Source organism: Streptomyces sp. S063 (assembly GCF_002832675.1).
GTDB classification, from domain to species: Bacteria; Actinomycetota; Actinomycetes; order Streptomycetales; family Streptomycetaceae; genus Streptomyces; species Streptomyces sindenensis.
On sequence record NZ_CP021707.1, the window covers coordinates 6,606,294 to 7,064,932 of the forward strand.

At 72.1% G+C, this 458,639-nt stretch carries 372 protein-coding genes, 3 tRNA genes, 38 pseudogenes and 1 riboswitch (2 of these 414 cut by a window edge); of the genes and pseudogenes, 235 read left to right on the plus strand and 178 right to left on the minus strand.

Annotated elements, in window-relative coordinates:
• A protein-coding gene (locus tag CCZ36_RS30035; RefSeq protein WP_128816916.1) for an electron transfer flavoprotein subunit alpha/FixB family protein crosses the window boundary here: on the minus strand, positions 1–593 show its 5' portion. Its footprint begins 370 nt before the window's first position; 593 of the gene's 963 nt are visible here — the first part of the coding sequence; its start codon is at positions 591–593; its stop codon lies off the left edge, out of view.
• Between the two features lie 66 nt (positions 594–659).
• Complete coding sequence (locus CCZ36_RS30040; protein ID WP_069737254.1) at positions 660–1,445, minus strand: electron transfer flavoprotein subunit beta/FixA family protein; 786 nt, start codon at positions 1,443–1,445, stop codon at positions 660–662.
• Between the two features lie 169 nt (positions 1,446–1,614).
• Here CCZ36_RS30040 and CCZ36_RS30045 point away from each other — a divergent pair.
• A pseudogene (locus tag CCZ36_RS30045) lies at positions 1,615–2,345 on the plus strand (TetR family transcriptional regulator).
• Positions 2,346–2,470: 125 nt separating this feature from the next.
• Positions 2,471–2,839: a Zn-ribbon domain-containing OB-fold protein gene (locus CCZ36_RS30050; RefSeq protein WP_010072666.1), complete on the plus strand. Its 369-nt coding sequence runs from the start codon at positions 2,471–2,473 to the stop codon at positions 2,837–2,839.
• Between the two features lie 25 nt (positions 2,840–2,864).
• Here the strand turns inward: CCZ36_RS30050 and CCZ36_RS30055 are convergent, their stop codons facing one another.
• Positions 2,865–3,560 carry a type 1 glutamine amidotransferase domain-containing protein gene (locus CCZ36_RS30055; RefSeq protein WP_069737282.1) on the minus strand — a complete coding sequence of 232 codons (696 nt, stop codon included), beginning with the start codon at positions 3,558–3,560 and terminating at the stop codon, positions 2,865–2,867.
• Between the two features lie 114 nt (positions 3,561–3,674).
• Here CCZ36_RS30055 and CCZ36_RS30060 point away from each other — a divergent pair, with 114 nt between their 5' ends.
• From CCZ36_RS30060 to CCZ36_RS30090, 6 genes and pseudogenes are all read left to right on the plus strand, one after another.
• Positions 3,675–4,640 carry a LysR family transcriptional regulator gene (locus CCZ36_RS30060; protein WP_206515777.1) on the plus strand — a complete coding sequence of 322 codons (966 nt, stop codon included), beginning with the start codon at positions 3,675–3,677 and terminating at the stop codon, positions 4,638–4,640.
• Between the two features lie 273 nt (positions 4,641–4,913).
• Entirely contained in the window at positions 4,914–5,759 is an 846-nt protein-coding gene (locus CCZ36_RS30070) for an inositol monophosphatase family protein (protein ID WP_069742194.1), read from the plus strand.
• Between the two features lie 131 nt (positions 5,760–5,890).
• Positions 5,891–7,308, plus strand: a pseudogene (locus CCZ36_RS30075) (phytoene desaturase family protein).
• 79 nt (positions 7,309–7,387) lie between these two features.
• Positions 7,388–7,924, plus strand: a complete 537-nt coding sequence (locus tag CCZ36_RS30080; protein WP_069737281.1) for an O-acetyl-ADP-ribose deacetylase — start codon at positions 7,388–7,390, stop codon at positions 7,922–7,924.
• A 113-nt stretch (positions 7,925–8,037) separates the two neighbouring features.
• A complete protein-coding gene (locus CCZ36_RS30085) occupies positions 8,038–9,510 on the plus strand; it encodes an AlkA N-terminal domain-containing protein (RefSeq protein ID WP_128818995.1) in 1,473 nt (490 codons plus the stop codon).
• 13 nt (positions 9,511–9,523) lie between these two features.
• On the plus strand, positions 9,524–10,042 hold the full coding sequence (locus tag CCZ36_RS30090) for a methylated-DNA--[protein]-cysteine S-methyltransferase (RefSeq protein WP_128818996.1): 519 nt from the start codon (positions 9,524–9,526) through the stop codon (positions 10,040–10,042).
• A gap of 73 nt (positions 10,043–10,115) precedes the next feature.
• Here the strand turns inward: CCZ36_RS30090 and CCZ36_RS30095 are convergent, their stop codons facing one another.
• On the minus strand, positions 10,116–10,700 hold the full coding sequence (locus CCZ36_RS30095; protein ID WP_069737246.1) for a TMEM165/GDT1 family protein: 585 nt from the start codon (positions 10,698–10,700) through the stop codon (positions 10,116–10,118).
• Positions 10,701–11,075: 375 nt separating this feature from the next.
• On the opposite strand from CCZ36_RS30095, the gene CCZ36_RS30100 reads away from it, so the two are divergent.
• Positions 11,076–11,477, plus strand: a complete 402-nt coding sequence (locus CCZ36_RS30100) for a (2Fe-2S) ferredoxin domain-containing protein (protein WP_069737245.1) — start codon at positions 11,076–11,078, stop codon at positions 11,475–11,477.
• Between the two features lie 28 nt (positions 11,478–11,505).
• On the opposite strand, the gene CCZ36_RS30105 is transcribed toward CCZ36_RS30100, so the two are convergent.
• The 9 genes from CCZ36_RS30105 to CCZ36_RS30145 form a co-directional block, all read right to left on the minus strand.
• Positions 11,506–13,407: a helix-turn-helix domain-containing protein gene (locus CCZ36_RS30105; protein WP_128818997.1), complete on the minus strand. Its 1,902-nt coding sequence runs from the start codon at positions 13,405–13,407 to the stop codon at positions 11,506–11,508.
• Between the two features lie 95 nt (positions 13,408–13,502).
• A complete protein-coding gene (locus CCZ36_RS30110) occupies positions 13,503–14,891 on the minus strand; it encodes an MFS transporter (RefSeq protein ID WP_069737243.1) in 1,389 nt (462 codons plus the stop codon).
• A gap of 160 nt (positions 14,892–15,051) precedes the next feature.
• Positions 15,052–15,861 carry an SAM-dependent methyltransferase gene (locus CCZ36_RS30115; RefSeq protein WP_069737242.1) on the minus strand — a complete coding sequence of 270 codons (810 nt, stop codon included), beginning with the start codon at positions 15,859–15,861 and terminating at the stop codon, positions 15,052–15,054.
• A gap of 112 nt (positions 15,862–15,973) precedes the next feature.
• The gene (locus CCZ36_RS30120; RefSeq protein WP_128818998.1) at positions 15,974–17,623 is read right to left on the minus strand and encodes a SpoIIE family protein phosphatase; all 1,650 of its coding nucleotides are present in this window, start codon (positions 17,621–17,623) and stop codon (positions 15,974–15,976) included.
• A 176-nt stretch (positions 17,624–17,799) separates the two neighbouring features.
• The gene (locus tag CCZ36_RS30125) at positions 17,800–18,597 is read right to left on the minus strand and encodes a 3-hydroxybutyrate dehydrogenase (RefSeq protein ID WP_069737240.1); all 798 of its coding nucleotides are present in this window, start codon (positions 18,595–18,597) and stop codon (positions 17,800–17,802) included.
• Positions 18,598–18,690: 93 nt separating this feature from the next.
• A complete protein-coding gene (locus CCZ36_RS30130; RefSeq protein ID WP_164873637.1) occupies positions 18,691–20,142 on the minus strand; it encodes a 3-hydroxybutyrate oligomer hydrolase family protein in 1,452 nt (483 codons plus the stop codon).
• A 90-nt stretch (positions 20,143–20,232) separates the two neighbouring features.
• The gene (locus CCZ36_RS30135; protein ID WP_128818999.1) at positions 20,233–21,537 is read right to left on the minus strand and encodes an extracellular catalytic domain type 1 short-chain-length polyhydroxyalkanoate depolymerase; all 1,305 of its coding nucleotides are present in this window, start codon (positions 21,535–21,537) and stop codon (positions 20,233–20,235) included.
• A gap of 239 nt (positions 21,538–21,776) precedes the next feature.
• Positions 21,777–22,433, minus strand: a complete 657-nt coding sequence (locus CCZ36_RS30140; RefSeq protein WP_128819000.1) for a 3-oxoacid CoA-transferase subunit B — start codon at positions 22,431–22,433, stop codon at positions 21,777–21,779.
• 1 nt (position 22,434) lies between these two features.
• Complete coding sequence (locus CCZ36_RS30145) at positions 22,435–23,223, minus strand: CoA transferase subunit A (RefSeq protein WP_069737237.1); 789 nt, start codon at positions 23,221–23,223, stop codon at positions 22,435–22,437.
• Between the two features lie 185 nt (positions 23,224–23,408).
• Between CCZ36_RS30145 and CCZ36_RS30150 the strand changes: the two genes are divergently transcribed.
• A complete protein-coding gene (locus tag CCZ36_RS30150) occupies positions 23,409–23,609 on the plus strand; it encodes a type II toxin-antitoxin system VapB family antitoxin (protein WP_069737236.1) in 201 nt (66 codons plus the stop codon).
• Positions 23,610–23,668: 59 nt separating this feature from the next.
• Here the strand turns inward: CCZ36_RS30150 and CCZ36_RS30155 are convergent, their stop codons facing one another.
• Both CCZ36_RS30155 and CCZ36_RS30160 read right to left on the minus strand, forming a co-directional pair.
• Positions 23,669–24,448, minus strand: a complete 780-nt coding sequence (locus CCZ36_RS30155) for a hypothetical protein (RefSeq protein ID WP_128819001.1) — start codon at positions 24,446–24,448, stop codon at positions 23,669–23,671.
• Positions 24,449–24,618: 170 nt separating this feature from the next.
• The gene (locus CCZ36_RS30160; protein ID WP_069737279.1) at positions 24,619–25,116 is read right to left on the minus strand and encodes an NUDIX domain-containing protein; all 498 of its coding nucleotides are present in this window, start codon (positions 25,114–25,116) and stop codon (positions 24,619–24,621) included.
• 139 nt (positions 25,117–25,255) lie between these two features.
• On the opposite strand from CCZ36_RS30160, the gene CCZ36_RS30165 reads away from it, so the two are divergent.
• Positions 25,256–26,374: a glycerate kinase gene (locus CCZ36_RS30165; RefSeq protein WP_069737234.1), complete on the plus strand. Its 1,119-nt coding sequence runs from the start codon at positions 25,256–25,258 to the stop codon at positions 26,372–26,374.
• Positions 26,375–26,470: 96 nt separating this feature from the next.
• Here the strand turns inward: CCZ36_RS30165 and CCZ36_RS30170 are convergent, their stop codons facing one another.
• Positions 26,471–27,223 (minus strand): PucR family transcriptional regulator, encoded by a 753-nt coding sequence (locus CCZ36_RS30170; protein ID WP_069737233.1) that lies wholly within the window; start codon positions 27,221–27,223, stop codon positions 26,471–26,473.
• A 238-nt stretch (positions 27,224–27,461) separates the two neighbouring features.
• Here CCZ36_RS30170 and CCZ36_RS30175 point away from each other — a divergent pair, with 238 nt between their 5' ends.
• The 5 genes from CCZ36_RS30175 to CCZ36_RS30195 are packed head-to-tail and all read left to right on the plus strand — an operon-like array spanning position 27,462 to position 32,421.
• Positions 27,462–28,259, plus strand: coding sequence for an ABC transporter ATP-binding protein (locus CCZ36_RS30175; protein ID WP_069737232.1), 798 nt, complete (start codon positions 27,462–27,464; stop codon positions 28,257–28,259).
• A complete protein-coding gene (locus CCZ36_RS30180; RefSeq protein ID WP_128819002.1) occupies positions 28,256–29,056 on the plus strand; it encodes an ABC transporter ATP-binding protein in 801 nt (266 codons plus the stop codon). Before CCZ36_RS30175 ends, CCZ36_RS30180 begins: the two co-directional genes overlap by 4 nt.
• The gene (locus CCZ36_RS30185; protein ID WP_069737230.1) at positions 29,053–29,943 is read left to right on the plus strand and encodes a branched-chain amino acid ABC transporter permease; all 891 of its coding nucleotides are present in this window, start codon (positions 29,053–29,055) and stop codon (positions 29,941–29,943) included. The genes CCZ36_RS30180 and CCZ36_RS30185 overlap by 4 nt, the downstream gene beginning before the upstream one ends.
• Positions 29,936–31,171 (plus strand): branched-chain amino acid ABC transporter permease, encoded by a 1,236-nt coding sequence (locus CCZ36_RS30190; RefSeq protein WP_069742207.1) that lies wholly within the window; start codon positions 29,936–29,938, stop codon positions 31,169–31,171. Before CCZ36_RS30185 ends, CCZ36_RS30190 begins: the two co-directional genes overlap by 8 nt.
• Positions 31,168–32,421 (plus strand): ABC transporter substrate-binding protein, encoded by a 1,254-nt coding sequence (locus CCZ36_RS30195; RefSeq protein WP_069737228.1) that lies wholly within the window; start codon positions 31,168–31,170, stop codon positions 32,419–32,421. The genes CCZ36_RS30190 and CCZ36_RS30195 overlap by 4 nt, the downstream gene beginning before the upstream one ends.
• Before the next feature lie 58 nt (positions 32,422–32,479).
• Here the strand turns inward: CCZ36_RS30195 and CCZ36_RS30200 are convergent, their stop codons facing one another.
• The 10 genes and pseudogenes from CCZ36_RS30200 to CCZ36_RS30245 all read right to left on the minus strand — a co-directional run bounded on the left by CCZ36_RS30200 (position 32,480) and on the right by CCZ36_RS30245 (position 44,796).
• The gene (locus tag CCZ36_RS30200) at positions 32,480–34,708 is read right to left on the minus strand and encodes a bifunctional serine/threonine-protein kinase/ABC transporter substrate-binding protein (RefSeq protein WP_128819003.1); all 2,229 of its coding nucleotides are present in this window, start codon (positions 34,706–34,708) and stop codon (positions 32,480–32,482) included.
• 55 nt (positions 34,709–34,763) lie between these two features.
• Positions 34,764–35,612: a hypothetical protein gene (locus CCZ36_RS30205; protein WP_128819004.1), complete on the minus strand. Its 849-nt coding sequence runs from the start codon at positions 35,610–35,612 to the stop codon at positions 34,764–34,766.
• 263 nt (positions 35,613–35,875) lie between these two features.
• Positions 35,876–36,703, minus strand: coding sequence for a CDP-diacylglycerol--serine O-phosphatidyltransferase (pssA, locus tag CCZ36_RS30210; RefSeq protein WP_176734582.1), 828 nt, complete (start codon positions 36,701–36,703; stop codon positions 35,876–35,878).
• A gap of 22 nt (positions 36,704–36,725) precedes the next feature.
• Positions 36,726–37,373 (minus strand): phosphatidylserine decarboxylase, encoded by a 648-nt coding sequence (locus tag CCZ36_RS30215; protein WP_010058364.1) that lies wholly within the window; start codon positions 37,371–37,373, stop codon positions 36,726–36,728.
• Between the two features lie 180 nt (positions 37,374–37,553).
• Positions 37,554–38,758: pseudogene (locus tag CCZ36_RS30220) on the minus strand (acyl-CoA dehydrogenase family protein).
• Between the two features lie 49 nt (positions 38,759–38,807).
• The gene (locus tag CCZ36_RS30225) at positions 38,808–39,311 is read right to left on the minus strand and encodes a MaoC family dehydratase (RefSeq protein WP_010072684.1); all 504 of its coding nucleotides are present in this window, start codon (positions 39,309–39,311) and stop codon (positions 38,808–38,810) included.
• 2 nt (positions 39,312–39,313) lie between these two features.
• Positions 39,314–40,288: an HpcH/HpaI aldolase/citrate lyase family protein gene (locus CCZ36_RS30230; protein ID WP_065476817.1), complete on the minus strand. Its 975-nt coding sequence runs from the start codon at positions 40,286–40,288 to the stop codon at positions 39,314–39,316.
• On the minus strand, positions 40,285–42,297 hold the full coding sequence (locus CCZ36_RS30235; RefSeq protein WP_128819005.1) for a protein meaA: 2,013 nt from the start codon (positions 42,295–42,297) through the stop codon (positions 40,285–40,287). Before CCZ36_RS30235 ends, CCZ36_RS30230 begins: the two co-directional genes overlap by 4 nt.
• A gap of 9 nt (positions 42,298–42,306) precedes the next feature.
• The gene (ccrA, locus tag CCZ36_RS30240; RefSeq protein WP_069737222.1) at positions 42,307–43,644 is read right to left on the minus strand and encodes a crotonyl-CoA carboxylase/reductase; all 1,338 of its coding nucleotides are present in this window, start codon (positions 43,642–43,644) and stop codon (positions 42,307–42,309) included.
• A 354-nt stretch (positions 43,645–43,998) separates the two neighbouring features.
• Positions 43,999–44,796, minus strand: a complete 798-nt coding sequence (locus tag CCZ36_RS30245; RefSeq protein ID WP_128819006.1) for a GNAT family N-acetyltransferase — start codon at positions 44,794–44,796, stop codon at positions 43,999–44,001.
• 153 nt (positions 44,797–44,949) lie between these two features.
• Here CCZ36_RS30245 and CCZ36_RS30250 point away from each other — a divergent pair, with 153 nt between their 5' ends.
• On the plus strand, positions 44,950–45,729 hold the full coding sequence (locus CCZ36_RS30250; protein WP_069737220.1) for a restriction endonuclease: 780 nt from the start codon (positions 44,950–44,952) through the stop codon (positions 45,727–45,729).
• On the opposite strand, the gene CCZ36_RS30255 is transcribed toward CCZ36_RS30250, so the two are convergent.
• On the minus strand, positions 45,716–46,531 hold the full coding sequence (locus tag CCZ36_RS30255; protein WP_128819007.1) for a TetR family transcriptional regulator: 816 nt from the start codon (positions 46,529–46,531) through the stop codon (positions 45,716–45,718). The genes CCZ36_RS30250 and CCZ36_RS30255 overlap by 14 nt on opposite strands.
• A 91-nt stretch (positions 46,532–46,622) precedes the next feature.
• Positions 46,623–48,404, minus strand: a complete 1,782-nt coding sequence (locus tag CCZ36_RS30260) for a 3-hydroxyacyl-CoA dehydrogenase family protein (protein WP_069737219.1) — start codon at positions 48,402–48,404, stop codon at positions 46,623–46,625.
• Between the two features lie 360 nt (positions 48,405–48,764).
• Here CCZ36_RS30260 and CCZ36_RS30265 point away from each other — a divergent pair, with 360 nt between their 5' ends.
• A complete protein-coding gene (locus CCZ36_RS30265) occupies positions 48,765–49,349 on the plus strand; it encodes an adenylosuccinate lyase (protein ID WP_069737278.1) in 585 nt (194 codons plus the stop codon).
• Between the two features lie 402 nt (positions 49,350–49,751).
• Here the strand turns inward: CCZ36_RS30265 and CCZ36_RS30275 are convergent, their stop codons facing one another.
• The gene (locus CCZ36_RS30275; RefSeq protein ID WP_128819008.1) at positions 49,752–51,338 is read right to left on the minus strand and encodes an alpha/beta hydrolase; all 1,587 of its coding nucleotides are present in this window, start codon (positions 51,336–51,338) and stop codon (positions 49,752–49,754) included.
• Between the two features lie 155 nt (positions 51,339–51,493).
• Positions 51,494–52,525 carry an Rv2578c family radical SAM protein gene (locus tag CCZ36_RS30280; protein WP_128819009.1) on the minus strand — a complete coding sequence of 344 codons (1,032 nt, stop codon included), beginning with the start codon at positions 52,523–52,525 and terminating at the stop codon, positions 51,494–51,496.
• A gap of 125 nt (positions 52,526–52,650) precedes the next feature.
• Here CCZ36_RS30280 and CCZ36_RS30285 point away from each other — a divergent pair, with 125 nt between their 5' ends.
• From CCZ36_RS30285 to CCZ36_RS30295, 3 genes are all read left to right on the plus strand, one after another.
• Complete coding sequence (locus CCZ36_RS30285) at positions 52,651–53,043, plus strand: VOC family protein (protein ID WP_069742286.1); 393 nt, start codon at positions 52,651–52,653, stop codon at positions 53,041–53,043.
• Between the two features lie 87 nt (positions 53,044–53,130).
• Positions 53,131–53,574 (plus strand): SRPBCC family protein, encoded by a 444-nt coding sequence (locus CCZ36_RS30290; protein WP_069737216.1) that lies wholly within the window; start codon positions 53,131–53,133, stop codon positions 53,572–53,574.
• Between the two features lie 218 nt (positions 53,575–53,792).
• A complete protein-coding gene (locus CCZ36_RS30295; RefSeq protein ID WP_128819010.1) occupies positions 53,793–56,261 on the plus strand; it encodes an MFS transporter in 2,469 nt (822 codons plus the stop codon).
• A 27-nt stretch (positions 56,262–56,288) separates the two neighbouring features.
• Here CCZ36_RS30295 and CCZ36_RS30300 read toward each other — a convergent pair whose 3' ends face one another.
• Positions 56,289–57,200, minus strand: coding sequence for a LysR family transcriptional regulator (locus CCZ36_RS30300; RefSeq protein ID WP_069737214.1), 912 nt, complete (start codon positions 57,198–57,200; stop codon positions 56,289–56,291).
• A 117-nt stretch (positions 57,201–57,317) separates the two neighbouring features.
• Here CCZ36_RS30300 and CCZ36_RS30305 point away from each other — a divergent pair, with 117 nt between their 5' ends.
• A complete protein-coding gene (locus tag CCZ36_RS30305; RefSeq protein ID WP_128819011.1) occupies positions 57,318–58,322 on the plus strand; it encodes an aldo/keto reductase in 1,005 nt (334 codons plus the stop codon).
• 6 nt (positions 58,323–58,328) lie between these two features.
• On the opposite strand, the pseudogene CCZ36_RS30310 reads toward CCZ36_RS30305, so the two are convergent.
• Both CCZ36_RS30310 and CCZ36_RS30315 read right to left on the minus strand, forming a co-directional pair.
• Positions 58,329–58,540 (minus strand): annotated as a pseudogene (locus tag CCZ36_RS30310) (allantoin permease); the annotation flags it as partial.
• 118 nt (positions 58,541–58,658) lie between these two features.
• The gene (locus tag CCZ36_RS30315) at positions 58,659–59,927 is read right to left on the minus strand and encodes a pyroglutamyl peptidase (protein ID WP_069737212.1); all 1,269 of its coding nucleotides are present in this window, start codon (positions 59,925–59,927) and stop codon (positions 58,659–58,661) included.
• 159 nt (positions 59,928–60,086) lie between these two features.
• Here CCZ36_RS30315 and CCZ36_RS30320 point away from each other — a divergent pair, with 159 nt between their 5' ends.
• From CCZ36_RS30320 to CCZ36_RS30345, 6 genes are all read left to right on the plus strand, one after another.
• Positions 60,087–60,920 (plus strand): M55 family metallopeptidase, encoded by an 834-nt coding sequence (locus CCZ36_RS30320; protein ID WP_069737211.1) that lies wholly within the window; start codon positions 60,087–60,089, stop codon positions 60,918–60,920.
• Positions 60,913–62,256 (plus strand): M20/M25/M40 family metallo-hydrolase, encoded by a 1,344-nt coding sequence (locus CCZ36_RS30325; protein WP_128819012.1) that lies wholly within the window; start codon positions 60,913–60,915, stop codon positions 62,254–62,256. The genes CCZ36_RS30320 and CCZ36_RS30325 overlap by 8 nt, the downstream gene beginning before the upstream one ends.
• Before the next feature lie 55 nt (positions 62,257–62,311).
• Positions 62,312–64,330, plus strand: coding sequence for a S9 family peptidase (locus tag CCZ36_RS30330; protein ID WP_128819013.1), 2,019 nt, complete (start codon positions 62,312–62,314; stop codon positions 64,328–64,330).
• A complete protein-coding gene (locus CCZ36_RS30335) occupies positions 64,327–65,289 on the plus strand; it encodes a S66 peptidase family protein (protein WP_128819014.1) in 963 nt (320 codons plus the stop codon). The genes CCZ36_RS30330 and CCZ36_RS30335 overlap by 4 nt, the downstream gene beginning before the upstream one ends.
• A 216-nt stretch (positions 65,290–65,505) precedes the next feature.
• A complete protein-coding gene (locus tag CCZ36_RS30340) occupies positions 65,506–67,263 on the plus strand; it encodes a CocE/NonD family hydrolase (RefSeq protein ID WP_069737207.1) in 1,758 nt (585 codons plus the stop codon).
• 142 nt (positions 67,264–67,405) lie between these two features.
• The gene (locus tag CCZ36_RS30345) at positions 67,406–67,645 is read left to right on the plus strand and encodes a LapA family protein (RefSeq protein WP_069737206.1); all 240 of its coding nucleotides are present in this window, start codon (positions 67,406–67,408) and stop codon (positions 67,643–67,645) included.
• A 187-nt stretch (positions 67,646–67,832) separates the two neighbouring features.
• On the opposite strand, the gene CCZ36_RS30350 is transcribed toward CCZ36_RS30345, so the two are convergent.
• From CCZ36_RS30350 to CCZ36_RS30360, 3 genes are all read right to left on the minus strand, one after another.
• The gene (locus CCZ36_RS30350) at positions 67,833–68,186 is read right to left on the minus strand and encodes a VOC family protein (RefSeq protein WP_003965046.1); all 354 of its coding nucleotides are present in this window, start codon (positions 68,184–68,186) and stop codon (positions 67,833–67,835) included.
• A 69-nt stretch (positions 68,187–68,255) separates the two neighbouring features.
• Positions 68,256–69,077 (minus strand): methyltransferase domain-containing protein, encoded by an 822-nt coding sequence (locus tag CCZ36_RS30355; RefSeq protein ID WP_128819015.1) that lies wholly within the window; start codon positions 69,075–69,077, stop codon positions 68,256–68,258.
• Between the two features lie 228 nt (positions 69,078–69,305).
• The gene (locus CCZ36_RS30360) at positions 69,306–70,820 is read right to left on the minus strand and encodes a bifunctional phosphatase PAP2/diacylglycerol kinase family protein (RefSeq protein WP_128819016.1); all 1,515 of its coding nucleotides are present in this window, start codon (positions 70,818–70,820) and stop codon (positions 69,306–69,308) included.
• Between the two features lie 290 nt (positions 70,821–71,110).
• On the opposite strand from CCZ36_RS30360, the gene CCZ36_RS30365 reads away from it, so the two are divergent.
• Complete coding sequence (locus CCZ36_RS30365) at positions 71,111–72,544, plus strand: aminotransferase class I/II-fold pyridoxal phosphate-dependent enzyme (protein WP_237302764.1); 1,434 nt, start codon at positions 71,111–71,113, stop codon at positions 72,542–72,544.
• A gap of 80 nt (positions 72,545–72,624) precedes the next feature.
• On the opposite strand, the gene CCZ36_RS30375 is transcribed toward CCZ36_RS30365, so the two are convergent.
• Positions 72,625–73,263 (minus strand): DedA family protein, encoded by a 639-nt coding sequence (locus CCZ36_RS30375; RefSeq protein WP_069742223.1) that lies wholly within the window; start codon positions 73,261–73,263, stop codon positions 72,625–72,627.
• Positions 73,260–74,042: an MBL fold metallo-hydrolase gene (locus CCZ36_RS30380; RefSeq protein ID WP_234427745.1), complete on the minus strand. Its 783-nt coding sequence runs from the start codon at positions 74,040–74,042 to the stop codon at positions 73,260–73,262. Before CCZ36_RS30380 ends, CCZ36_RS30375 begins: the two co-directional genes overlap by 4 nt.
• A gap of 253 nt (positions 74,043–74,295) precedes the next feature.
• On the opposite strand from CCZ36_RS30380, the gene CCZ36_RS30385 reads away from it, so the two are divergent.
• Positions 74,296–76,506, plus strand: a complete 2,211-nt coding sequence (locus CCZ36_RS30385; protein ID WP_069737199.1) for a phage holin family protein — start codon at positions 74,296–74,298, stop codon at positions 76,504–76,506.
• A gap of 106 nt (positions 76,507–76,612) precedes the next feature.
• Here CCZ36_RS30385 and CCZ36_RS30390 read toward each other — a convergent pair whose 3' ends face one another.
• Positions 76,613–77,665: a LacI family DNA-binding transcriptional regulator gene (locus CCZ36_RS30390; protein WP_069742225.1), complete on the minus strand. Its 1,053-nt coding sequence runs from the start codon at positions 77,663–77,665 to the stop codon at positions 76,613–76,615.
• Between the two features lie 313 nt (positions 77,666–77,978).
• On the opposite strand from CCZ36_RS30390, the pseudogene ligA reads away from it, so the two are divergent.
• From ligA to secD, 4 genes and pseudogenes are all read left to right on the plus strand, one after another.
• Positions 77,979–80,113 (plus strand): annotated as a pseudogene (gene ligA, locus CCZ36_RS30395) (NAD-dependent DNA ligase LigA).
• 581 nt (positions 80,114–80,694) lie between these two features.
• Positions 80,695–81,411 (plus strand): rod shape-determining protein, encoded by a 717-nt coding sequence (locus CCZ36_RS30400; RefSeq protein WP_128819017.1) that lies wholly within the window; start codon positions 80,695–80,697, stop codon positions 81,409–81,411.
• Between the two features lie 47 nt (positions 81,412–81,458).
• Positions 81,459–82,064 (plus strand): hypothetical protein, encoded by a 606-nt coding sequence (locus CCZ36_RS30405; RefSeq protein WP_107474799.1) that lies wholly within the window; start codon positions 81,459–81,461, stop codon positions 82,062–82,064.
• A 34-nt stretch (positions 82,065–82,098) separates the two neighbouring features.
• Positions 82,099–84,465: a protein translocase subunit SecD gene (gene secD / locus CCZ36_RS30410; protein WP_128819018.1), complete on the plus strand. Its 2,367-nt coding sequence runs from the start codon at positions 82,099–82,101 to the stop codon at positions 84,463–84,465.
• A 21-nt stretch (positions 84,466–84,486) separates the two neighbouring features.
• Here secD and CCZ36_RS30415 read toward each other — a convergent pair whose 3' ends face one another.
• Positions 84,487–85,320: a helix-turn-helix domain-containing protein gene (locus tag CCZ36_RS30415; protein ID WP_128819019.1), complete on the minus strand. Its 834-nt coding sequence runs from the start codon at positions 85,318–85,320 to the stop codon at positions 84,487–84,489.
• Positions 85,321–85,427: 107 nt separating this feature from the next.
• Between CCZ36_RS30415 and CCZ36_RS30420 the strand changes: the two genes are divergently transcribed.
• Entirely contained in the window at positions 85,428–85,733 is a 306-nt protein-coding gene (locus CCZ36_RS30420) for a 4a-hydroxytetrahydrobiopterin dehydratase (RefSeq protein WP_069737192.1), read from the plus strand.
• A gap of 41 nt (positions 85,734–85,774) precedes the next feature.
• On the opposite strand, the gene CCZ36_RS30425 is transcribed toward CCZ36_RS30420, so the two are convergent.
• Together CCZ36_RS30425 and CCZ36_RS30430 are read right to left on the minus strand one after the other, a co-directional pair.
• Positions 85,775–86,737 (minus strand): LysR family transcriptional regulator, encoded by a 963-nt coding sequence (locus CCZ36_RS30425; RefSeq protein ID WP_069737191.1) that lies wholly within the window; start codon positions 86,735–86,737, stop codon positions 85,775–85,777.
• A gap of 117 nt (positions 86,738–86,854) precedes the next feature.
• Positions 86,855–87,769: an NmrA family transcriptional regulator gene (locus CCZ36_RS30430; RefSeq protein WP_128819020.1), complete on the minus strand. Its 915-nt coding sequence runs from the start codon at positions 87,767–87,769 to the stop codon at positions 86,855–86,857.
• A gap of 90 nt (positions 87,770–87,859) precedes the next feature.
• On the opposite strand from CCZ36_RS30430, the gene CCZ36_RS30435 reads away from it, so the two are divergent.
• Positions 87,860–88,870: an AraC family transcriptional regulator gene (locus tag CCZ36_RS30435; RefSeq protein WP_069737189.1), complete on the plus strand. Its 1,011-nt coding sequence runs from the start codon at positions 87,860–87,862 to the stop codon at positions 88,868–88,870.
• Positions 88,867–89,754 (plus strand): class I SAM-dependent methyltransferase, encoded by an 888-nt coding sequence (locus tag CCZ36_RS30440; protein WP_128819021.1) that lies wholly within the window; start codon positions 88,867–88,869, stop codon positions 89,752–89,754. The genes CCZ36_RS30435 and CCZ36_RS30440 overlap by 4 nt, the downstream gene beginning before the upstream one ends.
• 18 nt (positions 89,755–89,772) lie before the next feature.
• On the opposite strand, the gene CCZ36_RS30445 is transcribed toward CCZ36_RS30440, so the two are convergent.
• From CCZ36_RS30445 to CCZ36_RS30460, 4 genes are all read right to left on the minus strand, one after another.
• Entirely contained in the window at positions 89,773–90,240 is a 468-nt protein-coding gene (locus CCZ36_RS30445) for an RICIN domain-containing protein (RefSeq protein ID WP_128819022.1), read from the minus strand.
• Positions 90,241–90,349: 109 nt separating this feature from the next.
• A complete protein-coding gene (locus CCZ36_RS30450; RefSeq protein WP_069737186.1) occupies positions 90,350–91,186 on the minus strand; it encodes an aldo/keto reductase in 837 nt (278 codons plus the stop codon).
• An 86-nt stretch (positions 91,187–91,272) separates the two neighbouring features.
• On the minus strand, positions 91,273–93,072 hold the full coding sequence (locus CCZ36_RS30455; protein WP_069737185.1) for an AMP-dependent synthetase/ligase: 1,800 nt from the start codon (positions 93,070–93,072) through the stop codon (positions 91,273–91,275).
• Between the two features lie 385 nt (positions 93,073–93,457).
• Positions 93,458–94,351 carry a LysR family transcriptional regulator gene (locus CCZ36_RS30460; protein WP_069737184.1) on the minus strand — a complete coding sequence of 298 codons (894 nt, stop codon included), beginning with the start codon at positions 94,349–94,351 and terminating at the stop codon, positions 93,458–93,460.
• Between the two features lie 121 nt (positions 94,352–94,472).
• Here CCZ36_RS30460 and CCZ36_RS30465 point away from each other — a divergent pair, with 121 nt between their 5' ends.
• On the plus strand, positions 94,473–95,531 hold the full coding sequence (locus CCZ36_RS30465; protein WP_128819023.1) for a bile acid:sodium symporter family protein: 1,059 nt from the start codon (positions 94,473–94,475) through the stop codon (positions 95,529–95,531).
• Positions 95,532–95,559: 28 nt separating this feature from the next.
• Positions 95,560–95,775 (plus strand): DNA-binding protein, encoded by a 216-nt coding sequence (locus CCZ36_RS30470; protein WP_128819024.1) that lies wholly within the window; start codon positions 95,560–95,562, stop codon positions 95,773–95,775.
• Between the two features lie 42 nt (positions 95,776–95,817).
• Here CCZ36_RS30470 and fdhD read toward each other — a convergent pair whose 3' ends face one another.
• Complete coding sequence (gene fdhD, locus CCZ36_RS30475; RefSeq protein WP_069737181.1) at positions 95,818–96,666, minus strand: formate dehydrogenase accessory sulfurtransferase FdhD; 849 nt, start codon at positions 96,664–96,666, stop codon at positions 95,818–95,820.
• A 239-nt stretch (positions 96,667–96,905) separates the two neighbouring features.
• Here fdhD and CCZ36_RS30480 point away from each other — a divergent pair, with 239 nt between their 5' ends.
• The 16 genes from CCZ36_RS30480 to CCZ36_RS30555 all read left to right on the plus strand — a co-directional run bounded on the left by CCZ36_RS30480 (position 96,906) and on the right by CCZ36_RS30555 (position 118,704).
• Positions 96,906–97,865, plus strand: coding sequence for a beta-ketoacyl-ACP synthase III (locus CCZ36_RS30480; protein WP_069737180.1), 960 nt, complete (start codon positions 96,906–96,908; stop codon positions 97,863–97,865).
• A gap of 248 nt (positions 97,866–98,113) precedes the next feature.
• Entirely contained in the window at positions 98,114–99,295 is a 1,182-nt protein-coding gene (locus tag CCZ36_RS30485) for an ROK family transcriptional regulator (RefSeq protein ID WP_069737179.1), read from the plus strand.
• Positions 99,296–99,534: 239 nt separating this feature from the next.
• Complete coding sequence (locus CCZ36_RS30490; RefSeq protein WP_206515778.1) at positions 99,535–101,058, plus strand: sugar ABC transporter ATP-binding protein; 1,524 nt, start codon at positions 99,535–99,537, stop codon at positions 101,056–101,058.
• Positions 101,055–102,107: an ABC transporter permease gene (locus CCZ36_RS30495; protein ID WP_069737177.1), complete on the plus strand. Its 1,053-nt coding sequence runs from the start codon at positions 101,055–101,057 to the stop codon at positions 102,105–102,107. The genes CCZ36_RS30490 and CCZ36_RS30495 overlap by 4 nt, the downstream gene beginning before the upstream one ends.
• 129 nt (positions 102,108–102,236) lie before the next feature.
• Positions 102,237–103,271: a substrate-binding domain-containing protein gene (locus CCZ36_RS30500; protein WP_069737176.1), complete on the plus strand. Its 1,035-nt coding sequence runs from the start codon at positions 102,237–102,239 to the stop codon at positions 103,269–103,271.
• Between the two features lie 71 nt (positions 103,272–103,342).
• Positions 103,343–104,578 carry a Gfo/Idh/MocA family protein gene (locus CCZ36_RS30505; protein WP_128819025.1) on the plus strand — a complete coding sequence of 412 codons (1,236 nt, stop codon included), beginning with the start codon at positions 103,343–103,345 and terminating at the stop codon, positions 104,576–104,578.
• Between the two features lie 13 nt (positions 104,579–104,591).
• Positions 104,592–105,596: a sugar phosphate isomerase/epimerase family protein gene (locus CCZ36_RS30510; RefSeq protein WP_069737174.1), complete on the plus strand. Its 1,005-nt coding sequence runs from the start codon at positions 104,592–104,594 to the stop codon at positions 105,594–105,596.
• A gap of 289 nt (positions 105,597–105,885) precedes the next feature.
• Entirely contained in the window at positions 105,886–109,605 is a 3,720-nt protein-coding gene (locus CCZ36_RS30515; protein WP_128819026.1) for a ThuA domain-containing protein, read from the plus strand.
• 240 nt (positions 109,606–109,845) lie between these two features.
• On the plus strand, positions 109,846–110,994 hold the full coding sequence (locus CCZ36_RS30520) for an inositol-3-phosphate synthase (protein ID WP_128819805.1): 1,149 nt from the start codon (positions 109,846–109,848) through the stop codon (positions 110,992–110,994).
• Entirely contained in the window at positions 110,991–112,505 is a 1,515-nt protein-coding gene (locus CCZ36_RS30525; protein WP_443069828.1) for an SCO3242 family prenyltransferase, read from the plus strand. Before CCZ36_RS30520 ends, CCZ36_RS30525 begins: the two co-directional genes overlap by 4 nt.
• Complete coding sequence (locus CCZ36_RS30530; protein ID WP_079149687.1) at positions 112,502–113,425, plus strand: sugar phosphate isomerase/epimerase family protein; 924 nt, start codon at positions 112,502–112,504, stop codon at positions 113,423–113,425. Before CCZ36_RS30525 ends, CCZ36_RS30530 begins: the two co-directional genes overlap by 4 nt.
• Complete coding sequence (locus CCZ36_RS30535) at positions 113,419–114,096, plus strand: EboA domain-containing protein (protein ID WP_237302766.1); 678 nt, start codon at positions 113,419–113,421, stop codon at positions 114,094–114,096. Before CCZ36_RS30530 ends, CCZ36_RS30535 begins: the two co-directional genes overlap by 7 nt.
• Positions 114,096–114,944, plus strand: a complete 849-nt coding sequence (locus CCZ36_RS30540; protein ID WP_128819027.1) for a TatD family hydrolase — start codon at positions 114,096–114,098, stop codon at positions 114,942–114,944. The genes CCZ36_RS30535 and CCZ36_RS30540 overlap by 1 nt, the downstream gene beginning before the upstream one ends.
• A gap of 7 nt (positions 114,945–114,951) precedes the next feature.
• On the plus strand, positions 114,952–116,127 hold the full coding sequence (gene eboE, locus CCZ36_RS30545) for a metabolite traffic protein EboE (protein WP_069739374.1): 1,176 nt from the start codon (positions 114,952–114,954) through the stop codon (positions 116,125–116,127).
• Positions 116,124–117,542, plus strand: a complete 1,419-nt coding sequence (locus tag CCZ36_RS30550) for a nucleotide pyrophosphatase/phosphodiesterase family protein (RefSeq protein ID WP_128819028.1) — start codon at positions 116,124–116,126, stop codon at positions 117,540–117,542. The genes eboE and CCZ36_RS30550 overlap by 4 nt, the downstream gene beginning before the upstream one ends.
• A 79-nt stretch (positions 117,543–117,621) precedes the next feature.
• Positions 117,622–118,704, plus strand: a complete 1,083-nt coding sequence (locus CCZ36_RS30555; RefSeq protein ID WP_069739376.1) for a sugar phosphate isomerase/epimerase family protein — start codon at positions 117,622–117,624, stop codon at positions 118,702–118,704.
• Between the two features lie 64 nt (positions 118,705–118,768).
• Here the strand turns inward: CCZ36_RS30555 and CCZ36_RS30560 are convergent, their stop codons facing one another.
• The gene (locus tag CCZ36_RS30560) at positions 118,769–120,073 is read right to left on the minus strand and encodes a DUF2254 domain-containing protein (protein WP_069739377.1); all 1,305 of its coding nucleotides are present in this window, start codon (positions 120,071–120,073) and stop codon (positions 118,769–118,771) included.
• Between the two features lie 163 nt (positions 120,074–120,236).
• Here CCZ36_RS30560 and CCZ36_RS30565 point away from each other — a divergent pair.
• Positions 120,237–120,321, plus strand: a tRNA-Leu gene (locus CCZ36_RS30565).
• Between the two features lie 95 nt (positions 120,322–120,416).
• Here CCZ36_RS30565 and CCZ36_RS30570 read toward each other — a convergent pair.
• Both CCZ36_RS30570 and CCZ36_RS30575 read right to left on the minus strand, forming a co-directional pair.
• A pseudogene (locus tag CCZ36_RS30570) lies at positions 120,417–122,302 on the minus strand (AMP-dependent synthetase/ligase).
• A gap of 146 nt (positions 122,303–122,448) precedes the next feature.
• A complete protein-coding gene (locus tag CCZ36_RS30575) occupies positions 122,449–123,357 on the minus strand; it encodes an NADP-dependent oxidoreductase (RefSeq protein ID WP_069739379.1) in 909 nt (302 codons plus the stop codon).
• 250 nt (positions 123,358–123,607) lie between these two features.
• On the opposite strand from CCZ36_RS30575, the gene CCZ36_RS30580 reads away from it, so the two are divergent.
• Positions 123,608–124,456, plus strand: a complete 849-nt coding sequence (locus tag CCZ36_RS30580) for a helix-turn-helix transcriptional regulator (RefSeq protein WP_128819029.1) — start codon at positions 123,608–123,610, stop codon at positions 124,454–124,456.
• 84 nt (positions 124,457–124,540) lie between these two features.
• On the opposite strand, the gene CCZ36_RS30585 is transcribed toward CCZ36_RS30580, so the two are convergent.
• Positions 124,541–124,897 (minus strand): hypothetical protein, encoded by a 357-nt coding sequence (locus CCZ36_RS30585; protein WP_079149688.1) that lies wholly within the window; start codon positions 124,895–124,897, stop codon positions 124,541–124,543.
• 151 nt (positions 124,898–125,048) lie between these two features.
• Complete coding sequence (locus CCZ36_RS30590; RefSeq protein ID WP_128819030.1) at positions 125,049–129,017, minus strand: DEAD/DEAH box helicase; 3,969 nt, start codon at positions 129,015–129,017, stop codon at positions 125,049–125,051.
• 295 nt (positions 129,018–129,312) lie between these two features.
• On the opposite strand from CCZ36_RS30590, the gene CCZ36_RS30595 reads away from it, so the two are divergent.
• Genes CCZ36_RS30595 through rbsD form a run of 5 tightly spaced genes read left to right on the plus strand, consistent with a single transcriptional unit; the run spans position 129,313 to position 135,205 of the window.
• Positions 129,313–130,329 (plus strand): LacI family DNA-binding transcriptional regulator, encoded by a 1,017-nt coding sequence (locus CCZ36_RS30595; protein WP_069739382.1) that lies wholly within the window; start codon positions 129,313–129,315, stop codon positions 130,327–130,329.
• Positions 130,326–131,894: a sugar ABC transporter ATP-binding protein gene (locus tag CCZ36_RS30600; RefSeq protein ID WP_128819031.1), complete on the plus strand. Its 1,569-nt coding sequence runs from the start codon at positions 130,326–130,328 to the stop codon at positions 131,892–131,894. Before CCZ36_RS30595 ends, CCZ36_RS30600 begins: the two co-directional genes overlap by 4 nt.
• Positions 131,884–133,839, plus strand: coding sequence for an ABC transporter permease/substrate-binding protein (locus tag CCZ36_RS30605; protein ID WP_128819032.1), 1,956 nt, complete (start codon positions 131,884–131,886; stop codon positions 133,837–133,839). Before CCZ36_RS30600 ends, CCZ36_RS30605 begins: the two co-directional genes overlap by 11 nt.
• A 56-nt stretch (positions 133,840–133,895) precedes the next feature.
• Positions 133,896–134,819: a ribokinase gene (locus CCZ36_RS30610; protein WP_069742252.1), complete on the plus strand. Its 924-nt coding sequence runs from the start codon at positions 133,896–133,898 to the stop codon at positions 134,817–134,819.
• The gene (gene rbsD / locus CCZ36_RS30615) at positions 134,816–135,205 is read left to right on the plus strand and encodes a D-ribose pyranase (RefSeq protein ID WP_069739386.1); all 390 of its coding nucleotides are present in this window, start codon (positions 134,816–134,818) and stop codon (positions 135,203–135,205) included. The genes CCZ36_RS30610 and rbsD overlap by 4 nt, the downstream gene beginning before the upstream one ends.
• 103 nt (positions 135,206–135,308) lie before the next feature.
• On the opposite strand, the gene CCZ36_RS30620 is transcribed toward rbsD, so the two are convergent.
• The 4 genes from CCZ36_RS30620 to CCZ36_RS30635 all read right to left on the minus strand — a co-directional run bounded on the left by CCZ36_RS30620 (position 135,309) and on the right by CCZ36_RS30635 (position 139,390).
• Positions 135,309–135,905 carry a hypothetical protein gene (locus CCZ36_RS30620; RefSeq protein WP_128819033.1) on the minus strand — a complete coding sequence of 199 codons (597 nt, stop codon included), beginning with the start codon at positions 135,903–135,905 and terminating at the stop codon, positions 135,309–135,311.
• Entirely contained in the window at positions 135,902–137,440 is a 1,539-nt protein-coding gene (locus CCZ36_RS30625) for a sensor histidine kinase (RefSeq protein ID WP_069739388.1), read from the minus strand. Before CCZ36_RS30625 ends, CCZ36_RS30620 begins: the two co-directional genes overlap by 4 nt.
• Positions 137,437–138,120, minus strand: a complete 684-nt coding sequence (locus tag CCZ36_RS30630) for a response regulator transcription factor (RefSeq protein ID WP_128819034.1) — start codon at positions 138,118–138,120, stop codon at positions 137,437–137,439. Before CCZ36_RS30630 ends, CCZ36_RS30625 begins: the two co-directional genes overlap by 4 nt.
• 67 nt (positions 138,121–138,187) lie before the next feature.
• Positions 138,188–139,390 carry a lipid II:glycine glycyltransferase FemX gene (locus CCZ36_RS30635; protein WP_128819035.1) on the minus strand — a complete coding sequence of 401 codons (1,203 nt, stop codon included), beginning with the start codon at positions 139,388–139,390 and terminating at the stop codon, positions 138,188–138,190.
• A gap of 241 nt (positions 139,391–139,631) precedes the next feature.
• Between CCZ36_RS30635 and CCZ36_RS30640 the strand changes: the two genes are divergently transcribed.
• The 4 genes from CCZ36_RS30640 (at position 139,632) to CCZ36_RS30655 (ending at position 145,032) form a co-directional block, all read left to right on the plus strand.
• The gene (locus tag CCZ36_RS30640; RefSeq protein ID WP_128819036.1) at positions 139,632–140,843 is read left to right on the plus strand and encodes a L,D-transpeptidase; all 1,212 of its coding nucleotides are present in this window, start codon (positions 139,632–139,634) and stop codon (positions 140,841–140,843) included.
• Positions 140,844–140,979: 136 nt separating this feature from the next.
• Entirely contained in the window at positions 140,980–142,431 is a 1,452-nt protein-coding gene (locus CCZ36_RS30645; RefSeq protein WP_128819037.1) for a hypothetical protein, read from the plus strand.
• Between the two features lie 82 nt (positions 142,432–142,513).
• Positions 142,514–143,764: an AAA family ATPase gene (locus tag CCZ36_RS30650; RefSeq protein WP_128819038.1), complete on the plus strand. Its 1,251-nt coding sequence runs from the start codon at positions 142,514–142,516 to the stop codon at positions 143,762–143,764.
• A gap of 20 nt (positions 143,765–143,784) precedes the next feature.
• Positions 143,785–145,032: a vWA domain-containing protein gene (locus CCZ36_RS30655; RefSeq protein ID WP_128819812.1), complete on the plus strand. Its 1,248-nt coding sequence runs from the start codon at positions 143,785–143,787 to the stop codon at positions 145,030–145,032.
• Between the two features lie 52 nt (positions 145,033–145,084).
• Here CCZ36_RS30655 and CCZ36_RS30660 read toward each other — a convergent pair whose 3' ends face one another.
• From CCZ36_RS30660 to CCZ36_RS30685, 6 genes are all read right to left on the minus strand, one after another.
• Positions 145,085–145,894 (minus strand): N-formylglutamate amidohydrolase, encoded by an 810-nt coding sequence (locus CCZ36_RS30660; protein ID WP_128819039.1) that lies wholly within the window; start codon positions 145,892–145,894, stop codon positions 145,085–145,087.
• A 108-nt stretch (positions 145,895–146,002) separates the two neighbouring features.
• A complete protein-coding gene (gene sph / locus CCZ36_RS30665) occupies positions 146,003–146,983 on the minus strand; it encodes a sphingomyelin phosphodiesterase (protein WP_128819040.1) in 981 nt (326 codons plus the stop codon).
• 151 nt (positions 146,984–147,134) lie between these two features.
• Positions 147,135–147,770 carry a class F sortase gene (locus CCZ36_RS30670; RefSeq protein WP_128819041.1) on the minus strand — a complete coding sequence of 212 codons (636 nt, stop codon included), beginning with the start codon at positions 147,768–147,770 and terminating at the stop codon, positions 147,135–147,137.
• 101 nt (positions 147,771–147,871) lie between these two features.
• A complete protein-coding gene (locus tag CCZ36_RS30675) occupies positions 147,872–148,306 on the minus strand; it encodes a hypothetical protein (protein WP_128819042.1) in 435 nt (144 codons plus the stop codon).
• Positions 148,307–148,410: 104 nt separating this feature from the next.
• On the minus strand, positions 148,411–150,474 hold the full coding sequence (locus CCZ36_RS30680) for a sensor histidine kinase (protein ID WP_128819043.1): 2,064 nt from the start codon (positions 150,472–150,474) through the stop codon (positions 148,411–148,413).
• Positions 150,467–151,177, minus strand: coding sequence for a response regulator transcription factor (locus CCZ36_RS30685; RefSeq protein ID WP_069740629.1), 711 nt, complete (start codon positions 151,175–151,177; stop codon positions 150,467–150,469). The genes CCZ36_RS30680 and CCZ36_RS30685 overlap by 8 nt, the downstream gene beginning before the upstream one ends.
• A gap of 439 nt (positions 151,178–151,616) precedes the next feature.
• Here CCZ36_RS30685 and CCZ36_RS30690 point away from each other — a divergent pair, with 439 nt between their 5' ends.
• The 10 genes from CCZ36_RS30690 to CCZ36_RS30735 all read left to right on the plus strand — a co-directional run bounded on the left by CCZ36_RS30690 (position 151,617) and on the right by CCZ36_RS30735 (position 165,254).
• A complete protein-coding gene (locus CCZ36_RS30690; RefSeq protein WP_069740630.1) occupies positions 151,617–151,925 on the plus strand; it encodes a hypothetical protein in 309 nt (102 codons plus the stop codon).
• 54 nt (positions 151,926–151,979) lie between these two features.
• Positions 151,980–153,722 carry a hypothetical protein gene (locus tag CCZ36_RS30695; protein WP_128819044.1) on the plus strand — a complete coding sequence of 581 codons (1,743 nt, stop codon included), beginning with the start codon at positions 151,980–151,982 and terminating at the stop codon, positions 153,720–153,722.
• Positions 153,723–153,940: 218 nt separating this feature from the next.
• On the plus strand, positions 153,941–155,242 hold the full coding sequence (locus CCZ36_RS30700; protein WP_069740632.1) for a cytochrome P450: 1,302 nt from the start codon (positions 153,941–153,943) through the stop codon (positions 155,240–155,242).
• Positions 155,239–156,492, plus strand: a complete 1,254-nt coding sequence (locus CCZ36_RS30705; protein ID WP_128819045.1) for a cytochrome P450 family protein — start codon at positions 155,239–155,241, stop codon at positions 156,490–156,492. Before CCZ36_RS30700 ends, CCZ36_RS30705 begins: the two co-directional genes overlap by 4 nt.
• Before the next feature lie 41 nt (positions 156,493–156,533).
• Positions 156,534–157,358, plus strand: a complete 825-nt coding sequence (locus CCZ36_RS30710; protein WP_069742270.1) for an ATP-grasp domain-containing protein — start codon at positions 156,534–156,536, stop codon at positions 157,356–157,358.
• Between the two features lie 531 nt (positions 157,359–157,889).
• Entirely contained in the window at positions 157,890–159,392 is a 1,503-nt protein-coding gene (locus CCZ36_RS30715) for an aldehyde dehydrogenase family protein (protein ID WP_069740364.1), read from the plus strand.
• 97 nt (positions 159,393–159,489) lie between these two features.
• A complete protein-coding gene (locus CCZ36_RS30720) occupies positions 159,490–161,103 on the plus strand; it encodes a GMC family oxidoreductase (RefSeq protein ID WP_128819046.1) in 1,614 nt (537 codons plus the stop codon).
• Entirely contained in the window at positions 161,100–162,293 is a 1,194-nt protein-coding gene (locus CCZ36_RS30725) for a quaternary amine ABC transporter ATP-binding protein (protein ID WP_128819047.1), read from the plus strand. Before CCZ36_RS30720 ends, CCZ36_RS30725 begins: the two co-directional genes overlap by 4 nt.
• On the plus strand, positions 162,293–164,278 hold the full coding sequence (locus CCZ36_RS30730; RefSeq protein WP_128819048.1) for an ABC transporter permease: 1,986 nt from the start codon (positions 162,293–162,295) through the stop codon (positions 164,276–164,278). The genes CCZ36_RS30725 and CCZ36_RS30730 overlap by 1 nt, the downstream gene beginning before the upstream one ends.
• Position 164,279: 1 nt before the next feature.
• Positions 164,280–165,254 (plus strand): ABC transporter substrate-binding protein, encoded by a 975-nt coding sequence (locus CCZ36_RS30735; RefSeq protein WP_069740360.1) that lies wholly within the window; start codon positions 164,280–164,282, stop codon positions 165,252–165,254.
• Between the two features lie 54 nt (positions 165,255–165,308).
• Here the strand turns inward: CCZ36_RS30735 and CCZ36_RS30740 are convergent, their stop codons facing one another.
• Complete coding sequence (locus CCZ36_RS30740) at positions 165,309–166,676, minus strand: cytochrome P450 (RefSeq protein ID WP_128819049.1); 1,368 nt, start codon at positions 166,674–166,676, stop codon at positions 165,309–165,311.
• A 248-nt stretch (positions 166,677–166,924) separates the two neighbouring features.
• Here CCZ36_RS30740 and CCZ36_RS30745 point away from each other — a divergent pair, with 248 nt between their 5' ends.
• Positions 166,925–167,422, plus strand: a complete 498-nt coding sequence (locus CCZ36_RS30745; protein ID WP_206515780.1) for a hypothetical protein — start codon at positions 166,925–166,927, stop codon at positions 167,420–167,422.
• A 41-nt stretch (positions 167,423–167,463) separates the two neighbouring features.
• Complete coding sequence (locus CCZ36_RS30750; protein ID WP_069740358.1) at positions 167,464–167,841, plus strand: nuclear transport factor 2 family protein; 378 nt, start codon at positions 167,464–167,466, stop codon at positions 167,839–167,841.
• A 99-nt stretch (positions 167,842–167,940) separates the two neighbouring features.
• Here CCZ36_RS30750 and CCZ36_RS36100 read toward each other — a convergent pair.
• From CCZ36_RS36100 to CCZ36_RS30765, 3 genes and pseudogenes are all read right to left on the minus strand, one after another.
• A pseudogene (locus CCZ36_RS36100) lies at positions 167,941–168,329 on the minus strand (hypothetical protein); the annotation flags it as partial.
• Positions 168,330–168,450: 121 nt separating this feature from the next.
• A pseudogene (locus CCZ36_RS30760) lies at positions 168,451–169,304 on the minus strand (hypothetical protein).
• Entirely contained in the window at positions 169,304–170,584 is a 1,281-nt protein-coding gene (locus tag CCZ36_RS30765; protein ID WP_069740355.1) for a VWA domain-containing protein, read from the minus strand. Before CCZ36_RS30765 ends, CCZ36_RS30760 begins: the two are co-directional and overlap by 1 nt.
• Before the next feature lie 214 nt (positions 170,585–170,798).
• Here CCZ36_RS30765 and CCZ36_RS30770 point away from each other — a divergent pair, with 214 nt between their 5' ends.
• Positions 170,799–171,005 carry a hypothetical protein gene (locus CCZ36_RS30770; RefSeq protein WP_128819050.1) on the plus strand — a complete coding sequence of 69 codons (207 nt, stop codon included), beginning with the start codon at positions 170,799–170,801 and terminating at the stop codon, positions 171,003–171,005.
• Between the two features lie 4 nt (positions 171,006–171,009).
• Here CCZ36_RS30770 and xylB read toward each other — a convergent pair whose 3' ends face one another.
• Positions 171,010–172,494, minus strand: a complete 1,485-nt coding sequence (gene xylB, locus CCZ36_RS30775; protein ID WP_128819051.1) for a xylulokinase — start codon at positions 172,492–172,494, stop codon at positions 171,010–171,012.
• 276 nt (positions 172,495–172,770) lie between these two features.
• On the opposite strand from xylB, the gene xylA reads away from it, so the two are divergent.
• A complete protein-coding gene (xylA, locus tag CCZ36_RS30780) occupies positions 172,771–173,937 on the plus strand; it encodes a xylose isomerase (RefSeq protein ID WP_069740352.1) in 1,167 nt (388 codons plus the stop codon).
• A 99-nt stretch (positions 173,938–174,036) separates the two neighbouring features.
• Here the strand turns inward: xylA and CCZ36_RS30785 are convergent, their stop codons facing one another.
• From CCZ36_RS30785 to CCZ36_RS30800, 4 genes are all read right to left on the minus strand, one after another.
• The gene (locus tag CCZ36_RS30785) at positions 174,037–175,284 is read right to left on the minus strand and encodes an ROK family protein (RefSeq protein ID WP_069740351.1); all 1,248 of its coding nucleotides are present in this window, start codon (positions 175,282–175,284) and stop codon (positions 174,037–174,039) included.
• Positions 175,285–175,374: 90 nt separating this feature from the next.
• Entirely contained in the window at positions 175,375–176,031 is a 657-nt protein-coding gene (locus CCZ36_RS30790) for a DUF305 domain-containing protein (RefSeq protein ID WP_069742280.1), read from the minus strand.
• A complete protein-coding gene (locus CCZ36_RS30795; RefSeq protein WP_069742281.1) occupies positions 176,028–176,678 on the minus strand; it encodes a DUF3105 domain-containing protein in 651 nt (216 codons plus the stop codon). The genes CCZ36_RS30790 and CCZ36_RS30795 overlap by 4 nt, the downstream gene beginning before the upstream one ends.
• A 130-nt stretch (positions 176,679–176,808) precedes the next feature.
• Positions 176,809–177,240, minus strand: a complete 432-nt coding sequence (locus CCZ36_RS30800) for a hypothetical protein (protein ID WP_069740348.1) — start codon at positions 177,238–177,240, stop codon at positions 176,809–176,811.
• A 135-nt stretch (positions 177,241–177,375) separates the two neighbouring features.
• Here CCZ36_RS30800 and CCZ36_RS30805 point away from each other — a divergent pair, with 135 nt between their 5' ends.
• The 8 genes from CCZ36_RS30805 to CCZ36_RS30840 all read left to right on the plus strand — a co-directional run bounded on the left by CCZ36_RS30805 (position 177,376) and on the right by CCZ36_RS30840 (position 186,222).
• The gene (locus CCZ36_RS30805; protein WP_128819052.1) at positions 177,376–179,091 is read left to right on the plus strand and encodes an FUSC family protein; all 1,716 of its coding nucleotides are present in this window, start codon (positions 177,376–177,378) and stop codon (positions 179,089–179,091) included.
• Complete coding sequence (locus tag CCZ36_RS30810) at positions 179,088–179,594, plus strand: MarR family winged helix-turn-helix transcriptional regulator (RefSeq protein ID WP_069740679.1); 507 nt, start codon at positions 179,088–179,090, stop codon at positions 179,592–179,594. The genes CCZ36_RS30805 and CCZ36_RS30810 overlap by 4 nt, the downstream gene beginning before the upstream one ends.
• A gap of 465 nt (positions 179,595–180,059) precedes the next feature.
• The gene (locus tag CCZ36_RS30815) at positions 180,060–181,688 is read left to right on the plus strand and encodes a sensor histidine kinase (RefSeq protein ID WP_128819053.1); all 1,629 of its coding nucleotides are present in this window, start codon (positions 180,060–180,062) and stop codon (positions 181,686–181,688) included.
• Complete coding sequence (locus CCZ36_RS30820) at positions 181,685–182,092, plus strand: roadblock/LC7 domain-containing protein (protein ID WP_006128841.1); 408 nt, start codon at positions 181,685–181,687, stop codon at positions 182,090–182,092. Before CCZ36_RS30815 ends, CCZ36_RS30820 begins: the two co-directional genes overlap by 4 nt.
• Positions 182,089–182,460, plus strand: coding sequence for a DUF742 domain-containing protein (locus CCZ36_RS30825; RefSeq protein WP_030711754.1), 372 nt, complete (start codon positions 182,089–182,091; stop codon positions 182,458–182,460). The genes CCZ36_RS30820 and CCZ36_RS30825 overlap by 4 nt, the downstream gene beginning before the upstream one ends.
• Complete coding sequence (locus tag CCZ36_RS30830) at positions 182,441–183,055, plus strand: GTP-binding protein (protein WP_069740681.1); 615 nt, start codon at positions 182,441–182,443, stop codon at positions 183,053–183,055. The genes CCZ36_RS30825 and CCZ36_RS30830 overlap by 20 nt, the downstream gene beginning before the upstream one ends.
• Positions 183,056–183,203: 148 nt before the next feature.
• The gene (locus CCZ36_RS30835; protein WP_128819054.1) at positions 183,204–184,760 is read left to right on the plus strand and encodes a cytochrome P450; all 1,557 of its coding nucleotides are present in this window, start codon (positions 183,204–183,206) and stop codon (positions 184,758–184,760) included.
• 115 nt (positions 184,761–184,875) lie between these two features.
• Positions 184,876–186,222 (plus strand): 6-phospho-beta-glucosidase, encoded by a 1,347-nt coding sequence (locus CCZ36_RS30840; protein WP_069738220.1) that lies wholly within the window; start codon positions 184,876–184,878, stop codon positions 186,220–186,222.
• A 143-nt stretch (positions 186,223–186,365) separates the two neighbouring features.
• On the opposite strand, the gene CCZ36_RS30845 is transcribed toward CCZ36_RS30840, so the two are convergent.
• Positions 186,366–186,803 carry a hypothetical protein gene (locus tag CCZ36_RS30845; protein ID WP_069738151.1) on the minus strand — a complete coding sequence of 146 codons (438 nt, stop codon included), beginning with the start codon at positions 186,801–186,803 and terminating at the stop codon, positions 186,366–186,368.
• Entirely contained in the window at positions 186,797–187,273 is a 477-nt protein-coding gene (locus tag CCZ36_RS30850; RefSeq protein WP_069738152.1) for an ATP-binding protein, read from the minus strand. Before CCZ36_RS30850 ends, CCZ36_RS30845 begins: the two co-directional genes overlap by 7 nt.
• Before the next feature lie 206 nt (positions 187,274–187,479).
• On the opposite strand from CCZ36_RS30850, the gene CCZ36_RS30855 reads away from it, so the two are divergent.
• The 4 genes from CCZ36_RS30855 (at position 187,480) to CCZ36_RS30870 (ending at position 189,976) form a co-directional block, all read left to right on the plus strand.
• Positions 187,480–188,340: a helix-turn-helix domain-containing protein gene (locus CCZ36_RS30855; protein ID WP_069738153.1), complete on the plus strand. Its 861-nt coding sequence runs from the start codon at positions 187,480–187,482 to the stop codon at positions 188,338–188,340.
• Positions 188,340–188,576 (plus strand): DUF397 domain-containing protein, encoded by a 237-nt coding sequence (locus CCZ36_RS30860; protein ID WP_069738154.1) that lies wholly within the window; start codon positions 188,340–188,342, stop codon positions 188,574–188,576. The genes CCZ36_RS30855 and CCZ36_RS30860 overlap by 1 nt, the downstream gene beginning before the upstream one ends.
• Positions 188,577–188,617: 41 nt before the next feature.
• Positions 188,618–189,427, plus strand: a complete 810-nt coding sequence (locus CCZ36_RS30865; RefSeq protein ID WP_069741253.1) for an SAM-dependent methyltransferase — start codon at positions 188,618–188,620, stop codon at positions 189,425–189,427.
• A 114-nt stretch (positions 189,428–189,541) separates the two neighbouring features.
• On the plus strand, positions 189,542–189,976 hold the full coding sequence (locus CCZ36_RS30870; RefSeq protein ID WP_069738156.1) for a YchJ family protein: 435 nt from the start codon (positions 189,542–189,544) through the stop codon (positions 189,974–189,976).
• A 41-nt stretch (positions 189,977–190,017) separates the two neighbouring features.
• Here CCZ36_RS30870 and CCZ36_RS30875 read toward each other — a convergent pair whose 3' ends face one another.
• The 8 genes from CCZ36_RS30875 to CCZ36_RS30905 form a co-directional block, all read right to left on the minus strand.
• Positions 190,018–192,111 (minus strand): MDR family MFS transporter, encoded by a 2,094-nt coding sequence (locus CCZ36_RS30875; RefSeq protein WP_128819055.1) that lies wholly within the window; start codon positions 192,109–192,111, stop codon positions 190,018–190,020.
• A gap of 63 nt (positions 192,112–192,174) precedes the next feature.
• On the minus strand, positions 192,175–193,029 hold the full coding sequence (locus tag CCZ36_RS30880) for a hypothetical protein (RefSeq protein ID WP_069738158.1): 855 nt from the start codon (positions 193,027–193,029) through the stop codon (positions 192,175–192,177).
• Between the two features lie 138 nt (positions 193,030–193,167).
• Positions 193,168–193,344, minus strand: a complete 177-nt coding sequence (locus CCZ36_RS34940) for a hypothetical protein (RefSeq protein ID WP_024264190.1) — start codon at positions 193,342–193,344, stop codon at positions 193,168–193,170.
• A gap of 339 nt (positions 193,345–193,683) precedes the next feature.
• On the minus strand, positions 193,684–194,220 hold the full coding sequence (locus CCZ36_RS30885) for an excalibur calcium-binding domain-containing protein (protein ID WP_176734519.1): 537 nt from the start codon (positions 194,218–194,220) through the stop codon (positions 193,684–193,686).
• Between the two features lie 221 nt (positions 194,221–194,441).
• Positions 194,442–195,656, minus strand: coding sequence for an acyl-CoA dehydrogenase family protein (locus CCZ36_RS30890; protein WP_069738159.1), 1,215 nt, complete (start codon positions 195,654–195,656; stop codon positions 194,442–194,444).
• A 4-nt stretch (positions 195,657–195,660) separates the two neighbouring features.
• Complete coding sequence (locus CCZ36_RS30895) at positions 195,661–196,134, minus strand: SCP2 sterol-binding domain-containing protein (protein WP_069738160.1); 474 nt, start codon at positions 196,132–196,134, stop codon at positions 195,661–195,663.
• A 72-nt stretch (positions 196,135–196,206) separates the two neighbouring features.
• Complete coding sequence (locus CCZ36_RS30900) at positions 196,207–196,470, minus strand: hypothetical protein (protein ID WP_069738161.1); 264 nt, start codon at positions 196,468–196,470, stop codon at positions 196,207–196,209.
• A 201-nt stretch (positions 196,471–196,671) separates the two neighbouring features.
• The gene (locus CCZ36_RS30905) at positions 196,672–197,886 is read right to left on the minus strand and encodes a helix-turn-helix domain-containing protein (RefSeq protein ID WP_069741250.1); all 1,215 of its coding nucleotides are present in this window, start codon (positions 197,884–197,886) and stop codon (positions 196,672–196,674) included.
• Between the two features lie 809 nt (positions 197,887–198,695).
• On the opposite strand from CCZ36_RS30905, the gene CCZ36_RS30910 reads away from it, so the two are divergent.
• From CCZ36_RS30910 to CCZ36_RS36110, 19 genes and pseudogenes are all read left to right on the plus strand, one after another.
• Positions 198,696–199,631: a hypothetical protein gene (locus tag CCZ36_RS30910; protein WP_069738163.1), complete on the plus strand. Its 936-nt coding sequence runs from the start codon at positions 198,696–198,698 to the stop codon at positions 199,629–199,631.
• 229 nt (positions 199,632–199,860) lie between these two features.
• The gene (locus CCZ36_RS30915) at positions 199,861–200,517 is read left to right on the plus strand and encodes a hypothetical protein (protein WP_069738164.1); all 657 of its coding nucleotides are present in this window, start codon (positions 199,861–199,863) and stop codon (positions 200,515–200,517) included.
• Positions 200,518–200,854: 337 nt separating this feature from the next.
• Positions 200,855–202,382, plus strand: a pseudogene (locus tag CCZ36_RS37055) (DUF6801 domain-containing protein).
• Between the two features lie 579 nt (positions 202,383–202,961).
• Positions 202,962–203,947 (plus strand): annotated as a pseudogene (locus CCZ36_RS30925) (ABC transporter ATP-binding protein).
• Positions 203,944–204,813: an MlaE family ABC transporter permease gene (locus tag CCZ36_RS30930; RefSeq protein ID WP_128819056.1), complete on the plus strand. Its 870-nt coding sequence runs from the start codon at positions 203,944–203,946 to the stop codon at positions 204,811–204,813. Before CCZ36_RS30925 ends, CCZ36_RS30930 begins: the two are co-directional and overlap by 4 nt.
• Positions 204,814–204,816: 3 nt before the next feature.
• Positions 204,817–205,620, plus strand: a complete 804-nt coding sequence (locus CCZ36_RS30935; RefSeq protein ID WP_032762725.1) for an MlaE family ABC transporter permease — start codon at positions 204,817–204,819, stop codon at positions 205,618–205,620.
• Positions 205,620–206,915 (plus strand): MCE family protein, encoded by a 1,296-nt coding sequence (locus CCZ36_RS30940; RefSeq protein WP_128819057.1) that lies wholly within the window; start codon positions 205,620–205,622, stop codon positions 206,913–206,915. Before CCZ36_RS30935 ends, CCZ36_RS30940 begins: the two co-directional genes overlap by 1 nt.
• A complete protein-coding gene (locus CCZ36_RS30945; RefSeq protein WP_128819058.1) occupies positions 206,912–207,943 on the plus strand; it encodes an MCE family protein in 1,032 nt (343 codons plus the stop codon). Before CCZ36_RS30940 ends, CCZ36_RS30945 begins: the two co-directional genes overlap by 4 nt.
• Positions 207,940–208,959 carry an MCE family protein gene (locus CCZ36_RS30950; protein WP_128819059.1) on the plus strand — a complete coding sequence of 340 codons (1,020 nt, stop codon included), beginning with the start codon at positions 207,940–207,942 and terminating at the stop codon, positions 208,957–208,959. Before CCZ36_RS30945 ends, CCZ36_RS30950 begins: the two co-directional genes overlap by 4 nt.
• Before the next feature lies 1 nt (position 208,960).
• Entirely contained in the window at positions 208,961–210,136 is a 1,176-nt protein-coding gene (locus tag CCZ36_RS30955) for an MCE family protein (RefSeq protein WP_128819060.1), read from the plus strand.
• Positions 210,133–211,343: pseudogene (locus CCZ36_RS30960) on the plus strand (MCE family protein). The gene CCZ36_RS30955 and the pseudogene CCZ36_RS30960 overlap by 4 nt, the downstream one beginning before the upstream one ends.
• On the plus strand, positions 211,340–212,575 hold the full coding sequence (locus tag CCZ36_RS30965; protein WP_069741241.1) for an MCE family protein: 1,236 nt from the start codon (positions 211,340–211,342) through the stop codon (positions 212,573–212,575). The pseudogene CCZ36_RS30960 and the gene CCZ36_RS30965 overlap by 4 nt, the downstream one beginning before the upstream one ends.
• On the plus strand, positions 212,572–213,093 hold the full coding sequence (locus CCZ36_RS30970; RefSeq protein ID WP_128819061.1) for a hypothetical protein: 522 nt from the start codon (positions 212,572–212,574) through the stop codon (positions 213,091–213,093). The genes CCZ36_RS30965 and CCZ36_RS30970 overlap by 4 nt, the downstream gene beginning before the upstream one ends.
• 35 nt (positions 213,094–213,128) lie before the next feature.
• Positions 213,129–213,719, plus strand: a complete 591-nt coding sequence (locus tag CCZ36_RS30975; RefSeq protein ID WP_128819062.1) for a hypothetical protein — start codon at positions 213,129–213,131, stop codon at positions 213,717–213,719.
• A gap of 59 nt (positions 213,720–213,778) precedes the next feature.
• Positions 213,779–214,345 carry a nuclear transport factor 2 family protein gene (locus tag CCZ36_RS30980; RefSeq protein ID WP_128819063.1) on the plus strand — a complete coding sequence of 189 codons (567 nt, stop codon included), beginning with the start codon at positions 213,779–213,781 and terminating at the stop codon, positions 214,343–214,345.
• A 50-nt stretch (positions 214,346–214,395) separates the two neighbouring features.
• Entirely contained in the window at positions 214,396–215,133 is a 738-nt protein-coding gene (locus CCZ36_RS30985) for a hypothetical protein (protein WP_128819064.1), read from the plus strand.
• 15 nt (positions 215,134–215,148) lie between these two features.
• Positions 215,149–216,428, plus strand: a pseudogene (locus tag CCZ36_RS30990) (lytic transglycosylase domain-containing protein).
• 164 nt (positions 216,429–216,592) lie between these two features.
• Complete coding sequence (locus CCZ36_RS36105) at positions 216,593–216,925, plus strand: hypothetical protein (protein ID WP_237302767.1); 333 nt, start codon at positions 216,593–216,595, stop codon at positions 216,923–216,925.
• A 23-nt stretch (positions 216,926–216,948) separates the two neighbouring features.
• On the plus strand, positions 216,949–217,314 hold the full coding sequence (locus CCZ36_RS36110; RefSeq protein ID WP_237302768.1) for a hypothetical protein: 366 nt from the start codon (positions 216,949–216,951) through the stop codon (positions 217,312–217,314).
• Between the two features lie 103 nt (positions 217,315–217,417).
• Here the strand turns inward: CCZ36_RS36110 and ppk2 are convergent, their stop codons facing one another.
• Entirely contained in the window at positions 217,418–218,383 is a 966-nt protein-coding gene (gene ppk2, locus CCZ36_RS31000; RefSeq protein ID WP_069738180.1) for a polyphosphate kinase 2, read from the minus strand.
• 126 nt (positions 218,384–218,509) lie between these two features.
• The gene (locus tag CCZ36_RS31005) at positions 218,510–219,571 is read right to left on the minus strand and encodes an ATP-dependent DNA ligase (protein WP_128819065.1); all 1,062 of its coding nucleotides are present in this window, start codon (positions 219,569–219,571) and stop codon (positions 218,510–218,512) included.
• Between the two features lie 75 nt (positions 219,572–219,646).
• Here CCZ36_RS31005 and ligD point away from each other — a divergent pair, with 75 nt between their 5' ends.
• Both ligD and CCZ36_RS31015 read left to right on the plus strand, forming a co-directional pair.
• Positions 219,647–220,675 carry a non-homologous end-joining DNA ligase gene (gene ligD / locus CCZ36_RS31010; protein ID WP_234427739.1) on the plus strand — a complete coding sequence of 343 codons (1,029 nt, stop codon included), beginning with the start codon at positions 219,647–219,649 and terminating at the stop codon, positions 220,673–220,675.
• Positions 220,672–221,739, plus strand: a complete 1,068-nt coding sequence (locus tag CCZ36_RS31015) for an ABC transporter permease (protein WP_128819066.1) — start codon at positions 220,672–220,674, stop codon at positions 221,737–221,739. Before ligD ends, CCZ36_RS31015 begins: the two co-directional genes overlap by 4 nt.
• 28 nt (positions 221,740–221,767) lie before the next feature.
• Here CCZ36_RS31015 and CCZ36_RS31020 read toward each other — a convergent pair whose 3' ends face one another.
• A complete protein-coding gene (locus CCZ36_RS31020) occupies positions 221,768–223,930 on the minus strand; it encodes an OmpL47-type beta-barrel domain-containing protein (protein WP_256095558.1) in 2,163 nt (720 codons plus the stop codon).
• Between the two features lie 74 nt (positions 223,931–224,004).
• A complete protein-coding gene (locus CCZ36_RS31025) occupies positions 224,005–226,509 on the minus strand; it encodes a ThuA domain-containing protein (protein WP_237302769.1) in 2,505 nt (834 codons plus the stop codon).
• A gap of 286 nt (positions 226,510–226,795) precedes the next feature.
• On the opposite strand from CCZ36_RS31025, the gene CCZ36_RS31030 reads away from it, so the two are divergent.
• The gene (locus CCZ36_RS31030) at positions 226,796–227,872 is read left to right on the plus strand and encodes a multicopper oxidase domain-containing protein (protein WP_069738185.1); all 1,077 of its coding nucleotides are present in this window, start codon (positions 226,796–226,798) and stop codon (positions 227,870–227,872) included.
• 151 nt (positions 227,873–228,023) lie between these two features.
• On the opposite strand, the gene CCZ36_RS31035 is transcribed toward CCZ36_RS31030, so the two are convergent.
• Positions 228,024–230,255, minus strand: coding sequence for a DEAD/DEAH box helicase (locus CCZ36_RS31035; RefSeq protein WP_128819067.1), 2,232 nt, complete (start codon positions 230,253–230,255; stop codon positions 228,024–228,026).
• A 344-nt stretch (positions 230,256–230,599) separates the two neighbouring features.
• Here CCZ36_RS31035 and CCZ36_RS31040 point away from each other — a divergent pair, with 344 nt between their 5' ends.
• Together CCZ36_RS31040 and CCZ36_RS31045 are read left to right on the plus strand one after the other, a co-directional pair.
• Positions 230,600–231,394 carry a VOC family protein gene (locus CCZ36_RS31040; protein WP_069738187.1) on the plus strand — a complete coding sequence of 265 codons (795 nt, stop codon included), beginning with the start codon at positions 230,600–230,602 and terminating at the stop codon, positions 231,392–231,394.
• Positions 231,395–231,480: 86 nt separating this feature from the next.
• Positions 231,481–231,735: a WhiB family transcriptional regulator gene (locus CCZ36_RS31045; RefSeq protein WP_006128884.1), complete on the plus strand. Its 255-nt coding sequence runs from the start codon at positions 231,481–231,483 to the stop codon at positions 231,733–231,735.
• Between the two features lie 47 nt (positions 231,736–231,782).
• On the opposite strand, the gene CCZ36_RS31050 is transcribed toward CCZ36_RS31045, so the two are convergent.
• On the minus strand, positions 231,783–232,757 hold the full coding sequence (locus tag CCZ36_RS31050) for an acyl-ACP desaturase (protein ID WP_069738188.1): 975 nt from the start codon (positions 232,755–232,757) through the stop codon (positions 231,783–231,785).
• 176 nt (positions 232,758–232,933) lie between these two features.
• A complete protein-coding gene (locus CCZ36_RS31055) occupies positions 232,934–235,261 on the minus strand; it encodes an ATP-binding cassette domain-containing protein (RefSeq protein WP_128819068.1) in 2,328 nt (775 codons plus the stop codon).
• 111 nt (positions 235,262–235,372) lie between these two features.
• On the opposite strand from CCZ36_RS31055, the gene CCZ36_RS31060 reads away from it, so the two are divergent.
• Entirely contained in the window at positions 235,373–236,185 is an 813-nt protein-coding gene (locus CCZ36_RS31060) for an alpha/beta fold hydrolase (RefSeq protein ID WP_128819069.1), read from the plus strand.
• 17 nt (positions 236,186–236,202) lie between these two features.
• On the plus strand, positions 236,203–237,063 hold the full coding sequence (locus tag CCZ36_RS31065; RefSeq protein ID WP_370738549.1) for a helix-turn-helix domain-containing protein: 861 nt from the start codon (positions 236,203–236,205) through the stop codon (positions 237,061–237,063).
• A gap of 16 nt (positions 237,064–237,079) precedes the next feature.
• Here the strand turns inward: CCZ36_RS31065 and CCZ36_RS31070 are convergent, their stop codons facing one another.
• Both CCZ36_RS31070 and CCZ36_RS31075 read right to left on the minus strand, forming a co-directional pair.
• Entirely contained in the window at positions 237,080–238,711 is a 1,632-nt protein-coding gene (locus CCZ36_RS31070) for an ABC-F family ATP-binding cassette domain-containing protein (RefSeq protein WP_128819070.1), read from the minus strand.
• Positions 238,712–238,929: 218 nt separating this feature from the next.
• The gene (locus tag CCZ36_RS31075; protein ID WP_078614374.1) at positions 238,930–239,346 is read right to left on the minus strand and encodes an SsgA family sporulation/cell division regulator; all 417 of its coding nucleotides are present in this window, start codon (positions 239,344–239,346) and stop codon (positions 238,930–238,932) included.
• A gap of 238 nt (positions 239,347–239,584) precedes the next feature.
• Here CCZ36_RS31075 and CCZ36_RS31080 point away from each other — a divergent pair, with 238 nt between their 5' ends.
• The gene (locus CCZ36_RS31080) at positions 239,585–240,673 is read left to right on the plus strand and encodes a WD40/YVTN/BNR-like repeat-containing protein (protein WP_069738191.1); all 1,089 of its coding nucleotides are present in this window, start codon (positions 239,585–239,587) and stop codon (positions 240,671–240,673) included.
• A gap of 13 nt (positions 240,674–240,686) precedes the next feature.
• Here CCZ36_RS31080 and CCZ36_RS31085 read toward each other — a convergent pair whose 3' ends face one another.
• Positions 240,687–241,553 carry an alpha/beta fold hydrolase gene (locus CCZ36_RS31085; RefSeq protein ID WP_128819071.1) on the minus strand — a complete coding sequence of 289 codons (867 nt, stop codon included), beginning with the start codon at positions 241,551–241,553 and terminating at the stop codon, positions 240,687–240,689.
• A gap of 70 nt (positions 241,554–241,623) precedes the next feature.
• Positions 241,624–241,920 carry a YciI family protein gene (locus CCZ36_RS31090; RefSeq protein WP_069738193.1) on the minus strand — a complete coding sequence of 99 codons (297 nt, stop codon included), beginning with the start codon at positions 241,918–241,920 and terminating at the stop codon, positions 241,624–241,626.
• A gap of 147 nt (positions 241,921–242,067) precedes the next feature.
• Here CCZ36_RS31090 and CCZ36_RS31095 point away from each other — a divergent pair, with 147 nt between their 5' ends.
• The 3 genes from CCZ36_RS31095 to mmpA all read left to right on the plus strand — a co-directional run bounded on the left by CCZ36_RS31095 (position 242,068) and on the right by mmpA (position 243,492).
• Entirely contained in the window at positions 242,068–242,760 is a 693-nt protein-coding gene (locus tag CCZ36_RS31095) for an endonuclease V (protein WP_069738194.1), read from the plus strand.
• Positions 242,761–242,820: 60 nt separating this feature from the next.
• Positions 242,821–243,258 (plus strand): glutaredoxin domain-containing protein, encoded by a 438-nt coding sequence (locus CCZ36_RS31100; RefSeq protein WP_128819072.1) that lies wholly within the window; start codon positions 242,821–242,823, stop codon positions 243,256–243,258.
• Positions 243,259–243,348: 90 nt separating this feature from the next.
• On the plus strand, positions 243,349–243,492 hold the full coding sequence (mmpA, locus tag CCZ36_RS34945; RefSeq protein WP_164873565.1) for a morphogenic membrane protein MmpA: 144 nt from the start codon (positions 243,349–243,351) through the stop codon (positions 243,490–243,492).
• Positions 243,493–243,519: 27 nt separating this feature from the next.
• Here the strand turns inward: mmpA and CCZ36_RS31105 are convergent, their stop codons facing one another.
• On the minus strand, positions 243,520–244,710 hold the full coding sequence (locus CCZ36_RS31105) for a saccharopine dehydrogenase family protein (protein ID WP_069738196.1): 1,191 nt from the start codon (positions 244,708–244,710) through the stop codon (positions 243,520–243,522).
• A gap of 209 nt (positions 244,711–244,919) precedes the next feature.
• Here CCZ36_RS31105 and CCZ36_RS31110 point away from each other — a divergent pair, with 209 nt between their 5' ends.
• The 4 genes and pseudogenes from CCZ36_RS31110 to CCZ36_RS31125 all read left to right on the plus strand — a co-directional run bounded on the left by CCZ36_RS31110 (position 244,920) and on the right by CCZ36_RS31125 (position 250,683).
• Entirely contained in the window at positions 244,920–246,059 is a 1,140-nt protein-coding gene (locus tag CCZ36_RS31110) for a CaiB/BaiF CoA transferase family protein (protein WP_069738197.1), read from the plus strand.
• Positions 246,060–246,067: 8 nt separating this feature from the next.
• Complete coding sequence (locus CCZ36_RS31115) at positions 246,068–247,210, plus strand: acyl-CoA dehydrogenase family protein (protein WP_128819073.1); 1,143 nt, start codon at positions 246,068–246,070, stop codon at positions 247,208–247,210.
• Between the two features lie 45 nt (positions 247,211–247,255).
• A pseudogene (locus CCZ36_RS31120) lies at positions 247,256–248,469 on the plus strand (acetyl-CoA C-acetyltransferase).
• 39 nt (positions 248,470–248,508) lie between these two features.
• The gene (locus CCZ36_RS31125) at positions 248,509–250,683 is read left to right on the plus strand and encodes a 3-hydroxyacyl-CoA dehydrogenase NAD-binding domain-containing protein (protein ID WP_069738200.1); all 2,175 of its coding nucleotides are present in this window, start codon (positions 248,509–248,511) and stop codon (positions 250,681–250,683) included.
• 24 nt (positions 250,684–250,707) lie between these two features.
• Here CCZ36_RS31125 and CCZ36_RS31130 read toward each other — a convergent pair whose 3' ends face one another.
• Complete coding sequence (locus tag CCZ36_RS31130) at positions 250,708–251,439, minus strand: MerR family transcriptional regulator (RefSeq protein WP_069738201.1); 732 nt, start codon at positions 251,437–251,439, stop codon at positions 250,708–250,710.
• A 131-nt stretch (positions 251,440–251,570) separates the two neighbouring features.
• Here CCZ36_RS31130 and CCZ36_RS31135 point away from each other — a divergent pair, with 131 nt between their 5' ends.
• Both CCZ36_RS31135 and CCZ36_RS31140 read left to right on the plus strand, forming a co-directional pair.
• On the plus strand, positions 251,571–252,047 hold the full coding sequence (locus CCZ36_RS31135) for a macro domain-containing protein (protein ID WP_069738202.1): 477 nt from the start codon (positions 251,571–251,573) through the stop codon (positions 252,045–252,047).
• 113 nt (positions 252,048–252,160) lie between these two features.
• The gene (locus CCZ36_RS31140; RefSeq protein WP_069738203.1) at positions 252,161–253,108 is read left to right on the plus strand and encodes an oxygenase MpaB family protein; all 948 of its coding nucleotides are present in this window, start codon (positions 252,161–252,163) and stop codon (positions 253,106–253,108) included.
• 44 nt (positions 253,109–253,152) lie between these two features.
• Here the strand turns inward: CCZ36_RS31140 and CCZ36_RS31145 are convergent, their stop codons facing one another.
• Entirely contained in the window at positions 253,153–254,718 is a 1,566-nt protein-coding gene (locus CCZ36_RS31145) for a M1 family metallopeptidase (protein ID WP_128819074.1), read from the minus strand.
• A gap of 261 nt (positions 254,719–254,979) precedes the next feature.
• Here CCZ36_RS31145 and CCZ36_RS31155 point away from each other — a divergent pair, with 261 nt between their 5' ends.
• On the plus strand, positions 254,980–256,365 hold the full coding sequence (locus CCZ36_RS31155; RefSeq protein ID WP_128819075.1) for a M14 family metallopeptidase: 1,386 nt from the start codon (positions 254,980–254,982) through the stop codon (positions 256,363–256,365).
• Between the two features lie 73 nt (positions 256,366–256,438).
• Positions 256,439–258,225 (plus strand): annotated as a pseudogene (locus CCZ36_RS31160) (BCCT family transporter).
• Positions 258,226–258,348: 123 nt separating this feature from the next.
• Here the strand turns inward: CCZ36_RS31160 and CCZ36_RS31165 are convergent.
• The gene (locus CCZ36_RS31165) at positions 258,349–259,281 is read right to left on the minus strand and encodes an FAD-dependent oxidoreductase (RefSeq protein ID WP_107474825.1); all 933 of its coding nucleotides are present in this window, start codon (positions 259,279–259,281) and stop codon (positions 258,349–258,351) included.
• 290 nt (positions 259,282–259,571) lie between these two features.
• Between CCZ36_RS31165 and CCZ36_RS31170 the strand changes: the two genes are divergently transcribed.
• Both CCZ36_RS31170 and CCZ36_RS31175 read left to right on the plus strand, forming a co-directional pair.
• Positions 259,572–260,768 carry a glycoside hydrolase family 64 protein gene (locus CCZ36_RS31170; RefSeq protein ID WP_128819076.1) on the plus strand — a complete coding sequence of 399 codons (1,197 nt, stop codon included), beginning with the start codon at positions 259,572–259,574 and terminating at the stop codon, positions 260,766–260,768.
• A gap of 206 nt (positions 260,769–260,974) precedes the next feature.
• Positions 260,975–262,612 carry an ABC-F family ATP-binding cassette domain-containing protein gene (locus tag CCZ36_RS31175; RefSeq protein WP_069738209.1) on the plus strand — a complete coding sequence of 546 codons (1,638 nt, stop codon included), beginning with the start codon at positions 260,975–260,977 and terminating at the stop codon, positions 262,610–262,612.
• 113 nt (positions 262,613–262,725) lie between these two features.
• Here CCZ36_RS31175 and CCZ36_RS31180 read toward each other — a convergent pair whose 3' ends face one another.
• Together CCZ36_RS31180 and CCZ36_RS31185 are read right to left on the minus strand one after the other, a co-directional pair.
• Positions 262,726–265,164 carry a Tex family protein gene (locus CCZ36_RS31180; protein ID WP_069738210.1) on the minus strand — a complete coding sequence of 813 codons (2,439 nt, stop codon included), beginning with the start codon at positions 265,162–265,164 and terminating at the stop codon, positions 262,726–262,728.
• A 202-nt stretch (positions 265,165–265,366) separates the two neighbouring features.
• The gene (locus CCZ36_RS31185; RefSeq protein ID WP_128819077.1) at positions 265,367–266,236 is read right to left on the minus strand and encodes an SCO6745 family protein; all 870 of its coding nucleotides are present in this window, start codon (positions 266,234–266,236) and stop codon (positions 265,367–265,369) included.
• A 147-nt stretch (positions 266,237–266,383) separates the two neighbouring features.
• Here CCZ36_RS31185 and CCZ36_RS31190 point away from each other — a divergent pair, with 147 nt between their 5' ends.
• Both CCZ36_RS31190 and CCZ36_RS31195 read left to right on the plus strand, forming a co-directional pair.
• Positions 266,384–267,346, plus strand: coding sequence for a GlxA family transcriptional regulator (locus CCZ36_RS31190; protein WP_443069829.1), 963 nt, complete (start codon positions 266,384–266,386; stop codon positions 267,344–267,346).
• A gap of 78 nt (positions 267,347–267,424) precedes the next feature.
• The gene (locus CCZ36_RS31195; RefSeq protein WP_128819079.1) at positions 267,425–268,060 is read left to right on the plus strand and encodes a DJ-1/PfpI family protein; all 636 of its coding nucleotides are present in this window, start codon (positions 267,425–267,427) and stop codon (positions 268,058–268,060) included.
• A gap of 18 nt (positions 268,061–268,078) precedes the next feature.
• Here CCZ36_RS31195 and CCZ36_RS31200 read toward each other — a convergent pair whose 3' ends face one another.
• On the minus strand, positions 268,079–268,855 hold the full coding sequence (locus CCZ36_RS31200) for an enoyl-CoA hydratase/isomerase family protein (RefSeq protein WP_069738214.1): 777 nt from the start codon (positions 268,853–268,855) through the stop codon (positions 268,079–268,081).
• Positions 268,856–268,935: 80 nt separating this feature from the next.
• On the opposite strand from CCZ36_RS31200, the gene CCZ36_RS31205 reads away from it, so the two are divergent.
• Positions 268,936–269,559: an HdeD family acid-resistance protein gene (locus tag CCZ36_RS31205; protein ID WP_128819080.1), complete on the plus strand. Its 624-nt coding sequence runs from the start codon at positions 268,936–268,938 to the stop codon at positions 269,557–269,559.
• 146 nt (positions 269,560–269,705) lie between these two features.
• On the plus strand, positions 269,706–270,161 hold the full coding sequence (locus CCZ36_RS31210; RefSeq protein WP_069738216.1) for an ATP-binding protein: 456 nt from the start codon (positions 269,706–269,708) through the stop codon (positions 270,159–270,161).
• Positions 270,162–270,267: 106 nt separating this feature from the next.
• On the opposite strand, the gene idi is transcribed toward CCZ36_RS31210, so the two are convergent.
• From idi to galE, 3 genes are all read right to left on the minus strand, one after another.
• Positions 270,268–270,861: an isopentenyl-diphosphate Delta-isomerase gene (gene idi / locus CCZ36_RS31215; protein WP_069738217.1), complete on the minus strand. Its 594-nt coding sequence runs from the start codon at positions 270,859–270,861 to the stop codon at positions 270,268–270,270.
• Positions 270,862–270,999: 138 nt separating this feature from the next.
• A complete protein-coding gene (locus CCZ36_RS31220) occupies positions 271,000–271,941 on the minus strand; it encodes a cation diffusion facilitator family transporter (protein WP_069741209.1) in 942 nt (313 codons plus the stop codon).
• Between the two features lie 181 nt (positions 271,942–272,122).
• Positions 272,123–273,100, minus strand: coding sequence for a UDP-glucose 4-epimerase GalE (galE, locus tag CCZ36_RS31225; protein WP_069738219.1), 978 nt, complete (start codon positions 273,098–273,100; stop codon positions 272,123–272,125).
• Between the two features lie 338 nt (positions 273,101–273,438).
• Here galE and CCZ36_RS31230 point away from each other — a divergent pair, with 338 nt between their 5' ends.
• From CCZ36_RS31230 to CCZ36_RS36120, 17 genes and pseudogenes are all read left to right on the plus strand, one after another.
• Positions 273,439–275,193 (plus strand): DUF5941 domain-containing protein, encoded by a 1,755-nt coding sequence (locus CCZ36_RS31230; protein WP_128819081.1) that lies wholly within the window; start codon positions 273,439–273,441, stop codon positions 275,191–275,193.
• Entirely contained in the window at positions 275,190–275,927 is a 738-nt protein-coding gene (locus CCZ36_RS31235) for a phosphocholine cytidylyltransferase family protein (protein ID WP_128819082.1), read from the plus strand. Before CCZ36_RS31230 ends, CCZ36_RS31235 begins: the two co-directional genes overlap by 4 nt.
• Positions 275,915–276,976, plus strand: a complete 1,062-nt coding sequence (locus CCZ36_RS31240; RefSeq protein ID WP_069740063.1) for an iron-containing alcohol dehydrogenase family protein — start codon at positions 275,915–275,917, stop codon at positions 276,974–276,976. Before CCZ36_RS31235 ends, CCZ36_RS31240 begins: the two co-directional genes overlap by 13 nt.
• A complete protein-coding gene (locus CCZ36_RS31245; protein ID WP_128819083.1) occupies positions 276,954–277,733 on the plus strand; it encodes a CDP-alcohol phosphatidyltransferase family protein in 780 nt (259 codons plus the stop codon). Before CCZ36_RS31240 ends, CCZ36_RS31245 begins: the two co-directional genes overlap by 23 nt.
• Before the next feature lie 8 nt (positions 277,734–277,741).
• A pseudogene (locus tag CCZ36_RS31250) lies at positions 277,742–278,613 on the plus strand (glycosyltransferase family 2 protein).
• Positions 278,614–278,714: 101 nt separating this feature from the next.
• Complete coding sequence (locus tag CCZ36_RS31255) at positions 278,715–279,644, plus strand: ABC transporter permease (protein ID WP_006128930.1); 930 nt, start codon at positions 278,715–278,717, stop codon at positions 279,642–279,644.
• Positions 279,637–280,422, plus strand: coding sequence for an ABC transporter ATP-binding protein (locus tag CCZ36_RS31260; RefSeq protein WP_006128931.1), 786 nt, complete (start codon positions 279,637–279,639; stop codon positions 280,420–280,422). The genes CCZ36_RS31255 and CCZ36_RS31260 overlap by 8 nt, the downstream gene beginning before the upstream one ends.
• A 421-nt stretch (positions 280,423–280,843) precedes the next feature.
• Positions 280,844–281,755: a squalene synthase HpnC gene (gene hpnC, locus CCZ36_RS31265; RefSeq protein ID WP_128819084.1), complete on the plus strand. Its 912-nt coding sequence runs from the start codon at positions 280,844–280,846 to the stop codon at positions 281,753–281,755.
• Positions 281,756–281,784: 29 nt separating this feature from the next.
• The gene (hpnD, locus tag CCZ36_RS31270) at positions 281,785–282,705 is read left to right on the plus strand and encodes a presqualene diphosphate synthase HpnD (protein ID WP_206515820.1); all 921 of its coding nucleotides are present in this window, start codon (positions 281,785–281,787) and stop codon (positions 282,703–282,705) included.
• Between the two features lie 118 nt (positions 282,706–282,823).
• Positions 282,824–284,209 carry a hydroxysqualene dehydroxylase HpnE gene (hpnE, locus tag CCZ36_RS31275; RefSeq protein WP_069740059.1) on the plus strand — a complete coding sequence of 462 codons (1,386 nt, stop codon included), beginning with the start codon at positions 282,824–282,826 and terminating at the stop codon, positions 284,207–284,209.
• On the plus strand, positions 284,206–285,309 hold the full coding sequence (locus tag CCZ36_RS31280) for a polyprenyl synthetase family protein (RefSeq protein WP_206515781.1): 1,104 nt from the start codon (positions 284,206–284,208) through the stop codon (positions 285,307–285,309). The genes hpnE and CCZ36_RS31280 overlap by 4 nt, the downstream gene beginning before the upstream one ends.
• Positions 285,310–285,416: 107 nt before the next feature.
• A complete protein-coding gene (gene shc / locus CCZ36_RS31285; RefSeq protein WP_128819087.1) occupies positions 285,417–287,414 on the plus strand; it encodes a squalene--hopene cyclase in 1,998 nt (665 codons plus the stop codon).
• Entirely contained in the window at positions 287,414–288,064 is a 651-nt protein-coding gene (locus tag CCZ36_RS31290; protein ID WP_069740056.1) for a phosphorylase family protein, read from the plus strand. Before shc ends, CCZ36_RS31290 begins: the two co-directional genes overlap by 1 nt.
• A gap of 5 nt (positions 288,065–288,069) precedes the next feature.
• Positions 288,070–289,088: pseudogene (hpnH, locus tag CCZ36_RS31295) on the plus strand (adenosyl-hopene transferase HpnH).
• Positions 289,085–290,482 carry an aspartate aminotransferase family protein gene (locus CCZ36_RS31300; protein ID WP_128819088.1) on the plus strand — a complete coding sequence of 466 codons (1,398 nt, stop codon included), beginning with the start codon at positions 289,085–289,087 and terminating at the stop codon, positions 290,480–290,482. The pseudogene hpnH and the gene CCZ36_RS31300 overlap by 4 nt, the downstream one beginning before the upstream one ends.
• Before the next feature lie 63 nt (positions 290,483–290,545).
• Positions 290,546–291,154 carry a helix-turn-helix domain-containing protein gene (locus CCZ36_RS31305; RefSeq protein ID WP_128819089.1) on the plus strand — a complete coding sequence of 203 codons (609 nt, stop codon included), beginning with the start codon at positions 290,546–290,548 and terminating at the stop codon, positions 291,152–291,154.
• Positions 291,155–291,218: 64 nt separating this feature from the next.
• Positions 291,219–291,391 (plus strand): annotated as a pseudogene (locus CCZ36_RS36120) (DUF6126 family protein).
• A 39-nt stretch (positions 291,392–291,430) separates the two neighbouring features.
• Here the strand turns inward: CCZ36_RS36120 and CCZ36_RS31310 are convergent.
• Positions 291,431–292,243: a tyrosine-protein phosphatase gene (locus CCZ36_RS31310; protein WP_128819090.1), complete on the minus strand. Its 813-nt coding sequence runs from the start codon at positions 292,241–292,243 to the stop codon at positions 291,431–291,433.
• A 444-nt stretch (positions 292,244–292,687) separates the two neighbouring features.
• Positions 292,688–292,847: riboswitch (cyclic di-AMP (ydaO/yuaA leader) on the plus strand.
• Positions 292,848–292,850: 3 nt separating this feature from the next.
• On the opposite strand from CCZ36_RS31310, the gene CCZ36_RS31315 reads away from it, so the two are divergent.
• Both CCZ36_RS31315 and CCZ36_RS31320 read left to right on the plus strand, forming a co-directional pair.
• Positions 292,851–293,810 (plus strand): LysM peptidoglycan-binding domain-containing M23 family metallopeptidase, encoded by a 960-nt coding sequence (locus tag CCZ36_RS31315; protein ID WP_128819091.1) that lies wholly within the window; start codon positions 292,851–292,853, stop codon positions 293,808–293,810.
• Between the two features lie 164 nt (positions 293,811–293,974).
• The gene (locus CCZ36_RS31320; RefSeq protein ID WP_069740051.1) at positions 293,975–294,814 is read left to right on the plus strand and encodes an SGNH/GDSL hydrolase family protein; all 840 of its coding nucleotides are present in this window, start codon (positions 293,975–293,977) and stop codon (positions 294,812–294,814) included.
• An 11-nt stretch (positions 294,815–294,825) separates the two neighbouring features.
• On the opposite strand, the gene CCZ36_RS31325 is transcribed toward CCZ36_RS31320, so the two are convergent.
• Genes CCZ36_RS31325 through CCZ36_RS31350 form a run of 6 tightly spaced genes read right to left on the minus strand, consistent with a single transcriptional unit; the run spans position 294,826 to position 301,057 of the window.
• Positions 294,826–295,743, minus strand: coding sequence for an STM4011 family radical SAM protein (locus tag CCZ36_RS31325; RefSeq protein WP_128819092.1), 918 nt, complete (start codon positions 295,741–295,743; stop codon positions 294,826–294,828).
• 7 nt (positions 295,744–295,750) lie between these two features.
• Positions 295,751–297,133, minus strand: a complete 1,383-nt coding sequence (locus CCZ36_RS31330; protein ID WP_128819093.1) for an STM4012 family radical SAM protein — start codon at positions 297,131–297,133, stop codon at positions 295,751–295,753.
• A complete protein-coding gene (locus CCZ36_RS31335) occupies positions 297,130–297,960 on the minus strand; it encodes an STM4013/SEN3800 family hydrolase (RefSeq protein WP_069741280.1) in 831 nt (276 codons plus the stop codon). The genes CCZ36_RS31330 and CCZ36_RS31335 overlap by 4 nt, the downstream gene beginning before the upstream one ends.
• Positions 297,961–297,994: 34 nt before the next feature.
• Complete coding sequence (locus CCZ36_RS31340; RefSeq protein WP_128819094.1) at positions 297,995–299,152, minus strand: STM4014 family protein; 1,158 nt, start codon at positions 299,150–299,152, stop codon at positions 297,995–297,997.
• Entirely contained in the window at positions 299,133–300,092 is a 960-nt protein-coding gene (locus CCZ36_RS31345) for an STM4015 family protein (protein WP_128819095.1), read from the minus strand. Before CCZ36_RS31345 ends, CCZ36_RS31340 begins: the two co-directional genes overlap by 20 nt.
• Positions 300,093–300,097: 5 nt before the next feature.
• Positions 300,098–301,057: an STM4015 family protein gene (locus tag CCZ36_RS31350; RefSeq protein WP_128819096.1), complete on the minus strand. Its 960-nt coding sequence runs from the start codon at positions 301,055–301,057 to the stop codon at positions 300,098–300,100.
• Positions 301,058–301,230: 173 nt separating this feature from the next.
• On the opposite strand from CCZ36_RS31350, the gene CCZ36_RS31355 reads away from it, so the two are divergent.
• Positions 301,231–301,557: a hypothetical protein gene (locus CCZ36_RS31355; protein ID WP_069740046.1), complete on the plus strand. Its 327-nt coding sequence runs from the start codon at positions 301,231–301,233 to the stop codon at positions 301,555–301,557.
• Between the two features lie 99 nt (positions 301,558–301,656).
• On the plus strand, positions 301,657–302,658 hold the full coding sequence (locus CCZ36_RS31360) for a DUF6745 domain-containing protein (protein ID WP_128819097.1): 1,002 nt from the start codon (positions 301,657–301,659) through the stop codon (positions 302,656–302,658).
• 66 nt (positions 302,659–302,724) lie between these two features.
• Here the strand turns inward: CCZ36_RS31360 and CCZ36_RS31365 are convergent, their stop codons facing one another.
• On the minus strand, positions 302,725–303,366 hold the full coding sequence (locus CCZ36_RS31365; protein WP_069740044.1) for a TetR/AcrR family transcriptional regulator: 642 nt from the start codon (positions 303,364–303,366) through the stop codon (positions 302,725–302,727).
• A 196-nt stretch (positions 303,367–303,562) separates the two neighbouring features.
• On the opposite strand from CCZ36_RS31365, the gene CCZ36_RS31370 reads away from it, so the two are divergent.
• Both CCZ36_RS31370 and CCZ36_RS31375 read left to right on the plus strand, forming a co-directional pair.
• On the plus strand, positions 303,563–304,003 hold the full coding sequence (locus CCZ36_RS31370; RefSeq protein WP_069741192.1) for a PPOX class F420-dependent oxidoreductase: 441 nt from the start codon (positions 303,563–303,565) through the stop codon (positions 304,001–304,003).
• 101 nt (positions 304,004–304,104) lie between these two features.
• On the plus strand, positions 304,105–305,316 hold the full coding sequence (locus tag CCZ36_RS31375) for an MBL fold metallo-hydrolase (RefSeq protein WP_128819098.1): 1,212 nt from the start codon (positions 304,105–304,107) through the stop codon (positions 305,314–305,316).
• A gap of 66 nt (positions 305,317–305,382) precedes the next feature.
• On the opposite strand, the pseudogene CCZ36_RS31380 reads toward CCZ36_RS31375, so the two are convergent.
• Together CCZ36_RS31380 and CCZ36_RS31385 are read right to left on the minus strand one after the other, a co-directional pair.
• Positions 305,383–305,490 (minus strand): annotated as a pseudogene (locus CCZ36_RS31380) (MerR family transcriptional regulator); the annotation flags it as partial.
• A 100-nt stretch (positions 305,491–305,590) separates the two neighbouring features.
• A complete protein-coding gene (locus tag CCZ36_RS31385; RefSeq protein ID WP_128819099.1) occupies positions 305,591–306,085 on the minus strand; it encodes a hypothetical protein in 495 nt (164 codons plus the stop codon).
• A gap of 64 nt (positions 306,086–306,149) precedes the next feature.
• Between CCZ36_RS31385 and CCZ36_RS31390 the strand changes: the two genes are divergently transcribed.
• Positions 306,150–306,635 carry a hypothetical protein gene (locus CCZ36_RS31390; protein ID WP_128819100.1) on the plus strand — a complete coding sequence of 162 codons (486 nt, stop codon included), beginning with the start codon at positions 306,150–306,152 and terminating at the stop codon, positions 306,633–306,635.
• A gap of 95 nt (positions 306,636–306,730) precedes the next feature.
• Positions 306,731–307,159: a pyridoxamine 5'-phosphate oxidase family protein gene (locus tag CCZ36_RS31395; protein ID WP_069741174.1), complete on the plus strand. Its 429-nt coding sequence runs from the start codon at positions 306,731–306,733 to the stop codon at positions 307,157–307,159.
• Between the two features lie 106 nt (positions 307,160–307,265).
• On the opposite strand, the gene CCZ36_RS31400 is transcribed toward CCZ36_RS31395, so the two are convergent.
• Positions 307,266–308,711: a glyceraldehyde-3-phosphate dehydrogenase gene (locus CCZ36_RS31400; RefSeq protein WP_069740038.1), complete on the minus strand. Its 1,446-nt coding sequence runs from the start codon at positions 308,709–308,711 to the stop codon at positions 307,266–307,268.
• A gap of 342 nt (positions 308,712–309,053) precedes the next feature.
• Between CCZ36_RS31400 and CCZ36_RS31405 the strand changes: the two are divergent.
• The 5 genes and pseudogenes from CCZ36_RS31405 to CCZ36_RS31425 all read left to right on the plus strand — a co-directional run bounded on the left by CCZ36_RS31405 (position 309,054) and on the right by CCZ36_RS31425 (position 313,235).
• A pseudogene (locus CCZ36_RS31405) lies at positions 309,054–311,239 on the plus strand (ATP-binding protein).
• A gap of 5 nt (positions 311,240–311,244) precedes the next feature.
• On the plus strand, positions 311,245–311,679 hold the full coding sequence (locus CCZ36_RS31410; RefSeq protein ID WP_128819101.1) for a roadblock/LC7 domain-containing protein: 435 nt from the start codon (positions 311,245–311,247) through the stop codon (positions 311,677–311,679).
• Positions 311,680–311,681: 2 nt separating this feature from the next.
• Positions 311,682–312,053 carry a DUF742 domain-containing protein gene (locus CCZ36_RS31415; RefSeq protein WP_065476692.1) on the plus strand — a complete coding sequence of 124 codons (372 nt, stop codon included), beginning with the start codon at positions 311,682–311,684 and terminating at the stop codon, positions 312,051–312,053.
• Entirely contained in the window at positions 312,031–312,654 is a 624-nt protein-coding gene (locus CCZ36_RS31420) for a GTP-binding protein (protein ID WP_069736230.1), read from the plus strand. Before CCZ36_RS31415 ends, CCZ36_RS31420 begins: the two co-directional genes overlap by 23 nt.
• Complete coding sequence (locus CCZ36_RS31425) at positions 312,651–313,235, plus strand: GAF domain-containing protein (RefSeq protein WP_128819102.1); 585 nt, start codon at positions 312,651–312,653, stop codon at positions 313,233–313,235. Before CCZ36_RS31420 ends, CCZ36_RS31425 begins: the two co-directional genes overlap by 4 nt.
• Before the next feature lie 41 nt (positions 313,236–313,276).
• On the opposite strand, the gene CCZ36_RS31430 is transcribed toward CCZ36_RS31425, so the two are convergent.
• Positions 313,277–314,299 carry a LacI family DNA-binding transcriptional regulator gene (locus tag CCZ36_RS31430; protein ID WP_128819817.1) on the minus strand — a complete coding sequence of 341 codons (1,023 nt, stop codon included), beginning with the start codon at positions 314,297–314,299 and terminating at the stop codon, positions 313,277–313,279.
• A 255-nt stretch (positions 314,300–314,554) separates the two neighbouring features.
• Between CCZ36_RS31430 and CCZ36_RS31435 the strand changes: the two genes are divergently transcribed.
• From CCZ36_RS31435 to CCZ36_RS31445, 3 genes are read left to right on the plus strand one after another with little or no spacing between them, the layout of a single operon-like run.
• The gene (locus CCZ36_RS31435; RefSeq protein ID WP_069736232.1) at positions 314,555–315,418 is read left to right on the plus strand and encodes an ABC transporter permease; all 864 of its coding nucleotides are present in this window, start codon (positions 314,555–314,557) and stop codon (positions 315,416–315,418) included.
• 36 nt (positions 315,419–315,454) lie between these two features.
• Positions 315,455–316,474, plus strand: coding sequence for an ABC transporter substrate-binding protein (locus CCZ36_RS31440; protein WP_069736233.1), 1,020 nt, complete (start codon positions 315,455–315,457; stop codon positions 316,472–316,474).
• On the plus strand, positions 316,471–317,301 hold the full coding sequence (locus CCZ36_RS31445) for an ABC transporter ATP-binding protein (protein WP_069741169.1): 831 nt from the start codon (positions 316,471–316,473) through the stop codon (positions 317,299–317,301). The genes CCZ36_RS31440 and CCZ36_RS31445 overlap by 4 nt, the downstream gene beginning before the upstream one ends.
• Before the next feature lie 97 nt (positions 317,302–317,398).
• On the opposite strand, the gene CCZ36_RS31450 is transcribed toward CCZ36_RS31445, so the two are convergent.
• Positions 317,399–317,908: a GNAT family N-acetyltransferase gene (locus tag CCZ36_RS31450; protein ID WP_128819103.1), complete on the minus strand. Its 510-nt coding sequence runs from the start codon at positions 317,906–317,908 to the stop codon at positions 317,399–317,401.
• 629 nt (positions 317,909–318,537) lie between these two features.
• On the opposite strand from CCZ36_RS31450, the gene CCZ36_RS31455 reads away from it, so the two are divergent.
• Positions 318,538–319,488, plus strand: coding sequence for an NAD-dependent epimerase/dehydratase family protein (locus CCZ36_RS31455; protein WP_128819104.1), 951 nt, complete (start codon positions 318,538–318,540; stop codon positions 319,486–319,488).
• 60 nt (positions 319,489–319,548) lie between these two features.
• Here CCZ36_RS31455 and CCZ36_RS31460 read toward each other — a convergent pair whose 3' ends face one another.
• Together CCZ36_RS31460 and CCZ36_RS31465 are read right to left on the minus strand one after the other, a co-directional pair.
• Positions 319,549–320,277: a sugar phosphate isomerase/epimerase family protein gene (locus tag CCZ36_RS31460; RefSeq protein ID WP_237302866.1), complete on the minus strand. Its 729-nt coding sequence runs from the start codon at positions 320,275–320,277 to the stop codon at positions 319,549–319,551.
• Positions 320,278–320,444: 167 nt separating this feature from the next.
• Entirely contained in the window at positions 320,445–323,945 is a 3,501-nt protein-coding gene (locus CCZ36_RS31465; protein WP_128819105.1) for a ThuA domain-containing protein, read from the minus strand.
• A 338-nt stretch (positions 323,946–324,283) separates the two neighbouring features.
• On the opposite strand from CCZ36_RS31465, the gene CCZ36_RS31470 reads away from it, so the two are divergent.
• The gene (locus CCZ36_RS31470) at positions 324,284–324,682 is read left to right on the plus strand and encodes an MmcQ/YjbR family DNA-binding protein (protein WP_128819106.1); all 399 of its coding nucleotides are present in this window, start codon (positions 324,284–324,286) and stop codon (positions 324,680–324,682) included.
• A gap of 43 nt (positions 324,683–324,725) precedes the next feature.
• Here the strand turns inward: CCZ36_RS31470 and CCZ36_RS31475 are convergent, their stop codons facing one another.
• Positions 324,726–325,628, minus strand: coding sequence for a transketolase family protein (locus CCZ36_RS31475; protein WP_069736240.1), 903 nt, complete (start codon positions 325,626–325,628; stop codon positions 324,726–324,728).
• A gap of 37 nt (positions 325,629–325,665) precedes the next feature.
• On the minus strand, positions 325,666–326,397 hold the full coding sequence (locus CCZ36_RS31480; RefSeq protein WP_128819107.1) for a transketolase: 732 nt from the start codon (positions 326,395–326,397) through the stop codon (positions 325,666–325,668).
• Positions 326,398–326,526: 129 nt separating this feature from the next.
• Between CCZ36_RS31480 and CCZ36_RS31485 the strand changes: the two genes are divergently transcribed.
• Positions 326,527–326,600, plus strand: a tRNA-Pro gene (locus CCZ36_RS31485).
• Between the two features lie 386 nt (positions 326,601–326,986).
• Here CCZ36_RS31485 and CCZ36_RS31490 read toward each other — a convergent pair.
• Positions 326,987–327,175, minus strand: coding sequence for a hypothetical protein (locus tag CCZ36_RS31490; RefSeq protein ID WP_128819108.1), 189 nt, complete (start codon positions 327,173–327,175; stop codon positions 326,987–326,989).
• 214 nt (positions 327,176–327,389) lie between these two features.
• Between CCZ36_RS31490 and CCZ36_RS31495 the strand changes: the two genes are divergently transcribed.
• The gene (locus CCZ36_RS31495; protein WP_128819109.1) at positions 327,390–327,605 is read left to right on the plus strand and encodes a hypothetical protein; all 216 of its coding nucleotides are present in this window, start codon (positions 327,390–327,392) and stop codon (positions 327,603–327,605) included.
• Between the two features lie 217 nt (positions 327,606–327,822).
• Complete coding sequence (locus CCZ36_RS31500; RefSeq protein ID WP_128819110.1) at positions 327,823–329,523, plus strand: SpoIIE family protein phosphatase; 1,701 nt, start codon at positions 327,823–327,825, stop codon at positions 329,521–329,523.
• A 139-nt stretch (positions 329,524–329,662) separates the two neighbouring features.
• On the opposite strand, the gene CCZ36_RS31505 is transcribed toward CCZ36_RS31500, so the two are convergent.
• On the minus strand, positions 329,663–330,844 hold the full coding sequence (locus CCZ36_RS31505; RefSeq protein WP_128819111.1) for a serine hydrolase domain-containing protein: 1,182 nt from the start codon (positions 330,842–330,844) through the stop codon (positions 329,663–329,665).
• Between the two features lie 220 nt (positions 330,845–331,064).
• Here CCZ36_RS31505 and CCZ36_RS31510 point away from each other — a divergent pair, with 220 nt between their 5' ends.
• The 3 genes from CCZ36_RS31510 to CCZ36_RS31520 all read left to right on the plus strand — a co-directional run bounded on the left by CCZ36_RS31510 (position 331,065) and on the right by CCZ36_RS31520 (position 334,486).
• On the plus strand, positions 331,065–331,733 hold the full coding sequence (locus CCZ36_RS31510) for an alpha/beta hydrolase (RefSeq protein ID WP_128819821.1): 669 nt from the start codon (positions 331,065–331,067) through the stop codon (positions 331,731–331,733).
• A 32-nt stretch (positions 331,734–331,765) separates the two neighbouring features.
• Positions 331,766–332,272 carry a GNAT family N-acetyltransferase gene (locus CCZ36_RS31515; RefSeq protein ID WP_128819112.1) on the plus strand — a complete coding sequence of 169 codons (507 nt, stop codon included), beginning with the start codon at positions 331,766–331,768 and terminating at the stop codon, positions 332,270–332,272.
• Between the two features lie 147 nt (positions 332,273–332,419).
• Entirely contained in the window at positions 332,420–334,486 is a 2,067-nt protein-coding gene (locus tag CCZ36_RS31520) for a phosphocholine-specific phospholipase C (protein WP_128819113.1), read from the plus strand.
• A gap of 91 nt (positions 334,487–334,577) precedes the next feature.
• On the opposite strand, the gene CCZ36_RS31525 is transcribed toward CCZ36_RS31520, so the two are convergent.
• On the minus strand, positions 334,578–335,486 hold the full coding sequence (locus tag CCZ36_RS31525; protein ID WP_128819823.1) for a DUF2510 domain-containing protein: 909 nt from the start codon (positions 335,484–335,486) through the stop codon (positions 334,578–334,580).
• A gap of 149 nt (positions 335,487–335,635) precedes the next feature.
• On the opposite strand from CCZ36_RS31525, the pseudogene CCZ36_RS31530 reads away from it, so the two are divergent.
• Positions 335,636–335,915 (plus strand): annotated as a pseudogene (locus tag CCZ36_RS31530) (lactate utilization protein C); the annotation flags it as partial.
• Here the strand turns inward: CCZ36_RS31530 and CCZ36_RS31535 are convergent.
• The 4 genes and pseudogenes from CCZ36_RS31535 to CCZ36_RS31550 all read right to left on the minus strand — a co-directional run bounded on the left by CCZ36_RS31535 (position 335,912) and on the right by CCZ36_RS31550 (position 339,869).
• Positions 335,912–337,827 (minus strand): annotated as a pseudogene (locus CCZ36_RS31535) (DUF2264 domain-containing protein). The pseudogenes CCZ36_RS31530 and CCZ36_RS31535 overlap by 4 nt on opposite strands.
• Positions 337,828–337,922: 95 nt before the next feature.
• Positions 337,923–338,339: a hypothetical protein gene (locus CCZ36_RS31540; protein ID WP_128819114.1), complete on the minus strand. Its 417-nt coding sequence runs from the start codon at positions 338,337–338,339 to the stop codon at positions 337,923–337,925.
• An 86-nt stretch (positions 338,340–338,425) separates the two neighbouring features.
• Positions 338,426–338,904, minus strand: a pseudogene (locus tag CCZ36_RS31545) (DUF309 domain-containing protein).
• Positions 338,905–338,988: 84 nt separating this feature from the next.
• Positions 338,989–339,869 (minus strand): IS5 family transposase gene (locus CCZ36_RS31550; protein ID WP_128818106.1). Its coding sequence is split into 2 segments (ribosomal slippage): positions 338,989–339,509 and positions 339,509–339,869, totalling 882 coding nucleotides; the frame shifts between segments, so codons are not numbered across the junction.
• Positions 339,870–339,967: 98 nt separating this feature from the next.
• On the opposite strand from CCZ36_RS31550, the pseudogene CCZ36_RS31555 reads away from it, so the two are divergent.
• From CCZ36_RS31555 to CCZ36_RS31570, 4 genes and pseudogenes are all read left to right on the plus strand, one after another.
• Positions 339,968–342,618, plus strand: a pseudogene (locus CCZ36_RS31555) (ATP-binding protein).
• Between the two features lie 50 nt (positions 342,619–342,668).
• Positions 342,669–342,742 (plus strand) — tRNA-Pro (locus CCZ36_RS31560).
• A gap of 254 nt (positions 342,743–342,996) precedes the next feature.
• Positions 342,997–344,304, plus strand: a complete 1,308-nt coding sequence (locus tag CCZ36_RS31565; protein WP_370738503.1) for a YncE family protein — start codon at positions 342,997–342,999, stop codon at positions 344,302–344,304.
• 552 nt (positions 344,305–344,856) lie between these two features.
• Positions 344,857–345,015, plus strand: a pseudogene (locus tag CCZ36_RS31570) (IS256 family transposase); the annotation flags it as partial.
• Positions 345,016–345,182: 167 nt separating this feature from the next.
• Here CCZ36_RS31570 and CCZ36_RS31575 read toward each other — a convergent pair.
• The 7 genes from CCZ36_RS31575 to CCZ36_RS31605 form a co-directional block, all read right to left on the minus strand.
• Positions 345,183–345,782, minus strand: coding sequence for a DUF6058 family natural product biosynthesis protein (locus tag CCZ36_RS31575; RefSeq protein WP_069741148.1), 600 nt, complete (start codon positions 345,780–345,782; stop codon positions 345,183–345,185).
• 206 nt (positions 345,783–345,988) lie between these two features.
• A complete protein-coding gene (locus tag CCZ36_RS31580; RefSeq protein WP_069736255.1) occupies positions 345,989–346,384 on the minus strand; it encodes an SHOCT domain-containing protein in 396 nt (131 codons plus the stop codon).
• 34 nt (positions 346,385–346,418) lie between these two features.
• Entirely contained in the window at positions 346,419–346,928 is a 510-nt protein-coding gene (locus CCZ36_RS31585) for a nucleotide triphosphate diphosphatase NUDT15 (RefSeq protein ID WP_128819115.1), read from the minus strand.
• 73 nt (positions 346,929–347,001) lie between these two features.
• Positions 347,002–347,901, minus strand: a complete 900-nt coding sequence (locus CCZ36_RS31590) for a hypothetical protein (protein WP_069736257.1) — start codon at positions 347,899–347,901, stop codon at positions 347,002–347,004.
• Positions 347,898–348,911 carry an SPFH domain-containing protein gene (locus tag CCZ36_RS31595; RefSeq protein WP_069741146.1) on the minus strand — a complete coding sequence of 338 codons (1,014 nt, stop codon included), beginning with the start codon at positions 348,909–348,911 and terminating at the stop codon, positions 347,898–347,900. Before CCZ36_RS31595 ends, CCZ36_RS31590 begins: the two co-directional genes overlap by 4 nt.
• Before the next feature lie 68 nt (positions 348,912–348,979).
• Complete coding sequence (locus CCZ36_RS37060) at positions 348,980–349,324, minus strand: SDR family oxidoreductase (RefSeq protein ID WP_443069830.1); 345 nt, start codon at positions 349,322–349,324, stop codon at positions 348,980–348,982.
• Between the two features lie 84 nt (positions 349,325–349,408).
• Positions 349,409–350,038: a TetR/AcrR family transcriptional regulator gene (locus CCZ36_RS31605; RefSeq protein ID WP_069736259.1), complete on the minus strand. Its 630-nt coding sequence runs from the start codon at positions 350,036–350,038 to the stop codon at positions 349,409–349,411.
• 162 nt (positions 350,039–350,200) lie between these two features.
• On the opposite strand from CCZ36_RS31605, the gene CCZ36_RS31610 reads away from it, so the two are divergent.
• Positions 350,201–351,049, plus strand: a complete 849-nt coding sequence (locus CCZ36_RS31610; protein WP_128819116.1) for a phosphatase PAP2 family protein — start codon at positions 350,201–350,203, stop codon at positions 351,047–351,049.
• On the plus strand, positions 351,046–352,008 hold the full coding sequence (locus CCZ36_RS31615; protein WP_128819117.1) for a DMT family transporter: 963 nt from the start codon (positions 351,046–351,048) through the stop codon (positions 352,006–352,008). Before CCZ36_RS31610 ends, CCZ36_RS31615 begins: the two co-directional genes overlap by 4 nt.
• 72 nt (positions 352,009–352,080) lie before the next feature.
• On the opposite strand, the gene CCZ36_RS31620 is transcribed toward CCZ36_RS31615, so the two are convergent.
• Entirely contained in the window at positions 352,081–352,614 is a 534-nt protein-coding gene (locus CCZ36_RS31620) for a PadR family transcriptional regulator (protein WP_069736261.1), read from the minus strand.
• Between the two features lie 55 nt (positions 352,615–352,669).
• Positions 352,670–354,684, minus strand: a pseudogene (locus CCZ36_RS31625) (oxidoreductase).
• Positions 354,685–354,899: 215 nt separating this feature from the next.
• Here CCZ36_RS31625 and CCZ36_RS31630 point away from each other — a divergent pair.
• Both CCZ36_RS31630 and CCZ36_RS35135 read left to right on the plus strand, forming a co-directional pair.
• Entirely contained in the window at positions 354,900–355,430 is a 531-nt protein-coding gene (locus CCZ36_RS31630) for a DoxX family protein (protein WP_069736263.1), read from the plus strand.
• Entirely contained in the window at positions 355,427–356,062 is a 636-nt protein-coding gene (locus tag CCZ36_RS35135; RefSeq protein ID WP_176734515.1) for a DUF7144 family membrane protein, read from the plus strand. Before CCZ36_RS31630 ends, CCZ36_RS35135 begins: the two co-directional genes overlap by 4 nt.
• Before the next feature lie 9 nt (positions 356,063–356,071).
• Here the strand turns inward: CCZ36_RS35135 and CCZ36_RS31640 are convergent, their stop codons facing one another.
• The 3 genes and pseudogenes from CCZ36_RS31640 to CCZ36_RS31650 all read right to left on the minus strand — a co-directional run bounded on the left by CCZ36_RS31640 (position 356,072) and on the right by CCZ36_RS31650 (position 359,529).
• Positions 356,072–358,159 carry an MMPL family transporter gene (locus tag CCZ36_RS31640; protein WP_128819118.1) on the minus strand — a complete coding sequence of 696 codons (2,088 nt, stop codon included), beginning with the start codon at positions 358,157–358,159 and terminating at the stop codon, positions 356,072–356,074.
• A gap of 235 nt (positions 358,160–358,394) precedes the next feature.
• Positions 358,395–358,880, minus strand: a pseudogene (locus tag CCZ36_RS31645) (MarR family winged helix-turn-helix transcriptional regulator); the annotation flags it as partial.
• Positions 358,881–358,950: 70 nt separating this feature from the next.
• Positions 358,951–359,529, minus strand: coding sequence for a fasciclin domain-containing protein (locus CCZ36_RS31650; RefSeq protein ID WP_069736267.1), 579 nt, complete (start codon positions 359,527–359,529; stop codon positions 358,951–358,953).
• 169 nt (positions 359,530–359,698) lie between these two features.
• On the opposite strand from CCZ36_RS31650, the gene CCZ36_RS31655 reads away from it, so the two are divergent.
• Positions 359,699–360,541: a DUF1206 domain-containing protein gene (locus tag CCZ36_RS31655; RefSeq protein ID WP_079133966.1), complete on the plus strand. Its 843-nt coding sequence runs from the start codon at positions 359,699–359,701 to the stop codon at positions 360,539–360,541.
• Here the strand turns inward: CCZ36_RS31655 and CCZ36_RS31660 are convergent.
• Positions 360,526–361,068, minus strand: coding sequence for a DUF4383 domain-containing protein (locus CCZ36_RS31660; protein WP_069736268.1), 543 nt, complete (start codon positions 361,066–361,068; stop codon positions 360,526–360,528). The two genes, CCZ36_RS31655 and CCZ36_RS31660, sit on opposite strands and share 16 nt — an antisense overlap.
• A 115-nt stretch (positions 361,069–361,183) precedes the next feature.
• Between CCZ36_RS31660 and CCZ36_RS31665 the strand changes: the two genes are divergently transcribed.
• Positions 361,184–362,137, plus strand: a complete 954-nt coding sequence (locus CCZ36_RS31665) for a MerR family transcriptional regulator (protein ID WP_128819119.1) — start codon at positions 361,184–361,186, stop codon at positions 362,135–362,137.
• A gap of 55 nt (positions 362,138–362,192) precedes the next feature.
• Here CCZ36_RS31665 and CCZ36_RS31670 read toward each other — a convergent pair.
• Positions 362,193–363,403 (minus strand): annotated as a pseudogene (locus tag CCZ36_RS31670) (cysteine desulfurase-like protein).
• A 574-nt stretch (positions 363,404–363,977) separates the two neighbouring features.
• Between CCZ36_RS31670 and CCZ36_RS31675 the strand changes: the two are divergent.
• From CCZ36_RS31675 to CCZ36_RS31710, 8 genes and pseudogenes are all read left to right on the plus strand, one after another.
• The gene (locus CCZ36_RS31675) at positions 363,978–364,922 is read left to right on the plus strand and encodes a sterol desaturase family protein (RefSeq protein WP_128819120.1); all 945 of its coding nucleotides are present in this window, start codon (positions 363,978–363,980) and stop codon (positions 364,920–364,922) included.
• A 57-nt stretch (positions 364,923–364,979) separates the two neighbouring features.
• Positions 364,980–374,386, plus strand: a pseudogene (locus CCZ36_RS31680) (non-ribosomal peptide synthetase/type I polyketide synthase).
• Positions 374,376–376,091, plus strand: a complete 1,716-nt coding sequence (locus CCZ36_RS31685) for a phytoene desaturase family protein (RefSeq protein WP_128819121.1) — start codon at positions 374,376–374,378, stop codon at positions 376,089–376,091. The pseudogene CCZ36_RS31680 and the gene CCZ36_RS31685 overlap by 11 nt, the downstream one beginning before the upstream one ends.
• A gap of 31 nt (positions 376,092–376,122) precedes the next feature.
• On the plus strand, positions 376,123–377,790 hold the full coding sequence (locus CCZ36_RS31690) for a phytoene desaturase family protein (RefSeq protein WP_128819122.1): 1,668 nt from the start codon (positions 376,123–376,125) through the stop codon (positions 377,788–377,790).
• Positions 377,787–378,841: pseudogene (locus tag CCZ36_RS31695) on the plus strand (MDR family NADP-dependent oxidoreductase). The gene CCZ36_RS31690 and the pseudogene CCZ36_RS31695 overlap by 4 nt, the downstream one beginning before the upstream one ends.
• 48 nt (positions 378,842–378,889) lie before the next feature.
• Positions 378,890–380,089, plus strand: a complete 1,200-nt coding sequence (locus tag CCZ36_RS31700; RefSeq protein ID WP_128819123.1) for a cytochrome P450 — start codon at positions 378,890–378,892, stop codon at positions 380,087–380,089.
• A gap of 192 nt (positions 380,090–380,281) precedes the next feature.
• Positions 380,282–380,752, plus strand: a complete 471-nt coding sequence (locus CCZ36_RS31705; RefSeq protein ID WP_069736366.1) for a hypothetical protein — start codon at positions 380,282–380,284, stop codon at positions 380,750–380,752.
• A 383-nt stretch (positions 380,753–381,135) separates the two neighbouring features.
• The gene (locus CCZ36_RS31710) at positions 381,136–383,679 is read left to right on the plus strand and encodes an NACHT domain-containing protein (RefSeq protein WP_237302770.1); all 2,544 of its coding nucleotides are present in this window, start codon (positions 381,136–381,138) and stop codon (positions 383,677–383,679) included.
• Positions 383,680–383,747: 68 nt separating this feature from the next.
• On the opposite strand, the gene CCZ36_RS31715 is transcribed toward CCZ36_RS31710, so the two are convergent.
• Positions 383,748–384,134 carry an ArsR/SmtB family transcription factor gene (locus tag CCZ36_RS31715; protein ID WP_069736276.1) on the minus strand — a complete coding sequence of 129 codons (387 nt, stop codon included), beginning with the start codon at positions 384,132–384,134 and terminating at the stop codon, positions 383,748–383,750.
• 95 nt (positions 384,135–384,229) lie between these two features.
• Between CCZ36_RS31715 and CCZ36_RS31720 the strand changes: the two genes are divergently transcribed.
• Complete coding sequence (locus CCZ36_RS31720) at positions 384,230–386,209, plus strand: heavy metal translocating P-type ATPase (protein ID WP_206515782.1); 1,980 nt, start codon at positions 384,230–384,232, stop codon at positions 386,207–386,209.
• An 88-nt stretch (positions 386,210–386,297) separates the two neighbouring features.
• Entirely contained in the window at positions 386,298–386,615 is a 318-nt protein-coding gene (locus CCZ36_RS36125) for a DUF6389 family protein (RefSeq protein ID WP_237302771.1), read from the plus strand.
• Here CCZ36_RS36125 and aztA read toward each other — a convergent pair.
• On the minus strand, positions 386,575–387,318 hold the full coding sequence (gene aztA / locus CCZ36_RS31725; protein ID WP_128819124.1) for a zinc ABC transporter ATP-binding protein AztA: 744 nt from the start codon (positions 387,316–387,318) through the stop codon (positions 386,575–386,577). The genes CCZ36_RS36125 and aztA overlap by 41 nt on opposite strands.
• A gap of 15 nt (positions 387,319–387,333) precedes the next feature.
• Between aztA and aztB the strand changes: the two genes are divergently transcribed.
• The 7 genes from aztB (at position 387,334) to CCZ36_RS31760 (ending at position 393,043) form a co-directional block, all read left to right on the plus strand.
• Complete coding sequence (aztB, locus tag CCZ36_RS31730) at positions 387,334–388,194, plus strand: zinc ABC transporter permease AztB (RefSeq protein WP_069741130.1); 861 nt, start codon at positions 387,334–387,336, stop codon at positions 388,192–388,194.
• Positions 388,195–388,215: 21 nt separating this feature from the next.
• Positions 388,216–389,451 (plus strand): hypothetical protein, encoded by a 1,236-nt coding sequence (locus tag CCZ36_RS31735; protein ID WP_128819125.1) that lies wholly within the window; start codon positions 388,216–388,218, stop codon positions 389,449–389,451.
• A complete protein-coding gene (gene aztC, locus CCZ36_RS31740; RefSeq protein ID WP_128819126.1) occupies positions 389,448–390,425 on the plus strand; it encodes a zinc ABC transporter substrate-binding protein AztC in 978 nt (325 codons plus the stop codon). The genes CCZ36_RS31735 and aztC overlap by 4 nt, the downstream gene beginning before the upstream one ends.
• A 102-nt stretch (positions 390,426–390,527) precedes the next feature.
• Positions 390,528–391,730, plus strand: coding sequence for a zinc metallochaperone AztD (aztD, locus tag CCZ36_RS31745; protein WP_128819127.1), 1,203 nt, complete (start codon positions 390,528–390,530; stop codon positions 391,728–391,730).
• A gap of 68 nt (positions 391,731–391,798) precedes the next feature.
• Positions 391,799–391,999: a hypothetical protein gene (locus tag CCZ36_RS31750; protein ID WP_128819128.1), complete on the plus strand. Its 201-nt coding sequence runs from the start codon at positions 391,799–391,801 to the stop codon at positions 391,997–391,999.
• 223 nt (positions 392,000–392,222) lie between these two features.
• On the plus strand, positions 392,223–392,648 hold the full coding sequence (panD, locus tag CCZ36_RS31755; protein ID WP_069736282.1) for an aspartate 1-decarboxylase: 426 nt from the start codon (positions 392,223–392,225) through the stop codon (positions 392,646–392,648).
• Between the two features lie 41 nt (positions 392,649–392,689).
• The gene (locus CCZ36_RS31760) at positions 392,690–393,043 is read left to right on the plus strand and encodes a GNAT family N-acetyltransferase (RefSeq protein WP_069736283.1); all 354 of its coding nucleotides are present in this window, start codon (positions 392,690–392,692) and stop codon (positions 393,041–393,043) included.
• A 61-nt stretch (positions 393,044–393,104) separates the two neighbouring features.
• Here CCZ36_RS31760 and CCZ36_RS31765 read toward each other — a convergent pair whose 3' ends face one another.
• The 6 genes and pseudogenes from CCZ36_RS31765 to CCZ36_RS31795 form a co-directional block, all read right to left on the minus strand.
• Positions 393,105–393,875 carry a PIG-L family deacetylase gene (locus tag CCZ36_RS31765; protein ID WP_128819129.1) on the minus strand — a complete coding sequence of 257 codons (771 nt, stop codon included), beginning with the start codon at positions 393,873–393,875 and terminating at the stop codon, positions 393,105–393,107.
• Between the two features lie 496 nt (positions 393,876–394,371).
• Positions 394,372–395,741, minus strand: a pseudogene (locus CCZ36_RS31775) (diaminopimelate decarboxylase).
• Between the two features lie 53 nt (positions 395,742–395,794).
• Positions 395,795–396,592 (minus strand): family 1 encapsulin nanocompartment shell protein, encoded by a 798-nt coding sequence (locus tag CCZ36_RS31780; RefSeq protein ID WP_128819130.1) that lies wholly within the window; start codon positions 396,590–396,592, stop codon positions 395,795–395,797.
• Positions 396,589–397,692: a Dyp-type peroxidase gene (locus tag CCZ36_RS31785; protein ID WP_128819131.1), complete on the minus strand. Its 1,104-nt coding sequence runs from the start codon at positions 397,690–397,692 to the stop codon at positions 396,589–396,591. The genes CCZ36_RS31780 and CCZ36_RS31785 overlap by 4 nt, the downstream gene beginning before the upstream one ends.
• Positions 397,693–397,920: 228 nt before the next feature.
• Positions 397,921–399,363 (minus strand): NADP-dependent phosphogluconate dehydrogenase, encoded by a 1,443-nt coding sequence (gndA, locus tag CCZ36_RS31790; RefSeq protein WP_128819132.1) that lies wholly within the window; start codon positions 399,361–399,363, stop codon positions 397,921–397,923.
• Between the two features lie 115 nt (positions 399,364–399,478).
• The gene (locus CCZ36_RS31795) at positions 399,479–400,021 is read right to left on the minus strand and encodes a DUF5709 domain-containing protein (protein WP_069736289.1); all 543 of its coding nucleotides are present in this window, start codon (positions 400,019–400,021) and stop codon (positions 399,479–399,481) included.
• Between the two features lie 246 nt (positions 400,022–400,267).
• Here CCZ36_RS31795 and CCZ36_RS31800 point away from each other — a divergent pair, with 246 nt between their 5' ends.
• The 4 genes from CCZ36_RS31800 (at position 400,268) to CCZ36_RS31810 (ending at position 404,976) form a co-directional block, all read left to right on the plus strand.
• Positions 400,268–401,251, plus strand: coding sequence for a hypothetical protein (locus CCZ36_RS31800; protein WP_128819133.1), 984 nt, complete (start codon positions 400,268–400,270; stop codon positions 401,249–401,251).
• Positions 401,252–401,323: 72 nt separating this feature from the next.
• Positions 401,324–401,467, plus strand: coding sequence for a hypothetical protein (locus CCZ36_RS34950; protein ID WP_164873566.1), 144 nt, complete (start codon positions 401,324–401,326; stop codon positions 401,465–401,467).
• Between the two features lie 260 nt (positions 401,468–401,727).
• Positions 401,728–403,203: a UDP-N-acetylmuramoyl-L-alanyl-D-glutamate--2,6-diaminopimelate ligase gene (locus tag CCZ36_RS31805; protein WP_128819134.1), complete on the plus strand. Its 1,476-nt coding sequence runs from the start codon at positions 401,728–401,730 to the stop codon at positions 403,201–403,203.
• Positions 403,204–403,332: 129 nt separating this feature from the next.
• Complete coding sequence (locus CCZ36_RS31810; RefSeq protein WP_128819135.1) at positions 403,333–404,976, plus strand: carboxylesterase/lipase family protein; 1,644 nt, start codon at positions 403,333–403,335, stop codon at positions 404,974–404,976.
• A 26-nt stretch (positions 404,977–405,002) separates the two neighbouring features.
• Here the strand turns inward: CCZ36_RS31810 and CCZ36_RS31815 are convergent.
• From CCZ36_RS31815 to CCZ36_RS31825, 3 genes and pseudogenes are all read right to left on the minus strand, one after another.
• Positions 405,003–405,128, minus strand: a pseudogene (locus CCZ36_RS31815) (ABC transporter ATP-binding protein); the annotation flags it as partial.
• 32 nt (positions 405,129–405,160) lie between these two features.
• Entirely contained in the window at positions 405,161–405,820 is a 660-nt protein-coding gene (locus CCZ36_RS31820; RefSeq protein ID WP_069741106.1) for an MSMEG_1061 family FMN-dependent PPOX-type flavoprotein, read from the minus strand.
• Positions 405,821–405,863: 43 nt separating this feature from the next.
• Positions 405,864–406,904 carry an SCO7460 family lipoprotein gene (locus CCZ36_RS31825; protein ID WP_128819136.1) on the minus strand — a complete coding sequence of 347 codons (1,041 nt, stop codon included), beginning with the start codon at positions 406,902–406,904 and terminating at the stop codon, positions 405,864–405,866.
• A gap of 290 nt (positions 406,905–407,194) precedes the next feature.
• Between CCZ36_RS31825 and CCZ36_RS31830 the strand changes: the two genes are divergently transcribed.
• Together CCZ36_RS31830 and CCZ36_RS31835 are read left to right on the plus strand one after the other, a co-directional pair.
• Positions 407,195–408,337 (plus strand): S1 family peptidase, encoded by a 1,143-nt coding sequence (locus tag CCZ36_RS31830; protein WP_199887531.1) that lies wholly within the window; start codon positions 407,195–407,197, stop codon positions 408,335–408,337.
• A gap of 238 nt (positions 408,338–408,575) precedes the next feature.
• Complete coding sequence (locus tag CCZ36_RS31835; RefSeq protein WP_069736294.1) at positions 408,576–409,343, plus strand: isocitrate lyase/PEP mutase family protein; 768 nt, start codon at positions 408,576–408,578, stop codon at positions 409,341–409,343.
• A gap of 90 nt (positions 409,344–409,433) precedes the next feature.
• On the opposite strand, the gene CCZ36_RS31840 is transcribed toward CCZ36_RS31835, so the two are convergent.
• The 4 genes and pseudogenes from CCZ36_RS31840 to CCZ36_RS31855 form a co-directional block, all read right to left on the minus strand.
• A complete protein-coding gene (locus CCZ36_RS31840; RefSeq protein ID WP_069736371.1) occupies positions 409,434–410,795 on the minus strand; it encodes a GH1 family beta-glucosidase in 1,362 nt (453 codons plus the stop codon).
• 20 nt (positions 410,796–410,815) lie between these two features.
• Positions 410,816–411,709, minus strand: coding sequence for a carbohydrate ABC transporter permease (locus CCZ36_RS31845; protein WP_069736295.1), 894 nt, complete (start codon positions 411,707–411,709; stop codon positions 410,816–410,818).
• A pseudogene (locus CCZ36_RS31850) lies at positions 411,702–412,705 on the minus strand (carbohydrate ABC transporter permease). Before CCZ36_RS31850 ends, CCZ36_RS31845 begins: the two are co-directional and overlap by 8 nt.
• A gap of 11 nt (positions 412,706–412,716) precedes the next feature.
• Positions 412,717–414,027, minus strand: coding sequence for an ABC transporter substrate-binding protein (locus tag CCZ36_RS31855; RefSeq protein WP_069736297.1), 1,311 nt, complete (start codon positions 414,025–414,027; stop codon positions 412,717–412,719).
• Positions 414,028–414,169: 142 nt separating this feature from the next.
• On the opposite strand from CCZ36_RS31855, the gene CCZ36_RS31860 reads away from it, so the two are divergent.
• On the plus strand, positions 414,170–415,504 hold the full coding sequence (locus tag CCZ36_RS31860) for an ROK family transcriptional regulator (RefSeq protein WP_128819137.1): 1,335 nt from the start codon (positions 414,170–414,172) through the stop codon (positions 415,502–415,504).
• Here the strand turns inward: CCZ36_RS31860 and CCZ36_RS31865 are convergent.
• From CCZ36_RS31865 to CCZ36_RS34955, 3 genes and pseudogenes are all read right to left on the minus strand, one after another.
• Positions 415,497–416,000, minus strand: coding sequence for an NUDIX hydrolase (locus tag CCZ36_RS31865; protein ID WP_069736372.1), 504 nt, complete (start codon positions 415,998–416,000; stop codon positions 415,497–415,499). The genes CCZ36_RS31860 and CCZ36_RS31865 overlap by 8 nt on opposite strands.
• 131 nt (positions 416,001–416,131) lie before the next feature.
• Positions 416,132–416,293, minus strand: a pseudogene (locus CCZ36_RS31870) (substrate-binding domain-containing protein); the annotation flags it as partial.
• A pseudogene (locus tag CCZ36_RS34955) lies at positions 416,287–416,424 on the minus strand (LacI family DNA-binding transcriptional regulator); the annotation flags it as partial. The pseudogenes CCZ36_RS34955 and CCZ36_RS31870, both read right to left, overlap by 7 nt.
• Before the next feature lie 270 nt (positions 416,425–416,694).
• On the opposite strand from CCZ36_RS34955, the gene CCZ36_RS31880 reads away from it, so the two are divergent.
• Complete coding sequence (locus CCZ36_RS31880; RefSeq protein WP_069736299.1) at positions 416,695–418,035, plus strand: transglycosylase family protein; 1,341 nt, start codon at positions 416,695–416,697, stop codon at positions 418,033–418,035.
• A 45-nt stretch (positions 418,036–418,080) separates the two neighbouring features.
• On the opposite strand, the gene CCZ36_RS31885 is transcribed toward CCZ36_RS31880, so the two are convergent.
• Positions 418,081–419,262 carry a DMT family transporter gene (locus CCZ36_RS31885; protein WP_069736373.1) on the minus strand — a complete coding sequence of 394 codons (1,182 nt, stop codon included), beginning with the start codon at positions 419,260–419,262 and terminating at the stop codon, positions 418,081–418,083.
• A 244-nt stretch (positions 419,263–419,506) separates the two neighbouring features.
• Between CCZ36_RS31885 and CCZ36_RS31890 the strand changes: the two genes are divergently transcribed.
• Positions 419,507–420,211 (plus strand): (2Fe-2S)-binding protein, encoded by a 705-nt coding sequence (locus CCZ36_RS31890; protein WP_069736300.1) that lies wholly within the window; start codon positions 419,507–419,509, stop codon positions 420,209–420,211.
• 5 nt (positions 420,212–420,216) lie between these two features.
• Here the strand turns inward: CCZ36_RS31890 and CCZ36_RS31895 are convergent, their stop codons facing one another.
• Together CCZ36_RS31895 and CCZ36_RS31900 are read right to left on the minus strand one after the other, a co-directional pair.
• Positions 420,217–420,576, minus strand: coding sequence for an STAS domain-containing protein (locus CCZ36_RS31895; protein WP_079149491.1), 360 nt, complete (start codon positions 420,574–420,576; stop codon positions 420,217–420,219).
• A 223-nt stretch (positions 420,577–420,799) separates the two neighbouring features.
• Positions 420,800–421,315: a MarR family winged helix-turn-helix transcriptional regulator gene (locus CCZ36_RS31900; protein ID WP_069736301.1), complete on the minus strand. Its 516-nt coding sequence runs from the start codon at positions 421,313–421,315 to the stop codon at positions 420,800–420,802.
• Positions 421,316–421,401: 86 nt separating this feature from the next.
• On the opposite strand from CCZ36_RS31900, the gene CCZ36_RS31905 reads away from it, so the two are divergent.
• Entirely contained in the window at positions 421,402–422,571 is a 1,170-nt protein-coding gene (locus CCZ36_RS31905) for a PP2C family protein-serine/threonine phosphatase (protein WP_069736302.1), read from the plus strand.
• Positions 422,572–422,601: 30 nt separating this feature from the next.
• Here the strand turns inward: CCZ36_RS31905 and CCZ36_RS31910 are convergent, their stop codons facing one another.
• Positions 422,602–422,985: a winged helix-turn-helix transcriptional regulator gene (locus CCZ36_RS31910; protein ID WP_069736303.1), complete on the minus strand. Its 384-nt coding sequence runs from the start codon at positions 422,983–422,985 to the stop codon at positions 422,602–422,604.
• Positions 422,986–423,130: 145 nt separating this feature from the next.
• Between CCZ36_RS31910 and CCZ36_RS31915 the strand changes: the two genes are divergently transcribed.
• Positions 423,131–423,541 (plus strand): RidA family protein, encoded by a 411-nt coding sequence (locus CCZ36_RS31915; protein ID WP_069736304.1) that lies wholly within the window; start codon positions 423,131–423,133, stop codon positions 423,539–423,541.
• A gap of 31 nt (positions 423,542–423,572) precedes the next feature.
• Here CCZ36_RS31915 and CCZ36_RS31920 read toward each other — a convergent pair whose 3' ends face one another.
• The 5 genes and pseudogenes from CCZ36_RS31920 to CCZ36_RS31940 form a co-directional block, all read right to left on the minus strand.
• On the minus strand, positions 423,573–424,046 hold the full coding sequence (locus tag CCZ36_RS31920; protein ID WP_069736305.1) for an ATP-binding protein: 474 nt from the start codon (positions 424,044–424,046) through the stop codon (positions 423,573–423,575).
• A gap of 95 nt (positions 424,047–424,141) precedes the next feature.
• A pseudogene (locus CCZ36_RS31925) lies at positions 424,142–424,584 on the minus strand (response regulator).
• On the minus strand, positions 424,581–426,212 hold the full coding sequence (locus tag CCZ36_RS31930) for a sensor histidine kinase (RefSeq protein ID WP_128819832.1): 1,632 nt from the start codon (positions 426,210–426,212) through the stop codon (positions 424,581–424,583). Before CCZ36_RS31930 ends, CCZ36_RS31925 begins: the two are co-directional and overlap by 4 nt.
• Positions 426,202–427,437 carry a PP2C family protein-serine/threonine phosphatase gene (locus tag CCZ36_RS31935; protein WP_069736308.1) on the minus strand — a complete coding sequence of 412 codons (1,236 nt, stop codon included), beginning with the start codon at positions 427,435–427,437 and terminating at the stop codon, positions 426,202–426,204. The genes CCZ36_RS31930 and CCZ36_RS31935 overlap by 11 nt, the downstream gene beginning before the upstream one ends.
• Before the next feature lie 206 nt (positions 427,438–427,643).
• The gene (locus tag CCZ36_RS31940; RefSeq protein WP_069736309.1) at positions 427,644–428,540 is read right to left on the minus strand and encodes an RNA polymerase sigma factor SigF; all 897 of its coding nucleotides are present in this window, start codon (positions 428,538–428,540) and stop codon (positions 427,644–427,646) included.
• Between the two features lie 187 nt (positions 428,541–428,727).
• On the opposite strand from CCZ36_RS31940, the gene CCZ36_RS31945 reads away from it, so the two are divergent.
• Positions 428,728–430,212 carry an SDR family NAD(P)-dependent oxidoreductase gene (locus CCZ36_RS31945; RefSeq protein WP_128819138.1) on the plus strand — a complete coding sequence of 495 codons (1,485 nt, stop codon included), beginning with the start codon at positions 428,728–428,730 and terminating at the stop codon, positions 430,210–430,212.
• 358 nt (positions 430,213–430,570) lie between these two features.
• On the plus strand, positions 430,571–430,747 hold the full coding sequence (locus CCZ36_RS34960; RefSeq protein WP_156095448.1) for a hypothetical protein: 177 nt from the start codon (positions 430,571–430,573) through the stop codon (positions 430,745–430,747).
• Positions 430,748–430,758: 11 nt separating this feature from the next.
• Here the strand turns inward: CCZ36_RS34960 and CCZ36_RS31950 are convergent, their stop codons facing one another.
• The 3 genes from CCZ36_RS31950 to CCZ36_RS31960 all read right to left on the minus strand — a co-directional run bounded on the left by CCZ36_RS31950 (position 430,759) and on the right by CCZ36_RS31960 (position 433,685).
• A complete protein-coding gene (locus CCZ36_RS31950) occupies positions 430,759–432,216 on the minus strand; it encodes a lipase maturation factor family protein (protein ID WP_128819139.1) in 1,458 nt (485 codons plus the stop codon).
• 87 nt (positions 432,217–432,303) lie between these two features.
• A complete protein-coding gene (locus CCZ36_RS31955; protein WP_069736312.1) occupies positions 432,304–432,816 on the minus strand; it encodes a DUF1990 family protein in 513 nt (170 codons plus the stop codon).
• The gene (locus CCZ36_RS31960) at positions 432,813–433,685 is read right to left on the minus strand and encodes a YndJ family protein (RefSeq protein ID WP_069736313.1); all 873 of its coding nucleotides are present in this window, start codon (positions 433,683–433,685) and stop codon (positions 432,813–432,815) included. The genes CCZ36_RS31955 and CCZ36_RS31960 overlap by 4 nt, the downstream gene beginning before the upstream one ends.
• 170 nt (positions 433,686–433,855) lie before the next feature.
• On the opposite strand from CCZ36_RS31960, the gene CCZ36_RS31965 reads away from it, so the two are divergent.
• The 4 genes from CCZ36_RS31965 to CCZ36_RS31980 all read left to right on the plus strand — a co-directional run bounded on the left by CCZ36_RS31965 (position 433,856) and on the right by CCZ36_RS31980 (position 439,495).
• Complete coding sequence (locus CCZ36_RS31965; RefSeq protein WP_069736314.1) at positions 433,856–434,950, plus strand: DUF6777 domain-containing protein; 1,095 nt, start codon at positions 433,856–433,858, stop codon at positions 434,948–434,950.
• Positions 434,951–435,016: 66 nt separating this feature from the next.
• On the plus strand, positions 435,017–437,080 hold the full coding sequence (locus tag CCZ36_RS31970) for a SpoIIE family protein phosphatase (RefSeq protein WP_069736315.1): 2,064 nt from the start codon (positions 435,017–435,019) through the stop codon (positions 437,078–437,080).
• 150 nt (positions 437,081–437,230) lie between these two features.
• On the plus strand, positions 437,231–438,598 hold the full coding sequence (locus tag CCZ36_RS31975; protein ID WP_128819140.1) for a wax ester/triacylglycerol synthase family O-acyltransferase: 1,368 nt from the start codon (positions 437,231–437,233) through the stop codon (positions 438,596–438,598).
• A 36-nt stretch (positions 438,599–438,634) separates the two neighbouring features.
• Entirely contained in the window at positions 438,635–439,495 is an 861-nt protein-coding gene (locus tag CCZ36_RS31980; protein ID WP_069736317.1) for an Fpg/Nei family DNA glycosylase, read from the plus strand.
• A gap of 34 nt (positions 439,496–439,529) precedes the next feature.
• On the opposite strand, the gene CCZ36_RS31985 is transcribed toward CCZ36_RS31980, so the two are convergent.
• Positions 439,530–440,165, minus strand: coding sequence for a zf-HC2 domain-containing protein (locus CCZ36_RS31985; protein WP_069736318.1), 636 nt, complete (start codon positions 440,163–440,165; stop codon positions 439,530–439,532).
• A 71-nt stretch (positions 440,166–440,236) separates the two neighbouring features.
• On the opposite strand from CCZ36_RS31985, the gene CCZ36_RS31990 reads away from it, so the two are divergent.
• From CCZ36_RS31990 to CCZ36_RS32005, 4 genes and pseudogenes are all read left to right on the plus strand, one after another.
• Positions 440,237–440,989: a LytR/AlgR family response regulator transcription factor gene (locus CCZ36_RS31990; RefSeq protein ID WP_069736319.1), complete on the plus strand. Its 753-nt coding sequence runs from the start codon at positions 440,237–440,239 to the stop codon at positions 440,987–440,989.
• An 86-nt stretch (positions 440,990–441,075) separates the two neighbouring features.
• Complete coding sequence (locus tag CCZ36_RS31995; RefSeq protein ID WP_128819141.1) at positions 441,076–441,438, plus strand: hypothetical protein; 363 nt, start codon at positions 441,076–441,078, stop codon at positions 441,436–441,438.
• Positions 441,435–442,939, plus strand: a pseudogene (locus CCZ36_RS32000) (sodium/solute symporter). The gene CCZ36_RS31995 and the pseudogene CCZ36_RS32000 overlap by 4 nt, the downstream one beginning before the upstream one ends.
• Positions 442,936–444,126 carry a sensor histidine kinase gene (locus CCZ36_RS32005; protein WP_069736321.1) on the plus strand — a complete coding sequence of 397 codons (1,191 nt, stop codon included), beginning with the start codon at positions 442,936–442,938 and terminating at the stop codon, positions 444,124–444,126. The pseudogene CCZ36_RS32000 and the gene CCZ36_RS32005 overlap by 4 nt, the downstream one beginning before the upstream one ends.
• 9 nt (positions 444,127–444,135) lie before the next feature.
• Here the strand turns inward: CCZ36_RS32005 and CCZ36_RS32010 are convergent, their stop codons facing one another.
• Positions 444,136–444,654 (minus strand): hypothetical protein, encoded by a 519-nt coding sequence (locus tag CCZ36_RS32010; RefSeq protein ID WP_069736322.1) that lies wholly within the window; start codon positions 444,652–444,654, stop codon positions 444,136–444,138.
• A gap of 112 nt (positions 444,655–444,766) precedes the next feature.
• Between CCZ36_RS32010 and CCZ36_RS32015 the strand changes: the two genes are divergently transcribed.
• Positions 444,767–444,964, plus strand: coding sequence for a zf-HC2 domain-containing protein (locus CCZ36_RS32015; protein ID WP_128819142.1), 198 nt, complete (start codon positions 444,767–444,769; stop codon positions 444,962–444,964).
• On the opposite strand, the gene CCZ36_RS32020 is transcribed toward CCZ36_RS32015, so the two are convergent.
• Positions 444,898–445,470, minus strand: coding sequence for a sigma-70 family RNA polymerase sigma factor (locus CCZ36_RS32020; RefSeq protein WP_128819143.1), 573 nt, complete (start codon positions 445,468–445,470; stop codon positions 444,898–444,900). The two genes, CCZ36_RS32015 and CCZ36_RS32020, sit on opposite strands and share 67 nt — an antisense overlap.
• Positions 445,471–445,737: 267 nt before the next feature.
• Here CCZ36_RS32020 and CCZ36_RS32025 point away from each other — a divergent pair, with 267 nt between their 5' ends.
• Positions 445,738–446,946: a CapA family protein gene (locus tag CCZ36_RS32025; protein ID WP_069736325.1), complete on the plus strand. Its 1,209-nt coding sequence runs from the start codon at positions 445,738–445,740 to the stop codon at positions 446,944–446,946.
• 27 nt (positions 446,947–446,973) lie between these two features.
• On the opposite strand, the gene CCZ36_RS32030 is transcribed toward CCZ36_RS32025, so the two are convergent.
• Positions 446,974–447,435: a universal stress protein gene (locus tag CCZ36_RS32030; RefSeq protein WP_128819144.1), complete on the minus strand. Its 462-nt coding sequence runs from the start codon at positions 447,433–447,435 to the stop codon at positions 446,974–446,976.
• A gap of 162 nt (positions 447,436–447,597) precedes the next feature.
• On the opposite strand from CCZ36_RS32030, the gene CCZ36_RS32035 reads away from it, so the two are divergent.
• The gene (locus CCZ36_RS32035) at positions 447,598–448,440 is read left to right on the plus strand and encodes a polysaccharide deacetylase family protein (protein WP_128819145.1); all 843 of its coding nucleotides are present in this window, start codon (positions 447,598–447,600) and stop codon (positions 448,438–448,440) included.
• A 68-nt stretch (positions 448,441–448,508) separates the two neighbouring features.
• Here CCZ36_RS32035 and CCZ36_RS32040 read toward each other — a convergent pair whose 3' ends face one another.
• Positions 448,509–449,171 (minus strand): class F sortase, encoded by a 663-nt coding sequence (locus tag CCZ36_RS32040; RefSeq protein ID WP_006129168.1) that lies wholly within the window; start codon positions 449,169–449,171, stop codon positions 448,509–448,511.
• Between the two features lie 336 nt (positions 449,172–449,507).
• Between CCZ36_RS32040 and CCZ36_RS32045 the strand changes: the two genes are divergently transcribed.
• The gene (locus CCZ36_RS32045; RefSeq protein ID WP_069736327.1) at positions 449,508–449,990 is read left to right on the plus strand and encodes a hypothetical protein; all 483 of its coding nucleotides are present in this window, start codon (positions 449,508–449,510) and stop codon (positions 449,988–449,990) included.
• Positions 449,991–450,081: 91 nt separating this feature from the next.
• On the opposite strand, the pseudogene CCZ36_RS32050 reads toward CCZ36_RS32045, so the two are convergent.
• Positions 450,082–450,650, minus strand: a pseudogene (locus tag CCZ36_RS32050) (hypothetical protein).
• A gap of 185 nt (positions 450,651–450,835) precedes the next feature.
• A pseudogene (locus CCZ36_RS32055) lies at positions 450,836–451,602 on the minus strand (bestrophin-like domain).
• An 804-nt stretch (positions 451,603–452,406) separates the two neighbouring features.
• Here CCZ36_RS32055 and CCZ36_RS32060 point away from each other — a divergent pair.
• From CCZ36_RS32060 to CCZ36_RS32070, 3 genes are all read left to right on the plus strand, one after another.
• Positions 452,407–453,372: an SCO0930 family lipoprotein gene (locus CCZ36_RS32060; RefSeq protein ID WP_128819146.1), complete on the plus strand. Its 966-nt coding sequence runs from the start codon at positions 452,407–452,409 to the stop codon at positions 453,370–453,372.
• 255 nt (positions 453,373–453,627) lie between these two features.
• Positions 453,628–454,446: an SAM-dependent methyltransferase gene (locus CCZ36_RS32065; protein WP_079149493.1), complete on the plus strand. Its 819-nt coding sequence runs from the start codon at positions 453,628–453,630 to the stop codon at positions 454,444–454,446.
• Positions 454,443–456,617, plus strand: a complete 2,175-nt coding sequence (locus CCZ36_RS32070) for a putative bifunctional diguanylate cyclase/phosphodiesterase (RefSeq protein WP_069736332.1) — start codon at positions 454,443–454,445, stop codon at positions 456,615–456,617. Before CCZ36_RS32065 ends, CCZ36_RS32070 begins: the two co-directional genes overlap by 4 nt.
• 43 nt (positions 456,618–456,660) lie before the next feature.
• On the opposite strand, the gene CCZ36_RS32075 is transcribed toward CCZ36_RS32070, so the two are convergent.
• A complete protein-coding gene (locus CCZ36_RS32075; RefSeq protein ID WP_069736333.1) occupies positions 456,661–457,557 on the minus strand; it encodes a LysR family transcriptional regulator in 897 nt (298 codons plus the stop codon).
• A gap of 132 nt (positions 457,558–457,689) precedes the next feature.
• On the opposite strand from CCZ36_RS32075, the gene CCZ36_RS32080 reads away from it, so the two are divergent.
• Positions 457,690–458,358: a succinate dehydrogenase cytochrome b subunit gene (locus CCZ36_RS32080; protein ID WP_069736334.1), complete on the plus strand. Its 669-nt coding sequence runs from the start codon at positions 457,690–457,692 to the stop codon at positions 458,356–458,358.
• Position 458,359: 1 nt separating this feature from the next.
• Positions 458,360–458,639: the beginning of a fumarate reductase/succinate dehydrogenase flavoprotein subunit gene (locus CCZ36_RS32085; protein ID WP_128819147.1), read on the plus strand. Its footprint extends 1,670 nt past the window's final position; the window shows 280 of its 1,950 coding nt (coding positions 1–280); it begins with the start codon at positions 458,360–458,362; the stop codon falls past the right edge of the window.

Here is a 458,639-nt window from a genome sequence, read left to right on the forward strand (position 1 = left end):
GTCAGCTCCGGACGCCCGCTCGACTCCCGCGCCGTCCGGGAGGTGACCTTCGTACCCGTCGCGCCCTCACCGAACGACACCGACAACGCCTCCACCGCACCCGCCGCCGCGGCCGGCTCGACCGGCGCCGAGTTCGGCTTCACCGTGATCACCGGAACACCCCGGGAGACCCGGGACCTGGTGGTGTACGAGGCGGCGAACACCGCCTGCGTCGCCACCAAACCCCCGTCCCCCGCCTCCAGATCGGTGGCGTCGGTGATGATGCCCGACCCGATCCGCAGCGCCAGACGCGCCGCGATCTCCTTGCCCTCCGCGGAGGACACCACCAGCACCGCCGCCGGCGAGACGGCCTCGAACGCCGCCTGCAACGCATCCACCTTCGGCACCACGAGGTAGTCCGCGAACTCCGCAGCCTCCGAGGTCAGCACCTTCACCGCACCGTGCTCACCCAGCACCGGCGCGGTCGCCCCCGCACCCGCACCCAGCGCGACCGCGACCGGGTCACCGATCCGACGCGCCAGCGTCAGCAACTCCAGGGTCGGCTTACGGACCGCACCATCCACATGATCGACCAGAACCAGAACATCAGCCATGACAACGCACTCCAGACGAGAAGAAGAGAGGGAGGGGAAGAAGGAGGAAGGACCGCACGCGCGGGATCAGATGAACTTCTGGCCCGCGAGGAACTCGGCGAGCTGCCTGCCGCCCTCACCCTCGTCCTTCACGATCGTGCCCGCCGTCCGCGCCGGACGCTCCGTCGCCGAGTCGACCGCCGTCCACGCACCCGCCAGACCCACCTCGTCCGCCTCCAGCCCCAGATCCTCCAGATCCAGCGACTCCACCGGCTTCTTCTTCGCCGCCATGATCCCCTTGAACGACGGGTAACGCGCCTCACCCGACTGGTCGGTCACCGACACCACCGCCGGCAACGACGCCTCGAGCTGCTCCGTCGCCGTGTCACCGTCACGCCGCCCGGTCACCACACCCCCGGCCACCGACACCTCGGACAACAGCGTCACCTGCGGCACACCCAGCCGCTCCGCCAGCAGCGCCGGCAGCACACCCATCACACCGTCCGTCGACGCCATACCGCAGATCACCAGGTCATAACCGGTCTTCTCGACCGCCTTCGCCAGCACCAGCGACGTACCCATCACATCCGTGCCGTGCAGATCGTCGTCCTCGACGTGAACCGCCTTGTCCGCACCCATCGACAACGCCTTGCGCAACGCGTCCTTGGCATCCTCCGGACCCACCGTCACCACGGTGACCTCCGCATCGTCCGCCTCGTCCGCGATCTGCAACGCCTGCTCGACCGCGTACTCGTCCAGCTCCGACAACAGACCGTCGACATCCTCACGGTCCAGCGTCAGGTCATCGGCGAAACGCCGGTCACCGGTCGCGTCGGGCACGTACTTCACACAGACAACGATCCTCAAGCTCACGCCGGCTCTCCTGCCTACCTGGGTGTGGTCCCACCTGGGTGTCATTCGTACTGATGAGGAGACTATGGCACTCAGTACCCTCTGTAAAGGTACCGAGTGCCAAAACCCGTCCTCCGGTGCTACGTTTCGCCGCATGAGCGAGGCGCGAGGACCCGAGAAGAAGGCACCCATGCGGGAGGTGCTGGCGCAGGCCGCCTTCCAGCTCTTTCTCGAGCGGGGCTTCGAGAGGACGACCGTGGACGACATCGTGGCGCGGGCCGGGGTGGGCCGGCGCTCGTTCTTCCGCTACTTTCCGTCGAAGGAGGACGCGGTCTTCCCGGACCATGAGCGCTGCCTGGCGGAGATGACCCAATTCCTGGCCACCGCCGACGACGGTGATCCGGTCGGCGCGGTGGCCGATGCGGCGCGCATCGTGCTGCGGATGTACGCGGCCAACCCCGAGTTCTCCGTGCAGCGCTACCGCCTCACCCGGGAGGTGCCGGGGCTGCGGACGTACGAGCTGTCCGTGGTGCGCCGCTACGAGCAGACCCTCGCCGGGCATCTGCGGAGCCGGTTCGGCGCGGACGGCGACGGGGCGTTGCGGGCCGAGGTGATCGCCGCGTCCGTGGTCGCCGCGCACAACAACGGGCTGCGGCTGTGGCTGCGCTCGGGCGGTGAGGGGATCCCGAGGCGGCGGTCGACCACGCGCTCGCCCTGGTGCGCGAGGTGTGGGGGCGGCCCACCGCCTCAGCCGTCCCGGCCGCCCCCGAGGCCTCTGCCGGCCCCGCCGTCCCGGCTGTTCCCCTGGCGGTCTCCGGCGGCGGTGACGGCGACGGTGAGGTGGTGGTGATGGTCGCGCGGAAAGGCACCCCGATGTGGCGCGTCGTGCAGCAGATCGAGTCGGCCGTCGGCGAGAACTGAGTATCAATGGGCACTCAGTGCCTTTACGGCCCGGCACTCAGTGCCATATGGTGCGGACGCGCCGGCAGTGCAGGTGCGGCGCGTCCGAGTCGAGCGCAGGGGGTCGAGCCGTGTCCCAGACAGGAATGGGTACCGTCCAGAAGGCGCACGAGGAGTGCGGCCTTGCCTACCACCGCTGCCGCTGGTGCGGCACCGCCTCCTTCCGGCGGCTGCTGTGCCCGGTGTGCGCGTCCAGCGAACTGGAGCCCGAACGCACCACCGGCGACGGCGTCATCGTCCGGACCGCCGTCATCCACCGCTACACCGAGGCGGCGCGCAACGAGTCCCTGGTGCGGTTCTCCGAGGGCTTCGTCTTCCGCTGCCGGATCGTGGGGGCGGCCCCGCACCTGGTGACGGTCGGCGCACGCGTCCGGCCCGTCTCCGGGGACGAGCCGGAGACGGGCGAGGTGGTGCTGGAACTCTGCGAGCCCCCCGCGCGGCAGGACTGGATCTGAACGGACCCGGTCGCCGAGTGGGCGGTCAGCCGAGCCGGTCGACCAGTTCGGCGGCCAACGGGGCGGACGACGCGGGGTTCTGACCGGTGATCAGGTTGCGGTCGGTGATGATGAACGGCGCCCAGGGCTCACCTTCCTGGAACTCCGCGCCCGCCGCCACCAGCCGGTCCTGGAGCAGCCACTTGGCCTTCTCCGCGAGGCCCGCCTGGCTCTCCTCGGCGTTGGTGAAGCCGGTCAGCCGGTACCCGGCGAACGCGTTTTCGCCGTCGGGGCCGGTCGCGGCGAGCAGCGCCGCCGGACCGTGGCAGACCACACCCAGCGGCTTCCCCGAGGCCAGCGCGGCGGTGAGCAGCCGGCCGGAGGCCTCGTTCACCGCGAGGTCCTCCATCGGGCCGTGGCCGCCGGGGTAGAACACCGCGTCGTACGCGTCCAGATCCACGTCCTCCAGCGCGACGGGCCGCCGCAGCTCCTCGAACGCGTCGAGCGCGGCCGCGACCCGGTCGGCGCCTTCCCGGCCGCCGTTGACCTCGGGTGCCAGGCTGCCGCGGTCCACGGTCGGGACGACGCCGCCCGGGGTGGCGACGACCACCTCGTGGCCGGCGGCGGTGAGGGTCTCGTACGGGGTCACGGCCTCCTCGGCCCAGAAACCCGTGGGGTGCTTCGTACCGTCCGCCAGGGTCCAGTGGTCCGCGCCGGTCACCACGAAAAGGATCTTTGCCATGTCGTACATCTCCGTAGATCAGAGGGGTGTCGAGGGGTCGGTCGGGGATCGGGAAGTGCTGACCTGTGCGACGGTAGGCCGGATCACTCATAGGTTTCCAATAGCCTGGCAGCTATGAGGAATAAGGATCCTGATGGGTTCGCGGAGCTGGGCCGTCCGGCGGACGTGCCACCGGGCCCGGCCGATCTGAATCTGCTGCGCACGTTTCTCGCCGTGCACCGCTCGGGGTCCTTCACCGCCGCAGCCCGGCTGCTCGGCCTCTCCCAGCCGGCCGTCACCGCCCAGATGCGCTCCCTGGAGCGGCAGGTGGGCCGGGAGCTGTTCGAGCGGCTGCCGCGCGGGGTCGCCCCTTCGCCGTATGCGGACGAGCTGGCGGCCCGCGTCGTCGCCCCGCTGGACGCCCTCGCCGAGGTCACGGGCGATACGGTCCCGGCCGGGGAGCGCCCGGCCGACCCCGTCCACCTGGCGGGCCCCGCCGAGCTGATGTGCCTGCGGGTGCTGCCCGCGCTGGCTCCGATCGTCGCGGACGGGCTGCTGCTGCGCGCCGTGACGGGGCTCACCGATCCGCTCCTGGACGAGCTGCGGGCCGGCCGCCACGACCTGGTCGTCGCCACCACCCGGCCGCGCGGCCGGGCGCTGTCCGCGGTGCCGCTGATGGACGAGGAGTTCGTGCTGACGGCCGCCCCGCACTGGGCCGCCCGCACCGGGGGACCGGAGGACCTGGCCGCCCGGGGGCCGGGCGTGCTGCACGGCCTGCCCCTGGTCACGTACGCCGAGGACCTGCCCATCGCCCGCCGCTACTGGCGTCATGTCTTCGGCCGCCGCCTCGACTGCCGGGCCGCCGTCACCGTGCCCGACCTGCGCGGGGTACTCGCCGCCGTCGTGGCCGGGGCGGGCTTCTCGGTGCTGCCGCGCTACCTCTGCGCGGCCGAGCTGGCCTCGGGTGCCCTCGTCGAGCTGTACGCCCCCGAGGACCCGCCGATCAACACCGCCTACCTCGTGCAGCGCCCCGGTTCCGCCGTCAACCCTCAGGTGGCGCGGGTGCGCGATCTGCTGATCGAGGCAGCCCGCGCGTGGTGAGCGCCCGGTCGGCCACGGCGGAGAGGGCGTGCGGCGGGACGGCCGCCGGTGTTCCCGCGACGACCTCGGACCCCAGGAGCGTACGGATCGAGCCGGGGAAACCGTCGTAGAGCGCCGGGGAGGCGATCGGCACGGGCGTCCCCGAGGCGCACGCCTCCTGTGAGCGCGGCGAACACCCCGCAACCGTTCCGTCCTCAAGCGCCGGACGGGACGGGCGGGCCGTGACGGTGGCTGGGTGGCAGCCTCGCCGGGCGGCCGTGATTGGGTGGAGCCATGATCGATGACTTCCTGTACGGGACCGCCGGGAACACCGGACCGCTGGCCGAGGTCGAGGCCGCCGTGCGCGCCGCCGCCGCTGCCGAGATCGTGCCCCGCCACCGGAAACTCGCCGCTCACGAGATCATCGAGAAGAGCGGCCCGCACGACCTGGTCACCGCCGCCGACCGGCTGGCCGAGGAACACCTCACCGCCGCCCTCACCAAGCTGCTGCCCGGTTCGGTCGTCGTCGGCGAGGAGTCCGTCCACGCCGACCCGGCGGTCTACGACGCCCTCGGCGGCGACGCCCCCGTCTGGATCGTCGACCCGGTCGACGGCACCCGCCAGTTCGTCCGCGGCGAGGCCGGCTTCTGCACGCTGGTGGCCCTCGCCCAGCACGGCGAGATCCACGCCTCCTGGACGTACGCACCGGTCCTCGGCGAGATGGCCGTCGCCGTGCGCGGCCGGGGCGCCACCCTCAACGGCGCCCCGATACGCGCCGGAGCGCCCGCCCCCGGTGCGGTCCTCGACGTGGCGATGTCGCACCCCGACTACACCACCGACGCCCAGAAGCGGGCCCTGCTCGGCCTGCGTACCGAAGGCATCGCGGCCCGGCCCTGCGGCTCGGCGGGCCTGGAGTACCTCGCGGTGGCACGCGGGGACCTCGACGGCATCGCGTTCAACTGGGAGTACGCCTGGGACCACGCGGCCGGACTGCTCCTGGTCACCGAGGCGGGCGGCGCGCAGGCGACCCTGGCGGGCGTCCCGTTCCGGATCGCGGGCGGCAACGACCTGCCGTTCACGGCGGCCCGCGACAAGGCCACCGTCGCACGGATCCTGACGGCGCTGCGGGCGGGCGGCTGACCGGAACGGGCGGCCGGGGCCGCCGAGGACCGGGCCGAACGGCGCGCGCATCCGCGGGGGTCCGCGTCCGCGCTGTCGGTGGGGCCGCATACCCTGGGGGTCCGACTGCCGGCCGACGAAGGAGTCCGAAGGTGCCGTCGATGCTCGATGCGGTCGTGGTGGGCGCCGGGCCCAACGGACTGACCGCCGCCGCCGAACTGGCCCGCCGGGGCTTCTCCGTGGAGGTCCACGAGACGCACGACACCATCGGTGGAGGAGCCCGCACCGAGGAGCTGACCCTCCCCGGATTCCGGCACGACCCGTGTTCCGCCGTGCACCCCCTCGGGATCGGCTCGCCCGCGTTCCGGGCGATGCCCCTGGCCCGGCACGGCCTGGAGTGGCTGCACCCCGAGGTCGACCTCGCCCACCCCTTCCCCGACGGCACGGCCGCCGCCCTCACCCGCTCCGTCGGCGAGAGCGCCATGACGCTGGGGGCCGCCGACGCCGGCGCCTACCGCCGCCTCATGGCCCCCTTCCTCGGCCGCTGGGACACCCTGGCCGCCGACTTCCTGCGCACCCCCTGGGAGAGCCTGCCCGCGACCCGTACCGGCTGGCCCGCTTCGGTCTGCTCGGCCTCCAGCCCGCCACCTGGGTCTCCCGGCGCTTCCAGGGCGAGAAGGCCCGCGGCCTCTTCGCCGGACTCGCCGCCCACGCCATTGCGCCCACCAGCGGCTTCGCCACCTCGGCCATCGCCCTCGTCTTCGCGCTCGCCGCCCACGAGAACGGCTGGCCGGTGCCGCGCGGCGGCTCCCAGGCCATCTCCGACGCCCTCGCCTCCCTGCTCCGGGAACACGGCGGCACGATCCGCACCGACAGCGAGGTCAAGCGGCTGGACGAACTGCCGCCCGCCCGCGCCTACATCTTCGACACCTCGCCCTCCGCCCTCGCCCGCATCGCCGGACTCGGCAGCGCCTACCACCGCTACCGGTACGGCGCCTCCGCCTTCAAGATCGACTACGCGCTGTCCGGCCCCGTCCCCTGGACCGCGCCCGAGGCCCGCCGCGCGGGCACCGTCCACATCGGCCCCACCGCCACCGCCATCGACACGGCGCTGAAGGCCGCGGTCGAGGGCCGCGACCCCGGCGCCCCCTTCCTCATCACCGCCCAGCCCACCCTGACCGACCCCTCACGGGCCCCCGAAGGACGCCACGTCTTCTGGGTGTACGGACATGTCCCGGCCGGCTGGGAGGGCGACGCCACCGACGTCATCGAACGCCAACTGGAGCGCTTCGCCCCCGGGTTCCGCGACCTGGTCCTCGCCCGCGCCGTCGCCGGACCGCCCGAACTCGCCGCGCGCAACGCCAATTACATCGGCGGCGATATCGCCTGCGGAGCCTTCGCCGGCCTCCAGACCCTGATCCGCCCCAAGCTCGCCCGCGTCCCGTACGCCACCGCGCACCCCGCCGTGTTCCTCTGCTCCTCGGCCACCCCGCCCGGGCCGGGGGTGCACGGCATGTCCGGTCACCACGCCGCCAAGGCCGTATGGCGGCGCCTGCGGGCGGGCTCCTGAAGCGGTCACCCGGCCGTGGCGGGTGACCGGCCATGCCGACCGGGCGGCGAAGGTCCCCGGCGCGCGGCATGATGTCCGCATGAGCACCTCTGTCCCTCCCGCCGTACGTCTGGTCCGCGGCGACATCACCGACCAGTCCGTCGACGTCATCGTCAACGCGGCGAACTCCTCGCTGCTCGGCGGCGGCGGTGTCGACGGCGCGATCCACCGGCGCGGCGGACCCGACATCCTCGCCGCCTGCCGTGAACTGCGCGCCTCGCGTTACGGAAAGGGCCTGCCCACCGGACAGGCCGTCGCCACCACCGCCGGACGCCTCGACGCGCGGTGGATCGTGCACACCGTCGGCCCGGTCTTCTCCAGCGCCCAGGACCGGTCCGCCCTGCTCGCCTCCTGCTATCGCGAATCCCTGCGCCTGGCAGCCGAGTTGGGGGCCAAGTCCATCGCGTTCCCGGCGATCTCCACCGGCATCTACGGCTGGCCGATGGACGACGGGGCCCGGATCGCGGTGCGTACGGTCCTGGCGGAGACCGTGGAACCGGTCGAGGAGGTGCGCTTCGTGCTCTTCGACGCGCACGCGTACGTGGAGTTCGAGGAAGTCCTCGCGATGCGCGGCTGAGCGCGCGCCCTCCCGGGGCGGCCCCGACGGTCGCACGGCTGTCGGATTTCCGCGCGACCTCCGTGTCGGATTTCCGCCAGCCAAGCCCCTGACCGGTGAACCATCCTGGAACCATGCACACCGACACCGAGCGCTGCGTGCGGGCCGTCCAGTCCAAGGACGCCCGCTTCGACGGCTGGTTCTTCACCGCGGTCCTCACCACCCGGATCTACTGCCGCCCCAGCTGCCCCGTCGTGCCGCCCAAGACCCGCAACATGACCTTCTACCCGAGCGCCGCCGCCTGCCAGCAGGCCGGATTCCGGGCCTGCAAGCGGTGCCGCCCCGACACCAGCCCCGGCTCCCCGGAGTGGAACGCCCGCGCCGACGCGGTCGCCCGGGCCATGCGCCTCATCCAGGACGGGGTCGTCGACCGCGAGGGCGTGCCCGGGCTCGCCGCCCGGCTCGGCTACTCCGCCCGCCAGATCGAACGCCAGCTACTGGCCGAGCTGGGCGCCGGACCGCTGGCCCTGGCCCGCGCCCAGCGGGCACAGACCGCCCGCCTGCTCATCGAGACGACCGAACTTCCCATGGCCCAGGTGGCGTTCGCCGCCGGCTTCTCCTCGATCCGCACCTTCAACGAGACAGTCCGCGAGGTCTTCGCCCTGGCCCCCGGCGATCTGCGGACCCGCGCCGCCCGGAGCCCGCGGACCACCGCCGTACCCGGCGTCATCGCCCTCCGCCTGCCGTACCGGGCCCCGCTCAACCCCAGCAACCTCTTCGGCCACTTGGCCGCGACCGCGGTGCCCGGCGTCGAGGAGTGGCGCGACGGCGCGTACCGGCGCACGCTGACCCTCCCGTACGGGCACGGAGTCGTCGCCCTGACCCCGAAGCCCGACCACATCGCCTGCCGGCTCTCCCTCACCGACCCCCGCGACCTCACCCGGGCCATCAGCCGCTGCCGCTGGCTCCTCGACCTGGACGCGGACCCGGTCGCCGTCGACGCACAGCTGCGCACCGACCCCCTGCTGGCCCCGCTGGTCGACGCGGGCCCCGGCCGCCGGGTGCCGCGCACCGTGGACGGCGCGGAGTTCGCCGTACGCGCGGTGCTCGGCCAGCAGGTCTCCACCGCCGCCGCCCGCACCCACGCCGCCCGGCTGGTCACCGCCCACGGCGTCCCGGTCGACGACCCCGAGGGCGGGCTCACCCACCTCTTCCCGACCCCCCAGGCGCTGGCGGAGCTCGACCCGGAGGCCCTCGCGCTGCCGCGGACCCGCCGCACCACCCTCACCACGCTCGTCGCCGCCCTCGCGGAGGACCGGCTGCGGCTCGACACCGACACCGACTGGGAACGGGCCCGCGCCGAACTGGCCGCGCTGCCCGGCTTCGGCCCCTGGACCGTCGAGTCCATCGCCATGCGGTCCCTCGGCGACCCCGACGCCTTCCTCCCCACCGACCTCGGCATCCGCCGCGCCGCCGAACGGCTCGGCCTGCGGGCCACGCCCGCCGCCCTCACCGCACGGGCCGCCGACTGGCGCCCCTGGCGGGCGTACGCCGTGCAGTACCTCTGGACGGTGGACGACCACCCCATCAACCACCTGCCCGCCTGAAGGAGGCTCCCCCGTGACCCCCGTGACCCCCGCCAAGCAGCACACCGTCGTCGACAGCCAGTACGGCCCGCTGACGCTCGTCGCCACCGACGGCGTCCTGTCGGCCCTCTACATGACCGACCAGCGCCACCGCCCGCCCGAGGAGACCTTCGGGGTACCGGACCCCGAGCCCTTCGGCGAGGTGATCCGCCAGCTCGGCGAGTACTTCGCCGGCGACCGCACCGCCTTCGACCTCCCGCTGAACCTGGCGGGCACCCCGTTCCAGCAGAGCGTCTGGGCGGAGCTGCTGAAGATCCCGTACGGCGAGACCCGGACGTACGGCGAACTGGCCGTGGGACTCGGCAAACCGGGCGCGTCGCGGGCCGTCGGCCTGGCCAACGGCAAGAACCCGGTCGGGATCATCGTCCCGTGCCACCGCGTGATCGGTGCCTCCGGGAGCCTCACCGGATACGGCGGCGGCCTGGACCGCAAGCAGCGGCTCCTCGCCTTCGAGAGCGGCGGTACGGGGGAGGAGCCGCAGGTCCTGTTCTGAACGCGGGCGGGGGCGCACGAAACCCGCGGGCGGGGGCGCACCGGGACCGGAACGCCCCCGCCGCGCGGCGGCCTCAGCCGGTGAAGATCTCCACGGCCGTCCAGACGGCAAGGCCCAGCATGCAGAGACCGCCGATGCGCTGCACGGTCTTCAGCGGTACGCGCTTCGCGATGAACTTGCCCGCCAGCAGCGCCAGGGCCGACACCGACATCAGGGCGGCGGCCGAACCGATCGCCGTGGACCAGGTGCCGTTGCTCGCCGCGAGGTTGGCGGTGGTGATCTGCGTCAGATCGCCCCACTCGCTGATGAAGACCGCCATGAACGCGGTCGAGTAGACCGGCCAGAAACCGGTCACCGTCCTCACCTCGGTCTCGTCATCGTCGTCCCCGCCGCTGCCGCGCAGCAGGAGGAACGCACCGAGCGCGAAGAGCGAGGCCGAGACGAGCTTGACGATCCAGTCGGGCAGCAGCCCGAGGAGGCTGCCCGCTCCGACGGCGATGGCGACATGCACGATGAAGGCGGACGACGTGCCGAACCACACGTAGAGGGGGCGCATCCGCGTGCCCATGGCCAACGACGCGAACATCGTCTTGTCGGGGAGCTCCGCGAGGAAGATCAGCCCGAAGGCGGTGATGATCGCCAGGAGGTCGAGATGCATTCCGGGTGGCTTTCTGTGCGAGCCGGGCACCGGATCTTCGCGAAGCGCCGCTCGGGCTTTTCGGAGGACCACTCGGCCCGGCATGACGGCAGCGCCCACAGGGCGTGGACGTGTCATACAGGACCGAAGGTCTCGCCCGCCCGCGGACCCCTCCCGGAATCCACGAGCCCGGCCACCGGGAACCCGGGGGCTCCAGTGTGTCGACGACCGGTTTGCGGGGCTACTCCCCTTCGCAGCCGTCAACGATACCGCACCCGGCCCGGAGAGGGTGCTGGTGTTCGAACGGCGGACGCCTCGGTAGAGTCGTGGTGATCACCCGGACCGACGGTGGTCCTCACCTGACGTCGCCCTCTCTCCGTGACGGGAAGTGCCCCGATGAGCCGCCGCCGCAAGGACGTGCCCGCCCAGGGACCCGGCCGCCCCACCGTCAGCGTCTGCCGGGGCTGCTGCTGCGGCACCGGGAAGATCCCGGGCGTCGACCACGCGGCCCAGCTGGCCCGGCTGCGCTCCGGTCTGGAGGGCGTCGCCACCGTCCGGGCGGTCGAGTGCCTGGACGCCTGCGAGCAGGGCAACGTGATCGTCGTCCAGCCCTCCGCCGAGGGGCGCGGGGCCGGGGGCCGGCCGGTCTGGCTGGGCCTGGTCAACGACGAGCACGCCGAGCAGGACATCGTGACCTGGGCGGCGGCGGGCGGCCCGGGGCTCGCGGACGCGCCGGACATCCTCGACCTGTACGTCTTCAAGCCCTCGCGCCGGGTCTCGGCGGGCCTGGACGGCTGAGAGCCCCCGGCCGGACGGGGCTGTTCCCTCACAGGCCCTGTGTCAGCCGGTGGAGCCTGAGGGCCAGTTGGATCTCCAGCGTCCTGGCGGGCGAGTTCCAGTCCGGGCCCAGGAGCCGGCCGATGCGCTCCAGCCGCTGCACCACCGTGTTCACATGCACGTGGAGCAGGGACTTGGTCCGGGTCAGGCTCGCGCCCTCGGCGAAATAGGCGTCCAGCGTCGTGACGAGGTCGGTGCCGCGCCGGCTGTCGTAGTCGAGCACGGGCCCCAGTGTCCGCCGGACATAGCCGCCCAGGTCCGCCTGATCGCCCAGCAGTACGCCGATGAATCCCAGGTCCGCGACGGCCGCGCCGCTCCCGGTGCGGCCCAGGGCGCGCAGCGCGGAGAGGCAGCGGCCGGCCTCGCGGTGTGCGTCGGGCAGTTCGGCCGGACCTGTGGCGGGGCCCGCCGCGCCCACCGTCACCGGGAAGCCGACCGCCTGGCCCAGCTCGGCCGCGAGCGCCTGCGCGGACGGCCCCGGCGCGTCGGACGGCGCGACCAGGACCACGTGGTCGTGGTGGAGCCCGGCCAGCCCGTTGAGCGCCTGCGCGCTGCGGGCGGACGCGGCCAGCAGCCGGTGGCGGGGGGCCACCTCGCTGTGGGCGACGAACACACTGTGCCGGCGGTTCAGGTTGACGCCGAGCCTGCGGGCGCGCACGGCCAGGGTCCCCGGGTCGCCGGTGCGCGCGAGCAGATCGCCGAGCAGCTCTCCCCGGACCCGGTCCTCCGTCTCGGCGACCGAGCGGCGCAGCAGCATGAGCAGCGCGGTGACGACGCCGGCCCGCTCGAACAGCAGCCGGTCGGCGTCCGCGAGCCCGGCCCGGCCGGTCAGCGCGATGGAGCCGAGCAGCTCGGGCCCCGCGAGGACCGCGCAGACCCAGGTGCCGTCCAGCGGCACCGCCCGCCCCCGGGCCCGGGACGCCGACACCGCCGGGATCGGCTGCGGCAGCGGCTCGGCGCGGGCCCGGGCCAGCTCCGCGCCGTCCGCGTCGTGGATGAGGATCCCGCCGTCCAGGATGTCGGCGAGCGCCGCCGCGACGTCGTCGGCCCCGCCGCCCCGGAGCACCAGGTCGGTGAGCTGGTCGTGGGCCTCCTCGGCCCGGCGCATCGCCTCGCTGTGCGTCCGGATGGTCTCCGACGCGGCGTTCAGGTCGACCAGCGCGGCCCGGGTCTCCTCCAGCAGCCGGGCCCCGTCGATGGCGATCGCGGCGTGATCGGCCAGCGACGACAGCAGCGCCACCTCGGTCGCGGTGAACTCGCGGGGCGACCGGTCGGCCGCGTACAGCACGCCGATGATGCGGGCCCCGAGGCGCAGCGGAACGCCGAGGATGGCCCGCAGGCCCTCGTCCAGGACCGCGCTGTCGATGGTGGTGGTGTGGTGGAACCGGGTGTCGGCCTGGTAGTCCCCGGTCGCGTACGGGCGGGCCGTCTGGGCCACCAGTCCGCCCAGCCCCTCGCCCATGCCGAGCCGTACCCGCTGGAACGCCTCGGCCACCGACCCGTCGGTGACCCGCATGTACGTGTCGCCCGCGGCGTCGTCGTTGAGCGAGAGGTAGGCGACGTCGGTGCCGAGCAGCAGCCTCGCCCGGTGGACGATGGCCCGCAGCACGGCGTCCAGGTCCCGCAGGGCCGCCAGGTCGCTGGCCGTGTCGAACAGGGCGGTGAGCTGGGCCTCGCGCACCCGGTGCTGGCCGAGCGTGCGCCGGATGCGCAGCGCCACGGCGGCGGCCTCGGCGATCTCGGCCAGCTCGGCGGCGGAGGCGCCGGCCTGCCGGGCATCGGCGGCCGGCCGGTCGAACTCCTCGGCCGCCGCCCCCTGCGCCAGCAGGTCGAGGAGCCGGCGCAGGGCGGGCGCGGAGTGCTGGGCGGGGCGTGTCACGCCGGTGAGCATACGGTGATCGCCTCCCGTGAGGGGCCGAGCGGGCAACGGGGAGAGCCCTCCCGCGCACCGTGGGACGCGGTGCGGCGCGCGGGAGGGCGGGGGCATCAGCGGCCGAGGGGCACCGAGTCCTTGACGGTCGCGGTCCGCTGGGCCGGGACGGAGTGGTCCAGGCCGTCCCGGGTGAGGTCGCGGCCGCGGGTCTCCTTGGCCACCCAGACCGTCACCGCGGTGACCAGGGAGGCGAGGCAGAGGTAGACGGAGATCGGGACGGACGACTCGTAGTCCTTGAGCAGTTCGACCGCGATCAGCGGGGCGAGGGCGCCGCCGATGATCGAGGCGAGCTGGGAGCCCATCGAGGCGCCGGAGTAGCGGACCTTGGTGTCGAACAGCTCCGAGATGAACGCCGCCTGCGGACCGTACATCGCGCCGTGCAGCAGCAGGCCGAGGGTGACCGCGAGGACGATGACGGGGAACGACCTGGTGTTCAGGAGCGCGAAGAAGCCGAACGCCCACGCCGCCATGCCGACCGCGCCGATCAGGGTGACCGGGCGGCGGCCCAGCCGGTCCGACAGGGCACCCCACAGCGGGATGGTGACGAAGTGCACCGCGGAGCCGATCAGGACGGCGTTCAGGGCGTCGCTCTTGGACATGTCCAGGTGCACGGTCACGTAGACGAGCAGGAAGGCGGTGAGGATGTAGTACGAGATGTTCTCGCCGAAACGTGTGCCGATCGCGAGGAGCACCTCGCGCCAGCTCTTGCGGAACACCTCGACGACCGGGGGCTGTTCCTTCTCCCCCTGCGCGGCCGCCTCGGCCGACTTGCGCTGCGCCTCCAGGAAGACCGGGGACTCCTCGACCGAGATCCGGATCCACAGGCCGATCATGACGAGGATGCCGGACAGCAGGAACGGGACGCGCCAGCCCCAGGCGAGGAACGTCTCGTCGGACTGGACGGCCGCGAGCAGCGCCAGGACGCCGGTCGCCAGCAGATTGCCGCCGGGCGCACCGGACTGCGGCCAGGACGCCCAGAAGCCGCGCCGCTCGTCGCCGCCGTGCTCGGAGACGAGCAGCACCGCGCCGCCCCACTCACCGCCCAGCGCGAAGCCCTGCACCAGGCGCAGGACGGTCAGAAGGATCGGCGCCCACACCCCGATGCTCGCGTGGGTGGGCAGCAGCCCCATGGCGAAGGTGGCGCCGCCCATCATGAGCAGGCTGAGCACGAGCAGCTTCTTGCGGCCGATCTTGTCGCCGAAGTGGCCGAAGACGACGCCGCCGAGCGGCCGGGCGGCGAACCCGACCGCGTACGTCAGGAACGCGAGCAGCGTGCCGACCAGCGGATCGCTGCTGGGGAAGAAGAGCGAGTTGAACACGAGCGCGGCGGCCGAGCCGTAGAGGAAGAAGTCGTACCACTCGATGGTGGTGCCGACGAGGCTGGCCGCGACGATGCGCCTGATGGATCCTGCGGGTTTCGGGGAGGGAGTTGCGGCGACCATGTGCACCACTTCCAGGCGTGTGCGGGGACGATTCGGTGTCGCCATACCGTAGAAACACGCAGTTCAGAGGCGTATATGGTGGAGCACCATAGTTAGGGGCGCGAGAGTGAGCGCGTCCACCATGGCAAGCGGGCCGTGACCCCTGCGGGCCCCGCCGGGGTCAGGGCTTTCGGGCGACCGCTCCGTACATGGCGATGTCCCGGCCGTCGATGCCGTCCTGCTCCGGGCCGGGGTGCCACGTGTGCACCTGGGCGATCCCCGGCTCCGCCGGCTCCAGGCCCTCGAAGAACGAGGCGGCGGTGGGCAGGTCGCGCAGGACGAAGGGCATACCCTGCCGGCGGTACTCCCGCGCCACCCGGTTGACCTCCTCCGGTGCGAAGTCCGCCGTGCCGATGGTCATCGCGAGAAAGCTGCCCGAGGGCAGCGGGTCCAGCAGGCGCCGGACCAGCCGCCGGTCGTCCGGCGGTTCGATGAAGTGCATGATGCCGATGACCATGAGACCGACGGGCCGGTCCAGGTCGATGAGTTCGCGGAACTCGGGACTGCCCAGGATGGCGTCCGGGTCGTGCATGTTCGCGTCCACGTAGGCGGTGGCGCCTTCGGGAGAACTCTGCAGGAGGGCGCGGGCGTGCGCGAGGACGATGGGGTCGTTGTCGACGTAGACCACATGCGATTGAGGCGCCACCTCCTGCACGACCTCGTGCAGATTCGGGGAGGTGGGCAGACCGGTCCCGATGTCCAGGAACTGCCGGATGCCGCGTTCCTCCGCGAGGAAGCGGGCGGCGCGGTGCATGAACCGGCGGTTCTCCATCATGTGGACGGGAAGGGCGGGCCAGTGCCGGCACATGGCGTCGCCCGCCTCGATGTCCGCGGGGTAGTGGTCCTTGCCGCCCAGGATGTAGTCGTACACCCGGGCGGAGTGGGCGCGGGAGGTCACGAGACCGGCCGTGGGGTCGTGCGGCGCGTTCATGCGGAGCTTCTTTCGTCCGAGGACGGCTTCGAGGGCGGTTTCGGGGGCGGCTTCGTCGAGGGTAGGGAGGCGCTCTCCCGGCCGCAAACGGTGCTGCCGTCCTCCCAGGCGCTCATCCGACCGGCTCCGCCCGCAGGGCGATGACGGCGATGTCGTCCCGGCGGTGGTGCGGCGGGGGCAGCAGACCACGGATCAGGGACGGGAGCGCCAGGCCCCTGCGGGCCAGCGCGTCGGAGCGTTCGCGCAGGCGCCGGAGGTTGTCGGCGATGTCCGTGTCCGGTGTCTCCACCAGACCGTCGGTGTAGCAGACCAGGGTGTCGCCCTGCCGCAGGGCCGCGTGGAGCGTGGTGCGGGTCAGGCGGTCGACGACGCACAGCGGAGGGTCCGGTGCCGTGAGGCCGTGCAGGAACCGTGCCGGCGCGTCGGCCGGGATCAGCAGGGGCGGCGGGTGGCCGGCGTTGGACAGGGCCATCCGCCAGCCGCCGTCTTCCCTCCGGCGCAGGATCGCGTGCACCACCGTGACCATCGACGGGCTGTCGAGCGCCTGGACGATCCGGTCGAGCCGGCTCAGCGTCCTCGCCGGGCTCGCGGCCGGACCACTGTCGTACGCGAGTCCCCGCAGGATGCTGTTGACCCGTCCCATCGCCGTGGCCGCGTCGAGGTCGTGGCCCGCGATGTCGCCGATGGACAGGGCGAGCGAGTCGGCCGAGAGCCGGACGGCGTCGTACCAGTCCCCGCCGACCTCCGCCGCCGAGTCCGCCGGGTGGTAGAGCGCGGCCACGGCGAGACCGGCGACGGACGGCGGCGGCGCCAGGAAGGACTGCTGGAGCGCGAGTGCCGTACCGCGGATGCTCTGCAACTCCATCGTCCGGCGCAGCGGCCCGCTCATCTGCTGGAAGACGTCCCGCAGCAGGGAGAGGTCCGCCTCGTCCGGCGGCGGGTTGCCCCGGCAGGTCGCGATGGTCGCCAGCGCGACGGTCCGGCCGTCCACCACCACGGGCAGCAGGGCGACGCCGGTCGCCCCGGCCTCGCGCAACCACCGTACGGAGACGTCGGAGAGGCCCTCACCGGTGGGCCCGCCGGGCGGGAAGACCAGCAGCCGCGCCTCCTGGGCGTCGATGGCCCGCCGGGCGATCGGCCCGAGCAGGAAGTCGGCGTCCAGCGGGGGAAGGGCGGGCAGCCCGGGGGCGAGACCCACCCGCTCCGGCAACGCCGCGGCCGACGCGCCGGACGAGCCCCCGAGGGCCCGGGCACCGTCCCGTACGCGGAAGACGGCCACGGCGTCGGCGAGTTCGGGCACCACGGCCGCCGCCGTCGTCAGGAAGGCCTCCGAGAGGTCGTGGGCCGCGGGCACCGCCGCCATCCTGGCCAGCAGCTTCTCCCGCATACGGCTGCGCCAGTGCTCCTCCGCGTCGGTGGCGGTGCCGACCCACTCGACCTCCCCGTCGCCCTCGACGACGGGCGCAGCGACGATCTTGATGTGGCGGAAGCGGTCGAGGTCGCCGTCGAGCCGCACCCGGACGATCGTGTCGAGGGGGGATCGCTGCCGCGTGGCCCCGCGCCAGGCCCGCTGGAACCAGTCCCGGTCCTTGGGGTGCACGGCGTCCATCCACGAGGTGCCGGCATCGGGGTGCCAGAGCTTCTCGGCGATGCCGCCTCCCGCCAACAGGGTGACCTCGCCGTCGGGCGACATCACCCACACGGACTGCGGCACGGCGCCCATGAGCGCCTGGTACCGCCTCAGGAGACGTTCCTCGTTCACGGCCGTGCCCGCTGCCGCCCGGCCGACCGGTCCACGGACCCGGCCGGTGGCACGGCACCCTCTGCCGCCGTCGCTGCCCGCCTCCGCCCGGCCGGTTCTCCGGCCGGGGCCAGGGGATCATCGCCGCTCATACTCCGATGATCCCCCGCATCCGAGGCCCCGGCACCCCTGCGAGGTCAGTGAGCGCCCCAGCCCCCGTCCACGGGGAGCGAGGAGCCGGTGATGTATCCCGTGTGCGGGCCGCAGAGCCAGAGGCAGACCGCCGCGACCTCGGCGGGCTCGATCAGCCGCTTGATCGCGGAGCGCTCCAGGAGGATGCCGGAGACGACCTCCTCCGGCGGGATCCCGTGTGCGGCGGCCTGGCCCGCGATCTGGCCCTCCACCAGGGGGGTGCGGACATAGCCGGGGTTGACGCAGTTGCTGGTCACCCCGTGCGGGGCGCCCTCCAGAGCGGCCACCTTGCTCAGCCCCTCCAGGCCGTGCTTGGCGGCGACGTAGGCGGACTTGAAGGCGCTGGCCCGCAGCCCGTGCATGCTGGAGACGTTGACGATCCGCCCCCACCCAGCGGCGTACATGTGCGGAAGACACCGCCGCATCAGCAGGAACGGGGCGGTCACCATCACCTGCTGGATCAGCGCGAAGCGGGCCGGCGGGAACTCCTCGATGGGCGAGACGTGCTGGAGCCCGGCGTTGTTGACCAGGACGTCCACCCCGGCCGGCAGCGTCCCGACCGCCTCCGCGTCGGCCAGGTCCACGACGTGGGCCACCCCGCCGATCGCGGCGGCGACGGACTTGGCGCTCTCCGCCTCCCGGTCGACCACGTGCACCAGGGCCCCGGCGGCGGCGAGCGCCTCGGCGGTGGCCCGCCCGATGCCGCTGCCGCCACCGGTGACGAGGGCGGTACGTCCCCTGAGGTCCACGGCCCCGGCGCCCGGCGCCGGGGAGGCGGAGGCTGAGTGAAATTGACTGGTCATGGCCGGAACGCTAGAGACGCTGGGCCGCACATCCCATGGCGTGAGTCTCCACAGTGGGCGGGGAGGAGGTGGTGGACGTCGCCACCCGCCCCGCTACCCGTCGAGCGGGCAGCGGGCGAGCCGCTCGGCCGGCGTGGCCTCCGCGGGCAGCTTCAGGGTGCGGCTCGACGGCGGACGCCGCCCTTCCTCCAGCCAGCGTTCCAGCGCCGCGGCCGCCGAACGGTGGCACGGCACGAGCGGACGCAGCCGGCCGGGAAAGGCGTCGACGAGCGAGTCCACATGCGTACCGCCCTCGACGCGGTAGTAGCGGTGAAGCGCGCCCCGGCCCTCCCTCCGCACCATCCGCGCGTACGTGTCCGAGGTCCGGGAGATCGGGAGCAGCACGTCCAGGGTGCCGTGGAAGGTGATCAGAGGCTTCCCCACACGGCCGGTCAGCGCGATCCTCGCGACCGCCTCGCGGACCTCGTCCGGCCGTTCGTTGTACGCGTAGTCGGCGTCGCAGGCGGGGGTGCCGGGGGCGCAGAAGGGCGTGCCGGCCTCGGTCGCGCCGTCGAAGCCGGGGTCGAGTTCCTCCCGGTAGATCCGCTGGGTCAGGTCCCAGTAGTACTGGTGGTGGTACGGCCACAGGAACTCCGAACCGGCCGGGTACCCGGCACCGGTCATGGTCCGGTGGGCGTCCTCGGCGTCGGCGCCCCCGGCCGCGTAGCGCGGGTAGGCGCGCAGGGCGGGCGGCAGGAAGGTGAGCAGGTTCGGTCCCTCCGCCCGCCAGAGCGCCCCCTCCCAGTCCACCCCGCCGTCGTACAGCCCCGGACGGTTCTCCAGCTGCCAGCGCACCAGATAGCCGCCGTTGGACATGCCCATCGCCAAGGTGCGGGAGGGAGGCCGCAGATAGCGCTGGGCGACCACCAGCCGGGCCGCACGGGTGAGCTGGGTGAACCGGGTGTTCCACTCGGCGATGGCCTCACCGGGGGCCCGGCCGTCCCGGTGGAACGCGGCCGAGGCGTTGCCCTTGTCCGTGGCGGCGAACGCGTAACCCCGGTCGAGCGCCCAGTCCCCGAAGGCCCGGTCGTTGGCGTACTGCTCGCGTACCCCCGGCGACCCGGCCACCACCAGACCGCCGTTCCAGCGGTCGGGGAGCCGGATGACGAACTGGGAGTCGTGGTTCCAGCCGTGGTTGGTGTTGCCGGTCGACGTGTCGGGGAAGTACCCGTCGATCTGGATCCCCGGTACGCCGCTGGGGGTGGCCAGACCCTCCGGGGTGAGCCCCGCCCAGTCGGCCGGGTCGGTGTGGCCGGAGGCCACCGTCCCCGCCGTCGTCAACTCCTCCAGGCAGTAGGCCTGTTGCCGGGCGGCCCCGGGGACGCGGATGGTGTCCTGGCGGGCGCAGTGCCCGGGGCGTCCGGTGTCCCGCCCCGGAGGGGCCGCGGCGGACGGGGCCGCCGTCCAGGCCGTCAGCACGGCTGCCGCGAGGGCGGCCCCGCGCAGCCACCTGCGGCGGGCGGTTCCACGCGGTGGTCCGGCGCGCCGGGGTGTCGGTGGTTCCATGGGCGGGGTCGGCATGAGAAGTGCCTCCATCGGGTGGGCGATGTGCGGTCGGCCGGTGCGCGGTGGCCGATTTCACGGGCATCAGGAACGTCAGGGACAGGAGCTGTCGGCGAGGACGTAGTGGCCCGCCGGTGACTCCTTGAGGGTGTGGGTCACGAAGGTGTTGTAGAGCCCCAGGTGCTGGCCGGAGCCCTTGGCGTACACCTGGCCGCCGGTGGTGGTGGCACGGCCCGCGCGCACGTGCTCGTAGTTGTTCGCCGTCCAGCAGGCGGCGGGCTCGGTGGGCGGGTCCACGGGAGGCTCGGGGACGGTGGTGCCGTCAAGACCGAAGAACCGGGTGATCCAGTGGCCGGAGCAGATCGAGTCGATGAAGTGCTGGGTGCCGGTCGCGCCGCACTGCTCGGCGCCGCTGCCCGGATCGACCGGGGTGCCGTGCCCGATGCCGGGCACCCTGTAGACCTCGACGACGCTCCGGCCGTCCGCTGCCGGATACTCGCTCCTGCGCGTGCTGTTGGGGCCGATCGTGGAGGTACGGTCCGGGGTCTGGCCGAGCCCGTGCACCGCGGTCCACTGGTCCCGCAGCTCGTCGGCGTTCCTCGGGGCGACGGTCCCGTCGTTGTCCCCGTGCCAGATCGCGACCCGGGGCCAGGGGCCCGCGAAACCGGGGTGCGCGTCCCGGACGGCCTGCGCCCAGGCGGCGGGGGCGCGGTCCGCGCCGGGGCTCATGCAGCCGAACGCCGAGACGACGTCGACCGCGCAGCCGTACGGGATTCCGGCGACCACCGCGCCCGCGGCGAACACGTCCGGGTAGGCGGCCAGCATGGCGGAGGTCATCGCCCCGCCCGCCGAGAGGCCCGTGACCCGGGCCCGGCCGGGGTCCGTGCCGTAGGCGGTCGCGGCGTGCGCGATCATCTGCCGGATCGACGCGGCCTCGCCCTGGCCCCGCCGGGTGTCGCCCGGCTGGAACCAGTTGAAGCACTTGTTGGCGTTGTTGACGGTGGTGGTCTCGGCGTACACGACCAGGAAACCGTGCCGGTCGGCGAAGGTGTTGAGACCGGCGTTGTCGGAGTAGACCTGCGCGCTCTGGGTGCAGCCGTGCAGGGCGACGACCACGGGTGCGTTCGCCGGCAGGGCCGCCGGCCGGTACACGTACATGTTCAGGCCGCCGGGGTTGGCCCCGAAGGAGGCGACCCGCTGCAGGGCGGCGGTTGCCCTCGCCTCGGGGGGTGCCGCGGCGCTCGCCCCGGCCGTCCCCGGCCCGGCCAGCGCCGCACCGGTGGCCAGGGCGACGGTGGCGGCGAGGTGGCGGACGGTACGGCTCCACCGTCCGCCGCGCCTCGCCCCGGGCGGCGGGGCCTCGGGCGGAGCAGGGCGCGAGGGTAGGGCGTGCGACATGATGACCTCCTGGGGGACGGCGCACGGGATCGCCCGTGATCCCGTGACCCGGTCGGGGCGCGCCGCGTGACGGGCGCTGCGGCCGGGGTGCGGTCACCGTAGGAAGCGGACGCGAGGCCGGGTAATGGCGATGCCCTCCACAACCGGACCGGGAGCCGGGGGCCACGCCCTGTTGCCGGGAGCACGCCCGGCTGCTACCGGGAGGTGCCGGGGGTGCTCCCGGCCAGCGGCTGTACCGCTCAGGCCACTTGGTCCCGCAGGTCGTGCGCCACGGTCAGCTCCGCCCCGGTCGCCGCCCGCACCTGATCGACCGTCACTCCGGGGGCCGCCTCCCGCAACAGAAAGCCGTCGGGGGTGACGTCCAGCACCGCGAGATCGGTGATGATCCGGTGCACGACGCCCCGGCCGGTCAGCGGCAGGGCGCACTCCGCGAGGAGCTTGGGGGAGCCGTCGCGCGCCGTGTGCTCCGTCAACACGATGACGTGCCGGCCCCCGTGGACGAGATCCATGGCGCCGCCCATCCCCTTGACCATCGTGCCGGGGATCACCCAGTTCGCCAGATCGCCGGAGGCGGACACCTGCATCGCCCCCAGGACCGCGACGTCGATGTGCCCGCCCCGGATCATCGCGAAGGAGAGCGCGGAGTCGACACAGGACGCGCCGGGCAGCAGCGTCACCGTCTCCTTGCCCGCGTTGATCAGGTCGGCCCTGACCTCGGACGCGGCGGGGGAGGGGCCGACACCGATGATGCCGTTCTCCGACTGGAACACCACCTCGACGCCGTCCGGCAGATGGTCGGGGATGAGTGTCGGCAGCCCGATACCGAGGTTGACGTAGGAGCCGTCGGGCAGCTCCCGCGCGGCGCGGGCCGCCATCTGCGTACGCGTCAGCGGCATGTCAGCGGGTCCCTTCGGGGGCGGGGGAGCGGCGGACGGTCAGGCGCTCGACGCGCTTCTCGGCGCGTGGGTCGTCCGTCTCGATGGGGACGACCCGCTGGACGAAGATCCCGGGCAGATGGACGTCGTCGGGGGCGAGTTCGCCCGGCTCGACGAGTTCCTCCACCTCCGCCACGGTGATGCGCCCGGCCATCGCGGCGAGCGGGTTGAAGTTGCGGGCGGAGGAGTCGAAGCGGAGGTTCCCGTGCCGGTCGCCCACAGCGGCGCGTACCAGCGCGAAATCGGTGGTGATGCCCTCCTCCAGGAGATACTCGCGCCCGCCGAAGACCCGGGTCTCCTTGGGCGGCGACGCGACCGCGACGGAGCCGTCCGCGCCGTGCCGCCAGGCCAGACCGCCCTCGGCTGTCACGGTCCCCGCTCCGGCCGGTGTGTAGAACGCCGGGATGCCCGAACCGCCCGCCCGCAGCCGTTCCGCCAGGGTGCCCTGGGGGACGAGCTCCACCTCCAGCTCCCCCTGGAGGTACTGGCGGGCGAACTCCTTGTTCTCCCCGACGTAGGAACTGGTCATCCGTGCGATCAGCCCCGCCCGCAGCAGGAGCCCCAGGCCCCAGTCGTCCACCCCGCAGTTGTTGGACACCACCCTGAGCCCACCGGCTCCCCGCTCCAGCAGAGCGTGGATCAGCACACCGGGTATCCCGCACAGCCCGAACCCGCCCACGGCCAGCGACGCCCCGCGCCCCACGTCCGCGACCGCGTCCGCCGCGTCGGCGACCACCTTGTCCCCGCTCATCCGTACACCTCTCGCCGTGTCGACTGCGACGAGACTAGGAATCCGTGACGTCCGCCGGCGATGGTGGACGGCCACACACCGGGGCCCGCCCCGATGGTGGCGACGGCGACCCGGAACCCGGTACGAATCGGTGCTCTTCGGGGAACCCGGCCCCCGGTCGGAACGCGCCGGGGTAGGGTCCGCGCATGGCCAAGGTGACCGTCAGTCTGGATGCCGAACTCGTCGTCGAAGCGATGGTCCTCGCGGGGGTGGGGAACCCGCAGGACGCCGTCGAACTCGTGGTGCGCGACTACATCGCGCGCGGCCACCGCACCGAGGCTCTCGTCGCCGAGCGGGAGGGCGCGGAACGTGAGGTGGAGATCAAACCAGAGGCGCAGCAGGGCTGACCGCCGTGGGGCGGGACCGCTCCCGCGCCGGCCGGGGCGGGAGCGGCCTCGCGTGCGGCCTACCGTACGGCGACGTGGTCCCCGCTCGACGACTTCGCGCCGGAGGTGGTGTTGCCGTGGTACGTCCACCGCCAGGTGCCCGGCACGGTCGCCTTCACTGTGGTCCTGAGAGCCCCCGACTTCCCCGAGGTGGCCTTCTTGACCGTCTTGTACGAGGAGGACCCGGTCGCCTTGAACTGCAGGCTCACCGAGCGGCCCGCGTACCCCTGGTAGGTGTGGGTGTCCCAATTCGCCCGGGTGATCCTGCCCGTCACGGTGATCGTTCTGCCCTTCGTGACCGGCTCGGGCGAGGCGTTGACCGTGAGCCGGGTGGCCCGCTGGACCCACAACGTGAGGTTCTCGTCGTCGATGTCGTAGGCGTCGCCCGCGAGGTGGACCCGCGCGGCGGTCTTCCAGGCCCCGGCGTCCTCGTTCCCGAAGTCGAGGTGGCGGGGGTCGATGTACAGCCGCTGCTCGAAGTCGCAGATGCCCTTCGCCTTGTTGACCACCTTGCAGTCACTGCCTTCGATGGCGTTCCACAGCTCGTCCCCGTAGCCGGGCCTGCCGCGGTAGGGGAACACCGTCGGGCCGTAGTCGTACTTCAGCTCGGTGATCATCCGGAAGGTCCCGGGCACCGCGACCTCCTCCTTGACCCCGACCACGATCGGCTTCCCGCCGTTCATCGTGACCCGGCTGAAGGCGACCCCGCCCTCCGCCGCCCCGGCGGGCACTGCCGCCACCCCGGTGAACACGGCCACGGCCCCACCGGCCACCACCGCTCTCCCGATCGTCTTCTTCACGTGCGATCCGTCCCTCTCCCCTGCACAGCCGGGGCCGGGCACGTGGGTGCGCCGGCCTGAGGCGTTTCCTCACGGCTGATCAGGAGACCGGGGACGGCGGTACGCGGTTGTACGTCGGGCGGCAACGATTCGATCACCGACGGCCGGCCCGTCCCGTGGCAGGAGGACCCTCAGGTGACCGGCTCGCCGTCCTCCAGCTCCACCGGCCCGCCGCCGGACGCCAGGGCCGCCAGAGCTGCCCGCACCCGGCCGCCGAGGGTGCCCAGCAGGTAGTCGTCCAGGTCGGCGGGGGCCACCAGCCGCCAGGACAGCAGCTCCTCCTCCTGGAGCCGGATCGCCGCCAGCTGCTCAGCGGTGAGCACCCCGCCGTCGTACAGGTACGCCACGATCGGCGGGCGGCCGGGGCCCCGCACCCAGTCCACGGCGAGCAGCCGTCCCGGGGCCACGTCGAGGCCGATCTCCTCCGCCGTCTCGCGCCGGGCGCCCTGCCGGGGGCCTTCGCCCGTCTCCGATTCGACGGTGCCGCCGGGCAGCGCCCAGCCCTTGCGGTAGTTCGGCTCGACGAGCAGGATCCGCCCGTCCGCGTCGCGGAAGAGCGAGGCGGCACCGGCGAGGACCCGGGGGAGCCCGGCGATGTACGTGGCGTAGTCGGTATCGGGAGTCGTCACGGCCGACAGCGTAGTGGCCGGAGTCCGGACCGCTTGGCCGTGGACGGCCATGGGCAGATCAGGGGTCGTGCGGATAGGGTCGGGGCGGCGCGACTGCCTGTTCGAAAGCAAGGGATGCAAGGTGACGGACGGAGCAGATGTGGAGACCGCCCGCGTGCTCGTGGCGGCGGACAAGTTCAAGGGCTCGCTCACGGCCGTACAGGTCGCGGAGCGGGTGACGGCCGGGCTGCGGCGCGTCGTCCCCGGCCTGGCGGTGGAGACCCTGCCGGTCGCGGACGGCGGCGACGGCACGGTCGCGGCGGCGGTGGCAGCCGGATTCGAGCGCCGCGAGGCGCGGGTGACCGGCCCTCTCGGCGACCCGGTGACGGCGGCGTACGCGCTGCGCGGGGACACCGCCGTGGTGGAGATGGCCGAGGCCTCGGGCCTCCAGCATCTGCCCGACGGGGTGTTCGCCCCGCTCACGGCCACCACGTACGGCTCGGGCGAGCTGCTGGGGGCCGCCCTGGAGGCGGGGGCGACGACGATCGTGTTCGGGGTCGGCGGCAGCGCCACCACCGACGGCGGCGCGGGCATGCTCGCGGCTCTCGGCGCGCGTTTCCTGGATGCGGACGGCAAGCCCGTCGGCCCCGGTGGCGGTCCGCTCGCGACGCTGGCCGAGGCGGACCTCTCGGGGCTCGACCCGCGCCTGAAGGACGTCGACCTGGTCCTGGCCAGCGATGTGGACAACCCGCTGACCGGGCCCAAGGGGGCGCCCGAGGTGTACGGACGGCAGAAGGGCGCGAGCGAGGAGGACATCGCGGTCCTCGACGCGGCCCTCACGCACTACGCCTCGATCCTCGGCCCCGACACCGCCGCACTGCCCGGCGCGGGCGCGGCCGGAGGCATCGGCTACGGGGCCCTGGTCGCCCTCGGCGCCCGCTTCCGCCCCGGCATCGAGGTCATGCTCGACGTCCTCGGCTTCGCGCCCGCGCTCGCCCGCGCCACGCTGGTGGTCACGGGCGAGGGCTCGCTCGACGAGCAGACCCTCCACGGCAAGGCCCCGGCCGGGGTCGCCGCCGCCGCCCGCGCGGCCGGGATCGAGGTCGTCGCGGTCTGCGGCCGCCTGGCCCTGCCTCCGGAGGCCCTGGAGCGGGCGGGCATCCGCCGCGCCTACGCCCTGGCCGAGCTGGAACCGGACCCGGCGGTCTCGATGGCCCAGGCGGGCCCGCTGCTGGAACGGGCGGCGGAGTCGATCGCCCGGGACTTCCTGGCGGGCTGACGACCGTACGACCGGCTGTCGTCGGCCCCGCCCCGTGGCGGCCTCCCCTCACGGTGGGGCCGATGACAACCGTCACGGTAGGGTCGGCGACAGCCGTCACGGTGGGGCCGACGACAACCGCAGCACATCCAGCGCCAGCACCAGGTCCACCAGTTCGCGCGGCCGGGACAGCGAGCGCGCGGTCAGTCGTTCCAGCCGACGCAGCCGGTTGAACACCGTGTTGCGGTGACACCCCAGCCGGGCCGCCGCCCGCCCCACCGAACCCCCGCACTCCAGCCACGCCTCCAACGTCTCCACCAGCAAGGACCGCTCCGCCGGTACGAGCGTCAGCAGCGGGCCGAACACCTCCGCCAGCAACCGGGTGGACAGCTCCGGACGGCTCACCAGCAGGGCCGCCGGAAGCCGCTCGTCCAGCCGGACGATCTCCCGGCTGCCCGGCTCGCACGTCAGCAGCGCCGTACCCGCCAGCCGGCGCGCCGCACCCAGCTCCGCCAGGGAGCCCACCACCGGGCTCACCCCCCCAGGACCGGCGCCCAGCTCCCTGAGCCGCGCCGCCACCCGCGCCGGGCCCGCCGGACCCAGCAGCACCACCGCGACCTCCCGGCGCTCCGCCCGGTCCTCCGCGCCGCCCGGGGGGCCCTCGCCCCCGCCCCACCACCAGCGCGCGCCGTCCACGTCCGGGCCCGCGACCACCGCCGCGTCCGGCGCCGGCGTGCCCAGCACCACCACGGCGTAACGCCCCCGCTCCGGCAGCCCGAGGCCGCGCGCCGCCCGCGTCACCATGCCCGGCGGGGCCCCGCCCGCCAGCAGCGGGCCGAGCAGCGCCCCGTACCGCGTTCCACGCCGCATCCGCCGCTCCGTCCCCGGGGCCGGGCGCTCCCGATGACCGACGAGGATGCCACCGGCCCGGGCGGTGGGCGCCCGACCGTCACGGCGTCTGTGCGCGTGCACAACGAGGCCCTTCGTTCGCTGGTCGCCCGCATCGAGTCGGCCCCGCCCCGTGGACGCACGTCCCGCCCGGTGCTGGTCTGTGGCACCACCCCCACAGACCAGCAAGACACACGACATGGCGGAAGGAGGAGGACGCATGGCAACGCTGGAGATCCGCGAGCTGTCCGTCGGCTACGGCCCGGTCCGGGCACTGCGCGACATCTCGGTCGATGTGCCGGACGGCGGGATCACCGCCGTGCTCGGCGGCAACGGCGCGGGCAAGACCACGCTGCTGCGGGCCGTGTCGCGGACCCTCGGCTTCCACCGCGGGACGGGCACCGGGACCATCCGGTTCGACGGCCGCCCCCTGGAAGGGCTGCGGCCCGCCCAGGTGGTGGCCGCCGGAGTGGTCCAGGTACCGGAGGGCCGGCAGGTCTTCGCCCGGATGACGGTGGCCGACAATCTGCGGGCGGGTGCCCTCGGGGCACGCGGCGGACGCAAGGAGACCGGCGCGGCGCTCGCCCGGGTACACGAACTTTTCCCGGTGCTCGCGGACCGGGCGCACCAGCGGGCCGGGCTGCTGTCCGGCGGCGAGCAGCAGATGCTGGCCATGGGCCGCGCCCTGATGGCGGGGCCCCGGCTGCTCCTGCTGGACGAGCCCTCGCTCGGCCTCGCCCCGCTGATGGCGGCCAGGATCGCCGAGACCGTGCAGGAGATCAACGCGGGCGGCACCTCCGTCATGCTCGTCGAGCAGAACGCGGCGATCGCTCTGCGCCTCGCCTCCACGGCGTACGTCCTCGACGTCGGCGAGGTCGCCCTGTCCGGGCCCGCCGACGAACTCGCCGCCTCCGACGAGGTGCGCCGCCGCTATCTCGGCGTCGTCGACGAGGACGCGGCGGCGGACGCCGACCCGGCCGCCCGCACCCGGCGGACCCTGAGCAGGTGGTCCGCGTGACGACCACCGCAACAGCCCGCCAGGACACCACCGGGGCCGCCCTCGCCGTCCAGGACGTCACTGTCCGCTTCGCCGGGCTCACCGCCCTGGACAGCGTCTCCTTCACCGTCGAACCCGGCAGCGTGCATGCCGTGATCGGACCCAACGGAGCCGGCAAGTCCACCTGCTTCAATGTCCTGTCCGGCGTCTACCGCGCCGCCTCCGGGCATGTCCGGCTCGGCGACACCGAGCTCACCGGACTCCCGCCGCACGCCATCGCGGACCTCGGGGTCGCCCGCACCTTCCAGAACCTGGCGCTGCCCCCGCACGCCACCGTCGCCGACAGCCTCCTCCTCGGCCGCCACCGGCTGACCCGCTCCGGGTTCCTCGCCACCGGCCTGCGACTGCCCTCCGCCGTCCGCGAGGAACGACGCCACCGCGGGCGGGTCCGTGAGATCGCCGAATTCATCGGACTGGCGGGGCAGTTGGGGCGACCCGCGGGATCGCTTCCGTACGGGCAGCAGAAGCTCGTCGAGCTCGGCCGCGCCCTGTGCATGGAGCCGCAGGTCCTGCTGCTGGACGAGCCGATCGCGGGCATGACCGCGGACGAGCGCCGCCGCACCGCCGCCGTCGTCGCCGACGTACGCGACAGCCTCGGCATCTCCATCGTCATGGTCGAGCACGACATGGGAGTGGTGATGCGGCTCGCGGACGCGGTGACCGTACTCGACTTCGGGCGCAGGATCGCGGGCGGCACCCCCGCCGAGGTCCAGAACGATCCGGCCGTCGTCCAGGCCTACTTGGGAGCACCTCAATGACCACGTTCGTCGAACTCCTCCTCGGCGGCCTCTCGATCGGCTCGGTCTACGCACTTATCGCGCTCGGGTTCGTCGTCATCTTCAAGGCCACCGAGGTCGTCAACTTCGCCCACGCGTCGCTGCTGTTGGCGGGTGGCTACGTCACCGCCGTGCTCCACGACGACATCGGGTTCTGGCCCGCGCTGCTCGTCGGGATCGCCGGGGCCGCGGCCGTCGGGGCGGCCATCGAGTTCTTCGTGATGCGCCGCTACCGGGGCAGCGACCACAGCGTCCTCGCCATCGTCACCATCGGCGTCGACATCCTCCTGATCACCGAACTCACCCGCCGCATGGGCACGGACGTCCTCGCCCTCGGCGACCCCTGGGGCAACGAGGTCGTGAACATCGGCGGCATCACCCTCGCCCAGACCCGCATCGCCGCGTTCCTCGCCGCCGGGCTCCTGATCACGGTGTTCCTGCTCGCCTTCCGCTACACCTCGTGGGGCGTCTCGATGCGGGCCGCCGCCGAGAACCCGCAGACGGCGGCGCTCATGGGCATCAAGCTGGGGCGGGTGTCGCTCGCCGCCTGGGCGGTCGCCGGGGCGCTGGCCGCCGTGGCCGCGCTCTTCCTCACCGTGTTCCCGACCCCGGGCCTCGAGCGCGCCACCTCGCTCGCCGCGCTCAAGGCGTTCCCCGCCGCGATCCTCGGCGGGCTCGACTCCACCACCGGGGCGCTGGCCGGCGGACTCATCGTCGGCGTCACCGAATCCCTCGCCACCGGCTACCAGAGCGACCTGTCCTTCCTCGGCCGGGGCATCGGCGATCTGGCGCCCTACCTGGTGATGGTGGCCGTCCTGCTGATCCGGCCCGCCGGACTCTTCGGCACGAAGGAGCTGGCCCGTGTCTGACACCACCGCTGAAGCTCCCGCCGAAGCCCCTGCCGTGACCGCTTCCGAGAGCGGCGGACCGGAGAGCCTCACGGACCGGCTGCGCAGCCCCCGTACGTACGCCGTACTCGTCGGATCCCTCCTGCTCCTCGTCCTCCCGTTCTACCTGGACCGCTTCTGGCTCCAGGCCGGGCTGTTCGCGATGGCGGCGGCGATCGGCGCCATCGGGCTCAACATGCTCACCGGCGCCACCGGGCAGCTCTCCATGGGCCACGCGTTCTTCCTCGCCGTCGGCGCGTACGGCTACTGCGTCCTGGCGGGGGAGAGCAGTACCGAGAACGGACACACGCTGACCGGCCTCGGGCTGCCCACCTGGCTGGCCGCGATCCTCGCGGTGCTGCTCGCCGGGGCGGCGGGAGGCGTCTTCAGCCCCATCGCCGGACGGCTGCGCGGCGCCTACCTCGGCATCGCGACCCTCGCGCTGATCTTCATCGGGCAGCACGTCCTGTTCAACGCGGGCTCGCTGACCGGCGGTTACAACGGTCGGCCCGTACCGCCGCTGTCAGTCTTCGGGTTCACCTTCGACGACTCCGAACTCGTCGTCGCCGCCGTCCCGTTCGGGTCCTCGGAGAAGCTCTGGTACGCAGGTCTCCTCGCTCTCCTGCTGAGCGCCCTGTTCGCCCGGGGCGTGCTGCGCGGCCGGCCCGGACGCGCCATGAACGCCATCCGCGACCACCGGATCGCGGCCGGCGTGATGGGCGTGCCGGTGGCCCGCTACCGAGCCGGGGTCTTCGTCCTGTCCTCGATGTACGCGGGCCTCGCGGGCGTCCTGCTCGCCCTGGTCTTCCAGCGGACCGTGCCCGAGTACTTCGGCATGATCCTGTCCCTCGAATACCTCGCCATGATCGTCATCGGCGGCCTCGGGAGCGTCGCGGGAGCCGTGATCGGCGCCGCCTTCGTCTCCCTGCTCCCGCAGGTGTTCACGCACTACAGCGACTCCCTGCCGCTGGTCTCCGCCCCCGGCACGGGCGGCCTGGCACCCGGTGAGGCGTCCCGCTATCTGTACGGCGCCGCGGTGGTCGCGGTGGTCCTGTTCCTGCCCGGCGGCCTCGCCCGCCTCGGCCTCACCCGTACGAAGAAGCCGAAGACTCCCAGGAATCCCGCTGTTCCGCAGCAGTCAGCGGCACCGAACCCATCAGCGGCTCCGAAGAATCCAGCGGCTCCGAACAATCCAGGGGAGAAGTCATGAAACTGAGAGTGCTCACGGCCGTCGTCGCGGCCCTCGCCGTCACCCTCGTCGGATGCAGCGGCAAGGCGACCGACGGGAAGGCGGACGAGGAGGGCGAGGGCGGGATCAAGACCGGTCCCGGGGTCTCCTCCTCGACGATCTCCCTCGGGGTGCTGACCGACATGACGGGGGTCTACGCCTCGCTGGGCAAGAGCGTCACCCAGGCCCAGCAGCTGTGGGTCAAGCGGACCAACGACGCGGGCGGCATCTGCGACCGGAAGATCGAACTGACGGTCCGCGACCACGGATACGACCCGCAGAAGGCCATTTCCGCGTACACCGAGCTGGAGCCGAAGGTCCTCGGCTTCGCCCAGTTCATCGGCTCTCCGTTCGTCGCCGCCGTCGAGCAGCGCATCGACGGCCAGGACAAGGGCCTCGTGTTGCCGCAGGCCTGGTCGGCGAACCTGCTGGGCTCCCCGTACATCCGGGTCATCGGCGCCACCTACGACGTCGAGACGATCAATCTCATCGACTACCTCCTCGCCGAGAAGCGCATCGAGAAGGGCGACAAGATCGGCCACGTGTACTTCGAGGGCGACTACGGCGAGAACGCCCTCGTCGGCTCGAAGCACGCGGCGAAGGAGGCGGGGCTCACCGTCGTCGAACAGAAGATCAAGCCGACCGACAACGACATGACGGCCCAGGTCGCCGCCCTCAAGCAGGCCGGGGTCAAGGCCGTCGTGGTCAGCGCCGGACCCCGCCAGGCCGCCTCGCTCGTCGGCGTCGCCGCGGCCACCGGGTTCAACGTCCCGGTCGTCGGCAACAACTCGGCCTTCGCCCCCCAGCTGTTGAAGACCCAGGCGGGCCCGGCCCTGCTCAAGGACTACTACGTCGCCGCCTCCACCCTGCCCATCGGCGACCCGGGCGACGGACCCGCCAAGCTCGCCAAGGAGTACGCCGCCCAGTACCCGAAGGACGTTCTCGACAACGGAGTCGTCGCCGGCTACACGGCGGCCTCCCTCTTCGGCGAGGCCCTGACCAAGGCCTGCGACGACAAGGACCTCACCCGTGAGGGCATCGACAAGGCGCTGCTCACGATCAAGGGGTACGGGACCGAGTTCGGCGTGACGCACGACTTCTCGGACCCGAAGACGCCCTCCACCCGGGAGAGCGTCATCATGAAGCCCGACGCCGGCGCCGCCGGCGGACTGAAGGTGGTCCGGCCGGCCGAGGTCGCCGCGGCGGCCGAGTCCTTCACCACCGGCTCCTGAGCCCCGCGTCGGGAGGGCTGACCGGAGAGTGACGGGAGGTCTGACCGGTAGAGCCCGGTCAGACCTCCCGGCCGTTCATCCCGATGTAGCGGAAACGGCCCCGCTCCACGCGGTATATGAACACCCCGGTCCCGGTGTACATCCCGTTGGCGGACTCGAAGGCATAGCTTTTGGAGACGCCCTTGTACGAGGTCGTGCGCAGCGCGGGCAGCAGGTCCTGGCGCGACAGCTTCTCCCGGCCGAGCTTCTCGGCGCAGGACGCGATCAGTCCGACCGCGTCGTACGCCTCGGCCGCGAACAGCGGCGGCGCCTGGTCGAACCGCTTGCGGTAGGCGGCGGCGAACGGGTGCACCGAGGGTACGGACGCGGGGTCGGCGGCCGTCGAGACGACCAGCCAGCCCGCCGCGTCCTCGCCCGCCTCCGCCAGGAACCGCGGGTCGTGCGCGGCCTGGGTGGCGATCTTCGGCCCCAGGAACCCGGCCCCGGCCAACGACTTCGCGAACCGTCCGGCGTCCCGCAGGCCGCCCCCGTACACCACCGCTCCTGGCCGCTTCGCGACGATCCGCTCGGCCTCCGCGTCCAGGTCGCGCGTGCCCTCCCGTACGGTCTCCGCGAAGACGGTGCGACCGTTGCCGCGCAGCCCCGCGTCGAGGAAGCGGGTGGTCTGCCGGCCGTACTCGGTGCCGTCGTCGACCAGCGCCACCTGGTCGATTTCATACGCCCCGAGGAACTCCGCCACCGGCAGCATCTGCATGTCGTTGCGCGGCCGGGCGCACAGGAAGACCCGGTTCAGATGCCGGATGTCCCCGTCGACCACGCTGAGCAGGGGCAGCGCCGCCTCGTCGTAGGCGACCAGCGCCTCCCGCGCCGCGTCCGTGCCGGTCGCACCTATCGCGGCCACCAGGAGCGGGTCCTCGGCGAACCGGCGCACCGCCGCCTTCGCCCGCTCCTCCTCACCCCTGTCGTCGACCGTGGTCAGCCGCAGTGTGAACGGCGCGTCGCCCCGCGCGTTGTGCTCGGCGACCGCGAGTCGGGCCGCCCGGTCCTGGCCCCTGCCGACGGCCGCGGACGGGCCGTTGAGGTCGGCCTGGAGCCCGATGCGCAGCTCCGGGCGGGCCGTCTTCCCGTCCTCCTCACCCTTGCCCCCGGGCTCCTTGTCGCCGCCGGAGACCAGCCAGGCGGTGGTGGAGCCCGCAGCGGCGAGCACCACGCCCCCGGTGACGTACGTGAGGAAGCGACGACGGCCGGGGGAGGCGGACACGGCGGTCGTGTCCCGGCCTCCGCTCCCGCCGCCCGTGTCCGGGCCGCCGAACGGGCCGCCGGGCGGTCCACCGAACGAGCCGCCCTCCGGGCCGCCGCCGGGACCGCCGGCCGAACCGCCGCCCGCGTCCAGGCTCGTCACGTCGATGTCGGGCAGGGCGAGCATCCGCGCCGAGCGCTCGGCGATCAGATGGGTGACCGGGCCGGGCAGCCAGCTGCCGCCCGACAGGTCCTCGGCGAACGCCTGCCGGATGTCCGCCGCCGCCGGACGGTCCCCGGGCTCCTTGGCGAGGCACGCCTCCACCACCGGGAGCAGCCCGGGCGGCACCGCGCTCAGCTCCGCCGTGTCGTGCACGGTGCGGAACAGCATCGCCTCCACCGGGCCGGTGCCGAACGGCCGCCCGCCGGTCGCCGCGTACACCAGGACGCAGCCCAGCGAGAAGACATCGCTCGCCGGGCCGATCCGCCGCCCCTGCGCCTGCTCGGGCGAGAGGAAGCCGGGGGAGCCGACGATCACGTCCGTCGCCGTGAGGACGGTGTCGTCCAGGGCCCGCGCGATCCCGAAGTCGATCAGCCGGGGCCCGTCGAGCCCCAGCAGGACGTTGCCGGGCTTCACGTCCCGGTGCACCAGGCCCGCCGTGTGGACGGCCTCCAGCGCCTCCGCGAGCATCGAGCCCAGTGCCCGCACCCCGCGCTCCGGCAGCGGCCCTCCGGTGCCCACGGCCTCGCTCAGGGCGGGCCCGGGCACGAACTCGGTGGCCAGCCACGGGGCCGGCGCCTCGGTGTCGGCGTCGACCACCGGCACCGCCCACCGGTTGCGGACCTGCCGGGCGATGGCCACCTCGCGGCGGAAGCGGGCGCGGAAGCCGGTGTCGTCGGCGTACTCCGCGCGGATCAGCTTGATCGCCACCAGCGCGCCGCCGGGCGACCGGCCCAGCAGCACCACGCCCATGCCCCCGGCGCCGAGGCGACCGAGGACGCGGTACCCGGCGATCCGTGCCGGGTCGGTGGAGCGGAGCGGTTCCATCAGGGGTCAGCGCCTTTCGTCCGGGCCTGTGGTCACGTCGGTTCCGGGCCCGCGGTCACTTCAGTTCCAGCTCGACGCGGTAGAGCACCTTGGCGCCGCCCTCGGCGGCGATCCGCAGCAGGTCGGTGTTGGTGTAGCCGTTGGCGCCCTTGACCGAGACGGCCGTCGTCACCGGGCCGATCCGGGACTTGGACCAGACGTAGTCCTGGACCCCGCCCGACTCCGGGCCCGAGTACTTCCCGGCCTCGAACAGCGAGGCGTCCGCGTTGCGCACGTCCTTCTGGTCGAACTGGAGGGACATCAGACCGCTGAGGCGCTGCCCGCCGCCCAGCTCCTGGTCCGGGCACCGGAAGCTCTCCTGGACGGTGTCCTTGATCTCCCGGTCGGCCCCCGCCTCGGTGCGGTGCACGGTCACGGTCACCGCCCCCTGCACCCGGCCCTTCCCACCCTGCGCCGGGATGTCGAGCCGCCGTGTGAAGCTGTCCAGGATGCCCGACGGCAGCGCGGACCGGGTCCAGACACAGGAGTCCGGAAGCACGGGCCAGCTGCCGCCGCTCTCGTACGGCGTGTGCCGGACCATCCCCGCGGTCCAGTCGTTCTCCCCGAGCGCGGCGTTACGGGTCAGCTTCCGCGCCTGGGCCGCGTTCTTCGGGACCCGGTCCGGGTTCGGCGAGAAGTCGTAGGCGCTGGGCAGCGCGCCCGGCAGCGTCGACTGCTTCGGATCGGGTGTCTCGGACGCGCCCGTCTTCTCCCCACCGGTCGCGGGGCCACCCTGCTCCGCGGATCCGCTCGGCTTCGGGTCGGGCCCGTCCTCGCCCTTCGACTCCGACCCGCCGCATCCGGCCAGCAGCGCCCCCGCCGCCGCGATCGCCGCCACACGCGTCCCCACCAGCATCAGCTTCATCTCGGACCCCCCGGTCCCCCGGACCGCGCCCTGGCCGAAATGGCCCGGGTGTCGGTTGCGAGGCGATTCTAGAAGCCCGGTCCGGCGGAGGGACGGGAACTCCGTACTCACCTTGCTGCCGAAACTTCTCAGCCATCGGGAGGGCATCACCTCTGGCGGCGGGACGTGGCCGGTGGTAAGCGGCGCCGGGCGCGTCCCGCCGGAAACGCGCGAGGGCCCGGATGCCGGGGAGCATCCGGGCCCCGAGAGCCATGCGCGTACGGCTACGGCAGCTGCGCCGCCCGCGCCTCGCGCCGGTTGTCACGGAACGTGTTCACCCGTCGCGCCGTGGCGAACAGCGGGATCACCGCGCCGAGCACCACCTGGAGCGCGCAGCCCGTCTGGAGCAGCAGCTGACCGCCGGGGGCGTCGAACGCCCAGGCGGCGAGCAGCCCCATCGCGGCCACGATCCAGCTGAGCATCGCCACCGCGAGGATGCCCCGCGGCTTGGGGTACTCCACCCGGCTCACCATCAGCCAGGCGACCCCGATGATCGCGAGCAGGGTGGGCACGAAGGGCAGCTCCAGGAGCACGATCGAGACGACCGTCAGCGCTCCGAAGGGGCTCGGCATGCCCTGGAACATGCCGTCCTTCAAGGTCACGCAGGAGAATCTGGCCAGCCTGAGCACCACCGCCAGCAACACGACGATCGCCGCCAGTGCCGACACCCGCTGGTGGGCGTCGTCGGCGACCATGCCGTACACGAGCACGAAGTACGCCGGCGCGAGCCCGAAGCTGATGAGGTCCGAGAGGTTGTCCAGCTCGGCGCCCATCGGCGAGGAACGCAGCTTGCGCGCCACGAGCCCGTCGAACAGGTCGAAGATCGCGGCCATCAGCATGAGGATCACGGCGGTGGCGGCCGAGTGCCGGGCCATGCCCGTCTCCTCGCTGCCCGTGAGGTGCGGGATCAGGATGCCCGTGGTGGTGAAGTACACCGCCATGAAACCGCACGTCGCGTTACCGAGCGTGAGCGTGTCCGCTATCGACAACCGCATGGAGAGCGGCATGTCCTCCGTGCCGTCGACGTCGTTCCCGTCTTCGGCCTCCGGCACCCAGCCGGCCTTGGTATCGGGATCAATCACGGTCAATTCGAGTCACCCCCGCGGTGGTGGCCTGACCGACCTCGACCGCGACATCGATACCCTCCGGGAGGTAGATGTCCACGCGCGAGCCGAAGCGGATCAGGCCGATGCGCTCGCCCTGCTCCACCTTCGTGCCCTCGGGGAGGTACGGCACGATCCGACGGGCGACCGCTCCCGCGATCTGCACCATCTCGATGTCGCCGAGCTCGGTGTCGAAGTGCCAGACAACGCGCTCGTTGTTCTCGCTCTCCTTGTTGAACGCCGGAACGAACCCGCCCGGAATGTGCTCGACCGACGTCACGGTGCCCGCCAGCGGCGCGCGGTTGACGTGGACGTTGAGCGGGCTCATGAAGATCGCGACGCGGGTGCGCCCGTCCTTCCACGGCATGATGCTCTGCACCACGCCGTCGGCCGGGGAGATGACCCGGCCTTCGGTGATCTCGCGCTCGGGGTCACGGAAGAACCACAGCATGCCCGCCGCGAGCGCGGTGGTGGGCACGGCCGCTGCCGCCCAGCGCCCCGACTTGCGGGCGCGGGCCAGGCTGAGGGCTGCGGTGGCGACGGTCGGCAGGAGCCACGGGGAAGCTCCGCGGGCGATGCGGACCCCGCCGCGGGATGCGGTGGAAGTGCTGTCGGGCATGAATGACCTTCGTAGCGGATGATGCCGCGCTGGCAACGGGGGACGGCGGCTTTCCGAAGATGCTATCGGTTGCCGGGCGCAACTGGGCAAGCCAGCAGCCGAGTCGGACTGACGAACGCCGCCCGTCGAGGGTGACCCGGTGTGATGTTCTTCGCCACCAAATCACCCTGAAACGGACAATCAGCCCTGGAATCGGTACTCCTCCAAGAGGCGCCGGCCAATGATCATTTTCTGGATCTCGGCGGTACCTTCACCGATCAGCAGCATCGGCGCCTCGCGGTAGAGGCGCTCGATCTCGTACTCCTTGGAGAAGCCGTAGCCGCCGTGGATACGGAAGGCGTCCTCGACGACTTCCTTGCAGTACTCGGAGGCGAGGTACTTCGCCATCCCTGCCTCCAGGTCGTTTCGTTCCCCGGAGTCCTTTTTGCGTGCCGCGTTCACCATCATCGCATGAGCGGCTTCGACCTTGGTGGCCATTTCGGCCAGTTTGAACTGGATCGCCTGGTGCTGGGCGATCGGCTTGCCGAAGGTGTGGCGCTGCTGGGCGTACGAGACGCCCAGTTCGAATGCACGCTGCGCGACACCGCAGCCACGAGCGGCGACATTCACCCGGCCGACCTCGACGCCGTCCATCATTTGGTAAAACCCTCGGCCGGTCGTGCCCCCGAGGACACGATTGGCCGGAATGCGCAGGTCGTCCATGATGAGCTCGGTCGTGTCGACGCCCTTGTAGCCCATCTTGTCGATCTTCCCGGGGATGGTCAGGCCGGGCCGGACCTCTCCGAAGCCGGGCTCCTTCTCCACCAGGAAGGTCGACATCGACTTGTGCGGCGCGGTGCCCTCGGGGTGGCCTTCGTCACTTCGGGCCAGAACGGCCACCAAAGTAGAGGTTCCGCCGTTCGTCAGCCACATCTTCTGGCCGTTGAGAACGTACTCGTCGCCGTCCTTCACACCCTTCGACGAGATCGCCGAGACGTCCGAGCCGAGCGCCGGCTCGGACATCGAGAAGGCCCCGCGCACCTCGCCGAGCGCCATCCGCGGCAGGAACGTGTCCTTCTGCTCCTGCGTGCCGTGCTGCTTGAGCATGTAGGCCACGATGAAATGCGTGTTGATGATGCCCGACACGCTCATCCAGCCGCGGGCGATCTCCTCCACGCACAGCGCGTAGGTGAGCAGCGACTCACCCAGCCCCCGTACTCCTCGGGAATCATCAGCCCGAACAGGCCGAGTTCCTTGAGTCCCTCGACGATTTCCGTCGGGTACTCGTCGCGGTGCTCCAGCTGGGTCGCGACCGGAATGATCTCCTTGTCGACGAAATCCCGGACCGTGGCAAGGATTTCCCGCTGGATGTCGTTCAGACCGGCGGTCTGGGCGAGTCGCGTCATGGCTGCTTCTCCTGTGGCTTCACGCGGATGGCCTTAAGGCTTCAGGCGGTTACTTGGCAGGCGTCGGGCGGCCGGGCTGCTCCCCGCCGCGCTCCTTGATGTACGTCTCGGTGGGGACCATCACCTTGCGCCGGAACACGCAGACGACCGTGCCGTCCTGCTTGTAGCCCTTGGTCTCCACGTAGACGATGCCGCGGTCGTTCTTGGACTTCGACGGGGTCTTGTCCAGCACGGTCGTCTCGCCGTAGATCGTGTCGCCGTGGAAGGTCGGCGCGATGTGCTTGAGCGATTCGACCTCCAGATTGGCGATGGCCTTTCCGGAGACGTCCGGCACCGACATGCCGAGCAGCAGCGAGTAGATGTAGTTGCCGACGACCACGTTCTTGCCGAAGTCGGTCGTCTTCTCCGCGTAGTTGCTGTCCATGTGCAGCGGATGGTGATTCATGGTCAGCAGACAGAAGAGGTGGTCGTCGTACTCCGTGACCGTCTTTCCGGGCCAGTGCTTGTAGACGGCACCGACCTCGAACTCCTCATACGTGCGTCCGAACTGCATGATCAGGCCTCCGGGGCTTCGAACTTGGACGTGCGCTGCATTCCGGCGGCCCGGCCCTTGCCCGCGATGACCAGGGCCATCTTGCGGCTGGCCTCGTCGATCATCTCGTCGCCGAGCATCGCGGAGCCCTTCTTGCCGCCCTCCTCGGAGGTGCACCAGTCGTAGGCGTCGAGGATCAGCTCGGCGTGGTCGTAGTCCTCCTGCGAGGGCGAGAACACCTCGTTCGCCGCGTCGACCTGACCCGGGTGCAGTACCCACTTGCCGTCGAAGCCGAGGGCGGCGGCGCGGCCGGCCACCTCGCGGTAGGCGTCCACGTCACGGATCTGGAGGAACGGGCCGTCGATCGCCTGGAGGTCGTGGCTGCGGGCCGCCATCAGGATGCGCATCAGGATGTAGTGGTAGGCGTCCGCCGGGTAGCCGGGCGGCTGCTGGCCGACGACGAGGGTCTTCATGTTGATCGAGGCCATGAAGTCGGCCGGGCCGAAGATCAGCGTCTCCAGGCGGGGCGAGGCCTGGGCGATCTCGTCGATGTTCACCAGGCCCTTGGCGTTCTCGATCTGCGCCTCGATGCCGATCTTCCCGACCTCGAAGCCCATCGTCTTCTCGATCTGGGTCAGCAGCAGGTCCAGCGCCACGACCTGCTGGGCGTCCTGGACCTTCGGCAGCATGATGCAGTCGAGGTTGGGGCCCGCGCCCTCGACGACCGTGATGACGTCCCGGTACGTCCAGTGCGTCGTCCAGTCGTTGACCCGCACGACCCGGGTCTTGCCGCTCCAGTCGCCGTTGTTCAGCGCGTCCACGATGTGGTGGCGGGCGCCCTCCTTGGCGAGCGGCGCGCAGGCGTCCTCCAGGTCCAGGAAGACCTGGTCGGCCGGGAGGCCCTGGGCCTTCTCCAGGAAGCGCGGGTTGGAGCCCGGCACGGCCAGACACGAACGGCGCGGGCGCAGACGGTTGACCGAGGGGGTGGGCGTGGTCATGCGGGGACCTCCAGAGGGTCGAGCTTGTTCGCTTTCCGGATCTCGTCGACGATACGGCCGATGATCTCCGTGATGCCGAAGTCCTTCGGGGTGAAGACGGCGGCCACTCCGGCTTCGATGAGTGCGGTGGCGTCGGCCGGCGGGATGATGCCGCCCGCGATCACCGGGATGTCCGGCGCCCCGGCCTCGCGCAGCCGGTGCAGCACGTCGGGGACCAGCTCGGCGTGCGAGCCGGACAGGATGGACAGGCCCACGCAGTGCACGTCCTCGGCGAGCGCCGCGTCGGTGATCTGCTCGGGTGTGAGTCGGATCCCCTGGTAGACCACCTCGAACCCGGCGTCCCTGGCCCGTACGGCGATCTGCTCGGCCCCGTTGGAGTGCCCGTCCAGGCCTGGCTTGCCCACCAGCAGACGCAGTCGCCCGACACCCAGGTCGGCGGCGGTCCGGGTGACCTTCTCGCGGACCAGGGCGAGCGTGCTGCCCGGCTCGGCGGTGACCGCGACCGGGGCCGAGGAGACCCCGGTGGGCGCGCGGAACTCGCCGAAGACGTCCCGCAGCGCCCAGGACCACTCGCCGGTGGTGACGCCCGCCCGGGCGCACTCGACGGTGGCCTCCATCATGTTCTCGGTGCCCGCCGCGGCCTTCTTCAGCGCGGCCAGGGCCTCCGACGCCCGCGCCTCGTCGCGGTTGTCCCGCCACTCGTGCAGGGCGGCCACGACCCGGGCCTCGTTCTCGGGGTCGACGGTCATGATCGCGCCGTCGAGGTCGGAGGTGAGCGGGTTGGGCTCGGTGGACTCGTAGATGTTGACGCCGACGATCTTCTCGTCGCCCGCCTCGATCCGGGCCCGCCGGGCCGCGTGCGAGGAGACCAGCTCGGACTTGAGGTAGCCGGACTCGACGGCCGCCATCGCGCCGCCCATCTGCTGGATCCGGTCGATCTCCGCCAGCGACTCCTCGACCAGGGTCTCCACCTTGGCCTCGATGACGTGCGAACCGGCGAAGATGTCCTCGTACTCCAGCAGATCGCTCTCGTGCGCCAGCACCTGCTGGATCCGCAGCGACCACTGCTGGTCCCAGGGGCGGGGGAGCCCCAGCGCCTCGTTCCAGGCCGGCAGCTGCACGGCGCGGGCGCGGGCGTCCTTGGAGAGGGTGACGGCCAGCATCTCCAGCACGATGCGCTGGACGTTGTTCTCCGGCTGCGCCTCGGTCAGGCCGAGGGAGTTGACCTGGACGCCGTAGCGGAAGCGGCGCTGCTTGGCGTTGGTGATGCCGTACCGCTCGCGGGTGACGCGGTCCCAGATCCGGCCGAAGGCGCGCATCTTGCACATCTCCTCGATGAAGCGGACGCCCGCGTTCACGAAGAACGAGATGCGGGCGACCACGTCACCGAACTTCTCCTCGGGCACCTGGCCCGAGTCGCGGACCGCGTCGAGCACCGCGATGGCGGTCGACATGGCGTACGCGATCTCCTGGACCGGGGTGGCCCCCGCCTCCTGGAGGTGGTAGCTGCAGATGTTGATCGGGTTCCACTTGGGGATGCGGTTGACCGTGTAGGTGATCATGTCCGTGGTCAGCCGCAGTGAGGGCACCGGCGGGAAGACGTGCGTCCCGCGCGAGAGGTACTCCTTCACGATGTCGTTCTGCGTCGTTCCCTGGAGCTTGGCCGTGTCGGCCCCCTGCTCCTCCGCGACCACCTGGTAGAGCGCCAGCAGCCACATGGCGGTCGCGTTGATCGTCATCGAGGTGTTCATCTGCTCCAGGGGGATGTCCTGGAACAGCCGCCGCATGTCACCGAGGTGCGAGACGGGAACGCCGACACGGCCCACCTCGCCGCGGGCGAGGATGTGGTCCGGGTCGTATCCGGTCTGCGTGGGCAGATCGAAGGCGACCGAGAGACCCGTCTGGCCCTTGGCGAGGTTGCGGCGGTACAGCTCGTTGGACGCCTCGGCGGTCGAGTGACCGGCGTACGTCCGCATGAGCCAGGGCCGGTCCTTCTGACGTTCGTTCATCGGGGAACCTCAGACGTTGCGGAAGCGGTTGATGGCGTCGATGTGCTGCTCGCGCATTTCCTGGTCGCGCACGCCCAGACCCTCGCGGGGGGCCAGGGCGAGGACGCCGACCTTGCCCTGGTGGAGGTTGCGGTGGACGTCGTACGCGGCCTGCCCGGTGTCCTCCAGGGAGTACGTCTTGGAGAGCGTGGGGTGGATCTTGCCCTTGGCGATGAGGCGGTTGGCCTCCCAGGCCTCGCGGTAGTTGGCGAAGTGGGAGCCGATGATGCGCTTGAGGGACATCCACAGGTAGCGGTTGTCGTACTCGTGCATGTAGCCCGAGGTGGAGGCGCAGGTGGTGATGGTGCCGCCCTTGCGGGTGACGTAGACAGACGCGCCGAAGGTCTCGCGCCCGGGGTGCTCGAAGACGATGTCGATGTCCTCGCCGCCGGTGAACTCGCGGATGCGCTTGCCGAAGCGCTTCCACTCCTTCGGGTCCTGGGTGCGCTCGTCCTTCCAGAACTTGTAGCCCTCGGCGTTGCGGTCGATGACCGCCTCCGCGCCCATCGACCGGCAGATCTCGGCCTTCTCGGGGGAGGAGACGACACAGATCGGGTTGGCGCCGCCGGCGAGGGCGAACTGGGTGGCGTAGGAGCCGAGCCCGCCGCTGGCGCCCCAGATCAGCACGTTGTCGCCCTGCTTCATGCCCGCGCCGTTGCGCGAGACGAGCTGGCGGTACGCGGTCGAGTTGACCAGGCCCGGAGCGGCGGCCTCCTCCCAGCTGAGGTGCTGGGGCTTGGGCATCAGCTGGTTGGACTTGACGAGGGCGATCTCCGCCAGGCCGCCGAAGTTCGTCTCGAAGCCCCAGATGCGCTGCTCGGGGTCGAGCATCGTGTCGTTGTGGCCGTCGGAGGACTCCAGCTCGACCGAGAGGCAGTGCGCGACGACCTCGTCGCCCGGGTTCCAGGCGTTCACGCCGGGCCCGGTGCGCAGGACGACGCCCGCCAGGTCGGAGCCGATGACGTGGTACGGCAGGTCGTGGCGCTTGGTGAGCTCGCTGAGCTTGCCGTACCGCTCCAGGAAGTTGAACGTCGAGACCGGCTCGAAGATCGAGGTCCAGACGGAGTTGTAGTTCACCGAGCTGGCCATCACGGCGACGAGGGCCTCGCCGGGGCCGAGTTCGGGGACCGGGACGTCGTCGAGGTGGATCGACTTGCGGGGGTCCTTGTCGCGGGATTCGAGACCGGCGAACATCTCCGCCTCGTCCTTGTGCACGGTGATGGCGCGGTAGGACTCGGGGAGGGACAGGGCCGCGAAGTCCGCGGCCGTGCTGTCCTGCGACTGGATCGCGTCCAGGATTTCCTTCACGGTGTTGCCTCCGGTGATGCGGCGTCGAGGGAACGCTTGAGGGGCCCTGCTGGCAGGGGGAGCGGTGCGGTGTGGAGGTGTTGCCGTCGGTTCGGCAGGTGGAGCTGGCTTTGCTCGGTGGAGCAGAAGGTGCCTGTGACGCAGGCGTCCGGGCGCGCAGCACGGTGGTTGCGGGGACAGCCGGCGCACGTGTGAGTTCTCAGCACGCCGGCCGCCCGGACACCTTCAACGTATGGCACTCCGTGACACCTGACAAGGCACCCAGTGCCAACAATTTCTCTCACTTGTCATCTCGTGGGCACGCATGAGCAACACGATGGGCGTTACGAGCCGTTCTGTCCTGCTGGCAGGCGGTCAGCGGGCCCGGCGGTACACATACGGCGTCGTGGTCCCGAGCGCCGTGAAGCCCAGCCGGCGCAGGATCGGGGCGGACATGTCGGTCGCGTCGACCTGGAGGTAGCGGTAGCCGCGCTCGGCGGCGATCCGGGCCCGGTGCGCCACCAGAGCCCGGTAGACGCCCCTGCCCCGCCACTCCGCGACCGTGCCGCCGCCCCAGAGCCCCGCGAAGGCCGTCCCCGGGTACAGCTCCATCCGGGCCGAGCCGACCGGTTCGCCGTCGGCCGACGCCACGAGGGCCACGAAGTCGTCCGGGGCCTGTTCCAGCCGTGTCAGCACCTGGTGGCGCAGCCGGCCCGCGTCCGTGCCGAACGCCCGCTCATGGGCCAGCGCCACCAGCTCCACCCCCGCCGCGTCGGTCACCGCCCGCAGCTCGACCCCCGTCGGAGGGTGCGCCCCGGGCAGCCCGGTCAGCGACTCGACCGGGGCGACCAGCAGCGTCTCCGACGGCTCGGCCGCGAATCCCGCGGCCCGCAGCCGCTCGCCCAGGTCGCCTGGGCCGTCATGGGAGTAGAGCTTCCATTCGAACGCCTCGTGGTCGAGCCCGTCCCAGTGGGCGATCTGGGCCGCGATCGCCGCGTCGGCCCCTTCGGCGTCCAGGCCCGGCTCGGACCAGACCACCCCGTTCCAGTCGTCGGGCCCGCCCACCTGGCGGACCAGGGGGCCGGAGCGTTCGACGCGTACGCCGGGTCCGTCCGGGCGGGCGTGCTCCCGCAGCTCGCGGTCGAACAGGTCGCGGATCTCGGTGGGTCGCATCCGTGCACCTCAGCACGGCGGCGTCCGGCGGACCAGCGGATTTCGGCCGACGCCCGCGCCCAGTGCCCCGCCGCGCGTCGAACGCGCCGCACGGGGCACACGGTGCCACAGCAAGTGATCTTGAAACGACGAGGAGACAGGGGTGGGACACCGATGGCGATACCGATCCGCCGCAGACGGGGCGACCGGCAGGGGCGTGCCTCCTTCGATCTCCGGCGCACCTCCTTCGGCTTCGCGCTGCTCGCCCTGCTCGTCGCGGGCGGCGGGCTGGCGCTGCGGGCGGTCTGGGAGAGCGCCGCCCGCCACCCGGCCTTCGCCGTGATCGTGGTCCTCTCGCTGCCCGCCCTCGCCGTCCTGCTGCTCCGCCGCCGGCGCGCCCGCCGGGTCGCGGCGGCTGTCACCGAGGCCGCGTACGACATCGTCGACGAGGGCCTCGCGGAGCTGGACGCGGCCGAGGCGGCCCGTGCCGAAGTCCCTCCCGCCGCCCCGGAGCCGGCCGACCGCCCCGTCGACTACGCCCGACTCGACCCGTACGCCTTCGAGGAGGCCGTCGCCGGACTGTGCCGCCGCGACGGCTGCGCCGACGCCGAGGTGGTGGGCGGCGCGGGGGACCTGGGCGCCGACGTGCTGGGCACCACCCCGGACGGCCGCCGCGTCGTCATCCAGTGCAAGCGCTACGGTCCTACGAGCCGGGCCGGCTCCCAGGACCTCCAGCGGTTCGGCGGCACCTGCTACGCGGTGCACGCGGCGGACGTGGCGCTCGTCGTCTCCACCGGCGGCTTCACCGAACCCGCCCTCGACTACGCCGAGCAGTGCGCCATCCTCTGCTACGGCCCCGAGGAGCTGGCCGCCTGGAGCGAGGGCGGTGCGCCCCCGCCCTGGGAGGCCGCGGCCCCCGCCGGGCAGCCGGACGCCGAGGTCAGCGGTCCTTGAGCGCCTGCTGGATCGTCCGCATGACCTCGTCCAGCGGGGCGTCCGTCCGCGCCACCGCGACCAGCACCTCGCCGTCCGCGGTCACCGAAGCGGCCGGGGCGCGCTCGGGCTCGGCCTGGGCGGTCCGGCCGGCCCCGATGCCCGTCCCGAAGGTGTCGCGCACGATGGCGAAGGCACGGTCGAGCTGGGCCTCCACATCACCCTGGCCGCCCGCCCGCAGCCAGCGGCGCAGCACGTGGTTGTGCGCGGTGACGACGGCGGACGCGGCGACCTCCGCGAGCAGCGGGTCGTCGTTGCCCACATGGTGGTCGCGCTCGTCGAAGTGGCCCAGGAGATAGCGGGTGAACAGCCGCTCGTAGCGGGCCACCGACGCGATCTCGGCCTCCCGGAGGGTCGGCACCTCACGGGTCAGTTTGTAACGGGCCACGGAGACGGCGGGCTTGGCCGCGTACATCTTCATGACTTCCTTGATGCCGCGGCAGACCGTGTCGAGCGGGTGCTCGTGCGCGGGGGCGGCGTTCAGGACGGCCTCGGCCCTGACGAGGGTGTCGTCGTGGTCCGGGAAGATGGCCTCTTCCTTGGAGCGGAAGTGGCGGAAGAAGGTCCGGCGGGCCACGCCCGCGGCGCCCGCGATCTCGTCGACCGTCGTCGCCTCGTACCCCTTCGTGGCGAAGAGTTCCATCGCGGCGGCGGCCAGATCGCGGCGCATCTTGAGCCGTTGGGCGGCCGCCCGCGTCCCCGCGGTGGTCTCCGGGGCGTCGGTCGCGGCGGTGGCACGGGGTGACTTGGCGGGCTGGGACATGGCATGAACGTAACGCATCGGTGCAGGAGAGCGCGCCTGCGGGGGCGGGCCGCCGGAGGGTCCCAGCAGCCCGCCCCACCCGGCTCCCGGGTCAGCGACGGGCATATTCGCGGAAGCCGCGCCCCGTCTTGCGGCCGAGGCAGCCCGCGGCGACCAGATGCTCCAGCAGCGGCGCGGGTGCCAGGCCCGGGTCGCGGAACTCCTGGTGCAGAACCTTCTCGATGGCCAGCGAGACGTCCAGGCCGACCACGTCGAGCAGTTCGAACGGGCCCATCGGGTAGCCGCCGCCCAGCTTCATCGCCGCGTCGATGTCGTCCAGCGAGGCGTAGTGCTCCTCGACCATCTTGATCGCGTTGTTGAGGTACGGGAACAGCAGCGCGTTCACGATGAACCCGGCCCGGTCCCCGCAGTCCACCGGGTGCTTGCGGATCTTTCCGCAGACCGCGCGGACCGTGGCGTGCACGTCGTCGGCGGTCAGGACGGTACGGACCACCTCGACCAGCTTCATCGCGGGCGCCGGGTTGAAGAAGTGCATCCCGATGACGTCCTCGGGGCGAGCCGTCGCCCGGGCGATCGCGACGACCGGCAGCGAGGAGGTGGTGGTGGCGAGCACCGCGCCGGGACGGCAGACCTTGTCCAGGGCGGCGAACAGCTGCTGCTTGACCTCCAGGTCCTCGGCGACCGCCTCGACGGCGAGGTCGACCTCGGCGAACGCGTCCAGCGAACCGGCCGCCGTGATCCGCGCCAGCGTCTCGTCCCGGGCCTCGGCGCTGAGCCGCCCCTTGGACACCGAGCGCTCCAGGGACTTCGCGATCCGCCCCTTGGCGAGGTCCGCCTTCTCCTGGGTCCTGGCCGCCAGCACCACGTCGTAACCGGCCTTCGCGAAGACCTCGGCGATCCCGGACGCCATGGTGCCGGAGCCCGCGACACCCACCGACGCCACCGCTCGCCCCGCGCCCGCCTCGGCGCCCGGCGCCGGGGTCAGCGCGTCGGGCACCACGTCCTGGCCGCCCGGGGCGTCGTACGTGTAGAAGCCGCGCCCGGCCTTCCGGCCGGTCAGGCCCGCGCTGCTGAGCTGCCCGAGGATCGGGGCCGGGGCGTGCAGCCGGTCGCGGGACTCGGCGTACATGGCCTCCAGGACCGTACGCGCGGTGTCGATCCCGATCAGGTCCAGCAGGGCGAGCGGACCCATCGGCAGCCCGCAGCCCAGCTTCATCGCGGCGTCGATGTCCTCGCGCGACGCGTAGTTCGCCTCGTACATCGCGGCGGCCTGGTTGAGGTAGCCGAAGAGCAGCCCGTCCGCGACGAACCCCGGCCGGTCGCCGACCGCGACGGGCTCCTTGCCCAGCTCCCGGGCGAGCCGGGTGACGGCCTCGACGGCGGGCGGCGCCGTCAGCACCGAGGAGACCACCTCGACCAGCTTCATCGCGGGGGCCGGGTTGAAGAAGTGCAGGCCGAGCACGCGCTCGGGGTGCTGCGACTCGGCGGCCAGCCGGGTCACCGACAGCGCGTTGGTGCCGGTCGCCAGGATCGCGGTGGGGGAGACGATCGCGTCCAGCTCCCGGAACACCTGCTGCTTGATCTCGTACGACTCCGGCACCACTTCGATGACCAGCTCGGCATCGGCTGCGGCCCGGAGGTTGTCCGCGGTACGGAAGCGGGTCAGCGCGGCGGCCCGCTCCTCCTCGGTGATCCGCCCGCGGCCCGCGGCCCGTGCGGTGGACGCTTCGAGGGAGGCGACGGCTCCGAGGGCGGCCGCCTCGCTGATGTCGATGCCGATGACCTCGCGGCCCGCCAGGGCCAGGACCTCGGCGATGCCGGTGCCCATGGTGCCGAGGCCGACGACGGCGATGGTGGAGAGAGGGGTGTCCATCACGGGACTCCAGGGTGAGTGACGACTGTGGGAGCACAGCGCGCGCGGCGATGAGGGAGCGGCGCGTGGCGTACGGAAGCTGCGTGTCGTGGAGCGCGGGGCCGAGGCGCGAGGAGCGCGCGCCCGACCGTGAGGGGTGACGGACTCTGTCCCGGAGTCGCGTCGCACGTAAAGCCGAACCGACAGGCACTCCGGGTGGCTGCGTCACCAGGCCACCGGAGTCTGCGGGGAGTGTGCCCCGCTCAGATGAGATTAACCGGCGAGTAACGAGCGCGCCACCCCTGGGTTCGTGTGCCCTGGGCCACACGGGCTCGGCCGTCCCGCCCCGCACGGAGCGTGTCCGTCGATACGCTGAGCGTCATGGATGACGTCATGGACGAGGAGTTCCGTTCGCTCGTGGACCGGCTGGAGTGCGAGGCGGCCGGATCGCCGCGGTACGCCCGGCTCGTCGCCGCCGAGGACCCCGAGGAGCTGGCCCGGGTCCTGGTCGAGCCGCACCAGCCGCTGTGGGCGCGCGAGATAGCCGCCTTCCGGCTCGGCTGCGCGGGCGACCGGCGGGCGTTCGAGACGCTGGTGCTCCTGCTCAACCACCGTGACCCCGAACGCTGCGTCTCCGCCGCCCACGCCCTGGCCCGCCTGAGCGACCCCCGCACGCCCCGGGCCGCCGCCGCGCTCGCCACCAACGCCCTGCGTACCGCCTACGCCCTGCACCCGGTGCGCCTGCTCACCGACCTGCGGGCCCCCGAGTCGGTGCCCGCCCTCGTCGCCACCCTGCAACGCCTGCTGGCCCCGGGCGAACCCCACTGGCGCGTCGCCCTGGCCTGCGTCGAGGGCCTCGGCCGGCTCGCCGACGAACAGGCCCGCCCGGTCCTCACGGCCGCCCTCCCGCATCCACGGCTCGGCGCGGCGGCGGCGGCGGCGCTCAGCCGGCTGCCGGGGGAGTGAGCGGGCGGACGCAGCGCACTTCCGTCACCAGGGTCCCGCCCGCCAAGAAGGTGTCCTCGCCGCCGTCCGCCCGGCATCCGGCCCGCTCGTGGAACCGGCGCGCCGGGGCGTTCTCCCGGAGCACCCGCGGCGCCATGTCCGCGTGGCCCGCGGCGGTGGCCCGGGCCGTAGGGCGCGCCCGGTCCCGGTCCCGATGTGATCGGGCAGGACGTAGATCGCGGAGAGCTCGCAGCCGGGGAGCGCGTGGTCCTCGGCGCGGTGGGGGCCGACGCGGGCCCGGCCGGCGACGGTCCCGTCGGGCCGTTCGGCGACGACGTTCACGGCTTCGCCGCGTTCCCCGACATACCTGCGCCGGGCCGCCCGCGCACCCCGTGTCGTGGAGAGCGCGGGCGGCCGTCCGGCTCAGGGGCGGAAGCCCAGCAGGCCGTGCAGCCGGCTGCCCTTGCTGTTGTCCACCGACTGGGCCGCCGCCTTCTGGGCGGGCAGCGGCTTCGGCTCCGGCAGGGCGGCGCAGACCGCGTCCGCCTCGCCCCGCCCGCGCGGCACCGTGCCGTCGGTCAGATAGGCCGTCAGATGCTTGTCCAGGCAGTCGTTGCCGCTCAGCGTGATGCCGTGGTTGCCGCCGCCCTCCTCCACGACGAGGCTGGAGCCCTTGAGCTTGCGGTGCATGCTGACCGCGCCGCCGTACGGGGTCGCCGCGTCGTCCGTGGCCTGGAGGATGAGCGCCGGGGGCAGCTGCCGGTTGTTCACCGGGAGGGGTCGCAGCGGAGGCACCGGCCAGTTCGCGCACGGCGCGTTGTACCAGGTGTTGTTCCAGGTCATGAACGGCGCCTTCCGGTGGATCCGGCGGCTGTCGTTGCGCCAGGTGCTCCAGTGCTCGGGCCAGCCGGCGTCACGGCACTGGACGGCCGTGTAGACCGAGTAGCCGTTGTCGCCGCTCGCGTCGACCGCGCCGAAGTTCTCGTACACCTCGACCAGCGCCTCGGCGTCCCGGTCCTTCACATACGCGGCGAACGCCTCGGCGAGGTAGGGCCAGTAGCCGTTGTAATAGCCGCCGGGCAGGAAGGCGTCCTCCAGCTCGCTCGCGCCGACCGTGCCGCCCGCGGGCTTCCGCGCCACGTCCGCCCGCATCCGGTACCAGGCGGCCTCGACCGCCGCCGGGTCGGTGCCCAGACCGTACGCGGCGTCGTTCTTCGCGACCCAGGCGGCGAAGGCCTTGTGCCGGTCGTCGAAGGCGTAGTCCTGGCCGAGGTTGCCCTCGTACCAGACGCCGTCCGGGTCGACGACCGAGTCCAGTACCAGGCGGCGCACCCGCTCCGGGAACAGCTTGGCGTAGACCGCGCCGAGATAGGTGCCGTAGGAGTAGCCGAAGTAGTTGAGCTGCCGGGAGCCCAGCGCCCGGCGGATCACGTCCAGGTCCTTGGCCGCGCTGACCGTGTCCATGTACGGCAGCACATCGCCGTGCTTCTCGCCGCAGGCCCGGGCGAAGGACTCGGCGCGGTCGCGGTTCGTCCGCTCCGCGCGGTAGGACGTCGGCACCGAGTCCGGGCGCACCGGATCGAAGTGGCCGGGCAGGCAGTTCAGAGCGGGCGTGCTCCTGCCGACGCCGCGCGGGTCGAAGCCGATCACGTCGTACTGCGCGGCCACCTTCTTCGGCAGTGAGGACGCCACGAACCCGGCCATCGACAGACCGCTGCCGCCCGGGCCGCCCGGGTTGACCAGCAGCGGGCCCTGGAAGGTCTTCGCGGTGTGCGGGACGCGGGAGAGGGCGAGCGTGATCTGACGGCCCGAGGGGCGGCGGTGGTCCAGCGGGGCGCGGACCTTCGCGCACTGGAGCGTCGGGTAGCTCTCGGTCGGACAGTCGGTCCACTTCGGCTTCGGGGCGGGCGGCGTGCTCGCCGGGGTGGCGGCGGCCGGGCCGGGCGCGGCGGTCAGCAGACCGGCGACGGTCGCGCCGACGGCGACCAGAATTCCTGCACGTTTCGTCATGGGGCCTCCCGGAGTGGCGGGACGCGGCGCCGGATCACCGGTCCCCGCCGCATGCTCCCCGAATTCCCTCGCGGAAGGGTCCGTTCCGCGCGGAGTCGCCCCGTACGGTCACGCCATCGGCCCCTCCGGACCCCACCGCGACCCTCGGACGGCTTTCAGAGCAGGGTCAGCTGGGTCGGGCCCGGCTCCGGTGCGGCGGCCGGGGCCTGGGCGATCCGGCGGGCCTCGCCCCGGTGCGCCGGACCGATCCCGAACTCGTCCGCCAGCTCGTGCACCTGACGGGTGATCCGGCGCTGGTACCAGGTGGGGGCGTACGCCCCGCCCGCGTACATCCGCTCGTAGCGCTCCACCAGATGCGGGTGGTGCTGCCCCAGCCAGTGGAAATACCACTCGCGCGCGCCGGGGCGCAGGTGCAGGACCAGCGGGGTCACCGAGGCGGCCCCCGCCTCCGCGACGGCCGCGACCGTGGCGCGCAGCTGCTCCCGGCGGTCGCCGAGGAACGGGATGACCGGGGCCATCAGGACCGAGCAGCCGATCCCGGCGTCAGTGAGGGCGCGCACCACGTCCAGCCGGCGTTCGGGGGAGGGGGTGCCCGGCTCGACCGTCCGCCACAGCTCCCGGTCGGTGAAGCCCACGGAGACCGAGACGCCGATCTCGGTGACCTCGGCGGCCTGCCGCAACAGCTCCAGGTCCCGCAGGATCAGCGTGCCCTTGGTCAGGATGGAGAACGGGTTGGCCCGGTCGCGCAGGGCGGTGATGATGCCCGGCATGAGCCGGTATCGTCCCTCCGCCCGCTGGTAGCAGTCGACGTTCGTGCCCATGGCGACGTGCTCGCCCCGCCAGTGCCGGGAGGCCAGTTCGCGCTGGAGCAGCTCGGCGGCGTTGATCTTGACGACGATCTGCGAGTCGAAGCCGGTCCCGGTGTCCAGGTCCAGATAGCTGTGGGTCTTGCGGGCGAAGCAGTACACGCAGGCGTGCGTGCAGCCCCGGTACGGGTTCACCGTCCATTCGAACGGCATCCGCGAGGCCCCCGGCACCCGGTTCAGGATCGAACGGGCCCGGATCTCGTGGAAGGTGATCCCCCGGAACTCCGGGGTGTCGAACGTGCGCGTGGTCACCGCGTCCGCGGCGAAGAGCGCGCTGTTCCCGGTCGTCGAGTTCTTCTCGACCAGATTGTCCCAGCGCATGGACGCCTCCTCGGTAGCACTCCCCGCAGAATAGAACATATGTTCCCTTGATCGTGCGGGGCGGACCGGAACCCCCTAGCGTGTGGGCCCTGGACGAGCCGCTACCGGACCGGGAGGCCCCGACCATGGCCAGCAAGTTCACCGAGCTCGCGATCGACTGCGCCGACCCCATGGGCCTGGCCCGCTTCTGGTGCGCGGTCCTCGACTACGAGGTGCAGGACGTGGAGGAGGGGGAGGAGGTCGTCGCCATCGGCTCGCCCGCGGTGCCCGAGGGGAAGAGCCGCCCCGGGCCGGTGCCGCCGACGCTGACCTTCGCGCGCGTCCCCGAGGGCAAGACCGTCAAGAACCGGCTGCACATCGACGTGAACCCCACCGACCGGGAGCAGGGCGAGGAGGTGGAGCGACTGCTCGCGCTCGGCGCCCGGCGCGCCGGCATCGCACCGGACGGGGCGGGCTGGGTCGTCCTCACCGACCCGGAAGGGAACGAGTTCTGCGTCCTCGGGACCCGCTGCCCCTGACCCCGCCCGGCCCCGATTTTGAGCGGCCGTGCCCGAGGTGGTTGGCTCAGCTCACCCCCCGAACCACGGATTGCTGGAGGAACAGCCATGGCGCAGGTCGAGGCCACCACGGAGCGGATCATCGCGGCGGACGCAGAGGCGGTGTTCGACGCGCTGGCCGACTACAAGGACGTCCGCGGCAAGGTGCTGACCGGGCACTTCAGCGAGTACGAGGTCCGGGAGGGCGGCGACGGCGAGGGCACCCTTGTGCACTGGAAGCTCCAGGCGACCAGCAAGCGCGTCCGCGACTGCCTGCTGGAGGTCAGCGAGCCGACCGACGGGCAGCTCGTCGAGAAGGACCGCAACTCCTCCATGGTCACCACCTGGACGGTCACCCCGGCCGGTGAGGGAAGGTCCAAGGCCGTCGTGGTCACGGTCTGGGACGGCGCGGGCGGCATCGGCGGGTTCTTCGAGCGGACCTTCGCCCCCAAGGGCCTCGCCCGCATCTACGACGAGCTGCTCCAGAACCTCGCCACCGAGGTCGAGAAGTAGGAGCCACCGGCGATCGGGGGCCGGTCCGTCCGGCCTCCGCGCACCGACCGGCCTCACCGGAACGGGTGGTTTTCCCGGGTGGCCGGTTGTGCGCCGTAGCGGCTCCCACCGGCGCATAAGCCCTCCGCGCGCGCCGCGTACGCCCCTCGTCACGTTTGCCCCGCCTTGCCACACGGTGCGAGAAATGGGCGGCGCAGGTGCGACGAGGGGAGCGTTACGTGGTGGGCGGTATCACGCTGGTGAAGGACGGGCCGGACAGTACCGGACCCGACGGCACGGACCCGGACGGCACGGCGGCGACCGTCGAAACCGCCGCACCGCCCCCACCACCCCCTCCGGTCGGACCCGGGCCGGGCGGGGCGGCGGTGGAGATCAGCCCCCGCAAGGTCCGCATGGTCTTCCTCGGGCTGATGCTCACCCTGCTGCTCGCGGCGCTCGACCAGATGATCGTCGCCACCGCCCTGCCCAGAATCGTCGGTGAGCTGCACGGCCTGGAGAAGATGTCCTGGGCGGTCACCGCCTACCTCCTCGCCTCCACCATCGTCCTGCCCCTCTACGGCAAGCTCGGCGACCTCTTCGGCCGCAAGGGCGTCTTCCAGTTCGCCATCGTCGTCTTCATCATCGGCTCCGCCCTCGCGGGCTGGTCGCGCACCATGGACGAACTGATCGCCTTCCGGGCGATCCAGGGCATCGGCGGCGGCGGTCTCATGATCGGCGTCCAGGCGATCATCGCGGACATCGTCCCGGCCCGGGAACGCGGCCGCTACATGGGCCTCATCGGCGCGGTCTTCGGCCTGGCCTCGGTCGCCGGCCCCCTGCTCGGCGGGTTCTTCACCGACCACGCCTCCTGGCGCTGGTGCTTCTACATCAACGTCCCCTTCGGCCTGGTCACCCTCGCCGTCATCGCGGTCGTCCTCAAGCTGCCCCGGCCCGCCGTACGCCCCCGGCTCGACGTCCTGGGCGCGGCGCTCCTCGCCGCCGCCTCCACCGGCCTGGTGCTGGTGACCAGTTGGGGCGGCACCGAGTACGCCTGGGGCTCCCGCACCATCCTGGGTCTGGCGGCGGGCGCGGTCGTCACGACGGCGCTCTTCGTCGCCGTGGAGCACCGCGCCGCAGAACCGATCATTCCGCTACGGCTCTTCCGCGACTCCGTCTTCAACGTCACCGGCCTGGTCGGCGCGGTCGTCGGCATCGCGCTCTTCGGAGCCGCCAGCTACCTCCCGACCTATCTCCAGATGGTCGACGGGGTCAGCGCCACCGAATCCGGGCTGCTGATGCTCCCGATGATGCTCGGCATCGTCGGCGGCTCCATCGCCTCGGGCCACCTCATCACCCGCACCGGCCGCTACCGGATCTACCCGATCGTCGGCAGCGCCGTCTCGGTGGTCGGCATGGGGCTGCTGTCCCTGCTGGAGGCGGACACCTCCCCCCTGGCGTACAGCTTCTACCAGGCCGTCCTCGGCCTCGGCATCGGCCTGGTGATGTCCGTCCTCGTGCTCGCCGTGCAGAACTCCGTACGCCCCTCGGATCTCGGCACCGCCACCAGCGCCAACAACTACTTCCGGCAGATCGGCGGCAGCGTCGGCGCGGCGATCTTCGGCACGCTGTTCGCCGGGCGGCTCTCCGACGCGCTCGGCGTCCGGCTGCCCACCGGAGCGGAGCTGCCCGACCCCGAGTCGATCACCCCGCAGATCGTCCACGCGATGGAACCCGCGCTGCGCGACGCCTACATCCAGGCGTACGTCGACGCGATGCCGCGCATCTTCCTCTACCTCGTGCCGGTGCTCGTGCTCGGCCTGATCCTCGCCTTCTTCCTCAAGGAGAAACCGCTGGTGTCCCACCACAGCCCCGAAGCCGCCGCCGAGACCCCCACCGCGCAGATCCCGACCGCCCGCGCCGACTCCGGCCGCCCCGCCCCCGGCCACCTCTCCGGCGTCCCCGTGCACGGCTGCGTCCAGCACCCCGACGGCACGACCGTCCCCCGGGCCGCCCTCACCCTCATCGACGTCCAGGGGCAGCAGATCGGGCGCGGGGCCAGCGGTGAGGACGGGCGGTACGCGCTGAGCGTTCCCGGCGCCGGCTCCTACGTCCTGATCGCCGCCGCGGGAGGGCACCAGCCGCAGGCCGTCAGCGTCACCGTGGGCGAGCGCCCCGTCGAGCTGGACGTCGTGCTCGGCGGCGCCGGACGCCTCGCCGGATCCGTGCTCACCCCCGACGGCGCCCCCGTACGCGAGGCGGCCGTCACCCTCACCGACGTACGCGGCGAGGTCGTCGCCTCAACCCGCACCGGCCGCGAGGGCGGCTACGTCATCGGCGAGCTGATCGCCGGCGAGTACACCCTCGCCGCCAGCGCCCCCGCCTTCCGCCCCGCCGCCCTCCCGGTCAGCGTGCAGGCCGCCCGGGAGACCCGGCAGGACATCGAGCTGGCGGGCGGGGCCGTCCTGCGCGGCGTGGTCCGGGCCACCGGTGGACGGCCCGTCGAGGACGCCCGGGTCACGCTGCTCGACGCGGCGGGCCATGTGGTGGACACCCTCACGACCGGCTCCGACGGCTCGTTCCGGTTCGTCGATCTGTCGTCCGGCGAGTACACCGTGATCGCCGCCGGATACCCGCCGGTCGCCACCGTCCTCCAGGTCGCGGGCGGCGGCCGGACCGAGCGCGACCTCCAACTGGGCCACGAGGACTGAGGCGCACGGGACGGGGGCCGGCGGGCTTCAGGACCGAGCCCGCGTCGGCTCCCGTACCGGGTCCTCCCGCACCAGCCGCATCAACGACCGAGCCCCGGGGCTCAGGCTCCGCGCCCCCGGCAGCACCACCACGCTCTCGTACACCGGCCGGTGCGGACCCGCCAGCTCCACCGCGACCAGTCGCGCCGCCTCCGGCTTGCGCGAGAAGTGGTGCGGCACCACCGCGATCCCCAGCCCCTCCTGCACCAGCTCCAGCAGGCTGTGCACATCGTTGACCTCAAGGCCCACCGTCCGCCGCGCCCCCGCCGTCGCGAACGCCTCGTCGGCGGCCCGGCGCGGCCCCCAGTCCGGATGGAAGTCGATGAACGACGCCCCCGGCAGCTCCTCCCACCCCACCTCGGCCCGCCCCGCGAACGGGTGCCCCGCCGCGCACAGCAGCACCATCGGCTCCCGGGCCAGCGGCACCAGCTCCCCGCGCCACTCCGCCGGGCTGACCGTCGCCGCGAACGCCAGGTCGAGCCGCCCGCCCGCCACCCCGTCCAGCAGACTGCTGGTCCCCTCCTGACGCAGGCGCAGCTCCATCTGCGGGTGCTCCCGGTGGAACGCCGCCAGCAGCCGCGCCGGGCTCACCCCGGCGACGCACTGCTCGACCCCCACCGTCAGCGTCCCGCGCAGCAGCCCCCGTACGGCATCGACCGCGTCCCGTGCCGCCCGCGCCCCGGCCAGCGTGCGCTCCGCCTCCACCAGCAGCGCGCGCCCCGCCTCGGTGAGCCGCACCGTCCGCGTGGTGCGGCTGAACAACGGGGTCCGCAGCTCCTGCTCCAGGGCTCGTACGGAGGCGGAGAGCCCGGACTGCGAGACGGCGAGGCGCTCGGCGGCGCGGGTGAAGTGCTGCTCCTCCGCCACGGCGACGAAGTGCTCCAGCTGACGCAGTTCCATGATTGAGCAATGTAGGCGATGAATCCGAGCGGAATCTCCTGTTGGACTGCTGGATCGATCTGCGGAAGCCTGGAGCCGTCCCCCTCAGTCCCCGGATCTCTCCAGCGGAGCCTGCCCATGTACCTGCCGTCCCCCGACCGTTACGCCGCCATGCCCTACCGGCGCACCGGCCGCAGCGGTCTGCTGCTGCCCGCGCTCTCCCTCGGCCTCTGGCACAACTTCGGGGGAGACAGGGCGCCCGAGACGCAGGGCGCCATCCTGCGCCGCGCCTTCGACCTCGGCATCACCCACTTCGACCTGGCCAACAACTACGGCCCGCCGCCCGGCTCCGCCGAGGAGACCCTGGGCCGCGCCCTGGCGACCGACTTCGCCCGTCTGCGCGACGAGATCGTCATCTCCACCAAGGCCGGCTACCACATGTGGGAGGGACCGTACGGGGAGTGGGGGTCGAGGAAGTACCTGCGCTCCTCGCTCGACCGGAGCCTGCAGCGCCTCGGCGTCGAGTACGTCGACATCTTCTACTCCCACCGCCCCGACCCGGACACCCCGCTGGAAGAGACGATGGGTGCGCTCGACTCCGCCGTACGGCAGGGCAAGGCCCTCTACGTCGGCCTGTCCAACTACTCCGCCGCGCAGACCCGTGAGGCCGCCGCGATCCTGAAGGACCTCGGCACCCCGCTCCTCATCCACCAGCCCCGCTACTCGATGCTCGACCGCCGCATCGAGGCCGACGGGCTGCCGGACGTTCTGGACGAGCTGGGCGTCGGGTCCATCGCCTACTCGCCGCTGGAACAGGGCATCCTCACCGACCGGTACCTCGACGGCATTCCGGCCGGGTCCCGGGCGGCGGGCGCGAGCCCCTTCCTGTCCGCCGACGCGGTCACCCCGCAGCTGCTGGAGCGGCTGCGCGCGCTGGACGCGCTGGCGAAGGAGCGGGGCCAGTCGCTCGCGCAGCTCGCCCTGGCGTGGGTGCTGCGCGGCGGCCGGCTCACCTCCGCCGTCGTCGGCGCGAGCAGCGTGGCCCAGTTGGAGAACAGCGTCGAGGCCGTCCGGAACCTGGACTTCACCGAGGACGAGCTGTCCCGGATCGAGGAGTCGCTGCGGGACGCGAAGGCCGCCTGACGCGGATCAGGCGCCGGAGAGCGGGACGGGCGGTGCGGCCGGCCGGACATGGCCGCCCTCCTTGTCCGTACTCAGCCACAGTGAGCACACCACGGCGTCGTGGGCCGGGCAGGCCGTCAGGTCAGGTCCGGGCGCTCGAAGGTCTGCCCGCAGACATGGCAGTCGTACGTGACCGCGCCCGGGTTGCCCCCGGCGTCCAGCAGCGGCACCGGGATACCGGGAAGCGCCGCACCCGGGGGAGAACCCCCGCGCGCATGGCGTTCACAGTGTTCGCCCCGGCGGGCCGCGACGCCCGCCCGCGAGCCGCCGCACGCGCCCCTCCGGCCGCCGCGCCGCTCAGCCGGTGGCCGTCACCGCCGTCCGCACCAGCTCCCTGACCTGGTCCACGATGTCGGCGCGGTTGCGCTCGAAGTCCGGGTCGGTGACCGTGCCCGTCTGCGGGTCCGTGTTCTCCGCGCCGAACCGGAGGACCGGGGTGTGCAGATGGCCACCCGGCAACCCCGGCAGACGGAGCCGGTCGCGCAGCAGGGTGACCCGGTAGGCGATCTCGTTGGAAAGGTAGTCACCGCCGCCCCCGGCCCGCGCCGCCGAGCCCGGGGTGGGGCCGTCGGGCCTGGTCACGGGCTGGGTGCCGCCCGCCGGTATCTCGGTGACCTCGGTGTTGTCGTACACCGGGAAGCGGCCCGTGTCGGCCTCGGTGAGCTGCCGGTAGGGGAGGGTCGTGGACGTCCACTGCGGCTGTGTGGCCGGGTCGGCGACGGGGACGAGCCCGGTGCTGGAGGTGTTCTCGTTGTCGGCGAAGCCACCGCGCCAGGCTCCGTTGGTGCGCTCCACGTCGAAGCGGCCCTGGCGGCCCTGGCTGACCGTGGTGAACAGGTCCAGATGCGGCAGGTGCCGGGCGAGGGCCCGCTCGACAGCGCCCTCGGCGAAGTCCGCCCAGCGCACCGGGAAGACGACGGTCTCGATGCGGGCCGGCCCGTCGGGCGTCCGCACCAGGGTTCCGTCCAGGGCGAGCGCGCTCGCCCCTGAGGGGTTGCCGATCCGGACGTCCCGGTCCAGCGTGAACGGGTCGAATCCGGTGACCAGGACCCGCTTCGTCCGGTGACCCCGGTAGTGGAGGTCGCTCTGGCCGCGCGACGCGGTCTCCAGGGCGGAGCGCAGGGTTTCGCGCCGCCGGTCGTCGAGGTCGAACCGGGGCGTCCAGGCGCGCAGTTCGCGGCTGAGCGCGAGCCGGGCCCAGTACAGCGGGCGGTCGTCGCCCCGGCTCAGGTCGCCCGTGGCGGGCCCTCGCCCCTGGGCCCGGTCCACGGCGCGCCGCCACAGCTCCGAGGCGTGGCGGGTCACGGTGCGCTCGGCCTGCGCATAGCTCTTCGCGTGCTTCAGGGCCTGCTCGAAGCGCGGGGCGAAGTGGTCGAATCCGCTGCGCCGCAGGATCTCCCGCGGGGCGGCCCGGTCGAGGCGCCGCTCCTCGACGGTCGCCTCCACGGGGGTGCGGGAGGTGTCCGCGGGGGAGGCGGCGGCGGGCAGGGCGGAGCCCGCCAGGACGAGCAGCAGCGCCATGCCGCCGAGACCGATCCGGGCCGTTGCGGGGAGTTGGTGGGTCACACGGGTCCCTTTCGTTCCACCGGGTGGGGCCCGCAGTATCGCGGCACGGCCCGAGGCGATGCCATAGGGCACTCGCCGCGCCGGGCTCACCCCCTTCAGCGGACCGGACCCCAGGGCCTCCCTGGCCCGCGCCGCTCACGGGGCGTACGGTGTGGCGGCATGAAGATCCTCATCAGCGCCGACATGGAAGGCGCCACCGGAGTCACCTGGCCGGCCGACGTGCTGCCGGGGACCCCGCAGTGGGAGCGCTGCCGGTCGATGTTCACCTCGGACGTGAACGCCGCCGCGCTCGGCTTCTACGACGGCGGCGCCGACGAGGTCCTGGTGAACGAGGCCCACTGGTCGATGCGCAACCTGCTGCTGGAGCACATGGACGAACGCGTTCAGATGCTGACCGGCAAGCACAAGTCGCTGTCCATGGTGGAGGGCATCCAGCACGGCGACGTGGACGCGGTGGCTTTCGTCGGCTACCACACCGGGGCCGGCACCGAGGGCGTCCTCGCCCACACCTACCTCGCCAACTCCATCACCGGCGTCTGGCTGAACGGCGTACGGGCCAGCGAGGGTCTGCTCAACGCGCACGTCGCCGCCGAGTACGGGGTACCCGTCGTCCTCGTCACCGGCGACGACCTGACCTGCGTGGACGCCGAGGGGTACGCCCCCGACGCCCGGAAGGTCGCCGTGAAGGACTACGTCTCCCGGTACGCGGCGGTCTGCCGCACCCCGGCCCGTACCGCCGCCGACATCAGGGCGGCGGCGAAAGCGGCCACCGCGCTCGCGGGCCGCCGGGACCCCGTCACCGGCTCCGCGTTCACCGTGGAGCTGGAGTTCGACGCCGAGCACCTGGCGGCGGCGGCGACCGTGGTTCCCGGCGTGGCGCCGAGCGGCGAGAGGCGCGTCGCGTACACCAGCGCGACGATGTACGAAGGAATCCGCACGTTCAAGGCGGTGACGACGATCGTGTCGGCCGCCGTGGAGGAACAGTATGGCTGAGGCCCCCGACCTGCTCGGACCCGTGGACCGGCAGGCCCTCGACGAAGTGGTGGCGTTCACCTCCGGGCTGATCCGCATCGACACCACCAACCGGGGCGGCGGCGACTGCCAGGAGCGCCCGGCCGCCGAGTACGTGGCCGAACGGCTCGCGGACGCCGGGATCGAGCCGACGCTGCTGGAGCGCACCCCCGGTCGGACCAACGTGGTCGCCCGGATCCCCGGCACCGACCCCTCCGCCGACGCGCTGCTCGTCCACGGCCACCTCGACGTGGTGCCCGCCGAACCCGCCGACTGGAGCGTGCACCCCTTCTCCGGCGAGGTGCGCGACGGGGTCGTGTGGGGGAGGGGCGCCGTCGACATGAAGAACATGGACGCGATGGTCCTCTCCGTCGTCCGGGGCTGGGCCCGCGAGGGCTTCCGCCCGGCGCGCGACATCGTCATCGCCTTCACCGCCGACGAGGAGGACAGCGCCGTCGACGGCTCCGGCTTCCTCGCCGAGCGGCACGCCGACCTGTTCGAGGGCTGCACGGAGGGGATCAGCGAGTCCGGGGCCTTCACCTTCCACGCGGGCGACGGCCTCGCGCTGTACCCGATCGCGGCGGGCGAGCGCGGCACCGGCTGGCTGAAGCTGACCGCCGGGGGCCGGGCCGGGCACGGCTCCAAGGTCAACCGGGAGAACGCGGTGAGTGCGCTGGCCGCCGCCGTCGCCCGGATCGGCGAGCACGAGTGGCCCATCCGCCTCACCCCGACCGTCCGCGCCGCGATCACCGAGATCGCCGCGCTGCACGGCATCACCGCAGACCTCGACGACCCCGGCTTCGACGTCGCCCAGCTCCTCGGCAAGCTCGGCCCGGCCGCCTCCCTCGTCGAGAACACCATCCGCAACAGCAGCAACCCGACGATGCTGGACGCCGGTTACAAGGTCAACGTCATCCCCGGCCACGCCACCGCCTACGTCGACGGGCGCATGGTCCCCGGCGGCGACGAGGAGTTCCACGCCACCCTGGACCGGCTCACCGGGCCGCTCGTCGACTGGGAGTTCTACCACCGTGAGACGGCCCTGACGGCCCCGGTCGACTCCCCGACGTACGCCAAGCTGCGCGCCGCCGTCGAGCGGTTCGCCCCGGACGCGCACACCGTCCCGTACTGCATGTCGGGCGGCACCGACGCCAAGCAGTTCGCCCGCCTCGGCATCACCGGCTACGGCTTCACCCCGCTGAAGCTCCCCGTCGGCTTCGACTACCAGCGGCTCTTCCACGGTGTCGACGAGCGCGTGCCCGTCGACGCCCTCCACTTCGGGGTCCGCGTCCTCGACCACTACCTGCGCACCGCCTGACCGCCTGCCGACCGACCGTGCCCCGGGGGGACCGTCCGACGTGAAACCGCCCAACGTGAACACCGTGCCCGCGGCAGCGCCGTACGGCACCTGGCCGTCGCCGATCGACGCGGCGCTCGCCGCCTCGCACGACGGCCGGCCCGACCATCTCGGCACCGTCGGGGACGAGGTCTGGTGGACCGAGCCGCGCCCCGCCGAGGGCGGCCGCCGCGCGCTGATGCGCCGCCGCGCGGACGGCACCACCGCACCCGCGCTGCCCGCGCCCTGGAACGCCCGCAGCCGGGTGATCGAGTACGGCGGACAGCCCTGGGCCGGAACGGTGCGCGAGGACGGTGAACTCCTCGTGGTGTTCGTCCACTTCACCGACCAGCGGCTGTACGCCTACGCCCCCGACGGGCCGGACGGGCCCTGGCCGCTCACCCCTCTCTCCGAGGTCGGCGGCGGGCTGCGCTGGGTGGACCCGCAGGTACGCCCGGAGCAGGGAGCGGCGGGCGAAGTCTGGTGCGTGCTGGAGGAGTTCACCGGCCCCGCCTCCACCGACGTACGACGGGTCGTCGCCGCCGTACCGCTGGACGGCTCGGCGGCCGACGACCGGACGGCGGTCCGTGAACTCTCCGACGGACGGCACCGTTTCGTCACCGGCCCCAAGGTCTCCCACGACGGGCGGCGGGCCGCCTGGATCGCCTGGGACCACCCGGCGATGCCCTGGGACGGCACGGTGGTCATGCTGGCCGACATCACCGAAGCGGGTGAACTCACCGGTATCCGGCCCCTCGTCGGGAATCTCGACGAATCGGTCTGCCAGGTGGAGTGGGACCGCGACGGCAGCCTCCTGTTCGTCACCGACCTCTCCGGCTGGTGGGAGCTCCAGCGGATCCGCCCCGACGCCGTCGCCGGCGGTGCGGTCCCCAGCAGCCGCCTGCTGCCGCCCCGGGGCGAGGAGTTCGGCGGGCCGCTCTGGAAGATCGGGCTGCGCTGGTTCCATCCGCTGGACAACGGGCTGATCGCCGTCCTGCACGGCAAGGGCGACCACCGCCTCGGCATCCTCGATCCGGAGACCGGCGAACTCGCCGACGCCCCGGGCCCCTGGACCGCCTGGTCCGACACGCTCACCGTGCACGGCAGCCGGGTCGTCGGCGTCGCGGCGAGCCCCCGCAGCGCCCCCGAGGTCGTCGAGCTGGACACCACGACCGGACGCACCCGCACCATCGGCGCACCCCACCGGGACGCGGTCGACCCCGCGTACTATCCGGTCCCCGAGCAGCGCACCTTCACCGGCCCCGACGGCCGGGAGATCCACGCCCACATCTACCCGCCGCACCACCCCGAACACACCGGTCCCGAGGGTGAGAAGCCCCCGTACGTCGTCTGGGCGCACGGCGGTCCCACCGGCCACTCCCCGCTCGTCCTCGACCTGGAGATCGCCTATTTCACCTCGCGCGGCATCGGCGTCGCCGAGGTGAACTACGGCGGCTCCACCGGCTACGGACGCGCCTACCGCGAACGGCTGCGCGGCGCGTGGGGGCTGGTCGACGTGGCGGACTGCGCGGCCGTCGCCTCGGCCCTGGTGGAGGAGGGCGCGGCCGACCCGGAACGGCTCGCGATCCGGGGCGGCAGCGCGGGCGGCTGGACCACCGCCGCCTCGCTGACCAGCACCGACCTCTACGCCTGCGGAACGATCCTCTACCCGATCCTGGACCTGGAAGGGTGGGCCACCGACGAGACCCACGACTTCGAATCGCGTTACCTGGAGTCCCTCGTCGGCCCGTTCGCCGAGGTGCCCGAGCGGTACCGGGAACGCTCCCCGATGAACCGCACCGAGCGGCTCAGCACCCCGTTCCTGCTGCTCCAGGGGCTCGACGACGTGATCTGCCCGCCCGCCCAGAGCGAGCGGTTCCTCGCCGCCGTGGCCGACCGGGGCATCCCCCACGCCTATATCGCCTTCGCGGGGGAGAGCCACGGATTCCGGCGCGTGGAGACGTTGGTCCGCGCCTTGGAGGCTGAACTCTCCCTCTACGCGCAGACGTTCGGCATCGACCGGGCCGACGTACCGCCCCTGGGGCTGACCACGTGACCCGCCGGGACGACGCCTCGGCCACCCCGCTCGCCCGGCCTGCCCGGCTGCGTCCCGGCTCCCGGGTCGCCGTCGTCGCGCCCAGCGGACCGGTCCCCGCCGACCGGCTGGAGGAAGGCCTCGCCGTCCTGCGCGACTGGGGCCTCGAACCCGTGGTGGGACCCCATGTCCGCTCCACCCACCCGGAGTTGGACTACCTCGCGGGGGCGGACGCGGACCGGGCCGCGGATCTTCGGGCCGCGTGGTGCGACCCGTCCGTGGAGGCCGTGCTCTGCGCCCGGGGCGGCTACGGCGCACACCGGATGGTCGACCTGGTCGACTGGGCGGCGATCCGGGCCGCGGGGCCCAAGGTGTTCGTCGGCTACAGCGACATCACCGTGCTGCACGAGGCGTTCGCCCTGCGGGCCGGGTTCGCCACCCTGCACGGACCGATGGTCGCCACCGAGACGTTCCTCAAGGACGCGCCGACCCGCGAGCACCTGCGCGCCACGCTCTTCGAACCGGAGACCGTGCGCACCCTCGGCCTCGCCTCGGCCGGGACCCTGGTCCCCGGCCGGGCCGAGGGCGTCCTGTACGGCGGGTGCGTCAGCCTGCTCGCCGCCGACACCGGCACCCCGGGCGGCCGGACCCACGCCCGCGGCGGCCTGCTGGTGATCGAGGACACCGGGGAGGAGCCCTACCGGCTCGACGGCATCCTCACCCGGCTCCTGCGCTCCGGGGCCCTGGCCGGGGTGGCCGGGGTGGCCTGCGGTTCCTTGCAGGAGTGCGGGCCGTACGAGAAGATCCGCGCCGTGCTCGCCGACCGGCTCGGCCCCCTGGGCATACCCGTGGTCGAGGAGCTGGGATTCGGCCACGGAGCGACCGCGCTGACGATCCCCCTGGGGCTGCCCGCGGTGCTCGACGCCCCGGCGGACGGCGGGCGTTGCGCGCTCACCGTTCAGGTGCCCGCCCTTCTCTGAGCTCCTCGGCCTCTTTGCGATCCGCGCCCGCACCGCCTTCTGTGCGGGCGCGAACGTGTGTGCTTTCGCGCGGGGAACGTGAACATCCGTCAAGAACCGCTGTCCGATGCGTTGACACGGCTATGACCTGTGTCACAGCATGAGCGTGACCCAATACTTACCGGTCGGTAAGGTGCCCTCGGTGTGGAGGTCTTCGTGTCAGGTGCTGTTTCCAGAGTGCGCGGCCCGCTCGTCGCGGTCGCCGGGGCGGCCCTCGTCGTCCCCCTTGTCCTCGCCGGCCCGGCCCGGGCCGACGCCGCCCCGTACACCGTCACCCCGCTGACGTTCACCGTCGACGCGGGCGACCGCACCTGCACGGTGGACGCCGATCTCTACCGGCCCGCCGGGGCCGACGCCGACAACCCCGCCCCCGCCGTCCTCGCCACCAACGGCTTCGGCGGCAGCAAGTCCGACGGCTCCACCGACGCCATCGGCAAGGCCTTCGCCGAACGCGGCTACGTCGGGCTCGTCTACTCGGGCCTCGGCTTCGGCGGGTCCGGCTGCCTGATCACCCTCGACGACCCCGCCGTCGACGGCCAGGCCGCGAGTGAACTCCTGGACTTCCTCGGGGGAGTTCGCGCAGCCGACGACGGGACGCGGGCCGACTTCGTCACCCGGGACGCCGACGGCGACCCGCGCGTCGGCATGATCGGCGGCTCCTACGGCGGCGCGATCCAGCTGGCGACCGCCGCCGTCGACCCCCGCGTCGACGCCCTCGTCCCGCTGATCACCTGGAACGACCTCGCCTACGCGCTCGCCCCCAACAACACCGGGGCGCGCACCGGCGTCACCTCCGACACCCCCGGCGTCTTCAAGTGGCAGTGGGCCAACGGCTTCTACCTGATCGGCGAAGGGCAGCCGCTCCTCAACCCGAGCCTGGACCCCTCCCGGATCAACCGGCTGGACTGCCTGCACTTCGCCACCCGCGCCTGCGAAACCATCCGGCTGCTCAACTCCGGCCGCTACCCCACGGACAAGGCGAAGGAGATGCTCGCGTACGCGCGCAGCGTCTCGCCCGTCTCCTACCTCGACCGGGTCAAGGCCCCCACCCTCATCGTCCAGGGCCAGGCCGACAGCCTCTTCAACCTCAACGAGGCCACCGCCACCTACCGGACGCTCAAGGCGCAGGGCACCGAGACCAAGATGATCTGGCAGTCCTGGGGGCACAGCGGCGGCCAGGTCCCCGGCGAACTCGACCTGAGCCAGGGCAATCTGGAGACGAGCCACGTCGGACAGCGAGTGCTGGCCTGGTTCGACCGCTACCTCCACAAGAACACCGGCGCCGACACCGGACCCGCCTTCTCCTACTACCGCGACTGGCAGAGCGGCTACGGTACGGCAGCCGACGTCCCCGCCCTCTCGCAGTCCCTCTACCTCTCCGGCGACGGCAAGCTCGTCGACAACCGGGCCAAGGTCGCGCGCGGCAGCCGCCAGTACACCAACTGGCTCGTGCCCACCAGCCACTCCGAGAGCTCCATCGCCCCGCTGATCGGACTGCCCGACCCGAAGCCGTACGACACAAAGGGCACCTACCTCGGCTGGCGCAGCGAACCTCTCACCGCCCCCCTCGACGTCGTCGGTGCGCCGAAGGCCACCCTCAAGGTCGGCTCGCCGAAGGCGGAGCGGGTCCAGCACAGCGGCGACGCCTCCGACAAACTCGTCCTGTTCGCCAAGGTCTACGACGTCGCCCCCGACGGCAGCCGGAAGCTGGTCAACCGGCTCGTCTCCCCGGTCCGTGTCCCCGACGTCACCCGGCCCTTCACCGTCGAGCTGCCCGGCATCGTCCACCGGTACGAGAAGGGGCACCGCCTGGAGTTCGTGATCGCCGCCGGCGACACCGCGTACTTCGGCAACCGGGGCATCAAGCCCGTCACCGTCCGGCACGCCCCCGAGGACACCGGCGTACTGGAGCTCCCGGTGGTCCCGGCGGGCTGACCTCTGGCCCCACCCGTTCACCCGAACGGTCCAACAGCACCGCCCTCCGGCACCGGCATCCGCTCATGCTGGGACCCCGGGGGCGCCTCCGTGCACGACGGCGGGCCGGATCGGGCGAGGAACGAGCGAAAGGGCCGGACCCATGAGCCCCAAGGACGTATCGAGCGACAGCGGGCGCGCCCAGGGGTGGCTCACTCCCGGGCGCATCGCGGTCGGCGTGCTGGTCGTGCTCGTCATCGTGTTCATCTGCGTGAACACCGACGACGTCACCATCCGGGTGCTCATCCCCGAGGTGACGATGCCACTGTGGTCCGCGCTGGCGGCCATGTTCCTCATCGGGCTCGGCTGCGGCGGCTATCTCTTCCGCCGCCGGGGAAAGTGACGACGGGCTCACGACCGTTGCGGCCTCCGCACGTTGTCGGCGAAACCGCTGGAGGGGTCTGCGCCGCCGCGGCGAGGATGATCCTCGGGCGTACGATCGTGGTCCACGACGCCCCGTCCGACCTCCGACTGCGGCCCCGGAGGGAAGAGCACCGCACCCCGGGCGGCCGGGCGGACGGGCGGTTGGTTCAGACGGTGACGTTGCGGTCCACGTACTCGAAGACCGAGCCGTCCGGGTGCAGCGCGATCAGGTTGCGGCCCGCCGGGGTCGGCACCGGTCCCGCGATCACTCGCGCGCCCGCCCGGGTCAGCGCCTCGTTCGCCTCGTCGACGTCCTTGACGGCGATGGTCGCCCCCACCTTGCGCAGCACCTCCAGCTCCGACTCCGGCCCGCTCATCAACAGGAAGCAGCCGATCGCGGCCACCGACACCCCACCGCGCTCGAAGCGCAGGGCCGACGTGCCCGTCAGCCCCTCGTAGAAGGCCACCGCGGCCTCCAGGTCGTCGACGCAGATACGCAGCGTGGTTCCCAGGATCTCCATGGGTACGAGGGTAGTTGGCGGCCGCGACCGGTGTGATCGATTCCGGGCGGGCCGGAGCCCCGCTTCACCTCACACCCGGCACAGCACCTCACCGTGCGGGACCATGAACCAGCCGTCGCCCTCCTCACCCCAGGAGCGCCACGCCCCGGAGATCTCCGTGAGCTGCCCGGCGCTCGCATGACCGCCCGCCACCGCCAGCTCGGCGTAGACCGAGTCCGTCGTACGGTCCGCCCACAGGCCGCTCCACCAGGCGCGGCTCTCCGGGGTGGCGAAACACCAGGCGGCCGCGGTCGGGGTGATGTCGGTGAACCCGGCCCGCCGCGCCCAGGAGAGGAGGCGGCGACCGGCGTCGGGCTCGCCGCCGTTGCCGCGGGCCACCCGCCCGTACACGTCCAGCCATGTGGCGAGGCCCGGCGTCTCCGGATACCACGTCATCGCCGCGTAGTCGCTGTCCCGGGCGGCGACCACGCCGCCGGGCCGGCAGACCCGCCGCATCTCGCGCAGCGCCTGGACCGGATCGCTCACATGCTGGAGCACCTGATGGGCGTGGACGACGTCGAAGGAGTCGTCGGGAAACTCCAGGGCGTGCACATCGGCCACGGCGAACTCAACGTTCTCCAGGCCCCGTTCGTCCGCCACCGCGGCGGCCTGGCCCAGAATGTCGGTGGCGGCGTCCACCGCGGTGACCCGGCCCGGCGCGACCAGCGCGGCCAGGTCGGCGGTGATGGTCCCGGGCCCGCAGCCGACGTCCAGCACGGCCAGCCCGGGGCGCAGTTCGTCGAGGAGATAGGCGGCCGAGTTGGCGGCGGTCCGCCAGCGGTGCGAGCGCAGGACCGACTCGTGGTGGCCGTGCGTGTACACGGCGGTGTCCCTGACGGTGTCCTTCGGCATGACGTAACGCCCTCTCCCTCTCCCGGAAGCCCCGCGCCGACGGGCGCGGCGACGGAACCACCGTACGCCGCGATGTCGGATGGTGAGATGGGCGTCTTGCTATACGGACATCGTTGGTCCTGTCGCCTGTCGCCTGTCGCCTGTCGCCTGTCGCCTGTCGCCTGTCGCCTGTCGCCTGTCGCCTGTCGCCTGTCGCCTGTCGCCCGTCTGCCGCGTGCCCGGCGTGTGTCAGACGGGCATCGGGCAGTAGACCGTCAGCGCTTCCGGCAGCTTGTCGATCAACAGCTCCGTTCCGGAGTGGGCCACTTCGCCGTCGTACGCGTAGGGAGTCCCCGGCGCGAGTCCGCCGATCCGCACCTGGCGCCTCCGTACGGCCGCATGGGCGGGGGAGCGGGTCAGCGGTCCCGCCACCGCCGCCGCCAGCAGGCGCAGGGCGGGCCCCCGGCCGCCGTGGACGACCCGGACGTCCAACAGGCCGTCCGCCAGGTTGTGGCGGCGGCCCGGGTTGGGGCCGACGCGCCGGAAGAGCCCGTTGCCGACGAAGACCAGCCACAACCGTCGCCTGCGGCCCTGGAATTCGGCCTCCAGGGGGCGTTGCCCGCGTAGCACGTGGACTGCCGCGAGCACACCCGCCGGCCAGCCGCCGATGCGCGGCGACCAGTGTTCCCGGGTACGCACCAGGTCCGGATAGACGCCGAGGGAGAAGGCGTTGAGGAAATAGCCGTCGGCTCCGTCCGCGCCCGTGGGCCCCGGCCGGAAGCGGCCGAGATCCACCCGGATGGCGTCGCCCGCCGAGAGGGCGGTGGCAGTGTCGTGGACGGTCTCGATGCCCAGGTCGTACGCGAAGTGGTTGAGCGTGCCGCCGGGGAAGACCGCCAGGGGCATCCCGTGCGTCGCGGCCACGGAGGCCGCGAGGTTCACCGTGCCGTCGCCCCCGCAGACGCCCAGCGCCCGGCCCTGGCCGGCCGCCTCGGCGAAGGCCGTCGGCAGATCGGCGGGTGCGACCTCCATGACCGTCGCCATCGGCAGCGCCTCGCGCACCAGCGACGCGGTCGCGGTGGCCGTCCCGGATTCCCGGTTCACCACCACGACGAGATCCTTGCCCGCGGGCAGCGCCGGGGCCTCTCCGGGCGGCCGGCCGGGCGCTGGCAGCTGGCCCCGGGTCGGCACGACCCCGCGCAGGGCGAACGCGGCTCCGATGCCGAGCGCCGCGCCCGCGAGCACATCGCTCGGGTAGTGCACGCCGGTGTAGACGCGGGAGGCCGCCACAGCCGCCGCGACCGGGGCCAGGACCGCGCCCCAGCCCTTGGACTCCAGGGCCACCCCGGTGGCGAAGGCGGCCGCCGACGCGGCGTGGCCCGAGGGGAAGGAGGTGGTGACCGGCTGCCGCTTGAGCTGCCGCACCACCGGCACCAGGTCCGCTATCGGCCGCTCGCGGCGCACCGCCCCCTTGCCGACCGTGTTGATCGCCGCCGACGCCACGGCGAGGGACGCCACCCCGCGCAGCGCCGCCCGCCGTGAACGCGCGCTGCCCCCGAGGGCCGCGATCCCGGCCGCCGCCCCGAACCAGAGCAGCCCGTGGTTGGCGCTCCGGCTCAGCCGAGGCAGCAGCGGATCGGCACCCGGCCAGTGCCGGTCCGCGACGCTCCGGAAGACGGCCAGGTCGCGTCCCTGCAGCCAGCCGCGCAGCCGGGCGACGGCGGGGGCGGTGGAGGCGGTGGGTGAGGTTCTCCGTGTGGACATGGGTCAGCGAATACCCCTCCGGGCCGCGATGAACCAGCAGGCGCGCTGAGACCCCGCCCACGCGCCACCACCGAGCGGGGAAAGGCCGACGCGGCGACTGCCCGCGGCGCGGGTGTGCGCCTGGGCGCGGGACTGGGCGGGCGGACGGCCCGGAACCTCCGTATAAAGAAGCCAGAGGCCAACTGCCGGGGCCTCGGGCACCCGGGCTCCGGGCACGGGGCGGGCGAGTCCGGCCGGGCGGGACGCGAAGGCTCGAAGACGCGGCGCGACGAGCGGCGGAGGAGGCGCGGATGGCGGGAACCGAGGACACCGGCCCGGCGGGGGAGCGGGCCGATCAGCCGGGCGATCGGGACGCCCGCGCCCAGGGGGACCAGGTGCGTCGGCCAGGCCACCCGATCGCCCGTGCGCACGGGGATCAGGCCCGTCGGTCGGGGGAGCAGGCTGCCCGCGCCCAAGGTGACCGGGCTGCCCGTGCTCAGGAGGACCAGCCTCGCCGGCCCCGCCCCTTGGCCGCCCCTCCGCACGAGGACCACGGCCCCGTCCGGTACGGGCCGCCCGCCCCCGACCCCGGCCTGCCCGTCCTGCCCGAGCTGGCCGCCGTCCTCGCCGCCGCCTCCGCCCGGACCCGCCCCGAACCGCCCGGCGGCGGGCCGGTCCTGCGGGAGGCGGCCCGTGGTTACTGGGACCGGCGCGGGCTGCACGGCACGGCGGGCGGGATCGCCGCCGCCCCCGGAGCCCAGCCGCTCCTGCTCGCCCTCATCGGCGCCCACGGCGGCGACGTCCTCATGCCGCGCCCCTGCCCCGCCGCCTGGATGCCGCAGGCCCGACTGCTCGGCCACCCCGCCTACCACGTGCCCTCCCCGGCCGAATGCGGCGGCGTCCCCGACCCGTACGCGCTGCTGGAGACCGTCCGCCGGGTCCGGGCGGAGGGCGGCCGGCCGAAACTGCTGCTCCTGTCCGTCGTGGACGACCCCACCGCCACCGTCGCCCTGCCCGAGCTGGTCCGCGAGGCCTGCGAGGCGGCCGTCGACGAGGGGCTGCACATCATCAGCGACGAGACCTGGCGCGACACCGTGCACCGCCCGCGCGACACCGTCCTGCTCAGCCCGGCCGAGATGTGCCCGGACGACGTCACGGTGATCACCGACCTGTCCGGAGCGCTCCTGCCGGCCGCCTGGCCGGCCGCCGTCGCCCGCTTCCCCGACACCGCCCGCGCCGCCGTCCGGCACGCCCGCACCCTGGACATCCTCACCGCACTCGGCGCCCTCGTGGCCGGCCCGGTCGCCCATGCCGCCGCCCACGCCCTGGGCGAGCCCGACTCCGTACGCGACCGGATCCGGCGGGCCGCGGCGCTCCATACCGACGTCGCCGCGGCCGCCCACCGCGCGGTCCTCGGCTCCGGGGCGCTGGCCCGTCCCCCGCATGCGGGCTGTCACCTCTACGCCGACCTCGGCCCGCTCCGCTCCCGGCTGGCGGAGCTGGGCGTCACGGACTCCATGGAGCTGGAGGAGTACCTCACCGACCGGCTCGGCGCGCCGGCCCCGGGCGGCCACCGGTTCGGGGACGAGCTGGGCGCCCTGCGCGTACGGCTGGGCACCGGTCCGCTGCTGGGGGCCACACCGCAGCAGCGGCAGGAGTCCCTCGCCGCGGCGAAGCCCCTGGAGCTCGCGCATGTGGCACGGGCCCTGGACGGCTTCGCGGCGGTCTTCGCCGACCTGCGCTGAGCAGGCTGCGGACCACGGCTGCCGGGTACGGCCGACGAGCCTGGCTACGGCTACGGCTACGGCTACGGCTACGGCTACGGCTACGGGGACGCGGGGCCGAACCGCTCCCGCAGCCCGCGCCACACCGCCGGCGCCCCGCTGATCAGCAGCGTCAGGGCGACCGCCGCGACCACCCCCTGCCACGGCTCCGGGAACAGCGAACCGCCCAGGATCCCGATCAGCTGGTACGTCGCCGCCCAGGCCAGACACGCCGGAACATCGCCCCGGGCGAACTGCCGCAGCGGCATCCGGCCCAGCAGACACGCCAGCATCACCGGGATCCGCCCGGCCGGTACCAGCCGGGACAGCACCAGCACCGTTCCGCCGTGCTCCGCCAGCTTCTCCTGCGCCTGGGCCAGCCGCTCCGGCGCGGCCCGGCGGGTTATCGCCTCCAGCCACTTCGACCCGTTCTTCGACCGCACCCCGCGCTGTCCCAGCCAGTACAGACAGATGTCCCCGAGGAACGCGGCGGCCGAAGCCACCAGGAACACGAAGAGCAGGGCGAGCGGTGACGTCTGGTGGAGGGCCACCACCGCCGCCGAACTGACCAGCGCCCCCGTCGGCACGACAGGCACCAAGGACCCCAGCGCCACCAGGGCGAACAGCGTCGGATAGCCGACCGCCTGCTGGGTCGACTCGGTGGGCAGCTCCCGCACCACCTGCTGGATCTCCTGGATCACCGGCCGGCCTCCGGCCTGACCCGCTCGCCGTGCCCCAGCAGATGCACGGCCACCTCCGGCGCCCGCTTCGCCGCGTGCCGTACGAACTCGTCACCCGGTGCGTGGAACTCGTGCGGGCGCACCGCGTCCATGCCGATCGGCCAGTACGTCCCGTAGTGCACCGGCACCGCCGACCGGGGCGCGAGCCGGGTCAGCGCCTCGGCGGCCCGGGCCGGGTCCAGATGGCTGTGCCCCAGACAGGGCCCCCAGCCCCCCACCGGCAGCAGTGCCACGTCCACCGGCCCCACCGCGTCGGCCATCGCGTCGAAGAGCCCGGTGTCCCCGGCGAAGTACGTCCGCGCCTCGCCCTCGACGACATAGCCGAGCGCGGGCGACCGGTGCGGCCCGACCGGCAGCCGTCGCCCGTCGTGCAGCGCGGGGACCGCCCGCACCCGCACCTCGCCGATCCGCACCGTGTCGCCCGGCCGCACCTCGGTGACGTGCAGCTGCCGCACCCGTCGCAGCATCCGCAGCCCCGGCACGGCCGCCACCGCGCCGCTCGGCACGATCAGCCTGCTGCCGGGAGCCAGCCGGGCCAGCGACGGCAGATGCAGATGGTCGGAGTGCAGATGGGAGACCAGCACCACCTCGGCCACCGCGGCCTCCGGAGGCGGCACCTCGCCCCGGCGGCGGCGCAGATGCGCGAAGCGCCGTACGAAGAGGGGGTCGGTCAGCACCCGCACCCCCGAATCCTCGATCGTGCAGGTGGCATGACCCCACCAAGTGACCTCCACCGGCACGTCCGCCCTCCTCGCTCGATACCCGGACGATCCTCGTCCGGTCCCCGGGACGATCCCCGGGCCGGTCCACGTCCGATCCGCGCGGCCCGTGACCGGGTGCGCTGCCGGTACGAGCCTATGCGCCCCCCGTACCGCCGCGCCGTGCCGTGGGTCTGTCGCCGCAGCCGCTGACCGGGAGCGACGCTGTGAAAAGCTGAAGGGCGGGCCCCGGACCCACCGGGCCCGGGAGCGGGAGGGCGTGAGGTGGACCGGCGTGGGTGACGGGAAGTGGCGTACGACGGGCAGGGCCCTCATGCGGGTGATCGCGGTCTGGGCGGTGTCCACCCTCACCATGCTCGTACTGGCCGGCGCCCTGCCCGACTTCCGGCTCCAGTCCGCCGACGGCGACACGATCACCAGGACGGCGTTCACCGCGGCCTGGGGCGCGGGCGCGTTCGGGCTGCTCTCCGCCCTGGTGTGGCCCGTCCTCGTCCGGTCCCTGCTCGTCGTGCCCGCCCTGGTCCTCGGCGCCCTGGTCTTCTTCCTCAACGGTTCGCTGCTGCTGCTCGCGCTGCGCCTGATCCCGGACGGCCGCGGCGACGCCGCGCCGGAGACCGCGGTCGTCGTCGCCGCGGTGATGTCCGCCGTCGCCTCCGCGACCTCCACCGCCCTCGCCGTCCGCGACGACGAGGCCTACCGCCGACGGCTGTCCCGGCTCGCCGACCGGCGACGCAGACGCGGCAGATCCCCGGGCCCGGCCGAACCCGGCCGCGACGGACCGCCCGGCACGGTCTTCCTCCAGCTCGACGGCGTCGGCCACGACGTCCTGGTCAAGGCGGCGGCCGCCGGGCTCATGCCGACCGTCGCCGGGTGGCTGGCCGACTCCTCCGGACACCGCCTCACCCCGTGGCGTACCGACTGGTCCAGCCAGACCGGCGCCAGCCAGCTCGCCATCCTGCACGGCAGCAACCACGACGTGCCCGCGTTCCGCTGGTACGAGAAGGAGACCCGCACCGTCATGGTCTCCAGCCGCCCCGCGAGCGCCCTCGAAATGCAACGGCGGGCCATCCGGCGCACCCACGACGGGGGCCTCCTCACCGTCGACGGGGCGAGCCGGGGCAACCTCTTCAGCGGCGGCGCCGGACAGCTCGCCCTGGTGCTCTCCATGGCCGCCCGGCGCGGCAAGGGCCGCCGTTCCCGCGCGGGATACTTCGCCTACTTCTCCGACCCGGCCAACGCCACCCGGACCGCCCTCTCCTTCGTCGCCGAGGTGTTCCGGGAGATCGGCCAGTCGACCCGGGCCCGCGCCCGTAAGGTCACCCCACGGGTCAAGCGCGGCGGGCTCTACCCCTTCATCCGCGCCTTCGCCACCGTCGTGGAGCGCGATGTGGTCGTCGCCGCCGTCCTCGGCGACATGTTCGCCGGACGCACCGCTGTCTACGCCGACCTCGTCGCCTACGACGAGGTCGCCCACCACTCGGGGCCCCACAGCCGCGACGCCGAGAAGGTCCTCGTACGCCTCGACCGCTCTCTCGCCCTGATCGCCAAGATCGCCGACCACACCCCGCGCGCCTACCGGATCGTGCTCCTCTCCGACCACGGCCAGAGCCCCGGCGAGACCTTCGCGGGGAAGTACGGGCTCACGCTCAAGGACCTCGTCCGGGCGGGCTGCGGGCTGCCCGTGCCCCGCCGCGCCCAGCGCACCGGCAGCGCCTCCGAGGCCCGCGACGCGGTGCGGATCGCGCTGCACCGCCCCGTCGAGGGGCAGCAGGACGAGCACCCGGCCAAGCTCTCCGACCCGATCGTGCTGGCCTCCGGCAACCTCGGGCTGATCTCCCTCCCCGACATCGAGGGACGCGCCACCCGCGAACAGATCGAGCGCCGTCACCCGGCCCTGCTCTCCACGCTCGCCAACCACCCGGGGATCGGCTTCCTCCTGGTCGGCGGGGATGACGGCTCCGTGGTGCTCGGGCCCGGCGGCGAGGAGGTCCCCGTCGCCGAACTGGCGGACGGCAAGGGCCCGCTCGCCCGCTTCGACGCCGGGGCTGCCGACGCCGTACGCCGCACGGACACCTTCCCGCACGTCGCCGACGTCATGGTCAACTCCATGTACGACCCCGACACCGGCACCGTGCACGCCTTCGAGGAGCAGATCGGCTCGCACGGCGGCCTCGGCGGCGAACAGTCCCGGCCGTTCCTGCTCTGGCCGCGCGGTCTCACGGACCCGCTCGACATCGTGGCCGCCGAGACCGCGGAGGGCACGCCCCCGCCCCCGGGCGGCGGTCTGGTGGGCGCCGAGGCGGTCCACCGGGTGCTCACCCGCTGGCTCCAGGAATCCTCGGGGCCCCAGGTCCCGGTGCGCGCGAAGGGCTTCGCGGGGGCCGAGCTTGCGGACGAGCCGTTGCCGGCGGACACTCCGGTTTCGGCGAAGCCCCCCGCGCCGACGGAGGCTCCGGTGCCGGACGGGCCGGGAACGACGGTCTGACCGACAGCTCACGCTTCTCAGGGCTTGCGCCCCCGCTCTCAGAGGGCCCCCGCTCTCCGAAGGCCCCCGCTCTCTGCAGGTCTTCGCCCTCCCGCGGTCCCGCGGCTCAGGCCGACTGCCGCCGTACCAGCGCCGGCGGGAAAAGCACCGAGGGGGAGGGGCCGCCCGGCCGGCCGATCTGCTTCAGCAGCAGCCGGGCCATCTCCGCCGCCATCTCCTCCACCGGCTGCCGGACCGTGGTCAGCGGCGGATCGCAGGCCGCGGCGGCGCTGCTGTCGTCGAAGCCGACCACCGCGACGTCGGACGGCACATCGCGACCGGCCCGGAGCAGCACCGGCAGGGCCCCCAGCGCCATCAGGTCGGAGGCGATGAACACCCCGTCCAGGTCCGGGCGGTCCGCCAGCAGCCGACGCATCGCCGCCGCCCCGCCCAGATGGGTGAAGTCCCCCTCGGCGCAGGCCACATCCTCGATGCCATGGGCGGCGCAGGCCTCCAGGAAACCGGTCAGCCGGACCTGCCCCGCGGGCATGTCCTGCGGTCCGGTGATCGTGCCGATGCGGCGCCGCCCCTCCGCGGCGAGGTGATCGGCCGCCAGCCGCGCCCCGGCGTGCTGGTCCACCTCCACATAGGCCAGCGGTGACGGCTTGTGCGGACGGCCCGCGAGGACGGCGGGCATCCGGGTCTCCTGGAGGAGCCCGGGCAGCGGGTCGTCGGCGTGCGTCGTGATCAGCACGACCCCGTCGACATGGCCGTGCCGGAGATAGGAGAGCAGCTGGGTCCGGGACGCCTCGTCGTCGGCCAGCATCACGACCATCTGGATCCCCGCCGGGCGCAGCACCTCCAGCAGTCCGCTGACGACCCGTCCGAAGTACGGGTCGGAGAACATGCGGCCGACGAACGGCTCGGACATCGGCCGCCGTTCACGCTCGGAGACCACCAGGGCCACCGAGTCGGTCCGCCGGGTCACCAGCGAACGCGCGGCCCGGTTGGGCACGTAGCCGGTGGTCGCCACCGCCTGCTCGACGACGGAGCGCAGGGCGGGGTCCACCGTGGTCGCCCCGTTGATCACCCGGGACACCGTCGCCCGTGACACACCGGCCACGGCCGCCACGTCCTCCAGGGTCGTGGCGCGTACGGGCTGCGGCACTTCGGCTGTCATGCAGCCCTTTATACCCGCAGGCAGGTCGCCCCGTTGAGCCGAGGCCCGGCCCCGTGCCCGGCAGCCGTTCCGTTCGGCGAGTGCCGCCTCCAGGTCCCTTACCGTCACCGCGCCGACGGGTCTCCTCGCGTTCTCGTGTCCACGTCTTCTCGTACGGGGAGGGGGAGGGCGTCCGCCCCGGAGCCGCCGTTCACCGGGCAGGCCATGTGCTCCTGTGATCGGGGGAGTCGAGGTCCGTCGGTTCACGGAGTCCTGCGAGGGCCGAAACGGGGCGGGAAGGCGATCGGGGCCATTGTCAGTGGCGGCCGGAAGAATGGTGGTCATGACGAACTCAGCTGCTGTGCTCGCCGATGCCGCCGCCTATGCCGCCGCGGTGGAAGAGGCCTCCGTCGCCGCCGCCGCGTACTACGCCACGGGCGAGAGCGGGTTGGACGACGACGCCTACGACCGGCTGGCGCGCGGCATAGCCGCGTACGAGGCGGACCACCCGGAGGAGGTGCTCGCCGCCTCGCCGACGGGCAAGGTCGCGGGCGGGGTCGCGGTCGGCGATGTGCCGCACACGGTTCCCATGCTCTCCCTGGACAATGTGTTCTCGGCCGAGCAGTTCGCGACCTGGACCGCCTCGCTGGAGCGGCGCATCGGCAGACCGGTGACCGCGTGGAGCGTCGAGCCGAAGCTCGACGGCCTGGCGGTCGCCGCGCGCTATCGCGACGGCCGGTTCGAGCGCCTCATCACCCGGGGCGACGGCACGGCGGGCGAGGACGTCTCGCACGCGGCGGGAGCCGTCGTCGGACTGCCGGAGCGGCTGGCCGAGCCGGTCACCATCGAGGTGCGCGGCGAGATCCTCATGACGAACGACCAGTTCGAGCAGGGCAACGCGATCCGCACGGAACACGGCGGCGCCCCCTTCGCCAACCCGCGCAACGGGGCGGCGGGCACTCTGCGCGCCAAGGACCGCGCCTACCGGGTGGAGACGACCTTCTTCGCCTACGGCGCGCTGCCGTTGCCCGATTCCGGGGAGCTCGGTGAGACCCTCGCCGAGCTGCCCCACAGCGAGGTCCTGTCGTACGTCGCCCGCCTCGGCGTGCACACGGCGGCGGGCACGGACGTGGCGCCGGTCCTGGCCGCCACGGTCGAGGAGGTCCAGGCGCGGGTGGACGCCATAGGTTCCCTGCGCGCCGCGCTGCCGTTCGGCATCGACGGGATCGTGATCAAGGCCGACCTGGCGGCCGACCAGCGCGAGGCGGGCTCCGGCACCCGCGCTCCCCGCTGGGCCATCGCCTACAAGCTGCCCGCCGTCGAGAAGATCACCCGCCTGGTGTCCGTCGAGTGGAACGTCGGACGCACGGGCATCATCGCGCCGCGTGCCGTCCTGGAGCCCGTGGAGATCGACGGTTCCACCGTCGGTTACGCCACCCTGCACAACCCCGCCGACATCACCCGCCGTGACCTGCGGCTGGGCGACCAGGTCATGGTCTACAAGGCGGGCGACATCATCCCGCGCATCGAGGCCCCCGTCGTCCACCTGCGCACCGGCGACGAGACGCCCATCGACTTCCCCGAGAGCTGCCCGCAGTGCGGCTCCGCCATCGACACGAGCGAACAGCGCTGGCGCTGCACCCGGGCCGCAACTGCCGCCTCGTCGCCTCCGTCTCGTACGCGGCGGGCCGCGACCAGCTCGACATCGAGGGCCTCGGCGCCACGCGGGTCGTCCAGCTCGTCGACGCCGGTCTCGTCGAGGACTTCGCCGACCTGTTCACCCTGGAGCGCGAGCAGTTGCTCGCCCTCGACCGGATGGGCGAGACCTCCACGGACAACCTCCTGGCGGCCATCGAGACCGCCCGCACCCGGCCGCTCTCCCGGGTCTTCTGCGCCTTGGGCGTACGGGGCACGGGGCGCTCCATGTCACGCCGTATCGCCCGGTACTTCGCCACCATGGACCGGATCGTCGCCGCCGACGTGGAGACGCTCCAGCGGGTGGACGGCATCGGCAAGGAGAAGGCCGCCTCGGTCGTCGCCGAGCTGGTGGAGCTGGCACCGCTGATCGACAAGCTCGTCGTGGCCGGGGTGACCATGACCGAGCCGGGCGCCACCCCGCCCCCGGAGCCCGGGGCGGAGGAGGAGGCAGCCGCGGCCGGGGCGGACACGGAGGCCGGGGGCGACGGGGGCACCGGTCCCACGCTGCCCCTGGCGGGGATGACCGTGGTGGTGACGGGCGCGATGTCCGGAGCGCTGGAGAAGCTGTCGCGCAACCAGATGAACGAGCTGATCGAGCGGGCGGGCGGCAAGTCGTCCTCCAGCGTCTCCCGGCGCACCAGCCTGCTGGTCGCCGGTGAGAAGGCCGGGTCCAAGCGCACCAAGGCGGAGGACCTGGGGATCCGGATCGCGGTGCCGGAGGAGTTCGCTGAGCTGGTCGGCGCGTTCCTGGCGCCGGGGGAGGACGGCTGAGCCGCCGACTGCCGCTCACGGTGTGTCGGCGCGCCTGTGAATCAGCGAGGAAGTGGCGTTCCACCACCCCGTATTGCATAGTGAGGGATCGGTCGTGCCTCACTATCACTGGGCCGACGGGTGCGTGGGCGGCGGAGACGGCCGGCCGGGGGTGAGGGACGATGCGTTCTGTGTACGACGGACAGCGACCGGGTCGCGCCGTCCCCCCGTGGTCCGGAGCCGCCCGGAACGTTCCGGCCCTGAGTGCCGCTGTCCCCGCCCCGCCCCGTCGTGCTCCTGCTCCGGCTGTCCCGTCTGTCCCGACTTCCGCTCCGAGCGTCCCGATCACTTCCGCAACCGGCGATCGGCGAGGGCCGTTCCGCCCGGGGGCGGGCCCATGGGGGAAGGGCCCCGGACCGCTTCGTGACGGAAGCGGTGCCGGGGCGTCCGGGGCGGAGCGCCCCGGGGACTCCCGGGAGGGTCTCCGGACGCGTCACCCGCACCAGCAGCGGGAGCAGCACCAGCACCGGAGTGCGGGGAACGGCGTCCCGGCCGCGCGGGGACTGGCACTGGACCTCGGCAGCTCCCGCACCCGGGCCTGGGTGCCCGGCCGGGGTCTGCTCCTCGGCCCGTTCCCGGGCTCCGGCTCGCACGGGGGCGACGAGCGACCGGTCCGGCGTGGGCGCATCGTCGACCCCGAGTCCTGCGGCCGGCTGCTCGGCCGGATCGCCGACGCGGCGCTCGGCCCCGACCGCAGCGACAGCGTGATCGTGCTCAGCCACCCGGTGCTCGCCGGCGCCGCACACCGCACCGCCGCGCGCGCCCTGCTCGCGGGGCTCGGGACGACGCGCGTCGTGGTCCTCAGCAGCGCCCGTGCCGCCGCCGCGTACGCGGGACCGAGGGAAGCGGGCCCCATTCTCGTCGTCGACATGGGAGCCGAACTGACCGAGGTCACCCTCCTCGTCGGCGGCCTGGTCGCCGACGCCCGGCAGGCCGAGAACGGACTCGACGACCTCGACGGCCTCGACCCGGCGACGCTCCCGAGCGTCCTCGGCCGTGCAGTGCTGGACATGATCACGTCGATGTGGCGGCACGACCGGCACGGCGCGATCCGGGGCGCCCTGCGCAAGGGCCCCGTGCTCGCGGGCGGCGGCGCGCTGCGGACCGACGTCACCGATCACCTCGCCCGCTGCCTCGGCACCCGGGTGCGCCTGGCCGACGACCCGTCCACCACGGTCGTCCGTGGCGCCGGGCAGATCCTCAGCTCCGTGCTCCGCCACCGTCCGACGCCGCCCGAGCGATCCGGCCGCCCGAGGTGACCCCGTACCCGGGGCGGCCCCGGGCGCACACGCCCCGGGTGCGATGTGTGCTGGCCACGCTCCTCCTCACCGTCCTCACCCTGGTCGGCGGTGCCGCCACGGCGAACGGTGCGACGCCCGCCGCCGTGGCCACCCGGAGCCTCGCGCCCGCCGCCACGGTTGCCGCGGCTCCGCCGCCCGCCGCACCGCAGACCCACGACAGCGCGCTCGCGTCCCGGTACCGCCCGGGGCATGAGAGCGCGCCCGCCTCCCGGCACCGCGCCGGCCACGACCACGCATCCGACTCCCGGCACCACCACGCCGGGCACGGCACCGCCCACCACGCCCGGCACCTCGTCGCACGGGCCACGCACGAGCTGCCCACGGCGGCGGCCGATCCGGCGCAGGCTCCCCGGGCGGGCAGCGGCCGGGCGTATCTGCTCCTCCACGCGCCACCGCCGCCGCACGACGCGCTGACCCCCGCTCCGCACGGGCCCGCCGAGCCACGCGGCGGCGTCCGGTGTGTGGCCGCGGAATCCTTCGACGCACCCGGTAGCCGCCGGGGCGCGCTTCCCGGTGTCCGGGGCCCTCCGGTCAGGACCACCGGCCCCACGGCCGGGCATCCGCCGTCCTGTTCCGCCCGTTCTGCCGATCAGGCGTCGCGTCCTCGCTGAGGTGAGGGCGCTCGACGCCCCACCGGAGGATTTCATGACTCGCGCCACCGCGGTGCGAGCGGTTCTGGCTGTCGCCGTGCTGCTCGTCTCCGTCTACATCACCCTGACCATGTCACCCAGACTCGGCCTCGATCTCCAGGGCGGCACCCGCATCGTGCTCCAGGCCCGGGACACCGCCACCGTCGAGGCGGACCGGGAGACCACCGACCGCACCTTGGAGGTGCTGCGGCAGCGGATCGACTCGCTGGGCGTCTCCGAGCCGACCCTGACCCGCTCCGGCGAGGACCGGATCATCGTCGAACTGCCCGACGTACAGGACCCGCGTCAGGCGACCGAGGTGATCGGCCGGACGGCCCAACTCACCTTCCACGCGGTCGAGGGCCCGGGGACCGACGGACCGGAGGAAAAGGCTCCGGACGGGAAAGCCCCGGACGGAGAGACCCCCGACTCCACCTCCGACCCTGCCCCCGCCCCCGACCGGCTGACGCTCCCCGACGAGCAGGGCCGTCCCCTCGCCCTCGGCGAACCCCGGCTCTCCGGTGCGGGCGTCGAGGACGCCACCGCCGCGTTCGACCCGCAGGGCGGAGCGGGCTGGACCGTGTCGCTGGAGTTCCGCAAGGGCGCCGGTCAGGACTGGAAGAAGCTGACCGGCGAGGCCGCGTGCCATCCCGCCGGGGACGACCGGCGCAGGGTCGCCATCGTCCTCGACGAGAAGGTCATCTCGTCGCCGCAGGTCGACCCCTCGGTCGGCTGCGGGGCCGGACTGCCGTCCGGCGCCACCCAGATCACCGGATCGTTCAGCGCGGACGAGGCGCGCGACCTGGCGCTGCTGATCAAGGGCGGGGCCCTGCCCGTGCCCGTCGAGATCGTCGAGCAGCGGACCGTCGGCCCGACCCTCGGCGCGGCGGCCATCGACGCGAGCGCACAGGCGGCCCTCATCGGAGCGGCCGCCACCGCGCTCTTCATCACCGTCGTCTACCGCCTCCTGGGCGCGCTGGCCGCCGTGGCGCTCGGCGCGTACGGGGTGATCTCGTACGCCGCACTCGTCGCCCTCGGCGTCACCCTGACCCTCCCGGGGCTCGCCGGGTTCGTCCTCGCGATCGGGATGGCGGTCGACGCGAACGTCCTGGTCTTCGAACGGGCCAGGGAGGAGTGCGCCGACCGGCCGAAACGCTCCCTGCGCTCGGCGTTGACCACCGGGTTCCGGAAGGCGTGGAGCGCGGTCGCCGACTCCAACGCGACCACGCTGATCGCGGCCGGACTGCTCTTCTTCCTGGGCTCGGGCCCGGTCAAGGGCTTCGGCCTCACGCTCGCCATCGGGGTCGTCGCCTCGATGTTCTCCGCGCTGGTCATCGCCCGCGCGCTCACCGAGATCGCGGCGAACTCCCGCTTCGTGAGCGACTACCGGGGCGTCAACGGCATCGGCCGTCCCGGGGCCGTCCGCACGTGGCTGGTCCGCAAGGACCCGAAGCTCTACCGCGCACCGGTCCGGTGGCTCCTCGTCTCGGCGGCGCTGGCCGCCGTCGCGGTGGCCGGGATCGTCGTGCGCGGGGTGGATCTGGGCGTCGAGTTCACCGGCGGCCGGCTGGTCGAGTACTCCACCAGCCGCCCGGTCGACGTCGAGACGGCCCGGGCCGGCATCGCCGCCGCCGGGTTCGGGGACGCCGAGGTCACCACGGCGGGCGACGGCGACCTGTCCGTACGCACGGGGAAGCTCGACAACGACGGCGAACACGCCCTGCGCACCGCCCTCGCCGAGGAGGGCGGTGAGACGACGAAGGTACGGGACGAGCTGATCGGCCCGAGCCTCGGTGACGAACTCCGCCGCAACGCGCTGATCGCCCTGGGCGTCGCGCTCGCCGTGCAACTGGCCTACCTGGCGGTCCGGTTCCGCTGGACGTTCGCCGTGGCGTCCATCGTGGCGATGGTGCACGACGTGATCCTGGTGGTGGGGGCCTTCGCCTGGCTGGGGCGGCCGGTGGACGGCATCTTCCTGGCCGCCCTGCTCACCGTCATCGGCTATTCGGTCAACGACTCGGTGGTGGTCTTCGACCGGGTGCGGGAGCTGTGGGGGGCGGACCGGCGGACCCCGCTGGACACCATCGCCCGCCGGGCCGTCCTGCAGACCGTTCCCCGCACGGTGAACACCGGGATGGGCGCCCTGTTCATCCTGGTCGCCCTCGCGGTGCTGGGCGGCGACTCGCTCGCCGACTTCGCGCTCGCCCTGCTCATCGGCATCGTCGTCGGCACCTGGTCCTCGGTGTTCACCGCCGTACCCGGGGCCCTCACCCTGGAGCGGAGCGCCAAGGCCCCGCCGCCGCCCGCACCGGGGAAGGGCACGTCGCGCGGAAAGGCCCGACCGGCCCGCCGCGACCCGCTCGACAACGGAGCCCGCGTCTGAGGGGAGCGCGAAGGGGCCGGGTCAGGACGGGACGTGGGCGTGCAGATAGGCGGCGGTCTCCCGGTCCGCCGGGAGGAACGTCTCGATGGCCAGCTCGGCCACCGTCACGTCCATCGGCGTGTTGAACGTCGCGATCGACGACACGAACGACAGCACCCGGCCCCCGTGTTCGAGCAGCATCGGCAGCGCGAACGCGGAGCCGGTCCCCTCCCGGCCCTCTCCGCCCGCCCCCTCGGTGGCGCGGGGCGTGCCGTCGGCCCGCGCCGGGGCCGGGTACGCGGCCACCTCGTCGTACAGCTCGCGCAGGGCCGGTGAGCGTACGAGGGCGATCTGGCGGTCCATCTGCGCCAGCAGGTCCGCCCGCCACTCCGGGAGGTTCACGATGCGCGGGGCGAGCCCCTCCGGGTGGAGGGTGAGCCGCATGGCGTTCAGGGGCGGGGTCAGCAGCTTCTCCGGCACGCCTTCCAGCAGCAGCGCGATCCCACGGTTGGCCGCCACCACCCCGTAGGTGCCGTCCACCACCAGCGCCGGATACGGCTCGTACGCCGCGAGCAGGCGCTCCAGGCTCTCGCGGAGGGAGGCCATCGCGGGGTCGTCGAGGGGCGTCTGCGGGTAGCGGGGCGCGTAACCGGCGATCACGAGAAGGGCGTTGCGTTCCCGGACAGGGATGTCCAGGTGTTCGGCCAGCCGCAGGACCATGTCCTCGCTGGGCCGGGAGCGGCCCGTCTCGATGAACGAGATGTGGCGGGCCGAGGAGTCCGCGCGCAGGGCCAGTTCCAACTGGCTGATGCGCCGCTGTTCCCGCCAGTCCCGCAGCAGCGGTCCCACTCCCGTGTCGGGCAAGACAGTCGTCATGCCCAGACCGTAACGTCACCGGCGGGCCGGGGACGGTGCCCGGTACGGGCCGCCCGGGTCCGCCGTGACGCATGTGCCGATCCACCGAGACCCACGGGAGCCGTTCCATGAGCGCCGAACCGCTGTCGCCGTCCGAGACCGAGAGCCGGCTGGAGAGCCTGCCCGGCTGGGCCCTGGAAGGGGACCGGATCACCCGGACCTTCCGGCTGCCCTCCCACTTCGCCGCCGCCGCGCTGACGGTCCACATCGCGCGGATCCAGGACGAGCTGAACCATCACTCCGATCTGACGCTCGGCTACGACACGGTGGCCCTCGCCGTCCACACGCACTCCGCGGGCGGCGCGATCACCGAGAAGGACCTGGCCCTCGCCGCCCGGGTGATGGCCGCCGCCCCCGCCCACGGAGCCGAGTAGGCCGGTGCGCCCTGCCGTTCGGCCCGCCCGCCGCTTCCCGCTCAGGCCACTGTGCCGAACCGCGGGTGCGCGCCGAGCCACCGCGCGTAGGTCGGGCTGCGCGACACCGCCTCCGCGTACGCCTCGCGGGTCGCGGCGGCCACCGTCCCCGCCGCCGCGTCGGCGGCGGGGGAGCGCGGATGCCAGCCCACCAGATGACGCCAGCTGAGCGGGGCGCCGGCCAGCGGTCTGGTCACCAGGCCCGGTGTCGGCGGGAACGTCGCCCGGCACAGCCCGATCGCCCGCCCCACCTGCACCAGATGGACGACGGACGAGGTGTCCGTCTCGTACACCGACACGGGGGTGAAACCCGACCGCGCGCAGGCCGCGGTGAAGCAGTCGGCGAAACAGCCGTCGCCCGGCACATCCGCCCAGCACTCGTCCGCGAGCGCGGCCAGATCCAGTTCCGCTTCGCCGGCCAGGGGGTGGTCCTCCGGCAGCATCACGAAGACCGGATCCACTCCGACGACCTCCCAGACGAGCCGGTCCGCCAGCGGCGGCGCACTCTCGCCGCACGTCCCGATCAGCGCGAAGTCCAGCCGCCCGTCGATCACCAGCGAGGCGATCTCGTCCACCGACCACGCGGTGTACGTCGACACCGCCGCCGACGGGTGCGTGGCGGCCATCCGGTCCACCAGGCCGCCGAGCAGCGGACCGTGCGTGCCGCCCAGCCGGAACCGGTCCAGCGCCCCCCTCGCATTGGCGAACCGTACGGCCTCGGCCTGCAGTTCGCTGACCGCGGGCAGCACCACCCGGGCCCGTTCCAGCACCAGCTCGCCGAGCGGTGTGGCCCGGGCCCCGGTGTGGTCACGCTCGAAGAGAGCGCCCCCGAGGGCCTTCTCGATCCGCCGCAGCTGAGCGCTGAGAGCGGGCTGGGCAAGCCCCAGCGTGGCGGCGGCCTTGGTGAGGCTGCCCGTGTCGGCTATCGCACGGACCGTTCGCAGATGGCGCAACTCCAGCTCCATAAGGGCAAGTTATGGCCCCTGAAGCACCCCGGCAATATGTGTGCTCCGCCTACCGTTCGGTCGGTGTACACGGGCCGTACGCCGCCGGGCCGGTGCGGCCCGGCGCGACGTTCCGCTTCAGCCGTGCCAGGCGCCGTCCCGGGCGGCCTCGCGGGCGAAGTCGGCGAAGCCCTTCGGCTCCCGCCCCAGCACCCTCTTCACGTCGTCCGTCGTCGCCGCGTTGTGCCCGTCCAGCAGTGTGGCGAACAGTTCGGCCAGGAACTCGGCCTCCGTCTCGGACAGCCCGAACTCCTCCAGCAGCGAGGCGTACGCGGGCCCCGTCACCGGCGTGTACCGCACCGGCCGGCCCGCCGCCCGCCCCAGTTCCCCGGCCGCCTGCTCGAAGGTCAGGGACCGCGGGCCCGTCAGCTCGTACACCGCCCCCGCGTGCCCGTCCCCGGTCAGCGCGGCCACCACCACGTCGGCCAGGTCGTCGAGGTCCAGGAACGGTTCCGCCGTCGTGCCCGCGGGGAAGACCAGCTCGCCGCCGATCACCCCGTCCAGCAGCGCGCCCTCACTGAAGTTCTGGGCGAAGAACGCCGACCGGACGACCGTGACCTCCGCCCGTCCGGCGGCCCCGCGCAGCGCCTCCTCGGCGGCGGCCGCCTGCGGCTCGCCCCGCCCCGACAGCAGCACCACCCTGCGCACCCCGCACGCCGTCGCGGTCCGCCCGAACGCGGCCATCGCCTCCGCCGCCCCGGGTACCGCCAGGTCCGGGTAGTACGCCACATAGGCGGCCTCCGTGCCCCGCAACGCGGCCTCCCACCCCGTGTCGTCCTGCCAGTCGAACGGCACCTCGCCGGTGCGCGAACCCGAGCGGACCGGCACACCGAGGGCCGTCAGCCGCTCCACCACCCGGCGGCCGGTCTTGCCCGTGCCACTCGTCACCAGAACCGTGCCGGTCGTCCGTCCCGCGCCCCGCCCGTCGTCACCGTTGTTGTTGTTGTTGCTGCTGCTGTCGTCGTCTCGTCGTGTGTACGCGTTCTCCGTCATGCCTCCAGACTCCCGGGGCCGCCCCCGCCGGGACATGCTCGAAAGACTCAGGCACCTACTCGTGCGTCCACACGTCTACGCTGGCGGGCCATGGACGCTCTCGCCGGACTTCTGGACGGACCCCGGGCCCGGGGCGCGTTTCTGCTCCGCATGGTCATGGAGCCGCCCTGGGCGGTACGGATCGAGGACCGGGCGCCCATCTGCCTCATGTCGGTCCGGCGCGGCGCGGCCTGGATCGTCCCGTCCGACGGAGGCGAACCGGTCCGGCTCGGCCCCGGGGACATCGCGGTGGTCCGCGGCCCCGACCCGTACACCGTGGCCGACGCGCCCGGGACGGCACCCCACGCGCTCGTCGGGCCCGGCGGAGTCTGCACCACGCTGCACGGCCGTCCGCTCGCGCAGGACATGGTGCTGAACGTACGGACCTGGGGCAACGCGGCCCACGGCGGTACGGCCGTCCTCGTCGGCACCTATCTCCTGGACGGGGAGATCAGCCGCCGACTGCTGGACGCCCTGCCCCCGCTCCTCACGATCCCCGCCGACGCGCGGACCCGGCCGCTGCTGGACCTGCTCGACGCGGAGATCGCCCAGGACGAGCCGGGCCAGCGGGTCGTCCTGGACCGGCTGCTGGACCTGCTGCTCATCGCCGTGCTCCGCGGCTGGTTCGCCCGGCCCGGGGCAGACGCACCCGCCTGGTACCGGGCGCTGGGTGACCCGGTGGTGGGCACGGCGCTGCGGCTGCTCCAGGACGACCCGGCGCACCCCTGGACCGTGGCCTCGCTCGCAGCCCGCGCCGGGGTGTCCCGGGCCGGGCTGGCCCGCCGGTTCACCGAGCTGGTCGGGGAGCCGCCGATGGCGTACCTCACCGGCTGGCGGCTCGCCGTCGCGGCCGACCTGCTGCGCGAGAGCGACACCACGGTGGAGGCCGTGGCCCGGAAGGTCGGCTACAGCACCCCCTTCGCCTTCAGCGCCGCGTTCAAACGGGTCAGGGGAGTCAGCCCGCAGGAGTACCGCGCCGGTACGGCGGGAGATCCCCTCGATTTGCCGGATCGGCAAGGAACCTTGCCGCGCGACCGGTCCGTGCGGAAGCTGGTCCCATGAGCAGCCACGCCGGTCACGGCCACCACGACACGCACACCGCCGACATCGACTGGGACATCCTGGGCCCCCTCTTGGAGCAGGAAGCCGAACTCAACGGTACGCAGTACGAGGAGGCGGCCCGCTGGATCGCCGCCCTGTCCACCGCGCCGAAGGTCCGCCGGGTCCTCGACATCGGCAGCGGCCCCGGAGTCGTCTCCTGCCTGCTGGCCGAGGTCTTCCCGGAGGCCGAGGTGGTGGCCGTGGACGCCACACCCGCCCTCCTGGAACGGGCGAGGAGCCGGGCGCGCCGCCTCGGGGTGATCGACCGTTTCCGGACGCTCGAAGCCGAACTCCCCTCCGACATCGACCGGCTGGGCGAGGCCGATCTGATCTGGGCGGGCAACTCCCTGCACCACCTGGGCGATCAGCGCGCCGCGCTGGCGGACTTCGTCGGGCTCCTGCGACCCGGCGGCACGGTCGCGCTCGTCGAGGGCGGCCTGCCTGCCCGGCGGCTGCCCCGCGACATCGGTATCGGAGAACCCGGCCTGGAAGCACGTATGACCGCGGCCGCCGCCACCCGCTTCGAGCGCATGCGGTCCGAACTCCCGGGCGCGAAGCGGGAGATCGAGGACTGGGCAGCGCTTTTCACCGCGGTCGGCCTCATCCCGCAGGGCACCCGCAGCTTCCTCCTCGACCTGCCCGCCCCGCTCTCCCGCCCGGCCCGTGACCACGTCGTCGCGAGCATCGCCCGCGAGCGCGACGTGCTCGGTGACCTGCTGACGGCCGAGGACAGCGCCGTACTGGACCGGCTGCTGGACCCCGAGGACCCCGAAGGCCTGCACCACCGCCCCGACGTCCACCTGCTCGCCGCCCGCACAGTGCATCTGGGCCGCCGCGGGGCCTGAACCAGCGATGCCGGCTCGCTACCTCACCGGCTCCAACTGCCACCACTGGAAGGGGGAGTCGGTGTCCTCCCACTGCTGAACCGTGCCCCCGGCCTCGGTGGAACCGTCGGCGACCTCCATGACCAGCCCGCTGATGAAACTCACCAGCGTCACCGTCCCGGGCGCCTCCGGATGCTGCTCGATCAGCCACTCCTGGGCGCCGAAGTTGTTGGCCTTCCACTGCTGGATCCGGGTGCCGTTCGACGTGTCGGCGTTCGCCACGTCCAGCCGCTTCCCGCTGTGCTCGTTGACCAGGTGGAAGAGGGCCGCGCCCTCGTGCACCGGGGTGAGCCGCCACACCTGCGCGGCCGTCCCGTCGTCCGCGCCCTGCTGGACCCGGGCCCCGCTGCCCTTCGCCGCGCCGTACACCTCCAGCACCAGCTTGCTGTGGACGTTGCGGAGGCGGTACGGGCCCGCCTCGACGACAGGCGCGAGTTCGCCGCTCATGTTCCCCGTCTCCCCGATGATGTGTGATGCGGGCCGCTGCCCGTCCAGGTGGCCGACGACTGCGCCCCCACCGCGAGCACGGTGGAGGCGCAGTCGTCGGCCGGGCGCCTCAGGCGCCGACGTTGAACTCCGCCGGGTCCGGACCGAGGCGCTTGCCCTCGTCCAGGGCCGCGAAGGCGGCGAGGTCGTCGGCGTCCAGCTCGAAGTCGAACACGTCCAGGTTCTCCTTGATCCGCGACGGGGTCACGGACTTCGGGATCACGATGTTGCCGGTCTGCAGGTGCCAGCGCAGCACCACCTGGGCGGGGGTGCGGCCGTGCTTCTGGGAGACGGCGACGACCGTCGGCACCTCCAGCAGGCCCTTGCCCTGGCCCAGCGGCGACCAGGCCTCGGTGGCGATGCCGTGCTCGGCGTGGAAGGCGCGGGCGTCGGCCTGCTGGAGCTGCGGGTGCAGCTCGATCTGGTTGACGGCCGGGACCACGGAGGTCTCGGCGAGCAGCCGCTTCAGGTGCTCGGGGTGGAAGTTCGACACACCGATGGCCTTCGCGCGGCCGTCGGCCAGGATCTTCTCGAACGCCTTGTACGTGTCGGTGTACGCGTCCTTCGCCGGCACCGGCCAGTGGATCAGGTACAGGTCGACGTAGTCCAGGCCGAGCTTGTCGAGCGAGGCGTCGAAGGCGCGCAGGGTGCTGTCGTGGCCCTGCTCGCTGTTCCACAGCTTCGTGGTGACGAAGAGTTCGTCGCGCGCGACGCCGGAGGCGGCGATGGCCTTGCCGGTGCCCGTCTCGTTCTCGTAGATCGCGGCGGTGTCGATGCTCCGGTACCCGGTCTCGATGGCCGTGGCGACCGCCTTCTCCGCCTCGTCGTCCGGCACCTGCCAGACACCGAAACCGAGCTGCGGCATGTCGAGGCCGTTGTTGAGGGTGATGGAGGGGACCTGGCTCACGAGCGGTCGATCCTTACGTCGTCGGTTGATAACTCGCCACGACAACGCACGGGCGGGGCCAGGCATTCCCGGCGACCGCCGGTCGGTCAGTGGTAGAGCGCGTCGACCTCGACCGCGTACGCGGTCTCGATCGCCTTCCGCTTCAGCTTCAGCGAGGGCGTCAGCAGTCCCAGGTCCTCGGTGAAGGGGTGGGCCAGGATCCGGAACGTACGGATGGACTCGGCCTGGGACACGGCCGTGTTGGCGGACACCACCGCCCGGCGGACCTCCATCTCCAGGTCCGGGTCCCGCACCAGCTCGGCCGGGCTGAGCGGGGCACGGCCCTGCATCGACAGCCAGTGGTCGACGGACTCCTGGTCCACGGTGACGAGCGCCGCGATGTACGGGCGGTCGTTGCCGACGACGATGCACTGCGCCACCAGCGGATGCGCCCGGACGCGTTCCTCCAGGCCCGCCGGGGAGACGCTCTTGCCGCCGGACGTCACCAGGATCTCCTTCTTCCGTCCGGTGATCGTCAGATAGCCGTCCTCGTCCAGCGAACCGAGATCCCCGGTCGCCAGCCAGCCGTCCCGGAGCACCGCCCGGGTCGCCTCGGGGTTGCCGAGATAGCCGGAGAACAGGTTCGGCCCGTGCACCCACACCTCGCCGTCGTCCGCGATGTGCACCGAGGTTCCCGGGATCGGCTGCCCGACCGTCCCGTACCGGGTGCGCTCGGGCGGGTTCGCCGTCGCGGCGGCGGTCGACTCGGTCAGCCCGTACCCCTCGAAGACGGTCACCCCGGCGCCCGCGAAGAACAGCCCGAGCCGGCGGTCCATGCCGGAGCCGCCCGACATCGCGTGCCGCACCCGGCCGCCCATCGCGTCGCGGACCTTCTTGTACACGACCTTGTCGAAGAACTGGTGCTGCATCCGCAGCCCGGCCGACGGGCCGGGGCCGTCCCCGAACGCCTTCAGCTCCATGGCCTCGGCGTACTTCACCGCGACGTCGACGGCCTTGTCGAACGGCCCTGCCCTGCCTTCCGTCTCGGCCTTGCGCCGGGCCCCGTTGAACACCTTCTCGAAGATGTAGGGCACCGCGAGGATGAACGTCGGCCGGAACGTCATCAGGTCCGGCATCAGCGCGTTCGCGGACAGCTCCGGCTGGTGGCCGAGCTTGACCCGGCCACGGATCGCGGCGATCTCCACCATCCGCCCGAAGACATGGGCCAGCGGCAGGAAGAGGAGGGTGGCCGCCTCGTCGCCGGGCTTGGAGTGGAACACCGGCTCCCAGCGGCCGACCATCGTGTCGCTCTCGAACATGAAGCTCGCGTGGGTGATCACGCACCCTTTGGGGCGGCCCGTGGTCCCCGAGGTGTAGATGACGGTCGCCACGGAGTCGGGCGTCACCGCGCGCCGGTGCCGCTGCACCACCTCGTCGTCGATGCCCACGCCCGCCCCGAGCAGCTCGTCCACCGCTCCGGCGTCCAGCTGCCACAGCCGCTTCAGACGCGGCAGCCGGTCGATCACCGAGCCGACCGTCATGGCGTGGTCCTCGTGCTCGACCATCACCGCCACCACCTCGGCGTCGTGCAGCATCCACAGGACCTGCTCGGCGGAGGAGGTCGGGTAGATCGGCACCGACTGGGCCCCGACGGTCCAGAGCGCGAAGTCGAAGAGCGTCCACTCGTACCGGGTACGGGACATCAGTGCGACCCGGTCGCCGAACCGCACACCGTGCGCGATCAGCCCCTTGGCCAGGGCCAGCACGGCATCGCGGAAGTCCCCGGAGGTCACATCGCGCCACTGGCCCCGGGCGTCCTTGCGGCCGAGCGCGACGCGGTGCGGATCATCCTCCGCGTGGTCGAAGACCACATCGGCCAGACCGCCGACCTGAGGTGGCGCCGCCATGGGTGGGACAGTGAATTCGCGCAATGACATGCTCCTCGTGGCGCTCCGCACAGCGCCGCGACGCTACCCCAAGCGGGGGCCCGGCGGGAGGGGCCCGGAATCTCCGCACACCAGGACGAGCCCCCACGTCAACCGTCGAAATCCGGCCAGATGGGCAAGGCTCGGGCGTCCGGCGGCCCAGTTCTGCCGGAGGGGTAAGCGGCTCGCGCCGGAATCTCCACCGAATCCGACCGCCGCGGCCACCGGGGCGCGTGCGGGCCGGTGCCCGCCCTGCGCGTCGATGCCGATCCGCTGCCGGTCCGCAGGGCGACCGCGCGGGTCCCGCCACGACAGCACCCGGGGGCCCGGGGAGCGGCCGCGGCAGCACCGGAGGCCCGGGGAGCGGTTACGGTCCCTCCGGGCCGCCCGTTCCGCGGTGCAGCCGGTCCCCGCCCGCCAGGATCGCGGAGGCCAGGGCGTCCGCCGCTTCCTGGGCCGCGCCCCGCCGGTTCCCGTGCAGCAGGACGAAGTCGACCCCGCCGAGCTCCGGCAGCCCCGCCCTGGCCGGAACCGGCACCAGACCCGGCGGGACCATCCCCCGGGAGTGCGCCATCACCCCCAGGCCCGCACGCGCCGCCGCGACCAGGCCGCTCAGGCTCGTACTCGTACAGGCGATCCGCCAGGCCCGCCCGTCCTCCTCCAGCACCTCCAGGGCGCGCGCCCGGGTGATGGCGGGTGGCGGAAAGACGACCAGCGGTACGGGGCGCTCCGGATCGAGGCGCAGCTGCGGCGCGCCGATCCAGTCCAGGGCGTCCTGCCACATCAGTTCGCCGTGGGTGTCCCCGGTACGCCGCTTGGCCAGCACCAGATCGAGCCGGCCCGCCGCCAGCTGCCGGTGCAGCGTTCCGGACAGCTCGACGGTGAGTTGGAGCTCGACCTCCGGATGGTCGCGGCGGAAGGACTCCAGGATCTCGGGGAGCCGGGTGAGCACGAAGTCCTCGGAGGCCCCGAACCGCAGCCGCCCGCGCAGCCGGGTGCCCGCGAAGAACGCGGCGGCCCGCTCGTGGGCCGACAGGATCGACCCCGCGAAGCCGAGCATGGCCTCGCCGTCGTCCGTGAGGTCGACGCGATGCGTGTCCCGGGCGAACAACTGCCGCCCGGCCGCCTCCTCCAGCCGCCGCACGTGCTGGCTGACCGTGGACTGGCGGACCCCGAGCCTGCGTGCCGCCTGCGTGAAGCTGAGCGTCTGGGCGACGGCGAGGAAGGTCCGCAGCTGGGCGGGGTCGTACGTGGTGTCCATCCGTCCCACGCTATCGGGAAACGTGATGACAGTCAGAGCGGTGTACGGGATTCCCGATGGCGCCGTACGGGAGCAGGATGGACGCCGAAAAGGATCCCCGACCGCCGGAGCGCCCCCGCACATGTCCCGCCGCATCCCGCGCCTGCCGTCCCGGCTGCCGGTCGACGCCTACCTCCTGGCGCTGGCCGCCACCGTGGCCCTCGCGGCGCTGCTGCCCGCCCGCGGCACCGCCGCCGACCTGGCGGGCGGGGCTTCCACCGGCGCCGTCGCCCTGTTGTTCTTCCTCTACGGGGCGCGGCTCTCCACGGCCGAGGCGCTCGACGGGCTCAAGCACTGGCGCCTCCACCTCACTGTCCTGGCCTGCACCTTCGTCGTCTTCCCCCTCCTGGGGCTGGCGAGCGGCGGGCTGGTGCCGTACGTCCTGACACCCGAGCTCCAGGCGGGCTTCCTCTTCCTGTGCCTGGTTCCGTCCACGATCCAGTCCTCCATCGCCTTCACCTCGATCGCCCGGGGCAACGTGCCCGCCGCGATCTGCGCCGGATCCTTCTCCAGCCTCGCCGGGATCCTGGTGACCCCGCTGCTCGCCGCACTGCTCCTCGGCTCCACCGGCGGCGGCTTCTCCGCGGACTCCCTGCTGAAGATCGTGTTCCAGCTGCTCGTCCCGTTCCTCGCCGGACAGCTCCTGCGCCGCTGGGTCGGCGGTTTCCTCACCCGGCACAAAAAGGTGCTCGGCCCGGTCGACCGAGGGTCGATCCTGCTCGTCGTCTACACCGCGTTCAGCGAGGGGATGGTCGCCGGCGTCTGGCATCAGGTCACCCCCGCCCGGCTCGGCGCGCTGCTGGCCGCCGAAGCGATCCTGCTGGCGCTGATGCTCACCCTGAGCTGGTACGGGGCACGGCGGCTCGGGTTCGGCCGGGCGGACCGGATCGCCATCCAGTTCGCCGGGTCCAAGAAGAGCCTGGCGGCCGGGCTGCCGATGGCGAGCGTGATCTTCGGTGCGCACGCGAGCCTCGCCGTGCTGCCGCTGATGCTGTTCCACCAGATGCAGCTGATGGTCTGCGCGGTGCTCGCCAAGCGCCGCTCGCGTGACGACGAGGAGCCGCCGCTCCGGGACGACCCGGCAGAGGCGGCGGCCTGCGGCCCCCTGTCCGACCCAGCCGTTACGGTGGGTAGCCGGTAGTCCAGGTGGACCCACAGTGAGGAATGCCATGAGTGACAAGGGCGGGACGCCTCCCGACGACTTTCCGTACGGGGCGGGCAACCCGGCCCGCAGCGCTCTGCGCGAGGCGGGCTACACCCGCCTCGCCCAGCTCACCACCGTGACCGCGGCCGAGGTGCTCGCCCTGCACGGGGTCGGCCCGAAGGCGATCAGGGTGCTCCGCGAGGCGCTGGCAGTAGAGGGCCTGGCCTTCGCGGGGGAGTGAGCGAAGGCCCCTGACAACGGCCCGCGTACGGCGACCCCGGGTTCAGCCCTGCGGAGCCGCCGCCTCCAGTGCGATCCGGTGCTCACCGGCGTACACGTTCATCGACGGTCCGCGCAGGAAGCCGACCAGCGTCAGTCCCGTCTCCGCCGCCAGGTCCACCGCCAGCGACGACGGGGCCGAGACCGCCGCGAGCACCGGGATCCCCGCCATCACGGCCTTCTGCGCCAGTTCGAACGAGGCCCGCCCCGACACCAGCAGCACTGCCCGCGACAGCGGCAGCCGCCCGTCCGTCAGCGCCCGGCCCACCAGCTTGTCGACCGCGTTGTGCCGGCCGACGTCCTCCCGTACGTCCATCAGCTCGCCCTCCTCGGAGAACAGGGCGGCCGCGTGCAGCCCGCCCGTACGGTCGAACACCCGCTGCGCGGCCCGCAACCGGTCCGGGAGGGCGGACAGCAGCTCGGGCGTGATCCGCACCGGGGGCGCGTCGGCCACCGGGTGGCGGGTCGTGGTGCGCACGGCGTCCAGACTGGCCTTGCCGCACAGGCCGCAGGAGGAGGTCGTGTAGACGTTGCGCTCCAGCGTGATATCGGGGACCGGGACCCCGGGCGCGAGCTTCACGTCCACCACGTTGTAGGTGTTCACGCCGTCCGCCGTGGCCCCGGCGCAGTAGACGATCGACTGGACCTCATCCCCGTCGGCGATCACCCCCTCGCTGACCAGGAAGCCCGCGGCCAGCGCGAAGTCGTCGCCCGGCGTCCGCATGGTGATGGCCAGCGGCCTGCCGTTCAGCCGGATCTCCAGGGGTTCTTCCGCCACCAGGGTGTCCGGACGGGAGGAGACGGCACCGTCCCGGATGCGGAGGGTGCGGCGGCGTTCGGTGACCCGTCCCATAGAGCTGAACCCGATTCTCTGCGTGTGCGGCTGTCTGTGCGTGCGCGGCTGTTCGCTTCTCCGGGTCATTGTCCGGCACGCGCACCGGCGTGTCGCAGCGAGCCGTTCAGCACGCTGACCAGGCTGTTGTCAAGGCTCCAACGTGTGGGCCCGATTCCTGTGGGATCACGTGCCCTCGTACCCGGCGGTAGCGACCAAGACTGGATGTTTCCTGCCCCCACCCGACGATGGGAACCCGTATGACCGGCTCACGTGTCGTGGCGCTCGGCCACTACCAGCCCGCCAAGGTGCTCACCAACGACGATCTCGCGGCGATGGTCGACACCAGCGACGAGTGGATCACCAGCCGGGTCGGCATCAAGACCCGTCACGTGGGTGGACCCGACGAGCCGGTGGACGAGATGGCCGCGCAGGCGGGAGCCAAGGCGCTGGCCACGGCCGGTCTCGGTCCCTTGGACATCGACCTGGTCCTCGTGGCCACTTCCACCGCGATCGACCGGTCCCCGAGCATGGCGGCCCGGGTCGCGGCCCGGCTCGGCATGGGCTCGCCCGCCGTCATGGACATCAACGTCGTGTGCTCCGGCTTCACGCACGCCCTGGCCACCGCCGACCACGCGATCCGGGCCGGTGCGGCTGCCCGGGCGCTGGTCATCGGCGCCGACAAGATGGCCGACATCGCGGACTGGACCGACCGCTCCACCTGCGTCCTGCTGGGAGACGGCGCGGGCGCCGCGGTCGTCACCGCCGACCCGGCCGCCGCCGACGCCCCGGGCGGGCCCGGCATCGGGCCGGTGCTGTGGGGTTCCGTGCCGGAGATGGGCAACGCCGTCCGGATCGAGGGAACGCCCCCGCGGTTCGCGCAGGAGGGGCAGTCCGTCTACCGCTGGGCCACCACCCAGCTCCCCCCGATCGCCCGCCGGGTCTGTGAGAAGGCGGGCATCGCGCCGGAGGACCTGGGCGCCGTCGTCCTGCACCAGGCCAACCTGCGGATCATCGAGCCGGTCGCCCGCAAGATCGGCGCGGTCAACGCCGTCATCGCGCGGGACGTCGTGGACTCCGGCAACACCTCCGCCGCCTCCATCCCGATGGCGCTGTCCAAGCTGGTCGAGCGCGGCGAGGTCGCCTCCGGCGCGCCCGTCCTGCTCTTCGGATTCGGCGGAAACCTCTCCTACGCGGGCCAGGTCATCCGCTGCCCCTGACCCCCGCGCCCTCCCCGCCGCCGGCCTCCGCGCCCTCTCCCGCCGACCTCCACGATCTCTCCCCGTCGGCCTCCACGAGCCTTCTCCGTCGGTCTCCGTGACCGCTCCGCGCCGACCTTTGTCCTGAGTGTGGAAAAAGTTGGCGCGGATTCCTGCGCAACTTCTTCCCACTCCGGGAAAGCGCTGCTACGTTCCCCTCGAAAGCCCGACGGACTGGCCGATGTGGCGGGGAGGGACGCGTGAGACGTATGACGGCACGACCCGCGAACGCGCATCAGGCGCGGCTGCTCCGGCTGTTGCGCGATGGGGGCCCCAACTCCCGCGCGCAGCTGGGCGATCAGGTCGATCTGTCGCGCTCGAAGCTCGCCGTCGAGGTGGACCGGCTCCTGGAGACCGGTCTGGTGGTGGCCGACGGACTCGCCGCATCGCGCGGCGGTCGCCGCTCGCACAACATCCGGCTCGCCCCCGAACTGCGCTTCCTCGGCGTCGACATCGGCGCCACCTCGGTCGATGTGGCCGTCACCAACGCGGAGCTGGAGGTACTGGGACACCTCAACCACCCGATGGACGTGCGCGAAGGGCCCGTCGCCGTCTTCGAACAGGTCCTCTCACTCGCCGCCAAACTGCGGGCCTCCGGGCTCGTCGAAGGCTTCGACGGCGCGGGCATCGGGGTCCCCGGCCCCGTCCGCTTCCCCGAGGGCGTGCCGGTCGCGCCGCCGATCATGCCCGGCTGGGACGGGTTCCCGGTCCGCGAGGCGCTCAGCCAGGAGCTGGGCTGCCCCGTCATGGTCGACAACGACGTGAACCTCATGGCGATGGGGGAGCAGCACGCGGGCGTCGCCCGCTCCGTGGGCGACTTCCTCTGCGTCAAGATCGGTACGGGTATCGGCTGCGGCATCGTCGTCGGCGGCGAGGTCTACCGCGGTACGACCGGCAGCGCCGGGGACATCGGCCACATCCAGGTCGACCCCGACGGCCGGCCCTGCGCCTGCGGCAACAAGGGCTGCCTGGAAGCCCACTTCAGCGGTGCGGCGCTCGCCCGCGACGCGGAGGACGCCGCCCGGGAGGGCCGCTCGCCCGAACTCGCCGCCCGGCTGGAGGCGGCGGGCCGCCTCACCGCGGCCGACGTGGCGGCGGCCGCCGCTGCCGGGGACGCCGCCGCGCTCGACCTGATCCGCGAAGGCGGCAACCGGCTCGGCCAGGTGATCGCGAGCCTGGTCAGCTTCTTCAATCCCGGTCTGGTGGTGATCGGCGGCGGGGTCACCGGCCTCGGTCACAACCTCCTCGCCAGTGTCCGCACGCAGGTCTACAAGCAGTCCCTGCCCCTGGCCACCGGCAACCTCCCCATCGTCCTGGGCGAGTTGGGTCCCACCGCCGGAGTGACCGGCGCGGCCCGGCTGATCAGCGACCACCTCTTCTCCCCGGCCTGACCTCAGGCCGTACGACGCACCGCGGAACCACCCCCGTCAGCAGCCGTACGCACCACGGAACCACCTCCTCCCAGCAGCCGTACTCACCCCGCACCACCGAACACCTCCCGTCAGCAGCCGTTCGCGGTGCCGCCGGCTCCACGGCACCTCCAGCTCTGCGCCCTGTCCGCTCACCGGCCCTCCCCGGCCCTCGGCACCCGCCCGAGCAGGGGAGACCCCATTCGCCGAGGGGATTCGTCATGGCACCAGAACCACCCCTGCTCACCATGTCCGGCATCACCAAGCTCTTCCCGGGCGTCCGCGCCCTGGACGGCGTCGACCTGGAGGTCCAGGCCGGCGAGGTCCACTGTCTCCTCGGCCAGAACGGTGCGGGCAAGTCCACCCTCATCAAGGTGCTCGCCGGAGCCCACCAGCCAGGCGACGGCGAGATCACCTGGCGCGGCGAGAAGATCCAGCTGAAGTCGCCGATCGCCGCCATGCGCCTGGGCATCGCCACCATCTACCAGGAACTCGACCTGGTCGAGGACCTGTCGGTCGCCGAGAACGTCTTCCTGGGCCACGAGCCGACCAGCGCCCGCTTCATCGTCCGTACGGGGGAGGGGCGCGCCGCCGCCAAGGCGCTGCTGGCCCGCCTCGGGCATCCGGAGATCGACCCCGCCCGGCACGTCGGCGACCTCTCCGCCGCCCAGCAGCAGATCGTCTCCATGGCGCGGGCGCTCTCCCACGAGGTCCGGCTCATCGTGATGGACGAACCCTCCGCCGCCCTCGACCCCGACGAGGTCGACAACCTCTTCCGCATCGTCGAGAGCCTCACCGCCGACGGGGTCGCCGTCGTCTACATCTCCCACCGGCTCGAGGAGATCCGCCGCATCGGCGACCGGGTCACCGTCATCAAGGACGGCCGGACCGTGGCCGTCGGGCTGCCCGCGGCCGACACACCCACGCGCGACATCGTTGCCATGATGACCGGCCGCGACGTCGCCTATGTCTTCCCGCCCCGCCCCGAGGAGCCGGCGGCTTTTACCGCCGAGCCCGTGCTCCGGGTCCAAGGCCTTTCCCGCAAGGGCGAGTTCGCCCCCGTCGACCTCGAACTGCGGCCCGGCGAGATCGTCGGGCTCGCCGGACTCGTCGGCTCGGGCCGCTCGGAGATCCTGGAGACGATCTACGGCGCCCGCAAAGCGACCACCGGAACTGTCACCGTCGACGGAAAGCAGCTCCGGCCCGGCAGCGTCCGCGCCGCCGTCGCCGCGGGCATCGGGCTCGCCCCCGAGGAACGCAAGGCGCAGGCCCTGCTGATGACCGAGTCGGTCACCCGTAACGTCTCCGTCTCGTCCCTCTCCTGCTTCGCCCGCTTCGGCTGGATCGACCGGGGCGGGGAGCGGAAGGCCGCGCGGAGCGCCACCCGCGAACTGCAGATGCGGCCTGACAACCCGGACGCCGCCGTCCGCACCCTCTCCGGCGGCAACCAGCAGAAGGCCGTCCTCGCCCGCTGGCTGCTGCGCGGCTGCCGGGTCCTGCTGCTGGACGAACCCACCCGTGGCGTCGACGTCGGCGCCCGCGCCGAGCTCTACGCCGTGATCCGCCGGCTGGCCGACGAAGGCCTCGCCGTCCTGCTCGTCTCCAGCGAAGTGCCCGAAGTCCTGGGCCTCGCCGACCGGGTGCTGGTCCTCCGCGAGGGCGAAGTGGTCCACACGGCCCCCGCCCAGGAGCTCGACGAGCACCGCGTACTCGACCTCGTGATGGAAGGGAGCCCGACGCCATGACACAGCCCGCCCCGTCGGCGCAGCACAACGGGCCGGACAAGGGGACGCCCGCCGCCCCCTCCGACACGCCGCCCTCGAAGTCGGGCGGGGGCATGCCGGCCCTCGGTCTGCGGCTCGACGTCCGGATCCTATCCCTGCTCGGCGTCCTCGCCGCGCTGGTCCTGGTCGGCGGCATCACCGAGCCGGACGCTTTCCTGGACACCGGGAACCTCCAGCTGATCCTGACCCAGGCGTCCGTCATCGGCGTCGTCACCGTCGGCATGACCTTCGTCATCATCAGCGGCGGCATCGACCTCTCGGTCGGCGCGATGGTCGCCCTCGCCTCGGTGTGGGCGACGACCCTGGCCACCCAGGAGTACGGCTTCGCGGGCATCGCCTTCACCGCGGTGATCGTCGGCCTCGCCGCGGGACTCGTGAACGGCGTCCTCATCGCGTACGGCAACATGGTCCCGTTCATCGCGACGCTGGCCATGCTCGCATCGGCCCGCGGGCTCGCCCTCCAGATCACCGACGGCAAGACCCAGATCGTCACCGTCGACCCGGTCCTCGACCTCGGCCTGCCCGACTCCTACATCCTCGGGGTCCCGCCGCTGGTCATCATGTTCGCGGTGGTCGTCATCGTCGGCTGGCTGATCCTCAACCGGACCACCTTCGGCCGCCGTACGGTCGCCGTCGGCGGCAACGCGGAGGCCGCCCGGCTCGCCGGGATCGACGTCCGCCGCCAGCGCCTGTACCTCTACCTGCTGTCCGGGCTCTGCTGCGGCATCGCCGCCTTCATGCTGATCGTGCTGGCCGGCTCCGGCCAGAACACCAACGGCAACCTGTACGAGCTCGACGCCATCGCCGCCGCGATCATCGGCGGAACCCTGCTCAGCGGCGGCCGGGGCACCATCGTCGGCTCCGTCCTCGGCGTCCTGATCTTCACCACGATCACCAACATCTTCGCGCTCAACAACCTTCAGAGCGACGTCCAGCAGATCGCCAAGGGCGCCATCATCGTCGCCGCCGTGCTCGTCCAGGGCCGCACCATGCGCGGCCGGGAGACCTGAGCGACCCCCCGGCCGACCGGACACCCCCGGCGCCTCGAAGCCCCCGCACGTGAACGCCCCCCCCGCAGCACCTGAACCCCCCCCGCACCGCACCTCGTACGCACCCACCGGATGAAGGGTCAGACCGTCATGCCAGAAACCAGCCGCAGAGGGCTGCTGTTCGGAACCGCCGCCGTCTCCGCGGGCGCGCTCCTGACCGCCTGTACCAGCAACGAGCCCAAGAAGACCGAGCCCGCCGGAAACAGCGCCCCCGCCGACGACAAGCCCGGCAAGGCCGTCACCATCGGCTTCGCCGGACCGCAGGCCGACCACGGCTGGCTGAACGCGATCAACGTGAACGCCAAGTCCCGGGCGGAGACGTACTCCGATGTCACCCTGGAGATCACCGAGGGCTCCAACGACACCGCCGCCCAGATCGGCCAGGTCAAGACCCTCATCAACAAGAAGGTCGACGTCCTCGTCATCCTCCCCGCCGACGGCAAGGCGCTCACCCAGGTCGGCCTGGAAGCGATGAAGGCGGGCATCCCCGTCGTCAACCTGGACCGCATTTTCGCCTCCCCGCAGGCCTACCGCTGCTGGGTCGGCGGCGACAACTACGGCATGGGCCTCAACGCCGGGCACTACATCGGCGAGCAGCTCAAGGACAAGCCGAACGCCAAGGTCGTCGAGCTCGCCGGGATCGACAACCTGGAGCTGACCAAGCAGCGCAGCCAGGGCTTCGCCGACGCGCTCAAGAACTACTCCAACATCAAGCTGGTGGCCCGTCAGGCAGCCGACTTCACCGTCGAGTCCGGCCAGGCCAAGATGGCCCAACTCCTTCAGGCACAGAAGCAGTTCGACGCCCTGTGGAACCACGACGACGACCAGGGCGTCGGTGCGCTCCGCGCCATCAAGCAGGCGGGACGCGACGAGTTCATCATGGTCGGCGGCGCCGGCGCCAAGTCCGCGATGGACGCCATCAAGGCCGACGACTCGGTCATCAAGGCGACCGTCCTCTACCCGCCGACGATGGCCGCGTCCGCCATCGACCTGGCCCGGGCGCTCGGCCAGTCCAAGGGCATCAGCGGGCTCTCCGAGATGGAGATCCCGACCTCCCTGACCTTGTACTCCGCGGTCGTGACCAAGGACAACATCGACCAGTACCTGCCGACGGGCTTCAACTGACCGGGACTCCGGGGGAGGCGGAGAGCGCGTCCCCCGGCCCGTTACCGCACACCGATGAGGAGGAAGTCCGCATGGCCCGTAGTCAAGAGACGGAAACGCAAGCCTCAGCACCGCCGCCGCGGCAGGCGCCGGGAACGCTCGGGGTCGGCATGGTCGGATACGCGTTCATGGGAGCCGCCCACTCCCAGGGGTGGCGCACCGCCGGACACGTCTTCGACCTGCCGCTGCGGCCCGCTCTCGCCGCGATCTGCGGACGCGACCGTGCGGCGGTCGACGCCGCCGCCGCCCGGCACGGCTGGGCGGCGGCGGAGACCGACTGGCGGGCCCTGCTCGCCCGGGACGACGTCCAGCTGATCGACATCTGCACCCCCGGCGACAGCCACGCGGAGATCGCCATCGCCGCCCTGGAGGCGGGCAAGCACGTCCTGTGCGAGAAGCCGCTCGCCAACAACGTCGCCGAGGCCGAGGCCATGGTCCGCGCCGCCGAGGCCGCCGCCGCCCGCGGCCAGGTGGCGATGGTGGGCTTCAACTACCGCAAGGTGCCCGCGATCTCCTACGCCCGGCAGCTCATCACCGAGGGCCGCCTCGGACCGCTGCGCCATGTGCGGGCCACCTACCTCCAGGACTGGCTGGTCGACCCGGCCTCCCCGCTCACCTGGCGGCTCAAGCGCGAACACGCCGGCTCCGGTGCGCTCGGCGACCTCGGGGCGCACATCGTCGACCTCGCCCAGTACCTCGCGGGCGAGCTGCTGACCGGGGTCTCCGCCGTCAGTGAGACCTTCGTACGCGAGAGGCCCCTGCTCGCCGGGGCGTCGGCCGGGCTCTCCGGAAGCGCCGACACGGTGGAGCGGGGCGAGGTCACCGTCGACGACGCGGCGATCTTCACCGGCCGCCTCGCCTCCGGCGCGCTCGCCTCCTTCGAGGCGACCCGGATGGCCGCCGGGCGCAAGAACGCCCTGCGCCTGGAGATCAACGGGGAGCTGGGCTCGCTCGCCTTCGACCTGGAGCGGCTCAACGAGCTGTCCTTCCACGACCACACCGAACCCGCCGCCACCGCCGGGTTCCGCCGCATCCTCGTCACCGAACCCGAACACCCCTACCTGGAGGCCTGGTGGCCGCCGGGCCACGGCCTCGGCTACGAGCACACCTTCGTCCACCAGGCCCGCGACGTGGTCCGCACGATCGCCGAAGGGGCTCCGCCCGTACCGTCGTTCGCGGACGGTCTCCAGGTGCAGCGGGTGCTCGCCGCCGTCGAGGAGAGCGCCGCCAAGAACTCCGTCCACACTCCGGTCCCGTCCTCGTCCTAGGAGGCTGCCGCCCATGCCCCGCCCCTTCACCCTCTTCACCGGCCAGTGGGCCGACCTCCCGCTGGAGGAGGTCTGCAAGCACGCCCGGGACTTCGGCTACGACGGACTCGAACTCGCGTGCTGGGGAGACCACTTCGAGGTCGACAAGGCGCTGGCCGACCCCGGCTACCTGGACACCCGTCATCAACTGCTCGACAAGTACGGGCTGAAGTGCTTCGCCATCTCCAACCACCTGGTCGGGCAGGCCGTCTGCGACAACCCCATCGACGAACGCCACCAGGGCATCCTGCCCGCCCGCATCTGGGGCGACGGCGAGCCCGAGGGCGTACGGCAGCGGGCCGCCGCCGAGATCGCCGACACCGCGCGGGCCGCCGCCGCCTTCGGCGTCGACACGGTCATCGGGTTCACCGGCTCCTCGATCTGGCACCTCGTCGCGATGTTCCCGCCGGTCCCGCCGCACATGATCGAGCGGGGTTACGAGGACTTCGCCGAGCGCTGGAACCCGATCCTGGACGTCTTCGACGCCGAGGGGGTGCGCTTCGCCCACGAGGTGCACCCGAGCGAGATCGCGTACGACTACTGGACCACCAAGCGCGCGCTCGAAGCGGTGGACCACCGGCCCGCCTTCGGGCTGAACTTCGACCCGAGCCACTTCGTCTGGCAGGACCTGGACCCGGTCGGCTTCCTCTACGACTTCCGGGACCGGATCTACCACGTCGACTGCAAGGAGGCCCGCAAACGCCTGGACGGCCGCAACGGCCGCCTCGGCTCGCACCTGCCGTGGGGCGACCCCCGGCGCGGCTGGGACTTCGTCTCCGCCGGCCACGGTGACGTCCCCTGGGAGGACGTCTTCCGCATGCTCCGGTCCATCGGCTACGCGGGCCCGGTCTCGGTCGAGTGGGAGGACGCCGGAATGGATCGGCTGACCGGAGCCCCGGAAGCGCTTGCCAGCCTCAAGCGGTACGACTTCGACCCGCCGTCCGCCTCCTTCGACGCGGCCTTCGGGGGCGGCGAGTAACGAGAAAGATCAAGCTCCGGGGGCATGTGGCGCGGCACCGTTCCCCGCCCCCGGGGCTGCCTCGCCCTGCCCGAAAACCTCTTTGTCCTGGCGGAAGCAGAAGTTCGACTTACCTGTTGCACAAGGGCTTTCCGTCGAGGATGAACAGGTCTACCGTCCATTTCGTGTACACGACATGACTCGCGTCACCGGGGTCACTCCCGTCTCCGGTGACGCACGCGCGGCAGTCCCCGCGCGGCACGGCACGGCTACACCCGCCCGTACAACCGGCACTCTCCGGAGGACCTACGTGCACAGAACCAGAAAGCGGCTCCTGGCCCGGACCCGCGTCCGTAAAACCCTCGCGCTGTTCACCGGCGGCCTGCTCGCCGCCGCCACCCTGACCCTCGGCTCCGCTCCCGCCGCCACCGCCCACCCGGGCCACCCGGGGCACGAGGAGCCCCTGGCGGAGGACTTCCAGCAAGTCACCCTCGCCAAGGGCGCCGAGGAGACCGGCGAGCCCATGTCGCTCGCGGTCCTCCCCGACCGCAGCGTGCTGCACACCTCACGCGGCGGCGAGCTGCGGATCACCGACAGCGCCGGCAACACCAAGATCTCCGGCACCCTCCCCGTGTACACGCACGACGAGGAAGGCCTCCAAGGCGTCGGCGTCGACCCGGACTTCGCCGAGAACCGGGCGATCTATCTCTTCTACGCGCCCCCGATGGACACCCCGGCGGGCGACGCCCCGGAGACCGGAACCGCCGCCGACTTCGCGGAGTTCGACGGTGTCAACCGTCTCTCCCGCTTCGTCCTCAACGAGGACGGCACCCTCGACACCGCCAGCGAGAAGAAGGTCCTGGACGTCCCCACCTCGCGCGGAATCTGCTGCCACGTCGGCGGTGACATCGACTTCGACAAGGACGGCAACCTCTACCTCTCCACCGGCGACGACACCAATCCCTTCGCCTCCGACGGCTTCACGCCGATCGACGAACGCCCCGACCGCAACCCGGCGTTCGACGCCCGCCGCACGTCGGGCAACACCAACGACCTGCGTGGCAAGATCCTGCGCATCAAGGTCGCCGACGACGGCTCGTACACCATCCCCGAGGGCAACCTCTTCGAGCCGGGCACGGACAAGACCCGCCCCGAGATCTACGCCATGGGCTTCCGCAACCCCTTCCGCTTCTCCGTGGACCAGGCCACCGGCACCGTGTACGTCGGTGACTACGGCCCCGACGCGGGCGCGGCCGACCCCCGGCGCGGACCGGCCGGGAAGGTCGAGTTCGCCCGGGTGACGAAGGCCGCCAACTTCGGCTGGCCCTTCTGCGTCGGCGACAACGAGCCTTACATCGACTACGACTTCGCCACCAAGACGTCCGGCGCCGCCTTCGACTGCGCAGCACCGAAGAACGAGTCGCCGCACAACACCGGACTCGTCGACCTGCCGCCGGCCGAGGCCGCGTGGATCCCGTACGACGGCGGATCGGTGCCCGAGTTCGGCTCCGGCTCGGAGTCCCCGATGGGCGGACCCGTCTACCGCTACGACGCGGACCTCGACTCCCCGGTCAAGTTCCCCGAGGCCTACGACGGCGACTTCTTCGCCGGTGAGTTCGGCCGCAAGTGGATCAAGCGCATCGAGCAGGATGCCGACGGCACCGTCCAGTCCATCAACGACGTGCCCTGGTCCGGCACCCAGATCATGGACATGGCCTTCGGCCCGGACGGGGCGCTGTACGTCCTCGACTACGGCCTCGCCTGGTTCGGCGGCGACGAGAACTCCGCGCTCTACCGCATCGAGAACGCCACCGGAGGCCGCTCGCCCATCGCCGAGGCCTCGGCGAACAAGACCTCGGGCACCGCGCCGCTGAAGGTGAAGTTCTCCTCGGCCGGCACGGCGGACGGCGACGGCGACCCGCTGACCTACTCCTGGGACTTCGGTGACGGCGGAACCTCCACCGCCGCCAACCCCACGTACACGTACAAGAAGAACGGCACCTACACCGCCACCCTCACCGCCGAGGACCCGACCGGCCGCACCGGCTCCGCCAGCGTCCACGTCACCGTCGGCAACACCGCCCCGACCGTGGAGCTGGTGCTTCCCGAGGACGGGCAGCTCTTCGAGTTCGGCGACTCCGTGCCGTTCAAGGTCAACGTCAGCGACCCGGAGGACGGGACCATCGACTGCACCGAGGTCGAGGTCAAGTTCACCCTGGGCCACGACAGCCACGGTCACGACATCACCTCCGAACACGGCTGTGAAGGAACCATCAAGACCGCCATGGAAGGCGGCCACGACCCCAACGCCAACATCTACGGCGGCATTTCGGCCTCGTACACCGACAACGGCGGTGGCGGCCAGGCCAAGCTGACGGGCAAGGACGCCTCCCGGCTCCAGCCCAAGCACCGCCAGGCCGAGCACTTCGACGACTCCTCCGGCGTCACCACGCCGAGCAAGTCCAGCGCGCACGGCGGAAAGACCGTCGGCGACATCCACAACGACGACTGGATCTCCTTCAAGACCTACGTCCTCGGCAACACCACCAAGCTCACCGCCCGGATCTCCTCGGCCGGCTCCGGCGGCTTCCTCGAAGTCCGCACCGGATCACCCACCGGCAAGATCCTCGGCTCCGGACCCGTCCCGGTGACCGGCAGCTGGGACACCTTCCAGGACATCGACATCCCGCTGCGCGGCGCACCCAAGAAGCAGACCGAACTCTTCCTCGTCTTCAAGGGCGGCGACGGAGCGCTCTACGACGTCGACGACTTCGAACTCTCCAACAACCCGCTCGACAAGTCCGCCAAGCGCGTCCTGGTCTTCTCCAAGACCGCCGGCTTCCGCCACGACTCGATCCCCGCGGGCATCGAGGCCCTGAAGGAGATCGGCAAGGACACCGACATCACGGTCGACGCCACCGAGTCGGCAGCCCAGTTCACCACCAGCAACCTGGCCCGCTACGACGCCGTCGCGTTCCTCTCCACCACCGGTGACGTACTCAACCCCGAGCAGCAGAAGGCGTTCGAGAACTACGTGGCCAACGGCGGCGGTTACGTCGGCATCCACGCCGCCGCCGACACCGAGTACGACTGGGAGTTCTACGGCGGCCTCGTCGGCGCCCACTTCCACTCGCACCCGCAGATCCAGCCCGCCACCGTCCGCGTCGAGGACCACGACCACCCCGCCACCGCCCACCTGGACGAGGAGTGGGAGCGCACCGACGAGTGGTACAACTACCGCACCAACCCCCGGGACAAGGCCAAGGTTCTCGCCACACTCGACGAGACCACCTACACCGGCGGGAACATGAAGGGCGACCACCCGATCTCCTGGTGCCAGACCTACCAGGGCGGCCGCTCCTTCTACACCGGTCTCGGCCACACCAAGGAGTCCTACGCCGAACCGGCCTTCCGCAGCCATCTCCTGGGCGGCCTGCGCTACGCCACCGGCCAGGTCAAGGCCGACTGCAAGCCGGACACCGACTACCGGCCGATCTTCAACGGCAAGACGCTGGAGGGGTGGAAGCAGGCGGGCCCGGGGAAGTTCTCCATCAGTGACGGCGCCCTGCACTCCGAGGGCGGCATGGGTCTCCTCACCTACCAGGCCAAGGAGCTGAAGTCGTACTCGCTGAAGCTCGACTGGAAGATGGCCGGCGACGACAACTCCGGTGTCTTCGTGGGCTTCCCGATGTCCGACGACCCCTGGTCGGCGGTGAACAACGGGTACGAGATCCAGATCGACGCCACCGACGCCGCCGACCGCACCACCGGCGCCGTCTACACCTTCAAGTCGGCCAACACCAAGGCCCGTGACCGCGTCCTGCGGCCCCCGGGCCAGTGGAACAGCTACGAGATCAAGGTCCAGGGCGAACGTCTGCAGATCTTCCTCAACGGAGCGAAGATCAACGACTTCACCAACACCGACCCGGCCCGCAGTCTGAAGAACGGCCACATCGGCCTCCAGAACCACGGAGCCGACGACCAGGTGTCCTTCCGCAACATCCAACTGAAGGAGCTGCCCCCGAAGTAGGGCAGCCGCCTCTGCCGACGACGGGCGGGGGAAGCACGCGCCTTCCCCCGCCCGCCGTCCTCCACCCCGACCCATCCCCCAGGGAGGCAGCCCGTGACCGCTCACGCCGATCGTGAACGCCGAACCGACGCCCCAGGCCGCACCGACGCGCCCCTCACCTCCGGGGCCCACGGCCTCGCGGGGATCACGGGCCGGCCGGAGATCACGCGTCTGCCCGGCGCCGCGGACCGTTCGGAGGCCGTGGGCCCGCCTGGTGCCGAGGAGCGTGCGGAGACCGCGTCCCGCCGCACCGGCGTCTGGTTCATCGGAGCACGCGGCTCCGTGGCGACCACCGCCACCGCGGGCTGCGCCGCCATCGCCGCGGGCCTCCACCCGCCGACCGGCATGGTCACCGAGACGCCCCCCTTCGCCGACAGCGGGCTGCCCGCCCTGACCGACCTGGTCTTCGGCGGCCACGACACCCTGGACTGTCCACTGTCCAAGCGGGCGGAGGCGCTGGCCGACGGAGGCGTCCTCCCGCACGGGCTCCCCTCCGCCGTACGCGCCGATCTCGACGCCGCCGACGCCGAGATCCGCCCCGGCGGGCCCCTCCCCGGCGACACCCGGACCGACCAGGAACTCATCGCCGCGTTCGCCGCCGACCTCACCGATTTCGCCCACCGCCACGACCTGGCCCGCACCGTCGTGATCAACGTCGCCTCCACCGAACCCGCCCCCGCCCCCGGCGACACCCGGCTGCCCGCGAGCTCCCTCTACGCGGCCGCCGCCCTGCGCGCCGGCTGCTCCTACGCCAACTTCACCCCGTCCACCGGCCTGCGCACCCCCGCGCTCACCGACACCGTCGCCTCCAGCGGACTTCCCCACGCCGGACGCGACGGCAAGACCGGCCAGACGCTGCTCCGCTCCGTGCTCGCCCCGATGTTCCTCCAGCGCGCCCTCGCCGTACGGGCGTGGTCCGGGTCGAACCTCCTGGGCGGCGGGGACGGAGCGGCGCTGGCCGACCCGGCGGCGGCCGCCGCCAAGAACGCGGGCAAGGAACGCGTCCTCGCCGACACCTTCGGCACCGCCCCCGAGGGCGAGGTGCACATCGACGACGTGCCCGCCATGGGCGACTGGAAGACCGCCTGGGACCACATCGCCTTCGACGGCTTCCTCGGCTCCCGCATGATCCTCCAGACCATCTGGCAGGGTTGCGACTCCGCCCTCGCCGCCCCGCTGGTCCTGGACCTGGCACGGCTGCTGGCCCGCGCCCACGAGACCGGGATCAGTGGCCCCCTGCCGGAGCTGGGCTTCTACTTCAAGGACCCGGACGGCGGCCGATCGGCGGCACTCGCCGAGCAGTACGCCACCCTTCTCGCCTTCGCCGAGCGGCTGCGGGACCAGGCGTGAGGCGGCGGGGGCGAGTCCTCACGGCCGCACTGGTCGCGGCCCTGGCGGCCGTTCCGGCGGTGCCGGGGCGGCGGAACGGTTTTGCCCACGGCGCGCGGAAGGACGCCGTGGCCCATGACAGCCTGTCCGGCGCGGGTGGGACTGCGCCCGCACCGGACAGGCCCGGACCGCCCGCCACGGGCCGGAACGAGGAAGAAGAGGGCGCGTCCGCCGGCCCGGGCCGACCGGACGCGGCCACCGATCCGGGGCCCGGGCCGGGCACGGGGCCCGGCTCCGGATCGGGTACGGGACCTGCCGACGGGTCGGGTACGGGCACCGGCCCAGGCGCCGGATCCGGCATCAGTTCCGGATCCGGCATCAGTTCGGGTACGAGCCCGGGTGCGGCCGGGCAGCGCCTGCGGGCCTGGGCGGAACTGCTGCGCGTCTCCGCCCTGTTCTCCGTGCCCGGCGACGCCCTGGCGGGTGCCGCCGCGGTGGGCCGCCGGCCCGGCCGGGGCACCGCCATCGCCGTCGGCGCGTCCCTCTGCCTGTACGAGGCCGGGATGGCCCTCAACGACTGGGCCGACCGCGACGAGGACGCCATCGACCGCCCGCACCGGCCGATCCCCTCGGGCCGCGTCAGCCCGGCGGCGGCCCTGGGCGCGGCCGGGGTACTGACCGCCGCCGGCCTCGCCCTGGCGGCCCGGGCCGGCCGCCCCGCACTGACGGTCGCCACGGGCCTGGCCGCCACGGTCTGGGCCTACGACCTGCACCTGAAGCACACGAAGGCGGGCCCGGCGGCCATGGCGGCGGCCCGCTCACTGGACCTCCTGCTGGGAGCCACGGCCACGGCGACGACCACGGTCACCGCCGGGGGCGCGCCGGGCGGTAGCCGCGCCCACGACAACGTTGCCGGAGCGCCGCCGGCCGTGTCAGCGATACGGGCACCGGGTACGCCGAAGGCAGCCCCGCCCGGCCTGGCCGCGCTGCCCGCCGCCCTGGTGCTCGGCGCGCACACCTACGGCGTCACCGCCGTGTCGCGCCACGAGACCCAGGGCGGCTCCTCGGGGACACCGCTCGCGGTCCTGGCCACGACGACGGCGCTCGCGGCAGCGGTGCTGGGGGAGCGGCGGGTGTGGGGTCCGAGCAGTTCCCCCGCGACGCCCGAGTCCGCCGTCCCCGGGGCCACCGCGCGGCCACCGGCACGCGTCGCCCGGGCGGTCGGCCCCGCCGGCCCCGGCCCTGTGGGCCACCGGGAAAGCCTGCTCCGCAGGACCGTCGCCGACCCCGCCCGCCTCGTCACCCTCGCGGTCACCGGCGCCTACCTCCGTACCGCCGGACCACCCCTCCTGCACGCCGCGCTGAACCCCTCGCCGCCCCTCACCCAGCGGGCGGTCGGCGGGGGCATCCGGGCCATGATCCCGCTCCAGGCCGCGCTCGCCGCCCGCGCCGGATCGCCCGTCACCGGTCTCGCCGTCATGGGGCTCGTGCCCCTCGCCCGCAACCTCGCCCGGAAGGTGAGCCCCACATGACCCTCCACCTCGGATACGGCACCAACGGGCTCACCGACCTCCGCCTCGACGACGCCCTGGGGCTGCTCGCCGACCTCGGCTACGAGGGCGTCGGCCTGACCCTCGACCACATGCACCTGGACCCGATGGCCCCGGACCTCACCGAGCGCACCCGCCGGGTCCGCCGCCGGCTGACCTCCCTCGGACTCCGGGTCACCGTGGAGACCGGCGCCCGCTACGTCCTGGACCCGCGCCGCAAGCACGGCCCCTCCCTCCTCGACCCGGACCCCGACGCCCGGGCCGCCCGCACCGCCCTGCTGGTCCGCGCCGTGGACGTGGCGGCCGAACTCGGCGCGCACGCCGTCCACTGCTTCAGCGGCATCACCCCGCCCGGCACCTCGACGGGCACCGCGTGGAAACGGCTCACCGAAGCGATCGCCCCCGTCCTCGCAGCCGCCGACCGGTCCGGCATCCCCCTCGCGGTCGAACCCGAACCCGGTCACCTCCTCGCCACCCTCGCCGACTTCCACCGTCTGCGCGGTCTCCTCGGCGACCCGGGACCGCTCGGCCTCACCCTCGACATCGGCCACTGCCAGTGCCTGGAGGACGCCTCGCCCGTCGAGTGCGTCAGGGCCTCCGCCCCCTGGCTCCGGCACGTCCAGATCGAGGACATGCGGCGCGGAGTCCACGAACACCTGCCGTTCGGCGACGGCGAGATCGACTTCCCGCCCGTGCTCGCCGCCCTGGCCGCCTCGGACTACCGGGGCCTCACCGTCGTCGAACTGCCCCGCCACTCCCACGCCGGCCCCGAACTGGCCCGTACGTCGATCGACTTCCTGCGGGACGCCATGAGCAGGGACGCGGGCCTCCGCACCGCGACGAGCGTCACGACCGTCACGGCCGCGACGACCGCCAGGCCGAAGGGAGCCGCCCCGTGCTGACGCCCCCCAACCCGCTGAAGTCCCGCCAGGAACTCGACGCCGAACTCGACGACGCCGCCCGCGCCTGGCTCGACGAGGCCCTGGCCGAAGCCGCCCATGACGCGGCCGACGCGGCAGCGACCCCCGGCACCCCCCGCCAGGAGGCGAGCCCGTACGCCTCCTCGCCCTGGGAACTGCGCTACGCCGCCGCCGGCCGGCGCTGCGGCCAGGAGAACGCCGACTCCGTACGCTCCCTCCTGCTCGTCGAGGCCCGTGCCTCTCTGCCTGCCGTCACCCGGCTCTACGAACAGGGCACCGCAGCCGAACGCCGCGCCGTCCTGCTCACGCTGCACCTCCTCGGCCTCGGCGACACCGCCCTCCCGCTCGTCGAGGACGCCCTGCGCGCCAACGACACCCGGCTGGTCGCCGCGGCCGTCGGCCCCTACGCCGCCGACCACCTCGACCCGCACGCCTGGCGGCACGCCGTGCTGAAGTGCCTGTTCACCGAGGTGCCCGTCGGGGCCGTCGCCCGGCTCGGCGACCGCGCCCGCGGCGATGCCGAACTCGCCCGCATGCTCGACGACTTCGCCGCCGAACGCACGGCGGCGGGCCGCCCCGTCCCCGAAGACCTGCGCACGGTCCTCGCCCTCACCGCCCCAACCGCAGCCCTCGCCCCCACGGAGGAGTCCTGATGCGCATCTTCGACCCCCACATCCACATGACCTCCCGCACCACCGACGACTACCGGGCGATGTACGACGCGGGCGTCCGCGCGCTCGTCGAACCCTCCTTCTGGCTCGGCCAGCCCCGCACCTCGCCCGCCAGCTTCTTCGACTACTTCGACGCACTGCTCGGCTGGGAGCCCTTCCGCGCCTCCCAGTACGGCATAGCCCACCACTGCACGCTCGCCCTCAACCCCAAGGAGGCGAACGACCCCCGCTGCACCCCCGTCCTGGACGCGCTGCCCCGCTATCTCGTGAAGGACTCCGTCGTCGCCGTCGGCGAGATCGGCTACGACTCCATGACCCCGGCCGAGGACCACGCGCTGGCCGCCCAGCTCCAGCTCGCCGCCGACCACGGGCTGCCCGCCCTCGTCCACACTCCGCACCGCGACAAGCTCGCCGGTCTCCACCGCACCATCGACGTCATCCGCGAGTCGAACCTCCCCCCGGAGTTCGTCCTGCTCGACCACCTCAACGAGACCACCGTGAAGGCCGCCACCGACAGCGGCTGCTGGGCCGGGTTCTCCATCTACCCGGACACCAAGATGGACGAGGACCGCATGGTCACCATCCTCCAGAACCACGGCGCCGAGAAGATCCTCGTCAACTCGGCCGCCGACTGGGGCAAGAGCGACCCGCTCAAGACCCGCAAGGTCGCCGACGCCATGCTGAAGGCCGGGTTCACCGAGGACGACGTCGACCAGGTCCTGTGGCGCAACCCGGTCGCCTTCTACGGCCGGAGCGGCCGCCTCCAGCTGGACGTGCTGACCCCCGACCCGCTCCACGAGGGCAACTCCATCCTGCGCGGCGGGGAGTGAGGCGGCCATGCGCTTCCGCCACCCGGACGGCTCCACCGTCCACCTCGCCTACTGCACCAACGTCCACCCCGCCGAAACCCTCGACGGCGTCCGCACCCAGCTCCGCGACCACTGCGAACCCGTCCGCCGCCGACTCGGCCGCGACCGGCTCGGCATCGGCCTCTGGCTCGCCCGGGACGCCGCCCGCACCCTGATCAACGACCCCGCCGAACTCCGCGCCCTGCGCTCCGAGCTCGACAGCCGCGGCCTCGAAGTGGTCACCCTCAACGGCTTCCCGTACGAAGGGTTCGGCGCCGACGAGGTCAAGTACCGGGTCTACCGGCCGGACTGGACCGAACCCGACCGCCTCGCCCACACCACCGACCTCGCCCGCCTACTGGCCACCCTGCTCCCGGACGACGCCACCGAGGGCACCATCTCCACCCTGCCCCTCGCCTGGCGCACCCCCTACGACGGCGACCCCGGGGCGGCCCGCACCGCGCGCTCCGCCCTCACCACGCTCGCCCAGCGCCTCGACGCCCTGGCCGAGATGACGGGCAAGTCCATCCGCGTCGGCCTCGAACCGGAACCGGGCTGCACGGTCGAGACCACCGCCGACGCGATCGCCCCCCTCACCGAGGTCGGCCACGACCGCATCGGCATCTGCGTCGACACCTGCCACCTCGCCACCTCCTTCGAGGACCCCGCGACCGCGCTCGGCGCCCTGGCCGCCGCCGGTGTCCGCATCGTCAAGTCCCAGCTCTCCGCCGCCCTGCACGCCGAGGACCCGCACCTGTCCGAGGTCCGCACCGCACTCGCCGCGTTCGCCGAACCCCGCTTCCTGCACCAGACCCGCACCAGCACGGCGGCCGGGCTGCGCGGCACCGACGACCTCGCCGAGGCCGTCGCCGGCCGGGCGCTCCCGGACTCCACCCCCTGGCGCGCCCACTTCCACGTACCGCTGCACGCACCCCCGGCGCCCCCGCTGACCTCGACGCTGCCCGTGCTCCGGGACACGCTCGCCCGCCTCGTCGGCGGACCCGCGCCGCTGACCCGGCACCTGGAGGTGGAGACGTACACCTGGCAGGCGCTGCCCGCGGAGCTGCGGCCCCGCACCCGCACCCAGCTCGCCGACGGCATCGCCGCCGAACTCACCCTCGCCCGCGACCTCCTGGTCGACCTCGGCCTCAAGGAACTGCCATGAGCGCGCCCGAACCCGGCACGGAAACCGCACAGGAGACCGGCGCCCCCACCCCCCTCCTCGTCCTCGACGTGGTCGGGCTGACTCCCCGACTTCTGGCCCACATGCCCAACCTCCGGGCCCTGGGGGAGCAGGGCGCGCGGGCGCCGCTCTCCACCGTGCTGCCCGCCGTCACCTGCGCCGCCCAGTCGACCTTCCTCACCGGTGCGATGCCCGCCGAACACGGCATCGTCGCCAACGGCTGGTACTTCCGCGAAATCGGCGACGTCCTTCTCTGGCGGCAGCACAACGGACTCGTCGAGGGCGACAAACTCTGGGACGCCGCGCGCCGTGCCCGCCCCGGCTACACGGTCGCCAACATCTGCTGGTGGTACGCGATGGGCGCCGACACCGACTGGACCGTCACCCCGCGCCCCGTCTACTACGCCGACGGCCGCAAGGAACCCGACTGCTACACCCGGCCGCCCGCCCTGCACGACGAACTGACCGACAAACTCGGAACGTTCCCCCTCTTCCACTTCTGGGGCCCCGGCGCCGACCTCGTCTCCTCCCAGTGGATCATCGACGCCACCCGCCACATCATCGCCACCCGCGGCCCCGACCTCGCCCTCTGCTATCTGCCGCACCTGGACTACGACCTCCAGCGCTTCGGCCCCGACGACCCCCGTTCCCAGCGGGCCGCCGCCGACCTGGACCGGGCGATCGCCCCGCTGCTGGCGGACGCCCGCGCCGAGGGCCGCACGGTCGTCGCCCTCTCCGAATACGGCATCACCCGTGTGAACCGCCCGGTCGACATCAACCGCGCCCTGCGCCGGGCCGGCCTGCTGGAGGTCCACACCCAGGACGGCATGGAGTACCTGGACCCGATGGCCTCCCGGGCCTTCGCCGTCGCCGACCACCAGCTCGCCCACATCTACGTACGCCGTCCCGAGGACCTGGAAGCGACCCGGGCCGCCCTCGCGGACCTGCCCGGCATCGAGCAGCTCCTCGACGACGAGGGCAAGAAGGCGCACCACCTGGACCACCCGCGCTCCGGCGAACTGGTGGCCGTCGCCGAGAAGGACGCGTGGTTCACGTACTACTACTGGCTCGACGACGCGCGCGCCCCCGACTTCGCCCAGCTCGTCGAGATCCACCGCAAGCCCGGCTACGACCCCGTCGAGCTCTTCATGGACCCCGAGGACCCCTACGTCCGGGTCAAGGCCGTCTCGGCGGTCGCCCGCAAGAAGCTCGGCATGCGCTACCGCATGGCGGTCGTCCCTCTGGACCCCTCACCTGTTCGCGGCAGCCACGGCCGCCTCCCCGAGAGCGACGACGAAGGTCCGCTCATCCTCTGCTCCACCCCCCACGCGTTCACCGAACGGGTCAGGGCCACCGAAGTGAAGTCCCTGCTCCTCCAGCTTGCCGGACTGCACTGACATTCCCCGTCACGCACCCGGCACCGCACCACTCACCCCGTAATCCACCCCGTCAGGTCACCAAGGGAGTCACGCGAACATGAGCCGCACCTCCAAGGACACCGAACTCGCCCGCAGACTGAGCCGCCGCAACGTCCTCGGTGTCGCCGCCGGAGCGACAGCCGCCACGATCATCGGCACGGCGAGCGCCCAGGCAGCCGCCCGGGGCCAGGGCCACGGCCACGGAAACGAGCACGGCCCCGGGCATGGCAAGGGCAAGGGGAAGGGCAAGCCGGTCCTGCCTCCCGGCCGCCTCGGCATCCAGCTCTACAGCCTCCGCGACCAGATCTCCACGCTGGGCTTCGCACCGGTCTTCGCCGAGCTGGAGAAGTACGGCTACGACGAGATCGAACTCGCGGGCTACACCCAGGGCTCGGCCGGCCCCATCACCCTGGACCGGCTCAAGCGGCTGGCCCGGGACCACGGCCTCAACCCGATCGGCAGCCACGTCGGCTACTACGACGACAACAACCCCGGCGCGTACACCTTCGCCCAGAACCTGGAGAAGGTCCTCGACGACGCCCAGGCCCTCGGCCTCAAGCACATCGGCACCGCCTCCGGCCCCTTCCGCCACGGCTCCACGGTGGACGGCTGGAAGCGGGCGGCCGACGACTTCAACACGTACGGCGCCGCCGCCCGCAAGCGCGGCATGAAGTTCTACCAGCACAACCACGCGGAGGAGTTCTCCTTCGCGACCGACAAGCCGAACGTGCGCCTCTACGACGTCCTGCTCGCCGAGACCGACCCGGACCTCGTCTACCTGGAGATGGACATCTACTGGGCGTACTGCGCCCAGTTCCGCTTCAGCAAGCGCGTGGACGGCACCCCGGCCCCGCTCGACCCGCTGAAGTACGTCCTGAAGCACCCGAACCGCTACCCGCTGTTCCACGTCAAGGACGGCGTCCGCGACGAGACGACCCGCGACGGCTACCGCATGTCGGACGTGGGCGACGGGGACATCGACTACAAGACGTTCCTGTCCAAGGTCACCAGGCGCACCCACCACGGCCGGACCTACCACCACTGGCAGGCCGAGCACGACAACCCGGTCGATTCGCTCGCCTTCGCCCGCAAGTCCAGCGAGCACCTGCACTCGCTGCGTGAGGGCCGCTGCGGCGACTGACGAGAGAGGCCCGGCCCTCCGGAGAGATCCCGGCGGGCCGGGCCGCACCGCGCACGTTTCTCCCCTACCCGATGCCCTGCCGGTCCGGAAGGAGGGCGAACGCGCGGTCGGCAGCCACCGGAACCGCCCGCTCCATCGTCTGGACGAGCAGCTCACGATGTCTGGCCAGAGATGTCCTCCGTTCCTCGGGAACGATCACCAGCAGATCGTCGAGTCCGGCCATGAGCCGCCGTGTGACCTGAGGGCTGCCGGTGACACACCAGCGGATCTCCTCGAAGGCGAGGTCCACCAGGTCGTCCCAGCCCGGACCGTCCTGCACGAGACGTACCCGCCCGGCCCGGTCCCGGTGATGGACGGTGCCGAGCGGCAGATGCACCACGGCCGCGAGGATCTGCACGATCCGGTCCAGGCACTGCACAGCGGTGGTCGGGTCGTTCACGGACGTGGAGAGCGCCCGCAGCGCGATGTCCGCGAGCTGTCGCAGCCCGAACGCCAGATCCTGGTGCAGGGTGCGCTCCACCGAGACGGAGACGGCGTGCCGAAGCCGGAGCCGGGGCGGCACGGCCCCGCCGTGAACGGCGAGCACCGGCGTCCCCGGCACGACGAAGTCCCCGATACGGGGGATCAGCCGCAACACCACACCCTGCCGCCGCGCAGCCCGGACCAGCCGCGCCGTGTCCACGTCCCGCAGCACACCGGCCCGCCCCTCGTACACGACGCGCGCCGTCTCGGGCTCCACCGCGTCGTCCCCCCGAGGCCCCCGCGGCATCCTGCCGAGGACCCGGAACGAGTCCCGCGCGATCCGGTCGACGACAGGCCCCACCTGCATCAGCCGCAGCGTCGCGCTCACGTAGACGACGAAGAGCACCAGACTCGTCCCGACGAGCACCAGGATGAGCAGGCTCTGTACCAGCGGGACCGACACCACCCGGCGCGGGTCCGTCTCGCTCTCGTACGAGGAGAGCACCAGCAGCGACAACAGGAACGTCGCGAGGAACACCGTCAGCGTGAGCTTGCTGATCCGGCTCCTGACGAAGATCCGCACCACCCGGGGGGTGAGCTGGCCGCTGGCCATCTGCACCGCGACCAGCGAGATGCTGAAGACGACACCGATGAACGTCATCATCGCCGAGCTGACAACGGTCACGACGGTCTTCGTGTCCTGGGAGAACGCGATGAGATCCCCGAGCTCGTCGTACGCCTCCTCCCGCTGGAGCAGTCCGACGAGCGCGTCGTCGAGCTCGGTGGCGGCGAACCACAGCACGAACACACTGACGAACCCCATGGTCGGGGCGAACCAGAACGTGTCGCGCAGGTGCTCGCGCAGAGGGGACAGCGGGCGGGGACGGCGGTAGCCGCGATCACTCATGCACGCGAAGGTAGCCCCGCGACCTCCGAGGACCGGGGAGGCCGACCGCCCGCCGACGCTCGCACCGCACTGACCACCGGATATGCGGGTGAAGGGCACGCCGAACCCCTGGTATTGTTTTCCATGTCGCCGCGGGGAACACGCCGCGAACGACAGACACCTTGTCCGGGTGGCGGAATGGCAGACGCGCTAGCTTGAGGTGCTAGTGCCCTTTATCGGGCGTGGGGGTTCAAGTCCCCCCTCGGACACTTGGGTCAACCGACCAAATTGAGCCGGCCAAAGCGACACTTTGTCGCTTTGACCGGCTTCATTTTTTGCTGGACGTGATCTGGCCCGCGGCGAGTCAGGCCTCGCGGGCGCCCTCGTACATTCCGTCGATGACCTGGGCGTACTCACGCTCCACGACTGGCCGCTTGACCTTGAGACTCGGGGTGAGTTCGCCGTGCTCGATATCGAGGTCACGCGGGAGTACGGCGAATTTCTTGATCGTCTGCCACCGCTGCAGTTCGCCGTTGACCCGCCGGACGAAGCCGTCGATCAGCTCGTGGACCTGCGGCGAGGAGACGATCTCGGCATACGTGCGGTCGCCGAGGCCCTGGGACGCCGCCCATGACGTGATCGTGGTCTCGTCCAGGGCGATCAGGGCGGAGCAGAAGTTGCGGCCGTCGCCGATGACCAGGATGTTGCTGACGAACGGGCAGACAGCCTTGAACCGGCCCTCGATCTCGGTGGGTGCCACGTACTTGCCGCCCGAGGTCTTGAACACATCCTTCTTGCGGTCGGTGATCCGGATGTATCCATCCATGTCCACCTCCCCGATATCACCGGTGCGGAACCAGCCGTCGCTCTCCAGCACCTCCGCGGTCTTCTCCGGAAGGTTGTGGTAGCCGCGCATGACGCCGGGGCCTCGCAACAGGACCTCGCCGTCCGCGGCTATGCGGACCTCGGTGCCCGGCAGCGGTCTGCCGACCGTGCCGACCCTGTAGTCGTCGGCGGGGTTGACGGTGCACGCCGCGCTGGTCTCGGTGAGGCCGTAGCCCTCCAGGATGTGCACGCCGGCGCCGGCGAAGAAGTAGCCGATGTCGGGAGCGAGGGCGGCACTGCCCGAGACGCTGCCGCGCAGGTTGCCCCCGAACGCCGCGCGGATCTTGCCGTACACCAGCCTGTCGGCGACGGCGTGCCGTACGACGAGCGGCAGGGGCACCTTTCGCCGTCCGGTCGCGGCCCTGCTCTCCTGTTCTGTCCGGGCGTAGTCGCGGGCGACCTTCGCAGCCCAGAGGAAGATCCTGTACTTGGCGCCTCCCTCGGCTCGTGCCCGGCCCGCGATGCCGTTGTAGACCTTCTCGAAGATCCGGGGGCCGACGCCATCAGCGTGGGCCGGATGGCGGGCAGGTTGGTGATGATCCGGTCGATCCGCCCGTCCACCGCCATCACATGGCCGGTGCGGACCTGACCGGCGATCAGTGCTTTGCCGAACACGTGGGAGAGCGGCAGCCACAGGAACTGCACGTCGTCGGGGCGCAGCAGGCCGCTGGCCTCCTGGGCGACGCCTTGGTAGGACCAGCAGTCGTGCACCAGGCGAACGCCCTTGGGGCGGCCGGTGGTGCCCGAGGTGTAGATCAGGGTGGCGAGCTGTTCCCGCTCGATGGCCCGGACCGTCTCCTCGACCGCGTCCGGGTGCTCGTCCATGAACGCCGTACCCCGCTTCTCCAGCTCGGCGAGGGAGAGCACCTCCAGCCCCTTCACCTGAGGGAGGTCAGCCCCGGGATCGAAGAGGATCGCGTGGCCCAGCCCGGGCAGGCGCTCGAGGTCGGAGGCAACCTTGTCCAGCTGGACCGCGTTCTCGACGAAGATCACCCGGCTGCCGGAGTCGGAGAGGATGTACACCGTCTCGTCGGCATGGGTGCTGGGGTAGACAGCGGTGGTCGCGGCGCCCGCGCACATCGCGCCCAGGTCGGCCAGGATCCACTCCACCCGGGTGGAGGAGGAAATCGCCACCCGCTCCTCGGGCCGCACTCCCAGGGCCAGCAGGCCGGCTGCGATCGCATGGACGCGTTCGGCGGTCTGCGCCCAGGTCAACGAGCGCCACTGCTCGGTGCCTTCAGCGCCGTCGCCGGCCGCCACGGGATAGCGGTAGGCCTCCTGGCCGGGCGTGGCCTCGACCCGTGAGAGAAAGAGATGCGCCACGGATACCGGGCGGTTGTCGACTGGGGACTGCGCGGCACTCACATTGACCTCCGGGCCCGGGGGGCGCCCATCTTCGGGTGGTTTACTGGCAGGTAACTCGCAAGCGGTGGTCACACTATGGGGAAGACTGCCTGCGCGTAAGGGGCTGGGAGCAGGCCGACTGGGGCCGAGGTCTCCGCGACCCCCGGTCAGAGGCTGAGCACGAGCTTGCCGCGGACCTGGCCGGTCCTGCTGATCAGCTGGGCTTCGGCCGCCTTCTCCAGGGGGAGGGCGTCTTGGACCTCGACCTGGACCGCTCCTGAGTCGATGAGCTGTCCGATACGGCGCAGCGCCTCGCCGTCCGGAGCGACGATGACGCGCCGTGCCGTGATACCCGGGATGCGGTACCTCTCGTCGATCGGCTCCGGCAGGGTGATGAGCGCGCCGCCCGGACGCAACAGTCGCCACGACTCCTGCTGCGTCCGGCCGCCGACGGTGTCGATGACGACGTCGACCGGCTCGATGCCGGGCTGGTCGTGCGCCGTGCGGTCCAGGGGCTCGTCGACGCCGAGTCGGCGCAGAAAGCCGAGGTTGCGCGGTGAAGCGGTAGCCGTGACATGCGCTCCGCGGGCCTTGGCGAGCTGAACGGCGAAGTGGCCGACCCCGCCCGCGCCACCGTGGATCAGAACACGCTGACCTGCGGTCACCTGTGCGGCGTCGAGCGACTGCCAGGCGGTCAGGGCCGCCAGCGGGACGGCCGCCGCCTGCGCGAACGACAGCGCGACGGGCTTGGCGGCCACGGCTGAGACCGACAGGACGGCGAACTCCTGATAGGCCCCGGCGTACGGCAGGGGGAGCATGCCGTACACCTCGTCACCGACAGCCGGGCCGTCGGCCGTCGTCGTCGCTACGACCGTGCCCGCCACATCCCAGCCCATGCCGAGGGGAAAGCGGCGGTCCGTGCCGACCGCTCCCTCACGGAACTTCCAGTCGACGGGATTCACCCCGGCGGCCCGCACCTGGATCAGGAGCTGCCCGTCCGCGGGGGCCGGTACCGGCTGCTCGGTCAATTCCAGGACGCTTTCGTCGCCGTGACGGGAGATGGTTACTGCTCGCATGACCGGTTGCTCCAAGGGGGCGGGAACGAGCCGGCACCGCTGGCGGCGACGGCCGTGCGCGGTGCGCACTGAGCCCAACCGTGGCCCCGGGGGCGCCCGGCCGACCAGTACCCCGTCAGTACCCCCCTTGCGCGGTGAGGAAGGGGGGTACTGACGGGGTACAGGGCAGCGCGCCCCCGGGAGGGCATACTGACGCCTCAGGCGCGGGGGCTGACGGCGTCCCGCTGTGCCGAGAGGATCCGGAGGAGCCGTGAAGCAGGCACGTGAGCTGGGCAGGTTTCTTCGTTCACGACGGTCGCACGTCACGCCTGAGGCCGCGGGCGTTTCGGCGCTGGGCCGGCGGCGGGTGCCGGGGCTCCGCCGCGAGGAGGTGGCGGGACTCGCCGGAGTGAGTACCGTCTACTACACGCGGCTGGAGCAGGGGCGGGCGACCAACCCCTCGGACGCGGTGCTGGATGCCTTGGCCCGGGTGCTGCGGCTGGACGCGACCGAGCGGGCCCACCTGCACGATCTGGCGCACCCTCCGCAGCGTCGGCCGACCGAGTCGCCCCACCCCGCGGCCCAACGGGTCCGTGCGGACGTCCGCCGGCTGCTGGCCGCGGTGGGCGCCGTGCCCGCCTACGTCCTCGACCCCGGCATGGACGTTCTCGCCGCCAACGCACTCGCTCTGGCCCTGGTCCCCGGCCTGACCGGTGCACCGGCAGGCGGACCGAACATCGCCCGCCACATCTTCCTGGACGCCTCGGCGCGCAGCCTGTACCCGCAGTGGGATCAGCTCGCCCGTCAGACCATCGGCTACCTGCGCTTCTCTGCCGCACGTCACGCACACCACTCCCCTCTGGGCCACCTCGTCGCCGAGCTCAGCGCGCACAGCCCCGAGTTCCGGATCCTGTGGGCCGCCCAGGACGTCCAGGAGAAGACGTACGGCACCAAGAGCTTCAACCACCCCCTGGCCGGGAGGTTCGACCTCGCGTACGAAACCCTCTCCCTCCCCGGCGACGAGGGTCAGTCGCTGGTCGTCTTCACGGCCGTCGACGGCACCGCGGAGAGCGCGTTGAAGCGGCTCGGGGCTTCGCCGGTCGCATGCCCCCGGAGGTAAGGAGCTATACGGAGACAGGGGGCCTACTGCGTCGGACCCCGAGCTCTGAACATACCGATGTGCCCCGGTGGTGCGCGGAGCGGGTCACATGGCGGAGAACACGGCCACCGCCAGGACCAGAGGAACCGGGCAGGCCAGCGCTCCCAGCAGCAGGCTGCGCACGTCGCCGGACATACGCCGCACCGCCGGTGCCCGGCAGACCGCGACGATCACGCCCGCGCCACCGCACAGGACCGCGAAGCAGCACAGCAGGAAGCCGCCGACCGGCTCACCCGACGCCGCGCCCCACAGTGCTGCGATCCCGACCAGGGCGCACAGCCAGGAGACGGACAGCGACGTGAGCAGCCACAGCACCGCGGAAAGCAGCACCACCCCGGGGCGCCGAGGCGGAGGAGCGATGCGGGCCGGTCCGTAGAGCGCGCCACAGGTGCGGGAGTCCATGCCCTGATCCTCAGCGGTTCCCCGCCGCCGGGCATGAGGCGGATGACTCAGCCGAGCGCGGCCCCGTACTCACTCCACCCACGACGACACCGTCCCCGAGCTGCCGACGACCGGTGAGCCGGCCGGGCCCCGAGCGGGGCGACGGCGCCGGTCATTCGCCGTCCGGAGGCCAGGTCGCCCGGTCGCGAAGGTGGTCGAACTCCGCCAGTTCGGCGGCAAGGACGTCGAAATGGGGGAGAGGGGCCCACAGGCTCCGCTCCCCGACGACGTAGAGGCGGCGCTTGGCGCGGCTCGCGGCGACGTTGAGCAGATGCGGTGTGTCTGCCGCCCACTCCCGGGCTCCGGGACGCCCTCCGCCGAGCACGAGGACGACCACGTCGGCTTCCTTGCCCTGCGCCCGGTGGACGGTGGCGCAGCGTTCCTCCAGGTGGTCCGCGGTCCAGCCCGCACGGCCGCGGCAGACCTTCTTGCACTCGGCGACGAGAGCCCGGAACGGGGCGATGACGCGGATGCGCTCGACGCCGACGCCGTGCCGGTCCAGGAGATCGAGGACGAACGCGAAGGCACGGCGATCGCGTTCGCCCCAGGGGGCGTCGGCCGGGCGGGTGGGGTCGTCGGTGTTGAGCCAGCGGCTGGGCAGCAGTCCATTGCGCTCCCCGTCCGGGAACGGCCGTGAGGCGGTGCCGTAGACCATGAGGCCGTCGTAGGCGACGGCATTGCTGACGGTGAACATCGGGTCCTCGCATCGGCGGTGAACGCGCAGCGGTGATCCCACCCAGACCTGCTCGTCGCCGCCCGGGGCCGGCAGGTAGGTGCCGTAGTGGTTGGTCCGGTCGGCCACGGCCTGGGCGGACGTGGTCGAGGGCAGCCACCGTTCGTCGACGCCGTAGGCGCGCAGCAGCCGGCGTTGCAGAGCCGCCGGCATGGTGACGACAGGTTCGAGCTGAAGGGGGTCGCCGACCAGAACGGCTCGACGGGCACGCCACAGAGCCCCGACGGCGGCCTGCGGCGTTGCCTGCCCGGCCTCGTCGACGAGCAGCCAGCCGATCGACTCCCGGCCGAGCCGAGCGAACATGCTGCCGACGGACGAGAACGTGGTGGAGACGACGGGCACCAGGAGGAAGAGGGTCTGCCAGGCATGCTCGACCTCTTCGTCGGGGAGTGGCCCGTTGGCGCCCGCCATCAGCTCCACCAGGACCTGAAGATTTCCGCGGACCCTCTTGGCGGCCCCGGCGACGAAGGCGCGGTGCAGATCGAGGGCGCGCAGGAACAGGTCGCTGCGCGCGGTGGACCAGGTCTCGTCGGACCAGGGGGAGCCGAGTTCCTGAGCGGCTTCGTCGAGGTGCTGCCAGCCGAGCGGCAGCGAGGGCAGGGACCGGGCCGCCTGCCGCAGCGCCTGGTGCTGTCCGTCGAGCTCGGCGATGGCGGCCCGCACGTTGCGACGCGCCGTTTCGGCGGCCCGCCGGGCCCGCCGCACGGCGGTGTCCGCCGCGGCCTGCCGGGCTCGCGTGGCCTCCTGGCGCGCGCGGGCGGCGGTGAGGCCCGCGGCGGCTTCGTCGGCGGCGGCGACGGCCTGGGTGTTCCGGTCTTCGGCCAGGGCTTCGGCGCGAACGGCCGACGCGACCTCTGCCACGGAGTCGTCGAGGGCGGTGCGCTGCTGGACGAGCAAGCGAGCGATCTCGGCCTGGGTACGCTCCTGCTGCCACTGGGCGGCCTGCCGGTCGGCCGAGCTCTGGAGCAGGCGCCGCAGCCCGCCCCGCAGGCCCCTCTCGACGACAGGCGGAGCGTCCTGGCGGGCGGTGAGCGCGGCGACGTAATCGCGGTGATGCGTGGCCAGTTCACGGGCGGCGGAGAGGTCGGCACGGGCAGCGGCCAGCTCCTGCCGGGCGCGTGGCACGTGCGCGGTGGCAGCCCGGTGCCGGGCCTCGGCCCCCGCGGCGGCGCTCCGGGCCTCGTCGGCGGCGGCGACGGCCTGTTCGGAGGCGGTCGTAGCGGCGGTGATCTCCTGGTCCGCGCGGCGCACCGCGGCTTCCAGGTCCGCGATCCTCCGCCCGGCCGACGGGGACTCGACGGCCGCCAGCGCCGAGGCCAGCCGGGCGCGTTCGGTGCGCAGGCGCTCGACCTCGGCCTGGGCGGCGCGGAACGCGGCGACAGCGGCGGCCCACGACGGTACGGGCTCGGTGGGCCCGCCGGGCCCGGTCCGATCCACCGAGTCCGGGGCACGCCGACCGCCGGGCGAAGTCCTGGGCGGGATCCAGCCGGTCAGGACAGCCTGCATGCCGCGCAGCGGTGGCTGTCCTGCCGCGGCCCGGGCTTCGGTCTCCTTCTCGGGGAGCCGGCCCCACCAGAAACGGTCGATGAACTCCTTGCGGTTGGTCTTATTCCCGAGGACCGCTGCCACCAGCCCCCATGCGTGGCCGCCGAGGAGAGCGGAGGCGAGGTCGGAGAAGTGACCGGGACCGTCGCGCCAGTGCTCACCGAGCGCGTCGATTCCGGGCAGTTCGGCCGTGATGTTCTCGACCGCGCCGTTGTTGGAGGAGGCGACCACGATCTCGAAACCGGTCAGCCGGGGGTCGAGCCGCGCGACGAACCGCGCGTGTTTGCCCTGCCGGTCCTTTCCCCGCCAGGCCGGGCCGGTGAATGCCTGTCCGGGACGGTCGAACGTGGCCAGCACCGCTGCCCGCTCGACCACCAGAGCGGCGACCAGGTCGCGCAGCATCGTCGTTTTACCCGTGCCGGGAGGGCCGTTCACGGAGAACATGCCGCCCTCCGCGCCCGCCCGGTCGGCCAGCATCCGGTCGACCGCGAACTGCTGGCTCAGGGCGAGCGGGTATTGCGCGGGTGAGGGCCACCGCCCCGAGGGAACCAGCTCCGGATCGACCCCGGCCAGCACGACTCCGCGCTCCCGGCGCACATCCGTCCGCGTCCGGACGGAAACAGCGTCGTGCTCGGTCAGATACGCCTCCAGAGCTGGTCCGAACCCCTTTCCGGCGGCCTCGGCCACCCGGGCGAGATCAGGAGGGAGCAGACTGTTCAGGAAGGGTGCCGCGGCGGCGGCTTTCGTCCGCGGGTCTCTGGGCCGGTGGACCAACGTGCTCCGCACCCGGATCACCTCGGGCCGCAGTCGGTCCCGCACTCCGCACAGATCGGCGATCTGCGCGGTCAGGGCGACGAGATCGGGCAGCCCCAGCGCGCGGTGACCGGAGCCCTCCTCGTCCCCCTCCGGCGGGTCCGCCGCGCCGCCCGACGCCCGCTCCGGAACACCGTTGCCGTCTTCCGGATCTTCGTGGTCGCCTTGACCTTCACCGGGCTTGCGGGCCGTTGCCCAGTCGGCGGCGCGACGTACCAGGGGTTCGGCCGCGCCCTGCAGAGCGAGCCCGACGACCTCCCCGAACAGCGCCTCGACCGCGCCGACGGCGGCGCCGCCCAGAATCTCGCCGACCAGCCGTTGCCAGCTCCCACCGCCGGCCCCGGCCCCGGCCCCGGCTTCCGGCCCAGGTCCGGAGCCGGGCCGCTGCTGGTCCGTCGTGCCGGAGCGGTCGGCGGAGCCATAGGGAATCGTGGTGGCCGTCAGTTCGCCGATCGCCGCGCCGAACGCGTCGTCGAGGTCATCGAAGCCGTCCAACCACCCCGGTGCCGACGGTCCCGGATCGAAGAGACGACCGGTCGCCCAGGCGCAGGCGGAAATCACCGATGTGTCCTCGACCGGCCGCCCATCCTCGTCCAGGACCAGGGCGAACATCGCGCTCTGGCCCGACAGCTTCAGTTCGGACTGCGGCACCCCGGGGTCCGGATCGGTCCCCGCGGGCAGTACCGAGATCATCGCCTGACGGAGCAGCTCCAGATCGAAGACCCCGCAGTAGATCTCGTGCCGCCACATCCGGCCCCGGGGTGCCCGGCGTGCGGCCGTCTCCGGATGATCGGCGTCCCAGGGCAGGCGCGACGGCGGGCGTCCCGGCTGCGGCGTCAGGTCGATGATGTACTCGTCCCTGGGCCCGGACCGTGCGGCGGAGCGTCGTCGGGGCAGTGCCGGGATGCTCGGTGGACCGAACAGCTCGATCGTGCGCCAGCACTCCAGCAATGCCTCCCGGTGGTGACCCCGGCCCCGTCCGCTCCGCACCCCGCCCCCTGTCATACCTGCGGCACCCGTCCGCCTCCGCCACTGATCAGCTGCCCGTTGAATCTACCGGCCCCCACAGGCCGAACCGCAGCGGAACCGGGCGACCCGGGAACCGGAAGCTGACCACCCCCTCCCGTCACGATCCGGTCTCGGCCACGGGCGGGGGTCTTGCTTTCGGCCATGTAATCGATTCCAATCATCCGTGTAATCGATTCCACGGCGTCGTGAACCGGTCCACCACCGGTCGGTCACCGGGTTTCGAGGTGTACGGAAACCACAAGGAGGTGGTCCGGACATGGCGAGCATCAAAGATGTCGCGGCCGAGGCGGGGGTGTCCGTCGCCACGGTCTCGCGCGTGCTGAACAGCCATCCGTCCGTCAGCGTAGAGGCGCGCACCCGTGTCCTCGCCGCCGTCGAGGCGCTCGGCTACCGGCCCAACGCGGTGGCCCGCTCGCTGCGCACCGCCCAGACCCGCACCCTCGGCCTGGTCATCAGCGATGTGCTCAACCCGTACTTCACCGAGCTGGCCCGCTTCGTCGAGGAGGAGGCCCGCGCGCTCGGCTACAGCGTCATCATCGGCAACGCCGACGAGCGGCCCGAACTCCAGGACCACCACATCCGCACGCTCATCGACCGCAGGATCGACGGGCTCCTCGTCTCGCCCGCCGACGGTGGCTCCCCGCTGATGCGGGACGTCGCCCTGAGCGGTACGCCGATGGTCTTCGTCGACCGCTGGATCCCCGGCATCGACGTGCCCGTCGTCCGGGCCGACGGTACGGGCGCGGTCAAGGATCTCGTCGCCCATCTGCACGGACTCGGCCACCGCAGGCTCGCCATCATCGCCGGACCCGCTGCCACCACCACCGGCAACGAGCGTGTCGAAGCCTTCCGGGAGGCCATGCGAGGGCTCGGGCTCGCCCTGCCCGACGCCTACATCGGGCAGGGCGACTTCCAGGCCGCCAGCGGGCGCCGGGCCACCGAGCGGTTCCTGGCCCTGGCCGAGCCGCCCGAGGTCGTGTTCGCCGCCGACAACCTGATGGCCCTCGGCGCGCTCGACGCGATCCGGGCGCGCGGCCTGCGGGTCCCCGACGACATCGCGCTCGCCGCCTTCGACGACATCCCGTGGTTCGTCCACACCGATCCGCCGATCACCGCCATCGCCCAGCCCACCGCCGACCTGGCACGGGCCGCCGTGCGCGCGCTGGCCGACCTGATCGAAGGACGGACCCCGCAGTCCGTGACCCTGCCCGCCCGCCTCGTCGTACGCCGCTCGTCCGGCGGGGCCGCAACGAACCAGAGGAGCGACCGGTGACCGCACCGGAGGAGCAACCGACCACCGGCCCCGACGAGTTGCTGCGCATCGAGGGTCTGCGCAAGACCTTCCCCGGCGTGGTGGCGCTCGACAACGTCGACTTCGACCTCCGCAGAGGCGAAGTGCACGTCCTGCTCGGTGAGAACGGCGCGGGCAAGAGCACCCTCATCAAGATGCTCTCCGGCGCCTACCGGCCCGACCACGGCCGCATCCTCGCCGAGGGCCGCGAGGTCCGCATCGACGGCGCCCAGGACGCCGAGCGGCTCGGAATCGCCACCATCTACCAGGAGTTCAACCTCGTCCCCGATCTGACGGTGGCCGAGAACATCTATCTCGGCCGTCAGCCGCGCCGCTTCGGGCTCGTCGACCACCGGCGGATGCGCCAGGGCGCGGCAGAGCTGCTGAGCCGAGTCGGCGTCGACGTACGCCCCGACGCCAAGGTCCGCGAACTGGGCATCGCCCGGCTCCAGATGGTGGAGATCGCCAAGGCGCTCAGCCTGGACGCCCGCGTTCTGATCATGGACGAGCCGACCGCCGTGCTCACCTCCGAGGAGGTCGACAAGCTCTTCGCGATCGTCCGCCAACTCCGCGAGGACGGCGTCGGGATCGTCTTCATCACCCACCACCTGGAAGAGATCGCCGCGCTCGGCGACCGCGTCACCGTCCTCCGCGACGGCCGCAGCATCGACCAGGTCCCCGCCTCCACCCCGGAGGACGAACTCGTCCAGCTCATGGTCGGCCGCAGCATCGAGCAGCAGTACCCGCGCGAACGCCCCGACACGGGCGACGCGTGGCTCTCCGTGCGAGGGCTGACCCGGGACGGCGTCTTCCACGACATCAGCTTCGACGTGCACGCCGGCGAGGTCGTCGGCCTCGCCGGACTGGTCGGCGCCGGGCGTACGGAGGTGGCGCGCGCGGTCTTCGGCGCGGACCCGTACGACGCCGGCACCGTCGACGTACGCGGCGAACGCCTCCCCCGGCACGACGTTCCCGCCGCCATGAACGCCGGGATAGGCCTCGTACCGGAGGACCGCAAGGGCCAGGGGCTGGTGCTCGACGCCTCCGTGCAGGAGAACCTCGGCCTGGTCACCCTGCGGTCCGCCACCCGATCCGGGCTCGTCGACCTCAAGGGCCAGCGCACCGCCGCCGCCCGCATCGCCAAGCAGCTCGGCGTCCGCATGTCCGGCATCGGCCAGCACGTGCGCACCCTCTCCGGTGGCAACCAGCAGAAGGTCGTCATCGGCAAATGGCTGCTGGCCGACACCCGGGTCCTCATCCTCGACGAACCCACGCGGGGCATCGACGTCGGCGCCAAGGTCGAGATCTACCAGCTCATCAACGAACTGACCGCCTCCGGCCACGCCGTCCTGATGATCTCCAGCGATCTGCCCGAGGTGCTCGGCATGAGCGACCGCGTCCTCGTCATGGCCCAGGGCCGGATCGCCGGCGAACTCCCCGCCGAAGAAGCCACCCAGGACGCGGTGATGGCCCTCGCGGTCTCCACCCGGCCGCCCCACGAACACCCCGCACCGAAGAACGAAGAGGAGAGCCCCCGTGGCCACTGAGACACTCAAGAGCGACACGGGCGCAGGGGGCACCTCCGTGATACGCCGCGTCCTGCTCGACAACGGAGCGCTGAGCGCCCTGGTCGTCCTCGTGGTGGCGATGTCGCTGCTCTCCGGCGACTTCCTCACCACCCAGAACCTGCTCAACGTCGGCGTCCAGGCGGCCGTCACCGCCATCCTCGCGTTCGGCGTCACCTTCGTCATCGTCTCGGCGGGCATCGACCTGTCCGTCGGCTCGGTGGCCGCCCTGTCCGCGACGGTCCTCGCCTGGTCGGCGACATCCGCGGGCGTACCCGTCGTCCTGGCCGTCGCCCTCGCGATCGTCACCGGCATCGCCTGCGGGTTCGTGAACGGCGCCCTGATCTCGTACGGCAAACTCCCGCCGTTCATCGCGACGTTGGCGATGCTCTCCATCGCCCGCGGCCTCTCGCTGGTCATCTCGCAGGGCAGCCCGATCGCCTTCCCCGAGTCCGTCTCGCGGCTCGGTGACACGCTCGGCGGCTGGCTCCCCGTACCGGTCCTCGTGATGATCGCGATGGGCCTGATCACCGCGCTGATCCTCGGCCGCACCTTCATCGGCCGCTCGATGTACGCCATCGGCGGCAACGAGGAAGCGGCCCGGCTCTCCGGACTCCGCGTCAAGCGCCAGAAGATCGTCATCTACGCGCTGTCCGGTCTCTTCGCCGCCGTCGCGGGCATCGTCCTGGCCTCGCGCCTGGTCTCCGCCCAGCCGCAGGCCGCCCAGGGGTACGAACTCGACGCCATCGCGGCCGTCGTGATCGGCGGGGCGAGCCTGGCAGGCGGTGTCGGCAAGGCGTCCGGCACCCTGATCGGCGCGCTGATCCTCGCCGTCCTGCGCAACGGCCTCAACCTCCTCTCCGTGTCGGCGTTCTGGCAGCAGGTCGTCATCGGCGTCGTCATCGCCCTCGCCGTCCTGCTCGACACGCTGCGCCGCAAGAGCGGTTCGGGGGCGGCCTCCTCGGCCGGAACGGCCCCCGGCGCTCCGGGCGCAGGCCGCAGGGGCGCGCTCAAGTTCGCCGGAGCGGCGCTCTGCGTGGCCCTCGTCGTCGGTGCCGTCTCCTACGTCAACTCCGGTTCATCCGGGGGCGTGAAGAAGGTCGGCATGTCCCTCTCCACGCTCAACAACCCCTTCTTCGTGCAGATGAAGGAAGGCGCACAGGCGGAAGCGGAGAAGGCGGGCATCGACCTCACCGTCACCGACGCCCAGAACGACGCCTCTCAGCAGGCCAACCAGCTCCAGAACTTCATCAGTTCGGGAGTCTTCTCGATCATCGTCAACCCGGTGGACTCGGACGCCGTCGGACCGGGCGTCCGCAGCGCCAACAAGGCCGGCATCCCCGTGATCGCCGCCGACCGCGGCGTCAACAAGGCCGACACCGCGACCCTCGTCGCCTCCGACAACGTGGCGGGCGGCAAGCTCGCCGCCGACGCGCTGGCCGACAAGCTCGGCGGCAAGGGCAGCATCGTCATCCTCCAGGGCACGGCGGGCACCTCCGCCAGCCGTGAGCGCGGGGCCGGCTTCGCCGAGGGGCTGAAGGCGTACCCGGACATCAAGGTGGTCGCCAAGCAGCCCGCGGACTTCGACCGCACCAAGGGCCTCGACGTCATGACGAACCTGATCCAGTCGCACCCCGGCGTCACCGGCGTGTTCGCCGAGAACGACGAGATGGCGCTCGGCGCGGTCAAGGCGCTCGGCAGCAAGGCAGGGAAGTCCGTCTCGGTCGTCGGCTTCGACGGCACCCCGGACGGTCTGAAGGCGGTCGAGGCCGGCACGCTCTACGCGTCGGTCGCCCAGCAGCCCGCCGAACTCGGAAAGATCGCCGTGCAGAACGCGGTCAAGGCCGCGGAGGACGAGAAGGTCGCGAGCACGGTGAAGGTGCCGGTCAAGGTCGTCACCCGGGAGAATGTCGCCGACTTCTCCTGACCTGCCCCGCCAGCAGGCTTGTTGACCCCGGACCGACGAAAGCAGGAAGCACGCCCATGCACGACAACGCCACCGACGACCGGTACGACCTGCTGGTCGTCGGGTCGGCCAACGCCGACCTGGTGATCGGCGTCGAGCGCCGCCCCGCCCCAGGCGAGACGGTCCTCGGCTCCGACCTGGCCGTCCACCCCGGCGGCAAGGGCGCCAACCAGGCGCTGGCCGCCGCCCGCCTCGGCGCCAGGACGGCCCTGCTCGCCCGGGTCGGCGACGACGACCACGGACGTCTGCTGCTGGAGAGCCAGCGGGCGGCGGGGGTGGACACGGGCGGCGTCCTGGTCGGCGGAGCCCCCACAGGCGTCGCACTGATCACCGTCGACCCCTCGGGCGACAACAGCATCGTGGTCTCCCCGGGGGCCAACGGACGCCTCACCCCCGAGGACGTCCGGGCGGCGGCCCCGCTGCTGGCCGCCGCCCGAGTCATCTCCGTACAGCTGGAGATCCCCCTGGACACGGTGGCCGAGACGGTACGCGGCCGGGGGCCGGACACCCGGCTGGTCCTCAACCCGTCGCCGCCCGCCCCGCTCCCCGGTGAGGTGCTCGCCGCCTGCGATCCGCTGGTGGTCAACGAGCACGAGGCGCGGTACATCCTGGGCGAGAACGCGGGGGAGGGGCCGCACGACTGGGCCCCGGCGCTCCTCGCGCTGGGCCCGCGCTCGGTCGTCATCACCCTGGGCGCGGCCGGGGCCCTGGTCGCGGACAGCCGTACGGGCTCCCTGGACCACCTCGTCAGCCCGAAGGTCGAGGCCGTCGACACGACCGGCGCCGGGGACGCGTTCACGGCGGCCCTGGCCTGGCGTCTCGGCCGGGGCGACGACCTGCGGGAGGCGGCGGCCTTCGCTGTACGGGTGGGCGCGGCGGCGGTCACGGCACGAGGGGCGCAGGAGTCGTTCCCGACGCTGGAGGGGGTCGACGCGCTGTGAAGAAGTCGGGCATCCTCAACCGCCACCTGGCGGGAGCCATCGCCGAACTCGGCCACGGCGACACCGTCCTGGTCTGCGACGCCGGCATGCCGATACCCTCCGGCCCTCGCGTCGTCGACCTGGCCTTCCGCGCGGGCACCCCGTCGTTCGCCGAGGTGCTGGACGGCCTGCTCGACGAACTGGTCGTCGAGGGCGCGACGGCCGCCGAGGAGATCCGCGAAGCCAACCCGGCGGCCAAGGCGCTCCTGGGCACCCGCTTTCCCCGGCTGGAACTGGTCCCGCACGACGACCTGAAGGCGCTGACGGCAACGGCCCGCCTGGTGGTCCGTACGGGGGAGGCACGGCCGTACGCGAATGTGCTGCTGCGGTGCGGGGTGTTCTTCTGACGGGCATCCGGTGCGCGGGCTGTTCTCAGGAGGCTCTTGGCCGGGCTGTCCTCGGGAGGCCTCCGGCCGGGCTGGTCTCGGCGGGCTCCCGGCCGGGATGCTCTCAGTCGGCCGCGCCGGGGGCGAGGCCGCACCTGCCGGAGCTCACGGCCCCGTCATCCCCCCTGAGCGTCACCACGCCCCGGCCGTCGGCGGCCTGGTTGTAGGCGATCGTGCAGGTCAACTGGCGGAGAGCCGCGGGCTTGAGAGCCTTCACGGCGATGGGCAGGCGGGCGGTGACCCCGCCGTCCGACGAGACCTCGACCTTCACGGCTTTGCCCTCGCGGACGGCCGGGAGCGCCGTGGTGAGGCCGGCGGCCCGGTCTGCCTCACCCGGGCCGGAGAGCAGCGCCAGGACGACCTTCTCCGTGGGTGCGGGGCCCGCCGGCCCGGACGGGTCCCGTGGGCCGGCGCCGGGTTCGACGTATTCCTCGCCGAACCCGGCCGAGGGCCTGAACTCCCGCATCACGGGAGTCAACCCACCGTCGGGGGAGCGGAAGAAGAGCAGCATGTCCACGTCACGGTTGAAGAAGGCCTCGACGGTCGCCGGGCCACCCGCCTCGATGACGTCGGAGTCCTGGATCCCGCAGCCGCCGGCCAGCGGTACGCCGGCCAGGACGACGACGGCCGCGGAGAGCCCGCGCCACCCCGCACGCCTCATCGGCCGGCCTCCTCGGCCCGGAGCGGTATCTCGACGGTGAAGACGGCACCGCCGCCGGAGAGGTTCGCCGCGTGGATGGTTCCGCCGTGCAGATTCACGTTCTCCAGGGTGATCGCCAGGCCCAGGCCACTGCCGGGCGAGCGCGTACGGGCCGCGTCGGCCTTGTAGAAGCGGTCGAAGATGTGCGGAAGCGCGGCGGCGGGGATGCCGGGGCCGCGATCGGCGACCTCGACGACGAGCACGAGCGTGCCCGAGGGGCCGGCCTCGGTGCGCAGGAGCACGGTGACGGGCGCGCCGCCGTGCCGCAGCGCGTTCCCGACGAGGTTGGCGACCACGACGTCGAAGCGGCGCGGGTCGAGCCGGGCCCGCACACCCGTGGGGAGTTCGGTGCGGATCCGGTCGTCGTCCGCCCAGCGTCGGGTCTGAAGGGTCTTGCGGATGGCCTCGGCGACATCGATCTCGTCGGAGTTCAGCTCGGCCGCCCGGGCGTCGAAGCGGGAGATCTCCATCAGGTCCTCGACGAGGACGGCCAGCTTTCCGGTCTCCGCGCTGACCAGCCGGACCGCCTGGGCGGTGTCGGCGTCCAGCCGGTCCGCGTCCTGATCGAGAACCTCCGTGACGGCGAGCATCCCGGCGAGCGGGGTGCGCAGTTCGTGCGAGACGTCGGAGGCGAAGCGGCGCGCACGCGCCTCGGCTTCACGCAACTCGCCTACAGATCGCTCCAGTTGACCCGCCGACTCGTTGAACGTGTCCGCCAGGTCGGCCAGTTCGTCACGGCCGCGTACCGGGATACGAGTGTCGAGTCTGCCGCTGCCCATGCTCCGGGCCGCCCGGCGTAGCTCCCGTACCGGACGCAGCACGCTGCGCGCCGCGAGCAGGGCGGGAACGAGCGCGACCGCGAGGCCGGGCAGGGCCCCGTTCCGGGCGGCGACGAGGAGGGCGTCGACGTTGATCTGCTCGTCGGTCATCCGCATGACGGCGTACAGGACGAGTCCGGTGGGCAGCACGCTGTCGGGCCCGGTTCTGAAGAGGGTGGGGATGCCGATGGTCAGGTAGGGGACGCCGTCCTTGACCACCCGTTGGAAACTGCCGTACCGGTCGGCCGTCGCGGCCCGGCGCAGTTCGGGGGTGATGACGGTGGAGACCGGGTTCTCGCCCGAGGACGCGCGGACCGAACCGTATTCGGCGAACACCACCCAGGGGCGCGGTTTGCCCGAGCGGGCGAGGTCGCGCAGGAACTCCTGAAGCCCCTCCTCCTCGACGGGCAGCCCCCAGCCCGTCCGCTGGACCTGGTCGCGGAACGTCGAGACGGCCGTGTCCTGGGAGGTCTTGAGCAGTGCGTTGCGGGCCTCGCGGTAGGTCAGGGCGGACGTCGTGCCGGCGCTGACCGCGGCGACCAGAAGGAAGGCGGCCAGGAGCCGGGTGCGCAGGCCGAAGGCCCGGGACCGTTCGCGGGTGTGCGTGCCCGGACCCCTGCCGTCACGTCCTTTGCTGTCGCCGCCGCGCGTACGACGGGGGCGGGGGAGGGCGATCACAGCGGGCCGAAGCGGTAGCCGAAGCCACGCAGTGTCTGGACGTACCGCGGGTTGCCGTCCTCGTCCTCGATCTTGCCGCGGAGGCGGGCGACGCAGGCGTCGACCAGTCGGCCGTCGGCGTGGAAGGTGTGCTCCCAGACGTTCTCCAGAAGCTGCTGCCTGCTGAACACCTGCTCAGGAGCGGCGGACAGGTGCAGGAGCAGTCTCAGCTCGGAGGGAGCGAGCGTCAGGGGCCGGCCGGCTTTGGAGACCGCCAGCCCGACCCGGTCGATGGTGAGGTCGCCGTAGACCTCGATGGCCGGGCGGCCCGTCGAGCCGTCGTCCATGCGGCGCAGCACCGCCCGGATCCGGGCGTCGATCACCTCGGTCCGGGCGGGCTTGACGATGTAGTCGTCGGCACCGGCCTCCAGCCCGATGACCACGTCGAAGTCGTCGCCGCGTGCGGTGAGCATGATGATCGGCAACTGGCTGTGGGCACGGACCTGCCGGCAGACCTCCACACCGGTCATGCCGGGCAGCATCAGGTCCAGCAACAGCAGATCGGGGCGGAACTCGGCCAGCGCGGCGAGACCGTCCTCGCCGGTTCCGGCTGCGCGTACGTCGTGGCCGCGCCGACGCAGGCCGAGCTGGACCCCTTCACGTACGAAGGGGTCGTCCTCGACGAGGAGCACGCGGGGCATCGGCTGTTCTCCCTGGGCGGTCAGTGGTGGGTGATGGGTGATGGGCGAACCGTCGGGGGCGTTCGCGTCATCGGCGGTTCAGGTACGCCTGGAAGGCACGGTGAAGCGCGTGGTTGGTGCTGCCGCCCACTGGCCTCTCCCATTCCCCCAACGTCTCGACGACCTGACCACCGGTGCCGAGCTTCCACCGCAGCAATCCGTACTCACGTTCTTCCGGATCGAGAGTGGAGGGTACCCCGCGCATGTCGTAGACGTACGCTCCGGTCGCGTGGGCATCCAGCAGCATCCGCCACTGAAGGGCGTTGGAGGGCCGGACCTCGCGGCGGTGGTCGGCCGACGCACCGGTCTGGTACCAGGTCCGGCGGCCCACGGTGATCATCGTGTGGGCGGCCAGGATCTCGCCCCGGTGGCGGGCGAGGTAGAGCTTCATGCGGCCCGGTTCCTCGGCGTTGAGAGCGGTGTACTGCCGCTCGTAATAGGCGAGTGAGCGGCCGAGGCGGAAGCCGTCGCGACGCTCGGTGAGGGTGAGCAGACGGCTGAACTCGGGAAGGTCCGCCGAACCGCCGACCACCACCTCCACCCCTTCCTTCCGGGCCCGGCGTACATTCCGGCGCCACTCCTGGTTGAGCCCTGCCCACAGATCGTCCGGGGTACGTCCGGCGAGTGGCACCTGAAAGACGTGGCGGGGCTGAGCATCCCCGCCCTGCCCCGTCCCGTCTCCGCCGCAGCGGCGCCAGCCCCTGGCCCGCAGCCGGTCGGCGACGGCGGAGCCGAGAGGATCGACCTCGCTGGCCAGGACGTCGCCGATGCGGCGGCCCGGGCCGGCGAGGGGCTTGAGCCGGGCCGCGTCCCAACGCCGGTAGGCGGGCGACGGACCGATGCGCACGGCGAAAGCGCCCGCACGGCGCAGGTGCTCCAGCATCGGATCGAGCCAGTCGTCGACATCGGGGTCGCTCCAGTCGACGACGGGCCCTTCGGGAAGGTAGGCGAAGTACTTGCGCGTGCCGGGGAATTGCCGCAGCAGCACCGAGGCCGCCCCCGTCAGCGCGCCGGCCTCCGGATCGGGTCCCCAGCCGATCAACCGGGAGTGCCAGCCCTCTTTGACGCCGGCCCAGGACGGGCACTGGAGGAAGCCGGGACCGAGGGCCTGGCCTTCGGGCGACGCGAGGAAGTCGCGGTAGGCCCTCGGTGTGATGGTGCCCAGGGCCACGCCCCGGGGCCGTGCGCGGCGCACGGGGCTGGACGACGACGGCACGAGCAGCGCTGACACGGTCTGGCCTCTCCTTCTCCCCGGTCTCTGACGCGGGGACGATTCCCCGGACTTCGCGGGGATACAGAGGATGCTCACAGCGCTCCATGACCGCTCGGAGCGGCGAATGTGACCGGACCATGACCGTTCCCCACCAGTCGCCGTCACACCGTGCCACAACGCCTGAACTGCGGTTTGCCGCCTCTACAGTCGCAGCATCGCCGACTCGTCCGGCACTCTCGCGGCTCTTTTGGAGGTCCTGTTGTCCCGCTCGTCACACATACCCGTACGCATCCACGCCCGCGTCCGGGCCGCCGTGGTCGCCGCCCTCGTGGCACCTCTCGCCGCCTGCTCGTCGAGCCCCTCTCCCGGTGCACCGGCCGCCGAGGCGACATCGAGCCCCGACGACCGGCCCGTCACCGTCTCTGTCACGCCAACGGGCAAGCAGGTCCCCGCCGGTGAGCCGGTACGGGTCACGGTCTCGGGCGGCCGCCTCACCTCGGTGACCGTCACCGACGCAGGAGGCCGCCGGCTCGCCGGAAAGGCCGCCGTCGACGGCCGGTCGTGGGTCTCCGACCGCAAGGCCGTACCGGGTACGGCGTACGAGGTGACGGCCGCGACCCGGAGCGCGGGCGGAATCGCCCGGAGCGCCCGGGCCACCTTCACCACGGCGAAGGCGGGCAAGGTCAACAAGGTCGACTGGCGACCGGGCACCGGCACCACCGTCGGCGTCGCCCAGCCCATCTCCCTGGTCTTCGACCACCCGGTCAAGAACCGGGCCGAGGTCGAGAAGCAGCTCAAGGTCACCACCTCGAACGAGACGCAGGGCTCCTGGGGCTGGATGCGCGATTGGTCGGGCCGGGACCGGGTGGACTGGCGGCCCAGGTCGTACTGGAAGCCGGGGACCGAGGTCACGCTGAAAGCCGAGCTGAACGGCACCGACTCGGGGCCCGGGGGCGGCTGGTTCGTACGCGACTACACGACTGCCTTCACCATCGGCGCACGGCAGATCGCGAAGGTCGACCTCGACCGCCACCAGCTCACGCTTGTCCGCGACGGCGAGACGGTCCGCCGGATCCCGGTCTCCGGCGGCACGCCCGGCGGCGACAAACGATCCTGGCGCGGAACCGCCGTCCTCATGTCCAAGGAGGGCACGATCAACATGAACTCCGAGACCGTGGGCCTCGCCGACGCCTACGACAAGATGGTCGACCACTCGATGCGGCTGACCTGGTCGGGCATGTACGCGCACGCCGCCCCGTGGAACGCCCGCCATCTCGGCAGGGCCAACCGGAGTTCCGGATGCATCGGCATGAGCGACGCGGACGCGGCCTGGTTCTACGGGCAGGTGCGGCCGGGAGATCCGTTCGAGATCACCGGCAAGGACACCAAGGGCGTGGTCGCCCCCGGGAACGGCTTCGGCGCGTGGAACCTCTCGTGGACCGAGTGGCAGCGGATGAGCGCGTCGCGCTGAGAGCGGTGGGTGGAGGGTGGGTCGTCCGTGCTGCTGAACATAATATCTGGCGGGTCTCGGTGACCGCGGCTAGGCTCCCGGCGATGACTCACTCCATGAACAGATTGGGGGACCCGTCCGCGCAAGGTGAGTGCTGATGCTCACTTCGACCGCGAACCGGGATTCCCACCCGCCCCTCCCGTCTTTCTGGCCGCGCGTGCGTCGATTCGCCGTGCCGGCCTCGATGATCGAGACTGCGACCGCCCGCCGCGAGGCCGGGGACTGGGCAGGCGCGTGCGCAGCGGCACGTGTCGACGTCGACCTCCAACTCCGTTCCGTGGCAAGCAGCCACGGCCGGGAACTCGCCGCCTGCATCCGGGCGGACCTCCGCCATCTGGCTCCCGATCTGCTGCGCTGGCACCTGCCGAGGATCGCCCCGCACGGGCTGCTGCGCCCGGGGCTGACGATCGAACTGGCCCACTACGACCCCCTGGAGCGTGACGGGCCGGCCCCTCTGCACCTGGTCGTCCGGACCCCACCCGCCTGGGCGGACGCCGGACAGCGGATCAGTCTCGCGCTGTGGGACGGGTCGCACGCCGAGCCCACCGCCCGACGGCACCCCCACCCGCATCCGAACCGCCGCTTCCGTCTCGATCTGCACCGCCACCTGTGGGATGCGCGCAGAGCCGATGAGCTGCGACTCCGCTCCGGTGCCGACGGCCTGTCAACCGAACCCGCTGATGCAGCCGTTGACCCGGACCTGTGGAGCGCCGTGCCGGCGGACCGCCGCTGTGCCGTCGACCGGTGGGCGGCGGAGGCGGCGACCCTGCTCCGGGCGGAGAGGCAGGAGGGACAGGAGCAGGGAGGGGCGGTGAGCGTGCGGTTGGGCGGTCGGCGTCGGCTGCTTCTCCGCGTGGAGAACGGCGAGGACGGCTGGGGCACGCCCGTCGCGCGGATCGCGGCGGTAGTGCCGGACCAGGGTTCGTCCGCGGCACCGGTGCTGCCGGATGCGGCCACCTGGGTGCTGCCCGACCTCGATCTGCTCCGCACCGGGGCTGTCGCAGCCGGGCAGTTGCACCCGCTGGTCGCGCGGGCGCTCGTGCCGGGCCCCCCGCCGCCGACTTCGGCCCCGGCCCGTTCACGTACCGGTGACGGGACCGGAGCGACGCGCCTCGTGGACTGCCGGGGAGCCCAGCACCGGATCGGCCTGGTCGACGGGGCCCTGGCTCCGCTGGACCATGACCCGGCCGAGATCCGCCGCGAAGAACTGCTGGTCGCCCTGACCGGTACGCCGCTGCCCTGCCTCCGGGCCATCGACGAGGCACACCGGCGGCCCGACTGCCTCACGGGTGTGCGCGAACGCCTCGACCACGGGGACATCGCCGGTGCGCTGGACGTCGTCGAAGGGCTGCTCGGTCCTGAAGCGGTGCTCCGCGAGGGCCCCTTGCGGGACGAACTGGAAGCCGCGGCCCGGCGGCGGATCACCTACGGACTGTTCCGAGCCGGCCTGCTCGGCTCAGGCCCCCTCCACCGCCACTCGGTCCCCCGCCGCCTCGTCGCCCCCCGCCCGCGCAGGGCGCGACGACCGCGCCACACCACCGTCAGCTGATCCCGCAGCCTCCGCGGCCGCTGCCGCGCTCCCATGGCCGCCCCGCCCACCCGCCCTCTCGCACACCCTCAGGTGATCACTCATGCTCACGAACACCACCTCCGCCCCCCTGCCCTCTCCCGGCTCCCCACTCGCGGTCGCCGATGCGCTGATGCGCCTGCTCCGCGACACCACCACCGAGCCGCGCCCCGACATCCAGCTGGAGGCGCTGACCCTGGCGGTCTCCGCCGACCTGCCCGTCCTGCTGTGGGGCGAGCCGGGCATCGGAAAGACCGCGGCTCTGACCCAGCTCGCCGCCGCACTGGGCCTGCCGCTCACGACCGTCATCGCCAGCGTGCACGAGCCGTCCGACTTCTCCGGGCTGCCCATCGTCGGCGACGACCCCGCCGAACAGGGCGTGCCGATGGCCCCGCCGGACTGGGCCGTTCGCCTCGTACGGGCCGGAAAGGGCCTGCTGTTCCTCGACGAGCTCTCCACCGCACCGCCCGCCGTCCAGGCCGCGCTCCTGCGCCTCGTGCTGGAGCGGCGGATCGGTGCGCTGCAACTCCCGCCCGGTGTCAGGATCGTGGCGGCGGCCAATCCGCGTTCGTCGGCGGCCGACGGCTGGGAGCTGAGCCCGCCACTCGCCAACCGGTTCGTCCACCTCCAGTGGACCCACGACCACGAGGTCGTCGTACGCGGCCTCGCCGGCACCTGGCCCCGTGCGACGCTGCCCCGCCTCGATCCCGAAAAGCTGCCCGAGGCGGTGGACTTCGCCCGGCGCGCGGTGTGCGGGCTGCTCTCCGCCCGCCCCACGCTCGTCCACCGGCTGCCCACCACGGAGACGCGCCGGGGCGGCCCCTGGCCGTCGCCGCGCAGCTGGGACATGACGCTGAACCTGATCGCCTTCGCGGCCGCCGCCGGCTCCTCCAGGGAGGTGCTGTCCCTGCTGGTCAGGGGCACGGTGGGGGACGGGCCCGGTCTTGAACTGCTGGCGAGCCTGGACCGGATGGACCTTCCGGACCCCGAGGACCTCCTCGCCGACCCGGCGAACGCGGTCCTGCCCGAGCGTGGCGATCTGCGACAGGCCGCGTTGGACGGGGTCGTCGCGGCGATCCGTACCCGCCCGGACCGGGCACGCTGGGACGCGGCGTGGACGCTGCTCGTCCGGGCGCTGGAGTCCGGAGCCCCGGACCTGGTGGTCGTCCCCGCCACCACCCTCGCCTCGCTGCGCCAGGAGGACTGGGACGTACCGGCCGCGATCGAGCACCTCGCCGGAGTGGTCTCCCTGTCCCGACGGGCGGACCGGGCGGCGGACCGGGTGGCCCGCGCCGGAGCGACGGCGGGCCGATGACGACGACCGACGGCGGACCGATGACGACGACCGAAGCCGCGCCGAGCACGCTCGACCTGGACAAACTCTTCGCCGCGCGCCTCCAGGCGGCCAGAGCCCGCCCCTACCTGGCCACAGCCCTGTTCGCCCTGCACACCGTGGAGTCGCGGGAGGTTCCGACCATGGCCGTCGACCGGTACTGGCGGTGCTACGTATCCCCGTCCTTCGTGGCCCGCACCCCGGTCGAGGAGCTGGCCGGGGTCTGGGTCCACGAGGTGTCGCACCTGCTGCGCGACCACCACGGGCGCAGCGACCGGGTCGCCCGGCAGCGCGGGCTGACCGGCCCGGGGGACCGGCTGCGGATGAACATCGCCGCCGACTGCGAGATCAACGACGACGTGTACGGCGACGGCCTGGCCCGGCCGAAGGGGGCCGTCTACCCGTCGACGCTGGATCTGCGGCCCGGCGAGCTGATGGAGGACTACCTGTACCAGTTCCGCCTCGGCCCGCGCACCCAGGACCTCGCCTGGCTGGACTGCGGCAGCGGCGCCGACGGACTGGACAGGGAATGGGAGTTGGGTCCCGACGGGGCCAACGGGCTCAGCGCACACGAACAGGACGCCGTCCGGTTCCGGGTGGCGCAGGGCATTGCCGGCCGGCCGGGCAACGCCTCGAAGGGGTGGAAGCGGTGGGCGGAGGAGGCGTTCCATCCGCCCCAGCCCTGGAGGGAGTTGCTGGGCGCCGCCGTCCGCTCGGCCGCCTCGGGCCCCGGTGCGGGGGAGGACTACACCTACGGGCGGCCCTCGCGCCGCTCCACCGGACTGCCCGGTGTCGTCCTGCCGAGCCTCCGCCGCAGACCGCCCCGGGTCTCCGTCGTCATCGACACGTCCGGCTCGGTCAGCGACGCCGAACTGGGCAGCGCCCTCCTCGAAGTCGCCGCCGTCTCCCGCGCGGTGGGCGGCCGCCGCGACCTGGTCACCGTCCTCGCGTGCGACGCGGCGACCAGGGTGGTCCACCCGCTGTGCCAGGCCGAGGGCATCCCGCTGGTGGGCGGCGGCGGCACGGATCTGCGTACGGGCTTCGCGAAGGCGCTCCGGTCCCATCCCCGCCCCGACGCCGTCGTCGTGCTGACGGACGGTCAAACCCCCTGGCCCACGGCCCAACCGTCGTGTCGCACGGTCGTCGGGCTGTTCCCGAGGGACAACCGGCGCAGCTCCTGGAACGAGGACAACCCCGACTACGTCCCTCCCCGGCCGCCTGCGTGGGCGCGGGTGGTGGAGATCGGTTGAGGGGCAGGCCCCTCCTCCTGGCGGCCGGAGCCGGACCCGCCGGAGGGGGCGGTCACCGGGGAACGACGCTCGCCACCAGCCCCGCCACCGCCTCCGCCAGTGTCTTCAGGCCCGGGCCCGCAGGGCCGCCCGGCTCGGTCATGTACGTGTCGCGGCGGATCTCGATCATCAGCGCGGTGACCCGGCGGTCCGATCCGTAGTGCCGGAGGGGGACGTACGTACCGGCGAACGGGGTGTCGTGTCCGATGCCGTCATGGCCGACACGGTCGCCGAACGCCGATTCCGCCGCCGCGAGGAGTTCCGGCGGGGTGTGGAACGGGTCGGTGCCCAGGCAGACGGGCGGGCGCGGGCCGGTGCCGTGGAGCTCGTAGGGGAGGGGCTCGGTCGGGTACGAGTGGACGTCGATGATCACCGCCCGGCCGGCGGCGGCGATGCGTGCCTCGACCGCCTCGGTCATGGCGGTGGCGTACGGGTGGAAGTACGCCTCCAGCAGGGGAGTGGGGTCGTCCTCCGGCGGGCGGAGCGGTTCGCGGTGGGTGGTGCGGGTGTAGACGGCGCCCATGCCGACGGCGAGCATCTCCTCCCGTTCGTCCGGGAAGCGTTCCGGGTCGACGACCAGCCGGGACAGGTTGTTGACGAAGCACCAGGGGGCGACCGGGGCCATCTGCGCCGCAGCCGTCGCCAGTTCGGCGGTGTGGGCATCGGTGATGTGGTCGAGCTCGCGCTCCAGGGCGGCGTCGTCCAGCGTGATGCCCTTGCGCACGCGGTGGGGGATGTGGCGGGAGCCGTGCGGCACGTGGAGGAGGACCGGGGAGTCGGCGGCGCCCGGGATGAGGGTGAAGGGCCGCTGGGGGTCGCTCACGGGTACTTCTCCTCCGTTGTGCCGTCTTCGTCGCACACCAGTCTCCCGTGCCCGCCCAGGTGGTGGTCCCCCGGCGAGGCGCCGGGGGACCACCACGTCAGAGAACGGCTACTGGCCGGAACCGATCACCGGGTAGTGATCGGAGAGGTTCGTGTACGTGTACTTCTTGCCCCAGCTGGACACCGTCCACGGGGCGCTCTGCTCCTTGACCACATCGTTCTTCCAGCCCGCCGGCTTCGCGTGGCCCGTGCGGTGCAGGACGTGGTCCAGGTCCTCGCGGGGGTCGTCGGGGTAGCGCTCGGAGGCTATGGAGTTGTCGCGGGTGTCGAAGGAGTACGTGTGGCCCGTCCGGGAGTCCGGGGTGGTCAGGCCGGCGTCGGAGAGGAACGACGCGTACTCCGCCGAGTGTCCGTCGACGTTGAAGTCGCCTGCCACGACGACCTGTTCGGAGGCCGGGATGTCCTTCGCGTCGAGGAACGCGTCCATCTGCTTGAACTGCCGGCTGCGCATCTGTGCCGCCTCGCCCGCCGAGCAGCCCGGGTCGGTCGACTGGGCGTGGGTGCCGACGACGTGGACCCGGGCGCCGTTCACGTCCAGCACCGCGTAGGCGAAGCCCTTGTTCGAGAACCAGTCACCACCGCACGCGTCCTTGAAGACGAACTGCTCCTTGCGCACGATCGGCCACTTGCTGAGGATGGTGACGCCGCCGTCCTCCGGCGTCGTCGCCGAGTAGGAGCCGCCCGTGGCGTCCCAGCCGCTCTTGCTCCGGCCGACCACCGGGGTCTGGTGCGGGTACTGGGCGGCCGAGTTGCGCAGCAGCGCGTCGGAGGCGCCGTTGTCGAAGGCCTCCTGGATCACCACGACGTCGTTGCCCTGGAAGAACGACGTCTTCGGGATCTCGGCCGCCCGGTGGTCCTGGCCCCAGTTGGGGTAGAGCGTCTTGCTGAAGAGGAACGCGTTGTACGAGAGCACCCGCAGCGAGGGGGTCTCGGCAGCCGCCGCCTGGGGAGCGTTCGCGGCGAGAGTGACGGTGGCGAGCGCGGCGGACAGGGTGACGCCGGTCAGGCGGCGGAACGCGGTGTTCGGCACGAGGTCTCCTGTGGTCGAGTGGGGGGCGTACCGGGCGCCCCCCATCCAAGCAGCGCCAGTTACCCGCGGGTAGACATCGGGTGGCACGAGTCTGTCCGATCGGCTGCCATCCGGATCCCGGCCGGATACGCCGAACCGTGTCCGTCGCCGTTCAGACGAGGTCGCCGTAGACGATCAGGTTGTCCACCGGGTGGCCCTCCGCGTCGAACTCCCCGTCGCAGGTGATCAGCCGCAGCGTGCTGCCCTTCGTCGGGCCGTAGACCTTCTCCGTGGGGAACGCCTTCTTGCTGACCGCTTCCTTCCCTGTGACCGTGAAGCGCAGGGTCTTCCCCGCCCCGTCGCGGACCAGTACCTCGGCGCCCTCGCGGACGTTCTTCAGGTCGTGGAAGACGGCCCGGCCGAAGCGGGTGTCGTTGTGGCCGATCAGTACGGCCGGGCCCGGTGTGCCGGGTACGGACCCGCCGCGGTACCAGCCCGCCGTCATGCCCTTCTCCGCCGGCGGAACCTCGACCGTGCCGTCCGCGTTGAGACCCAGCTCCATGAGGGTGCTCCGTACGCCGATGGAAGGGATGGTGACCTCCGTGGGGGCCGACCGTTCCGTCTCGTCGGTCCGGGACCGTGCGGTCGGTGCGGAGCCCGCCTCGTCCCGCGCCGTCGCGGAGGGAGCGGTGGCCGTGGCTGCCGAGGGCTCGGCGGACGAGCAGCCGGCCAGAGCGACGCAGGCCGCGACGGCGGTCAGCAGGGCGGCGGTCCGCCGGAAGCGGTGGGGCGTACGGGGCGACGGCACAGGGAGACTCCGGAATCGGGGCAGGAGGGGGTGAACGTGCGGCTCGGGAACTGCGTGTGGCGCCGCCCCTGCGCGGGGCGGCGCCACACGCAGCGGTCGGGTCAGCCGTTGCGGCCCGCCGCCGAGCGGCGGCGCAGCACGAGCGTGCCCGCGCCCGCGAGCAGCGCGGCCCCGGCCGCCGAACCGGCGAGCAGCGCGGTGCTGTTGTCCCCGCTGCCGACCGGGCGTTCACCGGCGGCGACACCGCCGCGCGGGGTGACCGCCGGTTCGGCCTCCGCCGGGGCGGCCTCCTTCGGCGCCGGTGCCGGGCGGTCGCCCGCCGCCACACCGCCGCGCGGGGTCACCGCCGGGGCGGCGTCCCTCGGGGCCTCCGCGGCGGCCTTGCTCCGCTCCGGGGACAGTGTGACCTCGGCGGGGGCCGACGGCCTCGGGGAGGCGTCGGCGAACGCGGCGGCGGACGGGACCAGCACCGCGCCCGCCGCGACAGCGGCGAGGACGGCGGCGCGCAGCGTGGTGCGCGTGGGGAAAGCGGTCATGCGGATGGCTCCATTCCATACTCGGCCCCGTGACGGTCCCGGATGCCGGTTCGCACCGGGGGCGGGGCATGGAGCCAGGCTGGCGTGGAGATATGAAGAAGCTGTCAGAACGCTGTGGTCATCCCATCAGGGGCCGGACATCCCCTGGCTCCGGGCAGCCGGAGAGCGAACGTCGACCCCTCGCCCTCGGTGCTCGTCGCCTCCGCCGTGCCGCCGTGCGCCTCGACCAGTTTGCGGACGATGGCCAGGCCCAGGCCGCTGCCGCCCGTGCGGCGGCTGCGGGACTTCTCGGCGCGCCAGAACCGGTCGAAGACATGGGGGAGGTCGTCCGCGGGGATACCGGATCCGGTGTCCGTCACCTCGATCACCACCGTCCCGCCGCCTGTCACGGCCGTCCCGCAGCCCTCCTCGGAGGCGTTCGGCCCGGGGGCGTACGGCCCGGACGCGTCCCGCCCCGCGACGTACGCGCGCAGCGTCACCCGCCCGCCCTCCGGCGTGTGCCGTACGGCGTTGGACACCAGGTTCCCCACCGCCTGCCGCAGCCGCACCGGGTCCGCGCCCAGGGCCGGGCCCGGGGCGGTCGTGGTGACGGTGAGCGTGACGCCCGCGTTCTCCGCGCGAGCCTGGTGCGCGGCGGCGACCTGGGCCAGCAGCTCCCGGACCTCGACGGGTTCCGGATGCAGGCGCAGCGCCCCCGCGTCGGCCGCAGCCAGGTCCTGGAGGTCGTCGATGATGTGCTGGAGCAGCACGGCCTCCTCCAGCAGCGAGGAGACGAACGCCGGGTCGGGGTCGGCCAGTCCGTCCTGGGCGGCCTCCAGCCAGCCCCGGATGTTGCTCAGCGGGGTGCGCAGCTCATGGGCGACATCGCTCACCATCGCCTTGCGCTGCTCCTCCAGCCGCGCCCGATGGGCCGACATGTCGTTGAACGCCGCGGCCAGCCGCCCGACCTCGTCGTCCCCCGACACGGGCACCGACGCAGGCTGCTCCCCGTCCCGCATCCGCTGCGCGGCGCCGGTCAGGGCGTGCAGAGGGCGTACCAGCCGGGCTCCCGCGAACACCGAAGCGCCCACCGTGAGGGCCAGCACGAGCGCCGCGGCTCCCGCGATCCTGGCCGTGTTCGCGGGGGAGAGATCGAAGCCCGGCAGCGTCGCGCCGCCCTCGTCGCCGATGAAGAGGAGAGCGGGAGAGGCCACGTACGAACTGAGCTGCTCGCTCCGGGCCGTGCCCACACAGGACGCGATGGCCCGGTCCCTCTCCCCGGTCATCTCCGGCATCTCCACCGACGGCGCGGCCCGCTCCGCCGGGGCGTCGCGTGGCGCGGGCACCGGCCGCGGTGCGAGCGCCCCGGGTTCGCCCGGTACGGCCACCGGGGCCGGATCGCCCCAGGACAGATCGTTGTTCAGCCGTACGCCCTCGCGGCCCTGCCGCTTCAGGCAGGCGTCGGCCAGCTCGGTGAGCGCGTCGAGCGCCTTGCGTTCCGAACGGGTGGGCGCGTCCAGGGCGGCGAGATCGCAGCGGGTGCCGAGCGCGCGTTCGGGGTCGTTGCCCACGATCTGCACCCGGGGGCGGCCGCTCGCCCCGACCACCACGTCCGAGGCGATCCCCGCCCGGTTCAGGCACGCCACCTTGTCGTCCGCCGTCCGTCGCAACGCCCGGCTGTCGGCGGACGAGAGCCGGAAAGGACCCACCGCCCGGGGGTCGATCCGGTCGGCGCCCGTACCCTGCCCTGCGGCACCGCGCGCCGCCAGAACCGTGTCCACGGACAACGGGTCGACCACGGCCGACGCCTGCGGCGGCAGGGCCCGCGCGGTCTCCCCGGTGGCGGAGTCCGCGAGCGGCTGCCGGCCCTGCGTGGTCAGGGCGACCCGGCGGCCCGACTCCCGGGCCAGCTTCCGGACCGTCGCCCCGACCCCGTCCCAGGTCGGGTTGCGGGCGGCGTACTCCAGCAGGGTGTCGTAGATCCGGGCGTCCGCGGTGAGGTTCTGGCCCTGCTCCTGCCTGATCGCGCCCGAAGTGGTCTGTACGGCGATCCAGGCGGTGGCCGCCACCGAACAGGCGGCCACCAGCGCCGAGACGGCGAGCAGCCGCCCCAGCAGACTCCGCCGCAGCGGCAGCCGCGCGCGACCCGGCCCCTCCCGCCGGGCGCCGCGCCCGCGTGCCCTACCCACGCCGGGCCGCGGCCTTCGCCGGGTCGGTCAGTTTGTAGCCGACGCCGAAGACGGTGAGGAGCCGCTCCGGCCGCCGAGGGGCCCGCTCGATCTTCTTGCGCAGGTTCATGACGTGCACGTCGACGGTCCGGGCGCTGATGTAGCGGTCGAACCCGTGGAGTTCCTCCAGGAGCCGCTGCCGGCTGAACACCCGGTCCGGTCCGGCCGCCAGTGCCGCCAGGATCCGGAACTCGCCCGGGGTGCACTCCACCGTCCGGTCGCCCACCGACACCTCGTGCCGCTCCGGGTCGACCACGAGCTCGCCGACGCGCAGGACCGGGTCCTCGGCCACCGCTTCCGGGGCGGCGGGCCGCCGGGTGCGCCGCAGCAGGGTACGGACCCGGGCCATCAGCTCGCGCGGGCTGTACGGCTTGGTCATGTAGTCGTCGGCGCCGAGGTCGAGACCGAGCAGGAGATCGTCCTCGGTCGACCGCGCGGTCAGCATCAGCACGGGCAGTTCGCGGTCCTCGGACCGCAGCACCCGCACCACGTCCAGGCCGTCGGCCCGGGGCATCATCACATCGAGAACGAGCAGGTCGGGTTCCCGGTGCCGGACGGCGTCGAGCACGGCGAGGCCGTCGCCCACGATCCGTACGGCGTGTCCTTCCCGTTCCAGATAGCGGCGTACGAGCTCGGCCTGCTTCTCGTCGTCCTCGGCGACCATGACGTCAGCGCACACGCCCCCGATCGTAGAGCGGCGGGACTACAGTGCGAGGCCGGGGCGGGTTCCGGTCCACGGAAGCCGGGAAGGGAACCGGCGCGTTCACCCGCGCGAGGGTGTCCGCACCGGTGGAAGGAGACGGGTTGAACAGCCTCGGTACCGACGGCGGCGGAACGGCGCACAACGCGGCGTACAACACGGTGTCGGGGGACGCCGTCATCGTCGGGCCCGTCCTGATGGCGCAGCGGATCGAGGGCCTCCAGTTGCCGACGCCCCCGCCGGACGTCCCGCCGAGCCAGGGGCCCGTGCCCAGCCGGGTGTTCGTCAACCGGACGAGGGAACTGGCCGATCTGCGGGACGCGGCCCTGTCCCTGGCCGCCGGACCGGAGCCGGGTGTCGTGCTGGTGGTCGGGGTCGGCGGGGGTGGGCCGACGCCCTCGACGTGCTGGACGAGGCGGCCGGGACCGCCCGGGCCGGCGGCGACGAACCCATGCTGCCCCGGATCGACCTCGTACGGGCCCATGCCTTCGCCGGGCTCGGCTCACTGGACCGGGCGGTCGCCGCCGCCGGTGCGGCGGCCGACGCGGCGGCCGCGCTCAAGCAGTTCGCCAAGCTCGACCAGGCGCTCGAACTGCTCGCCGCACTGGCCGACCGGGCCGAGGACCGGCCGCTGCGGGCCGCCTGCGAGGAGAAGCTCAGCGCGTTGCGGCGGACCATGGGGCTGAGGCCACCGGCCGCGCCGACGGCCTGAGCCTCCCTCCGCTTACCCTTCTCCCTGCCCCTTTACCTCTCCCGGAGCCACGCGTTGTCCTCGGTGCCGTCGCTGCTCAGCCGTACGTCCGCCCGGTTCCGGGGCCGCCGCGCGGACCGGCCGTGCCACGACCGGTGGGACACCTGGGACGCGCCGAAGGCCGAGGTGCTCGGGGTGGCCCGGACGCTCACGTCCGCCACCCGGGTGGTGGACGTGATGCATCTGCTGCGGCCCGAGGACGGCATCGAGAAGTACTACACGGTCAATCCGGGGTCGGCGTTCGCCGACGGGCTCGACTCCTACCTGTCCGGCCTCGGGATCCGTGTGCTGAGCTGGGAGGAGGCGACCCGGCGCCCCTTCGATCTGGCCGTGAGCTGTTCGGTGCATCCGACGATGCGCCGGCTCGACGCCCCGCTGATGGTGCTGCCGCACGGCGCCGGGTACAACCGCCTCGTCACCGAGTCGACGGGCGACGCCCTCGCCCCCGCCGGGCTGTCCCGCCGGGAGCTGATGTGGCGGGGAAAGGTCGTCCCACAGGCGATCGGCGTCTCCCACCAGGATCAGATCGACCGGCTCACCGAGATCTGCCCCGAGGCGGCGCCGTACGCCCTGGCCGTCGGCGACTGGTGCTTCCAGCGCATCACCGCGAGCATGTCCCACCGGGACCGGTACCGCTCGCGGCTCGGCGCGGTCGACGGGCGCCGGCTGGTCGTCGTCCACTCCACCTGGAGCGAGCACTCGCTGCTCGGGCGCCATCCGGAGCTGCCGCTGCGGCTGGTCACCTCGCTCCCGGCCGACGAGTTCGCGGTCGCGGCCGTCTTCCACCCCAACGTGTGGGCCCGGCACACCCCGGCCGGTGTGCTGGAGCGGCTCGGGGCGGCGATGGACGCCGGGCTCATGATCATTCCGCCTCAGGAGGGGTGGCGGGCCGCCGTGGTGGCCAGCGACTGGGTGGTCGGCGACCACGGCAGTACGTCGTTCTACTCGGCCGCCGCGGACCGCGTCACGGTGCTCGCGGCCACCGGACTCGACGAGCTGGACCCGCTCTCTCCCGCCGCCGCCTTCGCCCGGGGCGCGCCGCGCCTGGACCCCGAGGGGGACGTCCTGGCGCAGCTGCTGGACACGGCGCGCCGGCACGACCCGGCGGAGCTGCGGCCCCTGGTGGACGGGCAGCTCGCGTCGGTCGACACCTCCGGTGAGGTGACGCGGGCCCGGATGTACGAGTTCCTCGCCCGGCGCGGGGTCCGGGTGCCCCCGGGCGCTCCGCGGCCCCTTCCCGTACCTGCGCCCGAACCGGTGCGGCGGGCGCAGGTCACGGCGTACGACGTGACGGGGACGCACGACGCGTGGGGCACCGTGAAGATCGAGCGGCGCCCCCTCGTCGCGGGGCACCACACCGAGGCCCTCGGCTTCTACGCCGTCACCACCGAGGAGAACCACCCCCACTGGCCCGCCGCGGCGGAGGTGCTGGCCCGCACGGTCGCGGACGCGGAGGTGGCCGCGCTCGACTGGATCACGGACGCGGCCCTGCGCCACGAGAACCTCAACGTCCTGGTCGCCCGGCTGGACGAGACCCGCTGTCTCGTCCAGCTGCGCGGCGGGCGGCAGTTGGAGGCGCGCACTGAGCGCGCCTGGGGTGCCCGGCGGCCCGCGCTCGACCCGGTGCTCCTGGGTTCCGCCGTCAACCTGTGGCTGACCGACCTGGAGCGGTCGAAGGATCTGACGGACGGACTGACGATCCGGACCGGGGAGTGGAGCGTGGGGGTGGCCTTCACCCCGCCGACGCCGGCCCGGTGATCCGCCCGCGCAGACCCGGTGGCCTGCCGACGCCCACCTTGTGGGCAATGATGCGCAGATGTCATGCGAGGAGCGGCGCGAAGGTGGTCCGTATCGTTCGAGGTTCGGTCGGAAATGAGCGCGAACAGGGCCCAAGGGTTCACGGAACCTCCTTATAGTGGTGCCGCGTTGATCGTATGGTCGCAACGCGCGAAGTCGCCGCCACTGGAGTCCGTACGATGACGAACCCCTCGTCCGCCACGCCCGCGTCCCCGACCGGTACGGGTGGAGGCTGTGCCATGGGCGCCGCTGCGAGTGCCGTCGTGCTCGGCGGACCCGGCTTCGACACCGACCCCCAGGAGCTCTACCGCTCCATGCGGAGCGAGCACGGCCCCGTCGTCCCGGTCGAACTGCCCGGCGGCTTTCCCGCCTGGCTGGTGATCGGCTACCGGGAACTCCACCAGGTCACCAGCGACGGGGAGTTGTACCCCCGGGACGTCTCACTGTGGAACCAGTGGGGCAACATCCCCGCCGACTGGCCGCTGTTGCCCATGGTGGGGACCCCGATGCCGTCCATCTACTTCACCGCCGGGGCCGAGCACCGCCGCCATGTCGACATGGTCGTCCCCGCCCTCGAAGGGGCGGACCCCTTCGAAATCCGTCAGCACTGCGAGCAGTTGGCCGACCGACTCATCGATGCCGTGTGCAGCCGGGGTACCGCCGACCTCGTCGCCGAGTACGCCGAGCCGCTGCCCGTCCTCGTGCTCGCCCGGCTCGTCGGCTTCCCCGACGACGAGGGCGCCGACATCGCACGGGTGCTCAAGGACCTCGCCGACGGCGGGCCCGAGGCGCAGAAGGCGCACCTGCGCTTCGGCGAGCACATGCAGCGGCTCGTCGCCGACAAGCGCGCCCGGCCCGGCGACGACGTGACCTCGCGGATGCTGGCCCACCCGGGGCCGTTCACCGACGAGGAGTACGCGCTCGACCTGATGGCCATCACGGCCGCCGGGCACCTCACCACCGCCGACTGGATCAGCAACTCCACCCGGCTGATGCTCACCGAGGACCAGTTCGCCGACGCGCTCTCCGGCGGCCGGCACAGCGTCGCCGAGGCCATGAACGAGGTGCTCTGGGAGGACGGCCCCACCCAGATCCTGGCCGGTCGGTGGGCCGCGCGCGACACCCGGCTCGGCGGCCGGAACATCGCCCGCGGCGACATGCTGCTCCTCGGCCTCGGCGCCGCCAACGCCGACCCCCATATCCGCCAGCAGGTCACCGCCTCCGCCGTCCGCTCCGGGCACGGCGGCAACAGCGCCCACCTGGCGTTCAGCCACGGCGAGTACCGCTGCCCCTTCCCCGCCCAGGAGATCGCCGAGATCATCGCCCGTACCGGCATCGAAGTGCTGCTGGACCGGCTGCCCGACCTCGAACTCGCCGTCCCCGCGGCCGACCTGGTCCGCCGGCCGTCCGCCTTCCTGCGCGGGACGACCGCGCTGCCCGTCCGCTTCACCCCCGTCCGCACGACAGGAGACGCGTTGTGAACTGCCCGCACGCCGAGGCCGCACAAGCCGGCCGGAACCCCGGGGTCATCACCATCGACCCCATGGTCCAGGACCTGGACGGCGAGACCGTACGGCTGCGCGACGCCGGGGCCCTCGCCCGGATCGACCTGCTCGGCGTCCCGGCCTGGACGGTCACCCGGCACGCCGAGGCGCGCCAACTGCTCGTCGACCCGCGCCTGGTGAAGGACATCGACGCCTGGGGGCTGTGGCGGAGCGGAGTGGTGACACGTGCATGGCCGCTGATCGGCATGATCGACGCCGGGCGCTCCATGTTCACCGTCGACGGGGCCGAACACCGGCGGCTGCGCACCAAGACCTCGCAGGCGCTGACCCCCCGCCGCCTGGAGGCGATCCGCCCGGCCATCGAGAAGTTCACCGCAGAGCTGCTGGACGCCCTCGACGCCGCACAGGGCGAGGACGGGGTCGTCGACCTCAAGGCGGTCTTCGCCCAGCCGCTGCCGATGAAGGTCGTCGGCATGCTGATGGGCGTCGACGAGTCCCAGCACGCCATGCTCACCCGGCAGTACAAGGCGTTCTTCTCCATGCTCACCCCGCAGGACGAACGTCTGTCACTGCTGGCGGAGTTGGACGTCTTCTACACCGACCTCGTACGCGAGAAGACCGCCCGGCCCACGGACGACCTCACCAGCGCGCTGATCCTGGCCGAGGAGGGCGGCGAACCGCTGACCGAGGAGGAGGTGGTGGGCAACCTCAAGGCCATGGTCGCCGCCGGGCACGAGACCACCATCGGACTCGTCCTCAACGCCGTACGCGCCCTCCTCGCCCACCCCGACCAACTGCGCCTGGTGCTCGACGGGGAGATCGGCTGGGACGCGGTGATCGAGGAGACGCTGCGCTGGGACACCCCCACCACCCACCTGCTGATGCGGTTCGCCACCGAGGACATAGCCGTCGGCGACGAGGTGATCCGCAAGGGCGAGGGAGTCGTCATCTCCTACCGGGCCATCGGACGGGACTTCGAGCAGCACGGCCCCGACGCCGACGCCTTCGACATCACCCGGCCCACCCGCAACCGCCACATGACCTTCGGCCACGGCCCGCACATCTGCCCCGGCGCCGCCCTGTCGCGCGTCGAGGCGGGTATCGCGCTGCCCGCCCTCTTCGCCCGCTTCCCCGGACTCCGCCTCGCCGTCCCGGACGAGGAGATCACCAGACTTCCGGTGATGACACAGAACGACATGGCCGCCTTCCCCGTAATCCTGGCCTGACGGCGCGACCGGCGGGCCGGGGCGGGGAAGGGAGGGACCGTATGACATCCGGACCGGGGTTCCTGGCGCTGGCGCCGCACCGCTCCGGCACGGCCTCCCTCCTCGCCGGCGCGGCCCGCCGACGCGGCATGGAGGTCACGGTGCTGCCCGCCGACGGAGTGCCCGAGCGGTACCGGGGGCGGGCGGACGCGCACTACTACGGGGGACCACGCTTCGCCGCCCGGGTCGCCGGTCCGCTCGGGGTGGCGCTCCTGGAACCCCACGACGGATGGCTGGACGCCCTGCCCCTCGCCCACACCGGTCGTGACATACGTCGGATGCCCCTCTCCGAGGCCCGCCGCCGCACCGGCCCGCTCTTCGTCAAACCGCCCACCGACAAGAGCTTCCCCGCCGCGGTCCACCCGGACGGGGCCTCGCTCCCGCCGCCCCCGCCCGGCTCCGGCGACCCTCTCGTCCAGATCAGCGAAGTCGTCACCTGGGAGGACGAGTTCAGGCTCTTTCTGCTGGACGGCGAGATCCGCACCGGTTCGCAGTACGCCGTGTACGGGCGGCTCGACGCCGCCCCGCTGACGGGCCACCCCCAGGAGGCTGCCGTACGGGCCTTCGCCCGCCGGCTCACCGAGGAACGCGGGAACACTCTGCCCGGAGCCGTCGTCGTGGACGTCGGACGGATGCGCCGGCCCGGCCGCGCCCCCGCGTGGGCGGTCGTCGAGGCCAATATGGCGTGGTTCAGCACGGTGTACGCCGCCGACCCCGACCGCGCCCTGGACGTGGTGCTCCGGTCGGCGGGCCCCCTCGGCCGCGTGCCCGAACGGGATCTGGAGTTCCGGCGAGCCCGCCCCGCAGTGGCCGCTCCCCGGGCCTGACGCGGAGGTCGGAAGGGAGCGACGGGCCGGTGCGGCGGCGGCCGGCCACGGCCGAGTGGCGGCTGCGCCATCCGCGGTGCGCGGACGGGGAGCGCACCCGGGCCGGCGGCGGTGCGCTCCGGGAGGCCGCTCCCGCCGCCCGACCGCCCCGGAGGCCCCGCATCTGTTGGCGGGCCGGCTGCTGGCGCACACCGCGCTCCACCCGGCCACCGGCGACTCCTGGCCCGCCCCGAGCGGTTCGCCGCCGCGGTCGAGGGGGAGGGGCCGGGGGTGCGGGAGCGCGCGGCCTGCCGTCCGACGGCCCCGGGAGCACCCGCCTGACCAGCAACGGGCCGTCCGGGAGGGCGCCCGGCAAGCGTCCTGCCGAGGTCGCCACGCGTGAGGCGCGTCACTCTGCGTGAAATTCTCGGCATACATTCCGGCGGAGTGGGGAGGGGTCCAGGCTGCTGGTGCGCCGGATGTCGGCCCGCCATGCGCATGCCCTGGCCGAAACCGGAGGGGGCATTTCAGGCACGGAAGGCTAAACACGACATGCTGGAGCTCAGCACCATCCACATCGACGGCACCTGGCGGGCCGCCGTATCGGGCGAGACCCGCACGGTCCTCGACCCCGCCGACGCCACGGCCTTGGCCGTCGTCGCGGAGGGCGGCGTGGCGGACACCGACGCGGCGATCGCGGCGGCACGGCGCGCCTTCGACGACGGCCCCTGGCCGCACCGGCCCGTCGCCGAGCGGGCCGGGCTGCTGCGCCGGGTGGCCGAGCTCCTCCAGCGGGACCGCGAGGAGATCGCGATCACCGAGAGCCGCGACACCGGCAAGACCCTGGAGGAGGGCCGGGTCGACGTCGACGACGTGACAGGAGCCTTCCGCTACTTCGCCGACCTCGTGATGAACGAGAGCGGCGGCCGGGTCGTCGACGCGGGCGACCCCGACGTCCACAGCATCGTCGTCCACGAGCCCGTCGGCGTCTGCGCCCTCATCGCGCCCTGGAACTACCCCCTCCTCCAGGCCAGCTGGAAGATCGCCCCGGCCCTCGCAGCGGGCAACACCTTCGTGCTCAAGCCCAGCGAGGTCACCCCGCTCTCCACCGTGCACCTGATCAAGCTGCTCGCCGAGGCCGGGCTCCCCGACGGGGCCGCCAACCTCGTCACGGGCGCGGGCGACCCGGTGGGCGCCCGGCTCTCCGAGCACCCGGACGTCGACCTGGTCTCCTTCACCGGCGGCCTCGCCAGCGGTACGAAGGTGGCCCAGGCCGCGGCCCCGACCGTGAAGAAGGTGGCCCTGGAGCTCGGCGGCAAGAACCCCAACGTGGTCTTCGCCGACGCCTGCGCCACCGACGAGGGCTTCGACACCGCCGTCGACCAGGCGCTGAACGCCGCGTTCTTCCACAGCGGCCAGGTCTGCTCCGCCGGTGCCCGCCTGATCATCGAGGAGAGCGTCCGCGACCGGTTCGTCACCGAGCTGGCTCGCCGCGCCGACGCCATCCGCCTCGGCCGGGGCACCCTCGACGGCGTCGAGTGCGGCCCCCTCGTCTCCGCCCAGCAGCTCGCCAAGGTCGAGATGTACGTCGCCTCCGCCCGCGAGGAGGGCGCGACCGTCCGGGCCGGCGGCGAACGCCCGAAGCCGAGCGACGTACTCCCCGAGGGCGGCTACTTCTACCGGCCGACCGTCCTCGACGGCTGCCACCGCGGGATGAAGGTCGTCCGCGAGGAGACCTTCGGCCCGATTCTCACCGTCGAGACCTTCCGTACCGAGGAAGAGGCCATCACGCTGGCCAACGACACCGACTACGGCCTCGCGGGCGCCGTCTGGACGACCGACGCCGGCCGGGCCCGCCGGGTCGCCGGACGGCTGCGCCACGGCACCGTCTGGATCAACGACTACCACCCCTACCTCCCGCAGGCCGAGTGGGGCGGCTTCGGGAAGTCCGGCACGGGACGCGAGCTCGGACCGACGGGGCTCGCCGAGTACCGCGAGTCCAAGCACATCTACCAGAACCTCAACCCGCGCCCCCAGCGCTGGTTCGCCGGCTGACGCCTGCGGGGGCCCCGATCGCATCGACCCCGGGGCCCCGCCCGGCTGTTCGCAGCACCACGTACACGCACGAACCTTGCAGAAGGAGCAGTGACCGATGCCTTCCACCCCCCGCAGCACCGCGGTCCCCGACGGCCTGGTGACCGACTACGTGATCGTCGGCGGCGGCACCGCCGGATCGGTCATCGCCTCCCGGCTCACCGAGGACCCGGACGTGACCGTCACCGTCATCGAGGGCGGCCCCACCGACATCGACCGCGACGACGTCCTGACCCTGCGCCGCTGGCTCGGCCTCCTCGGTGGGGACCTCGACTACGACTACCCCACCACCGAACAGCCGCGCGGCAACAGCCACATCCGGCACAGCCGCGCCCGCGTCCTCGGTGGCTGCTCCTCGCACAACACGCTCATCAGCTTCAAGCCGCTGCCCGGCGACTGGGACGAGTGGGCCGAGGCGGGCGCCGAGGGCTGGGACGCCGCCGCGATGGACCCGTACTTCGCCAAGCTGCGCAACAACATCGTCCCGGTCGACGAGAAGGACCGCAACGCCATCGCCCGCGACTTCGTCGACGCCGCCCAGGAGGCGGCCGGGGTCCCGCGCGTGGACAGCTTCAACAGCAAGCCGTTCCACGAGGGCGTCGGCTTCTTCGACCTCGCCTACCACCCCGAGAACAACAAGCGCTCCTCCGCGTCGGTGGCCTACCTCCACCCGCACATCGAGGCCGGCGACCGCCCGAACCTGCGGATCCTGCTGGAGACCTGGGCGTACCGCCTGGAATTCGACGGCACCCGCGCCACCGGCGTCCACGTCCGCACCAAGGACGGCGAGGAGATCCTGCTGCGCGCCGCCCGCGAGGTCATCGTCTGCGCGGGCGCGGTCGACACGCCCCGGCTGCTCCTGCACTCCGGGATCGGCCCCCGCGAGGACCTGTCCGCCCTCGGCATCGACGTCCGCCACGACCTCCCGGGGGTCGGCGAGAACCTGCTCGACCACCCCGAGTCCGTCATCGTCTGGGAGACCGACGGGCCCATCCCGGAGAACTCCGCGATGGACTCCGACGCGGGACTCTTCGTGCGCCGCGACCCCGGATCCCGGGGCCCGGACCTGATGTTCCACTTCTACCAGATCCCCTTCACCGACAACCCGGAGCGGCTCGGCTACGAGAAGCCCGAGCACGGTGTGTCGATGACCCCGAACATCCCCAAGCCGCGCAGCCGGGGCCGCCTCTACCTCACCAGCGCCGACCCCGAGGTCAAGCCGGCCCTGGACTTCCGGTACTTCACCGACGAGGACGACTACGACGGCCGCACCCTCGTCGACGGCATCAAGCTCGCCCGCGAGATCGCCCGCACCGAACCGCTGGCCCACTGGCTGGGGCGCGAGGTCTGCCCCGGCCCCGAGGTCACCTCGGACGAGGACATCAGCGAGTACGCGCGCAAGGTCGCCCACACCGTCTACCACCCGGCGGGCACCTGCAGGATGGGGGCCACCGACGACGAAGCAGCCGTCGTGGACCCGCAGTTGCGCATCCGCGGCCTTCAGGGCATCCGGATCGCCGACGCGTCCGTCTTCCCGACCATGCCCGCCGTCAACCCGATGATCGGCGTTCTCATGGTCGGCGAGAAGTGCGCCGAACTCCTCGCGGACCAGGCGCGTGACACCGCGCCGGCCGCCGGAACCAGCACCAGCACCGGAGGCGATGCCCGATGACCGGAACCGAGACCCTCAAGGCCACCGGCCCCTCCGGGAACGCGGGAGCCACCGAAACCGACGAGAACCCGGTGTTCTCCGTACGGAACCTCTGGAAGGTCTTCGGCCCCAAGGCCGACCGCGTCCCCGGCAGCGAGCACGCCTCCCTGCCGCCCGCCGAACTGCGCGAGGCCACCGGCTGCACCGCCGCCGTCCGCGACGTCTCCTTCGACGTCCGCAAGGGTGAGGTGTTCGTCGTCATGGGCCTGTCGGGCTCCGGCAAGTCGACCCTCGTACGCTGTCTGACCCGGCTGATCGAGCCCACCAGCGGCACCCTCGCCATCGACGGCGAGGACGTCCTCGCGATGGACCGGGCCCGGCTGCGCGAACTGCGCCGCCACCGCGCCGCGATGGTCTTCCAGCACTTCGGACTCCTGCCGCACCGCACGGTGTTGGACAATGTCGCCTACGGCCTGGAGATCCAGGGTCTGAGCAAGGCCGAACGTCGCGCCAAGGCTACCGAGTTGGTGGCCAAGGTCGGTCTCGCCGGGCTTGAGGACCGCCGCCCCTCGCAGCTCTCCGGCGGCCAGCAGCAGCGCGTCGGGCTCGCCCGCGCGCTCGCCGTCGACCCCTCCGTCCTCCTCTTCGACGAGCCGTTCAGCGCGCTGGACCCGCTGATCCGCCGCGAGATGCAGGACGAGGTGGTCCGGCTGCACCGCGAGGAGGGCCGCACCATGGTCTTCATCACGCACGACCTCGGCGAGGCCCTGCGTCTGGGCACCCGGATCGCGCTCATGCGCGACGGCGGCATCGTCCAGCTCGGCACCCCCGAGGAGATCGTGGGCTCGCCCGCCGACGACTACGTCCGCGAGTTCGTCCGCGACGTCCCGCGCGAGCAGGTCCTCACCGTCGCCACCGCCATGCGGCCCGCGCTCGCGGGGGAGAGCGAGCGCGGCCCGGCCGTACGCCCCGACGCCACCGTCTCCGAGGCCATCGAAGCGGTCTCCCGCTCCGGCGACCCCGTCGCCCGGGTGATGGACGGCGGCCGGCTCGTCGGCGTCGTCGACCGCGCGTGCCTGCTCGACGTCGTCGCCGGGACCTCCGCGCCCGGCGGCGCCCCCACGCCCGTGCCGTCCGACGTCGCGTCCGGGGCCGCCGGAGCCTCCGCCGCCCCCGAGGCACCGGACGGCTCCCGCGAGGTGACCCTCTGATGGCCACCGCACAGGCCACCCCGGCCCGTTCCGTCGCCACGGGTGCGCGCCGGGGGCCGCTGGCCGCCCTCCGTGACCGCCCCGCCGCCGCGAAGCTCCTGCTCCTCGCACTCGTCGCCGCCGTCGTCGTGCCCGTCGTGCACGGCCGCTGGGGCGGCGGGATCTGGCCCGAGGTGCTGACCGCCGACCTCTCCGCCCCGCTCGGCGAGGTCACGGACTGGATCGTCTCCAACCGCGACAGCCACCCGCTGTTCCTCTACTTCTTCGGCCACATCAGCAACGCCGTCGTGCTCTCCGTACGCGGTGTCTATCTCGTCCTCCTGGCGCTCGGCTGGGCCGGTGTCACCGTGTTCGGCGCCGCTGTCGCCTGGCGCGTCGCGGGGATCCGGCTCGCCCTCACCGCGGGCGTCTCGTTCCTGCTCTGTGGGCTGCTCGGTATGTGGGTGCCGACCATGCAGACGCTCGCGCTGATGGTCGTCGCCGTCCTCGCCTCCGTCGTGCTGGGGCTGCTTTTGGGCCTCGCCGCCGGGCTCTCGGACCGGGTGTTCCGCATCCTGCGCCCGGTCCTGGACACCATGCAGGTGCTGCCCGCCTTCGCGTATCTGCTGCCGGTGGTGCTGGTGTTCGGCATCGGCGTGCCCGGTGCCGTCCTCGCCACCGTCGTGTACGCGGCGCCGCCGATGGCCCGGCTCACCGCGCTCGGCCTGCGCGGCGCGGACGGCGGCGTCATGGAAGCCGTCACCTCTCTCGGCGCGACCGGCAGGCAGCGCCTGCTGAGCGCGCGGCTGCCGCTGGCCCGCAAGGAACTCCTCCTGGGCCTCAACCAGACCATCATGATGGCGCTCTCCATGGCCGTCATCGCCTCCGTGATCGGCGCGGGCGGCCTCGGGGACCGGGTCTACCAGGCGCTGTCCTCCGTGGACGTCGGCGCCGCCCTCGCCGCGGGCATCCCGATCGTGCTGCTGGCCGTCGTGCTGGACCGTACGACGGAGGCGGCGGGACACCGTATCGGTGCCGATCCCACCGGCCCCGCCCTGCTGCGCGGTTGGCGCGGCTGGACCCTCGCCGCCGTCGTCACCGCGGCCGTCGCCGCGGCCGGACGCGCCACCGACGGCCGGGTCTGGCCCGAGGACGTGACCGTGGCGATCGCCGGCCCGGTCAACACCGCCAAGGACTGGATGGTCGACCACCTCTACACCGGGGTGCCCGTCGTCGGCGGCACCGCCGACCTCGCCTCCCACTTCACCAGCGGCGTCCTCAACCCGCTGCGGGGCGGGCTCACCGGACTGCCCTGGTGGTCGGTGCTGCTGATCGTCGCCGCGCTCGCCTGGACCATCGGCACCTGGCGCACCGCCGTCACCGCCGTCCTCGCCATGGCCGCGATCGGCGTACTCGGCGTGTGGGAACCCGCGATGGACACCCTCAGCCAGGTCCTCGCCGCCGTCGCCGTCACCCTGGTCATCGGCTTCGGCGTCGCCGTGGGCGCGGCCCGCAGCGAACGCCTGGAGCGGCTGCTGCGCCCGGTCCTCGACGTCTTCCAGACCATGCCGCAGTTCGTCTACCTGATCCCCGTCGTCGCCCTCTTCGGCGTCGGCCGTGCCCCCGCCGCCGCTGCCGCGGTCGTCTACGCGCTGCCCGCCGTCATCCGCATCACCACGCAGGGCCTGCGGGGCGTCGACCCGGCGGCGATGGAGTGCGCCCGTTCGCTCGGCGCGACCCCGGGCCAGCAACTGCGCCAGGTCCAGATCCCGCTGGCCAGGCCCTCCCTGCTGCTCGCCGTGAACCAGGCGGTCGTGCTGGTCCTCGCCGTCGTCATCATCGGCGGACTCGTCGGCTCCGGCGCCCTCGGTTACGACGTCGTCTTCGGCCTCGCCCAGGGCGACCTGGCCACCGGCCTCGTCGCCGGAGCGGCGATCGTCTGCCTCGGCCTGATGCTCGACCGGGTCACCCAGCCCACCACCCGCCGCCAGCGACAGGAGAGCTGAGATGAACCGCTCCCGTACGCGCCTGATCACAGCGCTGTCGTCGGCTGCCGCCCTGCTCGCCACGGCGGGCTGCGGCGCCGCCGACATGACCAAGCAGGCCTCCCCGTTCGCCGCCCCCGCCGGGGTCAAGACGGTGACGCTCTCCGTCCAGTCCTGGGTCGGCGCCCAGGCGAACGTCGCCGTGGCCGAGCAGCTCCTCAAGGAGGAGCTCGGCTACCGCGTCGACCTCGTCCAGACCGACGAGGTCCCCGCCTGGGACGCCCTCAGCCAGGGTCGCGTCGACGCGATCCTGGAGGACTGGGGCCACCCGGACCAGGAGAAGCTGTACATCGACGAGAAGAAGACCATCGTCAGGGGCGGCGACCTCGGCGTCACCGGCCACATCGGCTGGTACGTCCCGAAGTACTGGGCGGACAAGAACCCGGACGTCACCGACTGGAAGAACCTCAACAAGTACGCGGACGAGCTGAGGACCGCCGAGAGCGGCGGCAAGGGCCAGCTGCTGGACGGCTCGCCGTCCTACGTCACCAACGACGTGGCGCTGGTGAAGAACCTGGACCTGGACTACAAGGTGGTCTTCGCCGGCTCCGAGGCGGCCCAGATCACCCAGATCCAGCAGTTCGCCAAGGAGAAGAAGCCCTTCCTCAGCTACTGGTACCAACCGCAGTGGCTGTTCAACGAGGTGCCGATGGTCGAGGTGGAGCTCCCCGAGTACACGGACGAGTGCGCGGCCAAGGACCCGAAGGACATCGACTGCGCGTACCCGACGACGCCGTTGCAGAAGTTCCTCAACGCGGACTTCGCCGAGCGCGGCGGGGACGCGTCCGCGTTCCTGAAGAAGTTCCACTGGTCGGAGAAGGACCAGAACGAGGTGTCCGAGATGATCGCCCAGCAGAAGCTCACGCCCCAGGAGGCGGCCGAGCGCTGGATCGAGCGCCACCCGGACGTCTGGAAGAAGTGGCTGCCGAAGGACTGACCCGCCCGGTGCCCGGCCGCTCTCACGAGAGGCCGGGCACCGGAACCCGCCCCGCTACCGCGCCCGGACCGTCGCCATGACGTCCCGGTCCGGCTGGAGCGTCAGGCCCGTCACGGGCGTGATCTCGCCGGGGTCGACGTCCAGGGTGAAGCGTCGGGCCAGCACGGCCAGCAGGAGAACGGCCTCCACCATCGCGAAGCGCGTACCGATGCAGACCCGGGGACCGCCGCCGAACGGGAACCACGCGTACTCCGCGATCTTCTCGCCGCGCTCCGCGTCCCAGCGCTCGGGCCGGAACTCCTCCGGCTCGGGGAACCACCGCGCGTCGCGCTGCGTGGCCCACTGGCTGCTCCACACCCGGGTGCCCTCCTCGATCGGCAGGCCCCCGATCGTCGCCCCTTCCTTCGCGACCCCGGTGATCAGCCAGACCGCGGGGTACAGCCGCAGCGTCTCCTTCACCACGGCCTGGGTGTACGTCAGCCGGGCGTAGTCCTCGAAGCCGGGCTCCCGGTCGCCGAGGACCCGGTCCAGCTCCTCGGCGAGCGCGTCGCGGACCCGGGGGTTGCGGGCGAGCAGGTACCACGCCCACACCAGCGTCGTGCTCGTCGTCTCGTGACCGCCGATGTACAGCGTGACCGTCTCGTCGCGGATCTCGTCGTCGGTGAGGTGTGTCCCGCTCTCGTCGACGGCGGTGAGCAACCGGCTGAGCAGGTCGGGGCGTTCCTCCTCGCCGTCCCGGTGCCGGGCGACGACCCGGCCCACCTCGGCGTCGATGACGGCGGCGGCCTTCTTGATGCGCGCCCGGCCCGGTGTGGGCACCCAGTCGGGGAGCAGCGCGCCGATCCCGGCGAACTCCTTGCCGATCTCCATCTGGGCGATGTCCATCGCCCGGCCCATCGCCTCGGAGTCCGCCGGGGTGTCCACCCCGAAGATCGTGCGCACGGCGATCTTCTGCGTCAGCGCGGCCATCTCCCGCTTGACGTCGATCCGTCGGCCGTCCGACCAGCGGTCCGCCAGCTCCACCGCCGAGGCCGCCATCGTGGCCGCGTACGACGCGACCTGCCTGGGACGCACCGAAGGCTGCACCAGCGAGCGTTTGCGCCGCCAGTACCGGCCCCGCGCCACGATCATGCCGTTGCCCAGAACGGTCCGGAAGGCGATCCCGAGCTTCGGCTGGTCGAAGGTGTGCTCCGTTTCGGTGAGCAACTCGCCTATGCAGTCCGGGTCGGCGAGGAAGACGCACCGGTTGCGGCCGAACCGCCAGCGCACCATGTCCCCGTGCCCGCGCAGGAGTTCGAAGAAGGCCAGCGGGTTCTTCCCGAACTGCGGCAGGTTCCCCACCAGCGGCAACCCCTTGGGCCCCGGCGTGAACGCGTGGCCGCGGGGCTGGGTGTCGGGCGCCGGACCGGTCTGCGTGGACATCGAGGAACTCCGCTCCCTGGGGGCGCGCCACTGCCGACGCGCAAACGTTCGAACCTCATCGAACAGGATGGGGAGGCGCTCCACCAGGGCGTCGGCAGGGCGTGGCCGAAATCCTTCAGATGCCTTACAGAGCAAGCGAGTTGTCAAGGGCAACCGCGGTTGCCCGAAGTGGGCGCGTTCGTGGCCGGGGACCCGGGCAGGCGCCGCCGGGCCCGGGTTTCGTCGCGCAACGGACCCGGGGACGATCGGTGCGCGACGGGGAGGTCTCGTTGTTCGACCTGACGATCAGGATGACCGGAGTGGCTGTCGGGCTGTGCATCGTGCTGCTCGCCCGCCGGAACCAGCGCGCAGAGGCGGAACTCAGCGCATGTGGACGGGTCGGGGAGCTGAACCGACTGCAGACGGGTGAGGCTCTGCTGCGGCTGCTGCACAGGTCGCGCACCATCGGATTCTTCGCCTCCGCGGCCGTTGCCGGCCTGCTCGCCGCAGTGTTGGTCCGGGCCGCCGCGACGGGCGAGTGGGGCGCTATGACGGCGTACTACCTGACGTTGTCGTCCCTGCTCCTCCTGTGGACGGGCATCGGCCACAGGAGGACCGTCATGCGGATCACCCGGACCAAGGCGGAGGTCTCCGTCCTCACGCGGTCCGCCGGACGTCGCCGGATCCACCCGGGTAGGTGTTGTGCGTGCGCCGGTGCGGCTGTCGATGGGTCCGGAATGGTTCACCGTTGTCGGAAGACGGCTTAGGGGACCAGCGCGTTCCGTGAAACAACTGGTATTACTGGTGCATGCAGGAAGAAGCCGCGCAGTCCGCAATCGACACGTTCGTCTCCGCGTTCAACGCCTCGGACGACAGCTATGTGACGGCGCTCCTCTCCCAGGCCCTGACCTCGGACGTGGTCTTCTGGGGGCCGTTGGGCCGCAGCGAAGGGATCGAAGCGGTCGAGCGGTTCGTGCTGGACATCCGGCGCCACCCGGCGGGGGCCGGCACGATGGTGCGCTGCTCGGCGGTGGACATGCCGGACGAGTGGGCCCGGTACCAGTGGGTCTTCACCACGCCGGACGGGGGTCCCCGTCTCGCGGGAACGGACGTCGTCCATCTGCGGCGGAGCCTCATCGACCAGGTCATCGTCTTCGCGGGAGAGATCGACCCGTCCGGCTCCTGACCCGGCCCGTCGGCGCTCCGTGAACGTGTCGCTGTCGCGGGGCGGGGGGCGGGACAAGTGCGGACCGGATCGTGGAGCCCGGCGGGAGCCGACGTCGCGGGCCGGCCGGGGCACCACGACGATCTGGACGTCGTCCTCGTACACGATCCTGCCGGGATCCGCGGACTCCAGGCGCTCGCACGGCACCCCGTGCGCGGCCAACAGCGCGAGATAGCCCGGGATCCGGTCCAGCAGATGAGTCGCCGTCCCCTTGAACCAGGCCACCGCCCCGGGGTTCACGGCCGGGTCGTACACCGTCGGGTCGGACCGCGAGGGGTCGGGGTACGCGGCGTCGTACCAGTCGTTCCCCGCCCGCCAGAAGCGGTGCTGCTCCTCGCTCAGACGCCCCTCCCTCGCCAGCCCGTTGGCCAGGGCGAAGATGCCCGGGAAATGACCCGGGGGCTGCGCTCGGTGCTCTGGAACCGTACGTACGTCGTCGTCCCGCTCATCCCGTTCCCCTCTGCCGTGGCGGCCCCGGCCCGGACGATCCCGCCCTTTCGGGAGCCAGGATCGCCGAGACCGGGGCGGAGCCGCCACAGCCGCCACGCGGGCGCGGGGCCGACGAGTCTGTCAGAGACCGGGCGGTACGTGGGCCGGGCGGCCCCTGCCCCGCGTCAGCGAGTAGCCGAACACGGCTGCCAGCGCGGCGAGTACGCCACCGCCCACGGTCCACAGCCAGCGGTCGGTCCACCAGCCCGAGGCCCATCCGTCCTCGGGCTCACCGGTGGCGACGGTCCGGGGCCCGTCCGAAGCACGTTCGTCGCTCTCGCCCGCGGAGGCGACCGAGACGCCCGGGACGAGAGGCTCGGCGAGGGTGCCGCCCCCGTCGTGGCCCCGCCGAGCTCCTTGACGCTCGTCCTCACTTCCACGTCGACCGGCAGACCCAGGTCGGCGGCGGGCAGGTCCACCACGGTGAGACGGATGTAGTAGCTCCCGGGCAGCGGGTCGTCGGCCCAGGGCTCCGACCAGGACCGCACGGGGCGCAGGACGCAGGACAGTTCGACGGTGGCCGCGTCGGCCGTCGCCTTACGGGTCTGGTGCCCGTACATGCAGGCCTGGCGGCGGCGCAGCCCGTCGTACACGTCGACCTGCCAGGTGGACGTACCGCGCCGGGCGGCGCTCTCGGGCAGCTTCACCGTGGCCTCGACGGTGGGCCGCTGACCGGCATCGGCCGGGAACACCCAGTACAGGTAGTCGCCGGCCGAGGCCCGGGCGGTGCCGGACCGGCCCTGCTTCAGGGCGGTCGCCGTACGGAACGTGGTGCCGGCCTCGGTGGGGCCGGCCTCGTCCCCGGCGGGGCTCGCGCTCGCCGACGGGTCGTCCGCCATCGCCGGGCCGGCCGTGGTGAGGAGGGTCAGCCCGGCGAGCAGCGCTCCGGTGAGCGCGCGTCGTATGCCGCGGGCGCGGCGAGGGAACCCGGTCATCAGTTGGTCCTCCAGACGGAGATGCGCCAGCGCGAGATCCAGCCGGTCAGCAGGCCCGCGACCAGTCCGGTCAGGACGAGCACGCCGAGCAGCCACCAGCCGCGGCCGAGCCCGAAGGCGGCGACGTCCGAGGCGTTGTCGGGGCCGTCCACCAGGTCCAGGGTCAGCTCGACCGGCAGGCCGGGGGACCGCTTCACCGAGGCGGGCGCGGAGAAGGAGTGGGCGAGCTGGATGCAGACGGTCTCGGCGGCGGGCTTGCCGTCGCCGTCGTCACCGTCCTCCGCCCCGGGCTTCGGGTAGCGCAGCCCGGACGAGATCACATCGGTCCGGCCGGTCCCGGCCTCGGAGCCCCGGACGATCTCGCGCCCGTGCACGGTCACCGCGCGCAGCAGAACCCCGTAGTCGTTGTCCACGGCACGGTCGGCCGCGACGCTCGCCGAGGCGCGCAGCTCCTGACCGGGGAGCACATCGACGCGGTACCAGCGGTGCTGGCCGATCTCCGCGCGGTCGGTGAAGAGGCCCGGCTTCAACTCGGGTGCGGCGGCACAGCTTTTGGCCCCCTCGGTCGCCACCGGAGTGACGACGGGCTCGGCGGCCCGGTCCACCAACTGTTTGACGCGGCCGGAGAGTTCTTCCTTGTGCTGAACGGCGGTGTACGTGCCGCCGGTGGCCTCCGCGATGCAGGTCAGCTGCTGCCGGATCTTGGCGTTGGGCACCAGGCCCAGCGTGTCCACGACGAGGTGGGTGCCCCGGGCGGCGATCTCCCGGGCCACCTCGCACGGGTCGAGCGGCCCGCAGGTGTCCTCGCCGTCCGTGATGAGCACGATCCGCCGCGAGCCCTCCCCGCCCTCCAGATCGTCGGCCGCGCCGAGCAGGGCGGGCCCGATCGGGGTGAACCCGGTGGGGGCGAGGGTGGCGACCGCGGTCTTGGCCTCCGTGCGGTCCAGCGGGCCGACCGGATAGAGCTGCCGGGTGTCCTTGCACCCGACCTGGCGGTCCTCGCCCGGATAGTCCGCTCCGAGCGTCCGGATCCCGAGCTGCACCTGCTCGGGCACCGCGTCCAGAACATCGTTGAACGCCTGCTTGGCGGCGGCCATCCGGGACTGGCCGTCGATGTCCCGGGTGCGCATGGAACCGCTGACGTCGAGCACCAGCTCGACCTTGGGAGAGGGGGTGGCGGGGGCTTCGTCGGCGGCGGCGGGGATCGCGGTGCCGAGCCCGGCGGCCAGGGTGGCGAGCGTTATGCCCACCCCGGTCGTCAGCCGTTTTCTAGTGATCATCGCCGGATCTTATGGAAAATCAGTTCGTATTCCCAACTGGAGGCTTCGGGGTCCGGAACCCTGGTCGCGGACGGCTTCTCCGGCCCGTGCTCAGGGCTCGTCGCCCGGCGCCGGGCGGGCGAACGCGCCGGCCGTGGCCGCCTGGGCCGCTGTGTCAACCACGAACGGCTGCCCCGGCACCCCGGCGCGGACTCCCGCGTTGATTCCCCGGGCCATGCAGCCCAGTGCGGACAAGGCCGGCCCCGGGCGGTCACCCTCGTCGGGCCCTGCCCCGACACCGACGCCGGGACCGGCCGGCGGGTCCGGCCGGTGGGTCCGGCCGGAGACGGCCCGCAGCTCGGCACGCCTGCGCGCCGAGGCCCTGGGCGAGGGCGGCACCCGGCGTGCCGTACGCCTGATCGAGGAGACGCTGATGCGCTGAGACGTCACGGACCGCCCAGCAGCGGCCCCGACGCCTGTTCCAGGACCGACGCCACCCGCTCCCAGGTCTCCGTGTCCCTCTCCACCGGGGGCAGCTGACGGTCCGTACCGGACTTCTGCCAGGCCGTCGCCAGGGCCACCGGCCCGCCGCCACCCGCGGCCGATGCGGCCAGTGCCGCGGCGCCGAGGGCGACCAGCTCTCCGTTGCCCGGGATGACGACCGGGCGGCCGGAGAGGCGGCGTACCGTCTCCACCCACATCCGGCCCCGGGCTCCGCCGCCGATCAGCCGCAGCGGGCGGGCGGCCACCTCGGGGGCGTCCGGGTCGAGGCCGCAGGCCGACAGCAGTTCGTCCGTGGCGCGCAGGACGGTGACGGCCGCGCCCTCGTAGGCGGCGCCCAGCACCTGCTGCCGGGTCGTGTGGTGGCGCAGTCCGGTGAGGAGCCCGGAGGCGGCCGGCAGGTCCGGGGTCCGTTCGCCGTCCAGGTACGGGAGCAGGACCGCGTCGCCGCCCGGTGCCGCGTCCTCGCGGTCCAGGCCCAGCAGGGCCGCCACCTTGTCCACGGCGAGCGTGCAGTTGAGGGTGCAGGCCAGCGGGAGGTACGTGCCGTCGGCGGCGGCGAACCCGTTGAGGGCGGGGGACGCGGGCCGGGTGCGGGAAGCCGCGAACACCGTGCCGGAGGTGCCGAGGCTGAGGGCCGGATGGTCCAGCAGCCCCTCCCCGCCCAGCCCGAGGCCCACGGCGGCGCTCATGTTGTCGCCGGTGCCGGCCGCCACCGCGATGCCCGCGGGCAGACCGAGCGCGCGGGCCGCCGCCTCGGTGAGCGAACCGACCCGGGCCGCCCCGGTGGGCGCCACCTCCGGGAGCAGGGCCGCGTCCAGGCCGAGGAGGTCCAGCAGGACAGGGTCGTACGCACCCGCCGCGGTGGAGTACCAGCCGCTGCCCGAGGCGTCCCCGGGGTCGGTGGCGGCGACGCCCGCGAGGCGCTCGGTCAGGAAGTCGTGGGGGAGCCGGATCGCCGCCGCGGCCGCCGCGCTCGCCGGGTCGTTCTCCCGCAGCCACTGCCACTTGGAGGCGGTGATGGCCGCCACCGGTACGGATCCGGTCCGCGCCGTCCAGGCCTCCGGTCCGCCGAGCGCCTCGGTGAGCGCGGCGGCCTGCGGCGCGGAGCGGGTGTCGTTCCACAGGAGCGCCGGGCGCAGCGGGCGGCCCGCCCGGTCCAGTACGACGAGTCCGTGCTGCTGCCCGGCCACCGCGATCCCGGTGACCGCGCGGGCGGAGAGGCCGGACTCCTTCAGCCCGGCGGCCACCGCCTCGCACAGCGCCCGCCACCAGATCTCCGGATCGCTCTCCCGCGCCCCCGCCTCGCCGGTGACCGCATGCGGGGCGCGCCCCACGGCGAGCTGCTCACCGGTCCCGGCGTCGACGAGGACTGCCTTGGTGGACTGGGTCGAACTGTCCACGCCGATGACGACGGCGGGTGACGGCATGGGGGCCTCTTTCGTGCTGAGGAGCTGGTCACGGGGCTGGTCAGGCTCGGGTCGAGGGCCGGATGGCGGTGCGGGGCAGCGCCGGTCATTCGGCTTCGGCATGAACAAATTACGGGATGCGTGGCCCTCTGCACAGGGGGGTCGCGGGCCTCCCTCGCGGCACAGGGGTTCCCTGTCCGGGGTACCGTGTGCTTGATTAGTCATGACAGTGAACAAATAGGGGTGCCGGGCTTGCCGCCGGGCGTCCCGACGGCAGGCGAAGGCGGTCGGACGACGATGACGGAACGCTTCACCCCCACCCCCGAGGACAAGTTCAGTTTCGGCCTGTGGACCGTGGGCTGGCAGGGCCGGGACCCCTTCGGCGACGCGACCCGCGCGGTCATCGACCCCGTCGAGTCGGTCCAGCGGCTCGCGGAGCTGGGCGCCTGGGGTGTGACCCTCCACGACGACGACCTGATCCCCTTCGGCGCGCCGGAGACCGAACGCGAGAGGATCGTCAAGCGCTTCCGGCAGGCGGTCGACAGCAGCGGACTCGTCGTGCCCATGGTGACGACGAACCTCTTCACGCACCCCGTGTTCAAGGACGGCGGGTTCACCGCCAACGACCGGGACGTACGCCGCTATGCGCTCCGCAAGACCCTGCGCAACATCGACCTCGCCGTCGAGCTGGGCGCGAAGACGTTCGTGGCCTGGGGCGGCCGCGAGGGTGCCGAGTCCGGCGGGGCGAAGGACGTCCGCCTCGCCCTGCACCGGATGAAGGAGGCCTTCGACCTCCTCGGCGAGTACGTCACCGAGCAGGGCTACGACCTCCGCTTCGCCGTCGAGCCCAAGCCCAACGAGCCGCGCGGCGACATCCTGCTCCCCACCATCGGCCACGCCCTGGCGTTCATCGAGCGCCTGGAGCGCCCCGAGTTGGTCGGGGTCAACCCGGAGACCGGGCACGAGCAGATGGCCGGGCTCAACTTCCCGCACGGCATCGCCCAGGCCATGTGGGCGGACAAGCTCTTCCACATCGACCTCAACGGCCAGTCAGGCATCAAGTACGACCAGGACCTGCGCTTCGGCGCGGGCGACCTGCGCCAGGCGTTCTGGCTGGTCGACCTGCTGGAGAGCGGCTACGAAGGCCCGCGCCACTTCGACTTCAAGCCCCCGCGCACCGAGGACTACGACGGCGTCTGGGCCTCGGCCGCGGGCTGTATGCGCAACTACCTCATCCTCAAGGAGCGGGCCGCGGCCTTCCGCGCCGACCCCGAGGTGCGGGCGGCGCTGCGGGCCTCCCGCCTGGACGAACTGGCACGCCCGACGGCGGGGGACGGCCTGGCGGAGCTGCTCGCCGACCGTACGGCGTACGAGGAGTTCGACGTGGACGCGGCGGCGGAACGCGGTATGGCCTTCGAGGCGCTGGACCAGCTCGCCATGGACCACCTGCTCGCCGTCCGCTGACGTACCACCGGGAGACACACCGGGCGCGCCGGGGCAGCTCGCCTGCCCCGGCGAGCGGGGGGGCAGGGGCCAGGAAGGCCCTTACCCCCCGACCCCCGCTCACCCGCCCGACGGCTCCGCGTACGCCACCGGATCGTCCAGCACGTCCTGCACCACGAGCGCCGCCGCCCCCCGCGCCGCGTCGCCCGCCACCGACGACGCCCGGAGCCGGCCGCTGCCCGTCGACCAGAGGCCCGACACCACCCGGCCCGTCAGCTCCTCGTCGGCGGGCGGCGCCAGCCACGGCATCAGGCCCCGGTAGATCCCACCGAGCACCACCGCGTCCGGGTCGACCAGATTGACCGCCCCCGAGAGCACCCGGCCCAGCATGCGGCCCGCTTCACCGATCGCGGCCACCGCGCGCGGGTCCCGGGCCGCCGCGCGCCGCTCCAGCTCCAGCACTCCGGAGGCGCCGCCGATCCCCGCGATCCCGGCCGCCCGCAGCAGCGCCGCCTGTCCGGCGTACTGCTCCAGACACCCCCGCGACCCGCACCGGCACTCCGGACCCGTCGGATCCACCACCACATGGCCGATCTCCCCGGCGAAACCGTGCGCCCCGCGCAGCAGTTCGCCGTTCAGGACCAGCGCCCCGCCGACCCCGATCTCCCCGGTCAGATAGAGGAAGCTGCGGACGTCCCCGAGCCCGCCGAACCACAGCTCGGCCAGCGCCGCGAGATTGGCTTCGTTCTCCGAGGCGACCGGCAGCGCCGGATGGCCGGGACGCAGGGCGGCCAGCGCGTCGGCGAACAGCTCCTGCGCCGGGACCTCGTTCCAGCCGAGGTTGGGGGCCTGGCGCACCGATCCGCCGGAGACGAGACCCGGCAGCGCCAGCGCCGCGCCCACCGGACGCAGCTCCTGCTCGTACGCCGACTCCAGGGTCCGCGCGGCGAGCCGGGCCGCCCGCGCCAGGGACTCATCGGCGGGTGCGCCCCGGTTGTCGAGGTGCTCGGTCTGCCGGACCCGGCCGGTGCCCGCCAGATCCACCACGCACACCGAGACGTAGTCGATGTTGATCTCCACGCCGAGCCCGGCCGGACCGGTGCGGGCCACCTTGAGCGCGGTGCCGGGGCGGCCGGCCTGGCCGCTGAACGTCTTCCCCGACTCGGTGAGGAACCCGCTGTCCATCAGCTGCTCGACGAGCGAGGACACCGCGGCCCGGGTCAGCCCGACCCGGGCGGCCACTCCGGCGCGCGTGGCGTCGCCGCGCTCGCCCTCGTCCCGCACGGCGCGCAGTACCAGGCTCAGATTGTGCCGTCGCACGGTGTCCTTGTCGGCCTTGGGCCCCAGCGGCGTGAGGATGCTCTTCATATCGTCGCCGAGCCTATGTGATGAGGGGCTCGGGACGGGCGGTGCGCGAAGGGGCGGCCCCGGCCCTCCGGCCGGAACGCCCCCTCGCGATCAGGGCTTGGCGCCCCGGTCCTTCAGCATGTCCGCCATCAGTCCGATCTCCGACCGCTGGCCCCGGACCATGCCCTCCGCCAGATTCCGGATGGCATCCGTCCTCGCCGCACCGGCGGCGGCCCGCGCCATGTCGGCGCCCGCGCGATGGTGCACGGTCATCAGCCGCAGGAACAGGACCTCGGCCTTCTCGCCCTTCGCGGCCGCGAGTGCCGCCAGTTCCGCGTCGGTCGCCATGCCCGGCATCAGCGAACCGTCGTCGGTGGGCGTGAAGGTGTGCCCCATCCACTTCATCGGCGGCCCGGCCGCGCTCTTCGGCAGCCCCCACACCTCCAGCCAGCCCAGCATCATGCCGCGCTGATTGGCCTGGGTGTTGATGATGTCGTACGCGAGCCGCCGCACGTCCTCGTCGTCCGTGCGGTCCCGCACGATGAACGACATCTCGACCGCCTGCTGGTGGTGGATCGCCATGTCCCGGGCGAACCCGGCGTCCACGGAGTCCTCCGCCGGCGCCGACAGCGACGACGACCCCCCGGACGGGGAGGCCGAGGAGGGGCGGACGACCATCAGCGCCACCAGCCCCAGCGCGACGAGCAGCACCGCGGCTCCCGCGAGGACCAGCCGGCGGGTGGAGCGGGTGGGTGCGAGGGCGGTCATCCGTCCAGCCCGCCGGTGCAGGCGGCCCCCGGCTCAGGAGTCTGCGGGCCCTGCACGTACTTGGTGAAGAACTGGTCGACCCGGTCGTCCGAGGCGCTCTTGACCGTGACCTGCTTGCCCCAGGCGCTGAGCATCAGCGGGTCCTTCTGGTCCTTGACCGGGCTCATCAGGGAGTACGGGGTCGACTTGACCTTCTTGGTGAGCGCCTCGATGTCCGCGTCCGAGGCCTTGTCGTTGTACGTCACCCAGACCGCGCCGTGCTCCAGCGAGTGCACGGCGTTCTCCTTCGGTATCTCCTCGGTGTAGACGTCCGCGTTGCAGTTCATCCAGACCTGGTTGTGGTCGCCCCCGACGGGCGGGTTCATCGGGTAGTCGACCTTGTTCGCCACATGCTCCTGGGTCAGCTTGTCCCAGCTGCGCTCACCGGTGACGGGCGAGGTCTTGGCCTGCTCCTCCTTCTTCTCCTTCTCGTTCGCCTGCACCATCAGATAGCCGCCTCCGGCGACCAGGGCGGCGACCACGGCCACCGACGCGCCGATGGTGATGATGCGGACCCGGCGCTCGCGGGCGCGCTCCTTGCGGCGTGCCTCTTCGAGCTTGGCGCGCCGCGCCGCTGCCGGGTTGTTCTGGTTCTTGGCGGAAGCCATGAGAAGTCCTCGTCGTTCAACCGATGCACAAGGGGTCTGTGCATGAGGGGGTAAGGGATGCGGGGCATACGGAAAACCGCTCCCGGTGAACCGGCGCCGGGGCGACGCGGCGGGAGAGCGGACCCGGCCTCTAGATCCGTTGGACCTGAAGGCGCAGTTGATCGACGGAACGCACACCGTCGTGCGCGGGACCCCTGATGACGGCGGCCCCCGTGAGCGGGGCGGCGGGGACGAAGGCCACGGGCGAGGGAACGGCAACGGGCGCGGACGACACCTGAGGCACGACGGCCACCGTGTGCGTCGAACCCCCGTGGCACGACGAGCCCGGACCGCGGTCCGGCGCGGAAGCCAGCACGACCGGTTCGAAGGTCGCGTCAGGCGTCGGGGTGAACGTGCGGACGGTGGCCGCCTCGGCCCGACCCGCGGCGACCGGCACGGCGGCGGACGACGCGGCGGCCGAGCAGCAGAAGAGCATGGCCAGGAGGAAGAGGACCCAACCCAGGGCGAAGGGCGCGCGGGAGCCGTACCGCTGCCGGTCGGTCCGCGTGCTCACCCTGGTCATCGCCCGTCATCGTAGTGGGTGTGTGAAGTTTCAAAGACAGTGGGTCGCGCCGTTCGCGGGACAGTGTGCCCGAGTCGTCGCCGCTGGAACAGGGGTCAAGTATTTTACAGGTGTAATACTTGTTAACGTATATGGGTGAGTGATACACCTGTCCGCCCCGGGCGGACCTCCGCCCGCAGGCTCCCGAAGCTCCCGCCGGCCCTCCGCGGCCTCCCGTCGGTCTCGGCCCTCCGGCTCTCGCCGCCCTCGGACACCTGGTTCAAGCCCGCGCTCAGCGTCGTCGTCGCCTCCGCCGTCCCCCATCTGACGCTTCTGGCCCTGGGCCGGCTGGACCTGGTCATCTACACCATGGCCGGGTCGCTGTGCGCGCTCTACGGACACGGCCTGCCGTACGTCCGGCGGGCCCGGGCCGTCGCGGGCGTGGTGCTCGGCATGGCCGCCGGGCTCGCCGTCTCCTTGGCCACCGCGTCGCTCACCGGCTCGACCGCCGTGCTCATCGCGGTCGGGGCGCTGCTCGCCGCCGTACAGAAGGTGCTGTGCGACGCCGCCCGGATCGGGCCGCCCGGCCATGTGATCTTCACCTTCGTCAGTTCCGCCGCCCTCTTCGCCCCGCAACGCCTCGGCCAGATCCCGGGCCACCTCGCCCTGACTCTCGGCGCGGGCGCGTTCGCCTGGCTGGTCACCCTCGCGCCCGCCCTGGTCCGCCGTGAGGGGCCCGAACGCCGGGCCGTCGCCCGCGCCCTGGAGGCCGCCGCGGTCTGTGCCGCCGACCCCGGCCCGCGTCACCGCAACGCCGCGGCCGCCGCTGTGCACGCCGCCTGGCAGTGCCTGCTCGCCTCCGGCCGCCCCACCCCCGTGCGCCGGTCACTGGAACGCCTGGTGGTGCAGGCCGAAGCGGCCTTCGTGGCCCCGAGCCCCGGCGTCGGGGCGGTGGAGCCGGAGCGGCTGCGCGCCTGGGCCGCCCTGACCCGGGGGCGGGGGCCCGTGCCCGCGCCCCCGCCGGCCCCCGGAACCGCCGACGAGCTGTACGGGATCGACGCCGAACGCGCCGCGCGGCGCGCCCGCGAAGGCCGCCGCGCCTTGCTGCTGGGCCTCGGCCCCGGATCCCCGCTGCTGCCGGTCGCCGTCCGCACCCTGATCGGCTGCGCGCTCGCCGGGTACCTCTGCGCCGCGCTCGGCGTCGGCCGCCCCTACTGGGCGATCGTCACCGCCGCCTCCCTCTACCAGGCCAACCTCACCCTGTCGTGGAACCGCACCCTCCAGCGCACCCTCGGCAACCTCCTGGGCGTGCTCGTCTTCGCCGTCGTGCTGCCGGTCTCACGGACCGGACCGCTCGCCCTCGTCTGCTGCTGCCTCTTCTTCGGCTTCGCCGCCGAGGCCCTCATCACCCGCAACTACTGGCTCGGCTCCGTCGCGGTCACCCCGATGGCCCTGCTGGTCCTGGAGTTCGGCGGCACCCACCCGGCCGGGGAGCTGATCGGCGACCGGGTCCTGGACACCGTCCTCGGCGCGGCCGCCGGCTTCCTGGCGGCGACGCTCGTCACCAACCGGCGGGCCACGGGCCGGGTCGAGCGGGCCCTCGACGCCACCGACCGGGCCCGCGCCGCCGCGGAACGGGCCGGCGCCGACCCCGCGGCCGCGCCCACCGAGCGGGACCGGGCCCGCCGCGCGCTCACCGCGAGCCTCGTCGAACTGCGCGAGGCGGGTGACACCGCCGCGGGCGAATGGTGGCAGCGCGCCCTGCCCGAGCAGCGTCTTCTCGCGGCCGAGCGGGCCGGACACCGTACGCTCGCCGCGACAGCACAACGGCGCGGGCCCATGGCTCACGCCCCTTCGATCGGAGCGGAGTGACCGACGACATCGTTGCCTCGGTGGTCCGGCAGTGGCAGGCCGTCAACCCCGAGCTCGACACCGGGCCGATGGAGATCATCGGCCGGATCAACCGCTGCGCCGCCCTGCTCCAGCAGGCGGAGGACGCCCCGCTGCGCTCCGCCGGGCTCACCCGCGCCGAATTCGACCTCCTCGGCGCCGTACGCCGGACCGACCGGGAGCTGACCCCCGGCGAGCTGGCCCGCGAGACCTTCTCCTCCGGAGCCGCCGTCACCAAACGGCTGCGCGCCCTCCAGGACCGCGCCCTCGTCGAACGCCGGGGCGACGACCGCGACCGGCGGGTCGCCCATGTCCGTCTCACCGACGAGGGGCGGGCCCTGGTCGACCGGCTGCTGCCCGAGCAACTGGCGTACGAACGCTCGGTGCTGGCCGGGCTCGACCAGCCCGGCCGCGAAGAACTCGCGTCCCGGCTGAGCGACTTGCTCGTCCAGCTGGAAGGGCGGCTCGGGGGTGCCCGCCGCTGACCCGGCGCCCTCCATCGGCTGCGGGCTCCGCATGCGCGTCAGCGCGCCGATTTTTGCCATCACCCCTCCGTCGGCAGGGAATCCGCTCCTTTCGATCCGGTTCGGTCACCTGTGCCTCTGGCTGATTCTGTGTGGTGACAGGGGGAGATGATGGGGGTTTTCGCTCGATAGGTGGCATGCCCGGTGGTGCAGATGCCCTCCTTTCGCCTGCCAGCGCCTCAGTGGCAGGGCCATTTTCAGCCACCACTACTCCCCGCACACGTTCCACAGCGCTCAGTGCAAAAACTGGTGAGTGTATTCCTCCCGGCGGGCTTCCGCAGGGGGTTGGGTGAATATGCCGAAGCACTGTTCTGATCTGGCTAAGCTCACGCGCAGTGAAGTCGAGTTGAGATGAATTCGAGCACTTGTCCTAAGTCTCCGCTCACGTGCGCATACATCCCGGAATCAACCGCCAGAGGGTTTTAGATGGTCCGTGTTGAATCACCGCCGACCGACAGAGAAGTTCCCGTCGTCCGCGTAGTCCTGCTGCCCGTGGTCCTGCTCCTCGGCGCGACCGCCGCCGGGTCGGCCCTGGTCGCACCGGCCGCGCGGATACCAGTCGCCGTGTGCGGCGCGATCACCACGCTCGTGGTCGCCGTGCTCACCGTGGCGCTCCACCGCGCCCGACGCGCCACGCGCGTCCAACGTGCCGAGCACGAACAGCGCATCGCCTACCTGGAACACCGCATCCACTCGCACGACGCCGAGACGGTGCGGCTCACCAAGGAAGTCATGCCCGCCGCCATCCGGCGGCTGCGCGTGGGCAATTCGCCCGACGAGGTGATGCGCGACATCGTCGACGCGGACGCGGCCAACCGCCATCTGCCCAAGGCGCTGCGCGAGCAGATTTACCAGGTCCTCGAAGTCATCGACAACGAGGAGGCCCGGCGTGACTCCGCCCAGCGCGCCTTCGTCAGCGTCGCCCGCCGCGTCCAGGCGATCGTGCACCGCCAGGCCAGTGAACTGCGGGAGATGGAGGACCACTACGGGCGTAACCCCGAGGTCTTCGACGACCTGCTGCGCATCGACCACGGCACCGCGCTGATCGGCCGCCTCGCCGACTCCATCGCCGTGCTCGGCGGCGCCCGCCCCAGCCGCCAGTGGCCCAAGCCCGTACCGCTGTTCAGCGTGTTGCGCGGCGCGATGTCCCGCATCCTGGAGTACCAGCGCGTCGATCTGCACTCGATCGCCAAGGTCGCCATCGTCGGCACCTCGGTCGAACCGCTCATCCACGCCTGCGCCGAGCTCCTCGACAACGCGACCCGTTACTCGCCGCCCCAGACCCGGGTGCACGTCACCGCGGTCGAGGTGCAGACCGGCATCGCCATCGAGATCGAGGACGGCGGCGTCAGTCTCAGTGAGGAGGCCCGCGCCCGCGCCGAGAACATGCTCGCCCAGGCCCAGGCCGGCATCAACATGAACGACCTCGGGGAGTCCCCGCGCCTCGGCATGGCCGTCGTCGGCCGGCTCTCCCGCATGTACCAGCTCCAGGTGTCGCTGCGTCAGTCGGCGTACGGGGGCGTCCGCGCCGTCCTCATCGTGCCGCGCGAGATGATCACGACCGGGCCCGCCCCGGGCATCGCCCACGGCATCGGCGCGACCTCCCGGCCCACCAGCTCCCTGGACATGTCGCAGCTCCAGCACGTGGTGCCGCCGCCCGGCAAGCGCAAGCCCAAGCCCGCCGCCACCGGCCCCGTGCCGTCCGTGGCCGCACCGGCCCCCGCGGCGGTCGCGCGCCCGGCCGCTCCCGCGGCCGCCATGGAGGACGACGTTCCCGTGGTCACCGAGTGGACCGAGAACGGGCTGCCGCAGCGCCGCAGCCGGGGCCGTGCCCCGCTCGGCTCGCACAACCTCCCGCAGCAGCCCCCGCCGCCCCCGGCCCCCGCGAACGGCTTCCAACCCGGCCCGGGCGACGGCACGGACGGCGGACGCGGCGAGGAGAAGCCCCCCGGCCTCTGGCTGGAGGCCTTCACCAAGGCCGTCAACGGCGTACCGCAGGAACGAAAGCACGGCGAAGACTCCGATGACGCGTGGGACAAGGGAGACCTGAAGTGATCCAGCAGCGGGGAAACATGGACTGGATGCTCAAGGAGCTGGCCGACGACGTTCCGAGCATCCACCAGATCGTGGTGCTCTCGTCGGACGGCCTGCGCATCGCGATGCACGGCGGCGACCCCGACGTCGCCGACCGGCTCGCCGCGGCCTGTGCCGGACTCCAGAGCCTGGCCGCCGCGGTGGCCACCGAGATCCCGTACAGCGACGGACTGATGAAGCTCGTGGTCATCGAGGTCACGGGCGGGTTCTTCTACCTGATGGCGGCCGGCACCGGCGCGTATCTCGCGGTCCTGGCCGGCGAGACCGTGGACGCCGGACTCGTCGGGGCCCGGATGCGGGACATGGTCGTGCGGATCGGAGCCCACCTGACCAGCCCGCCCCGCCACGGCGGGCAGTCCGGATGAGTGGACCTCGACGAGAACGCCGTAAGGCCGACCCGGATCTCCTCGATCCGGAACGGCTGTACGTGATCACCGGCGATCTCGACGACAGCGAACGGGCCGCGCTCGACCTGGTCACGATGGTCGTCGCGCAGGCGGAGCCGTCGCCGACGTTCCAGCCCGAACAGGCCGCGATCCTGCGGCTCTGCCAGGCCCCGCTGTCCGTCGCCGAGATCTCGGCCTACCTCGGTCTGCCGTTCAGCGTGGTCACCTCGCTCCTGAGCGATCTCCTCGCCACCGAGCTCATCGAGTCGCGCGCGCCGATCGTCCGCGCCACTCTCCCCGACCGGTCCCTTCTCGAAGCGGTGATGCATGGACTTCAGAAGCTCTGACACGATCACCGGACCCCGCACCGAGGACGTCCTCCCCACCACGGCCACGGCCGCGGTGAAGGTCGTGATCGTCGGAGGGTTCGGCGTCGGCAAGACGACCATGGTCGGCTCGGTGAGCGAGATCCGGCCGCTGACGACCGAAGAAACCATGACCCAGGCCGGCGTCGGCGTGGACGACAACGCCGGGGTGGAGACGAAGACCGCCACCACCGTCGCCATGGACTTCGGCCGGATCAGCCTCAGCGAGGAACTGATCCTCTACCTGTTCGGCACCCCCGGCCAGGAGCGCTTCTGGTTCCTGTGGAACGGCCTCTTCGAAGGTGCCCTCGGCGCGGTCGTCCTCATCGACACGCGACGGCTCGAAGTCAGCTTCGACGTCATCGGACGACTGGAGGAGCGCGGAGTGCCGTTCGTGGTGGCCGTGAACACCTTCCCCGACGCGCCGCACCACCCGGTCGAGGCCCTGCGCAACGCCCTCGACCTGCCGGACGAGGTCCCGATGATCGACTGCGACGCCCGGCTGCGGGCCTCCAGCCGCGATGTGCTGATGACCCTGATGCGCTACCTGCACAGCCTGGCCGTCCCCCTCGCCTGACACCCCCGCCCCCGGGCCCGGCGACGGGACCGCCCCGGGGGCGCGCGCCGTCCCCCGGCGTACGCCCCCGGCCCGGTCCGCACCCGGACGCCCCGTCCCGCCCGCCCGTCTGCGCACCAGCCCTGGAATCCTGATCCCTGGAGCCCCTGTGACAACCCCGTTCCACCACGAGCCCGGAGCCGTGCCCCCGCCCCAGTGCCCGGCCCACAACCTCGACATCGGCCCCGGCGGACTGCGCCGGCTCTACGGCCCCGAGGCGGAGAACAACCCCGCGGGCCTCTACGACAAGCTCCGCGCCGAACACGGCACGGTCGCCCCCGTCCTGCTCCACGGCGACGTCCCCGCTTGGCTCGTCCTCGGCCACAGCGAGAACCTCCACCTCACCCGTACGCCGTCCCAGTTCTCGCGGGACTCGCGGCGCTGGCGCGCCCTCCAGGACGGCAGCGTCGCCCCCGACCACCCGCTCGCCCCGATCTTCACCTGGCAGCCCGTCTGCGTCTTCGCCGACGGCGCCAAGCACGAGCGGCAGCGCGGCGCGGTCACCGACAGCATGGAGCGGATCGACACCCGCGGGGTGCGCCGCCACATCAACCGGTTCAGTAACCGCCTCGTCAACGACTTCTGCGAGAAGGGCACCGCCGACCTGGTCGGCCAGTTCGCGGAGCACCTGCCGATGATGGTGATGTGCGCGATCTTCGGCATGCCCGAGGAGTACGACGAGCGCCTCGTCCAGGCCGCCCGCGACATGACCCGCGGCACCGAGACCGCCGTGGCCAGCAACGCCCACATCGTGGCCGTGCTGACCCGCCTCGTCGAGCGCCGCCGCGCCGAACCGGCCCACGACTTCGCCAGCTGGCTGGTCGAGCACCCCGCCACGATGACCGACATCGAGGTCGTCGAGCACCTGCGCCTCATCCTCATCGCCGCGTACGAGTCCACGGCCAACCTCATCGCCAACGTGCTGCGCATGGTCCTCACCGACCCGCGCTTCCGCGCCCGGCTCAGCGGCGGGCACATGACCGTCCCCGAAGCCGTCGAGCAGACCCTGTGGGACGAGCCGCCGTTCACCGCCGTCTTCGGCCGCTGGGCCGTCGGCGACACCGAGCTGGGCGGCCAGCAGATCAAGGCGGGCGACGCCCTCCTCGTGGGGATCGCCCCGGCCAACACCGACCCCACCGTCCGCCCCGACCTGAACGCCGACATGGGCGGCAACCGCGCCCACCTCGCTTTCAGCGGCGGCCCCCACGAGTGCCCGGGGCAGGACATCGGCCGCGCCATCGCCGACGTCGGCGTCGACGCGTTGCTGATGCGCCTGCCCGACCTGGAGCTCGGGGTGGGGGAGAGCGAGCTGCGCTGGGTCGGCAACATCATGTCCCGCCACCTGGTCGAGCTGCCCGTGACGTTCGCCCCCAGCCCTCAGCAGAAGCTGGACGCCGACCCGCTCTCCGTGATGGCCCGCGCCCCCCGCCCGGCCGATGCCTGGGAGATCTCCTCCCCGGCCAGGGCCGTCCCCGAGCCCGAGCACGAGACGCCGACCGGAGCGCAGCCCGGCCACGCCCCGGCCGCCGCGCCCCCCGCGGCCCAGCCGGTCCCCGCCACCCCCGCCCCCGAGACGGCCCCGGTCGCGACGGTCCCGCGCCAGCGCCGCCCGGCCGCTCCCGCACGGCTCTGGCAGGCCGTCACCCGTTGGTGGAACGGCTACTGACGCTCCGGCCGCGGCGGCCCCGGGTCACGCCCACGGGCCCGGCGCCGCCGCCTCGCGCACCGGGCCGGGCGCGGCCCGCCCCGCACGGCTCCGGCCGCCCGTACCATCGAGCAGCGTGAAGCTGACAATTCTTGGCGGTGGCGGATTCCGGGTGCCTCTCGTGTACGGGGCCCTCCTCGGCGATCACGCCGAGGGGCGCGTCTCCCGGGTCACGCTGTACGACACCGACGCCGACCGGCTCACCGCCGTCGCCCGCGTCCTCGCGGAACAGGGCCGGGGCATCGCGGACGCCCCCGTCGTCGTCGCCACCACGGAGCTCGACGAGGCGCTGCGCGGCGCCGACTTCGTCTTCTCCGCCATCCGGGTCGGTGGGCTCGCCGGCCGCGCCGCCGACGAACGGGTGGCCCTCGACGAGGGCGTGCTCGGCCAGGAGACCGTCGGCGCCGGAGGCATCGCGTACGGGCTGCGCACCGTCCCCGTCGCCCTCGGCCTCGCCCGGCGCATCGCCCGGCTCGCCCCGAGGGCCTGGGTCATCAACTTCACCAACCCGGCGGGCCTGGTCACCGAGGCCATGTCCCGGCACCTGGGCGACCGGGTCATCGGGATCTGCGACTCGCCGGTCGGGCTCGGGCGGCGCATCGCCCGAGTCCTGGGGGCCGACCCGGACCGGGCCTGGATCGACTACGCCGGGCTCAACCACCTCGGCTGGGTGCGAGGGCTGTACGTCGACGGGCGCGACGAACTGCCCCGGCTGCTCGACGACCCGAAGCTCCTCGAATCCTTCGAGGAGGGCCGCCTCTTCGGCGCGGAACTCCTCCGGTCGCTGGGCGCGATCCCCAACGAGTACCTGCACTACTACTACGTCAACCGCGAGGCCGTACGCGCCTACCAGAAGGCGGAGCGGACCCGGGGCGCGTTCCTCCAGGACCAGCAGGAGGGCTTCTACGCCCGGATGCGCGAACCCGGCACGCCCGCCCGGGAGACCTGGGACCGCACCCGCGCCGAACGCGAGGCGACGTACATGGCGGAGAACCGCGAGGTCGCCGGGGCGGGGGCGCGGGAGGCGAGCGATCTGGAGTCCGGTGGCTACGAACAGGTCGCGCTCGCCCTCATGCGGGCCGTCGCCCGCAACGAGCGCACCTCGCTGATCCTCAACGTCCGCAACCGCACCACCCTTCCGGTCCTGGACGCGGACGCCGTCGTCGAGGTGCCCTGCCTCGTCGACGCCAACGGGGCCCACCCGGTGTCCGTCTCGCCACTGCCGTACCACGCGGTCGGCCTCGTCACCGCGGTGAAGGCCGTGGAGCGGGCGGTGCTGGAGGCGGCGGAGAGCGGATCCCGCGCGACGGCCGTCCAGGCCTTCGCCCTGCACCCGCTGGTGGACTCCGTGACGGTGGCCCGGCGGCTGCTGGATCGGTACACCGAGGTCCACCCGGGGCTCGCGTACCTCGACCGGGCCTGACCGGGCCGCAAGCACGACCGAACGACACGACCGAACGACACGACCGAACGACACGACCGAACGACACGACCGAACGAGACGGGCCCGACCTGACCGGGCCCGGCTCGTTCGGTCGCGGGCTCTGTGCCCGGTCACCGAGGCCGCTACGGCGCGGACACGACGCTCCGCGTACCCGGGGAGGCCCAGCTCGGGGCCACCCCCGTCACCTGGCAGACCATCAGGAACAGCGGAATGGGCGGGGTGTACGGGGTGAGGGCGTCCGGTGAGTGGATCAACCGGGGCCGACCGCCGGGCACGGCCGCATCGCGTGCGTACGTCACCTGCTCCGGCCAGTCCAGATCGAGGTCGGAGCCGGCGGGGACGATCCACCACCAGCGGTCCGCGTCGGCGAAGACACAGCCGGTGCGCGGCAGATGGGACATGAGGCGGAATCCGTGCCGGGCGGGCACCCCGACCGCGTCGCACCCCAGAGTGGCCGACATCGACGCCGGCAGCGCCAGCCGCACCCGGCCTCCGCGGACCTGTTCGGGCGTCCGGCCCCGGTGCGCCGCGCGCAGCCGGGCCAGTGCGTTCCTCAACACGCCCGCTCCGCGCCGGCCAGCTGCTCGACCCCGTGCGGCAGCTCCGCCCAGACGATGCGCCCGGAGGCGTCCCCCGCGTCGTGCGATCCCCAGGCGCTGCTCATCGCGTCGACGAGCAGCAGACCACGGCCGTGCTCGTCGTCGGACGAGGGGCGCAGCCGCGGACCGCAGGGCTGGTGGCCCTGGTCCTGCACGGCTATCCGCAGTCGTCTGCCGAACCGGCTCAGTTCGCAGACCACCCGGGTGCTCGCGGTGTGCACGATCACGTTGGTCACCAGCTCGGAGACGACGAGGACCGCCGCGTCACAGGCGTCCTGGTCCAGCTTCCACGCGTCCAGCCGGGCCCGCGTCAGCTCCCGCGCACCGGCCACCGACTCGGGGTGCGCCGGCAGCGCGAAGCAGTAACGGAGCGCCTCCGTCCCGGGGCTGAGGTCCATGAGCCGGGGGATGAGCGCACTGCCAGGTGCCACGACCGATTCCTCACAGTGGGGGCTGCGTCACGCTTCGTTCCCCGGGTGCTGGGGGCGGGCATGACTGAGCGAACTGGTTCGGGAGTCAACTCTCCTCCTGACGATGACACTTGGCAAGGGGCACTCTGAAATTTCCAGAGTGACTGTGTCGTTGGGGGTGCACGCATGGCACACTGCTCGCAAAACAGCGCATGGGGAGGTCTGAAGTGAGCGAACCGCGGTCCGCCCCGACCGTGGGCCAGGTCGTTCTCGGCAAGCGCCTGCAGGATCTGCGCGAGCGTGTCGGCCTGACCCGTGACCAGGCGGCGAAGGTCCTCCGGGTCGCCCCCGCGACGATACGCAGAATGGAGACGGCCGAGGTCGGCCTGAAGATCCCCTACGTCCAGCTGCTGCTGAAGGCGTACGGAGTCGCCGACCAGGAGGCCGAGGCCTTCGTCGACCTGGCGGAGGAGGCGAACCGGCCGGGCTGGTGGCAGCGTTTCCACGACGTGCTGCCCGACTGGTTCAGCATGTACGTCAGCCTGGAGGGCGCCGCGAGCCTGCTGCGCATGTACGAGCCGCACTTCGTGCCCGGCCTGCTCCAGACCGAGGACTACGCGCGCTCCGTGATGCGGACCGGAGCGGTCGGCCAGACCCGGCCCGAGGACATCGAGCGCCATGTGGCGCTGCGGATGGAGCGGCAGTCCCTGCTGGCCAAGGAGGACGCCCCCCGGCTCTGGGTGATCATGGACGAGACCGTTCTGCGGCGGCCCGTCGAGAGCGCGCAGGTGATGCGCGGGCAGACCGACAAGCTGCTGGAGGCCACGGAGCTTCCCCATGTCACTCTGCAGATCGCAGAGTTCGCCACCGGCCACCACCCGGGGACCTATGGCCCGTTCGTCCTCTTCCGGTTCGCCGTCCCCGAACTCCCCGACATGGTCTACAGCGAGTACCTGACCGGTGCCGTCTACTTCGACGCCCGCCCCGAGGTGGCCTCCTACCTCGAAGTCATGGACCGCATGGCGGCTCAGGCCGCAACTGCACAACGCACGAAGGAAATCCTCCGGGACTTCCGCAAGGAGCTGTGATGGACCACATATACAACGGCATGCCTGCCGGTGACCTGGGCTCCGAAGGCTGGCACAAGCCGTGGAGCGGCGGGAACGGCGGCAACTGCATCGAAGCCATGAAGCTCGCCGACGGGCGGGTCGCCGTCCGCCAGTCCGCCGACCCCGACGGCCCCGCCCTCATCTACTCCAACGGTGAGATCGCCGCGTTCATCCAGGGCGCCAAGGCCGGCCAGGCCGACTTCCTGCTCACCTGACACCCACCCTCATCCACGGACCTCTGACCACGGAGCGCGCCATGACCGGGCACGAACCCCACTCCATCGGGATCGACACCAGCAAGCCGCACCCGGCCCGTATGTACGACTGGTTCCTCGGCGGCAAGGACAACTACCCGGTCGACGAACAGATGGCGCGACAGCTGCTCACCCTGGACGCGCGGGGCCGCGACATGGCACGGGTCAACCGTGCCTTCATGCACCGGGCGACCCGCTGGCTCTCCGAGCACGGCGTGCGCCAGTTCCTCGACATCGGCACCGGCATACCCACCGAGCCGAACCTCCACCAGATCGCCCAGCAGGCCGCTCCCGAGGCGCGCGTCGTCTACTGCGACAACGACCCGATCGTGCTGGCCCACGCGGCGGCCCTGCTCCGCTCGACGCCCGAGGGGGCCACCGAGTACATCCAGGCGGATGCCCGCAAACCGGAGACGATCCTCGCCGAGGCCGGCAAGGTGCTGGACTTCGAGCAGCCGGTAGCCCTCTCCCTGTTGGCCCTGCTGCACTTCATCGACGACGAGGACGGCGCGGCCGCCCTGGTGGACAAGCTGGTCGAACAGCTTCCCTCCGGCAGCTATCTGGTGCTCTCGCACACCACCGGCGACTTCAACCCCGAAGGCGCGGCGCAGGCCCGGGCCATGTACAAGGCGCGCGGGATGACGCTGCGCCCCCGCAGCCGCGCCGAACTCACGGCGTTCTTCCACGGCCTCGAACTGGTCGAACCGGGAGTCTCGCTCTCGGCCGACTGGCACCCCGAACTCGGCGAGGTCGTCGACGTGCCCGGCGATGAGCCGATTCCCGGCTACGCGGGCGTCGCGCGCAAGCCCTGACGTGTGCCGCGCCACCGTCGGGCCCACGCACGGGGCGGGCGGACGGCGGTGCGGCACGGCTCGTACGCCGGTGCCCGTACGCGGGTGTCCGCCGGCACGCGTCACAATGGACCCATGGAACGACGCACCTCCCGGCCCCGGGGAACCGCCGCCCCGAGGATCACCCCCGCCTCCCCCTGCCCCTGCGGCCTGCCCGCCGCCTACGGGGAGTGCTGCGGCCGGTTTCACTCCGGCAGCGCCGCCGCGCCGACCTGCGAGGCCCTGATGCGCTCCCGGTACGCGGCCTTCGTCGTCCAGGACGCGGCGTACCTGCTGCGCACCTGGCACCCCGAGACCCGGCCGCCCGGCGTCGACTTCGACCCGTCGATGCGCTGGGTGGGCCTGGAGATCCTGGACACCACCGAGGGCAGCGCCTTCCATTCCACCGGAACGGTCACCTTCCGCGCCCACTACACCGACGACGGCCGCCCCGACTCCCTCCACGAGAAGAGCCGCTTCGTCCGGCACGAGGGCGCCTGGGTCTACGCGACGGCGGTCTTCGTCGACTGACCCCGGCGGTCAGGCGTCGGGCCGGCCCCGGGGCGTACGGGTCAGACCGGGGCCCCCACCCGCGACGATCCGCCGGAGCCGGCCGCGGGGGACAGCTCCTGGGCCAGGTCCTCCGCCAGCAGCCGCTTGGCGATCACGTCCACGGTGGCCCTCAGCTGAAGGTCGTCGGGGCGTGCGCCGTCCTCGGCCAGGCGGTCGTTGAGCCAGCGGCCCCAGGCGTCGGAGATCACCGCCGCCTCCCGCCGGCCCGCCGCCGTGTGCGAGAAGATCCGGCCGTCGCCCGTCAGATAACCCTCCTCGATCATGCGGTCGAAGACGGGCACCAGGACCTCCGGCGGAATGCGGTGCCGGGCCGCGATCAGCCCGAGGCCCGCGTGGCCGACCATCCTGGTGAACAGGTCCACCTGCATCACCGCCCAGGCCCCCGCCATGTCGAGCCGGGTGTCGGACTCGGCGGTGATCCGCCGGGCGGTCTCCGGACCCGCGCTGTGCAGGATCGTGGCCACGGAGTACTCCAGGACCTTCGCCGAGTCCCCGCTGCCCGGCTGGGCGAAGCCCTCGCCCATGTCCGTCGACCCGAGCCGGGCCGAGTCCCGCAGCTTGACCTCCTTGAGGAACAGCGCGATGACGAAGCCGATCAGGGCGATCGGCACCGTCCACAGGAACACCGTGTGCAGGGTGTCCGCGTAGGCCTGGGCCAGCGGCTCCGACTGGGCGGCGGGCAGCGCGTGCAGGGCCTGCGGGCTCTGCGAGGCATCGGCCAGGATCGCCGGATCGCCGCCCGCCGCGACCGCCCGTGCGACGCCGTCGGTGAGGTTCGGCTTCAGCGCGTTGGCGTAGATGGTGCCGAACACCGCCGTGCCGAAGGCGCTGCCCAGCGTACGGAAGAACGTCACGCCCGAGGTCGCCGTGCCCAGGTCCTCGTAGTCGACGGTGTTCTGCACGGCGATGGTCAGCACCTGCATGGCCAGGCCGATGCCGAGCCCCAGGACCACCATGTAGAGGGACTCCAGCCAGACGCCGGTCCCCGGCCCCATCCGGGACAGCAGGAACAGCCCGGCCGCCATCACCAGTGTCCCCACGATCGGGAAGACGCGGTAGCGGCCCGTCTTGCTCACCACGTTGCCGCTGAAGATCGAGGCGGCCAGCAGACCGGCGACCAGCGGCAGCGTCCGCACCCCCGACAGCGTCGCCGAGTCCCCGTCCACGTACTGGAGATAGGTCGGGAGGAAGATCATCGAGCCGAGCATCGCGAAACCGACGATGAAGCTGAGGATCGAGCAGACAGTGAAGACGGGGTTCCGGAACAGCCGCATCGGCAGCATCGGCTCCTTCGCCCGCGTCTCCACGACACAGAACAGAGCGAGCGCGATCAGGCCGCCGACGAAGAGGCCGATGATCACGGCCGAGCCCCAGGCGTACTCGTTGCCGCCCCAGCTCGTCGCCAGGATCAGCGCGCTGGCCCCGACGCTGACCAGCGCGATACCGGTGTAGTCGATGGACGGGCGGCCCGCCGCCTTCACCGAGGGGATGTTCCGGGCGGCGGCGATGACCACCACGACGGCGATCGGCACATTGACGTAGAACGCCCAGCGCCAGGTCAGATGGTCCGTGAACAGCCCGCCGAGCAGCGGCCCGATCACGGTGGAGATACCGAAGACCGCCCCGATCGCACCCTGGTACTTGCCCCGTTCGCGCAGCGGGATCACATCCGCGATCAGCGCCATCGAGGTGACCATGAGACCGCCCGCGCCGATGCCCTGCATACCGCGCCAGATGATCAGCAGCAGCATGTCCGAGGCGAGGCCGCACAGGAACGAACCCGTGATGAAGATGATCGCCGAGACCTGGAAGACCAGCTTCCGCCCGAACAGGTCGCCGAACTTGCCGACCAGCACGGTGGCCACCGTCTCGGCCAGCAGATACGCGGTGACCACCCACGACATGTGCGAGGCGCCGCCCAGGTCCGACACGATCGTCGGCAGAGCCGTGCCCACGATCGTCTGGTCCAGTGCCGCGAGCAGCATGCCGAGCACGATCGTCGCGAAGACGATGTTGCGCCGCCGCCGGTCGAGGACGGGCGGCGGCGCGGCGGCACTCTGCGCGGCGGGGGCTTGCTCGCTGGCAGTCGTCACCCCTGCACCCTCACACCCCTCGTGCGCCCCCGCACGCGGGTGCGGTCCGGACGGGCGTAGGCCCTAGCCGGGCAGCGAGGCGATCGACGACTTCAGCCGGGCCACGAACGCCTCCCGGGCGTCCTCCCCGATCCGGTCGAGCGAGAGATACGGATTGAGGTCCTCCAACTCGACGAGCAGCAGCGCGCCGTCCGCCGTCCGGCAGGCGTCGACCCGCTGGATCCCGTGGTCGAGGGTGTTCCAGGCGATGAAGCGCCGGGCGAACTCCAGGTCCTCCGCGCTCGCCGCGTACGGCTCCAGCACCCAGCGCCGCTCCGGGTCGGGGGCGTACAGCGCGTACTGGAAGTCGTGGTCGACGAAGTAGAACGACACCTCGTGCCGGAAGTCGATCCGCGGCTGGACGAGGAGAGACCCCTCGGCCGCCGCCTCCAGTTCGGCGCGGGCCTCCGCCGCGGTGACGAAACGCAGCCCGACCGAGTCCGCCCCCAGCTTCGGCTTCACCACGTACCGGGCGACGTCCGGCAGCTCGGCCAGACCCGCCGCCCGGTCCACGGTAGGGATGACCGGAAGCCCCGCCGCGGACATCTCGACCAGATACTGCTTGCCCGCCATGTCACCGCGCCCGTCCAGCGGGTTGTAGACGGCCGTCCCCAGCTCCCGGGCCTTCACGAGGAAGGCGTCGTAGGCCTCCCGGTAGTGCAGCACCGGCCCGCTGTTGCGGACCAGCACGGTGTCGAACCCCGCCAGCAGCGCGGCCGCGTCCCGGGGATGGCAGAGCGCGACGTCGAACGCCTCGCGGAGCCGGGAGGAGAGGTAGATGTCCTCGTCGCAGTAGCGGCGGCCGCGCGCCTCGTACGCGAGATCGGTGACGAGCAGGAGGGACGGGCGGCGTGCGCCGGCGGGCGACGGGGCGGTCATGAGGTGCTCCCGGGGTGAGGACGCGGACGGAAGCTCACTATCGCCGACACCCGGGCCGGGCTTGCCGGAGGGGTAGGTGGCTCGATGGTCCCCTCTGTACGGGGGACCAGCGCCGCGCCCGTATCCGTCGCCGTACCGTCAGACGGCTTCCGTGGAGCTGCCCCGCACGGCCGCCACCCACTCGACGAGAAGCCGCTCGTACTCCCGGCGGCCCTCCGGCGACACCACACCGCCGTCGGCGACCAGAGCGCGGATCTCCGCGTTCAGCTCGACCATCGGGCGGGCGGGCGTCGGCTGGGTCGAAGTGGAGGTCATGTGAAGAGGCTAGTGGCACGGAGGGGGTCCGGCTGCCGGTCGAACGTGTGGGGCCCGCCACGGCCGGCCGTCGCCCCGGCCGCGGACCGGCGTCGGCGCGCCGCCCTGCCGCCGGGCGCATCTCTCCACACCGTCGCCACGCCCGGTCGCGACCGAGTGGCCCGAACCCCCCGTCGTCGCACGTGGACGGGGGGTGACGGGGCGCCGGGGCCTTGCCGCGCACGACCGGGCGAGCCCGGTGAAAGGCCGGGTGCGCCCGCCCGGGAACGCGATGCGTGAGCCTCTCGTCCGGCGGAGGCACGCGCGTCCGGGGCGACGAGAATCACATGTTCGCGGACCCTATTCGCAGCCCACTCCGTCGCCGTCGCGGTCCAAGTGCCGCCCGTACCCGGGCTGGCCGGACCGGATGGGCGCGGCGCCGGCGGCACGCACCGCATCGCAGTTCTGGTAGTACGCCGACGTCCCGCCGGAGCCGGATCCGGAGCCTCCACTGCTGCCGGTGGAGTCGTCCCGCGCGACGGGCTTCCTCGCGGGCTGCGGCTCCGGGGGAGCGGCCGTGACCGTGACCCGCACCTTCTTGACCTTCGTGACGGTCGGGGCCGGTTCCGGCGTCGCGGTCACCGTGACCGTCGCCGTCTCCGTGACCGTTACCGTCGGCCCGGGCTTCGTCTTCGCCGCGACCGTGCGCACTTCCTGCGGCTGTTCACCCGTGGCGCCGATCCCGACACCGAGCAGGAACAACACGCCGGCGACCGGGAGCACGACTCGCTTCCGTGCCCACCGCGGACCCCCTGTCGAAGGCGGCTGCGGCGTGAAGTCGCCCCCCTGGCCCCAGCCGGGCTGACGCGACGGGTGCTGCGAACTGTTCCAGTCCATGTCCCCCCAAGGTGCTGTGTGGAGGGCCGACCGTAGCGACCCGCCGGGGGCCGGGGGAGCGACTTGTTCCGGTGGTGATGGAGTTGTGACCAAAGGGCGGGGGAGAAGTGTGGAGGCCGACGGATCCATGTGCCGCCCCGCCCGGCGGCCGGGGGCGCGTGTTCCGGCCGCCGTCGTGCGGGTCGAAGAGGAGGTCACGGCTCGGCACGGCCTCCTCCCGTTCAGCGGATGTGCCGCCCCGAGATCGCCCGCGCGATGACCAGGCGCTGGATCTCACTGGTTCCCTCGAAGATCGTGTAGATCTTGGCGTCGCGGTACATCCGCTCCACCGGGTGCTCCCGGCTGTAGCCCGCGCCGCCGAGGATCTGGACCGCCTTCTCCGTCGCCGCGACCGCGAGTTCACCGGCCCGCAGCTTGGACATGGAGCCCTGGCCCGCGTCGAACGTGCGGTCGTTGCGGGCCATCCAGGCCGCCTGCCAGATCAGCAGGCGTACGGCTTCGATCTCGGTGCGGATGTCCGCCAGCGCGAAGGCGATCGACTGGTTCTCGATGATCGGCCTGCCGAACGCCTCGCGCTCACCGGCGTATTCGAGGGCGTATTCGTAGGCGGCCCGCGCGATGCCGAGGGCCTGCGCGGCGACCGTCGGTCGGCTGACCTCGAACGTGGCCATGGCCGCCTGGCCCTTGGCGGTGGAGCCTTCGCGGGCCCTGGCGAGACGGGCGTCCAGCTTCTCCTTTCCGCCGAGCAGGCAGTGGCCGGGGACGCGGACGTCGTCGAGGAAGAGGTCCGCGGTGTGCGAGGCGCGCAGACCGAGCTTCTTGACCGTACGGCCCGCCGTCAGGCCCTTCGTGCCGGGCGGCACGATGAACGCGGCCTGGCCCCGGGAGCCGAGCGACGGGTCGACCGAGGCGACGACGACGTGGATCCCGGCGATGCCGCCGTTGGTGATCCACGCCTTCTGGCCGGAGATGACCCACTCGTCGGCCGCCTCGTCGTAACGGGCCCTCGTCGTCATCGCCGAGACGTCGGAGCCCGCGCCCGGTTCGGAGACGCAGAACGCGGCGACCTTCGGGTCGTCCTCGTCGCCGTAGCACTGCGGCACCCACTCGGCCAGCTGGTCCGGAGTGCCGGACGCGAAGATTCCGGCCACCGCGAGCGAGGTGCCGAAGAGGGCCATGCCGATACCCGCGTCGCCCCAGAACAGCTCCTCGTTGGCGATCTGGAGGGAGAGCCCCGTGGGGTCCCCGTACAGGTCGGCGAGCGATTCGAAGCCGTACAGGCCGATCCGGGCGGCCTCCTGGATCACCGGCCAGGGGGTTTCCTCCCTGGCGTCCCACTCGGCGGCGGCCGGGCGGACCACCTGGGCGGCGAAGCCGTGCACCCAGTCGCGGAGGTCCTGCTGTTCCTCGGTCAGGGCCAGGGAGAAGAAGCTCATGCCCTCACGCCTTCGGGATGTCGAAGTAGCGGGTGAGGCCGGACGCCAGGCCGACGTCACCGGCGACCTTGAGCTTGCGCGTCATGAACATCGTGACCGGATTGCCGTTGCCGGAGACGAGCTTGAGGAACTCCGCGTCGGCCATCACCAGCGTGGTGCGGGGCTCGGCGTCGGAGCGGCCCGCGGTGACCCGGCAGACGCCGTCGGCTATCGCGGTCTCGTAGACCGCGTCGCTCTCCCCGGTGATCTTCCAGCGGATCAGCGCGGTGAGGCCGCCGGCCGCCTCGGACCGGAACTGCTGCTTCATCCGGCCGAAGACCTCGCCGAGGACGCGGGTGCGCAGCTCGCCCCGCATGACCTCGGCGAGCTGCTTGGCGGACAGGCTCTTGACGATCCGTGCGAACTCCTCGGGGGCGACCGCGGCGAAGTCGAGCGCGGACAGATCCTCGGTGAGGTCGCCGCTGCTGGTTCCGTCCACGCCAACTCCTTACTCCGAAGTAAACTTACTTGAAAGTAAGGTAAGGGGAGTGGTGACGTCCCGCAAGGCCGGTCAGAAGGGCGAGCCGGGCAGTACGGCGAGGTGGGGGTGGTGCGCGGCGAGCACCTTGTTGGCGCGGGCCAGGTCCGACAGGGCCTGTTCGCGGTCGGCCTGGTCCTCGACGCCCAGCCGTGGCCCACGGAACCTGCGGACCTCCCGGGCCGCGCAGTCGGCGTCGAACTCCGCCTGGAGGATGTGCGGCGGAATGCACGAACCGATCAGCGCGGCGACCCGGTCCGGGATCGGCACGGGGACGAGAAGGTGCGAGGCGGTCATGGGGGTTTCCCTTTTCGCTGGTTGGCCAGGAGGCGGTACACGGGATCCGTCGCCGGATGGGCGGCGGGCTCCCTCCTGTGTACGGGACGCGGTTCCGGGTTTCTCGCCGGATACGTCTCCGTGTCGCAACCGTTTGGGACTGACCGTCTATTTCCCCTTACGCGCCGGTAAGTTGACCCGCCGCGCCGGACGTGATCCGGATCAGGGGGACGTGCCGGCCGCGCGGGAGCGGAGCCGCAGCGCGCGCAGCACGGCCTCGGTGGCGAAGCGGCTTTCCGGATCGACGAGTTGGTCACCGAAGATGGTCTCCAGGCTGCGCATGCGATAGCGCACGGTCTGCGGGTGGACATCCAGCAGCGCACCCATCTGCGCCGCGGTGCCCCGGGTGTCGAGCCAGATCCGCAGCGTCTCGACCAGCCGCTCCCGGCGGGTCGCGCTGATCCCCGCGACGGCGGCCAGTTCCCGCTGGGCGAGCTGGTCCAGCAGCGCGGGGTCGGAGAGCAGCCACAGCGTGATGAGGTGGTCCTCGCAGCGGATCAGCGGGGCGTCGTCGATGACGCCGGAGTCGACGAGCTCCAGAACCCGGCGGGCCCAGCGGATCGATTCGCAGGCCAGCGCCGTGGGGACGGTCAGCCCGATCGCCATGCGCCCGGTCGGCAGGGCCTGGATCAACATGGATCTTCGCGCGTCGTCCAGCGCTCCGGGAACGAGCAGATGCGGCTGAGGGGCGCTGAGGTCGACGAGCAGATCACGGTCCGCGGCGAGCCGGTCCAGCTCCGCCGGGGCCCGCACGGCGATCAGCGTGACCTCCTCGGGCAGCGTCCACCCGGTCTGCTCGCACAGATCGGCGATGGCGCTGCCGGGGGCCGGACGTCCGGCGAGGATCAGGTGGAGCAGCCGTCGGCGCAGCGCCTCGCTGTGCTCGCCCGACTGGGACTGCGCCTCCAGGAAGCCTTCCCGGGAAAGCGACTCCAGTTCGTCGACGTAGGCGAAGAGCGCGTCGGCGAAGCTCAGCATCAAGGTGGGGGAGAGGTGGTAGCTCTGCCCCACCTTCTTCGCCCGGCGCAGCGCCACCCGCGCGCCCAGCCGGTAGGCCCCCTGAAGGGTGTCCATGCTCCGGCCCTCGTACGCCTCGAACCGTCCGAAGCGCCGGCACATGTCGTCCCGGAGTGTGGTGGGGGAGGAGGGCTCGGCCACCAGATCCACGAAGGAGGCGAGGCTCTGCTCCACGCCCACCCTGATGGCCTGACCGTTCGGTCCGTCGAGCAGCCGGGCGTACTCCGGATACGCCCGGGTGACCTCGACGCCGATTTCCTTGATGAGGCTCGGCAGTTCGGGCCGCATGATCGCCGCGAATTCCTGCGGGAGCGGCCCGAGCGGGTCTTCGGTATCCAATGGCTGTATGAGATGTGGCATGACAGATCCCCTTGCTCCCGGCGCCCGGTGGTGGGGTGAGACGGTGGGGGGAAAGCGCTCCCACGAACCGAGAGGTGCGTACCAAGTCCGCGACGAAGATAGACCAAGGAACAGGCGCTGCACACCACTTGGACAAGATCGACGTGCAGGGGGCACACATCTCGGCCGCACTGTGCGACTTCCGTGCAGGTCGGGCGCTGCTGCGCGCTTTCGGACAATGAATTTCGGCCGCCCGCTCAGGCGGTGACAACAAAGCGGTTCCGCTGTCGTCGAGTTCTTCCCCGCATGGCCCGGCCGGAGCCGGCGCGTCGGGGAGCGGCCGGGCGTACGGGCGGCTCACCACGGCGAACGCGGGGGAACGCCCGTGCCTGGAGGGGGACTTCGAGCCGCTTGGCCGAAATTCCATGCCACCCGACGGAGAGCGGGAGCCGGACTTCCGTGTCTCCCGGAGCGCCGGTCCCGTCTGTGCACCGCGCGCGGGGTTCCGGTCGACGGTACCTAATTCCCTGCCTCCGGATACGCATTCCTTGATAAGGGGAGCGTGCCTCGATGCTCATTAACGGATCAAAAAGAGTGCGGTGCAAAGAATCTTAGCCGGACGGATTGTGTCGCCCTGTTTCCCGCGAGTAACATCACGCCTCGGTCAATTCGGTCATGAAATCTGCCCGAAATTTGATGCTCCGATCCTCCGCCCCCGGGCCGCCCGGGGCCCCAACGCCGCCGACGGTCGTCGCGGTGCGGGCATGCGTTGCAGAACCGGTCAACTTCGTGCACGAGGCCGCGCCACGGCGGCCGACAGAGGGGACGACATGAGATCCGTTTCCAATCGAACCCGCGTAGGTCTGCTCGCGGCGTTCACGGCATTCAGCGCCCTGCTCTCCACCGGCTCGGCCACCGCCGCCACCCAGCTCAACGGCGACTGGGCCCCCTTCGACCGCTGCCCGGTCGACGCGCCCGCCATGCTGGCCGCCGACGGTGTGAACACCATCGCGACCTGCATCGCGTCGAGCTCGGCCGCCGGATCCATCACGCTCGGCAAGAGTGTGGTCTCCACCCGCCACACCGATCTGCAGCTCGGCGTCATCCAGCGCGCCGACGGCACCGCCTCGCTGGTGGCCCCGCCCGAAGGGGCCCTGACGGCGGACCCGGCCGAGATTCCCGGCGGGCTGCTCGGGCTGATGTGTCCCAGCGGGATTCCCCTCGTATCGGGAATCTGCCGTCAGCTGACGGACAACAATCTCAACCGGGTGACGGCCACCATCGAACCGGCCGGAGCGCCACGCGACTTCAATATGAGCGCGGCCTTCTCCACCGGTGAGCCCATTCTCACCATCCCGGTGCGTATCCACCTCAAGAATCCGCTCCTGGGTGACAAGTGCTACATCGGGACCACCGCCAACCCGGTGCTCCTCAAGCCCGAGAACGTCACGGCGCCGACCCTCTCGCTCCAGCGGTTCGGAGCCGACGGGACGCCGAACGACGACGAGGGCGAGATGGGGCGCTACACCTTCGACGGCGCCGACCAGGGCGACGCCACGTTCGCCGTACCGGGCGCAAGCGGTTGCGGCGCCGGGCTCCTGGACTGGGCGGTGAACCTCAAGACCGGCCTCCCGTCCGCCGCCGGGAAGAACAGCGTGACGCTCGACGCCACCACCACGTACTTCGGCAGCCCCTACGACCCCGCGGGCCTCGCGCCGAACGAGGGCCGGAAGCTGTCCGAATTCTGGCACTCCGCGAAGCGGTAGGCCGTCCCCACACTCCACCCGCACGAGGAGGTGATGCGGCCACCCGTCCCCACGTCCTGGTCCGCGCACCGCAGGCCCCTGCTCGCGGACCCCGCCGCGTGCCGCACCGTCCGGCACCCCGTGGACCCGCCGAACGCCGTACCGTCCGGCCCGGCGAACACAGCGCACGAATCTCTCTCCAGTCACGTTCAGCCGAATCCCCAACGGGACGAGAAAAGGGAGTACCCCCATGTTCAAGCGAACCGGTGTCCTCACCGCGATCGGTGCCGCCGCGGCATCCGTCGTGCTGGCCGCCCCGTCGGCCGTCGCCGCGCCGACCAGTTGGACGATCACCCCGACCGGCAACTTCAACGGCAGCGCCGGAGTGACCGTCCTGACCGACAACAACGGCAACAAGATCCAGTGCGCGACCTCCGCCGCCTCGGGCAACGCGCCGACCTCCCCGGTCGCCGGCAGCCCGGCCAAGCTCGCCTCCATCACGGCGATCTCGTTCAACTCGCCGTGCACGGGCCCGTTCAGCTCCACCTGGACCGTCACCACCACCCCGTCGTGGGAGATCTGGGGCCTGGACTACGCGGCGGGCGCCGGCACCAACTCCACGGGCCAGGTGACCGGTGAGATCAGAGCGATCAAGGCGAAGGTGTCCGGGAGCAGCATCCTCGGCCCCTGCACCTTCAACGTCACCGGCAAGGTCGCGGCCAAGTACAACAACCCGACCGCGGGCGGCAGCAACGGCACCCTGAACACGGCGGGCGGCGGGCTCACCCTGTCCATCGCCAACAAGGTCGGCGGCGGCTGCGGCATCGTCGGCACCACCGCCAGCTTCCAGGGCCTGTACTCCCTGGTGAGTGCTACCACGGGCAAGTCCCCGGTCATCAGCGGCTGATCCCGCGCCGATGACGTACCGCGTCTGAATGTCGTGCCCGGCCGTGCGCACCCGACGGCCGGGCACGATTTCGCGCACCCGCCGACAAGGGGCGCGGCGGCGGATTGTCACCCGCTGCCAAAGTCCGCGCGCCGGTGATCCGATCGGGAACCGGGCCCTTCCCAGAGCGTCGTCGGCGTGCGTACCGTACCCGTCGGTAGGGGCCGCCGGACGTCCGACTCCGCCCCGAAGTCCGCCCGCGGCCCGCCCGGCCGCCGCCCGCAGAGCCGCCGCACCCACCGGACCCGCTCCGCAGCCGCCCGCCCTGGGCCCACGCGCGCCGGAAGGACACACCCGTATGACCGTCGATGCACGCGCCGCAGCGAGACGACCGATCCACTGGGCCGTGGGCGGGGCGCTGGTCGTCGCCACCGCGCTCGTTCCCAGCGCCGAATCGGCCGCCGCGGAACAGAAGTCGGAGGTATCCCTCCGCTACACCTGCCCCTTCCCCTCCGGGCCCGAGGAGGTGGACGTCGTCGTCTCGGCGGTCCTCCCCACCTCGGCCCGTACGGGCGAGGAGATCCGCCCCGCCCAGGTGGCGGTCGAGGTGACCCTGCCACCGACGGCGCTCGCCCGGTTCGCCGACCTGGACGCCGCCGCCCTGTCGGCCGTCGCACGGCTCACCGTCCGCAACACCGTCGGCGACAGGTCCGCCGACGCTTCCTGGCAGAACCTGACCGCCCCGCCGACGGACCTGCCCACGCCGGCCGAGGGCGAAGGAGAGGGCGAGGGCGCCGGGGAGAGCGACGGCACGCTGACCCTCACCGCGACCGGGGACGTGCCGACGGTCGCCTTCGGCAGCCCGGGACGCGCGACACTCGCCCCCGAAGCGCTCGCCCTCGCGCTCACCTCGCTCACGGAGGCCGGAGAGCCGACCACGCCCCCCGGGCTCGACGTCGCCTGCGCCCCGGCCCCGGCCAGGAGCCGGAACTGGCCGCCATCGCGATCCGCGGCGACCAGGACCCCACCGCCCCCGCACCCCGGCCCGGCGAGAGCGACCCCGCACCGGAGCCGGCACCCACCCGCCCGGCCGAGGGGCTGCCGCCCACCGCACGGGAGAAGATCGACGCCCTCACCGAGAAGCGGCGCGAAGCCCTGGAGGACGACCCGGGCAGCTGCCCGATCGAGATCCCGCCCGAGTGGGTGATGACCACCGCCGAGACCTACGCGGCCGGCTACGCCAACGCCGCCAAGCTGGACGGCGCGGCGGCGCTGGGGCCCGCGTTCATGAAGGTGGTGCTGAACAAGCGCTACATCAACGACTCCTGCGCCTCCACCGTCGACGTCAGCTCCGAGGTCGACTTCGACTACCGGGGGAAGCGCCAACTCCCGCCGACGAAGGCCACGTTCCTCAGCTACGGGTTCATGCCGACCACCGCCACCATGACCCTGGAGCAGGTGGGCCCCCCGGCCGCGATCCACACGCACACGGTCACCAACACGCCGACCTACCCGGAGGAGACCACGGTCACGGCCCAGCTCGTCATGCGGCTCTCCGACGTCGAGGTGAACGGTGTGCCCCTGGACGTGGGCCCCGACTGCCGCACCGAACGCCCCTTCGAGCAGGTCCTGAAGGGGTACGGCCAGAGCTACCCGCCGGCCGGCTACCTCGTGGCGTACGGCGGCACCCTGAACGGGTACGCCCACATCCCGCCCTTCGAGGGGTGCGGTGCGACCGAGGACCTCGACCCGATCTTCACCTCGGCCATCTCCAGCCCGGGCAAGAAGGCCGACAACTACACCAAGATGACCCAGGCGCCCCTGTGCGTGGCCACGAACCCGGAGGGCCGGACTGCCCGCCGAGGAAGCCGAAGCCCGAGCGGTGAGCGTGTGCGGCTCTCCGGCCGCCGACAGCTGAAAGGCGATCGAGCCCTTCCGGTCCCCCGGCCGGAAGGGCTCATTTTTTGTTCCCCGGGACCGGCCCCCGGCCGACCGTCGGCCTCCGATTCCTCATCATCCGACAGGTTTGGCCACCGGATTACTCATCCGCAGACAATCACGGGGGCCTCGTGAATTCTTGCCGAGGAAAATCTGTACCCAGTATTGCGAAGTCAGGTTACCGGCCCGTAGCGTCCCAGATGTGCCGATCGAAAGCGCCCGCGCACCTGCTCGTCGGGCCTGCCCGGGCCCGGTTCGCTCCCCTTCGGTGCCGGGGTGCCCGGGACCGGTGGGTCAAGCGCTTGCGCAGATTCCGACAAGACGGGGAACCGGGCTTGTCACCGAATGACAAGTGATCCGATCACCACCCCCGGTTCGTTGAAATCCGCTGTTCAACGGCTTGCCCTGGCGGTTTCGGCGGACATAACGTGCGCCCCCTGGTGCATGTGTGACGAGCCGCCATCGCCTTTCTCAGAGCCGGAGCGTCAACCGATGAAAACGTTCACCGCCACTTCGAGGGAGGGCCGATGGGAATCGAAGTAGTCGTCGAGGGCCTGACGAAGTCCTTCGGCAAGCAGAACATCTGGCAGGACGTCAGCCTCACCCTGCCCGCCGGTGAAGTGAGCGTCATGCTCGGCCCTTCCGGAACCGGAAAGACCGTCTTTCTGAAATCCATCATCGGGCTTCTCAAGCCCGAACAGGGACGCGTCCTCATCAACGGCGTCGACATGGTGAACAGCCCGGAACGCGACATCATGGAGACCCGGAAACTCTTCGGCCTCATGTTCCAGGACGGGGCCCTTTTCGGCTCGATGTCGCTCTTCGACAACATCGCCTTCCCGCTGCGCGAGCACACCCGCAAGAAGGAATCCGAGATCCGTCGCATCGTGATGGAACGCATCGACATCGTCGGGCTCCTCGGAGCCGAGGGAAAGCTGCCGGGCGAGATATCCGGCGGTATGCGCAAGCGGGCCGGCCTCGCCCGCGCCCTCGTGCTGGACCCCCAGATCATCCTCTGCGACGAGCCGGACTCCGGTCTCGACCCGGTCCGCACCGCCTATCTCTCGCAGCTCCTCATCGACCTCAACGCGCAGATCGACGCGACGATGCTCATCGTCACCCACAACCTCGACATCGCGGCGACCGTACCCGACAACATGGGCATGCTGTTCTGCCGCAATCTCGTCACCTTCGGCCCGCGCGAGGTGCTGCTCACCAGCGACACCCCGGTCGTCTCCCAGTTCCTCGCCGGACGCCGCGAAGGACCCATCGGCATGTCCGAGGAGAAGGACGCCGCCACCCTCGCCGCCGAGCAGGCGGCCGACACCGTCCCGCTGCCCACCGGCCCCGCACCGTCGTCCCCCAGCTGGAGCCCTCGCCCGGGATGCCCGTACGCCAGGGAGCGCTGCGCCGACGCGAGCGGGTCATGTCGATGATGGGCCAGCTGCCGGAGGCCGCCCGTACGGCCATCCTCGACAGCTACGCCCCGGCCGCGGGAGGTGCGCGCGCGTGACCGCCCCGATGCCGGTGCGGCCGCCCGAGCCGCCCGAGAAGCCCCCGCCGGCCACCTTACGGAAGGCTGCCGTAAAGATCCCCGGCCGGCGCCGCCCCTCCCGGCTGCTCGCCCCGCTCCGCGAGACCGGGAAGCTGTTCGCGCTCGCCGTCGCCGTGGCTCGGGCCATCTTCCGCCGGCCCTTCCAGGTGCGGGAGTTCATCGAGCAGTTCTGGTTCGTCGCGAGCGTCACCATTCTGCCCGCCGCCCTCGTCTCCATCCCGTTCGGCGCGGTCATCGCCCTCCAGGTCGGCTCCCTCACCCAGCAGCTCGGCGCCCAGTCCTTCACCGGCGGTGCCAGCGTCCTCGCGGTGATCCAGCAGGCGAGCCCGCTCATCGTGGCGCTGCTGATCTCCGGCGCCGCCGGCTCCGCGATCTGCGCCGACCTCGGCTCCCGCAAGATCCGCGAGGAACTCGACGCGATGGAGGTCATGGGCGTCTCGCCCATCCAGCGCCTTGTCGTCCCCCGGGTCCTGGCCACCATGCTCGTCGCCGTCCTGCTCAACGGGCTGATCTCGGTGGTCGGCACGCTCGGCGGCTACTTCTTCAACGTGATCATGCAGGACGGCACCCCGGGCGCCTATCTCGCGAGCTTCTCCGCCCTCGCCCAGCTGCCCGACCTCTACATCAGCGAGGTCAAGGCCCTGATCTTCGGCTTCATCGCCGGCATCGTCGCCGCCTACCGGGGACTCAACCCGCGCGGCGGCCCCAAGGGGGTCGGCGACGCGGTCAACCAGTCCGTCGTCATCACCTTCATGCTGCTGTTCTTCGTGAACATGGTCCTCACGGCGATCTACCTCGAGATCGTCCCCGCGAAGGGGAGCTGACCGATGGCCATGCTGAACTGGCTCGACCGATCGGGTGACCAACTCACCTTCTACGTGAGGGCACTTGTCTGGATCCCGCGCACCCTGCGCCGCTATCTGCGCGAGGTGCAACGGCTGCTGGCCGAGGTCGCCTTCGGCAGTGGCGGACTCGGCGTCATCGGCGGCACCATCGGCGTGATGATCGCGATGACCCTGTTCACCGGCACGGTCGTCGGACTCCAGGGGTACGCCGCCCTCAACCAGATCGGCACCTCGGCCTTCACCGGGTTCGTCTCCGCCTACTTCAACACCCGGGAGATCGCCCCCCTGGTCGCCGGGCTCGCCCTGTCCGCCACCGTCGGCGCGGGCTTCACCGCCCAGCTGGGCGCGATGCGGATCAACGAGGAGGTCGACGCCCTGGAGGCGATGGGCGTCCGGTCCATGCCCTACCTCGTGACCACCCGGATCATCGCCGGAGTCGTCGCGATCATCCCGCTGTACGCGATCGGGCTGCTCTCCTCGTACGTCGCCTCCCGCTGGATCACCATCTTCTTCAACGGCCAGTCGGCGGGCACCTACGACCACTACTTCAACCTCTTCCTCTCCCCCCAGGACGTCCTGCTGTCGGTGCTCAAGGTGCTGATCTTCAGCGTGCTGGTGATCCTCGCCCACTGCTACTACGGCTTCCACGCCACCGGCGGACCGGCCGGCGTGGGCGTGGCGGTCGGCCGCTCGGTACGCAACGCCATCGTGCTCATCAGCGTCACCGACTTCTTCCTCTCGCTCGCCATCTGGGGCGCCACGACGACGGTGAAGGTGGCCGGCTGATGCGTACATCCAGCACCCGCACCATCCGCCGGCGCCTGGCCGGGGTCGCCTTCCTGCTGGTGCCCGCCGTCCTGGTGTGGGTCTCGGTCTCCGTGTACGAGAAGGACTTCACCGACGACGCCACCGTCACCGTCCGCACCGGACCGGTCGGCAACGAGATGCACAAGGGCGCCGATGTGAAGCTCCGCGGCGTCGTCATCGGGCAGGTCCGCTCCATCGCCACCGACGGCGACGGCGCCCGCCTCACCCTGGCCGTCGACCGCGACAGGCTCGGCCAGGTCCCGGCCGACGTCACCGCCCAGATGCTGCCGACCACCCTCTTCGGCGCCCGGTTCGTCGCGCTCGTCCCGCCCCGTATCCCCGCGGCCACCACCCTGCGGGCCGGGGCCGTCATCCCGCAGGACCGCTCCAGCAACGCCATCGAGCTGGAACAGGTCCTCGACAACGTCCTGCCGCTGCTGACCGCCGTGAAGCCCGAGAAGCTCTCCGCCACCCTCAACGCCGTGTCACGGGCGCTGGAGGGACGCGGTGACCGCCTCGGCGAGACGCTGACCACGCTGGATCGCCACCTGGAGAAGTTCAACCCCCAACTCCCCACCCTCAACGCCGACATCAAGGAACTCGTCAAGGTGAGCACGCTGTACGCGGACGCGGCGCCGGACGTCCTCGACGCGCTGAGGGACGCCACGGTCACCAGCTCCACCCTCGCCGACGAGGAGGCGCGGCTCGCTGCCCTCCACGGCACCACCACGGCCGCCGCCCAGGAGGTCACCTCCTTCCTGCGGGAGAACAAGGACAACCTCATCCGGCTCTCCGCCGCGAGCAGGCCGTCCCTCGAACTCCTCGCGGAATACGCCGAGTCGTTCCCCTGCACCCTGCGCACCATGGCCGGCTTCGTGCCCGCCATGGACAAGGCGCTCGGCAAGGGAACCAATGAGCCGGGGCTGCATGTGTCGGTCAAGTCCGTGCCCTCGAAGGGGAAGTACATCCCCGGCAGGGACGCCCCGGCCTACAACGCCACGGGCGGCCCCCAGTGCTACTCGGTGCCGTACATCGGCAAGCACGCCCCGACCGCCGACAACCGCCGGGCCGCCGACGTCATCGCGCCCCCGCCCACCCAGGACGACGGCGGAGGCACGGACACCGCGCTCGGGCTGCCCAACTCGCCCCAGGAGTCCCAGCTCGTGAACGAACTGGTCGCCCCCTCGCTGAAGGTCCGGCCGGGAGACCTGCCCGACTGGAGCAGCGTGCTCATCGGCCCGGCCTTCCGCGGTGCGGAGGTGAAACTCAAGTGAAACGCCGCTCGCTCGCGGGACCGATCACCAAGTCCCTCGTCTTCATCGTCGTCACCGTGCTGGCCACCACCGTCCTCGGCCTCTCCATCGCCAACACGGGCGTCGGCGACACCACCACGTACAAGGCGCGGTTCACCGACGCCACCGGCCTCATCCCCGGCGACAGCGTCCGGATCGCCGGTGTGAAGGTCGGACAGGTCGAATCCGTGCGGGTCGCCGACCGGCGCGTCGCCGAAGTCGCCTTCGCCGTACGCAAGGGGCGCGACCTCCCCGCCTCGGTGACCGCGTCCATCAAGTACCTCAACATGGTCGGCCAGCGGTACGTCGACCTCGACCAGGGCGCCGGGCCCGTGGGCCGGACCTTCGCGCCCGGCGACACCATCCCGCTCTCCCGCACCACCCCGGCCCTCGACCTCACCCAGCTCTTCAACGGCTTCCAGCCGCTCTTCGAGGGACTGTCGCCGCCCGACGTCAACCAGCTCGCCGGCTCCATCGTCCAGGTCCTCCAGGGCGAGGGCGGCACCGTCGACAGCATCCTGCGGCACGTCGGCTCGCTCACCACGACCGTCGCCGCCAAGGACAAGGTGATCGGCGAGGTGATCACGAACCTCAACACGGTCCTCAAGACGGTCAACGACCGTGAGGAAGGCTTCGACGACCTCGTCGTCACCCTCCAGAAGCTCGTCACCGGATTCTCCGGCGACCGCGAACCGCTCGGCGAGGCCATCACCGCGATGGGCGCGCTCACCACCGTCACCGCCGACCTCTTCCAGGACGGCAGGAAGCCCCTCAAGGACGACATCCGCCAACTCGGACGTCTCAGCGGCCAGCTGGAGAAGGGCACTCCGCAGATCGAGAACTTCCTCCAGAAGACCCCGGCCAAGATGGCGGCCATCAGCCGGCTGACGTCCTACGGATCGTGGCTCAACCTCTACCTCTGCGAGGCGAAGGTCAGCGGCGTCACCCATGACGACGGCAGCAAGCCGCCCACCGGCATCGCGATCACCCAACCGAGGTGCCTGGCATGAGACTCACCCCCATCAGGGAACGCAACCCGGTCGCCGTCGCCGTCGTCGGGCTCCTCGTCCTGGCCCTCGTCGGCCTCACCGCCTGGCGCGCCGACTCCCTGCCCTTCGTCGACAACGGCACCACCTACAGCGCCGACTTCACCGAATCCGCCGGACTCGACGACGGCGACGAGGTGCGCATCGCCGGAGTGAAGGTCGGCGAGGTCACCGGCGTCTCCCTCGACGGCGCGAAGGTCCGGGTCGACTTCCGGGTCAAGGACGCCTGGATCGGCGGCTCCTCCACCGTCGGCATCGCCATCAAGACCCTGCTCGGCGAGAAGTACCTCGCCGTCGACCCCCTCGGCGACGCCCCGCAGGACCCCGGCTCCCGCATCACCGCGAGCCGCACCACCTCCCCGTACGACGTCACCCAGGCGTTCAACGGGCTCGGCGAGACCATCGGCGAGATCGACACCGACCAGCTCGCCAAGAGCTTCGAGACGATCTCCGCCACCTTCAAGGATTCCCCGCCCCACGTCCGCAACGCCGCGAACGGGCTCTCCGCCCTCTCCCGTACGGTCTCCGAACGCGACGCCCAGCTCGCCACCCTGCTCAGCAGCAGCAAGAAGCTGACCCGGACCCTCGACGGGAAGAAGAGCAGCTTCGAGACGCTCCTGGAGGACGGCAACCTGCTGCTCGGCGAGATCCAGGCCCGCCGCGACTCCATCCATCTGCTGCTCACCGGCACCCGCGACCTCGGCACCCAGCTCACCGGACTCGTCAAGGACAACGACAAGCAGCTCGGGCCGACCCTGGCCTCCCTCGGACGGGTCACCGCCGTCCTGGTGAAGAACCGCAAGAGCCTGGACAAGATCCTCGCCACGACCGGCTCCTACAGCCGCCTCGTCGGCAACACCCTCGGCAGCGGGCGCTGGTTCGACAACTACGTCTGCGGCGTCGTGCCCAAGAACTACCTTCCCGCCGGCACATCCCCGGCGACCGGATGCATGCCACCCCGGCAGCAAGGGGGCCGCTGACATGAGACGCACCCGCATCACCGGCATCGGCGCCGGACTCGCCGTCGTCGCCGTCGTGGCCGCCACCGGCGTGAGCGCCCTGGAGGAGGACGGGAAGAGGACCGTCACCGCCTACTTCGACCGGGCCACCGGCGTCTACGCCGGATCCGACCTGCGGATCCTCGGCGTCAAGGCCGGCACCGTCGACTCGGTGGAGCCACGCGGCAAGGAGGTGAAGGTCGTCCTGCGCCTCGACAAGGGCATCGACGTCCCCAAGGACGCCCACGCCGTCGTCGTCGCCCCCAGCCTCGTCGCCGACCGCTACATCCAGCTCGCCCCGGCCTACGACGGCGGCCCCCGGCTCGCCGACGGCGCGGTGCTGCCCGCGGCCCGCAACGCCACCCCCGTCGAGGTCGACGAGCTGTACGCCTCCATCACCGAACTCTCCACCGCCCTCGGCCCCAACGGGGCCAATGCGAACGGGGCGTTCGCGCGGCTCCTGGACACCGGGGCGAAGAACCTCGACGGCAACGGCAAGGCCATCGGTGACTCCATCGAGCAGTTCGGCAAGGCCACCAAGACGCTCGACAAGAGCAGCGGCGACCTGTTCGACACCCTCAAGTACCTCCAGGGCTTCACCACCATGCTCAAGGAGAACGACGGCGACGTCCGCAACGCCGAACAGCAGCTGAACACGGTCACCTCCTTCCTCGCCGACGACAAGAAGAACCTCAGCGCCGCCCTGAAGGAGCTCGGCACCGCCCTCGGCCAGGTCAAGACCTTCATCGCCAAGAACCGCGGCTCGCTCAAGAAGAACGTCGAGGCCCTGGTGCCGGTCACCCAGGCGCTCGTCGACCAGCGCGCCTCGCTCGCCGAGGCGATGGACACCCTGCCGCTCGCCGCGGGCAACGTCCTGAACGCCTACGACCCGGCCAACCGCACCCTCAACGGGCGGACCAACCTCAATGAACTGTCCATGGGCGGACCGCTCGTCGAGGCCGGGGCCGCCGCCGCGGCGAGCCGGCTCACCGGCCTCGCCCCCGTGGACGCGACCCGCCGCAAGACGCTGCCCGTCCTGCCGCTGCCGGAGGTCGGCACGGTCTACGGCACCCCCGAGAAGCAGCCCGGCAAGCCGGGCAGGGCCGGTAGGGCAGGCACGTCCGGCGAGACCGGCCAGGAGAAGGGGGCAGGGCGATGAACGACGAGATCCGGCGCAGACCCGCCGCACGCGCGGCCGTCGGCGCCGTCGCGCTGCTCGCCACCGGTGCGCTGATCGCCCTGGTCGTGGTCCGCCCCGACGCACCCTCCTTCACCGGCATCGAGCAGATACCGCTGCCCGGCGGCGCGGACCTGGGCGACCGGCCGTACGAGGTCACCGCCGAGTTCGGCGACGTCCTCAGCCTCGCCCCGCAGTCCTCGGTGAAGGTCAACGACGTGTCCGTGGGGCGCGTCACGAAGATCGCGCTGGCCCCGGACGGCTGGCGGGCCCGGGTCACCATGCAGGTCAACGGCGAGGTCAAGCTTCCCGCCAACGCCTACGCCCGGCTCGAACAGTCCAGCCTGCTCGGCGAGAAGTTCATCCAGCTCGCCCCGCCCCCCGAGGGCACCGCCCACGGAACGCTCGCGAGCGGCGGACGGATCCCCGTCTCCCGCACCAACCGGAACCCCGAGGTCGAAGAGGTCTTCGGAGCCCTGTCCCTGCTCCTCAACGGGGGTGGCGTCAACCAGCTCAAGACCATCACCACCGAGCTCAACAAGGCGCTCGCCGGGCAGGAACCGCAGATCCGCTCCGTGCTCAACCGGGTCGACACCCTCGTGACCAACCTGGACGAGAACAAGGGCGACATCACCCAGGCCCTCGACGGGGTCAACCGGCTCGCCACCACCCTCGCCACCCGGAAACAGGACGTCGGCACCGTCCTCACCGGACTCAGCCCCGGACTCAAGGTCCTGGAGAAACAGCGCGGCTCCCTGCTGACCATGCTGCGCTCCCTCGACACCCTGTCCACGGTCGCCGTCGACACCATCAACCGGAGCAAGGCCGACATGATCGCCGACCTCAAGGCGCTCGCCCCGACCCTCAAAGCGCTCGCCGACTCCGGTCAGGACCTGCCGAACTCGCTCCAGGTGCTGCTGACCTACCCCTTCACGGACGAGGTACTGCGCGGCGTCAAGGGCGACTACCTCAACGTCTACCTGGACGTGACGGCCATGCCCGGCACGCAGATCGTCCCGGCCCTCACCCCGGACCCCCGGGCATCCCCCAGCCCCCGGCCGAGGGCGAGGGACCGGCCGCGTCGACCAAGGGCGCGCTGCCCCTCCCGCTCCCGCTGCCCGCCGTGTCGGGCACGCCGAGGAGCACCGCTCCGGGCACGCCGAAGACCACGAAGGAGGCGACCGAGTGATCACCCTCGCCGTCCGGCTGAAGAACCTCGCCTTCCTCGTCATCGCCGTCCTCGTCCTCGGCTACCTGGGCGTCCGCTACGCCGACCTCGGCCATTACGTCGGACTGCGCAGCTACTACACCGTCACGGTCCAACTCCCGCAGACGGGCGGCCTGTACACCCACTCCAACGTCACCTACCGGGGCGTCTCCGTGGGCCGCGTCGGCCCCATCGAGCTGACCGAGGACGGCGTCGAGGCCGAGCTGCGGATCGAGAAGGACGCCCCGCGGATCCCGGACAGCCTCACGGCCGTCGTCGCGAACCTCTCGGCGGTCGGCGAGCAGTACGTCGACCTGCGGCCCACGCGGGCGGAGGGCCCCTTCCTGGGCAACGGCTCGGTCATCGACGAAGCCGACACCACCATTCCCGCACCCCCCACCGACGTACTCACCAGCGTCGACGACCTGGCGAGCTCGGTGGACCTGGAGAGCCTGCGGACCGTCGTCGAGGAGTTCGGGGCCGCCTTCGAAGGGCGCGGCGACGACCTCCAGGTCCTGCTGGACACCGGCGGCGACTTCATCGAGGCGGCGGACAAGGCCCTGCCGGTCACCACCCGGCTGATGGCCGACGGCGAGCAGGTCCTGCGCACCCAGGCCGAGCAGGGCAGGGCACTGAAGGGCTTCGCCAGGGGCGCGAAGGAGCTGGCCGCCGAACTCAAGGGCTCCGACGGCGACCTGCGCCGCCTCATCGCGACCACTCCGGACGCCGCCGTCCAGATCAGCGGACTGCTGCGCGACGTGGACCCGGCCTTCGGCGTCGTCGTCGCCAACCTCCTCACCACATCGGAAGTGGCCGTCACCCGCCAACGCGGCCTGGAGGAACTCCTCGTGAAACTCCCCGCCGTCGCCGCCGCCGGGGCGAGCGCGGTCGACGACGACGGCGCCCGGTTCGGGATGTCCGTCACCTTCTTCGAACCGCTGCCCTGCACCGCCGGCTACGGCGGCACGGTCTACCGCAACGGCCTCGACACCTCGGCCGGGCCCGCCGTGAACACCGCCGCCCGCTGCACGTCCTCGCCCGGCACCGGCATCAACGTCCGGGGCAGCGCCAACGCCCCCAAGGGCGGCCCGGTGCCGGAACCGGCCGTCCCGGGCTCGATGAAGCTGCCCGGAGCCGTGGCCGGCACGGCCGCGACCGCACAGCCGCCGGCCGAGGGCATGGCCGGGCTGCTGGGCCTGGGAGGCGGCTCATGACCCCCCGCGCCCGGCACCTGGGCGGCTGGGCCGTCCTGCTCGTCGCCGCCCTGGTCTGCGGGCTGGGGGCCTGGTCGTACGGGCAGGCGCGCGGCGACCGCTCCCTCTCCTACGCGAAGGCCCGCGACACGGCCCTGGCCGAGGGCAAACGGCACCTCGCGACGCTGAACAGCCTGGACGGCAAGAGCGCGCGGCGGGTCGACGACGGGTTACGGGCCTGGCTGGACTCCTCCACCGGGCCGCTCCACGACGAGCTGGCGCGGACCCGTAAGGCCGACGCGAAGTCCCTCACGGCGGCGGGCGACACGGCCCGGGGCAAGGTCACCGCGGCGGCGCTCACCGCACTGGACGAGCGCACCGGTACGGCGGAGCTGATCGCCACCGTGGACGTCGAGGTCACCCCGCGCTCCGGCGCGGCCGGCACCCAGCGCAAACGGTTCGGGGTGACCCTCGCCCGCACGGCCGACGGCTGGAAGGTCAAGGCGCTCACGGCGATCGGGACGGGCGGTGGCCGGTGAGAGCGAGCGGGAGAGAGAGCGGAGGAACGGCGACGGTGAACAGCGATGTCGCCCTCGGCCCCGACCCCGGGGTCGAGGAGACCGAGACGCGGGCGCCGGACCCGCGAGACGGCGCGGACGCGGACCGCCGCCGGTGGCCGCGCGTCCTCGGCGCCCTGCTGACGGTGGCCCTCCTCGCCACGGGCGGCGCTCTGTACGCCGAGGGGCGCCAGCTGCGCGACACCCCGGCCACGGCGAACCTGGCGCTCACCGACGCGGTGGCGACCACCCGCGTCACGGGCGATGTCAGCAGCGCGCTCAGCAAGGTCTTCTCGTACGGGCCCGGGGCCACCGCGGCCACGCGGGCGGCAGCGAAGGAGGTCCTGGCGGGCAAGGCGCTCCAGCAGTACGCGGCGCTGTTCGGCCAGGTCGAGCGGCAGTCCGCCGACCAGAAGCTGACGCTCACCACCGAGGTCGTCCGAGCCGGTGTGACCCGGCTGACCGACGACAGCGCACACCTCCTGGTCTTCCTCGACCAGGTCCACGAACGCCGGGGCCGCACTCCCACCACCGCCTCCGCGCAGCTCACGGTGGTCGCCGAACTGCGCGACGGGCGCTGGTGGATCGTCGAGATCGGCTCCATATGACGGCGGCCCGGCGGCGATGGCGGACGGGCCCGGTTCGGCAGGCAGGGGAGAGGCAGCACATGGCACGGCGGCGGACGACGACAACGAAGACGGAGACGCGCAGGACCACCGGGACGAGAAACCCGCTCCTGCTCGCCGCCCTCGCCCTGGTGGTCTGCGCGGCCGGAGCCGCGGGCTCGGGCGGCTGGCAGCGCTACGCGGCCTCGCACGACGACGCGGCGTCCTTCGCGCGGGCGCGGGACGACGCGCTGGCGGCGGGGGAGCAGGCGGTGCAGAACATGAACACCCTGGACCACAAGGCGCTGGAGCAGGGGCTCGACAGCTGGGAGCAGTCCACCACCGGCGACCTGCACCGCCAACTCGTCGACGGACGGGACGCGTTCGCGAAGCAGATCGCCGAGGCGAAGACCGTGAGCACGGCGAAGGTCCTCTCCGGCGCGGTGACCGAACTGGACCAACGGGCGGGCCGGGCAGGGGTGATGGTGGCGCTCCGGGTGACGGTCACCGCGCCCAAGGGCGAACCGGCCGTGAAGGAGAGCCGGTTGCTCGGCACCCTCACCCGGACCTCCGGGGGGTGGAAGCTCAGCGCGCTGGGCCAGGCGCCCGTCGGCTCCACGGGCAGCTGATTTCCCGGCCGCACCCCGCCCACCCCGTACGCCCCGGAGAGGATCCACCCATGTCGACGACCCGTCACCTCGTCAACCGCCGCCGCAGGCTGGCCACAACCCCTTCACGTACGGCGGAGACCGGATCGGAACCGGTCTCCGGGCCGACCGCCGGCCCGGTCACCACGACCGAGCCCGGCCCACCGGCCGCCCCGGCCACTGATGCCACGGAAGCCGAAACCGACACCGCCGGCGACAGCAACCCCGACGACGGCCCCCGCCGCCAGGCCTCCCGACTCCGCATCACCCTGCCCGCCGTGCTCTGCGCGCTCACCGTGCTCCTCGGGGCCGTCGCCGCCTGGGCGTTCACCTCGGCGAGCAGCCTCCGCGACGAGCCCGCCCGGCAGAACTCCGCGCTCACCGACATCGCCGGCACCAGCGAGGTGAAGGGCCGGATCAGCGAGGCGGTCGGCGCGGTGTTCAGTTACGACTACGCCTCGCCCGCCCGGTCCGACCGCGCGGCCAGTACCTATCTGACCGGCCGGGCCGTGCAGCAGCACAAGGACATGCTGGCCGACGTCCGGGAGCAGGCCCCGGAGCAGAAGCTCGTCCTGACCACCACCGTCACCGAGAGCGGGGTCGAGTTCCTGGACGGCGACCGCGCCCGCCTGCTGATCTTCGCCGACCAGAGCAACACCCGTACGGGCAAGGACGAGGAGACGACGTACGCGGCGGCCATGTTCGCCGTGGACGCCGTCCGCCGCGGGGACACCTGGCTGATCGCCGCCATCGACACGTTCACCCGCTGAGCGAAGGGAATCCGCATGAGCTTCCACCGCACGGTGCGCCGCCGGCTCGGCACCACGGCCACCGCCGTCGCCGCGATGACCGCGCTCACCGCGTCCCAGGCCCCGGGGTTCCCGGTGCCCGAGCCCCAAAAGGAGAAGGCGGCGTCCTCCGACGAGGTGGTGTGGACCGAGGTGCCGGGGGACGACGTCTACCACACGGAGTTGCCGCCGTTGCGGTCCCCGAAGCCGCCCGAACTCCTGAAGCCCGGGAAGAAGCTCGACCCCCTCGTCGCCCTCGCCCGGTCCGAGGCGGGCATCCCGGCCACCGTGCTGGACGCCTACCGCAAGGCCGAGAGCGCGGTGGGCCGCAGCGACCCCGGGTGCGGGCTGCCGTGGCAGCTGCTCGCGGCGATCGGCAAGGTCGAGTCCGGCCAGGCGTCCGGCGGGCGGGTCGACGCGCGCGGGACGACCCTCGCCCCGATCCTCGGACCCGCGCTCGACGGCAACGGCTTCGCCCTGATCCGGGACACCGACGGCGGGGCGTACGACGGCGACGGCACCTACGACCGGGCCGTCGGGCCCATGCAGTTCATCCCGTCCACCTGGGCCGTCTGGGGCGCGGACGGCAACGGCGACGGCCGCAAGGACCCGAACAACATCTACGACGCGGCGCTCGCCGCCGGGCACTACCTGTGCGCCGGGCCGCGCGATCTGACCCGCCGCGCCGACCTGGACCGGGCGATCCTCGGCTACAACCGCTCCGACACCTATCTGCGGACCGTGCTGTCCTGGCTGGAGTTCTACCGCGAGGGCAGCCACCCGGTCGCCGACGGCGAGGGCGTCCTCCCGGCCAGCCCCGGTCCCGGCGGGAAGACGAGGCCCAAGGCACCGGTCGGCGGCCCCGGCGCTCCAGAACGCCCCGGCAAGGACGACGGAGGCGTCGTCGTCGGCCCGCAGCCGACCAAGCCGCCGAGCCCGAGCCCCACCCCTCCGCGCCCCACGAAGCCCGGCTCCCCGAGCCCCACCCCCGACCCGACGGACCCCGGGCCCACCGACCCTGGCCCGACCGACCCGGACCCACCGACCCCGGACCGGGCCCCAGCCCCGACCCGACCGACCCCGGGCCCACGGACCCGGGCCCCAGCCCCGACCCGACAGGGCCCACCACCCCGCCCGACCCCGACGAGACCGGCCCGGGCTGCCCGGGCGAAACGCCGTCCCCGTCCCCGACGGACCTCTCGCCGTCCGAGACGGCCTCGGGCGGCCGGGACGAGCCTGACGACCCGTGCGAGCCGGGGGAGGAAGCCGCGGTCTGAGTCACGCCCCTTCCCTTCCGTCGGGCGGGAGGGCCGGATTCCGCTACGCTCGCGGAGCCGCCGGAGAAGACAGCGGGAAAGAGGCGGGTGACTTTCTGCATCCGCTGGGTAACCGGGCTCATGAGGGCCCGGGGAGGCCCTCACCTTTTCTGGGAGGGAACGCGATGAAGAAGGTCATCCTGGCTGCGGTTTCGGTTTCTCTGGGGGCGACGGCACTGGTGGGGTGCGGCGGTGAAAAATCCGATGAAGCCTTCGACGGAAAGAGCCCGGACACCATCGCCGCCGAAGCGGTCAAGGCGACCCGTGATGCGACATCCGTGCGGATCGTCGGAAAGGCGCAGCAGCCCGGCGGCAACGAGATCGGCATCGACTTCCATGTCGACGACCAGGACCGCTGCGCGGGCACCATGACCGGACAGGGAGCCAAGGCCGAGGTCCTGCAGGTCGGGCAGAGCGCCTACGTGCGGGCGATGAGAAGTTCTGGCAGAACACGCTGAAGGGGAAGCCCGGTACCGAAGAGGTGGTCAAGCAGGTGCAGGGCAAGTGGGTGGCCTCCGATCCGGCGCAGTCCGGCACGGAGGGGATGTGCGACAAGCAGGCCGCCCTCGCCATGCTGGACAGCGACAAGTCCGAGCGCAAGGGAATGAAGAAGGGTGAGACCACGGAGGTCGACGGCAAGCCCGCGCTGATCCTGGAGAAGAAGCGGGAGAACGGCGAGAAGATCACCATGTACGTGGCCACCGAGGGCGAGCCCTATGTTCTCAAAGCGGTTTCCGAAGGCGGCGAAGCGCCGAGTGAGACGGTGCTGAGCGATTACAACAAGAAGGTCGAAGCCGAGAAGCCCGCCGCCGATGACGTGGTGGATCTGGAAAAGATCAACGCCTGACGAATTCCGTATTTCGGGCGCGGAGAAGGGACGATAAATTGGGGCTCCTCCACCAGCGGGTGGAGGAGCCCCAATTATCGTCCCCGTGGCGGAAAGGCCCGGCTCAATCCTGGCGGGGATGGTCGCCCGGCCCGTGCGCCCGGCCGGTCAGCGGCGTGGGCGAGAGGTCCGCCCGCTCCTCGCCCGGCTCCAGCAGGGTGTCCGCCGGTCCGACGATCAGCGGGTCCGGTTTCCCGACGGCCTTCTCGTCCTTGCTGTCGTAGTCGAACCGCGACAGGAGGCTGCGCATCGCTTCCAGTCGGCCGCGCTTCTTGTCGTTGTTCTTCACCACGGTCCATGGCGCGTCATCGGTGTCCGTGGCCCGGAACATCTCGACCTTCGCGGCCGTGTACTCGTCCCACAGGTCGAGCGACGCCAGGTCGGTCGGGGACAGCTTCCACTGGCGGACCGGGTCGACCTGCCGGATCGCGAACCGGGTCCGCTGCTCGCTGCGGGAGACCGAGAACCAGAACTTCACCAGCAGCACGCCGTCCTCGACGAGCATCCGCTCGAACTGCGGTGCCTGGCGCAGGAAGTGCTCGTACTGCTCCGTGGTGCAGAAATCCATCACCCGCTCCACACCGGCCCGGTTGTACCAGGACCGGTCGAAGAAGACGATCTCCCCGGCGGTCGGGAGCTGGGCCACGTAGCGCTGGAAGTACCACTGGCCGCTCTCGCGCTCGGTGGGCTTCTCCAGGGCGACCACGCGCGCACCACGCGGGTTCAGCCGCTCGGTGAAGCGCTGGATGGTCCCGCCCTTGCCGGCCGCGTCCCGCCCCTCGCACAGGACCACCAGCCGCTGCCCGGTCTCGCGAACCCAGCGCTGGAGCTTGAGCAGTTCGATCTGCAGGACGCGCTTGGCCGACTCGTACTCGTTGCGCCGCACCCGTCGGTCGTACGGGTAGTTCTCCCGCCATGTGTCGATCGGACGGCCCCGCTCGTCCAGCAGGACGGGCTGCTCGGGACGGCTGCCGTCCACGGTCAGCCCCTTCAGCAGCTCCGCCGGATCGGCCCCCGGCCCTTCGGTCATCGCCCTGGTCTCCTCGCTCGCCTCGTCGTCCACCGGTGCGGGAGAGGGCCCACCCCGCCGCGGGTGGGCCCTCTCCCGCACCGGAACGTGCCCCCAGGACCGCCTTCCATGCCCGCGGCCGAGGGTTCAGCCGCCTGACAGCACCTCGGACAGGTCGTAGGAGACGACCTCCTCCAGCTGCGCGTACGTACAGCTCGCAGGGGACCGGTCCGGCCGCCACCGACGGAACTGGGTGGTGTGGCGGAACCGGTCGCCCTCCATGTGGTCGTAGGCCACCTCGCACACCCGCTCCGGGCGCAACGGCACCCAGGACTGGTCCTTCTTGCCCGACCACCGGTTCTGCGTGCCCGGCAGCCGGGACTGCTCGTGCGCCGCCGCGTCCGCCCACGCGCCCCACGGATGCTCGGCGAACTCGCAGCGCAGGGCGGCGAGTTCCTCGGCGAGCTCGGCGCGTCGCCTCATCGGGAAGGCCGCGCAGACCCCGACGTGCTGGAGCACGCCCTCGGTGTCGTACAGGCCGAGCAGCAGCGATCCGACGACCGGGCCGCTCTTGTGCTCGCGGTAGCCGGCCACCACGACGTCGGCGGTCCGTTCGTGCTTGATCTTGTACATCACCCGGGTGTCGGGCCGGTACGGCAGATCCAGCGGCTTCGCCACGATCCCGTCGAGCCCCGCCCCCTCGTAGCGGTCGAACCACTCCCGGGCCAGCTCGATGTCCGTGGTGGACGGAGCGAGGAGCACGGGCGCCAAGGCCCCGGAGAGGGCGGCCGTCAGCACCGCCCGCCGGTCCGCCTGCGGGCTGCTCAGCAGAGAGGTGTCGTCGACCGCGAGGACGTCGAAGGCGATGAAGCTCGCCGGGGTCTGCTCGGCGAGCATCCGCACCCGGGAGTCCGCCGGATGGATGCGCTCGCTGAGCCGCTCGAAGTCGAGCCGCCCCTCGTGAGCGATGACGATCTCCCCGTCGATCACACAGCGCGGCGGAAGGTTGTCCCGCACGGCGTCCACCAGATCGGGGAAGTAGCGGGTCAGCGACTTGCCCGTACGGCTGCCGATCTCGACCTCGTCGCCGTCCCGGTACACGATCGCCCGGAAGCCGTCCCACTTCGCCTCGTACGCCATGCCCGGCGGGATCCTGGGTACCGACTTGGCGAGCATCGGCTTCACGGGAGGCATCACCGGCAGGTCCATGGCCCGATTCTGGACCGCCCCCCGCCCGTGTCGCCCGATGTGCGGCATATGTGCGACCGGCCTACGGTGGCCGTCATGGGATCAGCGGTGGAGCTGGACGCGGGCGGACGGGCCGTGAGGCTGTCCAACCCGGACAAGGTGTACTTCCCCGAGAAGGGCTACACCAAGAGGGACGTGGCCGCATACTTCCTGGCCGTCGGCCCCGGGATCACCCGTGCCCTGAACCACCGGCCGACCACGCTCCAGCGCTTCGTGGACGGGGTGGAGGGCGACTTCTTCTACCAGAAGCGCGCCCCGAAGAACCTCCCCGAATGGATCCCCACCGCCAGGATCGCCTTCCCCAGCGGCCGTCCCGCCGACGAGATCTGCCCGACCGAGCTCGCCGCGGTGATCTGGGCCGCCAACCTCGGCACCCTCACCTTCCACCCCTGGCCGGTGCGGGCCGGGGACACCGATCACCCGGACGAGCTGCGCATCGACCTGGACCCGCAGCCCGGCACCGACTACGCCGACGCCGTCACCGCCGCCCACGAGCTGCGCTCCGTCCTGGAGGACCACGGCGTACGCGGCTGGCCCAAGACCTCCGGCGGGCGCGGGATGCATGTCTTCGTCCCCATCGAGCCCGCCTGGACCTTCGTCGAGGTGCGGCGCGCCGCCATCGCCGCCGGGCGCGAGCTGGAGCGGCGGATGCCCGAGCGGGTGACGACCGCATGGTGGAAGGAGGAGCGCGGCGAGCGGATCTTCGTCGACTTCAACCAGACCGCCCGGGACCGCACCATCGCCTCCGCCTACTCCGTACGCCCCTTCCCGCACGCCCCGGTCTCCGCACCGCTGCGCTGGGACGAGATCGACGACGCCGAACCCCGCGACTTCGACCTCCGCACCATGCCGGGGCGGTACGCCGAACTCGGCGACGTCCACGCCGACATGGACGAGGAGGCGTTCCGGCTCGACGGGCTGCTGGAGCTGGCCGACCGGGACGAGAGGGAGCGCGGGCTCGGCGACATGCCCTATCCGCCGGAGTACCCGAAGATGCCCGGCGAACCGAAGCGCGTCCAGCCCAGTCGCGCGCGCCACGATGACGACGACGGTGGGACGGCGTGAGCTCGAGCAGCGCGGGGCACGGCGCGCACGGGCGGCCGCGCACCCTCGGCGAGCGCTGGAAGGCGTACAAGAACAGCCCGTTCCTGCCCGCGACCGTCCTCGTCCTGATCGTCGCCGCCGCGGCCGGTCTCTTCGCCGGCTCCTACACGTACGCGATGGCCAACCCCACCCCGCACCGCATCCCGGCGGCCCTGGTCACCCAGCCGGAGGTGGAGCGCGGCGAGGCGTTCGTCGCCGGGATGGAGAAGGCCCTCGACGCCTCGCTCGAACTCCACGACTATCCGGACGTCGCCGACGCCCGCCGCGCCCTGGACGAGCAGAAGGTCTTCACCATCGTCCGAGCGTCGGACGCCGGGGTGGCGCTCGACGTGGCCGGGGCCTCGGGCGCCTCGGTGGCCGAGCTGATCGCCAAGGCGGGGATCGAGGTGGGGGACGCCACCGGCGTCGAAGTCACCGTCCGGGACGTCAAGCCGCTCCAGAAGGGCGACCCGCGCGGGCTCGCCCTCTTCTACATCTCGCTGGCCGCGGTGATCATGGGCTTCCTCGGCGCGATCCAGCTGAGCGTGCACGCCCACGGCCTGAACCCGGCCGAGCGCATCGCCTTCACCGTCGCCTACGCCCTGCTCGGCGGCTTCGCCATCGCGGCGGCCGTGGACTGGTGGCTCGGGGCGGTGGACCTGCCGTTCGTCCAGTCCTGGCTGATCCTGGCGTTCACGATGTTCACCTCCGGCATGGTCTTCACCATGTTCAACACCCTGATGGGCCGCTGGGCGATGATCCCCACCTGGGGCGTCATGGTGCTGCTCGGCAACCCGTCGTCCGGTGGCGCGGTGTCCTGGCCGCTGCTGCCCTCCGCGCTCGGCCACATCGGCCGCTGGCTGCCACCGGGCGCCTCGGTCAACGCCCAGCACACCGCCGTGTACTACCAGGGCCACCAGTTCGTCTTCCCGTACCTGGTCCTCGCCGCCTGGGCGCTGGTCTCCTGCACGGTCTTCTGGGTGTGGCGGCACCGGCACCCAGGAGGCCGTGCCCGCACGCCCGAGCATGCGGCCACGGCCCCCTGAGACCTCCTTCCACGGGTTGGGGCGCGGCCTACAGCTCCTTGATGCGGATGTCGCGGTACGAGATGACGTCCGTGACGCCGTGCACCTGGAGCCCGATGTAGCCGGAGGCGAACCGCCGGCCGTCGGTGCCCGGGTCGTCGCCCCGCGGCGGCTCGAAGAGCTGACCGCGGGTGTTGTCGAACTCGTTGATCAGGACACCGTTGCGGTAGATCTCGTAGTGCTGGTCGACCACCTTGATCTCGTAGTCGTTCCAGGTGCCCTTGGGCGTCACCCCGGCGCCGCCGAGACCCACCCGGTCGAAGCCGTACACCGAACCGGTCTTGTACATGTCGCCGTCCGGCCGGTCGTTGACCTGGATCTCATGGCCGTACTTGATGGCGACCCACTCCGGACGCGACTCCTCCGGGTGGTCGTGGACCTTCGGGAAGCGGACGAAGACCCCGCCGTTGGCGTTGCCCGAGCCCGGGGCGTCGTCGCGCCACTGGAGCTTGAGCGAGTAGTCGCCGTAGGCCCGGTTCGGCAGCCACAGCATGCCCATCCCGTCCACCGTGGTGGAGCTGGTGATGGAGCCCTCCTCCTCGTTCAGCTCGAACTTGCCGCCGCCCACGTGCTCCCACTTGGCGAGCGAGGCCGCCGTGCCGTCGAAGAGCTTGGTGTAGCCCTCGACCTGGCCCGGCATTCCGATGCCCGACTGCTTGGCGGCCTGGTTGATCGCCCTGCGCTCCCGCTGGTCGATGACACCGTCGGCCTTCAGCTTGTCGAGCACCGACGTCACGTGCTTGAGGAACAGCGCGTGGGAGGACCAGTCCTTCTCGTCCTCGATCAGCTCGTTGATCGTGCAGCGGTTTCGGGTGATCCGGTTCGGGACGCCCGTGTCGATCGTGCCGACGAAGACGGTGTGCCGCTCGTCGAACTCCGCGCAGTTCGGCGCGGGGACCCCGCCGCCCTGGGCGATGGTGAACGAGACCTTCTTCGCCTCGGAGGTGTTGCCCGCCCTGTCCGTCGCCCGGTGGGCGATGGAGTGGTAGCCGACCCGGTCGACGATCACCGGGGCGGTGTACGCGAGGTACGGTCCGCCGTCGAGGCTGTACTCCACCTTCTCCACGCCCGAGTCGTCGTCGGTCGCGGAGACGGTGGCCTTGGCGCTGGTGATGAACGCGCCGTCGCTGTTCTTGTCGCCCTCGACCTTCACCGAGGTCTCCGGAGCCGTCTGGTCCTGCGACGGCGGCTCGACCACGGTGAAGTCGACGGACTTCTCGTCCGCGACATTGCCCGACCGGTCGGTGGCCCGGTAGCGGACGGTGTGCTCGCCCAGCTCGTGGACCATCACCGGAGCGGTGTACGGCTGCCACTCGCCGTCCGCGCCGAGCGCGTACTCGATGGTGTTGACGCCGGACCCGGTGTCGGACGCCGTCACGGTGACCGTGGCCATGCCCAGGTACGCGCCCGCGTCGTCCTTCTCGCCGGAGACGGTCGCAGAGGTCTCCGGCGGCGTCTCGTCGTCGGTCGGCGGGGCCGCCACCGCGAAGTCGACGGACTTCTCCGCGGCCGCGTTGCCGGCCTTGTCGGTGGCCCGGTAGCGGACCGTGTGGTCGCCGACCTCGTTCACCACGACGGGCGCGGTGTAGGGCTGCCAGTCGCCGTCGGCCCCGAGGGCGAACTCGACGGTGTCGACGCCGGACCCCGCGTCGGTGGCCTCGACGGTCACCGTGGCCTGGCCGATGTACGCGCCGTCGCCGTTCTGGTCGCCGTCGACCTTCGCCGAGGTCGCGGGGGCCTCGGTGTCATCGCCGCCACCTCCCTCGGTGACGGTGAGCACGCCCTTCATCTGGCCGTGGCCCGGGATCGTGCAGTGGTAGGAGTACGTGCCCGGCGTCAGGGTGACCTCGACGCTGTGCTTGCCGCCCTCGGAGTCGCTCGGATTGGCCAGGATGTTCAGCTGGACGTCCTGGTTGTGCTCCGGGTCCGACGTGCTGAACGTCAGCGTGTGCGGCATGCTCGTCGTGTTGCCGGTGGCCGTGCTGTTCTCGAAGACGATCGTCGCCTTGCCGGCCACCGCCGTCTCGGGCGCGGTCAGATAGCGGTCGATCGGGTCGCCCGCGGTCCAGGTCAGCACCTGGTCGGCGGCGGTCGCCCCGGGAGTGCCGCCGCCCTTGCCGTACGCGGCCGTCGAGGTCAGCCCGAGGACCATCAGGAGGGAGGCCAGCAGGGCCACCCAGAAGCTCGGCGGACGTTGCCGCCTGCGTGCGGGGTACGGACGTGGTATCACTTCGCCGCCGCCTTGTCCACGAGATCCGCGGCGGCCGGCGTCGCGCCGCCGCCCTTGTACGACACGCGCCACAGCGCGGACTTGGAGTCGGAGGTGAAGAAGCCACGCCCGTAGTCGAGGACGTACAGCGAACCGTCGGGTGCGAACTTCCAGTCCATCAGGTTGCGGATGCCGTCCGCTCCGACCGGGATGATCTTCTTCAACGACTCGGCGTGCGTGGGCAGTCCGCCCTTGCCGACCGTCTCAGGGTCGGTGAGCACGGCGTGCCGGGGCTGTGTGTCGTCGTAGAAGTCACCGACGAACCACTTGCCGTCCCAGTAGGCCGGCCACTTCGCGGCGGACTCGCTCTGCGCGTCGTACCGGTAGACCGGGCCGTTCATCGTGGCCTGGCCGCCGCCCTTGAGCCAGGGCAGCAGCTGCTTGCCCTCCTCCGCCAGGTAACTCGGCACGCCGTTGGCGTCGCGCGGGTAGTCGACCCCGCCGCCCTGCGGTGAGTACCAGATGGTGTTCGGAGTCACCGGCGGCAGCTTGACCAGGCCGTCGTTGTTCGGCGACTCGTTCTTCGGGGCGTTGCAGTCGTACCAGCCCAGTGGCTTCGTCGGGTCCGGCAGATTGCGGTCCCGGTAGGGCTGGTTGTTGCCCATGCAGTACGGCCAGCCGTGGTTGCCCGCCTTGGTGATCGCGGCGAACGTGTCGTACTTCGCCGGGCCCCAGGTGGTCGACGGGGCGCCCGCGTCGGGGCCGACCCAGCCCGCGTACAGCGTGTCCGTCGCCGGGTCGATCGAGATGCGGGCCGGGTTGCGCACGCCCATCACATAGATCTCGCCGCGCGTCTTGCCGCCGCCCTCGTCCGGCTCCTTGCCGGTGAAGAGGTTGCCGGACGGCAGGGTGTACGTGCCGTCGTCCTCCGGGTGGATCCGCAGGATCTTCCCGTTGAGGTTGTTCGTGTTGCCCGAGGTGCGACGCGCGTCGGCGAAGGAGACGCCCTTGTAGTTCGGCTGCGGGTTGTTGCCGGAGTAACCGTCGCTGAAGCCGGAGGAGTTGTTGTCGCCGGTCGCGATGTACAGGTTGCCCTTCGAGTCCCACGCCATGCCGCCGCCCGCGTGGCAGCAGCTGTGGATCTGCACGGGCCAGCCGAGCAGCACCTTCTCCGAGGCGAGATCCAGTTTGTCGGTCGCAAAGTCGAAGGTGAAGCGGGAGACCTGACGGGTCGCCATGCGCTTGTCGCGGTCGATCTTCGCGTGCGGGGTGTAGTGCAGATAGACCCAGCCGTTGGACGCGAAGTCGGGGTCCAGCTCGATGCCGAGCAACCCCTCCTCGTTCTTGACCAGTTCGTCGCCCCCGCCCTTGTTGCCGAAGACGTCCAGCGCACCCGCCAGGGTGACCTTCCTCGTCTCCGGGTCGTAGACGTGGATCTCGCCCTTGCCCTTGCCGATGTTCGGGTCGGCCCAGTCGGTGACGACCGGCTGCGAGCTGTCGGCCCCGCCGCGCCCGATGTAGAAGACCCGCCCGTCCGGTGCGGTCACCAGTCCGTGCGGCTCGCCGATCTGGTCGTTCTGGCCCGGCTGGTTGGGCTGGGTGACCCGCTCGGCGGTGTAGTTGGAGGTGATCGTCGCCTTGCAGTCGGCCTGTGACGTCCGGTTCGTCCAGGAGAGCGCGCCGCGCAGGTGGTCGCGGAAGTCGGTCTCGGCGAAGCTGTTCGCCGTACCGCCCATCGCCGTGTAGAAGGACCGCCCGCCGTCGTAGTCGCGGCACCAGGAGACCGGGTGGTCCCACCCGTTGGCGCTCTCGCCCGGCTTGTACGTCAACTCCCGCACGCGCGCCACGGTGTGGACGTCGCCCGACGGGTTCTTCGTCCAGTTCAGCCACTTGTCGGGGCGTTTCCACTCCAGCGGCAGGCTCTTGGTGGCCGGGTGGACCCGGTCCCCGATCTCGACGGTCGCCCGCTGTACGGACGCCGGGCTGTTCGCCGCCGGCCGGGCCCCGACCAGACCGGTGAACCAGTCGGAGTACGGCTCGGTGCGCGCCGCGTCATGGATGCCGAGGAAGCCGCCGCCCGCCTCCATGTACGCCTCCAGGCCCGCCTCCTGCTCCGGGTCGAGGACGTCGCCCCCGCCGGTGAGGAAGACGACGGCGTGGAAGGAGCCGAGCCGCTTGCCGTTGGTGAAGACCTTCGGGTCGGCGGTGGCCACGGTGGTGAACCGCTGGGCCTCCGGGCCGGTGAGCCCGATCCTCTCGATCGCCGCGATCCCGGCGTCGGTGTACGGGGCCTCCTCACCCGCCGAGGCGTGGAACACCAGCACCTTCACCTGGTTGAGAGCCCCCGGCGGAGATGGCAACGACAACGTTGTCGCCATCTTCTCCACCAGGGCCCGGTCCGGCGATGTGTCCGCGCTGGCCGGGCCGCCGCTGCCCAGCATGGACACGGTCAGAGCACCGGCCGCCACGGCCGCCGCGAGGCCGCGTCGTGATCTGGACCGGTGATGTGATGCGCGCTGCATGTGGTCACTCACCCCTCTGTGGTCACTGCACCTCTCGGTGACTGTGGCTTGCTCACTGTTCGTCAGGAGCCCTGGGTGTAGCGGCTCTTGATTCCCTGCGACAGCGCACGAAGCTAGACCTCTTTTCGCGGTCCGCCAATAGCTACGGCAGCAATCGCACGAACTTTGTCCTGAGTGTGGATAAACGGAGTGGCCCCGGCTACGGTGTGGCCCGTTCCGGGATCCCGTGAGCCCTGTTCCGTCCCGGCGGCTTCGCCAGTTTCCTTATCGCAGTGGGGAGTTCGACATGGACCGAAGGACTTTCAGCCGACGGATGCTGGTCGGTGGCGCGGCGGTGGCGGCGACGGGAGTGACATCGTTGTCGCTCGGGGCGGTGGAGGCAAGCTCGGCCGAGAAGCCGCCGCGTACGGCGCCGGCGGGCGGTGTCACACGCCGACTGAAGATGTACGCCGAGAAGTTGCCGAACGGCGAGCTGGGCTACGGTTTCGAGAAGGGCAAGGCCTCGATCCCCGGCCCCCTCATCGAGCTGAACGAGGGCGACACGGTCCACATCGAGTTCGAGAACCTCACCGATGTGGACGCCAGCCTCCATGTGCACGGTGTGGACTACGACATCGCCAACGACGGCACGCGGATGAACAAGAGCCACGTCGAGCCCGGCGGCACCCGGACCTACACCTGGCGCACCCACGCCCCGGGCATCCGCAAGGACGGCACCTGGGAGCCGGGCAGCGCGGGCTACTGGCACTACCACGACCATGTCGTCGGCACGGACCACGGCACCGGCGGCATCCGCAAGGGGCTCTACGGGCCGGTCGTGGTCCGTCGCAAGGGCGACATCCTGCCCGACCAGACGTGCACGGTCGTCTTCAACGACATGACGATCAACAACAAGACGGCCCACAACAGCGTCAACTTCGAGGCCACGGTGGGGGACCGGCTCGAATTCGTGATGATCACGCACGGCGAGTACTACCACACCTTCCATATCCACGGTCACCGCTGGGCGGACAACCGCACGGGCCTGCTGACCGGCCCCGACGACCCCAGCCGGGTGATCGACAACAAGATCTGCGGCCCCGCCGACTCCTTCGGCCTCCAGATCATCGCGGGCGAACGCGTGGGTGCGGGCGCGTGGATGTACCACTGCCACGTCCAGAGCCACTCCGACATGGGGATGGCGGGACTCCTGCTGATCAAGAAGCCGGACGGCACGATCCCGGGCTACGAACCCCACCACCACACGGCCGGCGGAACGGAGAACAAAGCAGGGGAGAAGGCGGGCGAGAAGGCCGAGAAGAAGAGCGCGGAGAAGGCCGCCGCGAAGGAGTCCGGGGCAGGCGCGGGGGAGCACCAGCACTGACCCCGCCCGTCACTGACCCCGTCCGCCCCGCGGCTCGTACGCCATGGGGCCTGTACGCCATGGAATCGGTCCGCCGTACAACCGGTCCGCCTCGCGGCTCGTACGTCACGGGCCCAGGCCGGCACGGAGCCTGCGGAGGGGGCGGGCCCGGTCACGCCCTGTCCGTGTCGCCCGCCAGCCGCTGCTGCTCCTCCTCGACGATGCGCCGGGCCAGCTCGGCGTCGGAGACGTCCACCGCGTCCGGGGTGGTCTCCGCGAGATCGCTGCGCCGGGCGTACGCGTCGAAGAGCCGGTCCTTGCGGGCCAGCAGCTCCACCAGACGCTGGTCGACGCTGTCGGTGGCCAGCAGCCGGTGCACCTGGACCGTGCGCACCTGCCCCATCCGGTGCGCACGGGCGACGGCCTGGTGCTCCAGCGTGGGCTTGATCTGCGGCTCGCACAGGATGACCACGGAGGCGGCCTGCATATTCAGACCGGTGCCGCCCGCCTGGATCTGGCTCAGCAGCACCGCGTGCCCCTCCACCGAGGAGAAGGCGTCCACCAGCTCCTGCCGCCGGGCCGGCGGGACGCTCCCGGAGAGCGGCCCGAAGACGTCCGGCCCCAGAGCGTCGCCGACCGCCGCGAGGACCTCGCGGAAGTAGGAGAAGACGACCACCTTCAGCCCGTTGTCCCGGGCCTCGCCGACCAGTTCGCGCAGCCGCTCCAGTTTGGCGGAGGTCGCGGGCGCGGCGTAGGCGGCCCGGCGCATCCGCATGAACCGCCCGGAGGCGACCGCCTCGCCGTAGACCTGCCGGTCCTCGGCCCCGAACTCCTCCCACTCGTCGACCTGGACCAGCGCCGGGAGTTCGGCCAGCACGTCCACCTGGTTGCGGCGCAGATAGGCGGGGGCGACGGCGCGGCGGAAGGCCCGTGAACCGGCCGCGCCGTGCGTCGTGCTCACCGACGGCGCGAGTTCGGGGCGCAGTTGGCGTACCAGACTGCGGAACTCCTCCACCCGGTTCTCCATCGGGGTGCCGGTCAGGAACAGCACCCGCTCCACCCGCTCCGCCCACCCCGCGACCGCCCGGGACCGGCGGGCCTCGGCGTTCTTCACGAAGTGGGCCTCGTCCACCACCAGCATCCCGGGCCGCACCTCGGCCGCCGCCCCCTCGGGCAGCAGATGCAGCGCGTCGAAGGTGGTCACCGCCACCCCGCCCGCCTCACGCCAGTCCGCGAACGCCGCGACCCGCTCCGCCCCGTGGACCGAAACGGCACGCAGCGTGGAGCGGGCCCGGACCTCCCGGGTCCAGTTGATCAGTACGCTCGCCGGGCACACCACGAGGAAGTGGGTCTCGCCCCGGGCGGCGAGGTGGGCGAGGGCCGCGATGGCCTGGACGGTCTTGCCGAGGCCCATCTCATCCCCGATGATCACCCGTTTCTGCGCCAGCGCGAAGCGCGCCCCGAACGCCTGGTAGCCGCGCAGGGACACCCGCAGTCGCGTGTCGTCGAGCCGCAGCGCCCGCACGCGGTCCGCGATCCCGGCGGGCAGGAACCCTTCGGCGGCATCGCGGTCGGGGCCGCTGCCCGACAGCTCGGCGAGCAGGCTGTAGTACTCGGCGGACCGCAGCTCGAAGTCCACCCAGGCCTCGGCGGGCGACGCCGGGGAGCGCAGCAGATCGGCCGACGCCTGCGCGAAGAGCACCGGCAGCTCCCGCTCCACCGCGTCCGTCACGGCCGACCGCACCGCGTCGAGCGCCTCCCGCACCCGCGCCCGGGACCGCCGCCCGGCGAACAGCATCCGCAGCCGGCTCCCGCCCGGCGCGGACGTCTCCAGCCGAGGGCCCAGCAGTTCGGCCAGCCGACGGGCCGCTTCCACCGCGCGCCGCGCGTCCGCGCCTGCCACGACCAGCCGGTGCAGGGCGGTCACCAGCGCGGTGCTCGTGTCGTCCGGGGCGTCCACGTCGATCCGCACCGAGACGGTGTCGCGCACCGCGTGGGCGATCTGCGCGGCGGCGGCCAGCGCCTGGTCGGCGGTGTGCGCTCCGACCCCGGGGATCTGCCGCAGCTCGTAGCGGCCCGTGCCGTGGACCTGTCCGACCGTGGCGAGCCCGGCCTGCTCCAGCGCCCCGAGCCGCAGCCGCCCCTCCGTGACGTCCTTGAGCCGGGAGACCGGGATGCGGGCCAACTCCTGCCCCACCAGGGAGTCGAGGAGCGGATCGAGCACAGACCGTACGGCGGCCACGGCGTTCGCCCGGTCCGCCGGAACGGCACGGGCGCTCTCCAGCAGCCGCTGCGCCCGGGCGAGCAGCTCACGGGCCGCGCCGCCGGTCGGCACCGGGCTCCCGGCAGCTCCGCGCGCGAGTGTTCCGTCGGCCGAGCCGCCCGCCGCCCCGCTCTGCTTCATGTACGTCCCTCTGTTCCCGAGGGGTGTCCCACCCGGCCCCGTGGGCCCCGCTCTTCAGGCCCGCCGGCCTCCCGCCATCGTGCCACGCCCCGCCGGCACTCCCGGCCCGGTCCATCCGCTCCGCCCCGGCCGCCGCGCGACGCGCCGGTCCAACGCTTCGCCCCGGCAGGCACACGCTGCCTACCCTGGGCCGCACGGCGGACGCGACCACCGCCGGTGGACCGCGCCCCGGCCGGCCCCGCACGGACTGCGGTGTTCGGTGCCCGGTGCAAGACTCGGAACGGAAGGGACCACCCGGCCGTACACGACGAGCAGGACCCCCCGGACCGACTGAGGAGCACGCCATGATCAGCCCCATCTTCCTCGACGGAGCACCCAACTGGGTCGATCTGGGCACCCCTGACCTCGACGGGGCCACCGCCTTCTACCGGGAACTGTTCGGCTGGGACCTGATCCCCGGCGGCCCCGAGGTGGGGGGTTACGGGATGCTCACCCTGGACGGGCGGTACGTCGGCGGGGTGATGACGGTGTCCGAGGAGGAAGCGCCGAGCGCCTGGTCGGTGTCGTTCCAGTCGCCCGACGTCGACGCCACCGCCCGGGCGGTCACCGCGGCGGGCGGCAGCGCCGCGTTCGAGGCGATGGACGTCCTCGACTTCGGCCGCATGGGCGGCTTCACGGACCCGGCCGGCGCCTACTTCGGGGTGTGGCAGCCGAAGGAGCACCCCGGCTTCGGCGTGATCCAGGAGCCGAACGCGTTCCTCTGGGCCGAGCTCTACACCCCCGATGTCCCGGCGGCGGCCGCGTTCTTCAAAAGCGTCTTCGGCTGGGGTGCCGAGGAGATGAAGGTGGAGGGCTCCGACTACACCTACACCACGGTCCACCCCGCCGGCGCCGGCCCGGACGCGTCCTTCGGCGGTCTGGTCCGGATGGGCGACGTCCCGTCCGAGGCCGCCCGAGGACCGCACTGGCTGCCGTACTTCGACGTGGCCGACGTCGACGCGACGGTGGCCGAGGCGAAGCGGCTCGGCGGCAGGGAGACACTGGCCGCCATGGAGGTGCCCGGCGTCGGCAAGATGGCCAACGTCGCCGACCCGTACGGGGCGGTCTTCGCGGTCATGAGGCCCGAACCGAGGCAGTAGCGGGGCGCCCTCCGGGCCGGCGGGCGTCCTCGCCGATTGATGAATCGTTGATCGGTTGTTTATCGCCACCGGGCAGCGTGTGGGCCATGCTGATCAACACCGTGACCGACGACGCACTCGCCTGGCAGGAGACCGCGTTGTGCGCGCAGGCCGGGCCCGAGTTCTTCTTCCCGGCCCCGGGGAGTTCGACCCGTGAGGCCAAGCAGCTCTGCAACGCCTGCGAAGGGCGGCTGGCCTGCCTGGAGTACGCCCTCGCCAACGACGAGCGGTTCGGCGTCTGGGGCGGACTGTCGGAGAAGGAGCGCGAGCGGCTGCGCAGAGAAGGACGCGACCGGGGCTGAGCCCCCGGGCGCGGACCGGAGCGCCCGGGACGGCGGAGGGGAAGGGGTCAGGCGCGGCCGAGCGCCGCCATCCGGGCCTTGCGGGCGGCGAGCTTCTCGTCGAACTTCGACGCCTCGCTGTCCAGCCCGCCCATGTACAGACCGAGCTCCTCCTGCGCCTTCGCGCCCTCCGGGCCGAGCCCGTCGATGTCCATGACCTTCAGGAAGCGCAGCACGGGCTGGATCACGTCGTCGTGGTGGATGCGCATGTTGTAGATCTCGCCGATCGCCATCTGCGCCGCCGCCCGCTCGAAGCCGGGCATGCCGTGCCCGGGCATCCGGAAGTTGACGACGACATCGCGCACGGCCTGCATGGTCAGGTCCGGGGCCAGCTCGAAGGCGGCGCCCAGGAGGTTGCGGTAGAAGACCATGTGGAGGTTCTCGTCGGTCGCGATCCGGGCCAGCATCCGGTCGCAGACCGGGTCGCCGGACTGGTGGCCGGTGTTGCGGTGCGAGACGCGGGTGGCCAGCTCCTGGAAGGCGACGTACGCGACGGAGTGCAGCATCGAGTGCCGGTTGTCCGACTCGAAACCCTCCGCCATGTGCGCCATGCGGAACTGCTCCAGCTTGTCCGGGTCCACGGCGCGCGAGGTGAGCAGATAGTCACGCATCACGATGCCGTGGCGGCCCTCCTCGGCGGTCCACCGGTGCACCCAGGTGCCCCACGCGCCGTCGCGGCCGAAGAGCGAGGCGATCTCGTGGTGGTAGCTGGGGAGGTTGTCCTCGGTGAGGAGGTTCACCACGAGAGCGATCTTGCCGATGTCGGTGACCTTGGACTGGTCCGCCGTCCACGCCTCGCCGTCCTCGAAGATACCGGGGAAATTCCGGCCGTCGGAGAACGGGACGTACTCGTGCGGCATCCAGTCCTTGGCGACCTTGAGATGGCGGTTGAGTTCCTTCTCCACCACCTCTTCCAGCGCGTACAGCAGTTGGGCGTCGGTCCACGCCTTCGAACTGCCGAGGTGGGGGGAGGTGATCGTCACGGGGAGCTCCTGGGGACGGGAGAATTACCTACGGCTTCGTAGGTTACGAGACCGTAGGTTAAGGCGACCGTAAGGGCAAAGCCAAGCCCGACCCCGCCAGGGGTGTACTACGCAGAGTCATACTCCCTGGTGAACGACGGTGTGAGAGGCTTCCCCGGGCCCCGTCCCGGCGGCTTTCAGAGTTCCGGATTCAGTGATTCCACCCCCGTGTCCCGGCGCAGATACCGGCCCGTGACGGACGTCGGATGCGCGAGCAGCTCGGCGGGTGTCCCCGCGAAGACCAGCTCTCCGCCGCCCTTGCCGCCCTCCGGACCGAGGTCGATCACCCAGTCCGCCCGCTTGACCACCTCCAGGTTGTGCTCCACACAGATCACCGTGTTCCCCGCGTCGACCAGCCGGTCCAGCAGGTCCACCAGCGTGCCGGTGTCCGCCAGGTGCAGTCCGGTCGTCGGCTCGTCCAGCACGTACACGCTGGAGGTGCGGTGCAGCTGGGTGGCGAGCTTGATCCGCTGGCGCTCACCGCCCGAGAGCGTGCTGAGCGGCTGCCCGAGCGTGAGGTAGGTGAGGCCGACCTCGTCGAGCGTGCGCAGTTTCCGCAGCAGTGCGCGGTCCTCGAACAGCCCGACCGCCCGCGCCGCCGTCATCTCCAGGACGTCCACGATCGACCGGCCGCCGACCCGGTGCTTCAGCACGTCGTCGTGGAACCGGCGGCCCTCGCACTCCGGGCAGGTCGTGGTGACCGGATCCATGAACGCCAGATCCGTCGAGATCTCGCCACGGCCCGAGCAAACCGCGCACGCCCCGGCGGAGTTGAAGCTGAACAGCCCCGCGTCCACGCCGTTCTCCCGGGCGAACACCTTGCGGATGGCGTCCAGCGCGCCGATGTACGAGGCCGGGGTCGACCGGGACGAGGCCGTGATCGCGCTCTGGTCGATCACCACCGCGTCCGGGTACGCCGCCGTGAAGACCCGCGACACCAGCGTCGACTTCCCGGACCCGGCCACCCCCGTCACCGCGGTCAGCACCCCGGCCGGGAACGATACGTCCAGCCCCTTGAGGTTGTGCAGATCCGCCCCGTACACCGGGAGTTGGCCGGTGGGGGCGCGTACGGTCCCCTTCACCGGGGTGCGACGGCGCAGCGACCGGCCGGTGAGCGTACCGGCGGCGCGCAGCTGCTCGAACGTCCCCTCGAAGACGATGTGACCGCCGTCGGCGCCGGCCCGCGGCCCCATGTCGACGACATGGTCGGCGACGGCCATCACATCCGGGTCGTGCTCGACGACCAGCACCGTGTTGCCCTTGTCGCGCAGCCGCACCAGCAGATCGCCCAGCCGGCCCACGTCGCGCGGATGCAGTCCGACACTGGGCTCGTCGAACACGAACGTCAGCCCGGTGAGCGAACTGCCCAGGTGCCGGACCATCTTGAGCCGCTGGCCCTCGCCGCCCGACAGGGTCGTGGTCTCCCGGTCCAGGCTCAGATAGCCCAGCCCGATGCCGACCAGGCGCTCCAGCCGCTCCCGCGCCGCGGTGGCGATGGGCCCGCCCACCGGATCGTCGATCCGCCCCAGCACGCCGACGAGTTCGGCGACCTCCATCCGCCCGTAGTCGGCGGGCGAGAGCCCGTGGATCCGGGTGGCGAGCGCCGCCGCGTTCAGCCGTGCCCCACCGCAGGCCCCACAGACCCGCTCCACGGTGAACCGCGCGGCCGCCTCGCGCCGCTTCTCGGAGAGGGAGGCGGTGTCGCGCTTGAGATACAGACGCTCGAAGCGGGTCACGACCCCCTCGAACTTCATGTCCGCCGGGCCGGTCCGCAGGTCGAGGCGGACGGAGAACCCCGCCCCGCGCAGCAGGAGCCGGCGCTCCTCCTCGCCGAACTCGGCCAGCGGCAGGTCGTTGTCGAAGCGGCCCGACCCGCCGTACAGATTCCACTCCCAGCTGCCCACCGACAGGCCGGGCAGCAGCAGCGCGCCCTCGTTCAGCGACTTCGACCAGTCGATCGCCCGGTCCAGATCCAGCTGGACCGTGCGCCCCACCCCGTCGCACTCCGGGCACATCCCGGCGGGATCGTTGAACGAGTACGCGGTCGCCCCGCCCGCGCTCGGCGTCCCGCACCGGGAGAACAGCACGCGGAGCACCGACCAGATGTCGGTCGCCGTGCCCACCGTCGAGCGGACGTTGCCGCCCAGCGGCTTCTGGTCGATCACGATGGCCACCGACAGGTCCTCGACGGACTCGACGTGCGGCCGCTCGTACTTCGGCAGCCGGTTGCGCAGGAACGAGGTGAACGTCTCGTTCAGCTGCCGCTGCGACTCCACGGCGATCGTGTCGAAGACGACCGACGACTTGCCGGAACCGGAGACACCGGTGAAGACGGTGATCCGGCCCTTGGGGATGCGGAGGGAGACATCGCGCAGATTGTTCTCGCGCGCACCGGTGATGACGATGTCGCGGTGGGCGGCGCCGGGGGTGTACGGCTCCGCGTCGCGGTCGGAAAAGCGATCCATGAGGGCGACGCTAGGCGGGATACCGGACAGCTTCTGTCTGCTTTTTCCGGCAGATCCACCTGCGACATTCGTACAAGACCGTGGAGGGGCGGCTCGGCGATCCTCGCCCGTATGGGTATCGATGACAGCACGTCCGTGCAAGGAATACACGTGGTCCACGACGGCCCCCGGGAGGCGCCGCCGCTCGTGCTCGTGCACGGGTCGGGCGCGGCGAGCAGTTCCTGGGGCCCGGTGGTTCCGGCGCTCGCCCGGCGGCACCACGTCATCCGGGTCGACCTGCCGGGCCACGGCCAGTCCCCGCCCGCGGCGTCGTACGACGTGCCCGGGCAGGCCGCGGTCCTGGCCGCGGCGCTCGACGAACTCGCCCTCGCCTCCGTGACCGTCGCCGGACACTCCAGCGGCGGATACATCGCCACCGCCCTCGCCGAATCGCGTCCGGACCTGGTCGGGTCCCTCGCGCTGATCAGCAGCGGCCCGAGTCCCGACGCGCTCCTTCCGCAGCCCGCCGTCCTCCGGGCGCTCATCGCTCCGCCGCTCGGCCCGCTGCTGTGGCGCGTCCGCTCCGACGCGATGCTCCGCCGAGGGGTGACCGCGGTCTGCAAGCGCCCGGTGACCGTCCCGGACGACCTGGTCGACGACGTACGGGACATCAGCTACCGCACCTTCAGGACGGTGCTGCGCCGCAACACCGAGTACATCGCGGAGCGGAGTGTCCCCCTGCGCCTCAGCGCACTCGACGTCCCCGCTCTGGTGCTCTTCGGCGCCGCCGATCCCCGGTGGGACCCGTCCTCGGCGCACCTCTACGGCACGACGGCGGACGCGAGGGTCGAGCTGCTGCCCGACGTCGGACACTTCCCGATGCTCGAAGCGCCCGGGGATACGGGAGAGTCGCTGCTGCGCTTCGTGGCCGCGGCGGGCCGCTGACCCTCTAGCCTGGCCCCGTGAGGCTCACCGAATCACCCCTCGACTGGTCGGCGGTGGACGTCGCGGTGCCCCGGCGCTCGGGCCGCCTTCCGGGGGCCGAGATGGCCGGCTTCCGTCAACTCGTTCCGGTCCACGGGGACATCGCCATGGTCGCGCACCCCTCGGTCACCCTGTTCGTGGACCTGAGCGAGGGCCGCGGCATCGTCCACGACTCTGTCGGCGGACGCGCGCGCGGCAGCACGGTCGCGGGGCTGGCCCCGGGGGCCCTGTGGCTCGGCGGCCGGCCCGCCGGAGGGATCGAGTGCCTGCAGATCCGGCTGTCGCCGCCCCTGGCGGTCGCGGTGCTCGGCACGTCGGCCGATCTCACCGGGGCGGTCGTCCCCCTGGAGGACGTCTGGGGCCGCGACGCCGAGCGGACCGAGGACCGGCTGCGGGCGGCCGGGACGTGGGACGAACGGTTCGCGATCGCGGCGGACGCCCTCGGCCGGCGGCTGGACGTCCGCCGGTCCCCGGACCCGGAGGTGGCCGCGGTCTGGGAGCTGATACTCGCCGGCCGGGGCCGGGCAGGCGTCGACAGCCTGGCGAACGAGGTCGGCTGGAGCCGCAAGCGTCTCTGGTCCCGCTTCCGGTCCCAGATCGGCCTCGCCCCGAAGCGCGCCGCCCGGCTGGTCCGGTTCGACCACGCCGCCCATCTCCTCGCCGCCGGCCACCCCGCCGCCCGGGTGGCGGCCTTGAGCGGCTACGCCGACCAGGCCCATCTCCACCGCGAGGTCAAGGCGTTCACCGGGGTGACGCCCACGGCCGTGGCCGCCGCACCGTGGCTCGCCATCGACGGCATCGCGTGGCCGGCGGGGCGGACCCCGGCCGGGCCGCCGTAGTCACCAGCACGCCGCCTCAGCGGCCCTCACGCACCGCCTCCGCCGTCGTGTCCCGCAGCTCGCCGTCGAGCCGGAGCCAGCGGGTGATCCCGATCGACTCCAGGAACGGCACATCGTGGCTCGCCACGATCAACGCTCCCTCGTACGCCTCCAGCGCCTCGGTCAGCCGCCGCACGCTCGCCAGGTCGAGGCTGTTCGTCGGCTCGTCGAGCAGCAGCAGCCGGGGCGCCGGATCGGCCAGCAGCAGCATCGCCAGCGTCGCCCGGAAGCGCTCCCCGCCCGACAGGGTCGAGGCCGGGCGGTCCGCCGTCGCCCCCTTGAACAGGAACCGCGCCAGCCGGGCCCGGACGGCGTTCTCCGTACGGTCGGGGGCCGCCCGCGCCACGTTCCGCGCCACCGACGACTCGTCGTCCAGCACATCCAGCCGCTGCGGCAGGAACCTGGTCGCCACCCACGGGCTCACCTCCCCCGAGAGAGGTTTCAGCTCGCCCGCGATCGTCCGCAACAACGCCGTCTTGCCCGCCCCGTTGCGCCCGGTCAGCGCGATCCGCTCGGGGCCCCGCACCAACAACTCGCCGTGCAGCGGCGGCCCGTACGGCGGAACCGGATCGCGCAGCAGCAGCACCTCGCTGCCCGGGTGGACCCGGGTGTCCGGCAGCTCGATCCGGATCTCCTCGTCCTCCCGTACCGCCGACTCCGCCTCGTCCAGGCGCTCCTCGGCCGCCGCCAGCCGCTCGGTGTGCAGGATGCGGTGCTTGCCGGCCGACACCTGGGCCGCGCGCTTGCGCTGCCCCATCACGACCTTGGGCTCCCGCTTGGTGTCCCACATCTTCTGCCCGTACCGCTTGCGGCGGGCCAACGTGACGTGTGCCGCCGACAGTTCGCGCTTCTGCCGCTGTACGTCGGACTCGGCGGCCCGCACCATGCGCCGCGCCGCCTCCTGCTCGACGGCGAGCGCCTCCTCGTACGCCGACAGGTTCCCGCCGTACCAGGTGACCGAGCCCTCGCGCAGATCCGCGATCCGGTCCACCCGCTCCAGCAGCTCGCGGTCGTGGCTGACGACGAGCAGCGCCCCTGTCCAGGCGTCGACCGCGTCGTACAGCCGCCGACGGGCGTACGCGTCCAGGTTGTTCGTCGGCTCGTCCAGCAGCAGCACCCCGGGCCGGTCCAGCAGCAGCGCGGCCAGCCGCAGCAGGACGCACTCGCCGCCGGACATCTCCCCGACGGTGCGGTCGAGCCCGATGTGACCGAGGCCGAGCCCGTCCAGCGCGGCGAGGGACCTCTCCTCGATGTCCCAGTCGTCGCCGATCACCGCGAAGTGCTCCGGGCGGACATCGCCCGACTCGACGGCGTCGAGTGCCGCACGCCGCTCGGCGATGCCGAGCGCCTCGTCGACCCGCAGCGCGGTTTCCAGGACCACGGACTGAGGAAGATGGCCGACCTCGCCACGGATCCTGACCGTCCCGGAGGCCGGGGTCAGTTCACCGGCGATGAGCCGCAACAGGGTGGATTTGCCGCAGCCGTTGAGCCCGATGAGCCCGGTGCGGCCGGGGCCCACGGCCAGATCGAAGTCGGTGAGGACCTCGCTGCCGTCGGGCCAGGAGAAGGAGAGGGAGGTACAGCTGATATGGGTGTCGGCGGATGACATACGGAACTCCCGTTGTACGTCGGGGAATGGAGCGAGGACGGCTGAAGGAAGCTGAGATCGCACACGAGCGCTCCGGGCCGCGACAGGGCGCGGCGGGCGCTGCACGGTGTGCACAGGACCTCAGATCAGCAACGTCCTACTCCGATCGACGACAACAGGGACGTTCACGAAGGTAGGGCCGGGGGGTGGGTCCGGCAACCGGATTTACGGCCGGGGCGTCAGCACGGGCCGCCGAGCAGATCGGTCAGACCCCGGTCCAGATCCAGATACCGGTGCTCGTCGCCCACCGGAACCAGCTCCTGCGCCCGCTGGAGGAAGAGGCGCAGCTCCTCGGTGCGCACATGGACCATCGCGATGCCCTCCGGGGCGTGGAACTCCAGCACGGTCCGCTCGTACCCGAACGGGCGTACGCGTACGTCACCCTGCCCGGCGGGGGAGTCCACCCCGGTGGTCAGCAGCTCGCGGGAGAACTCCCACGACACCTCGGTGCCCTCCAGGGTCGCCGGGGCCGGGAACGCCATGCGTACGGCGAAGGGGTACTGGCGGTCGTAACTGAGCATGGCGGGCAAGGTCTCCATCCGCGGTGCGGACGCGACCATGCGAGCCTGCACGGACTGCTCGATAACGCTGGACAAGACCTGCTCCCTATCGCGGCTGGGTGAACGGTTCCCGGCACTGGAGTAGACGACGGAACTCCTCGTTTCGTGCACCGGCGCGCGGCGTGAGCTGCGTCACCGGCCACGTCCGGCTCCCGCCCGTATCCCCGCGCACTCCCGCTCTCCTGCCCGTTCGACGGCGACGCACCCTGGACGGGTCCCGACCCGTGGGCTAGCTTCCAGCGCCATGAAGGCCATGGGTAAGACGAGACGGCTGATGGCACTGGTGACCGGAGGGGCGGCCCTGGCGGCCGCGCTGGTCGCCCCGGGCGCACACGCGGCCCCGAGCACGGAGGGGAAGGCGGCCCCCCAGGAGGCCGCCGTGCGCGGGCTCCTGCCCGGATGGAAGCTCACCGACACCGGCACCGACGCCCGCTTCCGGGGGCTCGCCGCGGTCAGCCGCACCACCGCCTGGGCCGCCGGGTCGAAGGGCACGGTCCTGCGCACCTCGGACGGCGGCCGCACCTGGCGTGACGTGTCACCGCAAGGTGCCGCCGAACTGGAACTGCGGGACATCGAGGCGTTCGACGGCCGCCGGGCCGTCGCCCTGGCCATCGGCGAGGGCGAGGCGTCGCGGGTCCTGCGCACGGAGGACGGCGGAGCGACCTGGACCGAGTCGTTCCGCAACACCGATCCCCGCGCCTTCTTCAACTGCCTGACGTTCTTCGACAGCCGGCACGGCCTCGCGGCGGGCGACCCGGTGGACGGGAAGTTCCGGGTCCTGTCCACGGCGGACGGCGGCCGTTCCTGGCGGGTCCTGCCCGATGCCGGGATGCCCGCCGCCCTGCCCGGCGAGGCGGGGTTCGCGGCGAGCGGCCAGTGCCTGGTCAGCTCCGGCGCCAAGGACGTCTGGCTGACCACCGGGGGAGCGGAGACCGCCCGGGTCCTGCACTCCCGGGACCGGGGCCTGACCTGGACGGCGAGCGCGTCGACCCTCCCGGCCGGCGACCCGGCCCGCGGGGTCTTCGCCGTGGCCTTCCGCGACCGGGCCCACGGCATCGCCGTCGGCGGCGACTACCGCCCCGACCAGGCCTCCCCGAAGGCGGCCGCCGTCACCGGGGACGGCGGCCGGAGCTGGAGGGCGTCCGCCACCCCGCCGCCCGCCTACCGCTCCGGCGTCACCTGGCTCCCGTACAGCCGCAACGCCGCCCTGGCCGTCGGCCCGACGGGCACCGACCTCACTCTGGACGGCGGGCGCACCTGGCGGACGGTCGACACCGGTTCGTACGACACCGTCGACTGCACGCCCGACCTCGGCTGCTGGGCGGCGGGCGAGAAGGGGAGGGTGGCCCGGCTGGGCTTCTGACGCCCGGGCGGCCTCAGGAGGCGTCCAGCACCTCCCGCAGCCGCGCCGCGAACTCGTCCGGCTTGCCCGGATAGCCGAACTCCCCGTCGAGGAAGCCGCCGTGATGGCTCGGGAAGACGGTCACCCGCTGCCCGAGCAGTTCGGCGGCCGCCTCGGAGGTCCGCCCGGTCTGCACCGCCCGGGACTCCTCGCCCACGGCGATCACCACGCGGGTGGGGGCCGCGGCGATGGCGTCGATGTCCGGCCGGTGGTCGCTGACCGCCCAGGACCGGTCGGACAGCAGCGGGTCGTCCCGGGAGCCGTCGTCCTCGGCGGGCATCCCGAACGCGGCGGGGTCGGGAACGGGCTGGGCGAAGTACGCGTCGGTGAACTCGCCCTCCCACGAGGTCATGGCCACGAACGCGGCCATTCCGGCGCCCCAGCCCCGCTTCTCGTACGCGTCCCGGACCCCGGCCCGCGCCCGGACGGCCGCCGGGCCGTCCGGGGTGATCGTGATGAGCGGCGGCTCGTGCGCCACGAGCGTGGTCACGTCGCCGGGGTGGCGCGCCACGAGGGCGAGAGCGGTGACCGCCCCGCCGCTGCTGGCGAACATCTCGACCGGCCCGGCCCCGAGCTCGGTGATGACGGCGTGCACGTCGTCGGCCAGCACCTCGGGCGTGTAGTCGACCCGCCCGTCGCCGCGGGTGGAGCGGCCGAGCCCCCGGGGGTCGTACGTGACGACGGTCCGGTCGGGGAAGCGTGCCGCCAGCGCGACGAACCCGCTCGCGTCCATGGGATGCCCGATGAGGAACAGCGGCGGGCGGCCGTCGGCGGTGGGCAGCGGTCCCCGGACGTCGTACACGAGGTCGGCGCCGGCTGTGGTCAGTGTGTAGGTCTCCATACCCGTACAGACCGGCCCCGCCCCGAAAAGTCATCGGTGGCGGCGGCCGCCACCGACAGCCGTCCGCCCGTTACGGCAACCGCTGCTGGTACGGCGCGAGCGCGGGCGCCGTCTTGGTGGCGACGAACTCGGTGATCCGGTAGGCGCACACGCCGTGCGCGGCGAACGGGTCGGCCGCCGCGATCTTCTCGATCGCCGCCCGGTCCTCCCCGACGGCCAGGATCACGCCGCCGTCCCGGGGGTTCTTGCGGCCCGATGCGATGAAGACGCCTGCCGCGTACTGCTCGTCGAGCCAGGTGATGTGCTCCGCCATCAGCGCGTCGACGCGCTCGACCGGTGCCGTGTAGGTCAATTCGAGTACGAACATGATCGTCAGGCTACGGGATCCCGGCCGCCGCGAGGATGGCCTGCACGGCCGCCGCTCTTCCGGCCCGGGCGCGGCGGCGGCCCGACCTGCGGGTCTCCAAACCCACCGGCCGACGGTCCGGGGCATCCCACCGCATAAGCTCCCCCTATGACGAGCTCCCCCGCCCCCGCTCACGAGACCCCCGCCGACGAAGCCGAAGGCCGGGCGATCCAGGACCGGCTGCGCGACCGGGTGATCCTGGACGAGTCGGGGCCGGAGCCCGGCACCGGCCTGGTCACCGGGGTGGACGTGGCCTACGACGACGAGAAGGACGTCGTCGTCGCGGCGGCCGTGGTGCTGGACGCCGCGACGCTGGAGACGGTCGAGGAGGCCACCGCCGTCGGCACGATCGCCTTCCCGTACATCCCCGGGCTACTGGCCTTCCGGGAGATCCCGACGGTGCTGGAGGCGCTGGAGGAGCTGAGCGTCGATCCCGGTCTCGTCGTCTGCGACGGCTACGGTCTGGCGCACCCGCGCCGTTTCGGACTCGCCAGCCACCTGGGCGTCCTCACCGGACTGCCGGTGATCGGCGTCGGCAAGAACCCGTTCACGTTCACCTACGAGGCGCCCGGCCCCCGGCGCGGTGACTCCTCCCCACTGCTGGACGGCGACGAGGTGGTCGGCCGCGCGCTGCGTACCCGGGAGAACACCAGCCCGGTCTTCGTCTCGGTGGGGCACCGCATCAGCCTCGACAACGCCTGCGCCCACACCCTCCGCCTCGCCGGCCGCTACCGCCAGCCCGAGAGCACCCGCCGGGCGGACGCCCTGTGCCGGCAGACCCTGCGGGAAGCGACCGCCTGAGGAGACTGTGGGGCCGCCCGCCCGCAGGAGCGGCACGGGGCGGCGGTAGCGTGCGTCGGCATGAGACGTGTAGGGAGGGTGCCGGCCCTGTTCCTGCTCAGTGGCGCGGTCGCCGCGACGGGTTTCGCCCTCGGCGGCGACCCCGTCATGGCGGCCGTAATCCTGGTGCTGTTCACGCTGTTCGCCGTCGTGCACTCGCCCCTGATCTTCCCGGGGCCGGTCCCCGCCGCCGAAGCCCTGCGCCGTGCGGCGGCCGACGGCCGCCCGGTCGTCTACTGGCGGCCGGGCTGCACGTACTGCCTGCGGCTGCGTCTGCGGCTGGGCCGCGACGCCTCCCGGCTGCACTGGGTGAACATCTGGCGCGATCCGGCGGGTGCGGCCGCGGTGCGGGCCGCCACGGGCGGGAACGAGACCGTGCCGACCGTCGTCGTCGCGGACCGGCCGCACATCAACCCGGACCCGGCGTGGGTACGCCGACAGCTGCCGCCCCGCACGTGATCGTCCCGGGCGTGGAACACCGTGGAACAGTCCTGCAACTGAGTACCCGTACGGATGGCATGAATCCGTACGGCTGGGCAGGCTGAACACATGAACGCCTCTCGCACGGTCGTCCGTCCCGCGCCCTTCGACCCCGCCCAGCGCCGCATGGCCCTCGGCATGCTCCTCGGCAGCGCCGCCGGTCTCGTCTGGCTGGGGGCGATGCTCTACACGCTGGCCGGCTGGATCTTCTAGGGTCCGCCGGCCCACCGAGGGCGTCGGCTACCGCACCGCCGCCACCCGGAACCGCAGCCCCGCCGCCGTCAGCCGGTCCAGGAGCGCGTCGCCCATCGCCACCGCCGTGGTGACCTGCCCGGAGGTCTCCGGCAGCTCGTCCAGGGCCAGGCACACCGCCGACTCGGCGAGGATCTTGGCCGTCTCGCCGTACCCAGGGTCGCCGCCGGACACCTCGGTGAAGACGCGTCGCCCGCCGCCCGCGCCGACGAAGCGGACGGTGAACCAGCTCCGCTCGCGGCGCTCCTCGTCCGGCCCCTGCCCCGGCTCGTAACGGCTCATCAGCCACTCCCGTACGCCCTCCACCTGCGCGGCCGCGACCAGCCCGCCGATCGCCACGGGCGCGCCGAGGGCCATGGGCAGCGTCTTGACCGAGGCGAAGTGGCGGTAGCGGAAGTCGGGGCCGTACCGCTCCAGGGCCCGCGCCGACCGGCCCACGATCGTCGGGTCGACCGTCGGCAGCGGCAGCGCCCAGGTGCCGGTGGGCCCGCTGAAGTGCGGGGAGCCCGCGGGCGTGCGGACCCGTCGGCCGACCAGACGCGGCTCGTGCAGCCGCCGCTCCCGGGCGGCGGCCAGCATCTGCGGACCTCGGCCCATCGCGGTCAGCGCCGAGGCGAACGTCCCACCGGAGAACACCGCGTTGGTGCGGACGAAGCCGTCGACCGCCAGAGGGACGTCCTCGGGCAGCTGCCTGACGGTGAAGTACGCGCCGAGGTCGTGCGGTACGGAGTCGAAGCCGCAGGCGTGCACGAGGCGCGCCCCCGTCTCCCGGGCCCGGGCGTCGTGCTCCAGGTACATCCGGTCGATGAACTCGGCCTCGCCCGTGAGGTCGGCGTAGTCCGTCCCGGCCTCCGCGCAGGCGGCGACGAGCTTCTCGCCGTACCGCAGGTACGGCCCCACGGTGGTGGCCACCACCCGGGTGGAGGCGGCCAGTTCGGCCAGTGCCTCCGTATCGTCCGCGTCGGTCTCCAAAAGTTGCAGCTCCGCGCAGGCCGGGGTGATCGCCGCGAGCCGCTCGCGCAGCTTCTCCAGCTTGGTCCGGCTGCGCCCGGCCACCGCCCAGCGCAGACCGGCGGGGGCGTGGGCCGCCAGGTACTCGGCCGTGAGCGCCCCGACGAAGCCGGTGGCACCGAAGAGAACCACGTCCAAGGGGCGTGTCGCGTCGTTCTGCCTGTTCACGAGTACCTCCGGCTGCAATACGGGTGCCGACGTGGCAGGCAGAGGGTAGCGGAGAGCGCCGTGGCGGCGTGCGGCCGGGCGGGCCCCGTGCGAGAGGATCGGAGGAATGAGCTAAGCGCTTGCTCGGCCCGAGGGGTTGTGCGGAGCCGGGGACGTTCTTAGCATCACAGGTGTTACATCGGTTGTGTCATACCTCTGGGGGCTCACAGATGGCGAAAGGCCCAACACCCGGGCACGGTCCGCTGACCGGTGTCCGGGTCGTCGAGCTGGCGGGCATCGGCCCCGGACCGTTCGCCGCGATGCTGCTGGCGGACCTAGGAGCCGACGTCGTCCGTGTCGACCGGCCCGGCGGCGCGGGGCTCGGCATCGATCCCGCGTACGACCTCACCAACCGCAACAAGCGCTCCGTCGTCCTGGACCTCAAGAGCGACGAGGGGCCGGCCCGCGTCCTGGATCTCGTCGAACGCGCCGACATCCTCGTCGAGGGCTACCGCCCCGGCGTCGCCGAACGGCTCGGTGTCGGGCCCGACGCCTGCCTCGCCCGCAACCCGAAGCTCGTCTACGGACGGATGACCGGCTGGGGCCAGGACGGGCCGCTCGCCGACCGCGCGGGCCACGACATCGCCTACATCGCGCTCACCGGCACCCTGTCCATGATCGGCGGCCCGGACGAGCCGCCGACCGTCCCCGCCAACCTGGTCGGCGACTACGCGGGCGGCTCGCTCTACCTCGTCGTCGGCGTCCTCGCCGCCCTCCAGCACGCCCGCGCCCACGGCGAGGGACAGGTCGTCGACGCCGCCATCGTGGACGGCGCGGCCCACCTCGCCACGATGATCCACGGCATGCTCGCCGCCGGGAGCTGGCAGGACCGGCGCGGCACGAACCTCCTCGACGGCGGCTGCCCGTTCTACGGCACCTACGCCACCTCCGACGGCGGCCACATGGCGGTCGGCCCGCTGGAGAGCCGGTTCTACGCGGAATTCGTCCGGCTCCTCGGCATCGCCGACGCCTTCCCCGACCGGTGGGACCTCGCCCGCTGGGACGAACTGCGCGCCGCCGTCACCGAACGCTTCCTGACCCGTACGCGCGCCGAGTGGACCGAGGTCTTCACCGGAACCGACGCCTGCGTGGCCCCCGTCCTCTCGCTCACCGAGGCCCCGCACCACCCCCACCTCGCCGCCCGCTCCACCTTCGTCGAGCACGGCGGCCGGACCCAGCCCGCCCCCGCCCCGCGCTTCTCGGCCACCCCCGTCTCCGTACGCACCGGGCCCGCGCTGCCCGGCGCGGACACGGAGGCCGTGGCGGCCGACTGGGACGTACCGGGGCTCCGGCCCACCCCCCGAGACTAGGAGACCCCGTGCAACGGCAGATCTTCACCGAGGAACACGACGCGTTCCGCGAGACCGTCCGGGCCTTCCTGGCCAAGGAGGTCCTCCCGCACTACGAGCAGTGGGAGCAGGACGGCATCGTCTCCCGCGACGCGTGGCTCGCCGCCGGGCGGGCGGGGCTCCTGGGCCTGGCCGTCCCGGAGGAGTACGGGGGCGGCGGCAGCGACGACTTCCGCTACAGCGCGGTCCTCGCCGAGGAGTTCACCCGGGCCGGGGCCGCCGGACTCGCGATCGGCCTGCACAACGACATCATCGGCCCCTACCTCACGGGCCTCGCCACCGACGAACAGAAGCGGCGGTGGCTCCCCGGCTTCTGCTCCGGCGAGACCATCACCGCCATCGCCATGACCGAGCCGGGCGCGGGCTCCGACCTCCAGGGCATCCGCACCACCGCCGAGGACAAGGGCGACCACTGGCTGCTCAACGGCTCCAAGACCTTCATCTCCAACGGCATCCTCGCCGACCTCGTCGTCGTCGTCGCCAGGACCACCCCCGAGGGCGGGGCCAAGGGGCTCTCCCTCATCGTCGTCGAGCGCGGCGCCGAGGGCTTCGAGCGCGGCCGCAACCTCGACAAGATCGGCCAGAAGTCCCAGGACACCGCCGAGCTGTTCTTCAACGACGTACGCGTCCCCAAGGAGAACCTGCTCGGTGAACGGGACGGCGCGTTCATCCACCTGATGACCAACCTGGCCCAGGAGCGCATGGGCATAGCGGTCGCCGGGATCGCCGCCGCCGAACACCTCCTGGAGATCACCACCCAGTACGTCAAGGAGCGCGAGGCCTTCGGCCGCCCGCTCTCCAAACTCCAGCACATCCGCTTCGAGATCGCCGAGATGGCCACCGAGTGCGCCGTCACCCGGACCTTCCTCGACCGGTGCATCGTCGACCACTCCGACGGCGTCCTGGACGCCGTCCACGCCTCCATGGCCAAGTGGTGGGCCACCGAACTGCAGAAGCGCGTCGCCGACCGCTGCCTCCAACTCCACGGCGGATACGGCTACATGAGCGAGTACAAGGTCGCCAAGGCATTCACCGACGGCCGTATCCAGACCATCTACGGTGGCACGACCGAGATCATGAAGGAGATCATCGGCCGCTCGCTGCTCGCCTGACGCACTCTCACCGCGCCGAAACACCACCCTCGAAAGGCAGCTGTCTTGAGTACCGAAGCATTCGTCTACGACGCGATCCGCACCCCCGCGGCCGCGGCAAGGCCAACGGGGCCCTGCACGGCACCAAGCCGATCGACCTGGTCGTCGGCCTCATCCACGAGATCCAGGGGCGTTTCCCGGACCTCGACCCGGCCGCCGTCGACGACATCGTCCTCGGCGTGGTCAGCCCGCTCGGCGACCAGGGCTCCGACATCGCCCGGATCGCCGCCATCGCGGCCGGCCTGCCGGACTCCGTCGCGGGCGTCCAGGAGAACCGCTTCTGCGCCTCGGGCCTGGAAGCGGTCAACCTGGCCGCCGCCAAGGTCCGTTCGGGCTGGGAGGACCTGGTGCTCGCCGGGGGCGTCGAGTCGATGTCCCGGGTGCCGATGGGCTCCGACGGCGGGGCCTGGGCGATGGACCCGATGACCAGCTTCCAGACCGGCTTCGCCCCGCAGGGCATCGGCGCCGACCTCATCGCCACCATCGAGGGCTTCAGCCGCCGCGACGTCGACGAGTACGCCGCCCTCTCCCAGGAACGCGCCGCCGCCGCCTGGAAGGACGGCCGCTTCGCCCGCTCCGTCGTCCCGGTCAAGGACCGCAACGGCCTCCTCGTCCTCGACCACGACGAGCACATGCGCCCCGGCACCACCGCCGACTCCCTCGCCGCCCTCAAGCCCTCCTTCGCCGCCATCGGCGACATGGGCGGCTTCGACGCGGTGGCGCTCCAGAAGTACCACTGGGTCGAGAAGATCGACCACGTCCACCACGCGGGCAACTCCTCCGGCATCGTCGACGGCGCCGCCCTCGTCGCCATCGGCTCCAAGGAGGTCGGCGAGCGCTACGGACTCACCCCGCGCGCCCGCATCGTCTCCGCCGCCGTCTCCGGCTCCGAGCCCACCATCATGCTCACCGGCCCCGCGCCCGCCACTCGCAAGGCGCTCGCCAAGGCCGGGCTGACCATCGACGACATCGACCTCGTCGAGATCAACGAAGCCTTCGCCGGAGTCGTCCTGCGCTTCGTCAAGGACATGGGCCTGAGCCTGGACAAGGTCAACGTCAACGGCGGCGCCATCGCGCTCGGCCACCCCCTCGGCGCGACCGGCGCGATGATCCTCGGCACCGTCATCGACGAACTGGAGCGCCGGGACCAGCGGTTCGGGCTGGTCACCCTCTGCGTCGGCGGCGGCATGGGCGTCGCGACCGTCGTCGAACGCATCTGACCTGTCAGGGCCCCACCTGCTTACGGAGAAGACACCGACATGACCGAGAGCACCACCATCCGCTGGGAACAGGACGAGACCGGCGTCGTCACCCTCGTCCTCGACGACCCCAACCAGTCCGCGAACACGATGAACCAAGCCTTCAGGGACTCCATCGCGGCCGTCGCGGACCGCGCCGAGGCCGAGAAGGACTCCATCCGCGGCATCATCTACACCTCCGCCAAGAAGACCTTCTTCGCGGGCGGCGACCTCAAGGACATGATCAAGGTCGGCCCGGAGAACGCCCAGGCCGCCTTCGACACCGGCACCGAGATCAAGAAGTCGCTGCGCCGCATCGAGACCCTCGGCAAGCCCGTCGTCGCCGCCATCAACGGCGCAGCCCTCGGCGGCGGTTACGAGATCGCCCTCGCCTCCCACCACCGCGTCGCCCTCGACGCCCCAGGCTCCCGCATCGGCCTGCCCGAGGTCACCCTCGGGCTGCTCCCGGCGGGCGGCGGCGTCACCCGGACCGTACGCCTCATGGGCATCGCGGACGCGCTGCTCAAGGTGCTCCTCCAGGGCACCCAGTACACCCCGCGACGGGCGCTGGACAACGGCCTCGTCCACGAAGTCGCCGCCACCCGCGAGGAGATGATCGAAAAGGCCCGCGCCTTCATCGACGCGAACCCCGAGTCCCAGCAGCCCTGGGACGTCAAGGGCTACCGCATCCCCGGCGGCACCCCCTCCAACCCGAAGTTCGCCGCCAACCTCCCCGCCTTCCCCGCCAACTTGAAGAAGCAGATCGCGGGCGCGCCCATGCCCGCGCCCCGCAACATCCTCGCGGCGGCCGTCGAGGGCTCCCAGGTCGACTTCGAGACCGCCCTGACCATCGAGGCCCGGTACTTCACCGAGCTGGTCACCGGCCAGGTCTCCAAGAACATGATCCAGGCGTTCTTCTTCGACCTCCAGGCCGTCAACTCCGGTGCCAACCGGCCGGGGGACATCCCCGAACGCCCGGTCCGCAAGGTCGCCGTGCTCGGCGCCGGGATGATGGGCGCGGGCATCGCCTACTCCTGCGCCAGGGCCGGGATCGACGTCGTCCTCAAGGACGTCTCCACCGAGGCGGCCGCCAAGGGCAAGGCGTACAGCGAGAAGCTGCTCGCCAAGGCGCTCTCCCGGGGCCGTACGACCGAGGCCGAGCGCGACGAACTGCTGGCCCGGATCACCCCGACCGGCGACGTGGCCGACCTCGCGGGCTGCGACGCGGTGATCGAGGCCGTCTTCGAGGACACGGCCCTCAAGCACAAGGTGTTCCAGGAGATCCAGGACGTCATCGAGCCCGACGCCCTGCTCTGCTCCAACACCTCCACCCTCCCCATCACGGTCCTGGCCGAGGGGGTGTCCCGCCCCGTCGACTTCATCGGCCTGCACTTCTTCTCACCGGTCGACAAGATGCCGCTGGTCGAGATCATCAAGGGCGAGCGGACCGGCGACGAGGCGCTGGCCCGCGCCTTCGACCTGGTGCGCCGGATCAAGAAGACGCCGATCGTCGTCAACGACTCGCGCGGCTTCTTCACCTCGCGCGTCATCGGCCAGTTCATCAACGAGGGCGTGGCGATGGTCGGCGAGGGCGTCGAGCCCGCCTCCGTCGAGCAGGCGGCCGCCCAGTCCGGCTACCCGGCCAAGGTCCTCTCCCTGATGGACGAGCTGACCCTGACCCTGCCCCGTAAGATCCGCGACGAGACCAAGCGCGCGGTCGAGGAGGCCGGCGGCACCTGGCCCGGACACCCCTCCGACGAGGTCATCGACCGCATGGTCGACGAGTTCGGCCGCACGGGGCGCAGTGGGGGAGCGGGCTTCTACGACTACGACGAGGACGGCAAGCGCACTCGTCTCTGGCCGGGCCTGCGCGAGCACTTCACCACCAAGGCCGACGCGGGCGTGCCCTTCGAGGACATGAAGGAGCGGATGCTCTTCTCCGAAGCCCTCGACAGCGTCCGCTGCCTGGAAGAGAACGTCCTCATCTCCGTCGCGGACGCCAACATCGGCTCCATCATGGGCATCGGCTTCCCGCCGTGGACCGGCGGCGTCCTCCAGTACATCAACGGGTACGAGGGCGGCCTGCCCGGCTTCGTGGCCCGCGCCCGGGAGCTGGCCGAACGCTACGGCGACCGCTTCCTGCCGCCCGCACTGCTGGTGGAGAAGGCGGAGAAGGGCGAGACCTTCCACGACTGAGCCTGTTCCGGGCCGCGTTCACCGTCACTCGGCGGTGAACGCGGCCCGCAACTCCTCCTTCAACGACCGCTGAAACGCCGTCACCAGCGCCTGTACGACGATCGGTTGCATATGGGCCGACAGCGACTTCATCGCCGCCACATGCTCCGGATCGCCCTCCCGCTCCCGGTACGGATTCCACACCTCGTCCCGGAACAGCCGGGTCATCTCCTGGGCGGCCGACCGAGTGTGCTCCAGCAGCACGGTCCGGGCCGCGAGGATCGTCTCGTGGGCGATCGGCACGTCCAGCAACTCCACCCCGAGCCGCAGCAGCCCGAGATCCACCCGGTACGGCCCGCCGTCCTCTTCCGGCCGCACCAGCACACCCATCGCCGCCAGCCGCTCCACATCCGCGTCCGACAGCCCCCGCCCGGCCCGCCGCTCCAGATCGGCGCGGGAGAAGTCCTCGGTCTTGTCCGGCGCCCAGGACGCGACCAGCGCCCGGTGGATGGCCAGATCGTGGACGCTCAGGTCGGGCGGCAGCTGCTCCAGATAGCGTTCGATCGCGGCGAGCGTCATGCCCTGCTGCTGGAGCTCCTCGATCAGGGCGAGCCGCGAGAGATGGTCGGGCCCGTAGTGCCCGACCCGGCGCGGACCGATGACCGGGGGCGGCAGCAGGCCCCGGGTGCTGTAGAACCGCACGGTACGCACGGTGACGCCGGCCCGGGCCGCCAGCTCGTCCACCGTGAGCGTCGGCTCGTCGGTCCCCGTCGCCATCTCTGCTCCCCGCAGTCGAACCCTGGTATCGGACAGTTCCGCTGTCTCACCACTACTGCGAAAGTCTCCGGCACCATCGCGCTGCCGTCCAGCCCGGGACCGTTGTCAGTGATGGCCCGTACGGTGAGGTCATGTCGGAGATCACTTACGTACGGGGGGACGCCACCGCCCCGCAGGGCAAGGGCGTCAAGCTGATCGCCCATGTCTGCAACGACCTCGGCGGCTGGGGCAAGGGCTTCGTGCTCGCCGTCTCCCGCCGCTGGCCCGAGCCCGAGGCCGCCTACCGCCGCTGGCACCGGGAGCGCGCGGGCAACGACTTCGCCCTGGGCGCCGCCCAGTTCGTGCAGGTGGGTGCCTACCTCTGGGTGGCCAACATGGTCGGCCAGCGCGGCATACGCACCGGCAGCAAGGGGGCGCCCGTGCGGTACGAGGCCATCGACACGGCGCTCGGCGCGGTGGCCGCCAGGGCGGGCGAGCTGGGGGCGTCCGTCCACATGCCCCGGATCGGCTGCGGGCTCGCGGGCGGCACATGGTCCCGGATCGAGCCGCTGATCGAGCGACGCCTCATATCCGCCGGTGTGCCGGTGACGGTGTACGACCACGACTGAGCCGGTCGCCGCGGGCCGGGACCCGCCACCCCGGCTCTCCCGCCCTCGGGGGATCATGGAGGGAAGGGGACGGGCAGCGCACGGCAGGCCCGTCGGGATCGCGGGAGCACCGGATGAGCAGCGCGAAGGACGTGAGGGGCCCCCGGGACGGCGGACCGGAGGCAGCGCCGGGCTCGGACCCTGAGGTGTCCGCGCGCGGACGCGGCGCCGACCCCGAGCCGCCTCCGCCCGGCGGGGTGCTCTGGAGCCTGTCCGGCGACATCCGCGCCCTGCTGATGCTGCCCGCCGCGCTCACCCTCCAGGTCGCCCACCCGGCCGTCGGCGCCGGAGTCGACGAGCACTCCGTCTTCCGCACGGACCCCTGGGGGCGCGGCGAACGCTCGCTGCGCTCGCTCCAGCTCTGGGTGTACGGCGGCGCGGAGGCGGCCGAGGAGGGCCGCAGGCTGCGGGGGCTGCACCGCACCATTCAGGGCACCGACACCCGGGGCCGCCGCTACCACGCCCTGACGCCCGCCAACTACGCGTGGGTGCACGCCACCGGATTCCCCGTCTACCAGCACGCGGCCCGCTATCTGATCCGCCCCATGACCCCGGCCCAGGAGAGGGCCCTGTACGCGGAGTGGCTCCAGGTCGGCCGGATCCTCGGCATCCACGACCGGGACATGCCGCAGACCGTCGAGGAGTTCTGGCCGTACTGGAAGAAGATGCTCGCCGGGGAGATCGAGGCGACCACCGTCGTGCGGGAGCTGGTCGACGTCGACCAGCCGGTCCCTCCGCCGGACCGGGGTCCGTGGCCGCTCCGCACCGTCCTGCGGGCGCTGTGGCCGGTGCTGCTGCCGCCGCTGGCCCGCTTCCGGCGGTTCGTCACCATCGGGCTCATGCCGCCCGACGCCCGTGCGGCCGTCGGCCTGCCGTGGAGCGCGGAGCAGGAGAGGCGGCTGCGCCGGATGTGCGCGGTCCTGCGGGCCGTCGTCCCCGCCCTGCCCGAGCGGCTGCGCTATCTGCCCCGGGCGCGGGCGGCCCGTGCGGCGTGGGCCGCCGAGGTACGCCGGAACGGCTGAGCGTCCACCGTACCGACGCCCCGGCGACCTGGTGTGGATCTTCGTCAGCGGTGGTCGTGACCCGCGTGACCCCGCTTCGCTCGGCCGGCGTCGCGGTGGCCGCCATGGCCGTGCACGGTGTTCGTCGCCGCGATCTTCTTCCAGGACGCGGGCCGCTCGACCCGCGCCGCCGACCGTGCCGTAAGGGCCGCCTCGGCGAGCCCCGCGTCGGCCGCGGCCGGGGCCGACGGCCGAGACGGCTGGTACAGCCAGGTGTCGAGCAGCGCCGCGAGCGGCTTGCCCGAGACCCGCTCCGCGTACCGGAGGAAGTCGCCCACGTTCGCGTTGCCGTGCGCGTGCTCGGCCGGCCAGCCCTTCAGCAGCGCGAAGAAGGTGTCGTCGCCGACCTCGTTGCGCAGTGCCTGGAGTGCCAGCGCGCCCCGGTCGTAGACGGCGAGGGCGAACTGGTTGTCGGGACCCGGATCGCCCGGCTTCACCTTCCAGAACGGGTCGTCGGCCGGGTGCTGGGCGTACGTGTAGTCCGCCAGTTCCTGCGCGGTGCCCTCGCCCTCCTTCTCCGACCAGAGCCACTGGCTGTAGCGGGCGAAGCCCTCGTTGATCCAGATGTCCTTCCACCTGTCGACCGACACGCTGTTGCCGTACCACTGGTGCGCGATCTCGTGCACGACGACCGAGACGTTCGCGCCGTTCGCGAACTGCCTCGGGCTGTAGAAGGGCCGGGTCTGGGTCTCCAGGGCGAAGCCGCTCGTCACGTTGGGCACGTATCCGCCGAGCGCGTTGTACGGATAGGGGCCGAACACCTCGGTCAGCCACTCGGCGACCTCGGTGGTCCGCTCAAGGCTCGCGCGGGCCGCACCGGCGTGGGGGCCGAGGTCCTTGCTGTAGGCGTTGAGCACCGGCAGGCCGTCCGCGGTCTTGTCGGTCGTGATGTCGAACCTGCCGACGGCGAGTGTCGTCAGATACGTGGCCTGCGGCTTGTCGGAACGCCAGTTGAAGCGCGTCCAACCGAGTTTCGAGCTCTGCGACTGGAGCACCCCGTTGCTGATCGCCTGGGTGCCGTCGGGCACCGAGACCGAGATGTCGTACGTGGCCTTGTCCAACGGGTGGTCGTTGCTCGGGTACCACCACACCGCCGACTCCGGCTCCTGCGCGGCGACACCGCCGTCCGGGGTCCGCGCCCAGGCGGTCCAGCCGTTGATCTTCAGCTCGGAGGGCTTCCCCGCATAGCGGACGACGACGGAGACGGCCTTGCCCTTCGCCAGGGGCTCCGCCGGGGCGACCTCCAGCTCGTGGTCGCCGCTCGTGGCGAAGCGGGCCTTCTTGCCGTTCACCCGCACCTCCGAGACGTCGAGCCCGAAGTCGAGGTTGAAGCGGGACAGCTCCTGCGTCGCGGTGGCGAGGATCGTCGTCGTCCCCTCCAGCAGGTCGGTCGCGGGCTGGTACTTCAGCCGCAGGTCGTAGTGGGAGACGTCGTAGCCACCGTTTCCGGCGGCCGGGTAGTAGGGGTCGCCGATACCCGGAGCGCCCACGGTGCCCGGTGAGGCCGCTGCCGGGATCGCCAGCAGAAGGGTGGCCGCCAGTGCGCTGGGGACGATGAATCTGCGGTGCACAACCAGCTCCAAAAGTCGGGACGGATGATCTTCCGACCGGTCGTCACGAGGCTAGGCAGCCGCCGGGGCGGGACGTGCCCTTCCGGGGGCTTCTGTCACACGATCGCCATTCCACCGACACGGACGGCAGGGAGCGCGAACCTGCGAATCGCAGTGATCGCCCCCTGTTGCCCAGGAGTTGACCGGGGTAACGTCCGCACATCGCCGACAGACCGACGGGCGCCACGGCGCCCGCCCCACACGTTCCGGAGGCAGCCGCTGATGACCCGTCGCGTCGCTCGCGCACTCCACCTGCTCAGCCCGCAACCGTGGCTGGCACCCGTCGCGGGATCCACGCGGCCGGAGCCCGTCGCCCCGCGCCGCGCGGCACGGACGGTACGCAGGACGGCCGTGGCGGCGACGCTTGCCGCACTCGCCCTGCCGTTCGCCATCGCACCCGCCGAGGCCGCGCACCGCCCGCCGCGCACCGGGTTCGAGACGAGCGAGGGGGCCCGCTGGACCGGCGAGACGGAGGAGCGGGACTTCCTCGCCGCGGTGGACCGGGGGAGCGACCGGGTCTCCGTGGACCGCGTCGGCACGACCGCCCAGGGCCGCTCGATGCGGCTCGTACGCGTCGGCCAGGAGCAGCCCGGCGCCACGACCGTCCTGCTGATCTGCAGTCAGCACGGGGACGAACCCGCCGGGCGCGAGGCCTGTCTGACGACGGTCCGCGACCTCGCGTTCGCCGAGGACCGGGCGACCCGCGCGTTCCTGGCCCGGACGACCCTGCTCGTGCTGCCCACGGCCAACCCCGACGGCCGCGCCGCCGATACCCGGGGCAACGCCGACGGGGTCGACATCAATCGCGACCACATCGCCCTGGAGACCGCCGAGGCGCGGACGATCGCAGCCGTGGTCCGTGACGAACGGCCGGAGGTGATCTACGACTTGCACGAGTACGGCGCGACCCCGCCGTACTACGACAAGGACCTGTTCACCCTGTGGCCGCGGAACCTGAACGTCCACGACGGGGTCCACGACGCCTCGCGCACCCTCTCCGAGCGCTATGTCCGCCCCGCCGCGACGGCGGACGGCTACAGCAGCGGGCACTACGGCATCTGGACCGACCCGGCCACCGGAGAGCCGATCAAGCAGGTCGCCGGGGACGGCCAGGAACGGATCCTGCGCAACACCTCCGGGCTCAAGCACGCCGTCGGCCTGCTCATCGAGTCCCGGGTCGACGCGCTGAGCGACGCGGAGAAGGCCGACCCGGCGCTCAACCACCGACGCAGGGTCGACTCCCAGAGGACCGCGCTCGGCGGCCTCTTCGACTTCACCGACGAGCAGCGCGCCCGGATCCGGACGGCCACCGCCCTCTCCCGCCTGGCCGGTCTCGCCGACCGGGGGCCCGTCTATCTGGGCGGCGCCGACAACGACCCGGCCGAGCCGTCCGAAGTCCTCGTCGACCCGCCGTGCGGCTACCGGCTGGACGCCGCCCAGTACACGGCGGTGAAGGACGAACTGGCCCTGCACGGCGTCAGGGCCCGGCCGGAGCGAGTTGGCGCATTCGTGCCGTTGCGACAGTCGGCTCGGAGCCTGATTCCCCTGCTCCTCGATCAGCGAGCGACATATCACATCACAAACGGCCAAGCCGTAACCGCTTGTTGATCCCTCGAGATCCGGGGCAGGTGTGGTACTGCCTACGGAGAGCGTTTTTCAGACTCGGTGAAAGGTGCCATTTGTGTCCCAGGACGACCAGACAGCGGAAGGGCGGGAGGGGCTGGCGGTCACGGCGAACCTTCCCCCGATCCGGTCAGTACCAGGACCCCCACCACCGACCGAGTGGTGTTCGGTGTCACTGCGGTACTCACCCTCGCCTTCGTCGTGTGGGGGGCGACCGCGACCGACTCCCTGGAGAGCGTGTCCAGCACGCTGCTCGACGAGCTGATCCACAACGGCGGCTGGGCCTTCATGCTGGCCGCCTCCGGCTTCGTCGTCTTCGCGCTGTGGCTGGCCATCAGCCGGTACGGCAAGATCTGCCTCGGCCAGGAGGGCGAGGAGCCGGAGTTCCGGACCATCTCCTGGGTCGCCATGATGTTCAGCGCCGGTATGGGCATCGGGCTGATGTTCTACGGCGTGAGTGAACCGCTCGCCCACTTCCGTACCCCGCCGCCCGGCACCGACCCCGCGGACGCGGCCGACGCCATGGGAACGGCGATGGCCACGACCCTCTTCCACTGGACGCTGCACCCCTGGGCGATCTACGCGGTGGTCGGCCTCGCCATCGCCTACAGCGCTTACCGGATGCGCAGGCGGCAGACGATCAGCGCGGTCTTCGAGCCGCTGATCGGCAAGCGGCACGCCTACGGCGGCTTCGGCCGCTTCATCGACATCCTGGCCATCTTCGCCACCCTCTTCGGCTCCGCGGCCTCGCTCGGTCTGGGCGCGCTCCAGATCGGCAGCGGTTTCCAGGAGCTGGACTGGATGGAGAAGACCGGAACCGGCCTGCTGGTCGCCATCATCGCCGTGCTGACCATCTGCTTCGTCGTCTCCGCCGTCTCGGGTGTCGAGAGGGGCATCCAGTGGCTGTCCAACACCAACATGGTGCTGGCCCTGCTCCTGGTGGTGTTCGTCTTCATCGCGGGGCCCACGATCATCGTGCTCGACCTGCTGCCCACCTCCATCGGCGCATACATCAGCGACCTCGGACAGCTCGTCGGGCGCACCGAGGCGTCCAGCGGCGAGGGCGTCGCCGAGTGGCTCGGCGGCTGGACGGTCTTCTACTGGGCCTGGTGGATCTCCTGGACGCCCTTCGTCGGCATGTTCATCGCCCGCATCAGCCGCGGCCGTACGATCCGTCAGTTCGTCGGCGGTGTCATCCTGGTGCCCAGCACCGTCAGCCTGATCTGGTTCGCCGTCTTCGGCGGCTCGGCCATGAAGCTGGACGAGGCCGGGAAGCTCCAGGGCGCCGACACCCCCGAGGCGCAGCTGTTCGGCGTCCTCCAGGAGTTCCCGATCGCCACGGTCACCTCCATCCTCGTGATGATCCTGGTCGGCATCTTCTTCGTCTCCGGAGCCGACGCCGCCTCGATCGTCATGGGCACCCTCTCGCAGAAGGGCGTCCTCGAACCCGGCAAGTGGGTCGTCATCTTCTGGGGTGTCGTGACCGGAGCCGTGGCAGCGATCATGCTGCTGATCGGCGAGGGCAAGGAGAACGCCCTCCAAGGGCTCCAGAACCTCACCATCCTGGTGGCGGCGCCCTTCACCATCGTGATGATCGGCATGTGCGTGGCCCTGATGCGGGACCTGCGCAGGGACCCGCAGATCGTCCGCCAGGAGTTCGGCGTGGAAGCGGTCGAGTCCGCGGTGATCGAGGGGCACGCCAAGTACGACGGCGACTTCGAGATCCGGATCGGCCCCGGGACCACGCCGGTCTCCGACGAGCGCCACAAGCACGAGTCGGGCGGCTCGGGTTCGGCGGCCACGCAGGTCTCCACGGAGAAGCGCCCCTCGGACCCCACGGAGTAGCAACCGTCCGGCTGGCGGCTGACCGCTGAGGACTGACCGCCGGCCGCGCGGCGCGACCTCACCGTCGTCCCGGAGCGCGCGACCGCACCCGGTCGCGCGCTCCGGGGCGTGTCGGCCCCCCCGTCATCCGACCAGCACCGCCGCCTCCCGTGCGCAGCCCCACGCCACCGTCACGCCCGCGCCGCCGTGCCCGTAGTTGTGCACCAGAAGGCCGCCGCCCGGCAGGGAATCCGCCTCGATCCGTACCCCCGCCTCCCGCGCCGGGCGCAGCCCCACCCGGTGCCCGAACACCCGGGCGCCGGCGATCTCCGGCCGGATCCGCGCGCAACGCGCCACGATCTCCCGGGCCGTGTCCGGGTCGGGCTCCGTGCGCGGATCGTCCGCCTCCGCCGTACCGCCCAGCACCAGCCGCCCCGGCTGAGGGAAGAAGTACGTCGTCGCGGCCGACGCCGGATCCGCCTGCGTGTACCACTCCTCGATCCCCGGGTTCTCCACCGCGACCAGCTGCCCCCGCACCGGCCGCACCCCCGCGTCGGGCACCAGCTCACGCGCCCCGAGCCCCGTGCAGTTCACCACCACCGGGCTCACCGCCGCCGCCTCGCCGAACCCTGTCACCGCCCGGCGCTCCACCGCTCCGCCCGCCGCCACGAGCCTGCGCTCCAGCCACTCCAGATGGACCGGCATGTCCAGCAGCGGCAGCGTCACCCGCAGTCCACCGGGCACCTCCACGGCGTCCTTCAGCCCGGCCGCCCACTCGCCCAGCGCCGCGAACCGTTCCCCGCCGTGCAGCCCCGCCACCCGTCGTACGCCGGTCTCCTCCGGGGCGTCGGCCAGCTCCTCGTACACCGCCAGCGTCTCCAGTGCCCAGTCGCCCACCCGCGCGGCCGGTTCGATCCGGTAGGGCCACCACAGGGCCCCGGCCACCGCCGACGTGGTGGCCCCGGCCGGATCGCGCGACCAGACCCGCACCCGCAGTCCGCGCTCCGCCAGCGTCACGGCGGTGGTGAGCCCGACGACCCCGCCGCCCACCACGATCACATCCGCCACCACGGCCACTCCCATCCCTCGGTCCCTCGGCCCTCACCCGCCGCTGCCCGGACGCTAGCCGAAACCGGAATCGTGGGGCCAGGGCCGCCGGAGTCCCGGAGCAGGGGGGCGAGAAGCGGCCCGCGCGGCAAGGCACGCGCCCCGCGGGTCACACGTCAGGGTCGACAAGTCAGGTTCAACGAGTTGAGACAGGCTCGTTGACAGCGGCTGCTCCCGGCAGGATTCTGAGAGCGCTCTCACGCTCAGGTGATGTGCCCCCCGCGTTCCACCCACGCATCCGCCCGATGAGGAGAACGAGCATGCCCGCTTTACGGAGAAGTCTCGGCGCGCTGACCGCCACCCTGGCCCTCGCCCTCGGTCTGACCACCGGCCTCGGCCAGGCGCCGGCCGAGGCCGCGGTCCCCGCCACCATCCCGCTGACCATCAAGAACGACTCGGGACGCGCCGAGCAGATCTACGTCTACAACCTCGGAACGGAGCTCTCCACCGGCCGCCAGGGCTGGGCGGACGCGAACGGCGCCTTCCACCCGTGGCCGGCCGGTGGCAACCCGCCCACCCCGGCCCCGGACGCGTCGATCGCCGGTCCGCGAAGCGGGCAGTCGATGACGATCCGGATGCCGAAGTTCTCCGGACGCGTCTACTTCTCGTACGGTCAGAAGCTCGTCTTCAAGGTCACCACCGGCGGTCTCGTGCAGCCCGCCGTGCAGAACCCGAACGACCCGAACCGGAACATCCTGTTCAACTGGACCGAGTACACGCTCAACGACGCGGGTCTGTGGATCAACAGCACCCAGGTCGACATGTTCTCCGCCCCGTACTCCGTCGGCGTGAGGGCGCCGGGCGGGGCCGTCAAGAGCACCGGCAAGCTCAAGCCGGGCGGCTACAACGCGGTGCTCAGCAACCTCAGGAACCAGTCCGGCGGCTGGTCCGGCCTCATCCAGACCCGGTCCGACGGAACGGTGCTGCGCGCCCTGTCCCCGGGGCACGGCGTCGGGAGCGGCGCCCTGCCGTCCGGGATCATGAACGACTACATCGACCGGGTCTGGAGCCGCTACAGCGGCTCCGTACTGACGGTGACCCCGTTCGCGCACGAGCCGAACACCAAGTACTACGGCCGGGTCTCCGGCAACGTCATGAACTTCACCAACGGTGCGGGCGCCGTCGTGACCTCGTTCCAGAAGCCGGACTCGGACAGCGTCTTCGGCTGCTACAAGCACCTGGACGCGCCCAACGACCAGGTGCGCGGCCCGATCTCCCGCACCCTGTGCGCGGGCTTCAACCGCTCCACGCTGCTGACCAGCGCGAACCAGCCGGACAACAACGCGGCGAACTTCTACAAGGACTCCGTGACCAACCACTACTCCCGGCTCATCCACGCGCAGATGGTGGACGGCAAGGCGTACGGCTTCGCCTTCGACGACGTGGGCGCCCATGAGTCGCTCGTCCACGACGGCAACCCGCAGGAGGCGCTGATCACGCTCGACGGCTTCAGCTGACCGTCCCGCCTCCCCGCCCCGCCCCGGCCCCTGGCCTCCTGGCCCCGTGGCCCGTGGCCCCCAGGCTGCTGGCCGCCCCCCCGGCTCGCGGCCCCGGGGCTACGGGCCTGCCCGTCGGCCGACCGGGCCGGGCCGCCGTGGCCATCGGGCGACGGGGCAGAGCCCGGCAGGGGCATCGCGCACCGGCGGCTAGGATCGGCCCCCTGATGACTGCCACTCTCGTCGCCAAGGACCTCGCCGCCGGACACGGCGACCGCACGCTCTTCGCCGGGCTCGACCTCGTCGTCGCCCCCGGTGACGTGATCGGTCTCGTCGGAAGCAACGGGGCGGGGAAATCCTCCCTGCTCCGCCTGCTCGCCGGGCTCGACCGCCCGGAGGAGGGCGAGCTGCGGCTCTCCCCGCCCACCGCCACCGTCGGTCACCTCCCGCAGGAGCCCGAGCGCCGCGACGGCGAGACCGTGGCCGCCTTCCTGGCCCGCCGCACCGGTGTCGCCGACGCCCAGCGCACCATGGACGAGGCGACGGAAGCCCTGGTTGCGGGAGCCCCGGGCGCGGACGACGCGTACTCCGACGCCCTGGAGCGCTGGCTCGCCCTCGGCGGCGCGGACCTGGACGAGCGGGCCGAGCAGGTCGCCGCCGAGCTGGGCCTGACCGTGGGGCTCGACCGGCCCATGACCGCGCTCTCCGGCGGACAGGCGGCCCGCGCCGGACTCGCCTCGCTCCTCCTCTCCCGCTACGACGTCTTCCTGCTCGACGAGCCCACCAACGACCTCGACCTGGACGGCCTGGAGCGGCTGGAGCGTTTCGTGTCCGGTCTGCGCGCGGGCACCGTCGTCATCAGCCACGACCGCGAGTTCCTGATGCGGACGGTCACCAAGGTGCTGGAGCTGGACCTCGCCCAGCAGCAGATCAACCTGTACGGCGGTGGCTACGCGGCCTACCTGGAGGAGCGCGAGACCGCCCGCCGGCACGCCCGCGAGGACTACGAGGAGTACGCCGACAAAAAGGCATCCCTCGAAGCGCGCGGCCACATGCAGCGTTCCTGGATGGACAAGGGCGTCAAGAACGCCCGCCGCAAGGCCACCGACGGCGACAAGCTCGGCCGCAACGCCCGCAGCGAGGCCAGCGAGAAGCAGGCTGCCAAGGCCCGCCAGACCCAGCGCATGATCGAACGCCTCGATGTCGTCGACGAGCCCCGCAAGGAGTGGGAGCTGCGGATGGAGATCGCCTCCGCCCCGCGCTCCGGATCCGTCGTCGCCACCCTGCGCGAAGCCCGCGTGGAGCGGGGCGACTTCACCTTCGGCCCCGCCTCGCTCCAGATCGACTGGGCGGACCGGGTCGCCATCACCGGGGCCAACGGAGCGGGCAAGTCCACCCTGCTGGCCGCCCTGTTGGAGCGGCTGCCGCTGGACTCCGGCGACGCCACGCTCGGTTCGGGCGTCGTCGTCGGTGAAGTGGACCAGGCCCGCAAACTGTTCCTCGGGGCGCAGTCGCTGCTGGACGCGTTCTGCGCGGCGGTTCCGGACACCGAGCCGGCCGAAGTCCGCACCCTGCTCGCCAAGTTCGGCCTGCGCGCCGACCATGTGACGCGGCCGGCCACCAGCCTCTCCCCGGGCGAGCGGACCCGCGCGGCCCTCGCCCTGCTCCAGGGCCGGGGCGTGAACCTTCTGGTGCTCGACGAGCCGACGAACCATCTGGACCTGCCCGCCATCGAGCAGTTGGAGTCGGCCCTGGAGACGTACACGGGCACCCTGCTCCTGGTGACGCACGACCGTCGGATGCTGGAGGCGGTCCGCACCACGCGCCGCATCGAAGTGGCGGACGGTCGGATCAAGGAAGTCTGAGTGCCGCCACGGGGGTTGGGCGCGGCCCGCGCCCAACCCCCGTAACCCCGCGAGGAGCGGGAAGGAGAGGCCGGGCCGCACCCGGCGACCCGGCCTCCCCGAGGAATACCGGCTCAGCGCCCCCGGCCGCCGCCACCCTGCTTCGGATCGGCCAGCCCGGCCCGCCGCAGCGCGTCCGCCATGGCGCTGTTCGCCGGAGCCGGAGCGCCCTGGCCGCCCTGCCGTGACCCACCGCCACCGCGCCGGTCCCGGCCGCCGCCGCCCTGACGGCCCTGGCCGCCACCGGAGCCCTGGCCCTGGCGCTGCTTCGGCGGACGGCCGCCACGCTCGCCACGGCCCTGCTGCCCGCCGCCCGAACCGCCGCCCGCGCCGGGCTCGTCGTCGAGGCGCAGCGTCAGCGAGATCCGCTTGCGCGGCACGTCGACGTCCATGACCTTGACCTTCACGATGTCCCCGGGCTTCACCACGTCGCGCGGGTCCTTCACGAACGTCTTCGACAGCGCCGACACATGGACCAGGCCGTCCTGGTGGACGCCGACGTCGACGAACGCGCCGAACGCGGCCACGTTCGTCACGACGCCCTCCAGCACCATGCCCGGCTCCAGGTCGCCGAGCTTCTCGACGCCCTCCTTGAAGGTCGCCGTGCGGAAAGCGGGGCGGGGGTCGCGCCCCGGCTTCTCCAGCTCCTTGAGGATGTCCGTCACGGTCGGCAGTCCGAACATGTCGTCCACGAAGTCCGCGGCGCGCAGCGCCCGCAGGGCGTCCGTGTTGCCGATCAGCGAGGCGACCTCGCCGCCCGCGGTCCTGCTCATCCGCCGCACCACCGGGTAGGCCTCGGGGTGCACGCTGGAGCCGTCCAGCGGGTCGTCGCCACCGCGGATCCGCAGGAAGCCCGCGCACTGCTCGTACGCCTTCGGGCCGAGACGCGCCACGTCCTTGAGCGCCTTGCGGGAACGGAATGGACCGTTGGCGTCCCGGTGCGCCACGATGTTCTCGGCCAGCCCCGAGCTGATCCCCGAGACCCGTGAGAGCAGCGGTGCGGACGCGGTGTTGACGTCCACGCCGACACCGTTCACACAGTCCTCGACGACCGCGTCCAGGGACCGCGAGAGCTTCACCTCGGACAGGTCGTGCTGGTACTGGCCGACGCCGATCGACTTCGGGTCGATCTTCACCAGCTCGGCCAGCGGGTCCTGGAGCCGCCGTGCGATGGACACCGCGCCGCGCAGCGACACGTCCATGTCGGGCAGTTCCTGCGAGGCGAACGCGGAGGCGGAGTACACGGAGGCGCCCGCCTCCGAGACCATCACCTTGGTGAGCTTCAACTCCGGGTGCCTGTCGATCAGTTCACCGGCGAGCTTGTCCGTCTCACGGGACGCGGTGCCGTTGCCGATCGCGATCAGGTCGACCGCGTGCTCCTTCGCGAGATGCGCGAGCTTCGTCAGCGCCTGGTCCCACTTGTTGGCGGGCACGTGCGGGTGGATCACATCGGTGGCCACCACCTTGCCGGTGGCGTCGACGACCGCGACCTTCACCCCCGTACGGAAACCGGGGTCCAGGCCCAGCGTGGCCCGCGTCCCTGCCGGGGCGGCGAGCAGCAGATCACGCAGGTTCGAGGCGAAGACCCGGACCGCCTCGTCCTCCGCCGCCGTACGCAGCCGGAGCCGCAGGTCGATGCCCAGGTGCACCTGGATCCGGGTCCGCCAGGCCCACCGCACGGTGTCGCCCAGCCACTTGTCGCCCGGCCGGCCCCGGTCGGCGATGTCGAAGCGGCGGGCGATCATGTTCTCGTACGCGGACGGACCCGGCCGCTCGGCGGCCCCCGGCTCTTCCGGCTCCAGGACCAGATCGAGGACGTTCTCCTTCTCGCCGCGCAGCATCGCGAGCACCCGGTGCGAGGGCAGGGCGGTGAACGGCTCCGCGAAGTCGAAGTAGTCGGCGAACTTCGCGCCCGCCTCCTCCTGGCCCTCGCGCACCTTCGCCGCCAGCCGGCCGCGCGTCCACATCCGCTCACGCAACTCGCCGGTCAGGTCGGCGTCCTCCGAGAACCGCTCGGTGAGGATGGCACGCGCGCCCTCCAGGGCGGCAGCCGCGTCCGCCACACCCTTGTCACCGTCCACGAACGCGGCGGCAGCGGCGAGCGGATCGACCGACGGGTCCCCGAGCAGACCGTCCGCCAGCGGTTCGAGCCCCGCCTCCCGGGCGGTCTGCGCCTTCGTGCGCCGCTTGGGCTTGAACGGCAGATAGATGTCCTCCAGGCGCGCCTTGGTCTCGGCGGCCCGGATGCTCGCCTCCAACGCCGCGTCGAGCTTGCCCTGTTCGCGTACGGAATCGAGGATCGCCGTACGCCGTTCCTCCAGCTCCCGCAGATAGCGCAGGCGTTCCTCCAGCGTGCGCAGTTGCGCATCGTCGAGGGATTCGGTCGCCTCCTTGCGGTAGCGCGCGATGAACGGCACGGTCGATCCGCTGTCGAGCAGCTCGACGGCCGCCCTGACCTGTCGCTCACGTACGCCGAGCTCCTCGGCGATCCTGCCTTCGATGGACGTCGTCACGGTTTTCCCGACTCGCCTTCTCGTACTGGCTGTGCTGGCCGTGCTCGGGTCGCGATGAGCACGTATCTGCTTGCCGGGGGCATCCCCCGGGCCTGCATTGTGCCGCGTGGCCGGGGGCCGTGTCGCGTGACCTCGGGCAACACGCCCGGGAGCCCCGACGCCGTACGCGGGGCCCCCGGGCCGTGCCGGGATCCTTCCCGGATCAGCCCCGGCCGGTCGCCGAAGCCGGGAAGGCCCCTGCCGCCGCGGCGGTGAAGAGGAAGCCGCGGGCGAGTTCCGTGAGCCGCTCCACGCCTTCCGCGCCCAGATGTTCGTACGGGGCGACGTCCATGCGGTCCGTCGCCTCCTCCACCTCGGCGCGCAGCGCGGTACCGGTCTCGGTCAGTGCCGGCTCCTCGCCCGCCTCCAGCAGCCCGCGCTCGCGCAGCCGGTCGGACGCGGCCTCCCAGTCCGTGCGGCGCCAGCCCCGGGAGGACAGGATCCAGCGGATCGCCATGCCCTTCCCGGTCGCCGTATGGCTGACGAGCGACTCCAGCGGGTCGAGTCCGGCCGCGAGCAGGGCGGCGAGATGCGCGTCGCCCCGGTGCTCGCGGAGCAGGGTCGCGGCGTGCCAGAACGCCAGGTGCGGTTCCCCGGGCACCGGCAGATCCGCGTGCGCGGCGTACAACGGGCGGGCGTGCGGGGTGCAGGCCTCGGTGGCGCGCAACGCGAGCCGGGCCGCCTCCGCCATCTCGTCGGAGGCGATGATCTCCTCGCCGAGCAGCCGCCGCAGCGTCGAGTCCGCCGCCCGCAGCCGGGCTCCGAGAACCACCTCGGGGGAGGCGGTCTCCCAGACGGCCGGCACGTGGCGGGCCACCAGCACGGGGTTGAAGTTGTAGAAGGTGGCGCTGACAGTGCCCGCGCCCACGGCGCCGAACGCGGCGGCGCGCGTCGCGAAATAGGCGGCGGAGGGGTCCTCGATGCCGATCTTCGCCATCTCCGCGCCCAGGTCGGGGGAGAAGAAGAGGCAGGAGTGCAGCGGGTTGACGGCGTTGTGGCAGCGGCGCTCCGCGCGGGCCGGAAGGGTACTCATACGGGCACGTTACCGACTGGTCGGTACGACGTGGAACCCCGGGGGAGGGCCGGTGTCCTCCGAACCTGGCCGACGGCAGCTCGATGGCAGGAAAGGAGGGGTATTCGTCATTGCGGCCATCGCCGCCCGCCGCCCAGGATGGCAGACGTGAAGCAGCCAACCGTGCTCGTCGTCCTCTTCGACGGTGTCCAGGGCCTCGACGTGACCGGGCCGATGGAGGTCTTCGCGGGCGCCTCCCGGGCGCCCGGTGTCTCCTACGACCTGCGGACCGCCTCGCTCGACGGCGGCCCGGTCCGGTCCACCAGTGGCCTGGCCCTGGTGCCCGACAGCCGCCTGGCCGACGCGCCCGCCCCGCACACGCTGCTGGTGCCCGGAGGGCACGGCACCCGGGGCTCCCACCCCGAACTGACCGGCTGGCTTCGGGAGCACGCGCCACGCGCCGAGCGGCTGGTCTCCGTGTGCACCGGGGCGCTGCTGCTGGCCGAGGCGGGCCTGCTGGACGGGCACCGGGTCACCACCCACTGGAACTACTGCGAGCGGCTGGCTCGCGACCACCCGGCCGTCCAGGTCGATCCCGAGCCGATCTTCGTACGGGACGGGCGGCTGGCCACCTCGGCGGGCGTCACCGCGGGGATCGATCTGGCCCTCGCGCTCGTCGAGGAGGACCACGGGCGGGACCTCGCCCTGACCATCGCCCGTCATCTCGTGGTCTTCCTGCGCCGCCCCGGCAACCAGGCCCAGTTCAGCGCGCAGCTCAGCGCCCAGACCGCCCGGCGCGAACCGCTGCGCGAGGTCCAGCACTGGATCACCCAGCACCCGGACGCCGACCTCGGGGTCGACGCGCTCGCGGCCCGTGCCCGGCTCTCGCCCCGGCACTTCGCCCGCGCGTTCCGGGAGGAGACCGGCACGACCCCGGGGCGGTACGTCGAACGCGTCCGTCTGGAGCACGCCCGCCGGCTCCTGGAGGACACCGGCGACGGCGTCGAGCGGATCGCCCGCGCCAGTGGCTACCGCACCCCGGAGGCCATGCGCCGCGCCTTCGTGAAGACCCTCGCGACGGCACCGGCCGAGTACCGCCGCCGCTTCCGCACACCGGCGGCCGGCACCTGACACCCGAAACGCGCCGTCGGTCAGCCGTCCATCCGTCCATCCGTTCATCCTGTCCGTCCGAACCGAGAGGCAGCTCCCGTGCAGATCGCCATCCTGCTCTTCGACCGTTTCACCGCCCTGGACGCGGTGGGCCCCTACGAGATCCTCAGCCGTGCCCCCGGCGCCGAGACCGTCTTCGTCGCCGAACGGACCGGGCCCGTCCGCAACGACAGCGGAAGCCTCGCGCTCGTCGCGGAGAAGACGCTCGCCGAGGTGCCGTCGCCCGATCTGGTGATCGTGCCCGGCGGCCCCGGCCAGAGCGACCAGATGGCGAACGAGGCCCTGCTCGGCTGGCTGCGCGCGGTCGACGCCACCACCACCTGGACCACCTCGGTCTGCACCGGATCGCTGCTGCTGGCGGCGGCCGGACTCCTGAAGGGGCGGCGGGCCACCTCGCACTGGCTGGCGCTGGAGGTGCTGAAGGAGTTCGGCGTCGAGCCCACCGGGGAGCGGGTCGTGCTCGACGGCAAGTACGTCACCGCCGCCGGGGTCTCCTCCGGCATCGACATGGGGCTGACCCTGCTCGGCCGGATCGCGGGCGACGACGTGGCGCGCTCGGTGCAGCTGCTCACGGAGTACGACCCCCAGCCGCCCTACGACTCCGGCTCGCCGCAGAAGGCCCCGGCCGCCCTCGTCGAGGAGTGGCGGTCCAGGAGCCGCCACATCACCCGGTAGGGCCCGCGGCGCACCGACTCATCCGGTGGGGCCCGTGGTGTAGGTGAACCGCGGCGCGCGCCGCTCCAGGAAGGCCGCGACGCCCTCCGCCGTGTCCGTACTGCCCCGTGCCTCAGCGGCCCAGTGGGCGTCCCGGTCCGTCCGGCCCGCGGCGAACTCCTTCGCCGAGGCCTGGGTCAGCTGCGACCGGGACGCCAGCAGGCGTACGTACTCCTCGACCCGCTTGTCCAGCCCGCCGGGCGGAAGCACCTCGTCGACCAGGCCGGTGCGCAGCGCCCGTTCCGTGCCGATCAGCTCGCCGGAGAACAGCAGGTGCTTTGCCGTGCCCGGGCCGACGAGGGCGACCAGCCGCCGGGTCGAGGACGCCGAGTAGACGATGCCGAGGTTGGCCGGGGTGACTCCGAAGGAGGCGCCCTCCTCCGCGAACCGGAGGTCGCAGGCGGTCGCGAGCTGGCTGCCGCCGCCGACGCAGTAGCCGCGCACCGCCGCCAGCGTCGGCCGGGGGAACGCGGCGAGCGCCTCCTCGGCCTCCACCGTCACCCCGGAGGTCAGTCCCGGGGAGCCGTCCGCGCTCTCGCGCAGCGCCGAGATGTCGGCCCCGGCGCAGAAGGTGTCACCGGCCCCGGTGAGCACCAGCACCCGCACCGCCGGATCGGCCGCCAGCCGCTCCAGCAGCTCCGGCAGGCTCCGCCACATCGCGGTGGTCATCGCGTTGCGTTTGGCGGGGTTCGCGATCACGACGGTGGCGATACCGCGTTCGACGGACGTGATCAGCCGAGGTTCCGTACGGTCCATGCGCCGGATGCTATCCCCACGGTTCGAACCTATGATCAAGAAGGGGTCGCGAGACGGGCACGCACCGTGAGGAGCTGTCGATGAACGTACCCACCACCGAGGGCAGGAAGCTGAGCCGCGGTTTCGGCCGGCTGGCGCTGCTCGGCACCCTGCTGGTGATCGCGGGCATCATCGGGCTCATCTACACCGGCGTGGCCACCCTCACCTCGATGCTGCTCTTCGGCTGGCTGCTGCTCGTCGGCGGTCTGGTCGGGCTGCTGCACGCGATCGAGTCGCGCGGTACGAGCTACTTCTGGCTGGGTGTGGTGGTCGCGGCCCTCAACATCGCGGCGGGCGTCGTCGTCATCAAGCACCCCGAGGGCACGGCCGAGGCGCTGACCATGTTCGCCGCCCTGCTCTTCCTGACCGGCGGGGTCTTCCGGCTCGTCGGCAGCGTCGTGGTGCGCGGTCCGCAGATGGGGTGGACGCTGTTGCAGGGAGCCTTCGGCCTGCTCCTGGGCCTGCTCGTGCTGTTCGACTGGCCGCACAGCAGCCTGTACGTGCTCGGCTGCTTCTTCTCGCTGGCCCTGCTGTTCGACGGGCTCGGCCTGATCGCCATCGGTATCGGCGGCCGACGTATCGTCAGCATGGTCTCGGATCGGCTCGATGAAGCGGTCCCGGCCGCGGACAAGCCGATCACGGCACCGGAAGACGAGCAGAAGTAGTCACCTGGTCGTCAGCAACCCACAGATTTGGTCGAATCGCGCCGATACCTGGCTACTTCCGATCAGTCGCACGGTCCGGACCAGGCCATTCCCAACACTCTTTACTCGACGGTCAGTGCAGTGCGAGTGAGAGCTGGTGCCGGACGATGGAGAGCCTCGGGAGTGCCCCTGCCGATCCCGTGTCGTACGAGGGGGTGTGGCGCTTCACCGCCCCCGCGGTGGAGGCGTCCGTGCCCAGCGCCCGGCACGCCGTACGCGATCTTCTCGGCCGACAGGGCGTGCCGATCGAGGACGACGTCCTCCAGGGGCTGCTGCTGATCGTCTCGGAGCTGGTCACCAACGCCGTCAAACACGCGGCGCTCCTCTCGCCCGAGCTGGCCGTCGAGGTGGCCATCGCCGCCGACTGGGTCAGAGTCTCGGTCGAGGACAACCACCCCTACCGCCCCACCGCCCTGGAGACGGATTACGCGCAGACCGGTGGCCGGGGGCTGCTGCTGGTCAAAGTGATCACCGCGGAGGCGGGCGGCACCTGCGATGTCGAGCACACCGCGAGCGGCGGGAAGATCATCTGGGCGGCGCTGCCGTTGAAGACGCAGCTCTGACCGCCCCGTACGCAGCGGAACCCCGCTGCCGGACGCTTCCGTACGCGACGGCCCGGCCGACCGTACGCGATGCCCCGGCCGCCCCCGTACGCGACCGGGCGAAGGGTCACCAGCCGGCCGAGGGCCCCGTCAGCTCGCGGATCGCCGGCCGCGCCGCGTCCAGCACGGTCATGAACCACGCCGAGAACGGCCCCTCGGCGTGCAGCTTCTCCAGCTCGGCCGCCGTCACGAAGGCGGTCTCGCCGACCTCTTCGGGGTCCGGCTTCAGCGCCGCCTGCGCCATTCCCACGAACAGATGATTGAACTCCTGCTCCACCAGGCCCGACGCCGGGTCCGGGTGGTTGTAGCGCACGGTGCCCGCCTCGGCCATCAGCGACGGCGAGACGCCCAGCTCCTCGTACGTACGCCGGGCGGCGGCCGCGAACGGCGACTCGTCCGGGTAGGGGTGCCCGCAGCAGGTGTTCGACCAGACGCCGGGGGAGTGGTACTTGCCGGACGCCCGGCGCTGGAGCAGCAGCCGCCCCTGCTCGTCGAAGAGGAACACGGAGAACGCGCGGTGCAGCTGCCCGGGGGCCTGGTGGGCCGCCAGCTTCTCCGCGGTGCCGATGGTGGTGCCGTTCTCGTCGACCAGTTCGAGCATGATCGGTTCGGCGGTGCCGTTCGACGAGCTGTGCGTCGCGGTGGCTGGTGTGGTCGGCATACCCATCCTTCGCTTTGGTCCCCGGCCTCGTGCGCCGGGCCCCTGGAGTCCGGTCAAGTCTGCCGTACAAAAGCCGCTTGTCCGCACTCCGGTGCCGGGCATGTCCGGCACCGGAGTGCGGCACGCCCGGCCCCTGGCTCAGTGGCAGAGACGCGCCTCGTGCTCCGCGTGACCGCTCGGCTCCAACTGGAAGGTGCAGTGCTCCACGTCGAAGTGGTCCCCGAGGCAGCCCTGCAACTCGTGCAGCACCTTCTCGTGCCCTATCGAGTCCAGCATTTCCTGGCGCACCACCACATGGGCGGAGAGCACCGGCATCCCCGAGGTGATCGTCCAGGCGTGCAGGTCATGGACGTCCAGCACCCCGGGCAGCGCCGTGATGTGGGCCCGTACCTCCGCCATGTCGACCCCCTTGGGCGCGGCCTCCAGCAGCACGTCCAGGGTCTCCCGCAGCAGCTTCACCGTCCGGGGGACGATCATCAGGCCGATCACCAGCGAGGCGATCGGGTCGGCGGCCTGCCAGCCGGTCGCCATGATGATCCCCGCCGAGACGATCACCGCGATCGAGCCCAGGGTGTCGGCCATGACCTCCAGGTAGGCGCCCCGCACATTGAGGCTCTCCTTCTGCCCGCGCATCAGCAGCGAGAGGGAGACGACGTTGGCCACCAGACCGACCGCGGCGAACGCGATGGCCAGCCCGCCCTTCGTCTCGGCCGGAGTGATGAACCGCTCCACAGCCTCGTAGATCAGGTAGGCGCCGACCCCCAGCAGCAGCAGACAGTTGGCGAGCGCCGCCAGGATCTCCGCGCGGGCGAAGCCGAAGGTGCGGTTCAGCGCGGCCGGGCGGTTGGCGAAGTGGATGGCGAGCAGCGCCATCCCGAGCCCCAGGGCATCGGTGGCCATGTGGGCGGCGTCCGCGATCAGCGCGAGGGAGTCGGAGAGCACCCCGCCGACGATCTCCATGACCATCACGCTCAGGGTGATCGCCAGGGCGATCCGGAGCCGTCCCCGGTGCGCGGCGGCCGCCGTTCCCGTCGGAGGCGGCCCGCCGTGCGCATGCCCGTGATCGTGGCCAGCCCCCATGGAAAACGCCTCCAGGTCCGTAGGACGTGCCGGGGCCCAACCGCCCCGGTCGGGCCCAGTGAACTACGGGCGGGGGTATGGGGCAACACGGGACTGAACACCGTTGTCATCTGCTCTGACCTGCGAAAACGCTGCGCAGGTCAGAGCGTTGACACGATCCGGGGCACCGCCCGGAAACCGATCACGGACGGGCCTCGGGGTGGTGCAGGCACCAGCCCTCCCAGGCCGACTCGACCATCTCGCGCACACCCCGCCGGGCCGTCCAGCCCAGCTCCCCGGTGATCCGCGCGGCCGACGCCACCGCCTTCGGCGCGTCACCGGCCCGACGCGGCTCGACCACCGGCTTCAGGCCGCTCCCCGTCACCTCGCCGATCACGTCCGCCAGCTCCCGCACCGACACGCCCTCGCCCCGGCCGACGTTCAGCGTCAGATCGCCCGCGCCCGTCTCGTCCAGCCGCCGCGCGACCGCGAGGTGCGCCTCCGCCAGATCGGCGACGTGGATGTAGTCGCGGATGCAGGTGCCGTCCGGCGTCGGGTAGTCGTCGCCGAAGATCCGCGGGGCCTCGCCGCCCGTCAGCCGCTCGAACATCATCGGCACGATGTTGAACACCCCGGTGTCCGCCAGCTCCGGCGCGGCCGCTCCCGCCACGTTGAAGTACCGCAGACAGGCGGTCGAGAGCCCGTGCGCCTTGCCGGTGGCCCGCACCAGCCACTCACCGGCGAGCTTCGTCTCGCCGTACGGGTTGATGGGGAGGCAGGGCGTCTCCTCCGTGATGAGGTCCACGTCCGGTACGCCGTACACGGCCGCCGAGGACGAGAAGAGGAAGCGCCGCACCCCCGCCGCGACCACGGCCTCCAGCAGGACGGCCAGCCCCGCGACGTTCTCCCGGTAGTACAGCAGCGGCTTCTCCACGGACTCGCCGACCTGCTTCTTCGCCGCGAGGTGCACCACACCGCTCACCGCGTGACCGGCCAGCACCCGGTCCAGCAGCGCCCGGTCGGAGGCGGAGCCCTCCACCAGCGTGACGGCGTCCGGCAGCCGGTCGACGACGCCGCTGGAGCGGTCGTCGAGCACCACGACCCGCTCGCCCGCCGCGACCATGGCCCGTGCCACGTGTGCCCCGATGTAACCCGCCCCGCCAGTGATCAGCCATGTCATGGCCGCCAGCCTAAAGGCCTGTCGTCCGGACCAGGCCCTCGCGGCGTTCCCGCCCGCCTCCGCGGTTTGTGGGCCGGGCCCCCGATCGATGATGATGATCGCGAACGGCGCCCGACCGCGCAGGTCCACCCGAACGGCGCACAAACGGGTGGTGAACTCGGTCTTCCGTTCATCCGATAGCCTCAGCCGACACGCCGCCGGTCCGCCATGTGGCCGTGCCGCCGTGTGTCGTCCACGTCAGTGCCAAGGAGTGAGTTCGTCTGTCGACCGCCATCCTCACCGGTACGCCGGTACCCGGGTCGTCGCTCGCGGACGATCTGCGGTCCCTGGGCTTCGACGTGCAGACCGCCGCCGACGCCGGTGACGCCGCAACCCTCCTCGCCGCCGTTCCGGCCGGCCGCCGGGTCGCCCTCGTCGATCCGCGTTTCGTCGGCCACGTCCACGCGCTGAGGCTCGGACTGACCGACCCGCGCTTCGCCGCCGCCACCGTGCCCGGTGCCCTCACCGCCCAGCCCGAGGCGCGCGGCGCCCTGCTGCGCGCGCTCCGGCGCACCACGGCGGCCGTCGGCGCGGGCGCCCTCGTCGTCGCCCCCGACGCCGACCCGGCGCCCGAGGACCGCACCGTCCCCGGCCGGATCGCCGTGGCGCTGGAGGCCGAGGGCACCGCCGTCAAGCGCCCCGAGCTGGGATCGCTCACCGCCACCGTCCCCGCCGACGCCACAGCGCGGGCGGCCGCCGAGAGCGCCCGCGACGCGGTCGACGACGAGGCGGTCCGGCTGCGCAGCGCGGTCAAGGCCCACGACGGCTTCTTCACCACCTTCGCCATCAGCCCGTACTCCCGCTACATCGCCCGCTGGTGCGCCCGCCGGGGCCTCACCCCGAACCAGGTCACCACCGCGTCCCTGATCACCGCGCTCGTCGCGGCGGGCGCGGCGGCCACCGGAACCCGCGGCGGCTACATCGCCGCCGGGATCCTGCTGCTGGTCTCCTTCGTGCTGGACTGCACCGACGGGCAGCTCGCCCGCTACTCGCTCCAGTACTCCACGATGGGCGCCTGGCTGGACGCCACCTTCGACCGGGCCAAGGAGTACGCGTACTACGCCGGGCTCGCCATCGGCGCCGTCCGCGGCGGTGATGACGTCTGGGTCCTGGCGCTCGGCGCCATGGTCCTCCAGGCCTGCCGCCATGTCGTGGACTTCTCGTTCAACGAGGCCAACCACGACGCGGTCGCCAACACCAGCCCCACCGCCGCCCTCTCCGACAAGCTCGACAGCGTCGGCTGGACGGTCTGGGCGCGCCGGATGATCGTGCTGCCGATCGGCGAGCGCTGGGCCATGATCGCGGTCCTCACCGCGGTCACCACGCCGCGCATCGTCTTCTACGCCCTGCTCATCGGCTGCGCGCTCGCCGCCTGCTACACCACGGCCGGCCGTCTGCTGCGCTCGCTGACCCGCCGGGCGAGCCGTACCGACCGGGCCGCCCAGGCCCTCGCGGACCTCGCCGACTCCGGGCCCCTCGCCCAGGGCGTGGCCGCCGTCGCCCCCGGCCTCCGGGGCGCGTTCACGGCTCCGGCCGTCGCCCTGCTCGGCACGCTCGTCATGATCGGCGGAGCGCTCTTCCTCCCGTACGGCAGCCGGCTCACCGTCGCGGCCGCGGCCGTGTACGTGGTCCTCTCCGGCCTCGCCGTCGCCCGCCCGCTCAAGGGCGCGCTCGACTGGCTGGTGCCGCCGTTCTTCCGGGCGGCGGAGTACGTCACGATCCTCGTGCTGGCGGCCCGCAGCGACGTACCGCACGCCGTTCCGGCGGCCTTCGGGCTGGTCTCGGCCGTCGCCTACCATCACTACGACACGGTGTACCGCATCCGCGGAGGCACCGGCGCGCCGCCCCAGTGGCTGGTGCGGACGATCGGTGGACACGAGGGCCGCACCGCGCTGGTGGCCGTCCTCGCCGCCGTACTCACCCACGCCTCAGGTTTCACCACGGCCCTGACCGCGCTCGCGGTCGCCGTGGCTCTGGTGGTGCTCGTGGAGTCCATCCGCTTCTGGGTGTCCTCCTCGGCGCCCGCCGTACACGACGAAGGAGAACTCGCATGATCGGCCTCGTACTGGCAGCCGGTGCAGGACGACGTCTGCGCCCCTACACGGACACGCTCCCCAAGGCGCTCGTCCCTGTCGACGGCGACAAGACGGTCCTCGACCTCACGCTGGCCAACTTCGCCGAGGTCGGGCTCACCGAGGTCGCGATCGTCGTCGGCTACCGCAAGGAGGCCGTCTACGCCCGCAAGGCCGAGCTGGAGGCCACCTACGGCCTCAGCCTCACGCTGATCGACAACGACAAGGCCGAGGAGTGGAACAACGCCTACTCCCTGTGGTGCGCCCGTGACGTCCTGGGGCGCGGCGTGATCCTCGCCAACGGCGACACCGTGCACCCGGTCTCCGTCGAGAAGACCCTCCTGGACGCCCGCGGCAAGGGCCAGAAGATCATCCTCGCCCTGGACACCGAGAAGGTGCTCGCCGACGAGGAGATGAAGGTGATCACCGAGGACGGCAAGGGCGTCCGGCGGATCACCAAGCTGATGGACCCGGCCACCGCCACCGGTGAGTACATCGGCGTCACCCTCATCGAGGCCGAGGCCGCCGAGGAGCTGGCGGACGCGCTGAAGACCACCTTCGAGCGCGACCCCGACCTCTACTACGAGGACGGCTACCAGGAGCTCGTGCACCGCGGCTTCACCGTCGACGTGGCCCCCATCGGCACCGTGACCTGGGTCGAGATCGACAACCACGACGACCTGAAGAAGGGCCGGGAGATCGCGTGCCAGTACTGACCCGGCTCATTCCGTCCCCGGTCGTCGTCGACATCCGGCGCGGCGCCATGGACGATCTGGCGGGTCTTCTGGCCGATCAGCGGATCTCCTCCTCGGGCAAGCTCGCCATCGCGATCAGCGACGGATCCGGGCGCGCCCTGCGGGAGAGGCTCGCTCCGGTCCTGCCGGGTGCCGACTGGTATCCGGTCTCCGACGGCACGATCGACTCCGCGGTGAAGCTCGCCGACGGCATCAAGGGCAACCGGTACGACGCCGTGGTGGGCCTCGGCGGCGGCAAGATCATCGACGTGGCGAAGTACGCCGCGGCGCGGGTCGGGCTGCCGATGGTCGCCGTCGCGACGAACCTCTCGCACGACGGCCTGTGCTCGCCCGTCGCCACGCTGGACAACGACAACGGACGCGGCTCCTACGGGGTCCCCACCCCGATCGCCGTGGTCATCGACCTCGACGTGATCCGTGAGGCGCCCGCCCGTTACGTCCGCTCCGGCATCGGCGACGCGATCTCGAACATCTCCTGCGTCGCCGACTGGGAGCTGGCCCACGAGGTCAACGGCGAGGAGATCGACGGGCTCGCGGCCGCGATGGCCCGCCAGGCCGGCGAGGCCGTGCTGCGCCACCCGGGCGGCGTCGGCGACGACGCCTTCCTGAAGGTGCTGGCCGAGGGACTCGTGCTGACGGGCATCTCGATGTCGGTCGCGGGCGACTCGCGGCCGGCCTCCGGCGCCTGCCACGAGATCAACCACGCCTTCGACCTGCTCTACCCCCAGCGCGCGGCCAGCCACGGCGAACAGGTCGGCCTCGGCGCCTGCTTCGCCATGCATCTGCGCGGTGCCCGCCAGGAGTCCCTCCTGATGGCATCGATACTGCGCCGCCACGGTCTGCCGGTCCTGCCGGAGGAGATCGGGTTCAGCGTCGACGAGTTCGTCAAGGCCGTCGACTACGCGCCGCAGACGCGTCCGGGACGCTTCACGGTCCTGGAGCACCTCAACCTGTCCACCGATCAGATCAGGGACGCGTACGCCGACTATGTCTCGACCATCAGTAGCTGAACTCCGTCCGGTCGTGCACCCCCCGGGGGTGAAGGACCGGCGCAGCGGCGAGCACTGGGCCGGGCGCATGTACATGCGCGAGGTCTCGCTGCGCGTGGACCGCTACCTGGTGAACACCCGCGTCACGCCGAACCAGGTCACGTACGTCATGACGCTGGCCGGAACCCTGGCCGCCCCGGCGCTGCTGGTGCCTGGCGTCTGGGGCGCCGTGCTCGGCGTGGTGATGGTCCAGCTCTATCTGCTCTTCGACTGCGTGGACGGCGAGCTGGCCCGCTGGAAGAAGCAGTACTCGCTCAGCGGGGTCTATCTGGACCGGGTCGCCGCCTATCTGTGCGACGCGGCGGTCCTCGTGGGCCTCGGCCTGCGGGCCGCCGACATCTGGGGCGAGGGCCGGATCGACTGGCTCTGGGCGTTCCTCGGGACGCTCGCGGCGCTCGGCGCGATCCTGATCAAGGCCGAGACGGACCTGGTGGGCGTGGCCCGTCACCAGGGCGGGCTGCCGCCGGTGAAGGAGGCGGCGTCCGAGCCGCGCTCCTCCGGGATGGCGCTGGCCCGCAAGGCCGCCGCCGCGCTCAAGTTCCACCGGCTGATCCTCGGTATCGAGGCGTCCCTGGTGATCCTCGTGGTGGCCGTCGTGGACTCGATCGCGGGCGACCTCTTCTACACCCGCCTGACCGTGGCGGTCATGGCCGGCATCGCGCTGTTGCAGACCCTGCTGCACCTGGTGTCCGTCCTGGCGTCCAGCAGGCTGAAGTGACCCGTCCCATGAAACTGGGCGCGGTGATCATCACCATGGGCAACCGCCCGGACGAGCTCCGCGCCCTCCTCGATTCGGTCACCGCCCAGCACGGTGACCGGATCGAGGTCGTGGTCGTCGGCAACGGCGCCCCGGTCCCCGACGTGCCCGCCGGGGTGCGCACGGTGGAGCTGCCCGAGAACCTGGGCATCCCCGGCGGCCGCAACGTCGGCATCGAGGCGTTCGGACCCTGCGGGGCGGACGTGGACGCGCTGCTCTTCCTGGACGACGACGGGCTGCTGCCGAACCGGGACACCGCCGAGCTGTGCCGGCAGGCCTTCGCGGCGGACCCGAAGCTCGGGATCGTCACCTTCCGCATCGCCGACCCGGAGACCGGCGTCACCCAGCGGCGGCACGTGCCCCGGCTGCGGGCCGCCGACCCGATGCGCTCCTCGCGGGTGACGACCTTCCTCGGCGGCGCCAACGCCGTACGCACCAAGGTCATCGCCGAGGTCGGCCCCTGCCCGAGGACTTCTTCTACGCCCACGAGGAGACGGACCTCGCCTGGCGGGCGCTGGACGCGGGCTGGATGATCGACTACCGCGCCGACATGGTGCTGAACCACCCCACCACCGCCCCGTCCCGGCACGCGGTCTACCACCGCATGGTCGCCCGCAACCGGGTCTGGCTCGCCCGCCGGAACCTGCCCGCCCCGCTGGTACCGCTCTACACCGGGGTCTGGCTGTTGCTGACCCTGGTCAGGCGCCCGTCGCCGCCCGCGCTGAAGGCCTGGTTCGGCGGATTCCGGGAAGGCTGGACGACCCCTTGCGGAACCCGGCGCCCGATGAAGTGGCGTACGGTGTGGCGGCTGACGAGGCTGGGCCGACCTCCGGTCATCTGAGACGCTTACCTCTGAGAGCATGAGGCGTATTTTCTTTCCGGAACCTGTCCGCCTGAGCCGCACCCGCGACTGGCTGCGCGTGAAGACGAGAGTCTCAACTTGTGAGTGACACGACCCACGACGGTGGGGTAGCCCTCGGGACCCCGCCGTCCGCCGACGAGGGCCTCGACGCGGCCCAGCTGGCCGCCAAGTACGGCCTGACCGTGAGCGGCGCCCGACCGGGGCTGTTCGCGTACATGCGACAGCTCTGGGGCCGACGCCACTTCATCCTGGCCTTCTCCCGGGCGAAGCTGACCGCTCAGTACAGCCAGGCCAAACTGGGCCAGCTGTGGCAAGTGGTCACGCCCCTGCTGAACGCCTGTGTCTATTACCTGATCTTCGGCCTGATCCTGGGGACCAGGGAGGGGATCCCCCACGACGTCTTCGTGCCGTTCCTGGTCACCGGCGTCTTCGTCTTCACCTTCACCCAGAGCTCGGTGATGGCGGGTGTCCGGTCGATCTCCGGCAACCTCGGCCTGGTCCGGGCCCTCCACTTCCCCCGGGCCTCGCTCCCCATCTCCTTCTCGCTCCAGCAGCTCCAGCAGCTGCTCTTCTCGATGATCGTGATGGTCGCGGTCACCGTCATCTTCGGCAGCTACCCCTCGCTGTCGTGGCTCCTGGTGATTCCAGCCCTGCTTCTCCAGTTCGTCTTCAACACCGGCCTGGCCCTCGTCATGGCGCGGCTCGGCTCGAAAACCCCCGACCTCGCGCAGCTGATGCCGTTCGTGATGCGCACCTGGATGTACGCCTCGGGCGTCATGTTCTCCATCCCGGTGATGCTCAAGGACAAGCCGGCCTGGATCGCGGACGTGCTCCAGTACAACCCGGCGGCGATCTACATGGACCTGGTCCGCTTCGCCATGATCGACGGCTACGGCTCCGAGAACCTGCCGGACCACGTCTGGGCCGCGGGCCTGGGCTGGGCGGTGCTGCTGGGCGTCGTGGGATTCGTGTACTTCTGGAAGGCGGAGGAGCGGTACGGCCGTGGCTGACGACAACGCGCAGGGGCGCATCCCCACGGTGATCGCCGACGACGTGCACATCGTCTACCGGGTCAACGGCGCGGGCGGCGGCCGGGGCAGCGCCACCGCCGCGCTGAGCCGCATGCTGCGGCGGGGCAAGGGCGAGCCGCGCGGTGTCCGGAAGGTGCACGCCGTACGCGGTGTCTCCTTCACCGCCTACCGCGGCGAGGCCATCGGCCTCATCGGCACCAACGGCTCCGGCAAGTCGACGCTGCTGCGGGCCATCGCCGGACTGCTGCCGACCGAATCCGGCCATGTGTACACCGACGGCCAGCCCTCGCTGCTCGGCGTGAACGCGGCGCTGATGAGCGACCTGACCGGCGAGCGCAACGTGGTGCTGGGCGGTCTGGCCATGGGGATGACCCAGGCCGAGATCCGCTCCCGCTACCAGGAGATCGTCGACTTCTCCGGCATCAACGAGAAGGGCGACTTCATCACCCTGCCGATGCGGACGTACTCCTCCGGCATGGCGGCGCGCCTGCGGTTCTCGATCGCCGCCGCCAAGAACCACGACGTCCTCATGATCGACGAGGCGCTGGCCACCGGTGACCGCAAGTTCCGCATCCGCTCCGAGGAACGGATCCGCGAACTGCGCAAGGAGGCGGGGACCGTCTTCCTGGTCAGCCACAACAACAAGTCGATCAGGGACACCTGCGACCGCGCGCTGTGGCTGGAGAAGGGCGAGCTGCTGATGGACGGCCCCACCGAGGAAGTCCTCAAGGCGTACGAGCGCGAAACGGGCAAGTAGCCCGAGCCCCCGAGCCCATCCCGTGGCCCCCGCCGGACCGGTCCGGCGGGGGCCGTGCGGTGCCCGTTGCCGGGCAGGCCCTCCGCAGTAGGGGGCCAGGTCCGATCTCCTCCCGGCGGATGACGTCAAGTCAGCCGTGCCCGGGGAAGGTTGACAGGTGCGGCCGGGAAGCGGTGGCGGACGCTCCACCCCGCCGATCCCCTGCGAGCTGTACAACGTAAGCTGGAGCGGTGCTGATTCATGGCAAGTAGGGCGATACGCCGCGGCACCGAGGCTCTGCCGCAGTGCACGGGGAAGACTGAGCGGCGTGTCCGAAAAGGGTTGTTTTGGGTCAGCAGTGTAGAACGGGAGATGTGACGGCAATGACGGAAAATCTCCAGCTCCGACGTGGTCTCGCCGTCCCCGCGCCGGGTGGTCCGCAGTGACCTCGACCCCCGCGGCGCACATCGGCGACGCCACCCTCGGCAAGGCCGCGGACGAGAACTTCCCCGTGGCGCCCTTCTTTCTGCCCCGCGCCTGGCGCGGGGACCTGATGGCGGTCTACGGATTCGCCCGGCTCGTCGACGACATCGGCGACGGTGATCTCGCCCCCGGCGGCGCGGACGCCCGCCACCTCGGCCTGGAGCCGGAGCAGAGCGACGACCGCCTCGCCATGCTCGACGCCCTGGAGACCGACCTCCGCCGGGTCTTCGCCACCACCGGCGAGGAGCCGCACCACCCCCTGCTGCGCAATCTGCGCCCCACCGTGCGCCGCCGCGCACTGACCCCCGAGCCCTTCCTCGGCCTGATCGAGGCGAACCGCCAGGACCAGAAGGTCCGCCGCTACGGCACCTACGCCGAGCTCGCCGCCTACTGCGAGCTCTCCGCGAACCCCGTCGGCCGCCTGGTCCTCGCCCTCACCGGCACCACCAGCCCCGAACGCGTCCGCCGCTCCGACGCGGTCTGCACCGCACTCCAGATCGTCGAGCACCTCCAGGACGTCGCCGAGGACCTGGAACGCGACCGGATCTATCTGCCCGCCGAGGACATGGAGCGTTTCCGGGTCACCGAAGCCGACCTGGCGGCGCCCTCCGCCGGAGCCTCCGTGCGCGCCCTGATCGCGTACGAGGCCCAGCGTGCGAGCGACCTGCTGGACGAGGGGCCTCCGCTGGTGGGCAGCGTCGACGGCAGGCTGAAACTGCTCCTCGCCGGTTTCGTCGGGGGCGGCCGCAGCGCGCTCACGGCGATCTCGGCCGCCGGGTTCGACGTACTGCCCGGACCACCCAAGCCCACCAAGCCCAGCCTGCTGCGTGAAGTGGGAACCGTCTTGCGAAGAGCGCGTGGAGAGAGGTGAGCCGGACCGTGGAGGGACAGACGACGTACATGTCGCCGCCGGTGCAGGCCGCATACAGTTACTGCGAAGCGGTCACCGGACAACAGGCCCGGAACTTCGCCTACGGCATCAGGCTGCTGCCGTACGAGAAGCGGCAGGCCATGTCGGCGCTGTACGCCTTCTCCCGTCGGGTCGACGACATCGGTGACGGGGAGCTCGACGCCGGGACCAAGCGGACCCGGCTGGAGAGCACCCGCGAGCTGCTCGACCGGGTCCGGCACGGCAAGGTCGAGGAGGACGACACCGACCCGGTCGCCGTCGCGCTCGCCGACGCGGCCCGCCGCTTCCCGCTCCCGCTCGGCGGACTCGACGAGCTGATCGACGGCGTCCTGATGGACGTACGGGGCGCGACCTACGAGACCTGGGACGATCTGAAGGCCTACTGCCGGTGCGTCGCCGGAGCCATCGGACGCCTCAGCCTCGGCGTCTTCGGCACCGCGCCGGGCGCCCGCGGGGCCGAGCGCGCCGCGGAGTACGCCGACACCCTCGGCCTCGCCCTCCAGCTCACCAACATCCTGCGCGACGTCCGCGAGGACGCGGGCAACGGGCGCACCTACCTGCCCGCCGACGACCTGGCCAAATTCGGCTGCTCGGCCGGGTTCCACCGCACCACCCCGCCCCCCGGGTCCGACTTCGCCGGCCTCATCCACTTCGAGGTCCGCCGCGCCCGCGCCCTGTTCGCCGAGGGCTACCGGCTGCTGCCGATGCTCGACCGCCGCAGCGGCGCCTGCGTCGCGGCGATGGCCGGGATCTACCGCCGCCTCCTCGACCGGATCGAGCGCGACCCCGAGGCCGTCCTGCGCGGCCGGGTCTCCCTGCCCGGCCACGAGAAGGCCTACGTCGCGGTGCGCGGCCTGTCCGGCCTCGACGCCCGCCATATCTCGCGGCACACCGCCAGGGGGCGAGCCTGATGCGGCCGCGCGGCTCCGGCCCCGGGGCAACCCTCCGGTGGCCCGACGCGTCACTGACTGCGACGATCTGCAAGGTGAGGACCCGGCAGACAGCCACGACCCGACGGGAGGGGCAGGCATGAGCGACGAGAGCCCGCGCCCCGTCGGCGTGGTCGTCGGCGGTGGCCTCGCCGGGGTCACGGCGGCACTCCGCCTCGCCGACGCCGGACTCGACGTGACCCTCCTGGAAGGCCGGCCCCGCCTCGGCGGCCTCGCCTTCTCCTTCCAGCGCGGCGACCTCACCGTCGACAACGGCCAGCACGTCTACCTGCGCTGCTGCACCGGCTACCGCTGGTTCCTCGACCGGATCGACGCCGCCCACCTGGCCCCCCTCCAGGACCGCCTCGACGTGCCCGTGCTGGACGTCGGCCGGGCCGCCGGACCACGCCTCGGACGGATCCGCCGGACCGCCCTGCCCGTACCGCTCCACCTGGCGGGCGGCCTCGCCGCCTATCCGCACCTCTCGCTCGCCGAGAAGGCGGCCGTGGGCCGGGCCGCCCTCGCGCTGGGCCGCCTCGACCCCGCCGACCCCGAGCTGGACCGGATCGACTTCGCCACCTGGCTGCGCCGGCACGGCCAGTCCGACCGCGCCATCGAGGCCCTGTGGGATCTCGTCGGCGTCGCCACCCTGAACGCCACCGCTCCGGACGCCTCGATGGCGCTCGCGGCGAAGGTCTTCAAGACCGGCCTGCTCTCCGACCCCGGCGCCGCCGACATCGGCTGGGCGACCGTCCCGCTCGGCGACCTGCACGACACCCTCGCCCGCAAGGCCCTGGACACCGCGGGCGTCCGCACCGAACTGCGCGCCAAGGTCGGCTCCCTCGCCCGCACCGAGGACGGCCGCTGGAGCGTCGAGCGCGCGGGGGAGCGGATCATCGCCGACACCGTCGTGCTGGCCGTGCCGCAGACCGAGACCCACGACCTGCTGCCCGCCGGCGCGCTGGACGAGCCGGAGCTGCTGCTCGACATCGCATGCGCCCCGATCCTCAACGTGCACGTCATCTACGACCGCGAGGTACTGCGCCGGCCGTTCTTCGCCGCGATCGGCTCCCCGGTCCAGTGGGTCTTCGACCGCACCCACTCCTCGGGCCTCAAGGGCCCCGGGCAGTATCTGGCGGTCTCCCAGTCGGCCGCCCAGGCCGAGATCGACCTCCCCGTCGCCGAACTGCGCTCCCGCTACCTGCCCGAGCTGGAGCGGCTGCTGCCCGCCGCCCGCGGCGCGGGCATCCGCGACTTCTTCGTCACCCGGGAGCGCACCGCCACCTTCGCGCCCGCCCCGGGCGTCGGGCGGCTGCGCCCCGGCCCCCGTACCCGGCTGCCCGGCCTCCAGCTGGCCGGGGCCTGGACCGACACCGGCTGGCCCGCGACGATGGAGGGTGCCGTGCGCAGTGGCGGAGCCGCCGCCGACGCGGCCCTCCAGGACCTCGGCCGCCCCTCAGGACATCCGCTTCAGGAGGCGGCATGAGCAGTACCACCGGAACAAGAGGAGAGTCTGTGACCCCGGCGAATCCGGCTTTCGACACCGTGGCTGACACCGCGGACGTCACCGCGCTTCTGGAGCGCGGACGAGCCCTGTCAGCGCCGGTCCTGCGGGCTGCCGTGGACCGGCTCGCGCCGCCCATGGACACCGTCGCCGCGTACCACTTCGGCTGGATCGACGCAGAGGGGCGGCCGTCGGACGGGGACGGCGGCAAGGCCGTGCGCCCCGCGCTCGCCCTGCTGTCCGCCGAGGCGGCGGGCGCCCCGGCGGAGGCCGGTATCCCCGGCGCCGTGGCCGTCGAGCTCGTGCACAACTTCTCTCTGCTGCACGACGACCTGATGGACGGCGACGAACAGCGCCGCCACCGCGACACCGTATGGAAGGTGCACGGCCCCGCCCAGGCGATCCTGGTCGGCGACGCGCTCTTCGCCCTCGCCTACGACCTGCTCCTCGAGCTCGGCACCGTCCAGGCGGGCCGCGCGGCCCGCCGGCTGACCACCGCCACCCGCAAGCTCATCGACGGGCAGGCCCAGGACATCTCCTACGAGCACCGCGAGCGGGTCACCGTCGAGGAGTGCCTGGAGATGGAGGGCAACAAGACCGGCGCCCTGCTGGCCTGCGCCGTCTCCATCGGAGCGGTGCTCGGCGGCGCCGACGACCGCACCGCCGACACCCTGGAGGCGTACGGCTACCACCTCGGCCTCGCCTTCCAGGCCGTCGACGACCTGCTCGGCATCTGGGGCGACCCGGAGTCCACCGGCAAGCAGACCTGGAGCGACCTGCGCCAGCGCAAGAAGTCCCTGCCGGTCGTCGCCGCGCTCGCCGCGGGCGGCGAGGCCTCCGAGCGCCTCGGCGAACTGCTCGCCGCCGACGCCAAGAGCAACGACTTCGACAGCTTCTCCGAAGAGGAGTTCGCCGCCCGCGCGGCGCTCATCGAGGAGGCGGGCGGCCGCGAGTGGACCGCCCAGGAAGCCCGTCGCCAGCACGCCATCGCCATCGAGGCGCTGCACGCCGTCGACATGCCCCACCGGGTGCGGAAGCAGCTCACCGAGCTCGCCGACTTCGTGGTGGTACGAAAGAGATGATCACTTTCTCCATATGACTCGCAGTCGCCGGCCGGCGCCCTCATCGGGGCGCCGGCCGACGGAGACCCCAGCACAGCAGAGAGACGACTGCACGTAAGGGGAAGCTCATGACAGCGACGACCGACGGATCGACCGGGGCCGCGAACACCACCGGGGCACCGGACGATCCGACCGACACGAGAACCGCCGCCAACGATGTCACCGACATCGCGCGGCAGGCCGCGGAACGCTCCGTGGAGCACCTCCTCGGCAGACAGGACGAGCAGGGCTGGTGGAAGGGCGACCTCGCCACCAACGTCACGATGGATGCCGAGGACCTGCTCCTGCGCCAGTTCCTCGGAATCCAGGACCCCGGGACCACCCGGGCCGCCGCCCTCTTCATCCGCGGCGAACAACTCGGCGACGGCACCTGGAACACCTTCTACGGCGGACCCGGGGACCTCTCCGCCACGATCGAGGCGTACGTCGCCCTGCGGCTGGCCGGGGACCGCCCCGACGAACCGCACATGGCCCGCGCCTCCGGCTGGATCCGGGACCAGGGAGGCATCGCCGCCGCCCGCGTCTTCACCCGCATCTGGCTGGCCCTCTTCGGCTGGTGGAAATGGGACGACCTCCCCGAACTCCCGCCCGAGCTGATGTTCCTCCCCAAGCGGGTCCCGCTCAACATCTATGACTTCGGCTGCTGGGCCCGGCAGACCATCGTGCCGCTCACCATCGTCTCCGCGAAACGCCCCGTGCGCCCCGCCCCCTTCGCCCTGGACGAGCTGCACACCGACCCGGACCACCCCAACCCGGCCAGGAAGCTTGCCCCGCCCACCAGTTGGGACGGGCTCTTCCAGCGCCTCGACAAAGGGCTGCACCTCTACCACAAGATCGCCCCGCGCCCGCTGCGCCGTATCGCGATGAACGTGGCCGCCCGCTGGATCATCGAACGCCAGGAGAACGACGGCTGCTGGGGCGGGATCCAGCCGCCCGCCGTCTACTCGATCATCGCCCTGCACCTGCTCGGCTACGACCTCGACCACCCGGTGATGAAGGCCGGCCTGGCCTCGCTCGACCGGTTCGCCGTACACCGCGAGGACGGCGCCCGCATGATCGAGGCCTGCCAGTCGCCCGTCTGGGACACCTGCCTGGCCACCATCGCGCTGGCCGACGCCGGCCTGAGACCCGACCACCCCGCCCTGGTGAAGGCCGCCGACTGGATGCTGGCCGAGGAGATCACCCGCCCCGGCGACTGGTCGGTCCGCAAACCCGAACTGGCCCCGGGCGGCTGGGCGTTCGAGTTCCACAACGACAACTACCCGGACATCGACGACACCGCCGAGGTCGTCCTGGCGCTGCGCCGGGTGCGCCACCCCGACCCCGCCCGGCTCGAGGCGGCGATCGCCCGCGGGGTCCGCTGGAACCTCGGGATGCAGTCCCGCAACGGGGCCTGGGGCGCGTTCGACGCCGACAACACCAGCCCCTTCCCCAACCGGCTGCCCTTCTGCGACTTCGGCGAGGTCATCGACCCCCCGTCGGCCGACGTCACCGGCCACGTCGTGGAGATGCTCGCTGTCGAGGGGCTCGCGAACCACCCCCGTACCCGCGAGGGCATCGAGTGGCTGCTCGCCGAACAGGAGGCGTGCGGCGCCTGGTTCGGCCGCTGGGGCGTCAACTACGTCTACGGCACCGGTTCCGTGGTGCCCGCCCTGATCACCGCCGGACTGCCCGCGGGCCACCCCGCGATCCGCCGGGCCGTCGACTGGCTGGAGTCCGTCCAGAACGACGACGGCGGCTGGGGCGAGGACCTGCGCTCCTACCAGGAGGAGAAGTGGATCGGGCACGGTGAGTCCACCGCCTCCCAGACCGCCTGGGCGCTGCTCGCCCTCCTCGCCGCGGGACGCCGGGACACCGCCTCCGTCACCCGGGGCATCATCTGGCTGACCGAGGCGCAGCAGGCCGACGGCTCCTGGGACGAGCCGTATTTCACCGGCACCGGATTCCCCTGGGACTTCTCGATCAACTACCACCTCTACCGCCAGGTGTTCCCCCTCACCGCACTCGGGCGCTATGTGTACGGCGACCCGTTCGCGGACCGCGCGGACGCCGCCGAGGGGATGTGATGGGCGATCCGCGAGGGTCCGGGAGCCCCGTGACGCCGCTGCTGGTCGCCTGTGCCCTCGGCATCGAGCAGGTGGCCCTGCGCAGCGGCAGGGGCGCCCCGGGCCCGGTCCGCATCCTGCGCACCGGGATGGGCCCCCGGGCGGCGGAGGCGGCCGTGGCGCGCCTTCTGGGCGGCCCCGACGGGTTGTCCGATGCCGCCGTCATCGCCTCCGGCTTCTGCGCCGGCCTCGCCCCGGGGATGCACCCCGGGGACCTCGTCGTCGCCGAGGAGACCCGGGACGCCGACGGCACCACCCCCTGCACGGGCACCGGCGTCCTGGTCGCCGCGCTGACCCGCGCCCTGCCCGGCCGCAGGGTCCACACCGGCCCGCTGACCGGCTCCGACCACGTCGTACGGGGGCCCGAGCGGGCCGCGCTGCGGGCGGGCGGGGCCATCGCGGTGGACATGGAGTCCGCCGCGACACTGCGTACCGCCCTGTGTCACGGACCGCGCCCGGTTGCGGCCGTCCGGGTGGTCGTGGACGCTCCAGAGCATGAGCTCGTCCGCATCGGCACCGTACGCGGTGGAATATCGGCGTTCCGCGTTCTTCGTGCCGTCCTTCCGGCTTTCTACGAATGGCACCGATCTTTACTGCTCCCCAGGAGGTGAGCCAGATGGCCATGCCGCTCCGCCAGACCATCAAGGTTGCGACGTATCTCTTCGAACAGAAGCTCCGCAAGCGTGAGAAGTTCCCGCTGATCGTCGAGCTGGAGCCGTTGTTCGCCTGCAACCTCGCCTGCGAGGGATGCGGCAAGATCCAGCACCCGGCCGGTGTCCTGAAGCAGCGCATGCCGGTCGCCCAGGCGGTGGGCGCGGTCCTCGAATCCGGGGCCCCATGGTGTCCATCGCCGGCGGCGAGCCGCTGATGCATCCGCAGATCGACGAGATCGTGCGCCAGCTCGTCGCGCGGAAGAAGTACGTCTTCCTGTGCACCAACGCCATGCTGATGCGCAAGAAGCTCGACAAGTTCACCCCGTCCCCGTACTTCGCCTTCGCCGTGCACATCGACGGACTGCGCGAGCGGCACGACGAGTCGGTCGCCAAGGAAGGCGTCTTCGACGAGGCCGTCGCCGCGATGAAGGAGGCCAAGGCGCGCGGCTTCCGTGTCACCACCAACTCCACCTTCTTCAACACCGACACCCCGCAGACCATCATCGAGGTCCTCAACTACCTCAATGACGACCTCAAGGTCGACGAGATGATGATCTCTCCCGCCTACGCCTACGAGAAGGCCCCCGACCAGGAGCACTTCCTCGGCGTCGAGCAGACCCGCGAACTGTTCAAGAAGGCCTTCGCGGGCGGCAACCGAGCCCGCTGGCGGCTCAACCACTCGCCGCTCTTCCTGGACTTCCTGGAGGGCAAGGCGGACTTCCCGTGCACCGCCTGGGCCATCCCCAACTACTCGCTCTTCGGCTGGCAGCGCCCCTGCTACCTGATGAGCGACGGCTACGTACCGACGTACCGTCAGCTCATCGAGGAGACCGACTGGGAGAAGTACGGGCGGGGCAAGGACCCGCGCTGCGCCAACTGCATGGCGCACTGCGGCTACGAACCCACGGCCGTGCTGGCCACCATGGGATCGCTCAAGGAGTCCCTGCGCGCGGCGCGGGAGAGCGTGGGCGGCAACCGGTGACGGACGGCGGGCCGGGCGGCTTCGACCTGGGACGGCTCCTGGCCGAGCGCGGTGCCGAGCGGTACGAGCTGCATGCACGCCATCTCAACCACCAGCTGCCGCGCATGCTGCACACCATCGGCTTCGACAAGGTCTACGAGCGGGCCCAGGGCGCGTACTTCTGGGACGCGGAGGGCAACGACTACCTCGACATGCTCGCCGGATTCGGCGTCATGGGCATCGGCCGGCACCACCCGGTCGTAGCCAAGGCCCTCCACGACGTGCTCGACGCCCAGCTCGCCGACCTCACCCGCTTCGACTGTCAGCCGCTTCCCGGACTGCTCGCGGAGAAGCTGTTGACCCACAGCCCGCACCTGGACCGGGTCTTCTTCGGCAACAGCGGCACCGAAGCGGTCGAGACGGCGCTGAAGTTCGCCCGGTACGCCACCGGGAAACCCCGGGTCCTCTACTGCGACCACGCCTTCCACGGGCTCACCACGGGCTCGCTGTCCGTCAACGGGGAGAGCGGCTTCCGCGACGGCTTCGCCCCGCTGCTCCCCGACACGGCCGTTCCGCTCGGCGACCTCGACGCGCTGCGCCGTGAGCTGAAGCGGGGCGACGTCGCGGCGCTGATCGTCGAGCCGATCCAGGGCAAGGGCGTGCACCCCGCGCCGCCCGGCTATCTGCGCGAGGCCCAGGAGCTGCTGCACCGGCACAAGGCGCTGCTGATCGCCGACGAGGTCCAGACGGGCCTGGGGCGTACCGGGGACTTCTACGCCTACCAGCACGAGGAGGGGGTGGAGCCCGACCTCGTGTGCGTGGCCAAGGCCCTCTCCGGCGGCTATGTGCCGGTCGGCGCGACCCTCGGCAAGGACTGGATCTTCCGCAAGGTCTACTCCTCCATGGACCGGGTCCTCGTCCACTCCGCGAGCTTCGGCTCCAACGCCCAGGCGATGGCCGCCGGGCTCGCCGTCCTGACGGTGATGGAGGACGAGGAGACCGTCGCGAACGCCCGGCGCACCGGCGATCTGCTGCGTGAGCGGCTGGCCGCCCTGGTGGACCGCTACGAACTGCTGCACGAGGTGCGCGGGCGCGGGCTGATGATCGGCATCGAGTTCGGCCGGCCCTCCTCGCTGAAGCTCCGCAGCCGCTGGACCATGCTCCAGGCCGCCCGCAAGGGACTCTTCGCCCAGATGATCGTCGTGCCGCTCCTCCAGAAGCACCGGATCCTCACCCAGGTCTCCGGCGACCACCTGGAAGTGATCAAACTGATTCCGCCCCTGGTCATCGGGGACGAGGAGGTGGACCGTTTCGTGGCGGCGTTCACGTCCGTCATGGAGGAGGCGCACAGCGGCGGCGGACTGATGTGGGACTTCGGCCGGACCCTCGTCAAGCAGGCCGTCGCCAACCGCTGACCTCGCATTTGCCTCAGAGGCAAGTTATTTGCCTCTGAGGAAAACTCCTGGCCCAATAGGCATATGAACCCTCCGGACGAAGGGGCGCCGGACGAGCTCCCCGGCGTCGCACCCCGACTGCGCGATCTGCGCCGCGCCCGCGGCTTCACCCTGGAGACCGCGGCCCAGCGGGCCGAACTCTCGCCGGCCCATCTCTCCCGGCTGGAGACCGGCCGCAGGCAGCCCTCGCTGCCCATGCTGCTGGGGCTCGCCCGCATCTACGGTACGACGGTCTCCGAGCTGCTCGGCGAGCAGCCGCCCGAACGGGACGCGATCATCCGCGGCGGCGGCTTCGAGGGCGCGGAGGCCGACGGTTGGATGTACCGGCGGGCGGGCGGCTCCGGCCGCGCGATGCAGGCACTGCGGGTGCGCGTCCCGTACGGGGCTCAGGGCGACCTGGTCCGGGTCCACCCCGGCGAGGAGTGGCTCTACGTCCTGGAGGGCCGGCTGCGGGTCGGTCTCGGCGACACCGTCCACGACCTCGAACCCGGCGACAGCGCCCACTTCGACTCGCTCACCCCGCACCGGATCGTGGCCGTCGACCGCCGCGGCGCGGAGCTGCTCTTCGTCCACTCCCTGCTGCAGAGCCCCGCTGCCGAGCTCTGCCTCGGCAGCGGACTGCACTCGCGCTGACCGGCCGCTCCCGCCGGCCCCACCCTTCATGCCACCGGCCGCGAGGCCGGCAGAGAGGACCGTCATGTCCGATTCCGAGCACTACGACCCGCTGGGCCCGGACGCCGCGCGAACGAGGACCCGCAGGAGAAGCGGATGCCGCGCGGCGTCATCATCCGGCTCTTCGCCTATCTGGTGGCGGGCCACATCATCGCGGCCTTCCTCTACCTGCTCTTCGTGGTGGCCGGGAGCAAGTGACGGCCCGTTCCGGCGCGGGCCGCCGTCACGGGGGAGAGGTCAGCCTTCGTCGAGCAGCCGCTCGCTCAGCCGCTCCCGCGTCGCGGGGGAGAGCTTCAGCCCCTCGGACAGATAGCGGTCCGTCGTCCCCCAGTTCTCCTCGATGGCCGCGAAGGCCGCCGCGAGATAGGCGGGCCGCGCCCCGAACAGCGGGTCCAGCAGCTCCAGCACCTCGGGCGACATGCCGGCGCCGGACGGGTCGGAGCGCTTCACCTTGTACCGGCGGTGGAGATCGTTGGACTTGAGGTAGTCCTCCTCGATCGCCTCCGGCACGACGCCGACCGCGAGCAGGGCGACCGCGATCGAGAGGCCGGCCCGGTCCTTGCCCGCCGCGCAGTGCATCAGCGCCGGGACGCTGTCCTCGGCCAGGGCGTGCAGGACCCGGCTGTGCTCGGCTGTGCGGTCCTCGATCGTCGCGCGGTACATCCGGATCATGCGGTCGACGCCTTTGCTGCCGGAGAGGACCGAGCGCAGCTGCTCGATGTTCCCGCTGCCCACCAGCCGCCAGAACTCCGCGCCATCGGCCGGGTCCGAGAGCGGAATGCTGACATTGCGGACACCGGCCAGCTCGATGTCGTACCCGTCGAGCCGGTGATCGGCGGAGTGCCGGAAGTCGAAGATCGTGTGCAGTCCCAGCCCGCCGAGGAAGGCCGCGTCCTCGGCGGTGGCGTGTGCCAGATGGCCGCTGCGGTAGAGCCGGCCGAAGGCGGTGCGCCGCCCGTCCGCGGTGGGGAGCCCGCCCACATCGCGGAAGTTGCGGACTCCGGTCAGCACGACCTCTGTCGGCGGGATCTGCGGCACCTGCTGCGTCACGGGGACTCCTCGGTTCTCGGGCGTCGGCGCGGCTCTCCGGCGAGGGCGCTCCCGTGACGATACGACATCGATTCGACGGAAAATCATCATGGTCGCCTCCCCGGGGGCGGGTGCCGGGCGGCCCGGCTGACCGGGTGTCAGGCGGTGCCGCTCGCGGCATGTCCGTATTGGTGCATTTCGCAGAACATGCCCCGCTAATGGGGGAGATGGGATTTCGGAGGTGAGCGGGATCATATCCGTGACGGTCCGTGGTGAGAGCGCCGTCGAGCATTCCCGTTGCCCGTAAGGAAATTCAAGATCCGCCATCCACGGAGTGTGACGGGAAATCCGGAGCGATATCGAATCGATGATTCCGCCGGGCAACCGATGGCTTGTTCCGCCCGTCCTGACCGGTTTACGGTCACCGTCAATCCGGACGGATCGCCTAATCCTGCCGCCGCCCGGAATTCGCACCCACCCACTCACGTGTGGCAGGAGCGGGGGAACCAGGTAAGCCGCCGAGCCGGAGTGATCCGGACCGGCTAGGGTGAAGTCGCCGCGACGCGACCGGGCATCTCCAGCCCGAACCCGACAGCTCACCTCGCAGGCGCCGGAGAGGAACTTCCCCATGCCCGCAAAGGGTAAGCACCGTCGTCCGAAGTCCGGCCCGATCTCCCGCGGCGTCCTCGCCGCCGGGACCGGCGGCGCCGCACTCGCCCTCCCGCTCATCGGCGCCACCGCCGTGAACGCCGCGGACCAGACCGCCCCGGCCGCCAAGCCGGCCGCCGCCTCGGTCGCCGCCGCGCACACCGCTCCGGCCGCCGCCCCCGCCGCGTCGAAGGCCGCCCCGAAGACGTACTCCGTGGTCTCCGGCGACTACCTGTCGAAGATCGCCGCCGAGCACCGGCTCAAGGGCGGGTGGGAGAAGCTCTACCAGGACAACCGCTCCACAGTCGGCGACAACCCCAGCCTGATTCACCCGGGCATGAAGCTGACCCTCGGCGCCAAGGGCTCCGCCCCGGCCGAGAAGTCCGCCGCCCCCAAGGCCGCCCCGAAGAAGGCCGAACCGGCCCCGAAGGCCGCGCCGAAGGAAGAAGCCCCGAAGGGCGACACCATCTCCGCCGACGACTCCGAGGGCTCCGGCGCCCCGGCGCGTACCGGCGCCGCCGAGGCCACCGGCTCCGGCTGGTCCGCCCCGCTGGCCAACGCCAACGTCACCACCCAGTACCGCGCTTCCGGCGCCAGCTGGTCCAGCGGCTACCACACCGGCTCGGACTTCCAGGCCGCCACCGGCACCCCCGTCCTCGCCATCGGCCCGGGCACCGTGGTCTCGGCCGGCAACAGCGGCGCGTACGGCAACGAGGTCGTCATCCAGCACGAGGACGGCATGTACTCCCAGTACGCCCACCAGTCCGCGCTGAACGTCTCGGTCGGCCAGACCGTCACCGGCGGCCAGCAGATCGGCCTCTCCGGCTCCACCGGCAACTCCACCGGCCCGCACCTGCACTTCGAGGTCCGCACCGGCCCGAGCTACGGTTCGGACGTCGACCCGATCGCCTACCTGCGTCAGCACGGCGTCTCCCTCTGACCCAGCGGCGACGAGAAGTGTCCGCGAGGGGCGGTGCGCGGCGGCGCACCGCCCCTCGCTTTATTCCGGGTTTACCGAAAACTGACCGGGTGGTCTATCTCACCACCCGTCAACCCCGTATTACGGTCGCGTAGGTCACATCGGACGATGCAGGATAAGTCCTTGTGGCAGACGATTCGAGAAACAACCAGCAGCACACCATCGGGTCGTACGCGGCGATCGGCGACAGTTTCACCGAGGGCGTCGGCGACCCCGGCCCCGACGGGACCTTCGTCGGCTGGGCGGACCGCTTCGCGGTGCTCCTCGCCGACCGGTTGCCGGCCCCCGGCCGGGCCGGCTCCGAGGACGCCCCGCACGAGGACTCCCCGCACGGGGACTTCCGCTACGCCAATCTCGCCGTACGAGGACGTCTCCTCGACCAGATCGTCGAGGAACAGGTCCCGCGCGCCAAGGAACTGGCCCCCGACCTGGTCAGCTTCTGCGCGGGCGGCAACGACATCATCCGACCCGGCACCGACCCCGACGATCTCGCCGAGCGCTTCGAGCGAGCCGTCGCCGAGCTGAGCAACGCCGTCGGCACGGTCATGGTCACCACCGGCTTCGACACCCGGGGCGTCCCGGTACTGCGCCACATGCGCGGCAAGATCGCCACGTACAACGTCCATCTCCGGGCCATCGCCGACCGCTACCAGTGCCCCGTGCTGGACCTGTGGTCGCTGCGCTCCGTCCAGGACCGCCGTGCGTGGGACGCCGACCGGCTGCACCTGTCGCCCGAGGGACACACCCGCGTCGCGCTCCGCGCCGCCCAGGTCCTCGGCCACGACGTGCCCGCCGACCCCGACCAGCCCTGGCCGCCGCAGGCCCAGCGCAGCCCCTTCGACGAGCGGCGCGACAACATCCAGTGGGCCCGCGAATACCTGGTGCCCTGGATCGGCCGACGGCTGCGCGGCGAGTCCTCCGGCGACCACGTCGAGGCCAAGCGCCCGGACCTGCTGCCGCTGTAGGGCCTGCCCCCTCAGGGCTCCAGCAGGGGAAGCGCACGCCGGGGAGTGTTCGGCACGACGAACCCGCCCGGCGGCGTGCCCGTGCCGGACGCCGCCGGTATCCGCTCCAGCACACCGCCGGCGAACACGTCGTACAGCGGCAGCGACTCCAGATGCACATAGCCGATGTGGCAGTCGCACTCGGCGAGCGGGCACGCCCGCGGGCCGAGCGCCCGGCGGTAGCTGCCGTCGTAGAGATTGCCCAGCTCCGCCTCGACGAAGTGGCAGCGCCGCACCGTGCCGTCCCCGTCCACCGAGATGACCGACTCGCCCGTCCGGCAGGGCAGCCCCGCCGAGCGGTGCGGATCACGGCTGTAGGGGAAGAGCGGATCCAGCTCCGTCCACCGCGCCGCCTCCTCGTCCGTGTACGTCTGCCCCTCGGCGGCGTTCACCCAGAGATAGACCTCGCCCGGCAACTCCGCCCGCAGCCGCCGCGCCTCGTCGAGATGCTCGTCGAACCCCACCACGCCCACGCTGTAGCGGATGCCCTTCGCCGACAGCTCCCGGCATTTCCCCAGAAAACGGTCGTACGGGGTCTGCCCCGGGTGGTACGTGCACCAGAGCGCGATCCGCTCCGGATCGGCGTCCGCCAGCCATTCGGTCCGACCGCTCAGGTTCGTCTGGATCGCGACCCGGCCGATGTGCGGCAGCCGGGACAGCTCGGTCAGCGCCCGCCGGTACCAGGAGCGCACCAGGCCCTCGCCCCACGGCGTGAACAACACCGACAGCCGGTCGGTCGTCTGCGCCGCGGCCCAGCCGGTGAACCGCTCCAGCGCCTCCCGGTCCGCCGTGAGCTGCGCACGGCTGTCCCGCCGCTTGGCGAACGGGCAGTAGGGGCAGTCGTAATCACAGGAGGCGAGCGGTCCCCGGTAGAGAATCGTCAGGTCCACGGCCCGGTCACTTCCTCTCGTACGCGGCCATCGCCGCCCGCACCCCGGGGGAGAACAGCGCGGGCCCCAGCGCGTCGGAGTGGGCGAGACCCGACGGGGACAGCCTGAGCAGACCGTCCGGCGCCGCCGCGTCCAGCCAGCCCCGGTCCGCGAACTCCGTCAGCTCGGCCGGGAAGTCCTTCCCCGGATCCGTGCCGAACCGGGCCCGGTACTCCGCCACCGGCAGCCCCGCCGCCTGGAGCAGCGACTGCAACAGGTGCCGCCGACGCGCCTCGGCCGCGTCGACGTACCGGCCGACCTCGGCGCGGGAGAAGTCCTCGGTGGCGGTGAAGCGGTCGATGATCGACCGGATCTCCCGCATGTCCACCGCGTAGTCGAAGGAGTAGTGCAGGGCGGACGTGTACGAACGGGCACCGCAGCCGAGGCCGATCATGCCGTCGGTCTGGCAGGCGTAGTCCTCCGGGCCCTCCTGCTCGCGCGGGGCGTCGGTCCGCCGGAACATCCGCATCGACACCTGCTCGTAGCCGTGGGCCAGGAGATGGTCCCGCCCCACCGCGTACAGCCGCAGCCGCTGCTCGTCCCAGGCGGCGTCCTCCGGGGCCTGCGCCTCCGGGCCGGTCGCCGGCCCGATGCGGTGCAGACCGGTGAGCGGACGCACGTACAGCGGATAGAGGTACAGCTCCTCCGGCCGCCAGGCCAGCGCCGCGTCCAGCGAGGCGAGCCAGCTGCGCTCGGTCTGCCCGTCGATGCCGTAGATCAGGTCGATGTTCAGCACCGGGATCCGGGCGTCCCGGATCCGGCCGAGCGCCGCTTCCACGTCGGCGCGGCGCTGGGGACGGACGGCCGCCCGGGCCTCCTCGTCCACGAAGCTCTGCACACCGATGCTGATCCTCGTCGTGCCCCGGTCGGCCAGCACCGCCAACCGGTCGGGGGTGGCGGTGGAGGGCGAGGTCTCCACGGACAGCGGGACCGCGCTCAGATCGGCGCCCATCCGCTTCTCCGCGATATCACAGAGCCGCTCCAGCTCCCCGGCGGTCAGGAACGTCGGCGTCCCGCCGCCGAACGCCGCCGCCGCGAACCGCACCGGCTCCTCGTCGCCCAGCGCCTCCCGCACCGCCAGGGCCTGCCGGTCCAGCGCGTCCAGATAGCGCGTCGTCAGCATCTCCGGCGCGCCGATCCGGGTGAAGAGATTGCAGAAGCCGCAGCGGACCTCGCAGAACGGTATGTGGAGGTAGAGGGAGAGGGCGTCCTTCGGCTCCGCCGCCCAGAGCGACCGCAGGGCGGGGCGGTCCGCCAGCGGCCGGTAGGCCGTCTTGTGCGGATAGGCGTAGACGTAACTCTCGTACGGCCGGACGGCGGGCGGCGCGGTGGTGCTGGTCGTGATCGTCATCGGGCGGCCCCCGGTTCGGGCGTTGCGGGTGGTTCGAGGAAGAAGTGGGCGTACGGGACGGTCCAGACGGCCGGGTGGCCGAGCCGGTGACCGGTGTAGCCGTCGTCGCCGTAGGCGGTGCCGTGGTCGGAGCAGACGATGGCGAAGCACCGGCGACGGCTGCTCGCGGCGGCGAAGAGCCGGCCGATGTGCCGGTCCACGTACTCCAGGGCCGCCGCGTGCGTGGCCCGGGAGTCGCCCGCCTCGCGGGTCGCCCCGGGCAGATGGAACCAGTTCGGCTGGTGCAGAGCGGACACGTTGACGAAGAGGAACAGCCGCTGTTCCCGGGGGAGCGCCGCGACGACCTCCTCCGCCCGGGCCACCTGCTCCTCGAACGACGTGGGCGAGGCGACGCCGAAGCCGGGCTCCCAGTGGCTCTCCTGGAACATTCCGGGCAGCACCGAACCGAGCGGTCCCTGACGGTTGAAGAAGCCGACCCCGCCGATACACACCGTGCGATAGCCCTCGGCGGCCAGCCCCGACACCAGATCCGGGGTGTCGAACACGAACGTGCCGTCCGCCGTCGTCTCACTTCCCGCGAACCGCGCCGCGAACAGCCGCGGGTGCGGTCCGGGGAAGGCGGGCGTCGGCAGGAACCCCGCGAACATCGCCTGGTGCGAGGCGTAGGTGAAGCTGCCCGGGGCGTGCCGCTCCTCCCAGCCGCCGCCGGGCAGATGCCGGGCCAGGTGCGGGATGCGCCCGGCGGCCGCCAACTCGACGGCGACATCGTGGCGCAGGGTGTCCAGGGTGACCAGCAACAGATCGTGGCTGCCCACGACCTCGCCCATGTCGGGCCGGTCGTACGCGGAGGGCGTGGCGGGGTCAGGAAGCGATGACGGCACGGTGGTTCCTTGCTCGGTCCAGTACGGCGGCGACCTGCGCCGCATAGGTGTTCAGGCCCTCGGCGCCGCTGCCCGGCAGACCGGTGAGTCCGGGCAGCAGATCGCCGAAGGCGTTGACCTCGCCGACGGCGAAGCGCCGCCAGCCGGCCGTGGGCAGAAGGTCGACGCCCACACAGGGCGTGCGGGGGAAGCAGGCCGCCGCCCGCTCGCACATCGCCAGCGCCTCACGCCAGCAGCCGCCCGCCGCCGCCACGGCGGACCGGACCTCGTCGAGGTCACCGCGCGCGCCGCCGAGATGCAGATTGGTCATGGGGCTCGTGCTCGTCCGCACCACGGCGTGCGTGGCCCGGCCGCCGACCACCACGATCCGCAGGTCCGCGGCCCGCCCCCGCTGGGACGCCTTCGGCAGCCATCGCTCGATGTGCAGCCCGTCCGGGGCCAGCGCGTCCACCACCGCGCCGACCTCCTGCTCCGAGGTGTAGCGCCGAACCCGCAGCGAGTTGAACAGCCGCCCCGACGCGTCCCGTTCGACCGATGTGCTCGCCCGGACCCGGCCGGGACCCGCCGTCTCCACCGCCAGCACCCCGGAGGCGGAGGAGCCGTGAGCGAGCTTCACGAACGCCCGGGGCATCCGGTGCTCGCGCAGCAACTCCCGTACGTCGGACCAGCCGCGCACCGGGGCCCCCGCCGGTCCGGAGGTCGGCGAGGCGGGCACCGGGACCCCCGCCCCGTCGAGCAGTCCGTGGCACAGCCGCTTGTCGAAGAGCACGGCGATATCGGCGGGGGAGCCCAGCACCTCGGCACCCGCTGAGGACGCCGCGCCGGCCACCCTCTCCACCGCCTCCGTGAAGCGCGTGTACCACCGGGCGGAGCCCTCCACCCGGGTCGGATCGTCGACCCCGCGGAGCAGCCGGTCCACCTCGGCGTCCTCACCGGGCGAATCGATCCGCACGCTCTCGCCGGGGGCGAACGCCGCCTCGCCGCGCAGCACGTGGAGCCAGGGCACGACCCGGGCCGCCGGCAGACCGGCGGACCGCACGGCCTCCTCGAAGAAGGCGACCCGCCGGTTGTCCGGGTTGCCGACGACCGCGAAGCGCGGCGCCGGGCCGCCCCCGGTGCTACTCGCTGACCGCGACATAGCGTTCCGGTTCGTCGTCCTCGTCGTCCGGGTCGGCGTAGTCGTCCTCGGCCTCGCCGCCCTCCACCACGGCCGGGGCGCAGGCGGTCCTGATGCGGTCCAGCACCGGCCCGGTGAGGTAGTGGTGGCGCAGGTCGAGCGTGGACAGATGGCTCAGGGGCTGACCGTTGAGCAGAGCCTCGCCGCCCGTGTCGCTCAGGGTGCCCAGGGACAGCGCCAGGGTCTCCAACTGGGCCACCACGGGAGCCGAACCCACGGCGAGGGCGATCTCGTCCTGGATCTCGCTGTTCTGCAACCCCAGGTGGCGCAGCCGGGGGAACACACCGCCCGACAGGAGCGGCCGGATGTCGTCGACCGTGGCGTCGCCGCCGTACCACGAACTGCCGAACCACAGGTCCAGCCGCTCCAGCGCGGGCAGCTCGCTCGCGGCGACGGCCCGGACCAGCGCGCCGGGCAGCCCGCCGGACTCGAAGCGCAGCGACTTCAGCGCCGTATGGCGCAGGGGGCGCAGCGCGAGTCCCTCCTGGCCGCAGCCGCGCACACCGAACTCCTCCAGCGACGGCAGCGCTTCGAGCACCGGAGTGATGTCGCACATCTTCAGCCAGGACACCTCACACTCCTCGCCCACCACATCGGCGAGGAAGAGCCCGCGCAGGGCCGGGAAGCGGTCGGCGTGGGCGACGATCAGCTCCACCACCGGATCGATCGGCGTGTACTCGTCGTTCCACCAGGGGCCGATGACGAGGGCTCGGACCCGGGCCGTGTCCACCGACTCCAGGAACTGCTCCCACAGAGTGGCGAAGCCGGCGTCCTCGCCGTAGTCGCACACCAGCCGCCAGGCCACGGAGTCGGCGGCGGGCAGGGCACCGGACGACTGCTCCGGGGTGTGGACCGGCAGCCCGTGAAAGCGCTCCAGATGCTCAATCCCGAGATATGTCATGGCGTTCACTCCGACACCGCGGTGTAACGGCCCTCGACGCCCCGGTCGCCCCACGGCTCGCACTTCTCCGAGAGGTCGACCCGCACCCCGTGCGGTTCCAGGGCGGAACGGACCCGCTCCTCCATGGCGTCGCTGAGGAAGTGGTGGTGGAGATCGAGGACTTCCAGGTGGGTCAGCGGCTGCCCTTCGAGCAGGGCGGCCGCGCCCTCGTCGCCCAGCGTCCCGTTCGACAGGTCGAGCACCCGCAGCTGGGCGACGACCGGAGCCGAGGCGATGGCGGCGGCGATCTCGTTCTGGATCTCGCTGTTGCGCACGCCCAGGTGGTTCAGCCGGGGGAACCGGGTGCCGGACAGCAGCGGAGCGAGATCGGCTACGTCGGTGTCGCCCTCGTAGGCGGACACTCCGAGCCAGAGGTCCAGCCGCTCCAGCGCGGGAAGTTCGCTGTCCAGCACCCCGCGCACGACCTCGACCGGCAGCCCGCCCGCCTGGATCGTCAGCGACCGCAGCCGCTCGTGCTTCGTCGGCGGGAACACCAGATCCGTGCCACCGCGCACCCCGAGCTCCGTCAGGGCGGGGAAAGCGGCCAGCAGTGCCGTCACGTCCGACTGCTCGATCCAGGTGATCTCGGCCTCCTCCGCCTCGAGATCACCGACGAACACCGCCTCCAGCGAGGTCAGCCGGTCGGCGGCGGCGATCACCAGACCGACCGGAACCGACGACTTCTCCTCGTACGCCTCGCCCCACTGACCGATGATCAGGGCCCGGACCCCTGCCGGGTCGACCGAGCCCAGGAAGTCGGCGAACTCCTCCTCCCAGGGCCGGTCCCGGTCGTCGTCGCCGTACGGATCGACGGAGATACGCCAGGCCGCGGCGTCCGCGGCGGGCCGGGAGCCCCCGTCGGTCGTGTGCCGGAAGTCGACGGCCGGAAGGCCGCCGAACTCGTGCAGATGCTGCGCACCGTACATGGCCCTGAGCTCCTGATCGTGGGACGGCTGTTGTCCGCAAGGTCTATCAAGCCGCACTGACAACGCCGCGACCGGGACCCGTTCACCGCCGCCGGCAGGACCGTTGTCAGACCCTGCCCGTAGCGTTTTTCCCGTGGTCGGCACAGCGGGTGCCGCGACGAGGGGAGACGTCTGTGTACCGGCAGGGCGATGTACTGATCATGGAGCTGGACGAGTCCGCGGTGCCCGCCTCCTTCCTGGAGGCCCCGGGCGAACTGCGCGACGGCCGGGGACGGCTGGTGCTCGCACTCGGCGAGGTCACCGGACACGCGCACGCCGTGCAGGGCCCCGGCCGGCTCATCCGGGAAGCGGGCCAGTTCGGCCCGATGCTGCTCCATCTCCCCGAGGGCGGCCGAGTGGTGCACGAGGAACACGCGGTGATCCCGCTGCCCAAGGGCTGGTTCCGCGTCGTGCGCCAGCGGGAGTACGCGCCGGGCGCGGTCCGCATCGTGGCGGACTGACCCTTCGGCCGTGCCGGAGCCCGCACGGACACCCAGAGCGAACGCAGCGAACACAGCCTTTCGGAACAGATCGAGCACAGCAGGGGACGGGGACAACCGATGCAGAACGTGAATTCCTGGCGGAGCGTGGCGGCGGCGACCGGCCGTGCGGACCGGGCGGCGGCCGAGGCCGGGGTGCGGCGCGCCTACCGCACCGCCGGACTGGCCGAGCCGGACCGGATCATCTGGGCCGCATCGCCCCGGGCCGCGGTCGAGACGGTGGAGAAGCTGACCGACGCCGGACGGTCGGTGCGCGAGGAGATCCGCACCCGCCCCTGGGCGGACGAACGCCGCCGGATGTACGACGAGCTGGGCCCGGCGGGCTGGTCGGCGCTCTGGTCCGCCACCGGGGCCCAGCTGTGGGAGACCACGGCCGCGCTCGCCGAGCGGATACGGGCCGGGGTCGTCGCCGACCTGGCGCGGCGGCCGGAGGAAGCGGGGGCGGTCCGGCTGGTGCTCCTGGACGCGGTGCTCGGCCAGCACGACGCCGCCTGGCTCGCGGCCTTCGACGGGCACGGCGACCGGCTCGCGGGTCTCGTGGAGGTGGCCCGCAGCGCCGGCTGGTGGTGGCCCTACGAGCACGCCGTGGTCATCACCGAGCGGCCCGACGTCCTGCACCGCGACGAGGCGGGCCGGCTCGACCACGGGGAGGGGCCGGCACTCGCGTACGGGGACGGGTTCGCCCTGCACGCCTGGCGCGGCATGCCCGTGCCCGCCGCGTTCCTGGCCGAGCTGTCCTCCCTCACCCCCGAGCGGATCCGCGCCGAGGAGAACGCGGAGCTGCGCCGGGTGATGCTGGAGTACTACGGCTACGACCGGTATCTCACCGAGTCGGGAGCCGAACCCGTCCACCGCGACGAGACGGGCATCCTCTGGCGCATCGCCCTCGACGGCGACGAGGACGTGGTGATGGTCGAGGTGGTCAACTCCACCCCCGAACCGGACGGCACGTATCGCACCTACTGGCTGCGTGTGCCGCCCACCACCCGGACGGCGAAGGACGGGGTGGCCTGGACCTTCGGCCTGGAGGGGGCGGCCTACGCACCGGTGCGCCAGACCTGACGGCGGCTGTCCGGCCGCCGTCAGGGGATCGTCCGGGGTCGGGGGAGGGGCGAGGGGATCGGCCGGTCAGACGTCGGCCGAGGCGTCCGCGACTGCCGCACCGGTCAGATCGGCGAGGTCGACGCCCAGCTCGCGGGCGAGCGCCTCGTCGGTCCACCGCAGCATCGTGGTCCGCGAGAGCGGACCCGCGTACGAGGTCGTCTGCACCGCCATCCCGTCCAGGAGGGCGGTGAGCCGCCAGGCCGCCGACCGGGGGTCCTCGCACCGGAACTCTCCGGCGGCGGCACCCTCTTCGATGACCTGGGCCAGCTCCGTCTTCCACTGCTGGTCGAGGTCGCCCGCGACCTCACGGAGGGCCGGGTCGCGCAGCGAGGCGGCCCACCCCTCGATCCACAGCCGCCAGCCCTTGGCCGTTCCCGTCGGCGCGTACCACCGCACGGCCGCCCGCAGCCGGCGCAGCGCGGTGGTGCGGCGGGCCAGCAGCTTGCGGAGGTGGGCGAGATCGGCCTCGGCCGCGTATGCGAACGCCGCCGCGACCAGCTTCTCCTTGGTCGAGAAGTGGTAGAGGACGAGCGCGTTGCTCACACCCAGCACCTGGGCCACATCGGCGATCCGCACGGACGAGACCCCTCGGACCTCGATCTGCTCGACCGCGGCACGCAGCAGCTCCTCACGCCGCTCCGCCACGTTCAACCGGACTCTTCCCACCGGGACACCCTAACGAATGGGCCAGGTCAGCGGCGGCACGGACGATGGCCGGAGACCGCCGGCGACCCGGGACACGGACGTTCACCAGGAGGACGCGGCGGAGGCCGGCGGATGTGACACGACCGGGGAGAGGTGACGGGACCGGGGGAGGGGCCGGAACCGGAATCCTCCGGCCGGGCCGGACGTTGCCTTCTGCATGACACGAATCGAACCGGATCGGCAAGCGCTGCTCCGCCTCCTCGGCGAGCAGGACGGCGGGGTTCTGGTCACCCTGAAGCAGGACGGACGACCTCAGCTGTCCAACGTCAACCACGCCTTCTACCCCGAGGAGCAGGTGGTCCGCGTCTCGGTCACCGAGGGCCGGGCCAAGACCCGCAACCTGCGGCGCGACCCCCGGGCGAGCTACCACGTCACGAGCGACGACCGGTGGGCCTGGACCGTCGCCGAGGGAACCGCCGAGCTGACTCCACCCGCCGAGACCCCCGACGACGCCACCGTGGAGGCCCTGATCACGCTCTACCGGGACGTCAGGGGCGAGCACCCCGACTGGGACGACTACCGCCGGGCCATGGTCGAGGACCGCAGGGTGCTGCTCACCCTGCATATCGACCACGCCTACGGGCAGCCGCGTGGCTGACACCCCCGTCGGCCGGGCCGGCTGCCCCGTTCAGCATCTTCTGCTCGCCCTGTCGTACAGGCCGACGATAATGAGACGACACCGACTCCTCAGGAGATGTTGTGACCGGCGCTGACTACTTGCTTCCGCTCCGCACGAAACTGCGCTCGATGCGTACCGAGTCCTTCGGGGCCGATCCGGCCGGAGCGCGGATGGAGCGCATCCGCCGCTCGCCCCATTTCGTCGACGGAGCCTTCCAGAACCCGGTTGGGGCCCGTATCAGGCCCTCCGGTTCCACCGTCGAATTCGCCAAGACCTATTTCCAGAGAGAGCAGCGGGCCCTGAGGACGCCGAACGGCGCCGTGCCCGTCCACCCCACCACCCTCGCCGATCTGGCCGCGCCGCCCGTCAGCGGGCTGCGGCTGACCTGGATGGGCCATTCCAGCGTGCTGGCGGAGATCGACGGCCGGCGCGTCCTGTTCGACCCGGTCTGGGGCGAGCGCTGTTCCCCGTTCCCGTTCGCCGGGCCGAAGCGGCTGCATCCCACCCCGTTGTCGCTGGCCGCGCTCGGACCGGTCGACGTCGTCGTGATCTCCCACGACCACTACGACCACCTCGACCTGCCGACGATCCGTGCCCTGGCCGGTACCGACACGGTCTTCGCCGTGCCGCTCGGTGTCGGAGCCCATCTGGAGCGCTGGGGTGTGCCCGCGGCCCGGATGCACGAGCTCGACTGGAACGAGACCGCGACGGTCGCCGGAATCAGCCTCACCGCCACCCCCGCCCGCCACTTCTGCGGGCGCGGGCTGCGCAACGGGCAGCACACCCTCTGGGCGTCCTGGGTCGTCGCGGGCCCGGAGCACCGGATCTACCACAGCGGGGACACCGGCTATTTCCCCGGTTTCCGGGACATCGGCGCCGAGCACGGTCCCTTCGACGCCACCATGATCCAGATCGGCGCGTACTCGGAGTACTGGCCGGACATCCACATGACCCCCGCCGAAGGCATGCGCGCCCACCTGGACCTCCAGGGCGGCCGCCCGCACGGAGTGCTGCTCCCGATCCACTGGGGCACGTTCAACCTCGCCCCGCACGCCTGGGCGGAGCCGGGCGAGTGGACGAAGGACGCCGGCGAGGAGGCGGACCAGCCGGTGGCGTTCCCCCGCCCGGGCGAACCGTTCGAACCGGCCGGAATCCTGCCCGTGGCACCGTGGTGGCGAGCGCTGTCCCCCACGCTCGCCCACCCGTGGCGCCTCCCCGAAGAAGAGCCCGGTTCCGACCGCGGCCCCGCGCCGGCGGCGCGGGGCGACCTCGACCTGGCGGGGGAGCGCTGACCGCGCGCAGGACGTAGGGCTGGGGCCGCCGCCGGTCGCGTCCGGCGGCGGCCCCTCCCCGGCGACTCAGCCGAGCCGGGACACCGCGTAGACCTCGATCGCGTCCCGCTGGTACTCCGCCGGCCCCGGGGCGATGGCCTCGTACGCCGCGCGCCAGTCCTCGTTCTCCACGAGCGCCTCACGGGCCGGTCTCTCCGGCCCCGGTCAGGACCGTAGAAGCTGCCGCAGCGGCAACTTCAAGCCCCCATCCGCTCCGGACCGACGCCGGCCGGGCTCAGCACTCGCCCTCCACGACGGTGACGGAGAGGCTGACCTCGACACTCGTCATGTCCGGCTCCGGTCGAGGAGGCGACACGCTCAGGCAGAACGTGGCATCGACGTCCTCCGCTGTGACCTCGAACAGGTCGACAGCGGGATCCGCGTCCTTGTCGTAGGGGTCGTCCGCGTCCTCGACGTGCAGGCCGCCGGTCGAGGGGCCCTTGCCGCTCTTCTCCAGGGCGTCGCGGATCATGCTCGCGTAACTGCCGGTCCATGAACCCAGCGTTTGCGGCGTCGCCTCCAGGTCGCGGACGGCGACGTGCACCGCGTCGCGCAATTCGCCCTCGCTCCAGGAGCTACGGGAGTGCAGGGAGTACAGGAAGACGGCGGCGAACAGCAGGGACCCGATGATGAGGCCCATCCCGACCGGGTTCCTCGGGTTGTAGACATAGCGACTTGTCCCCCAGTTCGAGCGGATGAATATCGGCTCGTCGTCATGGCCCTTGCTCATGCCCGGGAGCCTAGTTGTCGCCCGAACGCGCAACGATCGCCACCCCGTACGCGTCTGATCAGGCATGAATGATCTTCCTGAGTACCCTGCCGACTCCCTCGGCCCCGACGACTCCGAGGACGCGGAGGTGCGGCCCGGTCCCCTCTGGCGTCATGCGGCGTGGGTCGCGGCCGTCACCGCCGCCGGTGTGGCGCTGGGATGGGTGGGCGCGCTCTTCCGCATCGGACCGGAGGAGTTCGGCCTGCCGCCCGCCGCTCCGGGAGCGCTCTGGCCCTATCTGCTCGCCTGGACCGCGATCGGTCTGGCCCTGGCCGCCATCCTGCGATGCGTGGCCGCCAAGGTGCCCGTCTACGAACCGGAGACGGCTGCCATCGGCCTCGTCATGATCGGTACGCGGCTGACCCTCGGCTGGCGGCCGGAGCCCCTCGAAGTCGCCGGTCTCGCTGGCGTCGGGCTGCTGCTCGTCGCCGTCTGGTGCGCCGTCGCCCTGCGGGGGGCGGCTGTCGTACGGCGGACCGATGGGGTCTCCCGGGCGCGGGGAACGGCATAGGACACGCCGACGTCGGGGACCGAGGGGCCGGGCTCGGCGTTCGCGCGGGGCACACTGGGGCAGCCCTCGCATCCCCGTACGAGAAGGAGCCTCCCGTGGCACTGACCCGTGAAGAGCGCGAACAGTTCCTCGCCGAACCCCATGTCGCCGCACTCGCCGTCGCGTCGGGAGACGGTGACCGGGCGCCGCTCAGCGTGCCGATCTGGTACGAGTACGAAGCGGGCGGCGATGTCCGGATCCTCACCGGCCGCACCTCGCGCAAGGCCGAACTGATCGCCGCCGCAGGCCGGTTCACGCTGCTCGTGGACCGGCTGGAGCCGACCGTTCGGTACGTATCGGTCGAGGGGCCCGTCGTCGACACCCGCCCCGCCACGCGCGCCGACCTGGAGCATGTGTCGGCGCGATACCTCCCGGCCGAGAAGGTCGCCGGTTACGTGGACTTCGCCTGGGAGAACCACGGTGAGCAGGTGGTGATCACCCTGCGCCCCGAACGCTGGGTCAGCTCGGACCTCGGCCAGGTCTGAGTTCCGGGCGCGCGGCGGGGCCACCCGCGCCCTTGCCCGCACGCCGGTGCCCGGCAGGCGGACCTGCCGGGCACCGGGCGTCGTACGGAAGGGCGTACCGGGGCTGTCAGACCGCCGGGGCCGGGTAGGTCGGGTACTCCACGCCGGAGACGTGCTGGACGACCCGGATGACCTGGCACGAGTAGCCGAACTCGTTGTCGTACCAGAGATAGAGGATGGCGTTGTCGCCGTCGACCTTGGTCGCGCCCGCGTCGACGATCGAGGCGTGGCGCGAGCCGATGAAGTCGCTGGAGACCGCGTCCGGCGCGCTGATGAAGTCGATCTGACGCTTGAGCGGCGAGGCCAGCGACACATTGCGGAGGTAGTCGAGGACCTCCTCGCGGGTGGTCTCGCGCTCCAGCCGCAGGCTGAGGATGGCGATCGAGACGTCCGGCACCGGGACGCGGATCGAGCTGCCGGTGATCGGCGCCTTCAGCTCGGGAAGCGCCTTCGCCACGGCCGACGCGGCCCCGGTCTCGGTGATGACCATGTTGAGCGCCGCCGAACGGCCACGGCGGTCGGAGCCGTGGTAGTTGTCCAGCAGGTTCTGGTCGTTGGTGTACGAGTGGACGGTCTCCACGTGCCCGCGCAGAACGCCGTACTCCTCCGCCATCGCCTTCAGCGGCGGGACGATGGCATTGGTCGTGCAGGACGCGCAGGACAGGATCCGCTCGTCCGGCTTCACCGTGTCGTGGTTGACGCCGTGCACGATGTTCGGGACGTCGCCCTTGCCCGGCGCGGTGAGCACGACCTTGCCGATGCCCGGCTGGAGGTGCTTGGAGAGGCCCTCGCGGTCCCGCCACCGGCCGGTGTTGTCGATCAGGATGGCGTCCTTGATGCCGTACGCCGTGTAGTCGACCGTCGTCGGGTCGTCCGAGTAGATCACCTGGATCTCGTTGCCGTTGGCGATGATCTTGTTGGTCGCCTCGTCGACGGTGATCGTGCCCTGGAACTGGCCGTGGATCGAGTCGCGCCGCAGCAGTGAGGCGCGCTTGACGATGTCCTGGCCGGAGCCCTTGCGGACGACGATGGCCCGCAGGCGCAGGCCGTTGCCCGAACCGGCCTTCTCGATCAGCAGGCGGGCGATGAGCCGGCCGATGCGGCCGAAGCCGTAGAGCACCACGTCACGCGAGGCGCGGCGCTCGATCTTGTTGTCGCCCGTCGCCCCGGCGACGGCCTCCGCGGTGAACTCCTCGACGGAGAGGCCGCGGCCGTCGGCCCGGTAGGTGGCGGCGAGCATGCCTATGTCGATCTGGGACGGGCCGAGATCGAGCGTCGTCAGAGCCTTGAGGAAGGGCATCGTCTCGGTGACCGAGAGCTCCTCGCCCGCGATCTGCCGGGCGAAGCGGTGGGTCTTGAGGATGCTGACCACCGACTTGTTCACCAGGGAGCGGCTGTGCAGCAGGACATTGACGTCCTGCTCGCGGTGCAGCTTCCCGATGATCGGGATCATCGACTCCGCGATCTCCTCGCGGTGCATCCAGTTGGTGAACGAGTCGTCATTGACAGTCACAAGTTTATCTTTCGAGCTAGGCGGCGCTCATATGGTAACCGGCCGCCTTCGCGCCTCCTCGGGGGGTGCCCTGCCTGCGGGTAAACCCAGGGCCAAGGCTCGGCAATCGGGCGCGCGTACGAGGGCTCATACCAGAGTGGGACGGATGGCGGGCAAGTTCGACAACTGCCCGTCGCGCATACGTCATTGACGACTACCGTGTGTGGCCGGTGATCAACGGTGGGCTCATGACGTTCGGGCCTGCCCGACCGATGACCCGCGCTTGACCGACCACCGTAGGGGCCACCGCATGGACGCCGGCACGACCGCCGACCCCCGGTGCCCCCTGTACCGAGGATGCTGATGTCTCAACTTCGCGCACCCGACGCGCGACCGGACCGCCGTGAGGGCGGGCGGCACGGCCGCCCCGGCACGCGCGGCCACTCGGCCCCGAGCAGGCCGCGCGCCGCAGGGCCTTCCCCCGACGCCCGCATCCGCCCCCAACTGCTGCGGACCGCGCTGCTCCCGGCCGTCGCCGCGGTGTTCAGCGGCGCGGCGGCCGTCATCTTCACCGCCCGCGCCGGAGAGGTCGGCTCCTCGCCCAGCCTCTGGGCGGCGCTCGGCGGATCGGGCGCCCTGGCGGTCGCCGCCGTCGCGGCCGCCTACCTCGGCGCCAACCGTGTGGCGGGCCAGGTGCTCGACCGGGCCCTCGCCCTCCGGCGCGCCAGCGCCCAGGGCCAGGCCGAGCTGCAGCGGGTGGTGGAACAGCTCCGCAACGGGGAGCCCGTTCCCGCGCGAAGGCCCGCCCCGCCCCCACGCCCGGGGCCGACGCCTTCGACCTGCTCGGGCAGGAGATGGCCCGGGCCCAGGAGGCCGCCGTCGCCGCCGTCGTCCAGGCATCCCAGCTCTTCAGCAGGGCCGGCAACGAACAGAAGGTCGAGGTCTTCGTCAACCTCGCGCGACGGCTGCAATCTCTCGTCCACCGCGAGATCCAGATCCTCGACGAGCTGGAGCACGAGGTCGAGGACCCCGATCTCCTCAAGGGCCTCTTCCACGTCGACCACCTCGCCACCCGGATCCGCCGCCACGCGGAGAACCTCGCCGTTCTCGGCGGGGCCGTCTCCCGGCGCCAGTGGAGCAACCCGGTCACCATGACCGAGGTGCTCCGCTCGGCCATCGCCGAGGTCGAGCAGTACCCCCGGGTCAAGCTGGTCCCGCCGATGGACGGCACCCTGCGCGGCCACGCCGTCGCCGACGTGATCCACCTGCTGGCCGAGCTGGTCGAGAACGCCACGGTCTTCTCCGCCCCCCACACCCAGGTGCTGCTGCGCGTCCAGCAGGTCACCGCCGGGCTCGCCCTGGAGGTGGAGGACCGCGGACTCGGGATGCCGGACCACGAGCAGAAGCGGATGAACGCCCTGCTCTCCGACCCCGACCAGGTCAACGTCGCCCACCTGCTCCAGGACGGCCGGATCGGCCTGTTCGTCGTCTCGGCCCTCGCCCGCCGCCATGGCATCGCCGTCCGTCTCCAGAGCAACATCTACGGCGGTACGCAGGCGGTCCTGGTCCTTCCGCAGTCGCTGCTCGGCACCGATCCCGACGCCCCGCCGTCGCCCGACGCCGTGCCCGTACCACCCCCCGGCGCCGTCCACCGGCCGCCCGTCGAGGCCGGGAGCCCCGCCGCCGCTCCACCGCGCAACGGCACACCCCGGACCAACGCTCCGGCCCCGGCACCCGGGGACCAGACCCCCGCGCCCCGGGCGGCCACGGCACCGTCGTCGCCCCAGGCATCCACCGGCGTCCCGCACCGGACGCCCGGGCCCGCACGGAGCGGACGCCCCGGAGCTCCCCCGGGCGAAGCCCCGCCCCTCCCGCTGCGAGCCGAACGCGTCGACCGGCCCGCTCCGCCCGCCTCCCCGCCCGAGCGCGGCGGTCCGCCCGCAGCGGCCGGCCATGAGCGCGAGGACCGGTCGGCTCCGGCGGCCGTCCACGAGCGCGCCCACGCGACCCCCTCTCCCGCCCGGCCCGAACTGCCCAAACGGACGAACCAGGAAAGTCTCGTACCGCAGCTGCGCGAAGCGCCCGCCCCGCGCGTCGAGGACGAGCACGCCCTGCACGACCCGGGTCTCATGGCCGCCTTCCGGCGCGGCGTCGACCTCGCCGAGGCCCAGACCGCCGAGGAAGAGAGCCCCGAGAGCGGATACGGAAACCGCGGCGGCACCACCGGAAGCGGGGGACAGACCGCGCTCGACGCCCCTCTGGAGTCCCTCTCGCCCCTCCCCGTACGCGGAGCCGCCGCACCGGACGACCGGCCGGGGCCGGCCCGGGTGTCGCGGCCGGACCACGCGCTGCCCGCCGCCGGCCTGCCCGTACCGGACACCTACCCGCCCGACGCGTACCCGCACGACACCGCCACGTACCGGCGCGGCAGCCCTGCCGAAGACACCCCCGACCGCGAGACGGGCACGCCCGGAGCCTTCGCGGGCGAGCCCTTCGTGCCGGGCCAGGCCGTCCCGGAACCCCGCAAAGACACCACCTTCAAGGAGTAGACACCATGACGAGCGATATGCCGTCCGGCCAGGTCTCGGACCTGGACTGGCTGCTGAGCGGGCTGGTCCAGCGCGTGCCCTACACACGCAGCGCGGTTCTGCTCTCCGCCGACGGGCTGGTGAAATCCGTGCACGGTATGGACCCCGACAGCGCCGACCACATGGCTGCCCTGGCGGCCGGTCTGTACTCACTGGGCCGCAGCGCCGGGGCCCGGTTCGGGGACAACGGCGACGTCCGCCAGGTGGTCGTCGAACTGGACTCCACGCTCCTGTTCGTCTCCACCGCCGGCTCCGGCACCTGTCTCGCCGTCCTCGCCGGACGCGAGGCGGACGCCGCGGTGCTCGGCTACGAGATGGCGATGCTGGTCAAGAGCGTCCGCCCCTATCTGACGACCCCGCTGCGGCAGCCGGCCGGCGCGCCGTTCATCCCGGGGATCTGAGGATGCCGGCCCCGCAGGACGGGCCCCTGCTCGACGACGCGGCCGGCCGGCTGATCCGCCCGTACACGATCAGCAACGGCCGGACCCGGCCGTCCACCGCGTTCGACCTGCTCTCCCTGATCATGGCCACGGGCATCGAGCCGGACATCCCGCTCGGCCCGGAACACACCATCGCCCTCGGTATGTGCGAAGGGCCGATGTCCGTCGCCGAGATCGCCGCACACCTCCGGCTGCCCGCGGTCGTCGCCAAGGTCATCCTCTCCGACCTGGTCGCCTGCGGCGCGGTCACCGCGCACGCTCCCGCTTTCCACGACATGCCCACCGACCGATCCCTGCTGGAGGCAGTGCTCGATGGTTTACGACGACAGCTCTGACCGCACCGGAACCGCCGAGTTCTTTCCCGTGGCCCTCAAGGTTCTGGTCGCCGGAGGATTCGGCGTCGGCAAGACGACGTTCGTGGGCGCGGTCAGCGAGATCGCCCCGCTGTCCACCGAGGAGTTGCTGACTCAGAGCAGTGTGGGGACGGACAGCCTGGAAGGGGTCGAGTCCAAGACGGCCACCACCGTCGCCATGGACTTCGGCCGGATCACCCTCTCCGAGCAGCATGTCCTCTATCTGTTCGGCACACCGGGCCAGGAGCGCTTCTGGTTCATGTGGGACGAGCTCTCCCAGGGTGCGCTCGGAGCGGTCGTGCTGGCCGACACCCGGCGCCTCGCCGAGTGCTTCGGCGCGATCGACTTCTTCGAACGGCGCGGCATCGGATTCATCGTCGCCGTCAACGAGTTCGACGGCGCCTACCGCTACGAGCCGGACGAGATCCGCGCCGCGCTCGACCTCGGCCCCGAGGTGCCCGTCGTCCTGTGCGACGCCCGGATCGCCAGCTCCGGCACGGGCACCCTCGTCACCCTGGTCCAGCACCTCATCAACGCCACCTCGGCGCCCGCCCCACTCCAGACCTTCGGAGCCCACCCGTGACATCCTTCGCCACCGGCCGGATGCTCCTCACACCCACCGACCGGCACGGCCCGGCCCGCGCCAAGCGGCTGCGCAAACTGGACCTCGGAGAACGCCCCGACGCCTCCTACGACAACTTCGACGCCTTCGCCGACAAGGTGGCCGAAGTCACCGCCACGCCCTTCTCGATGGTTAACTTCATCGACGAGAACCGGCAGTTCTTCGCGGGACTGCACACCCCGGCGGGCAACCGCGGTGGCCAGGACCTCGGTTCGGCCGCGGCGGGCAGCAACCGCAGCAGCCGCTACATGGCCCGCGACCACGGCTACTGCCCGCACGTGCTGGTCCGGCGCAAGGCCCTCGTCCTGGACGACGTCTGCGACTACCCGCGCTTCGCGGGCAATCCGGTGGTGGACGACATAGGCATCCGCTCCTACCTCGGGGCGCCGCTGATCGACCGCACCGGCATCGCGCTGGGCACTGTCTGTGCCGTCGACACCGTGCCACGCCCCTGGGGGCGGGCCGGCCTCGACACCATCAAGTCGCTCGCCCATGAACTCGTCCGCCAGATCGACGACCGGGAGGGCCACGGCACCGTCTGACACCACCGCCCCGCCCCCGCACGGAGGTACGGAGCAGGCGCTCAACTCCCCGGCGGCGCACCGGTACTGCCGCGCAGGACCACGCTCCCCTCGATCCGCAGAACCCGGGAGCGCCCCGCCCGCGACGGCGTCCGCAGGGCGAGGGCGATCACCTGCTCGCCCATCTCCGTGAGCGGCAGCGCCACCGTGGTCAGCGGCGGCGACACCTCCCGTACGACGGGGATGTCGTCGAACCCCGCGAGCGACATGTCCTCGGGGACGCGCACCCCGGCCTCCCGCAGCGCGGCCAGCGCGCCGACCGCCATCACATCGGTCACTGCGAACACACAGGTCGGCCGTGCGTCCCCGGCGGCCAGCAGCTGACGTGCCGCCGCGTGCCCACCCTCCCGGGTGAACGCGCCCCGCACCACCCGGCGAAGGGTGATGCCCGCTGCGGCGAGTCCCTCGCGGAATCCTGCCAATCGGTCGGCGACCGTGGTCAGTTCGGGCGGACCGCTGAGCACGGCGAAGTCCCGGTGCCCCAGCGCCACCAGCGAGGCCGCGAGCGCCGCCGCCCCGGCCCGGTTCTCCGGCTGGACGGTGTCCACCCGCATGGACCGGTGCCGGCTGACCACCGCGACCCGCCCGCCCGCCCGGACGTACGGCTCCAACTCGGCGTCCATCGCCCGCTCCCACGCCCGGTCCTGGAAGCCCGAGCCGATCAGCAGGATGGCCCGCGCCCGCTGCGCCCGCAGCATCGAGACGTAGGCGATCTCCCGCGCCGGTTCCCGGAAGGTGGAGGCCAGCATCACCAGCAGGTCCTGCTCGGCCGCCGCGCGCATCACCCCGCCGGCGATCCCCGCGAAGTACGGGTCGCCCACGTCGTGGCAGATCAGCCCCACCGTACGGTTGCCCTCGGCGCTGGCGAGGGCCTGGGCGTGGGCGTTGGGGATGTAGCCGAGGAGGTCGGCCGCCGCGCGCACCCGGCCGCGCAGGTCGTCGCGGACCCGGGCCGTGCCGTTGAGGGCCCGGGAGGCGGTGGCGAGCGAGACGCCGGCCTCGCGCGCCACCGCGTCGAGCGTCACATGGGCGGCGGGTGTCCGCCGGCGCGTACCGGGGTGGACCGGTGTTTCCCGTTCACTCAACTCGACCCCCAGGGGTGCGGTGGTGGCAGGGCCCCGAAACTTCGGGACGACCTCTTGACCGTGCGCGGGAGCAGTCATTAGCGTGGCGGCACCTTACCAGAAAGCGCTTTCTGAAAGCGCCTTCACGGTCAGGGCGGCAGCATCGCAGCATTGCACAGCTCTCCACAACTGCCCCCTAAGTTCAGGGAGTTCACCGTGAGCCAGAGCGCGCTCAGCAAGCGCCCCGCCGATGTGGCGGGGGTCGCCCGCAGGGCCGGTCCCACGACCGGGGAGCGGCTTCTGCGCGCCGCGGAGCAGAGCTGGCGGCCCCTCGCCCTGCTGCTGGCCGCCCTGGTGGTCTGGTGGGTGATCGCGGCGGCCGAGCTGATCGAGGCCTATCTCGTGCCGTCGCCCGGTGCGACGCTCGACGTCCTGACCTCCAAGGCCGGTTACCTCTGGCAGCACACCTGGGTGACGACGTACGAGACGCTCCTCGGCTTCGCCATCGCGGTCGTCGTCGGGGTGCTGGCCGCGGTGGTCATGGTCTACTCCTCGACGGTGGAGCGCACGCTCTACCCGATCCTGCTCTTCGCCCAGGTCGTGCCGAAGATCGCCATCGCTCCGCTGTTCGTGGTGTGGCTCGGGTTCGGCATCGCGCCCAAGATCCTCATCGCCGTGCTCATCGCCTTCTTCCCGGTGGTGATCTCGATGGTCACCGGGCTCAAGGCCGTCGACCCGGAGATGCTCCAACTGTCCGCCACGATGGGGGCGAAGCCCTGGCAGACCTTCGTGAAGATCCGCTTCCCGGCCTCGCTGCCGCATCTGTTCTCCGGGCTCAAGGTGGCCGTCACCCTCGCGGTGACCGGCGCGGTCGTCGGCGAGTTCGTCGGGGCCAACGAAGGGCTCGGATACGTCATCCTCCAGGCCAACGGCAACCTCGACACACCGATGCTCTTCGCGGGGCTGCTGGTGATGTCGCTGATCGGCGTCGTGCTGTTCGTCGTCGTCGAGATCGCGGAGAAGCTGCTCCTGCCGTGGCACGCCAGCCGCCGGGACACCTCGGCCACCACCACGTTCTGAACCACGCACCGACCTCCTCGTGAGAAGGGCCAGCCCATGCATGCGCGCAGACTCCTGATCGGTGTCGTACCCCTCGTCCTGGTGGCCACCGCCTGCGGCGGCGAGGACGCCTCGACGAGCACCAGTGAATCGGGCAAGAAGCTGGACAAGGTCACGCTGACGCTCAACTGGTATCCGTACGGCGAACACGCGCCGTTCTACTACGGCAAGCAGCAGAAGATCTTCGAGAAGCACGGCATCGACCTGGACATCCGGGCGGGCCAGGGCTCCCAGAAGACGGTCCAGGCGACGGCCGCAGGGCAGACCGACTTCGGCTGGGCCGACACCCCGGCCCTGCTCGCGGGCGTCGACCAGGGCGTCAAGGTGAAGAGCCTCGGCGTCTTCCTCCAGACCACCCCGGCCTCCGTGCAGTCCTTCGACGCCAAGGGCGTCGAGGAGCCCGCCGACCTGAAGGGGAGGACCATCGCCGGGACGGCAGGGGACGCGCTGTCCAAGACCTTCCCGATCTTCCTGAAGAAGAACGGCATCGGGGAATCCGATGTCACCGTCCAGAACACCGACCCGGCCGGCAAGATCGCCGCGGTGATCTCCGGAAAGACCGACGGACTCCTCGGCTACGCCAGCGACCAGGGTCCGACCATGCAGGACAAGGCCAAAAAGCCGGTCTCCTACCTCCGCTTCTCCGAGCACGGCCTGAACTTCTACTCCAACGGGCTGCTCGCCGGTCAGAAGATCCTGAGCTCCAAGCCGGAGGTGGCGGAACGCATGGTCAAGGCGGTCAGCGAGGCCTGGGCCGCCGCCGCCGAGGCGCCCGAGCCGGCGGTGGCGGCCATGGAGGGGGCCTCCGAGCAACTGCCGCCGAAGACCGTGCTGTCCGAGCAGTTCGCGACGACGCTGACCCTGCTCCACACGGCGGCGACCGAGGGCAGGGCGCCCGGCGTCAACACCGAGGCGGACTGGCAGCAGACCATCGACGTGTTCGCCGAGGCCGGCATGGTCACGAAGCCGAAGCCCGTCGGCGAGTACTGGGACACGAAGACGGCGCTGAAGGGATGACGATGCCGAAGCAGCAGACGACACCGCGCGTCCCGGCCGCCGCAGGGGCGGGCCCGGCGGCCGGGGTCCGGCTCGGGGACGTGGCGGTCCGCTTCCGGAGCAAGAAGCGCGATGTCACCGCGCTCAGCGATGTGTCCCTGGACGTGGCGCCGGGGGAGTTCGTCGCCATCGTCGGACCGTCCGGGTGCGGCAAGTCCACCCTCCTCAAACTGGTGGCCGGTCTGCTCACCGCCTCCTCGGGGGACGTCCTGCTCGGCGGGGAGCGCGTCACCGGCCCCCGGCACGACATCGGATACGTCTTCCAGCGCGCGGCCCTGCTGGAGTGGCGCTCGGCGCTGCGCAACATCCTGCTCCAGGCCGAGATCCGCCGCATGGAACCGGCCGTGGCGCGCGCCCGGGCCGACGAGCTGATCCGGATGACCGGACTGGGCGGATTCGAGGACGCCTACCCGCACGAGCTCTCCGGCGGGATGCAGCAACGCGTCGCGCTCTGCCGGGCGTTGCTGCACGAACCGCCGGTCCTGCTGATGGACGAGCCCTTCGGCGCGCTGGACGCCCTCACCCGCGAGCAGATGAACACCGAGCTGAACCGCATCTGGCGCACCACCGGCACCACGGTCCTGCTGGTCACCCACTCGATCTCGGAGGCGGTCTACCTGGCCGACCGGGTGGTGGTGATGAGCCCGCGCCCCGGCACCGTCACGGAGATCATCGAGGTGGGCCTGCCCGCCGAGCGCGACTACGGCGAGACGCTGGGCCGACCGGAGTTCAGGGCGGCGGCGGCACACATTCGCGACCTGTTGGGCGCGGTGTCCGCACACGACTGACCGCGACTCGGCGGAGGGCCGCCCACGGACCGCGGCACCGATCGCAGGGGTCCCGGGCGGCCCCGGGGCGGATGCCGCCGGGGCGCCACGGGCGGGGTCAGACGCCGAATGCGGCGGGGTAGCGGATGGTGCCCGTGGGGGTCGGGCGGGTGTCGTCCAGAGCCATGGCCATCATGGCCTCGTCGGGTACGTCGAACGGCGCGCGGATGCCGAAGCGGGAGGCGGGGGTGAAGCCGAACCGCGGGTAGTAGTCGCTGTGCCCGAGGACGAGGACGAGGTTTTCGCCCATGGAGCGTGCGGCGTCCAGAGCGGCACGGATGGCGGCGGAGCCGGCGCCGGTGCGCTGGGCGGAGGGCCGTACCGCGCAGGGAGCCAGGGCGAGGGCGGGCGCGCCGTCGACGTGGCAGCGGGTGAGCAGCGCGTGCCCGGTGAGGGTGCCGTCGGAGCCCTCGGTGACCATGGACAGTCCGTCGATCCATGCCTTCGGATCGGCGCGCAGCGCGTCGACGAGGTCGGCTTCTCCTGAGGTGGGGAAGGCGGCGAGGTTGATGTGGCGGATGGCGGCGATGTCGTCCGTGGTCTCGGGGCGGGCGGTCCAGGTGGTCATGGGGCTCCGTTCTCGGGAGGGTGAGAGGCGAGGCAGGGGCTGGAGGGAGTGGACGGCGTGGTTGTGGTCGCCGCCGTGCTCACGCCGTAGGGCGATCTCTGCCCGGAGCGTGGCGAGGGCCTCCGGCGTGCCGGGCCGGCGTCGGCGCGCCCGGGCGATTCGCCGGACGCCGCGTTCGGCCCGCATGATCCGGGACGGAACAGCCCTCACGCCGTGACGGGGCGGAAAGGCGTGTTCGCGCGCCTCGTCCCAGCCGCAATCCGCGAAGGCGGACGTCAGGTCAGACCGGGGTCCGGGACGTGAGGATGGTCCGGCGGGCACTGCATACGGCAGCAATCTCCTCGACAGTCATCAACTCACCTCCCCCTTCTGGTCCGCAACAGACCTGAATGTCTCTGCTCGCCCGACGCTAGCACGGGGGCGACCGTGCGGCCGGGGCCCGGAGCGCCGACACCACCGACCGCCCCCTTCTCCTCACCGATGGAGCGATGGAGATACGTATGCGTTAGAGGCTCTAGCGGAAGCTGTTGCCAATAGCTCCTCTCGGAAGTTACGGTCTCTAACAGAAGTGAACGGCCAAAAGTGGGCTGCTTCCGCTTCCCTTGCCGCCTCCCTCCGAAGGGCCTGCCATGACCTCCTCCCAGCCCCTGCGCACCGTCCTCGGCTCCGGACCCGCCGGTACAGCCCTCGCCCGCGAACTCATCCGCCGGGGCCACTTTGTCCGGCTGGTCGACCGGTCGGGGAGCGGCCCCGCGCTCGAAGGCGTCGAGCGGTACGCCGCCGATGTCGCCACCCCCGAAGGCGCCCGCGCCGCCGTGGCCGGGGCCGCCGTCGTGTACCACTGCGTCAATGTCGGCTACCACCTCCAGGTGGAGGTGATGCCGAAGATCCAGGAGGCGGTCCTCGACGCCTCCGAGGCGGAGGGGGCACGGCTCGTCGTGCTCGACACGCTCTACCCGTACGGGGAGACGCACGGCGCGGTGATGACCGAGGACACCCCGTGGAACGCCACCACCCGCAAGGGCCGGATGCGGGCCGAGCTGGACGCCCGCTATCTCGCCGCCCACCGGGAGGGCCGGCTCCCCGTCGTCCTCGGGCGCTCCGCCGACTTCGTCGGGCCCGGCGTCCTCAACTCCACGCTCGGTGGGGCCGTCTTCCCCGCCGCGCTCACGGGGCAGCCCGTGCCCGCGCTCGGCGACATCGACCTGCCGCACAGTTACACGTACATCGAGGACGTCGCGGCCGGCCTCGCCACCCTCGGCGAACACCCGGACGCCGACGGCCGCGTCTGGCACCTGCCCACCGCACCGGCCCGCACCACCCGGGAGATCCTCGCGCTCGTCGAACACCGCACGGGCCGGCCCATCGACCTCACCGCCGTCGCCGAACCCCGCCCCTTCGGCCCGTTCGACGAGACCTTCATGGCGGAGTACGCCGAGATGTTCTACCAGCACACCGAACCGCAGATCCTCGACTCCTCCGCCATCGAGAAGGCCTACGGACTCACCCCCACCCCACTGGAGACGGCACTGGACGCCACCCTCGCCTGGTACGGGGAGTTCCTCGCCGCCCACCGCTGAGAGGCGGTCCGCCCCGGGCGCCGTACCGCACACCCGGGGCCGGACCGCACACACCACAGCTCAGTAGCGCAGCCGGGAGAGGTACCGGTAACTGGCCCGCGCCGAGGCGAACGGATCGGCCGGAGTGTCGTGCTCCACCAGCCACTGCCTCACTCCGCCCTGCCGCGCGGTGTCGAACATCGCCGGGAAGTCCAGGATCCCCGAACCGACGTCCGCGAAGTCCCCGTTCGGCGCCATGTCCTTCACATGGAGGGCGGGGAAGCGCCCCCGGTGCCGGACGAACAGTTCGCCCGGATCGGACGAGCCGCCGTCGGCCGCCCAGTACAGGTCCAGCTCGAAGCCGACCAGCTCCGGATCGGTCTCGTTGAGCAGGATGTCGTACAGGCTGACGCCGTCCACCACCTCATGGTCACTGCCGTGATTGTGGTAGAGCAGCTTGAGCCCGGACTCCCGGGCGGCCAGCCCCGCCCGGTTGAACTGCCGTGCCACCTCCCGGTATCCGTCCGGCGAGTGCAGCGAACCGGGCAGGCTCGGCACCACGATCCACTGACCGCCGAGGGTGTGCACGTCCTGAAGTGCCTGCGGAAGACGGGTGCCGGTGACGACGTCGTAGCCGACATGCTCCAGCACCGCCTTCAGCCGGGCCCGGTCGAGCATCTGCCGGATGGCGGCGGGGGAGTGGCCGTGCCGGCCGCTCACGCCGACCGTCGCGTACCCGATGTCCGCCAGCTGCTCCAGCGTCCCCGCGAAGTCCGCCGCCAGCGCGGTCCGCATGGTGTACAGATGCATGCCGATCCCCGACGGCGGGATCCGGCGGCAGCCCCGCCGGGCCGTCGCGGCGGCCGGGGCCGCGCCGAGGCCGACGGCGGCCACCGCCCCCAACGCCGTACCGAGGAAGACTCTTCGGGCTCCGTTCGTGTGCTGCGTTCCCACGGGACTCCTCACTTCGCGTCGATTCACTTCACGCCGATGGGGACGGCGCCGGTGGTCGTGTCGCCCTGGTCGTCGGTGACCGTCAGACGCGCGGTGTAGGCGCCCTCGCGGTCGTAGGTGTGCGTCGCCGTGGGTCCCTCGGTGCCGGACGGCTTCACGTTGTCGCCGAAGTCCCAGTGGTACGAGGCGATGGTGCGGCCGGCGGCGGGCTTGACCGTGCTGCTCAGCGACACGGCCAGGGGAGCGGTGCCGGATGCCGGTGCGGCCTGGAGCGCCACCGTCGTCCCACCCTTCTTCTCCACGCCCGGGCCGTTGAAGTGCAGCCAGTCGACCGAGAGCAGGTCCGCCTTGCCGGGAGCCCAGTCCGGGTTGGTGAAGACCGCGTACAGCGTGGTCGAGCCACCCGGATTCCTCAGCTTCGTCGTGGGCGAGATCAGCTTCTCGTAGCCGCCGGTGTTCGGGATCTTCACCGAACCCAGCAGCTGCCCGGTGGGGGAGCCGGCCCGGAACTCCACCGTGCCGCCGAGCCCGCCGGAGGACGCGCCGACCGTCACCGAGTCGACCTTCTTCAGATTCACCGGGTCGAAGCCGACCCAGTCGCCGTCCTCGATCTCGATCAGCCGCTTCCCGCCGGACGCGTCGGCACGACTCCCGATGTCGGCACCGCCGTTGGCGCCACCGGTCGCCGTGCGGTGCTCGGCCTCACGGAAGGAGGTGCGCAGGGTCAGTGAGGTGGAGCCGGTCAGCGCCGGGGCGTCCGGAGCGCCCCTGTCCTCGTACTGGGCGGTGATCCCGTAGTAGAGGTTCTGCCCCGGGCCGTGGCTGTCGCCGGCGTCCGTGACGATCTCCCCGGTGCAGCCGGTGTAGTTGTCCAGCGGATGCAGATGGGTGTCATGGCCGAGCTGCGACTGCACCACGACCCGCGAGCAGTCGATCGGACCGCTTGCGTCGTCCTCCGCGTCGGTCACCTTCACTGTGAAGGGGATCGTGTCGCCGAAGCTGAACATGCCCCCGTCCGGCGGCTGTTGGATGGTGACCTCCGGCCGGGTGTTGCCCACCGTGATGTCCTGCACCGCGAGCGCCGTCAGCTCGTCGGGGCCGGTCACGGTGAGCCGTGCGGTGTGCAGCCCCTTCGCCGTGTACGTGTGCGAGGGGTCGGCCTCGGTCGAGTCCGTGATGCCGTCGCCGTCGAAGTCCCAGGCAAAGGTGACCGGTTGGTCGCCGGGCAGCCCCGAACCCTCGCTGGAGAACTTCACGGTCAACGGGTCCGGTCCGCTGTCGCGGTCCACGGAGATCTTGGCGTCGGGCAGTCGGCCGTCACCGACGTAGTCGATCCGGTAGATCCCCGCACCCTCGTTGCCGCCTCCCCGCCCCGTACCGCTGCCGAGGCCGAAGTCGATGACGTACAACGCCCCATCGGGACCGAAGTCCGCGTCGAAGGGCTGGTTCCACTCCATGTCCTCGAAGATGCCGTTGATCGACTGGAGGTCGCCCGCCTTCACCGGATCGAACCGGGGATCGGTGAAGGTCTGGTCCTCGCTCTGGTACGAGAACGTCTTGAACCAGCGGCGGGTCAGCTCGTAGTTGAACGCCTTGCCCTCGAAGTACTCCGGGAACTTGGTGCGGTAGGTGTTGTCCGGGTCGTAGTCGTAGACCGGACCGCCCATCGGGCCGCCGCCCCCGGTGCCCACCTCCGGGAACTCGGCCGACGCGGAGTAGGCGTACCAGACCGTGGCGGGCTGGGCGGGCGGCAGCTCCCGCAGCCCGGTGTTGTTCGGCGAGTCGTTGACCAGCGCCCCGCAGTCGAACTTCGGGCCGGACGTCTTCGTCGTGAAGTCGTAGTCGTTGAAAGGGGTGTTGTCGCCGACGCAGTACGGCCAGCCGAAGTTTCCCGCCTCGGTGATACGGGTGTACTCGACCGTGCCCTCCGGCCCCCGGTCCGCCTTCGCCTCACGGGCGTCGGGGCCGTAGTCCGCGACTATCAGAGCCCCGCTGACCGGATCGGTGGTGATCCGGAACGGGTTGCGCATGCCCATCGCGTAGATCTCGGGCCGCGTCTTCTCCGTACCCGGGGCGAAGAGATTCCCCTCGGGGACGGAGTACGTCCCGTCGTCCTCGGGCGTGATCCGCAGGATCTTGCCTCGCAGGTCGTTGGTGTTGCCCGCGGTCATCTGCGCGTCCCAGGCGCGGCGGCCCTCGCCCTCGTCGATCGGCGTGAAGCCGTCCGAGGCGAACGGGTCGGTGTTGTCCCCGGTCGCCGCGTAGAGGTTGCCATCCTGGTCGAAGGCGAGCGAGCCGGCCATGTGGGAGTTGGCCCGCCCCTCGCCGCGCAGCGTCGGCACGGTCAGCAACCGCTTCTCGGAGGCCGGGTCGACAGTGTTGCCGTCAGCGGTGAACCGGGACAGGTTCAGCCGCTTCTCGACCTTGTCGGAGTAGAGCAGATACAGCCAGTTGTTCTCGGCGAAGCCGGGGTCGAGGGTCAGCCCCAGCAGACCGTCCGACTGGCTGGTCATCTCCGGGGTGTACGCCAAGTCCAGGGCGGTGGAGACCTTCATCGTCTCCTGGTCGATCACCTTCAGCTTCCCGGTCCGCTGGGCGAAGAACACCCGGCGGTCGGGGGCGACGGCCAACTCGAACGGGTCCGCCAGATCGCTCGTGGCCAGCGGGGTCCGCTGGAACGAACCGGTGCGCGTCGCGGTGCAGTCGCCCTCCGCCGCACCGGCCGCCCACTGGATGCCGCCGAGCAGGTGCTGCACGAACGCCTCCTCCTCGAAGGCGGCCTTGTCGTGCCCGCCCGCCGTGAACCAGGAGCGGCCCCCGTCGTAGTTCTGGCACCAGGAGAAGGGGTGGTCGACACCCTCGTCGAGCCCGTCGATCCCGTCGCGCACCTTGATCTGGGCGAGGGTGTGCACCGTGGACGTGGGGTTGGTGCGCCAGTTGTACCACTCCTCCTGGCGCTCCCAGAGGTCGGGAAGGTGCCGGGTGGAGGGGTGCGCGTGGTCGAGGACCTTGATCCGGCCGGTCTGCGGTGCGGGGTGCTTGTCGAAGATCGCGCCGACCAGGCCCTCGTACCACTCCCAGTCGCGCTCGCTGGCGGACGCGGAGTGCAGCCCGACCCAGCCGCCGCCCGCCCGGATGTACCGCTGGAGCGAGGCCCGCTCCTCGGCGTTCAGCAAGTCGCCCGTCTCCGGTGTGGAGTTGGTGTTGTTGAAGACGACCGCTCGGAAGCGGCCGAGGTCGGTGTCGTTGAAGACCGAGGAGTCCGCGGTGGCCTCCACCGCGAAGCCGTGCTCGGCTCCGAGCTTCTCGATGGCCGCGATGCCGGCCGGGATCGAGGGGTGGTCGGAGTTGGTGACCTCGGAGTAGACGAGCACCCGGTACGCATCGGCCGCGTGCGCGCCGGTCGGCGATGCCACCAACAGGGCGAGGACCAGCGCCAGGAGCGAGGTGACGGCGATGAGGGGGGACGGGCCGCCGGGGGATCGGCCGACGCGGCCGGCCCGGCGTAACGAACGGCGTCTCATGGGGCGCTCCCTGTGCGGTAGAAGCCGACTACGGGATATAGAAAGCGCTTTCTGGAGTACGCCGTTCAGAGTAGGTTCAGCGCTCCGGCACGGTCAATGGGCCTGCAGGGCCCACTGCGTCGGGCGGGGCGTGGGGCACGGGGTCGCGGTCGTGGGGTTGCGGGCGAGGGGCGAGGGGCGCGGGGCGAGGGGCGCGGGGTCGCGGTCGTGGGGTCGCGGTCGTGGGTCGGGGGCGCGGGGTGCTCGATGGGGGCCGCTCGCGGGGGGTGGACGCCACTGCCGGGCGTTACGGTCGAATCCCGGCAGCGCACCGCCGGGCCCTCGAATCGGAGGCCGCAATGACCGCCGACGCCACGATCACCGCCGCCGACGTCCGCTCGACCGCGCTCGCCCTGCCCGACACCACCGAGAAGCTCGCCTGGGGGCAGCCCACCTTCCGGGTGGCGGGCAAGATCTTCGCCTCGCTCGGTGACGACGAGACGTCGATGGGCGTGAAGTGCCCCCGGGAGGACCGTGCCCAGCTGATCGCCGCCGAGCCGGAGAAGTTCTTCGTCCGCGAGGGGCACGACGACCACTACGCGTGGATGCGCGTCCGGCTGGCGGCACTGGAGGACGCGAACGAGCTGGCCGCCATCCTCGCCGACTCCTGGCGGCAGGTCGCCCCACGCCGGCTGGCGGCGGCACATCCGGAACTGGCCGCCCCGGAGCACGACGCGCCGGGGGAGGGCGGCGGCTGAGCGCGGCGGCAGGCCGTCGGTTTCCCCCGGGGGTGTCCGCCGGTCAGGGGCGCAGGAATCCGGTGATCCGCTCCCGCAGGCCCTGCGGGTCCAGGCCATGGGCCGTGAGGTGCTCCTCCATCTGTCCGTAGCGGCGCAGCTCGGCGCGGCCCACCCCCAGCCCGAGCACCCGGTGGGGCAGATCGATGAGCGCCTCGCCCGCGGCGGCGGCGGAGGTGCCCGCGAGGTACGGCTCCACGATCACCACGTCCGCGTCGGTGGCCGCACCGGCGGACCGCCGCACCCCCGCCGCGTCGAAGGGCCGCACCGTCGTCGCGTACAGCACGGTGACGTCCAGCCCCTCGGTGGCGGCGAGGACGTTGTCGAGCATCGGGCCGACGGCGATCACGGTCCCGCGCCGCCCCTCACGCACCACGGAGAACCCGGAACCACCGCCGACCGGGCGCGCCTCACGGTTCTCCTGGAGCGAGAGGCGCACATACACCCGGTCATCGCCGCCGACGGCCTCCCGCAGCAGGGCCTCGGCCTCGTCCGGATGGCCCGGCACGTGCACCGTCCAGCCGTCCAGTGTGTCGAGGAGGGCGACATCGCCGGGTGCCATATGGGTGAAGCCGCCGGCCGGCCAGTCGTACGAGCCGGCGGCGCTCACCAGGATGCCGCCGACGTCCTGATGCCCGAAGTCCAGCTTGACCTGCTCGAAGGGGCGCTCGACCAGGAAGCTGGCGAAGGTGTGCACGATGGGCCGCATCCCGGTCAGTGCCATGCCGGCACCGGCCCCGACCAGCAACTGTTCCCGGATGCCGACGTTGATCACCCGGTCCGGGTGGGTGCGCCGGGCCGGGGCGAAGCCGTCGGCGCTGATGTCGGCGAGCACGACGGCCAGCCGTGGCTCCTCGTCGAGGAGTTGCGAGGCGGTGCTGATGAATCGGTCACGCATGGTGTCCATGAAGGGTCCCTCCCGGGTTCTCGGTCTGCTGTTGCGGTCAGTTCTTGGGCTCGACGCGGGCGACGACGGCCAGCGGCCTGCCCGGGTGGGGTGTCGTGAACGCCTCGTACAGGGCCTCGTGGTCGCGGCCGTCCACGGTCACCGCGTCCCATCCGGCGGACGCGAAGCGGGAAGCGATCCCGCCGGGCCAGCCGTGGGTGGCGGAGTCGTTGTCGATCACGAGGGTGTGGAGCTGTTCGAGCCCGGCAGGGCCCGCGTGGGCGATGGCCTCGTGGTTGCTGCCCTCGTCCAGTTCGGCGTCGCCGATCAGGACCCAGACCCGGGGATCGGTGAGGCCCTGGGCGCGCAGCCCCAGCGCCGTCCCGACGGCGAGCGGCAGCCCGTGCCCCAGGGAGCCGCTGCCGATCTCCGCCCCCGGCACCAGCACCCGGTCGGGGTGGTGGCCGAGCGGTGAGCCGTACGACCCGAAGCCGGGCAGCAGGGCCTGGTCGAAGAAGCCGTGGGCGGCGAGGACGGCGTAGTAGGCCATCGGCCCGTGCCCCTTGGACAGCAGGAAGCGGTCCCGCCCCGGATCGTCGACCGTGTCCGGTGTGACGCGGAGCACCCGGTTGTAGAGGACCCACAGAGCGTCGAGCGTGGAGTGGGCGGCTGGGGCGTGCTTCTCCGCTCCGGTCATCAGGGCGATCAGCCGGGGCAGATCCCGGAAGCCGGGCGAGGGTGCGGGCGCGGTCTGGCGGACGGTGGCCGGTGCGGCTGTTGTGTTCGTCATGGCACCGAGCGTTCAACATCAACCATGGTTGAGGTCAAGCGGTGAATGGTGTTGGTGACCACCGGTCGGAGTGCGGTATTGTTCTCATGCGCGTTCGGCCAGGGGGGAAACCCCAGGTCAGGCGGGCAGCGGGACGTGGCGCAGCTTGGTAGCGCACTTGACTGGGGGTCAAGGGGTCGCAGGTTCAAATCCTGTCGTCCCGACTGGAGACAGTCGTGAAGCAAGGGCCGGTTTCGGAGTGATCCGAAACCGGCCCTTGCGCATGTCCGGCGGCAGGTCGGGACGGCCGGGGACCGCGTGAGGCCGGGTCACGAGTTCCGACGTGATCGGGCCGAGGCGATGGCCCCCAGGACGCACATGCCCCAGGACGTCTCCCAGAAGGAAGAATGAGAGCAGCGGGGTGGTCACGGCCTTCTCGCGCGGTGCCGGCGACTCGCGCCCGGGGACGTGGGGAGAGGACGTTTCACGGGGTGCGGGATACCCAGCTCGCCATCGGCAGCCCCCGGGACGCCTGTCCCCGGAGAGCCGACGCGCGGTCCCGGGCCCGCGTCGGGGCCCGCCGCACAGGGCGGGCCCCGACGGGTGGGGGTCAGTCCTGGGGAGCCTCTTCCCGGCCGTCGAACACGCGGCGTGCGACTGCGCCGTCATCGCCGACGAGGCCGCCCTCGGCCGGGGGAAACACGGCACCGCAGTGCTCGCACAGCGTCCCCGTCCCCGCGGGAGTGCCACAGGCCTTGCAGAACCGCTGCTTTCCCTCTTCCTCCGATGTCGCTGTCATGGTCCTCCTTCGTGGTGGGTGCTGCGCCGCGTACCCCTCCACGGCCAGAAGACGCAGCGGCGGCTGGAATCGCCCGAGAGACGCGTGACACCCCCGCCGCGCACCCATGTCCTGAATGACGCCACGGCTCCAGGGCGAGGATGCCGCGGCCTGCGCCGCCGCGCGCGTCGGTGATCGTACGGACGTTTCTCCGGCGGGACGTAGCGGGGGATGCATGCCGAACGGGGGGCGGCAGGGGAGTGCGGACGCCACCGAGGAGGCCATCGGCATCCTCTACCGAAAGGGCCACGTTCTGGTGGCTCTGCGGGATCGGGCGGCCCTCTCCCTCCGGGGCGGCGGTAACCTTCGTGATGTCCCGGAGGAGCGGGCCGGAGTGGTCCGACTGCGGGTCCGCGACGTCACCGGCGCGTTGTCGGGGCCGGAAAGGTGAGCCCGGGCGGGGGCCTTCGCGCCCGCGGACCTGTGTTAGAAATTGTCGTTCGGTCCTCGTGACCGGTTGGTCGGCGGCTGTTCGGACGGAAGCAGCTCTGCAAGCGGCCCTCTGTCGTGGTGCTCATTTCCCGTGAGCCCGCCGAGGGGCCGTGAAGGAGTGCGCATCCGTCCTGCCGGTGCCCGCGGGGTCATGTTTCCGAGGCGAGGGAGCCGACGTGGGCGACGGTGCAGGCACATCGGTCCCGATTGTCGTTGAGCGCGACCTGGCCGGTGTGCTGGACCGCTTGGATGTCGGCGTGTTCGCGCTCGACCGCCAGGAGCGGATCGTCTGGGCCAACGCGGCGTCTTTGGCTCTCCTGTCGCGTTCTGCCCGGGAGGTGGTCGGCCGGGGCCTCCATGCGCTGCTTCACCCGGACGTCCGGCAGCTGCCGTCGCCCCGGACGTACGGCACTGGTGTGGGGGCTCCGCTCGCCCCTCCTGGGGACCGGACGCTGCTTGCCCGGGGCGACGGGTCGCCCCTGCCGGTGCGGTGGTTTTCCCTGCCGCTCCGGCCCGACGTCGAATGCGGTGTGCGGCTGCGCGCCTTCGCCGCGGACGAAGTCGCGGCGAAGGGCCTCTCTGCCGGACAGTCCGAGTCCACGCGGGTTCTGGCGGAGCGGGATCGGCTGGCTCTGTTGGCGGACACCACCGCCCAGCTGATCGACAACATCGACGTGGACGAGTCCCTGCGCAGGGTGGTGCAGCTGATGCTGCCGCGGCTCGCCGACTGGGCGGTCATCGATCTGATCACGGAGACGGACGAGGTGAACCGGTCGCTCGTGGTCCACGCCCACGCAGGGGGACTGACGATGCGGGAGGACCTCCAGGGGCCCATGCCGCCCGTGCCCGCCTTCTCGCCCATGCCTCTGTCCAAAGCCCTGCGGGGGGTGGCCTCCACCCTGGCCGGACCGAGGACGTACGACGTACCGCCCGACAGCGCCGTGGCGGTGGAACAGCGGAAGCTGTTCGCCGCGACCGGCATCGAGACGGCGGCCATCGCCCCCGTCAAGGGGCCCAGCGAGGTCCTCGGCGCCATCACGCTGGGGCGCACCGCGGGCGACGAGCCGTTCACCACCGCCGACCTGGGCCTGTTGGAAGACATCGGGCGGCGCATCGGCCTCGCTCTGGAGAATGCCCGCCACTACCAGCGTCAACGCCAGGTCGCCGCGACCATGCAGCGCTACCTTCTGCCCCAGCTCCCACGGCTGGACGGGGTGGAGATGACGGCGCGCTACCTTCCGGCACCGGACGCCTCCCACGTCGGCGGTGACTGGTACGACGCCTTCGCCCTTCCCGACGGCGACACCGCTCTGGTCATCGGCGATGTCGCCGGCCACGACCTGGAGGCCGCTGCCGGGATGGCCCAACTGCGTAACATGCTGCGCGCCTACACCTGGGCACAGGACGATCCGCCGCACCGCACCGTCGAACGCCTGGACCGGGCCATGGGCCACATCACCGATGTCTCCATGGCCACCCTGGTCCTGGCCCGGCTGACCACCGACCCCGCCGGACATCGGGTCCTGCGCTGGACCAACGCGGGCCACCCGCCCCCCCTGCTCCTCGACTCCACCGGCGGGGCGCGGTTTCTCCGCGAAGGCAGAGGGATTCTTCTGGGCGCCTCCGCCGGCCGCCCGCAGCCCGAGGCCCACGTCGACCTGCTGCCGGGCTCCACGCTCCTCTTCTACACCGACGGCCTCATCGAGTCCCGCCGCCAGCCCCTGGACGCCGGCCTGAAGCGGCTGGGGGAAGCCGCCGCCGACCTGAATCCCCAGCAACTGGACGACTTCGTCGACCTGTTGCTCGTACGGGCACGGCCCGCCGACAACGACGACGACGTCGCCCTGCTCGCCATCCGCATCCCCGAGACGCGGTGAGCGCGCCGGAGACGAGGGCGAGCAGAGCGGGCCCAGGGCCACGTGGTGACGGGGACCCCGTCTCCTCGACGGTTCGCCCGAAACTGCGCGTCGAGCAGGGCGCGAGCGCATGTCGAACACGTCTGCCGGGGCAGACGCCTCAGTTGCAGAACGCGGTGTCCGTCGCGGCCATGACCGCCTTCGCGCTCTTCTCCGCGTCGCCGAAGGTTCCGGGAAGTGCGGTGACCGCCAGGCCGACGGAGCGGCCGTCGTCCGTGGCGCCGCCCCGGGTTTCGTAGCCGTCGATGTCGCCGCCGTGCCCCCAGTACACGCCGCCGCAGCTCAGCGGGATGCTCAGGACGCCGAGACCGTAGCGCCATCCGGGCATGAGCGGCGCGTCGACCGTCTTGCGCATCTCGGCCAGTTGCTCGGGCGCGAGGAGCTTTCCGTCGAGGAGGAGGCGGGCGAACTTGGCGAGGTCGCTCGGCGTGGAGATCATCTGGCCGGCGGCTCCGCCCCAGGAGGGGTCCATCCGGGTGGCGTCGATGACCTTGCCGGTCTTCAGGCTGCTGAGCGCGTAGCCGCGGGCATGGGGCTTGGGGAGGGTCTGGTCGCCGGGCTGCGGCCATGAGGTGTGGCGCAGCCCCGCCTTCCGGATCACGCGCTCGGTGATCTGCTCCTGCACGGGCCGCTCGGTGACCTTCTCGATCAGCATGCCCGCGAGCAGGTAATTGGTGTTGCTGTACTTCCACTTGGCGCCCGGTGCGAATTCCGCCGGGTGGGCCAGAGCCGCGGCGAGCAGATCGTGCGGATGGAAGAACGTGTGCTGGATCCTCGCGAAGTTCTCCAGGCCGATGTGTTCGGTGTAGTTGGGAAGACCGCTGGTGTGCTGGAGCAGCTGCCGTACGGTGATCTTCCTGCCGTCGATGCCGTCGCCCCGCACCAGTTCGGGCAGGTACGTCTCGATGGGCTCGTCCAGCCCGACCTTGCCCTCGCCCACCAGTTGCAGGACCACGACCGCGGTGAACGTCTTGGTGTTGCTGCCCGCCCGTACGTAGCCGTCGCGCGGGACCTTGGCCTGTTCGCCGAGCCGCGCGGACCCGGAGACGAGCGAGGAGGTGCGGCCGTCCTTGCGCACCCACGCGAAGGCGGCGGGGAACTTGTCCTCGCTCACCAAGGCGTCGAGGCTCTTCTGAAGGGCCCGGTCCTTGCCGCCCCGCCCCGGCGCGTCCTCGGGAGGATGCGCCACGGCGGCAGCGGTGGTGGCGGATCCCACGAGGCCTGCCGCCGCTATGGCCAGCAGGCACGTACGCAGCTTCGAGGTCGTCGTCTTCCGTGTCATCTGCACTCCCTGATATGAGTTCCGGCACGGAAAATCCTGCCGGGGACCGCAGGGAAGATCAGTAGCGCCGACCCCCGGATACCGGCTGGGGCGGCCCCCACCGCACAGGTGCACCTGAGGACACCCCGGCATCCCGCCCCTTGCCTCCGTTCTCCGTCCGTGAGCGGGCCCGACGCCTATGATCAGCAGCCCTGAATCCGACCGCGAGGAGGCGGGTCAACTGCCGGCCGTCGTACTCGTCCACGGCCTGTACCACCGCCCCGAGCACTTCGAGGCGGTGGCGCATCGCCTGCGGTCCTCGGGCGTCGCAGCCGTCGTCCCCGAGCTCCACCGAGGCTCACTGGCGGCCGACACGGAGGCGGTCCAGGCCGCCGTCGACGCGCTGCCCGAGCCACCGCTGCTGCTCGGGCACTCCTACGGCGGATCCGTGATCACCGGAGTGCGCGGAGCGCGTCACCTGGTCTATCTGGCGGCCTTCGTCCTGGACGCCGGGGAGAGCGCGGCCGCTCTGGGCGGGGCGTCCGCGGAACTCCGGGACGCGATCAGGCCCGAGCCCGACGGATCGACCAGCCTGTGCCCCGACCGGGCCGCCGGTGTCCTCTACCACGACTGCCCCGCACCACTCGCCGCCCGGGCGATCGGCCTGCTCCGCCCCCAAGTCCCTGGCTGCGGACGGGGAATTCCGCCGCAGCACAGCTGGAAGGGCACCCCCTCCACGTACGTCGTCTGCGGCCAGGACCGGGCCATCGACCCCGCTCTGCAACGGAAGATGGCCTCGCGCTGCACGGAGATACGCGCGTGGGGGACCGGCCACTCCCCGTTCGTCGGGCAGCCAGAACTCGTCGTGGGATTCCTGCGGGAACTGCTCGTAGCGGGTTACCGCCCGTAGTCCGCGAGGAGCCCGTGGGGCAGAGTGGGCCCATGTCCACCACATACGCGACCATGCCGTTCCACCTGGAGACCGAGCGTCTGATCCTCCGGCCGTGGGCCGAGTCCGACGCCGCCGCGTTCTGCGACCTCCTCGCCGAACGCGGCAACGGGAAACCCCCGGTGGAGCGCATCCGGACGTCCATCACGGAGTTTCTCGCCGCGACGGAGACCACGGGGATCGCTCTGCTGCCCATTCAGCGCCGGGAGGAAGGCGATTTCATCGGCTACTGCGGACTGATCATCGGCCGCACCACGTTGGAGGAGCCCGAGATCGCCTACGAGCTGTTCCGGCACGCGCACGGGCGCGGTTATGCCACCGAGGCGGCCGGCGCCGTACTGGAAGCCGCCGCGGCGACCGGGCGCAAGCGGCTCTGGTCGACCGTCGGCACGTGGAACACACCGTCGCTCCGGGTACTGGAGAAGCTCGGATTTCACCAGGATCGCGTCTCCACAGAGGAGAACGGCGAAGTGGCCTGGCTCACACGCTCGTTGCCATGAGGCGACGTGGCACGTGCCGGGCGTACCGCCGGCGTTAACCGATGCGTCACGGCCTCTTCCGTTCCGTTGGATTCTCTTGGAGCATCCTGTTCGCTTCTGTTTGCCACACCTCAATCCGTTGCCCACACTCCAAGAGGCCCCTCACTCATGGCAGATATGAATCGGCGCCGCTTCTTCCAGATAGCCGGTGCGACGGCGGGTTTCGCCGCGCTGTCGGGCAGTATCGACCGTGCTGCCGCCATCCCCGCCCACCGAGCCTCCGGGACGATCAAGGATGTCGAGCACATCGTCGTCCTGATGCAGGAGAACCGTTCCTTCGACCACTACTTCGGCGCGCTGAAAGGCGTCCGGGGGTTCGGTGACCCGCGGCCCGTGACGCTGCCGAGCGGGAAGTCCGTCTGGCACCAGGCCGATGCGGCGGGGAAGGAGACCCTGCCGTTCCACCCGACCGCCGACGACCTGGGGATGCAGTTCCTCCAGGGCCTCAACCACGACTGGGCGGGCGGCCACCAGGCGTACAACGACGGGCGATACGACCGCTGGGTCCCGGCCAAGACGCCGACGACCATGGCCTACCTGACCCGCGACGACATCCCCTTCCACTACGCGCTCGCCGACCGCTTCACCATCTGCGACGCCTATCACTGCTCGTTCATCGGGGCCACCGACCCCAACCGCTACTACCTCTGGTCCGGTCACACCGGCAACGACGGGGCGGGCGGCGGCCCGGTGCTCGGGAACGAGGAGCAGGGGTACGGCTGGCGGACGTATCCCGAGCGGCTGGAGGAGGCGGGGGTCTCCTGGAAGATCTACCAGGACATCGGTGACGGGCTGGACGCCGCGGGCCACTGGGGCTGGATCGACGACGCCTACCGGGGCAACTACGGCTGCAATTCGCTCCTCTACTTCCACGACTACCGCAACGCCGAGCCCGGCGACCCGCTGTACGACAAAGCGCGCACCGGCACCGACGTTTCGGCCGGCGGCGGCTACTTCGACGGGATCGCCGCCGACGTCAAGAACGGGAAGCTGCCGCAGATCTCCTGGGTCGCCGCCCCCGAGGCCTTCAGCGAGCACTCCAACTTCCCGTCCAACTACGGCGCCTGGTACATCGCCCGCCTCCTGGACGCGCTGACGTCCGACCCCGAGGTATGGAGCCGAACCGCCCTGTTCATCACCTACGACGAGAACGACGGCTTCTTCGACCACGTCGTACCGCCCTACCCGCCGACCTCCGCGAACCAGGGCCTGTCCACGGCCGACGCCTCCACCGAGGTGTACCCGGGCGGCCCCTCGTACGGCCCCGGCGTCTACGGGCTCGGGCCACGCGTCCCGATGCTGGTCGTCTCGCCCTGGAGCACCGGCGGTTACGTCTGCTCCGAGACCTTCGACCACACCTCGGTGCTGCGCTTCATGGAGCAGCGCTTCGGGGTGCGCGAGCCGAACATCTCACCCTGGCGGCGTGCCGTATGCGGCGATCTGACCTCCGCCTTCGACTTCGCCCGTACCGAGCCCGCCCCCGGCGACCTGCCGGACACGGCCGCCTACGAGCCGCCGGACCGCGAACGGCACCCGGACTACCGGCCCACCCCGCCCGCCGTCGGCTCGATGCCGAAGCAGGAACCGGGCAGCCGCCCCACCCGGCCGCTGCCCTACGCCCCGTACGTCGACAGCGCCGTCGACGCGGGCACCGGAAAGATCGCGCTCACCTTCAGCCCGGGAACGGCGGCCGGCGCGCAGTTCTACGTGACCTCCGGCAACCGGAGCGACGCCCCGTGGACGTACACCGCCGAGGCGGGCAGGACGGTCACGGACGCCTGGAACTCCGCGTACTCCGGTGGCACCCACGACCTCACCGTCCACGGCCCGGCCGGTTTCCTCCGTACGTTCAGGAGCCCGGGTTCGACCGCCGGTCCCGAGGTCACCGCCCGGCACAACGAAGGGAGCGGCAACCTCGACCTCACCGTCACCAACCCCGGCGACACCGAGGTCCGGCTCACTCTTGCCAACGCCGCCGCCTACGGGGGAGCCGAGCAGACGCTCACCGTCCGGGCCGGCGCCACGGTGTCGCGCACGATCGACCTGCGGGCGGGCAGGCGCTGGTACGACGTGTCCGTCACGGCCGAGGGCGATCCCGTCTTCCTGCGCCGCTTCGCCGGTCATGTCGAGACGGGGGCCACCGGGGTCAGCGACCCCGCCACGATCACCGGCTGAGAACGGACAACTGCGGGCCCCGGCCCGGAAGCGGTCCGGGGTCCGCCGTTGTCCGTTCGGAGCGGTGCGGGGTGGTGGTGCGGTGTCCGGGTCAGACCTCGCCGCCGGTGCCTCCGCCGCCGACGGACGCGGCCTTGATCCCGCCCGTGATCTCGTCCAGGACGGACAGCTTCGGCGCGTCCTTGTTGATGTCGAACCCGGACCGGACCACGACGAGCATGTTCTTGGAGACGGGGGAGGGGAACACCAGCGATTCCACGTAACCGTCGTCGCCCTTCTCCGTCACCACCTTCCAGCGCACGACGTACCCCTTGCCGCCCGCCACTGTGACGGCCTCGGACTTCAGCTCCTCGTGCGAGATGATCTTCCCGTAGCTCTTGCCGCCGTAGGACTCCGTGGCGTTGACCGTGATGTCCTTCTTCGCCGTTTCCTCCGGAGTCCCCGCGTCGAGCTTCAGGGCGGCCGCCGGGGCCGAGAACACGCCGCCGCGCACACAGGTCTCGGCGGTGTCGCCGGGGCACGCGTGCTCACCGGTCGTCAGTCCGGCACCGACCGCCCCGGATGTGCCTTTCCACCCCTCGGGCACCGGGAGGCTGATTCCGGCGGCCAGGTCCGTGGCGAAGCCCGGCTCGGTCGGCGGAAGCTGCTGGCCCGGACCCTGGCCCTCGCCCTTCTCCCCGTCGTTCCCCCCGCCACCCCGGCCGCCGTCGTCGTCGCCGTCCGGAGCGCCCGGCAGATCGGGGGCGGCGGACGGTGAGGAGGCCGCGGTGTCCGGACGGCCGTCGCCACGGTCCTCGCGCAGTAGGTACACGCCGCCCCCGATGGCGGCGAGCACCACCACGCCGACCGTCACACCGACGCCGATGCGGATCCCGCGACGGCGTGCCGCGCCGGGCGACGCGCGGACGTGGCCGGTCCACTGCGCTCCGTCCCACCAGCGTTCCTGAGCGGGGCCTTTGCCTGAGTGCCCGGGGTCTGGATGCCAGCCGGGCGGGGTCATCTGGGTCACGGGGGAACCTTATGCGGATCGGGTGAGAATCACATGAACCGACCGGGTGCGCTCGACCGGCGCCGGTCGAGCCTACCGACCAGAACAGCGAGCGGTAGGACGAGGACATGGCAGGGGCAGTGCCCGCGACCCCGTCCTGGGCCGGATCCGGCACGATCTTCCTGGACGGTTCGCCTCGACCAGGGCCGCCGAGCGCTCTCCCCTGCTCCCGATCCGCCCGTGGGCGTCGTCGACCTCTCCACCGCCGAGGCGGGCGTGCCCGAGGCCGTGGCAGGCCCGGTGCCCGCCCGGCCCGCGACGCTGATCAGCGGACCGTCCGCCACCTCCGGCATCGAGCTGGAGCGGGTGGAGGCCGTCCACGGTCCCCGCACGCCGGTGGTGGTGATTCGCACCGACGCGTGGGAACCGGGCAGCCGCTAACCGTGATCGACCGTCACCGCTTCCGCCCCCGCGCCCTGGCCGAAGGCGATACGCGTCCGTGCCCCGTCCTCCGCCCAGCGCACGACGACCGTGTCACCGGCCACGTCCACCCGGTCCGCAACCCCGTCCGGCAGTGCGGCCTCCGGGCCGGCGGTGAGGGAGGCGAGGGCGACCAGAACCACCGTGCCGGTCACCTCGGCGCCGAGTCGGGGCACGGTCGCCCGGCGTGCGAACGCCGTGCCCTGCGGCGCCCGTACCTCCTCGGGCGCTTCCCACCCGTGCAGCCCCCGCAGCAGGGAACGCACCGGCCCGTCCGGGTCGGTCGCCCAGCCCGTCAGCTCGGCCCGCGCCCCGTCCGGCGCGCCCAGCACCCGGTGCACCCGCAGTTCTTGGCGGCCCCGCGCCACGGTCACGCTCTCCACGCGCAGCCCGGGAACGGTGGACGGGCCCGCCGGGAACACCGGCAGATGCCAGGAGGCCGCCCAGCCCCAGCCGTCGCCGTGCCCGGACCCCAGCGGACGGATACGCCGCCGGGCGCTGCGCGCCCCGCCGACGATCACCGCCAGATGGTTGTCCGCCGTGTTCTTTGCCGAGGTCGGACCGGTCACGGTGGAGTACGCGAGGCGCGCGTAGTGCGGATCCTCGTCGGCAGCCGACTCGCCCTCGTCCGGGCGGATATGGTCGCTGCCGTGGTTGTGCAGCCGCACCACGCCGTCCGCCCCCGTCGACTGCACCAGAAAGCCCGCCGCCGGAACGGACAGCACCCGGTCGGGACCCTCGCTCGGAGCCGCTTGCTCCGGCGACGCCCACAGAGGATGCTCGGCGGGGGCCAGGAGCGCCACGAACGCCTTCGACGCCCAATAGGGGGACGCGGGACCGGAGTAGCTCTGTAGTGTCGCCGCGTGCGGACCGTGCCAGCCGAGGCTCAGCAGCCCGTCGTTCCCGACCGCGCCGCGTTCCAGGAAGTACCGCAGCGACCCGCTGACCACGCGCCGGGAGACCCCCGGGGCGAGCGGTGTGTACCCGGTCACCGCGCCCAGCCCCACCCCCGCGCTCGCCGCGAAGCGGTAGGTCAGCGAACGCCCGAAGTACAGCGGGGCCCCGTCGCCGCCGAACATCAGCGAGAAGCTCTCCAGATGCTCGCGCAGCCGTGCCCCGTGGTGCGCCGACTCCCGTTCGTCGCCCGCCAGATGGGCATCCAGCAGGGGATACAGGTGCAGCGCCCAGCCGTTGTAGTGGTCGAAGGCGCGCCCGTCCCCGTCGGCGTACCAGCCGTCGCCCCGATACCAGTGCTCCAACAGCTCCGACGCCCGCTCCCGGGCCCGCGCCGTCTCCGCGTCACCCCGGCCCACCGACTCCAGGAACCCGGCGACGGTGTACGGGAAGAGGTACCAGTTGTTGCCCGCCGGAACATGCCGCAGCGCACCCCGCAGCCACTGCTCCGCCCGGTCCTGTACGTCGCATGCCAGCCGGTCCCAGAGCCAGGGCCGGGTGAGCCGCAGGCCGAGGGCCACGGACGCGGACTCCACCATGGGCTGCCCCCGCACATGGTGGTCGAGGATCAGAGGCCAGGACTCCGCGTCGTCCCGGCCCGGCGTCCGCGTACCGGCGTCGAGCCCGTCCGCGTACCGCTCCAGCAGACCGTTCGGATCCTTGCCACCCGTCCCCGCGACCCGGAACCCGGCCGCCAGGAACGTACGCGCGTACCCCTCCAGACCGTCGCTGCGGACCCCGAGTGCGACGGGGGCCCCGGCAGGTCGAGCCTGGCACCGCCCGGAGTGGCCCACTTCCAGGCGGCCTCCAGCATGCCGTCGGCGGCTGCCTCCCAGTGGGCGCGCGTGTATCCGGTGTGCGGGCTCGACGCGCGGTCTTCCGGAGGGAGTCCGAAGAGGTCACCAGCTGAGGCGTTCATCCGTGAATCCTGATCGACCGATCAAGGAGGGTCAATGAATCGATCACGGGCAGGACTGAGCGATCAAACGATCAGGGCCAGGGCCGGGGCCAGGATCAGGGAAGCAGTAGCCAGTCCGCTCCCACGGCGGCCAGCAGCCCCGCTCCCAGCAGCCAACTGGCCAGCCGGGTCCGGCCGTTCCTGCTCAGCTCGATCATCACGCCGCACAGGATGAGAGCGAGCCCGTAGACGCCGACGACGAGCACGGACGAACGGCTCGCGATGCGCAGCGCGAGTACGACGGCCATCGCGGCCATCCCCAGCGAGGAGAGCAGGATCCGCAGGCGCCGCGCCTGGCGCGGGGTGAGTCTCTTCTCGTCCTGACCGTCCGATACGTCGAGCCCATCGCCCTCCGCAGCCGCAGCCGCAACTGCATCCGCCTCGGTCTCCTCGGCGTCGGCCTCCGCGGCGGTGTCGGCTATCGGGACGTCGGCGTCCCGGCGCTGGTCCTGGTCCTGGTCAGAAGTGCTCATGGAGCCGGATCGTAGTTGCTGTACGGACCCCGGGTTCGCGGACCCGGATCTTCCGCCCGCTGCCCGGTCCCGGCCGGCCGTCGGGTCTACCCCCGCAGGCGGGGCGCCTCGGCCGCCGCGTCCACCGTCGGGCCCGACTCCACCCTGACCGCCAACTCCCGTGCCCAGTCGGACAGCGCGGCGACCTCGATCCCGTACGGCCCGGACCCGGCGAACGGGGCGAGCGCCCCCGCGCCCCGGCGCAGCAGCCGCGCCCCGCCCGCGGTGTTGCCCCGCGCGGAATGGGTCAGCCCCACCGCGAGCTGGGCCAGCCCCCGCCAGAGCTCACGTTCGTCCTCCGGCCCCGATTTCCAGGCGTCCTCGAACACCTCGTGCGCATGGAACGGCATCCCCGCGTCCAGCAGCCGCTGCGCCTCCGTGAGCGTTTCCGAAGGTGTGCGGACGACCCCCTCAGGCTGTCGCTCGATGCCCGGCGCCCCGTACGGCAGGGGGCGGCCCAGCCCGTCACGGGGCGCGCATTGCGCGCCCGTCCCTCGGCATCACGGTCCCTGCGCGTCTCGTTCACTACTCGATTGTGCCCTGTACCTGCAGGGAATCGTGCGAACACTGTCGGCGAGCACCCGCGCACGACTAGGGGGTGTCCGGCGGATCATGGCCGGAGCCATAAGCGGATCGCCGCGGTGGTGACTGTGCCGTGGAAGACGTAGGCCCTCTTGTCGTAGCGGGTGGCGACGGCCCGGGAGTTCTTGAGCCGGTTGATCGTCCGCTCGACCTCGTTGCGGCGTTTGTAGATCTCGCTGTCGAAGCCGGTGGGCCGGCCGCCCTTGCTGCCGCGCCGTTTGCGGTTGCCCCGCTGGTCCTTCGGTTCGGGAATGGTGTGCTTGATCTGGCGTCTACGCAGGTAGCGCCGGTTCCGACGTGAGCTGTATGCCTTGTCGCCGCCCAGGTGGTCCGGCCGCGTGCGGGGGCGACCGCCCTGCGGACGGGGAACGCGGATGCGTTCGAGGACCTCGATCATCTGCGGAGCGTCGCCCCACTGGCCGGGCGTGACCAGGAAGGCCATCGGTCGGCACCCACCCTCACCGGCGAGATGGATCTTGCAGGTCAGACCGCCCCGGGACCGTCCGAGTCCTTCATCGGGGCGGTGGTGCCGGGGCGTTGTCCTTTTTTCGGGACACGCGGCGTCTTCTTTCGGGCCCCTGCCGCGTGCTGATGGGCACGGCAGGACGTCGAATCGACGCTGACCATGCTCCAGTCGATCCGGCCCGCGAGGTCAGTGTCCGCCTGGACAGCACGCAGGATCCGGTCCCACGTACCGTCCGCCGACCAACGTCGGTGCCGTTCATAGACGGTCTTCCAACTGCCGAAACGCTCCGGAAGATCCCGCCAGGGTATGCCCGTCCGCACCCGGAACAAGATCCCGTTGATCACCCTGCGGTGATCGCTCCACCGGCCGCCACGCTGCCCCGACGCCGGCAAGTACGGCTCCAGCCGGACCCACTCGGCATTCGTCAGATCACCCCGCCCCATGCCGGGAACAACGAGCCAGCAATCCGACAGTCACATGATCCGCCGGACACTGCCTAGGCTCGACCGTCGAGAAGACTGCCTCTGTGGGAAGGGTGGGCATGAAGCCGTCCCGGCCGTTGTACGAACGTGAACCGGAACTCGCCGCCGCTGCCGAGGCGGTGGACGCCCTCTGCGGGGCGCAGGCCGTCGGCGGGCTCCTGGTCTTCAGCGGAGAGGCAGGACTCGGCAAGACGGCGCTGCTCGCCGAGATCCAGGCGATGGCCGCCGACCGCTGCACCGTGTGGTCCGCCCGGGGAGGCGAGACCGTCACCTCCGTGCCGTTCCATGTCGTACGGCAGCTGCTGCAGCCCGCCCTCGACCGGTTCCCGCCGGACGAGACCCGGGCCCTGTTCGGTGACTGGTTCGAGATCACCGCCCCCGCCCTGGGGCTCGCCGCGCCGAGCGGCCCGCAGCCCGATCCACAGGGTGTACGCGACGGCCTGGACTTCGTCGTCGGACGGCTCGCGTCCCGGCTCAGCCACCGGCCGCTGCTCCTCATCGTGGACGACGCCCACTGGGCGGACGGCGAATCCCTCGCCTGGCTGGCCTCGTTCACCGCCCGCCTCGGCGAACTGCCCGTCCTGGTCGTGCAGGCCCACCGGCCGCAGGAGCTGGCCGAACGCGACGCCAACTACATCGCCGACCGGGAGGCCGAACGAGGCGGCGGCCAGGGCACGGTGACCCGGGTCGCCCTGCGGGCCCTGACCCCGGACGCCACCGCCGTCCTGGTCCGCGCGGGCCTCGGCGAGCACGCCGACGACCCGTTCTGCCGCGAGGTGTGGGCCGTCACCGGAGGAAATCCGTACGAGGCGGTCGAGCTGGTCGCCAAGGTCCAGGACCGCGAACTGCCGCCGGTGGAGGAATCGGCGGGCGAACTGCGCGAACTCGGCGCGTCCGCAAGGGGCAGCGGGCTCGTCGCCCGGCTGGAGCGGCTCGGTACGAACGCCAACCGGTTCGCCTGGGCCGCAGCCGTCCTCGGCACCGACATCTCCCAGGAACTGGCCGCCACCCTCGCCGGAATGAGCTCGGCGGAGGCCGCCGACTGCACGGCCCGGCTGCGCGACGCCCGTATCGTCAGCGGCTTCGACCCGCTGGAGTTCGTCCACCCGCTGATCGCGACCGCCGTCTACCGCTCCATCCCGCCGGCCACCCGCACCGCCATGCACGGGCGCGCCGCCTGGGCGATCACCCGGGCCGGCCTCGGCGCCGCCGCGGCCTCTCGGCACCTGCTGGAGGTCCACCCGGACGACGACCAGGAGCTGGTCGCGCAGCTGCGGGAAGCCGCAGGCCAGCATCTCGCCGTCGGTGCGCCCGAAGCGGCCCGACGCTGTCTGGAGCGGGCCCTGGAGGAGCCGCCCCGCCCCAAGGACCGGGCCGTCCTCCTCTACGAACTGGGCTGCGCGACACTGCTGAGCTCCCCGCCCACCACGGTCCAGCACCTGCGCGCCGCCCTCGACATGCCGGGGCTCGACGACGGACTGCGGGTCGACGCCACCTTCCGGCTCGCCGCCGCGCTCGCGCACAACAACCAGCTCAAGGAAGCGGCGTTGTCGCTGGCCGCCGAGGCCGCGCGCACCGCGCCCGGCCCCGGGCTGATGCGCCTGCAGGCGGCGCACTTCATGTGGGAGGGCATGCAGGCCGCCGAGGACGACGGACCGGCCCGCTCGCGGCGCCTCACCCGCAACGCCGACCACCTCAAGGGCCGTGACAACTCCGAACGGGCCCTGCTCACCCTGCGGGCGTTCGACGCCATGCTGCGCGGTGAGAACGCCCAGCTCATCGTCGACCTCTGCGAACGCGCCCTGGTCGACGGCAGCCCTGCCCGGGCCTCGGCTGGACCGATTCCGAGTGGGGCTTCGAGCTCCCCACGATGGTCGGCATCACCTACACCTTCGTCGACCAGCTGGACCGTGCCGAGAGTCTCTTCGGCGAAGCGGTCCGGGCCTTCGAGATCTCCGGTTGGAGCGGTGCGCACCTGGCGTTCGCCCACACGCTGCTCGGCATGGTCCACCGGCGTCGCGGCCGTCTCGCCGAGGCCGAGGGCTTCCTGCGCGAGGGCCTCCGACTCGCCGACCGTGTCGGCTCCGGACTGCCCGTGCACTGGGACGCGGCCTGCCTGCTCATCGACACCCTGCTGGCTCGGGGCCGCACCGACGAGGCCCGCAAGATCGCCGACCGGTACAACTTCGGCCCGCCCTACCCCAGCGCCATGGTGCTGCCCGACGGACCGTGCGTGCGGGGCCGCCTGCTGCTGGCCGAGGGCCGGAAGAAGGAGGCGATCGCCGAGCTCGAAGCGGCGGGCGCAGCCCTGGAGCCGCGCGAACGTTTCAACGGCATCTGGGCTCCCTGGGCCGGCGACCTGGCACGAGCCCTGGCCGAGGACGACCCGGCCCGCGCGGCGCACCTCGCCGCCCGGAACCGGGTCCACGCCGAACGGTTCGGCACGCCCACCGCCCTCGGCGAGGCCCTGCGCTGCGTCGCCCTCTTCGCACCCCCGGAGCGCTCCGCGCAACTGCTCGCCGAGGCCGTGGGTCATCTGGAGAAGTCCTCCTCCGCCTACGAACACGCCCTCGCCCGGGTCGACTACGGCATCGCGATCGGATCGCACCGGGAGCTGGCCCGGGCCCAGAAGCAGGCCATGGCCTGCGGCGCCGAGGGGCTCGCCGCCCGCGCCCAGCAGGCACGCGCGTCGATACGGTCCTCGGAGTGAGGTAATGTTTGTCCTGCGCGGCCACCCGGGACAACCGGGAGGGAACGCGGCGGGACGTGGCGCAGCTTGGTAGCGCACTTGACTGGGGGTCAAGGGGTCGCAGGTTCAAATCCTGTCGTCCCGACTGGAGACAGTCGCAGATCAGGGCCGGTTTCGGAGCAATCCGAAACCGGCCCTTGATCGTTGCCGGGTGCCAGTCGGGCCGGTCGGGGGTAGGCAGGGGTCAACTGGCGCATCACGGGGAAGGCTCGGTCGCTCCCGTCGAGGAGTCTCGATCGGACTCTGTTCAAGGTTCCCCTCCTGGCTACGTTACCTCCAGTAACAGACGCGGGCCGGTGTCTGACGGCGCGCTGTCCACCCCTGCCTCTGGAGTTCACCATGACGCGTTCCCCCGCTCGTCGTCCTCGCCGTCGGCACCCCTTCGGCATGGCCGTCCTCGTCGCCGCCGGGCTCACCGCCGGTGCGCTGCCCGCCACCGTCGGCTCGGCCGGTGCGAGCGAGATCCCCGGACAGGCCCGGGCGGCAGGCTCCTCGGCGGAGCTCAGAGAAGTGTTCTTCGTCGGCAACAACTGGGAGGGGACCGCAGACGTCATCCACTCCCGTGGCGACTACGCCAAGATCGGCCGGATCGACATGATCCCCGACAAGAAGGAGCGCCTGTGGGAGATCTACCTCAACCCCGTCAAGCTCGCCTTCTTCCTCGGTATCCGGCTCGGCCCCGGTGAAGGGCACGACCAGTACGTAGACGACATGTACACCACGAAGGACGGCACGTCCGTGATCGCCTCCCGGCCCAGCTTCGCCGACGTGGTCTCCATCGACGTGCGGAGCGGCAGGATCAACTGGCGTTTCCCGGTGTCCGGTTTCCGCTCCGACCACATGGCGGTCTCGCCCGACGGCACCCAGGTCGCGGTGTCCGCATCGACCTCCAACACCGTGCACGTGCTGGACATGGCGACGGGCAAGGAGGCGGGCAGGTTCAAGACGGGCGACAAGCCGCACGAGAACGTCTACACCGACGGCGGCAAGTACCTCTGGAACATGGCCATCGGCGAGGTCAACACCGACCTGGACGCGCCGTGGCAGGACTTCACCAAGGGGGACCGCCGCATTACCGTCGCCGACGCGAAGACTTTTGAGGTCAAGAAGATCATCGACATGCGCGAGCGGCTCGACGCCTTCGGCCGCAAGGACCTCTCCGACGCGCTGCGCCCCGTGGCCTTCACGCCTGACGAGTCGAAGATGTACTTCCAGGTCTCCTTCTTCAACGGCTTCGTCGAGTACGACGTGCACAACGACAAGATCACCCGGGTGAAGACGCTGCCGAAGAACCCGGACACCAGCGACGAACGCACCACCTACGTCAACGATTCCCGCCATCACGGCATGTCCATGAGCCCTCGGGGCGACAAGTTGTGCATCGCGGGGACCATGGACGACTACGTCACCGTCGTGAACCGCGAGTCGCTTCAGGAGGGCCCGCTCGTCACTGCCTCCAAGCCGTACTGGGCCACTGTCAGCGGAGACGGCAGGCACTGCGTGGTGTCCGAGAGCGGTACCGACCAGGTGACGGCGATCGACTTCGCCACCGGCGAGAAGGTCACCTCCATCCCCGTCGGTGACCACCCGCAGCGGGTCCGCCTCGGCCACGTCCCCGCGGACTGGACGGGCCCCGCCACCGGCTGAGACGGTCCGGACTCCGAGCCGCACGCCGCTCGGCCCGGGACGCGCCGCACCACATCCGGCCGTACGGGAGGGGCGGTTCCTCCGCCCGTAGCCCCGGCCTCCCCGTATGCCGGAGAATGAACGCGCCCGCGGGCGCTCCTGTGCCGGTGCCCTCCGGGGGACAGCCCGGCAGTGGCTTCCGTGCGGAGAGGCCGCCCCGTGCTCAGCCGTAGCAGGCCGTGCGCCTGAGTTCCCGCATGTCGTCCGGCGGCGGCATGCGGGGGTCGGCCGGTGCGGTGGTGCCGGCCGTGCGCTGGGAGCGCCGGCCGTGGGCTCACAGGTCCAGCCCTCCGCCGCGCGGCTCTTCGCCCGGACGGCGACAGCGCGTCGACCGACAGCCCGTCAGCCGGCGCCCGACGCCGTGACCTCGCCATCAGCCGGCGTGCCGAGGCCGCGTGGCGCAGGCCCGCCGGATAGGGCAGCGCGCGGGCCAGTTCCTCGGCCCGGGCCAGGGACTCCCGCGCGGCCCCGCCCGCCGCCTCGTCGTACGGGAGCGACGCGGACCGAGGGACCCTCTACCTGCACGGCCTGTCCTCCGGCGACTTCGTGCCCGCACTTGAGCAGTTCCTGGGCTCCTTCGCCGCTCTCTCCCCGGCGACGGTCACCCGGCTGACCCAGCCGTGGCAGGCCGACCACGCCGCCTTCATGGACCGCGACCTCGCCGAGGTCGACTAGGTGTACGGGTGGGCCGACGGCATCCACCTCAACATCCGCCTGGAGGAGGGCCAAAGCCTGCCTCGTCCGCGCCGGAGCCCGCTTCGATCGCGGCCACCTCGTCGAACGTCCCGAAACCCGCGCGGCGTGAGCGATCGCAACCGATCTGCGGAAAGCCACCCGGGTCACGAGCGCGGGAAGCGGGCGCGCGGGGCGTCGATGCAGGTGTCCCGGGACGTGGGTCCGCCGAACCGAAGACGGTCGTAGGCCGTGAACGCCGGTTCCAGCGCGTCGAGTTCGTCGACCAGTGCGTGCAGCCGCTCAGACCACCGTGCTGAACCGGCATCCGGCTCGTTCGCTGCGGCGCTGATCGCGGTCGTCAGGTAATCCTTGCGCTGAATGGCGGCCGGGGTCACCGAGTGCAGGCACACGTACTGTCCGCTGAGATACGCATTCCACTCCGCCTTCCCGGTGATCGGGTCGGCCCAGTGAGCGGTGAACCACGCTTCGAGCAGCTCTACGCCGCCGGCTTCGTCGGCGAGAGCGAACAGGTCGGCCGGCACCATCTCGGCACCGTCGGAGCGCAGATATCCCGGAAGCGGCAGATGCTGCCCCAGCATCAGCCGGCGGACCGCATCGGCATCGCGGCCATGAATTGCGCACAGTTCCTCCAGGGCAACGAACTGCGCGCTGACGTATGCGTCATCGGTATCGGTCATCGGATGGTCGCCGTTGACTTCGCGGAATCGCTCGGCGAGCTGCTGCTTCAGATCTGTCTCCGACATCGGGTCGCCTCCGGCGTCTACCGGCGCGGGCATCTCCCGCACAGGACTCGGCACGCTATCGGCCGGACGGTTCGGCACTCGCCGAACCATCGACGGAACCACGACAGCACGAGGGCACCTCGCCCTCGCTCCGCCCACCGGTCCAGGGCTCTTGGCAATGACTCACCGACCGCGGCGACGCTTGTAGCGTGATGTCGGACCCGGTCTCAGGCGAGCAGCTTCGCCTTCGCCCGTTCGTACTCCTCGGGGTTGATCGCGCCCTTGTCCTTGAGCTCGGCGAGTTTCGCCAAGTCGTCGACGTGACCGTTGCCGCCCTCCGTCGCGGCGGCCCGGCGCACGTAGTCACGGAACGCGGCCTCCGAGTCCTTGGCCAGCTTCTCGTCGCGCTCGTGCATGCTGCGTCCGCGGACGATGAGGTAGATCAGTACGCCCACATAGGGCAGCAGGATCACGAGCACCAGCCAGCCCGCCTTGGCCCAGCCGTTCAGCGAGTGGTCCCGGAAGAGGTCTGTGATCACCTTGAACAGCAGGAAGAACCACATGACCCACAGGAACAGGTACAGCATGGTCAGGAAAAGGTTCAGCAGGGGGTAGTCGTCCATGGGGCCTACTCCGATCGCACGGATGGTCCCTCATTCATACAGTTGGTCCGATGGGTCCGCATCCGGTGACCCGCAGCATGTGCGCGGGCGGGTGGGGGATGCCCAGCTCCGGTCGCCAGGCCGCCAGGATCTGCGCCGAGGGATCGAACAGCGGGGCGGGCAGCTCCCCGGGCGCGGTCCACCGCCAGGTGCTGATCAGGTGCGGCTCGGTCACCTCGGGGTCCCCGGAGGCGAGCCGTACGACGGCCGCCATGCTGATGCGGTTGATCCCGCCGATCACGTCGTGGACCATCGCGATGATCTCCACGGACGCCTCGTCGACCACCAGGCCCGTCTCCTCGCGCAGCTCCCGCGCGGCCGCCGCGGCGATCGACTCGTGCGTCGCGTCGACCTTCCCTCCCGGCAGCTCCCACGTACCGCTGTGATGCCGGCCCAGCAGGACGCGCCCCCGGCCGTCCTCGACGATCACCCCGACCCCGAGGGCGGCCTGGGCCGTGGGCGGGCGGGTGTTACGGTCGGGCTCGGTGACAGGGTCCGCTGACACGATGCTGGTGCTCCGCTTTCCGGTACGGGTACGAGTACGGGCCACCGTAGCCAAAGAGCCGGGCCCGGCACGCTCAGATCACCAGGCGCAACGATTTCTCCGCGATGCCGAGCCGTACGCTCTGACCCCAGGTCAACTCCAGCGCGTCGGACTCCATCCCGTCGCCGAAGACCACGATCCGGTCCGACTCCACGGTCAGCCGCAGCCCCTGCCCGCGCGCCAGTTCACCCGCCACCCGGGACGTCCCGGTCGCCGGGGACGGCCAGGCTTCGCGCACGAACCACAGCAGGCGCGCGTCGCACGGCGCGGGCAGCGGCAGCGTGCTGCCGCGCTCCAGCCACAGCGAGCGGAGCCAGCCGGTGGCGCCCGTGCCGGTGCCGACCAGCACCCCGGAGGACGCCTGGGCCTCGCCGGGGGTGTTGTCGCCGTCGTCGCCCAGGCGGTAGCGGGCCGTCTGGTGACCGGGCGGCCCGAGGTAGATCTCGTTGAGGGCGAGGAGGCGCTGCGTGTCGTCGGCGACGGCCTCGACCATGGTCAGCTCCTCGGCCTTCCCGCCGGAGGTGGTCGCGGAGCGCAGCAGGGCCGTCGTGTCGGCGTGGCGGTGGCGTACCAGCACACCCGGGTTGCGACCGGGGGCGGTGTCGATGCCCACCACCGGCTGGCCGGACAGGTACTTCGCGGTGTTGGCGACCAGACCGTCCTGGCCGACCACGACCACCACGTCCTCCGGGGCGAACAGGAAGCGGTCCAGGTCCGCCCGCTCCACCCGGGAGCTGCGCCAGGTGAGCGGGACCGCCGCCGCCACCTCGCGCAGCGCCTGCCGGGTGTCCTCGTGGCGGCGGGCCACCTCGTCGATCGAGCGGCCCCGGCTGGACAGGAAGAAGGCGGCCTGCCCGTGCGTCCCGTGCCGGGCGAGCAGCTCCTCGTACTCCGTCCGCCGGTGGACGATCACCGCCCGGGGCGCCAGGCTCACGCTCCCGCCCCGCCGTCCGGACGGCCGAGCTTGGCGAGCAGCCCGGTGAGGACGTCGGGGGAGAGGGTGAGGCTCTCGACGCGCGGGAGGTTCTCCGCGAGCCGGGTCGCCGCCAGGGCGTGCAGCGTGGCCGGGTCGGCCTCGCCGTGCACCCGCAGCCAGGCGGCCTGCGCCTCGGCCCGGGCCCCGCCCGTCTCGCGTGCCGCTTCGGCCTCCGCCCGCGCCAGGCGCACCTTGCGGGCCGCCTCCGCCTCGGTCCGTACGCCGTCGGCGGCGGCCTTCTCCTCGGCCTCGCGGCGGGCGTTCGTGCCGCGCTGGTCGACCAACTGCTCCTCGCGCCGGGCCAGTTCGATTTGGCTGGCCAGCTCGTTCTCGGCGATCGCGCGTTCGCGCTCGACGGCCACGGCCCGCCGTTCGTAGGTGGCCCGGTCCGCCTCCTGCTGGATCTGTTCGCGGGCCGGGGTGCGCAGGGCGCGCTCGACCTCGGCCTCGGGACGGATCGCGACGACCCGCACGGCCACCACGTCGATGCCGGTGGCGGGGAGGCGGGGCTCGGCGGAGAGTCCGGTGGCGACCCGTTCGCGTACGGAGGCGACGCCGTCGACCAGGGCGGCGGCCAGCGGGGTGCGGGCCAGGACGTCCAGGGTGTGCTGCTGCGCGGTCTCGGTGAGGAGGGTGGCGATCTGCTCCAGCGGCGCCCCGCGCCAGCTGCCGGTGTCCGGGTCGACGGAGAAGTCGAGCCGGTTCGCCGCCTCGGCCGGGTCGCTGATCCGGTAGGTGACGGTGGCCTGCACGGTCACGTCCTGGAAGTCGGCCGTACGGGCGTGGAACGCCATGGCCAGCTCCCGGTCGTCGACCGGCACCTCGGAGAGGGCCGCCGACAGTGACCGGTACCAAAAGCTGAGCCCCCGGCCGTCGTGGGCGAGCTTGCCGCGCTTGTGGTGGCGGATGTGGGCGGTGGGCGCGGAGCGCAGGTGGCGCCAGCCGAAGCGCCGGGTGATGTCGGCCATGATGGGGACCCCCTCGATTTCGTCATGACGACGATAAGGGGTCCGCTCCATTAGAGTCAAGGTGACCATTAAAGGGGTGCGGGGCGGCGAGCGGTCGTGTACCTGGCCGGGGTCTCGCCGCCCCCGCGCACGGCGAGGTCGGCGCCGTTGACGTACGAGGAGAGGCCGCACGCCAGCCAGAGGCACGCCCGCGCCACATCGTCCGGCTCCTCCGGCCGTCCCATCGGAACGACGCTCGCCACCGCGTTCCCCTCGGCGTCTGACGAGCACGGTCCGTCCGGTGAAGTCCATCGTGTGGGACCGGTTGCCCATGGTCGGCCCTCCTGTGCGGCAGCTATCAAGCGCTTGTTGGGCGCGGTAGAGGGGGCGTGGGCGCGGATACACGGCCGGCCGGTGACCTCCGCAGAGGTCACCGGCCGCCCGGGCGGTGCGCCGCCCCCGTCCCCACGGTGCGGCGCGGGTGGACCGTCCCCATCCGCGGGGGCGGTCCACGTCTGTCAGGACTCCGGCGCTCCCGCCGTGAGTCCGAGGCCCGGGAGGATCGCCCGCTCCACGAACCGGGTCAGATACGCGGCGTCGGCGTAACGCCCCTCCAGCAGCGGCCGGGCGCGCAGCACGCCGAGCAGCTGGGCCGCCACGAAGTCGGCCGCCGGGAGATCCACCGCGATCTCGCCGCGCTCCTGGCCCCGCCGGACCATCGCGTCGATCGCCGCGACCTCCGGCAGGATCAGCGCCTCGCGCAGCGCGCACAGCAGTTCCGGGCTCTGCAGCGCGGCATGGCTGAGGGCGTGCATCAGCGGGGTGTCGCTCCCCGCGGCCTCGCCGATCGCCCGCGCGGCCTCCAGCAGGTCCCCGGCCAGCGTCCCGGTGTCGATGTTCGGGAGTCGCATGCGCCGGGTGCCGTGCAGTGCTGCCACCACCAGCTCCGGCTTGGAGCCCCACTGCCGGTAGAGCGTCGACTTCCCGCACCGGGTGCGCGAGGCGACGCCCTCCATCGTCAGCGATTCGTAACCGCTCTCGCGCAGCAGTTCCAGCACCGCCGCGTACAGCTCCTGGGCCCGCTCCGGTGTGATCTTCGACCGGGGGGACGAGAGGGCTGACTCCGGTGCGGAATCGGGCGACGGCATGGGCTCTACCTCCAGCGGCGGTGCGGCGAGGCTCTCGATACGCCAGTGTACCGATACGCACGTGTACCGATACGCCAACGTATCGGTACACTGGCGTATCGATACGGCGTGGATCGACAGAACCGGGCCGTCCGCCAACGCTTCGCATCCAAGGGGGCACGGGTGAGACTCGCCCGCACCGAGCCCACGGACCAGGAGCCGGACATACGTGCCCGACCGCCCCTCGTCCGCGAGTTCCTTCTCGTGGCCGGACTCTTCCTGGCCTACAAATTCGGCCGGCGGGCCGCCAACGGCCACGTCGAGGAGGCGTTCCGCAACGCGGGGAGCGTCTGGGACCTCGAACGTGCCCTGCGCCTTCCCGACGAGGGCGCCGTCCAGGGCCTGCTGCTGCACAGCGGGCCCCTGATCCACGCGGCGAACACCTACTACGCCGCCGTGCACTTCCCGGCCACGGCACTCTTCCTGGTCTGGCTCTACTGGCGCCGCCCCGCCCACTACGTCCGGTCGCGCCGCGTGCTCGCCGCGCTCACCGCCGCGGCCCTGGCGCTGCACCTGCTGTTCCCGCTCGCCCCGCCCCGGATGCTCCCGGCCGCCGGTCTCGTCGACACCGGTCAGGTCTACGGGCCGACGGTGTACGGGCAGACGCCCGCGACCGACACGATGGCGAACCAGTTCGCCGCGATGCCCTCGCTGCACGTCGGCTGGGCCGTGATGGTCGCCGTCGGGCTGATCGCCGCCACCCGTTCCCGGTGGCGCCGGCTGTGGCTGCTGCACCCGGCGATCACGCTGTTCGTCGTCGTGGGTACGGCGAACCACTACTGGCTCGACGCGATCGTCGTCGTGGCGCTGCTCGCCGTCGCCCTCGCCGTGTTCCGGCTGCCGCTGCCCGGTGGGGCCGCCCCGGCTCCGCCGCCGAGCCTCGCGCCCGCCGGGGCGGTCGCCGTACCGCCCGTCGCGCAGGCCACCCCGGAGGCCGCGCCGGAGCGCACGCCGAGCGGGGTCGGCCGATGAACGCCACCCTGCTCGCCGTCGCGCTCTCCCTGGTCTCCGCCGGTGCCTACGCCGCCGCCGCCGTCGCCCAGTCCCGGCTCGCCGGGCGCACCGAGCCCGGCGCCGGGGTCCTGCGGATGCTGGGCCGGGGCGCCTGGTGGTCGGCGGTCGGCCTCAACGCCGCGGGCGCGCTCCTGCACGTCGCCGCGCTCAACTACGGCCCGCTCACCCTGGTCCAGCCCCTGGGGGCGCTCACCCTCGTCGTCGCCGTCCCGCTCGGCGCGCGCGCCGCCGGACGCCGGGTCGGCCGCGTCGAGTGGCGGGGAACCGCCCTGACCCTGCTCGGCCTCGGCGCTCTGCTCCTGACCGCGGGCGGTTCCGCCCCGCACGAAACGCTCACCCTTCCCGAGGCCCTCGGCGTGGGCGCGGCCACCATGGCGGTCGTCGCCGGGCTCAGCCGGCCCGGGGCCCGCCCCGGCCTGCGGCACGCGGCGGCGTCCGGCATCACCTCCGGGGTGGCCTCAGCGCTGACCCAGACCCTCACGGTCGCCGTCACCGACCACTCCGGCGGCCCGCTGTTCAGCTGGCGGCTGCTGACGGTGGCGCTGCTCGTCTCCACGTTCGCGATGGGCGGCCTGCTGCTGTCCCAGACCGCGTACCGGGGCGGGCTCGGCGCACCGCTCGCGGTGGTCACTCTCGCCAACCCGGTCGCCGCGGCCGCGATCGGCCTGGCCCTGCTCGGTGAGCGCCTCCGGGGCGGGCCGGTCAGCCTGGTGCTCGCCCTGCTCGGGACGGTGGCGGCCGTGCGCGGTGTGATCCTCCTCAGCCGGGCCCAGGCGCGGAACGCGGACCCGGGTGGCGTGACCGAGGAGCCCGCCCCCGTGGACCCGGTGCCCTCGCGGGTCGTGATCGGGAGCCCCCGTCCCGCGGCCGTCCCGGAACCCGTGGCCGTACGGGCGGGCGGCGCGCCGTACCCGTGACGCCGCGTCCCGCCCCGTAAGGCCAGGCGTACGCGTGACGTGGCGCGCCCCGCCCCGTAACGCTCTGTGTGGTCAGGCGGCGTCCAGGTCGGCGATCGCCCGGGTCAGCCAGCCGATCCAGAACGTCTCCAGGTCGATGCCGCCCCGCAGCACCAGATGCCGCAGCCGCCCCTCGCCGGTCGTCGGCGGCGGGGCGAAGTCCCGGTTTTCGATCTCCTGGTACTCCGCCAACTGCCGCTCGTGCAGGGCGAGGTGGCGGCGCAGCTCCGCGTCCAAGCCGTTCGTGCCGATGACCGCGGCGGCCCGCATCCGCAGCAGCAGCGGATCGCGGACCGGCCGAGGGTCCTCGGGGAGCGCGACCCAGGCCGCCAGCTCCTCGCGACCCGCGGGCAGCACCTCGTACTCCTTCTTCTGCCCCCGGGCCGGCGCCGCTGTGGGCAGTGCCCTGATCCGCCCGGCCTGCTCCAGTCTGCCCAGTTCGCGATAGATCTGCTGGTGCGTCGACGACCAGAAGTAGCCGATCGACCGGTCGAACCTGCGGGTCAGTTCCAGACCCGAGGACGGCTTCTCCAGCAGAGCGGTGAGAATCGCGTGCGGCAGTGACATGACGTGCATCCTAAGGACGGGAGCGCGCGGTGGTACGGCCCCCGGCGGGGCGGGTTCAGAGCGTGGCGGCCAGCTCCGTGCCCTGGCGGATGGCCCGTTTCGCGTCCAGCTCGGCCGCCACGTCCGCGCCGCCGATCAGGTGGACCGGCACAGCACCCGCGCTCAGTTCCTCGTACAGCTCGCGGCGCGGCTCCTGGCCCGCGCACAGCACGACCGTGTCCACGGGCAGCACCCGCCGCTCACCGCCGACGGTGAGGTGGAGGCCCTCGTCGTCGATGAGGTCGTACGAGGCCCCCGCGATCATCTCGACGCCCCGGTGGCGCAGCTCGGTGCGGTGGATCCAGCCGGTCGTCTTGCCGAGCCCCGCGCCGACCTTGGTCGTCCTGCGCTGGACCAGGTGGACCGTGCGCGGCGACTTGGGGCGCTCCGGGGCGCGCAGCCCGCCCCGGCCCTCGTACGCCGTGTCCACGCCCCACTGCCGGAAGAACGTGTCCGGGTCCAGGCTCGCCGCGTCGCCGCCGTCGGTCAGGAACTCCGCCACGTCGAAGCCGATGCCGCCCGCGCCGACGATCGCGACCCGGTCGCCCACCGGCGCACCGTCGCGCAGCACGTCCAGGTAGCTCACGACGTTCGGACGGTCCGTGCCGGGGATCGCGGGCGTACGCGGCTCGACGCCGGTGGCCAGCACGATCTCGTCGAAGCCGTCCAGGGCCGCGGTGTCGGCGCGGGTGGAGAGCCGCACGTCGACGTCCAGCTCCGCCAGTCGCGTACGGAAGTACCGCAGCGTCTCGTCGAACTCCTCCTTGCCCGGCACCCGGCGGGCCACGTTGAGCTGCCCGCCGATCTCGCCCGCCGTGTCGAACAGGGTCACCGCGTGCCCCCGCTCGGCCGCCGTCACCGAGCAGGCGAGCCCCGCCGGACCCGCCCCGACCACGGCGACGCGCTTACGGGTCCGGGTCGGGCTGAGCACCAGCTCGGTCTCGTGGCAGGCGCGCGGATTGACCAGACAAGAGGTGATCTTGAGGCTGAAGATGTGGTCCAGGCAGGCCTGGTTGCAGCCGATGCACGTGTTGATCGCGTCCGCCCGGCCGGCCGCCGCTTTCGCGACGAACTCCGGGTCGGCCAGGAACGGGCGGGCCATCGAGACCATGTCCGCCCGGCCGGAGGCGAGGATCTCCTCGGCGACCTCGGGGTGTTGATGCGGTTGCTCGTCACCAGCGGTACGGAGACCGCCCCGCGCACCTTCTCGGTCACCCAGCTGAACGCGCCGCGCGGCACGGAGGTGGCGATCGTGGGGATCCGCGCCTCGTGCCAGCCGATGCCGGTGTTGATGATCGTCGCGCCCGCCGCTTCGATCTCCCTGGCCAGCGTCACGACCTCGTCCAGCGTCGAGCCGCCCGGCACCAGGTCCAGCATGGAGAGCCGGTAGATCAGGATGAAGTCCTCGCCGACCCGCTCACGGACCCGGCGCACGATCTCGATGGGCAGCCGGATGCGGTTCTCGAAACCGCCGCCCCAGCGGTCGGTGCGGTGGTTGGTCGCCGAGACGATGAACTCGTTGATCAGATAGCCCTCGGAGCCCATGATCTCGACGCCGTCGTACCCGGCGAACCGTGCCAGCTCCGCTGCCCGGACGAACTCCTCGATGGTCTCCTCGACCTGCTCGTCGGTGAGGGCGTTCGGGACGAACCCGCTGATCGGGGCCTGGATCGCGCTCGGGGCCACCAGGTCCGGGTGGTGCGCGTAGCGGCCGAAGTGCAGGATCTGCATCGCGATCCGGCCGCCCGCCGCGTGCACCGCGGAGGTGATCTCCCGGTGCTGCTCCGCCTCCGCCTCGGTGGTCATCTTGGCCCCGCCGGGGAAGGAGCAGGCCCGCTCGCTGGGGGCGATGCCGCCGGTGACCATCAGGCCGACGCCGCCCCGGGCGCGCTCGGCGTAGAACGCCGCCATCCGCTCGAAGCCGCGCTCGGCCTCCTCCAGACCGATGTGCATCGATCCCATGAGCACCCGGTTGGGAAGGGTGGTGAACCCGAGGTCCAGCGGGCTCAGCAGGGTCGGGTAGGGGCTCATCCGGGGTCTCCTCCGCAGGGGGCGTCGCGTCAGTTGTAGACCACGTCGAACCGCTTATGCAACAAGTTGCACAATGATCTGCGTCGCGCGGAGGGCCGTGCGGCACCGGGCCCGTGCCCCGTACGGCGTAGTCGGCCGCGCCCGCCGAACAGCGGCCGACGAGAGTGGGATCCGTACCGGAAACCCCTCGCCAACCCCTCGCCCCGGGAGTCCTCATGGTCTGTTTCAACCGGCGTGATCTCGGTCTGCTCGCCCTGCGCGTCGGCACCGGCGCGGTGCTCGCCGCCCACGGCAGCCAGAAGCTGGCCGGCTGGTTCGGCGGCGGAGGTATCCAGGGCACGACGGCGGCGATGGAGGCGATGGGGTTCCATCCGCCCAAGCACAGTGCCGTGGCCGCCGGGCTCGGCGAGGCGGGCGGCGGTGTGCTGCTCGCGCTGGGCCTCGCCACTCCGGCGGCGGGCGCGGCGGCGGCAGGGGCGATGGCCGGTGCGGTGGCCGTGCACGCGCCGGCGGGCTTCTTCGCCCAGGGCGGCGGCTACGAGTACCCGGCGTTCCTCGGGTTCACCGCCGCGGCCATCGGTCTGGCGGGCCCCGGGCGCTACTCCGTGGACCACGCCACCTGCCATGTCTTCGACCGGCCCTGGATGGTCGCGCTGGCCTTCGCGGGCAGCGCGGCCGCGGCCGCCGCGGTGGTCGGCCGTCGGGCGAAGGGACAGGCGGAACAGCAGCAGGAGACCTCCTCATGAGCGAGGACCCGTTTCGGGCCGCGGATCCTTCCCGGGCCGCCGGTCCTTCTCAGGCCGAGGACCCTTCCCGGGCTGCTGATCCTTCTCAGGCCGCAGACCCGTCCCGGGCATCGGACCCGTCCGACCCGGGCGGCTTCGGGCAGGGGCCCCTGACCGGGCCCGGTCAGGGCGAGGCGCCCTGGCAGCGCGGCGACGGTCCGGCCGGGCGCGCTCCCGCGCCCGACCCGGACAGCCTCTGGGTGACCGGCGGCGTGCTCTTCGCCGGGATCCTGATGCTCTGCCAGGGCGTCCTCGCGGCCCTGGAGGGTATCGCCGCCCTGGCCGGAGGGGACGTCTACGGCGATGTCGGCGAGTACGTCTACCGGATCAGCCTCACCGGCTGGGGCTGGACCCACCTGGTGCTCGGCGTCTGTGTCGCCGTCACCGGGGCGAGCGTGCTCAGGGGGGCGAGCTGGGCGCGGGTGACCGGCATCGTCTTCGCCTCCCTGAACCTCTTCGCGCACTTCCTCTTCCTGCCGTACGCGCCCCTCTGGTCGGTGATCGTCATCGCCCTGGACATCTTCGTGATCTGGGCGCTCGCCGCCTACCGGGACCCGGGCTGGGCACCCGGGGACGCGCTGCGGCGGCCCTGAGTCCGCTCGTCAGGCCCGCTCGCGGCTCAGTGCCCCCGGCCACCACGCCTTCGGCCCGATGTCCCGCACCAGTGCCGGGACCAGGAGCGAGCGGACGACCAGCGTGTCCAGCAGGACGCCGAAGGCCACGATGAACGCGATCTGGAGCAGGAACGCCAGCGGGATCACGCCCAGCGCCGCGAAAGTGGCCGCCAGGACCACGCCCGCCGAGGTGATGACCCCGCCGGTCGTGGTCAGCCCACGCAGGATGCCCTCCCGGGTTCCGTGGCGCAGCGACTCCTCCCGGACCCGGGACATCAGGAAGATGTTGTAGTCGACGCCGAGGGCGACGAGGAACACAAATCCGTACAGCGGAACTGACGAATCCGTGCCGCTGAAGCCGAACACATGGGTGAAGACCAGCGAGGAAATGCCCAGCGTGGCCAGGAAGTTCAGCGCCACGGTCGCCACGAGCAGCACCGGCATCAGCAGTGACCGCAGCAGGAAGACCAGGATCACCAGGATGATCACCAGAACCACCGGCACGATCAGCGTGCGGTCGTCCTCGGCCGTGCGCTGGGTGTCGTACTGCTGCGCGGTGTAGCCGCCGACCAGTGCGTCCGATCCCGGCACCGCGTGGACCGCGGTGCGCAGCGCGGCCACCGCCTCCTTGGCCCCGTCGCTGTCCGCCGCGTCCTCGAGGGTCGCGTCGATACGGACCTTGCCGTCGACGACGAGGGGTTCGCCGCCCGGCCGCCCGCTCGCGCTCACCGGTGCGGCGGAGTCCACCCCGTCGGTGCGCTCCGCGGCCTCGGTCACCTCGGACAGACGGTCCGCCGAGGCGATGATCACGGCCGGATTGCCCGAGCCGCCGGGGAAGTGTTCGCTCAGCGTCTCCTGGGCCGCCACGGACGGTGCGTCGTTGACGAAGATCTCGTCCAGCGGCACGCCCTTGGAGGTGAGCGTCGGGGCGAACGCGGCACAGGCGATCAGGGCCGCCAGAGTGATCGCCCAGACCTTGCGGGGCGCCCGGTCCACGAGGGCCGCGACCTTGTGCCAGATGCCGTGGCCGCCGGTCACCTTCGCGTCGGCGGGCCTGGGCTTCGCCGGCCAGTACGCGGTCCGGCCCAGCAGCACCAGCGCGGCGGGCAGGAAGGTGAGAGCGCTTAGGACCGAGCAGACGATACCGATCGCGCCCACCGGACCGAGGGCCCGGTTGTTGGTGAGGTCGCTGAGCAGCAGCGCGAGCAGACCGGCCGCGACGGTCGCGGCGCTCGCCGTGATCGGGCCGAAGGACTCGCGCAGCGCGACGCGCATCGCGGTGAACCGGTCGCCGTGGACGGCGAGTTCCTCCCGGAACCGGGCGGTGAGCAACAGTGCGTAGTCGGTCGCCGCGCCGATCACCAGGATCGACAGGATGCCCTGCACCTGGCCGTCCACGCGCACGATGTCGTGGTCGGCGAGGACGTAGACGATCGCACAGGACAACCCCAGGGCGAAGACCGCGCCGAGGATGATGACGAAGGGCAGCAGCACACTGCGGTAGACCAGCAGCAGGATCACCAGCACCGTGATCAGGGCGACCCCGAGCAGCAGTCCGTCGATGCCCGCGAAGGCGTCGGACAGATCCGCCTGGCTGGCGGCCGGCCCCGCGAGCTGGACCGTCGTGCCGGTGACGGCCTTCCCCGCCTTGTCGACCTTCTCCAGCACCGCCGGCAGCTCGTCCCCGAGGTTCGGGCTCAGCTGCACGATGCCCTGGAGGGCGAGGCCGTCCTTGGAGGGCAGTGCGGGGGAGGGGGTTCCGACGATCCCCTCGCTCCCGGAGAGCGAGGCGAGGGCGCCGGTCGCGGCCTCGCGCTGCCCGTCGTCCACCGGGGCGTCCTTCTCCGCCGAGGTCCAGACGAGGATGACCGGCAGGGTCTCGCTCTGCTGGAACGCCTTCTGGGCGTCGATGACTTGTGTGGACTCGGCGTTCTGGGGCAGGAAGGCGGCCTGGTCGTTGGTGGCGACCTCGCCGAGCTTTCCGGCGTACGGTCCGAGCCCGCCGCCGATGCCGAGCCAGGCGATCAGCAGGACGACGGGGACCAGCCAGCGGACCGACCGTGCAGGGGTGGGCATGTCTCTCCCGAGGGGTGGAGATGTCTCGTCGATGAACAATCTCAATCGTTGAAATATATTACGGGAAGCGTTCCCGCGATTCGTACGGGGGTGGCTTCGACCGGCCCGTCCCTCCAGGGCGCAACGGTCGCGAGCAAGCGCGCAACGGTCGCGAGCAAGCGCGCAACGGTCGCGAGCAAGCGCGCAACGGCGCGAGCAACGTGCTCCGGCCGGGAGGGAACTCAGCGACGCGTCGGGGGACCTCGGCCAGTTCCTCGTTCATCGTGGCGAGGAAGCGCAGGACAGTCGTCAGTTCGCCCTCGCTGAACCGTGCCCTGGCCCGTGCCGTGGCCTCGGCGAGCGGCATGAAGTAGTCGCGGGCGACGGTCCGGGCGCTCGGCTCGTAGTACACGTGCACCACCCGGCGGTCGGCGCTCTCCCGCGCCCGGCGGATGTGCCCGGCCCGCTCCAGCCGGTCCAGGCAGGCGGTCACCGCCCCCGAGGTGAGCCCCAGGTGCTCCCGCAGTGCCCCCGGCGTCAGGGGCGACGGGGCGTCGAGGATGGCTCCGAGCGCGCTCACGTCCGTCGGGTGCAGCCGCTGGTTCACCGCGAAGCCGTGGGTCATCCGGTTGATCTCGCCGTTCATCCGGCGCAGCTCGACCGCGAAGGCCTGAAGGTCTGCGAGCGGCACCTCGGAATCCGAGGCGCCGCTCCGGGTCGGTCGGTCGTCGGCGTGTCTCACGCCTTCAGCGTATAGAACCCCCGCTCAGAGGCCACGTGGTATCCCTGGGGGATGTCCGGGCAGACACCCGCTAGGACGGCGGCATGAGCACCGTGTCGACGAGGTTCACCGTGGCGTTGGCCGTCGGCACGTTGCCACAGACGATCTTCGAGGAGTCGTTCACCGTGAACTCGGTGCCCGAGCCCTTCGTGGTGAGGTCGCTGCCCTCCAGCGTCTTGAAGGTGCCGTCCTCCATCTGCTGCGTCGTGACCTTCTCGCCCACCACGTGGTAGGTCAGCACCTTGGTGAGCTGGTCCTTGTCGTTGAGGAGCGCCTCCAGGTCGGCCTGCGGGATCTTCTCGAACGCGGCGTTGGTCGGCGCGAACACCGTGATGTTCTCCGCGTTGTTGAGGGTGTCCACCAGGTCGGCCTTCTTCACCGCGTCGACCAGGGTGGAGAGTTCGGGATTGTTGGACGCGGCGGTGGCGACCGGGTCCTTCGCCATGCCTTCCAGGCTGCCCGCGCCTTCCTTCGGCACGGAGGCGCAGGCGGGGCCGTACGGGTCGGCGGGGGCCTCTGCCTGTGCCTGCGGGGCGAAGAACGCCAGAGAGGCGGGAAAGGCGAGGGCCGCGGCGGCCGCCGCGGTGCGCTGCAGACGGGTGGTCGTCATGATGTCTCCTCCGGCGATCGAGGGGGCTTGTCCATCGCCCCACGGGTGTTCTCCGTCCTCTCCACACTGACGCGCTGCCGCTCGCTCCGCCTGCCGCGTCGGTTCTGCGTCGAAACCGCCCCCGAACCGCCGTGGCATCGATCCGCCGCGCGGGGGCAAGCGGGATGACATGAATAGCCGTTCAGTGACAGCGCGGGGACGCGGCCGGGCGCGGCGTGCCGCGAACAGCGACGCCATGGAGGCGGCGGGCCGCGCCGGGTTCGTCGCCCGCGGGGTGATCTACGTGCTCGTGGGCCTCCTCGCCCTGCGGATCGCGTTCTCCGGAGGCGACGGAAAACAGGCCGACCGTGGCGGTGCGGTCGCGGAGATAGCCGAGAAGCCCTTCGGGACGGTTCTGTTGTGGGTGCTGGGCGCAGCCGTGGCGGGCATGGCGCTCTGGCGGCTGTCCGAAGCGCTGTTCGGCGGGGCCGGACCCGACGAGCACAAGCCCGGAAAGCGGGCCATGGCGGCGGGCCGGGCGCTCTTCTACGCTTTCGTCGCCTACTCCGTGCTGTCCTTCGCCGCCGGGGACTCCGGCAGCGGCGGCGGTTCGTCCGACCAGCAGTCGCAGGACATCACCGCCAAGGCACTCGGCTGGCCGGGCGGTCAGTGGACCGTCGGGATCGGCGGCGCCGTCGTGGCCGGCGCGGGACTTTGGATCGCGGTCCGGGCCATCCTGCGCAAGTACCACAAGCACCTGAAGCTGTCGGAGATGTCCCACCGCGTCCGCCGGGCCGTGGACATCACGGGGGTGTTCGGCGGAGCGGCGCGCGGCAGCGTGTTCGCTGCGGCGGGCGCGTTCGCCGTAGCCGCCGCCGTCGAGCACGAGCCGGACAAGTCCAAGGGGATGGACGACACCCTGCGCTCGTTCGCCGACACTCCGGTCGGCCCGTGGCTGCTGGTGCTCATCGCCCTCGGACTGGTCGCCTTCGGCGTCTTCTCCTGGCTCAACGCCCGCTACCGCAAGGTCTGAGCGGATCCGTCCCGCAACGGGCCTCCCGCCGCCGCCCTCCTGCGGGCGGCGGCCTCGCGTGCGGCCTGCTCCGGGTGGCGGCGACGCCAGTACGGGTTGTCGTGCGGCAGACCGCCGGTCACCCGCCCGTACATGCCGAACGTGAGGATCAGCAGTCCCATCACGAAGCTGAAGATGACGTTCGCCATGCTGAAGTCCAGGATGTTCGCGGACCGGTCCAGGATGAACAGGTGGGCGAAGCCGCTGAGCAGGAAGAGCGAGCCGACGGTCATGTTCACCGTGGAGGCGGCATTGCCGCCCACCGCCGCCCCGGCGATCAGCACCGCACCCACGAGCAGCGAGATCAGGCTGAGGAGCCCGTTGGACGTCAGTCCGGCGATCCGGCTGCCGTCGGTGGCGAAGAAGCTCAGCTGATTCGCGAAGCCGAGAGACCCGAACACCATCAGGATCGCTCCGCAGAGTCCCGCACCGACCCGGTACACGGACGCCAGCCGGTGGTCGGTGGGCAGTTCGTCGCTCAGCTTCATGATTGTCTCCTGTCTCTCTTGCCGCTTCTCTTGTCGCTCCTGTCCCGGTGTCTCAGCGAACCGCTCGGGGATCCGCCGGACAACACGCGTCGCTTTTGCGTCGTATGGTGAGTTTATGGACCCGACAGGCGATCTGCTTGCGGAAGCCCCGGCCGACGGAGGCATGACCACCGGTGCGGTGGCCCGCCTCCTGGGCGTCGCCCCGACGACGCTGCGCTCGTGGGACCGCCGCTACGGCATCGGCCCGGCCGCACGGCAGGACGGCCGGCACCGCCGCTGGACCGGAGCGGACATCGCCGCCCTGCGGCACATGTGCGCCCTGACGAGCTCGGGCCTGCCCCCGGCCGAGGCGGCGCGCACCGTCCTGGCCGGGGCGTCCGGCCCCTCGGAAGCGGCCCGGCCGGCGCGCGCTTCCCGGGCTTCGGGGCCGCTGCCGATCGGCCGGGCCCGCCAGGAGTGCCGCGGTCTGGCCAGGGCCGCGGTCCGGCTGGACGCGCCGGCCCTGGACGAACTGCTCACGGCGGTGCTCGACCGCTACGGACTCCCGGCCGCCTGGGACGAGGTCATGATGCCGGCGCTGCACGCGGTGGGCCGCAAGTGGGAGACGGAGGGGGAGCGGTACATCGAGGTCGAGCACCTGTTGTCGTGGCACGTCTCCGGCGCGCTGCGCGCGGCCGCGGCCGGGCGGGCCCCCGCCCCCGGCGCGGGCCTCGCCCTGCTGGCCTGTGTGCCCGGCGAGACCCATACGCTCGCCCTGGAGGCGCTCGCCGCGACTCTCGCCCAACAGGGCCTGCCGGTCCGTATGTTCGGTGCCGCCGTGCCCGCCGGGGCGCTGGAGGACGCGGCCCGGCGCACCGGTCCCGCCGCGGTGGTGCTCTGGGCCCAGTCCCGGAAGACGGCGAGCCCCGCACTCGTGGCCCGGTTGAACGCGATCGAGTGGGGCGTACGGGGTGCGCGCGGCCGTCCCGTCGTCTGTGTGGCCGGACCGGGCTGGGCGGGGCGGCAGCCGCCGGGGGCCCGGCACCTGACCGGTCTGGCCGACGCGGTGGACACCCTGGCCACGCTCTGAGCGCTGTCGTCCTCCGTACGCCGGGGGCGACGGGGCAGCCCCTTCGGGTCGCGGGTCAGCCCAGGAACTCCGACAGCCCCGTCAGGAGCCGCTCCACATCGTCCGCGTCGTTGTACGCGGACACCCCCACACGGAGGCCGCCGCTCTCGCCGAGCCCCAGGTGCTGAGAGGCCTCCAGGGCGTAGAACGATCCGGCGGGCGCGTGCACCCCGGAGCGGGCGAGGGCACGGTAGGCGTCCGCCGCGCGCCGGCCCTCGAAGGTCAGCAGCAGCGTGGGGGTGCGCTCGGCGGCCCGCGAGTGCACCGTCACCCCGCCCAGGTCGCGCACCCCCTTCTCGATGCTCTCCCGCAGCGCGGTCTCATGGGACTCGATCGCCGCGTACGCCGCCAACAGCCGCTCACGCCGCCCGGCGAGCCCGCCGGCCGCTACGGTCCCCAGCTCCGCGACGAAGTCCACCGCCGCGCGGGTCCCCGCCATCAACTCGTACGGGAGCGTGCCGAGTTCGAAGCGCTCCGGTACGGCGTCGGCGGACGGTGCCAGCTTGTCCGGGCGGAGGGTGTCGAGCAGTTCCGGCCGGGCTGCCAGCACCCCGTGGTGAGGGCCGAAGAACTTGTACGGGGAGCAGACGAGGAAGTCCGCCCCCAGTCGATCCAGGTCCACCGCGCGGTGCGCCGTGAGATGGACCGCGTCCACGTACAGCAACGCTCCGGCCTGGTGGACGAGGCGGGCTACGGCCGGGATGTCGGGCCGGGTGCCGATCAGATTGGACGCGCCGGTCACCGCGACCAGCCGGGTTCGCCCGGTGATCTGCGCGCCGACCGCCTCCGGGGACAGCTCGCCGGTCGCCGGGTCGAAGTCGGCCCACCGCACCACCGCCCCCACCCGCTCGGCCGCCTGCACCCACGGGCGGATGTTGGCATCGTGGTCGAGCCGGCTGACCACCACCTCGTCCCCGGCCGCCACGTCCCGGCCAGGGTGCGTGAGAAGTCGTACGTGAGCTGGGTGGCGCTCCGGCCGAAGACGATCCCGCCCGGGTCCGCGCCCAGCAGATCGCCCATCGCCTGCCGGAACTCCCGGACGATCCCGTCCGCGTTGACCTCTCCGGGCAGAGTGGAGCCCCGGTTGGACAGCGGACGGCTCATCGCCTCGCCGATCGCGTCGATGACGGGGGCCGGGGTCTGGGTGCCGCCGGGGCCGTCGAAGTGCGCCGTGCCGGAGCGCAGGGCGGGGAACTGTGCGCGCACCGCGCTGACGTCGTACGTCAAGGAGGCTCCTCGGTTCGCTGATGGGCTGCCGGATCTCGCCGCGATCATCGCAGGGAGGTGTCCTCGGGTGAAAGGAGCCCGGGGTCTCCCCACCGCGCGCCGCTGAGGAGCACGAGGTGACACCGCTCGCGCGCGGGCGCGCGGCTCCCCGCACCGACGCACGCCCGAGCGTGGGAATTCGCCTCCCGGCGCACCGGAATGCGCCGTCCCCCGGCATAGCGATGATCCTACGAAGTAGAGTTCCCGAAACGCGGCCTCGCTCGACTGTGCGATACTTTGCGATGGCTTTCCGTATACCTTTCCGTACGGCCTCCGTGAACGAAATCGCCGGTCGATTTATCCGCGTCGCGCGTGATTAAAGCCGCGGGATCGGGAAATAGATGATCTGGGCTGATGGTGTCGGGGGCATCAGTTCACGCCACGGCCGAATTCCATCGGAGCCGGGTGTCTGAAAGGCGTCAGTGCGGGGTCGTGGTCGCCCCGGAGTTCACCGAGACTCTCAGGGCGGTTCCGGCCTGCGCTGATGAAGGAAATCTGGTCTCTCCCGGTTGCGTTCCCTTGTGGGGGGTCACGTATGGACGAGCGCGAGCGCGCCATCGATGGCGAAATTCATTCGGCCGCCTATTCGGTTTCCGGGAAGCGGGTGGCAGGGAATTTCGTGTCCCGCATTCTCTGTGCCGTCGCCTACCCCGTACTCCTCCTCGCGGTCGGGTGCGTGGCCGCGTTCTCATTGCTCCTGCGGTGGGATCCGGCGTGGGTCAGCCCGCTTTTCCTGATCGGCGTGATCGGCTATTTGGCTCTTCTGGAGCGGCTGATTCCTTACGACCGGACCTGGCACCCCGGAAAGGACGAATGGCGCTGGTACGGCATCTACTTCCTGCTCACCATGGCCGGAAGCGGACTGGCGCAACTGCTGGTCGCCCTGTCCGTCGGGCTGATCTCGCCCGAGGAGCCGGCCCACCACCTCGGGGCCGAGATCCCGGGTGCCCTCCTCACCGGTTCGCTGGTGAGCTACGCGGTGCACCGGCTCGGCCACCGCAACGCCCTGCTCTGGCGACTGCACGGGGTGCATCACGTGCCGGAGAAGGTCAACGTCGCCAACAACGGTGTCAACCATGTGCTGGACATCGTCCTGGCGCAGAGCCTCGTCCAACTGGCCCTGGCCCTCGTCGGCTTCTCCCGCCCCGCCGTGCTGGTGGCCGGACTCTTCGTCGCCGCCCAGGGCTACTTCGTCCACGCCAACATCGACGTCCGCATCGGCCCGCTCAACCATCTGCTGGCCAGTCCCGAGCAGCACCGCCTGCACCACAGCACCGATCTGTCCGAAGCCGGCCACTACGGCTCCGACCTCTCGTGCTGGGACCACCTCTTCGGCAGTTTCACCTGGCGCCCCGGCCGCGAACCCTCCGCCGTCGGCCTCCACGACCCCGCTTCCTTCCCCGCCACCGGCGAGATCCTCGCCGCCCTCCTGCACCCCTGGCGACGCAGAGCCGCATCACCGCGCCCCGGCCCGGAGTGAATGCCGCCCCCCCGGTGCTTCATCACGACCCACCGCACCACGACTTGAGGAGTTCGAATGGCCGACGCGAACAGCCGGGCGTTACGGAACAAGGTGGCGATCATCGGGATGGGCTGCCGCCTGCCCGGCGGCGCCTCGGACCACCGCACGTTCTGGCGGAACCTGGTGGCGGGCAAGGACTGCATCACCCCCACCCCGCCCGACCGGTACGACGTCCGCACGCTCGGCAGCCGGTTCCGCGACAAACCCGGGCGCCTCGTCGGAGGCCGCGGCGGATACATCGACGGCTTCGACGAGTTCGACCCCGCGTTCTTCGGCATCAGCCCCCGCGAGGCCGACCACATGGACCCGCAGCAGCGCAAGCTGCTCGAAGTGGCCTGGGAGGCGCTGGAGGACGGCGGCCAACGCCCCGCCGACCTCGCCGGAAGCGACGTCGCCGTCTATGTCGGCGCGTTCACCCTCGACTACAAGATCCTGCAATTCGCCGACCTGGGCTTCACCTCGCTGGCCGCCCACACCGCGACCGGGACCATGATGACGATGGTCTCGAACCGCATCTCGTACTGCTTCGACTTCCGCGGTCCGAGCCTGTCCGTCGACACCGCGTGCAGCTCCTCCCTGGTCGCCGTCCACCTCGCGTGCCAGGCCCTGCACAACGGGGAGACCGACCTCGCGCTGGCCGGCGGCACCCTGCTGCACATGGCCCCGCAGTACACCGTCGCCGAGACGAAGGGCGGGTTCCTGTCGCCCGAAGGCCGCTCCCGTACCTTCGACGCCGCCGCCGACGGATACGTACGGGCCGAAGGCGTCGGCCTGGTCGCGCTGAAGCGGCTGGACGACGCCGTACGGGACGGGGACCGGATCCACGCGGTGATCCTGGCCAGCGGCGTCAACCAGGACGGGCACACCAACGGCATCACCGTGCCCAACCCCGACGCCCAGGTCGACCTGATCCGCCGGGTCTGCGCGGAGGCGGGCATCACACCCGGCGACCTCCAGTACATGGAGGCGCACGGCACCTCCACCCCCGTCGGCGACCCGATCGAGGCGAACGCCCTGGCCCGTGCGCTCGCCGTCGGCCGGGCCCCGGGCGCCCGCGCCTACGTCGGCTCGGTCAAGACGAACATCGGCCACACCGAATCCGCCGCCGGGATCGCCGGTCTGATCAAGACCGTCCTGAGCATCGAGCACCGCACGATCCCGCCCCACATCAACCTGGAGAACCTCAACCCCGCCATCGACCCGACGACCCTGCCGTACGAGATCCCCACCCGGCCCACCGACTGGCCCGCCCACGAAGGACCCGCCCGCGCCGGGGTGAACTCCTTCGGCTTCGGCGGCACCAACGCCCATGTCGTCCTGGAGGAAGCCCCGCCGCCGCTTCCGCCGGCCCCGGGGAACGCCGCCGCATCCGCCGGGCGGCGCTGGAGCATCCTCCCGCTCAGCGCCCGCCGGCCCGACGCCCTGGCGGAGATGGCGGCCGGGATCCGGGCCGAACTGGCGGGCGACAACGGGCCGGCCGTGGCCCTCGACGACCTCGGCCACACCCTCGCCCACCGCCGCCAGCACCTGCCGGAACGGCTCGCCGTCGTCCACTCCTCCCGCACCTCCCTCGACGAGGCCCTGGCCGCCCACGAGCGCGGCGAGCCGCACTCCCGGGTCGCCCATGGCCGGGCCCGGGACGCCGCCGACCGCAAACTGGTCTGGGTCTTCACCGGCATGGGCCCCCAGTGGTGGGGCATGGGCCGCCAACTCCTCGAAGAGGAACCGGTCTTCCGGGACGCCGTCACCGCGTGCGATCGCGCGCTGCGGGAGTTCGCCGACTGGTCCCTCGTCGAGGAGCTGACCGCCGACGAGCCCGCCTCCCGGATGACCGAGACCTGGCTCGCCCAGCCCGCGAACTTCGCCGTACAGGTCGGTCTGGCCGCCCTGTGGCGGTCTTACGGGGTGCGCCCCGACGCCGTGGTCGGCCACAGCACCGGCGAGATCGCCGCCTTCCACGCGGCGGGCGTCTACTCCCTGCGGGACGCGGCCAGGATCGTCGTGCACCGCAGCCGCCTCCAGCAGGCCCTGGCCGGCACGGGCACCATGCTCGCCGTCGGCCTCTCCGAGGAAGAGGCCGAGCTCCGGGTACGCCCCTACCGCGACCGGGTCTCCGTCGCCGCCGTCAACAGCCCCACCGCGATCACCCTGGCCGGGGACGAAGCGGCGCTGTCCCTGTTGGCCGAGGAGCTGCGGGCCGAGGAGCAGTTCGCGAAGTTCCTCACCGTCGAAGTGCCCTACCACAGCGTCGGCATGGAACGCATCAGGGACGAACTGCTGTCTGAACTCGCCCCGTTGGAGCCGCGCGCGGCCCAGGTGCCGTTGTATCTCACGGGGGTCGAAGGAACCGCCCGGGGCGAGGAACTCGACGCAGCCTACTGGTGGAAGAACGTCCGCGACCGGGTCCGTTTCCGGTCGGCGATCGACCGCATCGCTGACGACGGCCACCGCGTCTTCCTGGAGATCGGCCCGCACCCCGTCCTCGGCCACGCGATCCGCGAATGCCTCGACGCCGGCGGCAGGTCCGCGCTCACTCTGCCCTCGATCCGCCGCGAGGAGGACGAGACCGAGCGCTTCGCCACCTCCCTCGGCACGCTCCACACGCTCGGCGTCCCCATCGACTGGGACGTGCTCCAGCCCACCGGCCGCCCCGTGACCCTGCCCCGCCACCCCTTCCGCCGCGACCGCCACTGGACCGAGCCCCGCCCGGTAGCCCAGGTCCGGCTCGGCCACCGCGACCACCCGCTCCTCGGCCGCCGCACCGACGCCACCGAGCCCACCTGGCAGGCCCGCCTGGACACCGAGGAGCTGCCCTACCTCGCCGACCACCGCATCCAGGACACCGTGGTATTCCCCGCCGCCGGCTACCTGGAGATGGCCGCCCAGGCCGTCCTGCGGCTCACCGGCTCCACCACCGCCGTCCTCGCCGACCTCGACCTGCGCAAAGCGCTTTTCCTGCCCGACGGCGAGGACCGCACCGTCGAGGTGTCGCTCTCCCTGGAGAACGCCGCCTTCACCATCGCCTCCCCGACCGGGGAGGACGGCGAGCGGGCCGTCCACGCGGCCGGGATCGTCCGCACCGGCCAGCGCCGCAGCACCGCCGCGCCGCTCGACGCCCCCGCGATCCGGGCCCGAGCCCGCCGCCACCTCGCGGGTCCCGACTGCTACACCGCGCTGGCCGCCCTCGGCTACCACTACGGCCCCGCCTTCCAGGCCGTGGAGGAGGTCTGGATCGGCGCCGACGAGGTCCTCGCCCGGATCCGCCCGCCCCGGGCGATCGGCGACGACGCCGCCGGCCACCAGCTCCACCCCGTCCTGCTCGACGCCTGCTTCCAGACGCTCCTGACGCCCCTGATCCCGCCGACCCCCGAGGACCCCGCCCCGGTCGGCGGTATCAGGCTGCCGCTCTCCCTGGACGAGGTCGCCCTCGAACCCATCGGCGACCAGCCGTTCTGGGCCCACGCCACCGTGCTGCCGGCCGACGCGGACACCACCCTCGGCAATATCGCCCTGTACGCCGACGACGGCGCCCCCCTCGGCCGTATCGAGGGCTTCCGCGCCGCCGACGTCGAGAAGGCCGCCACCGCCGTCGCCCGCACCACGATCGACTCCTGGCTCGCCGAACCCGTCTGGGCCGACTGCCCGCCGCTGCCGGCCGAGGACGCCGAAGCCCCGCCCGCGGACGTCAGCTGGCTGCTCCTCGCCGACACCGGAGGCGTCGCGGACGCCTTCGCCGCCCTGGCCGACGCCCGGGGCGAACGCTGCCGCCTGGTGCGTCGCGGCGCGGCCTACACGGCCTCCGCCGACGGCCGCACCTACACCCTCGACCCCGCGTCCGACGCCGACCTGCGACGCCTCTTCGCCGACCTCGACCGCGACGGCGGCCCCTTCCGGGGAACCGTCCTGCACCTGTGGAACCTCGACGCCCCCGCCCTCGCCGCCTGCGACCGTACCGCCCTCGGCGACCACACCGGCGCGGGCGCGTACTCCCTGATCGTCCTGGCACGCCTGCTGTCCGCCCGAGGCGGCGGCGGCCGCCTGCACATCGTCACCCGGGGCGCCCAGCCCGCCCTGCCCGGCGAGGCCCCCGAACCCCTCGGAGCACCCGCCTGGGGCATCGGCCGCGTCCTGCGCCACCAGGAACTGACCGACCACCCCGGCAAACTCATCGACCTCGACCCTCGGCGACACCCCGGCGCCGAAGGCGGCCGGGCCGAGGCCGCGGCCCTGCTGGCCGAAGCGCTCAGCGACGACGAAACGGAGGTCGCCCTGCGCGACGGGGGCCGCCGCACCGGCCGCCTCCGCGCCGCCGGAAGCCTGACCCGGCCCCTCCCGCTGCGCCTGCGGGCCGACGGAAGCTACCTGGTCACCGGGGCGTTCGGCGCGCTCGGCCGACTGCTGTGCCGCACCCTCGTACGCCGGGGAGCCCGCCGGATCGTCCTGGTCGGGCGTACCCCCGTACCGCCCCGGGAGAAGTGGGCCGGAACCGACCCCACCACCGCCGAGGGCCGTGCCGTCGCCCTGCTCCGCGAGCTGGAGACGCTCGGCGCACACCCGGTACCGGCGACGTTCGACATCACCGACGAGGACGCCCTGACCGGCTGGCTCGACGCCCACCGGCGCAGCGGAGCGCCTCCCGTACGCGGGGTGTTCCATCTCGCCGGCCAGGTCCGCGACACCCTCGTCGCCGATCTCGACCGGGCCGCCTTCGACGCCGTCCACGACCCCAAGACCGTTGGCGCCCACCTCCTGCACCGGCACCTGCGGGACGAACCCCTCGAACACTTCGTGCTGTTCGCGTCGATCGCCTCCCTGCTGACCACGGCGGGCCAGACCAACTACGCCGCCGGCAACGCCTTCCTCGACGCCCTCGCCCATCACCGCCGCGCCCGGGGCCTGCCCGCGCTCAGCCTGGACTGGGGCCCCTGGGCCACCGGCATGATCGAGGAACTCGGTCTGGCGGACCACTACTTGCACAGCCGGGGCATGAGCTCGCTCTCCCCGGAAGCGGGCATGGCGGTCCTGGAGCGCGTCATCGGCCAGGACCACGCCCAGCTCGTCGTCGCCACCGTCGTCGACTGGCCCGTCTTCCTCGCCTGGTACCCCTCCCCGCCACCGCTGGTCACCGACCTCGCGGCCGCCGCCGCCCCACCCGCGGACACCGCCTCCGGCAACGGGTTCCTGGACACCTTCCGTACCGCCGGGGAGGAAGCCCGACGCGCGCTGGTCACCGAGCGGTTCGCCGCCCTGGCCGCCACCGTGCTGCGCACCGGCCCCGACCGCATCGACCCCGCGACCGGCCTCGGTGAACTCGGCCTCGACTCGCTTCTCGCCATGGAGCTACGGGCCCGGATCCATGCCGAACTCGGCGTCGCCCTGCCCGTGGTGGCGCTGCTCAGCGGCACCCCGGCCGGGGAACTCGCCGCCCAGCTCCACGACGGACTCACCGCCCTGGCCTCCGCGGAGGACCCGGAACGGGCGGCGGGCGCGGTCCGGCTCCACAGCGACGAGCGGCAGTACCCGCTGACCCAGAACCAGAAGGCGCTCTGGTTCCTCAAGCACCTCAACCCCGACGGTTACGCGTACAACATCGGGGGGCCGTCGAGGTGAACGTCGCCCTCGAACCCGACCTCATGTTCGAGGCCGTCCGCCGGCTCATCGCCCGCCACCCGGCGCTGCGCACCAACTTCCTTCTGGTGGACGGGCAGGCCGTGCAGCAGGTCTCCGAGGAAGCCAGGACCGACCTCGCCCTCTTCGACGTCCGGGGCGAGGACTGGGAGACCATCCATGCCACGATCGTCGAGGAGTACCGCAAGCCCTACGACCTCGCCCACGACCCGCTGATCCGCTTCCGCCTCTTCAAACGAGGGCCGGACCGCTGGATCATCATGAAGGCCGTCCACCACATCGTCTCCGACGCCATCTCCACCTTCACCTTCATCGAGGAACTCCTCGCCATCTACGAGGCGTTGCGCCGGAACCAGGAGCACCGGCTCCCGCCGGTCGAAGCCCGCTACCTCGACTTCCTCAACCAGCAGAACGCCTTCCTGGCCGGACCCGAAGCCGCGGGCATGCTCGACTACTGGCGGTCCCATCTGCCGGCCGAGGTCCCGCTCCTGGACCTCCCCGTCGACAAACCCCGCCCGGCGGTCCAGACCCACAACGGGGCCTCGGAGTTCTTCGTCCTCGACGAAGCGCTGAGCGCCCGCGTCCACGCCCTGGCCCGGGCGCACGGCGTCACTCCGTTCATGGTGCTGCTCAGCGCCTACTACCTCCTGCTGCACCGCTACTCCGGGCAGGACCACATCGTCGTCGGCAGCCCGGTGACCGGCCGCACCCGGCAGGACTTCGCCTCCGTCTACGGCTACTTCGTCAACCCGCTGCCGCTGCACGCCGACCTGTCCGGCGACCCGACCGTCACCGAGCTGCTGCAACAGGTCCGCCGCACCGTGCTCGGCGGCCTGGACAACCAGGAGTACCCCTTCGTCCTCCTCGTCGAGGAGCTGGGCCTCCAGCACGACCCCAGCCGCTCCGCCGTCTTCCAGGCGATGTTCATCCTCCTCACCCACAAGGTGGCCGCCGAGCAGTACGGCTACCGCCTGGAGTACATCGAACTACCAGAAGAGGAAGGGCAGTTCGACATAACGCTGTCCGCCTACGAGGACGAGGCGGAGGGTCGGTTCCACTGTGTGTTCAAGTACAACACCGACCTCTTCCTCCCCGAGACCATGCGCCGCATGGCCGCTCACTACACCCGCCTCCTCGACCGGCTGACCCGCGCGCCGGGCGACCGGCCCGCCTCCCGGCTGGCGATGCTCGGCGGCCGGGAGCGGGAGCGGCTCGTGGGGGAGTGGAGCCGCCCGGCCCTGCCGTCCGGCGACGACCGGGACGACGGCCCGTTCACCCCGGTCCATGAGCTGATCGCCCGCACCGCCGCCGAACGCCCTACGGCCGTCGCCGTCACCACGCCCTCCCCGCACGGGGGAGCACACCGGCTGACCTACGCGGAGCTGGAGCGCCGCGCCGCCGGCACCGCCGCCAGGCTGCGTGCGCTCGGCGTCGGCGAAGGCTCGGTGGTCGTGCTCCGCCTGGACAAGTCGCCCGAGCTGATCGTCACCCTGCTCGCCGTACTCAAGGCCGGTGCCGCCTACCTCCCGGTCCGGCCCGACCAGCCCGCCGACCGGCTCGCCCACCTCGTGTCGGCCACCGGAGCGGAGCTCGTCCTCGTCGCCGACGACGCCGGACCCGGGGCCACCGGAACGACCGGGACCGACGCGGTGCTGACCGTTCCGACGCTCACCCTTGCCGCCCTCGCCCGTACCGAACCGCATCCGGACGGGCCGACGGCCGAGGTCACCCCGGACTCGCCCGCGTACGTCATCACGACCTCCGGCTCCACCGGCCGCCCCAAGGCCGTCCGCGTCAGCCACCGCAACCTCGCCTCCGCCCACGCCGCATGGCGGCAGGCGTACCGGTTGGAAACCGACGCGACGACGCACCTCCAGATGGCCGAACCCTCCTTCGACGTGTTCACCGGCGACCTGGTGCGCGCCCTGTGCTCGGGCGGCACGCTCGTCCTGGCCGACCGCGATCTGCTCTTCGACACCACCCGCCTCTACCGCACGATGCGTCAGGAACGAGTCGACTGCGCCGAGTTCGTGCCTGCCGTCGTCCGCGGACTGATGGACCACTGCGCGCGCGAAGGGCTGCGGCTGGACTTCCTGCGGCTGTTGGTGGTCGGATCGGACGCCTGGAGCGTGGCGGAGTACCGCAAACTGGCCGAGCTGTGCGGACCCGGCACCCGTCTCGTCAACTCCTACGGCCTCACCGAAGCCACCATCGACAGCGCGTACTTCGAAGGGCCCGTCGACGACCTGGAACCCGGCGCGATGGTCCCGATCGGCCGTCCCCTCCCCAACAGCACGCTCCACGTCCTCGACGCACACGGCGAACCCGTCCCGCCCGGAGTGCCCGGCGAACTCTGGATCGGCGGCCAAGGCGTCGCCCTCGGCTACGCCGGAGACGTCGAGCAGACCGACGAACGCTTCGTCACCCGTACGCTCTCCCGGGCCGCCGACGCCCGCCCCGAACGACTCTACCGCACCGGCGACATAGCCCGCTGGGACGCGCACGGACGGGTCCATCTGCTCGGCCGGACCGACGGACAGATCAAACTGCGCGGCCACCGCATCGAGATCGGCGAGATCGAGGCCCACCTCGCCCAGTGGCCCCCGCTCGCCCGGGCCGTCGTCACCGTACGCACCGACACCGGGGGAGACGCGGCCCTCTGCGCCTACTGCGTACCGCAGGCCGGCGCGACCCTGGACGTCCGGGCGCTGCGCCGCCATCTGGCCCGCTCGCTGCCGTCCTACATGATCCCGTCCCACTTCACCGAGCTGCCCGCCCTGCCGCTCACCGCCAACGGCAAGGTCGACACGGCGGCCCTGCCCGCCCCGCGGGCCGAGGCCGGCGACCGCCCGTACGAGGAGCCCGTGACGCTGTACGAGACCAGCGTCGCCCGGCACTGGAGCACCCTCCTGGGACGAGAACAGATCGGCCTGGGCGACGACTTCTTCGAACTCGGCGGCAGCTCGATCAAGCTCATCGAACTCCTCCACCTCCTGCGCACCGAGTTCGGCGTCGGCGTCCCCGTCAGCAGGCTCTACCAGGTCACCACCCTGCACGGCATGGCCGCCACGGTGCAGGACGTCCTGCTCGGGGCGAGCGCCGATGAGCTGCCCAGTCTGACCTTCAACGCCGGACAGCTCCCCGCTCTCTTCTGCTTCCCGCCCGCCGGCGGTCACGGGCTCGTCTACCGGGGCCTGGCCGCCCACCTGCCCGACCACCGCGTCGTCGGCTTCAACTACCTCCCCGGCGACGACAAGGTCGCCCGGTACGCCGACCTGGTCGAGGCCGACCGGACCGACGGGCCCTACGTGCTGCTCGGCTACTCCCTCGGCGGAAACCTCGCCTTCGAGACGGCCAAGGAGCTGGAGCGGCGCGGCCGCCGCGTCGCCCACGTCGTCATCCTCGACTCCCGCCGCATCCTCACCGCCTACGAACCGGACGCCTCCGGCATCGCCGCCTTCGAGGCCGAACTCGCCGACCACGTACGCAAACACACCGGATCCGACGCCGTCACCCGCGAAACCCTCGCCCACGCCGCCGAATACCTCGCGTTCTGCGGGCGCACCCCCAACACCGGCACGGTCGCCGCGACGGTCACCGTCATCACCGACGAGGAGAAGGCCGCCCTGTACGCCGCCGGGGAGCACGGCACCTGGCACGGCAGCTCCACCGGCGCCACCGCCGTCCTGCGCGGTTCCGGTGTCCACGCCGACCTGCTCGACTCCAAACACCTGCCCCGCAACGCCCAACTGGTGCGCTCGGCCATCGCCGGGGAGGCGTCCCATGACGGATGACGACACGGCGCGAGCCACCGGACCCGGCCCGGCCGACTCCTCCGACTGGACGACCAGGGAACGCACCCCCGGCACCCCGCCCCGCGTCATCGTCATCGGCGCGGGCGTGGCCGGCCTCGCCACCGGCTGCTACGCGCAGATGAGCGGCGCCCGGACCCGACTCTTCGAGAAGCACGTGCTGCCCGGCGGCTGCTGCACCGCCTGGTCGCGCGACGGCTACCTCTTCGACTACTGCATCGAATGGCTCATCGGCACCGCCCCGGGCAACGACGCCCACCAGGTGTGGGCCGAACTCGGGGCGCTGGACGGCAAGTCCGTCACCAACTTCGAGCTGTTCAACAAGGTCGAGGACGAGAACGGCCGGTCGGTGACGTTCTACAACGACCCCGACCGCCTGGAGGCCCACCTCCTGGGCATCTCACCCGCCGACGCCCCGCTCATCCGGGCCTTCACCCGGGATCTGCGGCGTTTCATCGACATCGAGCTGTACCCGTTCCTGACCGCGCCCGCCCTGCGGACCGTACGGGAGCGGGCACAGACCCTGCGCACGGTGCTTCCCGCCTTCCGGCTGTTCTGGCGGACCGCGGCGACCCCGATGCACGTGTTCGCCGATCGGTTCCAGGACCCGCTGCTCCGCAAGGCGTTCCGCAACATCTTCTTCCAGGACCCGGGAGGCTTCCCGCTGCTGCCGTACCTGTTCAACATGGCCGCCGCCCACCACGGCAACGCGGGCTTCCCCCAAGGAGGTTCGCTCGGCCTCGCCCGCTCGGTCGAGGAGCGCTACCGGAACCTGGGCGGCACGATCACCTACCGGGCCCGCACCGAACGGATCCTGGTCGAGAACGACCGGGCGATCGGCATCGAACTACGCGGCGGACGGCGGTACTTCGCCGAGCATGTGGTCTCCGCCTGTGACGGACACACCACCGTCTACGGGCTGCTGGGCGGCCGGTACACGGGCCCCCGCATCGACAAGCTCTACACCGACCTCCTCCACCGGCCCGGCACCCTCTTCCCCTCCGTCGTCTCCGCCTTCGTCGGCCTGCGCGGCGACCTGGACCCCGACGAGGCGCACAGCACCACCCATCTCCTCGCCCCGGGCGACGCGGACCACCTCCCCGGCGCGCTGCAGGACAGCCTCGTCGTCCAGGCCCGCTCCCGCTACGCGGGAGGCTTCGCGCCCCCCGGCCGCTCCGTCCTGCACTGCACGTACTTCAGCGACTACGCCCACTGGAAGGACCTGCGCACCCGCAACCGCAAGGAATACCGCCATCGGAAACGCCAAGTAGCCGACTTCGTAAGGGACTTCTTGGAGCGCCGCACCCCCGGCACCGCCGACCGCATCGAAATCGTCGAGGTCGCCACACCTGCCACGACCCACCGCTACACCGGCAATCTGGGCGGCTCCATCCTCGCCTGGAAGGCATTCTCCGAAGCCGACGAGGTCACCGCACGCCTGGTCGGCAAGGACCGGATGCGGCTGCCCGGACTGAGCGGCTTCTCCATGGCCGGCCAGTGGGCCGGCATGGGCGGTCTGATTCGCGCCGCCTCCACCGGCCGCTTCGCCGTCCAGTACCTCTGCCGCGAACTGGGCCTGGAATTCCGGGCGTGGGAAAGCAAGGGCGACGAGCCGTGGCACCCCGGGAAGCTGGGACACCTGCCCCAGCTCGACCGGTGGTCGGCTCGGGAGAGCGAGGGCTCATGAGCGGCGACAGGAGCAGCGGCCCCGCGAGACGATGATCATCATCGGGGCCGGGCTCGGCGGCCTCTCCACCGGCTGCTACGCCCAGATGAACGGCTACCGCACCCGCGTCCTGGAGATGCACGAGATCCCGGGCGGCTGCTGCACCGCCTGGGAGCGCGGCGGCTTCACCCTGGACGCCTGCGTCAGCTGGCTCCTCGGCAGCGGCCCCGGCAACGAGATGCACCAGATCTGGCTGGAGCTCGGCGCCCTCCAGGGCAAGGAGATCCGCCACTTCGACGTCTTCAACATCGTGCGCGGCACCGACGGGAGGGCCGTCCACTTCTACTCCGACCCGGACCGCCTCGAAGCCCACCTCATCGCCATCTCACCGGCCGACGCCCGCCTCGTACGGAAGTTCTGCGGACAACTGCGCAGCTTCCGCAAGGCGTTGGCCGTCTACCCCTTCCTCAAGCCCGTCGGCCTGATGGGGCGGCGGGAGCGCTGGCGGATGCTCGCCTCGTTCCTGCCGTACTTCAACGCCGTACGCACCACCATCACCGTCCTGATGACCGACTTCTCGGCGCGGTTCAAGGACCCGCTCCTGCGGGAGGCGTTCAACTTCATCCTGTACGAGAAGCACCCGGCGTTCCCCGTCCTCCCGTTCCACTTCCAGCTCGCCTCGCACGCCAACCTCTCCGCCGGCGTCCCCGAGGGCGGCTCGCTCGGCCTGGCCGAGTCGATCGAGGCCCGCTACCGGCGGCTCGGCGGCGAGGTCTCGTACAACACGAAGGTCGAGTCGGTGATCGTGGAGGACGACCGGGCGGTCGGCGTCCGGCTCAGCGACGGCGGCGAACTGCGCGCGGACATCGTCGTGTCGGCCTGCGACGGCTACACCACCACGATGAAGTTCCTGAAGGGCGCCTACCTGGGCGATGACTACCGCAAGCTCTACACCGAGACCATCCACGAACCCGGCATGGTCTTCCCCGGGTACTTCACCCTCTTCCTCGGTCTCTCCCGCCCCTTCCCCGAGGGCGACCCCTGCACGACGCACCTGATCGACGAGACCCTGGCGTCCGAGCTGACCGGCATACGCCACCCCAGCATCAACGTCCAGTTCCGCAGCGGCCATTACCCCGAGCTGTCCCCGGACGGCACCACCGTCGTCTACGCCACCTACTTCTGCGACATCGCCCCCTGGCGCGCCCTGGACGAGGGCCCCGAACAGGTCACCCGCACCCGTGGCGGCCAGGAGCTGCACACCCTGCCCGTCCGCCACGGCCGCGGCTACTACGCGGCGAAGCGGCGGGCCCGCGAAGCGCTCATCGGCTTCCTGGAACAGCGCCACCCCGGCCTGCGGGACGCGATCGTCGTCAGGGACGTCTCCAGCCCCCTCACCCAGGTCCGCTACACCGGCAACTACGACGGGACCGTGCTCGGCTGGCAGCCGTTCGTGGAGAGCGGCGAGAAGCTCGAAGAGCTGGTCAAGAAGCACGGCCCCGGCCTCCCCGGGCTGCGCGACTTCTACCAGTCCGGCGTCTGGGCCACCACCGGCGGCCTCATCCGGGCGGCCGCCGCCGGACGTCACGTCATGCAGTTCGTCTGTCGCGACGACGGCAAGCCCTTCAAGGCGTCGCTAGACGACACCGCACCGCCTCCGACCCACCGGGTCGTCCCCGTGCCCATCCGCCCCACCGCACCGACCGAGAGGCAGCCATGAAGACCGCGAAATGGGTGGTCCGCGAACACATGGAGGGCGTCCCCGACGTGGACCGCGTCTACGAGAAGGTCGTGGAGCACGTCGACGTCACACTGGCCCCGACGAGATGCTGCTGCGCACTCTGTACGTCTCCGTCGACCCCTACCTCCAGGGCATCGCCCTCGACACCCCCATCGGCCGGCACATGGGCGCCGACTCGATCATGGAGGTGGTGGAGGCCGGACCGCGCGCGGCCCACCGCGTCGGCGACCTGGTCCAGGGCTTCGGCGGCTGGCGTACGCATGTGGTCTCCACCGGTGCCCCCGAACCCTGGCGGACCGGCACGTTCCCGATGGTCTTCCCGGCATACCGCCGGCTGGACCCCCGGTGGTACGACGACGACCTGCCGCTGTCGACGGCCCTCAGCGTGATGGGCGGCCCGGGCATGACCGCCTGGGGGACCCTCTCCAAGTACATGACGATCAGTCCCGGTGAGACGCTGGTCGTCAGCGGGGCCTCCGGCGCGGTGGGCGCCCTCGTCGGCCAGCTCGCGGCGCTCGCGGGGGCCCGGGTGATCGGGACCACCTCGTCCCCGGAGAAGGCGGACTACCTCACCGGGCTCGGGTTCGACGCGGTGATCGTCTACCGCCACGGGGACGGCGAGGACACCGTGCGCGAGGCGCTGACCCGGGCGGCCCCCGACGGCGTCGACCGGTACTTCGACAACCTCGGGGGCACGGTCACCGACGCGGTGTTCCCCATGCTCAACGTCGGCAGCCAGGTGGCGGTGTGCTGGCAATGGGCGACCCAGGTCGGCAACGAGGAATCCGGCCCCCGGCTCCTGCCCCACCTGATGTTCCCGCGAGCCACGGTCCGCGGGATCTTCTCCCTGGAATGGTTCACCGAACGCAACTGGCATGACCTGCACACCGAGTTGGGCGGCCGGGTCCGGAGCGGCGAGGTCGTCTACGACCACACCCTGCACCACGGCTTCGACTCCATCCCCGCCGCCTACGGCAGCCTCTACGGCGACCGGGCGGCCAGCCGCGGCAAGGTCCTCGTCGAACTCTGAGCACTGCCCGTCTCTTTCCACGCTTTCCAACGCCCTGTACCAGGAGGCATGTTGACCTCGCTTGACCTCACGGAACCGGTCCCGCCGCCGGAGCCGATGCACCGCCTGCGCCACGAGGAATCCGGGCCGCCGTGCCGTACCGAACTTCCGGGCGGCACGCCCGCGTGGCGGGTCAGCCGGTACGTGGACGTCCGCCAGGTGCTGTCCGACCCGCGCTTCGGCCGGGCACAGCTGTACGCCCCTGACGCCCCGGCCCTCTCCGACGTACCGGACCTCGTCAACGACCCCGACCTGATGTTCAACCAGGACGGCCCGGACCACCTGCGGCTGCGCCGCACCCTGCGGCGGGCGTTCACGCCGAGGGCGGTCGCCCGCTGGCGGCCGTGGATCGCCGCGATCGTCGAGGAACTCCTCGACCGGCTTGAGGCGAGGCCGCAGCCGACCGACGTGGTGGCGGAGTTCGCCCTCCCGCTGCCGGTGGCGGTGATCAGCCGGCTGATGGGGCTCGACGAGTCCGCGTGGGACCGGCTGCGGCACTGGAGTGAGCACGCCTTCTCCGACGGCACCCATGAGAGCGAACAAGTAGCGGCGGCCCGCGAGGAGTTCAGCGCGTTCGGCGCTGACCTCCTGAGGGAGCGGCGCCGGGCCCCGGGCGAGGACCTGGTCAGTGGTCTCGTCGCGGCGGCCGACGAGGAGGAGGGCGTTCCCGAGGCGCGGTTGGTCAGCCTGGTGTGCGGGCTGATCGTCGGAGGCCACGACAGCACGATGACCATGCTCGGCAACGCGCTGCTCTACCTGCTGGGGGAACGCCGTGACTCCTGGCACCGCCTCGGGGCCGACGAGGAGGCCGCGGAACGGGTGGCGGACCGGCTCGTCCACCTGGTCCCGCTGGGCGACGACCGGGGCAGTACGCGGCACGCGGCGACCGACATCGAGGTCGGCGGAGTGACGATCCCGGCCGGGGCGATCGTGCTCGCCGACTGCGGCGCGGCCAACCGCGACCCCGAGGTCTTCCCGGCCGCCACGCTCCACGACCTGTTCGCCCCGCTGGAGGCCCCCACGCTCTCCTTCGGTGCCGGCCCCCACTACTGCCTCGGTGCCTGGCTGGCCCGCGCGGAACTCCAACTCGGCCTGCACCGCCTGGCCGCCCGCTTCCCCGACCTGCGCCTGGCCGACCCGACGGACCCGGTCGTGTGGCGCACCGGCACGACCTCCCGCAGCCCGCGGCGGCTCCGGGTGGTCTGGTAGTCCGCTACGGCCGTCCCGGGGGACCCGTTCGGCGCGCGGCCCCCGGCCCCCGGCTGCCCGCCGGCGACCGTGCCGGGTACCCGGCTCACGAGGCGCTCCGCCCGGGTCGGATACTCCCGAACACCAGGTGACATGCTGGGGGGTGCGCTACCGACTCGCCTGTCGAACACGGTGACGAACGGGGACAGTCGGATGTTGGCGGAGGGGCTGGCGGCGCTGGCCGCGGCAGGAGGCGCCGCAGTTGTGCAGGCGGCCGGAACCAGCGCCTGGGACGGGCTGCAGCAGTCGGTCGCGCAGTGGTTCGCCCGGGGCGACGGGGCGCGTCGGAGCGTCGAGCTGGAACGGCTCGACCGCAGTGCTGCCGCCCTCGAATCAGCACAGGACGACGAGCAGGCCGATGTGCGCAGCGGCCAGCGAGGTGCCTGGCAGGCCCGCTTCGAACAGGCCCTGGAGAACCTGAGCGACTCCGAGCGCGAGGAAGCCGCCGAGATCCTGCGAGCCCTGTTGCGGACACACGCCCCGGCGGACGGGGCGGTGCCCGGCGGCGGCCCGACGATCGGCGGGAACGTGGACATCCGTGCCGATCACGGTTCCGCGGCAGCGGTGCAGATGGGCGACGTGACCGTCGGAACCCCTCCGCAGCCGGGTCCGCAGCAGGGCTGAGCGGGCTCGGAGACGGTCAGGCCCCGCACATCACGGCGGACACGGTCATCTCGGCCACCACGGGTGGATTCGCGGTCGGCCACGTCGGCACCCTCACCTACTACGGAGACGCTCACCGCGCCGCGCGAGCGGGCCGCGCCGACCACCGGCTGGGCTCCTACCTGCGAGCCGTCCGGCTCGCAGCCGGGCAGCTTCCGCACTCCGGGCTGGCGCAGGAGCCGGACGCGCCGTCCCTGGCCGACGTTTATGTACCGCGGCGCGTCTCGGAGCGCGCAGCGCGGGGCCCCGAGACCGCCGACCACGTCTTCGCCGGCGACGACCCGATCCGGGTCCTGCTGGCCGGACCGGGCCACGGCAAGTCGACGCTCCTGCGGCAGCATCTGATGTCCGCCTCCCAGGCCCTGCTGACGATGGACGCCGACGCCGCCCACCCGAGCGCCGCCTGCCCGGGCCCCGCCTTTCCGGTGCTGATCCGAGCGGGCGACCTGGTCGGCGCGCCCCTGCTGGCGCCCGCCCTGGCCCGCGCGGTGACCCAGGAGTACGGTGCCTTCGGGTTGAGCGAGGAGGTGACCGAGGACTTCTTCCGCCACCCTCCGCGGCCCGGCGCTCGGTGGCTGGTGATGGTCGACGGCCTGGACGAAGTGCCCGACAGGACGGCCCGGCTGTCCCTTCTGGACCGCCTCGCCCGCGAAGCCGGCCGGGCGGACACGCCCTACCGGTTCCTCGTCGCGACCCGCCCCCTGCCCGGCGGGGAACTCGACCGGCTGCCCCGAGCCGCCGACCGGTTCACGCTGGAGCCCTTCACGGACGAAGACGTCCGCACCTATGTGCGCAAACGTCTCGACGCCCGGCCCGATGCCGACCGCCACGTCCGGGCGTTCCTGGAGGGCATCCGCCGGACCCGGCTGGAGGAACTGGCCCGCATCCCGCTGATGACCGCCATGCTGAGCCATCTGTACGAGGCCGACACCGAGCGCCCCCTGCCCGACGGCCGGGCCGGAGTCTTCCGGTCCTTCGTCGAACTGCTCTACGAGGAGAACGTCCACAAGGGCGTCGGTGACCTGCACGACCGCGCTGTTCGCACCTTGGTCGGCCGCTATCAGATTCCGGAGGACCGCCGCACCGTCGAGAAGGCGGCCGAACGAGCCCGGGAGCACCTGCTGGTTCTCATCGAGCACCTGGCCCATGAACGGATGAGCGGAAACCGGGCTCCGGCCACCGAGATCCTCACCGCGCACCCGGACGCGGCGCGGCCGGACAAGGTCAAGCCTCCGCTGTGGAACGCGTTGCTGGCTTCGTTGCTCCGCTCCTGCGGCCTGTTGGCCGGCCAGGGGGACGACGTCGAGTTCCTGCACCGCACGCTCCTGGAGTACCACGCCGCGCGTCACGCCACCCGGGACCCGCAGGCTCGCACGTTGCTCTTCGACCGGCTGTTTCCCGCCCAACGGCTGAGCGACAGACTGCGCCGGGCGGGCCGCCGTGCGCCGGCTGTCGAGCCCCTGGACCCGCTGGGGCTGGAACCGTCCTACCTGGGCTTCCTGCTCGATGCGCTACTGGCCGCGGAGAAGCCGCTGGCGAAGGCCACGCTGCGGGCCGTGGAGGACCTGTTCGGATCCGCCGGGACCATCGGATACCACCTGCTCAAGGCGCAACTCCAGCTCGGCAGCAGTCTCCCGCGGACGAAGGCCGCACAGTGGCTGACCTCGACGGCGAACAGCCCCTGCGTGGACGCCCGCAGCCGAGTGGAGGCCGCCGCGGACCTCGTGGAGCTGGAGGGCCACCTCGACGACGGTGCGCGGCTGCTGACCCGGCTCGCCGGAGACCGGGCGCTGCCCCCGGACCACCGCACCTGGGCCGCCGAGATCCTGGCCGGGCTGGAGGGTCATGAGAGGTCCGGGGGCGCTCTGTTCCTCCGGCTCATCGAGGATCTGGCGCCGGATCCGTTCGGTATCCTCGCCGCCGCCCGGGGGCTGGCCCGGCTCGACAGCCATGGATCCCTCGGGGTCCGGCTGCTCACCGAGTGCGCCATGGACCCCGGGACCGACGACGACCTGCGCTGCACCGCGGCCCTTTGGCTCACCGAGCTGGAGGGGCACCGCGAATCCGGCGCCGCGCTGCTGCTCGACCTTGCGCAGGACGGCTACGTCCCCGCCGCCCTGCACCTCTCCGAGATGGCCGAGCCTCACCGCGAGGACGGAGTGGGCCTGCTCACCGCGTTCGCGGGGGACGGCGCCTCGACACCGGACGACCGGGTGGCCGCCGCCCTCGCCCTGGCCGGGGCGGCGGACCACCAGGACCGCGCCGCCCGCCTGCTCACCGAGCTGGCCCGCGAATTGCCGCCCGGAAGCCACTCCCACCTCACGGCCGTCGAAGCACTGGCCGAGATGGACGACGAAGCGGCCGCGGAGCTGATCCTGCCCGTCGTGCGCGGCCGCGGCATCCATCCGGGCAACCGGCTGCGTGCGCTCCAACTCCTGGCCCGCACCACCTCCCACCACCAGGGCGAGGCCGCTCGCCCGCTCGGTGACATCGCGGCCGACACGGCCATGGAGGCGCACGACCGTGTGGACGCCGCCGAGGCGCTGGCCGAGGTGGACGGGCACCGGGAAGCAGCGGTTCTCCTGCTCCTCGGCATCGCCCGGGACAGCGGCGTCGAGGCTCGGGACCGGATCGAGGCGGCTTCCACACTGGCCGCCTACGGTGAAGAAGGCTCGGCCGAGGTCCTGTCGGCCTTCGCCGCGGATCTCGCGGCTCCCTCGGACGTCAGAGTCCTCGCCGCGCGCTCCCTGGCCACCCTGGACGGCCACCGCGCCGCGGGCCTGCGATCCCTGGCCGCGCTGGCCGACGACCCCCGTGCCGATGAGGGGCAGCGGACCAATGCCGCGACCGCGCTGAACGTCCTCGACCTGTACCGGGTCCGTAGATGACAGGGCCCTGTGCGCGGCCCCGGCCCGCGTGGACGTAGCCGCCGCGACGACGCCCCCTCTCCGCGCGATCAGTCGGCCACGGCAGGTTCGGGAGCCTCGGCCGGTGCGTCGTGGACGCCGAGGCGCAAGTGCTCGACGTGGTAGAGGGCTTGGTCGAGGAGCTCGGCGACGTGGTTGTCGTAGAGCGCGTAGATGATCGACCGTCCGTGACGCTCGCCGGTGACCAGCCCCAGGTTGCGCAGGAGTCGCAACTGGTGCGAGCAGGCGGAGGCCTCCATGCCGACCGCCTCGGCGAGGTCGCCGACGGAGCAGGGGCCTTCCTGGAGGCGGGCCAGGATGTGCAGCCTCGACGGAGTTGCCAGTGCCTGGAGGGTGGCGGCGACGTCGGCGGTGCCGACCGCTTCGAGGCGTTCGCGGGTGGTCGCACTGCTGGTGATGTCGCTTCCGTGACCCATGAGTCCATTCTATCGGGAACACTTGAAGACCTGTTCATGTGTTCTTGTATGGTGGAGGTCTTGCCCGGCCTCCGTCCGTGAAGGGTCTCTTCGTCATGCCTTCCTCTGTTCTGGACCAACGGTCCGCGCCGCCTGCCGGTGGGCCGCTCCCGGCCCCGCCCCGGCGCCGTACCCGCGTCCTGGCACTTCCCGAGGCCCGCTGGGCACTCGCGGCCCTGGTGCTGTTCGTCCTCGCCCTGCCGGCGTACCTGCTGGGCGGTCCGGCCTGGCTGTGGGGGCCGCTGTTCGCCGCGACGTACGTCACCGGCGGATGGGAACCGGGGTGGGAGGGCCTGAAAGCACTCAAAGACAGGACGCTGGACGTGGACCTGCTGATGGTCGTGGCGGCGCTCGGCGCCGCCACGATCGGGCAGGTCCTCGACGGGGCGCTGCTGATCGTCATCTTCGCCACCTCGGGCGCCCTGGAGGCCGTCGCGACCGCCCGTACCGCGGACTCGGTGCGCGGACTTCTCGACCTCGCGCCCACCACGGCCACCCGGCTCCTGCCCGACGGCACGGAGGAAAGCGTCGACACCGGGCTTCTCACGGTCGGGGAAACGATCCTGGTGCGCCCGGGGGAGCGGGTCGGCGCCGACGGGCGGGTTCTGGACGGGGCGAGCGACGTCGACCAGGCCACCATCACCGGCGAACCGCTGCCGGTGGCCAAGCAGCCGGGCGACGAGGTGTTCGCCGGTACGGTGAACGGCACCGGCGCCCTGCGGGTACGCGTGGAGCGGGACCCGGCCGACTCGGTGATCGCCCGGATCGTGAAGATGGTCCAGGAAGCCTCGGAGACCAAGGCGCCGACGCAACTGTTCATCGAGAAGATCGAGCAGCGGTACTCGATCGGCATGGTCATCGCGACCCTGGCCGTCTTCGGCGTCCCGCTCGCCTTCGGCGACCCCCTCCAGTCGGCGCTGCTGCGCGCGATGACGTTCATGATCGTCGCCTCACCCTGCGCCGTGGTTCTCTCCACGATGCCGCCGCTGCTGTCCGCCATCGCCAACGCCGGCCGCCACGGTGTCCTCGCGAAGTCCGCGGTCGTCATGGAACGCCTGGGCCAGATCGACACCGTCGCCCTGGACAAGACCGGAACGCTCACCGAGGGCACCCCGCGCGTCACCGATATCACCCCGCTGCCCGGCACCGGACTGGACGAGAGCGCCCTTCTCCGTCTGGCGGCCTCCGCCGAGCACGCCAGCGAACACCCGTTGGCCCGCGCCATCGTGCGGGCCGCCGACGAGCAAGGGCTCGCCCCGGCCGAGGCGACCGGGTTCACCTCGGCCCCCGGTGCCGGTGTCGCCGCCACCGTCGGCGGCCACCGCATCCGGGTCGGCTCCCCGGTGCACCTCGGCCCGGTCGGAGGCGACGGCCTCGACGGCGTTGTCCGGTCCCTGGAGGACGACGGCCGTACCGCGGTCCTCGTGCTGCGCGACGACGCGCTGGTCGGCGTTCTGGGTATCGCGGACCGGCTCCGTACGGACGCCCGGGCGACGGTGGCCGCACTCACCGAACTGACCGGCCGCCCACCGGCCCTCCTGACCGGCGACAACGAGCGCGCGGCCCGTCTCCTCGCCGCCGAGGTCGGCATCACCGATGTCCGGGCCGGGCTGCTCCCGCAGGACAAGGTCGCTGCCGTACGGGAGTGGGAGGCCGAGGGCCGCCGGGTTCTGGTCGTCGGCGACGGCGTCAACGACGCTCCCGCGCTGGCCGCCGCGCACACCGGGATCGCGATGGGCAGGGCCGGGTCCGACATCGCGCTGGAGACCGCCGACGCTGTCGTCGTCCGCGACGAACTCGCCACCGTCCCCGCCGTCGTGGCCCTCTCCCGCACCGCTCGCCGCCTCGTCGTCCAGAACCTCGTCATCGCCGGGGTGTTCATCACCGTCCTGGTCGCCTGGGACCTCATCGGCACGCTGCCCCTGCCCCTCGGCGTCGCCGGCCACGAGGGCTCCACCGTCATCGTCGGCCTCAACGGGCTGCGGCTGCTGCGCGAGCATGCCTGGCCCGGCTCCTCGGTGAAGGACATCGCGTGAGCAGATCGCGTGAGCGGGCGGACGTCCTCCGTACGGCCGCTGTCCCGTCGACGCGGAACGCGACGGACAACAGGATGCGGACACCGCCATGTTCGGCTCCGAACTCAGGCGGGTGCTCGATGTGGCTTCGCCGTCGGCGGTCCGTCGGCTCGAGATGATCCGGGACTCCGCGACGGCGCAGCCGGACAGTGTGACCATCGACGTCTTCCCGGACCAGGAGGGCGACGGCGCGTGCACCGTCTCGGCCCGGTTCGGGGGCGGGCAGACGGCCGCACGGGACTGGACCTGCTGTGCGGGGCGAACACCTGCTGCCCCCGCACCGCTCGGCCATGCCCGGCTGGGCCGTCGCGGTGTGTGTGCCGGGCTCAGATCGTTTGCCAGATCCGTGTCAGTGACGCAGTGGTGAGGACCTGGTCCGGACGTCCCTGCCCCGTGAGGCGGCCTTCCCGGAGCAGGAGGCAGGCGTCCGCCGCGCGTGCCACCTCGAGGTCGTGTGTGGCCTGGACGATCGTCACCCCGTCTGCGACGAGCGCCGTCAACAGCGACCCGATCCGGTCCCTCGCCTCCGGGTCCAGTCCCGTGGTCGGCTCGTCGAGGAGCAGTAGGTCCGACTCCTGAGCCAGCCCCTGGGCGATGAGCGTGCGTTGCCGTTGCCCTCCGGAGAGTTCGCCCAGTTGGCGTGAGGCGAGGTCGCCGATGCCCAGCCGGTCGAGCGTCGCGTCCACGGCCGCGTGGTCGCGTGCGGTCAGCCGCCGCCACGGACCGCGCTCGCCCCAGCGTCCCATTTCCACGGTCTGCCGAACGGTGAGCGGAAGAGTGTCGCCCACTGCTCCGCGCTGTGGCACGAAGGCGGGCGGTCGGTCACCGGTGCGGAAGAGGTCGCCGGATGTCGGCTTGATCACACCGGCGAGCGTGCCGAGCAGGGTCGACTTGCCGCTGCCGTTCGGGCCGATGAGCGCCGTGGAGGTCAACTTGGTTATTTCTCCGGTGACTTGATGGAGCACCGGTCGTCCTGGGTAGCCGGCGCACAGCTCCGAGAAGTGGATGGAGATGTTCCGGTCGAAGGGTGGGGTGATCGAGGGGCGCGGTGTATTGAACATGATTTTCATTGTAGTGTCCGGGGCATGGAATGGTTGACGGTCCCGTTCGAGGTGTCCTTCGTGCAGCGGGCTCTGTGGGGCGGGATGCTGGTTTCCGCCATCTGTGCGCTGGCGGGCACCTGGGTGGTGCTGAGGGGGATGGCCTTCCTCGGTGACGCCATGTCCCACGGGCTGCTGCCGGGTGTCGCGGTCGCCGCGCTCCTCGGGGGCAATCTGATGGTGGGCGCGGTGGTCAGCGCCGCCGTCATGACGGCCGGTGTCACCGCGCTGGGCCGTACGCCGAGGCTGTCGCAGGACACCGGCATCGGGCTGCTGTTCGTCGGCATGCTCTCGCTCGGCGTGATCATCGTGTCGCGCTCGCAGTCCTTCGCGGTCGACCTGACCGGCTTCCTCTTCGGGGACGTCCTCGCGGTCAGGCAGCAGGATCTCGTCGTCCTCGCGGCGGCGTTGCTCGTCGCTCTGGCGGTGTCGGTCCTCGGACACCGCGCCTTCCTGGCCCTCGCGTTCGACTCACGCAAGGCCCACACCCTGGGGCTGCGGCCGCGCCTGGCCCACGCCGTGCTCCTCGGTCTGCTCGGCCTGGCGATCGTCGCCTCGTTCCACATCGTGGGAACGCTGCTCGTCCTCGGACTGCTCATCGCACCGCCGGCGGCCGCTCTGCCGTGGGCTCGCACGGTGCGCGGAGTCATGGTGCTCGCCGCACTGCTCGGCACCTCGGCCACGTTCGGCGGCCTGCTGCTGTCCTGGCACCTGGGCACCGCGGCCGGTGCGACCGTCGCGGCTCTCGCGGTGAGCCTGTTCTTCGTCTCCCACGTGCTGTCCGGCCTGCGTGGCCGTCGTACACGCCGGGCCCTCTCCACCGCACCCCTGCTCGAAGTCAACTGAAAGAAGCCAGAGGCGATAACCGTGATGATCCGCAGAAACGTCACTCCGTGGGCATCGGCCGCACTGGTGCTCACCGCGATGCTCACCACGAGTTGTGCGGGGGAGGAGCCCGGCGCCAGGCGATCCGAGGCGAAGCCTCCGTCCGCCACTCCGCACGGGTACGTCGAGGGAGCGAAGGAGGCCGCCGAGCAGCAGTCCCGGCTCCTCCTGAACGACCCCGACAGCGGCAGCACCAGGGTTCTCGACCTCGTCACCGGCAAGGTGCACAGGACCGCCGAGGTGAAGGATGCCGTCCGGCTGGGCATGGACGGCAGGTTCGGCTACCTCCATGCTCCCGGCGGCACCCATGTGCTCGACAGCGGCGCGTGGATGGTGGACCACGGCGACCACGTCCACTACTACAGTGCGCCGACGCGGGACGTGGGCGAGATCCCTGCGGGCAGCCAAGCGCGGATACGCAGTGATGTCGCCGTCACCGCGGTGACCGACGAGAACGGCCGGACCGTCCTCTACGACCGCGGCACGTTGGAGAAGGGGCGGATCGCGGCTTCTCGGACGCTGCGTGGCACTTACGCCGGTGCGGTCGTGCCGTACGAGGAACACCTGCTCGCCTTCGCGAACACGGGCGGCACCACGGAACTCGTCGTCCTCGACCGCGAGGGCGAACGCGTGGCTTCTCCGGACGTGAGATGTGACGCTCCCCGAGGAGACGCGGTCACCCGGCGCGGCGTGATTCTCGGCTGTGCCGACGGAGCCCTGCTCGTGCGTGCGCAGGACGGTGCCTTCGCTGTCGAGAAGATTCCGTACGGAAAGCCCGTCCCGGAGCGGGAACGCGCCACCACCTTCCGCCACCGTCCCGGCAGCGACACCCTCACCGCCCCGGCCGGGGGCGACGCCGTCTGGGTCCTGGACGTCGCCGCACGGACCTGGAAGCGGGTGGACACCGGGCCCGTCGTCGCGGTCAACACGGCCGGTGAGGGCTCTCCGTTGCTCGTTCTGGAGACCGACGGCTCCGTACACGGCTACGACATCGCGACCGGAAAGCAGACCGCACGGACCAAGCCGTTGCTGACACCAGGAAAGCGGGGCGACTCCGACGGCAACGCCCCCGTCATCGAGGTCGACCGCAGCCGCGCCTACGTCAACGACCCCGAGGGAAAGAAGGTGTTCGAGATCGACTACAACGACGGTCTGCGCATCGCGCGCACCTTCGACCTCGACGTCCAGCCGGTCCTCATGGCGGAGGCCGGTCGATGAGCCGAACCGAGTCGAAGCGACGAGCGAGGGCGGGCACCACTCGCCCGCGACTCCTGATCGCGGGCCTCCTCAGCCTCGTGACAGCGATGACCGCCACCGCCTGCACCACCGCTGACGACCGGCCCAGCATCGTCGTCACGACCAACATCCTCGGGGACGTCACCCGCGAGATCGTCGGCGACGAGGCCGACGTCACCGTCCTGATGAAGCCCAACGCCGACCCGCACTCCTTCGGACTGTCGGCCGTTCAGGCCGCCGAGCTGGAACAGGCCGACCTGGTCGTCTACAACGGCCTGGGCCTGGAGGAGAACGTCCTGCGGCACGTGGACGCCGCCCGCGCGTCCGGTGTCGCCACCTTCGCCGCCGGCGAGGCGGCCGACCCGCTCACCTTCCACACCGCCGACGACGGCGGACCCGAGGGCGAGGAAGGTCAGCCCGACCCGCACTTCTGGACCGACCCCGACCGGATGCGCAAGGTCACCGGCCTGATAGCCGACCAGGTCATCGAGCACGTCAACAGCGTGGAGCCCGGCACGATACGCACCAACGCCGACCGTTACGCGAAGCAACTCGCCGACCTCAGCAGCTGGATGAAGAAGTCCTTCGACCGAGTACCCGCCGACCACCGGGCCCTGGTCACCAACCACCACGTCTTCGGCTACCTCGCCGACTGCTTCGGCTTCGAGGTGATCGGCGCGGTCATCCCCAGCGGCACCACCCTGGCCTCACCCAGCTCCTCGGACCTGCGCTCCCTCACCCAGGCGATGGAGAAAGCCGGCGTACGCACCGTCTTCGCCGACTCCTCCCAGCCCAAACGGCTCGCCGAGGTACTGCGGACGGAGATGGGCGGCGGGGTTCGCGTCGTCGAACTCCACTCGGAGTCCCTCACCGCCAAGGGCGCGGGCGCCGACACCTACCTGCGGATGATGCGCGCCAACACCACCGCCATGGTCAACGGCCTGACCGGCGCCTGATCACCAGATCCTGATCTCCCGATCCTCCCGGCACACCCGCCCGTCGGGCGCCGAATCGTCATGCCCCCATGCCGCCACCGCGCGGCGCAGAAAGGAACACCCATGAACAAGTCGATACGCGGCAGAGCTCTCACAGGCACGGCACTGGCCCTGGCCACGGCCACGGTCCTGACCGCGTGCGGCGGAGAGACCTCCTCCTCCGCCGACACCAAGTCCGGCAAAACCACCGACGCCACGCCCGCGGTGGCGGTCAAGGAGCCGCTGGTCGCCACCTTCGACGGCGGCCTCTACATCCTCGACGGCGAGAGCCTGAAGCTCGCCAAGACCATTGACCTGCCTGGCTTCAACCGGGTCAATCCCGCAGGTGACAAGGACCACGTCATGGTCTCCACGGACAGCGGATTCCGTGTCCTGAACGCCACCGACCAGGCCCTCACCGACATCGAGTACAAGGGCGCCAAGCCGGGCCACGTCGTCCGTCACGCCGCGAAGACGGTGCTCTTCACCGACGGCACCGGAGAGGTCAACGTCTTCGACCCCACCGCACTGAGCAGCGGCAAGAAGCCGTCAGGGCGCACGTACACCTCCGCCGAGGCGCACCACGGTGTCGCCATCGAACTGGCCGACGGCAACCTCGTGAGCACCCTCGGCACCGAGGAGAAGCGCACCGGCGCCCTGGTGCTGGACCGGAACAACAAGGAGATCGCGCGCAACGAGGACTGCCCCGGTGTCCACGGTGAAGCCGCCGCGAAGAACGAAGCCGTCGGCGTCGGCTGCGAGGACGGCATCCTGATCTACCAGGACGGCACGTTCACCAAGATCGACTCCCCCGACGACTACGGCCGCATCGGCAACCAGGCCGGCAGCGACGCCTCGCCCGTTCTGCTGGGCGACTACAAGACCGACCCCGACGCCGAGCTCGAACGCCCCACCCGCGTCTCCCTCATCGACACCGAAAAGAAGAAGCTGCGCCTGGTGGACCTGGGCACCAGCTACTCCTTCCGCTCGCTGGCCCGCGGCCCGCACGGGGAGGCCCTGGTCCTCGGCACCGACGGTGCCATCCACGTCATCACCCCGGACACCGGCAAGATCGAGAAGAAGATCCCCGTCGTGGGCGAGTGGCAGGAACCGCTGGACTGGCAGCAGGCCAGGCCCACGCTCTTCGTGCGCGGTCACGTCGCGTACGTCTCCGAGCCCGGCAAGAAGGCGCTGCACGCCATCGACCTGGAGACGGGCAAGAAGATCACCTCGGTCACCCTCCCGAAGAGCACCAACGAGCTGTCGGGCGTCGTCGCCGGACACTGACCACCGGGGCCGCGCCTGTGCCCTCGCCGCCACGGCTCAACGCCGCGGCGGCGAGGGCGCACCCATCCATGGCAGAGACCGGCATCGGCCGGGGCACCGCACTCGGTGCCGATGCCATCCGGCCCACGCTGGATCAGGAGCTGATCAGGCAGGGAGTCCTGGAGGAACGGAACGAGGCGGATAACTGGTCGCGAGAGCGCCCGGGGCTTCTCGACCGCAGAAAGGAAATTCTGGAATTTGCCGGTACGACCCGAATGCTGTGCGCCTGACGTCGGCACCAGTTCCCGAACACCCTGGAAAGGCTGTCCGAGTAGACGTCTGGCCGGAGGCGTCGCAACGGCGTGGTTCGCAGGGAAGCGCAGGTGGGGAGCGACCACGCCGGCGTGAAGCGATGTTCCTCACACCCTGCGAGTCAGGCGCGTGTCAGTTGTAGAGTGATACCGCCCTTGACCTGCACAAAGCAGGCAGGGAGCCGTCTTCGAGGAGTCCACAGTGCTGCGCACTCTGTTCAAGTCCAAGATCCACCGCGCCACCGTCACCCAGGCCGACCTGCACTACGTCGGGTCCGTGACCATCGACGCCGCTCTGATGGAGGCCGCCGATCTGCTGCCCGGCGAGCTGGTCCATATCGTTGACATCGACAACGGCGCCCGTCTGGAGACGTACGTCATCGAGGGCGAGCGCGGCTCCGGTGTCATCGGGATCAACGGCGCCGCCGCACACCTCGTGCACCCCGGTGACCTGGTCATCCTGATCAGCTACGCGCAGGTCGACGACGTGGAGGCCCGCTCCTTCGTGCCGCGGGTCGTGCACGTGGACGCGGACAACCGGATCGTGGCGCTCGGCACGGACGCCTCGGAGCCGGTTCCCGGGAGCCGTACGGAGCGGAGCCCGCAGGCCGTCGTCGCGGGCGGCTGAGAGCGTCGGCCGCCTCCAGGACCAGGAGAGGGCAGAAGTCGATGGTGGAGAACGCCGCTGTGGAGATCAGGGACGACCGGGACCACGGGAACCTCGTGGCGTACGAGGGCGGTGAGCCGGCCGGGACCATCGCGTACTTCGTCATGGACCCGGCTCCCGGCGCGCTCGTGGCCGTCCACACCGTCGTCCGGCCCGAGCACGAGGGCAAGGGCATCGCGGGCGCGCTCGTGCGGGAGTTCTATGCGATCGCCGCCCGTGAGGGCGTCCCCGTCGTCCCGCTGTGCCCGTACGCCGCGAAGTGGGCGAAGCGCCACCCCGACGAGGCGCCCGCAGTGTCGACCGAGCTCGTCCAGGAGGCGGAACGGCAGCTCAGGCACCACCCCGAGCTGTTCTGACCGGCCCGGGCGGGGCGCCCGGGGGTGACCCGGGCGGCGGCCGTGGCGGAACCGTCGCCGATCACGCGCACAGTTCCGTGGCCGACCCGCCCCGGCGTCCCAGGTCCTCGCGGATGTACCACTCGGTGCCCAGCACCTCCCGCTGAACGGCCGGAGCCAGGGCGGCGATCCGGCCGGGTGCCGCCCCTCGTTCCACCTCGCTGTGGTGCGCGAGGATCGCGGCCAGCTTCTGCGTCAACCAGGGGCGGACGTCGACGGTCGTCGTGACCCAGGCGTCCTCCGAGCAGTACAGCGCCCCGGCAGGGGTGCCCGACCTGGCCAGCCGTTCGCCCAGTGCGACGGCCACCGAGCGGGGGTGCGTTGCCAGGTAGAGGGCGCTCGGCTGCCAGGGGGCGCCGGTGCCCGGGCAGACCCCGGGGAGTCCGGCGGACCGCACCGCCAGCGCGGTGATCCGGTGGGCGTGGACGTGGTCCGGGTGGCCGGTCATGCCCCCGTAGGCGTCCGTCGTGATCACGACCTCCGGGCGTACGTCACGGATGTGGCCGACCAGGGCCGCCACGGCTTCCTCCAGCGGCGCGTCCAGGAACCGGGGCCGGCCCGGAGCCGACTCGGGTACCCGGGCGTCCGCGTAGCCGAGCAGCCGCGGTGCGCCCGCGCCCAGGGCGTCCAGGGCCCGGGCGAGTTCGGCGGCCCGGTGCGTGCCCTCTGTCCAGGTCGCCGTGACCACCGCCGTACGGGCCCCGGACGCCGCGTGCTGGGCGAGGACGCCCCCGCAGAACAGGGCCTCGTCGTCCGGATGGGCGTGGACGGCGAGAACACTCGGCAGGGGCATGGCGGCACCTTTCGCAGCGGCGGCGACGGTCCCGGTTCCGCGCGGCCCGGGCGTCGTGCCCGGAGCCTGCCCACTCCGGACCGTCCCGCACCCGTGCCCGTACGCTCCGCGGTCACCGGGGCACATGTGTGGACTCGGCAGGCGCGGGCAGCCGCACCGGGAGACGGTGGAGGAAAGCTCCATCTGTCCCTTTCATGCCGTTGTGGAGGATCGCGATGACCCACCCGTACCCCGACCCCGTACCGCCCTCGCCGACCCCTCCGCCGGTGCCGGGCCCGCCCACGCCGGTGCCCAGTCCGCCTCCCGTGCCGCCGGGGCCCGGCCCGGTGCCGCCCGGTCCGGCCCCGGACCCGATTCCGCAGCCGCCCGGGCCCAGCCCCGACCCCGTACCGGATCCGGAACCGGAGCCGCAGCCGGCCGGGACGTGACCGGCGGCCCGGGCGGTGACACTCGCCGCCCGGGCCAGCCCCTGTGCGGTCCGTTCCGCCCCGCCCCCTCAGCCGTCCCGCTCGATCAGGGCGTCCACGTGCGCGAGTCCGCTCTCCGCCGCGATCGAGTCCAGGGACTGCGGTGCCCGTACCGTCGCGAACGTCACCGCCCCCGTGGGGCCCGTCACCCGGAATCCGTACACCGCCGGGCGGGGCAGGCTGTTGTACGCCCACGGGGTGGAGAAGTAGTACGCCCCCGTGTCGTACAACACCACCACATCGTCCTCCGCCAGCTCCGGCAGTTCTCTGCCGTACGCCACCACGTCTCCCGCGAAACAGCACGGACCGGCGATGTCCTGCGCCAGCACCGGGCCGTCCTTGGGGACGCCGTCCGGGTCGAACGCGCCGATCCGCAGCGGCCAGGCATCGGGCATCAGGACCGTACGGGTCGCGGTCTGCGCCCCCGCGTGGGTGAGCGCGATCCGGCGGCCGCCGGCGTCCTTCGTGTACTCCACCCGGGCCCCGATGAACCCGTTCTTCGCGAGCAGTGACCGGCCGAACTCCGTGACCAGCGCATAGCGCCCGGAGAAGAGGCCGGGGGCGGCCGCCGTGAGGGCCGCCACGTGGTCCGCGTAGGTGGGGCGTACGGACTCGTCCGCGAAGTTGACCGGGAGCCCGCCGCCGATGTCCAGGCTCGTGATCTGCCGGACGCCGAGCGAGGCGTTGATCTCCTCGGCCAGTTCGTACGTCCGGGCCACCCCGGCCGCGATCAGCTCCAACGGGCAGCCCTGGGAACCCACATGGGCGTGCAGCCGGGACAGCCACGGTCGTTCCCGGAAGGCTTCCACGATCGCCTCGCGGGCCCCGGGTCGCGCAGGGCCACCCCGAACTTCGACGTGTCCGTCGCCGTGCTCATCGGCCCGATCGAGCCACCGCCCACCTGAGGGTTGACCCGCAGCCCGAGCACCGAGGTCGTGCTCGGGTTCCGCAGCGCGTCGATGCGGCGCAGTTCAGCGAGGCTGTCGGCGTTGACGGCGACGCCGAGGGCGAGTGCCAGCCGGATCTCCTCGCGGGTCTTGGCGGGGGAGTCCAGGACGATGCGGGACCCGGGGAACCCGGCCTCCAGGGCGAGGCGCAGCTCACCCGGGCTCGCCACCTCGCACCCCATCCCGCAGTCGGCCAGCAGCCTCAGCACCGGGATGAGGGAGCAGGCCTTGGCCGCGAAGGTGTGCAGCACCCGGGGCGTGGCGGCGAAGGCGTCGTGCAGGTCCCCGACGGAGGCGCGGACCCCCTCCGTGTCGATGAATCCGGCGACCGGATCGCTCTCGCCCAGCAGCCCCTGCCCGACCGCCGCCCGGACGACGGTGTCGAAGCGTGCGGGGGCGGCGGGCGCTGCGGTGGTGCCGCCTTCGTGGTGTGCGGAAGTCGTCTGCGTCATACGGCCAGAGTCCCTGATGACTGCCCCCGGGTCTTCGGCTCGACCGGAAGCGGTCAGGCGATGAGGCCGACCACGGCCTCCGGCGTCAGCATCCGGAAGGTGAACGCCTGGTGGAAGTAGAGGTGGATGCTGGTGGCGTCATGGGCCGCGTAGCCGATCGACAGGTCCTGGCCCAGGCAGAGTTCGAAGTCCCCGCCCCGTGTCGACAGCAGCACCCCGCCCTTGACCGCGGGCGCCCACAGGATCTCGTCGTCCACCAGCCGGCTCAGATGCGTCTTGACCGGATATCCGTGGTCCGAGGTCTCGGCCGCCTCGGTGAACGCGTCCGCGCCGAGCAGCAGCCGGTACGGTCCGTCGACACCGGCCAGCCGCAGCCGTGTGACGGCCTGGCTGACCGCCACGGGGTAGTCCCGCGCGTCGGCGGGCAGCGGCAGCGGTTCGTGCGAGGAGCCGTCCCGCAGCCCGGTGATCCCGGCCGCCCCGTAACCGTCGATGATCGCCATGTCCTCGGCGAACGCGCAGGTGCGTGCCGCGTCCTTGACGGGCTGCCAGTCGCTGTCGGCGGAGCCTCGCTCCACGTCGTCCACGGCCCGGCGGCTCACCGTGAACGGCACCCGCCACTCGATGACCGGCATCGAGGTGCGGGCCCGGGCCAGTACGTCCGGAGTGGGGGGATCGATGTCGCGCAGATGCCCGTCGCCCACGGCGGCCAGCGTCGGACCGTCCGGATCGGTGACGTCGACGACGCGGCGGCCCGCCACATGGCGGCGGAAGGTGCGCCGGGCCTCCTCCTCGATCTCCTCCCAGGTGGACGGGGTGACCGGCGCAAGTTCGCGGTGCAGATTGTTCATCGCTGAGCACTTTCTCGCAGGCTGCCGATGCGCAGTGAACCGTGGCCGGAACCGGCGGGTACCGGCTCCTGCCGGACGGGATCGGGCGTCGGTTCCGGCCGGACCGCTGCGGATGCCGGTTCCGGCCGGTCCCCCGAGCGGGTCGGGCAGGGCAGGGGCGGCGGGGCGTCCAGGAAGTCGGCGCGGGGGGCGAAGAAGAGGGAGCCGGTGACCGCGGTGGAGAAGTCGAGAATGCGGTCGTGCGTCCCGGGCGGATCGCCGAGGAACATGTTGCGGAGCATGCGCTCGGTGACGTCGGGGTCGGCGGCGTACCCGATGAAGTACGTACCGGACTCGCCCTTCTCGAAGCTTCCGAACGGCATGTTCGCCCGCAGGATGTCGCGCTCGCGGCCGTCCGGGTCGGTGACGGTGTTGAGCGCGAGGTGCGAGTCGGCGGGCTTGTCCTCGTCGGGGAACTCCACGTCGTCGAGCTTGGTGCGGCCGATGACGCGTTCCTGCTCCTCGACCGTGAGCGCGTTCCAGGCCGTCAGGTCGTGCAGATACTTCTGTACGACGACGTAGCTGCCGCCCTCGAAGTCCGGGTCGTCGCCCGCACCGACCAGCGCCGCCGCACGGGCGTCGTCGCCGACCGGGTTCTCCGTACCGTCCACGAAGCCGAGCAGGTCCCGGTGGTCGAGGTAGCGGAAGCCGTGTGTCTCGTCCACGATCCGCAGGGCTCCGCCGAGCCTGTCGAGCAACTGGGCCGCCCACGCGTAGCAGACGTCCATCCGCTCGGCCCGGATGTGCAGCAGCACGTCGCCCGGGGTCGCGGGCGCGTGGTGCAGCGGCCCCCGCAGCTCCGGGAACGGGTGCAGGTGCGCGGGGCGGGGCCCGGAGAACAGCCGGTCCCAGGCGCTGGAGCCGAACCCCGCAACGCAGGCGAGATGGGCGTCCGGAAACCGGAAGCCGAGCGACCGGGCCGCCGCCGCGAGATCCGGCAGCACGTCCCGTACCGCGCTCTCGCCGCCCGGCTCGATCGTGCCGACCAGAATCAGCGCCGCGTTGGTCAGCGGCGCCACGACGGGCTGTACGGAGACGGGGTCGGGGACGGCGTCGGGCACGGGCGCACTCCACTACGAACGGCGAACAGGGCTCGCAGCCACTAACCCACGCCCCGCCCCCGCCCGCACGCCGGGAGCGCCCGGCCGGGTCAGCCCGCCCCGGGCCGTGGACCGAGGCAGGTCAACCCGTCTCACCCTTGGGTCGGACGTGCGGGTCACCTGCGTCGACCTCGTACCGGTCGTCGTGCGGGTCACCTGCGTCGACCTCGTACCGGTCGTCGTGCAGGGTCAGCCCGTCGCGACCTCCGAGCGGTCGCCGCCCCAGAGCGTGTGGAACGAACCCTCCCGGTCCGTACGCCGGTAGGTGTGCGCCCCGAAGAAGTCACGCTGGCCCTGCGTGAGCGCCGCGGGCAGCCGGTCCGCGCGCAGCCCGTCGTAGTACGCGAGCGCGGCGGCGAAGCCCGGCGTCGGCACGCCCTGGCGCACGGCCTCGGCCACCACCGCCCGCCAGTCCTCCTGCGCCGCGCCGATCTCCTGCCCGAACTCCTTGTCGGAGAGCAGGCTGACAAGGTCGGGCCGGCTGTCGTATGCGGCGCGGATCCGGTCGAGGAACGCCGCGCGGATGATGCAGCCCGCCCGCCAGATCGCCGCCACGGAGCCGAGGCCGATGTCCCAGTCGTAGGCTTCGCTGCTTGCACGAATCTGGTTGAAGCCCTGCGTGTACGAGACGATCTTGGAGGCGTACAGGGCCTGCTCCACCCGGTCCGCGAACGCCGCCGCTTCCGCCTCGTCGAGCGGCTCCGGTGTGGGCCCCGGCAGGCCGCGCGCCGCCTCCCGCAGATCGGCGTGGCCGGAGAGCGACCGGGCGAAGACCGCCTCCGCGATCCCTGACACCGGGACCCCGAGATCGAGCGCGATCTGTACGGTCCAGCGCCCGGTGCCTTTCTGCTCGGCCCGGTCCCGCACGATGTCGACGAACGGCTTCCCGGTCACCGCGTCCGTGTGGTCCAGGACCTCCGCCGTGATCTCGATCAGGTACGAATCGAGCCGGCCGGTGTTCCACGTACGGAAGACGTCGGCGATCTGTGCGGGGGAGTACCCGGCGACGGCGCGCAGCAGGTCGTACGCCTCGGCGATCAGCTGCATGTCCGCGTACTCGATACCGTTGTGGACCATCTTCACGAAGTGACCCGCGCCGTCCGGACCGATGTGCGCGGTGCACGGCGTGCCGTCCTTCGCCCGTGCCGCGATCTTCTCCAGCATCGGGCCCAGCGACGCGTAGGACTCCGCCGAACCGCCCGGCATGATGCTGGGCCCGTTCAGCGCGCCCTCCTCGCCGCCGGAGATCCCCACGCCGACGAAGTGGATCCCGCGCTCGCGCAGCGCCTTCTCACGGCGGCGCGTGTCCTCGAAGTGGGCGTTACCACCGTCGATGACGACGTCGCCCTCCTCCAGCAGCGGCGCGAACTCCTGGATCACCGCGTCGGTGGGGTCCCCCGCCTTCACCATGATCACCAGGCGTCGGGGGCGCTCCAGCGCCGCGACGAACTCCTCCGGCGTGTGCGCCGCGACGTAGGTGCCCTCGTCGCCGAACTCCTCGACGAGGGCGTCGGTCCGGGACGTGGTGCGGTTGTGCAGAGCGACGGTGAAGCCGTTGCGGGCGAAGTTGCGGGCGAGGTTGCGACCCATGACCGCGAGTCCGGTGACACCGATCTGAGCAGTGCCGCTCATGTGCGTGCTCCTGGGGGGTGCGGTACGTGCCGCTCTTCGGTTGCGGTGCTTCGGTGACGGGAGTACGGGAGCGGGGGCAGCCGCGTTCGGAGGCGGGCGCTCGCCGACCGACCGCTCAGGGCGAGGGCGTGGCGGTCGTGCCGCCGGGGGCGGGATCGGACCCGGAAGTGCCCGGGACAGGCGAGGGCTCCAGGAGCGCGTCGTCGTCCCCCGGCTCGGGGATCACGTGCATCGCAGCCTCCTCGGCCGACGCCGCCGCTCCGTCGATGCCCACGTCGCTGGCGGTGAGGGTGGCCGGGACCGTCCCGTCCGCCTGCTGGGTCAGCCGGCCGGCGCGGGCGACGCCCACCTCGTTGTCCCAGGGTTCGCCGTCGCCGTCCACGAGATCGCCCACACCGTCGCCGAGCGAGCCGTCAGGCTCGGGAACCTCCCTCGTCAGCCGGGTTTCGAGGGACTCGCCGGTGTGCCGCTCGTTGGCCGTGGTGCCGAGTCCCTCGACCACCCACGGGCGGTCCGGTGGGGCGTAGCCCTCGTCCAGCGGATCGCCGGTGCCGGAGGGGTCCATGAGCGTGTCCTCCGCGCCGAGCTGCTCGGCGGGGTCGGAAGCCTCGGGTTCCTGGGGCTGGTAGACGTTGTCCCCCCACTCGCTGTCGCTCATGGCACGTCCTTTCCTCCGGGAATTCCCGGAAGTACCGAATACCGCTGTACCGGATACCGCTGTCCCCTGTACGCAATTCCACTCCGGTCCCGCTCCGGCCGCAAAGGGAAGATCGGATTCGGGTGCCCCGCACGGGTGGCGCGAAACGGACCATACGCAGGTCGCGCCCGGTGCCCCGACGCACGGAGACTCGTGGGAGGCCGGGACGTTCGAATCGTCGAAAAGCTCGGCATAGGGTGACCCTCCATGGAGTACGGACAGCAGTCGCCCGGGGGCGGCCACCAGCAGCAGCGACCATGGCCGCCGCTCACGGGACAGCCGCCGGCTCCCGGGAGCGCCCCGACCGGCCCCTGGAACGCACCGACCGAGCCGGCCGGACAGCCCGCCGGGGCCTCCGCCCCCTGGAGTGCGCACCCCGCCCCGCCCCCGCCTCCGTCCGGCGGCCGTCGCCGTGGCCCGACCATCGCCGTCGTCGCGGCGGCCGCCGTCGTGCTGGCCGCCGGGATCACCGGATTCCTGGTGCTCGGCGACGACGCGGACGACGGGAAGGCGGACGCGGGGCCTGCCGGAGCGGACGTCGTCTCGCCGTCCGCGTCCCCGGGGGAGCCCCGGGGTGGAGCCGAGGACGCCACCGCGCCCCTCGTGCCGGGCTGGAAGACGGTGATCAACCCCAAGCGCGGCATCGCCTTCGACGTGCCGGTGGACTGGGCGGTGAAGCCGTCCGGATGGGTGACGTACGTCGCGGAGAACGGCGACCCCGACGAGACCCCGCTCGTCGGGTTCGCCGCCCCGGCGCTCCTCCAGGAGAAGTGGTGCAGCTCCGACGACGACGGCAACGGCACCCAGGAGGACACCCCGCTGGCTTCCGTGGGCTCCCGGGCCGAGCCCGACGCCCGCGACACCGCCCAAGCGGCCCGGGACAACGCCCGCCTGTGGGTCTACGGCAGCTACGCCCAGCCGTCGAAGGAGAAGGTCACCACCGGGGCCGCGGAGCCGTTCACCACGAAGTCCGGCCTCACCGGGAGGATGGCGACGGCCACCTCGACCGGAGTCGACGGGACGGGCCGCTGCACCTACGACGGCAAGGCGACCGCATTCGCCTTCGAGAACCATGCGGGGGAGAGGCTCTCCTGGACGTTCGTCGGTGTCCGCGGCGTCGACGACGAGGTGCCCGAGTCGACCGTGCTGAAGATCCTCGGTACCGTCCGGCTCGTCGAGAGCACACCCTGACCTTCCGTGGCCTCCGGACGGGCCCGGTCGACGCGGACCGGGGCCCGTCCGCTCCCCCCGTACACTCGACCCATGGGACGCAGCGCCGAGCCGAGTAAGTGCCCGCACCGGGCCTCCTCCGCGCTGCCCCCGGCCGCCGCCCGAGCGGCCGTGCCCCCGGCGCTCGCCGACGCGGCGCCCGGCACGGGCCGTACCGCGCTGCACGGCCACGGCTAGCGGTGTTCGCGACCGTTCCCGGCAGCCGCATCCGACGTTCCACGCCCCAGGCGTAACCGCTCCGGCCCGCCGCCTCCCCCCCACTGACACCACCTCTCCGGCGCGCTGAGCGACGGAGCCCGCGCCGCCCCCGGGCGTCCGCCGGAGGTGTGTGTTCCCCGATCGGCTCCACAGCACCACGCGGCCCGCGGCGCACCCGCCCGTGCCGTTGCCCGGCGACGGCGCACCACCCGGCCGACGCCGCACTCGAAGGGATCATCGTGCAGCTGAGCGACCTCATGGCCGGGCAGGACCACCATGTGCTCCGGGGAACCCCCGACCGCACGGACGTCACCGCCGGCGTGACGTTCGACGCGGACCGGGTCACCCCCGGTTCCGTCTTCGCCGCGGTGCCCGGCCATGCCGCCGGCGGCCCGATCGCCGTCGCCCCGGCCGTCGCACGCGGCGCGGTCGCCGTACTCGTCGACGAACAGGCGCCACCCCTGCCCAGGGCACTGGGCGACGTGTGCGCCGTACGCGTCCCCGATGTACGCAAGGCCGCCGCGGTGGTGGCCTCGCGCTACTTCGGCGAACCGGGCCGGGCGATGGACCTGATCGCCATCACCGGGACCAACGGCAAGACATCGGTCTCGTACATGACCGAGTCGGTGCTGCGGCTCGCCGAGCAGGCCCGGGTCGGAGTGATCGGCACCGCGGGCAGCCGAATCGGGGACGAGCTCATCCCGATGCCGCCCTCCATGCTCAGCACTCCGGAATCGCCCGATCTCCAGTACCTGCTGGGACACATGCGCGACCGGGTGTGCGGAAGCGTCGTCCTGGAGGCCACGTCGATGGGGCTGCTGACGCACCGCCTGGACCGGACGTTCATCGACGTCGGAGTCTTCACCAACCTGACCCAGGACCACCTCGACGACCACGGCACCATGGAGAACTACCGGGACGCCAAACTCCGCCTCTTCCAGGGCCTGTGCCGACGCGCCGTCGTCAACGCCGACGACCCGGTGGGTGCCGCAATCCGGAAGCTGATGCCCGGCGCGGTGACCACGTACGCGCTGGACGGCGACGCGGACTACCGCGCGAGCGACCTCACCGTGGACGCCTGGGGCTCCCGGTTCACCCTGCACCACGACGGTCGCAAGTATCCGGCGGCGATCCCGTCGCCGGGCCGGTTCTCGGTCGCCAACGCGCTGGCAACGGTGGCCGCGTGCCATCTCCTGGGCCACGGTCTGGCCGGGCTGGTCGACGCGCTGGAGCGGATGCCGCAGATCCCGGGCCGCTTCGAGCGCCTCCAGATCCCCGGGGGCGCCTCGGTGATCGTGGATTACGCCCACTCACCGGACTCCCTCAACAAGGTCCTCACCACCATCCGCGGCTTCGCCCGGGGCCGGGTCATCACCGTCTTCGGCTGTGGCGGCGACCGCGACACCACCAAGCGCGCCGAGATGGGCGCGATCGCGGGCACCCACTCCGACCTGTGCGTCCTCACCTCCGACAACCCCCGCTACGAAGACCCCGAGGCCATCCTCGACCAGATCGGGGAGGGCATCGCGTCGACCGGGACGCCGTTCGAACGACTGACCGATCGCCGCCCGGCCATCGCCGCCGCCCTGGCGGAGGCGGGGCCGGACGACATCGTGCTCATCGCGGGCAAGGGCAGCGAACCCCACCAGAGCATCCGGGGCGATCTGCTCCCCTTCAGCGATATGGCGACCGTCCGTGAGCTGACCGGCGCGTAGGAAGCGCGGACGTGGGGCCCGTAGACGTGCGGACCAAGATCAATGCGCTGGCGGTGAGCGCGAGCGTGCTGGGATGCTGACCCGGCCACGCCGAACGCCGGACGGGGCAGAAGCGGGGGAGCGGGCACCGTGGACGTGTTCACGACGAAGACCGGGCTGGTGCGGGGGCGGCGCGCCCCCCGGGACCACGGCATCGTCGTCTTGCGCGGACTCCCGTACGCCGCACCGCCGTTCGGTCGTCTCCGGTTCAGGGAGCCGCGGCCGCCGGAACCCTGGGTCGGCGTGCGCGACTGTGCCGCTTTCGGCCCGGTGGCCCCGCAGTCGGCCGAACTGCCGGGCGCGCCGGTCTGGTCACCCGGTGACGAGGACATCCTCACGCTGAACATCTGGACGCCCGCTGACGGACCGGGCGGCCTGCCCGTGCTGGTCTGGATCCACGGCGGAGCGTACGTCTTCGGATCCTCGGCCCAGCCCGACTTCGACGGCACCGCGCTGGCGGGCGAAGGGCTCGTCGTCGTCACCCTCAACAGCCGTCTCGGCTTCGAGGGATTCGGCCACGTGCCCGGCGCCGACGTGCCCGATGTCGATGCCGACGTGCCCGTCGTCGACGCCGGCATGTCCGACGCCGATGTCGAAACCGGCGCCGCAGGCGGGTCCGCGGCCTTCCCCGACAACCGGGGGCTCCTCGACCAGATCGCCGCCCTGGAATGGGTCCGCGACAACATCGCCGCGTTCGGCGGCTCGCCCGACCGGGTGACCCTGGCCGGGCAGTCGTCGGGTGCGACCTCCGTCGCCTGCCTGGCGGTGGCCGACCGGGCGCGCGGCCTGTTCCGCCGCGCTGTCCTGCACAGCGCCGTCAACGCCTTCGCCGGCCGGGAGCAAGCGGCCCGCACCACGGCCGAGGTCGCGGCGGAGGCCGGGGTGCCCGCCACCCGCGCCGGCCTGCTCGCCGCTCCGCCGGAGGCCCTCGTGGCCGCCACGGACCGGGTGTGCGCGCGGTACGCCCAGGACCCTGCGTCGGGGCAGCGCCACTACGATCCGGCGATCTACGGCCCGGTCGCCGACGGCGCCCTCCTGACCGCCGATCCGCTGGAGGCCCTGGCGGCCGGCGCGGGCGGTGCGGTGGAGCTGCTGGTCTGTCACACCACGGAGGAGTGCTGGCTCCTGGACGCGGTCGGCAGCAGCGCGAGGATCACGACAGAGGAACAACTGGCCGTCTTCGCAGCAGACTTCGGCCTTCCGGCCTCGCTCGTCGAAGGCCACCGCGAACGCCTGCCCGACGCCGGGGTGCTGGACGTCTACCTCTCCCTCCACTCCGGCCTCCTCTTCGGCGAGTACAGCTCCCGCCTCGCCGAGGCCCATGCCCGGGCAGGCGGCCGGGCCTTCCTCGCCCGCTTCGACCGCCGCCGGGACCGGGCGGGGCGGCGGGTCCGCGCCTGGCACTGCGCGGACATCCCGTTCGCCTTCGGCAACCTCCATGAGGAGAGTGTCCACTTCCTCGTCGGCGGCCCGCCCGGCGAGGCCGACGAAGAGCTGTCCCGGCGCATGACCGCTGCGTGGGCCGGGTTCGCGGCCCACGGAGACCCGGGCTGGGAGCCGATCGACGGATCCGCGGGGATCGGGGCGGCGGTACGGGCCTGGCGTACGGCGGCCGAGGAGGCGGCGGACGCGGCCCGGCGGGCGGCGAGCGGACCGGCCGGGAACGTGCCCGGGGCGCGGGACGGCTTCCGTGATCTGTGGCGTACCGCTGGACTGCCTCTCCTGGCTCCCTGAGCCGGACGACCGCGCTCGGTCCGTGCCTACGCGTTGCCGTCGGCGCGCGCCAGCCGTCGGCCGGCGGGCCGGGACACCTCGATGGGGCGGCCGAAGCAGGCGGTCATGCGCTCGGCCGTGAGTACGTCCTCGATCGCGCCGCACGCGAGCACGCCTAGAACATCTCCGACGGCAAGGCGGACTCCTACTCGTACCGGTACTTCAGCGACTCCGCCTCGCGCCGCTCGATGTCGGCGATCGTCAGCTCCGGCATCCGCAGCTGCGCCAGCGTCACCTCGGCCGAGGTCGGCTGGGCGTCCGCCGGGAGCCACTGCTCCGGTTTCCAGGCCCCGCTGCGCAGCAGCGACTTGGGGCAGTGCGGGTAGACCTCCTCGATCCCGATCACCAGGGCGCTGGCCGGCGGCTTGCCCACGGCGGTGAGCTGCGACAGCAGCTCCGGACGGGTGGAGACACACGCCCGGCCGTTCACCCGGAGCGTCGTGGTGCGCCCCGGAACGAAGAACAGCAGCCCGGCCCGTCCGGTGGCGATCACGTTCTGCAGGGTGTCCAGCCGCTTGTTGCCGGTCGCGTCCGGTATCGCCACCGTCCGTGCGTCCAGTACGGAGACGAACCCGGCCGGGCCGCCGCGCGGCGAGACGTCGCAGTTGCCCGCGGCGTCCGCGCTGGCGACCAGGACCAGTGACGAGCATCCGATCAACCGCTGTGTCTGCTCGGTCAGTTCGGTCATCTGCTTGCGGATGGCCGCGGCTCCGGGCAGCTCGTAGGCCCGGCGCAGTGCCTCCTGGTCGGTCACGGCGTCGAGGCGGAGCGAGTCGAAAGCGCTGCCTGCAAGGGGTGTCGTCATGCTTCCGACCCTAGAGGGTGCCCGACGGGGCCCGACCGGCCCGTCAGTACGGCGGCAGCCGCAGCGCCCCCGTGCCCTCGCGGACGTCGTGGACGAGGCGGATCTCTCCGACCGGGTTGCCGCGCCCGTCCGTGGTCACCAGGGCCGCGTCGTCGGGGTTGACGCACCGCCCGTCCGCCCCCGGCTCGGGGCAGAACAGGACGTAGCCGGTCTGCCGGTCCACGCGGCCCGGTTCCAGCTGCCAGATCCACTGGTAGGTGCTCATCACCACCCGGGGGTAGGTGGCGCGCAGTTGCTCCTCCACCGCGTTCTGCACCGTCTCGCCGAACTTCTCGCGCTCCCGGAACGTGCGGACCACCCGGGCGCGGCCCGTCGTGTCGACCCGGCCCGCCTCGATCTCGTAACTCGCCGAGACGTAGGCGTGCTTGTTGAGCGAGGCCAGCAGGCTGCTCCGGGTGAGCCGCATCACCGTGGGCCAGGAGTCCTTGCCCCGGTCCCGGCGCTCCGCGACGGACGGGGAGACCACGTTCACGTGCGAGGCCTGAGCCTTCGCCAACGTGCTGTCCGCCCCGCTCGCGGTGACCCAGCGCTGGACGCACTCCCCGATCTCGCCGAGCACCTTCGCCACGGTGGCGTTCGTCAGCTCGGCGATCACGTAGGGCGACGTGCCGGTCGTGCCCAGGGCGATGAGCTCGTAACCGCAGGCGTCGAAGGCGCCCCGGAGCGTACGGAAGTCCTCGGCCTGCTGCCGGCCGCGCTGCAGGGCCTCGGCCAGCACGCCCGCACACTCCTTCCGGTCGCACATGCGCCGGTCCGCCGAGTCCGCGTCGATGCGGAGCCGGACCACGGCGTCGCGGTCGTCGGTCACCGCGAACGCGACCTCCGAGCCACCGGATCCCGGGAAGAGCGTGCGGGCCTCGATCGCCTTGAGCTGCCCGGGGAAGTGCTTCTCGGCCACCTCCTCCGCGGCTCGGCGGTCGTCCTTCGTGTCCATGACGCCGCACGCGCCCAATACCACGACCAGCGAACCCGCCAGTGCGCCGGTGAGCGCTGTTCTCCACCGTCTACGGCGTGATCCGGCCATGTTCTGCTCCTCCACCTGGTCCTGCCACCGGGTCCTGCCCCGTGTTCCTGTGACCGTAGGGCCAGTCCCCGCGGGCCGGATGAGTACGCCTACTCAACCCGGGTGCGCACGGCGCCCCGAACCCTTCCGGCACACCTCTGTCATTGGCATGGACCTGACTCTGTAACTCCGCTACAGTCCGGGAACGGCACATCTGAGAGCGCTCTCAAGCGGCACGATCGGATCGCGCTCCCGGACGCCTCCCGTTCCACCCCCACGTCGTCGTTGGAACCACAGGAAGGGTCACTCCCTTGAGACACGCAACCCTGCTGCGGACCGGTCTGTCCGCGCTCCTGGTACTCGGAGCCTGGACCGCCGCCGGTCCGGTGTCTGCCTCCGCCGCGCCCGCCCCCGCCGAACCCGCCGCCTCCGCTGCCCTGCTCTCCGCGATGCAGCGCGATCTCGGCCTCACCGAGAAGCAGGCCCTCACCCGGCTCGCCGACGAGAAGGCCGCCACCGCCCTGGAGAAGAAGGCGCAGCGCGCCGCCGGCTCCGCCTTCGGGGGATCCTGGCTCGACGCGAAGACCGGCAAGCTCACCGTCGCGGTCACCACCACCGAGAAAGCTGAAGCCGTACGGGCGACCGGTGCCGACACCCGGCTCGTCGAGCACTCGGCCAAGAGCCTCGACGCGGCCAAGGCGCGGATCGACGCCCTGAAGGCCCCGTCCGGTGTGAGCAGCTGGCACGTCGACCCGGCCACCAGCCGTGTCGTCGTGAACGTCGTCGCCGCAGAGCAGGGTGACAACGATGTCCGCGCTTTCGTCGCGAAGGCCCGCAAAGCCGGTCCCGTCACGGTGAGGACGACCGCCCAGGCCCCGCAGACCTTCGCCGCCGGAACGGTCGGCGGCGACCCGTACTACACGGGCAACGTCCGCTGCTCCATCGGCTTCTCCGTGCACGGCGGCTTCGTCACCGCCGGGCACTGCGGCGGCGTCGGCCAGCAGGTCCGCGGCTGGGACAACTCCTACATCGGCAACTTCCAGGGCTCGTCCTTCCCCGGTAACGACTACGCCTGGGTGAACGTCGGCAGCGGGTGGTGGACCGTGCCGGTCGTGCTCGGCTGGGGCACCGTTCCCGACCAGCTCGTCCGTGGCTCGAACGAGGCCCCCATCGGCGCCTCGATCTGCCGCTCCGGTTCCACCACGCGCTGGCACTGCGGCCGCGTCCTCGCCAAGAACGAGACCGTCAACTACAGCCAGGGCGCGGTCCACCAGATGACCAAGACGAGCGTCTGCGCCCAGGGCGGCGACTCCGGTGGCTCGTTCATCAGCGGCGACCAGGCCCAGGGCGTCACCTCCGGCGGCTGGGGCAACTGCACCAGCGGCGGCGAGACCTGGTACCAGCCGATCAACGAGATCCTCAACCGGTACGGCCTGAGGCTGCACACCGCCTGATCCCGGGGGAGCCGTCCCGCCGTTCTCCCGGGCGGAGCGGTCCCCGGCGGCACGACGTAGGACCAGTGAGCGGCCCCGCCGGTGCGCGGGGCCGCTTCGTGGGGCTACTCGCGCTACGAGTTCGGCGTCTACCGGCGCTGGTCCGGCGGGGCCCGCAACGCCTCCGCGCCGCCCCGACCCCGCTGCCGCCGCGGGCTCGTCGCGTCGTTCTCGGACGATGCGGGGTAGCGTCCTCGGCATGGACTTTGGAACCACCGTTGAGCGCGCTCAACGCCTCAAGCAACTGCATGCCGACCACAAACCGCTCGTGCTGCCCACCGTCTGGGACGTCTGGTCCGCGCGGACCGCGGTCGCCGCGGGCTTCCCCGCGCTGACCATCGGCAGCCACCCGCTCGCCGACTCCCGCGGGGCCGAGGACCAGGAGGGCCAGACCTTCGAGGAGGTGCTCGCCGCCGTCAGGCCGATCATCGCGGCGGTCGACGTCCCCGTCTCCGTGGACCTGGAATCCGGCTACGGCCAGAAGCCCGCGGATCTCGTCGCAGGTCTGATCGAGGCCGGCGGTGTCGGTCTCAACGTCGAGGACACCGTCCACTCCGAGGGCGGACGCGTGCGCGGCACGCAGGAGCACGCGAGCTACGTCGCGGGTCTGCGTGCCGCGGCCGACGACGCGGGCGTCCCGGTCTGGGTCAACGGGCGCACCGACCTCTTCGTGCACGCGGAGAAGCCCTCCGACGTCCTCGACGAGGTGATCGAGCGGCTGCGCGCCCTGGAGCAGGCCGGCGCCGACAGCGTCTACCCGGTGCGCATCCAGGACGACGACGAGCTGCTCGCGGCGGTGACCGCGGCCGTCGCCGTTCCGGTGAACACCACGGCGCATCCCGTCAAGCACGACCTGGAGCGTTTCCGCCGCCTCGGCGTCGGCCGCGTGACCTACGGTCCGCTGCTCCAGTTCGCGTTGACGGACGCGATGAAGGACATGCTGAAGCCGTGGGCGCCCTCCTCCTAGCGGCTGCCCGGCGATGCGAAAAGCCCTCCGGCCGCGACGGGAGTGTGCCGCGGCCGGAGGACTGCCGGGGAGAGGCGGGAGAGAAGCGGGTCAGGCGGCCGTCCGGCCGGCGCGGCGTACCGCGTGCTCCCGGACCAGCTCCGCGTACCGGAGCCCGCTGCTCTTGACCGTACGGCGCTGCGTCGCGTAGTCCACGTGGACCAGGCCGAACCGCTTGTCGTAGCCGTACGCCCACTCGAAGTTGTCCATCAGGGACCAGGCGAAGTAACCGGCCAGCGGGGCGCCCTCGGCGACCGCGCGGGCGCAGGCGGCGAGGTGCTCCTCCAGATAGCGGACGCGCTCCGGGTCGTGCACCGAGCCGTCCGCCGCGACGACGTCCTCGTACGCCGAACCGTTCTCGGTGACGTAGATCCGCGCGACGCCGTACTCCTCGGTCAGCCGCAGCAACAGCTGCTCCAGGCCCTCCGCGTGGACCTCCCAGTCCATGTGGGTGAGCCGGGCGCCGGGGACGGGGACCTGCCGGGCGTGCGGTGCGGTCCCGTCGGGGTCGGCGGTGACGATCTGCCGGAAGTAGTAATTCAGCCCCAGCCAGTCCAGCCGGGCCGCGATCGCCTCCAAGTCGCCTGGCTGGATCGGGAGTTCGACACCGTACTCCTCCACCATGTCCTGCGGGTAGCCGCGGCCCAGGATCGGGTCCAGCCACCAGCGGTTGATGTGGCCGTCGGCACGGCGGGCGGCGGCGAGGTCGGCCTCACTCCCGCTCGCCGGCTCGATCGGGCTGAGGTTGTTGACGATGCCGACCCGGGCGTCCGAGGAGGCCGCCCGGATCGCCCGGACGGCGAGACCGTGGCCCAGGTGCAGATGGTAGGAGGCGCGCACGGCGGCGGTCAGGTCGGTGAGGCCCGGGGCCATCCGGCCCTCCAGGTGCCCGATCCAGGCCGAGCACAGCGGCTCGTTGAGCGTCGCCCAGTCCTTCACCCGGTCGCCCAGGCGTTCGACCACATGGGAGGCGTACGCCGCGAAGTGTTCCGAGGTCTCCCGTACGGTCCAGCCGCCCCGGTCCTGGAGCACCTGCGGCAGGTCCCAGTGGTAGAGCGTGGCGAACGGGGTGACGCCCGCCTCCAGCAGTCCGTCCACGAGCCGGTCGTAGAAGTCCAGGCCCGCCTTGTTGACCGGCCCGTCACCGCCGGGCACGACGCGCGGCCAGGCGATCGAGAAGCGGTACGCGTCCGCGCCGAGCCGCTTGATCAGGCCGATGTCCTCGGGGACCCGGTGGTAGTGGTCGCAGGCCACGTCGCCCGTGTCGCCGCCGTCGACCTTGCCGGGGGTGTGCGAGAACGTGTCCCAGATGGAGGGGGAGCGGCCGTCCTCGGCCACGGCCCCCTCGATCTGGTACGCGGCGGTGGCGACGCCCCAGGTGAAGTCGGCCGGGAGTGCGTTGAGGTCGGACACGTACTGCCTTTCTGTGAAGGTCACTTGACGGCTCCGGCGGTGAGGCCGGCCACCAGGTAGCGCTGGAGGAGCAGGAAGCCGACGACGATCGGGACGCTGACGACGAGGGACGCGGCCATGACCTGGTTCCAGTACACGTCGTTCTGCGTGGCGTAGCCCTGGAGGCCGACGGAGAGGGTCCGGGTGGCGTCGTTCGTCATGACGGAGGCGAAGAGCACCTCGCCCCAGGCCGTCATGAAGGAGTAGACGGAGACCGCGACGATGCCCGGCACGGCTGCCGGTACGACGACCTGGAAGAGCGCGCGGACCGGGCCGCAGCCGTCGACCAGGGCCGCTTCGTCCAGGTCCCGGGGGATGGAGTCGAAGTACCCGATCAGCATCCAGATGGAGAACGGCAGCGAGAACGTCAGGTAGGTGAGGATGAGTCCGCCGCGCGATCCGTACAGCGCGACGCCGGTGCTGTTGCCGATGTTGACGAAGATGAGGAACAGCGGGAGCAGGAAGAGGACCCCCGGGAACATCTGCGTGGAGAGCACGGTGACGGTGAAGACCCGCTTGCCCCGGAACCGGTAGCGGCTCACCGCGTACGCCGAGAACACCGCGATCGTCACCGACAGCACCGTCGCCGAGCCCGCCACGATCAGGGAGTTGACGAAGTACTTGGCGAGCGGGACGGTCTCCCAGATATCGAAGTACGGCTGGATCGTCAGCGTCGACGGGAACCACTGGAACTTCCCCGACACGTCCTGGAGCGGCTTCAGCGAGCTGCTGACCATGACGTAGACCGGCAGCAGGACGAAGCCGGCGAGCAGGGTCAGGATGATGCGCCGAGTCCACAGGAAGGACTGCGGGGCCGCCATCGGCGAGCGGGCCCGCGACCGGGCGGTGCGGGTCGGCCGGGTGAGGCTAGACATCGGCGCCCTTCCTTCCGCGCGACGTGAGGAACAGGTAGACGGCCGTCACGATCAGCAGGAAGAGCAGCAGCAGGACGGACATCGCCGATCCGGTGCCGAAGTTCCAGGTGACGAACGACGACTGGTAGATGTGGATCGAGATCAGGTCCGCGTTCTCCGGCGCCGACTTCCCGAACAGCACGAACGGGGTGTTGAAGTCGTTGAACGTCCACAGGAAAAGCACCAGGACCAGTACCTGGTTGACCGGGCGCAGCGAGGGCAGTGTGATCCGGCGGATCTGCTGCCAGATGCCCGCGCCGTCGATCGAGGCGGCCTCGTACAGCTCGCGCGGGATGTTCTGGAGCCCGGCCATCAGCATGAGGAAGGCGAACGGCCAGCCCTTCCACACCGAGACGATGATCAGGGTGTAGAGGCTGTTGTCGCCGATCAGCCAGAACGACGGCTCGTCCGTGAGGCCGAGTTGGTCGTGCAGGACGTGGTTGATCATCCCGTTGTCCCGCTGGAACATGAACGCCCAGGTGATGACGGCCGCGTAGACCGGCAGGGCGTACGGGACCAGGAAGATCGTCCGCAGCACGCCCCGGCCCCGGAAGCTCTCCTGGAGCAGGATCGCTGCCGCTGTGCCGAGCAGCCAGGCCAGGCCGACGGAGAAGAACGTGAAGACGCAGGTGACGAAGAACGAGTGGAGCAGGGCCTCACCGATCGGCGCGTTGACATCGACGGCGATCTGGTAGTTGTCGAGGCCGGACCAGGGCGCGGCGCCCCAGTTGCTGATGAAGAACTGCGTGAGCTGCCGGAAGCTCATCACGATCCCGATGACCATCGGGATGATGTGGATGAGGAGTTCCAGCAGGACGGCGGGCAGAAGCAGGAGATAGGGTGGCGGATCCGGTCGGGGATGCGCGGCAGTCTCCTGCGCGCACCCCCGGTGCCCCGGCTCGTCCCCCTGCCGGCCGACGTGTCGGCCTCGGGGTCCGTGATGACGGTGGCGGTCATGGATCAGGGCCTCACTGCTGCATCGTCTGCTGGGCCTTCTCCAGGCGCGCCCTGACCGACTCCTCGGTCACAGGGCGTCCGGCCGCCGCGTCCGCCCACAGCTCCTTGACCGCCGTGCCCACGGCCGTCTCGAACTGCGACTCGTTGGGAACCTGGGGGAGCGGGGCGGCGCTGGTGGCGAGGGTGTCGCGCAGGACCTTGAGGTCGGGGGCCGCGAACGCGTCGTCGGCCTGGGCGGCCTTGACCGGCGGGATGGAGCCGTAGGTTTTGTTGAGCAGCTTCTGCTCGGCGTCGCTCGTCATGAACTTCACGAACTTCTTCGCACCGTCGATGTTCTTGCTGTTCTTGAACACCGCCATGTTGATGCCCGCGACCATGGAGTTGACCTGCTTGCCGGTGCCCGGGGCGCCCGAAGGGACCGGCACCGGGGCCGCGCCCCAGTCCTCCGGCTTCATGCCCTGGGCGGCGAAGGTGGAGGCGGCCGCCTGCCACAGCACCATCGCCGTCCTGCCCTTGGCGAAGTCGGTGAGCGACTGGTTCTGGGCGTACTCCGCGTTGCCCGGGGCGATGATCTTGTCCTTGGCCATGAAGTCGATGTACTGCTTCACCGCCGCGACCGCACCGTCCGAGGTGAACGTCGCCTTGCCGTCCTCGTCGAAGAAGTCGGCGCCGTGCTGCCGGCCCAGGACGAAGGTCTGGTGGATGTTGTTGGAGAGGTTGCCTCCCTCGGCGCCCAGCCCCCACTTGCCGTCCTTGGATATCTTCCGGCCGGCCGCGACCAGCTCGTCCCAGGTGGCCGGGGGCTTCTCGACGCCCGCCTCGGCGAACATCTTCTTGTTGTAGTAGAGGGCGTACGCCAGCGAGTACAGCGGCACCGCGGCGGGCGGTTCGCCCTCCTTGCCGGCCGAGGCGACCGCCGAGTCGACGAAGCGGTCCCGGCCGCCGATCGCCTCGAAGTTCTTGTCGTCCCACGGCAGGAGTGCGCCGGTCGCCTGGAGCGAGGCCGACCAGGTGTTGCCGATGTTCAGCACGTCCGGGCCCTGACCGGAGGTGGTGGCCGCGAGGATCCGGTTGAGCAGGTCGGCCCACGGCACCACCTCCAGCTTCACCTTGATCCCGGTCTCCTTCTCGAACTTCTTCAGCTCGGGAGTGAGGATCTTCTTGTCGGCCTCGATGCTGGGGCCCTGGTTGGACGCCCAGTAGGTGAGGGTCTTCGGCGACTCGTTGCTGCCGCCCGACGTGGTTCCCCCACCACATCCGGTGGCGGCCACGGCGATGGAGAGGGCGAGGGTGACGGCGCTTGCGGCTCTGAGGTGACGCATGAGAGGTGGCCCCTTTCCGGGGGTGGCTGCGTTCGGGAACCGAACGGCCTCCATGGCTTAATTTATGCTGTGAGTTAAGAGGTGAGAGAAGGTCGCGTCAAGGCCTCGGGCCGGGGTATGTTCCTGGACGGGAAGGAGCACCATGGCCGAGCGCAACAGACGAACCGTGCGTGACCTGCGGCGGGGCAACCGGGCGCGGGTATTGCAACGGTTGTATTTCGACGGCCCGCTGAGCCGTCAGGAGCTCGGCCCGGTCACGGGCCTGAGTTCAGGCTCCATCAGCAACGTCGTCGCGGAGCTGTCCGCCGAGGGCCTGCTGGAGGAGGCCGGCATCGTCGACTCCGACGGCGGCCGCCCCCGTACGCTGCTGCGCGTCGCCCCGGACGGCGGCCTCCTCATCGGCATCGACATCGGCGAGACCCGGGTCCGCGTCGAGCTGTTCGACCTCTCCCTCACCGAACTGGCCCGCACGGAACGGCTGCTGGCCCAGCACGGTTACGACGTCGAGCGCATCGTCGCCCATGTCCGCACCGGCGTCGCGCACGTGTTGCGCGACGCGGGCGCCGACCCGGGCCGGCTCCTCGGCATCGGGATCGGGGTCCCCGGCATCATCGAGCGCGACGGCCCGGAAGGTCCCGACGGCACCCGTGGCGCGGTGGTGCACGGCCAGACGATCGGCTGGCGGGCGGTCCCCTTCGAACAGCTGCTGCGCGAAGCGGTCGACGTACCGCCCGAGGTGCCGCTCTTCATCGACAACGGCGCCAAGACGCTCGGCCAGGCCGAGATGTGGTTCGGCGGTGGGCGGGGCGCGGGAGCCGCCGCCATCGCCCTGATCGGCTCGGGTGTGGGTGCCTGCGTCGACCGCGGTGACATCCTCGACGAGGACCGCACCAGCCTCGCCCTCGAATGGGGCCACACCACCGTTCAGCTCCGAGGCCGCCGGTGCCGCTGCGGGTCCATCGGCTGCCTGGAGGCGTACGCGGGCGCGGAAGCCCTGCGCGAGCGCTGGCGCGAGGCGGGCGGCCCGCTGCCCGAGGACGCCGACGACGAGACCGCGCTCGCCGCCCTGCTCACCGCCGCCTACCCGGCACGCCGGGGCGCCACCCCGGACCCGGTGGCCCTCGCGCTGCTCGACGAGACGGCCGAATGCCTCGGCGCGGCCCTCGCCGACCTGGTGAACCTCTTCCTGCCCGAGCGGGTCCTGATCGGCGGCTGGGCGGGCCTTCTCCTCGGCCCGCGCCTGCTGCCGGAGATCCGCCGGTACGCGAACGGGTACGCCCTGAGTCATGCGGCGGCCCGCACCACCATCGAGATGGGCCGCCTCGGCCCGGACGCGGTCACCGTGGGCGCGGCCACACTCCCGCTCGCCGACTTCCTGACCCGGGGCGGCAGCCGTCCGGAGCCGGTAGGGCCGGGCATCCCGCCGCGTACGGCCGTCGAGGCGGTACGGGAGCGGCACCGGACCTCGGTCACCTGAGAGGACGCGCCTCCTCGGGCCGGCCCGCCGCCTCGCCCCGCGCGACCCAGCGCGGGTCCACCCGGCCCAGGTGCGCGTCCTGGGCGTCGGCGAGCGGGTGCGCCAGGGGGAGCGGCGCGAACCGGCAGGCGAACCGCATCCCCGCGTCGTCCCCGTCGCCACGGGCCCGGTGCTCCCACTCCACGGGGCCGTCCGGCGGGGCGTCGAGCAGGAGGTAGGTGGTCAGCCGGGGCCGGCCGGTCCCGGGATGCGGCCGGCCGTCCACCGCGATCCGCCGGACGACGCGGGCCTCGGTCAGCCCGGTCTCCTCGGCAACCTCGCGCAGCACGGCCCGCTCCGGATCCTCGCCGGGCGCGACACCGCCCGCGGGCACCTGGGTGCCGGCCTCGGGGAAGTCCACGTGGTCGAACACCAGCAGAGCGGGGGAGGGGTGACGCCGGATCACATAGGCGGCGACCCGGACGCGGGGCGGGGGAGAGGGCAGGGAAGGGGCCATGAACGGATCCTGCCGCACGCCGGTGAGCCCCTCGCCCAACAGGTCCCGGAGGCAACGTCGTTCAGGTCTGCACCCACCACTCGCCCAGTCGACACGTCCGTGGTCCCGCGGTCCCGGGCGTCCGTCGTCCAGGCCGAGCTCCGCACCACCGGCTCCGGCTCGAAGATCACGGAGATCACCGGGCCGTCCGGCCGCTCCGACCGGTCCAGCAGCAGGCGGGTCATCTCCGCGGCCATCCCCTCCACCGGCCGGCGGACCGTGGTCAGCGGCGGACGGCAGGCCAGTGCCGCACCGCCTCCTGGATCACCGGGTCGACATGGCGCACCCCGTTGGCGACCCGGGAGACGGTGGCGCGGGAGACGCCGGCGGCTCGCGCCACGTCCTCCAGGGCGGGTGCTCCGCCCGCCCGCCGATCATCCGTCATGGGCGTCCTCATAGCCTGACGGAGAGCGCTCTCCATCGATGGCCGCCCTGTGGTTCCCGACGGGCCGACGCCACGTCTCAGCCAGGTTGGGCCTGGCCGGAAGAGTCCCCCGAGGGCTGAACGCATCCAGGTGAAGGGCGTTCAGGGCGGCGGTATTCGGCCATGGACCGGCCAGGGGCGGCCGAGTCTCACGTTTTGCTTGTGATCAGTCACTCTGCGGACCTACGTTGCCCCTTGCGAGATGTACCGAAGCCAGTGGGGGAGCCACGTATGGCCGCGACCGGACGGCACCGCAGATATCAGCCCAGTCGAATCAACCGTGCCTCACTCACGGTGACGGCGGGCGGCGCGGGCATCGCGCTCCCACTCATCACCGCGGCCTCGGCCGGGGCCGCCTCGGGCGAGGTCTGGGAGAAGGTCGCCGCGTGCGAGTCCAGCGGCAACTGGACCGTCAACACCGGCAACGGCTACTACGGCGGGCTCCAGTTCACCGCCTCGACCTGGGCCGCCTTCGGCGGCACGCAGTACGCCCCACGCGCCGACCTCGCCACCAGGGATCAGCAGATCGCCATCGCCGAACGGGTGCTGGACGGGCAAGGGCCCGGGGCCTGGCCCACCTGTTCCGTACGGGCGGGGCTCACGCGCGGCGGCGACGCACCCGAGACCGCCCCGGGGACCGGGACCGCCCCGCAGAGCGCGGGCAGCCGGACGGCCCAGGCAGCGGCGGCGCCGCAGAGCGCACCGCCCAGGAAGGCGCAGACCCGTCCCGCCGCGACGACGCCCACCCACGTGCCGGGCAAGCGTGACGCGTACACCGTCGCGAGCGGCGACTCCCTCTCCGGGATCGCGGCCGACCGTCGGGTCCCCGGCGGCTGGCAGGGCCTCTACGCCGCCAACCGCACCGTCGTCGGGGACGACCCGAATCTGATCTTCCCCGGACAGCGGCTGAGCCTGGACGGGAGCCGGGCCCCGAAGGCGGGGGAGGGGGCGAGCGCCGGGAAGCCCGCACGGCAGACCGCTCCGAAGCCCTCGGCCGCCGCGCCCGGGACGAAGAAGACGGACCAGCGCCGGGCCGAGCCCAAGAAGGAAGCCCCCAAGCAGCGGGCGCCCAAGAAGGAAGCGCCCGAGCGCCAGGCCCCGAAGCAGGAGGCGCCGAAGAAGGCCGCCCCCAAGAAGGAGCAGCCCGCCCCGGAACGGGCCGTGCGGCACTCCGGCTTCAGCGCCCCGGTCGCAGCCGGCACCGGCACCCCGTACCGCCAGGCCGGCTCCTGGTCCAGCGGCTACCACACCGGTGTGGACTTCCCCGTGCCCACCGGGACATCCGTGAAGTCGGTGGCCCCGGGCCGCGTCGTCTCGGCCGGCTGGGCCGGAGCGTACGGCTACGAGGTCGTCATCCGGCACAGTGACGGCAAGTACAGCCAGTACGCCCATCTCTCCGCGCTCCACGTGCGCGCCGGGCAGTCGGTCTCCGGCGGGCAGCGCATCGCCCGCTCCGGTTCCACCGGCAACAGCACAGGGCCCCACCTGCACTTCGAGATCCGCACGGGCCCCGGCTACGGCTCGGACGTCGACCCGCTCGCCTACCTGCGAGCAGGCGGCGTCAGGGTCTGACCCTCTGCCTGCCTGCGAGCGGCGGCGTCGGGCCTGACCGTCCGGCTACCTCCGGGCGGGCGGCAACAGGGTCTCGACCCTCCGCTCGGAGCGGGAGCGTCGCAGGGTGGCTCCGCCGCGCCGCTGCTGCTCCCCGAGCGGGCTCGGCGTGCCGAACTCCACCTGCGGCACGGCGCGCCCCGGCGGCAGGGGCGACGACTTGGCAGCCGTGGGCGGCGGACCCGACGCCGGTTCCGGGACGGCCGACCGAGCGGACGCATCGGACGACCCCGAGCGGCCTCTGTCCTCCTGCCCGTCCGCGCCGCGGATTGCGTCCCCCACGCCCGGGCCGCCGGCCGGGACCGCGAGCCGGGCGCCGGGGCCCGCCGGCTCCGGGTCGGCCCACGCCTCGTCGGCATGTTCCCGATCCATCCGCTCCCGCGTCAGCATGATGAGGCCCGCCGCGGCCAACGCCCCGCAGGACAGGGCCAGGACGGTGCCGGGAGCACCGAGCCGGAAGTGCTCGCCGAACAGGGTGATGCCGATGGCGGCGGCCACCACCGGGTTGACCACCGTCACCGTCGCCAGCGGGGCCGTGAGTCCCGCGCCCCGGTACGCCGCCTGGGACAGGAACAGGCCCGCCGCGGCGAGCCCGGCGATCACCAGCAGCGGCAACGCACCCGAGCGCACCGAACCGGACGTCCACTCCACGGCCACCGTCTTCGTGAACACCGAGGCCATACCGAACGCCGCGCCCGCGCCCGTGGCGAGGACGATGCTGCGCAGGACCGGCCGGCGCAGCGTACGGGAGAGGGCGACGAGCGCGGCGACGGCCCCGAACGTCACCGAGGCCAGCAGCGCCTGCTCGGCACCGTTCAAAGTGTGCGGCTCGGCGTTCCCCGTGAGCGCCAGCAGTCCGCCGAGCCCGGCCGTCGCCATCAGCGCCCCGCGCCATGCCGTCGCCCCGGCCCGCCGCCCGACGAACAGGGCCGCCATCGGCAGCGCGAAGACGATCGTCAGCGCTCCGAGGGGCTGGACCAGGCTGAGCGGACCGTAGGCGAGCGCCACCACGTGCAGGACCGCGCCGATGCCGTTGAGGACGACGGCGACCCACCACACGCTGTTGCGCAGCAGGGCGTGCCAGGCGTTGTCATCGGTCGTGGCCACGCGCTCCTGGATGATCGCCCCGGCCGCGTAGGCGACCGCGGAGATCAGTGACAACAGCACGGACAACGCAAGGGAGCTCATGTACACCACGATGTCCCGTCCGGGGCCCCACGTCGTCGTCCTTGAGTCTCCACTTCGGCGTACTGCCCCAGTAGTACGCCCGTCGGACCGACGTCCTCCTCCCGACGGTAGTCCTGCCGCCCCCAGCCGTCAGAAGTTGGCGCCCGGCGGATACGGTGAGCCGCTGGGAGGCCACAGCCGGTGTTCGCGGGGCCGGTCTTTGGAGCGGGACCGCGGACGGACCGGAAACGGAGGGGAGCAGGCCATGGACCTGGCACTATTGGCATCGGTCGGAGGATTCTTCGCGCTGCGGACCACCCCGGTGGCGGACGGCGGACACCGGCCGCTGGAACGGCTGTACGCGGGCGAGAACGATCCGCTCGCCGCGCGTGTCGACCGGGTCGCGACGCGGCTCAGGACCCCCGAGCGCCGGGTCGCCGCCTCCATCGCCCACCTCGGGCTCGCCGCGCGGCTCTGGTCCATCGCTCTGGGACCGGCCGCGCTGTTCGGACGGATCCCCGCCCTGGCCCCCGGACACCTGCACTGGGACCCGGCGTCCACCTCCCCGGACGACCTGTGGCTCGCGGGGACGGCCGAACTGCCCGGCACGGCGGCCCGGATCCGAGAGGAGGTCCAGTACGGGCACCTGGTCCCGCTGGCCGAGGCGTTCCGGCGGGACGGGAACATTTCGCCGCAACTGCTGCGGGGCAACGCGGGATCCGCGCTCGCCGGGGCCGTACGCGAACTCGTCGCCTTCGCGCGCGGCCACGACCGGCCGGACGTGGCCGCACGGGCCCGCGCCCTGGCGGCCGAGCTCTTCGACGACGAGGCGCTGCGCGGCACGGGTTCCCCACACGGTCCGGCGTTCCGCCGGCGCAGTTGCTGCCTGTACTGGCGCTGTCCCGGCGGCGGGCTGTGCGGCGACTGCGTGTTCGACCGGGCGCCCGGCTCCGCTCGGGCCGAGGCCTGACGCCGTCAGGAAGGTACGGCGTCGATGGCGTCGTCCACGGACGGCAGGACGGGCAGGGCGCTGTCGAGGCCGATCATGCCGATCAGGCGTTGCATGAACGGGGACGGGGCCGCCAGCCGCAACCGGTCGCCGAGCGCCGTCTGCCCCTGAAGGAGCACGTTCACCGTCGTCGAATCCGCGAAACCCACGCCGGAGAGATCCACGACGACCGGGCCCGAGCCGTCGTCGGCGGCGGAGGACAGGGCCAGACCCAAGGGTGTGACGCTGTCGATGTCGAGGTCTCCCGACACGGAGAGAACCAGAGCTTCCCGCTCCCGCCGGGTGGTGATTCTGACGGCTCTGTCCTCGTTGGGCGATGAAAGCACGGAAGGCACCTCGGGCGGGATCGGAAGGGAGCGGGGAGCCGTGTCGCCGGACGGGTCGGCATTGTTCCGTCCCTGGTCGCGGCGGGGTAACGGGGTAACGATAGAAGTAACAGTTGCCATTTGACAACATTCTCCATCGGGTAACAATCTGATCCCCGGCGGTTGATCGTCCGGCGGTCGACGGCGGAGTGCCGATGAATGCGGAAGCAGGGGCTGGATGAGGCTAGGCGCTGTCGGCGACATCATTGCGGAGCGGGGAGGCGTCCGTGCCTCTTTGCGGAGAAAGGCGCTCCGAAGCCGCGGCGTGGAAGGCCGCGAGACCGTCCGTGAGCGCGGCGAGGTCGGCGGGAGCCATCCGCTCCAGCACCGCGTTCAGCTCGGCGGCGCGCAGGGCCCGGTACTCTTCGAGAAGGGCGCGGCCGCGCATGCTCAGCCGCAGTTCCACCTCGCGTCGGCTGGTCGGGCTGGGCGCCCGCAGGACGAGCCCCATCGCCTGCATCCGGTCGCAGAGCCGGCTGACGGAGGGGGCGCGCGAGCCCAGGGCCTCACCCAGGGCCCGCAGGTTGGTGCCCTCCTGCCTCTCGATCACGAGCAGGGCCCGGAGCTGGGAGGGCGATACGGTTCCCGAAGCGGCGGATTCCTGGCCCCGGCCCCACAACACCTCCAGCAGCTCCGAGGCGGCGACGGCGTAGGCGGACGCCTGTTCGCTGCTGCTCGGGCGGAATCCTCGGTGGGGCATTCAGCCACTGTGTCACCCGCCACCCCCGCTTGTCAGCCCGAGCCCGGCCCTTACCACGTCGCAGGACGAAGATTGCGCGAGAGACCGTGAACAGACGAACGGACATCGAGGCCGCCGTGCGGGCCGCAGCACCGCACGCCCTGCTGGCCACCCTGCGCACCCAGCTCAGCGCCGCCTACGGGGCCCTCGCGGTGGAGCTGCACCTCGCCGACTACGGTCTGCGGGTCCTGAAGTCGCTGGACCGGCCCGATGCCGACAGCGAGCCGCTCTCCCTCCACCACAGCCCCGAGGGCCGGGCGTTCGACAGCCAGGAGCCCCGCGAACAGCAGGTCCGGCACAACGACGCCGTCGATCACTACCTGCCCGTCACCGTACGGGGCGAGCGGCTCGGCATCCTCACCGTCCGGCTGCCCCAGGCGCTGTCCACCTCTGAGCTGGTCGGCGAACTGACCCACGTCGCCGACCTGCTGGGACACGAGATCCTGGTCGCCGAGCGGGACACCGACCTGTATCAGCGCGCCCGGCGCACCAGCCGTCTCACCCTCGCCGCGGAGATGCAGTGGCAGTTGCTGCCCGCCCGCGCCTGCACCGCCGCCGAGTTCGCCATCGGGGCCCAACTGGAGCCCGCGTACGCCATCCACGGCGACAACTTCGACTGGGCCGCCGACGGCGACGAGCTGACCCTCGCGGTGACCAACGGCATGGGCGAGGGCATACAGGCCTCCCTCCTCACCAACCTCGCCGTCAACGCACTGCGCAACGCCCGCCGGGCCGGCATCGGCATCGCGGACCAGGCGGCCCTCGCCGACCAGGCTCTCTACGACCAGCACCGCGGAGCCTCCCACGTCTCCACCCTGCTGCTCCGTTTCGAGCTGGCGACGGGGCGGGTCGGCGTCGTCGACGCGGGGTCGCCGCAGCTGTGGATCCAGCGTGGCCGTTCGGTCCGCCGGATGGAGCTGGAGGCCCAGCTGCCGCTCGGCATGTTCGAGGAGTCGCAGTACACGGTCCAGGAGTTCCAGGTCGAGCCCGGCGACCGGCTGCTGCTGTTGAGCGACGGCGTGTACGACGCGGTGTCCCCGATCGGGGAGGCGTACGGGGACCGCATGCTGGCCCGCGCCATCCAGTCGACACGGCTGCTGCCCGCCGCCACCGTCCCGCGCGCGATGCTCGGCGAGCTGGCGGAGTACCGGGTCACGGAGACGCTGGACGATGCGCTCGTGCTGTGCCTGGACTGGTTCGGTCGGCAGAACGGCTGACCGGAAAGGGGGACCGGCAGGCCCTCCCGGTCAGGGCGCGTCGAAGGCGCGGCGGGAGGCCTCGATATGGCCGATGTGCTCATGGGTCCAGTCGCACATCACATGGACCGTCCGGCGCAGGCCCTGGCCCGGCGTGGTGAGCGTGTACTCGACCCGCGGCGGCACGGTGGGGTGCACGCACCGCTCGACGAGTCCGTAGCGCTCCAGCATGCGCAGGTTCTGGGTGAGCATCTTGTGGCTGATGCCCTCGACCTCGCCCCGCAGCTCGCTGAAGCGGAGAGTGCCCTCACCCAGGGCCTCGATGATCAGGAGCGCCCACTTGTTGGCGACGTCGGAGAAGATCTCCCGCGCCAGCGAGTCCGCGCGTCGCAGATCCGAATCCTCGGGCGAGCCGCTGAACTGCTTGGTCACCATCAGGTTCCCCTGTCACCGAAAAGTGCGTTCTTCCTTGTCGACCCACACTCTCCTATGGTTCCTGAGTAACCACAAGTGACCACGGGCTCCGTCCGGGCCGGTGGAGAGTCGGGGGCACGGCCCCCGGAACGAGGAGGCGAGAGGTATGGCCATCACCCTGGCGAACCCGAGCGGACTGCCGGAGATCGGCGCCTACCGACAGGTGTCCGTCGCGACCGGCTCGAAGCTGGTCTTCATCGCGGGACAGGTCGCCTGGGACGCGGAGGGCGCCACCGTCGGCGCCGGCGACCTCGCCGCGCAGGTCGAGCAGTGTTACATCAACATCGGCACGGCCCTCGCCGCGGTCGGCGGCACCTTCGACGACGTGGCGAAGCTGACCGTGTACGTCGTGGACTGGACGCCCGAGAAGCTGCCGCTGTTCCTGGAGGGCGTGGCCCGGGCCGCCGCGAGACTGGGGACCACTCCCGTACCGCCCGGCACGCTGGTCGGCGTCGCGGCCCTCGATGTCCCCGAGCACCTGGTCGAGGTCGAGGCCACCGCCGTGCTCGACTCCTGAGAGGAGGAGCGGCCGGGCGGGCCGGAGGGGCTCAGGTGCTGAGCTGGAACTCCGCGCGGATCCGCTTGCCCACCGGCACCCGCTCGGCGGTGAGCCGGTCGCACAGCGCCACGACGATCTCCATGCCGTGGCCGCCGAGGCGGGACGGGTCGGGGGCGTACAGCACGGGCATCGCGGTGCTGCTGTCGTAGACCGTGACGCTGATGAGCTGGGCGTTGCCCTCCAGCTCCAGCAGGTAGGGGCCGTGGCTGTAGCGGTCGGCGTTGGTGACCAGCTCGCTGACGGCCAGCATCAGATCGCTGCGCGTGTGTTCGCCGATCGGAGCGAGGCACTCCACCGCGAGCCTCGTCAGGAAGCGGTCGGCGAGCGCGCGGGCCAGCGCGATGCAGCCGGGCTCGCCGTCGAAGACCTCGGCGCTGAGCAGGACCTCGGCGGAGGTCGGCACCGCCCCGGAAGCCGGCCCCTGACCCGGTTCTTCCGGTGGGGAGGTGACCTGTTCGTTCATGTGCTCCAGCCAGGGCGCCGCAGTGAGGTCGAGACCTTTTCCGCCAGTCGTCTACCCGTGGCGAAGGATCCCACTCCAAGAGATCCGGACCGATCCTACGCACGTCCCGGCAGCCGCACCACGGTCACGAAGAACTCGTCGATCTGGCGCACCGCGGCGATGAACTGGTCGAGGTCCACCGGTTTCGTCACGTAGGCGTTGGCGTGCAGTTTGTAGCTGCGCAGGATGTCCTCCTCGGCCGAGGACGTGGTGAGCACGACCACGGGGATGAGGGAGAGCTCGGGGTCGCCCTTGATCTGCTCCAGCACCTGCCGGCCGTCGTACCTGGGCAGGTTCAGGTCCAGGAGCACCAGGTCGGGGCGGGGGCCTCGGTGTACTCGCCGCGCCGGTAGAGGAAGTCCAGCGCCTCCTGCCCGTCGCGCACGACATGCAGGGTGTTGCGGATCTTGTTGTCCTCGAAGGCCTCACGGGTCATCAGCTCGTCGCCGGGGTCGTCCTCGACGAGCAGGACCTCGATGGGCTGGACAGGGGTGTTCACGAAGCGTCTCCCGGCTGGCTGGTGAGCAGGGCGGGAGCGAGCAGCTCCGCCGTGGTGTGCGCGGGCGCCTCGGGCGCCACGGGCAGGGTGAAGTGGATCCGGGTGCCTTCGCCCGGTTCGGGCTCCAGCCAGATCCGGCCACCGTGGAACTCGATGATCTTCCGGCAGAGCGCCAGGCCGATGCCTGTGCCGTCGTACTCGTCACGCGCGTGCAGCCGCTGGAAGATGACGAACACCTTGTCCGCGAACTCGGGCGCGATCCCGATCCCGTTGTCCGACACGGTCAGATGCCAGGTCTCGTCCTCGCGCACGCAGTCGACGACGATCCGGCAGGGGACCCCCTCCCGGCGGAACTTCACCGCGTTGCCGATGAGGTTCTGCCAGAGCATGGTGAGGGCGGTGGCGTCCCCGACGAGCTCCGGCAACTCCTCGGGCCGCTCGACGACCGCCCCCGACTCCTCGACCGCCGCGGCCAGATTGCCCAGCGCGCGGTCGAGCGACCGCCCCAGATCGACGGGCTTCCAGCTTTCCTGGACCCGGCCCACCCGTGAGAACGTCAGCAGGTCGTTGATGAGGACCTGCATCCGCTTGGCGCCGTCCACCGCGAAGGCGATGTACTGCTTGCCCCGGTCGTCCAGCTCCGTCCCGTACCGCTTCTCCAGGAGCTGGCAGAACGAGGCGACCTTGCGCAGCGGCTCCTGGAGGTCGTGCGAGGCGACGTACGCGAACTGCTCCAGCTCCGCATTGGAACGGCGCAGCTCCTCGGTCTGCTCCGAGAGCAGGGACTCGCGGTCCCGTGCCTCGGCCAGCTCGTCGGCCAGCCGCCGCCGCATGTCCTCCACCGCCCACGCCACGGCATGCACGTCGGAGGGCCCCTTGATCTCGATCCGTTTGCCGAAGGCTCCGGCCCGCACCCGGTCCGACGCGTCGCGCAACCGGTTCAGCGGGACCCCCACCACCCGGTGGAGCAGCACGCTCAGCGCCACGATGGTGAGCACGAGGACGCCGAGCAGAGTGCCCACCACCCAGTCGCGGGTGGAGCGCGCGTCGTTCAGGTCGGCCCGCGCCCGGTCACGGGCCTCGGCCAGGTGGCCCTGCTGGGCGGTGTACGCGCGCCGCAGGTGGTCGAACTCCGTCTTGCTGCTCTGGAGCTCTGCGGTGGTGCCGGAGCGGCTGGGACCGCTGTCCCTCACCGCCGCGATCAACGGTTCGGCCTTGTCCTGCCGCCACCGGTCGGCGGCGGCCTCGATGACGTCCAGGTCCTTCGCGAGCCGTTCGTCGTCGCCGACCAGCTCCCGCGCCAGGGCCAGCCGCTCCCGCTCCGCGCTCTTCCCGGCCTCGTACGGCTCCAGGAACGACCGGTCACCGGTCAGGGCGAACCCCCTGACCCCCGTCTCCTGGTCGAGCAGGGCGTTCTGGAGCTGGAAGGAGACCGATCGCGCCGGCTGGATACGGTCCACCAGCTCGTCGGTGCGCTCCGACATCCGGGACAGCACCAGACCGCCGATCGCGAGGCAGCCGCAGACGACCACGACGAAACCGCCGAGTATCAGGTGGACCCAGGACTGCACCGACAGCCGGGCGGCGAGGCTCTTGTCCGGTATGACTTCGGCCCTGTCAGTGCTCATCATCGTCCGATCCCCAGCCCAGGTGCAGTACGGCCACATCGTCCGCGAGCCCGCCGTACGGCGCGGCTCCCTCGGCGGCTCCCGCCACCAGAGCGTCCACGAACGCGCGGGGCGGCAGATGTCCGTTCGCCCGCGCCATCGCCAGCAGTCCTTCCTCGCCGAGCCGGCTGTCCGGCCCGTCGCGCCCCTCGAACAGGCCGTCGGTGAAGAGCACCAGACCTCCGCCGGGAGGCAGCGGGACGTCCACCGACGGCCAGCTGCCCGCCCCCGGCAGCAGCCCGAGCGCCATACCGCCCCGGGGCTCCACCCAGGTCACGTCCGTGCCCTGCCGCAGCAGCAGGCCGGGGTGACCGGCGCGCAGGACCTGGACGTGCCGCTGCCCGGGCGGGAACGCCAGCGACGTGACGGTGGCGAACACATGCGAGTCCGAGCGCTCGGCGACCAGAATCTCCTCCAGCAGGGCGATCTGCTCGGGGTGCGACGTACCGCACAGCACGGCGGTACGCCAGGCCACCCGCAGACACACCCCGAGCGCGGCCTCGGCGGCCCCGTGCCCGGAGACATCGCCGATCACCGCGTGCACCGTGCCGTCCGCGGTCTGCACGACATCGTAGAAGTCACCGCTCAGCAGCCCGTGGACCCGCCCCGGCTCGTAGCGGGCGCGGACCCGGAAACGGTCGTCCCGCAGCAGGGGAACGGGCAGCAGCCCGCGCTCCAGCCGTGCGTTCTCCTGGGCGATCAGCCGATTGGCGCGCAGGGCCGCGGCGGCTCGTTCCACTTCCTTGCGCTGCAGGGCGTAGCGGATCGCGCGCGACAGCACCTCGGGGTTGAGCCGGCCCTTGACCAGGTAGTCCTGGGCGCCTCCGGCGACCGCGCGGAGCCCGGTGCCGGACTCCTCCAGACCGGTGAGGACGACGATCGCGGCGTCACTGTCGGACGCCAGTATCTGGCGTACGGCGTCCAGGCCGTGGACGTCGGGAAGATGCAGATCGAGAAGGACGCACACCGGGGCGGCGGAGGCGTCCAGGAAGGCGCGCGCCTCGGCCAGGGTCTTGCACCAGGTGAGGGCGGAGTCCAGCTCGCTGTCGGTGAGCATCTCCTCGACGAGCAGCGCGTCACCCGCGTCGTCCTCCACGAGCAGGATCGACGCGTCCAGATTCCACAGCGGGGTCTCGGCGTACGGCGAGGCTCCGACCTGCTGGGAGGGAATTCCGGAGATGCCCACAGGAATCGGCGAAGTGCCCACGGGCGACTCGGTCAACCCTCCACCCCCTCGTGTGACGGCACGGTTCGTCCGGCCTGATCGTCAGGAAGCATAGGCGAGCGACCGACCCGGCGGTGGACCCGGCCCCCGGGCCGACGGCACGAAGCCGCCCGCCCGGAAGGGCGGACGGCTGAAATCCGTGCGAAGCCCGAAAGGTTGGCGCGGGCTCAAGCCTCGACGCTCATACCCTTGCGCAACTGCTGGACGATCCTGCTGAGCAGCCGCGACACATGCATCTGGGACACACCCAGCTCCTCGCCGATCTGCGACTGCGTCATCTCCGCCCCGAACCGCATCTGCACGATCCGGCGCTCCCGGTCGTCGAGCTGCTCCAGCAGCGGGGCCAGCGTGTGCAGGTTCTCGACGGTCTCCATGCCCGGGTCCGGCTCGCCGAGGACATCGGCGTACGCCCGCTGCTCCTGGCCGGAGTCGCTGTCCGCGGACGGGGTGTCGAGGGAACCGGCCGAGTAGCCGTTGGCGGCGACGAGCCCCTCGATGATCTCCTCCTCGGGAAGGTCGAGGTGGGCGGCCAGCTCCTTGACGGTGGGGTCGCGGTCGAGCTGGGCGGAGAGCTGCTCCTTCGCCTTGGCGAGGTCCACCCGCAGCTCCTGGAGCCGCCGCGGCACATGCACCGACCAGGTGGTGTCCCGGAAGAACCGCTTGATCTCGCCGACGATGTAGGGGACGGCGAAGGTGGCGAACTCGACCTCGCGGGACAGATCGAACCGGTCGATCGCCTTGATCAGGCCGATCGTGCCGACCTGGATGATGTCCTCGGTGTCGTCGCCGCCGCGGTTGCGGAACCGGGACGCGGCGAAGCGCACCAGGGAGAGGTTCATCTCGATCAGCGTGTTGCGCGCGTACTGGTGCTCGTGCGTGCCCTCCTCCAGGACCTGGAGCCGGTCGAAGAAGATCTTCGACAGGGCCCGGGCGTCCTGCGGGGCGATCTTTCCGGCGTCCTCGACCCAGGGCAGCTCTCCGGAGACGTCCGCCGTCCGCACGCCGGTGCGGTCGTCGCTCAGCGGCGTCGTCGTCCCGGTGGCTCGCGCCGACATCACCGTCATGGTGTCACCCTCCCTGCTGCCCAATGTGTCGGACGGTCGCCTGCCCTGTCCTCGCGAAGTCATGCGTGTCGTCTTCCGCTTTTCTTCGCCCGAACGGAGCAGTGGCCCGCGCATGGCAAACTTGAGCGGGGTGTTTCGGCCTGCGGTGATCCACGACCCGCGGCGAGAAGATGGCAGAGGAACGGCAATGACGGTGACAGAGGACAGCCCGGAGTTCGCTCCCGGAATCGAGGATTTCGGTCCCGGAATCGACCCGGAGCGGCTGGCCGTCTGCCTGAGCGTGCTCGACGAGCTGGACAAGATCGAGGTCGACCATCCGGACGCCATCCGCGTCCGCCGGGCGACCGCCGGGATCTACCGCACCGTGAAGCAGCGCCGCCGCCAGGAGCGCCGCGCCGCGAAGACCGCCCACGACCGGGCCGTCACCGAGGCCACGGCGACCGGCTCGGCCGACCGCATCGACGACGAGACGCAGGGCGTGCTGCCCTCCTCCTCCGCCACGGCCGAGATCGCGGGCATCCTCCAGCGCCCCAGGTCCTGCTACATCTGCAAGACGCGGTACGTCGAGGTGGACGCGTTCTACCACCAGCTCTGCCAGGCCTGCGCCAAGGAGAACCGCTTCCGCCGCGAGGCCCGGACCGACCTGACCGGGCGCCGGGCGCTGCTCACCGGCGGCCGGGCGAAGATCGGTATGTACATCGCGCTGCGGCTGCTGCGGGACGGCGCGCACACCACCATCACCACCCGCTTCCCCAACGACGCGATCCGCCGCTTCAAGGCGATGGAGGACAGCGACGAGTGGATCCACCGGCTGAAGATCGTCGGCATCGACCTCCGCGACCCGGCCCAGGTCGTCGCGCTGGCCGACTCCGTCGCCGCCGAGGGTCCCCTGGACATCCTGATCAACAACGCCGCCCAGACCGTGCGCCGCTCCCCGGGGGCCTACAGCGAGCTGGTCGGCGCGGAGTCGGCGCCGCTGCCGGCGGGCGAACTTCCCGCCGCCGAGGTCATCGGCACCTTCAACAGCGGTTCGGTCGACCGGGTGGCCGCCCTGCCCAGCGCCCGCAGGGAGGGCCTGAGCGCCCAGGAGGTCACCGACCTCGCCCTGGTCACCGGTTCCGCATCGCCGGCCCGGATCGCCGCGGGCACCGCGATCGACGCGGGCGGCCTCGTCCCCGACCTGCACGACACCAACAGCTGGATCCAGACGGTCGACGAGGTCGAGCCGATCGAACTCCTCGAAGTCCAGCTCTGCAACTCCACCGCACCGTTCATCCTGATCAGCCGGTTGCGCCCGGCGATGGCGGCCACCGCGGCCAAGCACGCGTACGTCGTCAACGTCTCCGCCATGGAGGGCGTCTTCAGTCGTGGCTACAAGGGTGCGGGCCACCCGCACACCAACATGGCCAAGGCCGCCCTCAACATGCTGACGCGCACCAGCGCCCAGGAGATGTTCGAGAAGGACGGCATCCTGATGACGGCCGTGGACACCGGCTGGATCACCGACGAGCGCCCGCACCCGGACAAGATGCGCCTCGCCGAGGAAGGCTTCCACGCCCCTCTCGACCTGGTCGACGGCGCGGCCCGGGTCTACGACCCGATCGTGCGCGGTGAGGGCGGGGAGGCCCTCTACGGCTGCTTCCTCAAGGACTACGCCCCGGCCAACTGGTAGTCCGAACGGCCCAACCGGCCCGACGTCTCCGCGCGGCGGCGGAAGACCCGGCCCAGGATGTTCCTGGGCCGGGTTTTCTCTGTCCCCGGTGGCCGAAAGTGACCTACCGCACACGTTCTATCGAGCGCGGCGGCGCTCATTTGGTTAGGCTGAGGCGAACGGACGCCATCGAGGGGCCCACGAAGGTTCCTCGACCGTCCTGGGACACCGTCGGTAACCCGGCCGCTGTTCCGCCCCCAACCGGCGCCACCGCGACCGAAATATCACCATCCCTGCCCCGCTCGGGGCGGGTCGCGCTCCGGCATCGGTGCCGGAGCGTCGACGACGCCCTGGGTGACGCGACACAGAGGAGTGCGCGGTGACGACACCGGAACTGACCGAACGCGAAATGCGCCCCGCCGAACGGACCCACGGGCGGCCCGGCCGCCCCGAGAAGCTGCGGAACATCGAGGTCTGGGCCAGGTCCGCCCCGATCCGCCTCGCCGGATACGAGGACGACCTCGCCGAGCCGCACATCCTGCCCGGCATCGACTGACCCCCGAGGATCTACCGGCGCCTCCCGCGGCCCGTCTCCCCGCCCTCCCGCTCCGGCGGCAGCGGCCGGGAGACGGGCCGCAGGAATTCCCGGACGTAGGTGCGGTGCCACCAGCATCCGGTGGCCCGCAGCTCCCGGAGCCCGGTGAACCGGTAGCGGAACACCCGGGCGCGCACGTGGCGGGGCGGTGCGTCGGGGAACGGGTTGTGGGCGAGCAGCCGGAGCGTGTCCCGGTCGCCCTCCAGCAGCCGGTCGACGAAGGGGCCGAACCAGGAGCGGGCGTACGCGGGGGAGAGCGCGGCGAACCACATCATCCAGTCGAGCCGCAGGTGGTACGGGGCGAACAGGCGTGGCAGCCTTCGCGGATCTCCCGGCTTGCCCCGGAAGCCGTACTCCCGCCACTCCGCGCCCTCGCGCACCACCGGATCGGCGCTGCCCTCCAGCACGACCTCCAGCCGCATCCGGCTGATCGAACCGAACGCGCCATAGGTGTTCACCAGGTGCAGGGGATCGTAGGACCGGTTCATCGACTGCCGTCGCGAGAGCAGATTGCGCGCCGGACGGTAGCTGAGCGCCAGTACCAAGGCGGTCACGGTGATGACGACCACCTCGTACCAGAGGGGCGGAGCGGCCTGGGCCGGCGGCGGCCCGGCCAGGGGAGTCCAGTCGATCACGGAGAGCGCCAGCGCGATGGTGAGCCAGTTCAGCCAGGCGAAGTTCCCCGACAGGACCAGCCAGAGCTGGGTGAGGACCATCAGTCCGGCCGCCGCGCTCGCCACCGGCTGCGGGGTGAACAGCAGGAAGGGCACCAGGAGCTGGGTCACATGGTTGGCCGCCACCTCCACCCGGTGGACGGGCCGGGGCAGATGGTGGAAGAACCAGCTCAGCGGCCCCGGCATCGGCTGGGTCTCGTGGTGGAAGTCCAGGCACGTCAGCCGTCGCCAGCACGCGTCGCCGCGCATCTTGATCAGCCCCGCGCCGAACTCCACCCGGAACAGCAGCCACCGCAGCAGCCACAGCACCAGGACCGGCGCGGCCGTGTCCCCGGTGCCGAGGAAGACCGCCAGGAACCCCGTCTCCAGCAGCAGCGACTCCCAGCCGAACCCGTACCAGACCTGCCCCACCTGGACGACCGACAGATACAGCACCCACGGCAGCGCCCAGAGCAGCATCCCGCCCCAGAGCGGCAGCAGACTGTCCAGCCCGGCGATCAGCGCCACCGAGACGGCGCAGCCGCCCCAGGCGACGGCGGCGAAGAGGCGGTCCGAGTAGCGCAGCCGGAAGAGCCCCGGAGCGGCTCGCCACGAAGTGCGCCGCAGCAGTTCGGGGACGGGCAGCATGCCGCGCTCGCCGATCAGCGCCCGGAACTGGAGGGCGGCGGAGAGGAAGGCGACCAGATAGACCACGGCGAGCGCCCGCTGGAAGACCAGCCGGCTCAGCCAGTAGCCGTCCGCGGTGAACCATTCCATCCCTGCCAGTATCGGCCGACGGGCGGCCCGGGGCTTCCTGCCGGCCCGCGCCGGCTCCCGGGCCCCTCCGCTCGCGGGCCGGGTGGGTCAGCCCGAGGCGACGATCCGCCGGAGCGTACGGCCGAGCCTGCGCGCGTACCAGTGCTGCACGCGCGGCACCAGTGGTCCGGCGAGCCGGGCGTACCAGGAGGCGGGGCGCGAGAACGCCAGGACGGTGAACCACACCGTGCCGTCGTCCGCGAGGTCCACCACGAAGCACTCCTCGCCGCGCTCCGGATGCCCGGCCAGGGTGCCGTAGCCGAAGCCGGTACGGCCGTCCTCCCCGTACGCCGTCCAGATCACCTCGCACGGGGCGGTGAACCGCAGTGGGCCCAGGCCCAGGGAGACCCGGACGCCGCCGCCGGGCTCCGCGCGCCGGGCCGAAGCCTCCACCCGGGCGCCCGACGCGCGGTGCATCCGCCACTCGGTTATCGCCGCGCCCGCGGCCGCGAAATCCGCTGCGCCCCGGCCGACCCGGGTGCGGTGGTGGAGGTGGTGGTAGCCGCGGGGGAGCGGGCCGAGGCGGGTCGCGCCGACCTCCGGGTAGCTGAGGGTGCTCATGCGGTCCTGCCTTCGGTGTGGGTGTGGACGGCGGTACGGGCTTCGGTGCGGGCGGCATCGTGGAGGTGGATGCGCCGCCAGGCCAGCAGCGAGCAGAGCGCGAAGCCCAGCGCGTTGCCCAGCCCGTGGGTGGCGGCCATCCAGGTCAGGGTGGGGTGGGGGAGCCCGGTCGCCTCGCCGAGCGCCCAGCTCAGCGCCAGCAGCATCGTCGCCACCAGGACGGCGGCGGAGGAGAGCAGCAGGAGCCGCGTCGTCCGGTCCCGCCCCTCCGCCTGCCCCAACCGCCAGGTCAGCAGGCCCACGGTCCACATCCCGGCCGTCAGGACGCCGGCCCCGGCGAGTTCGGCCCAGTCCCCGATGAAGTACCCGACGAGGACGAGCAAGGTGCCCAGCGGCACACTCAGCGCGGCGAAGCGGCCCGCCCGGCCGTCGGAGACCCGGCACACCAGACCGGCGATCAGGGCGGCGGCGAATCCGGCGAAGTGGAAGTGCGGCACGGTCAGCGCCAGGATGCCGAGGTCGAACCCAAAAAGCTCGTGCCCCGAACGCTCGGCGACCAGGGCGGTCGCGGCGACCGCCGGGGTGACCAGCGCGGTGAGCAGGGCGATTCCGGCCGGGTCGAGGTTTTGGCCCCGGGCCGCCCGGCGCGGGGCGTGCAGGGCGAGCAGCAGGGTCCCTACGGCGTAGACACCGGCGAGCGCGGTGGCCGTGGCGCCGCGCGGCAGCCAGAGGGCGAGCGTGCCCGGCGCGGCGAAGAGGGGCCAGAGGCGGCGGATCCGTTCCAGCTCCGGTTGCTCGGTCAGCCGCAGACCCACCGGCACGACGACGAGCATGCCCAGCATGACGATGGCGTTGACCAGTACGGACATGCCTCCCCCTCCATCGTTTGAACGTGTTCAACTTCTCGTCGTGAGCGTAGAGGATTAATTGAACGCGTTCAAGGCGGGGGTGGTGGGCATCCGTCCGCTTGCGGGTCCGTGCCCGGTGCGGCACAGATGGTGACACCGATCCGTATCCCTGGGACAGGCAGGAGACCTCTGTGCGCTCACAAGGACGTTTCCGGCGTACCGCGCTCGCCGCGCTGTCCGCCGGGGTGCTGCTCGCCGTCGCGGGCTGCGGCGAGGGCGGCGACCGCACGGCGAAGGGCACCACGGGCACCGCGGAGGCCGAGGACGTCCTGCTCCAGCCACTCGCGTCCCCCGGCCCGGGACCGTTCACCGCGTCCACGGCGCGGACGACGGACCTCCCGCCCTCCACCGGCGCACCGGACGACGAACCGGGCTCCGCCACCCGTACGGTCCATCGGGTCTCCGGCGCCGTCCCCGGGCTCTACGGCGGCACCCGATCGGTCGCCGCCTGCGATGTCGAGCGGCAGACCACCCTCCTGACCGACGACAGGGGGAAGGCGAGCGCCTTCGCCGAGGCGGCCGGCATCGAGGCCGTGCAGATCCCGGGCTATCTGAAGTCCCTCACCCCGGTCGTCCTGCGCGTCGACGCCCAGGTCACCAACCACGGCTACGGCGCCGGATCGGCCACCGCCTTCCAGGCCGTGCTCCAGGCGGGCACCGCCGTCCTGGTCGACAGTCGCGGGATGCCCCGGGTCCGCTGCGCCTGCGGCAACCCGCTGGGTCCGCCCGTGGTCGCCGACGGGAAGGCCGCCCACCGGGGCGAGCGCTGGCCCGGCCACGACCCCGCGCGCATCGTGGCCGTCGAGCCCGGTGTCAAGGCGGCCACGAGCCTGATCATCGTGAACGCCGACGACAACACCTGGATCGAGCGGACCATGGGCGACAGCGGCGGCCGTGACCGGGACCCGGACGACCCGCCGCCCTTCGAACCCGACGCCGACCTGCTCTTCCCGTCCCCGGGCCGCCCCTCCGAGCCCCCGCCCCCGGACTCCACCCCGTCCGACCGGACCCCCTCCGAGCCGGAAGCGCCGACGGATCCCGGACCCGACGAGTCGTCCGACGACTTCGGCGACACACCGCCCGAGGAGCCGTGGGAGTACGAGGAGGGCGAGCCGGAGGAGGTGGTGCCCGAGCCGACCCAGGTCTTCCCCGCCGAGCCGGAGGAGCCGGACGGGCCCGCGGAGCCGCCCATGGAAGCGGACCTCGGCGACGTGTTCGCCGGTTGACCGGACGGTGTCCGACCGGCGGAATCGGACAAGAGGAATCGGAAAAATGGTGGCAGAGTGGCCCACATGGATGATCGGGTAGCGGGTGCCCTGTCACTCCCCGACGACTGGCCCGCCCACCCGGACCTCAGCCTCGCCCTGAACCGTATGGGCAGCTTCGACTGGGATCTTGACACCGGCCTCATGCACATGGACCGGGCCGCCCTCGACGTGTTCGATCTGACCCCGGACGAATACGACGACCGGCCGGCCTCGCTGGCGCCACGCGTGCCGACGGACGAGGCTCAGCGCCTGGACGGGTTGGTCTCGCACGCCCTCAAGAGCGGGCGCACCAACTACGGGGCGTACTTCCGCATCCAGCGGCGCGACGGCACCCTGCGCTGGACCCACACCCAGGGCTTCGTCCGCCGAGACGGGACCGGGCGCCCCCGCCGCATCATCGGGATCGTCCGCGACGCCACCCAGGAACTGGCCGACTCCACCGCCAGGCGCGAGCTGGACGAGGAGCGCCGCCGGCGCACCAGCCTGGTCGAGGGCACGACCGCCGCCCTGGCCCACGCCCGTACGGTCAAGGACGTCATCGCCGTCCTCAAGAACTCCCAGGGCCTGGCCCACCTCGGAGCGACCAGCCTCGTCATGGGGCTGCTGGAATCCGGCCGTATCCACCTGGTGGCCGACGGCCCCGAAGGCGCGTACGTCCCCGGCACCCGGTACACCCGGGTGGACGAGCAGTACCCGATGAGCGAAGTCGTCCGCACGCTGTCCCCGCGCTTCATCGAGTCGGCCGAGGACTTCGCCGCCTCCTACCCGATCCTGTGGTCCGGCATCAGCCACCTCGGGATCACCTCCGCCGCCTATATGCCGCTGATCGCCCAGGCCCGCCCGATCGGCGCGCTCGGCCTGCTCTACCGGGACAAGGGCGGCTTCACCGCCGACGAACGCAATCTGCTGATGGCGCTCGGCACGTCGATTGCCCAGAGCCTCCAGCGCGCGATGCTCTACGAGCAGGAACACGACCTGGCGGAAGGTCTCCAGCAGGCCATGCTGCCGCGCCGGATCCCGTCCGTGCCCGGGGCGCAGGTCGCCGTCCGCTACCGCTCGGCCCGTCTCGGCCGGGACATCGGCGGCGACTGGTACGACCTGATCCCGCTGCCCGGCGGCCGGGTCGGCGCCGTCATCGGGGACGTCCAGGGGCACGACACCCACGCCGCCGCCGTCATGGGGCAGCTCAGGATCGTGCTGCGCGCGTACGCCGCCGAGGGGCACAGCCCCGCCACGGTCATGGCGCGCGCCTCCGTCTTCCTGCACGAACTGGACACCGACCGCTTCGCCACCTGCACCTATGCGGAGGTCGACCTCACCACCGGGGTGGTGCAGGTGGTCCGCGCCGGGCATGTGGACCCGGTGGTGCGCGACGTGGACGGGAGCTGCCGCCGCGTGGTGTCCGAGGGAGGCCTGCCACTCGGCCTCTCGGCGGAGTTCGGGCGGCTGGAGTATCCGGTCTCCACCGTCGAGCTGGACCCCGGCCAGACGATGATCCTGTTCACCGACGGCCTCGTCGAACTGCCGGGATCCGACCTCGACGAAGGGATGCAGCGGCTCACCACCCTCGTCTCCAACGGCCCCCAAGACCTGCAGAGACTGGCCGACCAGCTCTGCGACGCGGTCGACGGGCGCGGCGGCCAGGACGACGTCGCGGTCCTGCTGCTGCGCCGCCGGGCCGCGCACGCCCCGCAGCCGGGCGGCCGGCTCCAGCAGCACGTCGCCCAGAACGACCCCGAGGCGCTGAGCTCCTCCCGGCACATGATCCGGGCCGCGGTCCGCGCCTGGGGTGCGAAGGACCGGGTCGACGAGATCGAGCTCGCGGCCGACGAACTGATCACCAACGCGCTGATGCACACCGACGGCGGGGCCGTCGTGACGATCCGGGTGCTCGCCGGGACCGAGCGGCGGCTGCGGGTCGACGTCGAGGACCGCTCCAGCGCTCTGCCCCGGCGCCGCGACGCGGGGGAGGACGGGGTGTCGGGACGCGGCCTGATGCTGGTCGACCGGCTGGCCGATGTCTGGGGCGTGGAGTCGCGGGGGAGCGGCAAATGCGTGTGGTGCGAGTTCCTCATCCCGACCCGCTGAAGGCCGGCCCGGCGCACCCCGTACGATCGCGACCGACGCACCGATGTAACAGTACGTAATATGTCTGTACTTGACCGTGACCGACCGCAAACGATTGACTGCGGGGCCTGCTCACCCCGGCCCCACCGCTTCGACGACATGAGGCCCCTGTTGAGTACCGAGCTTCTCGCCCCGCTCGACCTGGCGTTCTGGCACCTCGAATCGGACGCCCACCCGATGCACCTGGGCGCGCTCGCCGTCTTCGCCCCGGCACCCGGCACCGGCCCGGAGCGGATCCTCGAACTGCTCGGGACCCGCGCCGCCGCGATCCCCCGGCTGCGCATGTCCGTACGGGACGTCCTGCTGCCGGTCGGCGGCAAGGCCTGGACGGTGGACAAGGACTTCGACGTGCACCGGCACGTCGAGCGGGTCGTCGTGGCCGACGGCGATTTCATGGCCGGGGCCACCCGGCTGGCCGGCGAACTGATGGAGCGGCCGCTCGGGCGCGGGCTGCCGCCCTGGCGGATGTACCTCATCGGCGGCGCGGACGACGGGCCCTTCGCCGTCCTGGTCAAACTGCACCACGCCCTGGCCGACGGGATGCGGGCGGTCGCCATCGGGGCCGGGATCTTCGACGAGATCGCCGCCGTCACCGGCGCCCGCACCGCCGCCCGGGGCCGCACCGCCGTCCCGCCCCGCTCCTGGCTGCCCGACCCCCGGGAGATGGCGGGCATGGCGCTCGGACGGCTCGGCGAGGTAGGCAGGGCGCTCGGTGTGGGAGCCTCCGTCGTCCGCGCCGGCCGCCTCGGCCTGTGGGGCCCCTCCGCCCTCACCGCGCCCTCCAGCGGCACCCGGCGTCTGGCCACCGCCGACCTCGATGCCGGGGACCTCCAGCGGATCCGGCGCGCCGAGGGCGGCACGGCCAACGACGTCCTCCTGGCCGTCGTCGCCGGGGCGCTGCGCCGCTGGATGACCGAGCGGGGCGAGCCCCTGCCCGCCGCCGACCCGCGCGCACTGGTCCCCGTCTCCCGGCGCCGCCCCGGCGGGGCCGCTGCCTCCGGCAACCGGCTCTCCGCCTACCTGCTGGGTCTGCCGGTCACCGCGGCCGACCCGCGGAGGCGGCTCCGGGCGGTCCGGACCGCGATGGACCGCAACAAGGCGGCGGGCCCCCTGAAGGGCGCCGGGGCCGTCGCCGTACTCGCCGACCAACTGCCCCCGCTGGCACACCGGTTCGGCGCACCGCTCGCGGCCAACGCCGCCCGCCTGCTCTTCGACGTGCTGGTCACCAGCGTGCCGCTGCCCCGCTCGGCGCTCTCGCTGGGCGGCTGCCCGCTGACCGCCCTCTACCCCATGGCGCCGCTGGCCCGGGGCCAGTCCCTGGCGGTCGCCCTGTCCACCTACCGCGGGCGGGTGCACGTGGGCCTGGTGGCCGACGGCAAGGCGCTGCCCGACGTGGACCGGCTCGCCGCCGCGCTCGAGGACGAGTTCACGGAGCTGTACGCCCTCGTCACCGGCACGGACCGCACACCGGTGTCCTGACAGGCAGCGGCGTACCGGCTGCGGCAGGCTGGAGCCATGCCCGAACTGCCCGAAGTCGAAGCCCTGCGGGTCTTCCTCGACGACCACCTGGTCGGCAAGGAGATCGCCCGCGTCCTCCCGCTGGCGATCAGCGTCCTGAAGACGTACGACCCGCCGCTGACCGCCCTGGAGGGCACGAGGGTCACCTCGGTCGCCCGGCACGGCAAGTTCCTCGACATCGAGGCGGGCGGGCTCCACCTCTGCACCCACCTCGCCCGGGCCGGCTGGCTCCGCTGGAAGGACTCCTTCCCCGCCGCCCCGCCCCGGCCCGGCAAAGGGCCGCTTGCCCTGCGCCTGGTGACCACGGACGGCGACGGCTTCGACCTGACCGAGATGGGCACCAAGAAGAGCCTCTCGGTCCACCTCGTCCACGACCCCGTGGACGTCCCCCGTATCGCGACCCTCGGCCCCGACCCCCTCGCCGACGCCTTCGACCGCGACGCGTTCGCCGCGCTGCTCGCCGGGGCCCGTCGCCAGATCAAGGGCGCGCTGCGCGACCAGGCGCTGATCGCGGGCATCGGCAACGCCTACAGCGACGAGATCCTGCACGTCGCGAAGATGTCCCCGTTCAAGCGGACCGCCGACCTGACCGAGGACGACGTCACCCGGCTGTACACGGCGCTGCGCACCACCCTGCGGGACGCCGTGGACCGCTCCCGCGGAGTGGAGGCGGGCAAACTCAAGGCGGAGAAGAAGACCGGGATGCGGGTCCACGGGCGTACCGGCGAGGCCTGCCCGGTCTGCGGGGACACCATCCTGGAGGTCTCCTTCAGCGATTCCGCGCTCCAGTACTGCCCCACCTGCCAGACCGGCGGAAAGCCGCTGGCCGACCGCAGGCTCTCGAAGTTCCTCAAGTAGCGGCGGACCCGCATTCCCGAAGTGAGCCTCCGGCTCACCGCGTCACCGTCACCAGCCGCCGCCCGTCCGCCGTGCGCACCTCGAAGTGGTCGATGCCCTCCGGCCGCAGCGCCGCCCCGCCCGACACCTCCACCGGACCGTCCTCCGCGCCCCCGGCCGACCAGCCGCCCACCGTCTCCTCGCTGCCGTCCCGGCCCACCGCCACCAGCGCGCACGCCCCCACCACCGGAACCCGCGCCACCTCCAGCGCCACCGCCGTCCCCCAGTCGCGCCCCGCCGCCGTCACCACGGCCGCCACCCCCGAGGCCCCGTCCGTCCCGGACCACCGCTGCGCGCCGGCCCCCTCCGCCGGGCCGCCCGACAACCCGGCCACCGCCGCCGGGCCGCCCGCCGCCAGCACCACCGCGGCCGCCACCAGGGCGAGCCTCCGCCGGCCCGCCCTGCGCCGCCCCGCCGCCACCGCGGCCGTCAGGCGTTCCGCGAGCCCGGGCCCCGGGTCCACCGGCGGCCCTGCCTCCGCCAGACCGTCCCGCACTCCGGCGAACTCACCGGCCCGCAGCCGGCACCCCGGGCAGTCCGCCAGATGCTCCTCGAATCGGAAGGTCTCGGCGCTCCCGAGCACACCCAGCGCATAGGCCCCCACCCGGATGTGGGGTTCGGTCGTCTGCATGTACTGCGGTACGGGAACAAGCTACGCATCACTCAAGCCACGGCCCTCGATACGGCCTAAACTCCGGCCTCATGCTGCGCGTACTCGCCGTCGACGACGAACAACCCGCCCTGGAGGAACTCCTCTACCTCCTGCGCGCCGATCCCCGGGTCAGCAGCGCCGAGGGCGCCACCGGGGCGACCGAGGCCCTGCGCCGCATCGGCGGCGCGGTGGACGCGGGCCCCGACGACCCGTCCGCCATCGACGTGGTCTTCCTCGACATCCACATGGCCGGTCTCACCGGTCTCGACGTCGCCCAGCTCCTCGCCGGGTTCGCCGCGCCCCCGCTCATCGTCTTCGTCACCGCGCACGAGGGCTTCGCCGTCCACGCCTTCGACCTCAAGGCCGTCGACTACGTCCTCAAACCGGTCCGCCGCGAACGCCTGGCCGAAGCCGTCCGCCGGGTCGCCGAGCAGGTGGGGGACCGGTCCGCGCCCGTCCACGACAGCGCGGGCGACCAGATCCCGGTCGAACTGGGCGGCGTCATCCGCTTCATCCCCATCGACGAGATCGCCTACGCCGAGGCCCAGGGCGACTACGCCCGTCTGCACACCGCCGGCGGCAGCCATCTCGTCCGCATCCCGCTGTCCACCCTGGAGGAGCGCTGGCGTTCCCGCGGCTTCGTCCGGATCCACCGCCGCCACCTCGTGGCGCTGGGCCGGATCGACGAGTTGCGCCTGGACGCGGGCAGCATGAGCGTGCGCATCGGGGAGGCCGAGCTCGCCGTCAGCCGCCGTCACACCCGTGCCCTGCGCGACCTCCTGATGCGCCAGAGCGGCCGCTGACCCCAGTCGGGAGGCCGCCGCTGACCTGGGGAGACCTACCCGGGACCCTTCCCAGCACCACCCCGCGACGCCTAGACTCCGAGCCCATGTCCGCAGAGCCAACCCCCCGGCGCGAAGTGGTCACGGGCGAGCCGCGGCGGGTGCGCCCGCTGCCCCGCTACCGCACCCAGTCGGAGATCGACGAGCAGACCGCCCTCGGCGGCGCCTACGTACGCTCGCTGATGCGCGGCCAGCTCCGCGCCGGACTCACCGTCTTCGGCGTCCTCGCTCTCGTCGCGGGCACCCTGCCGCTCCTGTTCGAGGCGCTGAACAGCTCCGCCCTCGTCTGGGTGGTCCTCGGCTTCGCCACCTACCCGCCGCTCACCCTGGCCGCCTGGTGGTACGTCCGCCGGGCCGAGCGCAACGAACGCGACTTCGCCCGGCTGGTGGAGGGCCGCCCCGCCCCGTGAGCGCCCCCGACCACATGGCGTCCTGGGTGGCGGTCGCCCTCGTCGTCCTCGCCACCGTCCTCGTCGGCGGCTTCGGCCTGCGCATCTCCCGTACGACCTCCGACTTCTACGTCGCCTCCCGCACCGTGCGGCCCCGCCTCAACGCCGCCGCGATCAGCGGCGAGTACCTCTCGGCCGCCTCCTTCCTCGGCGTCGCCGGACTCGTCCTCGTCCACGGCCCCGACATGCTCTGGTACCCGGTCGGCTACACCGCCGGATACCTGGTGCTCCTGGTCTTCGTCGCCGCACCGCTGCGCCGCTCCGGGGCGTACACCCTGCCCGACTTCGCCGAGGGCCGGCTCGAATCACGGCAGGTCCGCCGACTGGTCAGCGCCCTGGTCGTCGGGGCGGGCTGGCTCTACCTCGTACCGCAGCTCCAGGGCGCCGGGCTGACGCTGAAGATCCTCACCGGTGCTCCGGGCTGGCTCGGTGATGTCCTCGTCGCCACCGTAGTGACCGCCGCCGTCGCCGCGGGTGGCATGCGCTCCATCACCTTCGTCCAGGTCTTCCAGTACTGGCTGAAGCTCACCGCCCTCCTCGTCCCCGCCCTCTTCCTGGTCCTCGCCTGGCAGGGCGACGGCCGCCCCCGGGTCAGCTTCGACGACCAGCTCGCCGTCTTCCGCGCCGACCACCCGCTGTACGCGACGTACGGGCTGATCGTGGCGACCTTCCTCGGCACCATGGGCCTGCCGCATGTCGTCGTCCGCTTCTACACCAGCCCCAACGGCCGCGACGCCCGCCGCACCACCGTCGCCGTCCTCGCCCTGGTCGGCCTCTTCTACCTGCTCCCGCCGATCTACGGGGCGCTCGGCCGCCTCTACACCCCCGAACTGCGGTACGGGGGCGACGCCGACGCCGCCGTCCTGCTGCTGCCCGCCCGGGTCATCGGCGGACTCGGCGGCGACTTCCTCGGGGCGCTGATCGCGGGCGGGGCGTTCGCCGCGTTCCTGTCCACCGCATCCGGGCTCACCATGGCCGTCGCCGGGGTCATCACCCAGGACGTCCTGCCCTCGCGCGGGGTACGCCACTTCCGGCTCGCCACCGTTCTCGCCATCGCCGTGCCGCTCGCCGGGTCCCTGCTGGTGAGTCGGGTGCCGGTGGCCGACGCGGTGGGTATGGCCTTCGCCGTCTCCGCCTCCTCCTTCTGCCCGCTGCTCGTCCTCGGCATCTGGTGGCGGCGGCTCACCCCGCCCGGGGCCGTCGCGGGGCTCCTGCTCGGCGGCGGGTCCGCGCTCCTCGCCGTGGCCATCACCGTCAGCGGGGCCGTACGCCCGCCGGGCTGGCCGCACGCCCTGCTCGCCTGGCCCGCCGTCTGGTCCGTCCCCGTCGGCTTCCTCGCGATGATCCTCGTCTCGCTGGCCACCCCGGGACGCATCCCCCGGGCACCAATGCCGCCATGACCCGCTTCCACCTCCCCGAGGCCCTCTCCTCCGCGCGGGCCGCCGTGGGGAGGGAGCGATGACCGGGGCCGCCGTCGCCGTGGTCGTCGTCCTCGCCGGGCTGCTGCTCGGCTCCGGCTATCTGCTGGGGCGCCGCACCGCCCGCCCGGTGCGCCCCAGCGACGTCGGTACGCCCGTCGAGCACGCCACCTTCGAGACCCTGCACACCGCGTCGCTGGCCGCCCCGCCACTGCGGGCCGGCCTCACCGAGGAGAGCGCCCGGCGGGCCGCCCGCAGGCTGCGCTCCCTCCTGGGCACCGACGCCCTCTGCCTCACCGACCGGGAGCGGGTGCTGGTCTGGGACGGGGCCGGGCACCACCACGGCAAGGACGTGATGGAGCACCTGAAGGAGCTGCTGGACAACGGCCGCGACACCGCGTTCGACAGCGGCTGCGGTGACCTCGACTGCCCGCTGCGCTGGGCCGTCGCGGTCCCCCTCACCGTCGAGAACCGAGTCCTGGGCGCGCTCGTCGCCTACGCCCCGCGCGAGTCGGCGGTGCTGGCCCGGGCGGCGGGGGAGGTGGCGCGCTGGGTCTGCGTCCAGCTGGAACTGGCCGAGCTGGACCGCTCGCGTACGCAGCTGATCGAAGCCGAGATCAAGGCGCTGCGGGCACAGATCTCCCCGCACTTCATCTTCAACTCGCTCGCCGCCATCGCCTCGTTCGTCCGGACCGACCCCGAGCAGGCCCGCGAACTGCTCCTGGAGTTCGCGGACTTCACCCGCTACTCGTTCCGCCGGCACGGTGAGTTCACCACCCTGGCGGACGAACTCCACTCCATCGACCAGTACTTGGCCCTCGTCCGCGCCCGCTTCGGCGAACGCCTCGCCGTGACCCTCCAGGTCGCCCCCGAGGTGCTGCCGGTCGCGCTGCCGTTCCTGTGTCTCCAGCCACTGGTGGAGAACGCCGTCAAGCACGGGCTCGAAGGGGCGGTCACCCGCAGCCGGATCACCATCAGCGCCCTGGACGCCGGCTCGGAGGCCGAGGTGGTCATCGAGGACGACGGGACGGGGATGGACCCCGAGCGGCTGCGGCAGATCCTGCGCGGCGAGGGCGGCGCCTCCACCGGCATCGGCCTGCTCAACGTCGACGAGCGGCTGCGCCAGGTCTACGGGGACGACTACGGGCTCGTCATCGAGACCGGGGTCGGGGCGGGCATGAAGATCACGCTGCGGCTGCCCAAGTACCGTGCGGGCGTACACGGTTCCTGACGAGGGCTGTCAGCACAGATGGACGGCCAGATGCCCCAGCGGCAGCCCCAGCTGCCAGGCGGGCGTCCAGACCCGGATCTCCTGGTCGCCGCCCGCCGCGTCCGGCGCGGTCTCCCAGGACGCGGGGCCGATCGCGTCCAGGTCCGCCGCGAGCAGCTCGGTCTCCTCCAGCCAGCGCCAGGCGGACCGGGCCAGCGCCAGGTCCGGGTCGCCGGGCTCGGCACACCGCTCCGACTGAGCCAGCCGCTCGCAGATCCAGCTGCGCCAGGTGCCCTCGTACGCCGTGAGCACGCGCAGTTCGTCGACCCGCGGCTCGGGCAGGGCCCGCGGGGCGGGGGCGTCGCGGGGGAACTCGCACAGGAACATCGTCAGCGCGAGAGCGTCACGCCCCGCCCGGAACTCCAGCGTCGTCGGCTCCATCAGATCGCCGGTCCGTAACAGTTCGTCGGCCAGATACTCGGTGGTCAGCCAGGTCATCGGCACCCGGAGCCCGTTCCCACCGGCCTCATCCGTATCCTCGGGACGCATCCCGTCTCGCCTCTTTCCTTGCTCGGTACCGGGCTTCACGCAGCATTGAACCGGGGGCGGGTGCCCCGCGTGGGCAGAAGGGGAGGATCGCCCAGGAGATGCGAGGCTGCGAATGAGTGCCGACCCCGGCGACGACCCGCATGTGCGCCTGCTGCTGGGTGCGTACGTCCTGGACGCCCTGGACGCCGAGGAGACCTGCCGGGTGGCCCGCCACCTCCAGGGCTGCGACGGCTGTGCCCAGGTCTATGTGGAGGTGGCCGAGGCCTCCGCCCTGCTGGCACTGCTCCGGTCAGAGGACCTGCGGGAGTAGCCGGGCAGTGTGCGGGAGAGGACCCGCAGGGCGTAGTACGAACGGGACTTGACGGTCCCCGCCGGAATCCCGAGCACCTCCGCCGTCTCGCCGACGCTGAGCCCGCGGAAGTAGATCTGCACCAGCACCGCGCGGTGCTCGGGGCTCAGCGTGCGCACCGCCTCCCGCACGTCCAGGGTGCGCACCGCGCGGTCCGCGGTGTCCAGGGCGTCCGGAGTGCTCTCCAGCACCGTGTCGCTGACCTCGACGGGGCGGGCCCGGCGGGAGCGGCGCGCGTCGATGGCGAGACGCCGGCCGACGGTGAACAGCCACGGCCGCATCGAGTCGTAGGGCGCGTCGAACGCCTCGGGGTGCTGCCAGGCACGTACGAGGGTCTCCTGCACCAGGTCCTCGGCCCGCTGCCGGTCCCCGAAGGTGAGACCGAGGAGGAAGTGGAACAGGGCGGGGCCGTGTTCCCGCTGCAACTCCGCCAGGGTCCGTTCGTCGGTCGTCGTGGTGGTCTTCATGAACGTCCTCTCCCGCCGAGGCCCCTGACGGCCGCGTTGCCGACTGGCGTATACGAACGCATTCGGCGGCGCGGGAACACCCGGTGCACCGAGGCGTGCGACGAGCGGTCGCTCAGTGCGGCGAATGGTGCGGTGAACGGTCGAGGGGCCGTCGGGGTCGGCCGGTACGACCAGTTCAGCTAGGTATGCGGCAATGCTCCTTGCTTATGCGATATGAAGATCGGTTTATTCGGATGGTCGTAATCATCCGAACGTGGAGTCGAGCAGATGACGCAGCGCATCCGACCGGGCGCCGTGGCCGCCCTCGCCCTCCTGCTCGCCGCGGCCACCGGCTGTGCCGGGCAGCAACCAGGGACCCCCGCGCCGAGCGGGAAGCCCTCGGCCGCCCGGGGTGCGGGCGGCCAGGACGCCGACGGGCCCCGCCCGTTCACGCTCCTCGCCGCCGGCGACGTGCTGCCGCACTCCTCCGTCATCGACCAGGCCGCCGCCGACGCGGGCGGCGCCGGGTACGACTTCGCCCCGATGCTGGCCGGTGTCGCCCCCGTCGTCTCCGGCGCGGACCTGGCCTTCTGTCATATGGAGACCGTGTACGGGAAGGAGGGCGGCCCCTACACCGGCTATCCGAACTTCAAGTCGCCCCCCGAGATCGCCACCGCCCTGCGCACCACCGGGTTCGACTCCTGCTCCACCGCCTCCAACCACACCCTCGACGACGGGGCCGAGGGGGTCCGGCGCACGCTCGACGCCCTGGACGGGGCGGGTGTCCGGCACGCCGGTTCCGCCCGGACCGCCGCCGAGGCCGCCCGCCCGACGATCCTCCCCGCCGGACCGGGGAAGGGCGCGGCCAAGGTGGCCCACCTCGCGTACACCTACGGCACCAACGACATCCCGCTCCCCGCCGACCGGCCCTGGACGGTGAACGTCACCGACGAGCGGAAGATCATCGAGGAGGCCAGGGCGGCCCGCCGGGCCGGCGCCGACGTCGTCGTCCTCTCCGCCCACTGGGGCACCGAATGGCAGGACGAGCCCGACGCGGGGCAACGGGACCTCGCCGAGCGGCTCACCGCCTCCACGGACCGGGGCCGCCCCGACATCGACCTGATCATCGGTACCCACGCCCATGTGCCGCAGGCGTACGAGAAGGTCAACGGCACCTGGGTCGTGTACGGCATGGGTGACCAGATCGCCGGAGCGATGATCAACTACGAGGGCGCGCAGGACCCGCGCGGCAACCAGAGCTCGATGGGCCGCTTCACCTTCGCGCCGCCCGCGAAACCCGGTGAGCGCTGGAAGGTGAAGAAGGCCGAGTTCGTACCCCAGTGGTACGACACCGCCACCGGACGCGCCATCAACCTCAACGCCGCCCTCGACTTCCCCGAGGGCGGGGCCGAGCACCTGCGCGAGGTCCGTGACCGGATCCGTACCGTCGTCCTCGGCCGGGGCGCGGACCGGGACGGGCTCCTCATGGGCAAGTAGCGGGAAGCGGCGGTCGGCGGCGGGGTCCTACGGCACCACGGTGACCGGCCAGCGCCCCGCCTTCACCAGGCGCACGGCCACCGAACCGATGAAGCGGTGCCCCGCCGACTCCGAGGCCCCGACCACCACCGCGTCCGCCTTCAGCTCGTCGGCCGCCGTCACCAGCCCGTTGTAGGGGTTGCCCCGGAAGGTGTGGAACTCCCAGCGGACGTCCCACGCGTCCCTGAAGCGCTCGGTCGCCTCCTGGATCTCGGCGACCAGGGAGTCCGCGACCTCACCCGTCGTGTCGCCCACCGGTACGCCCAGGGCGGCGCCCGCCGGCAGGATCGGCTGGACGTACACCAGGGCCAGCACGGCGTGCTGCCGACGGGCCAGTCCGGCGGCGTAGGCCGCCGCGCGCATCGACGAATCGGAGCCGTCGAGCCCCGCGACGATCACCTTGGGGCCGTCCGTACCGCGTTCGAACCGATGAGGCTGCTGCTCTGTCACGGCTCCGAGGCTATCGGCTCGCCCGGAGAGGGGCCGTCCCGGCCGTCATAGGCCTCGGTGAATATGGGCATACTGCGTCGATTGGGTATAAAACGGTCGGCTTCCGTGTCGGCCTCCGTGTCGACGGCCGGGGCGGACGTCCGGCCGTGCGAGCAGTTGGCCATGACACGTGATCACACCGGACCCGAGCGCCGCACCCTCCTGAGGGTCGCCCTCGGCCTCGGAGCCGCCGCCGCTGTGCACCTGGTCCTCGCCGACCCGGCGTCGACCCCCGGCCGTCCCGCCCGCACCCCGCCCGCCGCGGCCGCCGGACCCCCGGCGAACGTCCGCGGCCGGCCCTCCCCGTACCGCCTGGAGCCCATGACCGCGGGCACCCCGGCCCGGTTCAGACCGGCCAGGCCGCCCGTGCGCACCCGGCCCTTCGAGCACCTTCCCGACCTCGGGCACTCGATGGTCCTCAGCTTCGACGACGGCCCCGATCCGCGGTACACCCCGGACATCCTCGCCACCCTGCGCGCCCACCGGGTCCGCGCGATGTTCTTCGTCTGCGGCGAGATGGCCGAGGGCAACCCCGACCTGCTGCGCGAGATGGCCGACGACGGGCATGTGGTGGGCAACCACTCCTGGTCCCACCCGCTGATCCCGAGGCTCTCCCGCCCCGCGATCCGCGACGAGCTGGGGCGTACCAGCGACGTGGTGGAGCGGGCGCTCGGCGCCCCGCCGCTGTGGTACCGCGCCCCTTACGGCGCGTGGAACCGCAACTCCTTCGAGATCGGGGCCGAGTTGGGCATGGAGCCGATGGCCTGGACCGTGGACACGCTCGACTGGAAGGAGCCCGGGACCGGCACGATCGTCCGCCGGGTGCTGAACGGGGCGGCGCCCGGTGTCGTCGTCCTCTCGCACGACGCGGGAGGCGACCGCTCGCAGAGCGTCGCCGCCCTGCGCCGCTACCTTCCCCGGCTGCTGGAGGAGGGCTACCGCATCACGGTGCCGTACCGCGTCTGAGCGGGCGTGCGCGTGGTGGTGTCCCAGCGATCCGCCGGGGACACCACCACGGGAGGGAACGCGTCGCGTCAGCGGGTGTCGACGAGCCGGGCGAAGACCACGACGTTGCCGTCGTAGCCGCCCGCCTTGGAGTAGCCGCCGCCGCAGGTGATCACGCGCAGCTCCGCGTGGCCGGTGTCGCCGTAGACCCGGGGGCCGGGGAAGTCGTTCTTGGCGAAGACCTCCACCCCGTACACCTCGAAGATCCCGACCCGGCCGTCGTAGCGGGAGACCTCGACGCGGTGCCCCTTCTGGAGCGAGCCGAGGCCGTAGAAGACCGCGGGGCCGGACATGTTGTCGACATGGCCGACGACCACGGCGGTGCCCCGCTGGCCCGGGGCGATGCCGTTCTGGTACCAGCCGGCGAGGTTGGGGTCCTCGGCGGGCGGGGCGTCGATCCACCCGTTGGCGTCCAGGTTGACGTCGATGATCGGCGCGTCCACGTCGATGGAGCCGATCTTCACCCGGGAGGCCGGGGCGTACGGCAGCGGCTGTACCGGCTCGCCCTCCACCGGCGGTCCCGGCGCGTCCTTGCTCAGATCCAGCGAGGCGGCGGCCGCGGGCTGCGGCGGGCCCGCCTCCGAGAACTCCGTGCCGTTGCGCATGAGAGCGAGGCCGCTGAGCATCACCAGAGCGATCGCACCCCATGGCACCCGTCTGGTCCGCTCGCCCCCGGTGTAGTCCCGGCCCATGGTTCTCCCTTCGTCGCGACGCTGTGAACGTTAAGGGCGTCGTGTCCGGCCGGCGATCAGGGTGAGGCGAACGGGTGGCGGCCGGGCCGGTCCCCGGCGGGTGCCCCTGATGGCTGACTGCCCATCGGAGTAATGAGCGGATAAAAGTTCTGATGGCCCGTGACCTGCGGATCCGTCAGATTCGGCGGCCTCCGTACGGCGTGTCGCATCACCGGGGTGGAGCAGTGCCGAAGTGCGAGCCATCGGTCGACTGGTGAGTGTTCGTCATGGGAGACGTTCTCGTCGATCCACCGGGGGACCAGCCCCCGGGGGCGTTTCCCGCTGGAGGTTCACACGATGCGTGCTTCACGCGCTCTCGCGGTCACCGCGACCGCTTTCGCGGCCGTCGGGCTCGCGGCCCCCATGGCCGCCGCCACCAACGGCCCGGTCAACGTCGCCGTCAATCCTCAGTCCGTCCACCAGGGTGGCACGCTGAAGATCACCGCGCAGGGCTGCGGCCACGGCGGCAAGGTCTGGTCGAACGCGTTCCCGACGACCACCCTCTCCGCGGGTGACGGCACCAACTACGCCCACGCCCGGGTCCGGGACAACACCACCCCGGGGCAGTACCACCTGTCCGTGAAGTGCAGCGACAACAACCGGATCGCGACGCACAAGTTCACCGTGCTCGCCGGTAACGGCGCGCAGGGCGGGCTCGGCGGTTCGATGGGCCCGAGCTCCGTCGAGATGCAGGTCGGCGGCGGTCTGGTGGCGGCCGCGGCCGTCGGCGGCGCGGTCTTCCTCGTCCGGCGCCGGCGGACCGGCCATGCGGCGTTCTAAGGCGTCGAACCTCCCGCCCGGCCCGATACGCCCGTCGCCCCGAGTCCTGGATCAGGACCCGGGGCGACTGCCGTGCGCCGCATGCTCGCGGTCAGTGGCGGCGGTCGGCGTTACGGCGACGCGCGAAGTAGAGGGCGCCCGAGGCCGCCGCGACCACCAGGGCCCGCCGGCGGCGACCTCCACCGTGTCGGTGGCGCCGGTGCTGCCGCCGAGGCCGCCGCGTACCCCGCCCGGTACGAGCGCCGTCGAGCTGGCTGTCGGGACCGTGGTGGGCGTCGGGGCGGGGTGGGCGTGGGGCTGGTCGTCGCGCCGCCGGTGATCGTCAGGTTGACGGTTCCGGGAGGTGCCGGTGGAGCCGCACGTGAACGTCACCGCGTAGACGGCGCCCCGCCGTGCGTCGGAGTCGACGGTGGCGGTGGCCGTCGTGCTGCCGCTCGGGATGGTGGTGGTGTCGAAGATGCCGGAGCTGACGGTCGTCTCGCCCGTGCAGCCACCGGCGCCGAGGGTGACCCGGCCGCCCGGTGCGATCACCGAGGGGGTGATCGTCGGATTGAACGTGCTGGAGGCCCCGTCCGGCGCGGCGAAGGCGGCGGACGGGGCGATGAGCGTCAGGGCACCGGCGCCGAGCAGGGCGAGCGGTGCGACACGTATCGCGCGCATGGTGGATCCTCCGGGTTACCCGAGGGGCAGCTGCGGAACCAATTTCCACATAGCAGGAAAAATGCACCTCGATGCCCGACACGCCTAGGAGGGGTCGTCCCCACCCGCGATCGGGGTCCGGCGAATGGGTCACGCTGTCCCCCGACCGGCGCACGGGCCTGCTCGCCGGCCGTGGGAAGCGGCGGTCAGCCGGTGATGCCCGGGAACGTGTCGAGGAACGGTTCGGCGGTGGCCGACATGCCCCGGCCGAAGGGTGGTGCGTCGAAGTCCCAGATCAGGAAGAGCAGAAAGGCGATCAACGCGCTGAACAGGCCTGCCAGGAGCAGTTCGCGGAACGTTCTGCGGATCTGGAGCGTGAAGATCAGCCCCACGGTCACCAGCGCCCCGATGATCAGTCCGAACCAGACCACCCCGGCATCGTCGCCTCGGCGTTCTGCCCCCGTGCGCTGCGGCGTCGTCCCGCCGCCGCCACCTGGTCGACGAGCGGCTGGTAGGCCTGCCCCTCGTGATCGGTCTTCGGCTCGTAATCAGTGACGTCCGCCCGCACCTTGTCCAGCAGTTCGGTGCCGCGCTCGGTGAGCGTGTTCCGCTCCGACATCACCTTCCACTCGTCGTCGACGACATGGCGGACATAGGCGTCGACGTCCGCCCGGATGCGGTCGCGGACCTCCGCCGGATAGACGGACGCCCGTGCCTGCACCTCGTGCAGCGCCTGAGCCTCGATGCGTACGGACTCCTGGGCGGCGCTGCGCCCCTCCCAGACCCCGGCGATGGCGAGCCCCAGGACGATCGCGTAGACCACCCCGATCATCATCGTCATGTACTCGATGACGTCGGGGGTCTCGGACGGATCGTCGTCGTCCGCGACCCGCCGGTTGTTCAGCACGACGATGATCAGGACGACCGCGCAGGCGGACGCCATGGCAATGCTCAGTACGAGCCATTCGGACATGTATTTCTCCTGGTCAGCGGTGTGACCGAGGCCGCAGCACGGCGACGGCGAACACCGCCGGGGCGGTGATGAGCAGCGTCAGCGACACCAGTGACGGCCCGCTCCGCGGCTCTTTACGGGTCGGTTTGCGGTACGTCGGCAGCGCGACGGGCCGGGGGTCCGGCGGCTCGGTCCGCACCGGGGGCTTCGGCGCGGGCTTCGGTGGCGGTGGTGGTGGAGTCGGTGGCGGTGGCGGTGGCGGTGGCGGAGGTGGCGGGGTGCAGGAAGCGGGGGTGGCGGAGGTGGCGGTTCCGCGACCACGGGAGGAGGCGGCGGCGGAGGTGGCGGAGGTGGCGGTGGCGGTGGCGAGGGGGCCGGCTTCGGCGGGGGCGGGGGCGGGGGCGGGGGGGGCGGAGGCGGCTCCGGCTCGGAGACCGCGACGCAGTCCCCGTCGCCTGCCACGGCGACCGAGGAACCGCTCCCGTCATCCCCGATCGAGGCCACCGCGCAGCTGTCGGCGGTCGCGGGCAGCGGTACGGCTGTCAGCCAGAGAAGTGCGGCGGCTGCCGTGAGCCGCGCGATGCGTGATCCGTGCACGACGGGAAGCATGATTCACACCGCCGGGAAACACGCGGTCGGCGCAGTCGATTCGCCTGATCGGGCGGTTGAGGGGCCATTCGTGTTTGCCCGCTCGCCCCGACCCGCCGCATTCTTCTCGGACTCCCTTTGAACACGACCCCGTCCGTGTCCCGTACCTAGGGCCATGAACGGCGCGGTCCCGCGCCGGCATCACCAGCGTTACGACGAAGCACCACGGGAGTCGACATGAACACCTGGCGCAACGCCTCGCTCGCGGTCACCGCCGCGGCTCTGTTGACGCTCACGACGGCGTGCGGTCAGGAGCAGGGCGGCACATCGCCGAACGGCCAGGCGGTGGGCAACGCCGCCCCGGCCCAGCAGCCCGCCGAGAGCGGGTACGGATCGGCCGGCGGGGGATACGGATCCGGGGCGGAGAAGGAAGCGGCGGAACCGAAGGAGGCCGGTCAACTCGCCGTCCAGGAAACCAAGAAGCTCGGGAAAGTACTCACCGACAGCGAGGGGTTCACGCTCTACCGGTTCGACAAGGACACCGCGAACCCGCCGAAGTCGAACTGCGAGGGCGAGTGCGCCGCGATCTGGCCGGTGGTGGCCTCGGGCGGCACCACCGCCGCGGCCGGCACCGACGAGGAGCTGCTCGGCGAGGTCACCCGCCCCGACGGCACCAGCCAACTCACCGTCGACGGCTGGCCGATGTACCGGTATGCGAAGGACACCGCCCCCGGCCAGATCAACGGCCAGGGGGTCGGCGGCACCTGGTTCGCCGCGGCCCCGGACGGGAAGAAGGCGGCGAAGAACGCCGACAGCGAGGGGGTCGCCGAACCGGCCGATCCCGCGGGGCTCTCGGTCCGCAAGGACCCGGAACTCGGCGACATCGTGGTGGACGGCCGGGGCATGACGGTTTACCGCTTCACCAAGGACTCCGCCTGGCCGATGAAGACCGCCTGCACCGGCGAGTGCCTCAAGAAGTGGCCGGTAGTCGCCCCTATGGCCAAAAACGCGGTGGACGGTGTCACGACGAAGGGATTCGTCACCTTCGACCGCCCCGACGGCATCAAGCAGCAGACCATCGACTGCTGGCCGATCTACACCTTCGCGGGCGACAAGAAGCCCGGAGACACCAACGGGCAGGGTGTCGGCGGAACCTGGTACGCCGTTTCCCCGGATTCCAAACTCGTCGGCGCGGCCAAGTAATCACGGACGCGGAGAACAATCGCCCAGGAGCCCCAAGTGGCCCCGAACCACCGGGAAACGGCACCCGGAGTGCCGGTCCGTCGCTGTCCGCATACGCGCAGCGACGGACCGGCCGGGTATGCCACCTGAGTGTGACCAATAACGGATCGCTAATTTCCGTTTCCACTCGCTCTCCTGGCGGCCGATCAGTAGCCTCTGGTCAACACTGACCATGAACATGGCCGGATCGCCGTGGCGAACTTGTTGGAGACATCGATGGAGCGTCCCGCCTGGGCACCGCAGGGCATAGATATTTCGGTGCCGAGCGTGTCCCGCATGTACGACTTCTATCTGGGCGGATCGCACAATTTCGAGGTGGACCGGGAAGCCGCGCGCAAGGCCATGGAGTTCCTCCCGGGCCTTCCCAAGATCATGCAGGCCAATCGCGCCTTTATGCGCCGGGCCGTCCGCCACGCCGTCGGCTCGGGCATCGACCAGTTCCTGGACATCGGATCCGGCATCCCGACGTTCGGCAACGTCCACGAGGTCGCGCAGGCCGCCGACCCCGGCGCCAAGGTGGCCTACGTCGACCACGACCCGGTCGCCGTCGCCCACAGCCAGGCCGTGCTGGAGGGCAACGACCGCGCGGTCATCGCCGCCGCCGACCTGCGCCGCCCCAAGGAGATCCTGGCGAACCCGGAGATCACCGGACTGCTCGACCTGAACCGGCCGGTGGCCCTGCTGCTCGTCGCGGTACTCCATTTCATCGAGGACGCCGACGAGCCGTACGCCGCGGTCGCCGAACTGCGCGAGGCGCTGGCCCCCGGCAGCCTCATCGTCCTGACCCACGCCTCGTACGAGGGCATCCCGCTGCCCGAGGAGGAGGCGGCCGGCACGGTCGGTGTCTACAGGAACATCCGCAACCCGCTGATCATGCGCTCGCGCGAGGAGATCGGCCGGTTCTTCGAGGGCTACGAGCTGGTCGAACCGGGACTCGTCTCGATGCCCGAATGGCGGCCCGAGACCCCGCAGTCGCCGGAGCAGGAAGACCCGTACGCCTTCTCGGGCTTCGGCGGGGTCGGGCGCAAGGCGTGAGCATTCCCGCCCAGGCGTCCGGAGAGCCGGACGCGGAACCCGACGGCCCCGAGGGCCGGCTCCGGAGATTCGCCAGAATCTGGAGCCGGGCCATCTTCCCCCTGACGGCCACCTCCCTGACCCGGCCGGAGTTCGAACAGCATCTGCTGCCCCTGGCACGCGAGCTGAACGGCATCCTGCACGCCCACCCCTTCGACGCCTCGCCCGCCCAGCGGATCGGCGCGGCCCTGATCGACGCGCACTGCACCGATCCGGACGCCCTCAGCTCCACGCTCGGCGTCGTCGACTCCTACCTCGTCCTCTACTGCGGCGGCAACGGGCCCGGCGCGCTGTCCACGGAGGACGGCCGGGCCCGCTGCGCCCGGATCCAGCACACGCTGGCCGCCGGGTTCACCGGGGCCCTGCGCGAGCGCACGCTCGCCGAGCAGGAGGCCATCGCCCGCTCGGCGCTGACGGCCCGTTCGCACGCCGAAGAGGCCCTGCACGCCACCGAGGCCCGGTTCCGCGCGGTCTTCAAGGACGCCGCCATCGGCATCGGCATCGCCGACCTGGACGGCAACATCCTGGAGATCAACGACACGCTGACCAGGATGTTCGGCGGTCTCGAACACCACGTCCGCAGCCACAAGGTGAACGAGTGGGTCCACCCCGAGGACTCGCCCCAGGTGTGGAAGTACTACGACGAGCTGGTACGCGGCGAGCGCGAGCACTACCGGGTCGAGAAGGCGTACTACCGCAACGACGGCACCGTCCTGTGGACCAACCTCACCGTCTCGCTGCTGCGCGACTCCGAGGGCCGCCCCGAATACCAGCTCGCGCTGATGGAGGACACCACCGAACGCAGGCTGCTCAACCTGCGGCTGCGGTACGAGGCGACCCACGACGCGCTCACCGGACTACCCAACCGGACTCTGTTCTTCGAGCGCCTGGAGAAGGCCCTCACCGCCAAGGAAGGCGGCCGCTTCGGCCTCTGCTACCTGGACCTCGACGGCTTCAAGGCCATCAACGACAGCCTCGGCCACGCCGCCGGCGACCGCCTCCTGGTCGAGGTCGCCGACCGGCTCCAGAGCTGCGCCACCGCGCCCGGCGAGATGGTCGCCCGGCTCGGCGGCGACGAGTTCGTGGCGCTGACCACCGGACCGGACACGGCCGAAGAGGTCCACGAACTGGCCGGCCGCATCCTGAACGCGCTCGCCACCCCGATCCGCCTCGACGGCCGTGAACTCTCCGTCCGGGGCTCGATCGGCATCGTCGAGGGGCCTGCCGGGGAGCGCAGCGCCGCCGAGGTGCTGCGCAGCGCCGACATCACGATGTACCGGGCCAAGGCGGCGGGCGGCAACCGCTTCCAGCTCGCCGACGCGGAGGCCGACGAGCGCGCCATCACCCGGCACGGGCTGACCACCGCGCTCCCGGCCGCCCTGGACCGGGGCGAGTTCTTCATCGAGTACCAGCCGCTCGTGCACCTGGGCGACGGCACGGTGCACGGCGCGGAGGCGCTCGTACGGTGGTGCCATCCGCAGCACGGCGTGCTCGGCCCCGACCGGTTCATCCCGCTCGCCGAGCACACCGGGCTCATCGTGCCACTCGGCCGCTGGGTGCTGGAGGAGTCCGTACGGCAGGCCAACTTCTGGCAGGAACGGCACAGCGACGGCGGCCCGCTGCGGATCAACGTCAACCTCTCGCCGACCCAGCTGCACCACCCCCGGCTGGTGGCGGAGACGGTCGACGTGCTGGAACGTTCCGGGCTGGAGCCGGGAGCGCTCTGCCTGGAGGTGACCGAGTCCGCCCTGATCGGCGCCGACGACGATCTCCTCAAGCCGCTGCGGCAGCTCGCGGAGATGGGCGTCGACATCGCGCTCGACGACTTCGGCACGGGTTACTCGAACCTGGCGAACCTGCGCCGGCTCCCGGTGAGCGTGCTCAAGCTGGACCGTTCCTTCACCCGGGGCATGCAGCAGCACCCGGCGGACCCGGTCGACCTGAAGATCGTCGAGGGCATCGTGTCGCTGGCCCACAGCCTGGAGCTGGCCGTCACGGTGGAGGGCGTGGAGACCGGCGCGCAGGCCGAACAGCTGCGCCGGATCGGCTGCGACACCGCCCAGGGCTGGTACTACGCCCGCCCCGGAGCCCCGGACCGCATCCACTCCCTGCTGCTGGCGGACGCGGTCTGAGCCGTGGCCGGGCGGAGACCCCGCCCGGCGCGCAGGGCCTGTCTCAGCCGGGGACCGGCCGGTGCTCCAGCAGCATCCGCTGGAGTTCGCGCGCGGCCCGCGGCGGGTCCACGTCGCTGCGGTGCGCCAGGGCGATCGTGCGCCGCAGTCCGCCCCCGGCCAGCGCGGTCCTGCGCAGATCGTGGCCCGCCCGGGCGGCGACCATGCTCGGCACCACGGCGATGCCGAGCCCCGCCCGTACGAAACCGAGCACCGCGTCCATCTCGCCGCCCTCGACGGTGAACGTCGGCTCGAAACCCTCCGCGCGGCACGCGGCGAGCGTCAGCTCCCGCAGGTTGTAGCCGTGCCGGAACATCACCAGCGGCGCACCCTCCAGATCCGCGATCCGGAGGGAGCCGTCCCGCCCCGGCGGCGGCTCCGTCGACGCGGACACCACCACCAGGTCCTCCCGCAGCAGCTCCACCGTGGTCAGGGCGGGGGAGGCGGCCGGCAGCGGCAGCACCACCAGCGCCAGATCGAGCGCCCCGCGCGCCAGCTGGCGTACGAGGTCGTGCGACCCGCCCTCCTCCAGCAGCAGCCGCACCCCCGGATGCCGGTCGTGGAAGGCGCGCAGCAGGTCCGGCAGCAGCCCCGTGCACAGGCTCGGCGTCGCCCCCAGACGCACCCGGCCGCTGCGCAGCGAGACCAGCTCCTGGACCTCGTGGCGCGCGGTCTCCGCGTCGGCGAGGATCCGCCGGGCCAGCGGCAGCAGCGCCTCTCCCGCGTCGGTGAGGGTGATGTTGCCCCGGGCCCGGCTGAACAGATCCGCGCCCAACTCCGCCTCCAGTGCCCGGATCTGCTGGGAGAGCGAGGGCTGGGACACATGCACCGCCTCGGCGGCCCGGGTGAAGTGCCGCGTCTCGGCGACGGCCACGAAGTAGGTGAGCTGCTGGAAGTGCATACACCGACGATAAACCTCACCGATAGGCATTGCCTATGGAGATCAGCTGGGCCATGTCTTGGACTGATCGGGTCCTTCGCCCCTACCGTCGTGTCCATGGCATTGGCAACGCGGACGGACCGACGGCCGTCGATGACGCGTACGCTCTGGGACTCGACCGTCGGCAAGAAGACGATCATGGCCGTGACCGGCCTGGTCATGCTCGGATATCTCGTCGCCCACATGGTGGGCAACCTGAAGATCTTCTTCGGACCCGGTGAGTTCGACGGGTACGCCCACTGGCTGCGCACCATGGGCGAACCGGTCCTGCACGACGAGTGGGCGCTCTGGATCGTCCGCGTGGGGCTCCTCGCCGCCGTCGTGCTGCACGGCGTCTCGGCGTACCAGCTGAGCCGCCGCGACATCAAGGCGCGCCCCGCCAAGTACGTTCACAAGAAGCCCCGCGCGAGCTACGCCACCCGGACCATGCGCTGGGGCGGCATCATCCTCGCGCTCTTCATCGTCTGGCACATCCTCGACCTGACGACCGGCACCGTGCACACGAGCTTCGAGGCCGGACACCCGTACCAGAACGTCATCGACACCTTCTCCACCTGGTACGGCAACGTCATCTACATCGTCGCGGTGCTCGCCATGGGCCTCCATGTCCAGCACGGATTCTGGAGCGCCGCGCAGACGCTCGGCGTCGGCAACGCGACCCGCGACCGCATCCTGAAGACCCTCGCCAACCTCCTCGCGGCGGTGCTGACCCTGGGCTTCGTCTCCGTACCCGTCGCCGTCATGACCGGAGTGGTGAGCTGACATGCCCGACTACACGCAGTACCGCACGGGCGAGCCCGCCGTCGACACGAAGGCACCCGAGGGCCCCGTCAGCGAACGCTGGGACACCCGCCGCTTCCAAGCCAGACTCGTGAACCCCGCCAACCGGCGCAAACACACCGTCATCGTCGTCGGCACCGGCCTGGCCGGCGGTGCGGCCGGTGCCACCCTCGCCGAACAGGGCTACCACGTCGTCCAGTTCTGCTTCCAGGACTCGCCCCGGCGCGCCCACTCGGTCGCCGCCCAGGGCGGCATCAACGCCG

Excerpts from the sequence above, each read along its gene's own strand:
- CCZ36_RS30050 (WP_010072666.1), top strand. The coding sequence starts at position 2,471 with ATGGGTACCGTCCAGAAGGCGCACGAGGAGTGCGGCCTTGCCTACCAC.
- CCZ36_RS30055 (WP_069737282.1), bottom strand. The coding sequence starts at position 3,560 with ATGGCAAAGATCCTTTTCGTGGTGACCGGCGCGGACCACTGGACCCTG.
- CCZ36_RS30060 (WP_206515777.1), top strand. The coding sequence starts at position 3,675 with ATGAGGAATAAGGATCCTGATGGGTTCGCGGAGCTGGGCCGTCCGGCG.
- CCZ36_RS30070 (WP_069742194.1), top strand. The coding sequence starts at position 4,914 with ATGATCGATGACTTCCTGTACGGGACCGCCGGGAACACCGGACCGCTG.
- CCZ36_RS30080 (WP_069737281.1), top strand. The coding sequence starts at position 7,388 with ATGAGCACCTCTGTCCCTCCCGCCGTACGTCTGGTCCGCGGCGACATC.
- CCZ36_RS30085 (WP_128818995.1), top strand. The coding sequence starts at position 8,038 with ATGCACACCGACACCGAGCGCTGCGTGCGGGCCGTCCAGTCCAAGGAC.
- CCZ36_RS30095 (WP_069737246.1), bottom strand. The coding sequence starts at position 10,700 with ATGCATCTCGACCTCCTGGCGATCATCACCGCCTTCGGGCTGATCTTC.
- CCZ36_RS30100 (WP_069737245.1), top strand. The coding sequence starts at position 11,076 with ATGAGCCGCCGCCGCAAGGACGTGCCCGCCCAGGGACCCGGCCGCCCC.
- CCZ36_RS30105 (WP_128818997.1), bottom strand. The coding sequence starts at position 13,407 with ATGCTCACCGGCGTGACACGCCCCGCCCAGCACTCCGCGCCCGCCCTG.
- CCZ36_RS30110 (WP_069737243.1), bottom strand. The coding sequence starts at position 14,891 with ATGGTCGCCGCAACTCCCTCCCCGAAACCCGCAGGATCCATCAGGCGC.
- CCZ36_RS30115 (WP_069737242.1), bottom strand. The coding sequence starts at position 15,861 with ATGAACGCGCCGCACGACCCCACGGCCGGTCTCGTGACCTCCCGCGCC.
- CCZ36_RS30125 (WP_069737240.1), bottom strand. The coding sequence starts at position 18,597 with ATGACCAGTCAATTTCACTCAGCCTCCGCCTCCCCGGCGCCGGGCGCC.
- CCZ36_RS30130 (WP_164873637.1), bottom strand. The coding sequence starts at position 20,142 with ATGGAACCACCGACACCCCGGCGCGCCGGACCACCGCGTGGAACCGCC.
- CCZ36_RS30135 (WP_128818999.1), bottom strand. The coding sequence starts at position 21,537 with ATGTCGCACGCCCTACCCTCGCGCCCTGCTCCGCCCGAGGCCCCGCCG.
- CCZ36_RS30140 (WP_128819000.1), bottom strand. The coding sequence starts at position 22,433 with ATGCCGCTGACGCGTACGCAGATGGCGGCCCGCGCCGCGCGGGAGCTG.
- CCZ36_RS30145 (WP_069737237.1), bottom strand. The coding sequence starts at position 23,223 with ATGAGCGGGGACAAGGTGGTCGCCGACGCGGCGGACGCGGTCGCGGAC.
- CCZ36_RS30150 (WP_069737236.1), top strand. The coding sequence starts at position 23,409 with ATGGCCAAGGTGACCGTCAGTCTGGATGCCGAACTCGTCGTCGAAGCG.
- CCZ36_RS30170 (WP_069737233.1), bottom strand. The coding sequence starts at position 27,223 with ATGCGGCGTGGAACGCGGTACGGGGCGCTGCTCGGCCCGCTGCTGGCG.
- CCZ36_RS30175 (WP_069737232.1), top strand. The coding sequence starts at position 27,462 with ATGGCAACGCTGGAGATCCGCGAGCTGTCCGTCGGCTACGGCCCGGTC.
- CCZ36_RS30185 (WP_069737230.1), top strand. The coding sequence starts at position 29,053 with ATGACCACGTTCGTCGAACTCCTCCTCGGCGGCCTCTCGATCGGCTCG.
- CCZ36_RS30195 (WP_069737228.1), top strand. The coding sequence starts at position 31,168 with ATGAAACTGAGAGTGCTCACGGCCGTCGTCGCGGCCCTCGCCGTCACC.
- CCZ36_RS30200 (WP_128819003.1), bottom strand. The coding sequence starts at position 34,708 with ATGGAACCGCTCCGCTCCACCGACCCGGCACGGATCGCCGGGTACCGC.
- CCZ36_RS30205 (WP_128819004.1), bottom strand. The coding sequence starts at position 35,612 with ATGAAGCTGATGCTGGTGGGGACGCGTGTGGCGGCGATCGCGGCGGCG.
- CCZ36_RS30215 (WP_010058364.1), bottom strand. The coding sequence starts at position 37,373 with ATGCCCGACAGCACTTCCACCGCATCCCGCGGCGGGGTCCGCATCGCC.
- CCZ36_RS30225 (WP_010072684.1), bottom strand. The coding sequence starts at position 39,311 with ATGCAGTTCGGACGCACGTATGAGGAGTTCGAGGTCGGTGCCGTCTAC.
- CCZ36_RS30230 (WP_065476817.1), bottom strand. The coding sequence starts at position 40,288 with ATGACCACGCCCACCCCCTCGGTCAACCGTCTGCGCCCGCGCCGTTCG.
- CCZ36_RS30235 (WP_128819005.1), bottom strand. The coding sequence starts at position 42,297 with ATGAACGAACGTCAGAAGGACCGGCCCTGGCTCATGCGGACGTACGCC.
- CCZ36_RS30245 (WP_128819006.1), bottom strand. The coding sequence starts at position 44,796 with ATGCGACCCACCGAGATCCGCGACCTGTTCGACCGCGAGCTGCGGGAG.
- CCZ36_RS30250 (WP_069737220.1), top strand. The coding sequence starts at position 44,950 with ATGGCGATACCGATCCGCCGCAGACGGGGCGACCGGCAGGGGCGTGCC.
- CCZ36_RS30255 (WP_128819007.1), bottom strand. The coding sequence starts at position 46,531 with ATGTCCCAGCCCGCCAAGTCACCCCGTGCCACCGCCGCGACCGACGCC.
- CCZ36_RS30260 (WP_069737219.1), bottom strand. The coding sequence starts at position 48,404 with ATGGACACCCCTCTCTCCACCATCGCCGTCGTCGGCCTCGGCACCATG.
- CCZ36_RS30265 (WP_069737278.1), top strand. The coding sequence starts at position 48,765 with ATGGATGACGTCATGGACGAGGAGTTCCGTTCGCTCGTGGACCGGCTG.
- CCZ36_RS30275 (WP_128819008.1), bottom strand. The coding sequence starts at position 51,338 with ATGACGAAACGTGCAGGAATTCTGGTCGCCGTCGGCGCGACCGTCGCC.
- CCZ36_RS30280 (WP_128819009.1), bottom strand. The coding sequence starts at position 52,525 with ATGCGCTGGGACAATCTGGTCGAGAAGAACTCGACGACCGGGAACAGC.
- CCZ36_RS30285 (WP_069742286.1), top strand. The coding sequence starts at position 52,651 with ATGGCCAGCAAGTTCACCGAGCTCGCGATCGACTGCGCCGACCCCATG.
- CCZ36_RS30290 (WP_069737216.1), top strand. The coding sequence starts at position 53,131 with ATGGCGCAGGTCGAGGCCACCACGGAGCGGATCATCGCGGCGGACGCA.
- CCZ36_RS30300 (WP_069737214.1), bottom strand. The coding sequence starts at position 57,200 with ATGGAACTGCGTCAGCTGGAGCACTTCGTCGCCGTGGCGGAGGAGCAG.
- CCZ36_RS30305 (WP_128819011.1), top strand. The coding sequence starts at position 57,318 with ATGTACCTGCCGTCCCCCGACCGTTACGCCGCCATGCCCTACCGGCGC.
- CCZ36_RS30320 (WP_069737211.1), top strand. The coding sequence starts at position 60,087 with ATGAAGATCCTCATCAGCGCCGACATGGAAGGCGCCACCGGAGTCACC.
- CCZ36_RS30325 (WP_128819012.1), top strand. The coding sequence starts at position 60,913 with ATGGCTGAGGCCCCCGACCTGCTCGGACCCGTGGACCGGCAGGCCCTC.
- CCZ36_RS30345 (WP_069737206.1), top strand. The coding sequence starts at position 67,406 with ATGAGCCCCAAGGACGTATCGAGCGACAGCGGGCGCGCCCAGGGGTGG.
- CCZ36_RS30350 (WP_003965046.1), bottom strand. The coding sequence starts at position 68,186 with ATGGAGATCCTGGGAACCACGCTGCGTATCTGCGTCGACGACCTGGAG.
- CCZ36_RS30355 (WP_128819015.1), bottom strand. The coding sequence starts at position 69,077 with ATGCCGAAGGACACCGTCAGGGACACCGCCGTGTACACGCACGGCCAC.
- CCZ36_RS30360 (WP_128819016.1), bottom strand. The coding sequence starts at position 70,820 with ATGTCCACACGGAGAACCTCACCCACCGCCTCCACCGCCCCCGCCGTC.
- CCZ36_RS30365 (WP_237302764.1), top strand. The coding sequence starts at position 71,111 with ATGGCGGGAACCGAGGACACCGGCCCGGCGGGGGAGCGGGCCGATCAG.
- CCZ36_RS30390 (WP_069742225.1), bottom strand. The coding sequence starts at position 77,665 with ATGACAGCCGAAGTGCCGCAGCCCGTACGCGCCACGACCCTGGAGGAC.
- secD (WP_128819018.1), top strand. The coding sequence starts at position 82,099 with ATGACTCGCGCCACCGCGGTGCGAGCGGTTCTGGCTGTCGCCGTGCTG.
- CCZ36_RS30415 (WP_128819019.1), bottom strand. The coding sequence starts at position 85,320 with ATGACGACTGTCTTGCCCGACACGGGAGTGGGACCGCTGCTGCGGGAC.
- CCZ36_RS30420 (WP_069737192.1), top strand. The coding sequence starts at position 85,428 with ATGAGCGCCGAACCGCTGTCGCCGTCCGAGACCGAGAGCCGGCTGGAG.
- CCZ36_RS30425 (WP_069737191.1), bottom strand. The coding sequence starts at position 86,737 with ATGGAGCTGGAGTTGCGCCATCTGCGAACGGTCCGTGCGATAGCCGAC.
- CCZ36_RS30430 (WP_128819020.1), bottom strand. The coding sequence starts at position 87,769 with ATGACGGAGAACGCGTACACACGACGAGACGACGACAGCAGCAGCAAC.
- CCZ36_RS30435 (WP_069737189.1), top strand. The coding sequence starts at position 87,860 with ATGGACGCTCTCGCCGGACTTCTGGACGGACCCCGGGCCCGGGGCGCG.
- CCZ36_RS30440 (WP_128819021.1), top strand. The coding sequence starts at position 88,867 with ATGAGCAGCCACGCCGGTCACGGCCACCACGACACGCACACCGCCGAC.
- CCZ36_RS30445 (WP_128819022.1), bottom strand. The coding sequence starts at position 90,240 with ATGAGCGGCGAACTCGCGCCTGTCGTCGAGGCGGGCCCGTACCGCCTC.
- CCZ36_RS30455 (WP_069737185.1), bottom strand. The coding sequence starts at position 93,072 with ATGGCGGCGCCACCTCAGGTCGGCGGTCTGGCCGATGTGGTCTTCGAC.
- CCZ36_RS30460 (WP_069737184.1), bottom strand. The coding sequence starts at position 94,351 with ATGGACACCACGTACGACCCCGCCCAGCTGCGGACCTTCCTCGCCGTC.
- CCZ36_RS30465 (WP_128819023.1), top strand. The coding sequence starts at position 94,473 with ATGTCCCGCCGCATCCCGCGCCTGCCGTCCCGGCTGCCGGTCGACGCC.
- CCZ36_RS30470 (WP_128819024.1), top strand. The coding sequence starts at position 95,560 with ATGAGTGACAAGGGCGGGACGCCTCCCGACGACTTTCCGTACGGGGCG.
- fdhD (WP_069737181.1), bottom strand. The coding sequence starts at position 96,666 with ATGGGACGGGTCACCGAACGCCGCCGCACCCTCCGCATCCGGGACGGT.
- CCZ36_RS30480 (WP_069737180.1), top strand. The coding sequence starts at position 96,906 with ATGACCGGCTCACGTGTCGTGGCGCTCGGCCACTACCAGCCCGCCAAG.
- CCZ36_RS30485 (WP_069737179.1), top strand. The coding sequence starts at position 98,114 with ATGACGGCACGACCCGCGAACGCGCATCAGGCGCGGCTGCTCCGGCTG.
- CCZ36_RS30490 (WP_206515778.1), top strand. The coding sequence starts at position 99,535 with ATGGCACCAGAACCACCCCTGCTCACCATGTCCGGCATCACCAAGCTC.
- CCZ36_RS30495 (WP_069737177.1), top strand. The coding sequence starts at position 101,055 with ATGACACAGCCCGCCCCGTCGGCGCAGCACAACGGGCCGGACAAGGGG.
- CCZ36_RS30500 (WP_069737176.1), top strand. The coding sequence starts at position 102,237 with ATGCCAGAAACCAGCCGCAGAGGGCTGCTGTTCGGAACCGCCGCCGTC.
- CCZ36_RS30505 (WP_128819025.1), top strand. The coding sequence starts at position 103,343 with ATGGCCCGTAGTCAAGAGACGGAAACGCAAGCCTCAGCACCGCCGCCG.
- CCZ36_RS30510 (WP_069737174.1), top strand. The coding sequence starts at position 104,592 with ATGCCCCGCCCCTTCACCCTCTTCACCGGCCAGTGGGCCGACCTCCCG.
- CCZ36_RS30530 (WP_079149687.1), top strand. The coding sequence starts at position 112,502 with ATGACCCTCCACCTCGGATACGGCACCAACGGGCTCACCGACCTCCGC.
- CCZ36_RS30540 (WP_128819027.1), top strand. The coding sequence starts at position 114,096 with ATGCGCATCTTCGACCCCCACATCCACATGACCTCCCGCACCACCGAC.
- eboE (WP_069739374.1), top strand. The coding sequence starts at position 114,952 with ATGCGCTTCCGCCACCCGGACGGCTCCACCGTCCACCTCGCCTACTGC.
- CCZ36_RS30550 (WP_128819028.1), top strand. The coding sequence starts at position 116,124 with ATGAGCGCGCCCGAACCCGGCACGGAAACCGCACAGGAGACCGGCGCC.
- CCZ36_RS30555 (WP_069739376.1), top strand. The coding sequence starts at position 117,622 with ATGAGCCGCACCTCCAAGGACACCGAACTCGCCCGCAGACTGAGCCGC.
- CCZ36_RS30560 (WP_069739377.1), bottom strand. The coding sequence starts at position 120,073 with ATGAGTGATCGCGGCTACCGCCGTCCCCGCCCGCTGTCCCCTCTGCGC.
- CCZ36_RS30575 (WP_069739379.1), bottom strand. The coding sequence starts at position 123,357 with ATGCGAGCAGTAACCATCTCCCGTCACGGCGACGAAAGCGTCCTGGAA.
- CCZ36_RS30585 (WP_079149688.1), bottom strand. The coding sequence starts at position 124,897 with ATGGACTCCCGCACCTGTGGCGCGCTCTACGGACCGGCCCGCATCGCT.
- CCZ36_RS30595 (WP_069739382.1), top strand. The coding sequence starts at position 129,313 with ATGGCGAGCATCAAAGATGTCGCGGCCGAGGCGGGGGTGTCCGTCGCC.
- CCZ36_RS30610 (WP_069742252.1), top strand. The coding sequence starts at position 133,896 with ATGCACGACAACGCCACCGACGACCGGTACGACCTGCTGGTCGTCGGG.
- CCZ36_RS30620 (WP_128819033.1), bottom strand. The coding sequence starts at position 135,905 with ATGAGGCGTGCGGGGTGGCGCGGGCTCTCCGCGGCCGTCGTCGTCCTG.
- CCZ36_RS30630 (WP_128819034.1), bottom strand. The coding sequence starts at position 138,120 with ATGCCCCGCGTGCTCCTCGTCGAGGACGACCCCTTCGTACGTGAAGGG.
- CCZ36_RS30645 (WP_128819037.1), top strand. The coding sequence starts at position 140,980 with ATGCTCACTTCGACCGCGAACCGGGATTCCCACCCGCCCCTCCCGTCT.
- CCZ36_RS30650 (WP_128819038.1), top strand. The coding sequence starts at position 142,514 with ATGCTCACGAACACCACCTCCGCCCCCCTGCCCTCTCCCGGCTCCCCA.
- CCZ36_RS30655 (WP_128819812.1), top strand. The coding sequence starts at position 143,785 with ATGACGACGACCGAAGCCGCGCCGAGCACGCTCGACCTGGACAAACTC.
- CCZ36_RS30675 (WP_128819042.1), bottom strand. The coding sequence starts at position 148,306 with ATGACCGCTTTCCCCACGCGCACCACGCTGCGCGCCGCCGTCCTCGCC.
- CCZ36_RS30685 (WP_069740629.1), bottom strand. The coding sequence starts at position 151,177 with ATGGTCGCCGAGGACGACGAGAAGCAGGCCGAGCTCGTACGCCGCTAT.
- CCZ36_RS30700 (WP_069740632.1), top strand. The coding sequence starts at position 153,941 with ATGACGAACCCCTCGTCCGCCACGCCCGCGTCCCCGACCGGTACGGGT.
- CCZ36_RS30710 (WP_069742270.1), top strand. The coding sequence starts at position 156,534 with ATGACATCCGGACCGGGGTTCCTGGCGCTGGCGCCGCACCGCTCCGGC.
- CCZ36_RS30715 (WP_069740364.1), top strand. The coding sequence starts at position 157,890 with ATGCTGGAGCTCAGCACCATCCACATCGACGGCACCTGGCGGGCCGCC.
- CCZ36_RS30720 (WP_128819046.1), top strand. The coding sequence starts at position 159,490 with ATGCCTTCCACCCCCCGCAGCACCGCGGTCCCCGACGGCCTGGTGACC.
- CCZ36_RS30725 (WP_128819047.1), top strand. The coding sequence starts at position 161,100 with ATGACCGGAACCGAGACCCTCAAGGCCACCGGCCCCTCCGGGAACGCG.
- CCZ36_RS30730 (WP_128819048.1), top strand. The coding sequence starts at position 162,293 with ATGGCCACCGCACAGGCCACCCCGGCCCGTTCCGTCGCCACGGGTGCG.
- CCZ36_RS30735 (WP_069740360.1), top strand. The coding sequence starts at position 164,280 with ATGAACCGCTCCCGTACGCGCCTGATCACAGCGCTGTCGTCGGCTGCC.
- CCZ36_RS30740 (WP_128819049.1), bottom strand. The coding sequence starts at position 166,676 with ATGTCCACGCAGACCGGTCCGGCGCCCGACACCCAGCCCCGCGGCCAC.
- CCZ36_RS30750 (WP_069740358.1), top strand. The coding sequence starts at position 167,464 with ATGCAGGAAGAAGCCGCGCAGTCCGCAATCGACACGTTCGTCTCCGCG.
- CCZ36_RS30765 (WP_069740355.1), bottom strand. The coding sequence starts at position 170,584 with ATGATCACTAGAAAACGGCTGACGACCGGGGTGGGCATAACGCTCGCC.
- CCZ36_RS30770 (WP_128819050.1), top strand. The coding sequence starts at position 170,799 with ATGCAGCCCAGTGCGGACAAGGCCGGCCCCGGGCGGTCACCCTCGTCG.
- xylB (WP_128819051.1), bottom strand. The coding sequence starts at position 172,494 with ATGCCGTCACCCGCCGTCGTCATCGGCGTGGACAGTTCGACCCAGTCC.
- xylA (WP_069740352.1), top strand. The coding sequence starts at position 172,771 with ATGACGGAACGCTTCACCCCCACCCCCGAGGACAAGTTCAGTTTCGGC.
- CCZ36_RS30785 (WP_069740351.1), bottom strand. The coding sequence starts at position 175,284 with ATGAAGAGCATCCTCACGCCGCTGGGGCCCAAGGCCGACAAGGACACC.
- CCZ36_RS30790 (WP_069742280.1), bottom strand. The coding sequence starts at position 176,031 with ATGACCGCCCTCGCACCCACCCGCTCCACCCGCCGGCTGGTCCTCGCG.
- CCZ36_RS30795 (WP_069742281.1), bottom strand. The coding sequence starts at position 176,678 with ATGGCTTCCGCCAAGAACCAGAACAACCCGGCAGCGGCGCGGCGCGCC.
- CCZ36_RS30800 (WP_069740348.1), bottom strand. The coding sequence starts at position 177,240 with ATGACCAGGGTGAGCACGCGGACCGACCGGCAGCGGTACGGCTCCCGC.
- CCZ36_RS30815 (WP_128819053.1), top strand. The coding sequence starts at position 180,060 with ATGGTCCGTGTTGAATCACCGCCGACCGACAGAGAAGTTCCCGTCGTC.
- CCZ36_RS30825 (WP_030711754.1), top strand. The coding sequence starts at position 182,089 with ATGAGTGGACCTCGACGAGAACGCCGTAAGGCCGACCCGGATCTCCTC.
- CCZ36_RS30830 (WP_069740681.1), top strand. The coding sequence starts at position 182,441 with ATGGACTTCAGAAGCTCTGACACGATCACCGGACCCCGCACCGAGGAC.
- CCZ36_RS30860 (WP_069738154.1), top strand. The coding sequence starts at position 188,340 with ATGGACCACATATACAACGGCATGCCTGCCGGTGACCTGGGCTCCGAA.
- CCZ36_RS30865 (WP_069741253.1), top strand. The coding sequence starts at position 188,618 with ATGACCGGGCACGAACCCCACTCCATCGGGATCGACACCAGCAAGCCG.
- CCZ36_RS30870 (WP_069738156.1), top strand. The coding sequence starts at position 189,542 with ATGGAACGACGCACCTCCCGGCCCCGGGGAACCGCCGCCCCGAGGATC.
- CCZ36_RS30880 (WP_069738158.1), bottom strand. The coding sequence starts at position 193,029 with ATGACCGCCCCGTCGCCCGCCGGCGCACGCCGCCCGTCCCTCCTGCTC.
- CCZ36_RS34940 (WP_024264190.1), bottom strand. The coding sequence starts at position 193,344 with ATGACCTCCACTTCGACCCAGCCGACGCCCGCCCGCCCGATGGTCGAG.
- CCZ36_RS30885 (WP_176734519.1), bottom strand. The coding sequence starts at position 194,220 with ATGGACTGGAACAGTTCGCAGCACCCGTCGCGTCAGCCCGGCTGGGGC.
- CCZ36_RS30890 (WP_069738159.1), bottom strand. The coding sequence starts at position 195,656 with ATGAGCTTCTTCTCCCTGGCCCTGACCGAGGAACAGCAGGACCTCCGC.
- CCZ36_RS30900 (WP_069738161.1), bottom strand. The coding sequence starts at position 196,470 with ATGACCGCCTCGCACCTTCTCGTCCCCGTGCCGATCCCGGACCGGGTC.
- CCZ36_RS30905 (WP_069741250.1), bottom strand. The coding sequence starts at position 197,886 with ATGCCACATCTCATACAGCCATTGGATACCGAAGACCCGCTCGGGCCG.
- CCZ36_RS30910 (WP_069738163.1), top strand. The coding sequence starts at position 198,696 with ATGAGATCCGTTTCCAATCGAACCCGCGTAGGTCTGCTCGCGGCGTTC.
- CCZ36_RS30915 (WP_069738164.1), top strand. The coding sequence starts at position 199,861 with ATGTTCAAGCGAACCGGTGTCCTCACCGCGATCGGTGCCGCCGCGGCA.
- CCZ36_RS30935 (WP_032762725.1), top strand. The coding sequence starts at position 204,817 with ATGGCCATGCTGAACTGGCTCGACCGATCGGGTGACCAACTCACCTTC.
- CCZ36_RS30940 (WP_128819057.1), top strand. The coding sequence starts at position 205,620 with ATGCGTACATCCAGCACCCGCACCATCCGCCGGCGCCTGGCCGGGGTC.
- CCZ36_RS30950 (WP_128819059.1), top strand. The coding sequence starts at position 207,940 with ATGAGACTCACCCCCATCAGGGAACGCAACCCGGTCGCCGTCGCCGTC.
- CCZ36_RS30955 (WP_128819060.1), top strand. The coding sequence starts at position 208,961 with ATGAGACGCACCCGCATCACCGGCATCGGCGCCGGACTCGCCGTCGTC.
- CCZ36_RS30970 (WP_128819061.1), top strand. The coding sequence starts at position 212,572 with ATGACCCCCCGCGCCCGGCACCTGGGCGGCTGGGCCGTCCTGCTCGTC.
- CCZ36_RS30980 (WP_128819063.1), top strand. The coding sequence starts at position 213,779 with ATGGCACGGCGGCGGACGACGACAACGAAGACGGAGACGCGCAGGACC.
- CCZ36_RS30985 (WP_128819064.1), top strand. The coding sequence starts at position 214,396 with ATGTCGACGACCCGTCACCTCGTCAACCGCCGCCGCAGGCTGGCCACA.
- CCZ36_RS36105 (WP_237302767.1), top strand. The coding sequence starts at position 216,593 with ATGAAGAAGGTCATCCTGGCTGCGGTTTCGGTTTCTCTGGGGGCGACG.
- ppk2 (WP_069738180.1), bottom strand. The coding sequence starts at position 218,383 with ATGACCGAAGGGCCGGGGGCCGATCCGGCGGAGCTGCTGAAGGGGCTG.
- CCZ36_RS31005 (WP_128819065.1), bottom strand. The coding sequence starts at position 219,571 with ATGGACCTGCCGGTGATGCCTCCCGTGAAGCCGATGCTCGCCAAGTCG.
- ligD (WP_234427739.1), top strand. The coding sequence starts at position 219,647 with ATGGGATCAGCGGTGGAGCTGGACGCGGGCGGACGGGCCGTGAGGCTG.
- CCZ36_RS31020 (WP_256095558.1), bottom strand. The coding sequence starts at position 223,930 with ATGGTCCTCGGGCTGACCTCGACGGCCGCGTACGGCAAGGGCGGCGGC.
- CCZ36_RS31025 (WP_237302769.1), bottom strand. The coding sequence starts at position 226,509 with ATGCAGCGCGCATCACATCACCGGTCCAGATCACGACGCGGCCTCGCG.
- CCZ36_RS31030 (WP_069738185.1), top strand. The coding sequence starts at position 226,796 with ATGGACCGAAGGACTTTCAGCCGACGGATGCTGGTCGGTGGCGCGGCG.
- CCZ36_RS31035 (WP_128819067.1), bottom strand. The coding sequence starts at position 230,255 with ATGAAGCAGAGCGGGGCGGCGGGCGGCTCGGCCGACGGAACACTCGCG.
- CCZ36_RS31040 (WP_069738187.1), top strand. The coding sequence starts at position 230,600 with ATGATCAGCCCCATCTTCCTCGACGGAGCACCCAACTGGGTCGATCTG.
- CCZ36_RS31045 (WP_006128884.1), top strand. The coding sequence starts at position 231,481 with ATGCTGATCAACACCGTGACCGACGACGCACTCGCCTGGCAGGAGACC.
- CCZ36_RS31055 (WP_128819068.1), bottom strand. The coding sequence starts at position 235,261 with ATGGATCGCTTTTCCGACCGCGACGCGGAGCCGTACACCCCCGGCGCC.
- CCZ36_RS31060 (WP_128819069.1), top strand. The coding sequence starts at position 235,373 with ATGGGTATCGATGACAGCACGTCCGTGCAAGGAATACACGTGGTCCAC.
- CCZ36_RS31070 (WP_128819070.1), bottom strand. The coding sequence starts at position 238,711 with ATGTCATCCGCCGACACCCATATCAGCTGTACCTCCCTCTCCTTCTCC.
- CCZ36_RS31080 (WP_069738191.1), top strand. The coding sequence starts at position 239,585 with ATGGCACTGGTGACCGGAGGGGCGGCCCTGGCGGCCGCGCTGGTCGCC.
- CCZ36_RS31085 (WP_128819071.1), bottom strand. The coding sequence starts at position 241,553 with ATGGAGACCTACACACTGACCACAGCCGGCGCCGACCTCGTGTACGAC.
- CCZ36_RS31090 (WP_069738193.1), bottom strand. The coding sequence starts at position 241,920 with ATGTTCGTACTCGAATTGACCTACACGGCACCGGTCGAGCGCGTCGAC.
- CCZ36_RS31095 (WP_069738194.1), top strand. The coding sequence starts at position 242,068 with ATGACGAGCTCCCCCGCCCCCGCTCACGAGACCCCCGCCGACGAAGCC.
- CCZ36_RS31100 (WP_128819072.1), top strand. The coding sequence starts at position 242,821 with ATGAGACGTGTAGGGAGGGTGCCGGCCCTGTTCCTGCTCAGTGGCGCG.
- mmpA (WP_164873565.1), top strand. The coding sequence starts at position 243,349 with ATGAACGCCTCTCGCACGGTCGTCCGTCCCGCGCCCTTCGACCCCGCC.
- CCZ36_RS31110 (WP_069738197.1), top strand. The coding sequence starts at position 244,920 with ATGGCGAAAGGCCCAACACCCGGGCACGGTCCGCTGACCGGTGTCCGG.
- CCZ36_RS31125 (WP_069738200.1), top strand. The coding sequence starts at position 248,509 with ATGACCGAGAGCACCACCATCCGCTGGGAACAGGACGAGACCGGCGTC.
- CCZ36_RS31130 (WP_069738201.1), bottom strand. The coding sequence starts at position 251,439 with ATGGCGACGGGGACCGACGAGCCGACGCTCACGGTGGACGAGCTGGCG.
- CCZ36_RS31135 (WP_069738202.1), top strand. The coding sequence starts at position 251,571 with ATGTCGGAGATCACTTACGTACGGGGGGACGCCACCGCCCCGCAGGGC.
- CCZ36_RS31140 (WP_069738203.1), top strand. The coding sequence starts at position 252,161 with ATGAGCAGCGCGAAGGACGTGAGGGGCCCCCGGGACGGCGGACCGGAG.
- CCZ36_RS31155 (WP_128819075.1), top strand. The coding sequence starts at position 254,980 with ATGACCCGTCGCGTCGCTCGCGCACTCCACCTGCTCAGCCCGCAACCG.
- CCZ36_RS31170 (WP_128819076.1), top strand. The coding sequence starts at position 259,572 with ATGCCCGCTTTACGGAGAAGTCTCGGCGCGCTGACCGCCACCCTGGCC.
- CCZ36_RS31175 (WP_069738209.1), top strand. The coding sequence starts at position 260,975 with ATGACTGCCACTCTCGTCGCCAAGGACCTCGCCGCCGGACACGGCGAC.
- CCZ36_RS31185 (WP_128819077.1), bottom strand. The coding sequence starts at position 266,236 with ATGAGTACCCTTCCGGCCCGCGCGGAGCGCCGCTGCCACAACGCCGTC.
- CCZ36_RS31200 (WP_069738214.1), bottom strand. The coding sequence starts at position 268,855 with ATGGACCGTACGGAACCTCGGCTGATCACGTCCGTCGAACGCGGTATC.
- CCZ36_RS31205 (WP_128819080.1), top strand. The coding sequence starts at position 268,936 with ATGAACGTACCCACCACCGAGGGCAGGAAGCTGAGCCGCGGTTTCGGC.
- CCZ36_RS31210 (WP_069738216.1), top strand. The coding sequence starts at position 269,706 with ATGGAGAGCCTCGGGAGTGCCCCTGCCGATCCCGTGTCGTACGAGGGG.
- idi (WP_069738217.1), bottom strand. The coding sequence starts at position 270,861 with ATGCCGACCACACCAGCCACCGCGACGCACAGCTCGTCGAACGGCACC.
- CCZ36_RS31220 (WP_069741209.1), bottom strand. The coding sequence starts at position 271,941 with ATGGGGGCTGGCCACGATCACGGGCATGCGCACGGCGGGCCGCCTCCG.
- galE (WP_069738219.1), bottom strand. The coding sequence starts at position 273,100 with ATGACATGGCTGATCACTGGCGGGGCGGGTTACATCGGGGCACACGTG.
- CCZ36_RS31235 (WP_128819082.1), top strand. The coding sequence starts at position 275,190 with ATGATCGGCCTCGTACTGGCAGCCGGTGCAGGACGACGTCTGCGCCCC.
- CCZ36_RS31245 (WP_128819083.1), top strand. The coding sequence starts at position 276,954 with ATGTCTCGACCATCAGTAGCTGAACTCCGTCCGGTCGTGCACCCCCCG.
- hpnD (WP_206515820.1), top strand. The coding sequence starts at position 281,785 with ATGTCGCCGCCGGTGCAGGCCGCATACAGTTACTGCGAAGCGGTCACC.
- hpnE (WP_069740059.1), top strand. The coding sequence starts at position 282,824 with ATGAGCGACGAGAGCCCGCGCCCCGTCGGCGTGGTCGTCGGCGGTGGC.
- CCZ36_RS31280 (WP_206515781.1), top strand. The coding sequence starts at position 284,206 with ATGAGCAGTACCACCGGAACAAGAGGAGAGTCTGTGACCCCGGCGAAT.
- shc (WP_128819087.1), top strand. The coding sequence starts at position 285,417 with ATGACAGCGACGACCGACGGATCGACCGGGGCCGCGAACACCACCGGG.
- CCZ36_RS31290 (WP_069740056.1), top strand. The coding sequence starts at position 287,414 with ATGGGCGATCCGCGAGGGTCCGGGAGCCCCGTGACGCCGCTGCTGGTC.
- CCZ36_RS31305 (WP_128819089.1), top strand. The coding sequence starts at position 290,546 with ATGAACCCTCCGGACGAAGGGGCGCCGGACGAGCTCCCCGGCGTCGCA.
- CCZ36_RS31315 (WP_128819091.1), top strand. The coding sequence starts at position 292,851 with ATGCCCGCAAAGGGTAAGCACCGTCGTCCGAAGTCCGGCCCGATCTCC.
- CCZ36_RS31330 (WP_128819093.1), bottom strand. The coding sequence starts at position 297,133 with ATGACGATCACGACCAGCACCACCGCGCCGCCCGCCGTCCGGCCGTAC.
- CCZ36_RS31335 (WP_069741280.1), bottom strand. The coding sequence starts at position 297,960 with ATGGGCGAGGTCGTGGGCAGCCACGATCTGTTGCTGGTCACCCTGGAC.
- CCZ36_RS31340 (WP_128819094.1), bottom strand. The coding sequence starts at position 299,152 with ATGTCGCGGTCAGCGAGTAGCACCGGGGGCGGCCCGGCGCCGCGCTTC.
- CCZ36_RS31345 (WP_128819095.1), bottom strand. The coding sequence starts at position 300,092 with ATGACATATCTCGGGATTGAGCATCTGGAGCGCTTTCACGGGCTGCCG.
- CCZ36_RS31350 (WP_128819096.1), bottom strand. The coding sequence starts at position 301,057 with ATGTACGGTGCGCAGCATCTGCACGAGTTCGGCGGCCTTCCGGCCGTC.
- CCZ36_RS31360 (WP_128819097.1), top strand. The coding sequence starts at position 301,657 with ATGCAGAACGTGAATTCCTGGCGGAGCGTGGCGGCGGCGACCGGCCGT.
- CCZ36_RS31370 (WP_069741192.1), top strand. The coding sequence starts at position 303,563 with ATGACACGAATCGAACCGGATCGGCAAGCGCTGCTCCGCCTCCTCGGC.
- CCZ36_RS31385 (WP_128819099.1), bottom strand. The coding sequence starts at position 306,085 with ATGAGCAAGGGCCATGACGACGAGCCGATATTCATCCGCTCGAACTGG.
- CCZ36_RS31390 (WP_128819100.1), top strand. The coding sequence starts at position 306,150 with ATGAATGATCTTCCTGAGTACCCTGCCGACTCCCTCGGCCCCGACGAC.
- CCZ36_RS31410 (WP_128819101.1), top strand. The coding sequence starts at position 311,245 with ATGACGAGCGATATGCCGTCCGGCCAGGTCTCGGACCTGGACTGGCTG.
- CCZ36_RS31415 (WP_065476692.1), top strand. The coding sequence starts at position 311,682 with ATGCCGGCCCCGCAGGACGGGCCCCTGCTCGACGACGCGGCCGGCCGG.
- CCZ36_RS31420 (WP_069736230.1), top strand. The coding sequence starts at position 312,031 with ATGGTTTACGACGACAGCTCTGACCGCACCGGAACCGCCGAGTTCTTT.
- CCZ36_RS31440 (WP_069736233.1), top strand. The coding sequence starts at position 315,455 with ATGCATGCGCGCAGACTCCTGATCGGTGTCGTACCCCTCGTCCTGGTG.
- CCZ36_RS31445 (WP_069741169.1), top strand. The coding sequence starts at position 316,471 with ATGACGATGCCGAAGCAGCAGACGACACCGCGCGTCCCGGCCGCCGCA.
- CCZ36_RS31450 (WP_128819103.1), bottom strand. The coding sequence starts at position 317,908 with ATGACCACCTGGACCGCCCGCCCCGAGACCACGGACGACATCGCCGCC.
- CCZ36_RS31455 (WP_128819104.1), top strand. The coding sequence starts at position 318,538 with ATGACCTCCTCCCAGCCCCTGCGCACCGTCCTCGGCTCCGGACCCGCC.
- CCZ36_RS31460 (WP_237302866.1), bottom strand. The coding sequence starts at position 320,277 with ATGCATCTGTACACCATGCGGACCGCGCTGGCGGCGGACTTCGCGGGG.
- CCZ36_RS31465 (WP_128819105.1), bottom strand. The coding sequence starts at position 323,945 with ATGAGACGCCGTTCGTTACGCCGGGCCGGCCGCGTCGGCCGATCCCCC.
- CCZ36_RS31470 (WP_128819106.1), top strand. The coding sequence starts at position 324,284 with ATGACCGCCGACGCCACGATCACCGCCGCCGACGTCCGCTCGACCGCG.
- CCZ36_RS31475 (WP_069736240.1), bottom strand. The coding sequence starts at position 325,628 with ATGGACACCATGCGTGACCGATTCATCAGCACCGCCTCGCAACTCCTC.
- CCZ36_RS31480 (WP_128819107.1), bottom strand. The coding sequence starts at position 326,397 with ATGACGAACACAACAGCCGCACCGGCCACCGTCCGCCAGACCGCGCCC.
- CCZ36_RS31490 (WP_128819108.1), bottom strand. The coding sequence starts at position 327,175 with ATGACAGCGACATCGGAGGAAGAGGGAAAGCAGCGGTTCTGCAAGGCC.
- CCZ36_RS31495 (WP_128819109.1), top strand. The coding sequence starts at position 327,390 with ATGCCGAACGGGGGGCGGCAGGGGAGTGCGGACGCCACCGAGGAGGCC.
- CCZ36_RS31505 (WP_128819111.1), bottom strand. The coding sequence starts at position 330,844 with ATGACACGGAAGACGACGACCTCGAAGCTGCGTACGTGCCTGCTGGCC.
- CCZ36_RS31515 (WP_128819112.1), top strand. The coding sequence starts at position 331,766 with ATGTCCACCACATACGCGACCATGCCGTTCCACCTGGAGACCGAGCGT.
- CCZ36_RS31520 (WP_128819113.1), top strand. The coding sequence starts at position 332,420 with ATGGCAGATATGAATCGGCGCCGCTTCTTCCAGATAGCCGGTGCGACG.
- CCZ36_RS31525 (WP_128819823.1), bottom strand. The coding sequence starts at position 335,486 with ATGACCCCGCCCGGCTGGCATCCAGACCCCGGGCACTCAGGCAAAGGC.
- CCZ36_RS31540 (WP_128819114.1), bottom strand. The coding sequence starts at position 338,339 with ATGAGCACTTCTGACCAGGACCAGGACCAGCGCCGGGACGCCGACGTC.
- CCZ36_RS31565 (WP_370738503.1), top strand. The coding sequence starts at position 342,997 with ATGACGCGTTCCCCCGCTCGTCGTCCTCGCCGTCGGCACCCCTTCGGC.
- CCZ36_RS31575 (WP_069741148.1), bottom strand. The coding sequence starts at position 345,782 with ATGTCGGAGACAGATCTGAAGCAGCAGCTCGCCGAGCGATTCCGCGAA.
- CCZ36_RS31580 (WP_069736255.1), bottom strand. The coding sequence starts at position 346,384 with ATGGACGACTACCCCCTGCTGAACCTTTTCCTGACCATGCTGTACCTG.
- CCZ36_RS31595 (WP_069741146.1), bottom strand. The coding sequence starts at position 348,911 with ATGGCCGACATCACCCGGCGCTTCGGCTGGCGCCACCTGCGCTCCGCG.
- CCZ36_RS31605 (WP_069736259.1), bottom strand. The coding sequence starts at position 350,038 with ATGCCGTCGCCCGATTCCGCACCGGAGTCAGCCCTCTCGTCCCCCCGG.
- CCZ36_RS31615 (WP_128819117.1), top strand. The coding sequence starts at position 351,046 with ATGAACGCCACCCTGCTCGCCGTCGCGCTCTCCCTGGTCTCCGCCGGT.
- CCZ36_RS31620 (WP_069736261.1), bottom strand. The coding sequence starts at position 352,614 with ATGTCACTGCCGCACGCGATTCTCACCGCTCTGCTGGAGAAGCCGTCC.
- CCZ36_RS31630 (WP_069736263.1), top strand. The coding sequence starts at position 354,900 with ATGGTCTGTTTCAACCGGCGTGATCTCGGTCTGCTCGCCCTGCGCGTC.
- CCZ36_RS35135 (WP_176734515.1), top strand. The coding sequence starts at position 355,427 with ATGAGCGAGGACCCGTTTCGGGCCGCGGATCCTTCCCGGGCCGCCGGT.
- CCZ36_RS31640 (WP_128819118.1), bottom strand. The coding sequence starts at position 358,159 with ATGCCCACCCCTGCACGGTCGGTCCGCTGGCTGGTCCCCGTCGTCCTG.
- CCZ36_RS31650 (WP_069736267.1), bottom strand. The coding sequence starts at position 359,529 with ATGACGACCACCCGTCTGCAGCGCACCGCGGCGGCCGCCGCGGCCCTC.
- CCZ36_RS31655 (WP_079133966.1), top strand. The coding sequence starts at position 359,699 with ATGAATAGCCGTTCAGTGACAGCGCGGGGACGCGGCCGGGCGCGGCGT.
- CCZ36_RS31660 (WP_069736268.1), bottom strand. The coding sequence starts at position 361,068 with ATGAAGCTGAGCGACGAACTGCCCACCGACCACCGGCTGGCGTCCGTG.
- CCZ36_RS31665 (WP_128819119.1), top strand. The coding sequence starts at position 361,184 with ATGGACCCGACAGGCGATCTGCTTGCGGAAGCCCCGGCCGACGGAGGC.
- CCZ36_RS31675 (WP_128819120.1), top strand. The coding sequence starts at position 363,978 with ATGGACGAGCGCGAGCGCGCCATCGATGGCGAAATTCATTCGGCCGCC.
- CCZ36_RS31685 (WP_128819121.1), top strand. The coding sequence starts at position 374,376 with ATGACGGATGACGACACGGCGCGAGCCACCGGACCCGGCCCGGCCGAC.
- CCZ36_RS31690 (WP_128819122.1), top strand. The coding sequence starts at position 376,123 with ATGATCATCATCGGGGCCGGGCTCGGCGGCCTCTCCACCGGCTGCTAC.
- CCZ36_RS31700 (WP_128819123.1), top strand. The coding sequence starts at position 378,890 with ATGTTGACCTCGCTTGACCTCACGGAACCGGTCCCGCCGCCGGAGCCG.
- CCZ36_RS31705 (WP_069736366.1), top strand. The coding sequence starts at position 380,282 with ATGTTGGCGGAGGGGCTGGCGGCGCTGGCCGCGGCAGGAGGCGCCGCA.
- CCZ36_RS31710 (WP_237302770.1), top strand. The coding sequence starts at position 381,136 with ATGTCCGCCTCCCAGGCCCTGCTGACGATGGACGCCGACGCCGCCCAC.
- CCZ36_RS31715 (WP_069736276.1), bottom strand. The coding sequence starts at position 384,134 with ATGGGTCACGGAAGCGACATCACCAGCAGTGCGACCACCCGCGAACGC.
- CCZ36_RS31720 (WP_206515782.1), top strand. The coding sequence starts at position 384,230 with ATGCCTTCCTCTGTTCTGGACCAACGGTCCGCGCCGCCTGCCGGTGGG.
- CCZ36_RS36125 (WP_237302771.1), top strand. The coding sequence starts at position 386,298 with ATGTTCGGCTCCGAACTCAGGCGGGTGCTCGATGTGGCTTCGCCGTCG.
- aztA (WP_128819124.1), bottom strand. The coding sequence starts at position 387,318 with ATGAAAATCATGTTCAATACACCGCGCCCCTCGATCACCCCACCCTTC.
- aztB (WP_069741130.1), top strand. The coding sequence starts at position 387,334 with ATGGAATGGTTGACGGTCCCGTTCGAGGTGTCCTTCGTGCAGCGGGCT.
- aztC (WP_128819126.1), top strand. The coding sequence starts at position 389,448 with ATGAGCCGAACCGAGTCGAAGCGACGAGCGAGGGCGGGCACCACTCGC.
- aztD (WP_128819127.1), top strand. The coding sequence starts at position 390,528 with ATGAACAAGTCGATACGCGGCAGAGCTCTCACAGGCACGGCACTGGCC.
- CCZ36_RS31750 (WP_128819128.1), top strand. The coding sequence starts at position 391,799 with ATGGCAGAGACCGGCATCGGCCGGGGCACCGCACTCGGTGCCGATGCC.
- CCZ36_RS31760 (WP_069736283.1), top strand. The coding sequence starts at position 392,690 with ATGGTGGAGAACGCCGCTGTGGAGATCAGGGACGACCGGGACCACGGG.
- CCZ36_RS31765 (WP_128819129.1), bottom strand. The coding sequence starts at position 393,875 with ATGCCCCTGCCGAGTGTTCTCGCCGTCCACGCCCATCCGGACGACGAG.
- CCZ36_RS31780 (WP_128819130.1), bottom strand. The coding sequence starts at position 396,592 with ATGAACAATCTGCACCGCGAACTTGCGCCGGTCACCCCGTCCACCTGG.
- gndA (WP_128819132.1), bottom strand. The coding sequence starts at position 399,363 with ATGAGCGGCACTGCTCAGATCGGTGTCACCGGACTCGCGGTCATGGGT.
- CCZ36_RS31795 (WP_069736289.1), bottom strand. The coding sequence starts at position 400,021 with ATGAGCGACAGCGAGTGGGGGGACAACGTCTACCAGCCCCAGGAACCC.
- CCZ36_RS31800 (WP_128819133.1), top strand. The coding sequence starts at position 400,268 with ATGGAGTACGGACAGCAGTCGCCCGGGGGCGGCCACCAGCAGCAGCGA.
- CCZ36_RS34950 (WP_164873566.1), top strand. The coding sequence starts at position 401,324 with ATGGGACGCAGCGCCGAGCCGAGTAAGTGCCCGCACCGGGCCTCCTCC.
- CCZ36_RS31820 (WP_069741106.1), bottom strand. The coding sequence starts at position 405,820 with ATGACGACACCCCTTGCAGGCAGCGCTTTCGACTCGCTCCGCCTCGAC.
- CCZ36_RS31825 (WP_128819136.1), bottom strand. The coding sequence starts at position 406,904 with ATGGCCGGATCACGCCGTAGACGGTGGAGAACAGCGCTCACCGGCGCA.
- CCZ36_RS31835 (WP_069736294.1), top strand. The coding sequence starts at position 408,576 with ATGGACTTTGGAACCACCGTTGAGCGCGCTCAACGCCTCAAGCAACTG.
- CCZ36_RS31845 (WP_069736295.1), bottom strand. The coding sequence starts at position 411,709 with ATGTCTAGCCTCACCCGGCCGACCCGCACCGCCCGGTCGCGGGCCCGC.
- CCZ36_RS31855 (WP_069736297.1), bottom strand. The coding sequence starts at position 414,027 with ATGCGTCACCTCAGAGCCGCAAGCGCCGTCACCCTCGCCCTCTCCATC.
- CCZ36_RS31860 (WP_128819137.1), top strand. The coding sequence starts at position 414,170 with ATGGCCGAGCGCAACAGACGAACCGTGCGTGACCTGCGGCGGGGCAAC.
- CCZ36_RS31865 (WP_069736372.1), bottom strand. The coding sequence starts at position 416,000 with ATGGCCCCTTCCCTGCCCTCTCCCCCGCCCCGCGTCCGGGTCGCCGCC.
- CCZ36_RS31880 (WP_069736299.1), top strand. The coding sequence starts at position 416,695 with ATGGCCGCGACCGGACGGCACCGCAGATATCAGCCCAGTCGAATCAAC.
- CCZ36_RS31885 (WP_069736373.1), bottom strand. The coding sequence starts at position 419,262 with ATGAGCTCCCTTGCGTTGTCCGTGCTGTTGTCACTGATCTCCGCGGTC.
- CCZ36_RS31890 (WP_069736300.1), top strand. The coding sequence starts at position 419,507 with ATGGACCTGGCACTATTGGCATCGGTCGGAGGATTCTTCGCGCTGCGG.
- CCZ36_RS31900 (WP_069736301.1), bottom strand. The coding sequence starts at position 421,315 with ATGCCCCACCGAGGATTCCGCCCGAGCAGCAGCGAACAGGCGTCCGCC.
- CCZ36_RS31910 (WP_069736303.1), bottom strand. The coding sequence starts at position 422,985 with ATGGTGACCAAGCAGTTCAGCGGCTCGCCCGAGGATTCGGATCTGCGA.
- CCZ36_RS31915 (WP_069736304.1), top strand. The coding sequence starts at position 423,131 with ATGGCCATCACCCTGGCGAACCCGAGCGGACTGCCGGAGATCGGCGCC.
- CCZ36_RS31920 (WP_069736305.1), bottom strand. The coding sequence starts at position 424,046 with ATGAACGAACAGGTCACCTCCCCACCGGAAGAACCGGGTCAGGGGCCG.
- CCZ36_RS31930 (WP_128819832.1), bottom strand. The coding sequence starts at position 426,212 with ATGAGCACTGACAGGGCCGAAGTCATACCGGACAAGAGCCTCGCCGCC.
- CCZ36_RS31940 (WP_069736309.1), bottom strand. The coding sequence starts at position 428,540 with ATGACGGTGATGTCGGCGCGAGCCACCGGGACGACGACGCCGCTGAGC.
- CCZ36_RS31945 (WP_128819138.1), top strand. The coding sequence starts at position 428,728 with ATGACGGTGACAGAGGACAGCCCGGAGTTCGCTCCCGGAATCGAGGAT.
- CCZ36_RS31950 (WP_128819139.1), bottom strand. The coding sequence starts at position 432,216 with ATGGAATGGTTCACCGCGGACGGCTACTGGCTGAGCCGGCTGGTCTTC.
- CCZ36_RS31955 (WP_069736312.1), bottom strand. The coding sequence starts at position 432,816 with ATGAGCACCCTCAGCTACCCGGAGGTCGGCGCGACCCGCCTCGGCCCG.
- CCZ36_RS31960 (WP_069736313.1), bottom strand. The coding sequence starts at position 433,685 with ATGTCCGTACTGGTCAACGCCATCGTCATGCTGGGCATGCTCGTCGTC.
- CCZ36_RS31970 (WP_069736315.1), top strand. The coding sequence starts at position 435,017 with ATGGATGATCGGGTAGCGGGTGCCCTGTCACTCCCCGACGACTGGCCC.
- CCZ36_RS31980 (WP_069736317.1), top strand. The coding sequence starts at position 438,635 with ATGCCCGAACTGCCCGAAGTCGAAGCCCTGCGGGTCTTCCTCGACGAC.
- CCZ36_RS31985 (WP_069736318.1), bottom strand. The coding sequence starts at position 440,165 with ATGCAGACGACCGAACCCCACATCCGGGTGGGGGCCTATGCGCTGGGT.
- CCZ36_RS31990 (WP_069736319.1), top strand. The coding sequence starts at position 440,237 with ATGCTGCGCGTACTCGCCGTCGACGACGAACAACCCGCCCTGGAGGAA.
- CCZ36_RS31995 (WP_128819141.1), top strand. The coding sequence starts at position 441,076 with ATGTCCGCAGAGCCAACCCCCCGGCGCGAAGTGGTCACGGGCGAGCCG.
- CCZ36_RS32005 (WP_069736321.1), top strand. The coding sequence starts at position 442,936 with ATGACCGGGGCCGCCGTCGCCGTGGTCGTCGTCCTCGCCGGGCTGCTG.
- CCZ36_RS32010 (WP_069736322.1), bottom strand. The coding sequence starts at position 444,654 with ATGCGTCCCGAGGATACGGATGAGGCCGGTGGGAACGGGCTCCGGGTG.
- CCZ36_RS32015 (WP_128819142.1), top strand. The coding sequence starts at position 444,767 with ATGAGTGCCGACCCCGGCGACGACCCGCATGTGCGCCTGCTGCTGGGT.
- CCZ36_RS32020 (WP_128819143.1), bottom strand. The coding sequence starts at position 445,470 with ATGAAGACCACCACGACGACCGACGAACGGACCCTGGCGGAGTTGCAG.
- CCZ36_RS32025 (WP_069736325.1), top strand. The coding sequence starts at position 445,738 with ATGACGCAGCGCATCCGACCGGGCGCCGTGGCCGCCCTCGCCCTCCTG.
- CCZ36_RS32035 (WP_128819145.1), top strand. The coding sequence starts at position 447,598 with ATGACACGTGATCACACCGGACCCGAGCGCCGCACCCTCCTGAGGGTC.
- CCZ36_RS32040 (WP_006129168.1), bottom strand. The coding sequence starts at position 449,171 with ATGGGCCGGGACTACACCGGGGGCGAGCGGACCAGACGGGTGCCATGG.
- CCZ36_RS32045 (WP_069736327.1), top strand. The coding sequence starts at position 449,508 with ATGCGTGCTTCACGCGCTCTCGCGGTCACCGCGACCGCTTTCGCGGCC.
- CCZ36_RS32060 (WP_128819146.1), top strand. The coding sequence starts at position 452,407 with ATGAACACCTGGCGCAACGCCTCGCTCGCGGTCACCGCCGCGGCTCTG.
- CCZ36_RS32065 (WP_079149493.1), top strand. The coding sequence starts at position 453,628 with ATGGAGCGTCCCGCCTGGGCACCGCAGGGCATAGATATTTCGGTGCCG.
- CCZ36_RS32075 (WP_069736333.1), bottom strand. The coding sequence starts at position 457,557 with ATGCACTTCCAGCAGCTCACCTACTTCGTGGCCGTCGCCGAGACGCGG.
- CCZ36_RS32080 (WP_069736334.1), top strand. The coding sequence starts at position 457,690 with ATGACGCGTACGCTCTGGGACTCGACCGTCGGCAAGAAGACGATCATG.